Raw genomic sequence first — 461,373 nt, 5'->3', positions numbered from 1 at the left:
GCGCTTGCTGCACTGGCACTCCTGTTTCACGCCCTCAAACAAAAAAAAGTTTCATTCCCTGCCTGTGGTTTAGCACTCGTCGGCATTGCTGCGAGTTTCTATCACATACCACGTCATGCGGAGAGTCTTTGGCGGTGTTCGATCTGGATCGCAGCGGTGAGCACAGGCGTAGCCATGATGCATCTTGCGCAGCATGAGCGGCAACGGCGCATGATTGTGGCGGGACTGATGGCTCTCATCGTGCCTCTGGCGGCCAAAGCGATCTGGTATGTAACGGTGGATTATCCTGACTTGGTAAAAATGTTCACCGATCAAATGGGTGAAATTCTCCATTCGCGTGGCTGGGCCCCCGGATCGCCTCAAGCCCTGATGTACGAACGTCGCCTCCGCTCACCTGATGCGACGGGATATTACGGACTGTCCAATGTCTTCGGTTCCATTCTCGCAGCATTAACCCTGTTGAGTATGACGTTGGCTGCGGGATGGCTTTCCGCGCGAAGATGGTCTCGTGCTGTGCTGCCGCTATTGCTGGGGAGCGCAGCGATCGTCGGAGTGTCGCTGACCCTCTCTAAAGGTGCAGCAGGAGTTACCTTGCTTGGATTATTGCTTCTGGCGGCGTTCTGGAAATTACGGCACAGACTGTTCGGCGTTCGCGTGATGCCGTTTATTGCGATTGTTTGTGTAATGGGTGTGTGTGCTGCGGTATTGATCCGAGGAGCCATTGGGCCACCAAAGACTGCCGATGGCGAGCGGAGCTTGCTCTTTCGATACCAGTATTGGCAAGCCGCAGTACGGATAATGGCCGATCCAGCCGCGCCGCCGCTTCGCCGGGTATTAGGCGTCGGCCCCGGTAACTTTCAGAGTCTCTATTCCTTTTACAAGAATCCGCTCAACCCAGAGGAGGTGACAAGCACCCACAACGTCGAAATTGACTTTGCAGTCATGCTTGGCTTGGGTGGGATAGCCTGGGTAGTGTTATTGGTTTGGTGGCTCTTCCGATCATTTCGCGGTGCAGTGATGGGATTTCGTGAAGAGTCGGTTGAATCCTCTCGACCGCCGCCATTGGAAATCAGGATTAGTGATCTGCTGTGGGCAGGTGGTCTTGGGCTCGCCGTTTTCGGCACACAATACATCTACCTACGTGAAATGCTTTCATTTCTACCCGCGATAGTCTGGATCATGAGTGCTGCGGGATTCGTACTCGTCATGTCGTTGTTTCTTTCACCAGGTGTCATGAAAGAGCAATGGATCGGTCCAGCTCTCGCGATGGCTGCGCTTGTGCTGCTGATTCATAGTCAGATTGAGATGACCTTTTACCATCAGGGAGCTGTGATACTGGCGTTCATGATCGTCGGGGCTGCTGCGGGAAATATCACTTCGAAAACATCGAGGATGAAATGGTATTGGGTAAATCCGCTGATTTTTGTTATTGTTGCTGTCGTATTGATCTTTGCCGCTGCAATTCCCGTTACGCAGCAACAACGCGACTTGCGAGATGCCGCGAGCGCATTACAGAAAAACCGCATCGCTCAAGCTCAGAGCTTATTACGCCAGGCGTTCGACGTGTTACCTACGGACCCTCGTCCGGCGGTTGAGATCATGCGGTTAAGTCTGGAGGAAGCCTCCCGCGAAGCTGACAACGGTGATCTGCAACAGGCTGGGAAATTGCTGGATAGTGTTCTGGTCGAATGGCGGCTGCCTCCTGCGGTGCTTGACGATTTTTCTTTTCAACGTACGCAGGCTCAAATCGTCGAATCCATCGGTCGATTCCTCAATCGGGAACAACGCATGCGTGAAGCGGTCTCGCTGTGGCAGAGACTGACCCAGCGAAATCCATACAACCTTTCCGATCGTCTGCATCTGGCGGATCTTCTGTGGCAACTCGGCGATTTATTCGCTGCACGGGAGGAATATCAACGAGTTCTTGCGATAAATGCGCAGACGTATCTGGACCCACTTCGACAGCTATCGGAGGGAAAACGAATGCTGGTAGAGAGCCGTGTGAAATAGCTTGTGCTTTAAAGAGTGCGTGTCGCAATCGCCGCGAGATTAGTCGTACTGGTGACCTTTTCCGCTATCGCTTGAGCGGATGATTCGTCGGATGTGAGGACGTATATCGTGGATCCAGATCCAGTAATGTGGGCAGGAAGACGAGCGATTGTGCCAATCCGTTCGACGATTTGGCGCAACGCTGGTCGAACCATACATGCAGGCTCCGCCAAGTCATTGAATGGCGCATCAGAGGTCAGCGGTTGTTTGGCCGCTAAGGCTCTTACACGTTCCTCATCAGCGATACGTAAATCCCCTTTTCGATGGAGTTGATCAAAAGCTCGGTACACCTCACCTGTAGGGCAGCCGAAGGTCGGGAAAATCAGCACGAGGTGCAAGGCATCCGTTAATTGCAGCGGTGCGAGCATTTCACCCAGACCGGTAACTAGGGCGGACGACCGTCCTGCCAAGGCTCCAACGAGAAACGCGACATCACTGCCTAGTTTTTGAGCCAGTTCTTGTAAGACCTCAGGAGCGAGATTGAGCTTGAAAAGTCGATTGATGCCAACGAGCATTCCTGCTGCATCGCTCGAACCGCCGCCAAGGCCAGCCCCGGCAGGTATCCGCTTTTGCAGGTCAACCTTGACCCGCAGATTTCGCCCCACATGTTGCTCAAGCAATCCGAGTGCTCGATATGCCAGGTCCTTTTCCAGAGGCCAATCAACCGTGCCGGGAACAGGTGCTTGAGCGTCAAACCGAATACTGAATTGGGAAGCGGCTGCATCTGACCGTGATACCGTCAGCAGATCAGCAAATTGCACCGCGACCATCCAACTGGCGATCGGGTGGTAGCCGTTAGCCAGTGGAGCACCGATGGACAGTGCGAGATTTACCTTGGCTGGACAGGACAGTGTGAGCGATTCATCGGTCATGCGCGAAGTTTAGCGATGGCAGGAAACAGATCGCAAGTGAGTATTGATTGGGATGTGGTTGCCTCTGCTGATGGAGTCAGAACCAAAAAAAAGCGGCGATACACACCCATCATGTCAGACGTGGTTCAGGATTGAACAGCAATTCAAAGCAGACACACATCGTCGGCCTGACCTGCCGGAACTGTGTCGCTGGTAATCGCAACGGGTCGGTGTCCGGCTGTCGCACGGTCTGAACTCGGCATCATCGGTTCTTTCGCCAGAATGACGATGCTTGGTTCTGCTACCGATGATTCTTCTGATGATTCGTCCATCGTCGGTCTATTCGCTTTGGACACGGGAATGGTTTTCGATCGTTCCGCGGACTTCCAGATTGGCTGGACCACCGCGAGCATTGCGTCAGCATCGCGTCCCATCAGGATGAAGCCATGGACTAATGCCCAGACGGTCTGAGCGGAAGCCATCCCGATCTTTTCAGCCCAGCAATCGATAGTTTGTTGCACGATCTCCGGCAGCTTAGTTGCATCGGTGTCTGCGGTGGGCATTTCCGGGCAGACCAGCCAGAACATCAGCCTGTAGGTCTCCGGCATGTGCGAGGCGACCTGATGGTACATCCGCACCGATTGTTCTATTTGCGCTCCCTGTTGGGCCATTACTGCAACCGGCTCAAGCATCTGCTGTGTTACGATTGATAACAGCTCTCGCTTGTCGGTGAAGTAACGGTAAATCGATCCCACCGCACAGCCGAGTTGGCCGGCAATTTTCCGGATCGTTGTCGCGTCGTAGCCGTAATCTCGCAGGCAATTCGCTGTTACCTGAAGAATTTGTTCGCGGCTCAAGTGGACGGGAGAAGAAGAAACAGCAGCAGATGATTCATTCATAGGGTTCACCTCCATGTGAACGCATGCTAGTGTTGATGGAATCGCCCGCGATGTCAAGAGTCATGGGAGCCATAAGAAGAAAAATCAGTGGCTCGGATGGACATAGCCGCCTACCTTCTGCCGATCTCTACACCTGAAAACTTGAAAGAACCGTTCAAAGGGATTGATTTCATCGATCCGCGATTCGACGATGCAATTGAAGTACGGCTGCCAGTATTGTTCCAGATGCGTCTAAGTCTGACTTGTCGTAAAATATTGTTCCATGGCTGAATCCTCGGCTCCATCTCGGATTACGTATGAAGGCGCGATCCCCGCACTGGCGACCGAGGCCGAGCGGCGGGAAGCTATGGATCAGGCGTTTGATTACCGAGGTGACGTAACCATTCACACCAGCGAAGGTAAGGTCATTGAGGGTTACATCTTTGATCGCCGCAGTGATGTTCCGGAACCTTACGTTCGGCTGATTCCTCGAGACAGTAACGAGCGAATACATGTGAAATATCAACAGATTACGCGCCTGATTTTTTCCGGTCGTGATACCGCAGCAGGTAAAAGCTGGGAAACCTGGCTGAAAAAGTATCACGAAAAGAAAGCCAAGGGCGAAGCGGCCAATATCGAATCCGAGCCGCTCGATGAGTGAACCGTAAACACTGGCTGTTGACTTAAACGACCATGCAGCGACGACCGACAGAGTAAGCCTCTACGAATAAGCGAGAAACCATGGACGTCCGGTGGTGGCGAGATCAAGTGATGTGGCGATGACCGCAATGTAAACGCGTCACGTGTATCCGTTGATCTATTCCTCGTAACTTTCAACACCACCATGCCTTACTATCTGCCTGATCTCGTAACCTTTACTCGACTCGCACAATCGCTCGAAGTGCCGGATCGTGCTACTGGAGTATCTCGTCATTCCATTGGCAGTCGTGTCGTGCCCATGTTCCGACGATTGGTCAGTGATCAGATCACCCCTGTGATCGCCTATCGACGGCTTGTTCGGCCAGACGAGCGGATGGCTCCCAGTTTTCTTTTCGAGTCGGTTGTCGGGGGAGATCGTATAGGTCGTTACAGTTTTCTCGGTGCGCAGCCGCAGTTGCAGATCATCGCGCATGATCGCGAGGTTCAGTTCATTGATCGGGATCGTCCTGAACGATCGAAGCAATTCCACAGTGATGATCCTTTGGCTGAATTACACAAACTGACAAGCCATGACCGTTACGCAGCGTTGCCCGGCCTGCCGGATTTCACGGGCGGCTGGGTTGGATTCGCAGGCTATGACACGGTGCGTTATCTCGAAGGCGAAAAACTTGCTTCTCCGCCGCGCGATGATCGTCGGCTGCCTGATTTGCACATGGGGATGTACCGACAACTTGTAGCGTTTGACCATGTTCAAAAAACGACGCTCGTCATCACGAACGTGCTGGTAGATCAATTCGACTCGATCGAAGCTGCGTATCACCACGGGTCCCGGGAACTGGACGATCTAGTAACCCGTATAGAAACACCGCCGCGATTAGCTCCGGGCACCGCGGAGTTGGAAGTTGGAGATGTTGACCTTGCAAGTCCGCCACCCAGGCTACCTGCGAGCAATATGGGGGCTGGAGGCTATCAGAAGGCGGTGCTCAAGGCGAAGGAATACATCGCCGCTGGAGATATTTTTCAGGTTGTTCCCAGCCAGCGATTCGAGTTACGTACCGCAGTGGACCCGTTCGATATCTACCGCGCTCTGCGCATCGTTAATCCGTCTCCATACATGTTCTATCTCCAGATTGCAGGCGGCATGTTGGTTGGATCGAGTCCGGAAATTTTGTGTCGGGTACACAATGGCGTGGTAACGAATCGGCCATTAGCTGGAACTCGTCGACGTGGCACGGATAAGACGGAAGATGATTCGTTGGAAAGAGAACTGCTTGCCGACCCCAAAGAGCGTGCGGAACACATCATGCTGGTTGATCTGGGACGCAACGATGTTGGCCGTGTCGCGGAACCAGGATCAATCAACTTGCCGGATGTGATGGTGGTCGAGCGTTATAGCCACGTCATGCACATCAGTTCGACGGTCACTGGCAAACTGCGCAATGGTGCTACGTGCTGGGATGCTCTGCGTACCGCTCTGCCGGTCGGCACGGTCAGCGGTGCTCCGAAAGTGCGCGCAATGCAGATTATTGACGAGCTGGAACCGGCAAGGCGGGGTCCATATGCCGGTGCGGTGGGATATGCTGATTTCGCGGGCAATATGGATATGGCCATTGCACTTCGGACCATGGTCATCATGCCTGCCGCAGCGAGTGTGGGTCATGACAAGGGAAAAAAGCCGTGGATCGTTCATCTACAGGCTGGTGGGGGTATCGTGGCTGACAGTGACCCTGACGCGGAACATCAGGAGACGGTTAATAAGGCAGCAGCTCTGGCGAAAGCAGTGGATCTGGCTGAGCGGGCATTTGGTTGCCGCTACGATTGACGCGGAGTCATGCGTCCGCACCAACAACAATCCTCGTCAAGACGAATAAACAGCCCAGCCGATAATGACCACATGCCCACAGATTTGCAGACAATTCTCAAGCTTACTGTGCCGGTCATCGTCCAGGTAGGGGAGCGATTCCTGCCGATGGATGACGTGCTAGCGCTTGGCCCCGGCGCAATACTTGAGTTGACCAAGTCTGCCGAAGATGAATTGGAGCTTCTGGCCAATAACAAAGTGATCGGCAGGGGAGTTGCCGTTAAGGTCGGTGAAAACTTTGGTATCCGCATTACGTCGATCGGCACTACCAGCGAGCGTGTTACCGCACTGGGTTCCTGATTCGCTGCAATTCATTGCTCAAGTGTTGACCGCTAAAGTTTTCAGCGGGCGTTCAACATTACCATCACGAAGATTCAGGATTCATCAGGTCGTACTTTTACCTGCATCCCGTCATTGAGTACGACCTTTATCGCAGTTCCGGAACGAATTACGCCAGCGTCAGCCAGGCACTCGACACGTTGACTATTAATGAGGCAGATTCCCACGGGGCGAAGGTCAGTCAACGCGGTTCCCTTGGTGCCAGCCGTCGGCCCGGTTGTGGAAACGGCCATCCGTCCGGTCGAGTCGAGCGACTGCTCCGGCTTGGTTTGATGATTGAGCGTGAGAATTTTTCCAATCGGAGTGTTGGGCCAGAGCGTGATCGCGACAAAGAACAGCAGCGGTAAGCAAAGGATAGCGATCAACGCACCGACAAGCCCCACAGTGGTATCGACCTTGAATAACAAAACGATGCCAATGACCAGACACGATGCGGCAGCGATTCCAATGATTCCCGCTGACGGGATGAATACCTCACAGAAAAAAAGTACCAGTGCGACGCCTAGAAAGATGACCGCCCAGATGATGTAGGGGTTACCCATGACGGAAGGATTGTACAAAAGTGAAGGTATGGCGCATCCCGGAGTGACGGGATGGCCATCACGCTCATCAGTTCATTCGTGACTTTTGCTGTCAGGTGCCAGCTTAACGATCAAACTGCGCGTCAAAGGCGATCTGCGACGGTTTGAAGTCCACACGTTTCACAAACGCAGCAGCCTCGGTCGCGCCATGTTCACGGTCCATACGGCTGTCTTCCCACTCGACGCTGAGCGGCCCCGCATAGCCAACGTCATTTAGTGCGACGATGATGTCCTCGAACTTGATATCGCCATGACCCAATGAACGGAAATCCCAGTATCGTCGCGCATCAGCAAAACTGACGTGTCCGCCGAACACGCCGATGGTGCCATCACCGTGTCCCCACCAGACATCTTTCATATGTACGTGATAGATGCGGTCCCCAAAGGTACGAATGAATTTCACATAGTCCACACCCTGATAACCCAGGTGTGAGGGATCGTAGTTAAATCCGAATCGTTTATGTCGTCCGACAGCCTCTACCGCTCGCTGTGCCGATGCGATATCGAATGCGATTTCCGTCGGATGGACTTCTAACGCGAAGTTCACGTCCTGCTTATCAAACTCCGCGAGAATCGGCTTGAAGCGCTTGGCGAAGTCGTCGAAGCCTTTTTGCCAATAATTCTGATCCGTGGGAGGGAACGCATAAATACTGTGCCAGATCGATGAGCCGGTGAAGCCGTTAACGACAGCAGGGAATGCCTTACGACCTGCTTCTTTAGGTTTGGCGTTGATGAACAACCGGCATGCTTTGGCAGTATCCATCATTTTCTTCGCGGCGCGCTTCCGAACTCCTTCGGGGTCGCCGTCGCCCCAAACATCAGAGGGCAGTATCAGTTTGTGTCGCTCGTCGATGTTGTCGCAGATGGCCTGACCGACCAGGTGCGATGACACGGCATACGCGGTGAGACCGTGGTCGCTGAGAATCTCCCATTTCTTCTTGCAGTAGTTCTTGTCCTTGAGAGCCGTATCGACCTCGAAGTGATCGCCCCAGCAGGCGAGTTCAAGACCGTCGTATCCGAAGGATTTCGCCTTCTGGCAGATGGTTTCAAACGAAAGATCAGCCCATTGACCGGTAAAGAGTGTGACGGGACGAGCCATAAGAGCCTCCATGAGTTAAGAGTGACAGATTACAGATGACATGCGGACAGTTGCAAGCGTCATGTTTTGCCGTTGCCCCCGTGTATGTGAACAGCGCTATCAAGGCATACTGTTTGCCAGATCCAGCATCCGTTGTCTTAAATCATCTACGATGGCGTGATAATCCTGTTGGGGATCGGGTTTATAAGGCTTGCCGAAAATAACTCGTGATCGACTTGGCATCACGAAATGCCACAGCATCCGCCTAGATATAGGTGTTCCATCGATCCAGACCGGCACGATTATCGCTCCGCTACGCACGGCGAGCATGGCGATTCCGGGTTGAAAGGGTTGAAGCTCACGGTCTGACGGCTGTATCCCGCCTTCAGGAAAGAGACCGACAACTCCACCCGCGGTCAGAGCTTCAAGAACGCGACGGAGCTTTGACAGGTCCCCCGTGCTGTGATTGATCGCGATGGGATTGATCGCGTTCCATAACACATTGGCGAAGCGGTAGCGATATGTGTCGAGCATTACCCATCGAATAAGCCGCGGCACAGCAGCCTGCATCAGGAAAGGATCAACTCCCGCAGTATGGTTGGCAGCGAGAATAACAGGGCCTGTTGTTGGTACATTTTCGCGGCCAATCCATTTCAAGCGATGCCAGACCAAGGCATAAGAGCGATCGATCCGAGCAAAAATATTGGTTGAGGGATCTGGTAATGGACCTCGTGATATCTGAGACCACAACCCGCGAGCGCCGACAAAAATCAACAGAGCTGCCAGAACATAAAGTGCCGGTACCATCCAGATGTCGGCATCAGGTAAAAGCCAGATAACCAGATTAACGGCGACCGCCGATGCGGTGGAAACAAAGTCTCTCACGCCGAAGACCCGACCACGGATGTAGTTCGGAGCGATCGATTGTGTCAGTGTCGCCACGATAATCATGGCCGCATTACCGAAAAATCCGACCGCAAAGGCGAGAACCAGGCCTAGTCCATACGAACGACTCAGCGACACTGCGAAAATGGCAATACCCGAGAGGATGATGTTGATCATCGCAAACCAGCTTGATTCACGGCGAGCATTTATCCACGCGACCCAAACGCTGCTGGCGAGCATTCCCGAACCAAGAACCGCCATCATGGTGGCGGTGCCTTCGGGATAGTTGTATCGCGACTTGCATAGTGCAGCGATGGCAGCGAGAAATGCATTGGCTGCCGCCCAGAAAAGCACCGTCAGCAGTGTGAGATCGAAGACCGGTTTATGTTGAATCGTGTAGGTAGCAGCGTCAATCATTCGACGGAATTCGCCACGCTCAGGGCGATCCGCGGTTTCCCGTTTGGGTAATCGAAGAAATGCGAAAAGCATTCCACTGACGACGAACACAGCCCCGCCGAACTTCAGGCCAACCTTAACGGACGATTCCCTGATGATCCGTTCACCGATAACGTAGCCGATGAGCGACGCAATGACGGCAATGCCCAGAACGATGGCATTGGCCGGCTGAAGTTGATTGGCAGGGACCACCTGAGGCACCGTCGCGGCTTTGGCGGGGCTGAAAATTGCGGCGAGCGCTCCGACGGCTGCGACGAGCGCATAGATTTTCCAGTGGTGTTCGACAGGCAGCGCAACCAGTGCGCCTGCTGGGGCCAGAGCCATCGCGGTAAACAGCACGATAGCGCGACCTTGATCGCAACTGAACATGATCCACTTTCTCGGTAGCGTGTCAGCCAGCCAGCCGGCGGGAGTTCCGAGGATCACATAGGGAAGAAAGAAAAAGAACGAAACGCCAGCCGTGATACTCGCCCCCTGCGAACCCGTGACGTAATACCCGAGCATGGACCACGCCGCGATATGGATGAAGCGGTCGCCGAAACCAGCCGCAGCCACGCTGAGCCAGAGAATCTGAAAATTGAAGTTACGCCAGAGCGGTAGTGGTTTTCGCTCGGCTGCGGGGAGGAGGAGTTCGGCCATGCGGAGGAAACTTTATCCGGGAATAATCGCGTGTAAAACTCAGTCGTAGGCGATGCAACAAAATCACAGGTCTACTGAGTAATGCGCCCTCGGTCGTGATACACATTCATTCGACCGGGACGCAGGAATCCCACCAGTGTCATGCCCACACGGGCTGCGAAGTCCACCGCCAGCCCACTTGGGGCGCTGACGGCACACACCATCGCAATGCCTGCCATCGCAGCTTTTTGGATGATTTCAAAGCTTGCCCGACCGGACACAAGCAGAATCGCCGGATCGAGTGGAATCTGATTCGTCAGCACCGCCCAACCGGCAACCTTATCCACAGCATTATGCCGGCCGACATCCTCACGTATCACGCGCAACTCACCTGTCGGGGTAAAAAGGCCTGCCGCATGAAGGCCGCCGGTCTGGTCAAAGGTCGCCTGGGACTTGCGCATAATTTCCGGCAGGGTGTCGAGCACGTTGCTGGAGACGCAAAACTTCCCATGGATAGGTGGAATGTGCTGTTCGATACGGTCGAGAGTCTGCTTTCCGCAGAGACCGCACGAACTGGACATGTAGATGTCTCGTCTCGCGGACTGGATCTTGGCCGCCCGTTGATTCAACACTTCATCGCTGAGCTTGACGATGACGACATTGCCGAATGTCGCCTCTCCGCACATTTCGACACTTTCGAGATCATCAACATGTCGCACGAGACCTTCAGTGAAACAAAAGCCTGCTGCAAGCTCTGTATCGTGACCGGGTGTACGCATGGTGATCGAAAGCGGTTCATTACCGATGCGAATTTCCAGAGGCTCCTCGATGGCGAGCCTATCGCTGGTGCGAGAGGATTGCGTGCCGTCGATACGGAGTACCTCACGAGCTGCGGATGCATGATTGGGACCACCGCTGCTCATTGATCAGAACTCCGCATGGTTGGTATGCCTTCTGGATGACAACCTGAACCCGTGAAAGAATCCATTGCACGGTTATTGACTGCCCAACTCAATCAGATAAAGGGTTAAGTGAAGGATCAGACTGTTAGCGTGGGAGTCATGACTTTCATATCTCAACTCGGACAATCATCAATTCAGTAACAAGATTTGTAAGCGATATTTTTCCAACGATCAGCCGTTGGGTTTCAATCTTGTCCCTGCTAATTCCTCGCTGGCTCCCGTCATTGATCGAAGAGGCGCAGATGGGTCTGCTTTTTCAATCTTCTCTACTCTGACTGCACTGACCTTGTACTCCGGGCAACCCGTAAATTCATCCACCGCGCTGCTGATGAGCAAATTTGTGCGTGATTCAGGAAAGTGAAAAGTCATGAATAACGTACCGGGATTTGTGGCGCGTGTAATTTCTGCTTTAACCTTGACTGAGCCACGACGCGATGTCACGAGCACCATTTCTCCTTGTGTAATTTTGAGCCGTCGGGCATCGCTTGGGTGGATACGTAGTGTTTCCTCTCGCGCCCGTTGCAGTTGTGAAACATCCGTGCGGCGTGTCATTGTCCCCACGTTGTAGTGGAAGAGCATGCGTCCGGTTGTGAGCATGAATGGATATTCCGCATCCGGCAGTTCGCCTGGTTCCTGCCAGTGGGTAACGGTTAGTTTGGCCTTTTGGTTTGGCCGCAGCGTCTTGCCATCCTGATGTACGATTTCTGTCCCCGGATGATCCTTGTTGTAACAGGGCCATTGGAGGAATCCGAGTTTTTCCAAGCGTTCGTAGCTGACTCCGCCCCAGTTGGGAGTCAGGCGTGATAGCTCATCCATGACTTTCGAAGGATTGACAGGTGTGCCAGGCCCGTTGTCCGCCTGAAGGTCCACGCCCATCCTTCTTGCGATTTGATTGGTGATATCGGCATCAATTCTCGTGCCCGGACGTGGTTCGATGGCCTGTCGCACACGTTGAATGCGGCGGTCGCTATTTACGAAGGTTCCGCTTTTCTCCAGAAACGTCGTACCCGGTAGTACAACATCAGCTAACTTGGCTGTTTCATTCATGAAGATGTCTTGAACGACAAGAAACTCAAGGCATTCGAGTGCGCTCAGGACATGCGCGGTGTTTGGATCTGATTGCGCGACATCCTCCGCGAGGATGTACATCACCTTGAGGTTGCCGCGGTGGGCTGCGTCAAACATATCGGGTATGCGCAATCCTTTATTCGATGGCGGCTCGATACCCCAGATTGCACGGTGATCCGCACGCGCCTGTGGGTCTGTAACTGCACGGTAGTCGCTGAAGACATTTGGCAGGGCACCGACATCACTGGCCCCCTGGACGTTGTTCTGGCCGCGGATCGGATTGGTTCCTGTCCCCGGCCGACCGATATTTCCAGTCATGGCCGCCATGTTGATCAACCCGAAAACCGCGTTCGATCCATGTCCGGCCTCAGTGACCCCTAGGCCCCAGAGAATCTGGGCCGCCGCACCGCTGGCATAAAGACGGGCAGCCTGACGAATTAATTCCGGCTCAACTGCAGCAATCTCGGCTGCCCATTCCGGGGTGCTGTCCGCGATTTCCTTTCGGAGTTGTTCGTAGCCCTCCGTATGCTGTGCGATGAAGTCGGGATCGATCAGATTTTCGGTAATCAATACATGCTGCATCGCATTGATGACGGCCACGTTTGATCCGGGACGGAGCGGAATATGTACGTCGCTGAGTCTGGCTAACTCAGTGTTTCGAGGGTCGAGAATGATGAGCTTGCAACCCTTGAGTACCGCCTGTTTGATGCGAGCACCAAACACCGGGTGGGCTTCGGTCGGGTTCGCCCCGACGATCATGATGACATCCGACTCATGAACATCCTGAAAACTATTGGTCCCCGCACCTGTTCCCAAGGCTTGTCCCAGCGCATGGGCGGAAGGGGAGTGACAGACACGTGAGCAGTTGTCGATCGAGTTGGTGCCCATGACTACCCGTGCGAACTTCTGCATCAGGTAGTTTTCTTCATTGGTGCAGCGAGATGAACTGATAGCCGCAAAGCTATCCGGGCCGTACTTTTGTTTTGTCTTCGTAAATTCTCGGGCAATCAAATCCAGAGCTTCGTCCCAGGACGCCTCACGAAAACCGCCGGAGGAGCCATCCGCGTTACGCACCTTGATCAACGGTGTGTGAAGGCGGTCCTTTGAATGGGCAAATTGATGAGCGAATCGGCCTTTTACACAAGTGTGGCCTTTGTTGGCGGAGCCTTTGGGGTTGGGTTCGATATTGACGACGCTGCCATCTTTCACATTGACGATCAACGAGCAACCTACGCCGCAGTACGAGCAGGTCGTTGCCACCTGTTTATCCGGCAAGCCAAAGAGACGCGTTCCCGGTTCTTCGAGTGCAGCAACCGGGCACTCATAGACACATTGCCCGCAACTGACGCAATCAGCTTTTTCAAAACTGGTATCGTTGCCTGCGATGACTTTTACGTCATACCCACGGCCGGACATTCCGAGAATAAATGATCCTTGAATTTCATCGCACGCTCGTGCGCATTTGCCGCAACCGATACACTTGCTCATCTCCAGCTTGATGAAGGGATGCGAATCATCGTTGGGAGGCGTGTGTACACGCGGGTTTTCATAACGCGGCGTGCGCAGTCCAACCTGCTGCGCTAACTTCTGGAGGTCACATCGACCGTTGGCGGTGCAATCCAGACATTCAAGAGGGTGGTCGCTGACAATCAGCTCGGTGATATTTCTGCGAAGGCGCGTGAGTAGCGGCGTATGGGTTTTGTAATGCGCACCAGCTGCAACAGGTGTATGGCATGATGCGACTGGCTTGCGACCTTCAACCTCGACTAGACAAGTGCGACACGCCCCGTATGGAGCAAGGCGGTCGGAATAGCAAAGCGTCGGCACTTCCTTACCTAAAGACCGTAATGCGGTGAGGATGGTGGTCCCCGCTGAAACATTCACCTCAACACCGTCAATCAACGCTTTGATCTTTGGCGTGACGTCAGGATTAGCTTTAATCATGTCCACATTCCTCAGGGTGACGCATATTCCTCGCGTCGATCGCAATCGTTATCTAGCCAGTACCACCTCTCCTGCGAGTTTCATGTGATTATTCAGGCTTAGACTTAACATGTGCGGGATCAAGTGTTGATTCAGACTTTTTCCATCTGTCGATATTGGTTGATTTCCTGGGGGAAATGTTCCAGCAACGACTCGATCGGCGCGGGGATCATCCCTCCTAAAGCGCAAAGCGATCCGTATTTCATCGTCTCGCAAAGTTCGGATAGTAAATTCAAACGGGCATCGGTAACGCCGGTTGCCTTCATTTGGTCAAACAATTCCGTTCCTCGGACGGAGCCGATACGGCAGGGAAAACATTTACCGCAACTTTCCACTGCACAAAATGCCATCAGTCCGCGGCAGATTTCAAAGAGGTCATCCTCCTGCGAATAGACGACGATACCGGCGTGTCCCAGGATTCCACCAGCCTTGGCGAGTTCTTCAAAGTCCAGTTTTGTGTCGAGTTTACTTTCGGGAAGGATGCCTCCCAACGGCCCGCCGACTTGAAAAGCCTTAAATCGCTGTCCTTCCGCCATTCCGCCCGCTAGATCGAAAATCAATTCCCGGATAGTAATGCCAAGTTCAACCTCGTACAGTCCTGGTCGCTTCACGCGGCTGTTTAGGCTTACAGCTTTGGTCCCGCGTGACCGACCGCTCCCGTACTTCGCGTATGCATCGCCGCCGTGTTCAATAATCCAAGGAAGATTCTGAATAGTCTCGACATTGTTGACTGCTGTCGGGCAACCCCACAGCCCTTTTACTGCCGGGAAAGGCGGCCTCGTACTAACGAGAGCAGGCAACCCCTCAATTGATCGCAACAGACTCGTTTCCTCTCCGCAAATATACGCTCCCTGTCCTCTTACGATGCGGATATCACACGCAAACTTTGATCCAAAGAGTGGACACCCGACAAGCCCAGCCGTTTTGGCTTCATCAATTGCATTGGCGAGAATTGCGCGAGCACGCGGGTATTCGTATCGAGCGTAAATGATGGCCTCTTGCGCGCCGCAAGCGAATGCTGCCAGCAGGATTCCTTCCAGTTGCGTGTGTGGGTCGCGCTCGATGAGCTCTTTGTCGATATACGCTCCCGCGTCACCTTCGTCGAAGTTGACTACGACAAATCTTCTGCAGGTCTTATCCACAGGACTTGCCGCGACAGTCTGTAACTTGGTTGCGGTAGGAAATCCTGCGCCGCCACGCCCTCGCAGATGCGATAGCTCGATCTGCTCGAGTACTTGTGACGGTGTCATGGTCGATACTGCTTTTTCAATCGACTTGTAAATACCGGCTGCCCGCGCTTTTTCCAGTGGCACTACATCATGGTCCAGATGTCGCATCAGAATGCGAGGCTTGCCATTGAGTGGAAGATAGATGTCGTTTGTAGGTTCGGCGATGCCGTGTGATTTACCAGTGCGAATGTAGTTAGTGATCTTTTTGCGGTCGGCTTGGTTGGCAAGTGAAACCGGCTGGCCATTGATCATCGCGTTGGGGCCCAACCCACAATATCCCAGGCAAGTGACGTGTTCGATTCGTAAACCATCAGCGGAGGTCTTACCTATTTCGACCCCTAGATCGGCACAGAGGTCAGATTCGAGCGATTTGCATCCGGCTGCATGACAGGCTTCACCGTTACATATTTTGATGACGTTAGTCGCAGGCTTATCGTGTGAGAGTTCCTCATAAAACTTGGCGGTCGTGCGAACGAGCTGTGGTGGGAGGTTGTGCTCCCTGGCGAGATTCAGAATATCGTCGTCACTGATAAAGCCTTGGGTATCGAACAGGGTGGACAGCCGGTCATAGACCGTTTGCCCATGACCAAGAAATTTATTTTGTAAAGCGATAAGGTTCTTAGACATACGTTCAATTTTATGGCGTTGAATGGCTGCGCGCTCCCCGAGCGTCACAAGGTCGTAAAGATTGCAATATCGATGTCGATAAGGTCAACAAAAGTATAACCGTTATCCTGGGTGATTCCCAAAAATATGCAATTTGCCGCCGGTGAATAAAAGTGGGTTGCTTTTAATGCCAGAGTTCAGCGAATGCCTGCCGTACATCATCTTCACTGGGTCTGCCTTCAAGTACGACATGATTACCCAATGTCAGAACGGGGATTCGATCGCGGTATGCCTCAAACCATGCGATATCGTCAGCAATATCCCGTTTAAGTAGCTCCACCTCGCCCGTCTTTCGCTGCTTTGCGAGGTACGGAGTAATCATCTCTTCCAGACGATCACACAGACAGCATCCAGCGTGAGAGTAGAGAATAAAGGAGTACTTCATATTTCTGGACGGCAGTCACCCATTGAAGGAGAGCTCAGGCTCATCGACTTTTGCGTTTGTCCTTCTCAATGAGCGCGTAGGCATTGTGATTGTGGATTGACTCGAAGTTTTCACTGTTAGCCTGATACCAAGCGATTCGATCTTCCGCATCCATCGCAAGGGCCAGATCACGAACGATGTCTTCGACAAACTTCGGGTTGTCGTATGCGGCTTCGGTTACCCATTTTTCGTCCGGCCTCTTGAGTACCGCAAATACCTGTGTGCTGGCGGCATGCTCAACGACATCGAAAAGCTCCTCGATCCACATCTTCTTTCCTTCGGCGAAACGTACGCGGGCTTCAATCAGACATCGTTGATTGTGCGCGCCGTAATCGCTGATTTCCTTTGAGCAGGGACACAGACTCTTTGCGGGTGCCTTGACAGCCATGATGAAGTCATCCGTAGCAGCACTGGTGACCTCGAAAGTGACTTGTATATCAAGTTTGCCCGGCGCACCCGTAACGGGAGCTTTCTTATCGATGAAATAAGGGAAGCGCAGTTCGAGGTGTGCCTCTTCAGCTTCGAGGCGTTCCTTCATGTCGCGACAAACTTTCATGATCTGGTCAGAGCGGATGGACTCATGATGCCGATTGAGTACCTCAAGAAACCGCGACATGTGAGTGCCTTTCTGGTAATGAGGAAGGCCGACATACATGTTGACGCTGGCGACGGTGTGAACCAAGCCGCCGGTGGCGGGGCTGTGAAGCGTGATGGGGTAGGTGATGTTTTTGACGCCTACCTTGTCGATGGCAAGGTTACGGGCATCGCGAGCAGCCTGAACGTCAGGCATCTTGTCAGTTACTTCAGCAGTCCGAGTAGGGGGGGATTGGGCCATTGTGATGGAATCCTGAGTTGGACCTCCGGAGGGCAAGAAATCGATCTTAGGAAACCATTCCCGGCAAAGCAACGAAGGAACATCATTAAATCATGGAAGGTCCGGTGACTACGGCTTGAAATAAGTCTCCATAAAATCTAGACTTTGCCTGCACATGGTGGGCGTAGCTCAGTTGGTAGAGCACCGGGTTGTGGTCCCGGGAGTCGCGGGTTCGAATCCCGTCGCTCACCCTTAACAGGGTTCAGAACTTCAGGCGGGGACCGTTGGCGCCACCCCTGACAGGCGTCAGCCATGAACCCCCAACAACCAATTCTTTCCTCATGACATACCGCGCTCGACCGTACGTACTTCACGAGGCGTCTTATCGCCAGCTTCTTGATTTCAAGCCAAACGTGGCGGTTTTACCTTGGGGTGCAACCGAAGCGCACAACTATCACCTGCCATACGGCACTGATGTGATCGAGGCTACGGCGATCAGCGAGGCTGGCGTCGCAAAAGCGAATGCGCTGGGTGCAAAGTGCATCCTTTTGCCAACGATTCCATTTGGTAATGACAACCTTCAACTCGATCAGGTTTCAACCATCACCATGCGAAGTCGGACGCAGTACGCGGTACTCTTCGACGTTGCAGACAGTCTCGTAAAGCAGGGTATTGATCGACTTGTAGTCATGAACTTTCATGGCGGAAATGATTTCAAACAGATGATCCGTGATGTGGTTCTTGATCTGCCGATTTTTATTGTGCAGGTGAATGGCTATCAGACAGCACCTTACGAACATCTCCTTGATGATACCGGCGGAGATCATGCTAACGAGTTTGAAACCTCGATCATGCTGCATCTGAAACCTGAGTGGGTCTCCATTGAGACCGCGGGTGACGGTTCCGCTACCCCATTCAAACTTAAGAGCTTCAATACAACGCAAGGAGTATGGGCACCACGCGATTGGCGTGCACTGACCAAGGATACGGGGACCGGCGATCCGCGGAAGTCCACCGCAGAGAAGGGGAAGAAGGTATTCGAGCAGTTGGTCAATGGTCTTGTACCCGTGCTCACAGAATTGTCTGCTGCAAAAAACGGCGACTTCCCTTACGTAGTTCGAAAAAAAGGTTGAGGATTACTTTCGTTCGTGACGAACGGGAGAGTTGGGTCTAAGTTGCGATTGCCGCGGTTAATTCATGCTTGCAATTCGTCCCCTCACAATTGCTGAGATCCCAGCCGCGATGCGTCTAAGCAGTCAGGCTGGATGGAATCAACTGGAAGCCGACTGGAAGCGCCTGCTTGATCTCTATCCCACAACTTGCCTCGCGGGTTGGGAGGGTGATCGGTTAGTGGTGACTGGAACACTGGCGACCTATGGCACAGCAGTTGGATGGCTTGGAATGCTTCTGGTGGACGAGTCATGCCGTGGACGCGGCTTGGGTGGGGCAGTTTTTGATGCCATGCTGACTCGTGCTGATGAGCTGGGTATCAATTGTCTTGGCCTGGATGCGACGGATCTGGGATGGCCGGTCTATCTCAAACGTGGCTTTAGAGACATCTGTGCTATCAATCGCTGGTTACGCCAGCCGAGTAATCAGACACAAATTTCTGACTTTTCCTCCCATATCACGCGAGGGGAGAAATCGGTTATTACACATTTGACTTCGCCTGTGATTGAATGGGTTAATGAAAAAGCACAAGTTGATCGGACCTCACTTCTTGAACACATTCAGTCTGAGCATGGCGTCGCAACGCATGTCATGATTGAGCCAAGACAAGAACCAGTCGGGGTGGCGTTTATCAAGCCGGGCCGTATTGCGGACCATATTGGCCCCGTAGTTGCGGAAACCTCCGCTGACGCATGCGATCTCCTTGAGGGGATTATCCAAAGTCACTCGTCAACTGACCGACCGCTGTTTATCGACGCACTAGCAGAAGAGGGGTTTGAGAAAATTCTGGGCCGAATGGGATTTGTTATACAACGCAGACTCATACGAATGATGAAGCCTCAACCGACATTAAAGCTGACCACACAGCATGTCTTTGCCGCCACTAGTTTTGAGCTGGGTTAAGCGAGTAGTCATCGACGTGGCAACAGCGGTACTGCCGCGAGTTGCAACAAGAGAAGTTTAAGACGTTAGATCAAACGGTTTTTTCTGTGCTCTGTTGCAATTGGGTTTTTTCCCGCCACAATGCGGTTTATGTTCAGCAATCACCGCGTTCGTCTTGGCCGATCTGAGCTTCAGGTATCACCGATCTGTTATGGTTCGTGGCAGTTGTCGACTTCTTTCTGGGGTCACGGACCGGAAGAGGAATTTGTCAAAGCGATGCGCCGTGCGCATGAGCTGGGGATTAATTTTTTTGACACTGCCGACGCCTACGGCAATGGCCTATCCGAGCAGGTGATGGGAAAGGCACTGAAGCCTATCCCACGCGACCAGCTTATCGTCGCGACCAAGGTCTATTGGCGATGGTTTGATGATGGCCGGCCACGCATCGGTGATTTATCGAGACAACACATACTCGAAGGTTGCGATGCGAGTTTGCGTCGGCTCAATATGCAGTACATCGATCTTTATCAGTGTCATGCATGGGATCCAATGACGCCGATGGATGAGATCGTTGATGCTCTCGAACTACTTGTAAAACAGGGAAAAATTCGTGCGTACGGGACCAGTAACTGGACTGTCGAGCAGATGTGCTTGGGAAACTCCAAAGGTCGGTTTTCTACTTGCCAGCCACCGTACAGCCTGATCAAGCGAGGAATTGAAAACGATATCCTGCCTTACTGCCTGATGAGTGATACCGGTACGCTTGTGTACAGCCCGCTTCAGATGGGATTACTCAGCGGCAAATACGCAGGCACAGAGATATTTACGGATTTTCGTAAGAACAGTCCGGACTATCAGGGTGAGCGATTCAAGATGATCGCTGCCCGTGTGCAGGAAGTGGGGATGATCGGCAGAAAGTATGAGTTAACAATCCCCCAGACAATATTTGCAGCAACATTGATGAATCCCGGAATTACTTGTGTTATTGCGGGAATCAAAACTGTGGTCCAGATCGAAGATGCAGCAGGAGCAATGGGTAAGTCGATCGATCGCGAAGACTATTTCAAGATTCGGAGCCTCCTGAGTGTGTGAGTGTTAAGAAAAAGCACTTCATACACTCAGTCAACAGCAGATGGTGCATTAACAAGACTCGCATCCATGATTTTTGCCTTTCCGCAAATGCTGGGCCGGCAGATTTCCGAAGCTGTAGATGGCTTTGGTCGATTTACGCTGTTTTCATTGAACGCATTTCGCTGGGTATTTTTCGGTAAAGCGCAGTGGGCAAGGCCAAGCCTTCTTTTCCCGCAGTTGTACTCCATCGGTACTAAGAGCATGGCTGTGGTCATGATGGTTGGTGCGTTTGTCGGGATGGTCCTTGCCGTCGAAGCCTACGACCAGTTTGCGCAGCTCGGCATGGCTGAGCGGCTCGGTGGCATGATCAGCATCTCGGTAGTTAAGCAGATCGGTCCCGTACTCGCGGCCGTCATGTTGGCGGGGCGTATCGGCGGATCGGTTAGCGCTGAGCTAGGCACGATGAAAGTGACCGAACAACTCGATGCGCTGCGTGCGATGGGTTCTGATCCAGTCTCTTATCTTGTCGTCCCGCGTGTAGTAGCTTGTCTGCTTATGATTCCCGCCTTGACAATTTTCTCTGATCTCCTGGGTATTTACGGCGGTTATTTCATCACTGTTGGTGGATTTGGAGTCAATGCTGACAAGTATTGGCAATACTCCGCGCAGTATGTGACAGGATACGACGTTTCGATCGGCCTGATCAAAGCGGTGGTTTTCGGTTTGATGATCGGATTGATCAGTTGTTACAAGGGATTTCACTGCCGCAGCGGGGCAGCCGGCGTCGGGCGGGCGGCAACCGATGCGTTCGTCACCAGTTTTATTGCGATTATTGTTGCCAACTTTTTTCTGGCGAAATTCCTCAAAGATCTGCGCCCGCTGATTCTCGGTTACGGTGTGTAGCGATGGTCACTCAGCAGCTTTGTACCACTCGGTGAGTTGTGAAGTTGGCAGGTTGATATACCGTCCATTCTTTTTCTTGGTCAACGTTTCCAGTTCGAGTAATTCCGTGTCCAAGGTCACCGCATCGAACTTCAGCTTGGCTTCTCCCAGCAGTTCACCGATATTTTCTATCTGAATACGGTTAAGCGTTTTTCCCGTAACCAGAATGATCTGTTCGGGCTGGGACTCCATGGCTTTTTCGACCGCTGTCAAAGGACTAGCATCGCCACGGGCAATGACACCGTCAAGGAACTTCTCAAGCTCAGCAATAGCTGTGGAATCCATAGGCTTGGGTTCCGACGGGAATGCGGTGTAGCCTTGTTCACCCCAGATAATCACCTGAAACAATCCACCGGATGGGATTTTGGTCGCAGCTGACACTACCGCAGCCCGCATAGCACTGATCCACCGAGAACTCGACTCGCTCGAATCTATCGCAACTACTGTCTTTCGTCGCAGTGGGATGGTCAGGAAGTTCGGGCTGTTGAGTTTGTATGGATTAATACTGGCGTCAAACGCGCCGTGTGCCTCGTAGCTCTCTATCTCGTCAGGTGCTTCGGACTTTGTAGCAAAGTACACAGCCAGTGCGGTGCCGACCACAATGACCAGCATCACACCGACAAATACGGTGATGATGGTGCCTCGAATAACTTTGCGTTTTGTTTTTGCCGTGACAACCAATCGTCTGGGTACTCGAACGATTTTGCCGCTGGCGGTTGTGAACACTTCTGTGTCTGCCGAGGCCGCCGGAGCCGGCTCTGTTTCGATCGCTCCCGGTGTTTCAGGACGGTCGGTAGTCCCTGATTCTGCTGACGCATTTGATGACGGCGTAGAAGAGCGAGTACCTCCAGGACTATCAGGACGGTCAGGACGAGTAAGCATTTCAGCCCGCTCGCGCGTCGGATCAGATGGAACCGTCATCAACGTGCCGCAACTGGAGCAGCGGCAGACTCCGCCAGCGAAGCCAGCATCAAGCTCAAGCATCGATTTACACTGCGGACATTCCAGTTCTATCAGTTTCGACATGCGTTGCGGCTCCGTTTTCTTGCCTCAGTTTACCTCAGCAATAACAGTCAGGTTGCAAAGATTATGCGGAGATTCGGATGCAGCCAAATGACTGCTTGGCTTATGGAGTACAAGAACTCGTGAGAGGTAATTAACGAACGGTAGGCAGTCATTCCCCTATACCATTGCAACTTCGACCGGCTTATGTGTAGTGAGATTGGATGTGTCGGTCGTAACTATCAGGGCGGCTCATCGTGTGAATGGGATTGTTGGATCCCACAAATAGTAAAACCCAGCCGAGGAATCATTCAAAGACTCGGCGAAATTAAATTGAGCAAGATTGATCTGTGTCCCCGCGTTGCCGGAAGAAACGGAAGATTGCGCATAGACTGATCCGACGTACTCCAGCGGGCGGTGATAAATAACGAGGTCAGCATTGCGGATACCCGCCCGAGTTTTTGCTGCCTCGAAAGCATCGTGAATATCACCCACACGATCTACAAGACCGACCTTCAAGGCATCCTCACCGCTGAACACTCGGCCATCAGTGATTCTGGCAAACTGATCGGCGGGAATCTCTGGCCGCGCTTGTCGTACGATATCGACAAACCGATTGTAAAAATCGTCCACCAGTGATCGTAGGATTGCACGGTGTTCATCCGTCATTTTGACGAGAGGTGAGCCTACATCCTTATTGGGGCCGCTGGTAATTGCTTCCGCATCAATTCCAATCTTGTTCATTGCGCCCTTGAAGCTGATCGTCTGCACAATTACACCGATACTGCCGACGACGGTGGTTGGATACGCAATCATTTCATCGCTCGCGCAGGCGAGGTAGTAGCCACCGCTGGCGGTAATATCCATCATGAGCGCGATGACGGGCTTGTGTGTTCGTGTCTTAAATCGCATGACTTCGCGATACATCATGTCGCTGGCGGTGACGGTGCCGCCAGGCGTGTTGAGACGCAGGATGACCGCCTTGACCTTTTCATCAGTCCGTGCTTTTTCGAGTTTTTCTTGGAGAAGATTGACTGGATTTTCACCTTGTCGCAGCAGCGCGGGTTTGTTCCCGTTATAGATCAACCCTGATAGATCGATGATGGCCACGCGGTTTCCGCCAGCATGGTTTTCAATTACTGTGGTTTGAAGGCGTTGGTCACCCGGCGCGCCGATAGTCATGGTGAGCGGACCACACGCAGCAAGTGTGAGTGTCAGCGAGAGTAGAGCGATCACTTTCATCATTAAGCCGCGATTGTCGGTCGCGCTCCGCATTAGGGATAAGAAATCAGGCCATCTATCAGGACCGGTGTGATGTGTATTTTACGCATTGATCCGGGCACGTCGCCCTAAACGATCGCGCTGGTGTTTTGAGCATACTCATATGAGTATTAGTTACAGACACTGAGGCTACCACTCTTATGAACTTACACTATGTGACCTACAGCGAGCCATCAGGGCTTGCTAATCGTCTTCGGTTGCATTGTTTGGCTCACGCTTACGCCTTAAAAACAGGGCGAAAGCTTGTGACGAACTGGAAGCGTAATAGCCATTGTTTTGCAACCTACCGCGATCTGTTTGTGGGAGGACCATCTGAATTAGGCGAATTGCAAAAGTGTGAGCAGTTTTATTTTCGACTAGTGAGACGATTTCGCAGATCGACATTTGAAAACGGTAACCTTCCGGATGGGAAAGGCGTCGAGTGGCTACCAGATCTGCCGGAAGCTCTGGTGGATATAAGCAATGTGAAAGCAAATACGGGCACAGGCTCACGGCTTGGGTCTTATCATTCACAAGTTATAGCCAACCTTGAACCGCTTCCTGAAATTAAGGAGGCAGCAGCAGACTTCCTCGGCAAGTTTCAAGCTCCCCTCATCGGCATACATGTTCGTCTAGGGGATTTTGTAAAGAAGTATCAAGAATCTTTGCCTCCGATGGATCGGTATGTAGCCATGTTACGGCATATCTCTGCAGTGCGACCAGCGGCTGTATTCATTCTGGTAAGCGATGGTGATGAACAGTTCCTGGCGCCCTTGCTGGCGACCGGTCGCTGTCACATGCGTCCTAAGAAGAACACACGTTCGACGGTTGATGGCATCAAAGACGCACTGACGGATCTTTGGATGCTTGCATCCACGGATCTAGTAATCGGTACACCCTATTCGTCATTCAGTGGGTTCGCGGCAATGATGCGTAACAAACCCATCCTGAGGGCCTCTGCGGACTGGATGATGAAAGTGGATGCTGCTTTGACGCCGGGAATGACCTTTCAAACTCGCCCAGGTTGAGCGTTGCTGTGTCCACCCAACCTGCTGATATCTAGGCCGTCCTCACCGCTTGGTCCGGCCCAATCTCGCGGTTTCCCCTCGTTCGAATCGGATCATTCATCAGTAGTTTGTCAGACCTGCGGATGGCCTTGCGGATAGCGTCCTTGCCCAATGCGATATCCAGTACCTCGTCCACAATGTCAACAAAAATAAACTTGCATTTACGCTTAACCTCTGCATCCACCTCATCAAGGTCCCGCTTATTTTGTCCGGGCAGAATGATTGTTTTAATTCCGGCTCGCATGGCTGCGAGACTTTTTTCTTTTACGCCGCCAATGGGAAGTACTCGTCCGCGGAGCGTAATTTCACCAGTCATCGCCAGCGCAGGTTTCACGGGAATATCGAGCAGAAGGGACGCAACCGCCGTGTACATGGCGATACCCGCGCTGGGGCCATCCTTGGGTACGGCACCGGCAGGAACGTGAATGTGAATATCCCGTTCCGCCAGCCGTTTGAGATCGAAGTTGAAGGAAGGCGCACGAGTTTTGAACACACTTACTGCAGCCGTCACCGACTCTTTCATCACATCGCCGATCTGTCCGGTGAGGGTGATGACACCCTTGCCGGGGAATGATGTGGCTTCGATGAACAGGATATCTCCGCCGACAGGGGTGTACGCCAGTCCGATCACCACGCCGGGTAACCGTGACTTCTCATCTACTTCGCGCAGATGTCGCTCAGCGCCCAGGAGTTTTCTCACCAGCGCAGAATCGACGGTATAGACTTTTCCGTTTCGCTTGCTTGCCCCAGCCACTTCCGCAGCGACTCCACGGCAGACCGCTCCTATCTGGCGTTCGAGTTCACGTACGCCAGCCTCGCGAGTGTAGTCATTGATGACTTTACGAATGGCTTCAGGGGTCCATTTGCAGTTATCACGGGTCAAGCCATTCTCGATCAGTTGTCTAGGGACGAGATATTTCCGCGCGATTTGGAGCTTGTCATTGTCCGTATAGCCGGGGATGTCGATGATCTCCATTCGATCACGCAGCGGGGCGGGTACATTCCCAATGTAGTTGGCCGTTGCGATGAAGATTACCTGCGAAAGATCGAATGGCACGTCAAGGTAGCGATCGACGAACGCATTATTTTGTCGAGGATCCAACACTTCCAGCAATGCGCTGGCTGGATCACCGCGAAAATCTGCTCCAAGCTTGTCCACCTCGTCGAGCATCATGATGGGATTGTTCGTCCCCGCCCGACGCATCTCCTGAATGATCCGGCCTGGCATAGCTCCGATATAGGTTCGACGGTGACCGCGAATTTCCGCTTCGTCACGGATACCACCAAAGCTCATGCGTACAAACTTTCTACCCAGCGCGTCAGCGATCGATTGCCCCAGACTGGTCTTACCTACTCCGGGCGGGCCAACCAGACATAGGATCGGACCACGGCCGGTTGGGTTGAGTTTTCGTACCGCTAGGTACTCAATGAGGCGTCGTTTAACTTTGTCCAGATCAAAGTGATCGCGATCAAGCGTCTTTCTCGCGCGGCTCAAATCGAGATTGTCCTCACTCCGTTTGTTCCAGGGAAGGTCGGCGAGCAGTTCAAGGTAGGTCAAGATCAATGAGTACTCAGGACTGGCTGGCGGAATGGATTCGAGACGGTTGAGATCTCGTATCGCCTCCGTCATCACTTTTTCCGGCGGCTTGGCGGCCTCGAGCTTTTTCCGCAGTTCTGCGACTGCCTGACCTGTGCCATCCTGGTCTTCGCCGAGTTCCTTCTGAATCGCTTTCAACTGTTCACGGAGGAAAAACTTTCGCTGGCCCTCTCCGATGGATGACTGTACATCCTGTTGAATTTTTTGTTGGAGCTTGACGATTTCAAGCTGATTCGACACATGTTGATGTACAGCACGGACACGCTTGGCGACGTCCGGTTCTTCGAGCAGATCCTGCTTCTGCTGCAGACCAAGATTCAGGTTTGCCGCCAGGAAATCCGCGAGATTGCTTGGGTCTTCGATATTTACCAGTACGGTGACAGCCTGTTCAGGAGCGTTGGGAGTAAGCTCGATGAGCTGGCGAGCCTGTTCGCGGAGCTGTGCCACCGCGGCGTCGAATGTCTTACGCTCAGTTGGCAAAATTTCTTCGATCCGCTCCACCTCAGCTTTGAGGTAGGGTTTGGTCTGAATGAACTTTTTGAACGCAATACGTCCCAGACCATGAACGATGATTGAAACCGTCTCGTCGGGTTGACGAATGAGTTTGAGCACCATTACAGCGGTGCCGACCTGATAAAGTCCTTCAGGAGCAGGTTCTTCCTCAGATTCATCGCGTTGGGTTGCCAATGCAATAATTTTTGACTGTGGCAGCCACTCATCGAGCAGCCTGCGGCTGGCAGGCCGGCCAACGCCCAATGGGGAGACTGTTCCCGGGAACATCACAGTTCCGCGAATTGGTAGAACTGGGATGACATTCGGAATATCTACACGAGCGGGAGACAACGATTCACCTGCCACTCGACTCGTAACGGAACCTTCGAGCTTTGGTGTCGTGGATACCTCTTCGGCGGTGGTAACTCGTGCGCCGATGGGTGATGTCTCGTCTTCAGGTTTCGGTTTCTCTTCCGACAAGGCGATCCTTTTCTTTATTTTGGCGTTGCTTGATTTATCTTCAAAACTGCGGAGTAGTAAATGCTGCTGGTCCTATCTACTAGTTCCGATCATCCTGGATCACGAAACGGAAGTCTGATCCAGAGCATGCCGCTTCGATACAGAGATTCGACTTTAGACAGGTCCACATGTTCGGGTAATTGAATTACACGGCAGAACCGGCCGTGGTCGATCTCCATTGTTTCAATTCGCATCGGCTCTCCTTCCTCCCGTTTAGGTTCAGGGGCTGGTCTCGATCCTCGGATTGAGAGCGCACCAGGCTGGATGTGCACATCAATATCTCTTGGATTGACTCCCGCAAGATCAACACAAACTTCGATACGTCGATCGAACCTGTAAAAATTAATCGAAGGAGACCACGTATCCACTGGACAGAAATCACCTGCATGCCACTGCCACAGCTTGCTGATCATCTCATTAAGATGGCCAGCCATCTGTTCCAGTTCATCTCGCGGTGCGGATGGCATAAAACTCCTCGCGTGGACGTCTAATCTTATCCCGTTCGATGATGTCGAGCACTTTGATTTACTAGAGGTTGTCAGATCAACATCATGTGATTCGCCGTACGCTAAGGTCAGACAAGTGCGGTTTCTCGTCTTGCAGCGTGCGTTAATCCCGGTAACTCATCCACCGTAGGAATGGGCTGGAAGGTGTTGGTTAGACTCGATTCACGAGCTGCCAAGCACATCGCAGCACTGAGCAGGCCGTCGCGCAGCGATGAGCGCGAGGGAGTTTGCTTCGTGATGATCTCGATAAACATCCGCGCCAATTCAAAATCGCCGCCCATGTGGCCGGTACTGGATCGGACGTTGATTTTGTCCACGCGACTGGCTCCATGGTGATCCACCACGCGTATCTCGTCGGTGTACCAGTCAAATTCCAGCGTGGCGTCATAACCGGTGATAATCGCGCCTCGTCTTCCCGCCGCTTTGCGTGAGATGAAGTTTTGTGTGTAGCTCACATGCTCACCGCTCTCATATTGGATCAGTGCTGAACCAGCATCCTCGTTTTTGATATCCCGGCTGAACGCACAGGGATGATCATTCGCATCCATCCCGCCGGGGTCACCACGCATCTTCAGATGTTTTGGACTTTCCTTGCATGTATCAGTCTGATCACATTTGGAACAGACCAGATCATGCGGTTTATCGCCAACATAGATCTTGCGCGTAGTGGTGGCGGCGATGCGGATAGGCTGTTTACCAAGCATGAGATTGATGTAGTCGAAGTCGTGTGTCGCTTTTTGAAGCCATAACCCTCCCACCTCGTCATAGTTGCGGTACCACGAGCCGTAATAGACTCCGCCGTAGGGAACGTTATTGAATGCCTGAACCTGATTGACCGTTCCCAGCCGACCGGAGCGGATGATGTTGAGTGATGCAGTGAAGAGTGGCGTGACGCGCAAGGGGAACGAAATAACTACGGAATCTTCTCGTCCACGATATGCAGTCGCCAGTTGCGAGAGTTGATCCTTTGTGATGGCTACAGGTTTTTCAAGAAAGAGCGGCAATCGAGTCGGTGCAACTTTTACCGCATATGGTGTATGAAGATGACAACGGGTGCCGATAGCCATAGCGTCGAATTGATGAGCGTGTTCAAGCAGGGCGTCAACAGTGGGGTAAAACTTTACATGTTCGGATTTGGGCATACCTTTCCAAAGCAACCTGTTCCGCACTGCAGATTCATCAGGATCAACAATGGCGACTAACTCGATATCGGAGCTGACGGCAACCATTTGCTGGATCATGCCTGTAATGCGACTACCCATACCGATGACTGCTAGACGGATCATGTGAGACTCCGAGGTTTTCTGGTGGACAAACGGAAAGCAGCGAGTGTAACGGAACGCCTATACATGTGCGATACAGAAGCCGTTCGGGCCACAGTTACATCCCGCAAGTAGCGGGAAAAAGTTAATTAGAGAAACAAAGAAACAGTCATGCTTTTCATGCGAGCAAGGCCGAGCATCAGAGCTTTTCGAGTTTTACAATAACGCCGCAGCGGCTGCATTTAGTTTCACTCGTAGTCTCATGGTCATCTGCCTTCACGAGTGGGCCGTTGTCAAGAGCGGCTTTTGCTGCATGGACACATAGCCCCTGCGGAGTGGTTGCAGTGAAAGAATACGGTTTGCCCGCAAGACAATTCGGTGCAGGACAGCCGTCACGATCATCTGATGCGAGAGTAGCTGTCCAGCGAAGAACACCCGGTACATCGCTCGAAGGTCGAGTAATCGATGCCTTGGGTACAACCTGTTGCGAGGTGGTACTGAGTGGCCGACGGATAGCCAGATGCGGATTACGATCTTCACTGAGAAAGTCACTGGCCGATACGACTACCACATCGCGTTTGGCATCAATAGCCATATTCACCAATTCGTCCGCTCGCTTGTTTTCAGTTCGGTAAACGTGTTGGATCTGCCAAAGGTCGATCTGAAGAAGGAGCCGCTGTGCGTGTTCGTACAACGGCTTAAGATCGGGTGATTTAACTTTGTATTCACCCCTGATTTGGCGAACCATTAGTTCGGAATCGCTGAAAATCCGCGCATCAGTCGCACCAAGATCAACCGCTAGTTCGAGGCCGCGAATAAGTCCCTGATATTCCGCAACATTGTTCGTAGCTTTACCGAGAAAGTAACCTCCCTCATGGAGGGTAAAAGCGGGTTCTACGCTCTGAATGACCACGCCGGTGGCGGCAGGGCCAGGATTTCCGCGAGCACCGCCATCAATGTGAATCGTGATTTGCATAAATAACGGGGTCGTGGGTGGCAGCAGGTGAGATAGTCAATGATCAACCACGATCCGCTGATATCAAAAGGGACAAAATGGGTGCGAGGTAAAGATCAGCCGATGACAACAACCAATATGGGGAGAACGATCGTTATGAGCTGACGATTTATTTTGAGGTGGTGAACGAAGCTTTGAGGTCCTCCTCCATGTAGAGAATGCGCCCACAACTGGGACAGAGGACCAGATCGTCTGGTCGCCGCATCAGAGCATTGACTCGCTCTACAGGTAGCCCCATGTAGCAGCCTCCGCAGTTGTATTCCATATTGCGACGGCTCTCTTCGGTGACAGGGGCAAGAGCTTCACCCTCGTGTATTTCAGAAAGCCTATTGAACTGAATCCTGACCTCGACAGGGACTTCCTGTTCAGCAGCGTCACGTTTAGCGGTTAGTTCGTCGAGTTGCGTACCCAGTTCCTCGCGAGACTTATTTACTTCGCTTTCGGCAATGACAACGAGTTTTTGTTGTTCCTCGGCTTTGCCGTCAAGTTCACCGGCCTGTCCCTTGAGTTGATCAACCTTAGTCATTTGCTCAAGAGCTTGATCTTCGAGTTTGCCTTTATCGAGTTTCAAAGTGTTGACCTCGATGAGCAGGGCTGAATATTCCTTATTATTTTTGACGCTGTTCATCTGTGCTCGCAGCGTCTCAACCCGGAGATCAACGTCTTTGACTTGTTTTTCGAGAGCGGAAGCTTTCACGGAGTTTTGTTTAATCTGATCGGCCAGTTCAGCACGTTGTCGTTCAATCAAATCGAGCTTGGTTTTCTGTTTCTCTAATCGTTTCGTAGATCCATCGAGCCGAGTCCGCATTCCGCGGAGTTGCGAGTCGAGAATGAACAAATCACGAAGCTTTTGTTGCAGGCTCATAAGAGGCTCCGAGGCATGGTGAAATCTCCGCACCAAAAAGTTCTCGCGCGTTGGAATATGCGAGCAACCTTAGGGGGAGAGGCAATTGTAGCACATTAGCCCTCCTTGACGGAGACATTTTATGGAAAATTGGGAGAGCGAAATCAGACCGTATTTCCGTGACCGTGCATTGCCGCTTACGAGGCCAGCGCAAATACCAGCAGTATTTGTCGGGGTTTACGGCGACCTCCGGAGTCAAGTTTTAATAAAAGGTCTGCTAGCCGTAACCGTCTGGCTCGCTGTAGCTCGGTTGGTTGAGTTGCAGGATGATTCGTCGGTTGCGACGTAGGAACACCAATCATGGTTTTCGAACTGGTTTCAGTCTCTGTTGGCACAGGAGGATCTATGCCAACGATTAGATATTGATTTGGAGGCAAAGGTACTCGGATCCGTAATGCATCAAAGACCAATCCATCAAGCTCCGACTCCTGTGGTTCGCGAGGTAACAAAGTGGTTCGTGGCCAATAGTGTTGAGGAGTCAGTTCGACGGAAACGTATGCGTCATCGTCTGAAATGATACGGAGCAGAAATCGCGTTACGCCGGGGGGTAATTCGGCTACAGTTACTTTGCCGTCGCCATCGCTGATCGGCAGATGAATGGCCCCTCGCAAACGATTGGGTGAAATTGTCATTAAATCGTGACGTGAGGCAATGACCAGTAGCTGTTCCGAACCTAGGACCGGCTGTAGTGCTTTGGAGAATTGCTCCGTTTGCGCAGTATCGAGTAAGCGCACTCGCAGGCCGTTGTCCCGCCAGAGTTCGAGCGTCTTCACATCGATATCCGGCAATTTGGTTAACGCCCACGCGTTGTCGAGCGATATCTCGGCAGGTAGTTGGATGCGCGTTACACGAATACGGTTGGCTTGAGGCTGCGTATGTGGCGTTGTTTCTCTTTGCCGAGTCGAGCCAAGATCGCGGAATGTGGGTAAAGGCTCCTTACGAGAGTCAGGCTGGCAACTCATGGATACGCCAAGTGTCAGCAAAACCAGAAATAAAATACTTCCTCGATGACTGCAGGAATGGTTTCGCTCGCTTGTCATTTCGATACGTAACTCGATACGGATACGGCGTGCAAATCATCGGTGGTCGATGCGTGTTTGCGCATAGGCAACGCTGAGTGTGCCGCGGGATGAACCCGCGAGAAGCTTGCAGTTTATCCCGCTATTACGGCTTCGATCACATCCAGGCCGTGATCCAGCTCTTTGCGTGTGATGACAATCGGTGGAGCGAGCCGGAGTACGGTGTTCTGTGTGCCGTTGATTAAGACCCCTTGTTCCATACATTTGTTGACGACATCGGCTGCGCTCTTAAACCAAGCATCTTTGGCAGAAGGATTCAGTTCGATACCAAGAAAGAGACCTTTGCCGCGGATTTGCTTTATCGCAGAACACTTCTTGCGGAACTTTGTCAGTCGGTCAACTACGTGCTCACCGAGTGTGGTGGCATTGGCGAGCAGGCCGTCACGCTCGATTACCTCAAAGATCCGTGCACTGACAGCCATCGACAGGCAGTTACCTCCAAGTGTTGTGGCATGCGCGACCATGCCATGCTTGCGATAATCAAAGTGGTCCCAAACACGTGGTCCTGCGCACATCACCCCGACCGCCAACCCGCCTCCAACACCCTTGGCGAGGGTCATGACGTCCGGAATCACACCCCAGTGCTGATGCGCAAAAAACTTGCCGGTACGACCACATCCGGTCCATACCTCATCAAATATCAGCACCATATTTCGCTCGTCACAGAGTTTCCTCAATGCGGCAAAATAATTGTCATCAGGTATGTTGCATCCGCCCTCGCCCTGAATTGGTTCGACAAGGATACCGATGGTCTCATTGTCGAGGACATTCCGAATGGCCTCCAGGTCATTAAACGGGACGTTGATAAATCCATTAAGCCACGGTTCAAATCCATGGCGAACTTTTTCCTGGCCGGTCGCCATCATGGTGGCAAAGCTCCGACCATGGAAACTGTTGAGCATGGAGATGATTTTGTAGCGAGGTCCATTTTTGCCGGGGTGTTTGTGGCCATGAAGACGAGCAATCTTGATTGCAGCTTCGTTGGCGTCGGCCCCGCTGTGGCAGAAAAAGGATTTTCCACCAAACCCATGTTTGGCAATAGTTTCCGCCAGCAGGGTTTGCGGTTCAGTGTGTAACAGGTTACCCACGTGCCAGAGAGTACGGGCCTGTTGATTCACCGCTTTGACGATTTCTGGGTGGCAGTGTCCGAGGACGCTGCCACCAAAACCAGCGAAAAGGTCAAGGTATTCCTTTCCCTCCGCATCCCATAAACGACATCCTTCGCCGCGCACCATTGCCACCGCATATCGGGGGAGATTAACCTCCATGAATTGCTCGTGGCGTTCAATAATTTCCTGTGTCTTCGTGATCGCTGCGGTGGTCGCCAACTCGGATTCTCCTTGAAGTATGCGCGGGAATACACATTGTACCCATGATGCACTGCAGTCTGAAGACGAAAATCAGAGACAAGGTGTGCAGGTGAGTGAAGAACAAAAGCCCCTCAGCAGCAATCTGTACTTGCTTGCAGGGTAATGTGGGCTTTTTATTTCGCCTCGTCATTTGCCACATAACGAAAGATCCACGAGCATCGCATCATGACGCGTACGTATGTAATACTTGATAGCTTGCAGGATGCGGCTTTAGGGAAACGACTATCCGCTGCCTGGTTCAAAGTAGGATTGGTTAACGCTGTAGATGTCACCGGACAATATGCCTGGCTGGAGCCTGACGCCAGATCAGGTTTTACCGAGCTAAAGGAAGTGCATATCGACGGAGCAGCAGCCATCGCGCGTGGGTTCGGTATCGAACTGCGTGATCGCGCCGGTTCAACCTATCGCCCTGATAACGATCTGGCCGCGATGCGACGGCAGATCGCTTATGAATACAAATCCCGATTTGCGACGGCACTGGTCTTTGGCCTGCCTGCACTGGCACTTCACTACGCAGCTCCTGTTCTGGCTGGTGGAGGCGATGATCCCCGATCGATGGTCTATCCATGGATTTTTGAGTTGATCCTTGTTGGTTGGGCGTGTCTTGCTGCAGGATGGCCTATTCTCTGGCAAGGCGCATTAGCCGCGATCCATCTCCGTTCCACGGCAGATTTGTTGACGACACTGATTGTGCTCGCATCTTTTTTCCCATCAGCCGTGGGATTATTTTCGATGGGCTTGCGGGAACGACCTGTCTTAATAGCTACACATGGCCCGTTGTTTTATGCGGCGGTGATTGCCATTATTCTCGCAACGCTGCAACGCTGGCTGGTGCATCGCGTCACGGATCATCTTTCTGGTCGCGTCACGTATCTCCCTATTGGTTGGGATCGACTCGTTGCTTTGTGGATCGCGGTTGCAGTGGCGGTCATGGTATTGGTTGGATGGCGGTGGGGTATCGCATTGGCACTCGTGTTTCCTCCCATGCTTGGACTCGGCGCAGTCAATCGCTGGAGTCCAGGCTGGTCGTTGGTGTTGCCTGTAATAGCATTTGCAGGGTTGATGTTGGCTAGCCAGCGAATTCTGCAAATCAGAATCGACGATATTTCAATCGAGGTTGCTGCGAGTTTTGTGTTGATGATGTCGATGATGTTTGTAATCGGGTGGCGAACCTGGCGTCAGAGGCGTTCCACATAACTTGATTCAGAAGCGCAATAATCCAGTCGGTATAAAAAAAGCCCCTGACTTCGGAGCGATGTCAGGGGCCTTTGGTTTTGTCACGGGACGCAGGTCTGAACTAAACGGCGCAGCGATTTCATCGCGGCGCGGGGGGTTTACTTCGCCATGTCCTTCAGGCCACGCAGAGCGCGAACCTTAACGACACGGCGGGCAGGCTTCGCCTTGACTTCCATCATCTCGCCCGGCTTGAACGGGTTCGGGCGAGTACCAGCCTTGGTGGCGGGTTTGGTGATACAGGTGATCTTCATCAGACCCGGGACAGTGAACACGCCCGGACCTTTCTTGCTCAGTCCGCTCTGAATCTCGCCAGCCAGCGCGTCAAAAACCGACGCGACCTGCTTGCGGGAAAGCTCGGTCTTGTTGCTGATGTTTGACAGAATCTCGCTCTTGGTGGCGCCTTTACCAGTCTTTGCCATCTTGCATCTCTCCTTAGAGAAAAAGGGTGGAACCGTCCGTGACACCCGGCACAAAGTCCGGGAAAAATGGGGCATTCGCCCCTACCTTTCGGGATTCTGTCTGTTTTTCCCGCACAATTCAAGCGGCTAATTAAAAAGAGGTGGAAAAAATAGCGAATTTCTACATTGACCTCACCTTGGATCACGGTGGCCTTGGATGCTCAAGTCAGCCACAGTGCCAGCTTGAAATATCTTTTCATTGCGTTGTCAATTTGGCAGGCTACGGGGACTATGATCCGTTGGTGGCAGGACGTGTATGGGTCGCTTGTCGTGAAATGTAATGGAAATGCCGTGAAATTATGGCCTTTTGATGAGTTTATGCACGTTCCGTTGGCACTACCTTTGCAAAAGATCACGTGGTGTCAGCTTGGTCGGAGGATTGTCCTATTGTCGGCCGGGTAATCCACGGCACCCTTTTATAAGGCAGAAATACCATGGCAAAAACAATCGGCATTGACCTGGGGACCACAAACTCTGTCGTCGCGATTATGGAAGGTGGTTCGCCCAAAGTGCTCATCAATAGCAGCGGCAGCCGCATCACTCCATCAATCGTCGGCTTTACCGACAAAGGCGAACGCCTCGTCGGGCAGACAGCCAAGCACCAGCAGATCACCAATCCCCGTAACACTATCTATTCGATCAAGCGATTCATGGGTCGGCGGCACGGCGAGGTTCACAGCGAAGAAAAAATTGTTCCCTATGAAGTCGTCGGAGGCGAAGACGAACTCGTCAAGGTGAAGGTGCGTGAAAAGCTATACACGCCACAAGAAATCTCCGCGATGGTGCTTCAAGATCTCAAGAAGACTGCGGAAGACTACCTCGGCGAAAAAGTAACCAGCGCTGTGATTACTGTGCCGGCATACTTCAATGATTCTCAGCGTCAGGCGACCAAGGAGGCTGGCGAGATTGCCGGCCTTAAGGTCGAACGCATCATCAACGAACCAACCGCAGCAGCTCTGGCGTATGGTCTGGATAAGAAAAAATCAGGCAAAGTTGCAGTGTTCGATCTAGGCGGTGGAACCTTCGATATCTCTATCCTCGATATTGGCGATGGTGTGTTTGAAGTGCTGTCAACCAATGGCGACACGCACCTGGGCGGCGATGACTGGGATCAGAAACTGATCGACTTTCTGGCAGAAGAGTTTCGTAAGCAGGAAAGCATTGACCTTCGCAAGGATGCGATGGCTCTGCAGCGTCTCAAAGAGGCAGCCGAGAAGGCCAAGATGGAGCTTTCTACGACTCAGGAGACGACGGTAAACCTTCCGTTCATTACCGCCACCGCCGAAGGGCCCAAGCACCTGCAGATCACGATTACACGAGCAAAATTTGAACAGCTTTGTATCGATCTGTTTGAGCGTTGCCGTGGGCCAGTGCTCAAGGCTCTCCAAGACGCCAAGCTGTCAGCGGATCAGATTGCCGAGTGCGTACTCGTTGGTGGCTCGACTCGCATGCCTCGCGTGCAACAGATCGCCAAGGAAATTTTCAAGAAAGACCCCAACAAGAGTCTTAACCCCGATGAAGTCGTTGCCATCGGCGCTGCGGTTCAGGCTGCGGTACTCCAAGGTGAAGTTAAGGATGTGTTGCTTCTTGACGTTACCCCGTTGTCTTTGGGCATCGAGACCCTTGGCGGGGTGATGACCAAGCTCATCGACCGCAACACGACCATACCCACTTCGAAAAAGGAAACTTTCTCAACCGCGAGCGACAACCAAAGTGAAGTGACTATTCACGTATTGCAGGGCGAGCGAGAATTTGCCAATGACAATCGAACTTTGGGTCGCTTCAACCTTGCAGGTATCGCGCCAGCCCCACGGGGAATGCCTCAGATCGAGGTTGAGTTCAACATCGATGCCAACGGCATCCTCAACGTCGCTGCAACCGACAAAGGCACGGGCAAGACTCAGAAGATAGAGATCAAAGGTTCCAGCGGTCTCTCGAAGGAAGAGATCGAGAAAATGAAGAGGGATGCCGAGGCTCACACCGCCGACGATAAGAAAAAGCGTGAGTTGGTCGATGCCCGTAATCAGGCGGAAAATCTCGTCTATCAGACTCGCAAAGATTTACAGGAACACGGCGACAAGGTCTCGCCTGAAGTGCGTGGAAAGGTCGAATCTGCGATCTCGAATGTTGAAGCGAGGATTAAGGAAGACGACGCCGAAGCCATTAAACGAAGTGCTGCTGAGGTCGAAAATGCCCGAATGGAAATGGGTAAGGAAATCTATGACAAGACCGGCGGGGCCTCAGCGGGAACCGGCCCCGGAACCGACACAGGCAGTGATCGAAGCGGACAAACAGCTGGAAGCGGCGTAGGTAAGAAGGGTGGTGACGATGTGATTGACGCTGAGTTCGAAGTCAAGGAATAGTGGTTCCACGGACTTTACATCAACAGAACTTACTAGCCCTGGAAGCTTTATTTCCAGGGCTAGTTTTTATAGGTACCGACCTAACGGGATGTAAGGCGCAACTACCATAGAGGTGCTGGTTGTTGAAGGCGAGACGAACAGTAGCGATGACGCGGGTATAATGCCGTTCTCGGGCGATTAGCTCAGTTGGCTAGAGCGCCTCCTTTACACGGAGGAAGTCGTGGGTTCGAGTCCCTCATCGCCCACTGTAATTAGTTTGGGTGCCATCGCACCCTGTTGCAGTATCTCGAAAAGCCCCGCAAATCGCGGGGTTTTTCGTTTTCCGGCTTTCGACTTGCGAGACCTTTCGGCTCCCTTCGTGCAGCTGCTGCGCCGGATTTTGCGACGCTACCTGATAGGTGTCGTACGCGAAGCATGGCCATCGTTCACCATGAAAGGCGTTAACCATTCATTGATGTTTCAGCTTACGGGAAACGACTCAATTTCAAAGTTTGACTTCCGCAGACAGGGAAGGAATATAGCCGACTCTTCACGGACTTAGATTATGTTTCTTTTCCCATCCATAGACCTTCGCGACGGCAAGGTCGTTCGCCTTCAACAGGGGAATTACGACCAGCAAACGACCTATGGCAACGACCCCATTGCTCAAGCCAGATTATTTGAGCGGGCGGGGGCGAGTTGGCTGCATGTAGTGGATCTTGATGGAGCACGGATTGGTCGGGTCGCCCATGTCGAGGTCATTACTGCCATTTGCCAAGCGACCAAGTTAAAGATTGAGGTCGGCGGAGGAGTTCGCAGTGAGGCTGCTATTGATGCCTTGCTTAGCGTTGGTGTAACACGAGTCAGCCTGGGAACTGCTGCGCTTCAAAATTGGAAATGGTTCGAAAAATTGGTAACTAACTCTTCCTATCAGAACAGGATAGTGCTGGATTTAGGTGCCAATAAGGGGAAGTTGACTGTCAGCGGATGGGAAAAGCAGTTGGATACAACTGCCTTGGAAATTGCTCAGCGTGTTACCGATTGGCCTTTAGCCGCGATTGTGTACACAGATATCGCCACCGATGGAACAATGAAGGGGCCGAATCTTGAAGCAACCGCACAAATTGCTGGAGCTACCAAGGTGCCGATTGTTTCGTCCGGTGGCGTAGGAACTCTGGATCACCTGCGACAGCTACGCCGCCTACCGCTTCAAGGAGTAATCGTTGGACGTGCGCTGTATGAGGGTGCGTTTACCCCAGAGGAAGCCATCCGTGTAGTGGAGCTGTGAATCGCTATTGTCTTATCGTGATCGTCGGCGACTGAGCACAGCTGCCATACCGCCCATCAGTAACGCGAATGAAGCCGGCTCAGGAATCAGCATAGCGTATTGATCCTGGTAGTAATAGAGATTGGCCATATACGTGCGCATGTCAGCATTGGCGGAGGAATATACAGCAGCAAATAGTGCTGAACTCGGTGGGGCAGGTGGTGAGCCTTTGAGCAGCAGGTCCACTGTCAGATTGATACCGGTTAGATCCCACTGTCCACCACGCTTGATGAAAGCGGGTGCACCGGAATCACCTGCAGCTCCCATTGCTTCATCGGGCAGAGCATCGCCGTTACCCGGAGAGTTGAATTGAGTACTGAAAGACAAGGTATCGCCATAGCCACTGTCAGGTATTTTGAACAGCGATGGTGAAACCTTATTTTGGCCCCATTGGATGAACTGATTACTTCCACTCCAGTTGTAGCCGGTTTCACTGACGGAACCGCCACCGTAGTAGTCGTTGTAATCCACTCCATTGAAGTACGTGGAGGTTGAGGCGACACGCGTCCGCCCTAGTCCAGTCATATCGATGGTTTCGCCCGTGGTGACAGGTGCGGTCGCTAAAGTGATACCTGGAATTGACGAGGGAACTCCAGCAAGACGAAAGACCATGAGATCCGCATAGGTTGACCATGTACCGCCGAACGTAAGGGCTACGAGAGTGTTGTTGAGAAATACGGCCGGGTCAGCGGTAGGGTTGTACACCACGTTATTGAGTTCGACAGCAAACTTGGCTCCACCTGACGGGTGACGTGCAGCAAGTACGTATCCATTTCCTAGATAAACGGAACCAGCCGAGCCATGTGTCGGCACATTATCTGTAAACGTAAACCCGCTCGGCGGTGCGCCTGCTCCTGTGGTGCTTTCAACGACCAGTGCGTTAGCAGAGGGCACCCAGCCAAATATGGAGCAAAATAGCACTACTGCACAAGACAACGGTGCAACTAACCGACTCTGCGTCTTGACCATGAAACTCTCTCCCTCAACATTTTTAGAGGCAAGCGAGGAATACACACCATGCTTGCCGTGATACTGTCGCATCAAGTGTAACTCAGAAATGCACGGAAGCCAGCGAAATATTCGTTCATCAGTAGCACAGGAAGTCGAAACAGTTTTTGGAGTAACCCGCCGTTATATTGAGGGAATATCTCGTTGGGTATTAACCTGCAACTCATGTATTTAGCACGAGATATGAATGGTATCTACGGTTTGACTCAACCGGAATAAACTGAAGCAGTCATCTTCAAATTTGCCTAATCATGTCAACAGGTATTGTCCAACACGAATGTTTTCTTCGTCACGATACAGGACCGAATCATCCTGAACGGTCAGCTCGTCTCTTGGCAGTAAGCGATGCGCTTCACAAGGCGGGGCTTACAAAACGATTAACAGCCTTGGATTTTAAAGCTGCATCCCTGTGTGCAATCGAAGCTATCCATTCGCGTGCATATATGGATCGTGTTGTGTCCGCATGCGCTGACGGCGAGCCGTTTATTGACGTGCCGGATTCGGCGATTTGTGCGGAGAGTTTTAAGGTGGCACAGCTTGCAGCCGGAGCGGTTCTTGCTGCCTGCGATGCTGTAATGACTGGGAGTGTCACCAATGCCTTCTGCGCTGTTCGACCACCAGGTCACCACGCAGAACGAGACAGGTCGATGGGATTTTGTCTTTTCAATAATGTTGCCATTGCAGCAGAGTATCTCATTCGACATCACAATCTGGCTCGTGTTGCGATTGTCGATTTTGATGTCCATCATGGCAATGGAACGCAACATGTATTCGAACAGCGTCAGGATGTTTTATTCATCAGTGTTCACGAAGCTCCGCAGTACCTCTACCCGGGCACTGGATACAGCTACGAGTGCGGACTGGGCGAGGGCAAAGGCTTTACGCTTAACGTGCCTCTGCCTCCGGGATGCGGCGATGATCAATACCGCCGGGCCTTTACGGATAGCGTGATTCCAAGGCTAGATCAGTTTAAGCCGCAGGTAATCATTATCAGTGCGGGTTTTGACGCATCTTGTGGCGATCCGCTGGCGCACATGGATGTGACTCCGCAGGGCTTTGCATGGATGACACGGCAGATCAGGGAAATAGCCATACGACATGCGGAAGGACGAATCGTTTCTTCGCTGGAAGGCGGGTACAACCTGCGCTCACTCGCAGCAGGAGTCGTCGCACACATCGAAACACTGCTCGAATAAAATGGCGATCTGTCGATTTACGCTGTTGAGTATTTCGCACTCACGATTGCTCTCGGCATACAATGATGCCCATGCCCATCAACGAGTGGTATGCCGAGGGTCTCAAATTTTCCTGTACCCAGTGCGGGAATTGCTGCACGGGAGCACCGGGTTATGTGTGGTTTGATGACGTCGAAGCCCGTGCAATGGCGGACTTTCTCGGTATCGATGTCCCTACTTTTCTTCGACGACACGCTCATACCGTGAACGGCCGATGGACCCTCAACGAGCACAGCAACCCCGAAGGTAAAGGTCAGGATTGCGTATTCCTGCGTTGGGATGAGAAAGGCAAAGCGTTGTGTGGTGTTTACAGCGTCAGACCGCGACAGTGCCGTACGTGGCCGTTCTGGCCGGAACTGCTCTCCTCGCCTGCAGCATGGAAACGGGCCAAGAACAAGTGTCCCGGTATGGATCACGGCAATTTTTATCCAATCGAACAAATACGGATACTCCGTGACGGCAACCCTATCAAGTAGCTGGTCATGCTGGTTTGCTGCCGTGCGTCTGCCAGCTGTGCATCAAGCAGTACGGCTGGTTTACGATCAACTCGACATTGCAATCCGTACTCGAGGACCAGTTTGCTGGAGCAGCGGTAAATGTTGCAACTTTGAAGCGTACGGACATCGGCTTTATGTCACCGGTTTGGAGATCGCTTGGATGCTTGGTGAAATCCCCAGCAGGCCAAGGGCATCAGTGGTAGCTCCACGAGGAGGATGTCCGTTTCAAATCGAGAAACTCTGTTCGATACATTCTTCACGTCCACTGGGTTGTCGGGTGTTCTTCTGTCAGCAAGGGACTCAGAGCTGGCAGCATGAGATTTATGAGAGGTTTCTCAGTGAAATACGAGTGCTGCACGAGCGACTAGCCTTGCCCTATCAATACATGGAATGGCGATTGGGATTGCGAGAGGCAATTGAATACCTTGAATCATCAATCGCTGGACCTGAACCTCAATAGGATCACAATCCGATTTAAATCTTAATTCAATCCAACAATTTCAATAACTCTTCGGGTTGTGAGATGATCGCCCTCGCTCCATTGGCTCGCAGTTCCGATTCTTCTCGAAACCCCCATAGCACACCAACCGGAAACATCCCAGCTCCGATTGCGGTTTTCATGTCCACCATTGTGTCACCTACGTAGAGCCAGTTACCTGAGGGGATAGCCAGCGTAGTTGTGATTTCGATAGCTGCAGTGGGGTCGGGCTTGAGAGGTGCAAACGGCTTTGCCCCGATGACTGCTGCAAATTTCCATCTGCCAAATATTCGGGAAACCACAGCCTGTGTTGCCTCGTGCGGCTTGTTACTCAATATGGCTATCGTGATTTTACGACGGGTTAATTTGTCCAATAAGTCTGGGATACCGTTGTACGGAGTAGTGTGGTCCTCACTGTGTGCCGAGTAGTACTCGCGGAACAGTTCCATACCACGGGGTACAAGCGGCTGGTCATCCTTCGAAAACGCGTGTCGCATGAGATATTCCAGTCCCTGACCGGCGAGATAACGGAACCGTTCCACATCAATGCGATCTCGCCCTAACTGTTCGATCGCATAATTGGCTGCATCGGCGATATCTTGAAGCGTGTCGGCAAGTGTTCCATCAAGATCAAAGAGAACAGCGCTATAGCTCATGGATGGATTGTCGATGGGAATTGGTCATTTGTCGATGTGAGGACTTTGCGGCTCGCCCGATCCGGGCTTATGCTGTCTGAGCTAAATTGATGCGAGGCAACTCCCTTTCTCATTGGATAGGAGCCGATGATCGACGAGAAGTTGAAGCAGGGGATCGGCGCGGCAATCGGGCGCATTCCATCCGGCCTGTTCATTCTCACCGCGGCTCATGAAGACCGCCGCGCGGGAATGCTTGCCAGTTGGGTCCAGCAGGTTTGCTTTCAACCGCCAATGATCTCAATTGCCATCGCCAAGGGTCGCCCCATCATGCCTCTGATCAGCGAGTCACACCGCTTTGGGCTTTGCCAACTACCCAAAGGTGAAAAAGTCATTATGCGAAAGTTTGCCAGTGGTACGGAAATACAAGAGGATCCATTCCTGGGCTTCGAACTTGTCCCCGATACGGTGACGGGGGTACCCATCCTTGCCCATTGCATGAGTTACGTCGAATGTGAGCTGGCCTGCCATATGGATGTTGAAGGTGATCATGATCTCTTCGTTGGCGCAGTCCGAGGCGGCAACTTCTTTCATGGTGATCCGCACGTTCACGTTCGTGACAACGGATTTAAGTATTGAAAGCCGCCAACATCGTCTCACTGGTGTTATCGCTACCACCAATATCACTTGTCAGATGCATGATGGCAGCCTGAGATCAAAGTCCTCACCCGAAAATTACTTCCTTGTGCCGTTGTAACGTATCACCCCGAGACGATCCAGATGATCAATCGTGACTGACCAGTCGGATTCAATCTCGGTAAGACGCTACAAGCTCACCATTGCTTATGACGGGACCATGTTCCATGGTTGGCAAAAGCAGGAGCCGCCGGGGCAGGCTGCGTTACGAACTGTGCAGGGAACGATTGAGGATGTCCTGACGCGGACACTTCAACAGCGGATCAATCTTGTCGGTGCTAGCCGAACAGATTCGGGTGTTCACGCACGCGGACAGGTTGCACAATTCGATGCGGCAACGCGATTGCCTGTGGAGCGAATGGCAGAGGCAATAAATTCACGGCTACCCGAAGACGTAGAGATTGTCACTGCAGAAATAACGACAAACCAATTCAATGCCATTAGCGGTGCGACATCGAAGCAGTATCGTTACCGGATATTCAATACGGTCCGTCGCCCGCTGGAGCTGCGCAATTATGTCTACCACTGCTGGACTCCGCTTGAAGTAGAGCGAATGAATGATGCGGCTAGCCGGCTCATCGGGGAACACGATTTTGCCGGGTTGTCAGCTATAGACCACGATCGTCTCACCACCGTTCGAACAATCCATAGTTGTTACGTAGAAAAAACGATCAACGCGCCGGAAGTCCATGTTGTCGTGAGTGGAAGTGGATTTCTATACAACATGGTTCGTATTCTCACCGGCACGCTGGTGGAGGTTGGCCGCGGGAGATTCGAGCCGAACGTGATCGAAACGATCCTCGATACGAAAGATCGACGTCAAGCTGGTCCTACTCTGCCGCCAACAGGGTTATGGTTGGAATGGATCAAGTACGAATGAAGATTGAGGAAGCCATGGCGAAACATCAATCGATAATGTCCAGGTGTATCGGGGTTATTGCTCAGCGACATACATGATAATTATTCACATCATCACACGACTAATTGTCGGCGGAGCGCAACAGAACACGATTGCCTCCTGTGCTGCCCAGGTTGCGGCAGGACATCAGGTGTGGCTTGTTTACGGACCGATTTACGGGCCTGAAGGTTCGTTACTTGATGATGCCAGAAAAAGCGGGGCCACCCTCATAGAAATCAAAAGCATGCGACGGGCGATCTTGCCCGTACATGATTTAATTTGCTACCGAGGTCTGCGAAAACTAATACGTCAGATAAAGCCTGACATCGTGCATACTCATTCCAGTAAAGCTGGGATTGTTGGCCGCGCAGCAGCATGGAAAGAGAAACGAAGTGGGAAGCCTGCGGTGATACATACCGTACACGGCCTACCATTTCATGATCGACAGAATCGCATCGTCCGCGGCTTTTATATCTGCATCGAGAGGTGGGCTTCAAAACGCTGTGATCGAGTTATTGGCGTGACTCAGGCAATGATTGATGCCTTTGCCGTTAACCGAATTGGAAAGCACAAACAGTATTCAGTCATCCCCAGTGGTATTGCCCTCTCCGCCTTTGTGCCATCTTCATTAGAACAACGTGAAATGAATCGACGCGAGTTGTGCATTCCCCCCGATGCTCCCGTGGTCGGATTACTTGCCCGTCTCGATCCGCTGAAGGGTCAGGACGATCTGCTCGATATATTGCCGCGTCTGCGAGAGCGATACCCCGATATCCGCATTCTCTTTGTCGGAGGCGGCTGGCACGGGGACGCGCTGCGCACCCGTGTTACACGTGAAGGGCTGAGCGATAATGTGATCTTTACCGGCCTTGTGCCACCTGCAAAAGTTCCTGCCATGCTAGGTGTGATGGATGTAAACACTCTGCCTTCTTATCAGGAAGGACAGCCCAGAACTCTAGTGCAAGCTCTGCTGTGTGGTGTGCCTATCATCGGGTACGATGCGGGAGGTATTGGAGAGGTCTGCATTGATCGAAAAACAGGTCGGCTAGTTCCAGTCGGAGATCGTGTAGCTCTGGCAAATGCCATTCTGTGGATTCTTGACCAGCCTGACCAAGGGCGAGTCTTGGCGGAGCAAGGTCGAGAGTATGCTCAGGAACGATTCGATTTACGCTACATGATTCAACGGCTTGATGAAGTCTATGTCGAAGCTCTGAAGTAAGAACTTATTACCTCGACTGGGAATAACTTTCCCGCATTCATTGGGTGAATATAGCTGACGTAGCGAGAGATTTATGGCCAATATCCTTGTAGTAGGGCCGCATCCTGATGATCAGGAACTGGGGATGGGTGGTACGATCGCTCATCTGGCTCAGCAAGGACATAACGTCCTTCTGTTGGATATGACAAATGGTGAACCCACTCCGCACGGTTCACCGGAGATTCGCGAGCGAGAATGGACTGAGGCTGCACGTATTCTGGGCGTCAAGCGACGATTACTTGGGTTGAGGAATCGTGAAGTATTACAAACGCTGGAAGCTAGGCACGCGGCAGCAGGAGTTATCCGGGAGCATCAGGCCTCCATTATTTTTCTTCCCTATTTTGAGGATGCGCATCCTGACCATATTGCGACCACACGCATCATCGAGGATGCGCGGTTCGACGCGAAACTCACAAAAACAGACATTCCAGGTACTCCGATTTATCCGAAGTGGCTGATCTATTACTTTGCTACTCACCTTCGTATCGTTGCCAATCCGACTTTCTGTTTCGACATAACCAAGCAGATGGAGATTAAAGAGGCTGCTATCAAAGCCTACGAGTCGCAGTTCATCGCATCGGTACAAAATCGCAAGGTTCTTGTCTGGTTGCGGCAGATGAACGGTTACATGGGAAGTCGAATTGGTGTCGAGTATGCGGAACCGTTTTTTACGCGGGAACCGATAGGTCTTAGCTCATTAAATAGTCTGGTATCGTGATTAGTTTTTGCCTCTCGATATCGCGATACAAGTCCTGTTCGCCGGCAAGCTATCTGAAGACAACTTCCTGCACCAGGTCACCCTGTGTATCTCTTTTCCATACCAGAGTGGGTTCGGGTTTGAGCCCTGGAGCTGTGATACGAGGCGGCAGGCCGTTTTTTTCAGGAGCGAGCATTTGAAAGTCGGCTGTTGATCCGTTGGGCCTAGGATAGGTAAAGAGTTCATCTTCACGTGAACTGTACTTTGTCGTTGAACCCACCATTGTGCGGAGCATCTCAAAGTTGATCTGCTGTAGGCGTTGTTTGAGCTCCCCGACTGACTCTGGCGCCTGCTCCTTCTTCTCATCGAGGTAACGCAACCCCTGACCAAGAAACTCCATCCGAGTAAGGGTTAACGCAATCGAGTCGGGTTCCAGCTTGATTGCAAACTCTTCCCAACGTCGGCGAAATCCTTCCGTATCATCGCTGCCAAACGCCTGCCCAAATGCTGCATCGCTCTCGACGCCTCTGCTCACTAGCACGAGATACCTTTCGAAAGCCTCTCGATATTTGCCATCTGCCGCGGTTATCAGAAAAAACACCATCGACCACGATTGATCGTACAGCAGTCCCGCATCCCAACCGCCTGCGACAACCATGTCATGCCATTTCTCATCCGTCATGGTGAGCAGCGTGTCGAAAGGCAGCGTTTTCTTCCTGGCGAGCGAGGATTTAATTGAAGTGATTCGCCGTTCGTTAGCGAAACCGACGTACATTCTGTTCCCGACCATCACACTGTCTTCGAAGTACTGCGCGATTCCCTCGTTGATCCAGACAGGCAGGTTGGGGCCTATGCGATTGAATGCGAACTGGTGAAACCCCTCGTGTTGCAGCACAGAGTAGGTGTGTGCTGCACTTTTCCCTTGGGTCCAGGTGGCTAGCCCCTGGATATCAGGTTGAACAAAAAATAGTCCTTCGGTGTTGGCAGCATTGATGTTGTGCGAGGCGAGAAACTTGAGATATTGATCCTGTGTCCGAAAGAGATACAACGGCATCGGATCACGTTTGTCGCTTCCAAAACCGCTGAATCGTCTGCCGTATTCATTGAACACAGCATCCATGTGGGCGCCAAATGGCCTAGCTTCTGCTCGAGTCAGATTGGTGTGTATTGTGTAGCACTTGCTGGCATATGTCTGAAGCTCAATGGATGTATTTTTACCGGTATTTTTATCGCGACGCGCCGGCCCGGCGAACGCGGAAGCAGCAACGAGTAAAACAAGGCCAAGCACAATCGCAAGGCTTCGCATCAACAAACACTCCTGCGCATCATTCCCGTGGAATCCAAAGCTTGTCAAATAACATCGACAAATGATGAATATTACTTGCCTGCATAGTCGATCACGCGGCTGATTTCACTGCGTAGGTCTTTGCGATGTACTACGCGATCAATGAATCCCTTGGATAGTACGTGCTCGCTGCGTTGGAAGCCCTCGGGTAGTTCCTGACGGACGGTATTGGCGATTACGCGAGGTCCGGCAAAACCTATAAGAGCCTTTGGCTCCGCAAGGATCACATCGCCAAGCATGGCAAAGCTCGCTGTGACACCACCGGTGGTTGGATCAGTCAGTACGCTGATAAAGAGACCGCCAGCTTCATCGAGCCTGGCGAGTGCTGCACTTGTCTTGGACATCTGCATCAAGCTGAGCGTGCTCTCTTGCATACGTGCTCCGCCGGAGCAACTTACTACCACCAGCGGTCGATTGGTTTCCGTAGCTAGTTCGATGGCTCGCGTCAGCTTTTCACCAACAACGCAACCCATTGATCCCATCATGAAACGGCTATCCATACAGGCGAGCACTACTTGCCGGCCCTTGATGAACCCTTTGCCTGCCAGCAACGCATCACGATGACCAGCCTTCTTTTTTTCACCAACGAGCCGATCCTTATATGGCTTGAGATCGACAAATTCGAGTACATCAACCGGAGCCATATCCTCCCACATGGGTTCAAAACTTACAGGGTCGCAAATTTGCTCAGCTCGGTCGTCCGCTCCGATACGAAAGTGGTAATCGCACTTGGGACAGACGTGCAGATTTTGTTCCACGAGCTTGCGAAAGTGCATGTCTGTGCAACTTGGGCATCGCAGCCAGAGGTTGCTGGGGATATCGCTGCGCTTGTCTTCGTCTTCGGTCCAGCTTCGTGCGGGAGAGGAGGTCGTGGCACTGTTAGGTGTCGAGCCTTGTGAGCGGGAGTTACCGGAAGGAGTCGAACCGCCTGTGGCCTGAGTCATATTGACATCTCGCAAGGTGGTGAGTGCCGCAGGAATTTTGGCCACGATATTAACCTCGGAAAAGTGGACATTATCCATCGATCAATGACTATTTCTCCGGATACTGTTGTGGGCAACTTATCACCCACACATTAAACTCCCTCGGTATCCCATTAAGTATATCGGACCATCACGCTTCGGAGAATCAAAGTGCGTCTTACACGTTTTGCTGATTCACAGGGTAATGTTCGTCTTGGCATTGACCAGGGAGACGGAACCGCAGAGATATTGGCGAGGTCCCTTTTTGACTCTAAACATTTACTAGAACAAACCGGCAAGGTTGTTGATATCCACCGACGTCTTGCTCCGCTCCAACCGAGCAATATTTTCTGCATTGGGTTGAACTATCGCGAACACGCAAAAGAAAGCGGGCAACCCATCCCTGAAGCGCCAGTTGTGTTCATGAAGCCAACAACTACGGTTTGTCACCCCGGAGAACCTATTCATATTCCCAAATGCTGTGTGCATGGCCCAGAGGTTGATTATGAATGTGAGCTTGCGGTGGTTATTGGCGTCGAAACACGAAACGCTACTGAAAAAGACGCACTGCGAAGTATTTACGGATACACCTGTGCCAATGATGTCTCAGCTCGCAAATGGCAACGAAACAATGGCTCGCAATGGATTCGTGGTAAGAGTTTTGACACGTTCTGTCCTTTAGGTCCGGTGCTTCTCACTGCTGACGAGATCCCCGACCCGCAAACACTCGCGATCAAAACAGTGCTCAATGGTCAGGTAATGCAGTCGCACACGACAGCAGACATGATATTTTCAGTTGCAAAGATTATTTCGTTTCTGAGTCAGGATACGACACTTCTACCGGGCACGGTAATTTTGACAGGAACGCCACAAGGCGTTGGCGTAGCGAGAAAGCCACCTGTGTTTTTAAAACCGGGTGACGAAGTTGTAGTTGAGATTGAAAAGATCGGGAAGCTGGTAAACCCGGTTGTTTAGCCCGCGGAGTCTCTCTGCAGAAATATGTCGAGAGCATCTTACGGCCGTATCGAAAAAAGCATTGCGGGTTCGCAATCGGTCATTAATTGATGGTGCCAATGATCGCTTGCCCTGAGGGAGCTTTGATGGTGACGACGCAGGTCGATCCGCCGCACGAGAGAGTGACGATCACGTCGGTCAGTTGAGTCAGCTCGCCGTACATTCCGAATCCAAATCGTGTTGTATTGACCAGATTGCTTGAGATTGTGACATCCGAAAGCATGTTGGCGCGGCCGGATCCATAGGTTACGGAGTAGGCCCCTTTGGTCACCGGATCAATGATGGGTGTGGTTGCCGCGCTGGTTGCACTAATAAAATATTTTGTTGGTGATGCGATCGTCACCATGCGCAAGTCATCCCCATGTGCGATTGATTCCGCCTGTGCGTATTCGCAGTCGGCTACAAATAGCTCGGCGGCGGCGCGAAGCTTATTCGTATGCGAGTCAGATAGATGCGGTACAACCAGCACGCCGAGCGTGGCCAGGATCGTAATTACTGCAAGCATTTCTAGAAAAGAAAAGCCCGCATCGCGTGACCGCCGCATTGGACAGAAAGCATTCACTTCTCGTGTATCGACCATTTTTGGCCGCCATTTGCTAATGATCTCAGGCCAGTCCAGCACTTACCCAACCCGCATAGGCATAACAAACCAGATATTGAGTGTGGTTGCATCATTCGATCATATTGAAGCAGTAATTTGATTCAGAGATGTCGCCGATTTTGTATGAGCTTCTCGCTTAGAACGCCAGGCGGTAGCCGCCGGATGAAACATGATGTCTATTGGAAAAACCAACGGGTTTACATTGCTGGAAGCACTGATGGCCTCGGCTGTTCTGGCCTTCGTTGTTGCAGCAATTGCTCAGGCTGTTTCGGTTGGCCATCGGGAAACGGATGTAGTCCTCAAACGGCTCCGAGGGACTGCATTGGCTGAGGCGTTGATGGAAGAGATTGTGTCGAAACCCTATGCCGATCCGCAGGGCGGGACAACGCCGGGGCCGGACTCTGGAGAATCAGGTCGTACCGGTCGGGATAACATCGACGATTACAACGGATTCAGTGAATCGGTAAACACACTTGCTGATGCGCAGGGCGTCAGCTATCCCAGCGACTGGCAATCCTATACCCGTTCTGCAACTGCAACATACACCACGATGTCCGTAGCAAATCTGAGTCAAACACCGATCAGCGGTATCGCTGTAACTGTGACGGTTACCCTGACACCAGGTGGGTCAAGCTGGACATTAACGAGATTTGTACCCGCTCCATGAAAGCAGCACGTAGCAACCATTGGCCACGTCGATACCGCACCAATAGCGGTTTCACTTTTCTTGAGCTATTGCTTTCGATGATGGTCACCGTAATGGTAGGCGGTGCGATCTCCGCCATGTTGTTTGCTATCGCACGTGGTACTGATGATGGCGCAGACTCACGCAGCCTAGTTATTCAGCATAAAGTCGTTGCGGGACGTCTTGATGCGTCGATTCGCAGCGCAAAGAGTATTTTGGCGATCGGTAGCAACTACATTGTGCTCTGGATGCGGGACAGTCGTGCCAACGGTTCGCCCGATCTTTCCGAAATCAGACGCATCGAATATGACTCGGCAACACATTCTCTGGTGTCGTACAAAGCATCATTTCCTACTGGCTATACGCAGGCCCAGATCGATGCTGCGGATACCGCCTATGCGATCAACGCGGACTTTGCTGCAACGACGAATGCGTTGAAAGGGACACCCAATTTCCCTTCGGAAGTCTGGTGTCAATCACTGTACGGCTGGACGATGTCGCTTGACAATCTAGCGACACAGAACGCACGTTTGGTTAGTTACCGCTTGACAATAGGTACTGGAACAAAAACCGCGACAGTCTGTGGAGCGGCAGCTCTACGCTCATCATTGTGACGCTGAAGTTTCGGGAGAAATAGCATGGTCACAAGCCGTTATAGCCGCCGATCCCGCATGGCAGCCCGTAAAGGTATTGCCATGCTCATGGTTTTGATGGCAGTCGGTGTAGCCACGATTCTGGCGATGGGTTTCTTAGCCAGTCAATCAACAGCTATGGGGGTAGGAAGAAACCTTGAATATCAGGATCGTGCGCGCGACATTGCGGAAACCGGATTACAGCTCGCGATTGCTAAGGTTAAAGCGGATTCAAGCTGGCGCAGCAACTTACCCAATGGCATATGGACGCAGAACACCTCATATGCTGGTGGTCAATTCACAGTGCGAGGTGATGACGGAGCGTACAACTACACCACGAATGAGGTAGAGGGCGATGGCAATCTCAACGACGATCCTACGGACTCTTGCACCATCACCAGCGTGGGTAAATATGGCGGCGTCTCACACACAGTCCGCGCCCTGATTACCACCACCCCAGCCAATACACCAACCGTGCTGATGGTCGTGCCCAATGCCGGCTCGCTTTCAGCCGCGGATACAACTCGTAAATCCATGCTCGAGGGGTGGGGTTGGACGGTTACGTTGTTAAGTCAAAACGCATCGCAGAGCGAGCTTGATGACGCCTCGGACGACGTGGACATCATCTATGTGTCTTCAACCATGAACTCCAACGCAATGGCCAACAAACTCGAGCCAAGCGGTTTGGGTATGGTCATTGAAACCGGAGCGTTCCTGCAAAACTTCGGTCTCGCTTCCAGGTCGGCTTCTGCGCTCAATGTTACGCAGATCAAGATTACCAATGATTCGCATTACATCACTCAGACATTGAATGCTGGGACATTCACGATTGTTAATAGCTCGCAGTCGATGCAGATGGTGACGGGGACAATGGCTGCGGGATTGACGCAGTTGGCGCGTCGAGTGTTTGGAGGTTCGCAGCCCATGCTGTCGATCCTCGAAGCTGGTGCCATTTTGCAGGACGGCGGAACCGCACAGGGTCGCCGCGTCTTTATGCCATGGGGTACTAGTAGTTTCGATCCCGATTCATTGACGGCAAATGGACGAACATTGCTCCAACGATCCCTCGACTGGGCGGCAGGATGCGATCAATCCGGTGATGTATCCAACGCAAGAATAGGTCTTTCCTCGTCCATACTGCTTCAGGGTGCCGCAAAAATTGACAGCTTTGACTCCGACTTAGGCGCGTACAGTGCAGCTAATCAAGGTTCTAACGCTCTGGTTTCGACGAACACCACGCTGTTAGCGGGCTTAACTTTAACCAACAACACCATCATCAAGGGAGACGCTCAAGTCGGCCCAGGAGGATTGGTTAGTGTCGTGATCTCACTTCTTGAGAGTGGAACTATCACCGGTTCCAAGACCGTACTGGATTCCTCCGTGCTGATCCCACGCGCTACGACGCCTTCAGGATTAGGTAGCTCCTTGGGAAATCAAACCTACTCCAGCGGGACGACGACGATCAGCACAAGCCGAAGGGTTCGAACGTTTACGATGTCCAACTCTGCCGTCGTTCGGATCAGCGGGAATGTTGTGATTCGAGTTGATCGTGAATTTACCATGTCAAACAATTCTAAAATCCAACTACTTCCCGGCGCATCTCTGGTTATCTATGCCAGGAATAAATTCACTGTTGAAGATGCAGCAGAGATCAATGTTAATACCGCCCAGCCAGCGTCATGTGTTATTTATGCCATTGGATCACAGCCAACTGAATTCAAGGACGACTCAGAGGTGTATGCGACGCTAATCGCCCCTTCACGTAATACGAAGTTGTCAGGGAATGCACACGTAAACGGAAGTATTCTGGGTTATACGCTGACGATGCTGGAGAACTCGATTTTCAGCATGGACGCTACGACGGTCAGCATTCCCTCAGCCACCGGTGCCACGTCATATGCAGTCACAACCTCGTGGGTTGAAGATCCCTGAGCAAGAGCTACCGCGAGGTGTTTAGTAAACTGCTCTCATGACGAGAGACATCGATTGCATTATTTGTGGATCCTGTGTCGTGGATCTGCTGACACGCCCCGTAGTCCTTTCCAAGCCTATCGGTCGCGGCGTACTCCACCAGTGCGAACCGATCGTCCTTGCGGCGGGAGGCATTGTCTCCAATGCAGGCGTGACTATGGCGCGGTTGGGTATGAAGGTCGCGGCGCTAAGCTATCTCGGTGCAGACGCATGGGCGCCCGTGGTTCGCAACCTGTACCGTCAGGAAGGCATCGATGATTCACCACTGCTCGAACACCCAACCCACGCGACCAGCACTACTGTTGTTTTAATAGAAGAATCCGGCGAACGAAGCTTTTACCACTGTGTCGGTGCTCCCAAACTTCTCGATGCACGGGCATTCCTTGAGCGCCTCGATTTATTCGCCAGATCGCGATCGATGTTGTTGGGTTATTACAGTCTGCTTCCAAACCTTGAACATGACCTGCCCGAGGTATTTCGCCGGATTCGAGAGACAGGCTGTCAGACGGCGATGGACGCTGCCGGGGCCGGTGGCTCGATGAAGCCTCTGGATCGGATGCTCCCGTATCTGGATGTCTGGGTTCCTTCGTTTGCGGAAGCGAAAAATCAGACAGGACATGAAGACCCAAACAAGATCATTGATACCTATCGAAATTGTGGTGCTCCGGGAATAGTCGGAGTGAAACTTGGAAAACAAGGAGTGCTTTTGAGCTCTCGTGCAGGGGAATACATCTCTGTAGCCGGCTGTACAGCCCCTGCGCCTGTGGTGGATACTACGGGTGCTGGCGATAGTTTTTACGCTGGCTTGCTCACCGGCCTGCTTAAAGGATTGCCCGCTGAACAGGCAGGTCGATTGGGTTGTGCGGCTGGAGCATGCTGTGTGACCAGTATGGGCGGCGCGAGCGGGGGGCGTAACTATGCGGAGACTTCTCGTATAGCCGGCCTCTAAAGCAATATCAGCACGTTGAGGCAGTCATGACCCAGCCTTTCATGCTTGAAACTCTGGTGGACTTTCCTGACGACGCCCTTTCTACACCGCTGACCATTACACCAGACCACATTGAATCCCTGATGTCCACATTGAAAGATCGTGGTATCGGCCGCGTGATTTGGGCTTACTACGGAGATGGTCATGGCGGATGGTTTGCTCCTGCTGGTATTGAGCGTCTGGTACATACAGGAGTCATCGCTGAGGATCAGAACTTCTGGAGTTCAATGATCCGCAGCTATTGTTTACTGGGAAATCCGCTGCGTGTTGCTGTTGAGACAGCTCACCGTCATGGCATTGAAGTGTACGCATACTTCAAGCCCTACGAAACCGGTCCGGCGGCTAGTTTTGCCGACGGTTCATCCGAAGGTCTTGAGTGGGGGCGTATTCCTCACCTTGGTGGATATTACACGTGGCTTGACCCTTTTGTTACCGCTAATCCTCATCTAAGAATCAAACGCCGAACAGATGATCTCTGGCCTGGTCATGAAACCGCTCCTATTTCCACCATCACACTTACTAAGAAGGATGATGCTCCTACACGAATAAAGCGAACGAATATTCAAATCTGGACTAGCAATCGTAATTGTGATTACAGCTTGCGTGACGAGAAATTTGCTGTAACCGAAACCGTCGTAACCAGTCCTCGTGACGTGCGTGATCTTTACGGAAATATGGTCACTAAGAAGGGCGATCGCATACGCGTGCTCACACTCTCCGGCCTCAATCTTACAGATCAATACCTTGCGATTTCCACTGACTTTCAGGATGGGAAACCTGATTTTGAAAATACGTGGGATAAGCTGGTGACGTGTTATGACGCTCAAGGCAGAGAGATTCCCGGCAGCTATGCGACTGGGACAGCGATATGGTTTCCTGAACTAGAAACCTTTCCTCGTGGTGGAATGCAGTACGACACCGGACGTGGTCCGGAGGTTGTCGCTCTCGATGAACCACGGCATGCGGCGAATGGGTCGAAGCGAGGAGCCAATATTCACCGTACTGCCGGCCAATCCAAAGTGTGCGGAGTGATTGGATTTACTCGCAGTCGAAACCACTATCTCTCCGGCGCTCTTTGTGAATCAGAGCCGGAAGTACAGTCGTACTGGATGAGGAACCTCGCTGAGATACTTGACGCTGGTGTAGATGGTGTTGAATTTCGCGTCGAAAACCATTCGTGCCATACCGACTGGCCGGAAGATTACGGGTTTAATCCAGCCGTGATGGAGCACGTTTACGATCTGACTAACCCGATTCCTGAAATTACCGCAATACGAACAGTGGCTTACACGGAGTTTCTTCGGAAGGCGAAACGAGCGATTGCTCATCGCGGTAAAAAAATGCGGGTCAATCTGAATGTGGATTGGTTTCGCCCTGCTCACGAGCGACCGGGCTCTCGTCGCCTTGCGTACCCCGCCAATATAGATTTTGACTGGCGAACATGGATAAAGGATGGGTTACTTGATGAGGCGATGTTACGTGTTTTTGCCAAACCGTTTGACGGAATATGGGGCGATGACGCAACTGCATCTGAGATGGTACAGCAATGCAACGACCGAGGTATTCCGGTATCAGTCAACCGTTATGTCTGGGTTAACGAAAGACTGAGTGAGGAATATGAGCAAGTAAAAACAGATGGTCGCTTCGCTGGTATGGTTTTCTACGAGACATGGTCCTATACAAAAATTGATCAACAGGGATGGACCATTGCAGACGCAAAACGCGATGCGTCACTCTGTGAACGAAATGATACTTGGAAAGCACGGTGCAAGACTGCACAACTTGTTGAAAAAGTCTTCGCCAGATGGAGCGAAGTACGGAATACCTGAGATTTCTTCACTTTCTCGAATGTGACTCTTTGCCGAAGTAAGCCTCATGAAGCAGTGTGATGGGGTGGACCACCCTGATATCCACGCCGATCCTTTCTGCTTCGGATTGGATTTGCATCGCGCAACCGACGTTCGCTGTGACGCAGATACCAGCACCGGTGTTTTTGATGTGGTTGATTTTTCGTTCCGCCAATCTGCGAGCCATGTCGGGTTGCGTCAGGTTGTAAGTCCCGGCCGCTCCGCAGCACATATCCGACTCGAAAAGCGGCACTACTTTCAGGCCCTTGATCCAACTGAGCAACTCCCGCGGCGGGCCGGTCACTTTCTGACCATGCGCGAGATGGCAGGCGTCGTGGTACGTCACCGTACGCTCAATAGATCGTATAGGTCTGGGAGGGTTTAGTTCGACAAGCAGCTCACTGATATCTCGTACTTTTGCAGCAAGTGTTCGAGCTCGCTCCAGAATTTCTGGCTCATTACGAAATAGAAACTCATAATCCTTCAGCATCGCGCCGCAGCCGGAAATATTGTTGACGATGAAATCGACTGCGAGGCTTTCATCTTTAAAAAAGGCGTCAATTGTTTTTTTCGCCAGAGATTGAGCTTCGGGTATTCGCCCTGCGTGATGGTGAATTGCCCCACAGCATAGTTGTGACTGTGGGACAACAACATCGCACCCGGCATATTGGAGCAAGGCAATAGTCTGTCGATTGACGTGCTGGAAAAGTACGCTGCCGATACAACCGGCGAAGACCCCAACCGTCGCGCGTTTTACGTTGTCGGGTGCCTGGGCAGGATAAAACGTACGGAGATTTGATTCCCACCATGGACCGCGCGCGGGCAACATTTGCTGCATTTTATCCAGTTGTTTTGGCAGATATTTAGCGCTCAGCCGCTTAACCAGCGGCCAGAGTCGAAGCTTTTGCAGCAATCGAGCTGGGAGCAAAGCGAGCTTCAATCGCGTCGGCTGTGTGAAGATGTTTAAGAATAGGTACTCAACAAAACGATCGGTGCCACTGCGTGGTTTTTTTCCAGAAAGTTGCGCACGTGTCTCTTCGATGAGTTCGTGATAGACAACCCCGGAAGGGCATGCTGTTTCGCATGCACGACAATCAAGACACAAGTCCAGATGAGCTATGACTGACGATGTTGCATCAACTTTACCGTCAGCCAAGCCCTTCATAAGGTAGATTCGACCACGAGGAGAATCGCCTTCGAGTCCATTTTCCGTATAGGTCGGGCACGCAGGCAGGCAGAGACCGCAATGTACACAGTCTAGTGCCCGAGAGTACGTATGAGTGTCGAGTTTGATAGCTGGCGTAATACCGCGCGGAGTCGAATCGGCTTCGGATGAAAGACCTGAGATAATTTGACGTTCATCAGGTTTAGAGGATGTTGCGTCTTGAGTCACCGAGAAGGCACCAATGTCGCGGCTGGTATTTCTGAAATTAACCTGCCGGGATTAAAGAGGTTTCGTGGATCCATTGCTTGCTTGATGCGAAGCATCATTGGCCAATCTGTCTGTATTGGGCCAAATGGAGGCAAATGCTCGCAGCCTTGTGGTCTGGCATACCAGACTCTGAACCCGCCATACTGTGAAAGTAGCTTATCGATTGATTGGGATAGGGCGATTGTTCGCTCCAGGCCGATGTCTCCGCCGAAAAATGCGCAGCCATGCACGGGATACGCCCATACTGTTAGCGCGGGATGATCGATCGAGGTTTCAGCAAGTGCAGAACAGATCGTCCCGGTTATTGACGGAGAGGTTACGACTTTTACCAGTGTGTTTGCAGTTCGTCTCCAGGCTCCGTGACTGCTGCATTCCTGTATGGCTTGATCTACAGTACGTGTCCACGAACCGAGGATGTGGGCTCCGGATGCGTGATCAATCAGTGTCTCAAGCGATCGGAGCTGGACTGCAAGCCCCGTTGACCCGCCGAAATATTCAACCCGTGCTGTCCATACACCTGTGTGATTGCCGACGATCAGACTTGCGGGTGACGCATCTGAGACCATCCAGTCGGGCAGAACCTGATCAAACGTTCTCAGGTCATCGAAACGAATATCTACCGCCATGGCTGAATCAGGGATAGCATATGTTCGTAGCGTCGCTTCATAAATAAGACCCAATTCTCCGAGGCTGCCGACCATCAATCTTGTGAGGTCGTAGCCTGCGACATTCTTGACGGTGCGTCCACCGACGTGAATCTGCTGCCCATAACTGTCGATATATCGCAGCCCGAGGAGCAAGTCACGAACACCTGGATAGCCGACACGCAGGCCGCCATACACGTTGTGATTAATGACTTCACCAAGTGTGAGGTCGTCATCAGCATCAATCGGAAGGAACTGTTTTGAGGATTTCAGCGCATCACGGAGCGATCCCAGCGTTGCGCCGGCATTGGCCCGAACAGTAAGGTCGCGTTCATAGTGTTCGATGATGCCGGCTTGTGGCGTCGCCTGTGAAAGCCGAATATGGTCCGCAGGAGGTGGATGACCGACTCCCTGATGTGCTAAGCCATAGTCGATGATTGGGAGATTTTGCTCGCCGCATTCGCACACCAAGTTGGCGATCGCAGCAGGATCGTGAAGGCTGACAACATTTTGCTTCGAAATACGGGTAGTCATCTCGTTGCTAAATCAGAAGCAGTACTTTGTCTGGCAATGCCTATGATTAAGCGGCACCGCCAGCTACATTCAGTGAAATAGGGCGTAATAACTCGATGATTAGTTTGTCGCTGGGAATTAGTTTTCCATCATTGGATCTCTGTTCGGGATCAAACGCTTTTTTGATTTTGAGAAAAGTCTCGATCGTGGCAGCATTGAACATTTTTGGCATCAAATGCAGCTTTTCGACACCTACTCCATGCTCTCCTGTAAGTGCCCCTCCAAGGCTGATGCAATACTCCAGAAGTTCCTGACTCGCCTGGAGTACACGCTGTACCTCATCGGGTTTGTCTTCGTCGAAGAGAAGGATCGGGTGGACATTGCCATCACCTGCGTGAAAAACGTTGGTAATCGTCAGCCCGTATTTTGCCCCTATTTTGTTGATATTCTCCTGGGCTTCAGGCAACTTTGATCGCGGTACACAGGCATCCTGTGTGCAGTAACTATGGCTAATCCTCCCGATGGCACCAAACGCTCGTTTACGTGCGGACCAAAGCTCCGCACGACGTTTGGGATCGCTGCACTGCTTGACATCCTGCCCTTTATTTTGCTTGCAAATATCAATGATGAGATTGAGTTGCTCGTCGAGAATCTGGTCGATGCCATCGACTTCGAGCAGGAGGAGGGCTTGTGCGGTAGTGGGAAAGCCGTAGTGAAATGCATCTTCAACGACACGAATCATGGCCCCGTCCATCACTTCCATCGAGGTCGGTACGATTCCTGACGCTACGACGTCAGCCACGGTTTTGCAACAGTGATACGTCGAGTCAAATACTGCATAAATCGTGCGGAAGTGTCTGGGCTTGGGTACGAGTCGGCACCAAACACGAGTGATGATACCCAGGGTGCCTTCGCTGCCGCAGATCAAGCCTGGTAGATCGGGCCCGATGCCGTCATATAAACCCTGCGTTCGACTCTGTACGATATCGCCATTGGGCAGAACCATCTCGATACCAAGCACGTGATTCGTGGTAACCCCGTGTTTTAGTGTGTTAATACCTCCAGCGTTGGTTGCAGCATTGCCGGCAATCGTGGAGGCTCGCTGGCTTGATGGATCAGGAGAAAAATGAAGCCCGGTGACAGCGGAAATCCTCCGCTTCTTTGCAGCGGTGGTAGATGACGCGGAATACGTAGCATCCTGCGCATGTCCAGTCCGTTCAGCTGCGGCTTCTGCACGGGTGATTGCTTCAGAAAGTGCTACATTGCGTACCCCAGCCTGGATGACTGCTACGCGATTATGCAAGTCGATCGACTCTATTTTCGTCATTCGACTTGTAGAGATGATGACACCTTCCCCAAACACGACGCATCCGCCTGCAAGGCCTGTCCCACTTCCACGAGGCACAATCGGGAGGTTGTGACGATTGATGACCCGAATCGCTGCGGACACTTGATCCGTGTCGAGCGGAAAAATAACGGCTGTGGGAAGTCCCTTTGCAACCGGGAAACCATCACATTCATAAACGCGAAGCTCATTGGGGTCGCTGAGGATGCCGTCAGCGCCGACAATCGCACGAAGATCAGCTACGACCGGATGAACGCCAAGCATAAAAGAATCTTAGCGTGTTACAGGTTCAACATAACCCAGGCAAAAAATGTTTATCGAGAACCAGTGGAGTAGGACCTGCGATGGGTTGTACTGCTGTAATAATCTCGCACATAGCTGCCGTTGTGGTACTGCCGGTCATAGGTGTAGCTGTAGGAATTGTCCAAGGTCATACCCTGATATCCGCCTTCAACCGTGAGCAGAGCGTCATTTCGTGCCGCATACCAGGACAAGGTATCTGAACTTCTATCTCGTGAAGCTTCGAGTCTTTGAAGTCGCGGAGAATCAAAGGTAAGGCTGGTTTTTTTAGGCGTTGTATATGCCCGCCCCTCATCAGCACTCCAATGACGGGAAGCGCTTTGGCAACCAATCAGAGAACATCCTAGAGCAATGGCAATAATTGCTGTGTTTACTGAAACGGAGGATGGTTTTTCCGTATTCCCCATACCAGTTCATTATGCGAAGACGATGCCGTTCCGTAATGGTGATCGATGTCAATGCTCTAAGAGACGAATATAGCGATAGTTGTGTCGTAAGCACTGGCTGAGTGGTTACCATAACTTTCAGATGGTGACACGCCGGATGTTGTAGCCAATCAACGTATATCACTCCGAATCACCACAACTTTTAAGACATAACTGGACACTAGAAATCTTCTAACATAGGATTCTTACCCGACAGGATTCATGCGGCTCGGCACGGTGCCGGGCGAGTTTTTGATCAGACTGATTCATAGATCAAGCAAGGAGTTTTTTCATGGCCGTGCAAGTTGGTTCCCCCGCACCGAAATTCAAAGCCCAAGCCTATCTTGCGGATAAGGACGCGTTCAAGGAGATTTCCCTTGACGACTACAAGGACAAGTGGCTTTGCCTTTATTTCTACCCGATGGATTTCACCTTCGTCTGTCCGACGGAGATTGTCGGTTTCGACAAAGCCCTCGGTGAATTCAAGGATCGCAATTGCGAACTTCTGACCTGCTCGACGGATAGCCACTATGTGCACAAGGGATGGTGTGCCAGCCATAACGACCTCAAGAAACTCCGCCACCCCATGCTGGCTGATATCACCAAGCGGATCAGCATGGACTACGGCGTTCTACTGCCTGAGAAGGGTGTTGCACTACGCGGAACATTTGTGATCGATCCGAAAGGCATCGTTCGTTGGGCCAGTGTCAACGATCTGCCGGTTGGACGGAGTGTTGAAGAAGTGCTCCGTGTGATCGATGCGCTTCAGACGGACAAACTCTGCCCTTGCAACTGGGAAAAGGGCGAGAAGACGTTGAACTAACCTGATTTGTAGATTGAATTAAGTGATAAAGAACCCCCGCGGGGTGCATACTCGCGGGGGTTCTGATTTTAAGGAAACGTCAATTGTTTTCTAAGGTAGCGGTTATAGGAAGTCTTCTAGAATAATGCCGAGAGTTCCATGTGGAATTAACCGTCGATGGTTATTGAGGCATCGTCCCGTTATTTTTCCTTTAGACAAAAATCTGTTACACTTATCCGTCCGAAACCGTCGTCTCGGGTTCCTTCAAATTCCAGTTGATGGGACTCCAGTGCTCCGCCTTTTTGCCTGGGTTGACCTGGGCCGGAGCCACCGAGTACGACGAAGGAGTGTCTAGTCATGGCTGAAGTCCGTATCAATCTTTATGAAGGGCTGTTTCTTCTCAACCAACAGGCTGCGTCTGCTGACTTTGCCGGTTGTGTTGACTTTATCCGTCAGGTATTTCAACGGGCAGAGGCTGAGTTAATCGTTCTTCGCCGATGGGAAGAAAGAAAACTAGCATACGAGATCAAAGGGCAGAAGAGAGGCATTTACCTATTGGCGTATTTCAAGGCACGTGGTACGCAGATCGCCAACATTGAACGCGACTGCAACCTGTCCGATCAGGTACTGCGTTCTTTGATTACCAAAGCTGACCATATCGGTGAAGCCGAAATTGAGGTCGCCAAGAAAGATGCTGAACTGTCCCTTGAAGCCAAGCTGCGCAATCCTGATCCATCCTCGCGTCGGGATGCGGAGATATGGGACCAGAATGAAGATAGTTTCCGTAAGTCGAGCAGCGATCCGAATGATTCTGAAGCATCCGCTACTGCGAACGAGTAGCGTTATCGCAGCTAATAGCCCACACAGGAAGCAGGATTTTGGCTTCAGGCTACCGTTGAAATTCTTCACCAGTGCTGACCTCAACTAACTTACTTCCTCGGAGAATCAGCCATGCCGAATCTCAACCGTGTCATGCTCATGGGTAATCTCACCCGTGATCCCGAGCTGCGATACACCAATAGCAACATGGCGGTCACGCAAATCGGCTTGGCGATTAACCGACGCTGGAAAAATCAGCAGGGGGAACAACAGGAAGAAGTGACGTTTGTTGACTGTGAAGCCTGGGGGCGGACGGCAGAAGTGATCAACCAGTACCTGAAAAAAGGGCGCCCGATCTATGTTGAGGGGCGTCTGAAACTTGATCAATGGGACGATAAGGAAGGCAATAAGCGATCCAAGATGAAGGTCGTTATTGAAAACTTCCAGTTTTTGGATGGTCGCCAGGGCGGACCAGGTGAGGGCGGCGATCATGATGCTGCAACTGAAGGGGGAGGCAGTTATCAGCAGCGACCACCCTCGCGAGGAACTCCGAATCGTGGTTCCGCTAATCGCTCCGTTTCCCAACAACCCCCAGGTGAACCGCACCAAGCGGTGGACGAGGAAGAAATCCCATTTTGACCCACCGAGACTAAACGCCATTGCTTTCCAAACATGCTGGCGTCGCCCGTCACACGTTGTGACGATCCGCGGCGTCTAACTCCAACGCTTCTGACCTTAAACTACAAGAGGGTCGGAATAAAGGACAACATGAAACAGATCGAATTGCTTCTGACCGAAAACGTGGACAACTTGGGTATCGTTGGTGACGTCGTAAAAGTTCGTCCGGGTTATGCCCGCAATTTTCTTCTTCCGCGAGGGATGGCGACCACCCCGACTCCCGGCAATGTGAAGCGACTGGCTGCGCGTCGGGCGGAGGTCGAAAAAGAAATGAAAGCCCGCCGTGCGGCTCTCGAAGCCACTCTTGAAAAACTCAAGGGGCACGAAATTACCATTCAACGATCCGCCAACGAGCAGGGGGTTCTTTTCGGCGGTGTCAGTCAGCATGAAATCGCTGAGGCGCTCCGCAGTGAAGGGCATCAGATTGAAGATCGTATGGTACGGATCGGTGAAACGATCAAGAGACTCGACAGCTATCACATTCCTATTGTCCTGGCCAACGATCTCAAATGTGAGATCAAACTTTGGGTAGTCAGTGATAAACCCAGTGACCAGCTCGGCGATCAAGATCGCAAAGACGAGGATGCCGGTGCATCAGCCGGCACCGCTGAAAGTTCGGCAGAAAAGACCGTACGAAAGTCTCGTAAACACCGTGAGGAAGAAGCCGGTGAAGTGAAAGAGACTAGGGGTAAGGGCAGCAAAGCCGAGGAATCTAAAGACGCTGGTGATTCCGACGCTAAACCCCGGAAAAAGGGTAAGAAGGTCGACGCCGAGTAAGAGTCATTGGCCCGTAAGTAGATTTCATAAAACCGCTGGCTAAACGCCAGCGGTTTTTCTATCGTCACGAACAACAACATTCCATCTCCGCTGGATGAACCATCAATACGACTGTTTCCCTGCGTTGTAGGTGTTATCCTAAGCCATCCTTTGATGAGAGGAGGCACGATGCGTGTGATGTTTTGGATTTTGGTTTGTATAGGGATTGGGCTGAACACAACAAGTATTCATGCACAACCTGTAAGTGCTATCAGTGAACCTGCGGCAGGTACCGCGATTGTCCATCCTCGTGACGGATCGGTCATGGTTTATGTGCCTGCGGGTGAATTCACCATGGGAATGAACACGGATGAATCGCAGAAACTCGCTCAAGCCTTGGGCTACAAGGATTACCACATCATTGCAGCGGAGGAATGGGCCCCACAGCGCAAGGTATGGGTAGAAGGCTTTTTTATCGACAAATATGAGGTCACCTTTGGGCAGTGGAATATGTTTACAAAAGAAACAAAATACGAAAGCAAACTTTCAAAGGCGCCGGAACCGGGTTTTAAGGGTGATGAGAATTTATTTCCGGCTGTCAGCGTGACATGGGCAGAGGCCCAGAAGTACGCGAATTGGGTTGGCCGTACACTGCCATACGAAACACAATGGGAAAAGGCCGCTCGCGGTACGGATGCGCGGTGGTTCCCATGGGGAAATGATCTACCCACGTCTGATCGTGGTGTGTTTGTGGATCTCTCGAAAGAAAAAAGAAATAGGGCGACCACCGCACAGATGGTCGGCCTGCATCCCAGTGGTGCATCACCCTATGGCTGTATGGATATGGCTGGCAACGTGTACGAATGGACAGGTGAATGGTTTGAGCCATACCCGAACGCGCCCGAATATGAGCGGATGCTCAGCTATACAGGTCACGTCAATGGCGTATTGCGTGGTGGGTCGTTCTATCATGCGGACCATGCCTATGTCTGTGCCAAACGATTCGGTTTCAAGCCAGATGAAACCTATTTTCATGTTGGATTTCGAACAGTATGGGTTCCTCCACCGGGCTATTTCTCCAGTGAAGAGTTCAAGCTTGCCAAAGAAAAAGTAAAAGCGAGGGAAGCGGAGTTAGAGAAAAAAAGAACGGGTCAATGATCAGGTTATAGCTTTCCTTTTCATCACCCCGTCCTCAGAGATGAAGTGAAGAAAGCTACGAGTAACCATCAGATAGAGTTGGGTATCAACACCACCACATTTTGTTGCAAGATTGACATCGGGAGATCATGGAGATTGTCGAGTGTTCGCCATTGCCCACGGGATTTGTGCAGTTTTCCTTCGACTACATCAGTAATCCAAACCTTGGCAATAATCGAACGATGAGTGGTTTGATGTCGGAGATTTCCCGCCGGACGAGGAAGATCGACTATCACCCCCAAATGTTGCAAAGCCCAATTTTGGATTTGTTTAGCTGTGACATGGGCATTGAGCATTTCAGCTGTTGGCATTTGCCATAATCCAGCCCATAGGCCTTTCAAAGGTCGTTGTTCGATAATAAATCTACGACCTCTTTTTACCACCAAAACATGGTGCATCACCTCTTGAGGTCCTCGTTTCAGTGATCGTCGAGGAATTACGTTGGTTAAACCATGCGACCGAGCTCTGCAAAGATCTGCAATTGGGCAAGTAGAACATTGGGGATTTCGCGGAGTGCAGACCAGCGCGCCTAGTTCCATCATGGCTTGGTTAAAATCTCCTGGAGATACTTCGGGAACGAGCATTTCCGCCAGTGACCACATATGAGATCGAACCGTTGATTTATCAATCGGTTCTTCAATGGCAAACCAACGTGAGAGCACCCGGGCTACGTTGCCGTCAAGAACTGGAGCCCGAATTTCAAACGCAATAGACGCTATTGCGCCAGCTGTATAACGACCAACGCCTGGTAATGAGGCTATGGCAGCGAGGTTTGCAGGGATTTGTCCATGATTTTCTTGAACGATCTTCTTCGCTGCTGCATGAAGATTTCTGGCCCGCCGGTAGTAACCTAATCCCTGCCAGAGGAGTAAGACCTGCTGCACCGGAGCAAGAGCAAGGGCTTCGATTGTAGGAAAATGTTTAAGAAACCGGTCAAAATAATCGATCACCGTAGCAACCTGCGTTTGTTGGAGCATAAACTCGCTTACCAGTACCTGATAAGGGACTGGTGTCTGTGTGCCTTTGGTACGCCAAGGCAGTTCGCGGCGATTGATGTTGTACCAGGCTAAAAGTTTGTGACGTATTTTCCTGATCGTCTGCGGAGTGGGATTGGATTTGTGCTGCCGGGCCATGAGTTTGAGAGAAGTTGACTGGCTGGATAAGGAAAGCCTATCACTTTTGGAGTTAAGCGCAACTACCCTCCGATACACCTTTTGGTCGTATGATCGGACACTGCGACCGGTTTCAGGTGTGGCCGAGAAGTGTACTTCACGTTACGCTCACGCCATGGCGCGTCGTCCACCGAGGAATAAGTCGTCCGCAACGGGGAGTGATCCCAGCATGGTTGCCAAACGTCAGTCACTGCCTGTAACCCGTGAATCCATTACTCATAAATTTCAGATCATGGGCCACGAGGGCTATCTGACTATAGGACTTTTCGAACATGGTCAGCCCGGCGAGATCTTCATCAAGATGGCTAAAGAAGGATCGACGCTGTCAGGGCTTGTCCAGGGGTTTTGCCGAGCATTCAGTATTGCGCTTCAGTATGGTCTTCCGCTCGATGAGGCAGTGATGCGTTTCAAGGGAATGCGATTTGAGCCGATGGGGCACACTTCAAACCCGGATATTCCTGAAGCTTTGTCAATTATTGATTACGTTGCCCGATACCTTGAACTCCATTTTGGCGAACACAGTGAACGACGAATCTGATTCGCCCTGACACTTCTCATCGGACCGACTTCATTCATTGAGATATCGAAGACGAGTGACTTGCGGGCTTGTGGGATCGCTATAATTCCTGCATGCCAGTTTCACGCAACAGGCTGTCACCGATCCGGGGTCATTTCCGGGTCTGCGCGGTCAGTGTTTTCCTCAAAGAAGTACAAACTCTTGACGAACGGACTCGCGATGAAAGGTGAGGCTAAAGATAAATGTGGAGTTTTTGGTATTTGGGGGGCACCCGATAGTGCCCAACGGATTTATTTCGCACTTTATGCTCAGCAGCATCGCGGACAGGAATCGGCAGGTATCGCCGTAACCAATGGATCGACACTGCTGGGACACACCGGCATGGGGCTCGTGTCCGAAGTCTTTAGTAAGAATGTTCTGAATCAGATGGAAGGTAAGGCGGGAATTGGGCACAACCGCTATTCGACTACTGGTTCCAGCAAAGCGTGCAATGCTCAGCCCATCATGGCTGAGCATGTTGGCGGGCAGTGTGCGGTGGCACATAACGGAAACCTCATTAACGCTGACCTGCTCAGGCAAGATTACGAACGGAGAGGTCATATCTTTCATACCTCTACCGATACCGAAATTATTCTTCATCTTCTCGCATCGCATCACCTAACTAAAGAAGACCCACTCGTCGAAGCACTTCAGCATCTGCAAGGCGCATACTCTCTCGTATTTCTATTCCCTGATCGAATCGAAGCAGTCCGTGATCCTTGGGGTTGGCGGCCGCTTGTTCTGGGTCGGACGGAGGACGGCTATGACTGTGTCGCCAGTGAGACGGTTGCACTCGATGCTATCGGAGCTCGGTTTGTTCGCGAGGTTGAACCGGGCGAAATCGTGACGATCAATGACACGGGGATCTCAAGCAGGCGATTCGCGGATGCACAGCAGCCAGCTCATTGTATTTTTGAGCATGTTTATTTTGCCAATCCCAGTTCACAGGTTTTTGGTGATACGGTGCAGATCGTCCGTGAAAAACTGGGTGAAGCACTCGCGAAGGAATCCCCGGTCGCGGCTGATTACGTCGTACCGATGCCGGACTCAGGACGATCGGCTGCTTTGGGATACGCTCGCAGCAGCGGTATTCCGTTTCGTGAAGGTATCGTGCCCAACCGTTACGTCGGTCGAACATTTATCCAGCCAACACAGGCTCAGCGCGATCTAGCGGTCCAACTGAAGCTTAACGTCGTCTCGGAGGTAGTGGCCGGGAAACGTCTGATCGTCGTGGACGATTCCATTGTCCGCGGTACTACTACTCGCGGAAAAATGGCGCAACTTCGTCGTGCAGGGGCAAAGGAGATCCATCTTCGTATTTCCTGTCCGCCGATTCGCAATGCCTGCTATTTCGGTGTTGATTTCCCCGATAAATCGAAACTCATTGCTACCGGTAGAAGCGTCCCACAAATCGCAGAATTTCTAGGCGTGGACAGCCTACACTTCCTCTCGCTGGATGGAATGCTTAAATGTGTTTCACGTCCAGCAGACAACTATTGCACTGCATGCTTCAGCGGCCTTTATCGACTGAACGTGGATAAGCCGGTCAATAAGCTCGATCTAGAAAGACATCAGTTGAAAATGTTTACGTAATGAACCTCAACTCTTCTCGCCTACGACTTCCGTAAACCTCAATCACGCAAATATTTTGAGTATAAAGTTAATCGCCTACGCGTGGATAATTGAGACCGGTTGTTTCCGTATCGCTATTGGCGGGCTTCGGATTCAAGTCAGCAGTAAGCTTTTGCAATGTATCTGCTGAAATACGAAAGATGCGATTCCCTAAAGCGCCAGACATCATTACGCGATTATCTCCCTTGCTGTCGGAGGTAATCACTAGCTCAACCGGATTCCCGTTTTTAGGCTCAATAGTCAGCCGAGTGGATGTGGATAGATCTTTGGTCGGTTCACTCATTGGTAAGTAGCGTTCGACACGCAGTTTTCCAATCGTATCGTAAAGAGCTCCTGCAGCGGACTGGTCTATTGGCAGGCCTTCTTCGCTTTCATATTTATTAGCCACATTACGGACAATAGTGACTTCTTTGAGTTGAGCATGAGAGTTACTGACTTTGATCCTCTCGATATTTGCAGCAGTGAATGGAATTACAGTGCGGTCGAGATACTCAGCACGGAGTAAATCTCGTAGCGGTTGGGTTATTTCAAATGCAATGGTCTCGCCATCTAGTTTTGCTGCCCCGGTGGTCGGATTAATGTGCAGAACGAAGGATTGGCCGTCCATTGTTTCCAAAGAGGCGGTGGTGGGAGATTTACCTAAGTCAGGTGAGGTATCAAGCCAGCGGGACGCTTCTAATGTTGTCAGTTGATTTAGTAGTTGATGAAATGACTCCAGCTCAAACACGGTGTGGCCCTTTAGCCCCCATTTCATGTCAGCTATCGCAGGCTTTGTCGTCTGTGATTTTGCGGGAGTGAGGGTCTCAAATGATAGAGGTGGCTCGTCGGAACGCTGCAGAACAACCCGCTGAATTGAGCTGGGATCCAGATGCAGAACGGATTTACTACGGAGGCCGAGCGTAGTTGCTTCGAGGACTGCAAAGGAACTTGCATCAAAGCGGTAGCCGATGGTTTCACGTCCTCGAACTGCCAGTATTTGTGGCTTCGTTTTTTCGGCTGGTGCACTGTAAAACACAATTACTTCAGGTTCGCTGTGCCCTTGAACTTCGAGAGTCAGCGAGCCAATTTGAGAGCCAAGTTTGTTTGTAGGCTGATACGCATGGGCCTTGGCATCGATGACTCCTTCGATCAGTTTCGAGACAGCATCGTGATCTGCGTCGAATGTAATGCCGCTTCCGGGCGTGAAGTTCCATCCGTCGGGGGTCCTAGTGAGTGAAATAGCGGGGCCAATCTTGGGGTGTATCACTGCCTTTTTTACGTCGGTGGCTGCTACGGTAGTGATGTGTGGATCCCGGAAGTCCTCCAATGGTTTCACAAAGCGATCGGCCGACGATTTCGTAATCGTGAACACGACAGCGTCACTGGCCTTAATCGGTTCACTTGTTTTTGTAGGTTTAGTCGCACTCCATGTCGCAAAGTAAGAAGTTTTTGCCAAATCGGTCGGTGCTCCAATTAACAAGGTGTACTCTTGAGGGTTAGGGGGCGTAATTTCCGGTTGAGTAGATGTGGGTTGAGTATTTGCAGAAGTGGTTGACGACACTTCAAACGAGAGGAGGGTGGTGGGTTTATCTAGACCATAAATAGATAAATCTGCAGGTGCATCTGCGATGAACTTAGTAATCGGAATATCATTGATGGCATTAACGAAACCTTGTATCGCTGTGCGATCGACTCTACCTTGGTTTTCTCTGCCAAACACCCAATGACCATTGCGTTTATCTATCACGATGTTTCCATTGGGATTCGTCAATTCCACACGATCAAGCTGACCTTCAGCAGGGGAGTTGAGCCTGGTCCGACGCCAATTATTTACATCTTCAGAAATCGCGGATTTTTGAATATCATCCGAAACCACATAAACATTGGGATCTTCCCCAACCATGACGAATACTCTGCCACCCGGTGCGGTGCGTCCGACGCGGATGCTGAAGGATTTATTTTCGCTGGTCGTCACGGTCACACTACCTGCGGGTGGTGCCAGACCAAGCGTATCGAGAGCAGGTCGCGTTTTGTCATTCGGCTTAAGAGTCTGATTAGCGCGGAGGCCTGCAAAATTTTGCACTATTCGTTGAACGGACCAATCGTTAAGGGGAAACCGAACGGGCGAGATTTGTATCCAATCCGTTCCCGATTTGTACAGTACGAGACGCATTCCTTGACGTTCGATGGCTACCGAAGTAACTGATTCTGTCGAAAGTTCCGAAGTCTTAAAAAGTGGTGTTTCTTCTGTAGCTAGGCCGGAAGCACTCGAATTACTTGTCGTTGTGCTATCGTTGGTGCCAAAGAAAGCAAAATAAGTTCCCGCACATAAAACGAGAAAGAGCAGGGCAATTGTAGTTTTGTAATTCATAGCTAAGCTCCTTGGCCAAGAGCGTCTTGCCATAAGCAAATAATTAAACTATCCCTTTCTTCGCACCATCCACACGCTGATACCGAGGACCAGCGAGGCTAGCGGCATACCTGCGATGAGTCCGATCCGTAGAGCTTTATCCGCACCTTCGCTGATTGGCTGGATACGTCGGATATCCTGTGTCCGTGCGCTGGCTGCGATGATGTCATCCAAACCAGCGAGCCAGAGAGTGCTGTTGACAAATAATTCCGCATTGGCTGGAAAAGCAGCTCCCAATTGGTTCGCCAAGTTTGGTAAGCGAAGTTGTGTGTCAGCGTTGGTGGTGACATAATCCGTTGCCCATTCGCGGTCACCAATCACAACTAATCGGTTATCCTTGGATTTCACCGCAACCCCGATAACAAAATGGGTTCCTGCCTCTTTGGGTTTCGTCGCATCTTGCCGTGGGGCGGTCTCTGCCCAGAGGTCGTTGCCTTTAAGTTCCACTAGTGGGAATTGTTCATAGCCTTTGGTCTTATCTTTGTCTGGGACAAGTTCCAGTGGAACCGGATTTGCAAAAAAGCCAGTCATGCCTGTAAGTGCCTTGGTGATCGACAAGTCCTCTGGCCACTGGTTGACCATGTGATACGGCATTGGGCGGCGGCTTCGATCCGGCAACATAATCTCTTTGAGAATTAGTCGATCTTGCTGTGGCTTTACACCCCAGGGTGCAACTAGTTGAGCGAGTGGGTTTAACTCGCCCATCCGTGCGCCTTGTGAATATCGGTACATGATGAGCATTGAGTCGCCCGCGGTAAGTCGATCCTGGAGCATTGGAGCAATTCGCTCAGCACCTCCACCCATGGGATTCATCATGCTTGGAGGTTCGACAGGTTGCACTATCCAAACGGCTATCTGGCCGTTACGCGGTTTGGGGGCCGGTGATGGTGGAGACATTTGCCCCATTGGTCCCGGACGTCCCAACGGATTCCATTCCTGTACCTCAATATTGAGTTTGCGCAGTCTTTCTGCCACGCTTTCAAACTCTCCGCTGGGACCAATAGCCGGTCTTGCGCCCGCAATGAACACGACCAGCGGTGGGGTCTTAAGGCCCATACTGATAAGCGAACCAGTTAAACGCTCTTCCCCGAGAAAGGAAAGCTCTCGTGTCCCGCCATTTTTTACCTCCTCAGCAGTTGGTGGACGGAACATTTCGGTGAGGTAAACCACCCGTACTTCACGTGGACCAATAATTACGACAGCATTAGGTTGTCCCACTAATTGCTGGCTTAAGCGGTCGTAATCGTCGATCGGGGATGCTGCGTCGAGCTGAGGAAGTGCATCCGCAATCGTTTTTCGCGAACCTTTCATGAGTTCCACTAGGGATAGTAATCGCTCTCGTGTCTGCGGCGGGAGTCCCTGCGTCTTTGATGCTCGTTCGAAGATCGTGATTGCCGGCTGATACATGCCGGTATCAAGTACTTCGATTGATGCTCGGAGTTGATCGCGGACAGCGGCGTAATTAGGCAGCTTTCCTCGTTGTGACGTGAGTTGATCGAGTGCCTTAGTCATCTCGGCTGAAACTTGATCGAGACGGCCAATACCTTGCTTGACTTCGGTAATAGTTTTGGCCAGCGATCCCGAGGGTACGCCGGTATCCGTACTTAGTTCATCAAGCAGGGTCAGTTGCCCTTTAGCTTGTTCCTGAAGCATTCTGGGTACAGCGCGGCCTGCATTTACCGCCTTTTGCATCGGTTCGAGACGCTGGGCATAGCGGCTGCGAAGTGTGTCGTAGAACTCCTCGATTCGACTGATGTCGCTGATGGGATCAAGATGATCGACCTTGATATGCTTTGAGCGTCTGCCGTATTCATCCACGAGATCAGACGCTTGGGTGGTTCCTTCGCTGCCACTCTCGAAAAGTGTAACTATGGTGTAGTCATCATCTAGATTTTTAAGCACCTTCAAGGTCTGTGGCGCAAGACTATATTGCCCGGTCGCGGTGCGATCGATGGTGATGATATTTTTCGGTTGAGCAGCAATCCAATTGAGAAGCACAACCAGTGCCAGCGCAAGTACCGCTGCAATCCCGACATTCAGACCAAACTTGAGCCGTCGACGGAATTGGGTCTCCGCTCTCGGGTTATCAGATTTATCAGACATTGTATTTCTCATCAAGGCGAGCTGAACTTGTTATCGCCAACGTTTACTTTCGAGAACTTTCACCGCCAGAAATAGAAAAAATCCGATCCCGCTTAGGAAGTAAACGACTTTCGATGAATCGATTACTCCCTTGTTGAAGTCAGCCACCTGATTATCAATCCAGAGATACGAGACGATTTCGCGCCACCAAGAGCTGAGAAATGTTGAGCGAGCGAGAAAAAACATCCCGACGGAAAGCATGAGGAGGATCAAGCCGGTGATGATGAAGGCGATAATTTGATTCTGTGTGGTTGCGGAAGCGAATGTACCAATCGCCAGATACAGGCCGCCAATAAAAATAAGACCAAGGAATCCGGTAAAAATCGGCCCCCAGTCGGGACGAGCGTTGAACGCCAAAACAATGGTCAGGATCGACAACGGAATAAGTAGCGCGATGAAAAATCCTAAGGCTCCGAGCCACTTGCCCAGTACGATCTGGGTATCGGAGATTGGTGATGTCATCAGTGTCTCGATTGTGCCGCTGCGAAACTCCTCTGCGAACAACCGCATGCTGATGGCGGGTACCAATAAGATCATGAGCCAGATTACAGCACTGAAGGTTGCCCGCATTTGTGCTGGTTCACCTGAATAAAACGACATCAGAAAAATCAATGTGGACCCGAGCCCAAACGCGCCTAGTACGAGATATGCCACGGGAGAAAAAAAGAGGCTCGTCAGTTCCCGACGAGCAATGGTGAAAGTTTGTCGCATAGATTTAATCCTGTGACGGGGCAACCGCTTTGCCGCCTGTCACTTCTGCGAACTTACGTTCAATGTCTGTCGTTTCGAAACCAAGCTGCCGAATCGTCCACTGGTTTGATAAAGCGAATTGCCCCACGTCCTCTCGGAGATCCTGGCAATTTTCGGTTTCTATCAAAGCCTTGGTCCAGCCTTCATGCATGCTGACGATGACTTTTGTAATGCGCTTTATCGATTCACTAATACGTAACACGGCTTCAGGTGCAGCTTTAACTTCAATCATCAGCCGCATCTGACGGCTAATAGGCGCGTCATAACGGATAATTCCCTGATCAATAATCACCGCTCGGTCGGCTACACGGGTGATTTCGCCAAGATTGTGTGTGGAAAGAATGATTGTATGTTTCCCTCGCAATTCGTCGAGGAGCTTTCGAAATTCATAAATCTGTGTTGGGTCCAAGCCGGATGTAGGTTCATCCAGAATAAGTACCGGGGGATCGTGAAGCATCGCCTGCGCCAAGCCTACACGTTGCTTATTCCCTTTGGAGAGTTGTCCAATCACACGCCTACGAACGGCGGATAGGCCACAACGAGCGACAACCTGATCTATCCTTGTACGGCGACGCTTGCGGTCCATCGCCTGTAACTGACCGCGATAGTCAAGGTATTCCTCGACTCGCATTTCGTGATATAGCGGCGTGCTTTCCGGTAAGTAGCCAATAGCCGCACGAGCTTTGGCGGATTGAGTGGTTACGTCATGGCCATTGATTGTTGCGATCCCCGACGTTGGCGGTAGGTAACCGGTAAGGATTCGAATAGTAGTTGTCTTGCCTGCGCCGTTACGACCCAGAAAACCTACTACTTGGCCGGTAGGAATGTGGAATGAAAGGTGATCGACGGCTTTGGTCGGTCCATACCACTTGACCAGATTCTTTACATCGATCATGAAGACACCCCTGAAGACAGTGCGCGGACACATCCAAGCGGATGATCGTCTCTTACGTGGAAGGAGCGGTCAAGGTTCAAATAAAATAGGCCAAAATCTACGCGAACGGTGGTTAAATAATTAAATCGTAAAGCTGAAGTAGCTGCTTACGGTATGAGGTTGGTGTGAACCTTGTAATCCTAAGATGACACCATCGCGATTTTCTAGAATTTTGTTATTGACTCCATTACATCTTTATCAAACTTCAGAACAGCATCCAGCCGCATGAACCGCAGCACGTCCATTGCCATTGGTTGGATCCCACACAACCGCATTTTGCCGCCATGGCTTTCGACGGCGCGGTTAATGTCGAGCAGAACGCCCAATAGGCGCGAAGGAAAGTAGGACATCTTTGTGAAATCGAGAATAAGCTTTTTCGTGTCAGGCAACGCTACGCTCTTGGGTAAATCTACTCCCGCCTTTTCAACGGAGACGGGATCAATCACCTCATGTAAGAACGTGACGATCACGAGGTCGCCACGGTTTTCGATACGGTAGGGTGGTGTAGTATTGGAATTCATCGCAAAATTGTGCAAGACAAATATGGAGAGTGACTTCAGGCTGACCCAGTGCAGGTATTGTAGCAATCACCAATTCTCCTCTTTATGTGCCGATAGGTCATGGATTTCTACTTTGATCAATTACGCGATCTAACGGCATAAAGAACTCTAGTGATAGAAACATTCGTGGCACATCAACGGGATCACATTCCGCATCAGATGTACGGGAAGATGTCGATGCGTCTCACCAGCTAGCAGCAAATGACCGATAATCGTGGCATGTCATTCCGCAGAAATCTGGTTGTGGTATTTGCCCATGGACTGCGTGCTGATTCGGTGGGTGACAGCCAGGTTTGGCCTCTGCGAACCCCAAGTCTGGAAAAACTAGTTAGTCGCGGAGTGTCGCTTATCGCTTCAAGTGCTTGTCCTGCAGATCCAGGCGGCTTGATCACGCTCCTGACGGGTTACCATGCACGGCAGCATGGCTTCGTCGATCAAATGCGAGCCCCCGCAGCCTGTGAAGGGTGGCCTTCCATTCTTGCTGAATCAGGTTATCACCTCGGCGGCGTTGGTTTAGTCTCCTCAGCTGCATCGTGGCTGGATAATGCTGTCATCGTTTCTGATGTTGAGCAGGTTGAATCGGGTTTATGCCGCTATCTATCAGCAATGCGAGCTAAGGGTATTCAGGAGGCCGTAGCGCAACAGCGAAGACAACGCCTGCGTTATGGCCCGTTTGAGCCGGATCGCCTACTTATCGAGCCTGACGACGATATTGACGGTTTCATCGCGTTAAAAGCACGCGAAATGATTGATCAAATGCCTCTGGATAAACCGTGGTGTCTGCTTGTGTGCTTCAGCGGACCTGGTAACGATCTGCCGCCGCCGACACTTTACGATGATGTAGTTAACCCGAAGGAAGTCGGGCACGGATTTGCGCCAGCGGACTTCACACGTGTCGATGCGCTGGCTGAACTTGACTATCCACGTGTCATGCTTCAACGGCTTGAGACTGCGAAAGTGGCGAGGATTCGTGCGGATTACCTTGGTCGTGTCAGCTTGATCGATTATGGAATAGGCCGATTGATGTCAGCCTTGGAATCGCGGGCTGATGCGAATCGAACTTGGGCATTGATTTCCTCCGATCGTGGTCATCTTCTGGGTGAGCATGGTCTGATCGGACACCGGTCATTTCTGGCACCGGCAGTAGAGGTTCCGATCATTATGGTGCCGCCAGCACCGGGTTCAGCAGTCCAGGAGCTCGCTAGTGAAGGGCTTGCCAGCACCACGGATATTGCGCCAACGATCATTGCACTTGCAGGTTGTGATATGCCCAAAGCGGTGGTAGGGCGGTCTTTATTGCCAACTCTATCAGGTGAACCCGTATTGCCAACGCTGGAAGGTTGTTTGAGCGAATTCGGTAAGCGGTTAATGCTCGAGATGGAGCGATATAAGATTATTTTTGATACGGAAAGCCGGCAGGCAATCGGTCTCTACGACCTGCTCAATGACGCAGGAGAACACGACAATTTGATTGACAAACCGATAGGCCGAAATCTTATTGATTCATTACGGTGGCGGTTAGGTGATGTGTTACTTCCTCTGCGTGCTCGCCCGATCTAAACACTCGAAAGTAAGAGGACGGAAAGACGAGCCATCAATTGAAGTTTATTCGTCTTGAAATCGGGTTCGCTTGGCATCTATACAATGCCACGAAATGATTGCAATAGTTTTATTGATGTTCGCGGCGGGTATTGGTATAGCGTTATCTGCTTCGGATCCGAAGCAAGTCACCCTGCGCTGGCTGCGATTGGGGGCGATCATCGCCATATGTTTCGTTGCTATCGCCTCTGCGATTTCCTGGAAAACTCAATTCGGCACCGGTACCACAGCGTGGCGATTGCAGATCACACTGCTGGTGCCTTTTTTTCTCCAGCTCATGGCTATCCAGTTGGGATATCGTCACATCCAGCGCCTTATCGGCATCCTTGCAGTATTGGCGACATTGGTTTTTATAGTTGAACTTTACAACATATCGTCAGCAAGTCTTCCTGTAGTCGTTGAAACATTGCAGCTTGCAGTGGCCTTAACATTTTCTTCCGCGCTTCTTGGTGGATTTCTCATGGCGATGTTACTGGGACACGCTTACCTGACCGCCGGTAGCGAAATGACGCAGAAGCCATTCATGCGATTGGTCGTACTACTAGGAATATTCCTATTGCTTCGTGGAATATTCAGTCTTACCTTCGCGCTCCGCCCATTCGTTTTGACAGAGGATCTGTCAAATGGTGATCGCCTGATGAATACAGTCCTACTCTGGGCTCGATACCTGGTCGGCATCGCCACGCCTTCTGTTTTTGTATATATGACTTACGACTGCGTGAAGCGTCGAGCTAATCAGTCAGCAACAGGCATTCTTTACGTTGCGACCGTGCTCATCATTCTGGGGGAAGGTGCGGCGTTTGTACTGATGCGTGCCACGAGCTTACCGTTTTGAGTAAATAGATATTTTCAATCTTTCTATGCGCGCCCTGCGAAGCGCAACCCTCCTGTGACCGGAAGGTCAGAGATTTCAACGGCAGTACCCGAAAAGACTTGCTCATACACACTTTGCAACGTCTGGCAGTAACGTTGCCGCGAGAAAAAGCTAAACGCCTCGTGTCGTGCTGTATCACGTAGTTTCCAGGCTAGCTGTGGATCGGCAGTAAGTTGCAGGATTCTGCCAGCAAGCATTCGCGGATTGTCGGGTTTTGCCAGAAGGGCGGAATGACGGTCTTCGAGGATTTCGCTGACTGCATATGTTGCCTCTCCGATAATCGGTACATTGGCAACCATCGCCCAAAGTAGTGATAGTCCCCCAGAGCTCGGCCCTTGAGCGATTGCCAGGTCACAGCCGGGTAGTACTTCCCATGGACATGCTACTTTTGGCTCTTGAATAATACGGTCGGCATGCCCAACTTCCTGCGCGACTCGCTCTGCGCGAGCGAGGTGCTTCTGAATGGGATGGGCAAGGAACCAGAAAACGGGGGCCTCCGCAGGCCGGCCGCCGGGATGTAGTGCATAGGCTTCATCCGCTAGACCGACAGTCATGTGAGCAGCTTGTGCATCAACCTCGACACAGGGATCGGAAAGAAACGTGATGACTTTAATACGAGGGTTATCTACGTCTGAGACGCCCCATTTCGATCGCAAAAGGGAGCGTTGGCTGGCTTGTGTCTTTGCCAAATCCAAGCTCGGTCGTAGAACATGAACAATTGCTGGATCAATACCTACGGAGAGAACCGTAGTTCGCAGGGCGTTGCTGATCGGCAGCAAAAGTATTCGGTCGGGCATTTCATGGGTAAGCAGCCTCAACCATCGCACAGATCTAGGTGATGGTTGAGTCGTAATAGTCAAAATACGTGGTACGCGCGGCCGAAGAAGCGAAGCAATGGCTAATGCTCCCATTGACCAGCAATGAATCAAATCGAATGCGCCTAACTCGTTCAAATATCGACGTACAGCAGCCCAGCCGAGAATTGCACGACCGTATGGGACACCTATTCGGTGAGCAGTGTTGACGCCACCAGCTTTGGCTGCACATTCGAGTGCCTTCCCACCCAGCAACAGAACTTTCTGTTCAATATTTCCAAGTCGGCCAAGGGAATCAGACAGCAATGCGAAGGTTGTTGGACAGGCTTGCGGTGAAGAGGCGTCGATCAGATGAAGGATACGCATGGAGTTTAGCCGCAAGATCAATCGTCAAATTTTTCACCAGGTTGACGTGGCGTGTACTTATAAAACAATCGTGACACATCACGCCCTGAACGCTCGACAACAGCCCTCACTGCGGTCGCAACATCGTCGGTACCTTCTCCAACGCCGATTTTGTAAAAAAGCTGACTGGCGACGGGATAGCCATTTGCGGAAGTAGTTAGGTCACCGCTGGCTGTAGCATCAGCTGCGGGAAATAGTCGGGTGCCTGTAGACGTATCGACTACTTTTACGCGTACAAGCATGCCGGGGCGATAGGTCCCTTCCTCAACGCGGAAATCAGTCTGTTCTACATAGACGTTAACAACTTGCTTGGCACCGGCTGCGCGGCCTATTTGGTCCAGCGGAGCGTTGACATAACCCGGTCCTAGCTTTGTCGCCAGTTCTGCTACACGATCAGGAGAAACAATCTCTGTTACAACGCCTTCTTGGACCAGGTGGAAGCCGACACGAGTTGCAAGAACACGCTCAAGCGATGGATCACCTAGCAGGGCTTGTGGGTCATCAACTAGAACAAGTGTCGGCCTATTGGGTAATTTGTATTTCGCATCCACTTCAGTGGCGAAGGTTTGTGTAAAAAACGAGAACGCTTCGCAGCCTGCGATGCCGCAGGCGAGCGTGAGCAGGAGGGAGGCCGTGACGATTCTAAGGATTGAGTTCACTTCTTGGTCACCGTTCGATAATCGTGAAAAAGGCTGCTTACTCGGGTTGCAAATTGGCCTAGCATCCCGGCTTGAATTGTTGCATCCTCACTGCTGAGGACGCCAACTGGTTCATCCGGAGGAAATTTTGCATTGACCTCTTGCGCATATGAAAAATTATTGGGTTCGGTTGCGTCTGCTTCAGCTACGCTCACTCGTCCGCTGATAATTCCACGCCAGACGTGTTGGTTTCCAGGTTCGTGGGTCGTGTAATCCTTGAGTTCGATATAGACGATCCGATCGACATCGAGGGCTTGGATCAACTCGCGGTTAGTCATGGTGATCCAGGCTGGATTCGCTGATTGAAACTGAGCAATTTTCTTCGGATCGCTTAGTTGAATGCCAGGAACATCAGCTGCGAGTTGACGGCTTACCGCTCGAGATACGTCAAGTTGACAGCCAGGATACTCAAAGAGTCGGTACTCATCTGCCGCGGTAACAACTGCGACTCGTTTGGAGTCAAGACCACGGTACTCAGCTTTGACATTGAGCTTCTGGGTCTGCTCGCCACCTGCCACATTAGAAACCCAACCGAGAATATTGCATCCACCGAGGCTGATACTAAGCGCAACAATCGTTAGTGTGAGATAAATGGCCTGGAGGTACGAGGCAATGTAATGTTGGAAGAGCATTTAGAAGCCTCCACGGACGATGATAATTTTGTAGACCCAAGCAATAAGCACGAACACCGCGGTTAGGAGTACGATACGAACGCGACAGATTACTGCACCCAATGGGGCAAGCGAAAATCCCATAATCAGCGAAGTTGATGCGACGATCACCGCCATCATGGCCAGCACGGCCAACAGAGCACCTGCGGGCTGGACGTAGAAGGCCCGTAGGATGTGACCATGCGCCGCTTCAGATACCGCTGTCGTCATACCGCAGGTAGCGCATGGTGTACCGAAGGAATCAAGAAATCCACACGAAGACAGACCAAGTTGCTCATGCGTACCGACACCAGCGACCTCTGGATTTAAATATGCACCGGTAATCAGTAGAGCGAGTGAGATTACCAGCACAAGAACCGCGATAATTCTCGCATCAGTGGATACAGATGCTTTAACCTGGAGTTTGTGAGTTGTGGGTGACATTTCGTCGCTACTGCCTGCAGCGGTCTCCATTTGTACTAGGTTACGCTGTGGGAGAAATGATGGCAAAATAAGGGTTATCATTTGAGTAATGGCACACCGTCTGGAGAAATCAGAGAACGGGTCCGAAAAACGTGGACCGGATAACGTGCGTGCGATGCGTCGCCGTACTGCGAGACGAACGGTATCTGTCCTGCCAACGCTCTTCACACTTGCAAACGTAATCGCAGGGTTTCTTTCTATTTTTTTTGCTAGTCGGATGTCCTCCGGCGGGGAGGGGCGGTGGCTCACCTATGCCGCAGCCATGGTCTTTGTTGGTATGGTGATGGACGGTCTCGACGGAAGCGTTGCTCGCATGACGCGGAGCACCAGTAACCTCGGTGCTCAGCTCGACTCGATGGCTGATATGCTCACATTTGGTGCAGCACCTGCGTTTATGGCAGTACAACTCGTTGCTGTAAACGCTCCATTCGTCGGCGATACATCGAAAGATATGATCTTCGATCGCTTCGCATTGGTTGTTGCGTGCATTTATGTTTCATGTGCTGCACTGCGACTCGCACGATTTAACGCAGACCTCCATAAGCCAACTGAGGCGGACCACGGTAGTTTCAAGGGGCTTCCATCACCCGGCGCTGCGGGTACTGTTGCCAGTCTCGTGTTGCTGCATCAACTCCATCTGGCGAAATATTTCAAAACTCATCCTCCGGTGGAGGGAGTGCCATTCGACACGCCGACTTATCTCAATATCACGTCGATCGCGATGGTATTGATTATGCTTCTTGTTGCATTTGCAATGGTTAGCCGATGGCGCTACGTACACCTTGTTAATCGTTATCTCCGCGGACGCGCGACGATCACTCGAATTGGCAAATACGTAATTGTGCTGCTAATCATGACGATCCGATATAGAGAGTCACTGGCAGCGGTGTTCGTGCTTTACGCATTATCCGCACCGACGATGGCTCTATACCACAGCATCACGGGAAGAAAATCGGCAACTGAAGGGACAGGTGTGTTAATGGACTCTGGTGTCCCTGCTCCAACAGATCATTCGGATAAAAGACAAGCCGGTTGAGCACGAATGTTGTGCCCCCAAGCAACTGGTCCGGTCATTCATGAATCAGTGTGGCAAGAATCAGGCAAATTTATTCTTCGTCAAATTTGCGATTAATTAGTTCGCAGAGCGCGTTGATCGCTGCTGCCGCGTCCGGCCCCGTCGCCTGAATCAGAAGTTGCGTACCTTGAGTCGCAGCGAGCAGCATCATTTGCATGATGCTTTTGCCGTCGACAGCCTGTTCCCCCTTTTTGACCGTGATTTGACTATTAAAGCTGTTAGCGATGTCGACGAAGGACATCGCCGGCCGCGCATGGAGGCCGAGTTTGTTCTGGATGATTACCTGCGCTTGCATCGTTTGTTCCGTCGAGTCCATCAATGCCTCGGCACCCATCTCTCGTTTTTCGTCGCGAGAGTCGGAAGCAGGGTACTCCTGAACGGCATCGCAGTTCCCTCGTAGTACCCCACACTCAGCTTCTTTCATGTCAAATAGAAGGAAAAGAAACCCTGTTATTAATGCAACTGTTGTGCATCGGCTTCTTGAAGGAGTTCCTTTACTTCCTGCACGGTGGAAGCCTGCCTTAGGAACCTCCGAAACGTATCTTTTTGAAGATTTGAAAAGATACTTTCCATGGCGTGAAGATGGTCAGCAGCTTTATCTTTGGGTGACAGCAATAGTACGATGCTGAAGACCGGTGCTTTATCAAGTGCGTTGAAATCGACCCCTTGACTGCTGACTCCGATAGCTGCGGCCATATGTTTGATCTTGTCATGCTTTACGTGCGGGACAGCCACGCCTTTACCGAAACCCGTTGATCCGTGCTTTTCACGGTCGAGGATCAACTTGATTAACTCTTCGCGTACAGCCTTGGGTGCAGCCCCCGATGCGACCAGGACATCAACGAGTTCTTTGATGACGTCATCTCGCTGAGACCCTTTCAGGTCGGCGACGATGGCTTCTTCCACAACAAAATCCATCAGCTTCATGGAACATTCCTACTAGCATTCATGCGTTATCTGAGGACACAACGTAAGAAATAATCAATCCGCTAAATCAACCTGACATCGAAGTTTTTCCCATCCGACGGCGAGTCTTCTCTTTGTGATCGGTCAATTGCCGTTCGAGTTTATCCACGCAAGCGTCGATTCCTGCGTAGAGATCAGGGCCGGTGCTCCTGCCGACAAAGCGATCGTGCCCTTCGGCGTCGACAATGATCTCGACATTAAACGTATGGTTATCCTGCTTGTCAGCGACAATTGAGATCTGCTGAACTCGATCAAAATATCGTGGAAGCTTGCCAACTTTTTCGGTGGCATACTGCCTGATGGCTGGCGTAATTTCAATGTGTCGACCACTGACGGTGATTTCCATATCCGCACTCCAGTCGGGGCTTGGTGGTATCTCTGCAATTCTGCCCTGAAGTCTTACCTCGCTAATCCATAGAGGGTACTCAATCTCTCCGTAGGATAGAACCGCTCCGTGGAAGCGTCAATTAAATGAGGATTATTCGTGATGAAATTACAGACGTTGCGTAATGATGAGATACGTACTGAACTTTGTCGATCCAGAAATACATCTCTGCCGGCTAGCTTACTAGCTACTTGTCTTTGGGTTTTGTGATACCGTCCCATTCATCTGTACGGAACGGCAAGGCGGGTAATCCGGCTTTATTCATTAGATTGCCTTTCGGATTCTGCCCCCAGGAATACCGTACGACAAAGGGCTTGGGAACCTGTGAACTAGATATTTTCACCGTATTGACGCTGTCGATGACAGCGTCCGCCCAGTACCAATTTTTGTCCTTCCCAGCGATTGCGAACCCTGTTACAGGTCCGCCATCGCGCGTTACAAGACCATCTTTAACGTTGGTAAATTTCAGTCGGATAGCACCATCTTCGACCGTATAGGCTCCGAGATCCCATGCAGGCCCTGACGCGACTAAATCTTCCTCTCCGTATATCCGCTTACGTGCTACCAGAGAAAGTCGGCGACCAACTTCGAGCTTGTTGCGAGGATGAATATCTTTCGCATCACCTATGTCGATCGCGGTCGCCATGCCTGTATTAGGCAGTCTCAGCGTCATACTCTGCGCTTCGCGCAGTTCCGCCCATGCGCTCGGTACGCCGGGGTCTTCAGTCGGCTCGCCAAATGCTGCCAGTTGTACCCAGAGAAATGGGGTGTCTCCCTGGCTCCAGGCGTTCCGCCAATCCTTAATCAGTGCTGGAAAAAGGAAGCGGTATCGCCATGCTTGGCCAGTATTGGACTCACCCTGATACCAGATAACACCTTTGATCGGCATTCTTGTAATCGGAGCGATCATGGAATTGAATAACACCATTGGTCGATTGGCTGAAGTGCGAGGATCAGATGGCGGAGCTGGCTGTGTGGGTATTGCCTGGCCTGTTTGCTTTAATTCCTCAGCTTGCTTGATCCATGCATCGTATTTCGCATCTGAAGCATCCCATGCATCAAGGATCGGTTTTAGTTCATCTGAGTACCTGTCAAAAGCCCATTTACTTGTCCATGCTTCAGCCGGTGTTCCTCCGTATGACGCATTCACAAGGCCGATAGGGATATGGATCGTTTTTTGGAGTTCACGTGCAAAGTAGTAACCGACCGCGGAAAAGTTCCTGGCTGTGTCGCCGTTGCAGACAACCCATTTTGTTTTCATAGTCAACGGATTTTGAGGCACAATCGTTGAGGCGATCGTGATAAGCCGTATTTGCGGGTGCTCTGCTTTTTGAAGCTCTGTCGGGCCGTCTTGCGTTTCATGGAGTGGCCACCACATATTCGACTGGCCGGAACAAACCCACACATCTCCAACAAGCACATCGTTGAAAGTTTTCTTACTGTCACCTGTCTCGATCGTGAGCGTGTACGGGCCACCAGCTTTGAGTGGTGACAGTTCAACGATGAACTCCCCATCAGGTTTCGTGGTGCCTTTTATAGTTTGCCCGTTGATTGAAACAATAACCTCCTCGCCCGCGTTAGCTTTACCCCAAATGGTCAGCGTTATCTCACGCTGAAGCACCATGTGGTCGGAGTAATAGGCGGGTAATGTGAGGTCAGCTCGAACGGAATACGAAAGAGTAACAGCAATAACCATTGCCAATAAGCAAGAGAGGTGGCGCATCGGAAGCCTCATATTAAAGATCACAGCTTTTACCCGACACAGTCAGGCGTTTATATTGAGCAAAAGATAAGACGCCTAGCAATCGATGACGGCATTACATTTAAGTCGTCTTAGCCCGCCGTCGCCGCGGTTGCTGCTCGAATCTCACGCTTACGGTCAGCTTCTTTCAGCTTTCGCTTGCGCATCCGGACAGCTTTTGGCGTAATTTCCACGATTTCGTCCTCCTGGATGTACTCCAGGGCGGATTCCAAAGAAATCTCACGAGCCGGGCGGATCTTCGCAGCTTCATCTTTGCTTGTAGTGCGCATATTTGACATCGGCTTCATCTTTACGACGTTCACGGTGATGTCATTGTCTTTGCAATGCTCCCCGACAATTTGTCCCTCATAGACCTGCTCGCCAGGCTTAACGAAAAAGAAACCACGGTCGTATAGTCCATCTAGTGCGTAAGCTGTAACACGCCCGGTTTCGGTGGCGACCATTACTCCCGCTTGGCGCTGAGGAACGGAACCTCGCATATTTTCATAATCCTCAAAGACGTGGTGCATCACGGCACGGCCTTGTGTCGCAGTGAGCATACGGCTACGCAATCCGATCAACCCACGAGCGGGAATGGTGAATTCCATGTGTACAAAACCGGCTGCTCCACTTTTGGCGTCCATTTTGACCAGTTCAGCGCGTCGCTCGCCGACCAATGCCATCACGGAGTTCTGGCAGTCAGCGGGACAATCTATCACTAGAAGTTCGATCGGCTCCTGTTTTGTGCCATGATGATCTCGGAAAATCACCTGAGGTTTGCCTGCCGTCAGCTCATAACCCTCGCGACGCATGTTTTCCAGCAGAATACCCAGGTGCATCAAACCGCGGCCTGAAACTTTGAATTCTTCTACTGCGGAAAAATCCACACGCATAGCGACGTTGCTTTGCAATTCCTTTTCAAGCCGCTCCTTGATCTGTCGCGTTGTGACAAAGTCACCTTCCTGGCCGGCAAACGGCCCATCGTTTACACGAAAACTCATCGTGAGCGTTGGAGCGTCGATTTCGATCGATGGTAGTGCAATCGGATTGTCCGCATCGGCAATTGTGTCGCCGATGTCAATAGGATCCAACCCGACCACTGCGCAGATATCGCCTGCCTCGACAACATCTACTTCGCGTCGTCCGAGTCCTTCAAATTGGTAGAGCTGTTGGGCTCGTTGTCGTGTCTGTCCACCGTTACGGCTGATAACCGTGACGTTATCACCTTTGTGAAGCGTACCAGCCATTACACGACCGATTGCAATTCGCCCAACGTAATCGGAATAATCCAATGTGACCGCCAGCATCTGGAGTGGAGCAGCATTGTCCATTTTCGGGGCGGGAACGTGCGTAATGATGGCTTCGAAAATATCTTTAAGATTTGTCGTTTTGATTGAGAGATCAGTTGTCGCCCAGCCTTCCCGTCCTGAACAATAAATAATCGGGAAGTCGAGTGCTTTATCGTCAGCTTCCAGTTCAACCAGAAGGTCGAATACTTCGTTGACGACATGTTCAGGTCGAGCATCAGGGCGGTCAACCTTGTTGACGACGACAATCGGCCTCAGGCCATTCTCAAGAGCCTTGTGAAGTACGAATCGCGTTTGCGGCATTGGTCCTTCAAAAGCATCGACGAGCAGCAAGACCCCGTCTGCCATCTTGAGCACTCGTTCGACCTCACCGCCGAAGTCCGCGTGGCCAGGGGTGTCGATGATGTTAATTTTGAATTTCGTACCTTTTGCGTCGGTGTAGTAAACCTCACAATTTTTGGCGAGGATGGTGATACCCCGTTCTCGTTCCAGCGGATTGGAATCCATGACCAGGCCATGCTGCCCACCGGCGAGTTTGTCGAGTTCGCCTTCGCGAAACATACCCGATTGATAAAGCAGGCGATCGACAAGCGTCGTTTTCCCATGGTCAACGTGAGCAATGATCGCAACATTTCGAAGCGTGTCAGCAGGCATAAGCTCTCAATGTAATAGCGTGTTAACGGTCAGAAGGAATGAAGCCCCGTATTGTAATGCATTTTATCATCGAATGCATATGTGAGCATTACTCGTGTAAAAACATCTCCCCGTCTGCTACACGATGGGTCGAGTAGTGGATAAGTTACTCAGGCGTTCTGTCTGCTGCCGCCAGCCGCTCACGAAGGTTTTGAACGAGGTCCTTTGCCAATCTCCACGTTTGATACGTGTTCATCGTTAAACTCCCACAGTGGCCGCATCATCGCAAAACTATGTTTTCTCGGTAACCACTGAGCAGGGGGGTATCCGACTCGATCTGTTCATTGGCGAAAAGCTTGGTTTGTCGCGCATTCAGGCAAGGCATCTTCTCCAAAGGCGGGTGGTCATCATTGATGGTCGGTGTGTAAACGAAAAAAATAAGGGAGATAGACTTTCAGTAGGTTCGAGTGTGGAGATCGAATCCTTTACTCCGCCATCGGATATCTCAGTAATCCCAGAACCAAATACACCCTTGGCTATTGTTGCTCAGGGCAAAGACTGGCTCATTGTCAATAAGCCTGTTGAGGTGCCAGTTCATCCACTCAAGGAGGGTGAAGTCGGCACGTTACTCAACGCGGTGGTAGCACGGTATCCGCAAATTCAAGGTGTTGGTGAGGCTGGTCTGCGAAGTGGTGTTGTTCATCGGCTCGACATCGAAACATCCGGCGTGGTGCTGTTTGCTCTTCGCCATGAGCGATGGAGAGAACTACGACGGGCGTTTGAAACCCACACCACACGCAAGATCTATCGCGCGGTCGTTGGAGGCAAAATGGTTGGTGGGGGTACAGAAAAGGTGTGGCTTTACGTTGCTCAACATAAACCTGCAAGGGTGCGCGTATCCACTGATGGAACAATCGATCAGCCGCCGGGTTCCCGTGAGTGCGATCTTCAGTGGAAAGCACTGAATTCATCAGAAGACACCACGCATGTTGAAATCAGTCTTGGAACTGGATTTCTTCATCAAATCCGAGTTATGTTTGCATCAATGGGGCACCCTGTAATCGGAGATTTGGTTTATGGTGGTACTGCTGCACCGCATAGCCGCCTAATGCTGCACGCATTCTCATTGGCTGTTGGAGATATATTCGGAGAGGCACCACTGCCTAAAGAGTTTGAGTTTCGGTGAGCAGCGTGTAGCGAAGTAGAAAATTCAGCCTATCGTTAACGGGACTGATCGGAATGATTCCAACTACGGCGACTTGGTGATCAAGCCTTTCCCGATGCGATCATCCTATGGAAAGTACCACCTCGGCTGCTGTTGAACCTTTACGACTCTCCACACCGGTGAGGCAACTTCGGGGAGTGGGTACACGACGCGCAGAAATACTCAAGAGACTGGGTATTCATTCTGTACTCGATCTCCTTCGTCATCTACCTAGCAGATATGAGTTTGAGTCTAGCGAGGGCACGATCTCTGACTTGCCAATGGATGGTATCGGATCGACACGTGGCACCATTGTCAATACTCGTCTGATTCCAGGTCGAAAAAGCGGGCGATTTCAGGCGACTCTTCAGGATCATCAGTCCCGGTTGGATCTTGTCTGGTTTAATGCCAACTACCTTCGTGAAAAGCTCCACCCTGGAATGCTTATCCGTGTGCAGGGGAAAGTGAAGGTCTTCAACGGCTATCCTCAAATGGCTAACCCTAAGTGGGAGCCTCTCGATGAAACCAATGCTACACCCGCGAAAGTAGAGCGACTTCGTCCGGTGTATCCCGCTACTGAAGACCTTCCTAGCTCGAAAATTGAGGCGCTAATTACTTCGCTGCTCTCAGATATTTTGACTCAGATTGTGGATCCTTTGCCTGCGGACTTCGTAGCGAAGCACGCAATGCCGGAGTTAGCGGAGGCGTTCCGCATGGCCCATCAACCAAAGAATGAAGAGGAATTCGGCGCAGCGCGGCGGAGACTGGCATATAACGAACTACTTATCCTGCAAGTGGGTATTGCCCTGCGACGGCATCATTATCGTACGGCGATGATTGCGCCGCCGCTGAGATGGTCGCTAGCTATCGATGAGCATATTCGTAAACGATTCCCATTTCCGCTTACCTCATCTCAGGAAAAGGCGATCAACGAGATCGCTGCCGACTTAAAACAAAGTAAACCAATGAATCGCCTGCTCCAGGGAGATGTTGGCGCGGGCAAAACGGCGGTTGCGTTATACGCACTGCTACTGGCCGTTGCCAATCGGAAACAGGGGGCATTAATGGCTCCTACAGAATTGCTCGCGGAGCAACACTTTCGCTCAATTTCGCAAATGCTCAAAGGGTCAAATGTGCAAATTTCGCTGCTAACCAGCAGTCGATTAGCAGGGGCAGCACGAAATAAGATCGAGGCAGATATTGAAGCGGGCATGACGGAAATTGTGATCGGAACACAGGCACTGCTTACGGAGACAATCAGGTTTAACGATCTCGCTGTGGTGGTGGTGGATGAACAGCACCGCTTCGGTGTGATGCAACGCGCAACGTTTCGAAGTAGAGCCGCGGATAACGCGAAAGGAGACTATCCGTTTTTATCGGCGGCTTCTCCAAATGCCGTGAAACCGCAGTTGGCAGCAAAAAATCCTTCCCCGCATTATCTGGTGATGACTGCGACACCAATACCGCGCACTCTCAGCCTGACGATATTTGGTGATCTCGATATCTCGACGATTCATGGATTACTCCCCGGCCGCCAATCGATTACCTCACGGGTTGTTGCACAAGATAAGGCGGACACGGTCTATCGCTACATCAGTGAGCGATTGCTCAAAGGAGAACAGGCTTACGTAGTTGTGCCTACGATCGACGCATCGGGTAAGGAATCCGCTGTTCAACTTAAGAGTGTTGCCACACACGCAAAAAATATACAGGACAAGTATTTCAGCCAGTATCGTGTAGCTGCGGTTCATGGGCGGATGAAGCATGATGTTCGCGAGTCGATTATGGATCGATTCCGTGCAGGCAAGATCGATGTATTAGTAGCAACGACGGTAATCGAAGTTGGGGTGGATGTACCGAATGCGAATCTGATGGTTATCGAGCACGCTGAGCGATTCGGATTGGCGCAGCTTCATCAACTGCGTGGCCGTGTGGGGCGAGGTAGCGGTGGTCGTAAGGCACTGTGTGTTTTCATCGCAGACGCAAAGACTGACGATGCCGTCCTGCGGATGAAGGCCATCTCAGAAACCACCGACGGCTTCAAGATAGCAGAGCAGGATTTTATGATCCGTGGCATGGGCAAGTTATTTGGTACCGAACAGCATGGCTCAATGGATCTACGAGTCGCAAAACTTCCCGACGACATGGATCTAATGAACCTGGCTCGACATGACGCGGCGAAAATTGTGGAGGCTGCCCCGACTCTCCATGAGCCGGTGTGGGAAAAACTACGCAAGGTTCTAATGAAGGAACACGGTAACGCTATCGGGCTTGTGGACGTAGGTTGATCCCCGGAGACGTTGTTGCACTTGGCGGTGTGATGCGTTGATTGCGTGTGCCCTCGCTCTTACGATTCCTCCCAATGCATGACAATTTTCGCCATCGAGCATTGGGATGGTGGGCTGAGCTTATCGCTCGTCACCCATGGTGGACGCTTGGACTAGCGGCCTTGATCACGGTGTTCAGCCTCTGGCTGTCCACTTTTCATCTTGGTTTTCAATCCGATCGCAATAAGCTTGTCTCTGAAAAGCTTGAGTGGAATAAACGCTTCATCAATTGGCGGGAGTCTTTCCCAGGCGAGGATGACCTGTATGTAGTGATAGATACCGGCGAATCTGATCCCAAGCCCGATAGTCCTCGTGTTCTCGAAGCTCGGCGACTTGCAGACAGCTTGGGTACCGCGTTGCTAAAGAGCGGACAACTTCAGGACCAACATTCAGCGGTGTGGAGGTTCCAGACTCATCGTGCCAGCCCGCGGATGGTCCGCGCACTGCCGATGGAGGACTTCCGTAAATATATGGCTCAGGTCGCGGGAGCCGCGCCAGTTATTGATAGTAATTCGCCGCAAAGCATGTTAGCTGCCGTCGAAGCACAAATGGGGTCACCCAAGTCAAGGAATGAATCTCCTGCGGAACAGGCGAAATTGATCGCACAACTCCGCATAATCATCAACGCATATGCCGCGGTTCTCAGCGCCCCTCCCGGTGCAGTACCAAGGCTGACAGATCTGACATCAGGAGACGCAGGAACTAATGAATGGACCTACCTTACCAGCACTAATGGGCGCCTTTATTTCATACGTGTTACTCCCCGTCGAGCAGAAGGCGAACTGAATGCACTCGCGCCAGCCATCGGAGGCATCCGCGAGATCCTTGCTCAGATCAAGCCTCAGGTTTCCGGTGTAGAAGTCGGACTCACGGGTATCGAAGTTGTCGAAGCTGACGAAACAGATGCTGCGACACAAGATGCGGCCATCGCATCGACGGTATCGCTTGTACTCATTACGTTGCTTCTAATTCTTGCGTATCACAGCATCAAGACGCCGGTGCTGGCGATGTCGGCCTTGCTTGTCGGTGTCACATGGTCTTTCGGATTTGCCGCACTGGCTATCGGTCACCTTCAGGTGCTCAGCGTGATCTTCGCTGCCATGCTTCTAGGTATCAGTGATGCCTACGGAGTCCATGTCGTCGCACGCTTTGAGATCGTCCGTCACAACTATCCCGACACAATCGATGGATTCGTGGGTGCATTACGCGAAAGTTTTCAGGCTATGGGCCCTGGAATTATCAGTGGGGCACTAGTCACGGCTTCATCTTTCATCACAACAGTATTTACTAATTTCACCGGTGTTGCGGAGATGGGCTTAATCTCCGGGGTAGGAATTGTTCTGTGCCTGACGGCAATGTTTACGGTTTATCCGGCATTGCTTCGCCTGTTTAAGCCGTGGCATCGCAATATCGTTCCGCCTCAAGATCGTCGAATTGCTTTTTACAAAGATAAGTGGGTTATGCCCTTTGTACGACATCCAAAGGCTACTGTGGCAGTCTCCATGATCCTTCTGGTCATTGCGCTGATTGCGGTATCACAGATGCATTTCAATTACGACCTTCTGAAACTCCAGCCTCGTGGCGTAGAGAGCGCGGAGTGGGCCAGAAAAATATCGGAAGAGGGAGGTCAGTCGATTTATTCTGGGACATCCATCGCAAATAACATGGCTGATGCGAGGCGGTGGGCCAAGGAGTTTCGCAAGCTGCCAACCGTTGAATCACTTGGGGGTGTTGGTCTGTTGATGCCGGATCAGGAAGAGGAAAAGCTGCGTGTGATCTACGAAACGCGAGCAGTCTTAGGTCTTCCCGTAAACGCAGATACGCTGTCTGTTACGTCGGCGGCTGCCTCCATGACCAAGCCGAGTATTCCTACACACCCAATTGCGCCTAAGTTGGATTTTGTAACTGCCATAGCAGGAATGCAGCTACGACTCAAGCTTGCAACGCAGTTCGTTGAACTACCACCTCCAGTGCAAACTGCTATTACAGACCTAACCACGGCGATGAATCAAATCCCCTCCATGGCGCAAAAGTGGTCGCCAACAGAGCGTGCACAGCGGAATCTACAACTGCAACGGGCGTACGATGAATGGAAGCAGGATATTCTCGGCACACTCGATACAAAGCCACTGGAGTTAACGGATCTACCCGAAGAACTTCTGCGACCCTATATCGCTGAAAAGCCAGGGGATTCTCGCGTGATCCTTGAAATATTTCTCAAGCTGCCTGATCGTAAAACGACAGGAATCGACAGTGCGCTGCATCCGAAATTCCTTCCCGGATTTATCCGTGACATGCGCACAGTGGATAAGAACGTGACGGGTGTGATCGTCCAGATCTATGAATCCGGATCACTTATCAAACATGCTTACGTCCAGTCAGGTATTTTTGCGATGTTGATTGTTTTCGTTCTTGTTCTGATTGATTTTCGTTCACTGACCTATACGTTGTTGGCGATGGCTCCAGTTGCTCTGGGGTTTGCGGTGACATTCGGCGTGATGTGGCTTTGTGGTGTCAGCATTAATCCTGCAAACATCATTGTTCTGCCTCTTATGTTTGGAATTGGAGTGGATTCAGGCATCCACATACTGCATCGTTACAAACAGGATCCTGTAAATCGTCCGCTCGGATTAGCATCCGGCACAGGTAAGGCTATCACTATCACTGCGCTGACTACGATAATCGGTTTTGCAGCATTGATCTTTGCTCGACATCGTGGAATCTCCAGCCTCGGATTCGTACTCACGGTTGGCTTGACTCTGACCTTGATCGCCTGCATAGCAGTGATGCCTGCGGGCCTGGAATTACTTGAGCGTTGGAAACCAGTGAAGCGAGAGAGCTAGGCGCGTCGTACAAATCAACTCGTCATTTCTGAATGAAGCGAAATAATACGCACCGTAGATTTCGAAGTATCCGTGCGAGTTGCCGCTGTGCGTTCAAAGGTCAATGGATCTGTTTGAACGTGGCGTATGTTTCCGAATGAGATTCCATAACCACGAGTTCAAATGGTATCACGGGTCGGATATGGTTTGGGGGGCGGTGAATCGCTTCTACGATGTTTGAAAAACTCTTTCAATACTCGCCCGCATTCATCCGCGATTACATTGGGAATAACGCTGACGCGATGATTGAATCGCAAGTCGGTGACTAGATGATAAAGCGAATCTACGCAACCCATCTTGGGATCCAATGCACCGTAAACTAGCTTTGATAACCGAGCATTGATAATGGCCCCGGCACACATGGGACATGGTTCGAGCGTAACTGCCATAGAGCAATCATCAAGTCGCCAAGAATTAACCTTTTGAGCGGCAGCTTTTAGGACAAGCATTTCAGCGTGAGCCACCGGATCTTGTGTGGTTTCCCGTAGATTGTGTCCTTCTGCGAGTATTTCATTGCCGCGATAAATTACAGCTCCCACAGGCACCTCACCCATATCCGCTGCGGCATGAGCGTGCTGGAGAGCGATTCGCATCATTTTTATGTCGGTGTCTGAGGGAAGCATTAGACATAGTGTGCCGACAAGTCATTATTGACGCTACAAGAGTACTTGGTCCGTATAGAAGTTGGGTGATATTGGTTCGTGAAGATGCCGGATCAATTCTCGTATAAGACACAGCAAAGGAATGCACGGCATAAGCAGAAAATAATATTGCCATTTCAACGAGAGACTTCTACGATTTCGCCCTGCGCTATTGTGATGCTGGATTTGTTTCAGACGAATAATCGTAAAGGTTGAGGTGTATGGCCAAGCTGGATGAACTGGAGGTAGTTGCAAATGACAATATTTTGTGGGGAGGAAATCCGATCTGGGATAATGGACGTTGCCGGCTTGTATGGACCGACTCATTAAGCAAACTCGTTCACCAGTTCAATCCTAAAACTGGTGCTAAAACGATCATCAGCCGTGAGGGCGCGTACACAGGTGTTGTACTGCACAAGACTCCTGGAGGATTTCTCTTTGCCAGTAGCGGCGGATTGGTGCGGTGGAAGAGCCCATTTGATGTAGAACCCATCCTCAAAGAGCATGCAAGCGAAAAACTCTGTTTCAGCAGCATCATCGCTGACGCAAAAGGTCGCGTGTATGCAGGCACGACGTATTGGGGGACGAAAAGGATCGAGAAACAGGGAAAACTTTATCTGATCGATGTGAAACGCAGGGTCACGATTGTCGATCAGGTTGGCGGCATGTTGAACGGTTTGGGGTTCAGTCCTGATGACCGAATTCTATATTGCACGGATTCGGCAGTACGGCGAATCTGGCAGTTCGATGTTGATACCAAAACAGGAATGCTCACGCGAAAACGAGTTTTTGCAAATGTGCCAAATACCGAAGGAATTCCCTGCGGCTTGACGGTGGATGCGGATGGTCACGTTTGGAGCGCACAAGTCTATGGTTCGCAGGTTGTACGTTACCGTCCAGATGGCTCTGTCGAACGACGGTTAACTATTCCAGCAAAACAGGTGACAGGCGTAGCCTTTGGCGGCGAGGACTTGAAAGATCTATACATTACAACCGCCAGCAAGCCATTCGAAACCCCCCTCAAACAACCCGGTTACGAAAATATGGGAGACCTCGGCGGCAGTTTGTACCGTGTTCGGGTCAATACCCAAGGGCGTACTGTACATCTAGCAGCAGTGATGTGATCACTCATTGTATTTTTGTGAAAGAGGGTTTGGGGGCGATTTGATTGATTGGTATTCAAAGTAAGTGAGTCGTCCGGTGGCATGCGCGTGGTATAGAAACCGGATCATGCTGCGATAAACCATAGCGACAGGTTTGACCTGGTGAGGTAGGTTAAACCAACCATTTGAGTCGACGTGTTCTTCCACGTTGACCATAGCTGAGTCGAGAAAACGCTCATCTCCGGTAAGTTCGTATCCGAAAGCCATACCCTGCGGTTGGCCGCCTGCGAGTCCCAGAGTCTGCCCATCTTGATGTGCTGCGTCAAGAGCAAGCCGCAGGTCATGCAGCAAGTTAACAAGCCATTCGCGTGCTTTAGTGTCATCAGTGCGCAATGCGTAACGATATAAGCCCTCCACCATACACCCGTATGCGAAATAACCGGAGATCATCTGTCGTTCCAGGCTGTATCTGGCATCCCCGCTGGATAAATGGAGAGCTCCGTGAAACTTTCGGCGATCGTAGCTTATAAAATAATTCACAATCTCCTTGAGCTGCCTTTCAAACCGCTCATCACCGATGAGGTCAGCGAGGAACTCCAGCGCAAGGCAGGGCCAGCCTAACTCACGGGTAAAACCCCAGAAGCCCGCACGTAATTCCGGCGTTGCCAGATTTTCAAGGATCTTTTCACCCAGAGCGATTGCCACTTCGCGTACGTCTTCATCGCCCGTAAGGCAGTAATACTCAAGCAGCCCTTGCGTCCAGAAATGGCTGAGGATCGCTCCGCTTCGGTTATGTCCTGCGGAATGTTGGGGCGTCGCCCGATGCTGCTGATGATGGTCACTCAGGTGGATGAAATCTACTTCAATGTTGTGCCTCACCGCCCATCGAAGTTGAGGCCAGAGATCCATTTGTCCTGTTCGCATCAATTCCAGCGAAAGAGTATGAATGATGTCGTACTCGTTATTAGTCCACACGGGTTCGTGGAAGTTAGGGAAGTCCCAGCTCACTACCGTAGAAAACGGACCGGCAGTGAAAGTTCGCGACATTTTGGGCGCATCTGTAAGAAGTCGCTGTGCGTTTCCTATGGGTATGTAATTTCTGAGGTAACCGGTATCAGGAGTATCACCTAGGTCGAACATGCTCGCGGGCATCTCAAGACTTACGGTTCGACGGATATATTTTTCAAACCGTACATTTGACTTGGGTTGCAGGAGTCGATGCTGCTCAAATTCTTCACAAGCAGCGAGCCAGTCTGGCAGCACGTTGGCACGTCCTTCCCACAGAGGGGCATTAAGCTGCGATTCGATTTGATTGATGGGGAGTGTCGGTTGTGCTCCAAATGCGAGTGTCACCACTTGGCGACGGGATCGTCCCTGACACAGGTCAAGACGACCAGCAAAGGGAGGCCATATTTCCAAAGCGATACGCGGTCCGTCTGATACCAGGCGTTTGGGACGCATATGGCAGAAATCCTGCATCTGCACATACACACTTCGTGTTCCATCATTCACGCCTAACCAATTTGCTGTATCCACAAGTGGAGGTCGGACGTGAAAATTGTATTTCTCCGTATCGAGAAGCATCGATTCCTGTTCGACATGCGCGGCTCCGCGTGTTTGATCGACCATCAATGCAACCGTTGCGGGATTCAAGACTTCTCGAGAGACATACAAAAGGGTGTGATACTGCTGCAGAAAGTGGTGATTGATCGTGTCGCCCAGATTGAAGTCCCACTCCATCGCGAGACGATCGATCGGCAGAGTGTCCTGCCCGGACTCCAAGTTGAAAAAGTGATAGTCAAGCCGCAATGTCGGAACACCAGCCCATACTTCGATATCGAGGCGATAATTCAACCGACGCCGATCCGTGCCGTCGAAATGTGCGCCTTCTATGCGAGCTCGCATACGAACGGAGGATTGTTCGATCAATCGAATAGTGCGTTTGGTCTCACGTGTGGAGTCGTAGCCATCGTTCATCAAGCGGAAAGCATTAGCTTTTATGAGGTAGTCGTGCCCTAAAGCAGTTAGTTTGCGGATCGGGCTAGCCCCAGTTTCCGATAGCTCGACATGGAGCAAGCCGTTGTCGAGAGTTACCACGTCCGCTGCCTGGTGAAGCAATACGGCATTGCTGGGGGACTGCCCATGATCCGTTACTATTTCGATCGAGTGAAGTCCCTTGACTTTCGCAATAAAGTTACAAAGTACCCATCGTGCGGAACCATCCTTCCAAGTTACGAGAGTACGCGCTCCGATGGGTAATCGCGTTCCATCCGACGCGATCGCAACAAGATTCCATTTCCCGCGAAGCCTGTTCTTTGGAAAGGGTACTCCGATTGAAACAGGTACCCCGGTGGGATCGGCATCGAAGACATTAACAACGGGATTTTCAAGCGGCATGATTATCCTTGTGGAGTGGCCTCAGAGGGTTTCATGGCTCAACTATTGATATCAAACAAACAAAAGCATCACTGTCAATGCCGTGATATTTCTATGGATTGACGTGGTGAGGTTATGTGATATTTCGTGCTTGATTCTGAAAGTTGACGAAGAGTCTCACCCAGTTGGACAACGCAGTAAGCCAGCAGAAAGAAAAACATAAGCAACAATCCTGGACCATAAAGTTCACGGGAGATGAGCCATACTGCGTCATATACGATCAGCCAGAGCATTGCGAATCGCATAAAGGCACTGCCTGTGGCTCGACGGATTCGGATTGGACGCATTCTGTGGCGCAGCATTAGCCAGGCAATACAGACAAAAATGGCGACAGCAATCATTGGTCCAATCCACATCCACGGACGGCCATGCATCGCGCCAGGTGAACCGTGATAACGCCAGTTCATCCATGTCACGAGGGTGAGCGTCCAGAAAATCCAACCTGCACAGATTGCCCACCAATCTTCGTCACGCAGTCGTGGCCGTTTCCCTTCCAATACGTGAACAATGGCGTAACAAGCCATTACATGGGTCATGGTTAGCCAGATAGGCCAGGCAAAGGCTATCCACGGAAACGGAATGAACATATTGAGAGCTCTCATTAAACCAACTAGTACGATCCCAACAGCAGGCAGGAATTTTCCTGTCAGGTTGAAAAATAAGATCGTGATAGCAGTAAGAGCGCAAAGCACCGCTGAACCCACGCCAAGAAATACCGATGCCAACATGGCTGCAAGCAGGCACAGGATTCCCAGAATGACCGCCGCAATTGGCCCAATGGCACCTGTTGGAATGGGGCGAGATGGACTGAACGTGCGGTCGTGTCGCACATCTAGGACGTCGTTTAGGGCAATGCCATAAATAGCCAGCCCCCCAGCTACGACCAGAGTGAGTACGAGCGCGAACTCCAGTGATTGAAACCCCGGCGTATGCTGGCCAGCGGAGCCTGGTTCATTTTGCCAAGCGAGAAAGACCACCAGCCACGCATTACTGATCGCGGAAAAAACTACCTCAAGGCGAAGTAATTGCACAGCATGAATGATTTGGTGCCAGCGTCTGGTCATCAGGGTTGCCTAGGTAGGCCAGAACGGAATTGTACGAGATCTGTCGCATGTACCCGCGAGCCGGCTGATGATTGAACGATTCATCCATAGCTTTATTCGGAAGTGATCGTTACCAAGTCATTCAAACCCCTTTCCGTCCGAGAATCCTGTGTGCTAGACGCGAGGATTACCGATAAACTTAACTACATGGATCGAACTCATCGCGATATCTGGGGTGTAAAGCTGCTTCTGTTTGCCGGACTCTGGGGCATTCTACCTATGTCAATAGGTGGTTGTGACGCCAATAAAATCATGAAGGACGCGATGGAACCTTTCTTCCCGCCATCGCCGGGCGAGGTCACTCGTGAAGTGTTCAACACATACGATGCAGATAAGCGTCGCCGTGGAATTATCCTGCTGGCCAATGCGAAGTTCGGAGGCGATGAACCCTATCTTCGTACCTATCGTATGCTCATCGATGATGAGGATGCCTCTGTTCGAGCTGCGTGCGTAAAAGCTCTTGCCATGCATGGGAAGGTGGAGGACGTTCCACTTCTTGTGCGTCGTCTGAAGGATGACGCATCGTTTGTTCGCTGGGAAGCAGCTCTGGCTCTTCAACGAATACACAATCCAATTGCCGTCGAACCGTTGATGCTTGCCGTCTCGAAAGACGAAGATTCCGACGTTCGTATGGCTGCCGCCACGGCACTTGGTCAATATGCCGAACCACGAGTGTTTGAAATATTGGTTAGTGCGCTGGACGACCAGGAATATGCTGTTGTACAGAATGCGCACGAGTCACTACAGACACTGACTGGGCAGAACCTTGATCCGGACGGTGCTGTTTGGTTGGCATTCAAAAAAGAACATCCGGGTGAGGCTCTCTTTAAAAACCAGCAACAATACCTCTGGAAGCCCTACACCAAACCCAAGGGGACACTCGACTACGTAAAGTTTTGGAAAAAGAAGCCAACCCCACAACCCGCACCGCCGGTTGGCGCGACCACTCAGACAGCGGAAGCAAACTGAGTATTACTTTGCTCGTCTGGTCCACTCTTCTTCGAGCGGCCTCAACTCGTTTGATAATTGTGATCGTTTCTCTTGGAGCCTTTTGACTTTTCCTCTGTCACGATAAATATCCGGGTCTGCCAGTTCCTTATCTAACTCTGCCAGCTTTGTCTCAATCGCTACTATTTTTTCTTCCAGTCCCTGTTGTGATAACTTTGCATAGGGACCAGAACTGTTGCTGGCATCTAACCTTTTATTTACCTGTGGTGAGGGGGCTTTTGTCGCAGTTGGAGGTGATGTGATTTTTCGGTGGGGCTCCGATGTTGCCTTACTCATTTTTACTTCCGCTTGTTGGGCAGCAACAAGATCACTGTAAGTCCCCAGAAAGTGTCTCGCGTTGCCGTGACCGTCGAGAATGATGAGTTGATCTACCAGGTCTTCAAGCAGCATACGGTCGTGAGTAATGAGAATGAGAGTACCTCCGCCTGTTACGTTATCTCCAAATCCTTCAGGTTTGGCAGTGAACTGTTTGAGGGCGTCTTCGAGTCGTTCGGCACTAGGGATGTCCAAATGGTTTGTTGGTTCATCAAGAACCAGCAGATTGTGGCCAACAGCCATTAGCCCCGCGAGTACAGCACGGCTGCGTTCTCCGCCGCTAAGTACCGAGAGAGGCTTGTCTTGGTCGAATCCGGAAAATAAAAAAGCTCCAGCGAGATTTCTTGCTTCCTGCTCGTGTCCACTTGCAACAAATTTCTGGAGGTACTCGGTGACTGTGCTGCGTAGATCAAGATGTTCGTGGGTTTGTCGGTAGTGGCCTACATCCACCGAATTTCCTACACGTACGGCACCGCTATCAGACTGGACGCCGCCTAGAAGTGTATTCACAAGTGTGGATTTGCCTGCACCATTGGGACCAATGATTCCCACACGATCACCACGCTTGATCACAAGCGATAGGTTCGTAAACAGCGGTTTGTTTTCGTAACCCTTCGTTACTTGGTCGGCAGTCGCAACCAGGTCTCCGCATCGGCTTCGAGGTCGAAGTGTCAAGCTCATGTCGTTCATCTCGACAGGCTTTTCGACCAGTTCGTCGCGTTTGTAGCGTTCCAGACGTTTTTCTCGTCCCTGCGCCTGGGCTGCCCGCTGACCTGCTCGATAGCGGTCAATAAACGCCTGTTCGTGCTTCACACGTTCCTGTTGCTTCTCATAGACACGTTGTGCTGCAAGCCGCCGCTCAGCCCGTTGTGTTCGAAACGCTTGATAATTTCCCGGGTACTCAACCATTCGTCCCTCTTCAAGCTCATAGATCTTGGAGACGACATGATCGAGGAGCCATCGGTCATGGCTTACGAGTACAACCGCACCGTTATAAGAGGATAAATATTCTTCGAGCCATTGACGGCCGGCGATATCGAGATGGTTCGTTGGCTCATCAAGCAACAAAATATCGGGCTGCCAAAGCAGAAGTTTTGCTAGTGCAAGTCGACCTTTCTGCCCGCCGGATAAATCCTTAACCTTGACGTTGAAGAACTCATCCGTGAGTCCCAGGCCATGCAAAGTCTCATCAATCAGATGATCGACAGCATAACCGCCTGCTGATTGGACTTTCTGTTCGACTAGTTCATATCGCTTGAGTAGACGATCGAGGTCGTCTCCCTCAGCCGTCCCCATTTCGTGTGCGAGTTCTTCCAGTTGTCGATGCAGGTTTTCCAGTTCGGCAAATGCAGTGGCAGCCTCATCACGAAGAGTGCGATCCGGATCAAGATTCGGATCTTGCGTCAAATAGCCGGCTGTCGCGCCTCGCGCTAGTTGAATCTGGCCTTCGTCATGTTTGAAAGTGCAGTGACCGGAGATCAGTTTCAATAGGGTTGACTTACCACAACCATTACGCCCAACCATCCCTACGTGCTCACCGGCGTCCACAGTTAAATTGACGCCGTCAAGAATACGTCGGTCACCGATGGAAAGCACCAGATTAGCCACACTCAAGAGTGCCATGAGCCCCGTAGAGTAGCACGTTATTATGATTAATGCGCCGCCAAGAACGAGTTTCCGAATGGATTGTCCCTGCTAGCCCCCAAGTACCACTCTGTCTTCTTGACCATCACGAAACATTCGTGTGTTGGTTCATCCGGATCTCGTATTAATGGGACGTACCTGCCGCCGCCGACCGCGATTTATGGGGCACAATGAGTATCATGCCGTGGTTAATTAGACGGTACTACAAAAGAAGTAAATTTATTGCGAAACACAAGTGGCGAAGCAATTCGATCGCATGATCTGCTCCAATAAGAACCATTTGAGAAGTGCGACTTTTATTACGACTAGAGGAACCTATGCCAACTCTCCTTCAACAACTCCAATCTGCTGCTTCACCGATCTTTTCCGCATGGGGCGATCCGCTGCCAGCATGGAATGACCAGACGCGTCGAACTGCTGATTGTGCTGTCGATGGAGTGTTGCTTTTCCGGTTTAATGGTCTGATTCCAACAACTATCGGTCGCCGGAATATTGACTGGTCCGGCAAGCATCACCAGCATCAGGAATGGCCTGCTCAACTCAATCGTTTTTTTACTCTAGGTTCGCTTGCCAGAGCATGGTTACAAACTGGCCAGTCACATTATGTACAAGCTGCACGAGACTATATTGAGGATTGGATTGCCTCTCATCCCACTCCACAATCGTCGGCGACGTTTTCGATGCAACGATATGACAATGTGCTGAACTTGGGGCTGCGCATGGGTGATTCGCAGCACAATGGCTGGCTGGGAACGCTACCCGCATTCATGAGCAGCCCTATCTTCGACGAAGCATTTGTCCGCTGTGTTATTGATTCAGCAGCAGCACAACTGAACTATCTCTCGGAACATCCGGCACCAACAATCAACTGGCGCATCGCCAATGCTGATGCGCTCCTGCTTTCAGGCATTCGAATTTCACATCACCCGAGTTCGCAGGTATGGCGTCGTGTGGGTGTCCGTTTGCTCAATGATGCGTTTCGTCGGCAAGTACTTCGGGATGGCGCGCATATGGAACGCACCCCCGGCTATCACCACTGGATGACTCGCGTGGCCGATAAGTTTGTCACCTTAGCGAGGCACGTACCTGAAATAGGGTTAGATCTCAATCACGATATAGTGGCGGGGCTTTACGACTATGCCGTTGCAGCATTGAGACCTAACGGCGCGCACAATGGGATACACGACAGTCAGGGTTCTCGAATTACTCCGGATAATGATGGCCCCGCACCGTCACGGAATGCCATTAGTACCGCTTTGCAAGATCGAGCAGCATTCCGAAAGAGTGTTGGACTTCCAGAGATAAATCCACCAACTTCAGCTTTTTTTCTCGATGCCGGTCAAGCATACCTGCGTACGGACTGGTCATCCGATGCCACCTACGTCACCTTTGACGCTACTACGTATGGTGGCGGCCACTGCCATCTTTCACGCAATACAATTCAAATTCATGCCTTCGGCAAGACCCTGTTGCCCGATCCGGGATGGCTCACCTATGAAGAGTCCGATCCGGCATCGTTTCACGGCAAGTCCACGCGTGCTCACAACACACTAAACCTCAATGGTTGGAACCAATCGAGTTCTAATCCATCGATTACACGGTATTTTCATGCTGATGCGCGACAAGTAGCCAAGGGAGCAACGCTGCCTGTGTATGACATCTGTCGATCAGATTATGAAGGGGGATATTGGCAGGGCAATTACAATTGGGGATTCGATCGAATGTCGCACGGTATCTGGGCTAGCCATTGCCGTATTGCACTTTTTGTACACGATCTAGGCGTACTCGTGATCGACAACATGTACCGTGTACCGACATCCCTGCCAGAGTCGGACGCATCTATCCCTTCTGTGGAAGCAAATTGGCAACTGATGGAAGGGGATGTCAACCTCGATCTTAATAATCGCGTGGTACATACAGCTCACGAGCGGGGTAATGTTGCTCTGCACATGGCGGTGATTCCCGAAGGAGCGAAGGTGACGATGGCAGCTGGTATTGGACGTAAAGAAGAAGCAACAATTCGAGGCTGGCTGCCAACCGATGACGGTTTGACTCCCGCATCACAGGTACGGATCGAATTGCCTCACATGCACAAACACTACGCAGACTTTGTAACCATGATCTTGCCATTCGCTGGCGCCACACCAGCGGCCGTCAAAATTAAAGCTCAATCTGCCTCCGGCATAAAACCGGGGTGGTTAGAGTTAGCACACGCGGATGGTCGATGCGATCAGTTCGCTTGGATGTACCGCATGGACATGATGCTTGGTAGCTGTGAATTATTCGGCGGCTTTGAGACAGATGCTTCGTTCATTCACATCCGACGCGACTCACAGGGTAAGGTGATGGGTGTTACTGCCTTTGATGGCACCTACATCACGCCAAGTGATGCTCGCCGTCAACTTGAGTGGAATTCAATTGCGGGCATAGCCCACGACGTGAGTGTGCATTGAGACTATGCAGTAATGGAATCAACCCTCCAAGTGCTGTAGCTGTTTCTCAAAGATCACAAGGTTGGCAGTTCGATCGGGATCCCAGCGAATACCAACGATGTCATATTTCTGTGAGATAGCCAAGTGCAACATCGGGCGATGTTGATTGTGGCATTCAAAGCGCATGCCTTCGTAACCCGCATTAATTGCCCAGGAATGGGCAGCTTCCATAAGCTGCGAGGCGATACCCATGCGGCGGGCATCAGGTGAAACGCCAAACAACCACGAAAAATAAACGGTTGGTTTTAGTTCAAACCCAACGTAAAACCCGACCGGCTTCTCTTCGAGACTGGCGACCAGGAGAAGTTGGTTGTAACGACCAAGGAATCTGCGACGGAAAAACTCCGCATCTCTTGCGGGATGGAAAATCTTGGAGTAAAGCTCTGCGATCAGTGGTATCTCAGCTTTACCGACAATATCAATCTTGGCGTTGGCCATGACTAAATGCGTCCATGCGTTACGATAGTGGATTCATTCTAAACGAAGCATTTCCACTACGAGACCCGGATCTGTCAAAGCGGAAACGCGGAATCCAATTCAAGAAAAAAATCAACAGTACGAAATGCGGACAATCTGGCTTCATATTTTACAATCGATAAAAGTCTTTAGTTGAATAGGTTACGAACGGCTTGGTGGTTGAATGCTGTAAAAATGGGTATGAGGTTACGTATAAGTTAACCTGTCGAGTAAGATATCCGTTAAGCCTCGGCAATTTCCGCCTTTCTTCGATCCGCTAATCAGGGGGCTTCTCATGTGCGCCAGACCAACCGAATCTGAAGGTCGCCACCGGCTTGTTCTGGGTGATGACGAGTTTATCCGTATCCGCTGTGCGCACTGCGCTAAAAAGTTACGTGTCCGTTCCGTGCATGCGGGGGAGAAGGTGAAGTGCCCTAACTGTAATTACATGACTCCGGTGCCATCACGGTTCGATGGTTTGCCATCTTTGGATGAGATCAATCAAGGTGTGCCATACGAGCGACAACTGTGGGGCATACCGGTGCATAGACTGGTTAAGTTGGCACTGGGCGCAGTTATTACTGGGATTGCGTTGTACTTGATCATGACGCAGCCGTGGAAGTCTCGGTAAATCACCATCATCATGACTAGCCCCCAAAGATAAAACTCAGCAGCGAGGCGCATCATCGCCAGTATCAGCCATCCACTTGTTGAGCATATCTCTTAGTTCTATTTCCACTGTCTTCTCTTTCACTTGCCCCGCGAGGTTACGTGTTTCTCGCGGATCTTCGATCACGTCATAAAGTTCAGCACGATCTCCAATGTTGTGGATCAACTTATGCGTAGCGGTACGCACCATACGCTGTGTAAATCCGCGGCCGGCATTACCGTCGTAGGCAGCAAATGTTTGTAATCGCGGTTCGTGATTGGGTTGACCTTCAGCCAGAGTACGCAGGCTGCGACCGGCGCAACCTGTTGGTGCGGAGATGCCTGCAAGATCAGCGAGTGTCGGAACGAGGTCTAGATGATCGGTCATTTCCAGCACTCGTCGGGAAGAGGTTTGGTGAGGCAGTTTGCATAGGAGTGGTACGCGGGTGGCCTCCTCGTAGAGGCACATCTTCCCATAGAGTCGATGACTTCCGAGCATGTCCCCATGATCTGATGTGAAAAGTACCAGTGAGTCGTCCAACATCGCAGCATAATCGAAGGCTGCCAGTACACGACTGACGCAACGGTCCATCAGAGCGACCATGCCAAAATACATAGCCCAGATTTCTCGCCATTGTGGAAGGCTTACATGTGCTCCTAATTGGCCAGGAATATTTGCCAATTGCAGAGCGGGCATGCCGGAAAACCACTTGCCAACGTGCGGCGGCAAAGAAATGGCATCAGCCGCAACCTTGCTCGCCCATACTTTTGGAGCCCAAAGAGGTGGATGCGGTAGCCAGAAGAATCCGAAAAGAGCAAGCGGGCGGGTATCTCCAGTGTTAACGTGTTGGTTAACCACTTCTACCATACGGGTTGCAAGAACTTCATCAAGAAACAATTCCTCCCGCAGAGGAAAAATCGCAGGTCGGGGCGATGATGTCGTGAAAACCGTTGGCTTGCCATTCTCTGTATCTATGATTGGATCGCGAAAAGCTTCGACATCACCTAGCTGAAGATTGCGAGACAGCAGATCACGAAGGTGCTCTCCGTTACTGGCAGGCCCTGAGTACTCGACTCCAGCAGCTTGTAATCGTGAGCCTTTTGACCCGCGGAGAAGTTGAATTCCCACATGCACAACTCGATACCCGGCTTCAGCAAGAATCTGTGGGAATAGTGTGATGTTTGGCTTTACAAAACCGAATGACTGCTCGCTGTGGAACCATCCACTGATGAGGGCACCGTGCTGGCGAGGCGAGAGGCCGGTGAGGATACTTGCGTGGGCAGGACCGCAGAGTGGACAAGGCGTGTAATGCCGATCAAAAATTGTAGATCGTTCGGCCAGCCGATCGAGGCCGGGGGTTGGACATTGATGATCGCCGTAGGCTCCGAGAACGTCATAGCGGAGCTGGTCAGCCATCAGAAAAATAAGATGTGGCCGCGACATGATGATGTGAAGCTAACGTGATATCAGGGTGTCGGCAATGGGGAATCTTCAATTAACGACCGTATTATCAACAAACCCTGAGGGTGTAATAGTTCAAGTTAAAATCGTTCCTCGTGCCAGCAAAAGCCGAATTGCTGGGATATTAGGCGGGAGACTCAAGATACTGGTCGCTGCACCTCCTGAGGATGGGAAGGCGAATCAAGCTGTATGCTTGCTCTTGGCCGAGACACTGGGGATTCCCTCTCGCGACGTGATTGTGGAGGCGGGTCACACCCAGCCTCAGAAGCGTCTATTGCTCCGAGGTATCAGTTTGTGCCGGGTAACAGAGCGTATGAAGAAGTATCTTGAATAGTGATGAAATCACGGACGGCTTTGACACTGGTCAAAGTCAATCAACGTATTGCACTTGCCCGCCTGAGTCGATCATTGATCGCCAGGCCAAGCCCTTGATCGGGAACAGGTTCAGCGTAGATGGCATCGAGTTCCATCGCATCAAGGCGGCGTATCGCTGCGAACAGATTTGTAGCAGCTTCAATAGTGTTTCCGGAAGGTGACAACACCTCTACTGCTGTATAACCACTCGTATTGCTGGGCGGGCCGAGTGACAATAAGCCCACACGTCCAACCGGTCGGCTGCCTCCAAAATAAAGTCGGGTTCTCGGGGCATAGTGGAGTGCGGACATGCCCGGTGACAGAATTCGTTTATCGGTTTTATCAAGTCGACGGACCGAACCGATGACTGCTTCGATGTCCTCAATGGCCACTGCTCCAGGACGCAGGAGTGTGGGTTCTTCAACAAGAGACAACACGGTTGACTCAACCCCTGCGCGGCAGGAGCCGCCTTCGAGTACAAGTGGAACAGCATTCCCGAGTTCCTGCCGAACATGTTCTGCAGTCGTAGGGCTGACAGAGCCAAATCGGTTCGCGCTAGGTGCGGCGAGGGGCACACGAACTGAGCGAAGCAGCTGTTGAGCGATAGGGTGATCAGGCACACGGATCGCTACATTTGGTAATCCAGCAGTGACGATATCAGGAACAATCTTATTTTTAGGTAATACAAGTGTCAGCGGTCCGGGCCAGAATGTGCCAGCAAGTCGTTGTGTTGTCTGAGAGATTTCTATAACCAGTTCCTCGAGTGAAGAAGTATCTGGCACGTGCACGATCAAGGGGTCGAATTTTGGTCTGTTCTTAATCTCAAAAATCATGGCAACCGCAATGGGATCGAGGGCATTCGCAGCCAACCCATAAACGGTCTCGGTCGGCAGGCCGACCACTCCGCCCGCAAGGATAATTTCCTTGGCACGGATAATGAGAGAGCTGAGAGTAGAGGATGGAACGTTCAAGGGAGAAGTAGTAAGAGATCACGAGGCAGCAGTTACGGGGCGAACTTCATTCTCCACCTGTGGGGGATCGGCATCCTGTGGATATGCGATACGACCGTGATACATTGCGGCCAATGTTTTAACGATTGAGTGAACGACTTTGTTTAACTCCTGAAGAGTGATATTGCACTCATCAAATTGTCCATCAGCAAGCCGTTTCTGGGACATATTGTGTACCAACTGTTCTAGCTTGGCGTGCGTGGGTTCAGCCATCGCTCTGGCTGCGCCTTCAATACCATCGCAGATCATGATGATTGCAGCTTCTCGAGTCTGCGGCTTTGGCCCCGCGTAGCGGAACTCAAACTCGCTGGGCGCTGGCTCATCCTGAGCTCCTCGCTGTTGCTTGGCAGCATGATAGAAATATTCAACCAGCGTGGTGCCGTGATGCGTCTCAATGAATTGTCGGATCGATTGCGGCAAGCGGTATTCGCGTGCCATCTCCACACCATCTTTTACATGCCCCATGATGATCAGCACACTCATTGCCGGGGATAGTTTTTCATGTCGGTTGGGGCCGCCAGCCTGATTCTCCACGAAATAGTGCGGCTTATTGATCTTGCCCACGTCGTGATACATCGCACCTACGCGACACAGTAACCCATCCGCTCCGATTGTCTGGGCCGCGGCCTCTGCCATGTCTGCGATACGTAGTGAGTGTTGGTACGTTCCCGGTGCTTCCTGCGCCAGACGCCGTAAGAGCGGAAGCGTCGTCTCGTTGAGTTCCTTGAGTGTCATCGCAGTCGTTACGCGGAACAATCGTTCAATCAGCGGTAACAATCCCTGCACGATCAACCCAACCGCCAGCCCGGTTGTGAGGGCAAAGAGCGCGTCATGGCCGATTTCCTTGCATGAGTCGAGCAGCGAGGCGTTGATATCGAGTCGTCGCGCAGCAAAGCCGGTAACAAATACCGCCAATGCCATCGCCAAGCCAGACCAGAGACCGGTTAAGGGAAGTTTAGAGCGGCTGCGTACTTCATTGAGCTGGCTGATCGCGGTAGCCAAGCCTGCGAGCAGTACGAAGCCAAAAGTCGCTGGCAGATTGAGCGAAATCATGATGAGCAGCGTATGAAGCGCACCAACGGTAAGGGCGAATCTCCGATCGTATGCAATTGCCAGTACGACGCCGGATATCAGTGTTGGGAGTGTTGCCGTCAAAAAGAGCAATCGAGGATAGGCGAGGGTTGCGGATACAGCTGCGGTCTGAGCTAAGAGCACAAGGCCTGTAAAGGCGATGCCTCTCATCGGGTTTGCCGCGATACGCGGATTGTACACGAGGATATATGCCCAGAAGCTGGCACTAACGAGCATAATCAGACCAACAAGCCCTGTACCCGATATCCACGGCATCCAGGGATTCTGTTGATCAATCTTCGTGTCATAGGCAGCTCGCTCCAGTTCCAGAAGTTCGATATCGGCCGCGTTGATTCTTCGGCCGGCTGCGACAATCACATCGTTCTCTCGAAATGTCTTCTCAACAACAGGCTCCCGATCCGAGGCCCTTTGTTTACACAGCTTTGTCTCTTCCTCGTTAAAAACATAAGTCGGATTCGTATTCTGGCTTATCAACGCAGCGATTACACGAGGCAGCAGGGGGGAGAAGAGCTTCGCTGCCTTGCTGTCGATTCGTTCACGAATAGCGATTGCGTCATCAACGCTAAGGATTTCGCTTCGCACTACCTCCAGATCACCCAGCGGATGTTGGATCACAATCTTGTAGGCGGGGTTCTTTTCATTACGTTCGATTAAAGCCCGGTCCGGTGTAAGGATGGCTAGCGTCAGCAGGTCATCGCGGAATTGTTGTGTCAGTCCGAGCCATTGTTCCTGTGGCAGACCATTGCCGGCGAAGAAGGACCGCAGTCGGGTTAGTGCTTCGGGTTTCATTTCCAGTGAAGCTGGAAATTGCCTGGCATCAGCGACATTGGGGTCCGTGGCCTTGCTTGCAAGGTAGTTAAATTGATCCTGCACAAAGGAGATAAATGCAGGGTTAGGCGAGTAAACGGAAGGCTCACGTGCGGCTGCAGCTTTCTTCGCTGTTTCCGTCGCAGCTTCATTGCGGGCTTTAAACTCCGCACGCGCCACGATCGAATCTGACACGATCTGGCCTTCCGCGTAATTCAAGCGATGTTGCGCGCGAAGAGCGGTTAACCCCGCGATCGCTCCGAGTGTGACTGCCAGTAGGATGGCCCACAGGACATCTTTCCGACGGGTCCACGCCAGCCACGACGGCGGCTCCTTCGGTAATGCACGACGAACTTCCTGTCGGCGCAGCGAGTTGTGCTGGCGAAAAAGTTGCATGAAAAGCGATCAACACGGGCCTGTTATTCATCGGCCGACAATGGTGTATTTATTGTAGTCGCTTAATTCCGGCGGCGTGCCATGGCAGACTTTGAGTTCGCTCGAAGAATTATCGGCCTTGCCTAGTTTTGGACTCTCAGAATTGACTTGATCTCCGAGCCTTTAACCGAGTCTATAAACTCCATCCTATGAATTACTTATCTAGCCTATTGGACTCTTTTGGCGGGGCATAGGCCTCGACGATACGTTGAACAAGGCTGTGGCGGACGATATCCGTTTGCTCTAGCGTAACAAACCCGATGCCAGTAACGCGGATAAGCCGTCGAGCGGCGTCAATCAACCCTGATTCCCTTGGTTCCTCAAGATCGATCTGCGACGTATCGCCGGTTACGACCATCTTACTGCCGTGACCAAGTCGCGTAAGGAACATGAGCATCTGCGAGCGAGTTGTGTTTTGTGCCTCATCAAGGATTACAGCGGCATCATTAAGTGTTCGACCTCGCATGAAAGCGAGTGGAATAATCTCAATTACGTCGGTCGCCATGAAACGTTGAATTTGCTCGAAGTCCATCATGTCATGCAGCGCGTCGAGCAGGGGGCGAAGGTAGGGATTGACTTTCTGCTGCATATCGCCGGGAAGAAACCCAAGTTTTTCGCCAGCTTCGACCGCGGGACGTACCAGCATGAGCTTGCGAACCTGACCTCGACGGAGCATTGCAACAGCGGCTGCAACCGCGAGGTATGTTTTGCCAGTTCCTGCTGGACCGATGCAGAACGTCAGATCATGCTGGTACATTGCGGTGAGGTAGCGTCGCTGCCCCGTGGTCATGGCTGTGATTTGTCGGCCACCAAGATAGACCTCTAGTTCCGTGCCATCTTCTCCATCACCGTTATTGGATTCTGACTGATGCCGCTGGTGTTGGCGGTCTATGTGCAAGCTCCCTGGCCCGCGGCTGTGAGAGTGACGTGTCGCCGCTGCGATACTATCAATCACCTGTTGACGGGTCAGAGGGCGGTTACGTTTTGCAGCTTCCGCAAGCTGTTCGATCACATGAGCAGCTCGACCTACCGCATCGCTCTCACCACTGATCTTCAGCGATTCATTACGGGCCGAAATATTGACCCCCAGGCCTTCGCGGATGATTTTAAGATTTCGTTCGCCCGAACCGGTCATGGCCAGTCGTTGGTCGCCGTGTGGCAAGCTGATAGTCAGTTCCAATGCCGAAACACTCCTCCTAGTTTGGCGGGGTTCTTTACCTTTATTATTCTACCCGCCTGATGCAATCAAGGATAAAAAACCACTCCGTGCAAATCCTCGTGGAGAGCGCACTCTGGATGATGGCGGTTTTATCAGTTATCCAAGGCTGTACGCCAAAAGTGAAAATCCGACCCGTCGCTGCGATGACGCAACCCGGCATCATCGATGATCGGTTTACTCAAGGTTCATATGCGGAAGTCAATGGCGAATATGAGCGGTTACCTACGGATATTCCACGCACCATCAAAAAAGTTCACTGGGGTTTGCTTTCAATCTCAGCATCCAATATTACTATTCTGCAGCGGGAACCGATCCATGCCAACGCCCTTGCGCCAGATGGACGGACGATCGAGATTCTCGCTTGGGAATTGCGTAAAGGTGTGATTGCAATCACACTCCAAGGCGGCAGGTTTGGCTCCCGCGAGCTTGAGTCCGTATTTATCACCCGACTACAGAAGGTACTCTCGGGAAAACCGATGCCTCATCGAGGCGGCACCTTCGTCATCCCCGATTAAATCATGATCACGCGTCCGTGGATTACGGTAGTCACGGGGTTACCACGTTCCGGTACGTCTATGGTCATGCAGATGTTGGCCGCAGGTGGTATTGAACCGTTGATAGATGATGTGCGCCCAACCGATGTCAGCAATCCTTTGGGGTACTTTGAACTCGATGCGGTAAAACGAACAGCGACAGATGCCTTGTGGTGTAATAGTGCCGTAGGTAAAGCGGTCAAGGTGATATATCAACTCATCCCCATGCTGCCGGAGGGAGTTGAGTATCGCGTGATTTTTATACGCCGTGAGATGCGGGATGTGCTTGCATCACAGGCCGCGATGCTTGCCCGACTCGGCAGAACCGGAGCGGAACTACCGAACGAAAAGCTTGCGAAGATTTATAGCCGACAAATTCAAGAAACGGATGCGTGGATCAAAACACAGCCACAGTTTCGTGTCCGCAAAATCGATTACGAGAGAGCAATCGCTTCACCAGCCTCTATCGCAGCGATCATGGATCGGTTTCTGGGAGGCGGTCTCAATGTCCATGCGATGTCCCGCGTAGTGGATCCAGCCCTGCAACACTTTTGCTGCCGACCTATTTGAACAGGCGACGAGATTTGAGTTCCGATGGCGATGTAGGGACGATCACTTGGCCATTAGGTAAAACTCGCTTCACAAGTTTTCCTGTCGCATCAAACTCACTGACCTGCTCTGGTTGTTCAGGACTTACTCGTGAGTAAACCAGACACGATCCATTCTTGCGAGGTTCGACACGTTCTGTCCGAAACGACACTTTTCCCGTTGCGGCTGAGTAGGCGTAAAAGCCAATACTCAGAGGCTTCTTGTGAGGAAGCAGCGTATCGAGCATTTGCAATTCGACCTGGGAAAGGTAAACAAATGGCAGTGGTTCCTGTTGTACAGGGGGTTTATCTCCAGGCTGAGTGGCTGGAAGAGGAGCGGTCCCCGGCTGATCCCACTTGAAGTCCTTATTTCCCGATCGGTCTGTTCGTTTAACGTTGATTTGGCCGCGCGATCGCACGCCGGTCTCTGCATTGGTATTCATATCCGCCATCGCAGCTTGAGCGACGGCATCTAATTTTTGATCTTTTTTAAGGACACGATGGGTGGTCTTGACTGACCAGAGTTCTTCCGACAGGTCATTGCTGACGAAAAAGTCTGCCTGCGTGTCATAAGCATGGGAGTCCACCAACATCCGCCCCTGGATCAACACATGAAATCCCTGATTGTCGAGCCGCTTATCCGGCTCTTGAGTGATACGCATATAGCCAATATCACGTTCGGTCGGCTTGGCGTCTTTTGCCGTGACCACCATGTCGTAGATTCTCAGCCATTGTTCGGCAACGAGTGCTTTCTTGATAGTTTCAGCATTAATTGACTGCTTCCATTCCGTGGCGGCGGCCATCATCGCATTGCGATCTTTTTCAATCTGTTCCTGTGATTCGACGGCCATTGAATCGAGAATCGCTTCATAGGTCGGACGAACATCTGCAAGCTTGGTTTCATCCACGTCCAACTGGAGCAACGCAAGTGTGGTAGGACTGATTTGCATGAATGCTTGGCCGAGAACCCAGAATCCACCTTTTTTTGCAGGAAAACGGAAATAAATCAGAAGTCCCGGAGCACCACCAATGCGACGTGTATGCTTGGCTTGCGGTTCGCCAAGGATGACCGCTGATGGATTCAGCATGCCGATCTGGCCGATTGTCAATTCTTCAAGCCGGTCCATGTTGAGCGGATCGTCGCTTTTTTTGATGTAGAGGTTAATGGCGTCTCGATTCGGGCCAAGCATGCGCAAAAGCGCATCATCCATATTCTGTTCGAGAACTCGGTAGCCTAACGGCGGATTCAACTGCAGGCCATAGGAATTCTCACGCCATATTTTGAGTGATAACAGATTAGTGTTGATTGTCGGTGGGTTGCTGTTTTCTTCCGCATGTGTACTGCAAACAATCATTAGCAGTGTGACAAAAAATATCGTGATGTTTTGGCGTTTCGCTTGCATGGATGATTACCGATCTCTGGGCTGTGTTGAACTTGCAGACGGGGGATCAACTTTGATCTGAGGAAATGTCTTGAGCAATTCCTCTCGTTTAACACGATGGAGAGTACGCACCGCCTCTCCCGCGGGTGACCCTGAAATGTTGACATCGGCCTGTAATAAATGTCCGCTGGAGTCGAACACCTGTATGTCAGCATCCATTCGTAACAATGGCCTCCAACTCACCAGTATGGCGGCATCGTTATTACCTGCTGCCACAGCTTTCGATTGGACTATACAGGCTATCGGCGGATCGCCCTCCGGAGTCACCCACAGCAGGGCAGGATCGCGGGTAGTTGTCCCTTCCTGGCTCCAAATATCATCCAGCATTGGGCCCAAATAAGAGTCTGGCAAAGTGGCGACCCAAACGTCCTTTTTCCCTCCCACATCGAGCATGCGCAGTTTGCCATTATCCAGATCAAGTTCCTGCTGCACGAGCAACTCTTCGCCTTTTGACGTCGGACGACGTGTACGCCACTGCTGTTGCCATCGAAACTGATGGCCATCCTCGCTCATTTGCCATCGTGCAGTAATCGTCCGTTCGCCATGAATCACGATCAACCGCTGTCCGGCAAGAGTTTTCTTGTCTGGTACCGGCAGCCTTTCATCGATGCGATAACCCAATGCGTCTTCCGTTCCCCCGCCTTTGGCGTCGATTCGATAGTAGATAGCTCCCGGGGAGTGGTGTTGTCTAGCCGCGATTGAGATTTCACGTGCCAGAACGCTTCCACGCTTGGCAGCTTCCTCGAATGTTGATTTGGGTTCCGAGCTGTCTGTATTTTCGGCAGGTTGCTTCAATTCATCGATAATTCGCGGCAATAGAATACGACAGCTCGCCAAGCCTTCGCGTTCCGTTACGATCTCAATCAGCAGTCCGTACCCCGGCTTGGGACGCGTGTACCACAACTCACGAATCAACTCTGAAGGAGCTGTGGAGTTGAATGCGAATGTTACCCTCCATGCGTCATCCATTCCGATCTTGGTCCGAGCGATCTCCTGTGCTGAAGCTGCTCGATTCATCACCTTGAGAAATTCAAGCCGAAATATGGTGTCCGGACTCAGCGGATGACTCCCTGCATCGATACCCGGATCAACACTGCCACGTACGCGAAAAAGACGTAATGCAGGTGACTCATCAACCGGCACCAGTGTGACCGGACGATCGAATCCCTCACTGATAGATACACGCGGCCCCAAACCTTCAATCTCTTTTAAAGTGGGATCATCCGAAGGAAGACCCGCATCTTTGAAGTCATCGGAGACCGCGTCTCGAAACTCGTGGTCGATGGCAGAAAGCAGAATTTCTTGGAATGCAGCGTGATCGTTCACAAGAGCAGCTTGGGCATTACGCTGTGGCGAGTTCATCCGCAGGTACACAACCCAATAGCGGCGGCCATCTTCAGTCAGTACGCCTAAAAAATGTTCGATTGTGTCGGAATGGCTGCGTTCAATGGCGGTGAACTGTCTTCCCACCATCAGATGTGCGCGAACGCCGCTGCGTTCGACAATTTGAAAGTTGGTTCCAAACAGACGAAGACCACTTTGTGCCAGTGCCAGAGCTTCGTCAGGCGAGCGGGGTATGGCGAACCGTAGCGATCCAATCAATAAGTGGGATCCGCTTTGATTTGCCGGGGCAAAAATTTGGAATGATTCAAACCCTGTTGTCGGAGTTGTTATAGCGCGATTGGCCCATTCTTCCGGGATTTCGATCTCAAGGGTTCCAACCTGCTGAAGTCGAGTACTCCAACCTTCGATGGCGATAGACTTCGTCTGCTTCCGCACAGCGATATACGCCAAGCCAAGCGTCCCCGCCAATAGAGCCAGCATGAGACCCGCAATGACCCATTCACGCAGGCGCTTATTCTCAATCAGAGGTTGCCACGGCATGTACAAAGATTAGCTGTGCTTGACGACTATGGGAAGGCGATAGGTGCCCATGTTCGGTGGATTTACGCAGCCTTGGCATAGGTCTGTATGGGAATAGAGATCGGTCCCGATTCGTGATCTATTGATGTATTTGGCGAAATCAATGTGTGTGGCTGGATCATTCCTTCAAAGGCGGGGCGTGTGCAGATTACCGCATTGAACAGCATCTCACGTTGCCAAATGGAAATAAGAGGGCGCAAGTCCTCGGCGGCAGTACTGACAGCCCTGACTTCCGATATGTAACGCATCAGGCGTGTCTTGAGCGAGGGATACTCAAGCACAATTACCTCCGCAAGCCATGTCAACCGTCGCCATTGCGTCAGACTCACCGGCCCATCATGTAAACACGCGAGGTACACAACACCAAGGGATGCAGCTTCGTTTAACAGATCCCAAGCCGCAACCCGGTCCACGCTACCTTCCGGCTGTGGGACACAGTGACTGATCATAAGTAAGGAGGCAGGTGCCTCGGTGATTCGCGGCTTTATTACATCGAGCCTTGGCATTACATATCCTTCCCGAGCAATTAAAAAAGGTCTCTCTCCTCCGCCCCGTGTCACAGTCTTCCCCACGCCGCCCCATCTATCTCTATGCGGATTTTCTCAGGTAGCTCTTTCGGATATTTGTGAGCGATCTATTTCCGTAGCCATAACCTCCATATCGCAGGTAATGCTGATTACTTGTCCGTTTCTGATCAGTCGCAATCACACCGGTCACCGGAGCGTTGAAACTCGCCAGATTCCGAACAGCCTGCTCAACTAACTCGCGTGGTGTGCGCTGAAGCCGGGCCACCAAGAGTACGTCTTCACTCTGCGCGCCAAGAATGCCCGCATCGGCCAGTTCTACCACCGGTGGAGTGTCGATGATGACGTGGTCATATTTTTCTCGCAGACGTATCAGCAGGTTGGACATCGCGCTGCTGCTGAGAATCTGCACTGCACAATTATCGACACAACATCCCGCCTGGAGCACATGTAGGCCAGTACCTTCTATTTCTTGAATCACTGCGCGAATATCCACGCCATCTTCCACGACGCCCACAATTCCCTTCGATGGCGGTAAAGCTAAAAGCATCTGGAACTGCGGAAGTCGCAGGTCAGCCTCCACCACAATCGTGTTGCGATTACGCAACTCGGCAAAACTCAACCCCAAATTCAGACATGTGATGGTTTTACCTTCCTGCGGAGTCGCACTGGTGATCGTATGAACGAGATGGCTCCGATGCTGCCATCGAGCCAACATGCTGGTACGGATCGAGCGATATTCCTCAGCCATCAAACTCGATGGAGTGGTCAGCGCAACCAATCGATCATCCACAGTGAATTTATCTAATGAACCCTTTGCCTCAGGAGTACGGAGAGGTCTCTTTGTGTCTGTGAGCACCAGACGTGGCGGTAGGGGTGCGGCGGATGGTTCACCTACAACATCCTTACGCGGTGGGGCAGATGACGGGCCAGTATCGCATCGTTTGAGAGCGTCAAAGATGTAACCCATTAGGCGCTCCTTGCAAGTTTGAATTTCGGCTCAGTTGGGATCACGATGTTCGGCTCATCAAATCGCGGCAGAGCATCAGCGGCGACCTGCGCTACCATATCGACTTCCACCTGGTGCACTTCCCGCACCATTGCAAGCAACAGGCAGTTGTCACAGGTAATGTTGAGCAGGCGAGGTAGGCCATTTGTAGTGCGATAGATCTGATGTATCGCTGCGTCAGAAAACCTTACTTGGATATTTTGGGGGACACGGCTGGCAACGCGGATTCGGTGCGAGATATATCTTTGCGTATCTTCCAGCGAGAGCGGTTGAATTTGCTTGGCGATAACAATCCTCTGGCGTAGGGCATCAAATCCAGGTTGCTGAATCCTCTGTCGCAACTCCGGTTGGCCGACTAATACAACCTGGACTAGTTTCTGAGTCACGGTGTCGAAGTTACTTAGCAGTCGCAATTCTTCCAATGCAGTGTCTGAAAGGGTTTGAGCCTCATCGATAAGCAGCACGATCGCCTGTGTGTCACCTGCGTGAGAAAGCAGCCGGTTACGAAGTTTCTCCAACAAAAATGTATGGTCATCCGTTGCACCAAAGGGCACTTGCATTGCGCGGAGAATCTGTCGGATGACCTGTCTCCCGGTACTGTGACCGTGCAGAATTGTGATGATTCGAGCACGGTCTGTACTCCGTTCGCAGACGGTGCGGCCAACGGTTGTCTTACCCGAACCGATCTCACCGGTAATAAGCACAAACCCTTTACGCATGCGTATGGTGTATTCAATCGCAGCTAAGGCCTCACGGTGTTGCTCGCTCTCGTAAAAGAAACGAGGGTCCGGCGTATTCTCGAAGGGCAGGAGATAGAACTGGAAGTAATCCTGATACATCGCAATTTACCTGTTTGCCGGGGAGTTCGTTTGCGCTGTCGCTGAGGTACTCGCCGCCAGTCGGTCCATCAGAAACTTTGTCGGACTCTGTTTGAAACGGTCGTAAAATTCTGGCCGTTCGAGGTCCATGTATAAAAGGCTCGCCAGGGACAGGAGTACTAGCCCCATAACTGCGATATTTGCTGGATAAAGGAATAACTGCTTGATTCGGCGGTTGCGTCGGTACTGGTTGGAGATGATCTCGCTGACCGAACCTAGCAGCGGAGCATTGGCTGTTTTTGCGAGTTCCTCACCGCGAATGAAAGCTTGGTTGTTTCGATGTGCCATAAACACACTTGCACCGCCCGCAAGCAAGCCCAGCACGATTGACGCAAGCAGTATCTGGGTCAAATCAGGAGAAATCGGTTGTGTCGGTAGATCACAAGGTTTGATAAAGTCGAGCTTTACTCCGCGATCGCCATTCTCAGCCGTCAGGGCCAGTTTCACTCGCCGTAAATTGTCTTCCCAGAAGGCTAGTTGCCGTTGGTGTTCTGCCGTCTGCCGCGTCAACTTCCGATAATCCGCACGGGCATCAAACATGCCTGCGGTTTGCGCGTTGAGCTTAGCGATACGATCTTTGATACTGGCATATTCGGCATCGAGAGCTTCTCGTTCAGCGACGACGCCGGCGATTAACAATTCAATCGCCGCTCGCTTGGGATTGAGCGAAATTTGTTTTTGCGTTACGACTTCCTGCTCAGTTCTATTGATCTGTGTCTTCACCGCATCGATCTGCTCACGCAGAGCTAACAGGTCCGGATGCTTGTCGGTCATCTTGTAAACACCGGTGTACAAAGCTAACTCAGCTTCTAACTCGCGCAGCCGGGTTTCTAGCCGGGTCAGCTCCGGATTACGGCTCGTCAGAATGGAAGGTGAAGTGGCTGGGGTCGTCTCAAGCGAATGACGCAGTGATTCCTCCTTGAGTTGCGCCGCCGTACGCTTCTGCTCCACCGCAGCCATTGCCTCCATGTTCTGATTTAATGTGGTCTGCAGATTGACCGGATTATCCGGCAGGAGTTCTGAATGATTTATCTCAAACGCAAGTAAAGCATCCTCCAGTTTCCCGATGCTCGTGCGTTCGGCGTCAGCCTCAGCTTGAAAAAAGTCAGCCGACTGCTTGAGTCGCTGTTCCATTCCCAAACGCGTTCGTTGGAGATAGTTTTCGATGAGCGTGTTGACAACTGTGCGGGACACATTCGCGTTTCCGGTGATCAGACTCACCCGCACGCGGTCCAGCTCTGCACTCGATACGTCGTAGCGTACAAGTATCCAACGCGGAAGCTCGCTGCGATGCGCGATTACCTCATCGAGTACGGGTTGCAGCGAGGGATCTTTTTCCGCGCGATGCCGCAGAATAGCGATGAGACTGTCAATGGCGGGACTGCCGGCTACTTCATCGACTGCGGAATTACGCGGAGCCTGGAAGTTCTGTGAAGCACCCCGGTTGGTGATCTCCGAGAGAACCATGTCATTGCGGCGTTCAAAGATAGCCTCAGCTTGATATTTGCGAGGCAGGAACATGCTCACTATCAACACGGCAGCAGAGACGGCGAAGCAAGGCAAAATGAATCGCCATCGGAAGCGGACACAGACGTCCCACGCTTCACGTATGTTGCCGGATTGAATATAGCCGCGGTTCATGGCTGTTTTCGCAATTGGTTACCAGGTGCTCGTATCAATTCAGGGTGTAGTTCGGGTTTGTGTGCTTGTACCGTAAGGGCGTGACTGCATCGTGCCTGAAATATCAGCCGGTCCGCGCACGGTGGCAGCTGCAGGTTGGATGGGCAGGAGCACCTGCTGCATTGCCAGCCCGATTGCCGCCAGTCCGTTTGCGGGTACGTACATGATGTCACCTTCCTCCAGCACTGCGTCGAGCGTGGTGTCACCTCGCTTAACCATGTCGTTCATGTTGATCGTCATGCGTTTAACGAGCTTGCCATGGCGGTCAGGACGCAGAATATGGATGTGATCCGGGTCAGCCAGTCGCGTAGGCTGGGCGACCGCGAGTGTGTCGAGGATCGTATTAGTCCCGGTATAGGCGTAGGGCCCGGGAGAATTAACCTCACCGAAAACAAATATCCGCTTACTGTTAAATCCAGCGACCCGCAGACTCACATCAGCGTCTTCGTAGTATTCCTTCGCCAGCTTTTCCAGTTCCGCACTGCATTCTTCAGGAGTCTTACCGGTTACGTTAAAGCTGCCCAGCAGTGGAAGTGTAATTTTGCCATCGGGACGGACCTGCTCGGTATGACCATTGATTTCCCGCACTCGCTTGGAGCTGATGGTAATGACATCCGGTGGGGCAATGCGGTACTCCGTCGTAGTCACAACCGGGCGAGGATCCTTCACAAAGGCTCCGTAGTCGCGGTAGGTCGTACAACCCATCAGCGAGAGTCCGCCAATGATCGCAGCCAATCGGAGTCCGCACGCGATAGAGTGCATGCTGAAGATGTGTTGGATTAATCTCATTGTGAGCTTCTCCGTCACAGAGCTGTCTGATCCCAGATTTTGGGCATGGTGGCGATCATCAGACGCAGGTCGGTTAGCAGTCCTCGACTGCGCAGATATCGCAGGTCAAGTGCCAGTTTGCGTCGGGCTCCTGCCAGGTCGTTGGTGTATCCATTACAGACTTGCGCCAGGCCGGTTAGCCCCGGCTTAGTCGCCAGCCGTCGTTCTATGGAGGGCAAGTCCTCGCGTAAACGCTCGAAAATTTCCGGTCGTTCCGGCCGAGGACCTACCAGGCTCATATCGCCAATCAGAATGTTCCAGAGTTGAGGCAATTCATCTATATGAGTTTTGCGTATCCACCCACAGCCAGCCAGAATGCGAGGGTCATTTGTGTCCGTGAATCGTGCATCACCTAGGGCTTCCGCATCTAACCGCATAGTCCGTAGTTTGTAGATACGGAACAGCCAGCCATCACGTCCGACACGCCATTGACGGTAAACGACCGGCCCACCGTGAACGATTTTGATACCGATCGCGCATCCAGCCAGTAGCGGCGTTGTAACCGCGATTCCCACAATCGCGCCCAGCAGATCTAGCAATCTTTTAATGAATGCATGAGCGGCACCACCGCGGTTGCAACCATTGCTTCGTGATCTTGTTGACTTATATCCCTTGGGTTCCATGGTCATCAGCTTTCACCAGACGTCATAGATCGGACAGGGCATACGACTGCTATCGTCGCTATGCGAGTACCACTTAATCCATGACTTCATTAACTGTCGATACTTCGCCCGATAGGCCGGAGAGGTCCGTTACGGTTATACGATCTGTGACGTTCAGGTCCGGCATGGAATTGCCGATAATTCAGCGGTAATTGAACCGTATTCCTCTGTTACGAGTCGATCCCATGCTTGAAGCCACCTGGACGGATCGTCAACGGCGTGAAGCTGCTTTCTATAAGAAATACGCAGTCCGTCAGACTCCTGAATCGGTTGACTTTGCACCTGTAAACGGTGAGGAGCAGAGGCCATGGAATCCATATTGGTATGTCTATGGATTGGCGCGGCATCGCCATGTGAGCCCTCGACAAAAACTGCTTGATTTCGGCTGTGGCGTGGGAATTGCAGCGGTGCGCTTTGCCCATCTGGGGTACGAAGTGGAAGGCTTTGACCTATCTCAGGAAAATATCAATGCCGCCCGAATTCTCGCACAACGTCATAGCCTGGACGAACGCTGTCGCTTTCGCAAGATGCTGGCAGAACAACTCGAATACGACGACGAATCTTTTGATCTGGTAGTGGGGATCGACATTCTGCATCATGTGGATATACCCCGCGCAGTTGCGCAAGTACATCGCGTATTAAAACCGGGAGGCGTCGCAATATTTAAAGAGCACGTGGAGGTGCCGATCGTCGATCCCGTGCGCAATACTGCGTTATTACGCGCGGTAGTCCCCAATGCTACCTCGCTGGAGGATCACATTACCGAGGATGAACGCAAGCTCACACATGATGATCTTGACCTGATTGACACACACTTTCACCGTGTTGAAAAGGTGCGATTTACGTTACTGAGCAGGCTGGACCGCCTGATACCGCATTGTGGCGATGCAATGCGCGGTCGTCTGGAGCGGGTAGATCAACGGATGATGCGTTTATGTCCGCCATTGGCCCGGCTTGGAGGCACCGTTGTGTTGATTTGTGAAAAATAGAAGATGGCTGCCTACTCATTGCTGGGAGTATAGGAGTGGGCAGGGAGGCTCATACCGGGTTCTTATAGAACCTCTCACTTTGCTAGAGACCATCATTAATGCAATACGCCCGGCAGGACTCGAACCTGCAACCTGCTGATCCGAAGTCAGCCGCTCTATCCAATTGAGCTACGGGCGCGACATCCTGTATGCCTTAGCGATCCGGTAGGGATTACTTCTTGGACGCTGGCTGGTTCAACAGTCGCTTGCGGGCGTCGAGTTCGAGGTTGCCATACGACTGCTCGTAGCGCTGTACTGCCTGTCCCAAAGCCAAAGCAAGCCGTTTGGCAGCCCAGGGGTTGAGGATGACGCGCTGATCAATCTTGAGTTTTGCGGTGTTGGGACCTGACGGACGGAGCGGACCGGCAAAATCGAGATTGATTTCCTCCGCTGATCCCCATACGCGCACTGTGGTGCTATAAGTTACGGGAGTTGCAGCATCGTCGATCTGAAGCTGAAGTTGCTGCTGCTGTTGTTCGCCGGCACTTGCGATAGTTTCGATCGATTCAGACCCTGTATCCTTGGACAAGGCGAGACTCCTTTAGGGCGGTCGTTATAAACGGCCCACCACGGCCTGACCGCCGGGTCAGACCTAAATCAGGTCCGGAGAACCCCGACAGCATGGGAAAAGAATAGCACGTACCTGCTACTTGTCCACCATCGACCAGTGGAAGCAGAGCTTATCGAGGCAGTGCTTTATCTAAATCTTCATCGTGTTTGAGCACATTCGCCCGACTGCGGAAGGCATCACGCTGTGCGACATTCTGGGCGCGATCAAATATGTGATGAAGGTAGAGCGGTAGTGGTTCTCTGTGGTTGGCATATCGCCGCCTTGCAATCAACGCCAGCCGCGGGGCATATTTGAGGACCAGATCGTCTTCCAGAGAAATAATTGCGCGACAAGAACCCGGATCACCTTGCCTGCCGGCACGACCAAATAACTGGCGATCAATCCGGCTGGCGGAGTGACGCTCGGTGAGGATGACATGGAGTCCACCCGCCTCGGCAACGCCAGGGCTAAGTTTGATGTCCGTACCTCGCCCAGCCATGTTGGTTGCTACCGTGATGGACTGGCCGTGACCGGCCTCGGCGACGATTTGCGCTTCAGCTTTATGGTGTACCGCGTTAAGAACCTGGTGTTTAAGCCCACGATTGCTGAGCATCTGGCTCAGCAGTTCAGAAGCTTCTATTGACCTTGTGCCAATGAGCACGGGGCGCTGTGCTTTGTGCATGGTGTCGATTTCATCGACCACAGCATTCCACTTCTCCTGGGCGCGTGTGAAAATCAGATCGGGCAGTCGTTTTCGTTGACGTGGACGATTGGTCGGGATGACGCGCACCGGCAGCCCGTAGGTCGTTTCCATTTCAGCTTTGGCATCAGCGGCTGTTCCCGTCATTCCGCAGAGATGTGGGTACTGACGGAAAAACCTTTGGAAACTGAGGCTCGCCAGTGTGTCGCGGTCAGCGGTGACTTCTAGATCGTGCTTGGCCTCGACCGCTTGATGCAGCCCGTGTTGCCATTGACGATCAGCCATGAATCGTCCAGTGTATTCGTCAACGATGACGATCTTTTCCTCGACGATCTGATAGTGTTGTCCGTGGTGATATAAATGGCTGGCAACTAACGCTTGCTCGACGAGTTCCTCACGACGACGAGCGGCACGCCAGATCGCGTGATCATTGGGCTTGAGCAGTTCAATCAGTTGATCGCGGCCACGGTTCGTTAGCTTGGCACGGCGGTCGGCAACATTAACTGTGAAATGATTGTTGAGCGTCAGTTGACCTGCTAACTCTTTGGCGCGATGGTACATGGCGGACTGAGCATCTTCCTGTCGTGGCTGCGCGATAATCAATGGCGTTACCGCTTCGTCGATCAGCACCGCGTCGATTTCATCTACTACTGCAATATGCAGTCCGGGGACAAGCACCATTGGGCCACGTCTGACCGCCCGGGCGGTTTCACGCAGGTCTGAGGTCAGCCATCGTGTTGAAACTGGATCGGCAATACGTCCGAGCCTTAATTGATCTCGCAGCCAATCAGCGACGAGTTCCTTTTGCGTGATATAAACGATGGGCAGGCGATAAATATCTGCTCGTTGTGCCTCTTGAGTTTCATTGACAATGGCGCCGGCGCGGGTGCCGCAGCGTCGGAATATGGGTTGCCGACTATCAGCGTCTCGTTGTGCCAGGTAATCGTTAACGGTGATTACGTGGATCGGACGGCGAAGCCATGAGAGTAGTGTCGAGGCAATCGCAGCCGTCAGCGTCTTGCCTTCACCAGTGGCCATCTCCACAATCTGCCCGTGAAACAGCCCCAGTGCGCCCATGACCTGAACCATGTAGGGCTTCTCGCCGGTTTCTCGGAAGGCTGCCTCACGGATCGCCCCCAAACCTGCACGGATTTCTTGGTCGGTCTGTTTACGTCGTGCGAAGATTTCGCGAAGTTCACGCATGCCGTTGTCAAGGGCGTCATCACTCAAAACAGCCCATTTCTGATCATCTGCGACGATTGCCTCGGCTTCACGCTTGAGGAAGGAACTGTTTACACGTGAATGCTTGAAGCGAGCCTGCCATCGCCGCGCCCTGGCATCCAGTCCGCGCAGCGACTCTACTTGCCGCCGCCGCGTTCGCAGCGTGCTCCAAAGCGTCAGATCAGATTGGATCGGTGGCGAGGACATCAATTGGCCAGTGTAGGATTAGTATTTTATCGGCTGATCTAATCGTGCTTGTTACCGTGGTAAGAAGCAACGGGCTGTTTTTAAAGTACGTAGCGCAAATTGTCGCTGGTAATGACTCCCAGCAGGCATCGGCGCAGAGATGTGGACTAATAATCGAGACCACTGCACCAGCAGGTAAAATGGAGCGTACCGGGATCGAACCGGTAACCTCCGCCTTGCAAAGGCGGCGCTCTCCCAATTGAGCTAACGCCCCAGAACGGAAGAGATTCTATCGACAAATCGATAGTTCGTCATTTGATGGATATCCGCAAAAATGGTCACTTATCATTTGAATCATGGTCGTAAAAGGAGGACAAAGAATATCGTTAGATCTACACGAATTCTTGCAGGAATATGCATGAATTTCGCCGGCTCGTGATTTGTTAAAGGTCAGGTCGCTAAATCTTTGAGAAATTGAAGTCGTGCCAGCACTGTGGGGATAGCCAGAATAGTAACCAGAACAATCAAGCGGATGGATGTGCGAACCCAGGAAGATCGTTGAGCGATGATGGGTAGCTCTCCGATCCATAACACTAGAGGAGCTAAGGCGAGCAGGATGCCATTGAACATCGTCAACTTTGCGAGGTAAATACCTTGAACGAGGATGGCCAGCAGAAGTATGGCTGCAGCACCTGAAACGCCTGCGGCTGCGACGGCTGAGGGTACCCACCAGGTGACGATCCACCCGCCAATCAAAGCAGAGGTGAGCGCGACCGCTTGCATTCCGATTGTGATCGAACCTGAATGAAAGATAACAATCGCAGTAGCTGCTGCACACAACGCTAGACCCCAAGCAAGGGTCCGCCCGATCCGACGATGTGCCAGACCGCCTAGCAAAGCCACCATTAATAGAGAGATCGTGCCGATGATGGCCAAAGTCAGCGCGATACGGCTCGCCGGCCAGCGTTTAATTAGATTTAACAGGATGAGCGTCCCGTAGCCATACAAGAGCAACAAGCTCAAAGCTAAGGCAACAAAACGTGTGCGGTTTCCCCAGAGAGCGGCGATGTCGATCGCAACTACCGCAGGGGCAATGGCCACGACCAGCCATTGGTGTGACTGTGTCACTGGCCAGGTTGGCCATCCAAAGTAATACACGTAACCAGCGGTAAACCCGCAACCGACTGCCAACGCCCATGCGAGTCGTATCACCCCACGCGACTGTTCTCGCCACGGTTGGGCGATCAGACAAAAGACGGCTGCGGCAATGGTCCCTGCCCAAGCCATCAACAGCAGAGTAGCGTTAACGTCAGGCATATTTGACGAAGTAGGATCACGTGTGACGCAAACTCACTTGGTATTTACCGCTTCGAAACTGATATCTAAGTGAATATCATCGGAGACCGGACCGATCATATTGACCATCCCGAATTCACTTCGCTTAACATCGAGTTGTGTAACGTAACCGACGCGGGAGGAACCCTTGGGGAATTCCGACTCACCAAGCTTGTGGACGAGCAGTGTCACAGGTTTGGTCACTCCATGCATGGTCAAATCGCCGGTTACACGGAAGGTCGGTAGGGCAGGCTTACCCTTCTCCAATTCAACAGGCTCGGCCTTCTCTACTTTGGTGCTCTTGAACGTGATGTCAGGGAACTCCGCAACACTGAAGAAATCTGCCGTCTTGAGATGGTCATCACGTTTTTTGACGCCGGTGTTGATGCTGTCAACATTGATCGTAGCCTCAAAGCTGGATTTACTGACGTCGGTTGCGTTGCTGACGACCTTGCCTTTGACATCGGTGAAGAAACCGTAAATGTGACTGATGCCGCCGTGGGTACAGCGGAATACGATGGACGTATGGGCGGGATCGATTTCAAAGGTCTGAGCGGCAGCAAGGGAAGTAAAAGCAAAGGTTGCGATAACGATCAGTGTGAACATGCTGCGATGAAACATGCGTCCTCCTGGTTTAAGGGTTGCTCAACTCGATGAAAGCATATGCTCCAGGATCACGATAGTCACGATAGCTCTTCACGACCCGATAATGTATCGGCTATATATGGGGCTTTTGCAATGCTAATCGCCACGTACACTGTGGGGATTCCAGAGGAGTGAACTGTCATGCGACGAATAACCATTCTCGTTCTTTTACTTTTGAGCCTTTGTTCCTGTAAATCGGCGTACTACGGCACAATGGCTAAATTGGGCTGGGAAAAGCGAGATCTGTTGGTCAGCCGGGTCAAAAAGGCACGCAATGAGCAGCAGGTTGCCAAGGAGCAATTTCGTGATGCTCTGGAGAAGTTTCAATCTGTCGTAAAAGTCGAAGGCGGCGAGCTTCAGAAGAAATACGATGCGCTGCGCGACGAATATGATGACAGCGTTTCACGTGCCCAGGCCGTGCGGGATCGCATCGATTCGGTCGAGGAAGTGGCGAAAGACCTTTTTGCGGAATGGAAGAAGGAACTGGGCGAATATAAGAGTGACCAACTGCGCCGGTCCAGCCAGGAACAATTACGCACCACTGAGCTACGCTACAACGAACTGATAAATGCAATGCGCCGTGCGGAATCGAAAATGGAGCCGGTGCTGATCGCGTTACACGATCAAGTGCTGTTTCTCAAGCACAATCTCAACGCCCGAGCTATCGCGTCGCTTCAGAGTACGGCTACGGAAATCGAGACCGATGTGGCGAAATTGATATATGAGATGGAGGCTGCGATTAAGGAAGCGGATGCATTTATTGCGGAAATGGGCAATGCCGAGCCTCCCAAACAGTAGCCCATTCCGAAATCGACTTTGTGAAGCACTTTTAATTACATTTCATCTGGTGAAAGAGGGTGGATAGCTAACACCTCATGTAATGCCGGAGATTTATTCCCGTGCGGGCACCCCCATCATTCGTTTTCCGTCCGCAATGTTTTTAACTACGACGGATCCCGCACCAATAGTGCAACGTGAGCCAATCTTCACCTGCGGCCTGACGCATGCACCTATTCCTATCAGCGTCAGATCGCCGACATCAACATTTCCAGCCAATGCTACCCGTGGGGCAATGTGCGCAAAGTTTCCGATGTTGCAATGGTGTTCAACTATTGCCCCAGTATTGATGATGACTCCTTGCCCGACATAGCACTCGGCGTGTAGTACGCTCATGGGGCCAATAAAGGTTCCGGTCCCGATCATCGCTGATGGGCTGAGCATCGCGCTCGGGTGGATGACGACCGCCAGAGTCCGGCCCCTCTCGATCAGGTGCTTAGTGAGGAGTTGGCGCTGGGTGTTATCTCCAACCGCCACGATCACCTCTACAGATGGTTGTTGTGAGGCGTCCTCTCCGATGACTTGCCATAATCCGACTTTTGTACCGATCGGTTTGGCGGCATCAATCAACCCTATCACGCGCCAACCCGCAGCAGTAGCTGCCTCCGCAACAACCAAGCCGTGACCACCAGCACCATAAATTGCAAGAAAACCCGTTTGCAATAACCGTTGATTCATATCGTGGACTTCTCATCTGTTTGGGTAATGCCGGAATGATCCGTCAGGTCGCGGTACTTCTCGCCAATGGCCAACTCCCAGGTTGGATGATCTTTGCGGATCGGCAATTTGCGAAATTCACTGCGACACCGATAGCACACGAGGCAACGGCCAGTGAAAAAATAAATAACCGCGTCGATAACCGCAACGGCAATGAGAATCCCTACCGCCCATAAAACCTGTCGAAATCCCACTAGTACCATCGAGATAATGCCCGCCAGCACAATGATGGCAAAACCGGTGACTTGTGGAAAATCCTTACGAACGAAAAGCTCTCGACAGCCGCAAACCGGACAGCGTCGCAGATGACCAAGATCATCAATCGTCGAGTCCCACTCCAGATACACCTCCGTTGGCAGCGGAGGAAGAGCTCCGCGAGGTTCCGCCAACGCCGCCGCCGAGGGTTTTACCGCACTAGGAGGGTCTTTATCATCGACCTCGATGGTAAAAAGTGGTTCTCGTTTGAGATTGCGGAGATTGATGCGCACGCCACTATTGTAATGGCTGCTCCGCTGGCAGGGATATAATCTAAGTTACACATTGACTTGGAAACCGTTCGGTTACCGATAATCCAACCACGGTTCCAACACGTTTGCGGAGAAGCTATGACCCTTCTGACCGTTGTGCTCCTGAGTGCGGCTGTTCTCCTTCTCGCTTACCGGATTTATGGCAAGGCGCTGACACGGTTGCTCCGGCTTGATCGTGACGCCCGCACGCCAGCGGTTGTCTTGCGTGACGATGTGGACTACGTACCCATCGAACCTAAATTTTTGATGAGTCAGCATTTTTCCGCGATTGCCGCTGCGGGACCGATTGTCGGGCCGATTCTTGCAGGGGTAATGTTTGGATGGTTACCCGCGCTGTTGTGGATTTTAATCGGAAGTATTTTCATTGGCGGAGTGCATGATATGACGTCGCTGGTGGCGTCAATTCGGCACAAAGCTCGCTCTATCGCCGATGTCGTACGCGAACACATGAGCAAGCGATCATATCTGCTTTTCCTGCTCTTTATCTGGATCGCTTTGATCTACATCATTGTCGCCTTTACCGATCTGGTCGCCGATTCTTTTGTAGGTACACAAGACTTAGGCGGTGGACGATCGACGACTGGCGGGGCGGTGGCGACTGCCTCATTACTCTATCTGGCTCTACCGGTCATAATGGGGTTATTGCTCAAGTACACGAAACTGCCGTTAGGATTGGCAACCGTTATTTTTCTACCGCTTATTGCGATTTCGGTCTGGCTGGGGCCCATCTTCCCGCTAGATATCAACACATTGTTTCATCTCACCGAGGCGACGAGCCAGCGATGGTGGGGCGTTGCGTTGTTGGCGTATTGTTTCATCGCATCAATCGTGCCCATGTGGCTCCTGCTTCAACCACGCGGACATTTGGGCGGGTACTTTTTAGTGGTTGTGCTTTTAGGCGGCATCGTCGGCGTGCTTATCGGTGCCGCCACTGGACGATTTCAGGCTGATTATCCCGCATTTACCGGTTGGACCGCTCCGAATGGGGCATCACTATTCCCCATGCTTTTTATCACCATTGCTTGCGGCGCGTGTTCCGGCTTCCACTCGATCATCGCATCGGGCACAACATCTAAGCAACTCCATCGGGAGACTGACGCCAAACCAGTTGGTTACGGAGCCATGCTTCTGGAAGCGATGGTTGCAGTTCTTTCTCTTACCTGCGTGATGGTGCTCGCCAAGGGTTCCCCCGTGTTAGAGGGAAATAAGGTGGACGTGATCTATGCTTATAGCCTTTCGCGCTTTCTGAATGTGCTCTACGTCCCAACAGCTTTTGCCTACACATTCGTCGCACTGGCACTGACGACATTCGTGTATGACACGCTCGACGTCTGCACCCGTTTAGGGCGTTATATACTCCAAGAACTTATCGGCGTGCAAGATCGCTCTGGTCGAGTCATCTCCACAGCAATTACCGTTGGTGTACCTCTGATCTTTCTGCTCTGGCAGCCTGTAGGTGCCGGCGGCAAGATAGAGTCGGCATGGAAGACATTCTGGCCGCTATTTGGTGCGAGTAATCAGCTTCTGGCTGCGCTCGCGTTGCTCGGCGTTACTGTCTGGCTTTGGCGTACTTATCGAGCGAAATGGATATGGTTCGCCACCGGGTTACCTACCGTAGTGATGTACGTAATGAGTAGCTGGGCACTCATCGCCTTTATCCGTAAAGGCTTTACCTCAGCATTTAGCATTACGCAAGACACCACCGGAGAAGTGCATCCCTTTGCTTCGCATTTTCTCAGCAGTTTGCCTCGGAGTCCGGTACCGTGGGCGGCTCTGGTGCTTTTAACCTTGGCACTTCTGGTGCTTGCTGAAGCGGTGCGTGTGTTTACCATTCCGCCGGGAGGGCCAACCACAGAGGGCCTGCCTGTAACCGCGGAAGCCGTGTGATTCTCTTCGTTTTGCAAATTGCTTCATCCGTCGTTTTTTCTTGTTATCTCTGGCAAATTAGCAGTTGTTTGAATACGGTTCTTGGCAGAAGACGGCACGTTCATCTATCCTTTTTTATCTCCTAACCGAGACTCCCATGATTAAACACAACGCATGGAAACTTACGGTCTTGATCAGCAGCCTGACTCTGATCGGTTGTTCGAGCAATCTCACTAATCCGACAACACGTGTCACAGGCGCGCGCGTCGTGCAGCATAGTGAGCAGGGGACGAGGGTTGAAGTAGAGATCGAGCTGACCAATCCTAATACCACACCTCTGCCGTTGATTAAGAGTGATTACACCGTAAGCACGGGTAAAGGGCAGGCCTATCATGCGACGGAGCGACTTAACCGCACGTTGCCTAGCCGAGGGAAGCAGACGATTACGTTACCGGCAGTATTTACCGGTGGTGCTGATACGGGTGAAAGTTCCTACAGTGTGACTGGCAGCGTAAGCTACGAACCTCCTGGTGAAATGCGGAAGTTGCTCACGGAGTCCCGCTACCCTCTGCCGAGTGTGAGCGTCTCCGGTAGCGGAGTGTTAAGTGTTCAGTAGAAAATATCGGTGAAACGACCTGCGACCTAAGTAAGCGTGATGCAGGTACGGACTCGAGTAAGCTGCTATGAATGACGTGTTTGACCATCGCCGTTACTTGATCCCGTTTCGTGCGACGCTGCTGCCACAGATTTTTACAGACGTGTTGGTTGTGGGCGCGGGTGTCGCGGGTTTGCGGGCGGCACTGGCTGCGGCGGAACATCCCGGAACAGCAGGCGGTAGTAACAGTTGCGATGTAATCGTCACCGCTAAAGCCGACTTTCAACAGTCGAACACCTACTGGGCACAAGGCGGCATCGCTACAGTGCTGGCCAGTGATGACACCTTTGCCTCGCATATCGAAGACACACTCAAGGCTGGCGCAGGACTCTGCGATGAGTCGGTGGTGAAAACCGTCGTCGAAGGTGGACCCGCAAGGATTCATGAGTTGATCCAATGGGGTATGAGGTTCGACCGCGCCCATGGACATTCGACTGCGGCACAAAGTACTACGCCAGCATTTAGCGAGGGGGAAATTTCCTTTGGCCGTGAAGGGGGTCATTCACTTCACCGGATTCTCCATTCTGATGGTGATGCCACCGGTCGCGAACTGGCGATCACACTCGACCGAACGGTACGAAGCCGTCCTAATATTCGGCAGTTTTATAATTGTTTCGTTCTCGACCTCATCACGCTCGACACCAATGGACACGGAGGTGGACGATGTGTTGGGGCTATCACGCACCACCCCAAGTATGGCCTCCAGGTGATCTGGGCAAACGCGGTTATTCTCGCTTCCGGAGGTGTCGGTCAAGTATTCCGTGAATCGACCAACCCCGCAGTTGCAACGGGTGACGGCATAGCGATGGCTTATCGTGCTGGAGCCAAACTCGCTGACATGGCCTTTATGCAATTCCATCCGACCACTCTCTATGTGGCCGGTGCCAGCCGTTCATTAATCTCCGAAGCGGTGCGGGGTGAAGGGGCTTATCTGATAGATCGAAACGGCTATCGCTTCATGACGGACTACCACGCAGACGCCGAACTGGCCCCGCGCGACGTTGTTTCCAAGGCGATCCTTGCGCAAATGGCCAAGACTAATTTTACGCACGTCTTTCTCGACTGCCGACACATTGGGTCAAAACAATTCGCTGAGCGATTCCCAGGTATCACTGATTTACTTAAAAAGTTCGATATCGACCCTGGAAAGACGCCGATTCCAATCCATCCGTCAGCTCACTATATGGTCGGCGGGGTTCACACCGATAAATCGGGACGAACTAACATCACGGGGCTCTATGCCTGCGGGGAAGTTGCTGCAACAGGACTGCACGGCGCGAATCGGCTCGCCAGCAACAGCCTGCTGGAAGGACTTGTTTATGGAGAGATAACTGGGCGTATCTGCAAAGAAATGCTCGGTGACTTAGGGGCATCACCAGCAAAGATTATCAGTGATATCCGGCCATCTGATCGTTCCGAGCTAGATCTGAGTGATGTCCGATCCAGCTTACGCAGCGTGATGTGGAGACATGTCGGTATCGAAAGAGACGGCCAGCAACTTGAAGATGTGGTTGAGATGTTTGATTTCTGGGCGAGGTACACCCTCGACAAGATTTTTGATGATCGCGCGGGGTGGGAGGTTCAAAACCTTCTCACCGTCGGTGCTCTGATGACCCGCGCAGCACTCTGGCGCTGCGAAAGCCGAGGAACTCACTACCGGTTGGATTGCCCAAATCCGTCGGATGAGTTCCGTGTACATGACATCTGGCAACGCGGCCAAAACGAGCCTGCTCAACTGCCAGTGCGGAGCATGAAAAGCACGTGATGATTCAATGACGAATCATTCACCGCAGCAATCGCATTTAGCGGTCACTTTGACCGTTAACGTCGCTGAGTATTTCGTATTTTCAAAACTATCGCCATTTTCCTTGGGTTCATTGTGGTGAGCCACAATGAGGTAATCGTTGGGTGATTCAGGCTCGAAGCTTGCAGTACCTTCCGCATCCGTCCTTCGCTCGTAGTGCTCGTCGAAGTCCTCTGCCAGTGTCACGCCTCGTGGAATAAAGGAAACAACTGTATCCGCCATAGGCTTGCCCTTATAAAGCAACTTCACCTTGATGGGTGTCCCAGGTTCCGTCGGAGCGACCGGATTACTCAGTGGAACTAATTCGAATGGAACGCCCGCGATACGGTCAAATCCTTTTTCATCTGATGATGGGCGATCCAGAGTGTCAGTGACGAGAAAGTATGTCTTAGCACATTTGATTGATCGAGTCGGGGCATACTTCACGACCTGATCCGATGTGACGACAACCATATGAAGTCCCTGTGAACTTCCTTTGAGTTGCGCGGTCCAACAGCCCTCCTTGGAGTCCAGCCTCGTATCAACGAGATCCGCACCAAAGTCACATTTTGTGCCATTGGGAGCAATCAACTCGCAGCAAATATTCTTTGGATCAACCTTACCCGATTGTTTGAAGTCGCGATGATTATTGCCATGGTTCCCCAAAAATAGATCAGTCTTGACGGTATCTCCTTCACGAACGATCGGCGTGCCGACTTCGATCCAGATGTCATGTGCATGTGCAGTCGAAAGCAGCATCAAGAAGAGAGTTACGGTGGCGAAGCACGTATGGAAAGGAGGCCAATGTTTCAACGAAGATCCCATAATTCATCCTTGTAGTTTGGGTTATTCGGATCAGTGATCCCATTACCGAGCCAGACGCCTGCCTCGTTGGGGTAAAAAGGTGGAATCATCTTCAGGGCTGATGCGTGTCCGTCCACAAACGCGACATTTACTGACTTGGAGTGTCGCGGGTTGGGGCGGCAGAGGATGTTATTGCTCAATGTTGACGGAGGCATTACGTGTGTTGCGGTGCGAGGGAGCAGATCGTCGTTGAGGCCTGCGTCGCACAAAGCGACTGTTTCTGCAGGCCGCATGATCAGTCGAAGTGGTATGAAGTTCAGATAAGTGTTAAACCCGTAGCTTGCTTCAACATCCTCGATGCCGGTGGTGACGTTGAGTTGCGTCTTTGCTTCCGGACAATGCCATAGCTGTCGAATATGGCGATCAGAATTACTGGTGCCGGAATTGGTGTATGGATACAACAACACCTTGCGATCGCTGCCGGGACCAGGATAGCCGACCCAGGCATCGCCGGGTGACTGCTGCGCGTACATGTGTGCTGCGACACCAATGAGACGCACATTAGATAAACAGATACTCGCCTTCGCTGCAGCACGTGCTGATGCGAGTACTGGCAATAAGATGCCGACGAGAAGCCCTATGATCGAGACAACCACGAGTAATTCAATGAGAGTGAAAGCATACCGAACCGCAATGCTGCGGTGACGGGGCAAAAACATATCGAACTCTTTCTTCTTTGAGGTAGTGGATGAGGTAGTGGCGTAACCACCGTACCTGAAACGTTGCGCCAGATCGAGTGGTTAATGAAAATCGATTAGACAGAAAAGAAAGCAGGTGGGCCGCGACTAAAGGGAGTTGTGAGCGTGGGTGGATCGGTAATATCACCACGTGAGACGACGTCAAGCACCTGGAGAAGCGTTAACTTAGGGATTGACCATTCAACAACCGGAGCCGTCTGGAGGAGTGCTGTTAAAAAACAAACCGCGCAGCGGCGAACCGGATCATTGGTTGAGTTCGGAACACCTTTGTGATGGGGTTTCGCTGGAGTCTCACAGCAAAACCGTGACACATCAGCGGACTGCCATGCCGTACCACCAAGTGTTACGGCCCCTCGCTCATGGAACGGCATTACATAGCCGAACCACACAGACATCCAGACCAATACAAATATTCGAGAGACACGATGAATCACGAGCGAATCGTAAGACACCAAGTAATCGAATTCAACTTTCTTGCGAACAAAGAGAGGTTACTGCTAAATTAATTGCGATTACTACAATCACCATATGACCATGCGCTTGATTAATGGTGCTTATCTCGCGGACACCGCTCGCGTTGTTGGTGAGGTTGAGCTTGGCCAAGGCGTCACGCTTTGGTATGGAGTCTCGATCCGCGGTGATGTGGCGAAGATCACCATCGGTGAAGGCACCAATGTTCAGGACAACGCGGTCGTTCACTGTGACGCCGGTTTCCCTAACGTCATCGGTAGTCACACAAGTATTGGTCACGGCGCACTTGTCCATGGAGAACGAGTCGGCAATGGCTGCCTGATTGGAATGGGAGCCATCCTTCTGGGTAGAACGAAAATTGGTAACGGCTGCATGATCGCCGCCGGAGCTGTTGTACCGCCGGGGATGGAAGTACCCGATGGCATGGTTGTCATAGGAGTACCTGGCAAGATAGTCCGACCGGTTACCGAACAGGAAAAGGAATATCTACGGGCGATCCCTCCTCGGTACATTGAGATGGGACGTCTTCATTCGTTAGGTAAGGACGATGTCCGGACCAAGCCGTTCGGGGTGTAAGCTGCAGGCGAATTCAATTCACACAAGCGGCAACGTGTGACGCTTCTTTCGGCATGCTTACTCCGCTTTTCCGCTGGACAAATCATAAACCCAATGATCGACCGCGCGGGTGAAATCATGGATCTCGCCGGCGTTAAAGAAGAGGTCCAACTCACGCTTGGCAGCTTCGGGACTATCAGAACCGTGGATAAGGTTGAACGAATTAGATACGCCGAAATCTCCTCGGATTGTGCCTCCAGCTGCCTTGGAGCCGAAGGTTGCCCCCATCATGTTGCGGGAAACTTCAATCGCGTTATTCCCTCGAATTGCCAGGACGAGGACGGGGCTGCTGGTCATGAACTTCACCAAGCTGGGATAAAACTTTTTCTCCTTATGTGCTTCGTAATGTCGAGCTGCGAGGTCGGTTGAGATCTTTAACATCTTCGCTCCGACAATTTGGAGCCCCTTGTCTTCAAAACGAGTGATGATCCGTCCCATCAGATTTCGCTGAACAGCGTCGGGTTTGAGGATGATAAGTGTCGTCTGCATGGTCGGTTCCTTGGAAGATAAGTGGTTATTACGGAAAGTGGGGCAAATATCATGGCGGATTGGATCAGTAACCGCAAGCAGTACTTATGCTCGTTACTCGATATTGGCATACTTGGTTTGCGATACTTGGTCTTTTGCAGGGTATTTTTAGTCGATTACGACTCCTGCGTACCCCACGACACGAGACGTGTCACCGCTAACTTTTGCGCTCGTGGTGTAATCAATAAGTATTGGTTTGATCTGTGACGTCTCATGTTGCAATGTCTTCATAATCGTCACCGCAGGTATAACTCCGCACATGCTGATGTCGTTCCTGACGCAGGTGTCATAGAGTTTTTTGGTATCGCCACTGGTCATGGCTTCGATGGCCAGTCCATCCAGCCTGCGGTTTTCCTCTTCTGAAGCGAAGTGGTTCATATCACTCGAAATGACCAGAAGCGGTCGCTGGCCTGTAGTTTCCAGCTCCTTCACGACGAAAGCCAGCGCTTTGGCAATCACATTGGTATCGGCATAGTTCACCTGTCCAAGCACCATCGGCACGATTTGGATGTTGTGATTCATTTGATACAGAAAAGGCAATAACACTTCCGTGCCGTGTTCCATACGGTGTGCATCGGCTTCACAGGGCAGGCTCGGCAAAAGAGTTGTTAACCGCTTCACAACGAGCGTTGCTATCGGTATGGCTGCGCCGGGAATATTCCACGCGGTGTGAGAAGCGATAGAAATGTTTGAGCCATATGGAGTGTGTCGTGGACCAATGATGATTGCCGTATTCGGAATCTGACAATGTCCCAGCGTCCTGCCAAGGGTCTCGCCGCAGTAAATCCATCCTGCGTGAGGAAGCATGATCGCGCGATAGGGATGACGGGGCTTCTTGCCAAGGGCAAGGTATTGGTCAGCCATTGCCTGCATTTCAAGTACATTTGATGGGTAAAACTGTCCTGCTCTGGCAGTGGCACGGATACAGCCTTGATGCGTTGACACTTAAGCTTCTCGCAAATGGATTACTTTTGATGGAAGTTTCAGTAAAGATGGAGCTTCCGTTTTTATGGGATGTCGGGAATCCGTACTGGCTGACGTTTGCGTCCCCACGTTCCAGCATGGTTCTCAAAAACCCCCGGTATGGTCGTGCCGCATCGCATGCAACGATTGTTTGACAAACTAAAACGACCGATTTCATACCAATCTCGTTCGATGAGTTGGCAGCCGCACCCGTGACAATAGGTACTGCCACGCATTACGTTCCTCACATTTCCGCAATAGGCGTAGCGTATTCCAGCAGCCAAGGCTATCTCATGTGCTCTGATCAGTGTCTCGTGCGGCGTATTCACTTTGTCACGCATTTTGAAATCAGGATGAAATGCGGTGAAGTGGATCGGCACATTTTGTCCAAGGTTGCTCACAATCCAATCGCACATCTGTTTGGTTTCATCCACGGAATCATTTTCACCGGGGATTATCAGGTTTGTCAGTTCTTGCCAAACCTCTGTTTCGCAAGAGAGATACTTGATTGTGTCGAGAACCGGCGCAAGCTGTGTTTGACAATTCCTGCGATAGAAGGCTTCGGTGAACCCCTTGAGGTCCACGTTTGCGGCATCCATATGCTGAAAAAACTCCCGTCTGGCTACCGGGCTGATGTAGCCGGCTGTAACTGCTACGGTTTTGATACCTCGTTCATGGGCAACTCTGGCTACATCGATGGCATATTCCGTCCAAATCACGGGATCGTTGTAGGTAAATGCGATGGAGCGGCAACCTGTCTGTACTGCGACTTCAACGATGGCATCCGGTGACGCAATCTCGCTGAGCCGGTCGATCTCACGGCTCTTGGAAATATCCCAATTCTGACAGAACTTGCAGCCCAGATTACAACCTGCGGTGCCAAAACTTAGTACCGGTGTACCGGGAAGGAAGTGGTTGAGTGGCTTTTTCTCGATGGGATCGATACAGAATCCCGTGCTTCGGCCATAGGTCGTGAGGACGAGTTTCCCGCCCTCATTAGCGCGAACAAAGCAAAACCCTCGGCTATGTTCAGGAATATGGCACTCGCGTGGACACAACGTGCAGATAACCTTGCCGGGTGTCCGGCTATCGACATGCCACCATCGTGCCTCGACCGCAGAAGCCATGAAATATCCTATTTCACAGGTCCGCGTATTTCTCTGATCTCAGATAAGACCTGCCAGAATATCTTTCGAAGTGACGGCAAGGCTTATCGACTGTGACATAGAGCGATCATCACCAAAGAGCATCGTCGATCAGTAGGCTGCGACCTTCGGCTTGGTCTTACGCGTCTTTTGATATTCCATTATCCATTGCTCCTCATCTCGCTTGAGCCTATGAGGACCGCCTGTAAATGCTAAGCTTCGCTGCCACGGACTCAGTCCTTTTGCAGAGGGATCGATTTCCTTCATCCACTCTTTCCGCAACCCCTGGCAGTGGAGTGTGATTCGTGGTGAGCGATTGGTAGCATGGTTGTTGTTACCTGAGTGTCCAACCAGATGGTGAAAAAGAAGGACATCTCCTGGCTCGGCGACGAACTCAAATGGTTCGACGTCAAAAATGTTGTTAAAGAACGGATTGCTGGGGAAAAAAATCTCCGGATGCTTGGCCAGTTCCATTTGTACCAGCTTATGAGTACCCGGAAGGATAGTGATATTGCCGCTGAACGGCTCAGATTTCACCAAGGAAACCTGGAACATAAACCCGCTGCCAAAAGTTGGGATCGGAGTTTCTACAAAATCAATATGACCGCCTTTGGAGAGTTCTGCCTTCGTATCCGTGTCGTAGGGCGTAACAAAAAGTTGCCACGCACGCTGGCCGTTCCATTGATCCGGCGAGCCGAACATTGTGTCAATGATTCTACGAATACCCGGCTGATCGTAAATAGCGTTACATACCTTGAATTCTGAAATCGGTACTGGTGAGCGTGTCGGGGTGTTTTCCTTGGTCCATTGCTTTAGAGGCAGGTTTTCGTGATCTAGCAACCGACAAACTTCTGCTAAAGCTGGATCGATGAATTCAGGGCCAACCACACCCTTGATTACCGCAAACCCATATTCAACGTAATGGTCAGCCCAATGCATCGATTGATCAACGGCAAATGTCATGAGTGGTCACTCGCTTTGGATGGTGGAAGCAAAACTTGGGTTTAGCCGTGTTAAGACCCGACGGTTGCGCATTATCTCAGACCCACCAGTGTATGCAAAGAGATAAGAGTGAATAGTATTTCACGCTTGGGATAGGTAGGCGAGGGGCTCTGATTTTTCTTGTAAGGCAGATTCAATCGTTTCGCTTCACTTGCAAAATCGCAGTGTCGGGAAGTTCATGTATTTATGAAAACTTTGACCGACGTGCTTCCACGCGAAATAGCGGATCATGGTTCCGTCGTAATCAATACGATAGACATTAGCACGCCATGTCATGCCGACCTCAGCACGAGCGTTACGAAGCGGTGCGAGAAGGTGGTAAGGGATAAAAAACTCTGAGGTCCAGCCCGTAACTTTAGCACCGGGCTTCTGTTCGCCGCCGCGGACGGTGACCGCCTTTTGTACCCGGCGTCGGCCTTGATAATTCCACGGCAACCAGGGAATGTGTTCGCCGTCAATATCTGGACACAAAATGGGAATCTCGTTGCCCATCGGACTGATGCAATATTCAAAATACGTCGAGACAGTTTCATCTGGCCAGATGAATACCTCAGCCACATCTTCGACCCAAAGATTTCCGTTATCAGGAAGACCGGTACAGGTGAGCAGTTGGTCCGCACAGTCAATCAGAAAATAAACACCCATCGGGGACCATAGAGCCTTAAACCATGTCTTGTAGTCAGCGGCATCCTGCAACTCCTGACGGCAGGGCATTGGAATAGCCTCGGCCTTTTCCCACGACGGATGATCGCCGCGGCCATTCACAGTGAATTGGGATGTGTAAGGAATATCTACGATCGTTTTACTGGCGCGACGCACAGCGGTCTCCCGTGAGCAAAGGCGGGAAGTATAGGCAAAAGTAGCTCGGTGTGATGGAAGACGGTCGATGGCAAATCTTCCAATCGCCCATGGAGGGCATCACGTCCTTTCCAAAGAGCCTGCTGTGATCGACAATTTCAGACGTATGAAGGTTCTCATCGCACCGGATAAATTCAAGGGTTCACTTACCGCGTCAAACGCAGCCAAGGCAATGGCGCGAGGAGTAAGACGCGCAGTTGCGACTGCACAAATCGATGAGTGTCCTATTGCGGATGGCGGTGAAGGCACCGTTGATGCTCTGATCTCCGCAACCCAGGGAGAACGAATACAAACCTATGTATCTCAGCCACATCCGCCCTTCAGACGAACCGTTATGGCAACATGGGGTGTGCTCGGCGGTGGGATGAATGTCGTTGTCATTGAGATGGCTGCAGCTTCAGGGCTGGTTCTGGTTCCGGCTGCGGAACGTGATCCTACGAAAACCAGCACCTACGGCACTGGTGAGCTTATCCTTGCTGCAGCCGAACGAGGCGCGAAAAAGATTATCGTCGGGATCGGCGGTAGTGCGACCAATGACGGCGGGTGCGGAGCAGCGCAGGCACTGGGTGTTCGCTTTGTGACTCACGCTGGCAGTGCGATCACATTACCCATCACAGGCGGTATGCTTTGTGATATCGCAGGAATAGACACGTCGCAGGTCGCCCGCTGCATACGTGAAATGGAAATCATCGTGGCATGTGATGTACGCAACCCACTCACTGGGCTAGATGGAGCATCCGCGATATACGGATCGCAAAAGGGAGCAACCCCGGATCAGGTAGTAGCACTGGATCGCGGCCTAACTCATCTGGCGATGCTTTGGCGTAAAGAACTCGGTAAAGAGGTGGAAGCAATGCCAGGTGCAGGAGCAGCGGGAGGGCTGGGTGGAGGTCTCGTCGCATTTCTAGGTGCCAGACTCCAGTCGGGAGCGGAGCTTATTCTCACAGCGGTTCATTTCCGTGAGAGGGTGAGGGGTTGTGACCTCTGTCTTACCGGAGAAGGGACGCTCGATGAACAATCTTTTTCAGGCAAAGCTTGCACGGCAGTGGCGCAGGCTGCGCAAGAAGCGGACGTGCGGACCATCGCCTTGGTCGGCAGTATGAATATCACCGCTGATCAGGCCCGTCATGCTGGGCTTTCGGAAGTTTACGTAATAGGCAAAGGATTAACGGTTGAGCAATCTATGCGTCGCGCCCCCGAATTGGTCGAGCAGGCCGCATATCACGTGACGATGCAATGGTTGTCGACAAGTCGAAGATGAAAGGACTCACTCTCGTTTGGAGCGAGGGAACAGCCGTCATGCGGGTATCCTTTACAAATCCTACGAGGTCAGCGTGAAAGACTGGCTCCCCCGTATCTTCATTGTCTCCCTGCTGGCGGTCATCATCGGAGTACCGTTTCTTCTCCATCCAGAGGCAAGCGATGACAGTTCGGCTGAGACACCCTTATCAAGTGATAGTGACGACCTCCGTTTGATCCTGCTCTCGCCTCACAACGAGCAAATCCGTTATGAAATCGCTCGTAGTTTCAATCGATGGCGTCGTGCTCAAAATAAAGCGGAAATTATTTTTGACTGGCGCAGTTCCGGTGGAACGAGTGATCTACGCAAACAAGTCATTACCGAGTTTGAAAACGCAGCTCGCAACGGACAAAAGGGTATCGGCAAAGATCTGTTTTTTGGTGGCGGTGATGTAGAACACAACATCCTTGCTGCAGGAACTGTCATTAAGCGCGGTGATCAATTTGAAAAAATAGAGATCAGTGACACGATTGATTTGTCTCCTGATCTATTTGAAAAAGCTTTCCCACAACCGAGGATCGCTGACATTCCGCTTTACCATCCAGAAAAAAAATGGGTGGGGATCGTACTTTCGAGTTTCGGGATTGTCTTTAATCGCGATCTGCTTCGGATGTACCACACCTCCGAGCCGCGTACTTGGGCTGATCTTGCGACACCTGAGCTTGAGGGCTGGGTGGCGTTGGCAGACCCTTCGCATTCGGGATCAACGGCGGCGGCGTATAACGCAATTCTTCGCCGACTTGGCTGGACCGAAGGCTGGTTAACACTACGACAGATGTTTGGAAACGCCAGGTACTTCACTTCCAGTGCGACCAAAGTGCCGGTTGATATCTCTGCCGGTGAAGCGGCCATGGGAATGTCCATTGATTTTTACGGACGTTTTCAAGCGGGTGCCATAGGCGGCGACCGAGTGGGATACGTCGATCCGCTGTTTATGAGTGCCATCACTCCGGATCCGATTACTTTGTTGCGAGGCGCGCCGCATCGTGAGTTGGCACTGGAGTTCATTGCATGGCTTATTTCCCCCGAAGCTCAAGCACTCTGGCAGCGTCGCGTCGGAACTCCTGGAGGCCCGGAGAAGTTTGCCTTGCGACGCCAACCGATCCGACGTGATATGTACAACGATGCAGAGATGAAGCTTTGGGCAGACCAGATCAAACCTTACGAGCTCGCGAAGGAACTACCGCCTGGCATGCCAGACTTCTACCGTACAGTCGCTCCGATTACACAGGCAATGGCCATTGATGTACAGGATGACCTTAAAGCTGCGTGGGTAGCCTTGCTCACGCATCCCACACATCCAAATCGGGCGGAGGCGGAGAAGGCTTTCTACGCAATGCCCGAGGAATTGACACTGACATGGCCTGACGAAGACCTCGCGTTAAATTGGTTCGTGGTGATGTCCGACCAATCGCATCCACGTCATGACGAGGCCGTCAATATTTTGACTACCTTCATGAAGTCTTACGAAGACCAATATCGAGGCGAGAGAAACAAGGATCGTCTGCTTGTTGCCAGATTGAGATGGACTCAATATTTTCGCAACCAATATCGACAAGTCGTGCAACTACTCAAGTAAAAGTAATAAGCAGTAGGTGATCTTGCGGGATCGGACAAGTAGGGTAAACCGCTGCGGAACGGTTCTAGACCGCAGCATGATCTATGGTTATAGCAGTGGTCCCTGAAGGCTCTGGGAAAAGACTTGGATTTACTTGTGCTAAAATTGATTCTCCGCCTTTAACCATCTGGCCTTGTCGTACCGAGACTTCCGGGCGGGCAGCATCAGGAATATAAAGCTCGGTTGTTGATCCGAACTTGATCATGCCAAATCGTTGGCCGCGCTGGAGCGTATCACCCACGTTCACGCCACATACGATAGTTCTGGCAATAAGGCCGGAAACCTGACGGACCGCGGCGATGGGAGTGCGCTTAATCGGATGGACGAGTACTAAGAGATTGGACTCGTTAACTTCCGCACTTTTGGGATTGAGGGCGTTGAGGTATAGGCCAGGTTTGGGCGAGATCGAGGCTACCTGTCCGTGGCAGGGGGCACGATTTACATGTACATCAGCCACGCTGAGAAAAATACGAATACATGTGGCCGGTCCTGAGAGTGGCTCAAAGTGGTCAAGGTGGTGGATGGAACTGATCTTTCCATCAGCGGGGCTGACCATGATTCCTTTCTGTGTCGGTATCCGGCGGTTAGGATCGCGAAAGAAGCTGAGCAGTACAAATGCAAAGATAACAGATACGCCACTGAGCCACCACCAACGAAACCAGACACCAAGGCCAGAAATGATTGCGCTAAGTAAAATGATCGTAATCCATTCTCGTCGTCCGTAAAGAGTAAGCTTCATTGTTGACACATCCGTGTAATTTTCGGACTCAATGACAAGTCGAGTCACTACCGCATTTACTTGTGTCGTGGATTGTAATCACCCACGAACTGTGTCACTTGCGACGCGGTACCGTGGGGGCTACTATTTTGCCCCGCTGAGTTATCAGCATTGTGCCCGTAGCTCAATTGGATAGAGCGGCGGACTACGGATCCGCAGGTTGAAGGTTCGACTCCTTCCGGGCACATTGGAATTTCCCGTAAAAGCTCTGTTTCTCAGAGGCTTTTGTTAAGTCAACTGCTTAACACTTTATCTATCCCCCATCCGTATTTGCTCGGAGATGTTGCAACAACAGGAGGAAGCATCGCCGAGTCCGCAACCATTCTGCTAATATCCTCCACCTGCCATCTGCTTTATCCCACATACCCAACGATGCCAAAGATTCACCCCAGCAGCATTGTGGATCCGCAAGCCAAGTTGGCTGAAGATGTCGAAATTGGACCGTGGTGTATGGTGCGCGGTGCTGTACAAATCGGCAAGGGCACGCGATTGCTCGAACGTGTATCTTTAAAAGGGCCGCTCATTCTTGGAGAGAGGAATGTTCTTTATCCCAACGTCTCACTGGGGTATGAACCACAGGACTGGAAGTTTAATCTTGAAACAGCCGGCGCAGGCACGGTGATCGGGGATGCTAATCTATTTCGCGAAGGGGTAACTGTTCATCGTGCTACGGGCACTAAACCGACGACGATTGGTCACCGCAACATGTTTATGGTTAACAGCCATGCAGGCCATGATGTCGTGGTAGGAAATGATTGCACTCTGGCAAATGGAGCCTTGCTGGCAGGGCATGTGACAATAGAAGATCGTGTCATTCTCGGCGGAGGGGCAGGGGTTCACCAATTCTGCCGATTAGGTCGGATGTCAATGCTCGGCGGTGGGGCAGTACTTGTACAGGATCTTCCACCCTTCTGCTTGGTCATTACTTCACGGGCTGTGGCAGGATTGAATCTGGTGGGACTCCGCCGTGCCGGACTGCGTGACAATATTGCTGCCTTACGTGAAGCCTTTACGGTCCTTTACCGCCAGCGATTACCTCTCCCTCGTGCGATTGAAGTGCTGGAAGCCAATCCCACGGTGACTTGTGACTCCATGGGGCAGGAACTGATCGCTTTTGTGAAAACGTCAAAACGGGGAATAACCTCATTCATCCCAAGCGGCCGGATGATGGCGTCAGAGGAAACATGAAAAGTAGCCCATAGTGTCATCTGTCTATATCCAAGATTTGAGTATTCCTGGCCGATACAATAGTTATCGGTGGATTGAACGGTGTATTCCGCCTTCCTAAAATTAAAGCGACATGGGCCTCAAACGTAAATGTGACCTTTGCGCCAAAGATGCAGTGCATCACGAGGTATCGATTATCAAAGGTCAGAAGGTCGAAAAGCACCTTTGCGAAGACCACGCAGCAGAACAAGGCGTGGTTAAATCCTTCACCTCGCACACCCCGATCAATGAACTATTGACCAATTTCGTGAAAAAACACAGCGGGATGACGACGCAGACTGAGATCGTCTGCGACAACTGCGGAATGACATTCGCAAAGTTCCGGGAGCATGGCTTGCTGGGTTGCCCACAATGCTATACCGCTTTTGATGCGGTGCTCTCACCTTTAATCGAGCGTGCACATGAGGGGGCAACGCACCATATTGGTAAAGTGCCACGGCGTGCCGGGCCGGGAGAGCAGCGACAAAACGATCTTTTACTGATGCGTAAGCGGCTGGCGGAAGCAGTCGCGGCTGAAGACTATGAATTAGCAGCTCGACTTCGCGATGACCTGAGAAAATTTGAGGGACAACCCTCATGAATCTGAGGCAGTTAACAGATCACGCTGGCGAATGGCTCCGTGGCGCAGGCCCTCATAGTGAAATTGTCATTTCAAGCCGAATTCGTCTGGCTCGTAATATCGCTGGGTATCCGTTTGTGGGTCATGCTAGTCGCAGACAACAGCTCGATCTGCTCGATCGGTGTAAAAATGAGGTGATGAGCGGACGGCTCGCAGATAATGTGCTCTGGGTTGATCTGGTTGAAAGCACAGATCTCGATCGTCTCTTGCTTGTCGAACGGCATCTGATCAGTCGGCAGCATGCTCAGGCCGGGGCCGAACTTTCACGAGCCGTAGGCGTCGGAGCGGATGAAACCTTCGCCATTATGGTTAACGAGGAGGACCATCTCCGCATCCAGGTTCTCCGCAGCGGCATGCAATTGTCAGAAGCTTTTGACCAGATCAATCGGATTGATGACGTACTCGAAAATACACTCGACTTTGCTTACAGCCGTCGCTTTGGTTATCTCACTGCGTGTCCAACAAATGCAGGTACGGGTATCCGTGTGAGTGTCATGCTTCACCTGCCTGCGCTCAAACTCACAGGGGAGATTGAGAAAGTGCGCCGTGCAGCTCGCGACATGCACCTGGCGGTACGAGGAATGTTCGGAGAGGGATCAGATGCTCTCGGCGATCTCTATCAAGTTTCAAACCAGACAACTCTTGGTCGAACTGAACAGGAAATCCTCGCTGATTTTCAAAACACCGTAGTTCCACAAATCATCGCTTACGAACAACAGGCGCGGCAGGCACTCCTGCGACAGCGTCTCTCGCAGCTCGATGACAGAGTATGGCGTGCATGGGCGCTTCTCACCAATGCTCGTGTCATGGGTAGCGAGGAAGTGCTGGGCCTTTTCAGCCATCTGAGACTGGGTGTGAATCTCGGCAGAATCGACCGAGTCGATATTCGTACGCTTAACGAGCTATTTCTGCTTACACAGCCGGCGCATCTTCAGAAGCTCACCGGTCACGAAATGGCTCCTGCTGCACGACGTGAAGCACGTGCGACTTTGATTCGCCAGCGATTGAACGACCGATAGCACTTCCTGAAAATACTATCGAAACTGCATTGCAAACAAGTCAGCATCTTGCATCACGAAGCGTACACGGGTGGGCCTTCCTGTAAGAGTAGAAACACTCGTACCACCGACCCAACGAACTTCACGTTCAATGTAATCACCAACGAGTGGAACTGATTCCTCAAGGCGATAACCAGGCAGCGGCTCTCCTGTGTCATCTTGTAATTCCACCTTGATTTCGCCTGCCGCAGAAGTAGCAAAATTGAGCAGGAGTTTCTGCCCTATAAATCGGAGAGGGTGAGAAACTAACTCGCCGCCAGCAAAGGGGGCATTGACACTTACAAAACCATCCGTACGAAGTATGTATCGGGCCGCGTGACAAGAGAGTTGCGCATAGTCACGGTGCGCATAAAAGCTCATTTCCTCACTCCCTGTAGGTACCACACCGAGTCCTGCATAGTTTGTGCGTGATACCCAGTTATTCAGCCCAGGCCCTGGCCGTACAAAACTTTCCATAAAACACCGGTCATACCTGTTTTTTCCTCGGCTGGTCATGAGAACCGTATCGGAGCAATCGTTGTAATATCCCTTGGCGACGCCGAGCATCATCGCATCCTGATCGCTGAGTATTTGCTTCTTCTCCATGAATCTCGCAGCAAGGCTTACGTAAATATGCGGAGCGCGAAAATAGGGATGCGTGCCTTGTGTGTAAATGTGTTCAGGCTGCAGCTCAGCACGATCTGAAACCACCATTTCAACCGGGTCTGTCCAATGCAGAAAATCCTCAGACGTTGAACGACTGACCCATCGATAGCCTGCCTCTCCCCACTTTTTAAATCCGTGCCAGGTACGAAAATAAAAAACGTAGCAGCCTTCCTGCTGTGACCAGAAAGCGACGTTTTGAGAATCAAATGCATATCCATTGGTTGACTTCAGCACGGGACTATCACTCAACTTCTGCCAGTTGATGCCGTCTCCCGAGGAATAGACAAAAATCCCGGATTCGTGCAAGCCTGCGACCGCCTTTAGCCTTTCCGATTCAGGTACTCCGGGACGGGTGTCGATGAACGGCGAAAAGTTATGTGAAGCTGGCGGTTGGTTGTAGATGATGATGTTGTTGCGCGTGTGCTCTGCATAAGCATGCCGGGAGAATTGAGGTTTGATCCAATTCACACCATCGTGACTTTCCGCATAGCAGGTGCATTCCGCCGTTGAACCGTCAGCGTTATCGTTGGGTAACCCGCGGTAGTACATGCGATAAAGAGCACCATCTTTCAAGGTGGTGATACAAGCTGAAAAACGACCTTCCCACGGTTCGTTGAAAGTTACCGCGATACCTGCCAGTCGTGGTTGCTGGAGCTGGAGCCGGCAACCAACTAGCCGATCAATGAGGTGGTAATCAATAAACAGCTCACGACGGGAAGCAATATCGCGCACAAGCGAAGACATAGCTGGCTCCACATGGATGGATGAGTCCCCTTGACCTTGCTGTGCCGAGGTTCTCTTATTAAATCAGAAACTAGAGATAAAAATGAAGTATATCCCTGCGATAACTTCACGGGGGCAAATCACGCTTGGTTGCTTTCCGGATTCCCCTGCATCTTTAACCAACGACCGATGCACATCACGGGGAAGTAGAGGCGGTAGAGGTGATAGCGCAGGTAGAACACTTTAGGGAAACCCGTACCGGTAAACCACGGCTCATCCCACGTGCCAGATTCCAGTTGATGATCAAGCAGCCAGGTAATACCTCGTTGCACACCGAGATCATTTGGACCGTACACGGCCAGCATCGCCATCGTGCCCCATGCGGTCTGGCTTGGAGTTGATGGTCCGATACCCATCAGAGCGCGGTTTTCATAAGTGTCTGCTGATTCACCGAATGAGCCGTCAGGTTTCTGTACGCTGCGAAGCCACTGTCCTGCCTTGAGCACCCAATCGGCCTGCATGCTCTGACCAATGGTTCTCAAGCCGCAGAGTACCTGCCAGCTTCCGTAGATATAGTTCACACCCCAGCGGCCAAACCAGCAGCCTTCCGGTTCCTGCTTGGAGCGAATAAATTTAATCGCTTTTTGTACGGAAGGGTGGCTGGGCTCGAAGCCATGATGTCCTAAACACTCGAGTGTACGACCGGTGATGTCGGGGCAACTTGGATCCTGAATCGCGTTGTGGTCTGCGAAGGGTACGTGTTCATAAAGTGAACGATTATGTGTGTTACGATCGAAGGCCGCCCAACCGCCGTCATCGTTCTGTAATGCCAGTAGCCAGTTCACTCCACGACGGGCAGCAAGCAGTGCGTCAGGGCTACCAATACGATGGAGTGCCATCGCTACCATCGCGGTGTCGTCCACATCTGGGTAGAACCCATTATTGAATTCGAAATACCAGCCACTAGGCTCCACTGCATGTCGCGCATGGGTCACCCAATCGCCGGGTTGACGACATTCCTTCTGTACAAGCCAGTCAGCACAACGTCGCAATGGTTCTTCAACACCTGTTAGCCCTGCCTCACTTAGGGCGTAAAGTGCAATCCCCGTATCCCAGATCGGACTGTGGCAGGGCTGAATGCGAATTTGATTATTCGCCTCATCATGGATCATGAGATCATCGAGATGCCTTTCCGCAGCTAATAGAAGCGGGTGATCATCGGGATAGCCAAGGCACCGTAACGCAATAGTGATATAGACCATTGGCGGGAAGATCGCTCCCAGGCCATCGGATCGCTCCGTATGGTCCACAAGCCACTGTTCAATACGCTTCAAGGCGCGACGGCGGAGCGGTGTCATGCCGAAACGGTCCACAACCTTTATCACTCGATCGAGAGATAAAAAAATGGTCGCCCATGTGCGATGAGCATCACCGCTGGCCAAGAGACGATGGCGGGCTTTCTGATTGAGATAAAGCTCATCAATGCTCTGCTCAGGCGTCAATGGCCGTTTTCGACAGTGCTTGTGAGTCGCGACGATCGATAGCGGTGTGATCATCGTGCGCGTCCACGCACTGACTTTGTCAAGGTTGAAATAAAACCATTTTGGAAGAAATACGATCTCAGGCGGGATCGACGGTACTGCGTCGTATCGCACCTGACCCAGCGCAGCCAAGTAAAACTTCGTAAAACTATTGCACAACTCCGCACCACCAAGATTACGAATCAGATCACGGGCACGCTTCATGTGCGGCGCATTGGGATCGTCGCCCATGAGCTTGAGAGCAAAATAGCCTTTGACCGTAGCACTTAGATCGTGCTTGGCTCCGGGGTACTGCACCCATGAACCCTCGGGCGTCTGAAGACTTCGTAAGTAGTTGGCGATCAGAGGAAGCCGTGGATCGTGTTCCTGCTCGATAATCCACTTAAGGAGGATGTACTCGCTTTCGAGAATGGAATCGCCTTGTAATTCTGCACACCAGTAACCTTCAGGCTTCTGTTCGCTCAGCAGAGTATTGACAGATCTGTGCAGTTGCTTGAAGGCGCGACGAAGCAACGCGGTTGATACCGTTGAAGTTGTTTCCTTGACGGACGCGCCAACTGGGATAGGGGAGGCAAGAGTCTCGACGGAGGCTTCCGCGGTAGAAAGAACAACATCTGGCAAGGAAGGACTCTTCATGCCGCTCCATCCGACTACAGGGACACCAAATCATAATGCTTCGTGGTCACGACAAAGCCTACGCCGGCCAAGAATACAAACCAAGACGCCCTCAATAAAAGAGGAGCCCCGACCAAAAAGCAATCATCATCTATCCAACAATCACACACAATCGATGTCGCTATCGACATTATTCTAGTATGAAAAATGGGATCTGTCGATGGTGATTCAGTTTAAGTTGTTTGCGCAAGATCGTAGTTCTTCGAAGAGACTTTAATCAACAACAGCAATAGAATTTGATTAATTCAAGAGCTTGTGCAGATGGTACTGAGGTAACAATCGCCGCTTTGCTTCGCCAGTATGATTCCCTACGATAATGCATCTCAACTATCCGCAATCGAAGCCTGCCAACATGAGTGAATCGCATAGTTCCAATCTTAAAAACAATGAGGCAATGCCTCTGCCACCAGGTGTGCCTCTGGGACAGGTAGATGCTTCCGTTACCTCGTCTCAAGATGAAGTTGCTATTCCACCTCCGCCGAGTTTTGCTCGACAAATGGCACAACTGGTTGTTATCCCAGCGATCATCGTCATCGTAGCGGTCGGGGTTGCACTGCTTTTTGGCAAGATCGCCGGTGCCAGCGATACCTTGGATAGTCAGATTTTGAAACTCAAGCAATCCAGCGGCGCGGGCAAGATGGCGTACAACCTTCAGGACCCTCGCTATAAAGATCGTTCGCTTGCAGCCTACAACATCGCCACGATGATCCCCAGCGTGAAAGACGCTGATAAGGCCAAGGTCAGTGATGCACTAGTCGAGATTCTGCGAGAAAATGTAGGGGACCACGAAGATGCGCTTCAGGCATATCTTCTCATGGCAATTGGCCGATTAGGTCAACCAAAAGGATTTGAAGCGATTGTCGAGCGATTGAGTTCCCCATTACCGCGAATCCGTGAAGGAGCCATATCAGGAATCCTGGCATGGCCAAACAAAGAGCAGGCCCGTACTGCAGTGTCGCGGCTTACCGTACTCCTAAGTGACGATACCCCGATTGTCCGCGCTAAGTCTGCCGCAGCTCTTGGTGAGCTTGCGCCGCATGGTGACGCAACTATCATCGCTGCGCTTCATGAGGCAATGACAGTTCAGGGACTCGAACAACGTGAAGCAGTGTGGAACTCCGCCATTGCCTTGGCTCGTCTCGGAGATGAGCAGGGGGCTCAATATGTAGCCGACCTTCTTCTGAACCGTGAATATCTCGCCAGCCAGCCGGAACTGCTTGAAGGTCCGCAACACCCTATGTCGCCTGGAACACAGGATCGCGTTATACTTTCTGTTCTCGCTGCGGCAAGAACGATGCCTTCTCAAATCGTGCGGGATAAAATCCGTCAGATTGTAGAGAAGGATCCCAGCCGTGTGATCAGAGCGGCTGCGCATAGAATACTCAGTGAAGATGGCGCAAAGGTGAACGAAATGCCTGCGCAGCCGTAATAGGAATAGGTAGTTACTCCAATGGCCGAAACACACAAGGAAGTCGTGAAGGTCTGGATCGCGCCAGGATGCATCGTCTGCGACGCGTGTGAAGCGGACTGCCCCGAGGTGTTCGATGTGCAGGAAGAAACCTGCGTCATCCGCCCCGATGCGCTGAAAGCAGAATTTACCAAACCATTAACTCCGTCGATTCTTGTAGCGGCCGAAGGTTGTCCGGTCGAGGTCATTAAGTTCGAAACAATTGACGTTGAAGGTCCGGAACCAGCGGCTTGGAAGGAGAAAGAGGCGGCCCCTGCAGCAGCGGCCACGGGTGGTGGGGGAGGGGCTGCGAAAAAATCTGCGGCACCAGTTTACGATGGCCCACCTGCTCCGAAGTGGGCTTCGCTTTTACGCACAGCTCATACCAGCGGCAGTCGAAGTGCTGGTGGGCCGCCTATCGAGGTGCGTCGTGCTAAGGCTCCAGCGGAGGCTATCGCCGCCGCACTGCCTGACTCCGCCCCTCCTGATGCCATGGCGGCGGCAATGGTCGGTAGTGGCTTTGCTCGTCCACGACCAAGTGTTGCGGAACGAATCCGCGCTAAGGCGGAAGGGCTCACCAGCGCAATGAACGTAACGCGACGTCAGTTCGCGTGGTCATTGGCCGTAGCTTGGGGATCGCTTGCTGCGGTTGGGGCGATCGCCGCTGGTGGATTTCAGACGTTTTTTGTTCCCAAAGTCACCAAGGAGCCGCCAAGCACTTTTCGCGCCGGCCGGCTGACTGACTTTGCAGAAGTCGGGGTATATGAACATTTCAAAGGCTCTCAGCAGGTGTGGATCGCACATCTTCCCGACCATAAGCTCGTCGCGATCAGCACGATATGTACCCACTTGGGTTGCATCCCCAACTGGTTGCCGGGAGATCAGAAATTTAAGTGTCCTTGTCACGGGTCGGGTTATTACATGAGTGGCGTTAATTTTGAAGGACCCGCGCCACGTCCCCTCGAGCGATTTAAGCTTTCGATGGATGGCGATTTTATCGTTGTGGACAAGTCACAGAAGTTTCGACAGGAGCTTCAGCAGTGGGGATTGCCAGGGGCATTTATCACGGTCTAGCTGAGATACTTTTTAGTTTTTTGTATTTCACAGGACAACTCCTGCCAAACCCGTTATCTTTGTAATCATTACCGATACTGAACCCCTGATTGCAGTAATTGTAAAATGATGAGCCCCCTTAGCTACATCCGTTCCACCCAAGTCTGGAACTCCATCTTTCGCCACGGCATTCCGCGAGATAGACGTACGCGCGTCATGGCGGTGATGTCCAACGTGTTCCTCCATCTTCACCCCGTCGCGGTGCGTAAGAGCGGTATTCGCCTTTCGTTTACGTGGTGTATGGGTGGGCTGACATTCTTTCTGTTTCTTGCAGAAACCATCAGCGGTGTCTTGCTGATGTTTTATTACCGACCGGTACCTGAGTACGCTTATTCCGACATTCAGGCACTGCGAGCACACGTGACGCTGGGGGTTCTCCGGGAAATTCACCGATGGGGGGCGCATGCCATGATCATTGCGATCTGGCTGCACATGATGCGTGTCTTCCTCACCGGCTCATACAAGCCACCTCGCGAGTTCAACTGGGGCGTCGGCGTAATACTGCTTGTCTTGACGATGTTGCTCTCATTTACAGGGTATCTCTTGCCTTGGGACCAGCTCGCGATTTGGGCGATTACCGTCGGATCAAACATGGGTAAAGCCACCCCATTCCTGGGCATGTCTGGACCATTCAGCGATGTCCTCATGATGCCCGGTGGTGTGCCGTTTGTAACCACGCGATCAGATGCCGCGTATCTGCTGCTGGCAGGTACGAGCGTCGGTGAAAACGCTCTCATGCGTTTCTACGTTCTTCACTGTATAGCGCTGCCTTTAGCTACTGCAGTACTCATTGCGGTTCACTTTTGGCGCATCCGCAAGGATGGCGGCATTAGCGGGCCAATGTGAACTGACTGCGGGAGAGTGGGGGAGTGTAGCTTTTCAGTCTTTCGCCAGATGCTAACAAGGACGTTTTGAATCCATGTCCACCACTGCTTCAAGTCCGTCGACCTACGTACCACCGCGCGATCCGGGTAGCCGCAGCCGCAACATCGTTGGCCTGCTGATGCTCATTCTGATGATCAGCCCTATGGCCTTGAAGCTTATTCGAGGAACGGTTCCGGCTCCAACATCCATAGAAGGGTTCAAATCGCTGGTTGACGCTTTGAGTGTGCCTGAATTAAGTCTCAGCTTTTTCTTCATGCCGCTGTTTGTGTTGATGCTCGTCTATTACCGGCAGTGGACCAAACCAGTTATTGCGTTGCCCTTGCTGATCATTTTCTGCTTGTTCTACTTTGGAAGTATGGTGATTGATCCCGATTACCGGTCGATTATCACCAAAGCTGACAACGTGCCTATCACCATCATGCTTCTTGGAACGATGATCACCCTGTGGGTCGCTTTTCGTGAAGCTGCCAGTAACGATGCTCGTCTTGAAGCTGGGATTCCTCTGGTATCGCAAGATCGTGAAGATAAAGTCTTGGTTTGGCCGGACCTGGTTTATATCGAGTTGCTCTGCCTTGTCATCGCGATGACTGCACTCGTCGTCTGGGCGATAGCCTTACCTGCGCCGCTTGAAAGCCCAGCTAACCCGGCAGGGCCCCCCAATCCTTCCAAGGCCCCATGGTACTTTCTTGGTCTCCAGGAAATGCTCGTCTATTTCGATCCGTGGATGGCAGGTGTTCTCTTACCCGGGCTTATTGTCGTTGGCCTGATTGCCATGCCGTATATCGACACGAACCCCAAAGGAAACGGCTACTACACGCTTAAAGAACGCAAGTTTGCCATCAGCGTCTGGTTATTCGGATTTCTGATTCTTTGGGTGGTGCTGATCGTTTTCGGCACATTTCTCCGTGGGCCGAACTGGAACTTTTTTGGTCCTTATCAGTATTGGGATTCTCATCTCCAGGTACCGCTGACCAACATCAACCTCAGTGAATATTTCTGGAACGGCAAAAATCTATTAGGGTTTGGCCTTGACCGTCCGTTGCCGACTCAGCAATCACACGGAGCCATTTACCCATTTGTTCGTGAAGCTCCAGGTATTGTATTTAGTATCTTCTGGATTTTTATACTGCCGGTGATCCTTGCAAAGACGGTGTTTCGGCGTCTCCGAGCCCAGATGGGCGGTCCGAGATTTTATGTGATGGCTGTTCTGTTCGTGTTTCTTGCCATGCTGCCGCTAAAGATGGTGCTCCGCTGGTTGCTTGTGTTGAAGTACTTTGTTTACTTGCCAGAATTTAATCTGAATCTCTGACGCATCTACAGACTGATTGCATGAAAAGCCCTGCAATGATGCGGGGCTTTTTTATGAGCGGGAGAGTTCCCTGAAACATGAACACAACAAGAGAACAGCAACGGGAAGCGACATTGTGCCGCGTGTGATTTGAGACCGGGAAATTGAGTTGCATCGTCCTAGTTATACATAACATACATTATCGGACGTTGTAAAACCTAGACTAGAAGTAGAGAGGCGATCTTCCGTTTGCTACTCATCTGTGGCTATTTTACAAACAATCGAATTGCCTCGGGATAGGCGATGCACTCTTGTTCAAATACGCGTTTGGCGAGTGTTTCTGGCGTATCACTCGATGATACCTGGCAGCATCGCTGAATAAGGATTCGTCCAGTGTCATATGTTTGATCCGCCAGATGTACGGTGCAGCCACTTACTTTGCAGCCAGCATTTAACACAGCCTCGTGCACATGATGACCATGCATGCCTTTGCCACCAAAACTTGGTAGTAAAGCAGGGTGGATATTCAAAACACGTCCTACAAAGTCAGGTGGGATTTCAATCAGGCTCAAAAATCCAGCCAGGCAGACAAGGTCTGACTGGGATTTCCTGATAGTGCCGAATATTGCATCCGAAAACTCTTTTACAGCAGGGATTGCCTTACGTTCCACGACCTGACACGGTAGGCCGAGTTGCGCTGCACGCTGGACACCATAAGCATCGGACCGTGAACTTATCACACAGACGATTTTCGCATCCAAGTCTTTGCGATTGATAGCGTTCGCGATATTTTGGAGTGTGGATCCGCCTCCGCTCAGTAAGACAGCCAGTCGGATTGGTTTGTTGAACTTTGGAATTTCGGGCGACTCAACCATGCTGCTACGATAATCATCCGTACTTCGCTTGACCACACTGGAATGCTGTATCGACTCGCCTCGCAAAACCCGTCTAGCTCCCTCCCCCACCGGTGCTCTTCACTTGGGGAATGCTAGGACTTTTCTCATCAATTGGGCTCTTGCAAAACAAAACAACTGGAAAATTATTTTACGTATTGAGGATCTGGATACCCCTCGAGTTAAGGCGGGAGCAGATATTCAGGCTATTGATGATCTTCAATGGCTCGGCCTTAGTTGGGATGAAGGACCGGTATTTCAATTAGCTGATTTATCTCCATACCAAACAGCACTTGATCAATTGGCACAGGATCACAAGATCTATCCATGTGTATGTACTCGACAGGAGATCGAACGAGCGCAAACTGCGCCACACGCGGACGAGCATGAGTTACGGTATCCAGGAACCTGCCGACCAGCTAACTTGAGCACGCCATTCGATGTAAGTTCGCAAAGTTCCTGGAGGGTTATCGCGCCGTCACGAGAGATTATTTTCACTGACTCTATTGCCGGCCAGCAAAGATTTGATCTTGACCGACTGGTAGGTGATTTCGTTGTGGCGACCAAGGCTGGTCTACCGGCTTATCAATTGGCGGTCGTTGTTGATGATGTCCGACAAGGTGTCACCGATATCGTCCGTGGCGACGACTTGCTTTCCTCCGCAGCCCGCCAGCGTTGGCTCTATGAATTGCTCGGCTACAGCCCCCTGCCTCAATATTGGCATGTGCCTCTTGTTCTTGGGAGCGACGGCCGTCGTTTGGCTAAACGTCATGGTGATTCACGGCTCGCCACCTATCGTAAGTTGAATGTGCCTGTCGAGCGCATTATTGGCCTCCTGGCCTATTGGAGTGGTGTTGAAGCCACACGGCAGCCTCTATCTGCGGTCGAGTTTGCTGAGCGTTTTTCACTGGCTCGACTCCCCCGCCAGCCCGCTATGTTTACATACGAAGATCACTCATGGATACTCGAACGATAATTTTGAGGTCAGGCTGTCTTTTCCTGTTGCTATTCGCATCTGCAATCGGGGGGTGCTCTGATTCTTCATCTCCGCTGACGAGTCCACTGGACGTGGAAATCAACGGGCACCAGTTTCATCTTGAACTCGCTCTTACACGGGAAGCAGCGTATCAGGGGCTATCAGATCGTTCTCAAATCGCAGCGGATGGTGGGATGTTATTTGTCTTTAAAAGTGAGCATAAACTTGCGATGGTGATGCGACGGTGCTCCGTTCCGATTGACGTTATATTTCTCGGCCCTACCGGACGTGTCTTGAATTGGTATGAAATGCAGGTCGAGCAACCTGAAATTCGTAACGACCCCTCCCGTGAGAATGATCTGCATCTTTATTGGAGCGAATCCCCTGGCCAATTTGCCATTGAGCTCAAAGGCGGAACGACCCGCATACTCGGCCTCAAAAGAGGTCAGAAGATCAACCTCCCGCTTGAAGAACTTAAGGCCAGCGTACGCTGAGACGATGAGGTCTTGGATCGATTGCCGACGATAAACGTCACAAGTTCTGTTATCGCCGGCATGATCCTCCGGTTTGGTTGACTTTCGTCTGTCAGCTTTTCTTCATCATGCCAACGAAGATCCTACTCATCGGGTCCAGTGACTCGGTCCTAAGAGTACCGATGGTCGAGGCTGTACTTGCGCATTGGCCGGACAAGGATCAGCCCCCTGTCACCTCGATCACGTTCGACCAGGTTTTAGAGGATGAAACCCATCTGGATCGCGCTGCTATCGCGTGGGTAATCCTTGATGAGCATCAACCGCGAGGTTTATATGCAGTGATGAGTCTGCTTCTGGATCATCACATCTGCGCGATGATCAGTCGCCCGGATGAGAGCCATCAAGTCGGCTCACTATTTCAAGAAGGAGTCGTCATTGCCCCGCTGATGGAATCCGCCGCAACCCTGTGTGCGGTACTGCGGACGTTGTGGGGCCAGGCTACTACTGTCCGACACTTGCGAACCGAGATCAAAGCTCTGCAAATGCACCAGGGCGGATTGTGTGACCAAATCGGCAAAATTGACGAGGAGCTTCGCCTCGCAGCACAGCTTCAGCGTGAGTTTCTTCCTTCAAAGCTACCAAAAGTCGGCCGTGTCGAATGTCGTGTCTTTTTTCGACCTGCAAGCTACGTCAGCGGCGACATCTACGAGGTACTCCAGCTCGATGAAGAGCATATTGGATTTTTTATCGCTGATGCTGTAGGTCACGGCGTGCCAGCCGCGCTTATGACCATGTATATCAAGCGATGCTTGCATACCAAGGAGATCGATGCGACGGCTCCACGCGGGTATCGCATCATTCCACCTAATGAGGCACTTGCTAAGTTAAATCACGACATGGTTGAGCAGCAGACCGGTAAGGTCCGCTTTGCAACGGCTTGTTATGGCGTGCTGAATTGTAAAACACTGGAATTGGCGTTTGCTCGGGCTGGCCACCCATATCCGCTTATTCTCAACGAAAATGGTGGCACACGCATGCTCCAGCCCGAAGGTGCTATGCTCGGTATATTCCCGGATGAAATATTCGAGCTGCACGAAACACAGCTGCAATCAGGTGACCGGTTGCTGCTTTACAGCGACGGTTTTGAAGTTGCATTTCCCAAAGTGTGTCCAGTGAATGGACGAGACTCGGCCAATCAACAATACACTGAAGAGTTTAAGCATCTCGCTCACGGTACTCTCGACGAAGCACTGGAACGACTGATTGCAAAACTCGATCTCCAGGTTGGCTCACTTAATCAGCAGGATGATCTGACGGTCCTCTGCATTGGTGTGCAATCAGTGGAGACAGAGCTTCATCGACAGCATCAGATGACGCTTTCTGACCATGTGGCTGTATGAAGGCTATCTCATTTCAATGCCCTATGCCTCAGAAATTACGAAGATCTAGTTGCTTGTCGTCGTAAATAATTGACCACGGTTTTCGCAATCGTGTCCGCTTCAAGATTGACTCGGGCACCTGGTTTTACTGAGCCTAGCGTAGTGATTTCGAGCGTAGTCGGAATTAGTGCTACTTCGAAAGAATCCTCAGCAATAGCGGCGATAGTCAGACTCACTCCATCGATTGCGACGGACCCTTTTATCACAATGTAATCCATCAGCTCAGCAGGAGGCATGATTATCAATCGCCGCTCAGATGCGCTGGCAACGACTTCACGTATGATCCCTATACCATCAACGTGACCTTGCATGAAATGGCCACCGATTTGACTAGTAGGCGTCAGTGATGACTCCAGGTTGACCTCACTGCCGACAGTCAGTAAGCGTAGTGTTGTTTTAGCAAGCGTTTCAGAAATGACATCGAAATGCAGACCCGCCGAGTTTTTTTGAACCAGTGTTAAACACACTCCGTTGACGCAAATGGAGTCGCCATGGCGAAGAGATTGATTGACGAACGCCCCCTCTCGTGGGGTGATAACCAACTTCAACCCAAACTGATAAAGTTGGGATGAAACAACTTGACCACGTGTTTGTACAAGTCCTGTAAACACGGCCACAGTGTAGCGATACGAAAAAAATCGTCCTTAGTTACCTTACCTGTGTTCACTCCACCGCGGCTCGGACCACCTGTGAACCTCGCGCGATACGGATAAAACGAGTATCATCACCGCCCTTCAAACGAGGATTTTCATGCAAAAGCGAACTCACAACTGCGGTGCCTTGCGGAGTGAACACGTTGGCCAGACTGTCAGCCTCGCCGGCTGGGTAAACAAGTACCGTGATCACGGCGGTGTCATATTCATTGATCTCCGTGACCGTGAGGGCCTGACCCAGATTGTTTTTCATCCGGAAAACAAAGAAGCACACGAGTTGGCGAATTCACTACGTAACGAAGATGTGGTATCAGTCCAGGGTAAGTGTGTCGCCCGCGAGGCTGGAATGGCAAACAACAAAATTGCCACCGGCCAGATTGAGGTGCAGGCCTCTCGACTCGAAGTGCTGAATAAGGGTAATAATCCACCATTTACTCCTGATGAAGCGGAGCGAGTGGGTGAGGAGACACGGTTAAAGTACCGCTTTATCGATCTTCGGCGTCCACGAATGCAGCATATCTTGCGCACACGACATCGTGTCGCCAAAATCATGCGCGATTATTTCGACCAAAATGGTTTTTTTGAGATCGAAACTCCATTCCTCTGCAAGAGTACGCCGGAGGGAGCACGTGACTTTCTCGTCCCCAGTCGACTCCAGGCGGGGGCTTGGTATGCACTGCCGCAGAGTCCGCAGTTGTTCAAACAAATTCTGATGGTTGCAGGTTGCGAGCGTTACGTGCAGATCGTCCGTTGTTTTCGTGATGAAGATCCACGGGCGGACAGACAGGCTGAGTTTACTCAACTTGATCTTGAGATGAGCTTTGTGGATCAAGAGGAAGTGCTCGATATCGTTGAAGGACTGATGCGACGGATTTGGAAGGAAATCCTTAATGTCGAGGTCCCCCCGCTTGCTCGCATGACTTATGCAGAAGCAATGGATCGCTTTGGTATCGATCGGCCTGATCTCCGTTTTGGTATGGAACTCAAGAACATAAGCGACCTTGCAGCCAAAACTACTTTCGGAGTTTTCAAAAGTGCATTGGAATCAGGGGGCATTGTCAAAGCGATCTGCGTTCCTGGTGGCGGCTCTATGACACGAAAGGAAACGGATGCTCTGGCGGAATGGTCCAAGGGGTTTGGTGCCAAGGGTCTTGCAGTTACGAAGGTGATTGGAGATGGCAAGTGTGATACCGGTATCGCCAAGTTCGTTGGAGAGATTGCTAACGAGCTTGTCGCTCGTATGGGAGCTAAGGAGGGAGATCTGATCTGCTTCGCTGCGGACACCTCTAAGGTTGTTCATCGCGTTCTGGGCGAGCTTCGCATTAAGCTGGCGAAGGATCGCGACATGATCAAGGACGGTGACTGGAAATGGCTTTGGGTCGTTGATTTTCCAGCTGTTGAATGGAATGCGGATGAGAAACGTTGGGACAGCCTGCATCATCCGTTCACCGCACCTAAAGATGAGGACATTGCCAAACTTGAAAGCGGTGACAGGACGCAGATCGGTAGCGTCCGATCGAAAGCCTATGACATCATCTGTAATGGCAGCGAACTGGGAGGTGGATCAATCCGTATCCATCGTCCTGAGGTTCAACAGTTGATTTTCCGCTTGCTTGGTATTGACGAGGAATCGCAACAGAGGAAATTTGGCTTCCTGCTCGATGCGTTAAAGTTCGGTGCTCCGCCTCATGGAGGGCTGGCGCTGGGCTTGGATCGCATCATTATGCACTTGGCCGGAACGACCAATATCCGTGACGTGATTGCATTCCCCAAGACACAAAATGGGGCTGACTTGATGCTTGACGCGCCATCACCGGTGGACGAAAAGCAGCTTAAGGAACTCCATGTCCGGCATGTGCTGCCTCAGAAGGAAGCAAAACCGCAGCCTCCTCAGATTTAGCCGCTACGGCCTGACGACACTATCCTACGCGCATGTGTGGTATCGCAGGCATCATGCGCCGTGACGATTATCCGGTTGACCGCGCTGCGTTATTGCGCATGCAAGGGGTTCTTACCAGTCGCGGACCTGACGATCAAGGTATTTTGATCGACGGCCGCCTTGGCTTTGCTCACACACGCTTGGCGATTCTCGATTCTACATTTGGTCAGCAGCCGATGATGCTCCCTGATCGAAAGTTGTCCATTGTTTTTAATGGTGAAATCTATAACCATCGTGAACTACGGACGGAACTTGCCGCAAAGGGTTACCGATTCACGACCGACCACAGCGACACGGAAGTGTTACTACACGGCTTCCGCGAATGGTTCGGTGACCTGCCCTCCCATCTGCGCGGAATGTATGCGTTTGCGATATGGGATGGTCAAAACCTCTTTCTGGCCAGGGATCGCGTAGGCAAGAAACCGCTGTTTGTGTACGAAGATGATCGTGTACTTCTATTCGCCAGTACCCCTGCAGCAATCTGTGCTGCGCTTCCTGAAAAGCCGAAGATCGACCGTGACGCGCTGTATGGTTACCTCGCCTACGGATATACACTTTCACAGACGCCACTAAAGGGTATCGTTGAATTTCCGCCGAGTACGATGATCCAAGCGAACCCGCGTCGCGTCTTGGCTGCGCCACATCACGTATCGGAAAACACCACCACTGTTGATGTAGACATCTTCACTCAGCTCATCATTGATGCGGTGCGGATACGTCTGGATGCCGATGTTCCATTAGGTTGTTTCTTGTCAGGAGGGATTGATTCCTCATTAATTGCAGCTATTGCGCAGAAGGAACTCTCCAAGCGAGGTGAGAGACTCAAGACATTTTGCGTATCGATGCCAGATATTTCATATGACGAGGCAGTGCATGCTCGTCGTGTAGCTGAGCATATCGGCAGCGAACATTACGAGTTGCACGCGGAGCCTCATGTTGAAGCTGATCTGCTTAACCTCACGCAGTTGATGGGGGAACCCTTTGCAGACAGCTCAATCCTGCCAACGTATTGGCTAAGCTGTGCGACACGCAAGCACGTAAAAGTAACATTGTCTGGTGATGGCGGTGACGAAGTATTCGCGGGTTACGAGCGATACATCGCTGCAAGAACTCTGCGCGCCCATGCTTGGTGGTTGAGTAAGTGTCCAGTGATACCATTCCGTACTGGAGAAAAATCTCTACTGGCAAAATATCATCGAATGGTCACAGCTGCGCGTATGCCGGTCGGCATGAAGCAGTACCTCAGCCTAGTTCGATTGTTCAATGATGAACAGATCCGCTTGCTGGGAGTTGATGAGCCTAATTCCATTGCAGATCACGATGCCGTAGGTGCGTATTCCGATCCCGCGGCATCTGCACGACAATGGGATTTGTTGAACTATCTTCCTGGCGATCTATTGCGCAAAGTTGATCGGGCGTCTATGGCGGTTGGTCTGGAGGTACGAAGCCCCTTGCTGGATGACAAAGTCTTAAATGCCAGTTTGGCCAGTGACTTCAAATCCCTTTTGTCTGGTTGGCAAACAAAACCATTGCTCCGTGAAGTAGCCAGGCCTTTTCTTCCTGAGACTATTATTCGGCGAAAGAAAATGGGGTTTGCAATTCCCCTCGGCAAGTGGTTTAACGGTTCGTTGCAAACAATGCTGCGTCGCTGGTTGCTTGATGAACCATACCTTGGAGCTATTGGCTTACATCGCGAAATGATTGAGAATCTAATGTACGAACATAGCCGAGGCCGCGAGCATACACACCGATTATTCTCGCTACTCTCGCTCGCCATGTGGTTGGCCTGGGTGGAAACACCCACACGATAAGCACTGTGCCTGTACTCTATGCGTTCCTATTGGAGCCTGTTCTATGCGTCATTCACTAAACCGAATCGCATGTCTGTTTTTATTAGTTGTAGTTCTCGCACCAATAGAATTACGAGCTCAGCCTAATCCGAACAGGCTGACTATCGCAGCATATAACGTCGAGTTTTTTCTCGATGTCTTTGACGATCCTTACACATTTGATGAAGGGCATGAACCCAAGCCACGTGCTGAAATACAGTCAATAGCCAAAGCGATTCGCGCGCTGAATCCTGATGTTATAACTTTTGAAGAACTGGAAAATGAAGGTGTTCTCCGAGCGATGAATCGTGAATTTCTTGCTGACATGGGGTATGAGTACCTCGCGGTGGCAAACACTAATAGTGATCGTGGGCAAAACTTGGGGGTACTTAGTCGCCGCCCTATAGTCAGTGTCACCAGTCACCGCTGGCGAGAATTGACACTTGCTGGAGAAACCCAGACTTGGCATTTTGCCCGTGACCTCTGGCAAGTCCGAATACAGGCGACAGCAACGCAGATCGTTGATCTTTACTCAGTTCACCTCAAAAGCAAGTACGATAGCCCTGACGATAAAGAGTCGGTGAAGTATCGACTCGCCGAGGCCACTGCTGCACGGCAGATCATTGCTGAAAACATGACAAAGCAACCCGATCAGCTCGCGGTTATGCTCGGTGATTTCAATGATGAGCCACAAAGCCTTACGCTTAAGACGCTACTTGCACCACAGACGGATGGTAAGCCATTTCTCATCGATGCTCACGCAAAGCTCGCCCCCGATACTCGTATTACATATCTCAAAGAACCTTACCGAAGCACCATTGATTACATTCTGGTAAGTCCTGCATTGGTAAAAATGAGTATTCCTAATTCTGCACGAGTTCTCTCCGATCCCTCTGTATTAGGCGGATCCGACCATGCGCCGATCTCTGCCAGCTTTGATTTATCACGAAATTAATTTTGCGTTTACAGAAACGGGTTTGTCCTGCGTTCTTGGCCGATTGTTGATGAAGGTCCATGACCAGGCAGGATCAAAGTTGGATCTGGCATGGAGAGCAGTTGCGATTCAATGCTGTGCTTAAGCGCAGATGGATCAGAAGTGGGAAAATCGGTCCGTCCAACAGACCCAGCAAATAACGTATCCCCAACAAAGGCGAGTTTCTCATCGGGCGCATAGAGCGTGACCCCGCCTGGGCTGTGGCCTGGGGTATGACGAACCTGAAATGCCACTCCATCCAGACGCAGCGTTGTGCCGGGTTCGAGAAAGCCAGTCGGGTCAGGTCCTTCGAAGGGTTCATCAAGTGCAATCGAAAGATTCAATGCAGGATCAGCAAGGAAATTATGTTCACTGCTATTGATCAGGATGGGAATCCCCGGCCAAGCTGCTCGAACAGCATGCAGTCCTGCAATATGATCGATATGCGCATGCGTAAGTAGAACCATTTCCGGTCCGAGTCCCTTCTGGCGGACATAATTGATGAGGGGCTCAGGGGAAAATCCAGCATCGATAATCCAGCACTTACCAGAAGGCGTGGAGCCGGGATGAAGGACGTAACAATTGGTCCTCCAGTCGCCAAGCGTAAAACAGTTGATAGCCAATCGGTTGGACATCCGTAATATTGCACCAATTCTCGTATCAGCGCAGGGGCGATGAAGTTAAGCTGTGAAGCTCTTACGCTTCTTACTCGACAAGTAGCTTTCAATAACTATTGAGCTGAGATTATCACTCGAGCAGTAATATGCGATGCCCTGTGTTAACCGGGTAAGTTGATCCACGAAGCCCACCCAGTCCATCCCCCAGTAGTCTTCGACCAAAGCGAATGTTGCTAGCCTGATGCCCTGCTGCTTGCATCGTAAGGCTTCCTTGAGTGTGATCGTGGTCGTACGTTCACTTGGTGGGTAAAGCAGATACAACATTTCCTGCCCTGTGTCCTGAATAGGCTCAACATGGGCAGTGGGCTGGCCGTCAGTGATAATAAAAATCTGCTTATTCGAAGCTCCACGACGGGTAAGCATCTGTCGTGCAAGCCTCAGGCCGAGGTGCAGATTCGTAAAGTGCTGAGGAATACGATTAGGCTCAGCTTGAGCTTGATCGAGCGGAATCCGGTATCGAACTTGGCTGTCGTGCGTACTGATCGGTCGAGGCATTGCCAACGGCAGTATTTGTTCGGGAATGCGCTCTGCCAACGAATAGAAGCCAGCAAAATCAATTGAGTCCTGCGGAAACTTGGATCGTACAAGTGCCGCCAGTCCCAAGGCTACGCGTTTTGCCTGATAAAAGCGGCCGTATCGCATCATCGACCCCGACATATCCAGAAGCACACAAGTAGCGCAATCACTTTGTCCTTCGCTGAGATGAATCTCTAGATCGGAGGGGCTGATAGGAATCCCTCTGTTCTGATGGACATTATCCGACTCATGCTGTTGTTCTCGATTACTGCGAAGCGCGTTGCTCATGGTCTCGGTGATATCAATTTCACTGAGCGGGTCGCCGTATTCGTAGGGTTTCGTTCCTTCAAGGCGTTCGTCGCTCCGTCCGCGATCTCGGGTCTGGTGTCCCTCACGCGAACCTCGCTGGAGGCCGGCGAAGATTTCCAGCAAAGCTTTATGTTCAAGGCCTCTCAACATTTTTGGTGTGAGTCGAAGAGAACCCGAGGCGCCATCACGATCAAGCAACCCTGCCTCAATCATTGCATCGATAAAGTGCTTTTCATCCTCGCTATCGAGCTTGTCCATCGCGTCAAGCGCATTCTGTCCATACTGGAGAATAAACTGAATTACTTTGTTTGGCGGAAACAAACTGTCCGACGTGGGAAACTCCTGCCCATCAAATTCCCCGTACTTAAATTTCATAACTACCTCGTCTTAGTGATGGGGTGTATCTCTACGGGCGTTACGACTAATCAACACACTTACACATTTCTCTTGTTCAATGATAGCCGCAGGCCAACACTGAACGGAAGAATATTCATCAGTTGGATGAAGAAGTGCATCTTGAAAGATACAACAGGTAACTTCTATCGCCCTGGATCTCTGCTAAAGCGGCATCTGCCGAGGTACTCCGGGGCGACGAGGATATGCTTTGGGCGTCGGTCGTTCCTTCGCAACCATTACGATTACCGTATTTCGATCAAACCCCTCGGGATAGGCGTCAAACACCCGTATTTCACCACCTCCCAGAACATCGATAGCATCACCAGCATCACGAAGTTCCTGTTCGGCTTTAGGTCCTTTCATTGCCAGAACGGCACCTCCAACTTTTACCAAAGGCAGCGTATATTCGAGTATCTCCCGCAACGGACCGATTGCGCGACATACCGCTACGTTGTATTGTTGTCGATGATTTCGATCCTGGCCGAGAATCTCAGCTCTTTCCTGAATGACAGTTACTTTCGGTAGGGGAATCTTCTCTTTGCATTTCTTTAGAAATGCAGCCTTCTTTCCGGTTGACTCTAACAGTGTGATCTGAAGATCCGATCGCGTTATCGAAAGCGGTATTCCCGGCAAACCGCCTCCGCTACCAACATCAATCACTGAATCACCAGCGCTCAGATGATCTAATCCAGGTAATGCTGTGAGGCTGTCAATGATGTGCCGTCGCCATGCGACTTCTGGCTCACGGATCGCAGTGAGATTGAATTGTTTGTTAGCTTCAAGAAGCATCGCGAGATATGTCGTCAGTGCTTCCAACCCTCCGGGGGGCAGATTGATGCCGAGATTTACAAGCTCGTGTGGGACAAATTCGGGGGTATTACTCATTGGTGTTATATCATCGATATGTCGTTACAGGTTCATCGAACTCGAAGCTTGGACGCATGACCAGCGCAGGCCGACGTGAGGCGAAATTGACGACTAGTCCCACGATCGCATAGGTCGCCAGAAGACTTGAACCGCCGTAAGACACAAACGGAAGCGTAATCCCTGTGATGGGCATCAGCCCGATGGTCATGGTGATGTTAATTACCGCTTGCGTGAATATCAGTCCTGCGAATCCCACCGTCGCTATCCGACAGAATGGGTCACTGGCACGCATTGCCACCATCATGAATGAAAGAAACAAAAGCAGATACAAACCGACCGTGGCAGCTCCCCCTATAAACCCCCAACGATTCATGACGACGGAAAATATCATGTCATTGTGATCTTCAGGGAGATGGTTAAATCGCATAATGATTCGGGAACGCTCTGCGCCGTAGCCTTTGATTCCTCCCGCTCCTGCGAGTGTGATGGCTTTGTGCTGCTGAAATCCAATGCCTTTGATGTATCGCGTGTCGCCCTGCGCCTGGCTGATCATTGAAGTGATGCGATCACGCTGATGTTGTTTAAGTATCTGCATCGAGTCAGGCAGGTAGAAGATTGCTGCGACATTAAGGGCTACGGCAAGAATCGCTAGTGAAAGAAGAATGCTCATGTGCTTTAGTTTTGCGCCGGCTGCAACCAGCATGACAAAAAGTGCAGGCGGAAACAGCATCGCGGTTCCCAGGTCGGGTTCCTTCAGAATCAGAATCACCGGAATAAACATGATGATGAACGGAGGGATAAGGCCGCGAAGTGTGCGGTAGTTTTCACGGTATTGGAGGTAATACGCCAGCGCGAGAACAAATGCGATTTTGGCCATTTCCGATGGCTGAAAGTTCATGAAATACAAGTTGATCCATGAGCGAGCACCATTTCGTGGCTTGACAATTGAGGATGGCACTCCTGGGATCAACACAAAAACTAAAAGAATCAGAGCCATCAACAACAATGGATAGCTGGCCAGAGAAATCTGTCGCGGGTGAGGCAAGATACACAATGCCAGCAACCCTAATGCAATAATTGTCCAGAGCGTCTGAGATCGGGCTAGTTGCGTACTTTCGCCATACTCGGCCGTCGAAATAGCAGCAATTCCCAGGCAGGTTAGGCTTACAGCAGCGAGGAGCGCAATCCATCCTCCATGAAATACAAAGACAGCACGAAGCCTTTTAAGCACGAGGTTCACAGATAGCCCTCTTGCCGCATTGCGTGGATAATCTGGCTAACCACCGGACCAGCCACCGCCCCGCCGCTACCACCATATTCCACCACAACCGCCACGATATATCGCGGTAGTGCATCACCAGGTCGCTGGAGCATCACGATGCACCAAGCGTGGTCCCCTTGACGAACGATTTGATCCCTGCTTGTGATCCTGCCATCACGATCACTGTCTATGCGTAATGCAGCAGCAGCAGCAGTACCCGACTTGCCATAGATTTTCAGGTTTGGCAGGTCTTTGAAAATCAACTCTCCATTCAGCAGGCTGAGATGGTTTGCGGTGCCGTCGCGTTCGTTAACAGCACTAAATAATCCTTCTAACGTAAGAGATAACCCCTTGGGACTTAAATGAAGATTTGTAGCTGACGCTGTTGTTAATTCGTTTTTAACGACACGTGGAGTCATTACAACCCCACCGCGTGCGACTGTTGCGTATGCGTTTGCAGCCTGCATCGGGGTCCAGAGCATTGGACCTTGACCGATACTCATATTGATTGCATCAGAGGTTCCAATTGCTGGCTGCCCCACACGGGACGATGGCGTGTATTTGGGTAACGATCCGCTGATTTCTTCATGAAGTCCACAATTCGTTGGTGAGCCGAGGCCAAATTGTCCGTACCACCAGACCAAACGATCGGCGCCGAGCCGATCACCTAAGGTATTAAAGAAGATGTTACAACTCCGCATGATCGCCTGTGGCGCGGTCAATGGTCCATGTGTTCTGCCGCCATATGCTTTGTAGATCCAACAACGAAAGTGCTGTGTGTCCTGCTCGTAATAGTGACCTGTACAGACAATTTCTTCGCCGGGTGAAAGCCGTTTATCGGTAACCGCAGCATTGAGCACGAGTGCTTTGACCGTCGACCCGGGTTGAAAGCCACGAGCGATAGCGCGGTTGGTGAAAGGCGAGTTTCGCTGATCGTTCCAGACTGAATCGGGATTTTCGCGAAGTTGCCGCAGGCTGATGCCGGGCGTGCTCACCATCGCCAGCACATCGCCATTGCTGACATCAAGGACTACCGCAGCACCATTGAGTGCTTCGCCGAGCGACGGCTTCATAGGCTGTTCTTCACTGGCTTCGGGGTCTTTTGATTGCCAAGGTTGAACTTTCATCAACCCGAAAGATGGCTCCATGATTGCCTGCACTCGAGCTTGCAGAGCTATGTCCAACGTCAGAGTGATGTCGCGACCGGGAACAGGTTCCAGTATTTCTTGTTTTTGTGTATCGAGGTAACGCATTTGTCGACCCCGCGCACCACGTAGCACCGCTTCCTGCGACCGCTCGACACCCCATGCCCCAATAAGATCGCCTGCCAGATAGCCGCCAAGATTGGCGGAATCATTCTGTTCCGCGTTGAACGGTCTAGCTTGAACATCTTCCTTCCAAACATCTCGTAAAATCCCCAACACGTGCAAACCAAGGCCTTCGACGGTTACGTTGGACGGACGACTGCTCGCCAATGGTGTTGGGAGAGATGAACGATCTATCTCCAGATTTTTCACCGTTTCCAGGGGATAAGCCCGAACTTTTGACGAGATTACACTGACTTGAGACCAGACATTCGGCAGCTTTGCGCTTTCTGCCGCCGCGACTAGACGCTTAGCACGGATGACCGCAACGTTGTCGACATTCTGCAAGAGTGGATGGCCGGCTTGTTCCTCTCGAATCTCTTCAAACTGGTCCGATTGATCCGCATCAGCCAGTTCCATGGTCCGTTCAGTGAGCCAGTCAGGTAACCATGCCTGTACTCTGCCGGATTCATTTTTTTTGAGTTGTTCGCGTCGTCGCTGCTCTGCAGACCATCGCGCCAACATGAGATGACTTGAAATCTGTTGAACGCGCTCCTTCACCATAGCCTTGCGTCGTTCCAATTCCGCACGATTAATCCGCCCCATTTCACATAGCGTCTTCCACAGGCTCTCAACCTGGGCATCAAATGCTGGCTGATAAGAAGCGATAAGTTTCTCTCGCTCCTCATAGCTCATCTCAATAAAGCGAGCCACGTTGGAAGCACGAGCGGCACGTTTGGCCATCAGATAGGCCCATTCCCCTGTAATGACGCGGTAATTGACTGCGATGTCGTCGCTGGGGCGATCCTCTGCCAATACACGACCTTTTGTATCAAGGATACGACCACGAATTGTTGGGATCAGCTTCCACTGAGATAGGGCATTTTCGGACTCAATCCGCATTGATGCCCCTTGCACAAGGCTAAGGCGAGTAATCTGCGCAAGCATGACCGCACATACCGCCATCGCGGCAATGATGAGTAACCACAGCCGCCGCTGGAACATGCTGGGGATAAACTCTCGAACTACGCTGTGCATTGGATAAGCCGACCGGTTCCATCCGGGAAGTCGGCAATCGCTTTATTTAGAGGTGTCGGTCATGGACAGCCGTGGCTCCGCCGCGCGCTGAACCGACACTTGAATAAGTCTAGCATCGACCGGTTTGGAATATGGTCTGGAGATTTGTTGAGTAGCAAAGAAACCCAAGAGATCGGAATATTCCGATCTTCCAGATTGCTGTCCGCCTGAAGCAGTTCACTTCTTACCTGAAACCTCAATCAGGCCGCGAGCACGTCGAATTTCACTTTCTTTTCGAGCAACCTCATCATCCGACCGTGCGATTCGGGCTTCGGCTTCCTTCAAGGCAGCTTCGGCCTCCGCCCGTACAATCTCCTCAGTATGTCTTGCCTCTCCGGTAACCAGCGATAAGTTGTTATCCTTCATTTGTGCGTATCCCCCGCCCACGAAAAACCACTTAGACCCACCTTGAGCCAGATCGAGGCGCAGAGGTCCCGAGCCAAGCTTAGCGAGCAATGGAGCTCGTTGATGCATCAGGCCAAGCTGACCATCCCAGGCAGGGATCGACGCGTAAACAACTTCTTCGTCAAATAATTGACGTTCGGGGGTTACCAAGCTGCAACGGAAGGCATCGGCCACGGGAGTCTCCTGGAATCGTATGAGCTAAACGGTTAAGAACACTAGATTTTATGGATTGTTCAGAGAACAGGCAACCTTCTGCGTGTTGCACGTCCCCGTCATGGACAACCCGGTGCATAGTCCGCAGCTATCACACGGCTACAGTCTGCTCTTTGAGTACTTTTCGCAGATGTTGTCCCGTATAGGATTCCGATTTTTCAGCGACCTGTTCCGGTGTACCTTCCGCAACGATCGTGCCGCCACGACTGCCTCCCTCGGGTCCAAGATCCACGATCCAATCAGCACACTTGATCACGTCGAGATTGTGTTCGATTACAAAAACGCTGTTCCCTTGATCTGCGAGGCGTGACAATACCGTGAGCAGTTTTGCGATATCCGCGAAATGGAGCCCCGTCGTTGGTTCGTCGAGCAGGTACATCGTATGTCCTGTTGCCCGCTTGCCCAGTTCAGTGGCAAGTTTGACTCGCTGTGCTTCGCCGCCGGAAAGGGTTGTAGATGCCTGACCTAATTGCACATAGCCCAGGCCAACATCATCAAGAGCGGCCAACAGGCGGCTTGCCTCTGGGAAGTTTTCAAAAAAAGTCTTTGCATCTTCAACAGTCATGGCCAATACATCAGAGATGGACTTCCCCCGATATAGCACTTCGAGCGTCTCGCGGTTGTATCGTTTACCTTTGCACTCTTCACATGTAACAAAAACATCAGGCAAAAAGTGCATTTCGATTTTTTTTGTCCCCTGACCTTCGCAGGCCTCGCAACGCCCACCTTTGACATTAAAACTGAACCGTCCGGGCTTGTAGCCGCGAATTTTCGCCTCTTTTGTCTGACTAAAGAGGGTTCGAATCAGATCAAATACTCCCGTATAGGTAGCTGGGTTGGAACGCGGCGTCCGACCGATCGGAGATTGGTCCACTTCAATCACACGATCGACATGATCCAGATTCAATACCTTCGTATGGGCACCCGGTTTCTCTCGCGAACCTAGCAGAGATCGCTTAGCTGCGCGAAGGAGAATCTGATTAACGAGCGTACTCTTGCCGGACCCAGAAACACCGGTGACACAGAGGATACCGCCGAGAGGAAACTTGACATCGATCGACTTCAGGTTGTTCTCTCGAGCACCTAGTACGGTCAAGGGATGGACGTGATCAAGTTTACGTCGCACAGCAGGTGCTGCGATAAACAACTCTCCGGTGAGATATTTACCCGTAATGGATTGTGAACAGGCCTCAATTTCTCGTACGGTCCCTTGCGCAATTAGGCGTCCACCATGTCGGCCAGCTCCTGGGCCGATATCGAGTACATGATCCGCAGCACGAATAGTGTCCTCATCATGCTCAACGACAATCACGGTATTGCCAATATCGGTCAGGTGTCGGAGTGTTGAGATAAGTCGGTCATTATCTCGCTGATGTAAGCCGATCGTTGGCTCATCGAGAACGTAGCAACAACCGACGAGACCTGATCCAACCTGGGTTGCCAACCGAATACGCTGACTCTCTCCTCCTGAAAGCGTTGCGGTTGATCGGTTTAGCGAAAGATAACCCAACCCGACGCTTAGCATGAATCCGATGCGTGCGGTGATTTCTTTGAGAATTGGTGCTGCTATCTGTTTCTGCTCCGCGGTGAGTTTCAGATGAGAAAAGAAGTCTGCAGCTTGTTCGATCGTCATTGCAGTAACGTCAGCAATGTTTTGCTGCACCGGCCCAAACCTCCACGGATATGAGACGGTATTGACGTTTCGATCCGCCAGATCTGTGTGCATTCCAGTATTGCCACGTATTTGGTTCCCGTCGGAACCAGTGATAAATACATGCAGAGCCTGCGGCCGGAGCCGAGCTCCTTTGCAAGTCTCGCATGGAGCTTCTGACATGAAGCCGTGTAACAGAGTTTTGACCCACTCGCTTTCTGTGGATTCAAATCGACGCTGGAGGTTAGGAATCACTCCTTCCCAGCTTGATCCATATTTCGTTTCGTCCTTGCTGGTTGTGCCGTGAAGCAAAATGCGTTGACATGCCTTGCTAATACTTTTGTATGGAGAGTTGGCATCAACGCCAAAGTCACGACAGAATCGCCGGATCAGATGGTTGTAATAGATCGTCATCCGTTTGCCGTGATGACGCCACGCATCCACTGCTCCATCCGCAAGGCTGAGATTATCGTCATCAATGACAAGATCAGGATCGAACTCCATGATCGTGCCCAGACCATGACAGGCGGGACATGCACCATATGGGCTGTTGAATGAAAACAGCCGCGGTTCAAGGTCTTCCAGACTGCATTCGGGATGGATTGGGCACGCATATTTCTCACTATAAAGCGTATCAATCCACGGTCGCTGACCAGGGGGCAATGGTGGACTGGCGGGAATGGAGTCACTCTCGACGCTGATGATGACCAAGCCCTCAGCAAGCTTAAGACTCAATTCAATCGAATCCGCGACTCGAGAGCGTACACCTGCCTCATCTTCACCCCGTTTAACGACAATTCGATCGACGACTGCTTCAATCGAGTGAGCCTGGTAGCGTTCCGTCTTGGTCTTAAACGGCGATGGTACAGAGCCGCCTGTTTGTCTTAAGTCCATGACGCTTCCATCAACACGCGCACGGACAAAGCCTTGTCGAGCCATCGCCTCAAAGACTTCTTTGTGATGTCCCTTTTTACCTCGTACGAGCGGAGCAAGCACCATGAGCTTCGTACCTTCGGGTAGGGTCATCACGGTATCGATGATCTGCGATGCCGACTGACTGGCGATGGGATGGCCGCAATATCCAGGATGAGAAGAGGGTAATTGTGAGTGCCTGGCAGATTCGTCCCCCAGTGGATCCTGATGTTTATTGTGTGAACTGGAGTTTTCATCCTCCACATGCCAGCACCGTGGCTGGCCTACTCGAGCAAACAATAAGCGCAGGTAGTCATATATCTCCGTCGTGGTTGCCACAGTCGAGCGGGGATTATGTGACGCCGATCGTTGTTCGATGGCGATAGTTGGCGGAAGCCCCTCAATGGATTCGATATCGGGCTTCTGGAGTTGCTCAAGAAATTGCCGAGCATACGCAGAGAGTGATTCCACGTATTTTCGCTGACCTTCAGCATAGATCGTGTCAAACGCCAGCGTGCTTTTCCCGCTGCCGGACAAACCGGTAACAACCACAAGCTTGTCGCGCGGGATATCGACGTCAATATTTTTTAGATTATGTTCTCGTGCGCCACGAATAGAGATAGTCTTGGCCGTCATAAACATTCAGATGTCAGGGATGCTTAAAAGCTAAGTGTAGGCGCCTGACGAGTAACTGACAGCTTAACGCGAAATCTCTGAAATCGATTCTGAATACGAGAATAATTCCAACTTGCTTACTGCGTTACATGGCCAGCCTGGAATCTAAACGCATAAAAACGAATAAACTTAGATGTCCAAAGAAAGGCTGACGTCTGCTGAGCCTGTAGCATCGCGCAATATCACCACTCCGACACCATTTGTGTGGTGATCAATATCTCCCTGCACATGGGATCTCAAAGCGATAAAAATTAGAGCGTCGCGGAGGTGAATGGCAGGAGCGACATAAATCGTGCCCGTTTAATCGCTTGGCTGAGCATCCGCTGTTCACGGGCGGTCATCCCCGTACGCTTTCTGCTCTGGATTTTTCCGTTGGGCGTGAGCATTCTGCGGAGCTCTTCGCTGTTTTTGTAATCGATAAATACTGTGCCGTTACTCGAGGTACGAGTTACTTTCGGGCGGGGGGCTGTGCCGAATTGGTTGAATTCTGCCATCTGGTAATTCTCCGTCTTGGGTTACAGCCCGAGCAAAATGCACGGGCGACGGTTTCGAGATCCGAATCCGAACCTCAAATGATAACGAATATGATGACCTTTGCAAATCATTAAGGTCTGATTTCCTCCGCATAAGCCGATGAAATTACAGGTATCTTCAAGTGGTTATCGAGGAATATTGTCAGGGTACATCAAACTAATTTTGACGGTATCACGTCCGCTCGACTGACCATCCAAGCGACATCCTTCCCAAGGATATTCTCAAGTCGGCGACGGTACGCCGGCAGGTAAGGTCGTTCAGTTTGAGTATGTCCCGCCAAGAGTACCATCTGCCCTCGAGATTTTGCAGCGAGTACCTCATGATGTCGCATCTCACCGGTGACGAAAGCGTCTATTTGACCTGCCTCTTTCAATAACGATCCTCCCGCGCCAGGGACAAATCCAATCGTTCGCACAAATCGAAGTTTCTGAGGCCGAGCAACTTCGATCTTACTCACGCCGAGGTGCCGTTTCACACGGCGAATCAATTCACTGGTAGCCATTGGGCGAGCGAGATTTACCAGCCGACCTTGCCCAACGCTCTTGCTGTCAGCGGCTGGGATATTAATAGGTCGGTACAAATCGAATACCGGTGCTTCATAAGGATGTGCCTGACGAAGCACACGCACGATTTGATGCATGCGATGAGATGGACACACCATCTCCAATCGCAGTTCACGTACTCGCTCGAATCGGCCACGCAGGCCGATTGTCGGCGCAGTATCCTCGCCAGGTAGAAATGTTCCTTCGCCCATTACGCTGAAAGAACACTCGGTGTATTTCCCTATTTCTCCCGCGCCGGCATTTGACAATGCATTTCTCAATCGGTCTGCATGTTCGGGGGGAACGAAAGTCACCAAAATAAATCGGGAATCTTTGCTGGTCGGAAGCTCTATGCTTTTAATCGGCCGGCAATCTCCCGATTGGGGGAATGGCCCCGCCGCTTCCGCGAGCCAATCCCCTAATCCCTCGGCCGCGGCGTCGAGCGCAGTATGCGGGCTGTAAATGGCGATCCGCTTTGCTATCGCATGGCGAATTATTCGTTCACGAGGGGAATGCGTTGTCAGAGTTCGCAGGGGATCAAAAATCGGTGGATGATACGCAACAATCATGTCCACTCGCCGATGCATCGCCTCTCTCATCACATCTTCTGTCAGATCGATGCAGAGCATGCCACGCTGTACGCGCTGCTCTGGATCACCAACGTGCAAACCGACTCGATCCCACTCTTCAGCTAGCGATTCGGGAGCGAGTTGGCGAAGACAATCAAGAACGTCGCGTAGTTTCATAGGCTGAAAGGATACCTTGGATATCGCTACATCAGCGATCTGTAATTGCTGCCCACTTTTCGCTGATATTGCAGCTTACTGGCCACAATTGCCGATTCTCTTACATGGTTCATATTGTGAGGGATTTATGAGTCAAACGACAATACCTATTCGTGATCTTCCCAAGCCAGTAGCGGGGCTATTAACACCGGCGAATCGTCCCTTGAGCCCGGAACAACAACTCGAAGCGCTGCGCCGCGTACAAGCTCAGGCAGACCAGCGAGTGAAACTCGGACTGCAACTATTCAAAGCTGCGGAAGCCCATACCAGCGCACACCGCCAACTTCTCGAAGAAGTCAAGGCGGAACAGTCAAAGTTCCGTACGGAACTCCAGGATGACGTGTCCAGAAGTTTCGAGAGTTACGATTTGGCGATGGAAAAAATTGAGGACGACTTGACAGGAAAGCTTCGCGCACTCGAAGACAAGATTGCTCGGCTTCAAGACGATTGGAAAAACGCGCAGAACAAAATCGAGGGCATGCTTGCGCGATCAGCATCGATGATTGATCAAGGCCGCTCGCTTAACGACGGCAAAGAAGCATCGCGAATTTCCGCCGTCACTACTGACCAAACAGAAGGAATTACCCAGACCACGCCCCCCACTTCCAGCGAGGAATCTGTCACGGAAATTAATCTGCAATCCACTAGCTTGCCTATCTACACTCGGGTAATTTCAAAACTCCGCGAACGAGAGGACATGCCGCCAGCTGCTTGATCCGAATGTCTGATTTGCAATTCCACTCTGACTTTAACATCGCTCAAAGCCAAAATAATAATTGCAGAAACTCAACCGAACTCGTACGTTGGTACGCTGATACCGAGTCGTGCGTTTCATCCTATCCAACTTGACAAAAATCTTGCTTTTGTTATCATTATTGATTCGACATAAACCGTACACTGCCTGTGGATCTTCCAAGGCAACCGAACTTTGGTGAACTTATGAATCGTCAGACGTTTCAAGCAAAACCCGGTCAAGTGAAGCAAAATTGGGTTGTGATTGACGCCGCGGATCAAGTCCTCGGCCGTCTGTCCGCCAAAGTCGCCATGCTCCTGATGGGTAAACACAAGCCGGAATATACGCCGCAAACAGATACGGGTGATTTCGTCGTCGTGATCAACGCTGACAAGATTCGTATACTCGGATCCAAGCCAGAACTCAAAACTTTTCAAACCTATAGCGGATATCCGGGTGGGCAGAAACGGATGACCTACAAATGGATGCTCGCCAACAAGCCGGATCTGCTCGTTGAACGTTCGATTCGCCGTATGCTTCCCAAGACGAAGTTGGGTAGCCACATGATCGGCAAACTTAAGATTTATCGTGGTGCAGAGCACCCGCACAGCTCTCAGAAACCGCAAACGGTTCAGGTTTGAGAAAGCCTTGTATGGCGGCTTCGAGTGACTACTAAACCAGCGGTAACTGACTAAGACAGAAACGATTACTGAACCAGATATTGCGATCAAAGAATTGAGAAAACAATGGCTGAAGATACGCTGACGATTCCCGTATCCGTAACACATACACCCGCACCGGTTGTAACTCGAAAGAAACCAAAAGGGCCAGATAAAGCTGGCTTTCATTGGGGAACGGGTCGTCGTAAAACGTCAGTAGCGCGTGTCCGAATCAAACCAGGTTCCGGAAAGATTCTTGTTAATAATCGCGAATTGAGCAGCTATTTTACCGAAATCCGTGATCGCAATGATGTTCTCTCTCCGTTGAAAGCGACGAAAACGGAAGCGAGTGTAGATGTGTGGGTGAACGCCGATGGCGGCGGGATCACCGGTCAAGCCGGAGCTGTGAAACTTGGTATTGCACGGGCGTTAATGAGTTTTGACGCGAGTCTCGAGCAAACTCTCCGCGACAACGATTTGCTTACCCGCGATTCACGTGAAGTCGAGCGGAAGAAATACGGCCAATCAGGCGCACGCCGTCGGTTCCAATTCTCGAAGCGATAATCTCACGCTCTTTGTGTCGTGTGGCGATGAGTCTCACGATCTTATAGCTATTACACGACTAGTAATTGTCGGCATTTCTTTTGTTGTGCGGCAGGTGAATTCAATTCGTACTTACATGATTGATTAATCCGGATCGTATCAGTCAATCCTCATCTGTTGGTTGTCGCTATACTTACGATAGAGAAAAAGTTCAATAATTCACTCATGCTTCTACTTTCCCGTCGAGCCTTTTTCTGAGACGATCACCATGAGCAACTCACATATCGATTCGGCATTAGATACTACTAATACCACTGTCACAGACGCCACTGCCTCACCGACGGAGGCATCCAAAGTCGGAGTACTCACGCAGGATCAAATTGATTTCTTTTTTTGCAATGGCTATCTGCCCTATAAGAAAATATTAACGGATAAGGAAATTGATCTATATCGCAGTCAATACGATTTGGAGTTTAAGCTCGCGGAATCTAATGGATCGTGGCGCAACCTCTCGGCAGCTGAAGGCGCTTCTCACACCGAGCAAAAACAACACAGTTTGCAGATGCTCCAGATTATCCAGATGTGTGAACGCAATATTCATTTTATGAAGCTGATCTATGACACGAGAATCCTCGATGTAGTCCAGGATCTGCTTGGGCCGAATATCATGTTGTTCCACGACCAGGCTCTTTACAAACCAGCATTCCATGGCGGAGAGGTCACTTGGCATCAAGACAATTCTTACTGGAAGTGCCGCCCTGCGAATCTGATTTCCTGCTGGTTGACGCTCGATGATGTGGTCGTTGAAAATGGAGCGATGCAGGTTATTCCTGGATCGCACCTGACTCCGGTCTGGCATACCAAGAAGAACGAAAAAGACATTCTTTTCAACATCGAAGATCAGATTGATAAGTCAAAAGCCGTAGGTGTTCCGCTGCCTGCGGGAGCCTGCATGTTCCACCACTGCCAGACCTTTCATTACACGCAGCCGAATACTACAAACCGTCAGCGGCGGGCGTTTGCAATCCATTTCATGACTCCGGGGACAATCGTCGGCACGGGAACCAAGCTCGAAGTGGGGATCAAGCATCCTATGCTACGGGCAGCATTGTGAGCGGTGACACAGTCGTTTTAAAATAAAAAGTCTACAACCCCGCGACCGGCAGAGCTTAATTGGTTTACCGTGGATTACGCACTGCAGGCAATCCGCTTGTGGTACTTTTCGGGGTTGAGCGAAGAGGGGTCGCAGGTTGAGTGATACCCGCTAGCCTGCATAGTTCCTCACGATCAATCCGTCGTATCAACGGCGGCAAGCGAACACATAATTCATTGAAATGAAAGCCCCCCTCCCGCATTTCATTAAGGGCATCCTGATTCAACCATCGGTGATAAACAATTCGATAGGCAGCAACCATTGCTCCTGTACGGTCTGCTCCATAATGGCAGTGAATGAAATAAGGCCCATGATGCGGATCATTCACCGCTTTTATGAATTGAACAAGCTCCTGTTCATCCATGGTGTATGACGACGAAGGAATCTCGATGTATCGAAGGTTTGTGCCTTTGATGAGATCCTCATCGCTTTTGACGGATCGCACGTTGATGATGGTCTTTACCCCCATTTGTTCGAGCTGTCGAAATCCCTCCTCAGTAGGCTGGCCGCCGCGATAGAGATTGTCATCCACCTTGTAAAAGTTAGGTATCCCTTCACGATGAATCGGTACAGCCCACGCGGCTCCGCCTTCATCGCTGAGCCGAGAATCCACCGCTCGCGATGATCCACATCCAACGAAAGTCGTAAATACAAGCAACAGTACGCCGGCGACGTGGAGCCGCTGAAATGAATGCGCAAGTAGTTCCATGTGAGATTTTGACCGTGATGACGTTACTGATACTCACCCGGCTCAAGGCGGGCCTGCCACTGATTCACCAAAAGCTGCGCACATTCCTAGCACTGGGCTATACGTCGAGATTTTTAACTTCAAGCGCATGGCTCTCAATGTATTTACGCCGCGGCTCGACTTCTTCTCCCATCAGGATTGAAAAGAGCTGTTCGGCCTGACTGGCAGCATCCCAAGTCACTCGCATTAAAACTCGATTTGCGGGATTCATTGTTGTATCCCATAGCTGCTCAGCATCCATCTCGCCCAGTCCCTTGAATCTTTTGATCTCAACACCTTGCTTACCCAAATCAAGGATCGTCGGGGCAATACGAGCGAGATTGGGTACTTGTGTTACTTGCACGTGCCCCTTGGTATCCTTGACTGACAGTTCAAACCGGGTTGGCATCTTCTCTCCCGCGGCGGATTGTTCCTGAACCAGCGCGTAATCATCAATGGAAAGGCCGTATTCTCCGAGGCGTGCAAAGATTCTTTCAAGCTCTTTGACCTCATGAAGTTCCTGACGAATTGCAGTCGCAGGTCTATCGTTCTGGTCCGGTTGGGGTGATGCCGCATCAGAGGCAACGTGATACAGCTTGTGCTGCTGCCTGAACTGGTCCTCCTGGGCATCGGACCAAAAATAGTGTTCACCTGTAGCTCCGTTATTTCCTCCCGCGATCTGGAGGCGAACTCGCGGCAGATGGTTTTTCCCTTCAGGATCACGACTTCGTAATGAAAGTAGATCGGTGAAGACAATGCCGCGCCGCTGCACGATTGCAACCATTTCGCCAAGCTGTTCAAGTAAATCGAGGACAGACTTCAGTTCGAAACCGGTAAGTCGTACGGTTTCTTTGTGTTCATCGTCGAAAACAATGAGCGTCGCGCCTTCGAGACCAAGCCCCCCGGCAACCTCACGCATTCGCTTTTCGTTGAGTACGTACTCTGACTTTTTCTGGCGCACCACCTGATATAGAGGTGGTTGAGCGATATACACACGGTGCTGTCGGATTAATTCCGGCATCTGACGGAAGAAAAAGGTAAGCAACAGGGTGCGAATGTGTGATCCATCGACGTCGGCGTCGGTCATGATGATGATCTTGCCGTAGCGCAGCTTTGTCAGGTCAAAATCTCCCTCACCGATACCGCAGTTGAGTGCCTGGATGATTGTGCGGATTTCCTCAAATCCAAGAATTTTGTCTAGTCGCGCCTTTTCCACGTTCAGGATTTTTCCCTTCAGTGGAAGGATGGCCTGATAGCGATGGTCGCGTCCACCTTTGGCTGATCCGCCTGCAGAATCACCTTCGACGAGATAGATTTCCGAAGCTTCCACGTCTTTACTGGTGCAGTCGTAAAGCTTGCCCGGCAACCCCCCGCCGTCGAGGGCCCCCTTACGTCGAGTCAGCTCTCTGGCTTTACGAGCAGCCTCACGTGCATGAGCTGCCATCACACCCTTCATACAGATTTTTTTTGCCTCAGTCGGATGCTCTTCGAGCCATGCTCCAAGTTTGTCCCCGACAATGGAATTGACGAATGATTCGACTTCGCTGTTACCCAGCTTCGTTTTCGTTTGACCTTCAAACTGAGGATCAGGGACTTTGACCGAGACAATCGCAGCAAGCCCTTCGCGTACGTCTTCGCCTGTGGGCGCAACATCATCCTTAATGATGTTGTTGGCACGCGCATAATTATTGAGGGTGCGAGTCAGTGCGGTTTTGAAACCTGATAAATGTGTTCCGCCTTCAAGAGTATTGATGTTGTTTGCGAAGGCGAGCAGCGTCTCGTTGTATGAGTCGTTGTATTGAATAGCCACATCACAGACGAGGCCGAACGCGGGATCGCCTTTTGAAGCATTGGATTCGACCTTGAAGTAAATCGGCTCGATGATGACACTTTTGCCTTCATTGAGTGCTCCGACGAACGCGAGAATGCCCTCTGGGAACACGTAGGTGTGCGATTTGGCGATACGTTCATCTTCAAGTGTGATTGTGAGGCCGGGGTTTAGATAAGCCAACTCACGTAAACGCCCCGCGAGTGTATCAAAGCGGAACTCCGTGTCGGGAAACACAAGTGGATCCGGCTTGAAAGTAAGCTTTGTACCACTCTTGACTGCTGCTCCGATGACGTGGAGTGGCTCTACAACCTTGCCTCGTTCAAAAGAAATCGCATGGATTTTCCCATCACGAGAAACCTCGACATCGAGCCATTCGGAAAGCGCGTTAACAACGCTGGCTCCTACGCCGTGTAGCCCACCGGAGACTTTGTAAGCATCGTGGTCAAACTTACCGCCGGCATGTAGGACGGTGAGGACGATTTCCACTGTAGGCCGGCCATTGAGCTGCGGATTTTCATGTTTATATGGCCGTACTGGAATACCTGATCCGTCGTCAGTAACGCTGAGCGACCCGTCGGCATTAATCTTGACTCCGATTACACTGCACCGCCCTGCCATATGTTCATCAATCGAGTTGTCAACGATCTCATAAACCAGATGGTGCAGTCCTCGTTGAGTCGTGTCACCAATGTACATCCCCGGCCGTTTGCGCACGGCTTCGAGACCTTCGAGAACCTTAATGCTTTCTTCGTTGTAGCCAGCCTGTTGTGTTCTGGGGGTGCTGCTGGCGGTTGGAGTGACGGCGGCAGAAGTATCTTCCATGGTGGACCCGGCCTTCCTTGGAATCGGCGAAATACGGTAAAGATCGATGAATTTCGGGTCCGTTTCGGCCCCGGATTTCTGCAAGTTATTGTAGGCGAAATGCCGTCTCGTATCTAGTCCCGTAAAACAGCCAAAGCTATTAAAAATCCCTTGTTTTAAGGGGTTTACGAGTATATTATCGCGCTTTTAGTTTACGGTGCCGGAGCCGGGGAGGTAGTGGGATTTGGCTCCGCTGGACGGCTCGCTGATGAGCCTCCCGGTACATCGGATAAGGGCACCGGTTTGCCCGATTGCGCAGCTTCAATTTTCAATCGGATACGTTCACCCAACCCTATTAACTCACGATCATTTTCTGCATCTTCCTGCGCAAGTTTGATCTGAGCTCTAGCCCAAGTTGTGATTGCTTCCTTTGAACGTCCTATCCGGTAATAGGCATCGGCTAGGTGTTCGAGAATAACCGGGTAGTCTCCGCCTGGAGCATTACGAGCACGTTCCAGTTGCTGCACTGCATCGGCAAAACGCCCCAGTTTGTAATAGACCCATCCGAGCGAGTCGAGATAAGCCGCATTGTCACGATCTTTCTCAACTGCTTTTTCGATCATGATACGGGCTTCATCGAGATGTTCTCCTCGATTAGCCCATGAGTATCCAAGCCCATTCATTGCGCGATCGTGATCTGGCTGATCTCGCAGTACTTCTTGAAGCAATACTTCGGATTTTAAATGATCGCCCATGCGATCATAGACTGTCGAGAGCTCTACCTTAAGATCATTTACCTTTTCCGGGTAGGTTCTCATCGCCTCATTTAGAAGGGCAATTGCTTCCTGAGTACGGTTTGTGCGTGCATAGAGGTTGGCCATCGCAGCCGCACGCGAGGGACTGGCTGGATTAAGTGCTATCAGCTTTTCCTCTAGTTCATAGGCTTTTTGCCGATCAGGAACCCGTTGAAGATAGTGGCCGCGAGCCACCATAAGAATGCCCCTGTCCTTTGGATTGGTAAGGACGGCCTCGTCGATCAGCTTGTTGGCTTCATCGCGTCGTTGTCCCCTTACAAGCAGGTCCGCCAGCGATGCCAGAGCTTCTGCATCACGGGGATTATCCTTCAGGAGCGAACGGAACATCTCCTCTGCCTGCGATGTATCGCCACGGGCAGCAAGTATCTCTGCGTTCATCAGACGAGCCAGACGACTGTTGGGCAAGGCTCGTGTGAGCCGCAGCATTAGTCTTTGAAATTGTTTGGTCGCATCAGGCGGAGCCTGCGGGGAGTTATAGAGAGCAAAGAGAGCCTCATAAATTGACTCAGACTGTGAATTACTGTCGAGAGCATCCAGCAGAGTGCGCTCTGCCCCGGAAATATCATTGGTTGCCTGCTGAAGTGCTGCCTTTTGTATAACAAGAGCTACATTGGTCGGAGATTTGGTAATTAAGCTCTCCACCAGAGCCAGAGCCTCTGCGTGTTTACCTGCATCTGCAAGCAGGGCTACGCGAAGAGCAACCGTATCCGAATCTTGACGATCCCCCATCGAGTCGAGAATTTCGTTGGCACGGGTTATATCGCCTCGTAATGCCAACAATCTTGCGAATTCCACTTTCGCAGCAGGAATTGCTCCGTCACCTCGACTCGCAACCTCATAGGCTGTGGCAGCTTCGTCCGCCTGGCCTGCTGCTGCCAGGGATCGTGCTTTCAGATAGCTGCACGCTGACTGGTATTTCGTATCTACATTGGTCGCATCTATTACACCTGGTAGGTGAAGGCTCCGTGGTGCGGCTTGAATCATCGAGTCGGAATATTCTCGCGCCAGGTTAGGCTGGCTGGTGATGGCTCGGGATGTCAGCCTCACTGCACGAGTCGGTCCAAGAGGATCACTCGCGGGAAGCGCCAGTGTTTCTTTGACAAGCTGTTCAAAGACAGCACGATCGCCAGGCTTGGCATCCAGGTGCGATTCGAGGAACGCTAAACCATTAGGCGTTCCAAGAATACTCGCAATAGCTAACGCGAGTTGTTGTGGCTGGCCATCTTTTTTGTAAATAGACTCCAGCTTCGATGCAAGAGGATTAGCATCAACACCGTTGGTGACGATATATCGCACAAGCTCGATCGACGCTGGAGCAGCATTACTCTGGTTGACGTAGGAGATTACCGTGTCCTGAGCGGCATCTCGCCAACCCGCGCGGAGTTGTGTATACGTCAGACGTGCGATGATCTCCGACTCAGGTTTATCTTCAATAGCAGCTAGGCTGTCTGTATAGGCCTCCATTGCCTCACGGATTTTCCCCAAGCGATTTAAGGTATCTCCTAGAGATTGAAAAGTGGACGCCCTTTGTCGTGTCAGGAAGGAAACCTCACGCCCCAAACGCGAACTACGGCCGGCAAGATTTGAATGATCCAAGGAAAAACGGTATTGCTCTGCAGCTGCGAGGTCATAGCCCGCACTATCTAAAGCACCACCTAGCGAAAAAGCGATCATTGGCCAGAGAGCTTGATCAACATCGTCAACCTTGCCAGCGACTTTCATAGCTGCGGAAAAATCCACAATCGCTTCTCCCTCTTTGCCTTGCTCCAGAGCGTAGCGGCCGAGCAAGTAGAGACTCTCTGCATCGTAGGGGTCGAGTTTGACTGCTTGTTCAAGGTAATACCCGCCACGAACTTTGTTACCAGAGTAGCTATAGATCTGCCCAAGCAGGCTCAATATTTCAGGTCGATTTGGTGCGAGTACGTCGGCGGCCTGAAGCTCACGAATAGCATCAAATGCGCGGCGGTCCAGCCATGCCTCACGGGCTTCAACGTATTTAAGTTGAGCTGCGAGGGGTGGTTCGCTCTGAGAGGCAGCAGGCTGCGTAGCTGGCTGTGTCGTCGCGAAAAGGTACTCAGGGCTCGGCAACGAAGCGATAATCGCATCGAGCGACATTCGAGCCTTAGTCAATGCCTCACCTTCGCGAGGTGCGAGTACTTTAATCTCGACACCCGGAGGCGGTGGGACATGAATGTCCAAGATCGAGCGGAGCTGTGGAGAATGAGAACCCGTAACGGGCTGCGTGGCTGTTATGCGAGATTTACAACTCTCGATCGAGGCTGTGACAGCCAGCAGGCCGATTGAAAGTGCCGCAGCGAGGGTAAACGAGAAATCACATCGCCTATCGCACAGATACTTCTGTTGTGAATCTCGCAAGACGATTCTGCCTCTCCGTTAGGGGATAACCTTCTTCAACCCATAGCTGATGATGCCGGTCGCACCGGTACGGCTAAGCCGTGGGACAAGCTCGCGTTCTACGTGTTCCTCAACAATTACCTCCAGAGCAACCCAACCCGGATCGGCCAACTCGTTGACGGTGGGTGATTTTTCCGCAGGCAGTAATTTCAAAATATCAGCCAATCTGTCGCGAGGAACATTCATTTTTAAGCCCACCTTCTCCCTCGCCGCGATTGCTCCCTTTAAAAGCAACGCCAAGTCTTCAATCTTATTCCGCTTGGTGGAGTCCTTCCATGCCTGATGATTCGCAATTAATCGCGTGGTGCTGGTCACCAGTGTGTCGATAATCCGCAGCTTATTGGCTCGGATACTCGATCCTGTTTCGGTAGAGTCAACGATTGCGTTAACCAGTCGGGCTTTTACTTCGGTTGCCCCCCATGAAAATTCGACTCGTTTGATACGGATATTGCGATCTCTGAAGTATTTCTGGGTGGTCTGGACCAGTTCCGTGGCGATGATTCCATCCTGGAGTTGTTCAGGTTTCTGCACAGGTGATTCTTCAGGTACACAGAGAACCCATCGCACCGGTTTGCTCGTGCTTTTGGAATAGGTCAATTCGCAGACCTCGTGCACATCAGAACCTGTTTCGACAACCCAATCGTGGCCTGTTATGCCGACGTCGATCACCCCATCCTCAACGTACCGACTCATTTCCTGTGAACGAAACATAATGGCCTGAAGATCGGGGTCATCGATCGTGGGGAAATAGGATCGTTCTGGAATGTGGATGTGATAGCCTGCTCGCTGGAAAAGATCGATCGTTGAATCCTGAAGACTACCTTTCGGCAACCCTATTCGGAGGAGAGATTTACTAATGCTCTGAGTCATTGGTGGTCCTGAGGATCAAGAATCAAGTAGAACGGAACCCAGCTAATAATTTAATTCCAAGCCGTTGGCTTTTTCTGCTTTTTTACTGGTTTCTGATGGAAGCAAACGGATCCTGCATCTCGAATGTGGTGCTACCGGGGAATCAATTATGATCTTGCTTTTCAACTCAGCGTTTGTTTTTTGATGATTTTTTAGTCGATTTTGGTTTCTTCGTTGATTTTGCAGGTTTAGTCGGTTTGCTTCTGATGGTCCGCCCGTCTGCCCAAGCTCGCATGCACAGGTGAACTTCAACAGCGTCATCAGCCTTCACACATCGCTCAAGAAACGCACCTATTTCCTCTACTGTGGCCGCTGGATCTACTACCCCTTCTTCTCTTAACAGATCTGCCATGTGGTCGTCTACAGGTATCGCATGACTATTACAGGCAAGCAGAGTGACCTGTGCGGCAACGTACTGAGTTATGCCTGGTAGTGAATCAAAATAGGTACGGACTTGTTTTTTGGATTTATCGGATAGGTCAACTTCGATTGCGTGTTCACGAAGATATATCTCTTGAAGTGCTTCATGCAGCCGTGCTGCTCGTTCCTCTGCTCGCGGATAGCGTTCTCCGAGTATTGCCACGATTTCATGAGGATGGCTCACACGAAGATCGTTGTTATCCACCATGACGCGCATCAATCTCGCATGTGCGTCTTTGGCTGATTTGCGAGTAGCATTCCATTCCAGATATGCGATGACCAACTGTGTCACGGCGTCATGTTGTGTATGACTCTCGGCACGGTTAGTTGACCGTATTTTCTTGAGCAAGGCTATCAGTTTTTTTACGTATGAGTTCTCGTTCTTCACGGGGTTTCCTCAATTGAGGGATCCTGGGGTGGAGACGGTTTGAGAGATTTCGACGTTGATTCCATCGGCTTGGAACGTATCTCTTCCTGCTCCATGCCGCGCCGAATGGCACTCAAAACCGCGGCTTCTTTTTTAAACGCGGTATCGAGGCGAAACTCAAGGTTGGGTAATGTTTTGAGAGCCACTTGATCGCGCACCAACTTATAGATGTGGCCAACCGCATGACGGATTCCATGCAGGGTTGTCTGTTGTACGGTGTCAGGCATCACCGTGATATAAACAATCGCGTTGTGAAAGTCCGGGCTCACATCCACATGGGTTACGCTGACCATACCGGTCACTCGCGGGTCGGATAGCCTCTGCGTGAGAACCTGGCTAACAGCACGCTTCAGCGTGGACTCAACTTGTTGTTTGCGGAAACTCATGATGATTCAAAGCAGGCGCATCAACGGTTTGGCTTTTGACCTGTCAAAATCTCCTGTGCATGGTCCGTCAAAATACATTCCTGGTGGCGGCGGAGCTGATTGACAATTCCATCCAGCACACTCTGGCAATGCTTCACATCGTTGGATGCCATTGTGATACCGAGAATTGCCACATTGTGATCGTCGAGAGCGTCCACTTCCGCAACTGAAACCTGGTGATCATGATGCAACTTATCCTTAACACTACGAACAACACGACGTTTATCTTTAAGTGACGTTGCGTCGTCGATCATCAACTCAACCTGAAGAATACCCACAATCATCGGTTCCCTTGTGTGAAGGCAGAGATCCAAGAACCGCTGTCGTGTTTCTATTCGAGTTTCCGTGCGAAAGTCTTAGTGTTGTAGCAGGCGAGTCGATCACCGGGTTTAATGTCATCGAATCCCTGAAGCTTGATGCCACATTCCAAGCCAGCCCTGACTTCGCGTAAGTCATCTTTGATGCGGCGTAAGCTGTCGATATTTCGATCTTCCGTAACAACAATGCCGTCTCGGATGACGCGTATTTTCGAATTACGCTGAATCGTGCCTTCGGTGACCAGGCAGCCAGCCACCGTGCCGACCTTACTGATGCGGAAGACTTCTCGTACCTCAGCAGCACCAACTTCTTCCTCTCGCTTCTCCGGTTCCAGCAATCCTTCGAGGGCCTTCTTCAATTCGTCTGTCAGCTCATAGATAATTCGATAGAGCCGGATATCCACGCCACGGGCTTCCGCAATCTCCCGCACCGCGGGCGGAGCGACGACATGGAATCCAATAATGACTGCATCTGACGCATCTGCCAGAAGAACGTCGCTTTCCGTGATACCTCCGACCGCAGCATGAATAACTTTTACAGCCACTTCCTGATTACCGATTTCATTGACGCTCTTTTTGAGAACGTCAATCGACCCCTGCACGTCAGCTTTGAGCACGACTCGCAGTTCCTTGGTACTGCCTTGCGTCATCTGAGACGCAAAATTATCAAGCGTGACCTTAGTCTGGCTGGCGAGCTGTTTATTCCGCTCTGCCTCACGGCAATGCGTAGCGATTTCTTCTGCTTCACCCAGTGTGTTGGTGACATAGAACTTGTCACCAGCATCTGGAATCATGTCGATGCCTGAAAGCTCCAGAGGTGTCGCAGGACCTGCATCAATAATTGCTTTGCCGTATTCATCAGTCATGTCGCGTACACGGCCAAAGGCGCGACCAATCACGATGAAATTACCAAGGCTCATTCGCCCCTGCTCAACCAGGACGCGGGCTACAGGACCGCGACCTGGCTGCATCTGCGCTTCGATCACTGTGCCACGTGCCGTCCCGCCGTAGTCCGCTTGCAGTTCGAGCAGTGCGGCCTGATAGTCCAGAACTTCTAGCAAATCATTGATGCCGGTTCCCTGTGTCGCACTGACACGCAGCACTTCAGTATTGCCACCCCACTCGGTTGGGTTCAGTCCATGTTCCGCCAACTGCCCGAATATTTTGCGAATGTTGGCTTCTGTGGCTTCGGTCTTGTCGATTTTGTTCAGCACAACGATGATCGGGACCTCTGCTGCCTTGGCGTGGTTGATCGATTCAATCGTTTGTGGCATCACTCCATCATCAGCAGCGACTACCAAAACCACCAGATCCGTCATCTTGGCTCCGCGAGCGCGCATGCTCGTAAATGCCTGGTGGCCTGGAGTATCCAGAAATACTACCGTCTTCTTTTTCCCGTCGGAACCATCAATGGTCACACGGTAGGCACCGACGTGCTGCGTAATTCCACCCGCTTCGTGAGCGGCAACGTCAGCCTTGCGGATGCGATCCAACAAACTTGTTTTTCCATGGTCAACATGACCGAGCACGGTCACCACTGGAGGACGCGGACGAACATCGATAGGTACCCGGTCTTCAAATTGCTTGACGACTACCTGTTCAGCAGTCTGCTGCTCCTGCACCACGAGATCAATGTCGTATTCGAGTGCGACTTCCATGGCAGCCTCAGCACCTATTGCTGAATTAAGCGTCGCCATGATTCCCTTTTTTGTAAAAAGGTACTTGATGATGTCAGTGGCCTTAACACCGATCACGCTGGAGAGCGACTTGATGGTGATAGGTTCAGCAATCTGAACCGGCCCGCCAGTGGTACTGGGAGATGGCGTAGTTGTTCCAGTGGTGGCCTGATGCTTCTTAAGATCACGACGTCGCTGCTTAAGAAAACCTGATGCATGATTGAGGCGGCTATCGAGCTCCGCCAAATCCTGTTCCGTAAACTTGGTTGGTCCAACAGGTAAAGCCTCTGCCGATCGACCGCGTCTCGTGCTTAGCGAACGGCGTTTAGCTGGTGCTTTGCCTTCGTCACCGCCAGCCGATGATGGGCCGGCACCTGCACCACGACCGCGGGCAGGACCGCGAGACCGTGAAATCCCGGTATCTTCGCCTCCGATGTTTGAGCGAGCCGCAGGCGAGATCGGACCGCCTGATCCCGGCGCACGGCGGGGGCGTGGAGGTTCAAGGTTTTCGGGTTTCTCAACACGGATCAGCTTCGGCCCTTTAAGCACTGCTTGTGTTGGTTTATTGGCAATGCCGACAGGACGAACAAATTGAGGGCGTGTAGGAACATTCGGCTGGCCTGCAGGACGAATATCCGGGCGTGGCGCAGCAGGTGCTGCGGGCGGAGGAGGCGGTACTACGACAGCAGGCGAGGGCTTCGCTTCGGGAGCAGGTGGCTTGGGAGGTGCGGCAGGCGGCGGGGCAGCTTCTTTTACCTCAGATTCAACGGGTTCAGGCGAAGGTGTGGGTTCAACTTTCCGTGATGGCGTGGGACGTGCGAGTTTGGGTGTAACAGTAGTCGCTACGACGGAAGGCTTGGCGTCTTCCTCGACTGAAACTTTAGTTGATGCCTTTTTCCTAGCTCGCGGAGACTTCGCTTTTGCAGGGTCAATTTTCTCTGCTTCCTCGACTGCAGTAGCTGTAGCTGTAGCTGTTGCAGTCTCGTCAGTGCCTGCCGTCGCACCGACACTACGAAACCACTGGAGGATCGTCTGCTCCAGGCCAAACTTCACCGTGGAGTTGTGCGTCTTGAGGTCAGAGATTCCCTCTGCCACGCATTTGGCAATGATCGCCTTGCTATCGACGCCAAGCTCCTTGGCGATATCGTGAACCTTTTTCTGCTTAGCCAAAACCTGCTCCTTCGTACATCAAGCCTCGTCCTCGTTACGCCAATCTCCATAGACTCCGACAGATCGACCTGTGAACAAAGAACTACTGCCTCTGCTCTTGAGCACTGTTGGCAGCACTGTCATCCGCAGAGATATCGTTCTTTTGCTGCCGCGCTTCGAGCATCGCGACGATGCTTGAATCATCATCATTGCCACCCGTAGAAGTCGTACCTTGAGTCGGTGTCTGTCCGTCTGACGAAGCACCACCTGACGCCTCACCGCTTGGAGCCTCACCCAGCACCGCAGCGGCCTGTTGTTCACCAGGCATTGCCGCAACCGCAGCAGCAGCTTCCTTCTTCCTCCGTTCGGCTTCTTCCTTCTCCTTCGCCTGCTCCTCGGCTACTACTTTCGCTTTATCGCCAGCGATCTTGACCATCTCTGCCGCTTGCTCGGCAGTAACCTGAAGTTGTTCAACCAGATAATCCGCACCGACTTCTTCGACATCGAATACGCTGATAACACCCAGTGCCGCAAGCCGGTCCGCATGCTCTTCAGTGATCTCAGGAACCAGCTTGAGCGTAGCCTCCATCGTGTCGAGCCCCTTACTGAACTCAGCGGGCGTGAGAATATCAACATCCCATTGTGTCAGACGGGCTGCCAACCGAACGTTCTGCCCTCGTTTACCGATTGCCAAACTGAGTTGATCTTCATTAACTACAACGGTGGCACGACCCAGTTCGAAGCACAGTGATATTTCAACAACCTCAGCCGGCTTGAGTGCATTCTGGATAAGAATTTGCGAGGACTCGTTCCATCTCACGATGTCAATCTTTTCGCCGCCAAGCTCATCAACGATATTTTTGATCCGGCTGCCACGAACACCAACGCAGGCTCCGACGGCATCTACTTTTGAATCGATAGAGGAGACCGCGATCTTTGTTCGGTGTCCCGGCTCGCGTGCCATGGCCTTGATTTCAATAATGCGTTCCGCAACCTCTGGAACCTCAACTTCAAACAATCGCTTGATGAACTCCGGTTGTGCCCGGCTAAGAACGATTTTTACCTGATTTCCCGCATCACGAACGTCCAGGATCAGGCATCGCACTCGCTCGCCCGGCTGATGTTGTTCTCCGGGGATCTGCTCACTGCGTGGCATAAAGCCCTCGGCCCGTCCCAGCGAAACCACCAGTGCCCCCCCCTCATATCGCTGAGCCATGCCGGTGGTCAGTTCGCCTACACGGTCGATAAACTCGTTGTAGATGCTCGACCTTTCATCCTCACGGAACCGCTGGATCATCACCTGTTTAGCAGTCTGCGCTGGGATGCGACCAAGCGACTCCAGCGAAATCTCTTCCTGACCTCGGAAAATTCGAATCTTGCCGCTGATACGATCAAGTTCACAAGTAAACTCCTCCGTATCGACAGCATTGAAGTGTTTGCGGGCGGCAGAAACCATTGCCTGCTCAATGTCTTTGTAGAGCGACTCTTTGTCCACGTTGCGGTCACGGGAAATCGAATCAATGAGGCGGAGTAGTTCAGAGGTATTCATCTTGATATTCCTTCTCTATTAAATTGTCGGGCTTACCACGGATGATGTCCGTGTTTACCCAAGCCAGGTTGTCCAGATTTATCAGACATTTGAAACTGTGAGATCCTGTGTGTTGCTCACCTAAAAACAATGGCCACGATCCGCTCTTTGAAGCGCTCGTGGCCCGAGGTCTTGGCGAAGCAGTGATGCGTAACCACATCACTGCATTGCCGACAAAATGCACTTACGTGCACTAGGCCATGGATGCCCCCTCCTTCTTCGCGAGACGGGCAAACTGCATGCGTGCCTTGCGGCAACGCCTCGCAGCCTTATGCATGCTAACTCGGTGCTGGGTCGTTAAACGCCCCATCACCTTGCTCGCAGGCTCGTTTCGGGCTGTGCAGGCATGAGCATCATCCAAACCTCGGTACCTCACCCACCATCGAAGCCCCATGCCTCGAATCGGATGAAGTGTAGTCCTAAAGTTTACGTAGGTCAGAAAATGTGTCAAGTTTCGATAGATGCAGACCATAACTCCAACATTACGACTGTTCCCAGCTACCTACTTGGAATACGACTTCAAGGATTTTCGTGCTGTTACGTCATCTGACAAGGTTGTTTACGGTCGCCACTGAACGTAGAGCTTTGCTTTAGAGGCATCAAAGGTCAACAGGCAATCACGTAAAATCCCCATACCAATCCTCCCTACCGGTAGGCCATCGTACTCTAATATACGAGGCGTCCACTCCACGTTCGCGGATGTGTTAATCAACTCCATTCCAAAAATTCGTAATGAGCGTGCAATTGTTGTGACGTTGTTCACAGGACCGGTCGCACCCCAAGACTGAGTGTGACGATTATTCTTCATATTCAGAAATCCTGACCAGCGTTCAACCGTCGCCCCTGGCAGCATCAGTGTCGCCGATGCCCCGGTATCGAGAATCAGCCACATTGCATAACCCTCAACTTCAGCACGTACTGCAGGCAGACCTTCAATAAGGTGAAGTTCTTCAACACTGGAATAGCTTGGAGTCGCAACATCTCCCGCGTTACGAATTTGAAGTGTCTGACCTTTAAAGTCGAGTGAGAATACTCGATTGCCGAGCGTATCAAATCCTAGTAGCCCACCAACTGTCATATTTCTTGACCCAAAGTTTCCGACTTCAATTTCAGAGGCAATGCGAGTACCAAAATCCAGATTTCCTGCCACGAGTGAGTCAATTCGACGTCGATTAACTACTTTCCTCGCGCCGATACCCTGTACGAAACTCTGCCCCATGTAGGGCAGATGCAGACGGTTTGCCATCAAAGAAGTCACGCCGGTGTTATTACTGCCGGTATCGATCAGGAAGTAGCCTGCGTCTTGTCCGTTTACGGCAGCTCTCAGGAAATAGACGGAATTGCTGGGGACGATGGATAATGTGAATGCTGTTGTATTCTCGTTCTGAACGTAGATGTGAGGTTGAGGTGGAGTTGAGGGGTTACTTCGACAACACGTCAGGTAGCTCAACCCGGCACTCAAGAAAAAGGATATGGCAACACGTCTGTAGGACTGCGTAATTTGGAATATGCCAATATTTCCAACAAAGTTCATAAAAGCTTACTTCCGCAATCCAGCAATATATTCCTGACGTTTTCGCATGTTTTCGATTTCGACTTCTGGCGTCGTTGCGACGGGGCCATTCAATGCCAGGCTTCGTTCCCACGGACTCAGGCCAGGTTTTGATGACTCAACAGTGCGAAGCCATTCCTGCCGGAATGCTTCTGCATGTAATGCGATGCGGGGCGTGCGGTGATTCGCAGCATTTTCATTGCCGGAATGAAAAATCAGATGATGCATGAAGCACACATCGCCAGCCTTACCCACAAACTCAACAGGAGCGGGGCTTGGCAGATCCATCATGCCGTTATTAAAATGAATCAGAGGTTGATCAATGATCGTTTTCTGCACAATCTTGTGAGTACCGGGATAAAGCGTGAGGTTTCCGCCATATTTTTCGTTATCCGCCATTAGTACCTGAAACGTGAAGCCTCGATATAAAATCGGTACGCATTGTCCTGGAAAATCAATATGTCCCTGCGGAGACAGCGACTGTTTAGCGTTGGGATTGAACGGAGTGAAGAACAGGTAGTAATTTTTCATCCGATCCCAATGGCCATGCCCTCCGAACATTTCTTCAATTGCTTCACAAAGCAATGGTTCTTCGAAGACACGTTCGAAGACTTCATCAGGCTCATTACCGCCTTCAAAATATGGAGTGTAAAGACGCGGGAATGGGCCATACTCCCACTGATTAAGAGGGAGGTCTGTTTTAAGTAACTGGCGCACTCTCGCAACACCAGCTTCGCAGAATGATCGGCTCACCAAACCAGATACATGCGCGAACCCATATTTCACATAGTGTTCAGTCCATGCAAGGGTGGAATCAACAACGGCTGCCATGAATCAACCTCCATGCCACCAGTGTAGTCGGATACTGGATCGTATTGCTTTCTTTAATGCTTGACAGATATCTATGTGGAATGAAAATCTTTTAGTAACAACATATCCTGATACTCGTGGAATACTTCAAATGGTTCGTTTGTTCATCATGCCGCTATTCGCGATGGTTTTGTGCACCACGGGATGTCAAAGTTATCCAACGGTTTATGTGGATGCGGTTTCTGTTACGAACAATGCCAATGACTTGACCTTTGCTTTGACTACACAGTCACACGGCATTGGACGCACTCTTCTGGCTCAGAACCTACCGCTTCATATCAACGAATTTATTCGTGAGCACGGATGGCGGCCAGCACCGGATGCCCCCACTCTGTTGGAGGCTCTTACTTCTGATGTAGAGCAGACATGGGTAATGGAGCAGGTGCGTCAAGGTTTGTTAAAGCGTGGTTATACCGAAGACCACGATCATCCGAGCTTAATTATTGCCGTTGCCTATCGATACGGAGCTGTCTATTTCATCGAACCACGGAAAATCGAATACGAACGAGATAGTCACGATTACACCTTGGATGATCACAAACGTCGTGATGAATATCGCAGAAAATGGGGGCACTATCCGTACAATAACGATCCCGCTATCGAAATGCGTGAAAAAACAACCATTACCGAAGGCGGCCCACAGAGCTTGATGGGGGGCGGCATAAGTATTCAGATTTATCAGAATGGCAACGACAATAACCCACAAGCGATTAGTTGGGAAGGCAGTGTCGTTACGCTCGCCAGCGACTGGTCATGGAGAGCGTATGCGCCATTGATGATCGACGAACTATTTACCGAGTACCCCGTACCAGCGAACGTGCCACACAAGGGAACACTTCGCCCTAAGGCAAATTAGTCGATTGACTGTTCCAAAAGAAAGTATTGAATTCGACGTAGCCGTGCGCTCACGTCTTGCTGTATCAGTGATGTTTTGCCTCGGTCTTAGCGTGTGCATGGCTATGTGCATCATCATGATGATCCGCATGGTGGTCACCATGTGCCGCGTGCGCATCGTGTGAATCTGCGGGATCAGGTGGCAGCGGGCCTCGGATTTTCAGAGCTGGAATACCCAAGACAATCGCTGCGACAAACAATGCTGCTGCGGCCCAAAGAACTCTAGGAAACCATTGGATCTGTTCAGGTTCAGGCACGATCTGCTTTGCCGCCAAGGCACCAGCTTCAGAATGTCCCCCTTCATGATGATCACCAGCCTGTCCGGGAGTACCGTGCTCAGAAGTCCCGGATGCCGCCTCATGTGTCGGGGGGCTGTTAGCGGAATGAGATTTCACTTCCTCGGAGTTTTGCGAGACCGAGTGTTTCTCCGCAACTTCTGTATTCGGTTCTTCTCGGAGCTTAGGATCACTCTGTAATGACGATGCGGCAGGCGTTCCCTCTGTTGAGGTTGCTTGCGCCAACGATCCGGGCAGATGCCCTGCAGCAAACCAGCCGAGTAGGAGTCCTACGAAAACCGCTAACGTTCGTCGTGCAAATCGCTTCATGTTGCGAATCATACCACACCCCACGAGGTACTTAGCGACGTCTCCTGTTTTATTGCTACACGTTATGGATCGCGGTGATTTATTACTCCCGTGGATTTCATTAAGGGCTGGTTATTTTTTCCGTTTCTTAAACTGAGGTCGATCCTCATTGCTGTCGTCTTTTGCTGAAGCCGCCGCACGACGTTGTTTACGTGACAACGCCGCTGCTGCAGCCTCGCCATCACCGGCGGCCTGCGCCGCATCGAGATCAGCCTGCTGCTGGGCTGTTGCCTGGACCGCTGCAGCCTCGGTCGCAGAAATTGCTTGAGCTTTCTGCGCCTTTTGTGTTCCATAAACATTGCGTACTTCCGCATTGGCTGTGATACGTGCGCGGAAAATAAGCTCCGTCACTCGATCGCGGACCACTCGTTGCATCTGACGGAAAAGATTCGCCCCTTCCTTCTTGTACTCAATACGAGGATCCTGCTCTGCCGTGTAGCGCAAGCCAACGGAATCCTTAAGCTGGTCCATCGCGTAGAGATGATCTTTCCACGCTTGGTCGAGAATCTGCAAAAGCAAGAATCTTTCCAAAAAGGTGAGCTCTGCGCGATGCATACGCCGGCCTCGCTCGATCAACTCTTCACGCCATTTCATAGGATCAGGCAGGTCTGCCGCAGAAATCCTCGCGCCGAACCGCTGTTGCGCCCATGTCGCCAACGCTTCGGCAGTTTTATGCTCCGCTAATGCGCGGTCCACGACTTCACTAAGTTTTCGACCATCCGCCCACGCCTCTGCGGATGAGGTGAGGGTCGCACGCAGATCATTACCCGTTAATTTTGCGACGGACTCGGGAGTCCATCCCAGCTCGTATCGCATATTCGCCCAGTGGGCAAGCTGCTGTGCTGCCAACGGCCCGTTGGTCTGAGCCATCGCAAATATTGTGTCAAGAGTTGTCTCTATCGGATATTCGATCTCTCGCCGACGATACATAGCCGAGGCTTTTTCAATGATCGTCTTGGCTACACGTTGTTTCCATGTCGAAGGGTTCTCTCCCTCTTCACGGTCGAGGCTTTCGATGGGCAGGTCGAATTCGAACTTCTGCTTTGTCCAAGCAGCGAGGTCTTTCACCGCGTACTGCTGATCCAGAAACTTAGCGACTTCTGAGAGATCGATCTTATCCGCCTGCTCCAAGGCAGCATCGACGAGCAACTTCTTAACTTCACCGATGTTCATTGTTCGCAACTGTGACTCACGCAGCTCAACCCCGAAGCGCCCTTTCGCCCAGGCACTGAGGCCGTGAAGATCCCACTCTTCAGGCGGGAGATCGTTAGACATGTACTCTCCCAACGTCACGTCCACGTTGAGCCTCACCTCATCTCTGGCAGCGCTTCGCACAGTTTCGATCAGATCGTCAGCATCATTGCCGCGAAGTTTGTAGGTCTCGATAGCAACATCGATCTTGCTCCGAACCCACTCGCTGATCTGTGATGCTACGTAATCCTTGTCGAGATATGTTTCCGTAGCGTCATTTACCGCATCCGAGATGTACTCAAATATGACACGATTCACTCCGCGGCCATCGAGCACATTCTGGCGCAGGCTATAGAAAGCGTTCCGCTGGTGCTCCATCACTTCGTCGTATTCGAGAAGATTTTTGCGAATCTCGTAGTTTCTCTCTTCAACCTTACGCTGAGCGCGTTCGACGCTGCGAGTAATCCAGCGATGTTCAATGGCATCACCTTCTTTCATCCCCAGCCGCGAGAGCGCATTGAGCGTGACTTTGCCGGCAAACATCTGCATCAGGTCGTCTTCGAGGGCGATAAAAAACCGTGAAGACCCACGATCGCCCTGCCGCCCTGATCTACCGCGAAGCTGATTATCGATACGTCTCGCTTCGTGTCGTTCAGTCCCAACGATGTGCAAGCCCCCCATTTCTTCGACGTACTGATAGATCCGAAGTCGATGGAATAAAAAGCCGGGAACGCGATCTAGCATTGCCTCGGCCTGCTCGCGGCTTAATTTCGCAGCTTCCTCAGGCGTTGCGAGCATTTCTTGCGCTACCCAATGACGCAAAAGTGCTAATCGCAATTCCCCGTCGTTTTCAGGATCGATCTGTTTTAAGGCTGATCCCAAATAGACTTTAGCCATGTGTTTGTATGCGAGTGAGAGGATCTGCTCGTCGTTCATTTCAGGTTTGGCTTCACGAGCAAGAATGCCGCGTAGCTGCCAGTGTCGAAGTAGATCCTCTCTCTTGATTGGTTGAAGCTTGATGTCGGTGCCACGGCCGGCCATGTTCGTCGCGATCATCACTGCGCCCAGCTCCCCGGCATGCTCAACTATCTGGGCTTCGCGTTCATGTTGCTTGGCATTAAGCACCTCGTGCTTAATGCCGTGTTTCCGGTTCAGTTTGTCCGACAGTGCCTGACTCTTTTCGACGCTTGTTGTCCCCACGAGTACCGGACGGCCAACGTCATGCATCTTTTTGATCTCGTCCAGAATCGCAGCGTCTTTATCCTTGATCGAAAGGAACACCAGATCGTCACGATCGATTCGAGCAACTGGCATGTTGGTTGGGATGCACACCACATCGAGCTTATAAATCTCGTAAAACTCAGTTGCCTCGGTAATTGCGGTACCGGTCATTCCTGCGAGACGGTGATAAAGTTTGAAGAAGTTCTGGATCGTTACAGTCGCTAGTGTCTGCGTCTCCTGCTTGATCTTTACACCTTCTTTAGCTTCAACCGCCTGGTGAAGACCATCCGACCACTGCCGGCCGATCATCTTTCGACCGGTAAACTCATCGACGATGATGACTTCTCCACCCTCTACGACATATTCCTTGTCACGCTGATAAACCGTGTGGGCTCGAAGGGAGTTTTCGAGTAAGTGCGGAAAGTCCATATTCGCACCGACATAAAACGATCCGATGTTCGCTACCTTTTGCGCTTCCGCGATACCTTCGTGTGTCAGGTGCGCTGCCTTTTTTTCTCTCTCGATCTCGTAGTAGCGGATATGCCGATCTCTGGCGGCTTCGAGGTCAGGGAGTTTGGCCTGAAGAGCTTTCATCTCCTCGCGCATTTGCGCAGAGCGTTCTTTGTCCCGTGAGTTACGGATATCACCCTCAAGTCCTTTGATCCGCATCGTAGCCTGTTGAACCACGCCATCCGCGGCATCCCACTGACGCTGTTTCTGCAGCAGGTGGCGGGATACCGTATCCGCCAAGTCATATCGCGGTGCATCATCGTGCGCGGGGCCGGAGATAATCAGCGGCGTTCTCGCCTCGTCGATCAAAATCGAGTCAATCTCATCGACAATACAGAAGTCTCGACGTTTCTGGACCTGCTCGTCGGAAGAAAGCTTCATATTGTCGCGCAGGTAGTCGAAACCAAACTCACTGTTGGTTCCGTACACCACGTCGCAGAGGTAAGCCTCTGCCTTTTTTTCGTTGCTTTGCATGTGGTACGGATGAATCGCACCGACTCGAAGCCCCATGTGAAAATAAAAGGGGAATACCCAGTCACGGTCACGCTGTACGAGGTAATCGTTGACCGTGACTACGTGGCACTGAAGGTTTTCAACGCATGCAACATAGCACGCCAATGGTGCGACGATGGTTTTCCCTTCCCCCGTCTTCATCTCAGCAATTCTGCCCTCGCCCAGCACCATACCGCCGATCAGTTGCACATCGAAAGGTCGGGCACGAAACGGAGGTCGGCTCTGAGGATAGAGTTCACGAACCGCTTCATAGACTGCTATGGGAATCTCGACTTGCTGCCATCCGGGAACCGGAGTGTTATGGCCGAGCTCTTCAATAGGCGGGATCGTCGCAGCCTCAGCCGCAATGCGGTCAAAGGTTGCCCTGACCTCACCAGTGAGCTTGGTGGGATCAAAGTTTTTTGCGGGATCAAATATATTTCGTATGCCTACGTTGCGGTCCATCGCCTCGCGTGCGGCTGCCATGATCTCGGGCATTACGTCTGCAACTTTCTCACCATCAGCGATCCTCTTACGAAACTCACTGGTTTTTGCCTTGAGTTCTGCGTCTGTCAGTCGGCGCATCTGTGGTTCGAGTGCATTAATCTGCAATACTCGACGGCGATAGTTCTTCAATAACCGCTCGTTGCGTGATCCGAAAACTTTTGTAAAGGCCTTACCGATAGCTGCGACGACCATGAGTTATTCCTCAATAAAAACCACGGAAAAATGCGGAGCAAGCAGCATTAAAGTCAGAAAGAAATCCGACCGTAGCACTCTTGCTCGAAACGCACGCAATTAAACAAAAAGTAGCTGGAATCCTGACGCTTCGGAGAAAAGGTCAGAGAGCAGGAGGCGGCAGATCTATAAGATAAACAGCAACGTCCGGAGAGGATGATAGATAAAGGTCTTCAAACCCTAATTGCTTCTTATTCCATAGCAAAACCTGCGGGCTACGGAAACGTGTCCGTGCAATGGCAGCCTGACCATGCAGACGTTTCACGGTCTTTGCAAAACAGGAGAGCAGGGAATAAACCGAGTCGCCCTGTGTGGTTCCACTAAATGCTGTTGACCGAGTAGGAATTACCGCTATCGACGAAGCCTGTGCAGCTGCGCCGAGGGTAAGAAGAATCGCTAGCCCCAGAAAGGCCGTAGCATGAAAAGTAATATTGCTTCGCGGTTGACTCATTCGCTAAGGTAATTATCGGCAGATAATGAGGCCATGGCAAGCAAGATGGCGGAACGACTAGGGGCTACATGCTAGCTCAGCCTCGACCCGATAACACTGTGACGTTACGCTGCTCTCAACATGACCACCACTGGGAATAATCCAGCTTCGACTATTCGTGTTGCCATCATTGGCGGCGGAATGTTCTTTGACGACATCATTGGTCAGACTTTCAAAGACTTTATGCAAGGCGGGATCGCAGGCGGTCTTTCCTCAATAGGCATGAGCCATCTTGCTCCAGCCGTAGCCAATGTCGGCGTCGAAGTGGTTGCCATCGGTACACATAGCCCAAAGTCCGGCACAGCAGCCAAGCTGGTCGATTGGTTTGCTGCTGACTTCCCGAACCATCGCATCGTTGCAGCATATGGTGAAACCGTTTGGCGGGACATTCTCACGCAGTGCAAACCGGACGTGCTGTTTATTGCAACCCCTGACCACCTCCACGCACAACCGATTCTTGATGCAATTGCTGCTGGCTGTGACGTAATCACTGAGAAACCTCTATGTCTGACTACTTTTGAGTGCGACGCGATTATTTCAGCTGCCAATCAAGCGGAGCGGATCGTGGCGGTTGATATGCACAAACGCTATGACCCATTCATCCGCGAAATGATGAGTGCTGCCCGCAAGAAGTACGGCCAGATCAACCGCATACGGGCAGTACTCGAAGAGCCGCTGGCCGTGAGCACTGAGATATTCGCCTGGGCTGAACAGAGTAATCCGTTTGCGTATGTCGGCTGCCATTGGCTAGATGTCGTGCATCATTACCTTGCGGTTAAACCAGTAGCTGTGTACGCCACTGGCCAGAAGAATCTATTGCTCAATTGGGATCGTCACGTTGTCGAAATTGCGAAGCGGCAAAGTCGAGCGGTCGATTCGTTTAAAAAGCAGGGGAAGATTAAAGCGTGGGACTCCATTGACGTCGCGGTTACCTATGCGGACGGGATGCGTGGTGACTACAACAACAACTGGATCAATCCGCCTGAATTCGAGGGCGCGGTAAATCAGGAGATCGAGGTTTACGGTATTTACGGGCGGGGATTCGTGGACCAGCAGTATCGCGGGTTCCGCGAAACGATCATTGGTGACGGATCTCGCACACGGAATCCAACCTTTGGGGGCAGAATTAAACATCACGGCGGTCATCTAGAGGTATTCGGATATGGTAAGGCGTCGATTGTTGCAGGCATGCTTGCCATCATCCGTCGGCGCATCCTTGGCGAAAGCTGCACCAGTTTGGATGGCACTTACCCTACCGCTGCCAGTCAGCGCGATGTCGTTCGTGTGATCGAAGCGGCCGGTATCGTGGCGGAGAGAAATTACCAGGCTTGGATGGCCAATCGTGGCGCACCTGTCAGCGCACGTATTCATGATGATGGGATTGAAATCGTCGGTGACTGATAGATGTTTGAATTGGGCAATATGTTTCAAGTTGACCAGCATGTCGTCGGTCCACTGACATCTACGGACTATTTTTCACCCCGCATGATTGCGGGATTGCGTCCCTGCTTACGCTTGGGTATGGGAACTGCGGGTGTTGGCGGGATGCATGGCCCGGCAGATTGCGAAGAAGCTATCCGTATACTCCATGACGCTTGGAGTAATGGATACTTACTGGTTGACACGTCACCACATTATGCAAACGCGGATGCCGTACTGGGCCAGGCACTTCAACAGTGGAAGGGTGATCCACCGGTTATCTGTACAAAACTAGAAGGCTATCCTCGCTTCACGCCTCCTGGATATGCAAAAATTTGGCGGGAGTCATTGATCAAGCAATTCGAGGAAAGCTTACAGCATTTGGGAGGAAGACAAATTGATGGCTTGGCAATGCACGATGCTGAAACCGCACCTCCTGAATTTCAAGTTGAATGCCATCAGTTTCTAGCAGATTTAATTACTCGCGGGGAAATCGGAGCTGCAGGACTAGGCGGCGGTGGTCCGGCACTCCAAGTTCGCTATCTCGATACCGGCCAATATCGGTACGCGATCACCTATATGCGTCTAACCGCACTAAGTATTCAAGCACTTTGCGATATCGTGCCCGCATGCCGAAGAATCCAAGCGGGAGTTATTGTTGGAAGCCCAATCCATATGGGCTTTCTCGGCGATCAATTTGACCACTATCTCTCAAATCCTCCGCAACACGTTCCCCCGGCATTTGTAAGTCGTGCCAAACTACTCAAGCGTCTTGCGGATGATGCAGGTATGCGACTCACACACCTTGCATTGAGATTTGCATGGTCGGTTCCGTACGCAGATTTTGTTCTGACCGGGTCATCAAACCTGGCAGCATGGCGCGATACTAAGGCAGCATTTGAGAACGGACCACTGCCCGCAGATCTTTATCGGCGGGTATGGCAAATCGCGCAACATGGAATGGAACCTATAAATGGCGGTTGATTACCGATCGCCCGCTTGATGGACGCGCGACTATGAACGACCGTATCCGTATCATTCAAGCTGAATCATTTGAATTGGACCCTGGGCCATTACCGGTGCCTTTTTCGGATTCGACCATGGGGCCATTTACACATTGGAAAATGCCATGGTTACGACTTACTGCCGACGACAACACTATCGGAGAAGCGCCAACTAGCTTGCACCCCATCGTGCGACCGGCGTTGTTTACCGCGAGCGGTTCCCATGGACTGACGCCTGAGGAATGGCATCACAAATTTTTCTGGATGCTTCGCAATAATGGTCACCGCAGTCCGGACACGTCCGGGTTCCTATGGGGATTTGATGTAGCGTTACGGGATATTCTCGCAAAACGTGCTGGTCAACCCTGGCACCGCTATATGGGAGCTGTCAGGGATGTGGTACCCGTGTATGGCTCCGGCGGCAGTACAGGTTTTACAGAGGATGAACTGCTTGCGGATATACGAGGTATGGTCGCAGCAGGGTTTCGTACCGTAAAGATGAAGGTTGCAAAAAACTTCGGTCAGCACATGCATGAGGACGTGGCACGGGTCAAAGCTGTACGTCGTGAAATCGGTGACGATATTGGCTTGGCCATTGATGGCAATCAAGCCTGGACCGCAGAGCAAGCGACTGAATTCGCGAGACACATTGAGGATCAAAATATCGCATGGTTTGAGGAGCCTGTGCAAGCTGCCGACCGTCAGGCGATCCGCAATATCTGCAAGGCATGCCCTATTCCCATAGCGATGGGTGAGAGTGAAAATAGTGCGTTGTCTTTTCGAGAGCTTTTCGAATGCGGCGTACGTCACATCCAACCAAATCCCGGTGCTCTTCCCGGATTTACCGCATGGAAACAAGCACTCGCTTGGGCTGAAAAGACGGGTGAGCTATGGACCTGCGGAGGTTTTTCTCACCTGACCGCAATGTTTGTTGCCACACGACAGGATGGCATGGTTGAATATCTGCGTTCTATTATCGGGCACCTTGCAACGTGCTGGAAGCAAAAGCCTCTCGAACTAAATGGAACTTTCCTTCTTCCGAATACACCGGGGCTGCCCGTGACAGTGGATTGGGAGGGGCTTTACAAGCGTCATGCTGTACGTGTGATTGCAATCGATCGCGCGTAAATGATTACTCGATTGACAAGCGTGTAGGTGATCAGAAATGAGCGGTCCTATTTTTTTACTTCAGTTGCTAACGCCTGTATCAGTACGACCCGCTCATTTTCCTTTGGCGGTAACCAGAAATTGGTTGTGGCCGTCGTTCCATCGGGGAAGTGTGCGACCGCACGGTATGCTCCGGCGAAACCTCGCAATCTAGCGTTGCCAAGTGCATCCGTTGCAATCGTTGAAACAGTACGCCATTTCGTATGGACGAGTTGATCCAGTAATCGGCCTGCTGAAGTGACGTTACCCGTTGCGTCGATTAAGGCTGCTTCGGGATTGGTGAAGGAATCGCCTGTCAAGCCTGCAAACCAAATCCCATTCACTCCCGGAGAAGCAAATGCGGTCAAGAGAAGTGTTTCCAGGTTAATTGCGGCACTTGTAGGTGATTCGCCAGCGACTTCCACATTAACCAGTTGCGATTCCAGCCCCGCATCGGCGACCCATTTAAGCGAGCGAGCAACCGGAGCTTGAACGAGCGTTCCACTCAATCGGACTTCTAGATCGACCTCATCAAGAGGAATGAACTGATCTCGCAAATCCGTCGCCATGCGGACTACAGCTTGTGTGCGCTGAGGGGACAGGCCATCGGCAAAATACATGCTTAACCGTGCATGTGGGGACTTCGTCCTCGCTGCCTCATACAGCCGTCCGTAAATCGGCGAGCCGATCCGTTCGGTAAAGATATCCTGCCCCACAGCGCAACCGATAACACAGAGCGATTCCATTTCATCACCAAATTCAGTACTAACTCGCTGAACATGTGTCTGGCACGCCAGAACCATGGCCGCAGGATCAAGCTTGTTAACCCAATCTGGCAACCGACCGGCATCGTTGGAAAGAACAGGCCCCCACCGTACGGCTAGTCCTAGCCGTTTTATTTCACCGATTGTCTTTCTTAGTTGGTCGGCATTCCATTCGCCTGGACTTGGTTCGGCTTTGGGCCATGCGGTCATCGCTTCCAGACTCACACCGTTAAAGCAGCGATAAACAGGTGCATCCTGCTTCAGGTTGACGACGCCGTCTTTGATCCACGTCGGATCCAGTTTCACCCCCCACTGAAAGGCATGAGAAACCTGTGTCACATCAAGCTTCGCATCTCGCACCGGCTTACCAGCAGAATCCACGACGATGAGCCGCATGTTGCTCTTGCGTATTTTGTCGATCTGAACATTGGCATCATCCACCCATTGCCCCTGGAGTACCTGGGCATGGGTGGGGATAGCAATCAACGAAACCATTGCGATCCAGAGGATGTATCGCATGAGTAATCCTTGCTTTGCACTTAAATCATGAGAGCAACTGCAATGCCTCTCCGAGAGTCGTCACGCTGATGATTTCACAACCGTGAGGAGGCTTAATTCCCGCCTTTGGGCATATCGCATGAGTAAAGCCGAGTCTCGCAGCTTCACGTAATCGCTGCTCGACTTGCTGAACGTGTCGAACCTCACCGCCAAGACCGATCTCACCGACAGCCAATAACCGAGAACCAACCTGCTTGTTGTAATGAGCTCCCGCAATGGCCAATGCAATCGCCAGATCAGCGGCAGGTTCTACGATCTTCATACCGCCGACGCTACTAACGAAAATATCTTGATCCGCCAACCGAAGTCCGCCTCGCTTTTCAAGGACAGCAATAAGCATTGCCAAACGATTCGCATCCAAGCCGCTGGTTTTGCGTTTAGCTGAACCAAGAAACCCCGTTGCTGTCAGTGCTTGGATTTCGACAAGCAGACAACGTGTGCCCTGAAGCACGGGGCAGACTACGCTTCCACTCATTGGTCGGTACTCGGCTGCGAGCAAGCCCGCACCGTCTTTGACCTGTTTCAATCCGCTGTCAGTCATCTCGAAAATACCAACTTCCAGCGTCGATCCAAAACGATTTTTTATTGCACGAACAATTCGATGGCTGTGGTAACGATCTCCCTCAAAATAAAGCACGGTATCCACCATGTGTTCAAGCAGTCGGGGACCTGCGAGACGGCCTTCTTTCGTAACATGACCGATGAACAGCATTGCACAATTTGTCGCTTTGGCGAGGTAAACCAGCTCCAGGCAACATGCTCGCAGTTGTGTGACACTGCCCGGAGCGGCAGGTAAGTCCCCTTTGTAGATCATCTGTATCGAGTCGATAACCACGATACGAGGTTGGACCTTGCGAACCTGCTCGGTAATACGAGCGAGATTCGTATCTGCCAGTACATAGAGTTCATCATTATCGAGAGCCGCACCAAGCCGACCTGCACGGAGTTTAAGTTGATTAGCGGATTCCTCACTGGTGACATACAGAACGCGCTCCCCGCGTCTGGCCCAGTGAGCTGCGGCCTGAAGTAGTAGTGTGGACTTCCCAATTCCTGGGTCACCGCCTACCAGTACGGTACTTCCGCGTACCAGACCAATGGAGAAATCTTGAGAACGAGAGGCATCATTGACAGCAGTGCCACCCAGCACGCGATCGAATTCGAGTATGCCTGTTGGCAGCCTTGCCCCATTTGCCGATTGCGATCCGTCAACAACCTCACCGATAGGGACCGCTCGCGGGCTATTCTCTACAGTGAGCACGTCCACCGCCGAGCCGCGTTGAGTGTCCCTGTTAGCACCAACCGACTCCCGGAATTCTTCAAGCGTGTCCCACTGGCCGCAATCAGGGCATTTGCCCAACCAGCGGTTCTGCACACCGCCACACGAGTTGCAAACGAACTTTACTTGAGTCTTGGCCATACAAATGATGAGCATATGTCATTTTCAACACTTTGGTCCTCATGAAACCAGGAACGACTCGGCCCGTCACCCCGCTATAGAAATAGAAAACTATCTCGGTAGATGCATGACGATATTTTCGAACCGCGCCGAGGCAAGACGCATATTGTTCATAATTCGTGAGTTACAACATGCCCAGTCTCGTCGGAGACAACGCCGCGCAGACACAAAGGACTGAATATGTGTTGCACCTGAGGCTCCTACAGGAATCCAGTTCCTGACGGGCTAAGCTTTCAGAATACACCGAGTTGTTGATTACAATCCTCACCGACAAAACTGTCCGCACACCAGATATTGGAACCTCATGACTTTTCACAACAAGACCGCTTCAAATCCCTGGGTTCGCGTTGCCACCTACGTCATTCTGGCGGGAGCCTTACTCGTCATCGTTTCAGAAACGGTGGCTCGACGTGGCGGAGTCTTCGATCAGCTCGACCTTCTTGTTGATGTCCGCCACCAAATCGTTGGCGGATATGTTGAAAAACCGGACGAGAAAAAAATGATGGAGAGTGCCGTGCGAGGCATGGTCGAGTCGCTCAACGACCCGTTCACCATCTATATTCCACCAGATGATTTGCCACAGTTCACAAAGGCTATAAGTGGTACGTTTGTTGGCATCGGTGCTGAGGTGGATACCTTTCAAAACCGTGTTCGGATCGTATCCCCGTTGGAGGAATCTCCCGCATGGAAAGCCGGTGTGATGGCGGGCGACATCCTGCTTGAAATCAACGGCCAAAGCACTCTGAATATGAAAATCAACGATGCCATTACCAAGCTTCAGGGCGAGGAAGGCTCAATCGTCAAAGTCAAGGTTCGGCACGACACAGGCGAGGAAGTTGACCTAACGATCACTCGCGCTCGGATCAATGTACAGACAGTCAAGGGCTTTCGACGTAATGGTGATTCGCACTGGGAATTCATGATCGATGAATCCAACAAGATCGGCTACATACGGATTCTGCAATTCACAGACAAGACTGCCAGCGAACTCAAAGCTGCGCTGGATCGATTAACCGCTGCAGGCGTAAAGGGACTGATTCTCGACGTAAGGTTTAACCCCGGCGGACTTCTCCAGTCAGCGGTAGATGTTTCAAACATGTTCCTCGACAAAGGGAAACGCATCGTCTCAGTCAAGGGACGTATCGTGCCTGAAAGCGTCGAGTATGCCAATGGCCAGGGCGAGATTCCGCCGATTCCAATGGTGGTGATCGCCAATGAAGCCAGTGCGTCTGCAGCTGAAGTAGTGACTGGAGCGTTGTCTGACAACAACCGGGCCGTATTCATTGGCACTCGCACTTTTGGTAAGGGAAGTGTGCAGCAGGTGTATCCGCTCGACAACGAACTTGGGGCGCTGAAAATGACGAATGCTTATTACTACCTGCCTAACGGTCGCAATATTCACCGTCGCGAAAATTCGGAGACCTGGGGTGTGGATCCGGCGGATGGTTATTACGTGCTTATGGCTCCAAATGAGATCAAGACAATGATCGAGATTCGTCGAGATAGTGACGTGTTGCGTAAGGGCAACGGCAAGAGCGAAGCATCCGTGACACCAGAGTGGATCAAGACGAAATTGGCAGATCCTCAGCTTGCAGCAGCTCTTCAAGCAGTACAGGGGAAATTACTAACGGGTGTATGGCCAAAAGTCGGGGAATCCGGCGCAGCGCAACTTGCCAAGCGGACAAAACACGACAATCTGCAACGTCAACGCGAACAACTCGCACAGAGACTCGATGAGATTGACGCGGAACTGGATAAGCTCGACGGGAACATCGCCACTACACGGCCGACTGCGGGCAACACGACAATAGACACGCACGATTTTGAAGAGAATAGTTCCCTCCTATCGGCCCCAGAGGGGACCTCAAATGCCGACAAAGAGAAAAACAAGATTCCTCCCGAAATCCTGCCGGCGACGCAGCCACACTCGAAGTAATCTTGAGTCAGGAGTCGCGTAACCGCATTGGTTTTGCGTTAATCGCGGACATTACTGTCACTTTGGATAGATCTCGGCGCTGATATGTCATTGATTCTTGGTTTAGAAACCAGTTGCGATGAAACCGCAGCAGCCGTCGTCCAAGATGGCCGCTGGGTGTTGTCAAACATTGTCTCTTCACAAAATGATTTGCATGAAAAATATCGCGGCGTAGTACCTGAGATCGCCAGCCGAGCGCATTTGGAGCGAATCCTCCCTGTTATTGACGAAGCATTGGCACAAGCGGGAATCGCGTTTTCTTCCGGAACAGCAATCGACGATAGCCCACGGATCACAGCGATCTCCGTCGGCAATAGACCCGGATTGATCGGATCATTACTAGTAGGGGTTAGCGCAGCAAAAGCCCTTGCATGGTCTCTCGGTGTACCGATTGTGGGAGTTGATCATATCCAGGCACACTTGTACGCAGCAGCATTGGAGTTCGCTAAGGATGCGGATCATAGAAGTGGTCGAGGATCTACCGTACCGTTAACGACACCGACTACGAGCGAACTTGGTTTTCCGAATGTCACTCACTCCACCTCAAACAGTACACAAGATCTCTTGAAGTATCCTGCTCTGGGCTTGGTCGTTTCCGGCGGTCACACGAGCCTTTTTGTGGTTAGCTCGCCTACAAGGGCACGCCTCATCGGACGTACCATCGACGATGCTGTAGGTGAAGCTTACGACAAAGCAGCTGTGATCCTTGATGTGGGGTATCCAGGCGGTCCAAAACTTGATGCTCTTGCCCGAAAAGGTAACCCCAAGGCAGAGTCCTTGCCGCGATCCCTGCTTTCATCTGCAAACCTGGACTTCTCGTTTAGCGGATTAAAAACTTCTCTTCTTTATAAAGTTCGTGGCCATCCCATAGGCCGTGGTGAAAAGGCGATTTTCCCTCGTTCTAATAAAGACCTGTCGCCCGAGCGCCGAGCAGACCTCGCTGCGGCATTTCAACAGGCGGCAATCGAAATATTGATTATCAAACTTGAACGCGCTCTCGACGTGCTATCTCAAAATGAAGAATCGGTCCGGAGTATCGTCCTCGGCGGCGGCGTAAGTGCGAACTCCTTGTTACGGGAAATGGTCAAAGACCTTGAGCACAGGCGCGGTATTCCTGTCCTGATCCCAGCTATGCCTTTCTGCCTCGATAACGCAGCGATGATAGCCGGCCTTGCGCACCATCACCTCGCTGAAGGTCACCATGATGACTTGGAACTACCCGCAATAGCTTCGTCGTAACCAGTCTCAGATAACAAGACCGTTCAAACTGACGGGATGTCTGCTTCCGTCGTCGCCAGTTCGCCTTTCAAAACACGTTGCCGTTCCTTGGCAACCCATTCGATCTGCTCCGCGTTGCGATCCATCCAAAGTGGAATCGGCGTGCGAAGGCCTTTCTTATCCAGTTCCTGGAACTCAACCACCATATCTTCGCGGCGGTAAGCGGAAAGGTCATGGTTTTTACCCATATGGATACAATCCGTCGGGCAAGGCTCAGTGCAGAGGGCACAGAACATACATTTCTGGTAATCGATCGCATAGCGAAGAAGATCACCACCCGTTGCCTTACCGGATTTCTTGTCGATTTTGCGCGGAGCAGACTTATCGATGTAAATGCAATCGACCGGGCAAGCCTTGGCACACATGTCGCAGGCGATGCACTTATCAGCCTCGAACTCGTGGATGCCACGGTATCGCGGTGCGAAGGCTAGTTTTTCGTAAGGATATTGAACGGTAACCACGCGGGAGAAGCAATACTTGAGTGTGATCCGCATTCCGATCAGGATGCTTTTGAGCGACTCGTAAATATCGCGGAAATATCCTTCGCCGGCGTTTCTCGGCTGGCTAAGTTGCGGTGTAACGGAACTGCTCGCGGCCATGCGTATCTCCAGTAACTCGTTCAGGCGTGTTGCCCAAACTCCATAGGTAGAGATCAAATTGTAGCGGGCACACAGCCTGCCGCCAACGCTATCATTTTCCTATGTCCCTAGAACTACTTTTTCTCGGCACCGGTACAAGTGCTGGAGTTCCCATGATCGGTTGTCGTTGCGCGGTGTGTACTTCCAACGACACTCGAGACCAGCGCACACGAGCTAGCGTGCTGATTACTTACCCCAACAGTACGCGTGACTCCGATATGTCTGAGCCACGACGCATTCTCATTGACACTGCTCCTGAGATGCGGATGCAGATGATCCGCCATGGCATTGATCATGTCGATGGAGTGATCTATACCCACACGCATGCCGACCACATATTTGGTCTTGATGACTTGCGACGAATCAATGCCCTGACAGAAAGGCCCATCGATGTCTATGCCGAACAGGATTCTATTGACACACTGCGGTCAATGTTTCGCTATATCTTCGACTCACAATCCAATGTTAATCAGAGTTTTGTCCCCACACTTGTAACCCGACCGCTTCAGCCTGGCGTAAAGGTAGAACTGCATGGAGCACAATGGACGCCCTTACGGTTAGTTCATGGCCACTTGCCTGTTCTGGGTTTTCGAGTCGATCACAGGGGGCCGAGAGGAGAATTACAATCGCTCGCCTACTGCACTGACGTGTCCGGCGTACCATCAGAGACACTGCCATCGCTTGCCGATCTTGACGTTTTGGTAATTGATGGCCTGCGTTACCGTCATCACCCGACACATTTCACCGTCGATCAGGCGCTGGAAGTGATTCATCAGGTCAAGCCGCGCCAAGCGTATCTGACTCATATTGCCCATGACATTATGCACGCCGACCTGGAGCCGAAGTTACCTGAAAATGTGGCCATCGCATATGACGGCTTAGTCGTGCGATGCAACAGAACCACCAGTAAAAGAAAATGACTCCCTCAGATCAGTACAATGCTCCCTCATCACCAACGAGTCAATCTATATGTCCACGGTTGCACCGCTACCTTCTCATCAGAAATTCACCTGGCCCAACGGAAAAAGATGTGCAGTCAGCTTGAGTTTTGATGATGCCCGTGTTTCACAAGTCGATACCGGCTTACCTATTCTCCGGTGCCACGGAGTTAGAGCGACTTTCTATGTCATTATGAGCAATGTTGAACAACGCCTTGCAGGTTGGCGAGCTGCTGTGGATGCGGGCCATGAAATCGGCAACCATACAGTGACACATCCGTGCAGCGGCAACTTTATTTTTTCCCGAGCCACAGCTCTCGAAAATCGTACGCTCGCAGACATGGAACGAGACCTTGATGACGCGACTTCCCAAATTCAGGCACGTCTTAGTGTGACACCTACTACCTTTGCCTACCCGTGCGGTCAGACGTGGGTTGGCCGTGGGGAGGAATTACAAAGCTATGTACCTCTGGTAGCGAGGAAGTTTGCTGTCGGACGAGGATTCAAGCAGGAATCCGACAACGATCCCGCATTCTGTGACCTCGCGCAGGTCGCCGGAACCGACTTCGATCGCCAGCCTTTCGAGCAACTTTCAGCACTCGTATTAAAAGCCGCAGAACATGGACGCTGGCTTGTACTCGCAGGACATGATGTCGGTACTGAAGGCAAGCAGTCAGTCGCAAAAAATGTGTTGGATGAGTTCTGCCGCTACTGTCTTGATCCTGCGAACGGGGTTTGGATCGATACGGTTGCCACGGTGGGAGCGTATGTGCGCAAGATTCGTGAGGGATAAGCAGCTTTCATCTATCTGGAAAAACATATGTATCGAGTTGGCCAGCCCGAAATCGATGCGATAGCCAAGGTTATTCGAAGCAGCCGGTTGTTCCGCTACAACGATCAGAGCGAATGTGCCCGCTTTGAATCACGATATGGCAAATACCTGGGTGTCAAACACGTCCATCTCTGTTCCAGCGGCACCAATGCGCTGACCGCTGCGCTTTCCGGTTTTGGAATCGGTCCCGGTGATGAAGTTGCGGTACCTGCCCATACCTACATGGCTTCCGGCGCAGCAGTATTAGCGGTCGGAGCAATTCCCATCATTGTGGATATCGATGACTCGATCACAATTAGCCCTGAGGCACTGGAAAATGCGATTGGTCCACGCACCCGTGCAGTAATTCCTGTGCACATGTGGGGACAGGTATGCAATATGAATCGCATCATGCAGATTGCGAGAAAAAAGAAATTGCTTGTTATCGAGGATGCCTGTCAGGCGGTTGGTGGAGCTTATGAAGGGCGTATGTGCGGCTCAATCGGACACGCTGGAGCCTTCAGCTTCAATTATTTCAAAAACATGACCTGTGGCGAAGGCGGTGCCGTTGTCACCAACGACACCAAAGCCAGCCAACGGGCACGGTGCATGATCGATTGCTGTGGCTTCTATTGGACCGGTAGAAATCGGGATGTGATTCCCTTTATTGCCAGTGGCGCGAGAGCGAGCGAACTCGAAGGCGCAATGCTCAATGTACAACTTGATCGTTTGCCTGGCATGATCCGCGAGATGCGGAAGCAAAAGAAACGCATCCTTCGAGATACGGCAAAAACAAGTCTTACTGCTGTACGCTCAAATAGCCTGGATCATGAGTGTGGTGCGTTCACCATGTTTACCCTACCGACTGTTGGCGAAGCGCAAAAGCTTGCGGGCTTGCTCAAGGCAGGTATCTGCGGCCGTACCGGCAGGCACACCTATACAGAATGGGATCAGTTTTTCAGTCAAGAAGGTGCACCACATCCGTCACTGAACCCCTTCAAAATGCGTGAAAATCGTGCCTGCCGGAGAAAATACACCAAGGATATGTGCGCCAAGTCACTCGATATTCTCAACCGTACAGTCATGATTGGCAATCATCCTGACCGCAGCGCTACCGAGATCGAAGAACTCATCCGAAAAATAAAGTCGGCTGCACAAACCGTCCTCACCTGAATTACTCAAGAATATCTATGAACGGCGAAATAGTCCTCCAACTCGATCCGACAAGAAAAAATGCTAGAAACAGCGAGGGAAGCTTCGTCACGCTAAAGTCTGGACGAATCCTGTTTGCTTACACCAAATACGAATCTGATTTTGAAGACGATGGCTCCGCAGTAATCGCCTCACGTTATTCCGATGATGGTGGCCGTACTTGGTCCGAAAAAGACCGTATCATCCAGCAGCGAAACGGAGCCAAAAATGTAATGAGTGTGTCGTTACTGCGACTGCATGACGGCAGGATTGCGTTTCTCTTTCTGCAAAAGGAAAATGTTGGGTCACAACAAACATGCATGGCTCGCATCTCCTTCAGCCATGATGAGTGCAAAACCTTCAGTAAACCTCTCAATTTTATCGCCCCGCCTGGTTACTACGTGGTTAATAACGATCGACTTGTGCAGTTAAAATGTGGGCGTCTGATACTGCCCGTAGCATTACATCGATTCCGAGGAGCCTCCAGTCCCGCCAATACTGCAACGCCCGAAGTCAGCTTGTCTCAGGCCGCCATCATTCTCTTCTACCTCAGCGATGACGGCGGCGCGCACTGGTTTGAATCAATTACCAATAATTACGCATATTTTCCCAACGGCTACGGCTTGCAGGAACCGGGAATCATTGAACTAAAGAGTGGCAAGCTCTGGAGTTGGTCCCGCGCTCTTCCCGCGAATGATCACAGCAAAAGCTATCAGTGGGAAATATTCAGTAGTGATCGCGGTATGACGTGGACACAGGCAAGACCCTCCAAGTTTGTTTCGCCTTGTAGTCCTATGTCGATCAAACGAATTCCACAAACTGGCCATCTGCTGGCGGTATGGAATGACCGTTCAGGGAGGTTCAAGCTGCCGAAACCTACGCCATCGAGTTGGGGACGCACACCATTAGTCTGTGCAATCAGTACCAATGATGGCAAAACATGGCAACACCATCGGATTCTTGAAAAAGCTTCCGATCACGGGTTCTGCTATGTCGCGATTCATTTCACTGAGGATGCGGTACTGCTGGCTTATTGCGCGGGAGGTGCCAGCACAAAGCTGGTGTTGGATCGCTTGCGGATGCGACGGATCCTACTCCAAAAACTCTACCAATAAGTTGTGGGCTAATAACTGTAACCACCGAAATCTTCATGAAGCATCTGCATCATCAATAGATTGATTCCTCCCCTGCTCAATCAATTCTCTCAATGCTGCCCCAACATCAGGTTGCCTCATCAAATGTTCACCCACCAGTATGCGATGCACACCCGCAAGTCGTAAGCGTCTTACATCACGCGGCGTCTTGATGCCGGATTCGCTAACGAGGATTTCTCGATTCTCAACCAGATCGAGCAATCTAAGTGTGTGATTCAAGTCCGTAGTCATTGACTTTAGATCACGGTTGTTGATGCCTAGCAGCGTATATGCGGGATGAGGAAACCCGATATGCGGCCTTACCTTCAACAGACTCTCCACGTCGTGAACTTCGACCAGAGTTGTCAACTTAAGCTCGGTTGAAAGGATGAGAAGATCCAGAAGTTCCGCCTCTCCGAGGCACTCGGCAATAAGCAACACGGCGTCGGCTCCAGCGGCGCGAGCTTCATATATTTGATAGGGATCGATGATGAAATCCTTGCGCAAAACCGGTAGCGGTATGGCATCCTTGATCCGGGCGATGTATGAGAGCGATCCCTGGAAATACTTTTCGTCGGTAAGACAGGAAATCGCAGCGGCACCTGCTTCGTAATAGGACTTAGCTATGGCGACAGGATCAAAGTTCGGCCGGATGATCCCGGCAGATGGGCTGGCTTTCTTTACCTCCGCAATAACACGTAATCGACCTCTTGGTCGCGTTACAGCGGAAAAGAAGTTGCGTGGCTCGGAGCTTATTGCCGCGCGTTCTTTCATCTGCTCAAGGGGAATGCGAGCCATCGCATCACGCACTTCCGTGCGCTTATGATCAACGATTTGAGCAAGGATATCGGCCATCTGTGCGATCGCTCCTGAGCGGGAAAGCATAGCGATCCGATTGATGATGGGAAACGTGACAGTGATTGCCACTACGGCAAGAGGTAAACTGTCTCCTATGTCAAAATATGGACTTTTATCTGATTCACATGGACAGGCAATTAGAACAAGTCATGCAGCCAAACTCCTGATTGATGCTGGTGCAGAAGTTTTGCTTCACATGGGGGATCTCGGCAGCATCGATGTACTAGATGCGATTGCTTCTGCAGGAAAAGCCAAAGGTGTTGAGCTTCGTGTTGTTTACGGGAATGTTGACTGGAACACCAAAGGCTTGACACAGCATGCACGGCAACTCGGTATCACCGTGGACCATCCAATGGGTTGGCTGCAACCAGCTGGAGGTGATCTGGTGTATCTCCACGGGGACAATGCGGATAATGAACGCACCGCTATAGCAGCAGGTGTCCGGTACCTATGTCATGGACACACGCACATGCAATGTGATCATCGAGTAGAGAGTACGCGGGTTATCAACCCCGGCGCACTCCATCGTACCCAGATGTATACCGTAGCTCTGTTGGATACCGAGCAAGACATGTTGACCTTTTTTCCTGTAACGTGACTACAACTGTGATTGATCTCTACGGAAGTAACCTCATAATCACTGTAGATTTGTAAGCAAATGTCCAATACTAAGCTGGAACATCTTGTTAATAGTGTGATCATCCGGGCCTATCAAGCGGAGGACCGTCCTGCTGTTGCGCGACTTTATACGCAGGGGTTGCTCTCTGGACAGCTCGCGCCTAACGATACCGGTGCTGATATTGAAAATATTCAGGACGCTTATTTCAATGAACCTTCCAACTATTTCTGGGTAGCGGAAATCAATTCAACCGTAATCGCAATGATCGGGCTGGCGCGTGACGAAGGACTAACCGCGGAGATTCGTCGTCTGCGGGTCGAGCATGATTGGCAAAACACATCTATCGCTGAAAAACTTGTACAGACAGCCCTTCAGCATTGTCGGCATCACGGATATCTCAAAGTTGTTCTCGATACCCGTGTTCAACAAGGAAAAGTTCAGGAACTCTTCGAAACCGCGGGATTCCACCATACACGAACCAAGAACCTCCACGGCAAGGATCTTCTCGAGTTTTATCTTGACCTCTACCGTTCACCAAGAAAAGAAGACGAGTAACTACCCTGCAGGTAATACCTGCTTAAGAAACGCGGAAGTAGATTGCCGGATAATTTTCACGACCGGAAGAGTCTGCACTTCAAAATGGATTCCATCGACAAAGACGACGAAGCCAGACTTTTTTATGAAGGCATCCGGTTGTTTAACGCTGGGGAGTGGTTTGATGCTCACGAGGTCTGGGAAGAAAATTGGCGTCTTGCCAGCGGCCAGCGTAAATATTTTTATCAGGGCCTAGTTCAATGTGCGGTTGTACTTGAACACGTAAGGCGAGGGAATCCTCGCGGAGTGCGCAGCGTATGGCAGACCGCTGTGAAAAAATTTGACGGCCTACCCGACGTATTTATGGGAATCAATGTGCGCGAACTTTTGGCACAAATGCGACAGACGATTAAGCCGGTTTTATCATTACCCGTGGAAGAATTTGATCCCTCACGGCCTCGCGGGCAGACACTCCCATTTGATTCAAACACTGCTCCACAGATCGTGCTCGAATCTGATCCTTTTGTGTAATCGTTTTTAGATGGAACCGGGAGCGCTGAACCGTGATCCTTCGAGCGCAACTCTTCGGTTAACGGGTGGTCCGGTAGGAATGAGCGGGCTAATGATTATGCCGCCTACTAGCACCGCTACGTCAGCAATCGTAAACCACCACCAGCTACTGACACCACGATAAACGAGTACGCCAGTGACCAGTAAAATCACTAGCGTTATGGGGATTAACGATCTCCAGGCAAGTCGCATCAGTTGGTCAAAGCGAAATCGCGGCAACGTCCAGCGAATCCACATCATGACAAAAAGCAGTAAGACCACCTTGATCGCATAGATACCGAATTTCGCCAATACCAGTCCTAATCCGCCAACGAGGGGCAATTCATCGACGAAGGGAATCGCATCCCACCCGCCCAGGAACAGCAGCGCAAAGAAAGCACTGCCGGTAATCATGTGAATGTATTCTCCCAGGAAAAACAGTGCCCACTTCATCGAGCTGTATTCGGTGTGATAACCCCCAACGAGTTCTTGTTCAGCCTCGGCCAGGTCAAACGGCGCACGGTTGCATTCCGCAAGCACGCAAGTAAAGAAGATGATGGCAAGGACGGGATGCGCAAAGATATTCCACACTCCTGCCGATCCGCCGCTAGCTTGGAGATCAACGATTGTTTCCGCACGTGATGAATGCGAGGTAAGAATCATGATGAGAACACAGAGTCCCATCGGTATCTCATAGCTGAGCATCTGAGCAGTCGCGCGGAGTCCGCCGAGGAACGAATACTTGTTATTGGATGCATATCCGCCGATGACCACGCCATATACGGCAAGAGATCCAATGGCGAGAATGTATATCACACCAATGTTGATCGATGCTGCGGTCACACTTAGCACCTGTCCATGCCAATCGAGATAACCGCCCCACGGAATGACCGCCCATCCAAGCAACGCAGGCACCACCACGAAAACCGGAGCAAGGAGAAATAAAACGCGGTCCACATGCGGCGGTGTGTAATCCTCCTTGAGAAACAGCTTGAGGCCATCAGCTAACGCCTGCCCAAGACCAAAGTGGCGTCCTTTAAAGGGCAAAAGTCCAAATGAAAAATTAGTACGATTCGGACCGGTCCGGTCCTGTGTCCACGCTGCAACCTTGCGCTCAAGGAAAATCAAATAGGCACAACCCAGCAATACAGCATGGATGACAACAAGGATCGTAATCAGACTGACGACAAATTGTGCGATCATGAGATTGCCAAAAGCCTTGCTCGGAAGCCCAATGGCAGGCAGCCAGCTTGGCGGTGCGGTTTAGAATGCAACTTTTAACGGAGCGGGAGCATCGGAGCAAATCTCGGAACCTCAAAGGCAGGATGACGTTCTTCTCGCTGCGCTACGGCTGGCTGTGAATTTAAGCATCACGGCCCGCACAGCCTGCGATCGGTACATCCAGCATCGTGCGCAGACCAGGCCTGGCTTCGTGGACGACATGAATGTGGTTAACCAGTGCCGCCACAGTGGCGGAATCACCTGGAACGCCGCCGGGGATATCTAAGTGGAGTTGTACCGGGCCTTCGAGCGTAACGTGATCGCCGGGGTTGCTTGTACCCACAGCCATCGTCAGATCGAGTTCGATGGTAATGCCATCGCCGGACCACTTACCCGTATTATGAATGCCTGCCACATAACCAGGCCCCACCAGCCCCAGAGCGGACGGAATCGGACGATCGGCGATGATCGGATCAAGCGTGATTTCGATCGTTCCTGGAGGTACATGACGCCCCAGACCAGCCGCAATCATCGCCATTGACTCCGGCAAACCTTCGTGACCGATCTTGCCTTGTGCGGTCAATTCACGAAATTTATCCGGCTTCATCGTTGCGCCAATTTTTGCCTGAAGCGGCTTGCGGCGCAAGGCGGCTTCAACACGACGTTCGCAACGAACTTTCGTTACCCGGCGGATCTGTGATGCCAGAACAAGCGATAGAAAATCCATGACGAATCCCGGATTGACTCCCGTACTCAATAATGCTCGCCCCGCCGTCTGAGCTTCAGCATCAAGCTGCCGAGCAAGAGCTTCGTGTCGGTACCACGGCCAAACCATATGTTCACAACTGCTGACAACCGCCAAGCCGTTCGCCAAACACTCGCGAAGAGTCGGTGCAATCACAGCAAAGTCAGATGACGTCGTGAGCATGGCCACATCCGCGCCACCAGCATCAACAACGGCCTGTCGGATGGAGTCGACAGTTTTAGGTGATTCCGCTGTAGATACGGGTTGGTTGGCAACTTGCTCGAGGGTCTTACCGACTTTGGCGGGATCAAGATCCACAAGGCCGACAAGCTTGAGGTTTTTTTCGGCACGAACCGCTTGAGCGGCAGCGAGACCGATGGGACCGAGTCCAATGACAATAACGCGCAACATATCCGCCTCGACTTTCACGTACAGGGAATTAGAAGATGAAGTTTAGCGAAAGCGTTGTCTCTTCGAAACAATGAACACGTTTACCCGATACTTTTTACGTGTCATGTGAAGTATGACATGCAACTCATTTTGGAAAACAAAATATTACCTCTTTGGCGGTCCTTCTCCATCTTGGTTAGACGACGGTCCACCATGGCTCTGGTCATCACGGTTTGGGCCGCCACGTCCACGTTTGCGACGTCGGCGGCGGCGACGTTGGCCATCACTCTGTTGCTCATGGCCGCTCTGATTTACAGGGGTCCCATTTTGGCCTCGCGGCTGGTCCACATCCGAGACCATCTCCGGCCCGCCTTCAACATCAGGGGCATCCGACGTGCCTGACTCTATCTCCACGGGAGGTAACGCACTGGCTGGCGGAGGCTGGACGGGTTTCTGACGTTGAGGATCGCGTGATTGTTCCCGTCCTTCGCGATCATTCCCCTGGTTGCGATTATCTATTTGACTGTCATTTCGAGACGCGCGGTCATCTCGTCGTCGTTCATCCCCACGCTGCGGCCCTCCTTGAGTTTGCGATTGTTTGGCACGGATGACTGCATCTTCTTCCTTCGTCAACATCCGAATATTTTCGAGCGGATATGCTGCGGGGGATTGCGTTCCATCAACGATAACCAATACCAGTTGCGTCAGAATCTGTGTGTCCAGAACAGTACCCGGACCATCAGGCGTCATCATGCGAGATTGACGGTTGGGTAGTTTTTTTCGTAGCGATTCATAGGTTTCGTCTTCGTAACGCAGACAACACATCAACCGTCCGCATCGACCACTGATTTTCGTCGGGTCCAGCGTGGCTTTCTGTACTTTGGCACTGCGCATCGAAACCGGCTTGAGCACCTTGAGAAATTGCTTGCAACAACAGTGTTGTCCGCATTTCTCATAATCGGCGGTAATTCTCGCTTCATCTCGCGCATTGACCTGATGCATTTCGATCCGTGTCTGATACTCCGTAGCAAGCCGTCGTACCAACTCTCGAAAATCAACCCAATCCTCAGCCGCGTAATGAAAGAGAATCCGCTCCCCGCCCAGCAACAGTTCAACATCCACTAGTTTCATCGGCAGGCTTAATTCGGTGATCAGCGTCCTCGCAAACTTGATCATGGCAGGCTTCTGCGCGTCGAGACGAGATTGCTCATTGAGATCTTCGAGGGTGGCGACTCGGAGCACTTTTCCTTGATTGCTGAAGGGGTAATCGCGCCCGCCGGAATTATCAATGTAATCGAGCATCTGCTTGCGACTGATACTCTTACCGCATCCGCCGTTACCGCATGTCGTAGTAAGCATTTCGCCGATTTCGATGCCGCGACGTGTGCGAACAACTAGTTTAGACCCGCAGCCGGGTTTGGCTTCACCGTCATAGGGAAGCTCTGCGATCATTCGCATGTAGCCATAGCGGATGACGATTGATGATGGAGCTTTGAGAGTTTCGTATTGCCTGCGGTCCTCCTCTTCGAGATCGAGGACAACTTGAGGCAGAGTGATGGTACCTGGCATTACAAAATTAACTCCGTGATGGCATTCGAAAATCCACGCCGACATCTTCACCTCCTGATAGGGTGAAATAACGTGAATTTCGCATGTCGCCGGGTATTGCGGTTATCAGGTTCTCAGGTCTCACCCAGCAGAGACCCAAGAGGCCAAACACGGAATTAACATATTAGATGATAGTCGAAGGCAACCTCTCTTGCGACGAGCGTCCTAGCGAGAGGATTTAAATCGTTACTCGTTCACGCGAAGCAACCAATCTTGCGATTGACTCGACTAGCTTTTCCACATCCAACAAATTAATGAGCTGCACCCTCCTCCTCTTTCTCACGAAGTGCTTCAAACGTAGTCTTGTTGAATGCTTTCATGAACGCAGCTTCACCGGTAATGAGTCCGGCCTTGTAATGGGTCATCAGTGCTTGATCCATCAGTTGCATTCCGTCACTGCGGCTCATTTCGATGAGCGATGTAATTTTGCTGATAGCCCCTTCGCGGATCATGTTTGAGAGGCCTTCTTTCTTGAGCAAGATTTCCAGAGCTGCGACACGACCTTTGCCTTCTTTTTTTTTCAGCAGTAGTTGCGAAACCACTGCTTGCAGACTTTCCGCCAGCATGGTGCGCACCATTGGCTGCCGACCGGCAGGGAACACGTCGATCACGCGGTCAATCGTCTTGGCAGCACTGTTGGTATGCAGAGTGGCAAATACCAGCAATCCCAACTCGGCGGCGGTGAGAGCAAGGCTGATCGTCTCCAGATCCCGCATTTCACCGACAAGGATTACGTCCGGGTCTTCCCGCACAGCGGCTCGGAGTGCCTCGGCAAAGCCTTCCGTATGAAATCCGACCTCACGCTGGGTGATAACTGAAAGTTTGTTTTCATGAACGAACTCGATCGGATCTTCAATCGTGATGATGTGTTTGCGATACGTCCGATTCATCTGATCGATGATGGCTGCCAGTGTGGTTGATTTACCCGAACCGGTCGGCCCGGTTACCAGCACTAACCCACTGCGCAGATTAGCCAGTTGGCTGATCGCTTTGGGCATTCCCAATTCATCCAGCGACTGGATTTTGTCCGGAATCTGTCGGAACACCGCGCCGCGTCCCCAGACCTGTTTTAGAAAGTTACAGCGAAAGCGTGCAACTCCTTCCAGCCCATACGCGAAGTCAAGGTCCCCGGTCGTTTCGTATTTCTCAATCTGCTCGGGACGACAGATTTCATGAAGACATTCCCGAAGCATTTTTTCCGTAAGAACGGGATAGTGCTCCACAGGTTCCAGGTCGCCGTGAAGGCGGATTTTCGGCGGCTGGCCTTCAAGCATATGGAGATCGCTGGCACCTTTTTCGCGGACCATTCGGAAAAGTTCATCGAGTTTGGCCATGTTCTTTCTCGCAGCGAGGAATACTTTCCCGAAAAAAGGAATTCGATACAAACCAGCAAGTCGATTTTTTTATTTCTTCTTGGGATCCACCGGAATTGGCGCAGGTTCCTGAAAGTGTTTTGGATTCTCCGCTGCTTTTGCAGCTTCTTCTCGCGTAACAAGCCCTGCTTCGACCAGTTCGTGCAATGAATCGTCCATCAATTTCTGGCCGATTTTTCGCCCAGTCTGCATCAGCGATGGAAGCTGGAATGTTTTACTGTCCCGAATGAGGTTGGAAACGGCTGTCGTCGCGTGCAGTACTTCAATAGCAACGATACGTCCCTTTCCCTCTTTCCGCGGAATGAGCTGCTGCGAAATAATGCCACGTAGCGATTCCGAAAGCATCGTACGAATCTGCGCCTGCTGGTCGGCAGGGAATACGTCAACAACCCGGTCGATCGTTCGAGCAGCACTTTTAGTCTGAAGTGTCCCAATAACCAGGTGACCTGTTTCAGCAGCACGGATCGCCAACGATACGGTCTCAAGGTCTCGCATTTCACCGATCATGATGACGTCGGGATCTTCACGAAGTGCCGCTTTGAGAGCCGACGCAAACGAGCCGGTATGTGTAGGTACCTGGCGTTGCGTTACGTTACAGCCTTTGGATATGTGAATAAATTCAATCGGATCCTCGACGGTAATAATGTGGTCGCGGCGTTTCTCATTGACCAGGTTGATCAGTGCTGCTGCCGTTGTACTCTTGCCGCAACCAGCCGATCCGGTGACCAGCACAAGCCCTTGATGCCATTCCGTGAACCGTTCGAGTGCCGGAGGCAGACCTAATTCTTCAAGTCGCGGCACTTTATTCGGAATAATGCGAAAGATGATGTCGGTACCGCGGAACTCCTCCAGTGCATTAACTCGAAATCGTCCCAGCCCCTCCTTTTCATAGGCAAAGTCAAGGTCATGTGTCTTGAGAAACCGCTGCTGCTGCCCGTGATCCATAAAGCCTAACGCCATGCGTTGGCCTTCTTCCGGAGTGAGTTTCTCACGCTCAAAAAACTTCAACGATCCGTGTAATCGCATGAATGGAACGGTACCTGATGACAAATGAAGATCGCTGGCTCCCAATTCCACAGCCTTGGTCAGCATCGCCATCGCCTCTGGATCAACCTGACCTGGCGGTACCGGACTGGGGATCTCCTCCTGGGGGACTTCCACGGCCGCCGGTGACATGGGCGTACCTGATTTCTCTTTGGTTATCGCTTTTGAAGTGGGTTTAATGTATGGACGATCGTCTCGAATAATTTTTGACGGCCGATTCTCTGAGCCCGTCAACTCATCCTCACCGACCAAATCAATGCGTTCGACATCCGAATCTAATGTGGCGGTATCTTTTTTCTCTTTACCCTCAGCACCAGTTTCGTCATACCACTCAGCATCGCTGGGACGCCATGGTTCGGTTCCATCTGCGACCCCATCAGCCAGCGGAATTGAACCGTCGTCGGCTACAGGCTTGGCGACTTTGGCTGGTGCTGCAGCAGTGGTTGTACTAGCGGGAGCATACGCCCCCCCAGGTGAGGTGGGCTTTACGCTGGCCGGAGTTGGGTTAGGTTTGGTTGGTGTACCTCCACTTTGGCGGGCGAGCAACTCCTCCACTTTTTTCCCAACGACATCGACACCTTTGGGAGTGAGGTATTTCTTGTCCAGTAAAATTTGCGCGATCGGCAGCTTCCCGCCGGCAGACCGATGAATGCCGACACACTCATTCCATTTGTCCTGAGTCAGGAGCTTGTTTTTCGTCAGAATCGCGTGCCAGAGTAGCAGCGCGGTAGGTTGCGTTTCAGCCATAGCTTTCTCCGGTTCTGCCTGACTGTATTATCAGAGCGGAAACGATCCAGTTAGTACCAAACGAATAAAGCAGTACTCGTGGAGTGACTCAATTGTAGGGAAACATCGGAGGGATGAGACTCTCTCCAACTCGAATTTTATCAGGTGAATATCCGGGCAAGCCAGTATATCGGAGTCAACGCAAAGGAATGCTGTCACGGACTCCGAGGTTGGCATAAATTTGACGTGTCGCGTCCGAACGATTCAGCGTGTAGAAATGAACCCCACGGACCTGATGGTCGAGCAAATCCGCGCATTGTTCGGTAGCCCAACTGACACCGACTCGTTTCACAGCATCATCATCGTCACCACAACGCTGCACACGACGCAACAGACCCGCGGGGAAATGCACACCGGCAGCCAGGTCGGCCATCCGCTTCAACCCGGTACACGATGTAACCGGCATGATGCCGGCGATGATCGGGACTTTGATCCCTGCTAGTTCACACCGTTCGCGGAAATCGTAGAAGTTATGGTTATCAAAAAATAGCTGAGTACAGATGTAGTCAGCCCCGGCATCGATTTTGGCTTTAAGATGATCAAGTTCAACCAGTCGGTTGGATGTGGCAGGATGCCCTTCTGGAAAACCCGCTACCCCCACACCAAAGCCACGTCGATCGGGATGTGAACCGGAGGCGTTGAACTGCTGGATAAATCGAACAAGGCCAGCCGCATAACGAAACGCATCTACACTGCGATCGTAATTTGGCCTGTCGCGAGGAGGATCCCCCCCTAGTGCCAGAATATTTCCTACTCCTGCCTGCGCATAACGCTCAAGAATCTGTCGAATTTCATCCTCCTGATGACATACACAGGTCAGATGAGGAACCGGCTCTACGCCAGTGGTCTGCTTAACCTTGAGAACCAGATCGTGAGTAAGTTGACGGGTTGATCCGCCCGCACCATAGGTCACAGATACGAATGACGGCTTGAGGTCTCGTAGCTCTCCGACAGTCGTAAGCAGTGCTTGGGATGCTTCGAGTGTCTTCGGAGGGAAAAACTCAAATGAAAACGTCGTCGGATGTTCAGCAAAGATATCGTTTATGTGCATAGCGACTCACAAGCATGCAATACTTTGACCCAATGGTTCATACTGCAGACACCCGACAGTTTATCGGGCGAATTGCTACTGGACCACGCGAACGATGCGATCAAGTACGGCACAAAAAAGCCGTGCATTTTCTCGCACGGCTAAGAAGGGACCAATTCTTTGATAAGTCAATGCTGCTCAAGGGCAGCTACATCCTGACGTCCAGCATAGCCAGCATCGATCTCATGCCACGTATGCACCGCCTTCTCACCACGATGCCAGCAAAGATAGATTTCTCTGCCTTCATGGAGCGAAGGGAAGTCAAGAAGCCCTTTTTCAAAGTCTTTAAGCTCAACTCCTACCTGTTGAAGTTCATCGACCAGCTCGCTGAGCCGATCCATGCCAGCTTCTAGCTCGTTTTCGAGTAGTTCGCGATTATCGGTTGGGCTGAGAGTCGCAAGATGTTGCCGAATTTCTACGACACGATCATAGCTGACAGTGAGATCCTCAACAACCCTCGTCACATAAGGGAGTGATCGATTGGCCTCACCCAAGGTGAAATACTTCTTACCAGGTCTGGGGCCTTGCGGAATGGCAGTTGGTGCATTGGACGCATTACTGGCCATATTCACCTCTCGCGTAATTATTCGATCAATGTTCTGTAAGTCAACGCCGTATCGAACTGGTTCCACACTTACGACCAAGGCATTTTAAGTCAATCTATGCAATCTGGAGATTCATAACTTCGCCGGTTTGCATCAGGGTGTGTATTCCCTATCGGCAAAGCGAGCAATTAACATCGTAAAACTTTGAAATAAGGTCGGCTTGGATGCCGCCTGGCCATGCAAAACAGCAGCGGCACAGATACTTAAGACATGTTCGGGAGTGGATCTACCGCTGCAATAGGATCAGTCCGCGTATTCCCATACGGTGACGGGAAGTGATTGACGCCCCCATTGAAGGGCAATTTCATGTGTTGGGAATAACAGGTCGAGCCGGTGGCCTTTGATCGCCCCACCGCGGTCCAACACAGGCACGGGCTGGCCGTCGTTGTATCCGGGAATTGATACCAACGTGCCAAAAGGCAGCAGCCGAGTATCCGCGGCAACTAGGAACATTCCATTCGTCCAGACACTGTACCCCGACGCTGTTATGCCATCCGCACTGGCGCCGCAGGATCGAGCATCCGGGCTATAACCGGTGACAACCATGTTCATGGTACGTTTACGGCGTATTGGTCGTCCATCAAACATCGGTGTCGTACTCAGATGGCGTCCTACTGCGCTCGTCGTAGAACGCCTGACGACGCGTGTATTGATCTCATTCGCCGCAGTTGCAGGGGAATTCGCAGTCTTGGCCGTGTACGCATCAATCTTGATAGAAGGCATAACGGTGGAGTTCACAGCAAGCATTTCACGGGTGTGAGAAACAGGCAATGGGCTCGAAGGTTTAACCGACATAAGCTCGATCGGAACTCGATCGATTCGTGAGTTGACAATCAAGCCGACTCCCAAAGATGCAAAGCCCGCGATGATCAGAAATCCGACGACCATGATGATGACACGACGCCCCATGCGAGCACTAAGTACAGGGCTTACAGTCGAATGGGATTGGTTAGTCATCCGCTGATCTCCGCGAGACTGATCGCTTTCGAGTAATGAAATACGTTTTGATCCGAGTCTTAACCCGCTAGGTGGGACGACGCATGAGACAAAACCACGCCGGCCCATCAAAACCGGCTCGCGGGAGGAAAGTAAAAGTTTACTGCGTTCAGGCTATGACGCAACATTTTCTAACCAAAATTTCAAGTATTTCATGAAAAATAGACGAATTTATTGAGTTTTTGCTCCGTTATGAGCAGGAAATTGGGGAGAAATGGATGAATCAGACGGCTGCGAGTTGTTGCCCTCAACGAGTTAAATACTTTGTGTTAATTTGGCAGGATTTGCGAACTACCTGTCGCATGCTCACCTAGTATGTGATACCGCCGACTATGTCGTAGTTCCCATCACAATACTTGGGAACTAATCTAGAACTGGCGGAGCAGGATTTTCGGAAGCAAGAACTCATACAACGAGTTTACCGCTTCATCGATTAAATCAGATGTGTCTGTGATCAGGGAGCAGGAGATACTCCGTTGGACGATGTGCGGTCGAGTTCCGATGTGGTCACCTATCACACTGGCAAAGCAGCGAAAAAGCCACTCGTTTCTCATCACATGCGTGCCCGTATTCGCCACGCGGCCTTTACACAAGCACCCGTTTGGCTAACGCAAGGGAGAATTTCTCGCGTTCGTTCAGATCGTGGCTTGGCCATGACGCAGCGATCAGTGGTGCTCCCCGATCTACCTGATGCGCTTGATGGGTTGAAAATTACCCACCTGAGCGATCTGCACATAGGTGAACTGACAACGACTGCTCATCTGCCGCAAATTATTGAAGCCGCGAAACGATGCGAGGGTGATCTTATTGCAGTAACGGGTGATTTTGTTGACCTGTCGCTGAATGTTCTCGATGACGTCATCGAAGCCCTTACTCGGCTGGAAGCACCTCTTGGTGTTTACATGGTTCCAGGAAACCACGATTATCTTTCCGATGGACCGGAGTTTGTTCGCCGCTTTCGCGGCGCCAAACTCAAACTCCTGCTCAACGAAGCTGTAAAGCTGATACGTGATGGTAAGACAATTTCGGTGGCAGGCATTGACTATGCGGATAAGCCTCATCATCTTGCCCGAATGGTTCACCGCACGATCCGAGTTACTCGGTCATCAACAAAAAGCGATTTATCCCTCCTGCTTGCGCATCATCCTGATGCTTTTGATCAAGCGGTTAAACAAGGAGTGGACCTGACACTTTCGGGGCACACGCATGGCGGACAATTTGTCCTTTCCAATAATCGAGGTAAAAAAGGATCGATCGGCTTGGGAAGCCTTGCATTTCGCTATCCACGAGGGCTTTATCAACGAGGTAACAGTTACCTTTACGTCAACTCCGGCGTGGGTAGCTGGTTTCCGCTTCGTGTGAAATGTCCTGCTGAGGTCGCATGTTTAACACTGCGCAGTCGTGCTCAGGACATCAATGAATCAAGCCATCCGTAGATAACTATTTGTGAGTGTAAGTTTGCGTCGGCAATCGGTGCTGTGGTTAATTTTTATCCGAAAGACCAATTTTTGAGTCCTTGCGATTGCCCCTTTCCGCAGACCCGCTATCATCGCTGCCCCACTGGGAATACATCACATGAAGATTCATGAATATCAAGCTAGGGAACTATTGGCGAAGTATGGCGTGTCTGTACCACCGGCAATTGTTGTTTCTTCAGGGGATGAAGCCGCCAAAGCTTTCACCGAACTGGCGAAAACCGGTGCGACGCTGGCTGTTGTAAAGGCACAGGTTTATGCAGGCGGTCGGGGTAAAGGAGGCGGCGTGAAGCTGGTGAGATCCGCCGATGAAGCCAGAAACGTAGCTCAGACCATCCTCAGCAAGCCACTGATCACTCCTCAGACTGGCCCTGGAGGCGTGAAGGTCTCCAAGCTTTTAGTCGCAGCTGGAGTGGACATCGCTAAAGAATATTATCTGGGCATGGCTGTCGATCGTGCTAGCGGAACGCCGGTTTTAATTGCAAGCAGTGAAGGCGGCGTCGAGATCGAAGAAGTGGCAAAAAAGAATCCCGACGCAATTATTCGCGAACGGATCGATCCCACCGCTGGCCTGAGACCCTATCAGGCAACTAAGGTTGCGTATCGTCTAGGGTTCAAGGGGGCGCAGGTTCGAGCGGCGGTAAAAGTCATGCAACAACTGGCTGATTTGTTTGTCAAAACAGATGCTAGCCTGGCGGAAATCAATCCCCTGGTTGTGACGAAACCGACAACCGCTAAGCCCGATGGCGAAGTGCTGGCTATCGATGCCAAAATCAATTTTGATGACAACGCCCTCTTTCGTCAGGCGGAAATCGCCAGAATGGCGGACCCCGCGGAAGAAGATCCGTTTGAAGCTCGTGCCCGCAAACATGAGCTTTCCTATATCAAGCTAGACGGTCAGATCGGCTGCCTGGTCAACGGCGCCGGCCTTGCGATGGCGACCATGGACCTTATCAAACTTCACGGGAAAGAACCTGCGAACTTTCTGGACGTAGGCGGCTCTGCTACCGAGGAAGCTGTGACGGAAGCTTTCCGGATTATTCTCGATGATAAAAACGTCAAAGGCGTTCTGGTGAATATCTTTGGCGGTATCGCCAAGTGCGATACCATCGCCCGTGCAATCATCACCGCTGCCAAACAGGTCGGGTTCAAGGTTCCTTTGGTTGTCCGCCTTGAAGGTACAAACGTCGAAGCTGCACGAAAAATACTAGCTGAAGCAAAGAATGAAATTCCCACCATGCAGATTGGTACGGACCTGACCGATGCTGCAAAGAAGATCACCAGTGCTGTCGCGGCATAACCCGATATGAAAGTCGAACCTTTTCTTGCCGAGCTGAACCGCCTGAGAAAAGATCTCGAAGGCGACAATATCGATATCGAGTGGCTAGCGGTGCACCACGCATTCGTATTTATTTCCTATAAATTAAACGACTTTCAAAAATATCTGGACGAAGCTGAAAAACGCGGTGAGTTCAAGGAATACCTTGAGACGCTGGATGATTAAACGGCAGTGCGAAAAAATATCAGGCCATTGGTATCCCCGACCGCACTTGGCCAGTTACACGCTTAGTTTTTCAGATTTAATTCATCCCGGTCGATTCGACCGTCTCTGAGACGCACCACACGCTGACACCGCTCGGCAACGGATTCGTCATGCGTGACCATGATGATCGTCAACCCTTGCTGGTGAAGACCGTCAAAAAGTTCCAACACCTGTTTGCCCGTCGTGGAATCAAGATTACCTGTTGGCTCATCAGCCAGAAGCAAGCTCGGTTCATTGACCAGTGCCCTTGCGATGGCGACGCGCTGTTGCTGCCCTCCGCTGAGCTCCGATGGCCGATGATCTCCCCTCTCATGCAGACCGACTCTTGCGATGGCAGCCCGTGCTCGATGTACCCGTTCATCATGCGGCACACCTTGATAAAACAAGGGCACTTCCACATTGTCGAGTACCGTCAATTGTGGAATTAAATTGAACGCTTGGAAAACAAAGCCTAACCGCTTACCACGGACGCGACTGATCTGCGTATCGCTCATACCTGCGACGTCTTCGCCGTCGAGCAGATATCGACCGGATGTCGGGCGATCAAGACAACCGATGATGTTCATCAGTGTGCTTTTGCCGCTGCCGGAAGGACCCATGATCGCCAGATACTGTCCACGCGGTATATCTAGATCAATACCGCGCAATGCGAACACTTCCGGGGCTTCGGCTCCTTTGCGATAAATCTTCTGCAATCGCTGAATCTGTGCGACCAACTCCATAGTGGCGTGTCTCGATGCTTACCTAAACAAATTCAAGTCATCAATCATCATGGCCGCACAACGGTGAGAGAATTAATGCTTATGAATCGTCTCGTCCACGGCATGCGTCGCGCGAATCGGATTCAGTGGTACTTTACTGTTGGGAGCCGCAAGGCTGTACGGGCTGCCCACGGTCGGGGTACACCACTTCACGGCATTGGCGATGACTTTCTGGACATTGGCGTCATGGTATGTGGGAAACGTCTCATGGCCGGGTCGAAAGTAAAACACCTTGCCTTTTCCACGCCTCCATGTGCAACCACTGCGGAATACATCCCCTCCTTCAAACCAACTGATCATGACAAGGTCTTCCGGCTCAGGGATGTCAAAGAACTCTCCGTACATTTCCTCATGTGCGATTTCGAAATATTCGCCCAAGCCGTCCGCTATCGGATGGCTGGGATTCACAATCCAGACTCGCTCCTGTTCAGCAGCTTCACGCCACTTCAGGCCGCATCCGGTACCCATGAGTCGTTTGAAAATCTTTGAGTAGTGTGCCGAATGAAGCGCGACCAGGCCCATGCCTTCCAGTACCCGCTTCTGAACCCGATCCACGATGACATCTTCCACTTTGTGATGCGCTGCGTGACCCCACCAGGTCAAGACGTCCGTTTCTGCAAGTATTTTTTCGGTTAAGCCATGGTCAGGTTGATCGAGTGTAGCTGTCCTTACCTGAACGGCATTACCCAGAAGTTTTTTAAGGCCCTCAGCTATCGTTGCGTGCATTCCGTCGGGATAGATTTTCTTGACGGCTGTGCTGATATGCTCGTGAACATTTTCGCCCCAGACAGTGACACGGGTGGGTCCAGCCATGATGATGCTCCGATACTGACGATCAACGTATCAACAGGGTGCAGTAGTTTTGTACGAATATTGCATGCTACCTGTTGGTTTTGGGTTGCACACAAGTCCTGAGCGGGTATCAGTCGGACGCCAGCTCGTGATTATCAACTCGTCTCACAATCCCATTAAGAAATACGATTTCTGCTGAGTTAGGGGCAGGTGTTGCGCGCGATATCACGCAGGGCGGATAAGCCTTCACCGATACCCCAAACGACTGCAGCAGCGATCAGCCATGCTGTATCCTGGGGCACAAACGTCTTGGTTTCACCAAATGTATCCACGATCGCCTTAATGCCCACGATCAGGCCGATCACAGCCATGACGCGGAGTACCCACGAAGCGATTAAGAGAGCGGTGTAGCCAGGTATCGGTCCCTGAGGCTGCGGTGCAGAAGCGGCATACGTCACCGGAACTGCAGCCGTATGAACCGCGGCATAGGCGGGCACAGGTTCAGGCTCTGGACCGGGGACGGGTTCAGGTTCTGGTTCTGGTTCCGGAGCCGGCGAGGATGCTATGGGATCGGCAAGTTCTTGCTCGAACGGTGATTCATCCTGCTCCGGAGGAGACTGGTCGGATGGGCTTACTTCCTCATGCTCTTGCCGTGGAGCCGGCTCTGATATTTCGACAGTCACCGGAGGTTTAGGCGTATCACTCCGTAACGGGATACCGGCGGGAGGCGACTTGGCGCGAGCAATCGGGATGTCTTCGATGCGTGGTGGAACCACAGGCGGCTTTGAATGTTCTTCGACTATTTCCGGTGCTGGCGGCTGAGTTTCTGCTTCGGAAACGGGAGTAACTATCGGTGGCGGGGTGACGGTTTCGACCGGTTCAGGTGTAACTGGCGCGATTGGTTCAACCGGCGGAGGCGGTACGTCTTCAACAGGCTGAGGTACAAATCGTTCAGCCACAACCTCTGGTTGAGGACGCACTTTTGCTATCGGGATCGAAGGCGGTGGCGGAGGTTGTTCCGACTCAACCTCTTCGTTTGACTGGACGGACGCAGCGGCGGGTTCTACCGGGGCTGATTCTTCATGAAATAAATCGTCTGGCAGAGTTTCGGGGCCTGCACTATTGCCGGCCGCAGCCGCAGCAAGAGCAGCAAGGGGATCGTCCTCGTCCTGATCCTGTGGCGATTCGGGTACTTCAACCGGCGGAGGCTTCGGTGGTGGGGAGGACTTGGTTTTAACAGGCGTAGCCGTCTTGATGGACGGACGACTTTCAGCAGGTGGTGGAGCTTTAGTTTTTTCGGGCGCAGATGCAGGAACTGGCTGGGGCTCTGTTGATTCCTCCGGCACACGCTGAGTCTCACCGCAACGAGGGCACTTTACCTTGCGCCCTTCCGTGCCATCGGGAACCTTGATCTTTGCGCTGCACGCTGGGCAGAGGAATCGAATAGGCATGGGTCTAAATCGGGTTTGAGGTCAAAGCTCAGAGGGAGTCGCATCAATAACGCGCGGCTCTGATGAACCCTGGTATCGCAACCAGAAGCCCTTTCTTCATAATCCAACGATACTGAAACCCGCGTCCACGTGAATTGTTTCACCTGTAACGCCACTGGAAAGATCGCTGAGGAGATATACCGCAGTATTGCCGACCTCTTCGCCTTCGATATTGCGACGAAGTGCGCTCTTGCGTTCCTGAAGATCAAACATTTCCTTGATCCCGCCGACCGCTTGAGCAGCTAACGTACGTAGCGGCCCACCTGAAATCGTGTTCACCCGAATCTTTTTTTCGCCCAGTTCCCACGCCAGGTATCGGGTAGTGTGTTCAAGCGCCGCTTTGGCTACGCCCATGATGTTGTAGCCGGGAATCACTTTTTCACCGCCGTAATACGTCATCGAGATGATAGACCCGCCATTAGGCGCAGGCATCACTTTGACCGCCCGCTGTGCCATTGCCAGCAGAGTGTAGGCAGAAATATCAAGTGCCTGGCTCCATGCGGCTCGCGTCGTCGTGTGAAAGTTGCCCAACTGGAGAAACGCACGATCAGCGAATGCGATGGAATGGACGATGAAGTCGATTTTTCCGTAATCCGCCGCAATTTTCGCAAACACCGCATCGAGATCTTCATCCTTCGATGCATCGCATGGCTGGAGCCACGTCTTGTCGGCTGGTACGCCCAGTTCCTCGATGGCGAGCCGGCAGCGGTTGGCCATCTTGTCGCCGGGCAGATGCGTAAATCCGCATTCCGCGCCATTGGCAAGGAGTTGCTTGGTGATAAAAGTTGCGTAACTGCGGTCGTTGGCAATGCCGAAAACAATGCCACGCTTGCCGGTCATGAGTCCCATGCGTCGGGCTCCCGTGGTGCTTGAAGATCACATAGCTGGAATCAGGATTGACACGGAAACCATACAGGTTCTCCGGCCAGCGATGTATTCCAACCTTAGCGATAAAACTCGATGATCAGGTTCATGTTCACATCGAACGGAACCTGATCGCTGGTGGGTACGGCTACGACACTGGCTGTCAGTGTCGATGGATCGAAGCTCAACCATCCTGGCGCCTGATGACCTGCGAGCGACTCCATGTTTTCGCGGACAACCTTCTGGATGCCCTCTTTGAGAGTGATGGTGTCCCCAACCTTGATCTGCGCGCTGGCGATATCAGTCTTGCGACCGTTCACCAGCACGTGCCCGTGATTGACAATCTGTCGCGCCGCCCAGATGGTCCTTGCCCAACCGAGACGACGGATCACGTTGTCTAGTCGCTGTTCGAGGAGGCGCAGGAGCACTTCGCCGGTGTTACCTTTAGCACGGCCGGCTTCTTCGAGATATTTACGAAATTGCCGCTCCAACACGTTATAGTGATAACGGAGCTTCTGTTTTTCGTTCTGACGAATGCCATAGTCCCGCAACCGACGGCCGCGGAATCCATGCATACCCGGCGGATTAAGCTGCCGCTTGGTGGTGTGCTTGGGGATGTCAGCAATTGGAACGCCGACGCGACGTGAGAGCTTGACCTTTGGGCCGGTGTAATTGGCCATAACTATCTTCCCATGCCTCAACCGGAATATCCGGGGCAAGGGCTCCTTAAATTGCTTGGGCGTGGCTACGCCGTCGCAGGTTTCAAGAACTTCAGAGCGGTCCATCCGCTCTGCGATTTCGAGCCAAACATTAGAACAGGTGACGATTGCAGGGTCAAATCCACGCCTTACATACGAAAGCCGCGGTAGCTGATTTATCCGACGTTAATGCACTACATCAGCCTTTTCCGCAGGTGGAGCAGGTAACTCGCTCTCATTCACCAATGCAGGGTCACGCCCCTCTTCGATCGCAGCGACTTTCAGTATTCGCCGGGCATGTCTTCCGCCTTCAAACTTAGTCGTCAGCCAGGTCTTGACGATTCTGTCAATAATCCGCAAGCCAAGCATGTCGGCAGACAGACAGAGAATGTTTGCATCGTTATGTCGTCGCGCCAGATCCGCACCGATCTCATCATGCACTAAAGCTGCGCGAATACCGTGCACCTTGTTGGCTGCGATACTCATACCGATACCTGTCCCACAGATCAGAATGCCGCGTTCAACCTCCCCCGATGCAACGGCCTTGGCTACCAAGTGGGCTGCATCAGGATAGTCACTGGCTTTATCGTTGCACTCCCCACGAAACTCTACTTCGTACCCCTGCTGCTTAAGCCAATCGCTCAAGTGGTTACGCACCTCCATTCCGCGGTGGTCAGCCCCGATCGCGATTTTCATTGCTGTTGTTCCTTAAGTCGCTGTGCGAGTCGGCGACGAAGCCTTTCCGCACATCGCTGATAGGTCGTCAAGTCGGAGCCCATGGGATCTTCGATATCCCCCCCAGGATCGAGAAGAACAGATTTCCCGTCCGCTGCGGGTGACATCGCTAGTACCGCCTGAAGATGCGCCCCGGTCATGCAATAGATTACATCCGCTTCATGAATCAATTCGGGAGTAAGTTGTCGTGAACGGTGCCGAGACAGATCCACACCGAATTTTTTCAAGGCCTCGACGGCTTCCTCCGCAGCGGGAGCGCCCGAGTGAGCCAGAGTACCAGCCGAGATCACACGCAATCCTGCAGGTTCCAGATCCTCTACGTTGATTCCTCGCTGCTGCGCAAGGAGCATTTTTGCCAGTCCCTCCGCCATCGGAGATCGACAGGTATTTCCGCTGCACACGACTAGCATCGTCCAACGCATAAGCTTCTGGATAAAGCGAGTGTCGTACACGCCTTCACGCTCAACCGTGATCTTCAATCCTCCCGGAGTTCCCGGCAACGGATAACGAACACGCACGACAGTTGACGGCTTCGCATAACGGCTGCGACCGCCGTCGATAATCAGGTCCACTTCTCCATCAAGCCTAGCCGCTGCTTCGGCTGCATCATACGGCGGATCTTCCCCTTGGCGATTCGCACTGCCCGCAATGACGGGAATACCCGATACGCCAAGAACTGCTTGCGCCAGCGGATGATCCGGGCAACGCAGGGATACGGTGTTCTGATGATACAGCCGTGTCGCGGCGTCGGGCGGCAATCCCAGATCACGGAGTTTGATGCGGATCACATCATCACTCACATCAACCATCAGTGTTACGGGGCCGGGAAATACCTTCTTGATTAATCGTCGCAGCATCGGGCTCGATGTGTCGATATAGCGTTCCGCAGCAGCGGGATCAGGCAGGTGCACGGTAAACGGCCTGCCTTCCTCCTGCGATTTGAGTTCACATAATGCCCCATATCCTTTGAGGCTCAGTGAAGACGCTCCCACTCCATATACCGTTTCCGTCGGGAATACCACGAGACCGCCCTGTTCGAATATTTCACCAGCTCGGCGAGCTGTAACAGCGACAGTTTCAGAGGCAGCAGGGATGAGAGTAGATACGGGCACAAGACAATTATTAAACGTCACCTCAATGGGGGCAAATCGCGGCGGACAGGGTAAGATGATGTGCCTGTATTTCGATACTGAATTCTCTCGGAGGCAGACAAATGAAGGTTCCTATGGGCAAGGTCGAGCTTGAAGTCGGGAGCAAATATTTCGACCTCAATCTCCGCGAAAGCAACGATATTCTAGGTGATCCCACCGCTCTGCGTCAGCGGATGAAGGAGGATGGTTATCTGTTTATCCGGGGCCTTCAAGACCGCGCCAGCGTCCTTCGCGGGCAGCAAAGAATCCTTGAGTTTGTCGCGGAACAAGATGCAATCGCACCAGGCACAGCACTCAATGACGCCATCGTCAATCCAAACGGCAAGTATCCCCGCACAATGGGACAGCCTGTCATAACGCATGACCCGGCGGTCAGATCGGTTCTTGAAAGTAAAGAGATATTCGAGTTTTTTAACCGCTACTTCGGCAAGCAACCACTTACGTTTGATTACAAATGGCTGCGCTGCGTCCGAAATCCTGACCATACCGGTGCGCATATCGACATCGTTTATATGGGCCGAGGCAGCACGGAAAATCTGTACACCTGTTGGACGCCGTTCCAGGATCTTTCCCTCGACATGGGCACGCTGGCACTGTGTGTCGGCTCACATGATGGAGGAGGGTTCACCAAGCTGCGTGATACATACGGCCGCATGGACGTGGACCGCGACCGAGTCGGCGGATTCTTCAGCGACGATCCAAAAGAATTGGTGGACAAGTTTGGGGGAAAGTGGCGTACAACTGAACAGTTCCGTGCGGGCGACGTGCTTATTTTCGGCATGTGGACGATGCACGGCTCGTTGAACAATCAGACGAACCGATGGCGAATAAGCTGCGATACCAGGTTTCAACCTGCTGATGAACCCGTTGATGATCGCTGGATCGGAGAAAACCCCAAGGCCCATTACGCTTGGCTTGTCGATCCCGATAAGGTAGTGCCAATGGCAAAGGCACGAAGTAAATGGGGTGTGTAACCGACGCGCGTTGCAGGCCTACCGGTTGAATGTCGGAATCAATTGATAACTGCTGCTCCGCTTCTGGGGCACGTAAAAGCATAGACAAGGAACTACGCCATGCTTGTAAAAATGGGAACTCGAGAAATCGATCTGCCCGGCAAGTACATCACAGATGATCTGCGTGCGAGCAACGACATTCTGAATGATCCGGCAGCATTGCGGGCGAGGGTGGAAGAAGATGGATACCTGCTCATTCGTGAATTTCACGATCCCGCCATGGTTCTTAATGCGCGGCGAGCTTTGCTCGAAATGGCTGCCGGTTCCAATGATCTCGACCCCTCCGCACCGTTGATGGACGCGGTTATTCATCCGCACCCCAAAGCCGGTGCCATGCGTCATAATTTCACGGGTAACCCGACGTTCCGCGCTCTGGTCGAGTCCCCTCGAGTTATGCGTTTTTTCGATCGCTTCCTTGACGGCAAGGCTATGACTTACGACTACAAATGGCTCCGTTTTGTCCCCACTGGCGGAACTACCGGAGCTCATTACGACATCGTTTACATGGGTCGTGGGACACAGCGACTTTACACAACCTGGACGCCACTGGGGGATATAGATATCGCAACGGGACCACTCTGTCTCTGTCTGGGATCACATCGGTTTGAGAAAATCAAACAGACTTACGGCAAGATGGATGTGGACCGCGATAATGTCCTTGGTTGGTTCAGCAATGATCCCATTGAAATCGTGGAAAAATACGGCGGCCGCTGGGCGACGACAGAATTCAAGGCGGGGGACGCGCTGATATTCGGGATGTATATGTTGCACGGCTCCCTTGCGAACACAACCAATCGTTACCGCATCTCCTGCGACACGCGATACCAACTTGCAGGCGATCCAGTTGACGATCGCTGGATTGGCCCAAACCCCAAGGCACACCTCAGCGAGTCGGAGCATACGGTCAAGCCCGTACCGATGACGGAAGCGAGGGCGAAATGGGGTGTCTAGCTCGCCACACCGTGAATGGTCATTCGTCCTGTGGTTCGACTTGTGTCACCACAGCGCGCAGATAGACATCCAGATACTTCTGACAGAAGAGTTTCAACATGACAGAGGCGTGACGATGATCCTCCGCCAGGAGACAAACGCGCAGATCGGTAAATTCTGAATCGAGCAGGATACAGAAACTGTCTTTTCGTTCCTCTGCGACAGTAAGTTTGTCGCGGTAATAAATGGAAAGCGCGTTGACGTTTGTCCCTCCGATACTCACCGTTGGACGCATATGTAACGCTTCATTATTCATGTAATGAATGTCGGAACACACGACCGGCCAAGCCCTCGTGTTCAACTTCATGCCGTACTTTTTCAGCTTGGCGTATATCTGACTGCGTAACTGGTACGCCAGTGGTCGGTCAAGATGTTCAGCTTGCAGACAAGTGCCGGTGACGATCAGAAGGAGATGTTCGGATTCCCCTGGTACAGCCATTAGTTAATCATAGCAGGGCATGTCTGACACTTAACTTGCCGATTCAGACGTTTCCGATCAGTACCGCAAGCAACGCCTTCTGAGCGTGAAGCCTGTTGTGCGCTTCCGGGAAAACTCTGCTCTGAGGCCCGTCCAGCACATCGTCTGTAATCTCGACATTTCGATACGCGGGAAGGCAATGCAGCACAATCGCATGCTTAGGAGCTCCGGCAAGCAACTGACGATTGACCTGATACTCGCCGAATACTTTTTTCCGTTGCGCAGCTTCCGCTTCCTGGCCCATCGAAACCCATGTGTCGGTGTAAATAACATCCGCACTGCGGACCGCTTCCATGGGATCCCGAGTCATTACAAAGTTCATATCGGGAGACTGTGACATGATTCGATCGGCTTCCTCTCCCTGGAGTTCATAACCGGGAGGACTGGCGATGATAAAGTTCATACCCAGCTTGCCGCAGATCGTTGCGAGGCTGCGTGCAACATTGTTGCCGTCACCGATGTAAGCGACGGTTCGTCCCGTGACATCTCTGCCAAACTCATCCATGACTGTCATCGCATCCGCCAAAACCTGGCAGGGGTGCGAGAAATCGGACAACGCATTAATGACCGGCACCGTGCTGAATTGTGCGAAGTCGAGCAGCTTTTGATGCTCAAAAACTCTGGCCATGATCCCCTGCACCATGCCGCTGAGAACTCTCGCTACATCGGCGGCAGATTCACGCTTTCCAATGCCGACTTCAGAGTTAGACAGAACAATTGCATGTCCGCCAAGTTCGAGCATTGCCTGCTCAAAGCTGACCCGTGTCCGAAGACTGGGCTTCTCAAAGATCATCGCTAGTGTCTTGCTGCCCAAGATCGCATCGTTAGGTTTACCCTGCTCGCGTTCGGCGCGCAATCGAAAGGCTACATCAAAAATATGCTGTAATTCAGCATCAGTCGCATCAGTAATGGAAATGAAGTGTTTCATGGCAACAGCTTGACTACGTGGATCCATCCATGCCGGTGCTAAAGGACGATTTCTGTCCCAATACCCGTATTCGTATAAATCTCAAGCATCAACGAATGCGGGATACGGCCGTCGATGATGTGTGTCTTGGGAACACCGGCTTCGATTGCCGTTATGCATGCTTCCACTTTGGGAAGCATTCCGGCGGTGATCACCCCTTTATCGGTCAATTCGTCAATCTGTTTTCTGGTCAAGGTACTTGCCAGGCTTTTGGCATCATCAGACGTACGAATGCCGTGAGTATCGGAAACGAGGATCAGCTTCTCCGCCTTAAGCGCCGCTGCGACGTGTCCCGCTACGCTGTCTGCATTGATATTCAGCCGCCCCCCGGCTGAATCTCGACCCACCGGAGCAATCACGGGGATGTAATCAGCTTCGAGGAGTGCCAGGATTAATCGAGCATTGATCGACTCGACCTCACCAACGTATCCGATATCTACTTTGCGCCCCCCGCCTTCTCCGGGGACCTCGAGAAACATCCGTCTGCCAAAAACAACCGCGCTGCCAAGCGTGTGCAGTCCCATACCCTTATGCTCAAGACGGTTGATTTCATCAACAATTGACTTATTCACTTCGTTGACCAATACGTGTTCGACGATCGCCAGCGTGCGTTCATCCGTGTAACGCCGACCTTGAACAAATTGCGCTTCCAGTCCCGCCTTCTTCATTGCGTCCGTGATGCTCTTGCCCCCGCCATGGACGATTACCGGCCGTAATCCCACCGCATCCATGAAGCAAATGTCCATGATGAGGCTGTTAAGCGTTGCTGGCTCGTCCATGATGGAGCCGCCGACTTTTACAACAACAACTTTGCCTTCGAACCGTCGAATGTATTCGTGCGCTTCGACCAGTGCGGCTGCTTTGGTAATCGCATCTTGCATGGTTGTCGGTATTGCTCCGTAAAACGGTATCCCCATCCAGAACACACGCCGCAAGCTCCCATTCTGAGCTATTCGAGTGAACTGAATGGATCCGGGGGAATCGGCGAGTTTAGCTACGCGCAATGCGCCATGCAAAACGACTGGTACGAGTAAGGCAGTACTCCATACTGACAAGAAGATTTACCCAGCGACTCTCGCTCGTGATATAGTCTGTTGTAGTTGCCTGCTGGTGGAACTCATCCACGGAGATATAGCGATGCGGCGCAAAATCGTTTGGATCACACTTGGCATGACCATGGCGTTCTGGTTCGGCTGTGCTGGCCAGGACGGAGAACAAAATTACAAAGAACTTGAGAACGGACCACGTGAACCAGTGATGCAGCCGGAAAGGTCTATCGGTGGCCCCAATCCTGCTGACCCGCGAGGTGATGCGACCTCAACGGAAAGCCAGCCGTATCGGGAAACCTCCGCACCCATTTCGACACTGCCTGTGGCTGCAGATACATCTTCCGAATCATCATCGGAGATGCACGTCGCGGATCAATCAACTGTACAGTCAATCAACTCGTCTGCTAATGGGGTTACGGTCGCGTCCTCCAACGTCCTTGACCGCTCTGATTGGCCGCGGATAACTGTTACTCCGAACGCTTCAGGGTTGCGCACCCATCCCACCTATTTCAGCGACGGCGTATCGGAAGTAAATGCACGCACCCTTGACACAACAGCGGATACTGACACGCAACTCACCGCAGCACTTGATGGGGCACACTCGAAGACGCTTAACAAAGCTGATATCGAAATTCTCTATTTACTCCCACTGGAATTCAGTCGGGATTTAGTTCTCATGCCATTGCGCGCAACTCAAACTCTGCCGTGGGAACTCCAGCCAGCCCATGTATCGACAACAACCGCAACGGAAGTGAATCAAGGTGCGGCTAACGACATTTCGACAACACATCCTGAAGCGCAGCCGTAACACGTGTAATGACAGTTTCGAGCGGAGCATCGATTTTCGCTCCAGCCGCTCTGGCGTGTCCTCCGCCTCCGAACTGGCCTGCGATTTGGGTCACATCTATTGCGTTCGGTCCCGGCTTACTACGAAAGCTCAGTCGCACGGGTCCTGGAGGCATGTCTTTTTCTACCGGTGGTTCAGTAATCAGCACAACAACCTGAACTGATTCAACCATCTGTGGTATATCAACGAAACGCTCAGTCTCTTCGATGAGTGATCCCGTTTCTGCAAAATCATTGCTGTGCAGCACCATCACCGCAGCTCGATCACGTGAAATCAACCGTAGACTGGATACCGCACGGATGAGCAATTGCAGTTTTTCCGGCCGTTCCGTCTGTTCAAGTTTCTGAAAAAGTGCAGCATGATCAACTCCTCGCCGCAGAAGCTGTGCTGCCAGTTCATGTGTCTGAGGGCGAGTATTGGAATATCGAAACCATCCTGTATCTGAAGCGATACCAACAAACAAGGCCTCGCAAACGATGGGATCAAGCAGAGTATCGATTGAGATTTCTGTCTGATTTGCGATCGATTCGATCAGTTCAGCGATGATCTCACATGAAGATGCAGCGTGGCTGTCGATGTAACGATGTGCGGCTTCCACGCCACCTGTCAGATGGTGGTCGAGAATAAGCGTGCGATCAAGTCTTTTCGTGAGGAAGTCTCGTGCTGGAAGGAGTTGCGACCAAGCTCCGGTGTCCACGATGACGTAGAGATCGGCTTGAGGCCACTGGGTTACCTCTTCAATAACGATTGCTTGGTCGAACCCCGCGAGTGAGCGAAAACTCGAGTGTACCGGCGGCATAAAACATGCGTAAGTCTCCGCGCCAGTACGGCGCAAGGCATTGGTAAGCGCAATAACCGCACCATAGGCATCGCCGTCGGGTTTGGCGTGAGTCGTGACCACTACACGCTTGCTGCCTACCAGCAGAGCTCCCGCCGCTTCACGGCTAAGATTGGAAACATAATCGCTCATGTGTAATACCTGGTACGGTTCTTCAAGTCGTTAGATCACAATACTGGACTCGAAACCTTGTTTATCCCCGCATCGCACGGAAGGTTAGTCCCTCTCGTTCGATCACGCCATAGAGAAATACGAGCGATATCCCGCATGATCTGACGCTTAAGTGCGTCGATACTGGGAAACGGCTGCTGGTCTCGAACCCATTGGTCAAATACAACCTCAATCGTTTGACCGTAAAGATCATCCTGAAATCCAAGCAAATGCGCTTCGATTAAGCGATGGTGTTGACCAAAGGTCGGTTTGACCCCAATACTTATGGCTGCTGTAAATTCTGCTCCTGATTTCAGTCTGACACGGCCGGCATAAACACCATCCGCAGGTAACGCACGCCCAAGCATGGGCGCAGGATCGAGATTCGCTGTTGGAATTCCAATGATCCTGCCTTGTTTGTTTCCAACGATAACATTTCCTGATATTGAGAATGGTTGACCGAGGCAGCGTGTCGCATCTGCCACACGGCCTTGTGCAAGTAGCCAACGGATCAGGGTACTGCTGACCGGAGCAACGAGCTGATCAGAAAGTGAAACTTGAATCTTATCCAGCAAATAGGTTGAAAAGCCCAACTTACTGCTGAGCTGTTGGAGAAGGCGGACGTCACCCGCGCGGTTATGTCCAAAGCGAAAATCGGCACCTTCCACCCACGCCACGGGACGATATCGTTCGACAACCTGGGCAACAAACTGTTCCGCAGTTAAGGTCAGTACTTCGGGGGTGGGTGCCAGAACAACAACTTCGTTTACGCCAGCAGCACGAAGTGCTGCCAACCGTTGGTCACGATCCATGAGACGAAGCGGCTCGAATCCCGGCCTGAGTACTGATGCGGGAGACGGGTAAAAAGTCATCGCCACGACCTTGGCCCCGACCTCTTGCGCGATTTCAGCCGCTCGCGACACGATTCGTCGGTGACCGACGTGCATGCCGTCAAAGTTACCGATGGTGATGACCGTTCGTTCAGCCATGATTATGCATTGACGAACTTCATGACCTGTTCGACATTCTTTTTCCCACCAATGATAAGTGGCGTACGCTGGTGCAGACTGTCAGGTTTCACGTCCAGAATTCGTCCTTTGCCATCGGTCGCTGTCCCCCCTGCCTGTTCCGCAATGAAGGCGAGTGGGTTAGCTTCGTACATTAACCGCAATTTCCCCTCCGGGTTCTTTTTCGTCGGGGGATAAAGGAAGACTCCGCCTTTGAGAAGAATGCGATGAAAATCCGCAACAAGTGATCCGATGTAGCGCAAGCTGCATGTGCCGCCGTCAGCGTGCTTCGCCCAGTCTAAATATTTCTGATAACCATCCGGGAAAGTGGCGCGGTATGCCTCATTACAACTGTATTGGTTGGCATAAGCAGGCATTTTGATGTTTTCTCTAGTCAAGACATAAGCACCGATGGATGGATCGAGTGTAAACATATGCACCCCATGACCAGTGGTGTACACCCCTACCGTGCTGGACCCATAAACGACATAACCTGCCGCGAGCTGCCGGGTGCCTGGCTGAAGTACACTCTGGCTAACGTGATTTTCTCCTTTTATTCGTTCAAAGACGGTAAATATGGTGCCGACTGGAACATTCGCATCGATATTCGATGATCCGTCGAGCGGATCAAACATCACGATATATTTGCCGCCGCGTCCGAGTTCCTGCACGACCTTCGGTTCATTGTCTTCTTCGCTGGCGATGACGCCGACATTTCCGCGGTAACCAAGTGTCCGTTTGAGTGAATCGTTTGCGATGACGTCAAGTTTCTGCTGGACCTCACCCTGAACATTTTCCTTGCCTCCGCCGTTGGCTTCGCCGAGAACGTCCACGAGTCCAGCGCGACGGACACTGGCGGAAATAATTTTCGTCGAAAGCGTGATGGCACTGAGCAGCCAACTGAACTCCCCCGTCGCCGTCGGATGGGATATTTGCGCCTCAATGATGTGTTGCTGCATCGTAACGATGCCGCCATTTTTGATAATTGGCATAATTCTTAGCTCTCTGACTCCGTCAAATCCGCGATTTGAGTTGCCGTTTATTGTGAGGCAACATGTTCACGCCACCAGTTAATAGTCTGCCTGAGCCCCTCTTCAAACAAAACTTCTGCCTGCCAACCGAGCAGACTCTTTGCCTTAGTCGTATCGAGGCAGCGTCTCGGTTGACCGTCCGGCTTACTGGTATCCCATTCGATGCGACCTTCAAACCCGCAGAGTTGAGCGATCAGTGTTACCAGATCTTTGATGGTGATCTCACGTCCCGTGCCAAGATTAATGGGATCGGGAACAGTCATTCGTTCAGCAGCGCGGATGATGCCCTCCGCCGCATCCGTGACATAGAGAAACTCACGGGATGCTGATCCCGTACCCCAACAAACGATTTTGTCATCCCGTCTGATGCGGGCTTCCTCGCATTTTCGGATGAGCGCAGGAATTACATGCGAAGTGTGTGGATCAAAATTGTCATACGGCCCGTAGAGGTTTACAGGCACGACAACGGAACTGTTCATTCCGTACTCGCGTTTGTATCCATCAAGCATGACAAACAGCGCTTTCTTGGCAATACCGTAAGGAGCATTGGTTTCTTCCGGATAACCGTTCCACAGATCGGACTCGTTAAAGGGTACCGGAGCAAACTTGGGATATGCACAAACGGTTCCGGTTTGCACAAACTGTTTGAGACCGTGCCGCCGGCCGTGCTCGATGAGGTGAATCCCCATCGCCATGTTTGCAAAAAAGAATCGCCCCGGATGATCCCGATTCGCACCGATTCCGCCGACTTCAGCAGCTAGATGAAGCATGACGGATGGCTTAGCTTGTGCATATAGTCGGACGACATCCGCCTCACGGGTTAGATCAAAATCTTTACGGCGAGGAACAAAGATTTGCTCTGGCCGAACCCCTCTTTGACGCAACTTCTCAACAACCTGACGCCCCAGAAAGCCAGCGCCGCCAGTGACGCACACTCGCTCTTTAGACCAGTCCATCAACTCCATCTCCACTTTTGCTTCGAGTGATTCTAACGGTCAAATGGTCTGACTCAGAACGATTGCATCAAAAGGTATCCGGTGAAGGTTATCACTCACAATCAAGTTTTATGGAACGTGATAAGCCGCGACCAAGAATGCAGTCCCTGACCGTACGTTGCTTATCGGCGTTTCGTCTGACATTCTCCAACACTACAAGAGCAGACGTGCCAGCCGCTCACGCCTCCATGCGACTCATAACTTATACAACGTTATTGATATCGTTGAAGTGACACACGCATCACAGCTATACGAGTCAAGTCAGTTTTCCGCGGGGGTTGATACTGAGTGCCCCGCACGGATCAAGGTTCGCTCGCGTTCTGCCAGATCGAGATCAGCATCCACCATCATGCCGACCAGTTCATCGAAACTCACCTTCGGATTCCAGCCCAGAATCTTCCTGGCCTTGCTGGCATCCCCCAGCAGCAGATCAACTTCTGCTGGGCGGAAATATCGCTTATCGATCTCGACAAAGTCCGCATGATCCAGTCCGACACGAGCAAATGCTTTTTCACAGAATTCTCGAACCGCGTATGTCTCTCCCGTGGCGATGACAAAGTCATCCGGTTTGTCCTGCTGAAGCATCAGCCACATCGCTTCGACATAATCACCTGCGAAGCCCCAGTCACGCTTGGCATCGAGGTTTCCCAGATAAAGCTTCTTCTGGAGTCCGCACTTGATGCGGCCTACGGCACGGGTGATTTTTCGCGTTACAAACGTCTCGCCGCGACGCGGACTTTCGTGGTTGAAAAGGATCCCGCATGAAGCATGTAGATCGTAGCTTTCGCGGTAGTTCACGGTGATCCAGTGAGCATAGAGTTTAGCCACGCCATAGGGAGACCGCGGATAGAAAGGCGTCGTTTCCCGCTGAGGTGTTTCTACAACTTTCCCATAAAGCTCGCTGCTTGACGCCTGGTAATACCTGATCTGATAACCACTGCTCTCCTGATAATCACGTACCGCTTCCAGGAGGCGAATCGCACCCAGCCCGGTGGCCTCTCCGGTGAAAATGGGTTGATCAAAGCTCACCCGTACGTGACTTTGCGCACCGAGGTTGTAAACCTCAGTGGGCTTGGTTTGCCGAACAAGCTTTGATAAACCGTTTGCGTCACTGAGGTCCGCATAGTGCAAGTGCAGCCGCGCCCCGCTCTCGTGCGGGTCTCGGTACAGGTGATCGATACGATCCGTATTGAAAGAGCTGGATCGTCTGATCAGTCCATGTACCTCATAACCTTTACCTAGCAGAAGTTCTGCAAGATAGGAGCCGTCTTGTCCTGTAATACCTGTGATAAGTGCGCGTCGTGGATTCATGGACCGTGCGGCTCCGTTCAACCATGGGAAGCAGCGACCCACCAAGTCGCTTCTTAATATGTCGGCTCAAGGATACCGGACGTTGAGCCGTTGAAGATCGATCTCCTACGCCGACTTCAACGAGTCAGAACGTAGGCCAGAATGTCCGCATTGATATATCGTGCATTTTGAATCTCATTACCTCCACAGCAGCAGCAGTTACCCCCCGCGTTCACTGTGTCGTTTAGGCCGAAAGGCGAATAGATCATCGCCAAGCGACCTTCTATCTCGATGCCGTAAATGACGACTTTTTCATCAGTCGCCTGGCGGGTCTGAAGATTGTCAATATCAAACAGAGTATGAAACACCGCGTGATCCAATGTCAATGCCTTCAACTTCTTGTCGTAATCCTTCGGCATTACCTGTTTCATTGCTGCTTCGAAAGCTGATGCCCATTCGCCGCTGGAGCATCCACTGGAAGCGAGGATGAAGCCCCCCTTTTTGATATATGCACGGAGGTGTTCCACCTCTTTATCAGAAAGCTTGAAGTCACCTTCGCCGGACATGACCACAAAGGGGTAGGAAAACAGTTCCTTGCTGTCGAGGGCAACGTTTTTAAATTCACGTTTGACTTTTAATTCCGTCTTGCGTGCGACATCATCTAGAAAGCCTGCTGCAAAACATTTACTTCCATGACCATTGCCATAGGACAGCATTCCAACTTCGATTTCACGTTTGTCTTTATCTTCCGTCTTGTTGGATCTGGAAGCGACCTCTGCACGAGTGATTGATAACATTCCTGCTGTTGTCAGCATGAAGACCGCGAGGACAGATGCGATGAGTTTGATGGACACGAGATTTTCTCCAACGAGCTTTCAGTGAATGATGATAGCCAAAGACAGTCGCTCCGTATCTCACGCCGCGGATTGAGACGATGATATTTCCTACAATGATGTTTTGGGAGTAATGGCATGGCCAAAAAAACATCGTCGCAAACAAACTATGTTGAGGTTGGATTACCAGCCCCTGCTTTTGAACTCAAAGATCAAGACAACCGAACACATCGGCTGAAAGATTACCGGGGGTGCTGGCTCGTGCTTTATTTCTACCCCAAGGACAACACCTCAGGTTGCACGGTGGAAGCGTGTAAATTTCGTGATGCGATCGCGACAATAAAAAAGCTCGGTGCCGAAGTACTCGGCGTAAGCCCCGATGATCAGAAGTCGCACCACAAGTTTGCCACAAAGTTCAGTCTTCCCTTTTCGCTTCTGGCCGACACAGAAAAATTAACGAGCAACGCCTACGGTGTATGGCAAGAAAAGAGCATGTATGGCCGCAAATACATGGGCGTTTCACGTACCACGTACCTGATTGATCCGCAGGGAAAAATTGCGCACCGCTGGGAAAAAGTGAAAACGGCTCAGCACGACCAGGAAGTACTTGACAAACTCAGAGAATTACAAAAATCTTAACCTCAATTGCTGAGTTTGATTTGAAATCAACTAGTCGTCTCAACGAGGATTGGCACCACTCTCGAGAACTTCGTTAAAGACGTCCTATTCCTCGAAATGAAAATCCGAACTCGTCGTTCTTCTTTAACGTACCTATGATTGGGGAGGTGTTGAAAGAAAGTCTGAGTTAAACTTGTGATTCACCGGGGAGAAATACGATTCGTGTTTCAGAATAGATGTGAGAAAGGATTCTCGGATGGCAAAGCGTAAAACTTCGGCAAAAAGCGGTAAAGGTTCCCCAGGTAACACCAAAGATCTGGGAACAAAAGTGCCCAACTCATCTGTTGAAGCCGCATCAGTGAGACCAACGGGAACTCTGGCAGCCAACCGATCCGATAGCGGTTCTCGAACGCCATCGATCGCTACCCAGACGGCAAAACCTGCCACCAGCCCACGGCCTGATACGCCCTCTCAAGAACAGATCGCAAAGCGTGCTTATGAGATTTGGGTTGCGCGTGGTAAACCGCAAGGTAAGGATCTGGAAAACTGGCGACAAGCGGAACGTGAACTGCTTGGCCGTTGAGCTTGTGCTGTTCAACCTTCAACGACGTCCGAATTCAGTCCTGATGACGCCCCATTGTCGGTGGCGTTGACACGGATCAATACTCGACCGCGATCGTCTTTGATTGCAATACCCAACTCCGTCAGCGCGATAAGTGCCGCCTGTTGCTCGGCTTCCTTTTTGGAGTTGGCCCACGTCGAACTGAACCGTCGGCCATCGATCTCTACACATACCTCAAAACATTTTGAGTGGTCAGGTCCTTTTTCGTCGAGCATCACGTACATCGGATGTGAAGGCATGCGCTTCTGGGCATAATGCTGAAGCACGCTTTTGAAATTGTGCTGGTGGGCGGATCGTGCCGCCTCATCAATATGCGGGATCAAATGTTTGAGAATGAATGTACGAACAGGCTCGATACCACCATCGAGATACATTGCAGCAATGATGGCTTCAAGTACCGCAGCAGTGATACTCGAAGGTAAGCCTGACTTGCCGCTCATACCTTTGCCAAGCGTGAGCATCGATACCAGATCCAGGTCAGAGCTGATCTGCGCACAGATTTTGCGGCTGACAACCGCGCTTTTAATCTTGGTCATCTCTCCTTCCAGCAGTTCCGGATAGTTGCGAAAGAGATATTCACATACAACAAAACCAAGAATCGCGTCGCCCAGAAACTCCATCCGCTCATTACTGGAAAGGCGATGATCAGCACTGCTGGCGTGAGTCAGTGCCTCGCAGAGAAGCTTCTCATTCTTGAACTGATAATTCAGAGCACAGGCGGCTTTTTCAAACATACGATCTTTCGTCGCTATCTACGGCCCTATCCGAACGTCCAGCGACTTCACGCGATTGAATCCGCTCAGGAAAAAGTATCCGAATCACTTGATCCCTTGTCAATGCTGCGCAGCGTGATTACGCTTCACCCATGAACCATTGCCCATCTCGTGCCGCAGGGTTGTTCACACTCATTACCGCGATCTTTCTCACCACTGCAACTGCATTGGCAGCCGATGCTCAACCCACCCCGACGCTCAAACTGAATGAAGTCAAAATCGGCATGAAAGGCTATGGACTGACGGTGTTTCACGGCGACAAAATCGAACCCTTCGAGGTTGAAGTCGTCAGCGTGGTACCTGAATCTGGCGTTTCCTATCCCGGCCCTGCACGACACGGCATGATCTGGATCCGATGTCCCGATCCACGGATGCAGAAAACCGGGCCGGTACAGGGCATGAGTGGCTCGCCAATCTATCTGTGGGACGAAGGTGAGCCTCATGAATTGGGGAAGGGCGGAAAATTGATCGGAGCATTTGCCTTTGGGTTTCAGGCCACAAAGGACTGTCTTGTCGGCGTACAGCCGATCCAGTACATGCGAGGGGTAGGAGACCGCGCATTAGAAGATGCAAAGCACCCGGATCAGGTCACTGCCACTGATTTCTCGTTACCTGAGGCTTCGCTCCAGACTCTGCTCAAGACGGTATCACAGGACAATCTTTCTCCCAGTGTGACTTGGCGTGCTCAGTTACTGGGCAAAATGCAGCGACACCTATTGAAGGACAACCCTGCGACGTTTGATACATCCCCCCGCGTAACTGCTCCCGTCAACGAGTCTGCACACGGAGAATTGAAGCCGCTTATGTTGACAATGGGGGTACATACACCCAAGTTCGCATCTTTGATTGCTCCCATGCTGGCTCCCATGGGTATCGCACCGTTTGAAACGCCGATCGGGGTTGTTGTGGGTTCGGGGCCGCCTGATGTTGATGTTAAAGCAATACCTCTCAAACCGGGTGGGGTTCTGGCGATTCCTCTCGCATACGGAGATCTGGATTTGAGCGGTGTCGGCACGGTGACCGATGTGCTGCCGGACGGCCGCGTGCTTGCGTTTGGTCACGCCATGTTCGGCCAAGGATCCTCAGCCGTTCCGATGGCGAGCGGCTACATCCACCTGATTGTTCCAAGCCTGGGCAGCAGTTTCAAAATAGGTGGCAGCGGTGTGATTCGCGGGACGATCACCCGTGATGAAGCCAGCGCAGTTGCTGGCATACCTGAAGCTAAATTTGATACCTCTCCGGTTCGAGTTAGAGTCCAGATGCCCAGGCAGAAGCCCGCGGAATACAACTATCGAGTTGTACATCACAAGGGACTCATTGCCACGATCACTTCGATGCTCGCGGTCGAGAGTATGACTGCGCTGCAGAATCCTCCGATCGAGAGCACTGCATATGTCACGACAAATATGACCTTCGCTGGTAACCGTAAACTCACATTTCACTCCATCATTCCTGACCCTCGACCGGAGAGTCTGATGATGGAATTCCTTCCACCTATCTCGACGATGGTTGATAACGAACATGAATCCGTCATGCTGGAATCAGCGGACATCAACATTGAGATTAAACCCAATTTCAACATTGGCTCAATCGCAAACGTCCGCCTTGACCGTACGATCTTAAAGCCTGGACAGAAGCTCGGCATGACGGTACGTATCGATCCCTACGGCAAGAAGTCGTTTGAAAAACGTGCAGAGATCACCATTCCTGAGAATTTATCCGATGGTGATTACCAGCTCTATGTTTGTGATGCTTCCTCGTACTCTTCCCTGTGGTCCTCAAACCGACCGCATTTGAATGAAACTACGAATGTCGATGAGATTTACACCAATCTGCAGCGTGTCATGGCTGTACCGAGCAACGCGCTTTTTCTCGTACTTCAGATTCAGCAGCAAGGACTTGCCGTTGGTCGTCAGGAGATGCCTCATCTGCCCTTAAGCCGAAAAGCCATGATCAGTACCCCGACCAGTTCCCAGGCGACAGCCTACGGAGAATCGACGGATCGAATCATCCCTATGAATCTCGTAACCGTAGGCAGCATGGAATTCACGATCAGCGTTCGCAGGAATCCATTACAGGATTAGACGGCGCAGGAATGAACCTCCCGACGCCTTGTGCCGGTGTCTCGTATTTCTTGAGTCCGACCCCAAAATATCGACCCCAAGGACCATGTATGACTTGTCGTAATACCTGTATTCCACTCAGCCTCGTACTCGCACTATGCGCCGCAGCGGTCGCCATTCAGCCCGGCCGCTGGGTGCATAACTCCGAAGCAGATTTTGAACCCGGCAAGAGCGAGCGCGTCGTGGTGACTAATCTCGGCGACATTAAGCTCGCCAATGCGATAACCACTATCGCTCAGATCCCCGAACAGGCGGGCATTATTTATGACCTTGAACCCGGCAATAAAGATGACCTGATTATTGCTGCGGGGCCGGAGGCCAAACTCCTCCGTAAGCGAGGAGACAAAATTGAAACCATCGTCAGCCTTCCCAATGAGCAGGTCTTTGCGCTCGACCATGATTCCAAAGGGCGGATCATTGCTGCTGTAAGCGGAACAACCAGTCGCCTGGCGATACTCGACGGCGACAAACTGACCACACTCATAGATCTCGGAGATGTTCGATATGTCTGGGACATGATCGTTGACGGGCACTTTATCTATCTGGCTACCGGCATAGAGGGGAAACTCCTTCGTGTTGATCTCAACAAGGCGGAAGATCTCGCCAAACATCCAGTTCAAGCTGCTCTTGCGACCCATCCTGCGTCTCAACCCAAAGATGAGGAAGCTCAGACTCAAGCTGCGACAGAACCAATACCGCAACCAGCAAATCCTGCGATTGAGGTGCTCCTTGATGCCACGCAGGCCAATCTTCTCTGTCTGGCCCGTGACAAGAAAGGCCGCATTTATGCCGGCAGCGACACTGACGGCCTGATTTACCGTGTCACATTCAATCGTGATGGCGGAGTCGATGAAGTATTTGTTGTTTACGACGCAGCTGAACCGGAAATCGGAGCACTGCTTGTTACCGCAGACGACACGGTTTATGCAGGCACAGCAGACGCCGAGCAGGCAAAGCCTGGCCGCCTGAACGAAGCATCGGAATCACAAGGCCGCCCGGAAGTACCCGACGAAGCGGATAAACAACCCGCCAAGCAACCTAACCCTGCGGATATTCCACAGGTTCCTCCACCCGCAAATCCCATCGGCGAATCGAATAAAGATTCAGATGAGCAATTGGAAGAGAGTGATGATCTGGGTGCAGCGGACAATATTGAAACTGGCCGTCATATCGCAGCAGCCGCTCCGAACGTGGTCACTCAAAAGTCAACCAATCTCATTAACCTTGTAAACGACGCGCCCGTTGCGTTGGATGACAAACCCATTATCGCCTCTTCTCCTGAGACAGAGCCAACGAAGGCACAGCATGATGAATTGCGCGAAGTAATCCGTAAGCGACTCGAAGCCGCGAGGAAAAGCGGTGTGATTCCGATGGGAGCAAACCAAGGACGACCAACCAACGTCATGGGCGGACCTATCGCAAGAGGAAAACCACAACCAGGAGCGGCTAGCCCCGCCATGTCCAAGGGGGGCAACGCGATCTATCGCATAACTCCTGATGGATTTGTCAATGAGGTATTCCGTGAGTCGGTAATGATCTTACGCATGATTGAAGATCCCGCCGACGCAGGACGACTGCTGGTGGCAACGGGTAATAAAGGCCAGATCTTCCGCGTCAATCCGGCAGCGGGCGAGACCACGATCCTTGCCAGACTTGAACCACAGCAAATACCCGCGATGCTTCCAACACGAGACGGCATCATTCTGGGTACAGCAAATCCGGCCCACATCATTCGGCTTGATTCCGGCTTCGCCAAGGATGGCACCTACACAAGCATCGTGATGGACGCGACACAGATCAGTCTGTGGGGCAAGCTCCAGTTTTTCGGCACCGTTCCCGCAGGATCGTCAGTCCTCGTCGAAACCCGCAGCGGTAACGTGCAGGATCCTGAGCAGGCAGCCTGGACCGCATGGGCTAAATCCGGAACGATAGAACATGATGAACATACGGCACCACTGACTCCGATTGACCTTCCGATTGAGAGCCCCCCCGCACGTTTTCTGCAATACCGGTTGACACTAAGCGGCAAAGACCAGGCGACACCAGTGGTGGATCGAATTGCCATGGCGTATGTGCTGCCGAATCTAAAGCCGGCGATCAATTCAATCACTGCGGCGTATGCGGACGAAACTTCCGGGGCGGCAGAAGGCGGGCCGGGGCCAAACCGTGCGGCTGCGCGACCTGGCGCAGTCGCAGCAGAACCCGAACCGCAAACGGCTATGAACATCGAATGGGAATCCAACGACCCCAACAACGATCGGCTCAAGTACGTTCTTGAGTATCAACCCGCAGGCACTAAAGTCTGGTTACCGTTGGCCAAGGATCTCGACGCTGCGACGTTTGAGTGGCAGACACGGCGTGTACCCGACGGACGCTACATTATTCGCATAACAGCCAGTGACGCCTCTGATAATCCCGGTGGGATGGCGTTGTCCGCAACACGCTATAGCGACCCCGTACTCGTGGACAATACCCCGCCGTCGTTGAAAGATCTCAAAGCCATCGTGGATAAAGGCGTGGTCAAGCTGTCCGGCGAAGCCGATGACAAACTGTCCAATATCCGTTCGATTTTCTATGGAGTGGATTCTACCGAGCAGTGGCAACCCGTTCTTTCGAGTGATTTGATCTTCGATTCGACATCAGAGAGGTTTTCCATTAACATTTCCGGTCTTTCCGCGGGCCAGCACATAATTACCGTGCGGGTTCTGGATGCACGGAACAACGCGAAGTACGAGTCGGTTGTTGTCGAGGTGAAGTAAACGAATCTCGCAACACTGACGGAATCGGAGTTACCAATGCCTACGCATTATGAAAAGAGACGCAGTTTAGTGAAACGTCGCCGGAAGTTTGGCTTCCGCGCCCGCATGAAGACAAGCAAAGGCCGCCGCATGATCAACCGCAAGCGCCGCGTCGGTCGGTCAGTCAACGTCCGTAAGCACTAAGCCTCGGCTGATCAGTAACCAACCTACACAAAGCCCAGGCACCACCATGCCTGGGCTTTCTTCAAATCCACACGAGCAAAACACAAGGATGTATTCCCATGAGCTTTGAGATCGAATCCGTTCACGGCAGGCAGGTTCTTGACAGTCGCGGCAATCCCACGGTCGAAGTCGAAGTCACACTAAACGGCGGTGTCCGCGGACGGGCTATGGTCCCCAGCGGAGCCAGCACGGGAGAACACGAAGCCATTGAGCTGCGTGATAAGGATAAGTCGCGATACCTCGGCAGAGGAGTTTTGCGAGCTGTCGAAAACATCAATACTCATATCGGCCCTGAGTTGATCGGACAGGATTCCCGCGATCAGGAACAGATTGACGGACTCATGCTTGATCTCGACGGCAGCGAAAACAAAGGCAAGCTTGGAGCAAATGCGATTCTCGGCGTGTCCATGGCTGTCGCCAAAGCTGCATCTGAGGCATCAAACTTGCCGCTATTTCGCTACCTCGGCGGTACGAACGCCAAAGTCCTCCCCTGCCCGATGATGAACATCCTCAACGGCGGGAAACATGCGGATAACAACGTAGACTTCCAGGAGTTCATGATCCAACCGTGGGGATTTGACGATTTTCACGAGGCACTGCGGGCCGGCGTCGAGATTTATCACGCGCTCAAAGATGTATTGCACAAAGCGCATCTCTCAACAGCCGTTGGTGATGAGGGCGGTTTTGCTCCTAATCTGAGAACTAACGAAGAGGCGCTAAATATCATCGAACTGGCCGTTATCCAGGCTGGCTACAAGTGGGGAGAACAAATCTTTGTCGCACTCGATCCTGCCACCAGCGAACTCTGGAACGAAGGTGTAAAGATCGGCAAGACAGGATACTGCTTCTTCAAGAGTAATCCCGGTGATGTGATGACCAGTGGCCAGATGGTCAGCCACTGGGTCGAGTGGTGTAACAAATACCCGATTCGTTCCATCGAGGACGGTCTCGCTGAGAATGATTGGACCGGCTGGAAATCGTTGACCGAGAAGTTAGGCAACAAAGTACAACTTGTCGGGGACGATCTGTTCGTAACCAACCCGAAGTTCCTCAAGAAAGGCATTGACACCCAGACTGCCAATGCGATTCTCGTGAAGGTGAATCAGATCGGCACGCTCAGTGAAACATTCGAGGCTGTGACAATGGCTCAGCATGCCGGCTATTCGGCGATCCTCAGCCATCGCAGCGGCGAAACTGAAGATGCGACTATTGCGGATCTTGCCGTAGCGACAAACTGCGGACAGATCAAGACAGGGGCCCCCTGCCGCAGCGACCGTAACGCCAAATACAACCAACTCATCCGCATCGCTGAACATCTGGGCGATACGGCGGTCTATGGCGGCAAATACTGGTCGAAACACGCTTAACTTTGTCTGCCGATTGAACAGGACAAAGCGAGCTTAACCTTGAAGTGCTTGCGGTTTTAGTTGTTTTCGCCAGCCGACGACTGTGTAAAGTTGGAAGGCAAATCCGAGTAGTTGCCCGCTGAGAACGTCAGGTCCTGCGTGACGTTGGGGACAACGGGACCGGACAAGACCAGGCTGTCACCGTTCCATTTGGCGCGGATTGATTCCATGTTGGTGCCTTGGCCGCCGCCTTGATCGAGAGATTTATCTCCGCGGAGCATCAGAAAGTCACCACGGACTTCGTAGCTGCCCTGCTGAATCAATGCCGGGTCAGCACCGTCTCCCTTGCCTGTCGCAAGACTGAATCGATTGTCCGGGCGAAGTTGGAGACGGACTTTGTAGCCTTGTCCTGTCGCTTCCCATTTACCCGCTACCGAGCGGTCTCCAAGCTGATTGTTAGCCGTTGCCGCCGCTACAGGCTGAGTGGTCGGAGCCAGGCCGGAAATTGTCGGGGCTTCGTTGAAGTTGATGTCCCGTTGCTTTCGTCCCACGATCGTGGCACGGTCGAGATTAACAGCCTTGGTCGCACGAATACCTGTATCAGTAACCGGGACTTCGCCGATCCGTTCGACGCGCCATGATGACATGCGCTGCGGCTCTGACACGACATCGATATCAAGAACTACGTGATCGCCGGTGTCTTCCTTGATGATGACTGAGCCGAGCAGTTTGTTGGGCTGAGCGTAGAAACCATCACCCACATCTCCGGCGTCATAGCCAACCAGGAAGTTGGCCTCCAGTTCATCGAGTTTGATCTCGTGCCCAATCGGTGTGTCTTTGGGAATGACGATCCAGACACGCTCAATCCTCCGATCCTTGTATTCGGGCTGCGGCAAGGACGGATCCTTGATATTCGGCAAGTTCGGATCATTCGCGTCCGGCCAGGATGTGATCCTTGTCACCACAAGCAACCGATCCTCGCCCGGCACAAAGGCATAACGCCCCAAGTCCCAGACCGGCTGCGTGCTTTCCTTTGCCAAAGCAGCATTCCGGACGAGTTCAACTTCTTCTCGAGTCTTCGCCAACGATGGCTTACCCTTGGACTGCCAGACTCCAAAACATCCAGCAAGAGCGAGGGTGCTTGTAAGCATGATTGCAGCAGCCAGCCAGCGTGTTTGTGTTCGAACGCGCGTCATCGCTTGCTCCATAGTTAGCCGCGCTAATACAGCGCGGTTGGAATTCGTAATGGGTTTATCGGCCCGATTCGAGAGGAAAGTTATGTTTCAATCGTACTTCCCCTCGGTTATTGCACCTCAATCATATCGCATTTTACGAAAACTCCTCATCAAACCGGCATCGTGAAAATCAAAACCCCCTGACAATCTGCGTCCATTCCGATAACCTCATCCGTTATGACACGCCGTCTTTTCCCGCGTATCAGGCCCTTACTGATCAGCCTATTAACTCTGCTCGTCCTCAGTGGCGTGGTAACTGCGATTTACTGGCCTGCCATTAATCGCTGGTACCGTCTGAGCTACCTCACCTCGCCAGATTTGAAAAAACGGGAGGCAGCACTCAACTATCTCATCCTGCGCGGACCACATAATCCCGCCATCATCGCTGGAGCAGTCCGAAAGTTAAACGTCAAAGACCAGCAGAATTTTTTACAGATTATCAACGCCCTCGATCGCGCCCGGGCATGGCGTCGCAGTAATGTCCCGGATCAGCCTTGGCTTCGCTGGCTCGACATTCTCAGCCGCGAGCCGCAGACACTCGCGCGAGTGATGACTGCGCGTCGGCTTGGTGATCTCAAAGATTTGGCTGATGACCAGCGTGTACGATCGTTGATCGATCGCTTACAGAAAGACGCTGAAGATGATGTTCGATATAACGCGCTGGTCGCCGCCGCCGAGTTGGCTGGCCGTGCAAAAACACTCGACCCATGGAAGCCCATCCTGGCCCGGGGGGCGGAAGACCCCAATACGGAAATTGCTCGACAAGGCTGGGTATTTCTAGGTCTGTTTCATCTCACCGATGAGGTCAAGACGAACTGGAAAACCGCACCCCCCAAGGTAGCTGCCGCTTTGATCTGGGCTCGGACTTTCGATCACCCCGACAACCCCGTCATTGCCATCGAAGCACTGCAAGATAGCACCTCGCCGGACCTTGTACGCGCTGTCGCTGCATACTCACTCCACCTTTCCCCGACACCGACTGCTCAGTCAGCTCTGCTCGAAGTCGTTGACAACGCGAAGCTCGCCAACATGACTCTCCTGCATCAACGCCTGCTTTGGCGTGCGATCCTGTCCTTAAATCAGAACTCTCTTGATCGACCGGGAGTTCGTGAAAAACTGAATGATCTAGCCAGACAGGCTGTCCAGGCTCCTGCGTCAGAACGTGCGATGGCAGCCCCGATAGCCATCGCCGTCTCGTATCGGCTGGGGGTGTATTTCACGTTACCTCCTGACCCTGCCACACAACCAGGTGATGAACCATCGCGGCCACTGGCGGACCAACTTTCCCTGCTCGCCTCTCTCGAAGGTCAGGCCGTCGGCCAAAACTCGCAACCCATTCCACACGACGCGCCGGAGCTAATACGACTGACCTGGCTTGGGAAACAGAAAGCTCCAGCACCTGAAGATTTTGTGCCCTTCTGCTCATCAGAAGATTCCATGTTGCGTGATCTAGCCTGTATTACCGCAGCAGCACGCCTTTCACAGAAACAAATTGAAGAACTGGTCATCAAACTTCTGCACGACTTTGATGATCGCGCCAAGATGTCGGGTGCCATCCTCGCGGGCTTGACGAACGCAAGACCACCAACACGCGGTAACTCGGGTACACCATCCGATCTTGTCCTCGACAAGGTTAATGCGGAGGACGTGCGTCCAGTGATGCAGGTCATGCGGGTCGGGTTGTGGATGCAGGATCGGGCGCCAGATGTGGCAAAAGTGATTGACGGCCTGTTCGGTCGCCCTGACATGCCGCGATCAACTCTCCTTCTGGCGATGCTCCATAAACGTAGCCCTGTACCCTTTGACTACATTCTCAATCCCCGTGGGGACCCTCCTTTCGATTTAGTTGACTACTTCGACACACAGCGATGGTGGCGGATCGCCTCACGATATCTTCCCGAGGAGTCACCTCCGTTCTGGGTTTGGGGAGATCATGAACTGGAACTGTTCCAGATCGACGTTCTGAGGAACTGGTATCTGATCCACCGTGACGATTTATATCCCGACGCCAAACCTTGACCGTGCAGACGTGACAGCAGCAGATCAGTAGTTGTCCCAGACACAACTTGTCGAACCGACAACCATATTGTCCAGCGAGCGTGTCTCGAATGACCGCCCGCTTCCGTCAAACATGACCGTATTGGTGTACCTGCGCAAGTGACGGTGCGCCATCTTTCCATAGCCGGAAATATCCGCATAGTAAGGATCGTATGGCGTGGAAAAATCCATAGTCGTGCCGCTCATCCGTGGATCATTGGCCCAATCGTGGTGTTCGTAGGCTTCGGGAAGCGGGTAGTTCGCCCATCCGCTGGGTTTCAATGCATCGGTGCGTACATCTGCGACATTCATTGTCTGACTTGGTCGGAGAATCAGGGTCGCCTTGAAGGGCAACATGCTTAGATTATGAGTCCACGTCCCGCGATACACCGGCTGCTCACAGATGTACAGATCATTGACCGGCCATCGACCGGGGTAGTTGAGGTTTCCGTTAGCCCCGTAGCCTCCGCCGTAGTTGTAGTAATAAGGCCCTTTGTATATGGGTTGTGAAGGGCAGCGAAACACCCCTGTGATGTTGCGTGTCGCGTCGTATAGCCAGTTGATATTCGAAGACGTGTCATACACATTGAATGTCGCAACGAGACTTTGATCCTCCAGCGTCAGCGGCGCATATCCGCCGACGATGAGTTGGCGGTTAAAGTTGTAAAAGCCGTTCCAGTAGTAGGTGCCCCACGCATTGAGGTCGCCATTGTGTCCCATTGTGGGGCTGATGGCATATTGCTTGAAGTCGGTGCCATAGGCACCGCCCATGATCCCGATCTGGTGGAGATTTGCCTGACATTTCACGGATAGCGCCGTTTCCTTCGCTGCGGCGAGCGTCGGCAAAAGCAGAGCAACCAGCAACGCGATGATCGCAATGACTACAAGCACCTCAACCAGAGTGAAGCCGTGTGTCTTTCGCGGTCGGTTGTCGAGAAAGAATTGTCGCTGTCTCCCGCCAGGCCATCGCCTCGCACTGTCGGGAATATGCACCGGCCAGTGTCGATACGGTCTATGCCATACCGGGTGGCGTCGAATCACGATGTTCGTCCCGCAGAAATGGACTAACCAAAATATCGGCTACGACTCGTCAAAGTCAACATCTGTCGTAACAACGGCCCTGGTCAAAAGTCTTACCGGCAGCGGAGGTAATGCCTCGATGAACATTCGTCCATAAGGTTTGGTCGCCATTCGGCTGTCCACCACCACCACGCAGCCGCGATCCTGTTTCGAGCGGATCAGGCGGCCAAACCCTTGTTTGAACTTCAGTACAGCTTCAGGCAATGAATATTCGGCGAACGCATCGCCACCACTGGCCTTGATCCGATCAATCCTCGCCTCCACGAGTGGTCGATCTGGGACAGCAAATGGAAGTCGTGTGATGATGACGTTTCGCAGGGCATCCCCTTGCACATCCACCCCCTGCCAGAAACTGTCCGTCCCCAGCAGCACGCTGCGCCGGTTGCCTCGAAAGACCTCGAGCAGTTGTGATCGTTGAGTACCCTCGGCTTGCACCAGCATGGGCATTCCACGGGCGTCAAGAAAAGGCTTGAGCCAGTCTGCGGTTTTCTTGAGCAGGCTGTAACTCGTAAAGAGGACAAACGCTCCGCCTTCGGTGCGGTCGATGTGCTGAAGAACTCGTGGTCCAAGTTCGGCAAAGTATTTCGGATCGTTCGGTTCAGGCATGGTGCTTTCGATGAAAAGCTCCGCCTGTTGAGCGTAGTCGAACGGCGATCCCAGCAGCAGTGTCGGCGAATCCTCGCAACCTAATCGAGACTGGATATGCGAAAATCCCGCCTTCCTACCCGCGCCTGTCTTTCGACTCCGAATCGCTTCATTGCGGCCGCGCGAAGATAAGTCGGGTGAAGATGTTCCGTTGACCGCCAAAGTTGCTGAAGTCAACACGACACTCATCGGCTCTCCGTGTCCGTTTGTTGCTCCGAATAGCCTTTCTTTGAGGAGTACCCCGACGTCGATGGGTGAACTTTGAAGCGTTATTCGCCTTGTCCGACCCGCCTGCCCAAGCTCGATCCAGTAAACGCTGTCCGGTGCAGTCTGTTCCAGCAAAATCTTAAGCGTACCGGCAGCCTCCTCGCATCGACCCGCGTAGCCTGACAACTCAAATCGGTCCGGCTCCTGATCCGTATTGTCCTTCACCAGCTTGAGCAGCAGAGCCAACTCCTCAAGCTGCAGGCTCAACACATTTTCAACGATATGCGCCGCATCAACCCGACCGTTACTGCGTCCCTTTTCCTCATGGAATCTCAGCAAGGAATCGAAAAACTCGTGCGATGCCTGTTTGGTCTCGTGTACCGTGTTAACCGCGCGGTCAAGTAATTCCGTTTCGCATCGCCCTTGCAGACTCGACAAAAAACCCTTTCCCGTGCGATCCAGGTACAGACTGTTGAGGAGCATGTTGACCTGGGATTCAGAGATGGACAGTCCAAAGTGATCGCTGGCTACATCTTCGATGGTGTGCGCCTCATCAATGATCACATGGTCGTAGGGCGGCAAAAATCCGATGCCGGAAGCACGGAGCGCCAAGTCAGAAAAAAACAGCGCGTGATTCACAATCAACAGGTCCGCATTCTCCATGCGGCGGCGGGCCTGCTGATAGAAGCAACTGCCATACGTCGGGCATCGTCTGCCCATGCAATTTCCTGAATCACTTTGCACTTTGTCCCAGACACTGGGCCGTTCCAGCCGTGGCAGGGTGGCCAGCGATCCATCATCCGTCTTGCGCACCCACGCCTGGATCGTCTCCAGAGTTCGCATCATTTCGGGTTCGGGAAAGAGATTGATCGCTTTATCCGATGCCTGCTGTAATCGGCGGAGAGATATGTAATTCCCTCGCCCTTTCGCCAACACCGCGGAGAATTCGACATCTGCGACGGCTTGAATCAGAGGAATATCTTTCTGGACGAGTTGCTCCTGCAACGCGATCGTGTGCGTTGAAATCACCACCCGTTCACGCTTCTCGGCTGGCGAATTAACGACCCGCTCAATGGCCGGCAGCAGATAGGCGAACGACTTACCGACACCCGTGCCAGCCTCAATAAGTTTGCTGCCCCGTGCATTCAGCGTCTCACGGATAGACGTAATCATCTGATCCTGCTGCGGGCGATGCTCATATCGTGTGCCGAGTCGCCGTGCGACCGGACCATCCTCCGCGATGATCTGGAGAGGATTGAAAGCCATGGTGAACTGTCGATTGTAGCAGTGTGCAATCAAAGACCGGTGACAGAATCATGCTCGCCGATGGTGCCGTGCCTGTTTTGTCGTGCGGATAGTCGAATCCTCAACCAATGGATTGCCTACGGACGGCTGATGGATGTGTGCGGAATTAAAAATGCCGCGCCCGTTTCCGGACGCGGCATGATGAAGTCATGCGATGCGCAGCCAGCGGCCGCGACATGCTGAAATTCGTTTGACGAATTACTTGAGCTCGACCTCGGCACCCTGCTCCTTGAGCTTGGCAGCGAGAGCTTCGGCCTCGGCTTTGGGCAGAGCTTCCTTGACGGTCTTTGGCGCACCGTCCACGAGATCCTTGGCTTCCTTGAGGCCCAGACCAGTAGCCTCGCGAACAACCTTGATGACCTGAATCTTCTTCTCGCCGCCGTTCTTGAGAACGACGTCGAAGCTGGTCTTTTCCTCAGCCGGGGCAGCCGCGCCACCCGCGCCACCTGCTGCACCGGCGACAACGACCGCGCCGCCCGCTGCAGGCTCAAGGCCGTAGGCCTCCTTGAGGTAGTTCTTGAGGTCAACCGCCTGCTTGATCGTCAGGCTGGCGATCTTGTCGCCGATTTCCTTCACTGCTGCTTCTACTTCTGCCATGGGAAACACTCCATCGAAACTCCGTCCAAGAGGTGATCGACCGTCGATCATTTAACCCCCGAAGGGGCCAGTCGGAAGCGGATAGAAACTGTCTTATCTGCCTTGAACTACCGGAAGATCCCTTGCTCAGGCGATCTTGGCGATCGTTTCGCCCTTCTCAAGCTTGTCCTCAACAGCCTTGATCAGGCTTGCAATCGTGTTGCCTGCGCTGACGATCGCACCGATCGCCTGTGCTGCCGGACCGAGGAAGACCTGGATCACCTGCGCCTGCGCTTCGCTGCGGGTCGGGTATTTGCTCAAGGCTTCGACTTCTTTGCCCTTGAAGATGATCCCGTCCATCAATGCGCCTTTGACCTGGATGTTCTCCATGGTCTTGATCTGGGCGAGTACCTCACGAGCCACCGTCACGACGCTGTCACCGCCGTAAACAAGGGCGCTGGGGCCGTCCAGCATGTCGCTGATGCTCGCCATCTTCGTACCGTCGAAGGCACGACGGGCGAGATTATTCTTGACCACGGTAACGCGAACCTTCTTCTGCTGAAGGCCGGCACGGAGTTTATTGTTGTCGTTGGAAGTGATGCCACGGATGTCGATCAGCACCGCGCCTTCGAGATCACCAAAACGCTTTTTGTATTCGAGCGTCGTTAGGTTTTTTACTGGCTTGCTCATGGGATATTCTCGGATTTAGTCGTAGTTAGGAGTTCGAGACCAATCATCATCTGCATGAATCAACTTGGAACGATGAGGAGCACGTCTCCTCTGGAATCCATCTGTCTGACTCACACCTGTACCAAAACACCGGGCGTCATCGATCCCGAAATAGAGATTTTCTTCACGTACTGACCTTTGGCCGTCGCCGGTTTGAGGCGATGGATGTTTTCAATGAACGCCTGCGCGTTCTCCAGAAGCTGCTTTTCATCAAAGCTCTGCTTGCCGATGACCGCCTGTACGTTCCCGCCCGTGTCGTTGCGGAATTCGATTTTGCCTGCGGAATACTCACGTACCGCCTGCTCGATCTGAGGCGTTACTGTGCCGCTCTTGGGTGAAGGCATGAGACCCTTAGGGCCAAGTACCTTACCCAGGCGGGACACAACACGCATCATATCGGGGCTTGCCACAGCAACGTCAAAATCAAGGAATCCGCCCTCAACCTCTTTCACCAGTGCATCGCCGCCAGCCTTGATGGCTCCCGCCTTCATGGCTGCGTCGATTTGGTCGTCCTTGCAGAAGGCAATCACGCGCTTGCTCTTGCCGATTCCGTGCGGCAGGGCCAGCGAACCACGAACGAGCTGGTCAGCCTGTTTCGAGTCGATACCCAGATGTACGACGATCTCGATCGACTGATCAAACTTAGCTTTCTTGAAAGTCTTGAGTCTCGCGATCGCCTCGGGGAGAGGCACTACTTTTTCGCGGTCCCAACCTTCGATATCAGCGCGGTAGCGCTTGCCGTGAGGCATCGCAGTTCCTTTCGAGTCCCCGCATCGGGCGGATGCGGGCGATTCTCCCAGGGTTTACGGCCCCTGGTATGCCGTTTACGAATCCCGCACACACAATGCGGGATACTTGCTTATTCAATCGTCACACCCAATGAACGGGCGGTGCCAGCCACCGTGCGCATCGCTGCTTCGAGCGTGTGGCCGGTCATCTCTTTCATTTTTTCTTTGGCGATCTTCTCAAGCTGAGCCTTGGTGATCTTGCCTACCTTTTCTTTGTTCGGAACACCGGAGCCTTTTTGTGCGCCGGCAGCTTCGAGGATCTGCACAGCCGCCGGTGGCTGCTTGACCTCGAAGTCAAACGAGCGGTCTTTATAGACCGTGATGACGCATCCGACGACTTTACCATTCAGAGCGCGGGTTGCTTCATTGAATCGCTGGATAAATTGGCCGGGGTTCACGCCGTTTTGTCCCAGTGCGGGGCCGATTGGCGGAGCGGGAGTTGCCTGACCACCCGGAGCCTGAATCTTGAAGACAACCGTGACTTCTTTCTTTGCCATAACCAAACTCCTGCGGAGAACGCCCGCTCAGCCGCGACATCGGCGAGCTATGGCGAGCCGGGAAGTATAGCGAGTTCCACTAAACTTCGCCAATACGCAGTTTGTGTAGTTGCTGAGGTTTCCACAAAAAGTCCATCGTTCGTTTCATTGCCTCGTGCGCTGCGATGGGCTTGGGTCGATGGACTCACAACAATCAAAGGCTAGTTGTTTTTCTGCTAGCCGCCCTCGCCCCCATTAGTCATACGACTTCGGACAGAACATCTTTTTCAATGCAGAACAATTCAACGATCCAGAACTTTTAATAATTTTTACCGTATGCAATTCAAGTGTATTCAATGCCTTACAACGAATGCTAGCAGCTATTTCATCGCTGATTACCTATTTTTGCCTACCTTTCTGATACTCTGATATTCAATTCGTGTTACGTCCATGGCGTCACGCAATCGAAATCGGCCGGTATGTTCCGGCATGCGTCATCGATGTAACACCTAATTTCCTTAGGAGGGGAAAATGAACTTGTTACGATCTGCTTCAGTTCGTAAATGCGTAAGCGTGCAAAGTGCCGCTGCCGCACTTATCACAAGTCTGGCAATGGCTGCCACATCGCAAGCGGTAACGGTACAGTTCAACGATTTCAGCAGCACCGCAGGGCTGACGCTCAACGGTAACGCTATCGGTAACGTCAACAACGGCATCGATGCTGGCCGCGTACTCCGTCTTACCTCAGCATCCGGAAGCCAGAGCGGCAGCGCGTTCTCAACCACAACTGTTAACGCAGCTACCTTCAGCACCGCTTTCAGATTCCGTATCACCGATCCCGGTGGGACTATCTTCGACAACAACCCCACTTCCGGTGCCGACGGCATCGTTTTCGTTGTGCAGAACGTAGCATCAAACATCGGCGGAGCCGGTCAAGGTATCGGGTACTCCGGCATTCCTAACAGCGTCGGGGCTGAGTGGGATACCTGGCACAACTCCTACAACAACGACCCCGACTCCAACCACCTGGGCATTGACGTCAATGGTGTGGTGGATCACGGTGCTGGCTCGCCCTTCACACAGACCATCGCCACACGGTTTGATGATGGGAACCTTTGGTATGCCTGGGTTGATTACGACGGCACCAATCTCGAAGTAAGGACCAATCAGACCGGCATCCGCCCGGCGACGGCCACTCTCTCGCGTTCCGTGAATATCGTGAGCATCCTCGGAGCAACTTCCGCTTACATCGGGTTCACATCAGGAACCGGCGCGGACTGGGGTAATCACGACATCGTCTCATGGGAGTACCGCGATTCCTTCGATCCGATCGACGACGACCATAACGGTAACCCTGTTCCCGAACCACTCACCGGCGGGCTGGTGTTCCTCAGCGGCAGTGCCATCGTCGGCTATCTTTCTTCACGCCGTCAGCGCACGACTGCCTGAGTGAAACGATTTCGTAATTCGACTTCACAAGCCCACCGCAAGGTGGGCTTTTTTCTTGGCGCGGTATCCGACGCAAAAGAGCATGCCATCGACGAATGTCATATCCGCTTGAGATTTTCGGCGGGCCTGCTAATCTTCTGTCGCTTCACGAGTTTCGTCCGCGAGACTCGTGCTGGCGGCTAGGTAGCTCAGCTGGTAGAGCGTGGCACTGAAAATGCCGAGGTCGCTGGTTCGATCCCAGTCCTAGCCATTTCACCTTCAGCGTTTTGCTCCATACCCTATTCATGTGTCCAACGCTCCGCCCATCTCGCTCGATTTGGTAGTGCGTGCCTACACCATGGGGGCATTTCCCATGGCAACGGGGCGTCATGGTCAGATCCGATGGTACAGCCCCGATCCGCGGGCGATTCTGCCCCTCGACGCAGCCCGATTCAGCAGGTCGCTGCTTCGCAGAGTTCGATCGGGAAAGTTTGAAATCACCTTTGATACTGCGTTTGAGGATGTGATCCGCGGATGTGCCCAAGCCCGACGTAAGCACGAGGAAACATGGATCAACGAGGACATCATCCGCGTGTACACGCAACTCCATCAAGCGGGTGTAGGCCATAGCGTGGAAGCATGGCTGCGAGTTCCTGACACTTCAAAAAAATGTAAAGTCGATTGCAAAGAAATCACTGAGGCGGCTGTGGCTAATCATCCGTTCTCCTCTTCAACAGAAGACAAGAACGAGAATCGTGTACTTGTCGGCGGGTTGTATGGTCTTGCGTTGGGGGGTGCGTTTTTCGGCGAGTCGATGTTCAGCCGTGTTTCCGATGCCTCCAAGGTCTGTCTGGTTCATCTTGTGGAGCACCTGCGCAGCCGTGGTTACGCTCTGCTCGATACGCAAATTGCCAATTCACACATGCAACAGTTCGGCATCATCGAGATTCCGCGTTCTGAATATCTCGACCGACTGACGCAAGCCTTGGATATGTTCGTGTCGTGGTAGTCGTGAGGTTCTGCTGCTGCGCCGAGTCAATAAAAAAAGCGATTAGTCCGTTCACCGCGCTCGTTGATGCGCAGCGATACGGACGCAATCGCTTGGAGTCTGCATGAATTGCTCCGCAGAAGCGGAGGACGCAGCAATTACGGCAGGTTGATGACCTGGCCGGGCTTGATGACGTCTTTATTGATGCCGGGATTAGCGCGGATCAGCGGGCCAAGCTGGTTGATGCCGCCGAGTTGCTCACGGGCAATTTTCGACAACGTATCGCCCTTCTTAACCGTGTATGTGCGAGCACCTGAAGAAGGCACTGCGACAGGTTCCGGTGCTGGTGCCGGCGCAGGAGGCGGAGGCTCATAGACAACCGGAGGAGGTACCGGCGTCGGAGTTGTCCCGCCGCCATAGGTATCACTCGATGGCGCGGGTTGCGGGGTCTTGGCGGCCGGCCGCTTGTTTTTATTGCATCCGATTAAACTCACCGCAGACGCGAGAACCAGAACCGTCATCACCTTCCGCATGGCGTTTGGCCTTTCCCTGATTGATCAATCGCATACCCACATCGGGTTGCGAACTTGGCAATAACTTAACAACCGTTCATGCCGCCAGCAATATCGTCGCCGCAGCAGCCGTGTTTTTATCGGACAACCAGCGGCAAAAACTATTAAAAATAGTTGCTGCCGTCCTGATACACATTTCTTCTCTAACTAGCCACCACCAGACGCGTATCGAGACGATCGCGCCACTCGGAACTGATAGCCGAATCGGTGACAATCTGATCCACCTCACCCAAACCACAGACACGAGCCAGACTTTTGCGTCCGAATTTACTTGAGTCCATCAGCAGAATGCTGCGTGCCGCCTGACGCATCATGGCCTGCTCGACCTGGGCCATCGCCAGATTTTGATTGAACGCCTCATCGCCATAGATTCCTGCGAGGCTAAAGAGCAGCAAATCCGCGTGCAGGTCGGCAAGACATCCGGTTGCAATCGGGCCAACCATCACGCCGGTGCGCGGGTAGAGCGTGCCCCCGATCATGATTAACTCCACCTGATCGTCGTCAATGAATGTACTGGCGACACCAAGGCTGTTGGTGACGACTTGAATGGGACGGGCGGTGATCTGCCTGGCGGTATAGATCACGGTCGATCCGCCGTCGAGTAACACTGTCATTTGCGGCTCGACCTGGCTGGCTGCGTATTTGCCGATCAGTTTTTTTTCATTGACTTCAGATTGAAGACGAACGGTCAGCGCGACGCTGTGGTCCGTAGCCGCGGGCGTAACATCGGACCCTCGATAAACCGCACCGCCATGCGTACGTGATACCAGCCCCCGGGTTTCGAGTTGTTCGAGGTCGCGGCGAATCGTCGAGGCACTGACATCAAGCTCGCGGGCGAGGTCTTCGAGCAGAGCTGTTCTGCGCTGCCGAAGAATCTCGACCACACGATTTTGCCGCTCGACGATGAGCATGCGTCATTCCTTTCCTTGCCCTCAACCGCCGCGGTAACGAAATACCGCTGCCATCAAATCTTTCCCACCACTCGATCCCACCGAGCTTTGTTCCAGGCGATTTTTTCAGCAGGTGACATTTTTGAAAAGTCAACGCCGCTGCTGCGACTCCCTTGAGTGCTGTCACTGTTACTCGATGGCGATCGTTGGCCAGCAGATCGCGTATCAACTTTCCCGCCATCGACTTTGACCGCCGTCCCGCCATAGGAGACAGCGCGTGTCGTGGAGATCAGGTCATCCGAAAGTCGGCGATACGGCTGGACGCCGATTTTTTCCAGTGATGCGTGATATGACTTGACCGCAACAGTCGGATCATTGATGTCACCATCAGCGATCCAGCGCAGATGCTGGATGAAGACACTCTGGCTCTCGGCATTGTTAATCATCCTGCCGTACAGAGCGGCACGGGCGCCATACTTACGTGCTTCGCATAGCTGATGGAATGCATCGAATGTAGTACCAGCCGCCCCGCCGAGGATGCCTACGACCAGCGAGCGGTCATACGACGCCAATTGCTCCATCGCCTCCGGGCCGTGATAGGCAATCTTGAGAAAGAGCGGACGTCCTTTGCCGACCACGCCGGCAAGCGTCCGCGCAATCGAGTCATTCACAAACCGCCCGATATCGCTGGGACATGAGCCGCCCGGTGCGTTGCAGGCATTCGGGTCGAACACTTCAAGGAAGTGTCGAAATCCTTTTGCCTCAGCTTCAAGCCGGAAATCACGATAAGCATTCAGGGAAACAAGATCGCTTTCGAGGTTGTTATTGAAGGTGACCGAGTACAACCCCAGATCAGCTCCTTTTTTTCGTTCCTCCGGCGAACAAGTCAGTTTGCCGCACATGATGTGGTCAATTGTCGCGGTACGAAACGGCAGACTCGGCTGGCTGAGGTAGGTGCCTCCCATGGCAGCAAAGATGTCCGTCGCATCGTTAGCTCGTGCGGCGGGAGTTACGTGTGAGTTTTCAAAGATCTTCTCGTTGATCGTCAGCACTTCGCTGGTCGAAGCGCTCATGAGCATGATGTCAATGAGGCCCTGCTTGACGTTCTGACGTATAAGCTCACGGAACTCCTGAAGCGAACGAAACCGTGCCTCGTGAGCATAGTGTTCGGGTGATTTTCCCGGCGCAGCCATGCCATAGGCCATATCCGCATCTTTGGCATCTGCGAGAATGAAATCCTTCACTGACGGATCAGCAAGAATACGAGCGATCTTGGTATCGAGCGATTTTTGCATGGCTGGTACTTGGTTACTTGAGTTTGCTCCACGTTTCGTCCAGAGCTTTGGCTGATGCCTGGATTCCCGCCTTCTCTTTGGGCCAGAGATCCACTTCCATCGCACGGATCACTCCGGCGCGTCCAACGACCGTCGGAATACTCAGACAGGTATTACGGATGCAGTACTGGCCACTGAGCTTTGAACTCACCGGCAGAATTCGCTGACTGTCCAGTGCGATCGCGTGGATCACTTCAGCGATGGACCACCCCACCGCGTAGCCCGCGCCTCCCTTGCGTTTGATGACTTCCGCACCTGATCCCTGAGTGCGCTTAAACAGGTCGTTCTGTTCGTTGACCGACATCATGGAGGAGAGCGGCACACCGCCGACTACCGCACTTGACCAGATCGGGGTCATGGTGTCGCCATGCTCACCGAGAATGAGTGCCTTGACCTGCGTGGCGGGCAGATGCTTGAAATCGGCAATCAGCGAGCAGAATCGTGCGGTATCCAGAACGGTCCCAAGCCCGATCACCTGTTGGGCGGGCCAATTCAGATGCTCGATCGCCAGTCGCGTCAACACGTCCACCGGGTTGGACACGACAAAAATGATCGCATCTTTTCGGAGATTCGCTCGTTTAAGATCGTCAAGGATGCCTTTGAAGAGCACGACGTTTCGGTTAATGAGATCAAGCCGTGACTCATCGGGCTTTCGCCGTGATCCGGCTGTGATACAGACCACATCAGCATCCGCGAGTCTGGCGGTGTCGCAAGCGTAGATCTTCTGATCGGCGACCAGTGATGAGCCGTGCAGCAGGTCGAGCGCTTCCCCCGCAGCCATCTCTGCATTGACATCCGCCAGTGCGATTTCACGCACGATCCGGCCAGCCTGGAGTGACAGTGCCGCGTTAGAACCCACACGCCCGCCACCGCCGATGATGCCTACCTTGATACTCATAATCGAAGCTTTTCAGATCAACAACACGTCCGTCCGATCCGCAACAGCGCAACTTTCATCGTGCCGCAGCCATGATCTGATCTGTGATTGACTGCACCAGAGTTTCAAATGCCGAGTCATTACCGGCGTTCGCAGGGGAAGCATTTCGCGCTGAAACAATCTCTCGCACCATGGGGGCCAGTGCGTCCTCTTCACGTTCCGCACTGGTCGCGTGTTCAACTTCCCCGCTGTGGCAGCAGCATTGCGCTGATGCCGTCTGGTCAAAGGTCGCAAAGAACGGTTGATTGTCTTCGCCGATACATCCTGTGGGTGCGCAGGCGAGCCTTTCATCCGGCAGCCCGAACTTCTGCTTCACCTTCAACAGGTCCACCATCTGCTCTTTGGAGAAGACATTGGCCTTGCCGATGTTCTTGCACAGGAGCAGGATGCGACAGTAGGCATCGAGAATTTCGAGCTTGTAGTAAGCGTCGATCAGATTGTGGCTGAAACTCACCGAGCCGTGATTTCCCATCAACACCGTATTGGTTTCAGCATTGATCAGCGGCGTAATCGAGTCGGGTAACGCCTGCGTCGAGGGCAGCGCGTACGGCGCAGTGCGCACCTTACCGAGAAAGACTTCCGCCTCCGGATGCAATCCTTCCGGCAGCGGAATACCCGCAATCGCAAATGTCGTCGCGTGCGGCGGGTGACTGTGGATCACCGCTTTTACGTCCGGCCGCTTCTTGTAAATCGCCAGATGAACCAATACCTCACTGGTGCGTTTGCGACCACGCGAGTTGGCTTCTACCTGTTTGCCATCCATATCGACGACGCAAATATCCTCCGGAACAAGGAAGCCCTTCGACAGCCCTGTCGGCGTGCAAAGGACGCGATCATTGCTGATACGCACCGAGTGGTTGCCCTCGTTGCCGGCACAAAAACCTTTGAGCCAAATCCGATGTCCGATCTCACACATCTCACGCTTGATTTGAAAAATGGGCATTTCCATGGGTGTTCCTTACTTGCCGTTACTGCTTTGGTTCCCCTCTTATTCTGTTGCATTCACCACTGACGACTCGCACTTTGAACACATCCAATCGATTGCAGATTCACTTAGCCTCACACAACTTCCACCGAGTCAAGAATGGCTGCGTTATAAGCATCGATCGGTACCTGGGTGGGATGAAACGGCATGCACGCTTCCCGCCCTTCACTTACCGCGATGATCTGGCCGACGCCCGCACCAAGCTCGTCGAAGACGATCAGCGATTCGGGCATCGCGCTTTTGCGCCGCACGTTTCCTTTGATCCCGGCCAACGAATCCGCATCGAATGCCTCAGCGATGAGATAACGTCCGGGGCGCAATTCGCTGCGCTTACGGCTCAACGTCAGACACCCGATGACTTTCGCTATTCGCATCAATGACTCGCTGTCTCGCAGACTGCTCTATCCGCAACGATGCAGGTCGGCCAGGTCCCGTTCCACTGCGGCGGGTGCCTGCGGGCCTTGCTGCATCATGCGGTCCACCATCGACGACACCGAACGATGGCCGTGATGGGGATATTCAATAATCAAAACATTCGCACCAAGCTCGCTGATGCCCTGCTCGACGGCCTCACCGCAAGTGCCAACGACAGCTCGGATCGACGCACAGCGATTGGCGAGGCAGGCAGCTCTCGCCGCGTTATGGACGAACAGAATTCCGCCAGCGACCTGCCGGGCACGGATCGCACTGGAAAGCTCACGCACGACCTGTGCCAACGAACCGGGCAGACGATTGGCGGAGGAAGCCCGCAGCCGGGCGCGGCGTTCATTCGTCACGTCCTGAACCACAGGGCACGACCCGTCAATCCACCACATCCACAGCAACGACGAAAAATCAATCCCGCCGGGTGATGCACTCGCTGCGACTCCCGCACGGCGAATGCGTCTGGGATCCTTGCGGGCCAGATCGTTTGCCAAGGGTGAAAGGCGGGCATCGGCGGCAAGCACCGCGACACCATCACTGGCCGCGTCCATCGCTGCCTGCAACTGACTGGCGGTGATGATGCCGTTCAACGCAATGGTCGGCGAGTCGCTGCGCTTCGCCTCTTGTAGAGAAGGTTGATGTGATGCGGTACTCGCCGACGATCCTACGGCTGCGTGCAGCTTTCCTGCCAATTCGGGAAACTTCGAGTAATCGCCGGTGCAAATACCGATCGGCGGCTTGATATCCGCAGGACCGCCGCGACTGGATGCAGCGGTATTCCCGCCCCCGAACGCGCCGCGTTCGCGCAGGACCGCAATCACCTGGGCGGCGACCATCTGCACGAGTTGGCGTTCCAGTTCAGTCATTTAATCCACGATTCCGATCGTCCAATACCGCGCAGGGCAGTTGTTGTCTTTGACAAGTTCCCGCAGCCCCAACCCGTCGGTGCTGATGATGACCCGATCGCCGAGGCTGGCACCGAGTTTGTCCACAGCGATCACCGGATCGCCGGATACCTTGCCGCCGACTCCGACCGGTTGACATACGAGCAGCCGCGCTGCCGCAAGCGATTTATGCTTCACGGTGCTGGTGGCTCGACCTTTGACAACGGCAAGTTGCATGATGGTTACCGTATTTCTCCAGCTACTGACGAAACATCGTTGAAACACGCAAAGCCGCCGTCCGCATTACAGGGACGCTCATACGATTCGCAGCGCGCCGCTGACACTCATCCTTCTGAAGCGGGTAAACGTCAACGGATTGGTCACACCCTCACCTGTCGGTGTGGCGATCGAGTAACTGGCGTATCCTTCGCCGCCGACACCCAGGCAGGCTGTACACGGACCGTTGACCGCGAAAAGTGTCGTGTTCATCACCCGGCCCATGCGCGTGATGTTCGCCAGATTGTTCGAGTGGATGATGGCGGTGTGTCCGAAGCCGTGCTCATGCTTGATCGACAGCTCCAACCCCTGCTCAAAATCGCGCACGCGCACGAACGGCACGAAGGGCATCATCTGCTCTTCAGGCACGAAGGGATTGGTTTCGTCCGTCTCACCGAAAAGCAGATCGCATGGCTTGTTCAGCTCCAATCCCGCCGCACGAGCGAGCACGGAGCAATCCTTGCCGATGTATTCCTTGTTGACTGCGTGATGATCTTTTTCCCACTTGATCGCGGCAGCGGTGAGTTTGTCGATCTGTGATCCATTGAGTTCAACCGCACCCGCGCGGCGCATCGCAGCCATCATCTTGTCAAAGACCGATGCGACGACGAAGACTTCCTTTTCGCCGATGCAGAGCAGGTTGTTGTCGAAGGATCCGCCGGCGATGATCGACCGGGCAGCGTTATCCAGATCGGCGGTTTCATCGACGACCACAGGCGGATTACCCGGCCCGGCGACAATCGCCCGTTTGGACTGCTTCATCGCGGCGCGTGCAACGGCAGGACCGCCCGTCACAACCAGCAGCGGAATGCCGGGGTGCTGAAATATCTCCTCCGCGGTGCGCAGAGTCGGCGGGTCAATCACATTGATCAGCGGGTCAATGCGAAAACGCGATGCGATCGCCTCGTTGTAGGCTGCGGCTGCCATCGAAGCAGACTTCGCACCGCCCGGATGCGGGTTGACGACCAGTGAGTTTCCCGCAGCGATCATGTTGATCGCATTTGCGGTCAACGTCGGGATCGAGTGTGTGACGGGAGTGATTGCGCCGATGACACCCCACGGTGCCGCTTCATCGAGGCCAATGCCTTTATCCCCGCTGTGCGCCCGCGTGGTGAGAAACTCGACTCCTGGGACATTGGTCAGCAGTTCGAGTTTGGCGACTTTGTGATCGAGCCGGCCGATCCGAGTTTCGTCGAATTCAAACTGCCCCCACTCCTGTGCACGGTCGAGTGCCATTTTTTTGAGGAGCTTGCAAATTTGATCACGGATACCGATACCTGCCGTCGCGAGTTGATGTTGTGCTCGTGTAGCTGATTCGACCGCTGCATTCACGTCACCGTGGATACCCGGCCGTCCGGCAAAACCGCTTCCGCGTGAGTTCCCGCCGTCACGGGCAGGTTGAGCGGTGACGACAGCTTTGCCCGGACCGAGCTGCTTGAGCACTTCCTGAACGACGTTGGCGATAAGTGTTTGCTGGTCCATGTTGATTCGTGCTGTTACGACGCATGAGCGGCCAAAGGCCGCGACCGGTTAATCAGTTCACCCGTTGCCCCATGACCACCGCTTCATCGACAATGCCGATGATCACCGCGTCCACGGGTACTTTGTTCAACCCCTCAGCCATGCGGGCGCTGGAGCCTTGCACGATCAGCACGAGTTGACCCTCACCTGCGCCGATGTGGTCCATCGCGACGATCGCGCGACCCGTCACATCCAGCCGCCCGCCGCCCTCGCCGGGTTGATTGGCAGCAGCTCGCGTGTCGTCGTAGTCCACTTTCAACGGCTCGACAATCAGCAGCCGCTGCCCCTTGATGGCGGGATCTTTCGCGGTGGCGACGACGTGACCTTTGACTCGTGCAAGGAACAAGGGAGGCTCCCGTGGAAAAGGCCAGGGATAAAAAGCACACATGCCGGAGGAAGGCCGCGGCCGTTCGCCTTCGCAGTTGCCCGCTGAGGCTTGGACGCCCGGACCTCGGCACGCGTCTCTTACAGCTTCGACACGTCCTCATGCGGGCGTGCGATCACGTGGACGCTGACAACTTCACCAACGCGGCGAGCCGCCTCAGCACCGGCATCCACCGCGGCCTTGACCGCGGCCACATCACCTTCAAGGGTGATGGCGACCAGCCCGCTGCCGACTTTGTCCTGACGGACAAACTTCACGTTGGCAGCTTTGAGCGAGGCATCCAGTGCTTCGATCGCTCCGATGAGACCTTTGGTTTCAATCATTCCGATAGCTTGCTGAGGCATGACAATCTCCAGGGTTCAGGTTTCCGTACTCAGATTTCACGTTCCGCTTTCACACGGTGATGGCTTGCTGTTTGACGGCTCCCGTCAACACTTCGATGGTTTGCCGTGCGACGATTAATTCCTCATTTGTGGGGACGACCCACACTTGTGTTCTGCTTGATTCCGCGTCGATGCGTTCTTCTGTTTTACCTGACGCGCTTTGATTTTTGCGTGGATCAAGATGCACGCCCGCGTAATCGAAACCGCGCAGGACTCCCTCGCGGATCGACTTGCCGAACTGGCCGACGCCGCCTGTAAACACGATCGCATCCGCACCGTTGAGCACCCCCAGATACGCAGCGACGTAGTGGCGACAACTCTCAATGAAGGCATCGAGTGCCAACTGCGCCTGTGAATTACCTGACGCGGCTGCCTGCTCGACCTCTCGCATGTCGGCACTGACCCCGGATAAACCCGCCAGGCCGCCTTCCTTGCCGAGTTTTTTGAAAATCGCATCGAGATCGAGGCTGCCGCCGGCTGACTTGAGCAGTTTGAGTAACGCAAAGGTGTCAAAGTCGCCGACTCGTGATGCGTGGAACACGCCTGATTGCGCGGTCATGCCGAAGCTGTTGGCGACGCTTCGTCCGTCCTCAATCGCGCAGATCGAACACGACCCTCCGAGATGGCAGGAGATGATCTTCCGTGCAGTCGGCACGATCTCCTTCATCCGGGTGGCGATGTAGCGATGGCTCGCGCCGTGGAAGCCATAACGACGGATACCCAGCTTCGTCGTCCACTCATAAGGAATGCCGTACACCTGTCGCGGCAGTGGTATGGTCTGATGAAACGCGGTCTCGAACGCTGCCACCTGGGGCACGTCCGGCAGCTTTTTCCCAAACGCCCGCATCGCGGCCACATACGGCGGATTGTGCTGCGGCGTGACATCGGCAAACTGCTCCTGCACGGCGAGCACTTCCTCCGTCACACGCACCGCGCCGGAAATCGGCCCGCCATGAACCGCCTTGAAGCCGATCGCTTCGACGCCATCAATCCGCGCAATCGCACCGAGCTTTACCAGTTGCGTCAGGTGCAGGTCGATCGCTGCCGCATGATCCGCCAGATCGACCACGCCCTCGCCCCGCCGCTCGCCCACAGCCACGGACCACGCGCTGCGACCCAGGCCGATGCGGTCAGCGGCTCCTGTCGCGAGCACCTGCTCACGAGGCATGTCGAAGAGCTTGTATTTGAAGCTCGTCGATCCGAGGTTGGCGATCAGAACAATCATGCGACGATCATCTAACCTGATGTTCAGGGTTGCGAAGCTGAGTGATTCGATGCCGAGTCACACAGCCGCTTACCCGGGACAATTTTTCAGAAGCTGTCGAGCAACTGATCGTGCGGACGGGCGATGACATGAGCGGCGACAAGCTCGCCGACCTTCCCTGCCGCCTCAGCACCCGCGTCCACCGCTGCCTTCACCGAGCCGACATCGCCGCGCACGATGACGGTGACATACGCACCGCCGATCGGTACCGTCTTGACTAGTTGCACATCCGCAGCCTTGAGCATGGCGTCGGTCGCTTCGACCACGCCGGTCTGCCCTCTTGTCTCAATCATTCCAATTGCGCTCATTGAAAATCCTTTCGTATTCTGTGAGGAATAGGGTTGTGTCGATCCATCGGCGAGGGGTTGATCCGCTTTAACGGTGATGACGAACATCACCCGATCAACACCCTGCCGGCCTGCTTCAGGCCGTCGCGTTTTTGTTGCCTGGCTTCTTCTTGGGCATCACCGCGGCCAGTTCGTCGTGCGGGCGGGCGATGATATGGACGCCGACCACCTGGCCGATCTTGCCCGCCGCCGCCGCACCGGCATCAACCGCCGCTTTGACTGCGGCGACATCGCCAGTGATGAATGTCGTCACCATACCGCTGCCGACTTTGTCCCATCCAATCATGGTGACATTCGCGGCCTTCATCATCGCGTCGCTGGCTTCGATCAGGGCGATCAGCCCCTTGGTTTCAACCATTCCGAGTGCTGCTTGAGGCATGGGGTTCTCCAAAGTGTTCAAGGGTGACTAGTCGGACATCAATCGCGACCACGGGTCGCGCTTTTATTTCACAAGCTCCATTCGTGTCGCGCTGGGAAGATGACATGCGTTGCCCTCATCGGTGTCGATGTGGACTTCGAGTTTCACCTTCGGGTGCTGGCGAACCTTGACGCGATCGAAAACGACACCGCACGGCCCGTCGATTTTGAGCTTCATGTAGTCCCCGTCTTTGACGCCGTAATGCTCGCAATCGCTGGGATGCATATGAACGTGACGCTCCGCGCGAATGACGCCCTGCTTGAGGTTCAGTGCGCCGTGCGTGCCGACGAGGATGCAGCCGGGCGTGTCGTGGTGATCGCCGCTGATGCGCAACGGAATGTCCAGCCCAAGGAAGATGGAGTCCGTGTACGCCAGCTCGACCTGAGTGTGACTCCGTGACGGACCGAGGATGCGCACGCCGGGAATCATTCGATTGCGCGGACCGACGATGTTGACGAGTTGCTCGCTGGCGAACTCTCCGTCCTGATAGAGATCTTTGAGCTTGGTGAGTTTCGCGCCGGGTCCGAAAAGAATTTCGAGATCAGCAGGCGACACGTGAGCATGTCGCGCTGAGACGTTGACGCGCAGAGGATTGGGACCTGTTCCGGGTGTCGGCGACTTGAAAGACTGTCCGCTCTTGCCAACCCATTGATCGCGCAAGACCTGACGCACAAGTTGCTCAACAACGCGGCGATCCAGAGGCGTGGCGTTTGAAACCATAATGCGAAACCTTGCGATCAATCACTCCAGAGCCTTGCCCCATCGCCCGGCCCCAAAGGGATGTTTCGGATTAAGAATACCCAACCTTCCACAATATTTCAATAATTTCCAAAATATTCCATTTTATGCCTATCCTATTCGGTAGGAATATCCCATCTATTCATGGGATAACGACCTACGATTGATGACAGATTATCCACAATCGGTCAAATTGTGCCTATTAACGTCGCAATAACGCGTTGCGTGCTGCAATGACGTGTGATTTTGCTAAGTCCACCGTAGATGCCGTCGCGGTCAAATGGCCCATTTTTCGACCTGGTCGCGGCTCAGCCTTTCCGTAAAGATGGACCTTCACCTCCGGTATCGCACAGGCACCCACCCAATCAGGCTCGCCACTGCACCACAGGTCTCCAAGCAGATTGGCCATCGCAGCGGGGCGAAGCTGTTCCGTTGATCCCAGAGGCAGTCCGCAGATCGCGCGGAGTTGTTGCTCGAATTGACTCGTAACGCTGGCGTCGAAGGTTAGGTGGCCGGAATTGTGCGGACGCGGAGCCAGCTCGTTTACCAGCGGCTCACCCTTTTGATTGATAAAAAACTCAACGCACAGCACGCCGACGACATTGAGTTTTTCCAGAATGCCCCGCGTGATTTCGATGGCCTGTCGAGCGATCTTTTCCGAGACATGAGCCGGCGATACGGAAATATCGAGTATGTGATTGGCGTGTGTATTTTCAATCACACCATGATGCGCGAAGGAACCGTCGATCCCGCGAGCTGCGACCACGGAGACTTCACACTGGAAATCGACGAATGCTTCAAGGACTGCCTCATGAGAGTTGAGTTTTTTCCACGCCTCATTTGTCGCGGCAGGTGAGGTGATCTTCACCTGACCCTTGCCGTCGTAACCCCACCCGGCGGTCTTGAGTATGGCGGGTGCGCCGAGTTTCATCAGTGCGGCCTCAAGCTCCGCAGGCGTCCGCACCACTGCAAAGGGGGTAACAGGGAAGCCGTTGGTCTGGAGAAACGTCTTTTCCCGCAAGCGATGCTGCGTCGTGTGCAGCACATCGCCGCCCGGTCGCACAGGGGCATAATGCGATGCCGCCTCAGCAGCCGCAGCCGAAACATTCTCAAACTCAAAGGTCACGACGCTGACCCCTCGCGCAAATTGCCGCACAGCGTCGAGGTCGTCGTAACTTCCCTGCACTTCGAGGTCGGCGACTTGACCAGTGGGCGTATCGTCGTCGGGGCTGTAAGTGTGGACTCGGTAGCCCATGCGTCTGGCGGCAATGGCGAACATCCGGCCAAGCTGTCCGCTGCCCAGCACGCCGACAGTCGCACCAGGAAGAATGATCCTGCGATCTGCGTTGCTCAAGGAAGCCTCTCCTCGAGCACTTTTTGTGATTGCTCCCCTCGGAAGGCTTTGAGTTTTTCTCGTAATTCCGGTCGCTTGTTGGCGAGGATGGCAATGGCCAGCAGAGCTGCGTTGATCGCGCCGGGCCTGCCGATCGCCAGCGTCCCCACAGGCACGCCGCCGGGCATCTGAACAATCGACAGCAGCGAGTCCATACCTTTGAGTGCCGCGCTTTCCACTGGCACACCCAGCACCGGCAGTACGGTGTGTGACGAGACCATCCCCGGTAGATGAGCTGCTCCGCCTGCGCCGGCAATGATCACTTCGATGCCGCGTTTCTCTGCTTCCTGTGCGTACTGTCGCATCCAGTCAGGCGTGCGGTGGGCACTGACCACCTTGCATTCGTGCGGCACACCGAATTTTTTCAACATCTCATCCGCATGGGACAGCGTGTCCCAATCGGACTTGCTGCCCATGATGACGCCGACGAGGGGATTTGAACTGGTGGTCATTAGTCTCTCAGTGTGTGATCAGAGGCCCGTCCTCAGTTAATCCAACGATCTTCACTGGTTGAAACGAAGTCTTCAAATCACACACCCGTCAGAAACCCGGCGGCTGTGGCGAAAGTTCATAGGATCGGAACGAACCCGTCCATTAGGTTGCTCAGGTTTCGGAGAAAATATCCTTACTCATCCGTCACGCAGCCTTCGGACGCAGGTTTGACCGTCTTGATGTATTTGTAGAGAGTCCCGCGGGTCGCGCGTAACGGCGGAGCCTTCCATGCCGCCTTGCGCTTCTTCAATTCCTCGTCGCTCACGTGCAGGGTGATCGCCCGCTTTTCAGCATCGATCGTGATTTTATCGCCGTCCTGCGCCAGCGCGATCGGCCCGCCTTCCTGCGCCTCAGGCGTAATGTGACCGACGATGAAGCCGTGGCTGCCGCCGCTGAAACGGCCATCGGTCATCAGCGCGACATCCTTACCGAGTCCCGCGCCCATGATCGCGCTGGTCGGCGTGAGCATCTCCGGCATCCCAGGGCCGCCCTTGGGGCCTTCGTAGCGGATCACCACCACATCGCCTTTCTTGATCTTGCCCTGCTCAAGTCCGCGTAGCATCGCTTCTTCCTGATCAAACGCGCGGACTGTGCCGGAAAACACCAGCCCTTCCTTGCCCGTGATCTTCGCCACTGATCCGCCGGGAGCGAAGTTGCCGTAAAGGATCTGAATGTGTCCGGTTTTTTTGATCGGGTTTTCAATCGTATGAAAAACATCCTGCCCCGCTTTGAGTCCCGGCAAGGCGGCGAGGTTTTCCGCGACTGATTTACCCGTGACGGTGATGCAGGTGCCGTCGATGAATCCCTTGCTCAGCAGGTACTTCATCACCGCCGGCGTACCTCCGACCTTATGCAGGTCTTCCTGCACGTATTTGCCGCTGGGTTTGAGATCCGCCAGAAACGGCACACGGTCGCTTACTTTCTGGAAGTCGTCGATCGTCAGCTTGACGCCGACCGCACGCGCCATCGCAATCAGGTGCAGCACCGCGTTAGTCGATCCGCCGACAGCCATCACCACAACCATCGCGTTTTCAAAAGCAGCGCGCGTCATGATGTCACGCGGCTTGAGGTCCATCTCCAGCAGCTTACGGATGGCTGCACCAGCCTGAATACACTCCCGGAGCTTTTCGGGATCTTCCGCGGGAATATCCGAGGAGTAAGGTAAGGCCATGCCCATCGCTTCGATCGCGCTGGCCATCGTGTTGGCGGTGTACATACCGCCGCAGGCACCGGCTCCGGGGCAGCTTTTGCGGACGATCTGCTTGCGTTCTTCCTCGGTGATCCTGCCTGCGATGAACTCGCCGTAACACTGGAAAGCCGACACGATATCGCGCGGCTGATTACCCGTAAGTCCGGGCTTGATCGTCCCGCCATACACCATCAGCGCCGGTCGATTCAATCGAGCCATGGCGATCAGACAGCCGGGCATGTTTTTATCGCAACCGGGCAGCGCCACCAGCGCGTCGTACCATTGCGCGGACATCACCGTTTCGATGGAGTCAGCGATCAGATCACGCGACTGGAGCGAATAGCTCATGCCCTCGGTGCCCATCGACAGGCCGTCTGAGACGCCGATCGTGTTAAACCGCATCGGCACGAGATTGGCTGCGGTGACGCCCTCTTTGACTTTGGCGGCCAGATCGTTGAGGTGCATGTTGCACGGATTACCGTCAAACCAGTTGGCGACGATGCCGACCTGGGCTTTGTTCATGTCTTCTTCGCTGAGGCCGGTGCCGTAGAGCATCGCCTGCGAAGCACCCTGACTTTTGGGCTGCGTCACGTGGGCGGAATACTTATTGAGGGATGCGGGCATTGGTAAATCCTTCTAAAACACACCGCAAAATACGTCATGGTGCGTTGCGGTGGGTTGAGGATTTTAGCACAAGTATTCCGTCGAGAGCGGCATTGAGCTGCAGAAAGTCGCTGCCGCGGAATGGAGCAACCGCGATCAAGCGAGGCGGCGGAAGAAATTGCGGTACAGAATCGTCTCGCTCAGGTTGTCCACCTCGTTGCAATGCTCCCAATCAATCCACACATATTCGATGCCCAGATAACCCTGATAACGGTTCTTCCTCAACTGCTGAAAAACTCGTTTGTAGTCGATGGCATTATTCTTAAACGACGTTTGCAGACGGCCTTTGACTGCACCACGCACATGGAAGTGGCTCGCGTGCGGCAGCAATGGCTCAATCTGAGCATCCTTAAATCCAGCACGAATAAAGTGCGTGTAGTCGAGCGTCAGCGTCAGGCCGGGAACTCTTGCGAGAAGTTTGAGGGCGTCTCTGGGAGTCGGCGCGATCGAACCGACGTGTGCCTCGACCGAAAAGGTGATGCCTGCTGCACCCGCTTTTTCAACACGCCACATCAACTCATCCGCACAACGCCCCCAGGATGCGGCTGAGGGTTCATCCGGGAACAGCACGCCGGGTAATGCGGTCACATGGGTTGAACCGCACGCATCGGCGTACTCCAGCGTTTTTTCAAACCATAACCGGGCTTTCTTACGCCTTCCGGGTTCTGGGTGATTTGACGCATAGGAGACAAAGTCGGGGTTAGTCTGCAAAAACACATCCGCGGCTTTGAGTCCTCGGCCTTTGAGTTTCCGCGCCATCTCCTTGCCGGAACGGCTTGGCTGACGGAATTCTTTTGATGGCCAGAGATGCGAACGTCCCTCAAACAGTCCGAGGTCCACGCCGTCTAACTCCAGCATCGCAATCAGATCGAGCACCCTGTCGTGCGGCAGGAGCGGGAAGGAAAAATCGGCGGTGGCGAGTTTTAGTTTCATGACGACCTCGAAAATCTATTCCGTTACCTGATTCGATCTGCTGACCAACATGACGACTGTACCTGCGGTTTTGCACAAGGTTTTTGCGGTTTCAACGAGTGCTTGGAGATCGTTCCGGGATCACCACTGGATTCAGGAAACTCGCAATCGCTTCCATTTTTCCTGGAACCCCGGTCGATCCAATACCTCCGGGTTTACGATGCCGCGAGGTTTCTTACCCAGCGACAAGTCCACCATCCCCTGACAGACTGACCGGCCGATGTCGCGGAAAAGCTCATCCGTCCATGCGATGCAATGCGGGGCCAGTAGCACGTTGTCGAACTCACGGAAGCGGCTCGGAGCGGTCACGGGTTCGACTTCAAAACAATCAAGTGCAGCGCCGGCGATGCGGCCGGACTTCAGCGCGTCGTAGAGCGCATCCTCATTGACGATCCCGCCACGAGCCGTATTGATGAGGTATGCGGTCGGTTTCATCATCGCGATCTGTTTGGAGCCGATCAGATTCCGCGTCTGATCGGTCAGCGGGCAGTGCAGTGATACAAAGTCCGCCTCGCGCATCAGTTCATCAAGGCTCACCAGACGGACGCCGAGTTTGTCAGCCGCTTCTTTATTGGGGAACGGATCAAAGGCAATGGGCTGCCTCATGCCGAACCCGCGCAGCAATTCGATGACGGATCGGCCGATGCCGCCCAGACCGACGACGCCCAGCATCCGGTCCCGTATTTCGCTGCCCATGAATTTTGATCGCACATCCCATTGACCCGTGCGAACGAGCTGATCTTTGACTCGCATGTGATGCGTCAGGGCGAGCATCCAGCCGATCGTCGCTTCAGCTACGGAGCGATCAACAGCTCCGGCAGTGATAAAAGCGAGAACATCCGCCTGAGTGCAGGCCTTCACGTCCACCGAGTCATAACCGACGCCGAATCTGCCCACAGCCAGCAGATTGCCGGCTTTCGAGACACTCGATGCACTGACTCTGGGCGTGAGCACGATCACACCCGCAGCATCTCCGATCTGGTCCGCGCCGATCTCCGGGCGATGCTCCGCGAACGGCTTGAATGTGATGTGCTGATGTGCGTCAAAAACCGAGGTACCCAGATCGCAGTATTTCGGTTTACCCGCAGCGTCGTAAAAATCAGCGGTAAGAGCGATGGGGAAAGTTCGAGGCATGGGTTTATGTTAACGAAACAGAGACATTTTCCCTTTCTGCGATGAGCAGGGAAAAATCGCGAGCGTGTATTCCGTCACTTCCACGGATTGCCTGCGACGGTCGCATTATTTTCATCCACCACCAGCCGTTCGGGTACAGGGCCTGCGTAAACCCAAAGCATCGCCATCGGCTGGCGTGATTCATTGATGAAATAATGAACGCGGCCGCGCGGCTGCAAGGCCGTCGAATCATCCGACATCAGATATTTCCGTCCTTCGACTACACACGTCGCCACTCCTTGCACGATGCAGATCGACTCGTCGAAGTCGTGAATATGCGCGGGAAGCCGGCCGGTCGGCTGGAAAAGTCCGTAGCCGCCGCTCATCTCGATACCTGGCATCAGGTCGCGATTGAAATAGTCCATGAACATCGCATTCGCCGCCGCCTCAAACTTGCGCGTCGTCGCATAGCGATTGATGCGTTCCGCCCCCGGCAGGCCGGTTGCGCTGTCAGGCATCGCCTTGCGTGAGTAAAAGCGGTCCACGAGAGTGCGGCTTGGTTGATCGGTCGCCATCGCCACGTGAAATTTCGCCGGTTCCGCCAGCGATGTATTGATGACGTGATGCGCCAAGCCGCGCGGTATCACCACGTTGTCCATCTCGCCGAGCGTGTACCGCCGCCCTTCGATCTCCACCATCGCCCTGCCGGTCAGCAGGGTGATCGACTCGCTGAATGTGTGCGAGTGGTAAGGCAGTTCCGCTTCAGGCGCGAAGGTCACGATGCCGGTCGTCAGATTGCGTGCCTGATTATGCGCACCGACCAGACATTCAAAGCTCACGCCGCGTGCGATCTCGAACTTTTTCCCTGAACCAATCGGATTCATCACTTCCGGCCGGTCGGGTCGGAAATTTTCCGGCGGGCGGTCGAGTATTTTTCCGGAGGTGTCGCCCTCGCGGGTGAACTGCGGGTTGATTGTCGAAGCCTTGCCGACTGCCGCCATCGCTCCGGTGATGCTGCGGAGCAGCAATCCGCCGTCGAGTCCCAGAGCCAGAGCGCGAAATCCCTGCTGACGGCGTTGCAACAGATTTTCGTTGCTTGTCGCGACGACCCCGCAGTGTTTGCCGTGTTTCCGCACCACATCCTTGATGTGCAGCAACTCCTCTGCGACGCCGGGTCCTTCCCACTGGCCGGGAAAGCCTGCTGTGGATGAGTAGTCAGCCGGACCAAGGAAAAACAACTCCGTCCCTTCGACCCGGCAGAGCTGCTCTATCGCCTTGCCTGCTTTCACCGTCTCGATGATGGGCACGACCAGCACATGATCGTTCGCTTCGCCAACCGCATCGGTGAAACATCGTCCCCAGCAGGTGGCACGCTCGGCCCCAATGCCGCGTAGTCCCTCCGGCGGATAACGCGCAAAGCTGATCGCCTTTTCGAGTTCATCGACGGACTCGATCCACGGCACAACCACGCCATCGGCACCCAGATCGAGTGCCCGCTTGATGAGTCCGATCGAAAGCTCCGCGATGCGCACGAGAATGACCGTGTCGCTGCGCACCCCGGCACGAATATGCTCGACGATCTCCTTCCAATCGAGGTGGCCGTGCTCCGCATCGATGACGACCCAATCCAGCCCCAGAGCCACCGCCATTTCGGTGATGCTGGCGGATTCCAGAGTGACCCAGAGGCCGAATACCGGCTGGTCGGCGGCGAGCTTGGCGCGGAATTTCCGGGTGGCGTTGGATTTCATGCGAATGGTTAGGGTAACGAAAATCGTGACGGATGGTCAGACCGTGCGGAGCAGGTCAGCCCTTGATAGATCACCCACCCAACAACAACGGCCGGCATTTTGTGCCGGCCGTTTCCGCAAGTGGAGCCAAGGGGGATCGAACCCCTAACCTCGTAGATGCCATCCACGCGCTCTCCCAATTGAGCTATGGCCCCGCGTGTTCGCCCGAAAGCGAAGTCAGAGTATAGGAATCGGTTGGAATTGCTTCAACTGATGAATCCGCGCGATCCGATCATTCACCGGAGCGTTTTGCGACCAGATAACTCACACGGGAAACCACATCCGCCCTTTTGGTCGTCTTCCGATTAGAATCCGTCTCCTGCTCACTCCGAGGCTGCCATTGGAAGAGAACAACTCACCACTCCCCGCCGCCGCCACCGCCAGTCCCGCGGGGACCGTCGCTGCCGCGCCGAGCGAGAAACCCACCGACGAGACGATCAAGGAAACGTTTGAAGCGATCATCATCGCGTTCATTCTCGCATTCGTGTTTCGCGCGTATGTCGTCGAGGCGTTCGTAATCCCCACCGGCTCGATGGCTCCGACACTGCTGGGAGAGCATGTCAACATCGTCTGCCCGCAATGCGGCTACCACTTCAATGTCAACTCACCGATCCCGCCGGGCGCATCACAGGCCCTCTGCCCGATGTGCCACTTTCCCATCAGCATGAAGGGATTGTCCGTCAGCGCGGGTGATCGCATTCTCGTCCACAAGTTTCTCTACACCATTTCCGAGCCGCGACGGTGGGATGTTGTCGTATTCAAAAATCCCTACGATCCGCGCATCAATTACATCAAGCGACTCGTCGGCCTGCCCAACGAAAGCTTGTGGGTCATTGACGGAAATCTCTTTGTCAAAAGTCAGACCAACAACGCGGACTGGCATATCGCCCGCAAAAGTGATCGGCCGCGCGTTCAACGCGATGTCTGGCAGCCGATCTATCACAGCCAATACATCCCCCTCGACCGGGGAAGCAGCGGGATCGACAGAGTTGAGCACGAGTGGCACGTCCCCTGGCGCGCGGTCAAAGGCAACTGGAGCCTCGCCCAGCGACGGAGCTACGAACACCTCGGCGGCGGGCATGGCGAGATCGCCTTCGACTTTCCCTCAGCCCATGTCGGCCCGCATTGGTACGCCTATAACCAGTTCGAGCGCAGGGAAGCGGATAAGGTTGACCACGAGCCGATTGAAGATGTGCGGATCGCTGCGAGCGTCCAGCCCAGCGGCTCCGGCGCATCGGTCAAGTTTCACACGACCGCTCGACTCGATTCCCTGCCGCAAGAGGATGCTGTCTCGCGGCTGACCGGATCAATCGACGCCACGGGTAAGGTGACACTGGAGGCCAGCCGTCTCGATGGCGGTCAGCCCCGACCGCTGGGAACCGCTCAGGTCACACCGCTGGCTGCGGGCGTCAGCCGTCACGTAGAGCTTTGGTATGTCGATCAGCAGGCCAGCCTGTGGGTGGATGATCAGCGAGTTATCGTCGCCAACTTCGACATCGACATCGCAACCGCCACCGGACGCGCACCCGCGCCGCAGTATCCCGAAATATCCATCGAAGTGGATGGACCGTCAGTGACGCTGCATGGCGTCGAGGTGGACCGTGACCTCTACTACTCGTCGGTGCAGTACGGCAACCCGACCAACCACGGGCAAGGCGTCTTCGTGCGCAACCGCGCCAGCGAATCTCCGCCGGTGAATCTGGAGTCGGATCAGTTTTTCTGTATGGGTGACAACAGCCCGCTGAGTCATGACAGCCGATTCTGGCAGTCGGTCAACCCGTGGATCGAGAAACGGATGTTTGACGAGGAAGTTCCACCGCACATTCAGAAGTTCGGCATCGTGCCGCGAAAACTCATGATGGGGCGTGCATTCTTCGTTTACTTCCCTGCACCGTACCCGCTCGCACCGGGCGGCTCCGCTGTGCTGCCGAATTTCGGTGACATGCGATTCATCCACTGAGTCGTGGGTTGTAACTGGTGCAAAGATGACGGGTTAGAGGGCTTCCCACGTTGTTTTTCCACAAACCCACCCACTCCAAGATTAGAATAGCAATAGAGTAGAAACCCGACAAAATGGAACCTTGCAATCGTCAATAACCGCCGATTTGATTACCGGCAAATACTTGATAAATCGAAAATTATATCTGGCTGACAATGTAAATCTCGATATTCGTCAACCGATTGATCTTTTCAAGCTCCTCAGCTGGATACGGATCATAAAGCGTCGCCAAAGGCTATTCAACATGTTTTCCACAGATCACTTGCCATGACGGGTTTACGTCTTTCGCGTCAATCTCTGACCGGCGGTTTGGTACCCTACCAGTTACCTGTCTGGAACGATCTTGGTCTGCCTCACGCCTTTACCACGCGGTTGGGTGGCGTCAGTGCCGGGCCGTTCGCCTCATTGAACCTCGGCGTTGAAGGCTGCTTGCCCGCAGACGCTTCTTTGCCGAGAGACTCGCCGGAGAACATCCTGCGGAATTACACCCGGCTTGCCGAGTCACTGGACTCTTCCCGCCGGACGCTTACGAGGGTAAGCCAGGTCCACGGCAACCGCGTGCTGGTCGCAGGTAAGGGGAAGTCAGGGCCGGTTCAGGAAGCTGACGCGATCATCACCGACGATCCTCGACGCCTGCTGGCAATCCGTGTGGCGGACTGTGTGCCTATTCTCCTCGCCTGCGCAGACGGGCACATCGTCGGGGCCATCCATGCCGGATGGCGCGGCATCGTAGCTCAGGTCGTCAAAGCCACGCTTGACGAGATCCAGCGAAGTTTCAGCGTTCCTGCTGACCAGTTCACCTGCGCTATCGGCCCCTGCATCAGCGTAAATCACTTTGAGGTCGGCCCGGAAGTAGCTGATGAATTTGATCGCTCCGGGCTGGGCGATTGCGTGCGTCGGCTTACCGATCAGAAGCCGCACATCGACCTGCGAGCCGCAGCGAAACAGCAACTCGTCACCTGCGGCATCTCGGCTGAACGAATTGCCGTCTCAGACCGATGCACCTACCGCGACCATGATGAGTTTTTCAGCCATCGTCGTGACAAGGGCATCACGGGCCGCATGGCTGCGGTCATCGGTTGCTGTTGAGTATTTGCCGTCGCTCCTGCTTCGTTCAGCCGAAGCACCGCACGATTTACGCCAGCCCGCTGTAGAGGAAATATTCCATCAATTCGTGACCGTGCCGAATGTGGAGGTCCGCTTCCTGCGAGTTTTTCTCGTTGAATGGCCGCTGCACCACACCATGAATCCGGCTGCCGCATAACGCGAAAGGCACCGGAGTCGGATCGTGCTTGCGTGTCTCGACAGCCGTGTAGTGATCGGGCAGGTAGAGGACTCGATGTTCTCCGCGTTTAGCCAGATCAGCCAGGATCGGCCCGACAATGTGCTCATCGATCGACTCAATCGCCGCAACCTTCGTCCGTGCGTCGGCTGCGTGTGACGCCTCATCAGGGGCTTCGACGTGAACACAGACGATGTCGTATTTATCGAGGGCTGCGATCGCGTACCGACCGGCGGCTGCGTAGTCCGTGTCGTGATAGCTGGTCTGCCCGGGAACATCGAGGCGGTCCCAGCCGATGAACGAAGCAATGCCCGCCAGCAGATCAACCGCAGTAATCATCGCGCCGCGCAATCCGAAGCGTGACTCAAAGCTGGCGATCACTGGTTTGCGACCCTGTCCCCACGGCCAGACGTGCGTGGCGGGCAGTTCGCCCATGTCACGCCGGGTCTGGTTGATTTCGTGATTAGCCAGAAATGCTTCGCTCTCGGCGATCATCCGCTGGAGCATCGGAGCGTGCTCCCCGCCATGCGGCAGATATTTACGGATGGTTTCGCCGGGGATGTCGTGCGGCGGCGTTGTCTTCAGCTCCGACCAGTCACGTCCCGCACCGGGTGAGTCGATTTCTGACGCATCCACCATGATGTTGCGGTAGCTGACGCCGGGATAAAGCGTCATGCCCGGCATGTCCAGATGCTGCGCCAGGTCAGCCAGCAGTTGCCGTCCTTCATCGGAGGTGATGTGGCCTGCAGAATGATCCTGCATTTTCCCGTCGATCACCGTCACGAGATTGACGCGGAAAATCCAGTCGCTTTCCCGCAACGGAATACCCAGAGCGGCGGCCTCCAGCGGGGCGCGGCCTTTGTGATATTTCGCCGGGTCATAACCCAGCAGGCTCATGCTGCAAACGTCCGAGCCGCACGGAAACCCGGCAGGCGTCGTCGCAACCGTGCCCTGTCGCCCGGTCTGACTGATTCGATCCGTATGCGGCTTCTTCGCGGCCTCGAACGGCGTCCGTCCGTCCAACTCGGAAAGAGGATGATCCGCCGCTCCGTCGGGGATGATGATGACGTATTTCATTGCGGGGATTTTAGCGAGATTCCGGCCAGCGATGCGTGCCGTGATAAACCGCGTGCGTTGAACAGGGGAATGATGCGTTTCAGATCAGAACTGCACCGGCAATCCTTCCTTCTTCCACTTCTCGACGAGGAGTTTTACCTCCACCATCGCCTGATTCATCCGCGTCACAGCGTCGTTGAGGTTGTTGTAAAGCGAAGGATCCTTGACGAACTTGCCTAGCGTGCCGTCTCCCTCACGGGCGGCATCGAGCGTCTTTTTCATCGAACCGATGGCTGCGCTCAGATCATCCGCCACCGCGATGTACCGCTTGGCGAGGCGGTCCATATTTTCCTTTGACGAATCGGCAAGCCCTTCAAACTTGCTGATGCCGGCCTTGAGTTTGTCGGTCGCCTCAGCGGCGTTGGCGAGCGTCCGCTTGAAATCGGCACGTAATTGCTCGTCGCCGGTCCATGTTTCGATATTCGCCAGCACCGCTTTGAGTTCATCGAGTCGCTGGCTCGCCAACGCGATCATGGTCGATACGTTGGCGGGTTTGCCCTTGCTTTTGACGTCATCGAGGGTGCGCGGCTCGGTGAGGAGGTTGACGTTCTTGCCCACCTGCGTCCACTCACTGCTGAGGGCCTCGAACTGCGTGCTGAGCTTGTCAAACTTTTTCAACGGTTCAGCCATCGCGCCTTGCAGAGAGCTGGCCAGCTCGCCCGCCAGCGAAGAGGATGAGCCGGTAATCATCGCGCTGCCGTCGGTCGGCAGCAGCTTGGGTTCCGTGCCGGGAGCCAGGTCCGGCGTTTCCATCGCCACGCTGACGATGCCCCCGACGAAGGGCTTGTCCACGACGACCTTGACCCCTTCGAGCAGAGGGACGTCATTGATGCGCATGGTGAACATGACGCCGCGTTCAGGCGGCGCGAGCAGTTCGACCTTTCTGACCCGGCCGATATCGACACCGCTGAGAGTGACGCGAGCGCCTTCGGTGACGCCGCTGGAGTTGTCGAATTTCACGCGCACGTCATACCCGCGTTCCAGCCATCCGGGCACGTAACCAAAGAGCACCATCATGAACGCCAGCCCCGCCACCGCCAGCAGTGCCGTCAGACCGACCGTGATGTTGCGTGTTTTTTCACTCATGGGTTATTTCCCGTTGCCGGTGCCGTCGGCTCTGATTTGCCGCCTTCCGCCACATCAAGCCCCGCGTGGATGGAATCAAGGTCATCCTGATCAGCCTTGCCCTCGATGAAGCGGCGGACAATCTCATTATTGCTGCGGCGAAACGCCTCGGGCGCGTCATCGGCGATCACTTTCCCATCGTAAAGCATCACCATGCGGTCGGCTATTTTGTTGGCACTCTGCATGTCATGGGTGACGACCACGCTGGTGATCCCCAGCCGCTGTGACAGCGTGATGATCAACTCATTGATGAGATCGGAGCGGATCGGATCAAGCCCCGTGGTCGGCTCGTCGTAGAGGACGACTTCAGGCTCCAGCACGACCGCACGCGCCAGGGCCACGCGCTTGCGCTGGCCGCCGGATAAATCGGCGGGCATCTTCTGCTCGATGTCCTTGAGGCCGACCATCGCCAGGACCGCTTTGCACTTGGCGTTGCGCTCGCTTTTGGTCAGCTTCGTGTGTTCGACCAGCGGAAAGCAGATGTTGTCATGCACATTCATGGAATCAAAAAGCGCGCCCATCTGGAACAGAAATCCGATCTTGCTGCGAACCTCGATCAGATCATGCTCCGCCATGGCGTCCACGCGATGCGATCCGAACCATACTTCGCCTTTGTCCGGCTTGATGAGACCGGCAATGTGTTTGAGCAGCACGCTCTTGCCCGTACCGCTGGGGCCCATAATGACGGTGGTGTCACCTTTGCGCAATTCCAGCGACAGCCCCGCCAGCACGCGCAGCGAGCCGAATGATTTGTGGAGATTGACGAGGCGGATCAAGGGTTCGCCCCTGCCGGTCACATAGGATGGCGAGGCAACGCTCACGCGAAAAACTCCCGAACAGCCGCGATGACCTCATCCTGCTGGGCAGCGGTCATCTCCGGGAAAATGGGCAGGCTCAGCACTTCCGCAGCCGCCTGTTCCGCGATGGGGAAATCGCCGGCTCGTCCGCCCAGGTACTCAAAGCATTTCTGCATGTGCAGGCAAAGCGGGTAGTAGATCGCCGCCCCGATCGCTCGTGAATCGAGGTGCTTCTTGAGTGCGTCCCGCCGACCGCCAGGCACACGGATCGTGAACTGGTTGAACACATGATGCGCACCGGCCGCTTCGGTCGGCAGTCCCAGCGGCAGACCGGCCAGCGACTGCTGATAACGCTGAGCATTAGCACGACGAGCGGCGGCCCAGCCGTCGAGATGCGGAAGTTTTACAGCAAGCCACGAAGCCTGAAGCGCATCGAGACGGAAGTTTCCGCCGATGAATGAGTGGTGATATCGCGTCTCCTCGCCGTGGACGCGCAAAGCGCGGAGCCGCTCGTAGAGCCGGGTATCGTTGGTGGTGCAGGCTCCCGCGTCGCCGAGTGCTGCGAGATTTTTCGATGGATAAAAGCTCAGACAGCCAACCTCGCCGATGGAGCCTGCGATCTTGCCGTCGCGCATAGAGCCGATCGCCTGCGCCGCGTCCTCGATCACCGCCAGCTTGCGGTCGCGGGCGATTTTCATGATCGGCTCCATCTCTGCGACCTGTCCGAAAAGGTGAACGGGCATGATCGCGCGGGTGCGTGGCGTGATGGCGGGCGCGATCTTCGTCGGGTCGATGTTGAACGTCGCCGGGTCGATGTCCACGAATACCGGCACAGCTCCGACACGCGCGATGCAGCCGGCCGTGGCAAAAAAGGTGAACGGCGACGTGATGACCTCATCGCCTGCCTTGATGTCCAGTGCCATCAGCGCCAGCAGCAGCGCATCGGTTCCGCTGGAAATCGCCAGTGCATGTCTGGTCCGACAATAAGCTGCCAGTCGCGCCTCGAATGCCTGAACCTCCGGGCCGAGGATGAACTGCCCGGACGTCACCGCCCGCTCAAAAACCGCACGAAACTCCGGCAGGAGAGCGGCGTGTTGCCCACTGAGGTCCAAAAGCGGTACGGCCATGGTATTTCCGGGTGTCCGGCATCCTGTCTGGGTCGGAAAATCAGTCGGTCGGCAACAAACGCCTGCCGATGAAGTGTAAAAGGATAGTCCGACCTCGTGCATGCCGCCAACGGCGACCGCCCCGCTCCGCGCACCGTTGACCGCAATCTTCCGCTGATGCCTAATAATCGTGCTCAGCAGGCTCCGTGTACCACGCCTATGGCCCCACTTCCCGCCATCATCTGCCCGAACTGCCTGACGAATTATCGTTGGGATCCCAATGCCGCGGGCATGAAAGTCAAATGCAAATGCGGCGCGGTCATCCGCATTCCGCACGACTCGTCCGGTCAGGTCACCATCGAACGCATGCCGGGCGATTCCTACTCGGCCACCTCACTCGATCCGGCACAAAAACCGCTGCCAGCCTCCCCTGAAACCGAGGCCATGCCCGACGAGCTTATCGACGAGAGCGGCGAGTTTGATCTCGACGAGCTGGACACGAGCGAGCTGGTGCCCACGGACACTGGCAGCGTGAACAAACTCAAAGCGACGCCGGGACGCTGCCCGTCATGCGGCCACTCGGTAGCGGCACACGCGGTCCTCTGCATGAACTGCGGCTACAACCTCTCCATCGGCAGAAAAATCAAGACCACAGTGCAGGTCGTTGAAAGCAGCGAGGAGGCTGCACGCACTCCCGCCAGCGTGCTCAGCGGGGCTGACAAGGTGCTCCGCGATCTCAAGCACAAGCAGGAAATCGAGCAGGAAATGCTGCGACGCCACCGCATCACCGAGTGGGTGCTGCCGATGATCCTGCTTGCGGTCGGCCCGCCAAGCCTGACCATCGCCGCATTTCTGCTCACGAAGAACTGGCAGGTGGGCCTGCTGGCGACCGGCTTTCTCATGGGGATCGAGCTGATCCTGATGATGCCGCTGCTGCTTCTGTCGTTAGTGGTCGCTGCGCATATCGGCGGGATTTCCTTCGGTTCGCTCTGGTCGGCATTACTGAAAATCGCCGCCATCTCCTGGGGGCCAGGTGCGCTGGCGGATATCGTCGTGCTGATGGTCATGGCCATCATCGCCGCACAGATGTTTCTGGGCGCGATGGCGGTCTTCGTGGTTTACGCGATTTTTATGGGGCCGCCGATCGCGTTTTTGTTCGACCTCGACATGCAGGAAACCCGTCTGACAATCGGCATCATCACCATCATCCGCGCGCTGGGGATCACGCTCGTCATCATCCTCTGGCGTTCGCTGTTTTGATTCGACAGCAGCGACAATTACGCCGATGGCACTGTGAATCGCGCGTCGCAGCAGTCCCGCTCACTTCTTTTTCTTCTTCCCAAGATCCCTCAGCAATCCCTCCACCGCATCGATCGCGCGATCTTCTTCCCGTTGCGGCGGCGGCTCCTTCGCCTCGGACGGCTGCTGCTGGGCTGCGGCCTTCGACTCATCAGCTTGTCCCTGCTCCGGCGGTGCGGCTGTCTGCTCGGCTTCACGTTCCACCGGACGCGGTTTGTTCGGCCAACCGCTGATAACCATCGTCGGGGCGTTTTTATCCTTGTTCTTGTCCAGGCCCTTCAACAATTTTGAGCCAAGATCAATCCCGATCGAAGCCGCTCCGCCGCCTTTGTTTCCCAATGCTCGCTCGCTCTGCGCCTTGGCGACCAAGAACCCGATTTGCGAGGCGAAAGCTCCGTAGTCCGGCACGACTTCTCCGGCCTTGCCTTTGGCGTTAAGCTCGATGACGGAAGCCGGATCGATGTACCCCGCCAGCGATTTGATCGTCGTCACCGTGTCGCCGGAAATCCCCAGCACGGTATCGGAATACCAGACCATCTCGCCGGTGTTCGGATCCTTGACCTGATACGCCACCGCTTTCGTGCCCATCGTCAGGTCACGGCGGTCGGTCGTGAACCAGATGTCGTTGGTCGTGATCCGGCCGTTGCGTATTTCGATCTTCGCCACCGTAAAGTCAGCGGGGAACTCCTCGCGTGACTCGATATTGCTGCCCAATTTCTGCAAGGTCTGAATGATGCCTCCCGCTTTTCCGCCGCTGGAGACGATCAAGCGGTTCAGTTCGAGCGTCGCGTCCGCGTTGAGTGTGTTGATGTCAAACGGGTAGGTCTTTACGCTGAAATTCTGTTTGGCAATGGTCAGTTTTGCCGGCTTCTCATCCGATCTGGCGTCCCTCACGAGCATGCTCACGGTTGAGAGCAATCCGCTCGACAGCTCCCGTGTGACGCGCATCGTCAGCACGCTGTCATTCGTCAGCGTCAATACCCAGTTCGGGGCCAACTGTCCGGGAATCGTTCCCTTGAGGTTTTCACTGTCGATGACCAATTCCGCAGGGCCGGGGCGGTCATTGCGGCGGGTGGTGGTCAGCTTCAGATTGGCTTTGTGACCCAGAATCTGAACGTACTGTCCCTTCGCCTCCATCAGCGCATCGAGAGCATCTACGGGGATGGCTTTGCCTTCCGCCGCGATGTCATAGGATGCGCGTTGTGCATCGATCGCGCCGTCGCTGCCCTTGAGACCCGCTGCACTGATCGTCGCGTGCAGTTCGCCTTGATCGCTTTCCGTTTGGTTCGGCTCCGTGACTGAGAATCGAGAATTAAGCTCGACATTCAACCGCTCAGCCAGACTTGCTGGAGTGTCAATCCGTGCGGAAAAATCACGGAGTCTCACCGTCCGGCCATGAGTTGAATCACGCAGGACTGCGCCGGGACTTGAGAGCGTCGCGTTGAGCTTTGAGCGACTCGGATCAATGACGCTGGAGACCTGGCCGGTCTTCACATCCTTTGCTCCGTTCACCAACACCAGTTCACCGCCTGCGATGTCGAGCTTCAACCGCAGCGGCTCGGCAAGTGTCATCCCCCCGGAATTTTCCCCGGAACCTTCCCCGGAATTCGCCCCGGATTTCCTCCCGGATTTTTCCCCGCCAGCGGGAGCTTTCGCAACGGCGGGGTCGCCTGCCATCCACGCCTGCCGTGCTTCTTCCGTCAGTGCCAGCGAAAATGTCGAAGGGTTGAGCACGAGCCGCAGATCGCGCTTCGCGGCCTCATCATCAGCTGTATATGCCGCATCGAATGAGCCGGTGGTCTGTGATGACTTGAGATTTCCTTTCACCAACATCGTCCCAGCCGCGTCGGACTGAATCGTCACATCCACATTGTCGAGCGACTTCCCAAGCGTCTTGACGATCTTTCCTCCCTGCCCAAGCAGCGCATCAACCAGTCCCATCGGCAAATCCTTTCCGGTGATTCGACCATCCTCGACTCGTCGTGACGGCTCCATCACGTTGAGGATTTTCGCGCTGCCCTGAATCGAGCCGTTATGCCCCGATTCGCTCAGCTTGCTCGACAGGGTCACCTGGAGCGGCTGATCCATCGACTCACCTTTGCAGGTAAAAACCAGATCGCGCAGCTCCGGCTGCGTGCCCGCGAGAGCTTCACCAATGGGCAGGAACTGATCCACGCGCAGCTCCACGTCAGCATGACGCAGCTCGCCTTTTTCATCGAGTGACTTCTCCAGCCCGCGCACAGCCAGGTTCAGCGTCGCTGGTGCCTTGATCCGCAATGTCGGGGCAGCCTTATCCGCCGACAACGCAGCCAACAGGTCATCAAACGATTTCTGACTCATCGTCAACGTCGCAGCCGTTTCAGGCTTGAGCGTCAGCGCATTGTTTTTGATCTCACCCGCCAGCCGCGTGCTCTTGAGGTTTGCCGATGAGGGATTCAGATCAAACGAAACATAGCGGTCGCCCTTCTCAGGCGAGCCGAGCTTGATTGTCGCATTGAGTTCAGAGTCGATCGTCGGCCCCAGCAGGCCGGCGACCAGGCCGTCCTGCTTCGCATATGTGTCGATGATGGCCGTCGAGAGGCCCTTGATGGTCCCCTTCAACGTGGTTGTCGCGGAGGCGAAGTCAACCATGCCCTGCGCGTCGATCAGATCACGAACGGCAATGCTGTTGATATCGACTTTGCCTTGTGTCCCCTTGGCGAAACTGTCAGCCGTAAACCTGCCCGTCAGCCCGCCAGCCAGACCTTCACTCGACAGATCAAGCCGAATATCACTCAGCGTGACTGGACCAATGGTCGGATCGTTGGCAGCCAAAGTCGGCAGCGTGCCGAGAACCGTCAGTTTCGCGGCTGCGAGGTCCAGCCCACCACCCGAAGGCTTGACGGGAATCGTCAGTCGCTGCACGTCCAGCGTCAGCACTGCATCCTGCGCGATCGTCACCTGTTGATCGGCCGGCTTGGAAGAGTTCGCCAGTTGACGATTCAGCACCGCTCGTGGCAGCTTCAGGACGATTGAGCCTGTCCGCCCGCTGATCGGGTCCTTCACCAGAGCTACCTGATCGGTGGTGATCGGAGCGGTGAAGCTCGCTTCGAGGTTTTCCGAGTGCGCCTTGAGCGTCACCGTTCCCTCAAGCCCCTTGTTACCGCTGCCGGCTTCGTCGGCAGGCTTGATCGCAAAATGCGCCTCGGCATTGAGGATCTGGCCGAGCCATTCCGTGATCTTTCCTTCCGTTCGAGCGAGCTGGTCCACGATGGCCAGCGGTGTGTCCTTGATCTGGACATTGATGACCGCTGCCATGTTCGGGGAGATTCGGCCATCAGAGCCGAACAAATTGCGCGAGTTTCCATCAATCTTGATCGAACCCGGTTGCTGCCCCAGCTTTTCCGCGACGGCAGCCAGCCCGCCCTGAAAACTTTCCGAGAGGTTATCCGTGTCCAGGCGTAAATCGCTCTTGCGCAACGCAACGGTACCCAGGTCGCCTCCCGCGTCGATGAGAATGTCCGACGCTGTTCCGCGAACGTGAAAGGCACTGGTTGTCCACTTCAAGGGGGACTCAGCCGCGGTGTCCATGCCTGCCTTGATGCCGTTGATGTGCAGGGAAATGTTCACGTCCTGCTTAAGCGTGCTGGGCGACCGACTGCCTCTGGTCAGCACTGGCCACGCTTCCTTGCGCAGTTTGAGGTCGATACCGATTTCCTTGCCTTGCGGCGTGACGAGTTGCTTATCCGCGATCTCCAGATCGCCGCGTGCCTGCATGTTTTCGCTGCGGGTTTCGATGGATGCTGTGCCTGCGGTGAGATTGCCCTGAATCTTCGCGTCGGCGGTCAGAAGTTTTCCCAGCACTGCGGTGAGTTTGCCGTCGAGCTGCGCCATGCCGTCCACAGCGTCGATGGGCAGGTTGATGAGTTTGACGACGCCTTGCGTGAGTGTGGCCTTATCCGGTTGGAGCAACCCGCCGGCACCGACGAGATCTTTGATGCCGCCTTCAAGCTCGACGCGGCCTGTGGCGTTACCCTGCGCCAAATCGCCGTGCAGCACCAGCGCGATGTCCTGAAGATTGGTCGCATCCGCGGAAACCGCGAGATTTTTCACCTCTGACTTTTCGACGCCCTGAGCCTCGTAGCTGACGTAGCCCTGTGCAATCTCCACCCGTGCCCGCAGAGATTCCGGCAGCTTGGCCGGCTCATCCGTTTTCGGTTCGTCAGGATTGCTGATCGCACGGGTGAGGTTCAGCCCCTTTTCATCGGTTCGCAGCGTGATCTTCGGCGCGATGATGCTGACGACGCCGATGTTCAAGTTGCCGCGCAGCAGCTTCGCCAGTGAAGCGTTGGGCAGATCGACCTGGTTGGCGACGATGACTTCCCGGCCTTCGGGGTCGAGCAGCTTGAACCCGCGTACGTGCTGGCCGCTGAACCAGCCGAGACTCAGCGAGTCGAACGATACCTTGCCGGGAATCGTGGCATTGACCCTCGACGCAATGAACTTCGCACCTGCGCCGGAGCTGAGCAGAGTCGGAGTCAGGAGCAGCAGCACCAGCAGCAGGACGACGATGCCGCCGACGATCAGCAGAAGACGACGCTTGCTTTTTGCCGGTTTGATGGAAGGCGCAGCCCCGGCAGGTGATGAAGTCTTGGACATTGGAAAACCCCCTTACGGTCGAGTGTTTTTATTGTAGTCCGGACGATGACCTCTCGAAGCGAAATCATCTCGTGATCGAGGTGTCGGCAAGAGGCTGCCGAACACTCATCCTCAATCCAACCTACGGACGAATGAGCGCGTCTGTGCGCGCAAGAGGATGTGTTTATTGCCCCAAGCGATGGAACGAACGGGATTAAAAATATTTTGAGAAACGGCGATTTTGTCGGCACGCGACAAATCCGTGCGCGCCCAACACGCCAAAGGCCTGTTTTCCCCGCGACAGACGTCCTTAAAGTTTCTCGGCTGCCAGTGACGCCAGCTCGCTGCGTTCGCTCTTGGCGAGCGTGATGTGGCCGACGATGTTCTGACCTTTGAGCTTCTCGACCATGTAGGAAAGCCCGTTTGATGAGCTGTCGAGATAGGGATTGTCGATCTGTCCGATGTCGCCGGTGAGGATGATCTTGGTCCCTTCACCGACTCGGCTGACGATCGTCTTGACCTCGTGAGGCGTAAGGTTCTGCGCCTCATCCACGATCATGAACTGATGCGGAATGCTCCGCCCGCGGATGTAGGTGAGCGGCTCAAGGACAAGCTGCCCGGAAGACATCAGGCTCTGGATGCGTTGTTCGGGGGAGTGACTTTCGGCGTGCTGTCCTCCGCCGGCACCGATCCCCGCGCTGCCGGAAGCTCGTGTGGAGAGCAGGTAGCTGAGGTTGTCGAAAATCGGCTGCATCCACGCGGAGAGTTTTTCGTCCTTGTCGCCGGGCAGGTAGCCGATGTCCTTACCCATAGGCATGATCGGCCGGGCAACGAGGAGCTTGTCATATCGCTGTTCGTTGAAAACCTTGACCATTCCCGCTGCGATCGCCAGCAGCGTCTTGCCCGTACCAGCGGACCCCAGGAGCGTGACGAGCTTGATGTCGTCATCGAGCAGAAGGTCGAACGCCATGATCTGCTGGACGTTTCGCGCCATCACGCCAAAGACCGGCTTGCGCGGTCCGGTGATGGGAATGAGGTGATCCGTGTCACCCAGCAGCCGCGCCAGTCCGGTGTGTGACTCATCCAGCGCGTCGCGGAGCTGGACGTATTGGTTGGCGTAGAGGGCGATCTGCTCGTCCTTGCCGTCATCGGTTTTGATCATCCGGTGCGGTTCGAGTTTTTCGACGCTCAGTTGCTTTTCCTCGTAGAGCGTGTCGATCAGCGTCGATGGCACGCTCAGCGCGACGTAGCCGGCGTAAAGTCGGTCGGCATCGACTTTCTGTGCCTCAAAGTCTTCGGTGTGCAGACCGAGAGCGTCGGACTTGATGCGGACGTTGATGTCCTTGGAAATGAAAATGGTGCGTTTGCCGCGCTGCGCCAGCTCCCACGCCACGGAGATGATGCGATTGTCAGGCGTGTCCTCGACCAGTGCGTCGGGGCGTTCCTTGGCGGCAAACTCCACGCGGATCCGTCCGCCGTGGCCGTTCCACTTGACGCCTTCATTGAGCTTCCCCCGTGTGCGCAGCCGATCGAGGTGACGGATCGCCTCGCGGGCGTTGCGGCCAACGTCGTCGTTCTGCTTTTTGAAGCGGTCAATCTCTTCAAGGACCGTAAAAGGCAGCACCACCTCGTTATCAGCGAACATGAAGAGCGCGGCAGGGTTATGCAGGAGGATGTTGGTGTCGAGCACAAAACACTTCGTCGATTCCGGTGTGCTCGCCGCGCTGCCGGCGGAACTGCCCGATGCCTTGGAAGGACGGTTTTTGACTTCGGCCAACCTGGGAATCTCCTTATTCCACGGCGACTCATTTCGATCTCGCCGCAACCATGGTAGCAACAGCGTAACGCCTAAGCGTTGCATCGGGTGAATTCATGCGCCGGCTGAATTCCCGGACAAAATCGCCGCGCACGCAGCGTCAACGCCGGTTTTATGCGGACGGACCGCGCCTTATCCCTGTCTCGGATGAACTCAACCGCTGCCTACGGCTGCGATAGTCCGCTCGTCGGGGCAGAGCCGTTCTCCGCTGTTTTGATGCGGTTGATCGCCGCGAGATACGCCCGCGCCGCAGCTTCTACCACATCGGTACTCACGCCGCGTCCTTTAACCTTGCGGTCGCGGTGCTTGACCTCGATGTTCGCCTCGCCCTGCGCTTCCTGTCCGACGGTGACTGCCCGTGACTTGTAATCGAGCAATTCCGTCATCACGCCGGTCAGCCGTTGAATCGCGGAATAGACCGCGTCGATCGGCCCGTCACCGATCGCAGCTTCCTTTTTCTCCACGCCTGACGAGTCGCGCAGAACGACCGTCGCCATCGCATCCTCGCCGGTACCGCTGGTCACGCGAAAGCGCACCAGTTCCCACAGACGGCGGCTCTGATCGAGCTGTTGATCCAGCAGTGCTTCGATGTCCTCGTCGTAAACATCCTTCTTTTTGTCCGCCAGAGCCTTGAATTCGATGAACGCCTTATCCAGTCCCGCGTCATCGAGTACGTAGCCCAGGTACGCCACGCGCTCACGAAAAGCGTGTCTGCCGGAATGCTTGCCCAGAACCAGTTTGTTTTCCGGCAGGCCGATATCCAGCGGGTCCATGATTTCGTAAGTCGATCGCTCCTTGAGGATGCCGTCCTGATGAATGCCCGATTCGTGGGCAAAGGCATTCTCGCCGACGATCGCCTTATTCCGCTGCACATGCAGACCGGTCATGGTCGAAACCATGCGGGACAACGGGTAGAGTTTTTTCGTATTGACCGCAGTGGTGAAGCGGCTGAAGTAGTCATGCCGCGTCCGCATGGCCATGACGATCTCCTCCAGCGCCGCATTACCGGCGCGTTCACCGATGCCGTTGATGGTGCATTCGACCTGCCGTGCGCCGTTCTCCACCGCGGCGAGGGAGTTGGCGACCGCCAACCCCAGATCGTTGTGACAGTGCGACGAGAGGAAGATGCCCTTCTGGTCGATGATGGGCAGCTTTTCGCGGACGTATCGGAAGATATTGCCGTACTCAGCGGGCACGGCATAGCCGACTGTGTCTGGAATGTTCACCGTCGTCGCACCGGCTTCGATCACTGCTGCGGTGATATCCACCAGCACGGACAGCTCCGTCCGGCTGCCGTCTTCCGGGCTGAACTCGACATCCGCCACGAACTGACGCGCTCGCTTCACCGAATCGACGGACATCCGGATGATCTCCTCGATCGCTTTTTTGAACTTGTGCTCCAGATGGATTTTCGACGTGGCGCAAAAAACGTGGATGCGCGGATTGGCACCGCCCTTGACCGCTTCGCCCGCGCGGTCGATGTCACGCGGCACACAGCGCGCCAGGCCGGCGATGATCGGACGGCGGACTTCCTGCGCGATGGCACGCACCGCTTCAAAGTCGCCCTGACTGGTGATCGGAAAGCCCGCTTCGATCACGTCCACGCCCAGCATGTCGAGGTGACGGGCGATCTCCAGTTTTTCGTGCAGGTTCAGACTCGCGCCGGGCGATTGCTCGCCGTCACGCAGCGTGGTGTCAAAAATACGGATGGGAATGGCTGAGGTTGTCATGTTGGTTTCTCTTATAGCTGAGCCGCTAACGGCTGTGAATGAAAGTGAAAAGAATGAAAACTAAAACGCCCTGTCCGTTCAGCGCGGACAGGGCGGGAATCGCAAGGGGTTGATTTGCTTTCCGTCCTATCCGCGCAGGGTAAGTCGAAGGCTAAGCGCCGCGGACAGGTTTCGGATTGACTGCGGGAAACGGGTCATGTGATCCATGTTAATCGGCATAATCCCGCCGGTCAATTGAGCCGATTGTGCGGGACTTCATCCACACCGCGGGACGGGAAGTTGAGCAAGGACGCCAAATCCTCATAATTATCCGACTCGCCGCCGACCGTGCGGCTTCATTACACTCGTTCGACTCTGGAGATTGCACGACATGTCCACCGCCACCGCTTCATCGTCCGCCGGACAGTGCGCCGGCCAACCCATCACACTCAAGAACGGCAAACTCCAGGTCCCCGATCATCCCATCATTCCCTTCATCGAAGGTGATGGCACCGGCCCGGACATCTGGAAGGCCTCGCAGCACGTTTTCGATGAAGCAGTGAAGAAGGCATACCACGGCAAGAAGTCTGTCGCGTGGAAGGAAGTGCTCGCCGGGGAGAAGAGCTTCAACAAACTCAACAACTGGCTGCCTGACGAGACGGTCACGGCGTTCAAGGATTACATCGTCGGCATCAAAGGCCCGCTGACCACTCCCGTCGGGGGCGGCATCCGCTCGCTCAACGTCGCGCTGCGGCAGATGCTCGACCTCTACGTCTGCCTGCGTCCGGTGCGCTATTTCCAAGGCGTGCCTTCACCCGTGAAGCATCCTGAAAAAGTCGATATGACGATTTTCCGTGAGAACACGGAAGACATCTACGCCGGCATCGAATACGCCGCGGGAACTCCCGAAGCGAAGAAGATGCTGGATTTCCTGGCGGGTGAGTTCCCCCGCGATTTCAAGAAGATCCGATTCGGCACGCAGGAGGCGACCGACGCCGCAGCCAAGGCTGCCGGTGTCCCGCATCCCATGCCGCTGGAAGTGGGCATCGGAATCAAGCCCATCAGTCGCACCGGCACCGGTCGGCTCGTCCATGCCGCGATCGAGTACGCCATCAAGCACAAACGCAAGAGCGTCACCCTTGTTCACAAGGGCAACATCATGAAGTTCACTGAAGGCGCGTTCCGTGACTGGGGCTACCAGATCGCGCGAAACGTCTTCGGGGCCGAACCGATTGACGGCGGTCCCTGGTGCCGAATCCCAGCGGGGAAACCCGGTGCCGGCATGGTGATCAAAGATGCGATCGCTGACATCACGCTCCAGCAGGTGCTCACGAGGCCGGAGGACTTCGACGTCATCGCGACGTTGAACCTCAACGGCGACTACCTCAGCGATGCTCTGGCGGCGCAGGTCGGCGGCATCGGCATCGCGCCAGGAGCCAACATCAACTACATGACAGGCCACGCGATCTTCGAGGCGACGCACGGCACCGCGCCCAAGTACGCCAATCAGGACAAGGTTAATCCCGGCAGCGTGATCCTCAGCGGAGAGATGATGTTCCGTCACCTCGGATGGGACGAAGCTGCGGACCTGATTATCAAGGGCATGGAAAAAGCGATCACTGCCAAGACGGTGACTTACGACTTCGCCCGTTTGATGGAAGGCGCAACGGAGATCAAGTGCAGCGACTTTGCGCGGCAGATGGTCAAGCACATGGGCTGACGCACGCGGCGCGGCTCAGCTCAGCCGGCCTTGGAACCCAGCGACGATTCCCAGCAGAAAATCACCGACGCGGGAACCATGCCGTCCACCACGCGGCAGCGGACGATGCGCCGGCCGTCCTGCCAGTCCGCCGAGTCGAGCACTTCGAGCACGACGCTCGACGCCACGTCTCGCGGTGAGCCGCCGGCATTCCAGACGACGATTCGTGATCCCACCTCCACCGGTGTGGCGGTGAGAATCGCCATGCCGCCGACCGAAATATTTTCGATCACCGGATCATCAAGCACGCGCCAAGGCTCGGCGTCGATGATCGCCGCCTGGATGCGTCCGCCGCCTTCGAGCCGGATGTCATTGCGGCGATCAGTATTCAAAGTCCGAGAATGAGCGTTGAGCATAGGCTGAGATCTCCTTAACTCACGAGCCATCGACCAGGTTCGGATGGAGCATCAGCGCAAGCCCGTACAAATCGCGGAACATTCACCGGCGTCTTCCGTCTGGAACGGCTGGGAAACAGACAGGGACTGCACCGCGCAGGCACGGCGTGCAGGCGCGGCGGCCAAGGTCATTGCCGAAATGAAGCGGAATCAGGCGCTGTCTCGCTCGATCACGCGGTAATCCTCACGCTCGCCTCGGCCGCGCAGCGGATAATCCTTGCGCAGCGGGTGGCCGGGGTAGGCTTCCCAGGTGAGGATGCGGCGAAGGTCCGGGTGTTCGTCGAAGCGGATGCCGTACATGTCGAATACTTCCCGCTCCGTCCATTCCGCACCCGGCCAGAGATCGGTGACGGATCGCACGTGCAAGGCCGGGTCGTCCTCGATGCCGCTGGTGTCGATGCTCGGACTGAGCATCACTTTGACGAGTAGTCGGCGGTTATGCGTGTAGCTGACGATGTTGTAAACGACGCCGAATCGACCTTCGGGCGCGCCCTTGACCGCAGGATAGTTGAGATAGTCAGCCGCGGTCACATCGGACAGAAAGTTGTAGGCACAGGCGGGATCGTCACGGAGAAACGTCATCACCTCGTGCAGGTTTAGTGCGGGCACGACGAGCGTGGTCTGACCACGAAACTCGGAAGCGACGAAGCGAATGCCGGGAAACTTCTGCTTCACCAGCGGCAGGGTGGGATGGTCAAGGTTGGGCTTGCTCATGGAGAGATCACCGGTCGGGAAAGAGGAAGATTATAGGGAAACGCGGATCGTGATGTGCGGAGCTTCGCAGCAATCGCCGCCAGGCGTTTGGCGAGGCTCGATCAATCAGCCTCACCCGCAGCATCCAACTCCCATTGTCTGCCTCACTTTTTTTCGATCCACCCCTGAATTTCGACGATCAACCGATCCCAGCGATCGGTCATCTCCGGCCACTCATACGCCAACGTGTCCGCCAGCCCCACGGTGTCACCTGCCGCGATCAGGTCGCGCAGCGTGCGTAGCTGCGCCAGCAGCGTGTCGGTCATCTGAACGACCGGCTGATTCTCGAACGTCTTTTCATCGAGGTTGATCCCAAGCAGCATCGTCGATTGCAGGACCGCCTGCTGCGTCTGCTGCCACACGGAGATCGCCCGTGAGACCTGCTGCATCGCATCACTGGGTTGATCCTGCTGAAAAAGATTCGCTGCCTCCGCCTGCGCTTCGCGTGCGTCGGTCAAGCCGAGCCGAACCTGCTCCAGCGTTGTGCCCGCCAACTCGTGCGGGTCAGCCGACTCCAGACGCAGCTCCGAGCCGAGGACCGGCTGTCTTGAGGACGCCTCAATCTGCTCCTGATTGAGCGTCTGACCATTGATGATGATCTCGACAATGATCCGGCCGGCGTCGGCGACACGTTGCTGCGCCTCCTCCAGCACGTCCGCGAGTGTCTGTCCCGTCAGCTCAGTCCGTTGGCCGTCGAGGTAGATGGGCATGTGAGCATCATACAAAACCAGCGGAAAAGTCCAGCATCATTTCCGATCGAACTTCAATCCGGTGAATCAGGCGCCGACGAGGGACGCATCAAAGGCGAAACTTACAGCCGTCCACCCGCCGTTTCTGCATCTGTTAGCATCAGCGGCCCAGGAGATTCTCATGCAGCGGATCGTGGTTCTCGACGGCTATACACTCAACCCCGGCGATATCAGTTGGTCCCCGCTTGAGCGGCTTGGCCGCCTCGAAGTCCACGACCGTTCGACCGGCTCTCAAATCGTCGAACGAATGCGCGGGGCGTCATTCGTCATGACCAACAAGACTCCGATCAACGCTCAGACGCTCCAGCAGCTCGACGGTCTGCAATATATCGGCGTGCTGGCGACCGGGACCAATGTGGTGGACCTCGCGGTCGCTCGTCAACGCGGCGTGTCCGTCACCAATGTCCCCGGTTACAGCACCGACTCGGTCGCCCAGCACGTTTTCGCCCTGCTGCTGGAACTGGTGTCCCACACCTCCTCGCATGGCATGGCTGTCCATGAAGGGGACTGGGTGCGCAGCGCGGACTTCAGCTTCACCGTCGCGCCTCTGACCGAACTGGCCGGCAAGACGCTCGGCATCGTCGGGCTGGGTTCGATCGGTCAGCGTGTCGCACGCATCGGCGCTGCGATGGGTATGAACATCGCTGCCTCACACCAGCGATCCATGAATCAGGTTGCGATCCCCGGCGTCGATGTCCGCTGGCTTCCTGTGGATGAACTTTTTCGTCAGGCTGATGTGCTGACGCTGCATTGTCCGTTGACCGATCAAACGCGCCACCTCGTCAGCGCAGCAAGGCTGGCTACGATGAAACACACGGCGGTGCTCATCAATACCGGGCGTGGTCCGCTCGTGGATGAGGCGGCGCTGGCGGAAGCGCTGCGCGAAGGCAGGATCGCTGCGGCGGGACTCGATGTGTTGAGTGTTGAGCCGCCCCGTCCCGACAATCCCCTGCTCACCGCGCCGCGCTGCCTGATCACTCCGCACATCGCCTGGGCCAGCGTCGAGGCGCGGACTCGGCTGATGCGGATGGCTGCGGATAATCTTCAGAGCTTTCTCGACGGCAAGCCCCGCCATGTGGTGAACTGAACTCGGCAGATGGGCAGCCTCGGAGCCGATGAACATCAGGAACTCATCGTGACCGTCACTGAGCCACAGCCTGCGGACCGCAAGACGATCACGATCCTTGCTGCCACGAGCATCGAACTGATGCCGACCGTGCAGGCGCTCAATCTCAAGTCCGCGGGAGGCCTGTGGATCGGCGAGTCGCCGACCACGCGAGTGATCGCCAAAGTAACCGGCATGGGGCCGACCAGTGCCGCTGCCGCCCTGCTTCGTCTGCTCGATCATGCGAAGGTTGCCGCGATTCTGAACATCGGTTTTGCCGGCGGTCTCGAACGCGGTTTAACCGTCGGCGAACTTCTGGATATCCGTTGGATCATCAATGCTCACGACGAAGTCCTGGACATCCGAGCCGGCGTGCCCAAGGGAGCGGAAAATCTCATCGAGCGAACTCCGCTGCGCTCGCTTCTGAGCGTGGATTATGTTGTGACTTCACCCGTCGCCAAACGACGCCTTTACGAAAAGCATCTGGCGGCATCGGTGGATATGGAGTCGTATCAGCTGGCCAAGGTCGCCGGATCGCTGAAGATTCCGTTCTTTCCTGTTCGTGTCGTCAGCGATCCCGCTGACATGGCCATGCCCATCGAGGCCGCACGCTGGGTCACACCCGAAGGGGAGCCGGACAAGCGCGCCGCCTGCCGTGACTTGCTCCGCCGACCGACGCTGCTGCCCGTTATGCTGCGGCTTAATAAAAATGCGAAACTCTGTGCGCAGGCGTTGGCCCGTCACACCAAAGAAATCGTCCGACGCGAAGTTTCACGACAGGCACAATGAAGCGTTGCTGCGAGGTTCTTCACCGCGAACAGTCCGCCGCCTTCCTGACGCCCTGACGCTACATTACCCGTATGGACCTCACCGCCTGTCGTCGCGTCATCCTGTTCGGCGGCAGCTTTGACCCGCCTCATGTCGTCCATACCGCGCTGCCCATGCTGGCGATGTCCGCGATCGGCGCTGATGCGGTGGCGTACATCCCGGTCGGTCAGGCTCCGCATAAACCACGCGGCTCACAAAGCGATGCGGTCCATCGTCTGGCGATGCTCCGACTGGCTGTAGCCGACTACCCGCAAGCCTGCGTGCTCACTGATGAGATCGACCGGGCCGCGGACGGCAAGCCGTCGTTCACCGTCGATACGCTTACTGCTTTACGCAGCCGCGCACCGAAGGTCACGTTCCGCCTGCTCATCGGAGCTGACATGCTGCGGATCTTCACCTCGTGGCGTGAGCCTCAGCGGATTGAGGAACTGGCTGAACCACTGGTCATGGTACGTCCGCCCGACACTCACGAAAGCCTGCTGACCGCGCTGCCCGCTGCCGATCGATCACGCTGGTCGCCTCGGCTTATCGACTTGCCGCTGTTGGATGTCAGCTCGACGCAACTCCGCGCCCGTGCGAGTCGCGGTGAGCCATTGGCAGGACTCGTACATCCGGAAGTCGAGCGATACATTCGACGGCACAGCCTTTACCGCTAGATGCCGCTCAGGGGAATATTCCGCGAAGCCGGTAAACGCGGCCGATGTTTTCCAGTGCTGCGAGATATGCCGCCGTGCGCATGTCGCACTCGAACCGATGAGCTGCGAGTTTCACACGCTGGGCGGCGGCGTACATGTGCTTCTTGAGTTGAGCGTCCACGAAATCCGCGTCCCAGGTTTCCGCCTGCCGGTTTTGTTTCCACTCGAAGTAGCTGACGGTCACACCGCCTGCGTTGCAGAGAATGGCCGGCAGCACGGCGACGCCTTTTTGCAGAAGCAGTCGTTCCGCCGGAGGAGTCGTCGGAGCGTTGGCTCCTTCCGCCAGTACCTTGCAACGGAGCATCTGAGCGCGGCCGAGGTCCACCATCTGTTCCAGAGCGGCGGGAATGAACACGTCCACTTCCGTCTGATAAAACTCGTCGGTGGAAATCGCATCGGCACCGGGGAAGCCGGCGATACCGCGGTTTTTCTCCACGTACAGCGTCAGCGCCGCCGCGTCGATTCCCGCGTCGTTGCGAAGCGCACCGGTGTGATCCATGACCGCGCGAAACTTTGCGCCGCGTTGTGCCAGCAATCGGCCGGTCCACGATCCGACATTCCCGTAGCCGATGAGGCTGTAGGTCATCTTCGCCAGCTCGATACCCATTTCCGGCAGGATTTCCTCCAGCACGAAGATGAGGCCCTGAGCGGTGGCCTTGTCCCGACCGTGTGAGCCGCCGAACTCCAGCGGCTTGCCCGTGACCACAGCCTGCGCTTTGAACTTGCGATCAGGTGCAGCGGTGACCATGTAGGTGTCAGCGATCCACGCCATTGTCTGAGCGTTGGTGCCAACGTCCGGCGCGGGGATGTCATGCTCCGGGCCGATGTTTCCGCCCAGCGCGCTGGTGAATCGCCGCGTAAGCCGCATGACTTCGTTCTGAGAGATCGCCCGTGGATCGACCTGCACGCCGCCTTTGGCGCCGCCCAGGGGCAGCCGCATCAGCGAGCACTTCATCGTCATGATGACCGCCAGCGATTTGATGTCGTCGAGATTGACATCAGCGTGGTAGCGGATGCCGCCTTTGTAGGGGCCGAGAATGTTGTTGTGCTGGACGCGATAACCCTTGAAGAGCTTGTACTCGCCGGAGTCCATGAGCACCGGGAAGTGAACCATGATCTCGTTCTTGGGCTGCGCCATGATGAGTTGCAGATGATGCGGCAACTCCAGCAGTTCAGCAGCGTGGAGCACGGCTCCGATGGTCTGCTGATAAAGGGCCTTGGGGTCATAGCGGAACCCCAGCTCGTTAAGGACGCCGTGGAGTGTTTCAGGGGCCATGAAATACCTGTGGGACAAAATCCTGGGTGGGTCTGGTCTTTATCGGCAGGAACCATCATCGAGTCGCGAGCCGATGTTTTTATAGGAACATGCGGTTGCGCAACGAAGCGCGTTGAGTCACGCCGCGTATTCACGATAATAGGCGTCATGGTGATTTATTGCTGCACGGACCTGATTTTCGCTACCAAGATTTCCTCGACCGCGGAGACGCTCAACGTGCCGGCCCGCCCCGCACGCAACGCCGAAGCCATGCGCAAGCGGCTCGAACGGGTGGACGACGGCAAGCTCAACGATCCCGTCACCGGCGTGATGATCGATCTGGAAATGGGTGACGACGGCCTGGCGCTGCTCGATCAGGTCAAACAGCACGATCCGACGATTCCAGTGGTGACGTTCGGCTCGCACGTGGCGACGGAAGCACTCCAGGCTGCACGTCAGCGCGGCGCAGATTTCGTCCTCTCCCGCAGCATGTTCAGCAACAGCCTGCCTTCACTACTGGAAAAGATGGGCAGCCCAGCCGCGTGAGTTTCATCGTGAATAGATGATGCGGTTTCAGCCTTCGGGCAGATCGACGATGCGAATGAAGACCGGCTTGCCCTCGATGACGTCCAGCTTTTGGATCTTCGTCAGCGCGTTCATCACCGCGCCCTGCTTTGCACGGTGCGTGGTGATGACCAGAGGAACGAACTGCCCCGCTGCCACCTCGTGCTGACGGATCGCCGAGATGCTGATGCCCGCATCGCCCAGCGCGGTGCTGAGCTTTCCGACGACGCCGGGAACATCCAGCGCATTGAAGCGCAGGTAGAAACGAGATTCCAAGTCGTCGGGATTGACCCGCGCAGGCGGCTGGTGGCCGTCGCACCAGAGATTCATGGCGGCGAATGCACGCGGATACCACCCGCTGGCGACATTGAGCACATCGCTGACGACGGCACTGGCGGTGGGCAACTGGCCCGCTCCGCGGCCGTAATACATCGTGTGTCCGTTCGCGTGGCCGTAAACCGACAGCGCATTGAACGACCCGTTCACCTGCGCCAGCGGCAGATCGGCATGAACAAAACACGGATGCACCCGCAGACTCACCCGACCTGCTCCGGTGCCGCTCTCGCGCTGACCGATCGCCAGCAGTTTCATGGTGTAATTCAGCTCAAGACCGAACCGGATGTCAGCGATCTGGAGTTGGTCGATGCCTTCCGACCAGACCTCCTCGCCGGACACTTTCACGCCAAAGGCCAGCGACGCCAGGACCGCCAACTTCTGCGCCGCATCGCGCCCGGAGACATCGAGCGTCGGGTCAGCCTCGGCAAAGCCCTTCTCCTGTGCCTCCGCCAGCGCGGTCGCGTAGGCTTTCCCCTTCTGCACCATCTCCGTCAGGATGTAATTGCACGTGCCGTTGAGGATGCCGTAGATCGCGTCGATGCGATTGGCCATCAGGCCAAACTGCAACGCGGTGATGATCGGGATACCTCCGCCGCATGATGCCTCGAATGCTATCGACGCCTGATGCTTTCGCGCCAGCGTAAATAGCTCGCTGCCTTCCGCGGCGAGCAGACTCTTATTGGCGGTGACCACATGCTTACCTGCCGTCAACGCGCGGCGGACGTGTCGGCTGATCGCTCCCGCGCCGCCGGCGACTTCCACGATGATCGGCATGTCGGCGGTTGCAAAAAAGTCTTCCGCATCGGCAGTCACCAGCGATGACGGAAGCGCAGCCGCGCGGCAGGCCTTGGCGGGGTCACGCACCAGCACGCGGCGCAGCTCGATCCTGACGCCCGTGCGGCTACGGTAAAGCTCCGCTTCCTCGCGCAGGAGTTTGGCGACCCCCGTGCCGACGGTGCCGCAGCCGATCATGCCGATACCGATGGTCTGTTGCCCCAAGCCGATCGCTCCCGATGGGTGGTTGAAAAGACGGAGCAGGATACCAGTCCGCAAGCCGCTGCTCAAAGAGTCGCGTACCGAGTCGTGCAGAGCGTCATGCGGCGGGCCTGTGCGGTGCCTGTTGAAGCTGCGAGTGATTTCGCTGCTTTGGAAAACCCAGCGGTAAGAAAATTGATGACTTCGTGCGAAGCGATTCGTTATGTCGCCGCAGGCAGGCTAGAATTGTCCCGATGAGTCAGGCCGCTGCTATGTCCAACAACGAGCCGATGATCCAGCCGCTGTGCTCGATCTTTCGGCGATTTCTCAAGCGCGAGGGGCTTAAGTTCACTCCCGAACGGGCCATCATCCTCGACGCGGTGCTGTCGAAGGAAGGTGTTTTCGAGGCTGAACAGTTGCTCGATGAAATACGCATGTCGCGCCATCGCGTGAGCAAAGCCACGATTTACCGCACGCTCAAACATCTCATCGAAGCAAAGATCATCACTGAGGTGTTGCTCGACTCAAAGCAGTCCCACTACCAGCTCAGCTTTGGCCGCGAAGCCAAGGGACATCTGGTTTGTCTGGAGACCAACCGGATCGTCGAGTTTACGACGCCGGAGTTGAAAGCCTTGAGCGAACGCATCAGCCGCGAGCACGGCTTCGACCCGGTGAGCTACCGCTTCGTCATTTACGGCGTCTCACCCGAAGCCAATCAGAAGGACATGGCTGAACACGCGGAAGCGGATGAGTGAGCCCCGCAAGCAGCCTCCGCTCAATCGACTCTGAATATCCCTTACTGCTGCGCAGGATCGTTCGTGCTTGCACGGCGAGAAAACTCAGCGTCAATCTTCGTCTTCCATATCTTTTTCCTCGATCGGCCGGGTGATGCGGTATTCCTCGCGTGCCCACTTGGCCAGATCAATGGTCTTGCAGCGATCGGAACAGAAGGGATAGGTCTTCACGTCGCCGGTCACCTGTTTGCCGCAGGTGGCGCAGCGGCGCGAGGGAAGCGGTTCGGGCGGTTGTTTATCAGAGTTATTCATAGCGAGCCTCAACGATCCAGTTCCTGCCGCAGCGCAGCCATCCGCGCCACCCATTTACCGCGCGGGGCGATGGTGATGTCGCGTGCCGTCTCTCCCGCATGAGTCAGCGACACGTCCAGCACGTCGTCGCCGAGCGTCTGCTCCAGTTTCTCCGCCCATTCGATCGCCACCACCGCATCTTGGCGCAGCTCCTGTCGCCCCTGCGTGCCCCAGCCGATTGACTCCAGATCATTCTCATCGTGCATTCGATAGGCGTCGATGTGAACGAGTGTGAGGTTTCGATCGGCTGTGGGATATTCATGAACCAGCACGTAAGTCGGACTGGCGACGCTGTCTCGCACACCCATGCCCTGAGCGATGCCGCGGACCATCTGGGTTTTACCCGCGCCCAGCTCGCCGTGGAGTGAAATCACGTCACCAGGTCGTGCGAGCCTGCCGATCAGGTGTCCGATCTCCAGCGTGCGTTCGAGCGACGTGCTGCGACCGCGCCAGATGTGAACGCCGCTGATTTTCATGGGTTGTCCCCTGAGTTGCCCGACCGCTGACATTATGCCCCGCGATGTTCCCAGCCGCCCTCAAGTTGTTCCGTGCCGCCCATGGGTAGCCGCACCGTCACCACTGGATCGGCTGCGGGTTGCGTCATGGAGCCGATGCGGGTGATGGTCACGCCGTCGATCTGTGTTGGCATTCGATCCGCGACATCAGCGGAAACCGTGAAACAGAGTTCGTAGTCCTCGCCGTCACCGACGGCATGACGCCAGAGCGGACGGGAATCGCGGTGAGCCGCTGCATAAGCACCGGCACTGAGGGGAAGCTCGTTGGCGTGAATCTCGGCGGAGAGTCCGGCTGCGCGGCAAAGGTGTCCCAGATCGCGCGCCAATCCATCGCTCAGATCGATCATGCAGTTAGGCCGGGTTGCGGGATTCCGCGCCAGTTGCCGCGCCAGCTCTAAGCGAGGCTCAAAGTCGAGGTGATGGACGTAGCTGTCGATGTTTTCCAGACTGCCGCCCAGTTCGCCGGTGACGAAAATCGCGTCGCCGGGTTTTGCGCCGCTGCGCCGGACAGGTTCGACGCCGGCCGGCTCGGCCAGCACGGTCACGCTCATCAGGAGCGGGTGATCCCACATCGAGATGTCCCCGCCGAACAGCGGACAATTCCACCGCTCCGCCGCGCGGCGCAGATGATCGAACAGTTCCTTCGCCCGTGCCTCGCCAAGATTGCGCGGCAGGGACGCGGCCACCACGGCTCCGACAGGCTGGGCGGCCATCGCTGCGACATCGGAAAGGTTCCGCGCAATCGCCTTGCGTGCGATCTTTGCCAGCGGAGTCGATTCGAGTTTGAAATGAATGCCGTCCGCAACCTGATCGACGGTGACGAGCACTTCCGCCCCGCCAATGCAGACAGCTCCCATGTCATCGCCCGGCGGAATCGTCACGTGCGATGCAAGATCGCGGTTTTTTCCGTAAACATGCCTGAGGAGTTCAAACTCGCGCATGGGCGGATTGTAGCCGACACTCGCGCCGCCCTTCGATCAGGTACCGCACGGGTCAGATCAGGCGAGCCTGTGAGTCACTTGGCCAGCTTCGCAATGATCCGCCACACGGCATGAGGCGAAAGATTCAGCCCCGCCTGTGCGTTGAACGTCGAAACGATCTGGTCAAAGATCGGCGTGTAAGGAAGCTGATCGCGCAGGCTGAGCTTGCCGATCGCCGATTCGACCAGTTCGGTGAGCAATTGCTCATGCTCCGGTGCGATGCGCGGCGGCTTTTCCGCCGCACGGCCCAGACGCGGCAGCCTGCCCGCTTTTCTCAGATTGTGCAGCCGATGAAACAGTGCTGTGCGCGTCAGCGTCTCTTCTCCGACAGCCTGGTAGATCGCCTCGAATTCCGGCGTATGCGGCAGGTCATCGAGCGTCCGACCCTGCTTGCGGTAAATGCTCACGAGCATTTCATCGTCCGGCGCGGGAAATAGCGACGTGTCCGACATGGCGGGAAAGTTTACGAGGTCGTCTTGGCGGCGGCAAAAACTCCAGCTCACGCAATGCACGCTTACGTAACGGATATCCACGGAGCGATTCCTCGCGGCGCATAGCGCAGCCGGGGTTGCCTCGGTGTCCGATGCGATGGGGAGAATCAGTGCGACGCAGCGGCGACGGGAAGTTTGTTTGTTTCAATGTGTGCCGCCAGCGGTTGAGGATCGCGGTCCCACATCATCAAGCCCGGCTCCATCACGCCGTCGAAAAGCTCACCGGCGGGCGTGATGCGCACTGCGAAGCCATAGTGTCCGCTCGTGCCGGCTGTCACAGCGCCGACGTAACGATGGCGACCGCCGCCCAAGTCGGATTCGTGCTTCAGCGGCGTCGCGGTGCCCTGCGTGATCCGGCCGTCGTTATCCACGACGCCGACGTACACTTGGAGTTTCACCTCAGCGGGTGTCAGCCCGTCAAGATTCGCGGTGACGGAGACCTCGAGCTTCTGGTTGACCCCAAGCGGTTGCTGGGTGTTCGCCTGAACATCTTCAACCTTCATCCTGCTCCATCCCTGACGCAGTCGATCTTTCTGGTGCGCCATCTCAACGGATTTTTTCAGGTTGTCGGCCATCAGCACGCGGGAACGGTGCAGCGCGGGCAGGTAAAACTTTTCGGCATATTCCTGCACCATGCGGTTAGTATTGAAGACCGGAGCCAACTCGCTGATGCAAGCCTTCATGCGCGCGACCCAGCCTCGCGGCACGCCCGTTTCATCGCGCTGATAGAACAGCGGAATGATCTGTTTTTCGAGCAATTCGTAGAGCGACTGGCTTTCGATCTGGTCCTGCACGTCGAGGTTTGCATAGCTTTCGCCCCGACCGATCGACCAGCCGATCTCCGGCGCGGCTGCTTCATCCCACCAGCCGTCGAGGATCGAGCAGTTGAGCACGCCGTTGATCGCGGCCTTCATGCCGCTGGTGCCGGAGGCTTCCATACCGCGACGAGGTGTGTTGAGCCACACGTCGCAGCCCTGTACGAGTCGTCGTGCCACGTGGATGTCATAGTTTTCGAGGAAGACGATTTTGTGGCCGCCTTCCGCACCGCGAGCGAAGTGAACGATCTGCCGGATCAGATCCTTGCCTCCGCCGTCGGCGGGATGGGCCTTACCCGCGATGATGAACTGCACGGGCGTCTTCGTATTGCTGAGGATCAACTGGAGGCGTTTGATATCGCGCAGGATCAGGTTGCCTCGTTTGTAGGTGGCGAAACGCCGTGCGAAGCCGATCGTCAATGCTGTGGGGCTGAGTGCTTCGAGCGATTGACGGATGTTTTCCGGGTCCACGCCACGCGCTTCAAGCTGCGTCTTGAGCTTGCTGCGTGCCCAGACGATCAGGCGATGACGGCGGCGTTCGTGGACGCGCCAAAGCTCCTCATCGGGCACGTCGTTGATGGCTTTCCAGATAGTCTGATCGGTGGGGTTGTTCTGCCAGCGTGAGCCGAGGTAGCGGTCGAGCATGCCGACGAAGTCGCCGCTGAGCCAGCTTCGCGCGTGTACGCCGTTGGTCACGTGAGTGATCGGGATTTCATCTTCAGGCACACCCGGCCAGATGGATTTCCACATGGCGCGGCTGACCGCACCGTGCAGCTTGCTCACGCCGTTCATCCAGTCGGCGGTACGGATAGCGAGCACGGCCATCGAAAAGAAATCGGTATTTGAGAAGACATTCTCCCGGCCCAGCGCGAGCAAGCCGTCCATGTCCAGCCGCAGCGACGGATGGTAGTTACGGAAATAACGGATCATCATCTCCGGCGGGAAACGGTCGATGCCCGCGGGTACCGGCGTGTGCGTGGTGAAAATATGGCTGGCCTGCGCCGCCTGCCGCGCCTCATCAAACGAAATATTGTGCTTTTCAATCAGACGACGAATCCGCTCCAGCGAGAGAAACGCGGAATGCCCTTCGTTCATGTGACAGACATCCGGCTCGATCCCCATGGCTGACAACGCGCGCACCCCGCCGATGCCCAGGACGATTTCCTGTTTGATGCGCAGCTCCATGTCGCCGCCGTAAAGCGAACTGGTGATGCCGCGATCGATCGCATCGTTTTCCTGCACGTTGGTGTCGAGGAGAAACAGGTCGATGCGGCCGACGATCACTTTCCAGACAGCGACCCAAACATCACGGCCGGGCATCTGCACGGTGATTTTGATCTGTTTGCCGTCGGTCCCGACAACGGGCTTGATCGGCAGATTCGACAGGTCCAGCTCCGGGTAATACTCCTGCTGCCATCCGTCGGCATTGAGGTACTGCTGGAAATAACCGTTGCGATAAAGCAGACCGACGGCCACCAGCGGCAGGCCCAGCTCGCCGGCGGACTTGAGGTGGTCTCCCGCCAGGCAACCCAGACCGCCGGAGTAAATCTGGAGCGACTCGGTCAGGCCGTACTCCGCGCAGAAGTACGCGATGGTGAACTGACCAGCGCTGCTTTGATATTTGGTGTGCCAGGGTGTACGACTGTGATGCCGACGAAGATTTCCCATCGCGTGTTCGAGCGAGGTCAGAAATCCTTCATCACGGGCGGCGGCGTCGAGCCGTTCCTGCGGGCAGATGCCCAGCATCTTGACCGGGTTGTGATGGGTGGCTGTCCATAACGCACGATCCAGGCGGGTGAATAGCTCGACCGCTTCGGGGTGCCACGTCCACCAGAGATTGTGAGCGATCTCCAGCAGCGGGCGGAGCGGTTCGGGCAGCGACGGGACAACCTCAAAGGTACGAATACGTGCCTGATCTGGGCTGAGCATGGATATTTCCCTGAATCGAAACTCAATCAAAGGGCAAGCCGACGGAATCGGCAGGATGGTCGCCCTTGGGAGTGTAGGCGCAGCAAACCCACGGCGCGCGGCATGCCCCGGCTGTATGGTTTCGGCCAAACGCGGGCGACTTCATCATTGTTAGCGTGGAGAGATGCAGAGTTATCGGCGGTCGGAGTCGGCCTGAACAGCCCCGGAAGGCGTAACAGCCGTCGCGCCACGGCTCGCGGCGGCGAGGAGCGACTCCATCCGGCCCAGCGTCCGGTCGATCTGAACACGGAAGGCGTTGTAAGGAAAAATCGCAACGACGGCGACGAGCAGCCCCCCCGCTGTGTTCATCAACGCTTCAGCCATGCCTTCACCGACTGACGCTGGATTCGCCGAGGCTGTTTCCTTGGAAAAGAGCAGAAACACCGAAATGAGACCGATGACCGAGCCGAGCAGACCAACGAGCGGGCCGGCAGTCACCATGGTCGAGAGCACGCCCATGTATCGCTCAAAACGCGGCCGCTGCGACTCCACCGCGGCGGTCGCCAGCGCGTCGCTGTAGCCTTCCGTCAGAATCATCCGCACGATCTGACCGTACACGCTGTGGTCATCCTGCACGAGCACGCTCGCGCCGGCCAGGTCGCCCTGCCGCAGGAGCTGTTCGAGGCGAACGACGCGCTGCTTTTGCGCCGAGCCGTTGGTCCTGATCCAAAACCACAAACGCTCGACGATGAGAGTCACGGTGACGATGCTCATGAGCAGGAGCAGCCACATGACGGGGCCACCCTTGTTCATAAAGGCGATGAAGTTTTGGAACATGGGAATAGACTCAGTGGTGCTGGCCGCAGCATGAAATTGGCGACGCGACGAACACCGGGCCGGCTCATGTTGCCGACGAAAGCTCCAGCAGGCTCAGTGCCTGAGCGACGATCTGTTCGGCACCGATGCCGCAGTAGGCGAGCACATCATCGGGCGTCCTGCCGCTCTTGGGGATGTTTCGCACGAACATCTGTCGGACGTTGAACCCGCCGCCATCCGCCGAGACTGCGTCCGCCACTGCGCCGCCGATGCCGCCGCCGTAGTTGTCTTCCAGCGTGAGCACCATGCCGTTGTTCTGGTTAGCCAGATCGAGCAGCGCTTCCTCGTCGAAGGGCAGAGAGTAGAGATCGACCAGCGTCGCATCCACGCCATGCTTGTCGAGCAGTTCGAGAGCCTTGTTGGCTTCGTGCACCATGTAGCCGGATGCGACGATGAGCAGATCACGTCCCTCGTTGAGGACTTCGTGACCGCCGAGGTGGAACTTGTCGTTTTCGTTGTAGAGGAACTCGGTCTCCGGACGGAGCGTGCGCATGTAAACCGGGCCGTCGTGTTCGGCGGCGGCGATCGTCAGGGCATACGCCTGATACGCATCGCTGGGCTGGAGCACGTAGCAGGCGGGCTTGCCGCGCTGATTAGTCACCGTGGTGAACGATCGGAACCACGCCACATCCGGCAGCGACATCTGGCTAGGACCGTCCGCCGCCAGCGAGATGCCGGCATGTGACCCGACGACTTTGAAGTTCGCCCCGCTGTTGATCGCCATCTCGATCTGATCGAGTCCGCGTGCGACGAACTTGGCGAAAGTCGAGGCAAACGGAATCTTGCCTCCCGCCGAAAGTCCCGCCGCCACGCTGATCATGTTCTGCTCAGCGATGCGACACTCAAAGAAACGACTCTTGAGTGCGTCGTCCTTGTAAAACATCTCAGCGAAGGTGGAGTTTTTCACGTCGGCATCGAGAGCCGTCACGTCATTACGCGCGTGGCCGAGTGCCCGCAAAGCGATGCCGTAGGCACGCCGCGTCGCGTACTCGCCTTTGGCCAGAGCTTTTTCCTGACCGAACTTCTTCATTGCGTCCGGGAAGCTCATGACCGGGTTGACCTTCGGCGCGTCGGGTTTGCCGGGTGACATCAGGCCGGGCTTGAGGGCCTGATCCGCGGCTGCGCCGATCTGCCGCGAAGTCTGTTCGAGTTCCTGAATCGCCTTGGGCAGGTCGTCACCCTCGGCTGGTTTGCCGTGATGCCCCTGCCCCTGCTGGCTCGGACTGCCCCAGCCTTTGACGGTCTTGGCGACGATTGCCACCGGCGCCGACTGAGGATCGAACTGCGACTGCGCGTGCTGGCTCAGCGCATCCTGAATCGCCGACGGGCTGTGGCCGTCGATCACCAGCGCCTGGAAGCCGTAGGCTTCGAGTTTCTTTGCCAGCGTCGCAGTGTTCTGCTGCGGGCTTACCGCGTCGGACTGGGCGTATTGATTGGAGTTGAAAATGGCGCAGACCGCTTTGAGGTTGTGATCCTTGATGAAGTCCACTGCTTCCCAGATGTTGCCCTCGCGTGCTTCGCCGTCACCGATGATGCAGAAAATCCGCTTGTCGAGGTTGTCGATTCTCGCGGCTGCAGCCAGACCTGCTGCCACACTCAATCCCTGCCCCAGCGATCCGGTAGCCGCATCGAAAAACGGGAAGCCCTCCGCGGGGTTCGGGTGGCCGTCCACCACCGAGTCGATCGCGCGGAGCGTCATCGCATCCTGTCGCGTCATCGGCCGCCAGCTTGCCTTGTCCTTGCCGATCGCCACACCCAGATCAGCGCACGCGGCATAAACGATCGGCACCGCATGACCTTCGCTGAGCACGAGTCGGTCGCTCGACGGATGAGCGGGATTATTCGGCTCCCATCGCATGTGGCTGTACATGAGCACTGTGACGAGGTGGGCCAGACTTGCGCCCGTGGTCGGGTGACCAGAGCCGGCGGCGGCAGTCATCTCGTAATTGAGCTTGGTCAGATCGACGGCCTTGGCGTTGATGGTGGAATCAAATGACATCGCTGGATCCTTCCTTGATTGATCGAGGCAAATTCATCGAAGACCGTGATTATGGGGGAGATGCCGCGAGGTCGCAACCTCATTTTCCTCTACCCTGCCTCTACAACCCTCAAACCGCACACGTCCGGCGCCATCATCACGCTCCATCGACCGCCCCCCGTTGAGCTGCTTTTGCGTTCACCCGCAACACCGACCGCCACTCACACTTTTATTATTAAACGTATCCTTTTATCCTTATTGATCGAATCGGACACCTTCCGGGAAAATCACATGACCGCCAGCACCTCAATCTCTTCTCCGCGTTCGGAAATGACCTCGCGCGAACGCATGCTCGCAGCGATCCGTCGTCAGCCGGTGGATCGTGTTCCGACCGACATCTGGGCGACATGGGAAGTCCGGGCACGTCTGCGCGAACGCTTCGGCGATGACGCGAACGTGCGACGAGAACTGCACATCGACGGCATGGGCGGCGCGTGGCCCAAGTACGTCGGCCCCAAGCTGCCCGAGATGCCTAAAGGCGAGTCCGTTGACTTCTGGGGCAATCGCTTCCGAAGCATCAGCCACGGCACAGGAGCTTATGACGAGCAGTACTTCCACACCCTCGCGCAGGCACGCACCATTGATGATCTTGAAGCCTACGACTGGCCACGCGCCGATTGGTTCGACTTCTCCGCCATGAGGGAGCAGGCGGCTCTGGCTCACCAGCAACAGGCTGTTCAGTGCGGGTACATGGCGACGTTCTACTACCACAACATGATTCGCGGTCTCGAACAGTCGCTCATCGACCCGCTGGAAGATCCCGATTTCACCGAACACCTGCTGCGAAAACTGGGCGACTATTTTTATGACCTGCACCGCTGCATGTTCGAATCGTGTGACGGGCTGATCGATGTCTCGCAGGTCACCGACGACCTGGGCACGCAGACCGGGCCGATGATCAGCCTCGACACTTTCCGCCGCTTCTATCGTCCGCAAATGCAACGGCACATCGACCTCTGCCATGAGTTCGGCATCCTTGTCATGCATCACGATGATGGAGGGATGAGCGGATTCATCCCCGACCTGCTCGATATGGGCATCAACCTGCTCAACCCCATTCAATGGCGCTGTCCGGGCATGGACCCGGCCAAGCTCAAGCGGGACTTCGGCGATCGGCTGGCGTTCCACGGCGCGATCGACAATCAGGAAACCCTCCCGCACGGAACGACCGAAGATGTCCGCGCAGAGGTGCGGCGCATGATCGACACGCTCGCATCCGACAAAACCGGCTACATCCTCGCGCCGTGTCACAACATCCAGCCGGTGACTCCGATGGAAAATATCGACGCGATGTACGACGAAGCGTGGCGGTACGGAAAATTCTGAGTTCGCAGCCAGCCTGCCCCGCTGCGGTACAGAGCGACGCGATCCCCGCCTTGAAGTGAAACCGCACTGCCCTAGAATGGTCCGCCTGCTTTACGGGCCGACATAGCTCAGCTGGTTAGAGCGAGGGACTCATAAGCCCTAGGTCGGTGGTTCGAATCCACCTGTCGGCATTACACGACCCGGTTTCCCTTTACGATTCGCCATTCATACCAGGTCCAATCCCATGCCCAAACTCAGCCCCTACGAATTGGAACACTTTCACCGCGAGGGATACCTCGTCGGGAAAAATATCATTCCCCCCAGCTACATCTACGAGTTGCAGGCTGAACTGACGCAGCTCATCGACGCCACCGCACGGAAACTCCATCGCTACGGCTATATCACGGACCTGTGCGAAGACCTCGACTTCCTGCATCGCCTCACCGAACTGCACAAGCAGGCGAACGCCATCGTCAGCCCGATCCTCAACCACGGCTCGTTTGCCGGGCCGGCGATGTTTCGTCTGCTGACTTGTCCAGAGCTGCTTGATGTGGTCGAGCAACTCGTCGGCCCCGAAATCGAGGCGTCGAGCGTGTACCGTATCCGTCCCAAGCTGCCTTTCCGACCGGAAGGCGTTGTGCCCTGGCATCAGGATCAGGGTTACTTTCACTCGATCGCTGACGACAAGCTTGTGGTCACCTGCTGGCTGCCGCTGATGAATGCGACGGTGGAGACCGGCTGCATGGAGGTTATACCGCGCAGCCACCGACAGGGCGTTGTGCGTCATTACTGGGCGAATAACCCCGCCCCGCCGCTGACGATTCATCCCGATCACCTGCCGTGGACGACGCCCGTCCCCGTGCCAGCGGACATCGGCGATGTCGTGCTGATGACCAACCTCACGATGCACCGCTCTACCGAAAACACATCCGGCCTGATCCGCTGGGCGACTGACCTGCGCTACGAATCGACTGATGTCGGCGACTTCTATCCTTACGAAGCTGCCTTCATCGCCCGCAGCAGGAAACACCCCGAACAAGTTCTGACCGATCCTTTCAAGTTCAATGAGCTGCGCACCAAACACGTCCCCAAAGGTACAGTCGATCGAACCTGGCTCTACGAGGACAACGAGACGTTCATCAACCCGCCGAAGAAGTAGCGGCTAATCGCGTACACCGCTGCGTGCTGCCCTCGGAATCGTCGCGGTAAGTCCTGATGACTTTCACGAGTCGGTTCCACCCCCGGAAAACGTCGAAGCCGCGACGGAAGACGCCATCATGGGTCAGGTGTCGGCCGAGGCATAGGTCGGCGTGTCGTCGGCGTAGCCGTTGGCGTCGAGGGTGAAGACGCCAAACGAAAACAGATCCCGACCCTTTTTCCGCCCTCAACAAATCAAGCATGACAAGGTCTTGAAAAAATCCAGACATTGTTTTTGCAAATATTGCGACAAAAATCATGCTCGGGTGAAACATAATCAACTGATGCCCCCAGCGGCGAAAAACTCTCAGTTAAAACGTATTGCTATCGATGAATTCATGATGTAATATTGTGGCGTGTTGAGGGTTTGCCCGGTATCCGTGTGAAGCCACTCATGTTGATTCGCCGAAACCTTTTCGAAAGCTTTTTTGACGGCATTCGTCGTCACCGATTCCGCCATCGCGCATATGGCTGCGCCGGCAAACCACCTCGGAGCCAGCATTGCGGTGCCTATGTCAAGCAGCCTGCTGATGCCGGCTGATGGAACCGCATTACAGAGTCGGTGGAACTCACCGACGTGGGGATTTCAATCGACGACGAAAAACAGCGCCGTCGCGTATGCAAGTCAGACACCACTAAGCAATTTCTTTGGGGAGAAACTGAAATGAGTTTGCCGTTCACCAACCGCGTTGTTCCGAAGTCGATCACATTTGCGATTGTCGGAGCTGCGTTGAGCGTCGCTTCGTCGGCGCAGGCGACGATGTTCAACATTTACGTCTCGGACTACAACACGGGCCAGGTGTTCCAAGTGCCTGATGACTTCGGCGGCGGGACCGTCGGCGCGGGGCAGCTGTTCGCTTCGGGCTTCACCAACCCCTACGGCATAGCGACAAAAGCCGGCGACGTTTACATGAGTTCGATCGGCGACACGAATGTTTATCGCAAGGCGTCTAACGCCGGCGGCGCCGGGCAGGGAACACTTTTCGCGACCAGCACGGTGACGACGATATACGCTATGACTTTTGCCGACTCAGGCAACCTGCAAGTCTCCGGCCCTTCCACGAACGTTGAAGCGTTCAACCCGTCAGGAACCTCGCTCGGATCGTACACGATCACGAACCAGTCGGCGGGAATCACTTATGTGCCGGGCGACGGCGTCTATCTCTCGGAGCTCACCTTCTTCCAGCGCATGACCGGCAGCGGCAATTCTTATGCCGACGCTACCGCGCCCGCTCTGGCCGGGGTGTCCCTTGGTGGCGTCCTCGAACAATTGGTAATGGGGCCAGACGGCAATCTGTATGTGGCGAGCTATTCCACGGACAAAACCGTATGGCGCGTGAACCCGACGACCGGCGCGACGACGGACCTGTTTCCGACGAGTCAAATCACGACTGACATCACGCGCGACATCAACCCCGTCGGCGTGATGGTCGGGCCAGACGGCAAACTGTACTTCTCCGACTTCGAATCGAGCCTGCTCTATCGCACGGATCTCGACGGCTCGAATCCTGTGATCGTGGCGAAGGGCTTTTTCGCGCCTGCGTACCTTGCGTTTGTGGAAGTGCCGGAGCCGGGGGCGATGGGGGTTCTGGGTTTGGGAGCGTTCGCACTACTCGTCAAACGACGCCGGGCCTGATGGAAAACGCGCGAGGAATAGCTTCAATCCTTCGGAGTACCCAAGGTCAGTCTTGCGTCGTCGGAGGTTGGGCAAATAGGGTCAGGAGCTATTTGACTGAAGCTGAACCAGACGCGGGGGGCACTCTTCGCGCGCTGTCGCATGTCGCTTAGGCCGGAGAGGGGTCGTCGAAGACTGCGTGCGTGGACGAGTGCGCTTCGCTCCAGATCAGAGGCCAGCGGACGTTGTGGGCCGTGTTGTGGCGCTCCACCGCACCGCTGCCGCGTTCGATCACCACGCCGATGCGGCTGTCGCGGATGTCGTTGCCCTCGATCACCACGCCGCCCTCGTTGATAATCCAGTCCCTGCCGCTCTCGGCGGCCATGCGATAGGGGAACGTGCGCCGGAAGATGATCCCGCTGTTCTGCCGGACGGCGTTGTGGCGGATCACCAGCCCCAGAATGTCGTAGCCGATCGTCGTTCCGTCGTCCGCCAGGCAGCAGGGGTTGCAAATCAACCCCGGGTGCTTGAACAGGTCCAGCGCCTCTTGGGCGTCATCAGGTGCCACCCACCCCATTTCCAGCGTGCTGTGGAGCACCTGCGTGAAGGCTGCCCCGCCCCAGACTTTCTGATTGCCCTCCAACCGAACCGACCAGATGCTGATCTGGTGACCCCGGCTGGTGTTGCCGTCCAGCACCACATCATGGGAGTTGCCCCACAACATGAGGTTTGCCCCGGTGCACCAGGTCACGTTGTCCACCAGCGTCATGCGCCGAAACGGCGGCGGCGCGGTGTAACAGACCAGACTCGTCTCGTCCGGGTCGGCGTGCCAGGGCCGATCGATCTCGATCCGGTCGCCCTCCTGCCGCACCACCGTGCGGCTTTGCCCCACGCCCCGACCGTCGAGTATTTCCACCGCTGCGCCTTCGAGACACTCTCGCGCCACTTCACCCTGTGAGTCGGAGATGACGCCCTGAGTCGGCCCGGTCATCCGCAACTTCGTAGAGGGCCACTTGGCGCTCCAGAGGTGGAAGGCGAGGCCTTCGCAATCGTTGTTGACCTGGATGTCGCCGACGTGGTTGCGGGCGGCGTGACAGTCCTCGCAGCCGTAGATGAAATAAACAAGATCACGGGCGCGATCCGAATAGCCGGTGACGCGGTTGTTCTCGAAAAGGATCTGGCTGGAGTAATTGCCCCGGATGACAGCACCGCCGCTGTCGGGGTTCGTGGCGAAATCAGCCGGCCAGGTCAGCTTTCCTATCGCGTAAAACCCGTGTCCCCCCACCCCGACGCGCAGGTCGTTGTGCGACAGCCGCGCATGGGAGCAACCGTTGAGCACGACGCACGACCCGCCGCCCCAGATCGTCGTGTCTTCGATCACCAGTCCGTCGCCGCGCAACTGCACCGCTACGATTCCGCTGTGATCCTGACCGTCCGCGCTGGAGAGCCATTTTCTCAGCCAGGCAAGGTGCTCGGGCGTGTCGATCCGCCTGGGCAGGTTGTGGCAAGGGCGCTGCTCGATATGGCAGCGGCGGATCACGATGTTGCGGGCGCGGGTGTCCGACCAGGAAAAGGGCATGCGGTGCGCCTCGGCGAAATCACGCGGCCGCCAGGTCGGCGCGACGATGGTTTTGATGGCGTAAACCGACATGATCCGCAGATCCTCGATCACAAAATCGCGGTCGCCCGTGATCATCACCGGCGCGCCCGTAGGGCCGTTGCTCCGCGGCAGCGTCAGCAGCGTGCGATTCATGCCCATGCCCCGAAGCACCGTCCGAGGCGGCATGACGATCATCTGCGTGATGGGGTACACGTTGTCCGCCAGTTGCAGCACGCCCCCGCCGCCCGCGGCCAACTCCGCCAACGCCCGCGTGAACGCTTCATCAACCGCTTGTTCGCGGTTGTGACCTTTGGCGACCAACTCAGCGATGTAGCGGTCCAGTTCGATCACCTTGTCGGGCCAGCTCTGAGCCGCCTCCACTGTGATGGAAAGCGCGTTCGACCAGCCGCGTTCTCCGCCTAGCGTGTTATGCGCCGTCAATTCATATTCGCCCGGCGCCAAATCATGGGGAAGATTGATCCGCAGTTCATATGCGCTGGCGACATGAACGGGCAGTTCCACCACGCGGGGAGCGTCGCCCTTGCTGGCGGCTGAGCCAGAACGCACAGGACGCATCACCACGCGCACGCGATCAGCACCGGGAAGCAGACCGCCATAGCTGACGGGCTTCTGCGGATCGATGGTTGGATAATCGCGGACATCCACGAGACACCGGCCCACGACGCACAACACACCGCCCGGCGCAGCGGGGAGCGGCGTCGCCCAGTCGAGCCGCGGACGATTGGCGAACCACGGCCGGCTCATATCCGGCCGCGTCTCGCCGATGTAAATGGCGTAGATGCCGTAATCCCCCGGCGGCACATCGACCGTCAGACACTCGCCGCGCCGCTGCGCCACCGGCCACTCGACAAGTCGCACCGTTTCATCGCCGTGTACGTCGTCTCCGACGCGAGCGGCCCACACGCGGGTCGTCTCACTAGCGCCGGCTGCCGTGAGCACCGCAAAGCAGCCGGGTAACACCGGCTCCATGACATGCGTGATCGCCAGCGAAGATCGTCCTGATGAACACGGGGTGGTCATCGGAGATTCCTTCAAATGATGAACGCAATATATCAACCGCCGGATAGAGGTGCGGACACGATGCCAGACCGAGCGGAGAGTTTATTTTGTGTCAATCCTCAGCAGCCAATCGTCATCGGGAGTGCCGAGGGCAAGAAAAGTTAGGGAAAACAAGGAGAAAACGTGACGACGTGTTTGATTGCGGATGTGGTGATTGGTTTTCTGATGCGTAAATCCAACGAAATGAGAGCCGCTTCCAGGAAGGCGCGTCGGCAATCTCTGACTGCAAAGAAACATGACGAACAGTCGGCGTACGAGGTTTCAGAGTGTTCCAATTCGGGAGTACGAGGCTCCTGCCGAGTTCCAGCTCGGAAGTGCGAGGCTCCAGCCGAGTCTGATTCGTGGGTTCCAAACACGCAGGCGGCTCGACAGAGTCTCGCCCTCCCAAGACGCCCTCCCGGGATGCCATCCCAGGATGCTCTCCCAGGAGAAAACCACTCACCGCCACCCTGCGCGACACCCGGATCGGCAGAATCAAGTTTCCTATCAGCCAACCTACGCCCCCGATAACCGCGACTCGCTCCCCGACGCCTACAACCTCGCCATCGCACACTTCGTTTTCGTCGATACACCTATCGGCGAGATAAATAACGAAGAAGTCTCGGGCACCGGCTTCCTGTAGCTGCGCGTGAAGTCAACAGCAATGCGGCGGGCCTCGTTCAATACGTCCACGTTGCCGCGGGGTACGACGTCTTTTGCGGGCCCCAGTAAAACGTCGCCCAGTATCCCGTAATGCGCGAGCACGGTGGCAGCTCGCGCCCGACCACCGTGCCGTCGTTGAGTAGTGCGTTATTCACAAACGAGTGGATGTTTCCAAAAAAACTGCCCCGCCCGCCGTACCACGGGAATTGCGCCAGGTTCGAGCCTGACGAGCGCCCCTCGGCGATGATAGGCTCGCGCGTCATGCCGAACTCGTGTGCCTTCCAAGCGGTGGCGTTTCTCACCTTCCAGACGGTGCTGAAGTCGCTCCAGTTACCCAAGCTGACGGCGGTGTAGCTCGGCCAATAGTAATTGCCGAGTGTGCCCGACGCCCACCAGTCCCCGTACGGGCGCACACCGTCAGTGGAGGGGCACCGAAAGATCTTCATCTGACGCCACCCGACCGTGCCTGACGCCGCCACCGTAGTCTGAAAGTTGGGCCAGACCCAGCTGGTCGTACTGACGGCCCCCAGATAGGTGGAAATCCGCTGCATCCAGTCAGCGCTGAATTCGTTGCTCATGACGGTCACCAGATCGAGCCGCTTCCCGTCGTTGTTGTACGCGCTGATCGCAATATATTTTTGACGCAGGTTGGATTTACAAACGACCACACGCGCGACGTCTCTGGCGGCCGCAATGGCGGGGAGCAACATCGCGATCAGCAACGCGATGATCGAGATCACCACGAGCAATTCCACCAGCGTAAATGCGCGTGCCTTCGTCCGCTCGTCATGCAGTCTTGTCAACCGATGAGTGGCTTCCATCAAGTCAAAAACTCCAACAGAAGCTTATTCCCGTTTGCGACGGAGCAGCGTCAACAAGCCCCCGATGCCCAGCAGCGCCAGGCTCGCAGGCTCCGGTACTGTGATGGTGAGCGTGGGTGCCAAAGACATATCATTCTCGGCTGCTGCACCTTCCTTGCTATAGAGGGACAAGCGCTGGTTACCCTGATTGGTCACGCTCTCTTGATCGCTCACCAGCAGGATGCCGGCATTATCGCTGCCGCTGTTGGCCTGCCAATTCTGGATCAGACTCGTAAGGCTAGCTGGGGTTCCGGCAAAGGTAAACGTGATCGTCCCGCTGTTTTTATTGACACCCGAGAGGGTAGCCAACGCGGTGGAATCAAAACCGTTACCCGCATCGTTACTGACATCCCCCAAGCCGCCGCCGCCGTTCCACGAAGTCGATGGTGCCGCCAGACGGTTCCATGTCGATTCGCCCGTGGTGGCTGCTGCGGCAGGTTGTTTGCTACCTTCCACCCAGGCAGCATTGTTACTGTCGATCTGGTAGAGAGAAAGCGTGTGATTGACGTTTGTTGCACTGGTTGTCAAGACGTCAAAGGTGAGCTTAATGCTGGTGACCTGCGAGCCAACCGGCAGGCTGACGCCGCTGACATCAAAGCGCAAGAGGGAGCGTACAGGACCTATTACGCCAGCGGTATTAAAATAACCAGCTTGAACTGTAGGACCAGCCCCCCAGTTGCGATCGGCCCAGTGCGAAGGTGGTGCCTGAGAAGCCACCATGACATTGTCATCGCTGGGCGTGATGTTGTAGATCGTGTCGGCGTGAGCCAAAGGAGTTGTAAACGGCAGCAATAAGCCTAGCGCCAAAGCCGGTAAAACGACACCGGGTGAAGTCATCTGCATCATGTTTCTCCCTAAGAAATCGAGCTAACCGTGAACACGTCTTACGAAGGTTTCTTCCTGAAATGAGCAAGTAAATCGTTTCTAATAGACTCCGATAACGCTCCGTAGCGATCTACTGACAAAGCCACTATACCACGTCATTTGGCGATGTCGAGTATTTTACTGACAACGCCACCATACCACACCATTTGGCGATGTCGAGTATTTTTTCGATTTTTGCAAAAGAACGTGAATAATGCCGAAAAACGCAACAAATCGTGGCGCTTAGTAGACCCTGTGATGTGCTGACTTGACTTTTGGAGTTGTACGCCGTGGCGTTGGGATAATTGCGTCATATTGCGGTGGTAGCAGGCGAGGGCTTCAGTTTGTTCCAGCCCGGGAGTACGAGGCTCCAGCGTGTTCCATTCCGGGAGTACGAGGCTCCAGCGTGTTCCAGTCCGGGAGTACGAGGCTCTTGCCGAGACTGATTCGTGGGTTCCAAACACGCGGGCGGCTCGACAGAGTCTCGCCCTCCCAAAACGCCCTCACAGGATGCCCTCCCGGGAGGTAACCACTCTCCGCCATCCCACACAACGCTAGGTCCGGCAGAATCAAGAAGGCTCGACAGAGTCTCGCCCTCCCAAAACGCCCTCACAGCACGCCCTCCCAAGATGTCACCCCAAGATGTTTCCCAGGATGCTCTCCCAGGAGGTAACCAATCACCGCACCATACGCGACACCCGGATCGGCAGAGTCAAATTTCCTACCAGCTACTATTGTCACTCGTAAAACGGAATGGTAGGCTAACCTCTAGTTGACGTAGCGAGCGGCTTCAAATAAGGTTTTTTACCTACGTTTTCGATTTAACGTCTTGCTGATTTTTTCTAATTACGCTGGCCGACTTATCAAAACGAGACCACGGTTAGCCAGCAGCCAATCGTCATCGGGAGTGCCGAGGGCAAGAAAGGTTAGGAAAATAAGGAGCAAACGTGATGGCATATTTGATTGCGGACGCGGTGGGTGGTCTTCTGATGCGTAAACCCAACGGAATGAAAGCTGCTTCCAGGAAGGCACGTCAGCAATCTCTGAGTGCAAAGAAACATGACGAACAGTCGTAGCGCGAGGTTTCAGCGTGTTTCGGTGTGGGAGTACGAGGCTCCAGCGTGTTCTAGTACGGGAGTACGAGGCTCCTGCGTGTTCCAGTACGGGAGTACGAGGCTCCTGCGTGTTCCAGTCCGGGAGTGCGAGGCTCCTGCCGAGTCTGATTCGTGGGTTCCAAACACGCAGACGGCTCGACAGAGTCTCGCCCTCCCAAGACGCCCTCCCAGGATGCCATCCCAGGATGCTTCCCAGGATGCTTCCCAGGACGCCCTCCCGGGAGATAACCACTCACCGCCACGCCACGCGACACCCGGATCGGCAGAATAATTTCTCCTATCGGCTTTCCTATCAGTAATGGAGCCTGTCATGCACAACCCTTCTTCTGCATCACGCAGGCTTTCCCACGCGTTCACACTGGTCGAACTACTCGTGGTCATCGCCATCATTGCGCTCCTCATCGCATTACTGCTTCCCGCGCTGGCGCAGGCTCGCGAGGCCGCGCGAAACGTCATCTGCCTCTCCCGCATGCGTCAGACCTCGACGCTGATGATGCCTTATCAGCAGGACTTTCGTTGCATGCTGCCCTGGGCCATCAGCCGCTACGCCTCCCCCACGACACATACCAACGACATGTCGTTTAAATTTCTCTCCGACGCAGGATACCTCGATTCCTATGGCAGCCTGATCGGACCGCAGAGTTATCACAACCTCAACGCATGGAACGCGACGTGGGCCAACACGCGGATCCGCCCGCGTTCGATTTTTGCGTGTCCCTCCGCGGTCAGCTACGGCAGCGGCCCTCCGTATTACCTGCTCTCCCAATCGCCGTTTTACTCGGGTTGGAATCGATATAAACAAAACATCAAAGACGGTATCGTCGAGTTCGACGCGCCGCACTGGCAGCCGCCGCTCCCAACGGGTGTGCCCAGCTCGGCAAAGTCCGGCCCGTGGGTGATGCCACGCTCCTATTCCATCGGCCACAACATGAGCCGCTACCGGTTCCAAAACGTCGGCGGATTCAACCAATACTGGTACTACCCCAAGCAAGAAGCCGACCGGCCCGATCAGGGCTTCCTCTTCGAATACTCCCAGCGGATCGACCACGTCGGCGTGCAGGGCGGGCCTCAGCTGGCGGACCTGTGGTCGCACGGCGGGCCGACCAGTGATGTCAACAACCCCTTCTGGGGCTGGCCCTGGCTGATCCCCCATTTCAACGCCGAGTCAACCAACTTCATCCGCGTCGATGGAAGCGGCGGCGGGCTCAGGTCAACATTCTTCGGCAAACCCACACCCGAGTCCAAGCTGCCGTTCACGTTCTGATCACACTCCCGATCGGCGAGCCATGGATTCACACATCCCCGACTTTCCCGGCGCACGCGTGATATGACGCACGCTTTTGCTCTGCAATACCCGGCCTCAGTCACCGAAGAACCGCCATAGCGGAATCGCGCGTCATCAACCGCTGGCCCGAAGGCTCCAAACAAAACGGCTTCGCAAACCCCGACGAAAAACCAACGGTCGGCAAATCCGCCAACTCAGCACAACACTCGGCCCGGAAGAATCAAGTTTCCTATCAGCTACTGTTGTCGGCTGGCGGCTCGACAGAGTCTCGCCCTCCCAGGATGCTTCCCAGCAGGCGGCTCGACAGAGTCTCGCCCTCCCAAGACGCCCTCCCAGGATGCCCTTCCAGGATGCCCTTCCAGGAGATAACCACTCACCGCCCCCCCCCGCGCAACACCCGGCTTGGCAGAATCAAGTTTCCTATCAGCCAACCTACCCCCACGATAACCGCTACTTGCTCCCCGACGCCTACAACCTCGCCCTCGCACACTTCGTTTTCGTCGACGCATCTATCGGTGAGAAAACCAGTGAAGTACGAGGCTCCAGCGTGTTCCAGTCCGGGAGTGCGAGGCTCCTGCCGAGTTTCTGTTCGGGAGTGCGAGGCTCCTGCCGAGTCTGATTCGTGGGTTCCAAACACGCAGGCGGCTCGACAGAGTCTCGCCCTCCCAAGACGCCCTCCCAGGATGCCCTCCCAGGATGCCCTCCCGGGATGCCCTCCCGGGAGGTAACCACTTACCGCCACCCCGCGCAACATCCGGCTTGGCAGAACCAAGTTTTCTATCAGCTTATGAATTAGAAACATCTAAATTGTTTGATTTTTTTATTTTTACTGTTGTCATTCGTAAAAAGTAGTGGTAGGCTAACCTCAAGTTGACATAGTAAACTGATTTAAATAAGGTTTTTTAGGTACGATTGTGAGTTAACGTCGCGCTGATTGTTTTATTGAAGCTGGCTGACTGTATCAAAACAAGACCACGGTTAGCTGGCAGCCAATCGTCATTGGGAGTGCCGAGGGCAAGAAGGGCTAGGAAAAACGAGGAGAAAACGTGATGTCATATTTGATTGCGGATGTGGTGATTGGTTTTCTGATGCGTAAATCCAACGGAATGAGAGCCGCTACCAGGAAGGCGCGTCAGCATTCTCTGACTGCAAAGAAACATGTCGAACAGTCTGAGTGCGAGGCCTCAGCGTGTTCCAGCTCGGGAGCGCGAGATTTCAGCTTGTACCAGTGCGGGAGTACGAGGCTCCTGCCGAGTCTGATTCGTGGGTTCCAAACACGCAGACGGCTCGACAGAGTCTCGCCCTCCCGGAAGCAGCTCAATAGAGTCTCGACATCCCGGAAGCAGGCGGCTCGACAGAGTCTCGCCCTCCCAGGCGGTGATTGTCACCATCCCTTGGGTAGTTGCCGCCCGTCTGCGGGGATCATTGCTGGTTTGGAAGCTCGCTATTTCTATCCTATCAGCCGCAAACTCCAGCTGGCGGTGATGATACTGGCGGCAATGCTGCTGCCCGCCCTTTTCGCCGAGCAAACTCAGGCTGCGACGATCGAGGCTTGGGGCCGTAACATCAACGGCATCCTCAGCGTTCCGTCCGGCGACGATTTTGTGGCCCTCGCGGGCGGGGCAACTTCAGGCATTGCTCTGCGATCTGATGGCTCCATCGCTGCCTGGGGCACCAATGGCGCGGGTGGAAAAATCACCAACAAGCCGACCGGAACAGGCTATACCGCCATCGCGAACAGCAGCTACCACGGTTTTGCCCTTGCATCCAACGGCTCGATCACAGTCTGGGGCGACGACTCGTTCAGCCTGAAAACTAATGCTCCCACCGGAACCGGCTACACCGACATCGCGGCGGCTGCGAATAACGCCTATGCCATCGACTCCAGCGGTGCGATCCATGCCTGGGGCGACAATGGCTATGGCCAGGTCTCGAATGCCCCCACGGGAACCGGCTTCGTAGCTGTTGCCGCAGGCATTCAAAACGGCTATGCCCTCAAGTCCGATGGTTCGCTCGCTGCCTGGGGTCGCAACTATGCCGGCGCTCTGACCGTTCCGTCCGGCAATGACTTCGTGGCGGTCACGGCGGGCGGATATCAGATAGCCTTTGCCTTGAGGTCCAACGGCTCGATAGCCGCATGGGGCAGCAATACCGATAATCTGGTTACCGATACGCCGACCGGAACCGGCTTCGTCACTGTTGGCGTCGGCGGGGTAACGGGAATAGCAGCCGCTTACGCTGTAAAAAGCGACGGCACGCTCGCCGCATGGGGCGATGACACGTACGGCCAGGTTTCCAACACGCCCACTGGCAACAATCACATCGCTGTCGCAGGGGATAACTACAATGGCTACGCGCTGGTTGAGGTTCCCGAACCGGCTTCCGTGGTACTGCTCCTGGGCGGCTCGCTGCTGATGCTCCGCAGGCGCACGCCCCGCTCAGCCTGATGATCGCTGCCTATCAGCTCATGTCCGGCTGTATCTCGCCGACGTCAATGGCGCAGATGCCATAGTCCTTTTGCGGCACTTCGACCGTCAGATACGCCTTGCACCGGTGCGCTGCTGGCCACTCGACGATGAGCCGTTGCATCTTGCCGTCTTGCGCGCCGGTTGCGACACGGGTTGCCCGCTGGCATAAAACGTCAGTGAGCGGTCGAGTCGGAGTGTTGTCGATGTGTTCCGAGTGATGCAACCGCTGAAGATGCGGGCAGCTCTTTCCTTCCGCGGAAAGTTTCCCCTACAATCGAATATTCACTTTGAGGAGTACCCGTGACCGCAGGCGCAGTGACATCTCGGAAGCTGGACCTCGACGCCATTGACCGCCAACTCGCGGATCAATCCGCCAACGAAGTGATCCGCTGGGCGGCTGATACCTTCCGCGAAGGGCTGGTGATGACTTCGAGCTTCGGGGCGGAAGCAACCCTGATGCTCCACCTTGTCAATCAGATCCTGCCGGGGATTCCCGTCATCACGATTGATACCGGCTACTTTTTCCCGGAAACCTATCGTTTCATGGAGGAGATGAAGAATCGCTTTCACTTGAATCTCAAGGTTTACCAGTCGCCGATCAGCCCCGCCCGCATGGAGGCACTGGAAGGGAAGCTCTGGGAGGCTGGCAGCGAAGGCATCACCCGGTACAACCAGATCCGCAAGGTCGAACCGATGGAGCGCGCCATCCGTGAGCTGGGTGTCAAGTCGTGGCTGGCCGGCCTGCGTGCCGATCAAACCCAATTCCGCTCCTCGCTGCGCCGTGTCGAAGTTCGCTCCGACGGCGTTTACAAGATTCACCCGATCCTCAAGTGGACCACCAGGGACATCTACGAGTATTTCAAGAAACACGACATGCTTGAGTGGGCCTACAACCCGCTCTATCACCAGGGCTACGCTTCGATCGGCGATGTCCACTCGACCCTGCCGATCACCGCAGGGATGAACGCTCGCGACGGTCGCTTTCTGGGTCTTAAGCAGGAGTGCGGCCTGCACCTGCCCGCCAGCAATGAAGAAGAATCCAGCCGCACCGGCAGCGATTTGTAGCAACGGCCCGCTGGCCAATCATCACGGCTGCGCCTCCACCCGTCCCAAATCGTCAGGGCATGATCTCAACGCTGCTCTTGCCCTCAAAGAGCATGGAATAAACCTGCTCGATGTCCGGGTCATTCAGACGGATGCAGCCCATCGACATCTGCTGACCGATGGATTCAGGCTGGATCGTGCCGTGGATTCCGTAGCCGCGGACAGCCTGAGTTCGTGTGTCCGCACCCTGGAGCGCCAGCCAGTATTTGCCGATCGGATTTTTGGGATCACCCGGAGCGAAGGATTCGCCCGTGCGAGGGTTGGTCCACCCGCCGCCCTGCACTTTGCCGCCGGGCTTGATGACGAACGCGCCTTCAGGCGTTGAGTTCTGCTCTCCCAGGCCGACTGCGAAACTGCGAACGTAAACTTTTTTCCCGTCCGCGCCGGTCAGAAACAGGTCCATGCGGAAATCCCGTTTGTGAATCACTGCGTGGAACGGCCCCTGAATGATCTTGATCCGCTGCCCCGCCCGGAGTTTGGGAGCTTCAATGCCGTTGATCTGTTCGATGAACCGGTAAGGCACCTTGTATTCGTTGGCGATCCGAATCAAGCGATCACCCGCTTCCACGGTGTAGAGCTTTGCGAATGGATCGTTGGTCACGACATCCTTGGAAAAGACCAGCCGTGCGTTGACGGAAGCGAGCGTCTCACGGATGACCTCCGCATCGTCAGCATTGGTGCTGGGGGAAAGCAGCACATCGCTCAGGGCAGCACGACCTTCAATGAGCTTGCCGTCTTCAATGAGCTTCATGCCCGCGCCCGCAGCGGTGGCGGGATTGCGGAGCGAACTCGTGGCAGAGGTTGTCGTCGCGGTGCTCGGTGCGGACGTGGTTGCAGGTGGAGCGATGCCATTGGAGCCTGCGGGAGCTGATACGGCTGCGCCAGCCTGGGTCGGGATTCGAGCAGGCGTTTGAGCGGGCGACGGCGAGGGAGCCGGCGGATGACGAACGACATCCAGACGCTGTGTCGGGACCGCTGCCGCAACCGGTTGAGCCGGCGAGTTTGCCGCCTGCGCTCCAGCCGGGGCGGTGACGCGATCCTCGATCAGCCACCAGATGATGCCCGCCAGCCCGACACATCCGGCAAAAAGAGCGATCCAAATCCAGGGTGAGCGGCGTGAGCCGGTGTCGGCTGCGAAACCGGCACGACGTGGGGCGGAGTTACGGATACTTTGCGAGGCCAGGGCCATGACTTTTCCTCTAGTGTTCGTGGAGGAACCTGCCGGCCTCCGGGCGCGGCAAGTCCCGCATTCTAGATCGGGTAACGCAGGGAAATTGCTTCAGAAGTCGAAACAGCGAACGACCAGAACCACCCTGAGGCTGCGTCACCGCGGTCTGAAGGCCGCGATCATCTCCGCAGGAATCCGACGCGGCCTGCCTGTCTTGAGATCGAGGTAAATCCACGTCGTCACCGCCCGTGCCAGCGTCACACCATCGTTGAGACGAATGATCTGATGCTGCCTCATCGCCGTGAAACGATCCATCTCACCCGGCCAGGTCGCATCGACGATTTTCTGCCCAAGAAAGGCCGGCGCGAGGTACTCCACCTCATGACGACGAACGACAAAGCTGGCTCCGAGCTGCTGATATGCCGCCCAATCGTAACCCACCGCGCACGAGTGGGCGAAAGCCGCCCGATCCATCCACTGAACATAGACGGCATTGTTTACGTGTCCCTGTCCGTCAATCGCCTCCGGCTGGACCGTCGTTTCGTAAACGAAGCAATCAGGCTGGTCGAACGAGATCAGCCTGCCCGCGTCATCACGCAGGGATTGATGCTGCGGGTCCCCTGCTGCCATCACCGGGTTTCTCCCGCTTCACCGCTGGTAATGGCGAACTCAGGGCGGTCCAGATCAAGGAGGTAATCCCACGAATAGATGCCCGTGTCGTGGCCGTCGGAAAAAATAATTCGGATCGCGTAGTTGCCGACCAGTTCCGCGCCGGTGGCGGTCAGTGGTGCGTCCGAGCCGGTCGATGCAGGCAGAACCGTCAACGGATTTCTGGCCATTTCTTCGCGGAGATGCCGGGCGTCGGCAGAGGGAGACATTTTCCGCAGGTAACTGATGGGATAAAAGCTCGCCCGGCCGTCCGGCCAATACACCCCCAGACCGCGTTCCTTTTTAAGATCGAGCCGCACAGGTCGAATGACATTCGCTTCACTCATACGGACATCATAGAGCCAAGTGAGCAACCAATGGTCGCAGTTTAATGGCGGGGTTGCTCACGGATTGTTGGTGCGCGGCCGAGGTTCCGTTGAACTTTTCTTCAATGAGGCGAGGTATTCGGCGATCTTCGCTTCGTAACCGCGCGGCGTGGGGATGTAGTACGTTCGATCGACACCAAGATAATCCTGCTCGACATAACCCGTCGCGCTGTCGTGTGCGTATTTGTACCCCGTCGCATTTCCCAGACGCTTGGCACCGGCATAGTGGCCGTCACGCAGGTGACGGGGAACGGGAATGGTCCGCCCTTCCTTCGCGTCTTTCATCGCTGCCGATATCGCCACCGTCGAGGCATTGCTCTTGGGCGCGGTAGCCATGTAAATCACCGCCTGCGCCAGCGTCAGTTGGCATTCCGGCAGGCCGATGCGCTCGGTGATGTCATAGGCCGCGGAAGCGACCATGATCGCTCGCGGGTCCGCATTGCCGATGTCTTCACTGGCCAGAATCGCAATCCGCCTTGCGATGAAGCGGGGATCCTCCCCTGCTGCAAGCATCCGCGCCAGCCAGTAAACCGCCGCATCAGGATCGCTTCCGCGCATCGACTTGATCAGTGCCGAGGCTGCGTCGTAATGCTCGTCACCCGTCGGGTCATAGACGACCGCCTTCTGCTGGATCGATTGCTCCGCCACGTTCAGGTCGATAAGGATCGGCTCCGACTTTTTCACGTCATGGTCGGACGGCTCGTTCGTCGCAGCGGCCGGACGGGTCGAGCCGGTTGAGCCTTCACTGACGACGGCAATTTCCAGCGCGGTCAACGCCCGCCGTGCGTCACCATCGCAGATACGCGCCAGGAATGCGAGGGCGTCATCCGTGATCCGCACATTCATGCTGCCGAAGCCCCGCTGTTCATCCGCAATCGCGCGACGGATGACCTGCGTGATCTCCTCCTCGGACAGCGCTTGAAACTGAAAAATCTGCGACCGACTGACCAGCGGCGAGTTGATCGCAAAAAACGGATTCTCTGTCGTCGCACCGATGAGCGTGATGATGCCTCGCTCCACGTCGCCCAGCAGCACGTCCTGCTGTGCCCGATTGAATCGGTGTATTTCATCGAGAAAGAAAATCGTCCGCACGCCGTCGGCTTCGAGCCGTTTTCGTGCGTCGTCGAGCACTTCACGCACCTCACGGACGCCGATGGCAGCCGCGTTGGCGCGCTCGAATCGTCGGCGTGTGTACTGGGCGATCAATTCCGCCAGCGTTGTCTTTCCGGTACCCGGCGGGCCGTAGAAAATGACGCTGGAGATGCGATCCGCTTCCAGCATCCGTCGCAGGAGTTTGCCGGGGCCGAGGAAATGCTGCTGGCCGACGAACTCATCGAGCGTGCGCGGCCGCATCCGCACCGCCAGCGGTTCGGCTGACTTGCGGCGTTCCTCTTTCTGTCGATCCCAAAGCCCGGCCATGAAAGGATGATAACGGTGAACCACGTCGCGAGGCAGGGCAACGCCGTTACCTCTTCTGCGAGGTTGTGGAGTGCGAAAGCTGCTGACTGCGTCTTTCCAGCATTTTTCACGGCACGAATGGCCTCTAAAGACCTACAATAAAGGCTCATGAACAGCCTGCCCGTCATGCTCAAGGTAGCGGGAAAGCTCTGTGTCGTCGTCGGCAGCGGTGCCGTCGCTGCCCGTCGTGTCGCCGCGCTCAAGGCCTGCGGTGCGCGCATTCGTGTTGTCGCCCCCGATGCCGACAAGCTCGATGGCGATGGCATTGAAATCGTGCCGCGACATTTCCGGGCCGGCGATTTGCGCGGCGCGTTGCTCGTGGCGGTGGCGACGGATGACCGAATGGTTAACGACACCATCGCGGAGGAAGCGGCTCGTGAAGGCGTACTCATCAATCGAGCCGACGACGCCTCGGCAGGCGATGTCACGATCCCTGCGCACTCACATCACGGGCCGATGACACTTGCTGTCAGTACCGGCGGGATCAGCCCGTCAGCAGGGGCGACGATTCTCCGCCAGCTAAATGCTGCACTCGATCCCGTATGGAGTCGCCTGCTCGAACTGATCGCGCCCTACCGTGCGGCGATCCGCAACCGATGCGCCGACGCAGAACAACGGCAAACGCGCCTGCTGCGACTGACCGACGATGACATGCTCCGCCTGTTCAAAACCGAAGGTGAAGCGGCTGTCCGCGCCCGTGCGGAATCACTGGCTTCGTTTTCACCGGGAGACACTCAGCCTGCCGCACCACGGGGCAACGTCTGCGGCATGCGGCATGACTCATCTGCCGCCGACGTGAAGGAGACGCGCTGATGCGAATTCTCATGCTCGGCGTCAATCATCGCACTGCACCGGTTGAGCTGCGTGAAATGCTCGCGCTGCCCGCCCAAGCCGCCGGCCACGCGCTGGACCGACTCCGCCAGCTTTATCCGGGGACCGAGGCTGTCTTTCTCTCGACCTGCAACCGCACGGAGATTTATCTGGTCCGCCCGTCGCTGGAAAAGCCCTCGGCTGAAGACCTGATTACTTTTCTCGCGGACCTCTGCAACATCGATCGCACGACGCTAGCGGGCGTCACCATTCATCGTGAGCAGGCACAGGCGATCGCGCAATTGTTCCGCGTCTGTGCAGGGCTTGATTCGATGGTGCTGGGCGAGCATCAAATTCTTGGTCAGGTCAGGCAGGCGTATGAGCTGGCGGCGGCTCACGGCGCGGTCGGCCCGGTGCTGCACCGCGTGTTTCAGCAGGCCGTCGCCGTGTCGCGTCAGGCGCGGACAGCCACCGGGATCGATGCCGGTCGGCTATCCATCGGCTCGGTCGCGGTGGACTTCGCCAAACGGATTTTTGAGCGGTTCGAGGATAAGACCATCGTGGCACTGGGTGCCGGCGAGATGGCCAAGCTCACGCTCCGCCATTTCCACGACCTGGCACCGGCGAAACTCTGGCTGGCCAGTCGGACGTATGACCGTGCCGCCCGGCTGGCGGGAAGCCTGCATCTACCGCCCGGACGCGGCGGTGTAAGGCCGTTTGACGATCTGAATGAACTGCTCGTTGAAGCGGACATCGTCATCACCGGCACCAGCGCGCGTGAACCGATCATCACCGCGCCGCTCGTCGCATCGCTGCTGACGCGACGGCGATCACGGCCGCTGTTCATCATCGACATCGCTCTGCCCCGTAACGTCGATGCCCAGGTGGGCACACTTAAAAATGTGTATCTCCACAACCTCGACGACCTTCAGGCTGTGGTGGACGAGACACGCGGGCAGCGATGGAGTCAGGTCGAAGCGTGTGAGAAAATCCTTTTCGATGCGGTTCGTCAGTGCATGGCGGAAATCCTCAACCGCGATATCGGGCAACTCGTCCGTGCGCTGCGGCAGCGTTTTCACGAGATCGGCCAGGCGGAGCTGGATCGCACCAGTCGCAAGCTCGACAGTCTCGGACACCCCGATCTCCAGCCGCTGATTGAAGAACACACGCAGCGAGTAATCAACAAGCTCCTCCACCTGCCGCTGGCCCAGCTCGACCGCCGCCAGCCCGATGCGCCGCTGAGTTTTTACGCAGCCGCGTTGCGCAGGCTGTTTGACCTGAAGACCGACGCCCCCGATACCGCGGCATCGCTCGACACGCCGGCTACGGTCGAGCCGGAAGAAACGGCGCCCCACTCACCCGTCGTCACACCCAACGCATCATCGGATTGAACGCGACACCCCAACCATCGCGTCGCCCGCTGCTCGTGGCCGCGATCGGCACAGCGCTGCTGTTGGTGTCCATGTGGTTCACCCATCAGGGATCGCTCGCGCCGTACAGCACCGGGGCGTTTCTGGGGACGCTGCACCTGCTGCTGACGACGCTGCCGTGGATCATCGGCCTGTGGGTAGCGATGGCGGGCTACGGCTGGCCGATACGACGATTCCTCCTGCGCGACGTGCGTTTCCCCCTGATCGCACAGCTCGGTGCGGGGCTGGGCGTGCTGCTCCTGCTGAGCTGGACCGCGGCGCTATGCGGCTTGCTCAATGCGACGGGCGCGTGGGCGATCTTGGGTGTCGGCGGCTTGTTGCTGATCTGGCAATCTGCGGACCCCAGTCAGCGGCATCTCTGGAAAGAAATCGTTCTGCCGAATATTCCCTGGCCGGCGGCACTGGCGGGCATCCCGCTGGGTGCGCTTCTGATTGCTGCGACCTGTCCGCCCAGCACGCTCTGGTCAATCGAAGCCTTCGGCTACGACGTGCTGAGCTACCACCTGGAATTGCCGCGCGAATGGCTCGCATTGGGAGCCATGCGAGGTCTGCATCACAACGTGTACAGCTACCTCCCCTCGCTGATGGAGTCGGGCTACATGCTCATCGGCGCGCTGCACGGCTCGATGTATGAGGGCATTTACACCGCTCAACTTTTTCACGCTTCGCTGGTGATGCTCGCGGCCTGCGCGATCGGCTGTATCACAGCGAGCTTTGTCGGATCATTTGCCGGCGTCGTCACCGCTGTCACCTTTCTCTCGCTGCCGTGGGTGCTCATCACCGGATCGATGGCCTACAACGAAATGGCGATGCTCGCGCTGGGCAGTGTCGCGTTTCTCCTGGCGGTCAGCGGCGGCAGCCGCGTCACCGGCCGCCCAGTGGTCGCGGGGTTTCTCGTCGGCTGCGCCACGCTCGCCAAGCTCACCGCAGGCCCCATGATCGCCGTACCGGTGGGACTGCTCCTGCTGATAAATGTCTCGCCTCGTGACAAAAGCGAATCGCACGACCGACGAATCGCATGGAAGCCGGCGGCGCTTGCTGCACTGGCGGGGTTGCTCACGCTCGCGCCCTACTTTGCCAGAAATGGCTGCTGGACAGGGAATCCGGTGTTTCCCTTCGCCGCCGGCATCATGGGCAAGGGGCACTGGAATGACGAGGAAGCACGGCGCTGGACCTCCGGCCATTCCTTCGCCGCTTCGGACACAAAGCCTGCGGAAGAATTGCCCTCACGATTGACGGAATGGTCACGACACTGGCTGTTCAACGCGGGATACGGCACGGTCGGTGGAACCGAAACCCGCACATCGCATCAAGGCCCGGACTATCGCAATGTCGCCAGTTTCCATACGCAAGGCGGTGTGCCGCTGCTGTGGATCGTCGCCGCAGCCGGCGCGATCGTCGGTCTTGCCGGATTCAACACGCGGCGACTCGTCATCGGTCTGGGCGCGACGCTATTCATTCAGATCGGCTTCTGGATGACCGGCACACACCTGCAAAGCCGTTTCCTCATTCCCTCTCTCATTCCCGGCTGCGTGTTGGCGGGATTACTGACGGGCTTGATGGCACGATCCAACCGTCGATCAACACGCGCGGCAGCAGGTGTCATCGGCGCAGGTCTGCCGCTGTCACTGGCGGTGCTGAGCGTTACGATCCTCTTTACTCAGACGCTGTCGCTGCCCGACGGGGTTCGCGTGCGGCTGGCGGATATTTCCGACTCGCTCCGTCCAGCCAGCGAGCGCGACAAGATCGACGACGAACGCTTCGCGGCGGGCGACCACCTCATCAACACGCTGCCCAGAGGAAGCAAGGTTTATCTGATCGCTGACGTCTCCCGGCTGCTCTACATCAATCGTGAAGTTGTTTATCACAGCGCGTTCGATCACGACGAGCTGGGCGACCTGATCAGAGCTGCGCCGAATGATCCGGATCGAGTCATCGCCATGCTCGCAGCGCAAGGCATCACGCATATCTGGGTTCACTGGGGCGAGCTTCATCGGCTGCACACGACGTATGGGTTTGATCGTGACGTCACCCCGCGCACGCTGGCTCCGATTCTTGAGCGTTGCCGTCTGATCCAGCCGACCGATCCTGCACAACTGCCGCAATTCGGCTTGTATGCCCTGCCCTGAACGGACGCATCGCTGCACCGCATGACGGAGAGCCTGTTGTGATGACGTGCTGAATCGCGTCGTAATGAGGGCGTGGCGGCGATGGGTTGAGCCGTCTATCATCCGCCCCATGTTTGGATCACACCTATCCGTCGCCGGCGGCCTGCACAATGCCTTGATCGAAGCGCAGCGGCTCGACATGGACTGCGTTCAGGTCTTCACTAAAAACCAGCGTCAATGGCGTGCTGCCCCCTTATCCGAGGAGTCCATCCGGGAGTGGAATCAGCACCGAAAAGAGACTGAGATGGATCAGGTCGTCAGCCACGACAGCTACCTCATCAACCTCGCGCACAGCGGTGAAGAACCGTGGCGGAAATCCGTTGAGGCATTTCGTGATGAGTTACAGCGATGCGAGATGCTTGCCATCCCCTATCTGGTCACACATCCCGGCGCACATCTGGGTGAGGGAATCGACGCAGGGATTGAGCGCGTCGCCGCGGCTCTCAACCTGCTGCACCGCGATCTTGCGGGCTATCGCACTGTCACGCTGCTGGAAGTCACCGCCGGCCAGGGAACATGCCTCGGTGCGAAGTTTGAGGAAATCAAACAGATCATTGATCGTGTCACGGATTCTGAGCGTGTGGCGGTGTGCCTCGACACCGCGCACATGATCGAGGCGGGCTACGACCTGACCAGTGCGGAAGGCACGCTGGCGACGCTCGACGAATTGGATGCGGTCATCAGCCTCGCACGGGTGAAGGCCATCCACATCAACGACTCCAAGACGCCGCGCGGCAGCCGTGTCGATCGCCACGAGCACATCGGCAAGGGTCATGTTTCACTCGAAGCGTTCCGGAGCTTTGTCAACCATCCCGCCTTCCAGAATGTGCCCATGATTCTGGAAACCCCCAAAGAGGAGGCCTCCAACGGGGAACTCTGGGACGTGATCAACCTTCGCGTACTTCGAGACTTACAGAAAACCGAACGAAAGACAGGACGTTCGCGTGCAAAGTGAAACTTGTGCTTGACTACCGATCTAGCCGATTGGAGAATATGACGGACGGACGAGTCGGAAAGGAGGCTTGCGGCAAGCAGAACGAAAAATCTGGTGCATCGGCCGTGCGAGTGGCCCCATACTGAACCGATATCTTTCTTTCCCATACTGGTTTGCTCGCCCGGCCTTTTTTATGCGCACTGCCCGTCTTCGTAAGCCCTGTTAGACCCTTCCCGTCACCCCGTATTGCGATAGTCATGGCCAAGAAATCCTCGCAATTCCATCTGCTCGATCATCCGTTGATTCATCATCTGCTGACGGAAGCGCGCGATGAGCGCACACAGCCGCCGCGATTCCGCGAGGTGATGGCATTGATCGGAGAGTTTCTCGCCGTCGAAGCGACACGCGATCTGCCGACACGGCGTGTGCGCATCCGAACCCCGCTGGAGCGGTACGAGGGGCAAACGCTGCAACTGCCGATCACGATTGTGCCGATCCTCCGTGCGGGGCTGGGACTTGCTGCGGGATTTCATCGGATCATGCCCGAGGCACACATGGGACACCTGGGCATGTTCCGTGACGAAAAGAAATTAAGTCCGGTGAGCTACTTTGAGAAACTGCCGCGTGATGCCGCCAAGGGGCCGGTCTTCATCATCGACCCGATGCTGGCGACCGGAGGCAGTGCGATCTCAGCAGTGAAAGTCATGCACGGCCACGGCTGCCGGGATGTGAGGCTGCTCTGTCTGGTGGCTTCACCGCAGGGTGCAGCCCGATTTGCCAAGGCGCACCCGACGGTGCCGGTCTTCGCCGCTGCGATGGATCGCCAACTCGATGAGCGGGGCTACATTCTCCCCGGACTGGGTGATGCGGGGGATCGGCTTTTCGGCACCAGTGATTAAACGTCACCCTCGATACGACTTCACAGACACTTGGAAATCAGATAACGCACCGCGTCATCCACGCTCACGTGGGAGACGTCCAGCACTTTATCCGCCACCGCTTCGTACACCGGCTCGCGCACCGCAAGGACAGCTTTGATCTCCTCCAGACCCCCGCCGAGGTTGGTGAGATTAGGCCGTGTCGCGGATGAACGGCTATCGGAGCGGATGCGTTCATGCAGAATTTCAGGAGCACACTTGAGGTAGATGCGCACCGTCTGTGGAGCGTCTTCGACAGCCTGTCGGGCACCGCTCTGCATGAGTGTGCCGCCGCCGAGTCCGATGACGTGATCTTTTCTGGCACACAGATCGCGGGTGACCTCAACCTCGACGCGGCGCCACTCCTGCTCGCCGTGCTTTTGCCAGATGTCAGCAATGGAGGGGTTGTTGAATCGTGCGCAGGTCGCATCATCCACATCAACGAACGTCTTCCAGAGCTGGCTGGCGAGTTTCCTGCCGACGGAGGTTTTCCCGCTTCCGCGATATCCGATCAGAATAATGTTGCCGATCATGGGGCGAATGATAGGGACTTTTAGACGAGGAGGTTAAGATTCACGGATGCCGACGCGCAATCCCGTGGACATTCACCTCGAACGACTGCGCCAATGGCGGAATAAGCCGGAAACCGCATCCGGCATGGAGTTTCTCAAAAAGCAATTCAAGGCGGAGGTTGAAAAGCCTTACAAACAGCTCGTTTCGATCACCGAGGTATGGATGCGCCTCGTGCCGCCGGAATTGCTCGAACATACCAGACTCGAAAGCTTCAGTCGTGGGGTGCTCCGGGTCGCGGTGGACTCTAGCCCGCGGCTTTTCGAGCTTGACCGTCTGCTTCGCGGCGGGCTGGAGCAGCGACTCATCACCGAGCACCGCGGCCAGCCATTCCGAAAGGTTCAACTTCACGTGGGGTGAACCTTCCGCGTTGACGGATCACCCGCGCGACGGGCAGCCGTTCGTCACGTATCGTATGGCATGACCATCCTCCGCCAATCCATCACGCTCACTGTCCTCGTGCTCTTCCTGGCGTCCTGCCAAAAGACGACCAGCATTACCGATCCGCCGACGAAGGGGAAGAACCCGAACCGCTCATTCAGTGCGCTGGAACTCCAGCCGATGCGCGAAGGCTCCTGGCGCTTCGAGGTCACGGAGGGACCGCGAACCGGCAAGGTGCTGACCGCAACGGTCAAATCCGACGGCCTGAGACGCTGGCGTTATGAACTCGAAGCGACACGTGTGGTTTTTTTTGAAATCACGGAAAACGGCGACCTGACGGTGACGCACGAACAGGACCTGGAAGAAAACGTGGATGTCCGCTACACCCCCGCGCTGGTGATGTTGCCGCAAACCCTCAGCGTCGGCCAGCCGCTTGAGGATGCGTGCGATGTCGTCGTCACCAATCTCAAGACCGGCGGAATCCGCGACCGGGGTCGCTGTGTTTACACGCGCGAGTTGATCGGACCAGCTGCAGAGCAACCCAACACCTGGCTGGTGCGCTGCAATCGGACGCTCGACCTGCGTCTCGCCAAGGCTGACGTAACCATCGAGACCGTTTATCTGCCGGGTGAGGGCATGGTAACCGAGCGTGTGGCACAGGAGACCAAGCCACTGGGGCTTTTCACGATCAAAAAGGCGGAAGCCCTGAAATTGCTTCGATAATACGTGCCGATAAGTCGCAAGATCCGCTTAAGCCGACTGGGTGATTCGCCGATGATCGCCTTGGAGTGGCTATTGATTCAGGAGGCGACTATGCCGGCGGAAATGATTCGACTCATCTGCCCTAATCTCAAGTGTCGTTCGATTCTCACCGCGCCGCCTTCGGCACGGGGTAAGACCGTGCGTTGCGGCAAGTGCGCGATGAAAGTCCGCATCCCCGGAGCTGCCGCATCGGATACGCCTCGACCCGCAGCTGCTCCCGCGCCTGCGCCATCGACGGAACCCACCACGTAAGCCGCGTTAAGCTGCTGCAACGACGTTCTTCGTTTTATCGCATCTCCGCAATCCGCAGCGTATCCGCTCGCGGGACGATGACTATTGCGATGTGATCGGCGCTGCACAGCGGAAAAGGTCAGTTCTTATCCTCATCATCTTCGAGCAGCGGAATCTCCCCGGAGTCTTCGCTTTCGCGGTCGGCCATGGCCTGTAGAGCCGCGATCGGATCATCCAGCTCAATCGAGGAGGTGTGCGATTCTTCCTCAAACGAATCAGGCAGAACCAGCTCTTCTTCTTCGGCGGGAGTCTCAATTTCCTGAGGTTTAGCTGGCGCTGGTGTTGGTGCCGGCGGAGCGGCAGCTTTGACCGGTTCCGGCTGGACGGGGGCGACGAGTGAAGGTGTTTCCTCCTCATCATCATCCGCAAGAGCCAACGGGGCTGTGCTTTCTTCCTCATCGAGTTCCGGCAACTCGACGGGTTGATCGTCATCTTCTTCAACAGCGGGAGCTTTGGCGTACGGCGTGGGAGCTTCTTCGCGGGCGACCGGTGCCGTCTCGCCGCCACTGGAGCGCACCGGCTGGAGATTTTCCGGCTGGCCGTCGATCGTCACGAAGAAGACCACCGAGCCGACGGATATTTCATCGCCGGGGCGGAGCACCACTTCCTGGATTCGTACGCTATTGTGGTAGGTCCCGTTGCTGGATCCGAGGTCCCGGAGGATCGCTTTGTCCCCCTCGACACGGACCTCACAATGTTGACGGGAAACACTCGAGAGCGGGATGCGGAGGTCGCAGTTGTTAGTGCGACCGATGACGATCCGGGCCTTCTCGATTGCGAAGTCGCGGCGCGCTCCATCAGACTTGAACATCACCAGCGACAGGTTCATGCCAGTCCCTCTGACTCAAATCGTTGTATTACCCGGCACCACTAAGTCTAGCGGTCAGGCTCCCTTGCTTCAACCGCTGGAAAACCGGGGCGGCTCTCCCATCCACGGGCTTTACCTACACGTCCCGTTTTGCTTTCACAAGTGCCACTACTGCGATTTTTACTCCCTGGTGGAGTCGCCGGGTTCGGATCGGCAGGAGGCGTTTACAGAGCGGCTGATAGAGGAGCTTCAGTGGCGGGCGACACAGGCTCAGCTGCGCCCTGCCACGATATTCGTCGGCGGCGGCACCCCCACGCTGCTGCGTATCGAACTATGGCAACGACTACTGGCGGCGCTCCGCTCTTTCGGAATATCTGACGCGGCACGGGAGTTCACCGTCGAAGCCAACCCGGAGACCGTAACTCCCCGCCTCGCCGACATGCTCGCGGCTGGAGGCGTCAACCGGGTGAGCATCGGCGCGCAGTCGTTCGACCCGTCGCTGCTCAAGGCTTTGGAACGCTGGCACGATCCGGCGAGCGTCACCAAGGCGGTCAGAATCTTCCGCACGGCAGGGATCACCAACATCAACCTTGACCTGATCTTTGCGATTCCCGGCCAGACGAGCCGGACACTCGATGCGGATATCAATGCGGCACTCGCTCTGGAGCCGGACCACCTGAGTTACTACGGCCTGACCTACGAACCCAACACCGCTTTGACGCAGCGGCTCAAAACGGGGCAGGTATCACGCATCGACGAGGACATCGAAAGCGACATGTTCGCTCAGGTGATCGAACGTCTTGAACGTGCGGGGTTCGAGCAATATGAAGTGAGTAACTGGGCGAGGAAGTCAGCGGGGATGACCGCCGATCGTCGCTGTGCTCATAACCTCGTCTATTGGCGGAATGAAAACTGGCTCGGCGTCGGCCCCGCAGCGGCGAGTCATGTGGACGGCTGCCGCTGGAAAAATAAGCCGCATCTGGGGCAGTACCTCAACGAACGACCCGCACCGCCTGTGGTGGATGTGGAGACGTTGCCCGCTGAACGTCGGATCGGCGAGGAGTTGATGCTCCGATTGCGCCTGCGCGAAGGCGTACCCGAATCGTGGATCCAAACCCGGCTGCGCGACGACAGATCGCGTCAGCAGAAGATTCAGGAATTCATCGCCATGGGAATGCTCGAAGCGGTGGACGGCTGCATTCGTCTGACCCGTCGCGGGCTGTTTGTCGCTGATGCGGTCATCACGCAGTTGCTCTGAATCCACCCCAACGACACATGGTCACGAGCAGGCGTCGGTTGCGAATGTACCGGCAAGCTGCTGCGTTAAATCGGACCCTCAACCGGCTATTTCATCCTTATTCGGACAGGCTCTAAACCGCCCTTGTCCAGAGGTCGATAACCATTCTGTGGCGCCTATTCCGCGCTGAGTGTGTGAGGCTGACATGACCACTCAATCCGTCGATAATCGCAAAAACATCCGCGTCACGATTGATGAACATGCCCCGGAGGTGAAGCTCACACTCCAGACCGTCGGCGGCGGGACGGATACGCGCACCGTCCGCGCGTATGACCTCTCAAGGACCGGCATGGGGTTCGTGGACGCCAAAGGAATCGCAATCGGCACCAAGTGCGTCCTGATCCTCTATCACCAGAGGCGACCGCTGCGCGTCATCGGTAAAGTCACCAACTGCCGGCCCGACAAAAAGCACGGCCACATCGTTGGGGTCAAGTTCACCAGCATCACTCCCTTCCAGAGCGAAACGAGCGGAGCGGAACTGACCAACGACCCAGCGGTCGATCGGCTGATGATCGAGCTGTGAGGCGACTCCCATTTGATGCCCAGCGGCAAGAGTGTCTCCTGCGATACACAGCCGCAGCTACCGCGCATTAGCTCCAGACATCATCGGACTGCACGACCGACGTGTTATGCAGCGAGCAGCTTGAAAAACGACGATCAATCCAGATTCATCGTCAGCAGGAACTCTGCGTTGGTCTTGACCCGACTCAAACGGCTCTTAAGCAGTTCCATGGCTTCGACCACGTTCATATCCGCCAGAACTTTACGCAGCCGGTAAACCAGCTGGAGTTCCTTGGGATCGAGAAGTAGTTCTTCGCGGCGGGTGCCTGATGCGCTGATGTCGATGGCTGGGTACACACGCTTCTCGACAAGACGGCGGTCGAGGTGAAGCTCGCTGTTACCCGTGCCTTTGAACTCCTCAAAGATGATGTCGTCCATCTTCGAGCCGGTATCCACCAGCGCGGTGGCGATGATGGTGAGACTGCCGCCGTTTTCAATCGCGCGAGCGGAGCCGAAGAACTTTTTCGGCCTCTGGAGAGCGTTGGTATCCAGACCGCCGGTGCCGATCTTGCCGCTGTGGGGCATCTCGGTGTTATAGGCTCGCGCCATGCGAGTCAGCGAGTCCATGAGGATGACCACGTGCTCGCCGAACTCGACCATGCGTCGTGCTTTTTCGCTGACCATATCGCAGACCTGCACATGGCGGGCACTCTGTTCATCGAACGTGCTGGCGACGACCTCGACATCCTTAGGCGTGTTGTTGCGGAAGTCCGTGACTTCCTCAGGCCGCTCGTCGATGAGCAGCACGATCACTTTGATTTCTGGGTAATTCTTGATGATCGCATTGGCCATCTTCTGAAGGATCACGGTCTTGCCGGTACGCGGCGGGGCCACGATCAGGGCACGCTGTCCTCGGCCCAGCGGGGTCACGAGATCGACGATCCGCATCTCGATCTGCTCCGGCGTGGTTTCGAGAACCAAACGTTGATCCGGGTGCAGCGGCGTCAAGTCCTCGAAGGTCTTGATATCGTTCAGCGCATCGGGCGGCTGACCGTTGATCGCATCGACGCGGAGCAGCGCGAAATAACGTTCACTTTCTTTTGGCGGGCGGATCGTGCCCTGCACAATGTGGCCGACCTTGAGCCCGAAGCGGCGAATCTGCGACGGCGAAACGTAAATGTCATCCGGGCAGGCCAGATAGCTGTATTCCGGTGAGCGGAGGAACCCAAAGCCGTCGGGCAGGATTTCCAGCACACCCTCGCCGTACATCAGACCTTGCTTGCTGATACGGCTCTTGAGGATCTGAAAGATCAGGTCCTGTTTCTTGAGGCTCGCGGGATTTTCGATCCGCTCCTGTGCTGCCAACTTGTGCAATTCATCCACACTCATGCGCTGCAGATCGCGGATCGAAATTTCCTGTCGCTTCGCCTGCTCATAGCGCGACTGCGTCTCGGCGTCGAGTTCCTGATCGGTCGATGAATGAGGCTCCTGCACCGGAGGCGGAGTCGGCGTGCTCGGTGCGGACGCCGGCGCGGGTGGCGGGGTTGCGGCAACAGGTTCCGCGGCTGACGGTGTCGGCGCGGCTGCGGGGGTCTCATCGATCACCGCTTCAACGACGGCGTCGTCAGCGGCAGGGGTTTGAGACGCTTCGTTTTCGGTCTTGCGCTTGCGGCTGCGGAAGGTTGGGGTCTTTGCCATAAAAGAAACTCCTGAGGTTGGATGCACCCACTTAAGGAAAGCGGGTGGCGGGGTAATCACTGCGAATAAGGCGTGGGGACCGTCGTATCAAGCTCAGCGTTGTACTCGGCGGATCAGACAGGCCGTCCAGTAACGGCCCAATCAGACGTAAGCTGCATCGGCAGCCTGAAAAAATTTGTCGGCGGCGGATCAGATGCTTTCGCACCCTGCTCGCGTGTTGGCGGCTGCCTGCCGCCCTCCTCCTGATAAGGCACTCCCTTTGCCTCGATGGATATCGTGAAAATTCTTTCGACGACTGGAAACCAGAATCCCTAAAATACCGGATACGCTCCGGTGACAATTCGCCTTCCGCCTGCGCGGTTCTTTCGAATCACTTGCCTCGATCACGATGAAGGATCTGGGAAAGTACCCGGCGGACGTGCGAAAGACTTTCGGTTTCGCCGGCGTTGTTGTCTATGACATAATCCGCCCGATTTCGCTTGATGTCAAGTGAGAGTTGATTTTTCTCTCGACGGGCGATTTCCCCTTCCGACCACCCGCGCCCTGCCACTCGCGCAGCACGTATCGCCGCATCCGCATGGACGTACACGATCACATCCACCTGATCTTCCAGATGTTTTTCCAACAGGAGCGGCGTATCCTCGACGATGGCGACCACTTGCTGATCGTGCTGATATTTCTCCCGCAGTTCCGCACGGCGGCGATGCACGATCGGATGAACGATCCCCTCCAACCGCGCCAGCTCCGCATTGTCGGCAAACACGATTTTCCCGACCGCTTGACGGTTGACCGAGCCGTCAGCTTTGAGAACGTCATCGCCCCACCATCGGACAATCTCCCGTTTCACCGGTTCACTGGCCAGCGCTTCATGGGCCAGCACGTCCGCATCGATCACTGCACAGCCCAGCGACGCGAACAGCCGCGCCACCGTGCTCTTACCTGAGCCGACACCGCCGATGATCCCAATGACGGGCTTGCGATGCGCGTTCTGATTTGAATGAGTTCGGGACATGGCGCGTCAGCATAACGGCTGGATGGACCCGACGGGGCCGATTATCATTCCAACCACATTCCAACCCCCACGGTGAGAACCCTCATGGCCTTTTTCGATTTCCCGCTTGAAAAACTGCAAACCTACATACCATCGAACCGCGAGCCGAAGGACTTCGATGCTTTCTGGAAGCGCACGCTTCAGGAGAGCGCAACGAAACCCATCGCAGCCAAGTTTACCCGTGTGGATCAGTCGGTCTATGAACTGGTTGACGTGTACGACGTGACGTTCAACGGTTATCGAGGCCAGCCGGTCAAGGGGTGGTTCATCGAGCCGCGCTGGACCGCCGGCTGCGCCAAGCGGCCGTGCCTGGTGACCTACATCGGCTACGGCGGCGGGCGGTCGCTGCCAATAGATCATGTGGCGACGGCGACGGCGGGGATTGCGAACTTTGTCATGGATACCCGTGGGCAAGGCTCCACCTGGGCACCGGGCGACACCGCCGATGACGCCGGTTCCGATCCGCAGTATCCCGGCTTTATGACCCGCGGTATCCGCTCACCCGAAACCTACTACTTCCGCCGAGTCTTCACCGACGCCGCCCGCGCGGTACAGGCGGCAGCCTCGCATCCGCACGTGGACAGGGAACGCATCGGCGTCACGGGTGGAAGCCAGGGCGGCGGAATCGCCATCGCAGCCGCTGCACTGGCGGGTAAAGCGGCGAAGATCGCCATGCCCGACGTGCCCTTCCTCTGCGATTACCGACGAGCCACGACGATCGTTGACACCGCCCCTTACAGCGAAATCACCAGCTTCCTCAAAACCCACCGCGGACAATCGCAGCAGATTTACAACACGCTTGATTACTTCGATGGCGTGAACTTCGCGCCGCGAATCACCGCCAGATGCCTTTTCTCAATCGCCCTGATGGATACGGTCTGCCCGCCGAGCACCTGTTTCGGCGCGTTCAACCGGATCAAGGCCAAGAAAGAAGTGCGCGTGTATGACTTCAACAACCACGAGGGCGGCGGACCTGTTCACTTCGTGGAGAGGTTGAAGTTTGCCCGAAAGTATCTCTGAACATCGGCGTGCTTCGAGCGATGCAGTGCGGCACCCAACCCGCTGTTTGAGTGCCGGTCGGCGAATGCTGCGCAGCAGGTAGCCGTTACTCAGAGGCAGGCGGTCTCACTGAGATTGTCAGCCGGCCATTCATCCCGCGCTAACCGCTCAGCCAGTTCCAGCCGCATGTTCTCGATGTTCGCACGCAGCCGTTCCAGCGCAGCTTCCGGCTCGCCTTCCAGTAAATCCTCCGCGCGGATCGGATGGCCGAACATCACTCCGATCCTGCCACCGGCTCGCGGGGCCTTGCGCTCACGCGGCCAGGCCGCGAACGATCCCTCCACCGCCACCGGCACGATCAGCGGACGCGCCCGCTTGATAATCAGCATCGTCCCGGTTGCGAAAGGCTTGGTTGTGCCGTCCGGCGTGCGTGTCCCTTCGGGGAATATCAACAGCGCGTGCCCTTCCTTGAGCACCTCGATCGACCGGCGCATCGCTCCCATGTCAGCGGTGCCCCGCTCAACAGGGATCGCATTGAGCGACGCGATGAGCCAGGCAAAAAGGGGATGATGGAACAACGTCGATCGCGCCATGGCATAAAACTGCCGATGATGCGCACTGAGACCGACCAGGATCGGATCCAGAAACGACTGGTGGTTGCTGACCAGGAGCACCGGCCCTTCGAGCGGGACACGGTCGTAATGCCACGCCCGATAGCGGTAAAACGGCCCGACCCACAGGAAGCAGAGAAAATGCAGGAAGTGCCACCAGACGATGCGCCATGCGGGCAGGCCGGGCTGTCGAGCGCGGAAACGTCCCCACGCGGTATCAATCATCGCGACGGCTCCGTGCCCAGGGGTGATGCCGGCTGGTATTTCGACGATCCGCCGATCGTGATTTGAGCTTCTGCCGCTTTCTCTCGAACCAGCTTTTCCAGGTGTTCCAGCACCTGTTCCAGCGACAAATGCGACGTGTCCACCACGGCGGCGTTGGACGGGCAATACAACGGGCCGTCCGTTCGCTGCTGATCACGTTGATCGCGCATCGTGATCTGTTCAAGAATCTGTGCTTCGTCCACCGGCTTGCCGGCCCGGCGGATTTCCTCCGCCCGACGCTTTGCCCGGACGGCAGGCGTCGCATCGAGATAAAACTTGATCAACGCCTGCGGGAAAACCACCGAACCCTGATCGCGTCCCTCCGTGACCAGACGCGGATGACTCAGCGCGATACGGCGTTGCGCTTCGACCATGACCTGACGCACCGCGCCGATTGATGCGACATCACTGACGCTGAACGTCACATCGGGATCGCGCAGCCGGTCGGTCAGATCGTGCTCGCCGATATGAAGTCGCGGCGGGTCGGCCTGCCAATCGAACCGGATAGGAAATCGTCTGGCGAGTTCGACGACCGCAGCCGGTGCTGCCGCCGGGTCGATGCCGTCGTCAAGGCAAAGCGCTGTTAACCCTCGATACATCGCGCCGGTGTCGAGAAATTCCAGACCCAACCGCTGCGCAAGCCGTCGGGCGATGGTGGATTTGCCGCTTCCTGCGGGACCATCGAGCGTGATAATCAACCCCTGCATGAGGAAAGTTTAACACACGCCTGCCGAAGAAAAGTCGGCACGCGGTCGCGTTTCGTTGATGATGCGGTTTACGCTTTACCCTGCCGCTCGTCACGCCGTGCTTTGATGAGCGACGCGATCACGCCTGTTGCCAGAATGGCTACGACGATCGCCAGGGACACTTCCGTGGGCATCAGATGGTGAGGTTTTTCTCCCTCGGCGACAGGATGACGCCCCTGATACCACTGCTCGGCGATCATTTTCCCGCCGATGAACACCAGCACAAATACCAGACTCGTCTTGAGGTACTGGAACTTGTTGAGCATGGCCGCCAGCGCGAAAAAGAGCGAGCGGAGGCCCAGAATCGCAAAGACGTTGGACGTGAAAACGATAAATGGATCCTGCGTAATGCCGAAGATTGCGGGAATCGAATCGACGGCGAAAACCACGTCCGTCCCTTCGATGACCAGCAGCACGAGAAACATCGGCGTGATAGCGAATCGTGACGCCAGGACGCCGCCGTCAAACTGGCCCGACGGCGCGACGGGTATCCGTGTGAAGAAACGCTGCCCCTCATAACCGGGGCTGATGGGAAACAGTTTCCGTACGATCCGAACGAAGATATTTTTTTCGAGATCGGGTTCTTCGTCACCAGCCATGAGCATTTTGATCGCGGTAATGATCAGGACACCGCCGAAGATGTAGAGCGTCCACGAAAATCGTTCGATCAATTCCGCACCGGCCCAGATCATCAGCCCGCGCATGACCAGCGCGCCGAGCACGCCCCAGAAGAGCACCCGGTGCTGGTACTGTCCCGGCACTTTGAAATAGGCAAAGATCAGGGCAATGACGAAGATGTTGTCCAGGCTCAGCGATTTTTCGATCACATAGCCGGTGAAAAAAAGCATCGCGGCTTCGCGACCTTCGAGGTTATGCCCGATTTTTTCGCCGATGCCGAAGATGTGATGCTGGTAGAGGAAATAGATGCCGACGTTAAACAGCAACGCCAGACCAATCCAGAACGCACTCCAGTAGAGCGCCTCCTTGGTGCGAATGACGTGAGCCTTGCGATTGAAAACCCCCAGGTCCAGCCCCAGAAGAAAACAGACAAAGGCGATGAACCCGACCCAGAGCCAGACAACCATGCGATATCCCATCTCTTGCTGATCATCCCGCACCCGCGGGGTGCAGTAGTGTAGCGGCGAGTCAGCGCAGCGTTCGGAGAAACCGCAAAATCATGCCCTCCGACGCAGGCGGGGCGATCCGGCGTGCTCCCAAACCCGCGGATGAGCGAGGTAAGGGGATAGCTTCGTCGCTCACAACGCAGGTAAGTCGGCTTTGTGAAAACCGCTTTATTTGCCTATCGCGGCCTGCCATGCCGCCACGCGATCGGGTCGCAGGAAGAAGTAATACAACCTGCCCTCGGCAAATTGCCTGCCCGCCAGTGCTTCCGCTTCGGGGCCGATCCCCATGTAGATATCCGCACGGCCGGCGGCTCGAATCGCCCCGCCGGTGTCCTGGTCCATCATGAACTGATCAAACCGTCGAAGCTCACCTGTCGCCGTTGAAGGGATGCTCGTCTGCACCATCGTCACCGCGCCGCGCGGGAACTTTTCCTTGTCCGTCGCCAGCGATCGGAATGATGTGACTTTGACTCCCAGTGAACCAGCCGGCCAGATGTCCGTGCCGTAATCCATGAAAAACACAAAACGATCATTCCGTCGCGTGTAGCCGGCCAGCTCGCCTGGATGTTCGCGGAAGTACGCGCGAAGCGTTGCGAGATTGACGCTGTTCTTATCGATCTTGCCTTCATCGACGAGTGCCCGCATCACACTGGTGTACGGATGGCCGTTGTTCCCCGCGTAGCCGATGTAGCGGATCGACCCGTCGGTCATGACGAGTTTGGCTGAGCCGTTGACTTGGATGATGTACGCATCGAGCGGGTCACGCAGATACACAAACTCATAACCCGCGAGCATGTTGCTCGATTCGATCTGAGCACGAGTCGGATAGGGAATGACCTGGCCGTTGATGTTTCGCCCCAGCGTTTCGCCGGTGACGGGATTGGTCACGAGGTCAGGCGGTCGCTTGTAGAGCGGGTACTGGAACTCATCCGTCCGCACGGCAGAGGCGTTGAAGATCGGCGAGTAGTAGCCGGTAAACAGCACCTCACCCTCACCGTTCCATCCCACACTCTGATAAACATCAAACTCCGCGTAGAGTCGCTGCATAAACTCATCCGCAGTGGTCGCCGATGCGAGGATCTGTTTCATCGCGATCGCACTGGCTTGTGCCTGGGGATGGGTGATCTCCTGAAGCGGGAAAAACTGCGTGGTCGAGGGCTTGGCGTACCAACTGATGCTGCGATCCAGTGCTGTCATCAGGGTCTGGTCGCGTGCCTGAAACGCCAGCGTCAGGTTCGGGTATTCGCTGCGATCAAGCTTTCGCAGGGCCGGCCCGTTGGTGACGCGGCTGTAGTCCTTCCCTTCCTCGATGATTCTGGCTTTGCGACAGCCGGTGATCGAAAGCGCGATGACCGCCGCCGCCAGCACCGGCAGCACAACAGAACGACGAACCATGGCATGTTCCTTAGTTTGATGGAGCGATGCGAACACGGGATTCCCTGCCCGATGATGGACGCATTATCGGGCGAAGGAACTCAAAAGTATGAAAATCGCAGAACCCGGCAGCAGGGACACCTCGACCGTCCCGCATCCGCCGACTGCGTCCTCACTTTTTCAGGGCTGCCTGCCCAGCCGCCAATCGCGCCACCGGCACGCGGAACGGCGAACAGCTCACATACGCCAGTCCGAGGCGGTTGCAGAACTCGATCGACGACGGGTCGCCGCCGTGCTCGCCGCAGATACCCAGCTTGATGTCAGGCCTTGTCTTTTGGCCCTTCTCAACAGCGGTCTGCATAAGCTGGCCGACACCGGTCTGATCGATGCTCGCAAACGGGTTGCCCTTGATGATTTCCAGTGCCTGATACTGCGGCAGGAACCGTCCGCTGTCGTCACGGCTCATGCCCAGCGTAGTCTGGGTCAGGTCATTGGTCCCGAAGCTGAAAAACTCCGCCGTCTGCGCGATCTCGTCGGCGGTCAGCGCCCCGCGTGGAATCTCGATCATCGTGCCTACCGCGTACTTGAGCTTTTGACCCGTCGCCTTCTGCACTTCGGCGGCAACACGGTGGACAATCTCCGCCTGCAGATCAAGCTCTCGCTTGAAGCCCACCAGCGGGATCATGACTTCGGGGCGAACTTTCAGGCCTTCCTTCTGCACCTTGGCGGCAGCCTGGAAAATGGCACGCGCCTGCATTTCCGAAATGGCCGGGTAACCAATCCCCAGACGGCAGCCACGGAAGCCGAGCATGGGATTGAACTCGTGGAGATCGTGAACCCGTGTGGACACCGTCTCCTGTGAGATGCCCATCTTGTTCGCCAAGGCAGACTGCGCCGCGTGATCGTGCGGGAGGAACTCGTGTAGCGGCGGATCGAGGAGGCGGATGCACGCAGGTTTTCCCGCCAGAGCGCGGAAGATGCCCTCGAAGTCCGCCTGCTGATAAGGCAGCAGTTTTGCCAGAGCTGCGGTGCGGCCTTCTTCCGTAGTCGAGAGGATCATTTCACGCATCGCGTCAATGCGATCGCCCTCGAAGAACATATGCTCCGTGCGGCAGAGACCGATGCCCTCGGCACCGAACGCAACGGCATTTTCAACCTGTTCAGGAGTGTCCGCGTTGGTACGGATGCCCAGCTTGCGGAACTTGTCCGCCAGCTTCATCACAAAGTCATAGTATTGGAAGAGCTTGCTTTCGGAAGGCTTCATCGTCTTGCCGATGAGGACCTGCTTAAGCTCGCTGTCCGCCGAGGCGATCGCTCCGTTGAACACCTCGCCTGTCGAGCCGTTGATGCTGATGGGATCACCTTCGCGGATCGTCGTACCGTGGCAGGTCAGCGTGCCATGAACGTAGTCGATGTGAATATCACCCGCGCCGGCCACGCACACCTTGCCCATCTGACGAGCGACCAGAGCCGCATGGCTCGACACGCCGCCGCGACTGGTCAGGATGCCCTCGGCTGCGATCATTCCGCGGAGATCTTCCGGGCTTGTCTCCACACGCGCCAGCACGACACGCTGGCCCTTGCCGGCAAGCTCTTCCGCCTTGGCGGCAGTAAACACGACGGCGCCTGATGCGGCACCCGGCCCTGCGGGCAGGCCGACCGTCATCATCCGGCCGTCTTTCTTCGCCTGCTCATACGCGCTGCGGTCGAAGATCGGCTGGAGAAGCTGATTGATCGCTTCCGGATCAGCCGAGCGGATCGCGTGCTCAGACGACATGAGTTTTTCCTTAACCATGTCGTGCGCGATCTTCACATACGCAACGGCAGTCCGTTTGCCGTTGCGCGTTTGGAGCATGTAGAGCTTTTTCTTTTCGATGGTGAACTCAAAGTCCTGCACATCGCCGAAGTTTTTCTCCAGCGTCCGACGTACTTTTTCGAGTTCCTTATAGGCCGATCCGATGATCGGATCCTGAGCCATCTCCTGAACTTTCTTGGGCGTGCGGACACCGGCGACGACGTCCTCACCCTGGGCGTTGACGAGGTATTCACCGTAAAAGATGTTCTCACCCGTCGCCGGGTCACGAGTGAATGCCACCCCGGTAGCGCAATCCTCACCCATATTGCCGAAAACCATGCTCTGCACGTTGACGGCGGTGCCCCACTCGGCGGGGATCTTGTACTTGGCGCGATAGAGAATCGCTCGTTCATTCATCCACGAGGAAAAGACCGCACCGATCGCGCCCTTGAGCTGATCCAGTGCTGCTGCGGGGAACTCCTTGCCGGTGCGCTCGCGGATCAAAGCCTTGTAACGGGAAACCAGCTCGCGCAGGTCCGCTTCGTTGAGGTCGGTGTCTTCCTTCGCGCCGCGCTCGTGCTTGAGGCGGTGCATCACGTCCTCAAACGGATCGTGTTCATTTTCGTGGCGCTTCTGCACCCCCATCACCACGTCGCCATACATCTGCACAAAACGGCGGTAGCAGTCGTAGGCAAATCGTCCGTTGCCGGTCGCAGCCTTGACCGCTTCGACGGCGATATCGTTAAGGCCCAGGTTCAGGATCGTGTCCATCATGCCCGGCATGGAGTCGCGTGCACCGGAACGCACCGCCACCAGCAACGGATTGCGTGAATCGCCAAACTTCTTACCCGTCTCGCTTTCGAGCGTGGCGATGGCTCGCTTCAACTCATCCATCAGAGCCGGCGGAAGTTTCTTGCCCTGTGCGTAGTAAGCTGTGCAGACGTCGGTGGTGATGGTGAAGCCGGGGGGAACCGGAAGACCGATGCGGGTCATCTCGGCAAGGTTCGCTCCTTTGCCGCCCAGCAATGCTTTCTGCGAGCCGTTGCCGTCACAGCGGGCGTGTCCGAAGTAGTAAATCATCTTCGCGGACTTGCCTGACGATTTCGCAGCGGTCTTGCTCTTCTTTGCGGTTTTGGATGCGGACTTGCCGGCGGAACGCTTGAGAGACTTGGTGGCCATGGAAAAATACTTTCTCGCGGAGGGTGAATGAGGTATTTGCTTTTCAGTTCCTGAAAAGCCCCGCGATTCTAAAGGATTTTTCCGTCGCGTGCGGAGTCCCCGGCTGGCATCCAAGCCGGACGAGCTGACAGACGCAGGAATTTCGTATCCGCGAGGCTCTTTAGACAGGGCCTTGGGCCGTAAAACCGGGGTGATTAAACGGGAAATGACGAATGAGGCTCGCCGGCAGATTGCTCACTTTTCCAGCCGCGCTCAGCGGTGGAACACGATCACGTAGCCGTTGTACCCCTGCGCAAATTCGCGGCGGTCAACCCATTTGGGACCATCAGCCGGATCCGCCACGAGCAGCATTCCGTAACGTGATTTGAGGATCACGACCATGTGCCGAATCGCCGCGTTGCGGCCGGGAACCACCGTCAAGGCTGGTAACGGCACTTCGTCGAGGGAGTCCAGCGTTGCCTCGATCAACTCCACCTTCCAGGGTGTGTCCGCGAGCCGTTGTGAAAGACCATCGACCGCCCGGACGAGGGTTGCACCGCTGCCGGAACGGGTCTGGGTGAGTTCAGCCATCTGCGCCTCGGTGCTTGGGATGCCGATGGCATTGAGCGCGGTCGCACACGAGGCGGGTACGCAGGAAAAATCCTGCGTCTGAAGAATCATGCCGTTGCTCGTGTCGTTGGCCAGTGCGGACAACGGCGTGGACTGGAGCATCCACAAGCCGCCATGCAAAAAGAAAAAGATGCCGACACAGACGGCCAGGATGGTAAGTCCTCGCTGGCGCAGCCGCGTGCCGCGCATCCATGCGATCCCCAGAATCAACATAAACACCGGCGTGGCGTAGATGCCTTCGAGATAGCTGAGCATGCTGGGTCGGATGATTTGCAGAGCGACGTCGGGCCGACGATTCAACCACGAGCAGGCGAGCAGCAGGACCAGAGAGCCGGCGATCCACAGCCGCGCCCGCCAGATGCCCCCGCGACCGGCCCACAGCCCGACGGTAAAGGACGCCGCCGCCAGGACCGCCATCACGATGAACCAAACCATCGCGACCACATACGTCTCCATCGCGAATGAGTTGCCGGAAGGTTCAGGCAACCCGCACCGATAACCGTGTCGTCGGTCGAATGAGGGACCGACTTTCGTCAATACGCACCACAGCCATGGAAAACGTCAGCAAAGCCCGGAGATGAGCCGGATACCTTGACACAGAAAATCATTGGCGGGCAGTCGAAGCAAGTCGAATCGAAATGAGTGCGGCACTCTCCTGAAATCAGTCAGTGCCTAACGTACCCGCCGGGACAGGCTGGAGCTTGCCCTGCCTGTCCACGCAGACGATGGTGGTTTCCGCGGTGGCGATGAGTTCCCTGCCGCGATGGATCTCGTACTCATGGTCCACTTTCACACCCGCGCTGGGCAGCCTGCGAACCCGTACCTGGAGGATGTCGTCGTACTTAGCCGGTCGGCGGTAACGAATGCTCAGCCTCGCCACGACGAAAAAGATGCCTCGTTCCTCAAGCTCTCGATAGGCGGTGCCGCGCTGACGAAGCATCTCGACGCGGGCAATTTCCATCCAGACCGGGTAAGCACTGTGATGCGCGACGTTCATCGGGTCGCACTCGCTGTACCGGACGCGAACCTCGATGTTGAAATCCTCCTGCGTGGACATGTTTCACCGTGTGCGACGAAAAGTGATTACTCATCGAAGCGAATCAGCTTCAATCCAACGGTTCAAGCCACCAGCCGGTCACCATCTGTTTTTGTGAAGTAATCGGCGGGACTTCTTTGCCGGTCGAATGAATGATTCCCCAGCGTGCCGCAGCCCGGAGGTGATAGCTCTCGATGGCCGAGCGGTAAATTGAGTTCAAAGCTCCCAGCCCTTGGCTGGCTTTCATTCTGCCCAGCGTGATGAGCGAGAATCGTCGCACCGCGGCAACTTCCGGATCGAGCGGGTTGTTATCGACCGCGCGAGCTGACAGTGCAGCCGCCAGCGAAGCATCACTTTTGTTTTCGTAGAGATAGCCCAGAGCATAAATCGCCGCACCGCGTCCCTCGCCGTAAGGCTGCGAATGTTTGGGAACGTAGCTGCGCAATAGCGGCTCGGCGGCGGCGTAACGACGCTTGGCAAAGAAACAAAAATACTGCACAAGCTCCCGATCAGTGTCGGCGGCGGATCGCACCAACAGCCGCGGTTCGATACGCGGCGGCATTTCGTCTGTCCGGCCCTGATCAATCAAGCTATTCGCATGTTTGATCTGTGACGCATAGGCCGTCATCTTCTCGCCCTCGATTTGGGTGAGTTCGGAAGTCTTTTCCGTAATCTCCCGCGCGTACGTGAGAATGGGGGCAAGCGTTTCCGGGTCGTCGATCCAGCGCAGGGCGGCGGCGGCGGCGAGACGCACTTCCGGACGCTGATGTTTGATCAGTTCCAGCAGGCGACTCGACGCGGCCTGGTCGTCCAGCTTGCCCACGATTAGTGCCGCCTGCTCAAGTCCGCGCCAGTTGTCCGACTTGAGAATTCTTTTCGCTTCGGCACGTACCTGCGGGCGGAGGGCAGAATCGTGATCCATCAGGATCATCTGATCACGGGCGTACTGTCGCACCGACAAAGCGACATCATCCAGCGCATCCGCTACGAGTTTGATCCGTTCGGGACGGTGTTGCGCAACGATGCCTTGAACCGCCAGCAGCCGGATATTCGGATCGCTGCTTTTGAGCAGAGTATCCGCCAGTTCATCCACTCGCTCCGGTGCGATTTCGAGAAGTCTCTGGAGCGACTTTGCCGCCACCGCTTGATCTGCATCGACCGCCAGCCGCAGGAGTGCTGCGATGGCACCATCACCTTTTTCCGACGCCAGCAGTCGCGCCGCCAGCAACCGTCGGGCTGGTGAACCTTCCAGAAAGCGCTGCGCAACGGCCAGACTGGTCTCCGTCTCCGGGCGGCACGCAGCGGCTGCACTGGAAGCAGCCGTGCGAAGTGTCATTTCCGCCTTTTCATCCTGAACGATCTTGAGCAGGCTCGCGTAAGCCTGAGTTTCCCGAACCGCACCGAGCGATTGGATGGCTGACTGACGAATCGAGCGGTCCAGCGATGGATCAATCGCGCGATTGATCCACGTTTGTCGGATGTTTGCCGCTTGCCACCGTGCCAAGGCGGGATCGGTGAGCAGGATCATGTCCATGCCATCGGCACGATTGTGCGCGATGAGACTGACCTCTGCGTCGCGTACGTCGAGCGTGATCAGTGCCTCGGCGGCAGCGAGCCTGACCAGAGGATGTTGCCCCTGCTTGTCGAGCAGAATCGTAAGACGTCCGGCAAAGCTGCGGAGGCTCTGGTCTCCGCGACGATAGGCGTCAGCGATGGCGGACGCGGCGCGGCGGCGAGTGTCCGCAGAGGGTTGATCCAGCGCCCAACCCCAGACTTCCGCCAACCGGGGGTGAAACTCCAGTTCGGGGGCAGGCTCAACGATGGCAGGATCTGAGTAGTGCGGCTGATCGATCAACGGATTGATTGGCGCAGGAGCGGCGCGGCTGGGGGACGCAAGAGCTGACAACGACACGGCTCCCGCAAGCAGCAGCGCAGCGATTCGCCTTTGTCCGCGACTATTGCGGCTGACACCACGGAAGGCACTGCCATCCCGCCGGCAAATTGTTGTTCCGATTAATCGCATCGTCATCCTGCGTCCATCACTGCGGGCGGCTGAGCCGCCAGGTTTGAACCACCAGCACCGCGAGGCAAATCAGACAGCCGGCCCCCATGATCCACCAGTTCGCCGGCAGGATCTGGTATTCCTTGAATCCCGGTGCGTCGATGAGCTTGAGTGAAGCGGCGAGCGGGTTGAACTTCAGCACCGTTTCGACGGTGCGCATCGTGAACGGCGCATCGCGTCCCAGCCAGAAGAGCATCGTCCCCGCACACAGACCAACGATGATCGTGTAAGCCGTCACCGTCGCCGGCGCGGTGCGACGGAACAGGCTGCTCGTCGCTGCGCTGAGCAGCAGCGCAAAGAGCGCTGTCAGCAGCAGGCTCAGGAGCACCATCGGCACGCGGAGGAACTGCGTCTCTTTGTCGATCAGCACGATCACGGCATAGCCGGGCAGCGTTGCAATGAGGATCAACACGAGCGTTGTGGCGACGCTCATGAGTTTCCCCAGCACGACGGATAAGGTCGAGAGCGGCGTTGACTGGAGCAATATCCATCCGCCGCTCTCGCGTTCACCGCTGATCAATCCCGCCGCGAGTGTGGGTGTCAGAAGAATGATGAGGGCAAAGGACAGGAGCACCATGATGACGCCGAGGGTTGAGACTCCCCAGTCCATCGTGGCGCGGGTCGTCGCAAGCATCAGAGCCAGCGACAGGACGAGGCAGAAACCGCCGAGCCGGAAAAGCCAGTACGGCCTGCCGAAGCGACGGGATCGCAGTTCCTTGGTCGTCACCGGGTTGATCGAAACCAGCAGCACCAGCAGTGCGCCGACAAATGCCGCCGCGACGACTCCGAGCGTCACCGTGAAGACGAGGCTGACGGAGTACCCCTCCCACTTGAAGTCTTGTTTATAGATGTAAGTCGCCGCCGCCGTGAAAAATGCAGCCCCCGCCAGACACACCACCATCGCCAACGGCCGTGCGCCGATCAACTCACTGCGTCGATTCGGATCGATGATGAACATCATCCGGCGGAAACGCTGGACGGAAGCGGATTGCTCATCCGTCACCGTGCCCGCGGCGCGTGGACGGTCGAACATCCGTTGGTTGAATCGTCGGGCTGTGAAAATCGTAAAGAGAATCGTCGAGATCACCGCGAGGATGCAGAACCGGCCGATGGTTCCGGTCTGAACGAAACCCATCGACGTGATGCCACCTTGGTTCAGGCACTCCATCATCGCGGGAATCGGCGAGATGCAGCGGATCCATTCGATCAGCGTCTGTCCGGCCGAAGGAATGCCCTGAAGCCCTTGAAGGAATTGATGCGGGCCAAGCGTGACGACGGACATCGCCAGCACCGCTCCGTAGGTGGAACGCAGAGCCGAGTCGGGCGTGCCCGCGTAGCTGCTGATCAGCAGACCGAGCGTCGCGTACTGCACCGCCAGCAGGAAGAGGATGCCATAAGCACCGACGAGCTGGCCGCGATCCACGCCCCCCATGGTGAAGCACGCCGCCGCCGGCGGGACGCTCAGCAGCAGCAATAGCAGGACGTAACCAAGCACGCCCAGCAGTTTGCCCATGAGGATGGACCAGGGGCTCATCGGGGAATTGAGCAGCAGAGCAAGGGTGCCCTGCTGCCGTTCACGGACGACGCTGGTCGCGGGGAAAACCGGGGCCAGGAGAATCAGCGCAACCATCAGACCGTAGGCAAAGAGTCGGAAAACCTGCTGCGCCTGCTGACCGGTCAGATCGACCATGCCTGCCGCCGGCCAACGAAAGATCACCAGTGCCGAAAGCACCGCGATCATGCCGACCTGAAGCGCCAGTGCTTTTTTCGTGCGCAGCAGGCCGACCAGCTCACGTTGGATAATCGGGTTGGTCATGCCGCGCTCACCTGCCCGCTGCGGGTCGCTTCGAGGAACGCATCTTCGAGATCCATCGGCACCTCACGGAACTGCACCACGCCCAGCCCCTTCGACACGGCGGTGGCGAGAATCTCCGCGAGCTTGATGTCGTCGTAATTGGTCGTGCAGCGGACTTCCGCTTCCTGCGGGCTGGGAGTGATCTCACTGCCCGGTTCGAGATGTTTCTTGAGCAGCGCTGCCATGGGAGCGACCTGCTCCGCAGTGGTCAATTGCACCTCAAGGACGCGCTTGGTCCGCACCTTGCGCATGATCTGTTCAAGCGTACCGAAGGCATTGAGCTTGCCCTGGGTGATGATCGCGACGGTATCACAGATGCGTGAGAGTTCGGGAAGGATGTGGCTGGTGACGATCAGGGTCTTACCGAGCTGCGCCAGTCGCAGAAGAATCTGCCGCATCTCAATGCGGGCGTTGGGGTCCAGACCGTTGGCCGGCTCGTCGAGGATCAGCACTTCGGGATCGTGCAGGAGCGTGCGGGCGATGCCGACGCGCTGTTTCATGCCATGGCTGAGACTCTCGACAAAACGATCGCGCATCCATCCGGCATTGGTGATCTCCATGACTTCATCAATGCGCTTGGCGCGATCACGGCGGGGAATCTTGAATGCCGCCCCGAAAAAGTCGAGGTACTCATGCACCCGCATGTTGTCGTAGGAGCCGAACGTATCGGGCATGTAGCCGACCAACCGCTTGATGCGGCGTGCTTCGGTGACGCAATCGGCACCGGCGATGCTCGCTGAGCCGCTCGTGGGTCGGGAAAGGCCGACGAGGATTTTGATGGTCGTGGTCTTTCCCGCGCCGTTGGGACCGATGAAGCCCAGAATGCGCCCCCGCTCAAGCTGGATGGAAAGATTATCCAGCGCGGTGAAGTCACCGAACTTCTTCGTGAGGTTTTTGGTCTGGACGACGATATCGCTCATGGTCCGTTCCTATCCGGCTCAGTCGCCGCTCATCAGATCAATCGCATCAGGTGGGGCAACCCCACGTCATCGTTCCGCAGTCGTGCCTCCGACCTCGATCGTAAAACTCCGCACCAGCCAGGGCGAAGACGATTCGTCGCCGTCATCCACGCGGAGCGTCAGGGCGACACCGCCCGCTTCATCCGGCTGAGGCACTTGCTCCGCTGGCACGTCAATGACGATCGGACTGTTGGGGGTCGTGAAAGAGCCAAGCAACACCGACTCGCCGTTGAGCTTCGCCAGCAGGTCCACCTTGCGCCCCGGAGCCTGAATATCGAGCGTCGCTTTGAGAGCAGTCGTGTGCAGCGGCATCAGAATCCGAGGCAACTGAAACCGCACGTTTACCGTCGCCCCCGACGAGCTGGGAATCCACTCCCCGCTGGAAGCGTCGTACACCATCCCGGTTTCACCTCTGACACGCCGTGCTGGAGCCAGCGAGATAAAAGGTGAAGGCACGCGCACACGGCTGCCGGGGGCAGGCGGCACAAACTCCAGCGGGATCATCACCAATGCCGACTGTCTGAGTTGGGCATCCTTCTGCACCAGCTCGATGCCGACACTCATCGATTGCGCCCAGGCCAGCAGCATCGGCTGGTCGGGATAAATGATCCTCTTGCCGCCGAACGCCTGATTCTCCGTGGTCGATTCCATCGCCTCAAAGGACTGCGGCATTCGCAGCGTCGTGGTCGCCTGCGCATCGCCCAGCAGCCGTCGGTAAATCTCCTGTCGCAGCACGCGGGTCTGATCCGCGAGACTGCCGCTGATGTATTGTCCGACTGGCAGCACGTCGCTCTGTACGCCGTGGATTTTCCCTGAAACAGTGCGCGGCGCGAGATGGCCGGTCGGCGTCGCGATGACCAGATCCTGAAGATCCTCAAACGGGCCGGCCTTCAATGTCACCACGATGCCGTTTTCATCAAACGTCGCGCCGGCACGGGCGGTCTTGGCCAGAGGCACGGTGTGACGGACCTCCGTGTTGCGCACCGCACCAGAAGGCAGCGTCAGGCCGCGCCACTGCCACTTGTCGATGTCCGTCCAGACCATTCTGAGGATGTCGCCGCTGCCCTGCCCCGCCATATCAGGCCAGACCACGCCGCCTCGCGTCGCCTCGATCGGTCCCTGCCCGTCCTTGGGGCTGTAAACGCTCAGCTCGCCGGTGACTATCGCTTCATCCTGATCGGGGACCACCTGCACCAGTTGCGCGCCGGCGACCGTCAGCGGAACCTCCCAGCGATTCAGCAGGCCGATGAGTACGAAGATGATCGCCACCACGATGGCACCCGCGCCGGCGTAGGCGCCGAGCCATTCAAGCTGATTTCGCTTCATCAACACCAGACCGACGATCAGGATCGACACAATGAACAGAATCAGAATCACCGCCACCGAGGTGCGGCTGACGATGGAGTAACCGATCTGAGAGAAGAGATACTTCTGAAAATCGCGTGAAGTAACGGACGGCTTCTGTGTGGGTTGCAGGAAAGCTGTGCCAAGTTTCACCAGCGGATCACGGGCGATGAACCAGTCGGTCATCCAGCCGCGGGTACCCAGCGTCGTGACGTAGATCATGCCGCGGCCGACGGATTTACGCATCGCGGCAGGCCATTCCCCCACACGATGCGTCACCTCCATGTCCGTCACGGACACGCGCACCAGATCAACCGGCGACTCCAGCCCGTGAACCTCAACCGGAGCGACACCATCTTCAATCTGAAAATCGTAAAGCGCAACGCGATCAATGACCTCAACGGTCCAGTCGTCGCGCAGCAGCCGGCGGGCGAAATCAGGATCGACGGTGTCCAGCGTGATCCACAGCTTACCGCCCGCGAGAATCCAATGACGCAAGGCCGCGATCTGTGCTTCGTCGAGGGGAGGGTGATTCGCAGCGAGGATCAGGTTGTCCAATGTCTCCCAGCCGGCTGCCAGCGGCGGCGCTTCATCAGGGCGGACGGAAAAGACCCGCTTGCCCTTACCCGCACCGCTCTTGAGGGCCGCGGCGAAATCAAGCAACACGTCATTCGGGGAGTCGAAATCATTCATCACCGCCATGGACGGCGCGTCGTATTCGACACGGACCATGCCGGCCTTGCGGTCGAGCTGATCCTCGCGGCTCTTGTCCGTGGTGATGAGGATGGAATTGACTTCAAGGCCAGCCGCGATTTTTACCTTTCCCTGCTGCGGTGCCGTCGGCGCGGGGGTCGCGGCAGCCAGCGGCGATTGAGGTTCGCCGATCGGTGAGGCGACCTGGGGTGAGTCCGGTGCCCGCACGGGTTGCCAAATGTTGAGCCGCGTGTTCCGCGGCATCGCAAACTCGGTGCCGAATTGCAGCGTCGGCTGGCCGGAAAAATTACCTGTCGCCAGTGCGTGGACCGTCTCCTCCGTTGGATTTTCGATGCGGAGCTTCCAGCCGCCCCACGCACCGGGTCGGACAAACATCACGCCGGCGTTTCCGCCGCCGTCCTGAAGGCGCAACGTCTGTTGTACCGGAATCGCGGATCCGCTCGGCGAGGCCGGCTGCGCGCGCGCGGCATGATGAATCATGACCGCGGCGACAAAAGTCAGCAGACCTGGACGTAACTTCAAGCGGTGGTACTCGCCAAGGGTGCAGAGAACGGGCATCATACGGATTCGCCCGCGCCATGAAAAGACGACCGCCGTCATACCAAGAAACATTGATCCCTCACCGGCACGAACAGGCTCACCGCAACGGTCCCGCGCAACACGTCAATTGTTGGCCTCGCGCCGCTTCCTAGCATCGCTATCATGCAACCTTTTCATTCCACGCTCCAAGGAGTACCTCACATGGCACAGACTCGTACCGGATCGTTTCCCCTCGCCTTTCGCCGCGGATGGACTGACTGGCAGAAAGACCTGGGCAATGTCATTCAATTCGCAAAGGACAACCAGTTTGAAGGGATCGATGTCGGCGCGCTTGATACACGGGAGCTAAAGCAGGTCATCGATTCCGGCTTGAAACTTGGCACGGTCGATGCGAAGTCGTGGCCCGCGCTGACTTCCTCCGATGCCGGCAAGCGCAAGGCGGCAGTGCAGGAGAATGCCGAATACATGAAAGCTGTCGCGGCACTGGGTTGTCGAAATTTCTTCATCGTCTTTGTTCCTGAAAAGCACGATGCGCCGCGAAGTGAAAATTTCCGCAATCTCGTCGATGGTCTCAACCAGCTTTCCTCGCTGCTCAAAGGCAGTGACGCGCGGCTGTCCATCGAGGGCTGGCCGGGTGCCGGACCTTATTACTCCTCGCTCGCCTGCACACCTGCGGACTATCGCGCACTGCTGAAGGAAGTGAACAGCCCCATCATGGGGATCAACTTTGACCCTTCCCACTTGATCCGTATGGGCTGCGACCCTGTGCGATTTCTCGCCGAGTTCGCCGGCAAGGTGGTTCACGTTCACGCCAAGGACACCGAGATTCTCGACGACGACCTCTATGAACACGGCAACCTCCAGCCGGCAACCTTCGGCAAGCCGCACGGCTACGGCGGCTACCACTGGCGCTACACGCTGCCGGGACACGGCCAGGCGCGGTGGACTAAAATCTTTCAGCAACTAAAAGACGCACACTTCAACGGCCTGGTCAGCGTTGAGCTTGAAGATGAACACTTCACCGGAACCGAGTCGGGTGAAAAACGCGGATTCACAGCATCACGGGACTTTTTGACAAGCGTCTGACAATCATGCTCCTTATGCCGGGGTTCTCACTGCCGCAGCCGCATCAATAAGGATTACACGTATGTCTCTCGTCAAAGTCTGTCTCCTGGGTACCGGCGGCTTCATGGGTGTCCATGCGAAGCGGTTGCGCAGCAATCCCGACGTGCGAATCGTCGGCCTATGCGATGTCACTGACGAACTGGTGAAGAAATTCGAGGCGACCCACCTCGCTGATTACTCGCCGGCACCCGCACGTTTTACGGACCCGGCGAAGATGTATGCGGCGACGGCTCCTGACGCCGTATTCATCGCCACGCCGCACACGCTTCACTTCCAGCACGGCATGCAGGCGCTGGAAGCAGGTCTGCATGTCTTTATGGAAAAGCCGATGGTCACCGTGGCAGACGACGCACGTCGGCTTGCCGCCAAGGCGACGGAGAAAGGACGGATTGTCGTCGTCGGCTACAACACGCCCTGCTCACCCGAATTTACTTTCGTCCGTGAAACCATCCGCAACAAGAGCCTGGGCAAGCTCGAACTGGTCATGGGTTATCTCTCTCAGGACTGGATGCGCATCACAACCGGCCTCTGGCGGCAGAATCCCCAACTCTCTGGCGGCGGGCAGGCTTATGACTCCGGCGCGCATCTCTTAAATAGCCTCCTCTGGTCCGTGGAAGCTGACATCGCGGAAGTCTTCGCCTTCATGGATAACCACGGCACGCCCGTGGACATCAACTCCTCGATCAACATCCGTTTCGACAACGGCGTCATGGCCGGCATCGTCATCAGCGGCAACTGCCCCGCCAACGACGGCTTCATGACCTTCATCTTCGACAAGGGCAAGATCGACGTGGACGGATGCGGCGGCAGTTGGATCAAGGTATGGAAAGGCGGACAACTGGTGAAGTACCCGCAGATCACCAGTCCGGAGCAGACGCCCGACGACAACTTCATCGCTGCGGTACTGGGGCGGGCACAACCGACGACCAGCGCTCGTAACGGCATCATCAAGTGCGACCTGATGGATGCGATCTACGAGAGCGCCCGCACTGGTAAGCCGGTCAAGCCCAGGCGCGGGTGAGTCAAACTCCGACTCCCGCCATCAGTACGTCAAAGCGGTCATCTCGTGCGCGGGTCGAACGAGCGCACAATTTACTTGACCATATTGAGGGCCACTGCTTCGGCGATTTTGATGCCGTCCACCGCTGCCGACAGAATGCCGCCGGCGTAACCTGCGCCCTCACCAGCGGGATAGAGACCTCGCGTATTAACGCTCATGAAGTCGTCGTTTCGCGTGATGCGAATCGGTGACGATGTGCGCGTCTCCACGCCGGTGAGCAAGGCATCGGCCATGGCGTAACCGCGTATCTGTCGGTCGAATGCACCGATCGCCTCACGGATCGCGGCGATGGCGTAATCCGGCAACGCGGTGCTCAGGTCGCAAAGACGAATGCCCGGCTCATACGACGGCTTAACCGAGCCAAGCGCGACGGATGGGCGTCCGGCCAGAAAGTCGCCGACCAACTGGGCCGGTGCCGAGTAATCGCCGCCGCCCAGTTCAAACGCGCGACGCTCCCAGACACGCTGAAATTCCACGCCCGCCAAAGGATTGTTGCCGCTGTCCGGGTAATCCTCCGGGGTGACCCCGACGACGATGCCGGCGTTGGCGTTGCGCTCGTTGCGCGAGTATTGACTCATGCCGTTGGTGACGACGCGACCTTCCTCCGACGCAGCAGCCACCACGGTGCCGCCCGGACACATGCAGAAACTGTAAACCGATCGCGCATTGCGGCAGTGATGCACCAGGTGATAGTCGGCTGCGCCGAGCAACTCGTTCCCCGCGCTGGACCCCAGGCGGCAGCGATCGATCAACGACTGTGGATGCTCGATCCGAAATCCGATGGAAAACGGCTTAGGTTCAAGATGCACACCACGGTCGAGCAGGATCTGAAAGGTATCGCGTGCGCTGTGACCGATGGCCAGCACAACATGCTCCGTAGCGATATGCGTGCCGTCGTGGAGCGTGATGCCGCGCACCTGCCCCCGATCGATCTGAAAGTCCGTCACACGAGCTTGAAAGCGGAATTCTCCGCCAAGCGATTCGATCGTCGCGCGGAGCGATTCCACGATGCCCACCAGTCGAAAGGTGCCGATGTGCGGCTTGCTCAGGTAGAGGATTTCCGGCAGCGCGCCGGCCTGAACAAACTCCTGAAGCACCTTGCGCCCCAGATTGCGGGGATCCTTGATCTGACTGTGCAGTTTGCCATCGGAAAAGGTGCCTGCGCCGCCTTCGCCGAACTGCACATTGGATTCAGGGTTCAACCGTCCGTTGCGCCAGAAGTCGAAGGTGTCTTTGCTTCGCTCACGCACGACTTTGCCGCGTTCGAGAATGATCGGACGGAATCCCATCTGTGCCAGGAGTAATCCGGCAAACAATCCGCAAGGCCCCGCACCGATGATGACCGGCCGTGCCGTCAGACCCGGCGGAGCGTGGGTGACGAAGCGGTATGACGTGTCCGGCGCAGGCGTGATGTGACGCTTATCCCGGAGGCGAGAGAGGGCGCCCGCTTCGTCGCGCAGCTCGACATCAAGCGTGTAGATGAAAGAGATGGCCTCACGCCGCCTGGCATCAATGCCGCGTCGCCAGATCGAGTAACGGACGATTTGATCTGCCGATACGCGCAGACGACGGGCGATTGCCGCGGCAAGCTCGCCTTCGGCGTGATTGATCGGCAGTTTGATCTCGGTCAACCGGAGCACACGACATTCCAGGAAGGATAAACCCTCGCGACAGCTCCATCGCGTGCAGCGCAGGATGAGCGATCTACCGCTTAGCCACGCTGCGCAGTTGTTCCGCGAGAAGGCGTGCCATCGCTTCGACGATCTCCGCCCGGTGCTTGCCCGCCAGTGCCAGCGCGAGCTGTGATTCCATCAGACCGTACGGGATGCCCGTGTCGAATCGCTGCCCATCGACGGTGCAGGCTGCGTAGCTGCCCTTGAGCATCCGCGACCGCATGTATTCCTGCGCGTTGGTGAGCTGGATTTCATTTTTCTCACGGATGTTGTTTTTGATGTGATATTCGATCGACTCAAATATCGCAGGCGGAAAAACGTGCATCCCGAAGTGGCAGAGATACATCCCCGGCGGCAGATCGGACGAACGCAGATGCTGCGCGGCGTACTCGGCGGTCGGCTTTTCGTAAATCGCTTCCACCCGATAGATACCCTTGGCCGGATCGGTGATCGAACCTTTGATCGCGCCGAACTGCCCCAGTAGATTCGAGGGGGTCGCCTGCACAGCACTCATCGCCTCCATGCCGGCCGATTCATACTTGCGGATGAGTTGCGTCGCGCAGTTCCCCCCCTGCTCGGCAGCACTAATGTAAATGTGATCACCCAGCATGAGCAGGAAGGGATCATTACCCACGAACTTCCGGGCCTGATAGACCGCGTGACCGTAGCCTTCGGGTTTGTCCTGTGCCACGAAGCTGAGCCGCTGACCGAAGTCTTCCAGCTTTTTGCTCGCCTCGATCGCCCAATCTTTGCCTTTGAAGGCCTGGAGCGTTTCCTTGCTCATGCCCTTGAAATACTGGAGGTACTGCGCCTCCTCACCCGGTTGCGTGACGATGCAGATTTCCTCGACGCCCGCGTTGATCGCCTCCTCGCCGATGATCTGAATCACCGGCTTGGCAAGGCCGTCGGTATCGACAAGCGGGAACATCTCTTTCTGCATCGCACTGGAGGCAGGGTATTGACGGGTGCCGCGGCCAGCGGCCGTGATGACAGCCTTTTTGACTTTGCTCATAAGGACATCTCGTGACCGCTATGCGCGGCGCACGCCTTTCCGGGCTAACCAATTCTGAATGACCGGCTCGATCTGTTGGCGCAGGTTTTCGTTGGCGTAACCGCACCAGTGGACGCCGGTCTGCACATCCATTGGCGCATCGAGCGACGCACCGAACCCGTCCGTGAGTATCACCCCCGCCTGCTGCGCGACAAGCATCCCCGCGCAATCGTACGGGTGACATTCCAAGCCGCGAGCTACCGAAACACCCTGCGTTTCCAGGATGCGATAAAACAGCGGACGAAGATCGCAGCAGAACCGATCATGACCGAGCATCAACTCGATCATCTGCCCGCCGGTGGTCATGTATTGATCATCGAACACGCTGGCGTCACCCGGCTCGACTCGGCCCAGGACCGCAGCGGCGATGGTCTCCATCAGCTCGGACGCCAGGACTTTGGTGCCGGGGAAAAAATTGGCGACCTGAGCAAATCCGTGGCGGAGCGTGACGGCGCGGGAAGGCTGGATTTCGATCTCCGCAGGTTTGGTGCTGCGGTCGAGCGCGTAACGTGTCCCCGCCAGCAGCCCTTCGCCGCTGGCGACGTAACAATCCGCCAACGTCTGCTTTGAAACGGGCAACTCAACCATCGCCGAGGCGAACGCATCGCTCAGACGTGTCGCCTCACCGCGATCAGGTGCGACCGCAGCGAGAAACCACGCGCTGCGTTTGTCGTACATGATGTTCCGCGTGCCGTCGATGGGGTCGATGATGAGGCGATACCCCGCCGACGATGAAGCAGAGTTACGCGGCTCAAACCGTCGCCGGCCGTCCTGTCCCATTCCCTCGGCGATCAGCGTCAGCGGCTTGCAGTCGTCCGGCCACGCGTTGATCGCTGCTTCGATCACCGGCTCGACGTGACGATCAATGGAGAAAATCGTGTCGCCGCCCTCTTGCGCGACAGCCGTCGCCAGATCGTCTCCCGCCTGTCGCGCCTCCACGATGCGATCGCGCACCGCGATGCCCACCGCGGCCAGCCGCACGGTCCAGAGATTGGCGTTACTGGTACTCATCGCAGATCCTCGAAGGGGATCGTAACCGTGCCCATCGCAGCCGCGCCGGGGCTGCTGCCGGAAAACAACATCGTCCGCCGTCCGGTCTCTTTTTCATAACGCTCGCGCAGCGACATCACTTCGTCGCGCACTGTCGGCTCATCACGGCTCAGGATCGCCACTGTGCCGCCGCAGCCTCCGCCGGTGATCTTGGCTCCAAAAAACCCGCGCTGCGGACCAAGCTGTCGCACCATCGCCACGATCCGATCCGTCATCGCGTGACCGAGCTTCGCGCAGTCGCCATAGCTGGTGTGACTGGCGTACATGAGTTCGCCCGCTTCGCGCATAGCGGCATCGTCAATTCGCCCCTTCAATAGCTCGACAAACCGCGTCATACGTTCCATCTCGTAAACGTGATGATCCGTCGCAGCCTGTACCGCGTAGGCAGTCTCAGGCTTGACCGTGGTCACAGCGTCATTGGTCCGGCCGTATTGCCCAATGAAATCCCGGCCGAGCATCGTTGCCGGCAGTTGGTCACGGAAATCTCTGGTGTAGATATCGCGAGGGATGTTGGCCAGATGCACGTCACTGATGCGCGAAGCAAATCGGGTAGCGAGAATTTTTTGTCCTATGAATGCAGCAACGCGCGTATCCGTGTAGGGATCACCGCTGACCTCGTGCCGCACGCCGCTGTGGATGCCGACGAACGCATACCCGCGAGGAACCGTAACGGAGCCGATCATTTGTGCGGGCAGGCCGGCGGCGTCCGGCTGGCAGAGCAGCTCGACCAGTTTGCTCTCTTCGCCCAGGGCAGAAGTGACTTGATCCATGACGCCGCAGGGAGCACCGACGACGTGATTTTCCACGTACTGACAAGCCGCAGCGAGCTCCATCGGACTGAGCTTGATGGCCAAGGCGGCACTGAGGGCTGTCATGGTCGCAACCTCGACCGCCGCACTCGACGAGACGCCACCGCCGAGCGGAACATCGCTATCGACCAGGATGGACACGCCGGAAGGTTCCGCCCCGCGGTGCGCCACCAGCCACCACATGCAGCCCGCCACATAGCGGGCCCAACTCTGGTCGTCAGCAATGCGGGAGCGAAAAGTTTTCGCGTCTGAATCCCGCAAGGTTTGCGCGGATAATTCCAGCGTGCTGCCGATCTGGACCGTGCGGACGAGTAATTTGTCGTCCGTCCTGATCTGCACCGCAGCCGCGGCAGCCAGATCGAGCGGCATCTCGCAGACCCGCGAGCCGGAGTAGTCAGCGATGCCGCCCATCACATCGAGCCGGCCCGGCGCACGGGCGATCGTGATCGCCCCTTGCCCAAACAAGCCTGAAGCGCGCAGAGCATCACGCAGGCGTGGGACAGGAGGCGTGGAGAGAACCCGGAAATTACTCATGCGACCATCCAGCCGCATACGAAGTCGATTCGCATGCGGGGCTAAAAGACTAACGACTATCGGCCAGCTTTGCCCGGCAGGTCCGCACCCTTTGGTCTAACAGAACGATGGACATGACATGAGCGTTTTAAGAAATGGGAGCACGTGGATTCGAACCACGGACCGAGGAATTATGAGTTCCCTGCTCTAACCACTGAGCTATGCTCCCAAAATAACTCCCGAAAAAAATATTCCGAGACCGCACGGCGATTCCCGCAGCCACGGGTATCATCGCGCAGATGAAACTTTACACCAAGAAAGGCGACGACGGGCGAACCGAGCTGTTCGGCGGCCAAAGCGTAGGCAAAGATTCACTTCGTGTCGCTGTGTACGGGACGGTCGATGAGCTTAATTCCACACTGGGACTCGCAGCGGCGGTCTGCAAGCACGCGGAGATCAGCCAGGCTCTGGGCACGCTCCAAAATCGGCTGTTCGATCTGGGGGCTGACCTTGCAACACCGCGACAAGACGGCGACAAGAACAAACCTTCCGCGATTTCCCGCATCGACGAAACACACGTCACACAGGCGGAGCGGATGATCGATGCAGCCTGCTCAAGGCTGCCGGAGATGCGACAGTTCATTCTTCCCGGCGGCTCCGAGGTCGCAGCGAGATTGCACGTCTCGCGCGCGGTCTGCCGTCGTGCAGAGCGAGAATGTGTCACCCTGTCTAAACAGGAAGACCTCGGCCCGTGGATTACGATCTATCTCAACCGCGTCGGCGATCTGCTTTTTGCTCTCGCACGGCGAGCGAACCAGCTCGACGGCCTGCCCGATGTGCCGTGGCAAAAAACCTGAACCGGTAAGTTCATCAATCTCACACGGCAATTTCGCCGACGGATCCGTCCGCCGGTTAACGCTCCGGCGCGATCGCATTCAGGTCCAGCCAGAATCCTTCGCTTACAACCGGTCCTGGCGCCGGCCGCTTACGCAGTTGACGGACGATCGTGGCCATAGGTTCATGCAAAGGCGCGGTGAATCGCACCCGCTGTTGCGTGATCGGATGAGTGAACTCCAGCAGTGCCGCGTGCAGGGCTGGATGAGCGATCAACAGGTCCGCCCGACCGGCTGCGTCACTTTCGATGCGTTGCCCCTCTGTCTTTTCCCGCGCAAAGGTGGTGAACCGTCGGCGGGCAGCCATGGGCGTCGGCGGCTCGTCGAGGCTTGCGTGAAAGATCGGCTCGCCGCCGTAGAGCACGTCTCCGATAATCGGATGGCCGACATAGGACAGATGCACGCGGATCTGATGTGTCCGGCCGGTCTTGAGTTCCAATTCGACCAGTGAATAGCCCTGATACTGCTCACGTACACGGAAGAGCGTCAGTGCGTGCTTGCCCGCGCTGTCATGTCGCACCGCGCAGGCTTCCCGGATCGTCGGATGTTTGCCCAGGGGTTGCTCGATCGCGCCGCCGACTTCATCAAAGTTGCCGTGAACGATCGCCAGATACGACTTGAGCGTCGAACGGTCCTCGAATTGCCTGGCGATCTGCCAGTGTGCCTGATCGGACTTGGCAACGACGATGACGCCGGTTGTGTTTTTATCGAGTCGGTGAATGATGCCGGGGCGGAACTCCTGTGCCCCGACGCTGCTGAGTCCCTCGACATCACCGCTAGGCTCGAACTCAGCCCTGGGGGATTTCGCCGGCTGAAATCCGCGTGTCGTGCGTGACTCGTACCTGCCGCCGCGTTCCTCGACCTGCTGCTTGAAGCGGTAGGCCAGCCCGTTGATCAAGGTTCCAGAGAGATTGCTGCGTGCGGGATGAACGATGAGGTTTGCCTGCTTGTTGAGCACGATGAAGTGCTCATCCTCATAAAGAACGTCAAGCTGGATCGGTTCCGGCTCGATGCGGCGTGATGCGACCGGCGGGAGGATCACGTCGATCACATCACCGCTGCGGATGACCGTGCTGGCTTTGGGAGCTTTGCCGTTGACGGTGACGCCCCCCAGGTCGATGAGTGCCTGCACCTTGTTACGGCTGATGCCTTTGAGGCGATTCTGGAGATAGCGATCGAGCCGGCTGCGGATGTCGTTACGAATGGTGAACTGCCGATGATCCGGGCCGTCGGACGACACGTCGCCGCCGGCTTCTTCCGCATCAATGTCTGTTTCTTCGCTCTCGAAATCGTCGGGTTCAGCGGGCATGTTGAACGACGCGGAAATCTGTCAAAGCCCTGAACCGATGACCTCGACCGGCCTGGGCTTGGGCTATTTCGATTGATCGTTTGCCGAGTGAGGCTGCGTCTGCGCAGATGAAGTCGATTGCGTCGTCGGTTCAGTCGCGGCTTGTGTCGTCGGCGGAGAGACATCCGCTGCGAAAGCCGGAGTTGTCTTGAGGCTTTCCAGCCGCGACGCCCGCGCTTCAGCCTGAGACTTGATCGAGGTGTATTCGCCCGCCTGATTTTCAACGGAAGTGTACCACTGCTCGGCGGCGGCCCAGTCACGCTCAGCCTCGGCGACGGCGGCTAGTCCAAGCATCGCGTTGAGCTTATACACCGGCGAAATGCCCTGGAGCTTTGTCACTTCCAGGTACATCTGTTTCGCTTCTTCGATGTTGCCGGCAGGTCGGGTCGCCGGCTGCGTGGTGTCAGGCGACTGAGGCGGCTGGGGAATCGACACCCGGGCAAGCTCGACATCCGCACCGCGCAGATACGCCAGAGCTTTAACCTCAGCAATTTCATACTCACGGGCGATGGCGCGGAAACTGTCGGGGTCGGCTGCGCTGGCGACTTCATTCCATGCGTCGAGGCGCGTCCGAGTCTTGCTGATCGAGTACCACCGCACCGCCAATGCGATCGCAGCAACGGCCAGCAGCACCCACAACAACATCGAGCCGTACTTGGTGAACCACTCCCTGGTGCGGAAGCTGAACTCAAGGAGGTCGTTCTGATCGAGATCTTCGCGATGCTTGTGATCCATGCTGCCTCAGATGCCTTGAATGAAGTAAGCGTTGATGTCGAGTTTAGTGGCTCACTGCGCCAGCGGCAAACGATCACACTGCGCGCAGCAGCGATTCAAACGTCCGCCATCACGTCCGGGGAGTGCGTTATCTTTCCACGAAGCGGTGATGATGTTGCAAGGAACTTTCCATGCTCTTATGCTGTCCCGCCTTAGTCGCGGACGGCGAGGAGAAGGACGCTCTTTCGTCAAAATCACGACTATCAGGATGGCGTCGGGGCCGCTCGCCCAGACGATCGGCTATGCAGTATGGGATCTATATCGCGTCGGTGGTCGGGGCTCTGGCGCTGGTGTTAATGATGCCTCGCCGTGGGTACAACCCGCGGTGGATGGGCGCGATCCTGGGTGCCGCCGCCCTGGGCGGGCTTTGGCTATTCCTGGCGCGATTCCTGCCCGATCAACTGGGTATCTCCCACGCCGGGATGGCGTACTACTACATCTTCTCGGCTCTGGCGATCGCCTCGGCAGTGCGCGTCATCACCCACCCCAAGCCGGTTTTCTCCGCTCTCTGGTTCATCATGCTCGTCTGCGCCACGGCGGGTCTTTTTATCATCCTCAGTGCTGAGTTCATGGCCTTTGCCATGGTGATTATCTACGGCGGGGCGATCCTGGTGACTTACGTTTTTGTCATCATGCTCGCGGCACAGTCGGAGGAAGGCGACACGGAATCGGCTGAACCGATGGAGTACGACTCGGTCGCCCGTGAGCCGGTGGCGGCGATCGCGGCGGGATTTCTCCTGCTGGCCGTGCTGCTTTCGGTGATGTTCAGCACCGCCCCCGCGACACGATCCGGCTCGCCCAGCGATGCGGAGATGATCGCGCACATGCTGCCTCGCCGGGCGAATGCGGAACTGGAACGCCGCACCGCGGGCACGAAAAACGCGGAGAGCGTCCGCCGCCTCATCGAGGAACGGGGAGACGCTGACCAGTTATCCAATGTCGAACGTGTGGGTCTGGACCTGTTCCGCAGCCATCCGCTGAGCCTCGAACTGGCGGGCGTGATCCTGCTGGTGTCGCTGGTCGGCGCAGTGGTGATCGCACGCAAGCGTGTCGAAACCCCAGCGACGGCTGGACGCTCCCCCGCGGTTGCAGGCCCCAATGAAGCTGCCGGCCGCGAGCCGGGGCCGCAGGATCACGAGACTTTGGACTCGATCCAGACCTCCAGCGGCGGACGAGCCGGATAATCGACGAGATCAAGATGCAAGGCGTACTCGACAACCTGACTCTCGCTCACTTTCTCCTCACCGGGGCGGTTCTCTTTGTGCTGGGGCTGGTGGGATTTCTCACCCGGCGGAACCTGATCGTGATGTTTCTCTGTACGGAAATGATGTTTCAGGGCGTCGCGGTGTCACTGGTTGCGTTCAGCAAATATCACGGCAACGACACGGGGCAGACGTTCGTTATTTTTGTGCTGACGATCGCCGCCGCCGAGGCTGCGCTGGCGCTGGGTCTGGTCGTGCTGCTGTTCCGGCGGCGAAGAACGCTGGACGCCGATGCGTGGTCTGAGATGAAGGGATGAGCCGTTGAGAGGATCGCCGACCGGGTAAGGTCGTCCGTCCGCAATCTGGGCAAACTAAATGGATCTTTCCGTCGCGAAATACATTCCTTGGCTGCCTGCGATCTCCGCGGTGCTCTGCGGCGTTTGCTGCACGAGCAAATCACTGCGCAAACTCGCGGCCCCGATCACCATCCTGGCGATCGCAGCGGGTTTTCTATTGGCGTTTCTCACACGCGGCAGCTTGGGTGAAAGCGATCATCAGATCGTGCCGTTTTTTGAATGGATCGAGGTTGGCGGCTTTAAGGCCAACTTTTCCTACTACTTCGACTCGCTCACCTTCGTGATGCTTTTCGTGGTCTGCGGCATCGGTACGCTCGTCGCCATCTACGCTTCGGGGTACATGTCGGGCGACCGCGGCTATGCGCGATTTTTCGCAGGTGTCAGCCTGTTCATCTTTTCGATGACCACGCTGGTCATGGCGGACAACCTCGCGCTGCTGTACCTGGGCTGGGAAGGCGTCGGGTTCTGCTCCTATCTGCTGATCGGCTACTACTACGACAAACCCACGGCCTTTGCTGCCGCCAAGAAAGCGTTCATCGTCAACCGCATCGGTGACGTCGGCTTCGCCATTGGTATTTTCCTCACCTTTCAACGCTTCGGCTCCGTGCAATACACCCAGATCATGGAGCAGGCCCGTCATGTAAGCCCCAACAGTGATTGGATGGTCACGGCCATCCCTTTCCTCCTGATGCTCGGTGCCTTCGGCAAGTCGGCGCAACTGCCGCTGTATGTCTGGCTGCCCGACGCCATGGAAGGCCCGACGCCCGTCTCGGCACTGATCCACGCGGCGACCATGGTCACGGCCGGCGTCTATATGATCGCCCGCCTGCTGCCGCTCTTTGTGCTCTCGGAATACGCACTGCCTGTGGTGGCGTGCATCGGGGCTGCCACCGCCATCTTTGCCGCGACCATCGCGCTTTGTCAGTACGACATCAAACGCATCTACGCTTACTCGACGATCTCGCAGTTGGGTTACATGTTCCTGGGCGTCGGTGTGCTCTCGACGGTCGGCGGCGTGTTTCACCTTTTCACCCACGCATTTTTCAAGGCATTGCTCTTCCTCACGGCCGGCTCGGTGATGCACGCACTGGCCGGTCAGCTCGACCTGCGGAAGATGTCCGGTCTGCGCAAAAAGATGCCGGTGACGTGCTGGCTGATGTTTGTCGGCTGTCTGGCACTGGCGGGCTTCCCCTTCATGGCGGGCTTTTACAGCAAGGACATGATCCTCGCAGCGGCCATGGCCAAAGGACTCGGCGAGCACGGCCAGACGCTCTACCTCATGCTGGGAATCGTCGGACTCGTCACCGCGTTCCTCACCGCGTTTTACACCTTCCGCCTCTGGTTCCGCGTGTTCACAGGGCCTGAGTCGTTTGAGATGGGCCATGAACATCACGGAGCGGACGGCCATGACGCCCACGCACCGACCCACGCCCACGGCGCGACGACCGACGCTCACCCTCAGGAGATCACCGTCGAACATCATCACGAGCCGCACGAGATGCCGTGGCTGATGAACGCCCCGCTGCTCATCCTCGCCCTGGGTGCGATCGCGGCAGGTTACTGGGCGGAACACTCCGGCTGGATCGAGCACATGGTGAATCACTCGACGGCCGCAGTCGCCAGCCATGCGGAGACGGGCGGCGAGCACCACGGCCCCTTACTCTTTGGACGCGATCTGCACACGATGATGATGGTCATCAGCAGCGTCATCGCGGTTGCCGGCATCCTGCTGGCGGCATACTTCCATCGCATCAACCGTGGCGCCGCGGATCGTGTCGCCGCCGCCAACCGCAGCATCGTCCGCCTGCTGGAAAACAAGTACTGGATCGACGAGCTTAACGAATCGCTGATCCGCAAGCCGCTGCATCTGCTGGGTGATCTGCTCTTTATCTTCGACTCATTGATTATTGACGGGATCGTCAGCCTCGTCGGCCTGGTACCTCGGCTGCTCGGTCAGGGCGCACAGCCCGCGCAGCGCGGCGTGCTCCAGGGCTACGGGCTGGGTATGGCATTCGGGATTGCTGCGGCGGTACTGGTGATTTTGATGCTGGTCTGGTGATTTAACACGCCGGATAACCGGCTCTACGCGAAGAGTCTTCATGGATTGGCTGGCTAAATATCTGCTCCCTCTGCTGGTACTTCTGCCGCTGCTCGGCGGCATCGCCATCGCATTCCTGCCCCGCGGCAGGGAATCGACCGCGCGAAGCTCCGCGCTCTTCTGGTCGCTGCTGACTTTTGCGCTGTCAGTCCTGATGGCCTGCCGATTCAATTACAGCACCGACGGCAGCTTTGACCCCAGCGCGGTCATGCAGTTCGACAGCAGCATCACCTGGGTTCCCAGCTTCGGCTTGAGCTTCGGATTTGGCATCGACTCGCTTTCACTCTGGCTGGTGCTGCTGACGACGTTCCTGATGCCGATCGTCATTCTCGGTTCGGCGACGGCACTGAGCGACGCGGTCAAGCCCCGCGTCAAAGAGTATTACCTCTGGCTGCTGATCCTCGAAGCGGCGATGGTCGGCACGTTCGTCGCCACCGACCTGGTTTTCTTCTACATCTGCTTCGAGTTCACACTCATCCCGCTCTACTTCCTCATTGGCATCTTCGGTTCGACGCAGCGGCTCAAGGCAGCAAGGGTATTTTTCCTCTACACCTTCACGGGTTCAATGCTGACCTTCGCGGGAGTGCTTTACGTCGCGTGGTTCAACACGACACTCGACCCCGTGATCTTTCAGGGGGCTGGTGCGTGGACGTTTGATATCCATACGCTTTACGGTGCTGCAAGGCAGATGTCGGACACGCAGCAGATGTGGGTGCTGCTGGCCCTGCTGGCGGGTTTCGCGGTGAAGGTACCGCTGTTCCCGGTCCACACGTGGCTGCCGCTGGCACACACCGAGGCCCCCACCGCAGGCTCGGTCATCCTCGCGGGTGTGCTGCTGAAGCTGGGAACTTACGGACTGCTCCGTTTTGCCATCCCCATGACACCCGTCGCGGCGGTCAAGGCGGCCCCATACATCGCGACGTTCGCCATCATCGGCATCCTCTACACCGCGTTGGTCTGCTGGGTTCAGAAAGACATCAAGAAACTCATCGCCTATTCGTCGGTCTCGCACCTGGGCTTCTGCGTCCTGGGGATGTTCGCGATGAACCGCATCGGAATCGGCGGGTCCGTGCTTTACATGATTAACCACGGCCTCTCGACCGGCGCATTGTTCATCTGCATCGGCATCCTCTATGAGCGATTCCACACCCGCGAAATGGCGCAGATGTCCGGCCTGGCGCGAGTCATGCCCGTCTGGGCGTTCTTCATGGTGTTCTTCTGCTTCGCCAGCGTCGGCCTGCCCGGACTCAATGGCTTTGTCGGTGAGTTCCTCACGCTGCTAGGCGCGTTCACTTCGCAGCAGGTGCTTGGTCGTCCCTATGCCGTCATCGCGACACTGGGAATGATCCTTGCCGCGATCTACATCCTCTACATGGTCGGCCGTGTCGTGTGGGGTCCGCTGAAAATTCCCGCCGCACACGGGCACGAACACGGCGGACACGATCACGGTCACGGTCACGCGCATGTGAAGGATCTGAACGGCCGCGAGATTGCGACCCTGCTCCCGCTGGCGGTCGCCTGTCTCTGGCTGGGTCTGTTCCCCACGCCGATCCTTCGCACCATCGAGCCTGTCTCTGATCGGCTCACCGCGCCGGTGGCGGCTATCGTCGATCCCGACCGCTTGCAGGGCGGCACCAACATCAAAGTGATCGACGCTGACTTGTCCGTCATGCTCAACCCGCAAAGCGAAATTCCGAAAGCCCCGAAAGCACCGGAAACTCCAGGGGCGTCGGATGCGCCGAAGCACTCGGATGACTCGGAACCCCTGAAAGCTCCGGCTCTCCCCGAAGCGGTGGAGGGTATGGAATGAACATGCTCGACAAAATTGCCGGCATCTGGCCTGAAATCGCATTGCTGATCGGCGCGGTGATTTCGATGCTCCTGGGGCTGTCCCGCTCGGTGAGAGTCCGCCGCGCGATGGTATGGATCGCGGGGCTTTCGCTGGTCGCGGCTGCAGCGCTGGTGGCCTGCCGCCAGATGCACCTTCACACCTCGCCGGACGTGTCCGCTCCGGGGATCGCGGCTCTGGCGGGCACTTCCATGACCGCGTTTGTCAAGCTCATCGTCTGCTTTGTGGGACTCATTCTCCTGCTCATTGCTGCGTCCGTGCCCGATGAGTTGACGCTGACGGCCGGCATCGAATCGGGGCGTGACAATTTCGACTCCAGCCTCGTGATGCGCGGCGAGTTCTACGCTTTCTTCCTGTTCAGCCTCGCGGGGGTGATGCTTTCGGCTGGTGCGAGCGACCTGATCTGGCTGTTCCTGGCGTTGGAGCTGACCAGCCTGCCGACCTACGTCATGGTCGCTACGTCGCGCGACCGAATCAGAGCGCAGGAAGCGGGAGTGAAGTATTTCTTTCTCGGCGCACTGGCGGCGGCGGTATTCCTCTATGGCTTCGCATTGATCTACGGCGCGACGGGGCAGACGGAGTTCGGTGCGATCCGTGAAGTGATCGCCCGGGACGGACTCAACGCACTGGGATTGACCGGCTTTGTTCTGGCGCTGGTCGGCATCTCGTTCAAGATCGCTGCCTTCCCGATGCACTTCTATGCGGCTGATGTTTACGAAGGCGCACCGACGCCGGTGACCGCTTTCCTGGCTTTCGTACCCAAGACGGCGGGCTTCGTCTCGATCATCATCCTGCTGTCGCTGCTTCCGGCTGCCGGCGGGCTGCCACACGAAATCTCGTGGCTCATCTGGATCGTGGCGGCGGCAACGATGACCGTCGGTAACGTGCTCGGCCTGCTCCAGAGCAACGTCAAGCGAGTGCTGGCATACAGCTCGATCGCCCATACCGGGTACATGCTCGTCGGCCTGCTCGCGCTGCACGCCAACTCCAACGATCCGGTCGGTAACGGTGCTGCTGCGATCCTGTTCTATCTCGTCGCGTACGGTCTGGCGACCAGCGGAGCCTTCGCGGTACTCGGATCGCTCCAAACACGCGGGGAGGAATCGCAGACCTTTGACGACATCTCCGGCCTCTCGGCGCGGAACCCCGGTCTGGCGTCGATCATGCTCATCTCCGTCCTCTCGCTCATCGGCCTGCCGCCGCTGGTCGGCTTCATCGGCAAGATTTATCTCTTCGGCTCCGCCATCGCTCACTCCAGCGACCATCCTGAATACGTCTGGCTGGTCGTCATCGCTGTAATCAACAGCGCGATCTCCGCGGTGTACTACCTCCGCATCGTCGGGGCGATGTTCTTCGGCCAGGCGACGGCGGAGACGACCGCCCGCCCCGGCTCGGCGCGTCGCATCGGCGCGGCTGTCGCGGCGATCGGCGCGCTGGTTCTGGGTGTCGCCGGCGGACGGTTTGTCGATGCGGCTCGTGATGCCACACGGACGACGCCGACGACTACCGCTGTCAAAGCACCCGCTGCTCCGCTGGCGCAGTCCCGGTAAACATTCCAACGTAATCTCGCATCCAGCGGCACGCTCAGGCTGCGCAGGTGTTGGCTTGCGGCCTGCTGGTCCGCGACCGATGATGCCACGAGATCGTTTCCCCGCACCCGGAGATTCGTACCATGACTCAGCGAACCCTCTCCACCGTTTGCCTGCTCCTCGCATTGTTGACCCTCGCTCTGCCGACAAGAGCGTCGATCGATCCGGCAAAAATCCCGCTCTTTCAATGGCGGGCACGCATCACCTCGACCGGCGGTGCTGCACCGGCTGCTGACAAAAAGTTTTCCTTCTCCCTCACCGGCGTGGAAGGCTCGGTCGCGACAACCGGCGACGCATGGAGTGCGTGGACCGCATTCACCCGTGCAAACGCTGCCACCTCCGTCGGTCAACACATCTATCCCAATGTGTACATGAACGACTTCCCCCTGGTGCTGCACCTGGGCATCCCCGGCGCGGCTGATCCGACCCTCGTCGAAGCGGAGATCAAGTTCGACGGCAGCGACACGGCAATCCCGCTTTCAGGCGATCTTTTTACCGGCGACCTGGGCGTGATGATTTACAAGGAAGGCGACACCCCCAAAGCGGCGACGATGGCGACCTACAACCATCGCTACTGGAAAGCCTTCGAGGGTGCGCCGGGGAAACGGCCTCAGAAGTTTTTTATCGTGGACCGATTCATCGGCGGCGACGGTGATCGTCGCAACTGGAACGAAGGAATTCACGAGCTGTCTCTGGGCGGTTTCAACGGCATCATGCTGCCCTCCAATAAGCTGATACGCGAAATGCTGCTGACCACGGGAAACCGCCGTACCGCCTGGGCGGTTTACAGCCCGCCGGGATACGTTTTCGATTACGACCCCAAGCAGGCGACCGATCTGACCAAGTGGGCGCAGGATCAAGCCAAGCCGTACCTCAGCGCCGGTTACGACGCCAAAGACATGGCAGTTTTTGCGATGGGTGACGAGCCGGGGTGGTACTACCCCGCGACGTTCAAGCAGCTCGAAGCCAACGACAAGGCAATGACGCGGTTCCACAATTACATGCGGGAACATCTCCAGGCGGATGGCATCGCGCCGCATCAGGTGAACGCGACAAACTGGGAAGAACTCAAACCCATCGGCCGCAGTGCCGCCAAGGATCTGCCGACCAAAAGGCTGTTCTACTGGACGATGCGCTTTTTCGCGTGGGACTCGTCACGCTATTACGCCGAAGCGTCCAAAGCTCTGGAAGATGCGTTTTATCCAGGACTGCCGACCTTCACGAACTGGAACTTTTTCGCCGGGCGGCTCTATGTTCCCGGCCCAGTGGCAAACAACGCGGACAAGACCAGCCCCGACGCGGCTATGGGTGGACAGGACTGGTTTGAGTTCGCACGCATGAAGGGCGGCCAGTGCCTGTGGACAGAGGACTGGTTTCATGACAGTCAGGCGTGGCAGTGGTCGTTTTACTGCGCCAAGCTGCGCTCGGCGGCAGTGCTGAGCGGTATCGAGTTCGGCGGTTATGTCATTCCCCGTACCGCGGGCGACCGTACCGACGGCATCCTTCAGAAAATTATCACCATCGCCGGCAGCGGCGGTAAGGGCATCAAATATTTTGTCTTCGGCCCCGAATACAACTTCCCCGGCAACTGCTACTCGGAAAACGTGAAAGTGCTGCCCAAGATGGCCGAGGCGCACGCGATGATCGCCGACGCGGAAGAACTGCTCTATCCCGGACGCCGACCGCGGGCACAGGTGGCGATCCTCATGCCCCGCAGTGCGCAGATGTGGGACGAGATGAACGAACCGATTGCGAAAGTCATCTCCGACGCGACAAACACCAATCTCAATGCCGGCACCGTCGATTACATGGCTGAGATTTTCGACCTCTACACCGCCCTGCAGCACGCCAACATCCCCGTTGACTTTCTTGATGAAGATTCGATGAACGAAAAAGAACTGGCTCCCTACAAGGTGCTCTACGTCACCGAGCCGGATGTCCCCGTCGAAGCGCAGCAGCAGATCGGCGAATGGACTCGCAAAGGCGGAACGCTGGTGACATTCCCCGGTGCGGCAAAGTATGACCGCTACCACGAATCATCCGAGGTGCTCAGCAACATCACGGGGCTGCGTGAGTCAGCTTATTCACGGATGCTGATGCGCAATCTCTCGACGCTCCATGCGGTCGGAGTCGGTAAGGGTGAACTGGGCGACTTCACCGCGATCGGCAAGCGGTCAGATATCGACGAGACCGACATGATGATCGGCGCGAAGTTCAACGATGGCCGCCCGGCGATCGCCCGACGCAATGTCGGCCGGGGCGAAGTGATTCACTACACCTGGTGGCCGGGGATTTCCTACGCCGCGACGCCCAAGGAGAAAAAGGACGGCCTGCCCGTCGGCTGGTCCGAGTCGATTCGACGCTGGATCGTCTTTCCGACACAGAAGGCCGGAGTAATCCGCCCGGTCGAGACCAATCGCGCACTGGTCGAAACGCCGCTGCTGTTATCCGACGGCGGCGCGGTGGTGACCATCCTCAACTGGACCGGCGAGCCGATTGAAAAGCTGGAGCTGACGGTGCGTCTGCCCTTCGATGTCAAGTCGGTCACCAGCGTCAAACAAGGCGCGGTGAAGTTCAAGCGCAGCGGTGAGGAGGTGAAGTTCACCCTGCCGGCGGGATCGGCAGATTTTGTTTTGATCCACAGGAAGTGATGATTTTGCGTATCGGCCAAAGCGCACCGACGAGGCATAGCAGCAGCAGCGGGACGACGCTGACCGCCATTCCGGATGTTGTTCCGCCGGTGAAGTGCCCCAACCATGCTCCGATGAGTCCGAACGCCGGCCCGATCGCAAAGCCGCTGCCGACGAGACTTTCGTGGGCACTGCCTGACTCGACCGAAGCGTTGGCGACGACCATCGCGTAATAGAGGGCAGCGTAATAGGCCATCCCCGCCGCCAGACCGAAGATGACCTGCCCCACGATGATCGCCGGCAGATTTTTACCAAAGAGCATCAGACAAAATCCCACCGGCAGGCCGACGGCGGCGTACACCAGCACATCAGTACGCCCGTGCCAGCGCGGCGTGCGCTGAAGCCCGAAGAATGAAATCGCTCGGACGATGTCCACGAAGCTCGCCAGCGTCGTGGCGACGGCGACCTTAAACCCAAGACTTTCAAAAATACTCGGCCAGAGTGGAACAATCAGGAACAGCAGAATGTAACTCGCCAGCATCGACCACCGGCTCGATAAGGTGAGCAGACGCAGGCGGCGGATTTCATCCTGACCGGGGCGGGCCTGATGGTCGTGCGGCAGATGCTGCGGTCGGCTTTCCAGCGGCATCAGCATCGCAATGCTGACGCAGTTCACCAGCACCGCCAGGAGAAATACTGATCCCCCGCTGGGCAGTCCCGTCCACGTGTGCCAGGTTTTCCAGCCGATGAGCGGGCCGGCGATCCACATCGCCATCGGAACTGATAAAGCCCATGAAACATTGAACTTCCCCACCGCATCGGCGGTTTGACGGGCGTCACGCCCCGCGCTGACGTAGCTCTCAATCAATGGCCACTTCGCCCCGGTCACATAAAAAAGCAAAAAATTACTCGCCAGAAATACCGGCATGTAAATCGTCGCCGTCAGCGACAAGTGGCAGATGATGTGCCCCACGAGGATGCCTGTCAGCAGCGTCTTTTCCGCGTATTTGTGCGTCAGACGATGGACGGACATCGCGCCCAGGACGTAGAAGACGCCGTTACCCAGCGCCAGCCACAGGTTTTGAACGTCGTTGAATCCAAGCTGTGCCTGACTGTAAAAATAAACGCCTCGCTCGACGAGGACCGTGACGAGACTCTCGAAAAACGTAAGGATGATAAGGATGGCAAGGCTGTTCATGAGGCGGAGAGTCTAATCAATACCGCCATCCGACACATCCATAAAAACCAGTTCCGCGACGACAGCCCTAGGCAATAACTCCGTGATCGACCGCACCTCGCACAGGTGTCGCGGTCATGATCGACGCTGAAGCAGCGATGCTTGTTTGATCCGCTTGACGCGCCACACATGCCATACCTGAACAGCACCCCATGCGAAAATGAGCAATGCGATGACGGCAAAGATGGCGTAGATCGGCTGATGAAATCGCTCCGCTGCGCGGTCGGCGAAACGCTCAAACATACCCGGTGCCGGCGTGACGACGGTGCCATCGGGCAACGTCGTCACTTCACCCGCAGGCCCCAGAACCTGATCCTTAACCGCCAGCACGACACCGACGCCCGCAGCCGTGGCGAGCACCTTCGGATGGTGTTCGAGAAACTCAAGGACCGCGCGAGGCGAGCGCGAAATCTTGGCCAGTATCTCGGAACGCTGAGTCGGCACGAGCTTTGCGATATCGTCGCTGTGACGTGCGAGGATCATGGCTTGATCGTCGCTGAGCCTCATGCCCAGCTCAATTCCGTCCTTGCCCAATTGATCGACGAGTTTGGTGCCGATACCGGGATGACGGGCTGCGACCTCCGCAGCTTCTTTGCCGTAGGTCGTAACAAGCCGCGTCATCAACTCCGGCTCGCGTCGCGCTGCGAGGATTGCAGGGCGAAGCGCATCTTTAGGAATTTCCTCCAGCACGCTGACCCACCTTGCCGGCGCACGGTCGATCACACGCAGGGCATCGACTCCCTGCGACCGCGCGATCAGCACCGCCCGCTCCGCGAGAGACTCGCCCCCTTCCCTGACGGCTTTTTCCAATACTTCTCGCACCGCCCCTTCACCGCCGAAACGCACAATGTCTTCCGCTGCTTCCTTGCCTCCCTTTTCGATGATGGCTTCAATCAGCTCGCGTGCTGCGACTTTCACTGCCGACCCCTGCGCCAGGACCGGCCGGCAAATGATCCCCAGCAGAATCACCGCAACGACTGCGACGACGGATGGATTAGATAACCGGAGCATGGGGAGGTGACTTCGACGTGCACTGGAACTCTGCGCGTACATAGAGCGAGTGGTGGCTGCCATTTTTTCTGTGTCGAACGGCTGCGATGGTTTGTTCATTGCACAGCCTCCTTGTTTACTCGCGCGAGTATCGCAGTACGTTGAACGCGCTGATTGAGCTGGATCGATTGAGCCAGCGCCTGCCGCAATCCGCCGCGGGAGTCGTCATCTTCGAGTCCGTCGATAAGCGTTTTTTCCATGCGGTCCAGATACGCGTGACACTCGCCGGCCAGTTTTTCCTCGAATTGCGCGGTCATCCACCAGTCAACCGCCACACCTACCGCAAGCCCCACGCCAATACCGATCGCTGTCCCGACCGGCCCGACGGTACTGCCTCCGGTGCCACCCAGCGCAGCACCGGTAACGGTCGCACCTGCGCCGGCGCTGCTGGTCACGGCTGCATCGGCTGCCATGTAGGTCACAAGTCTGGCGAGGAGTTGATACGCCACACGGCGGGCGATTTCTTCAGCGGCTGCACTGGAGGCAAACACCACGATGCCGGATGTGATCGTGTTGACGCTGGCATCCGACGCCAGTGATTTGATCTGGCGGTCCAACTCACGATCGAAAAGTCCCATGTCGATTTCGCGCAACTCGATCGGCGCATCGCCGGCACGGATGGCGGCACTAACCCCGACAAAAAGCTCGTTGCGATTGGCGGCCAGATCGCTGCGGAAATCGGCGATGACCTGCGTCACCGCATCACGCAGCGACTCCTCTGAGAGCACCTGCGCCTGGAACTTTTCCGAGATGTAGTCGCGTACCGAATCCGCCTGCTGTGAATCTCCCCACAGCCCGTTCCAGACATCCCGCGTCTTTCTGCCGACGACACCAAACCGCGTCGTCCAGCTTGATACGTCCTCGACAAAGGGATCAACGCCCTCGTGAAAAGTCTGGAATCGCTCGTGTAGCGAGTCGATTGCCCGATCCACTGCAGCGCGATCACGTCCGGCGGATATGGTCAGCAGCGGGTCGATCTCCCGCCGGATAAACCGTTGAATCTCCTCATCGTGCTGCGCGGCGTTCAGCTTGCCTGCCAGCGCTGCTGCGCTTGCCGTGGACGGTCCCGGCTTTGTCCGGGCGGTCCACAGCAGTGCCAGAGCCATCACCAGTGCGACGACCATCGCCGCCACGCCGGCAATGAGCCGAGGATGACCGGCTGGAACAGCACGGGATATTTTCTGTGCGTCCATCTTGAAATTATCGACCAAGGACCAGCCGCAAGTGTAGGCAGCTGAATTTCACATTTCCTTGGTAAACAGGCTGTCGATTCGGCGGAAGCAGCGGATGCGGATGCAGTCTGAGAGCACCCGAAAACGGGATTGTGGAGAACGTGAGCCAACACCCGTAGCTGCCGTTGCTTGACGCTCCGCGATGCCAGAGATAGATTTCACATCACGCGGCACCCCCCTTGGAGTCACGCATGCCCCTATCGCGACGCTGGTTACTGAGTCTTTCGACGGCCCTGCCCTTGATCTTCTTTGGACCAGTACGGGCCGATGAAGGTGACGCCGGCCTTAACGCAGCCGAACCGGCTGAAGCCATGCCTGCGGAAGCGGCCGAGGCTGCACCGGAAGCAACACCCGCCGAAACTGCGGCGGACAACAAGGACGCGGCTCCCGCTGCCGAGGAGGCGCCGCCGGCTAAGGCCAGCTCGCGTGACACCGCCACCGAGCCTAAAGCTCTCTGGTCCGACTTCAATCACTACGTCCGCATCGCACGCCCCGATCTGGCGCAGGCCACCGGCGAAGCGCTGCTCAAGGCGGTGGATGAACAGCAACTCCTCGATGTCGTCGAGAGCGGCGATTACCGCGACTATGAAAAGACGCTCATCATCGCCTCGAAGATTGAGTCGCTGCGGGAATTGAGCGATCAGATCGCGGGCAAGATTCAGGCTGCCCGTGTCGGCCGCGCCCGTGACCCGAAACGGATCATCGCGGACATCACGAGCCTCGCCGAAGGCGAGCGTGCAAACGTCAACGCGACAGCCCGTCTCAAGGCTGCCGGTCAGTACGCCGCTCCCGCCCTGCTCCAGACATTGCTCGATGAAAAACAGAGCCGGCTGCACCCGTACGTTTTGACAGCCATGGTGTCACTGGGTCGCTCGGTCGTTCAGCCGTTATCGGTCGCGTTGCCGAGCCTCGGCCCGGTCGCGCAGGGACAGGTCGCACAGGTTCTCGCGGAGATCGGTTATCCCCGCGCGATGCCATACCTGAAAGAAGTCAGCGAAAATCCCAAGACGGATCCAAGCGCGAAGAAAACGATCGACGCAGCATTTCAGCAGATTGCTAAGACCGCTGATGTGCCGGAAAACGTCAGTGCCGCTGAACTTTTCCTCACACTGGGTCAAAACCACTACGCTGCGGGCAGCCGCGGCGACAAAGGCTCCAGTGATGCGGGCGAAGGCAAGGCGCTGATCTGGACCGATGACACGCTGGCGGGGCTGGTGCCGATCCCGATTCCCAACGAGATTTACCACGACGTGCTGGCCATGCGTGCCGCCAAGACCGCCCTTTCGCTCAACCCGCAGATGGATGCGGCCTTGAGCCTCTGGCTGGCGTCCAATCTCCGCCGTGAAAACCACCTGCCGGCCAAGGCAGTTGATCTCAGCTACGACCCGAATATGAGGCCGCCCGCGTATTACCTGGAGATGGCTGGCCCGCTGCGCCAACACGATGTGCTGGCACGCGCACTGGAGGACAACGACTCGGCTTTGGCTCTCGACGCCATTGACGCCCTGCGTAAGACGGCAGGAACCGATGCACTCATCAACCGTGAAGGCACGGTACAACCGCTGCTGCGGGCGTTGTCATTCCCCGATCGCCGCGTGCGATTCGAGGCAGCTTTCACGATGGCCAATGCCCAACCGAAGAATGAATTTCCCGGCGTCGATCGCGTTGTCCCCGTGCTGGCTGAGGCACTGCGTCAGAGCGACAGCCAATCGGTGATGGTCGTCGCCTCCGACCGCGACGCTGCAAACAAACTCGTCTCCGACCTCAAAGAGGCGGGTTTCCAAGCCTTCGGCGGCACCACGCTCAATGAGGTAATCGACACGGTCAACTCCGGACCGGGCGTGGATCTGGTCATCGCTGATCAGGATCTGGCCGGCATCGAAGGCCTGCGTCGCGATCTGTCGCAGAACTACAAGCTCTCGTCCGCTCCGATGATTGCCATCGTTTCGGCGGGTGATCAGATTGAGTTGAATCGCCGCTACGATCAGGACCGCTCGATCACCACCGTCGTGCGTTCATCGGGTAACGACAATCTCAAGAAAGCGATTGACGACACGGCAAAGAAATCGGCCGGTGCGCCCATGACCCCCGACGAGAGCAAGCACTACGCTCTGACCGCACTGAACATCCTGGGTGAAATCGCTCGCGGCGGTTCGCCGTTGTTCAAGGCGTCCGACGCGCAAAGCTCGCTGATCGACGCTCTGACCGACAAGCGGGCGGAAGTGGTGACCGGCGCAGCTCAGGTGCTCGCCCGCCTTCAGACGCCTGACGCTCAGCAGGCGATTGCGGAGACCGCCCTCAACGCCTCTCAACCAGAAGAGATACGCGTGGCTCTGCTCGGCTCCCTGGCGGAGTCGGCGACGCAGATCGGTAACCATCTGGGTGAAGTTGCACTGGGCAAACTTCTCGATCTGGTCAAGACCAGTCAAGGCCCTCTGGCCATCGCCGCAGCCCGGGCGCACGGTGCGTTGACACTGCCGACATCGAACCTGGTACCGTTGATCGTCAAGGATTGACGCTGCCTCGATGGGAAAATGTGCGTCGATTCGACGAGTCACGCACGGGTTGAGACAACGATAAAAAGGCACGGGCCGCCGGGTTTACCCGACGGCCCGTTTCCATTGCGGCGGCGTGGAACGTAAGCCGAATTCTGTTTGCTCCGGTTACCCGAAGCAGGCGACCATTTCTCTGGGCCCGTCGTTACCGCCGGGCTCTAGCAGCCTACCCGCCCCACGCCGGACAGGCGTCGGAATCCCTTGAGGTGATCGCGCGATTCCACGGGGCTGCTTGGCTTTGCACGCGGTGGGGCTTGCCGTGCCCCGCCTGTCACCAGGCGGGCGGTGGTCTCTTACACCACCATTTCACCCTTACCCCGCTGCTCGCAAGCGAGAAGCGGTCGGCGGTGTATTTTCTGTGGCGCTGTCCCGTACCGGCTCGTCACCCAGCCGGCAGATGGGCGTTACCCATCACCGTGTCCTGTCGTGTTCGGACTTTCCTCCCGGATGACGAATCACCCGAGCGATCGCCTCATCCACGCCGTAATGAAATTATAGAACACCCACACCGCGATGGCGACCGGAGACCTGATCGCCGGACTTCCGGATCACTGAACATTCTCTGGACCAGCCGCGGCCGCATCTTCTCTCCTCGATCATCATTTGGAGATTAGACTGTCGCGCATGTCGCATGAGGTTGTCATCTGGACCGACACAGCAAGGGCCCCGCTCGCTCAGCGCATCGTGGACCGCATGGGAATGAGTGTACGAGTGATCGGCCTGGGCGGTTCACGTTCGGCGGAAGTCGCCGCATTGGGGCGCACGTTCGACTCGCCGACGCAGGATGATTTTCGCAAGCTCATCATCGACCGTCCTGCTGCGTTTGTTTTGCTCATGACGATGGAAGGGCTGTCACGCGAAGATCTCTCCGCCGCCACCACACAGGGCGCGACGGTGTTGACCATCGAGCCGCCGCTGGCAGGGTTGGAAATGCTGGGACCGGTTCGCGGATCGGAGATACTGCCGGATACGTCGCGCAGCACGGGCGGTACGGCTGGTTCGGTCGCGCTGCTACCCGCTTTTGTCCGTTCCTCCGGTTGGATCAGTGCAGCAGACCCGCATGAACACGTCGGCACCGCGCAGCTCGTGAGCTTTACCTCTCTTGGTCTGCCCAATGAATGCTCGCTCTTTGCTCGGCTTTATGACGCATGGCGCACCATCCTGCACTTCACCGCATTGCCTGAAACCGTGGACGCCACCCTCGTGAGCGTTCTCAGTGCCTCACCGGACAATCCCCGCGCCGCGACCGGCCACCTCGCGCTGCATGCACGGCTGGCGGGCACCGCTGCTGCATTGATCGAGGTCAGCGACAATGGCGTCATTCCGCGCCGAAATCTCCACGTGCTGGCCGACAAGGGACGGCTGGAGATCGGCGACAGTTCCTATTCCCTTTCCAGCCTCGACGGCCAAACGGTGGACCACGCGACATCCGAAAAGACTCCGGACTTCGCCGAGTTGGTTGCTGACAGTTGGCAGCGATTTATCAGCAGGCCCGATCTGGCCGCCACGGATGGCGCGGGTAGTCTGCCCATTCATACGCTGGCCTGCTGCCTGGCGACCCTGCTCAGCGCACGGACCCGCCAGCCGGAAAGCCCGCAGAAAATTCTGGCGTTGCAGCGATTCCGATGATCTTTACGCTGATCGTCACGTAGATAGTCCGGAGAGATGAGCCGGTTCCTGACGGGTGATGGAATTCTTGACATCATCAGTGCATGGCTTAAACTGTTGCGACTTCCCCAGGGAAGCCGACCGTGACACGAGGCATGGGGCCTCGCGGCGCGGACAGGAACCTGCCCCAAAGCGCCGGCTGATGGGCAGGCTCGAGCTTCCAGGAAAGTGCGGCGCATCCTCTCCTCGTTCGCCCCTGCTTGGCGCGGACGCTGTCGGAAGCCCGCTAAAACTTGGTTCGACGCAGGTCGGAGCGTTGTCCGCCCTGTCATTGACCCGTGGTGTAACGGTAGCACATCAGGTTTTGGTCCTGAGTGTCTAGGTTCGAATCCTAGCGGGTCAGTTGAGTCGCCGACGAAATCGTTGCCGTCGGCTCTTAACTTCGGGTTTCCACGTTTGGTAAACAATGATCAAGCCGAGCTGTAAAACTTCGGACGCGCCGCAGGCGATCATTCTCGCCGCAGGCAAGGGCACACGGATGAACAGCGACCTGCCCAAGGTCGTGCATCGCGTCGCTGACAAGCCGATGGTCTGGTGGGTGGCCGAGGCCTGCCGTCAGGCGGGCGTGACGCGGTGCGTGGTGGTCGTCGGTTACGGCGCGGATAAAGTGCGGGAGTCGCTCGCCGGTCGATCTGATTGCGTGTTTGTCGAGCAGAAAGAACAGCTGGGCACTGGCCACGCGACACGGATGGCTGAACCGGTTTTCACCGGCCAGCCCGTGTCCGATGTTTTCATTCTCGCCGGCGACGGCCCGCTGATCCGTGCCCGGACGCTGGCGCAGCTCCTTCAGGTTCACCGTCAGACGGACTCCGCCGCGACACTGGCTACCGCGATCCTTGACGATCCGTCGGGTTACGGCCGCGTCATTCGCAACCCGTCGGACCGCTCCTTCGATCGGATCGTCGAGCAGAAGGACGCCTCGCCGGACCAGCTCAAAGTGCGTGAGATCAATCCGAGCTATTACTGCTTCCGCAGCGATCTGCTTTTTGCCGGCCTTTCGCAGGTGAAAAACACCAACAGCCAGCGTGAGTATTACCTGACCGATGTACCCGCACTGCTCAAAGCACAAGGTCACCGCGTCGGCGTCGTCGATGCGGTGCCCGCCGCGGATGTTCTCTCGATCAACACGCCCGAGCAGTTGGCTCAGGTGGATCGCATCCTCCGCGCCCGTCTGGCGGAGGATGGCGTCGCGTCTTCTCCATCCACGACCCCTCCATCAAAAAGGGTCTCCGCATGAGCCGCGCCGATCGTGACTACCTCAAAATATTCTGCGGCCGCGCCAGCCGGGATTTGTGCGAAAGCATCTGCAAATACCTCGACCTGCCGGTCGGTCAGGGACACACTGATCTGTTTCCCGACGGCGAGCTGCTCGTCAAACTCGAAGAAGACGTGCGCGGCCGGGATTGCTACGTCGTCCAATCGACGTATCACCCCGTCAATGCCCACCTGATGGAACTGCTGATCTATATCGACTGCCTCAAACGCGCCAGCGCCCGCCGCGTAACTGCGGTGATTCCGTATTTCGGTTACGCACGGCAGGACCGCAAGGATGAAGGCCGCACGCCGATCACCGCCAAGCTCGTCGCCAATCTCATCACGACCGCCGGAGCCGATCGCGTGCTGGCGATGGACATGCACGCGGAGCAGATTCAGGGATTTTTCGATATTCCGGTGGATCACCTGCACGCTGCGCCGGTTATCGTCGATTACTTCGACAGCATACGTGCCGAGCTGGGCGACATCGTCGTCGTCAGCCCCGATGTGGGCAACGCAAAGATGGCCAACAAATACGCCAACTGGCTCGGCGGCGATCTGGCGATCGTCAACAAAAAACGCAAGAGCAGTTCCGAGGTGCTTTCCGACAGCATCATCGGCGAGGTCAAAGGCAAGACCGCGCTGATGTTCGATGACATGATCAGCACCGCGGGCACCATGGTCGAGGCTGCGAAACTCGTCAAAGCCAACGGCGCTAGCGATGTGATGGCCGCCTGCACGCACCCTGTGCTCGTCGGCCTGGCGATGGAACGCCTCGCGGACTCGCCCATCAGCAAGGTCGTCGTCACCGATACGATCCCCTGCGGCCCTCGCTGCAAAACGATCGAGTCAAAGCTCGTCGAGCTAAGCGTCGCTGAGCTTCTGGGCGAAGCGATTCACCGCATCCACCACAACCAGTCGGTTTCCAGCCTCTTCCGCAAGAACGGCGGGAATCCGGGACACAACGGCTGAGTTTTATTGAGAACGGATAACTACAAACCGGTCGAAACCAACGACCCCAAAGATGGAGAACGCATCATGGCCAAGCGAGAGATTCCCAAGGTAAAGGTTCAACACCGCGATCGTCTGGGCAGCCGTTACGCCGCCCGCCTGCGCAAAGCAGGCCAGCTCCCGGTGGTGATCTACGGTCACAAGAAGGAAGCGGTCCACGCTTCCGCCAACGCGGAGGAAATCCATGACCTGCTCCACCGCAACACGCACCTGGTTGAGGTCGTCGTGGACAAGTCCACCGAGCCTTGCCTGGTCAAGGAAGTGCAGTGGGACCACCTGGGATCGGTCATCGTTCACCTGGACCTGGCGCGCGTTGACCTCAATGAACGGGTCAAGGTCGAAGTGCCTCTGGTGCTCGTCGGCGAAGCCCCCGGCCTCAAGGAGACCGGTGCGATTCTCGAACACCCGTTCACCGAAATCGAGGTCGAGTGTCTGGCAACCGAAATCCCCGACAACGTCAAGGCTGACGTGAGCAGCCTCAAGGTTGACGACACACTGACCGTCAAGGACATCAAGCTGCCTGAAGGCGTGACGACCACGCTGGACCCGGACACGATCATCGCGGTTATCACCGTCGTGAAGGAAGAGGTCGTGGAAGTCGCAGCCCCCGCCGAAGGCGGTGCGGAACCCGAAGTCATCGGCAAGAAAGCCGAGGAAGGCGCCGAGGGCGAGGCCCCGGCAGCCGGTGCCAAACCCGCAGGCGGTGCGGCAGCAGCCAAGAAGTAAAAACTCACGTCGATGGTCGCTGGCCGATGGTCGGACGCGGTTGGGACAGTGGTTCCACTTCGTTCTTCCATCGGCCTTCGACTATCGTCAATCGGCCATCACATGAAGCTCATCGTCGGTCTTGGTAATCCCGGCCCGGAATACGCCAAATCCCGTCATAACGCGGGATTCATGGTCGTGGACCGTCTGGCGACAAGGCATAGACTTGCTGACGGTGCGCCGGCAAAGGAGAAATTCCACGCCGGGGTGCTTGAGGGAACGATCGCCGGCCAGAAATGCCTGGTCATGCAGCCGCTGACGTTCATGAATCGCTCTGGTCTGGCGATCGTCGAGGCGACGGCGTTCTACAAACTCGAACCGCGCGATCTCATCGTAGTGGTGGACGACCTGGCGCTCGACTGCGGACGAATCCGCCTCCGTGCCGACGGCAGCGCGGGCGGACATAACGGTCTGGCGGATGTCGAACGTGCCCTGGGCACGACAACCTATCCGCGACTGCGCATCGGCATCGACTCACGCGGACGCATCCCGCAGGTTGATTACGTGCTCGGACGATTCAGTCCCGATCAGGAATCACGCCTGGAACCCGCGCTTGATCTGTCCTGTGATGCGATCGAATGCTGGCTCCGCGAGGGAATCGACAAGGCGATGACCCGTTACAACTCCGCCGCGACGACGAGCGAATAACCACACTCCACTCTGACGCAGCCCCGCGACGTTGTCGCATGATTGCGTATTGCGGACGGCTGCGAGCAGTTACACGTTGTCTTGAATCTCGTGATCTGCGATGAGTTTGTAAATCGCATCGCTGGACGGGGCTGTTTTCATCGCGGTGCGGATGCGATCATCGGTGAGCAGACGACTGATGCGGGCCAGAGCCTGAATATGCGGGCCGGTCTGGTCCGGAGGGCTGGCGAGCAGGATGATGATCTGCACCGGACGGCCGTCGATGGCACCAAACTCCAGCGGGTGTGATGTCAGCCCGATCGCCATGCTCAGCTGCGCACAACCGGCACTCTTACCGTGCGGAATGGCGATGCCGTGACCGATCCCCGTGGTGCGCGTCAGCTCGCGTGACCAGACCGCTTCTTTGAGTTGTTCGGGTGAGACGAGCTTGTGACAGGCGGCGAGCAGATCAATCAACTCGAAAATCGCGCCCTGCTTGACCGTGGCGGCCAGGGGCACTTTGATGCACGCAGGTTGAAGGATTTCGGTCAGCCGCATCGGAACCTCTAAACAAATGAGCCCAAACGGGCTCAGTCTCCCCTCGCGGGGGTCACAAACAATAACGCCCGTTCCAGCGTGCGGCAAGCCTGACAGAAAGACTTTGCATCTTTCAGCCGTCTCACCCCGCATCTGATTTTATTCGTGCGGCTTGGTATGCGAATCATCGCATCCGCTGGACATATCATGTAGCTGTCCCGGAGTCTCGTGCAGTGAACTGGCGTCGCTACAAGCGTTTTCCTTATAACCATCCGCTTTCGCTACGGATTGCCGACCAACTGGGTCGCGGGCGAGGTCGTTTGCGCTGGTTCGACCGCCTCAGCCCCCCGCCGCCACCGCCGCGTCGACTGAATTTGCAGGGCTGGCAGCGTCACGAGTTTGCCGCTGCGTGGATCGGTCACGCGACCGTACTCCTGCGGCTGGGAGGCAAAACGATCATCACCGATCCGGTTCTGATGAATCGCGTGGGTCTGGGGCTTGGGGTCATCACCGCAGGTTCCAAACGGCTCTTTGGGCCTGCGACCTCTTTCAGTGAATTGCCTCCGCTCGATCTGATCCTGATTTCCCACGCCCACTTCGATCACCTCGACCGACCGACGCTGCACCGGCTGCCCAAATCGGTGCCGGTCATCATCTCCTCACATAATCGTGATCTCGTGGCTGACCTGGGTTTTTCCAGCGTGACCGAACTGGCGTGGGGCGAATCCATCCACATCGACAACCTGAAAATCACCGCCTGTGAAGTGAACCACTGGGGCGCACGTGCCGTGCTGGATGTCTTCCGCGGTTATGGAGGCTTTGTCATCGAAGCGGATCATCGCCGAGTGCTCTACGGCGGGGACTCGGCGTACCACGAACGGTTCCGGGAAATTGGCAAAGTGGATATGGCCATCCTTGGCATTGGCGCATACGACCCGTGGATTCAGTCCCACGCCACTCCGGAGCAGGCGTGGACGATGGCGAACCACGCCTTCGCCGAACACGTGCTGCCGATCCATCACAGCACGTTCAAACTCTCCAAGGAACCGCCTGCTGAGCCGATCGAGCGATTGCTCGATGCAGCGGGTACGGGACAGAGTCGCATCATCATCCGACAGATCGGCGAAGTCTGGGCTGGTTGATTAAACCGGCACGCCAGCCTTTTCACGGCATCACCTCTCTTCCAAACCATACAAACCCACCTCCAAGTGGCTTCTTTGGGGAATTACCCTTCCCCGGCGATGTGCCAAATGGTTCTCTTGTTGGACGCAGAAGCCTTTCACGCCTGTTCGGGCGGGGCTTCTGTCACTGATTCAGGGAACTCCCATGAAATCTTCACGCCGTAACAAACTCTGCGCTACCGCTGCCGCCGCAACTTTCCTTTTCGCGTTGACGCCGGTCCACGCGAGTTATTCGACGCTGCTTTCACCGCCTCCGGGTGAAAAGAGTGTCGCGCAGATTCTGGGTGAAACTTACGGCGGTACGTTTTCGCTGCAATCAGGAACGCACAACTATGCCAACGGTGCGGGAATCGTCGCCCTGCGTATTGACGACAAACTCGCCGGAGCCAATTCCACCAACCTCATCAACTTGCCGACCGGAATCCGCGACGACCAGCTCTGGTCGGATGGTATCGCAGTCGGGTCGGCGCAGGCTCGCTTTGCCGGATACCAGCAGTCGTTCGGCTACTTCGACGGTTTCTCAGGCGGAACCTATCACAATCTCTTTGACGTCAGTGGCTACGGGTACTCCGTCACCGGGTCAACTACGATCGACATGGGTGAAGCCCTCGGCTACCCGGCACAGTGGCGCTGGGCGCGATCCGGTGACGGCGGCACGTGGTCATCGCTTAACAGCGACAACGCCTGTAACACCGACCACCTCATCACCTACATGATGACCGGAATCACCGGCAGCAACTATGAAAACAAAACGACGTGGATGCTCTTCTGGGAAGACCTGAACCTCGGGGATAAGGACTACAACGACCTGGCGGTCGAGATCATCGCTTCCGCAAGGCAGGAAGTTCCATTCCGTCCTTCGCAGGATAATGCTGTTCCTGAACCGACGACGGCGGCACTGGGCTTTCTCACGCTTGGCGGCATCGGTGCGGCAGTCCTGCGGCGCGTGCGGCGAACCCCAGCCGGTCTCGCCTGAGCGCTGAGTGCGTTGCCCACTATTCGAGCTTGCTCAATGCGCCCCAGAGCGCGTCGAGCATCTCGGCTGACGGCAGCACGTCCGCATGACCCAGTGATTGCAGGGCTTTGACCATCGGCTGCACCGCGGAGAGCTTACCCATGCGGTAGGCCATCACGAGGATCGGCACGGTGCCCTCAGCCTTGATGTAGCTGAGTTTCACGCTGTCCTTCATCGGGCCGTCAAACAGCACCAGCGAAGCAGGCAGCGCCAGCGCGAGCTTTAAGGTTGCGGTTTCGGATGGTGTGCCGCCGCTGATGCGAGCCGGCAGACTCTGCTGCGGCTGATCGTCCAGGACATCAATCCACGGCGGCGCGATGGGCAGAACATCACCCATTGCCTGGAAAACCGACCGGGCGATGGCGACTCGTCCGTAAATTTCCGGCAGGAGTTTTTCACGCCGGATCGCCAGCAACGCACGCAGTGTCTTTTCACAGATGACGACCGGCCCGCCGGCAACCGTCAGCATTTTTCCGCGTTCCATACGGATAGTGTAGGAACGTATCCGTCAGCGTGGCGTGCGTGGATGATCCGTCCGTTGAATCACGCGGCCTCAGTCAGGAGACGCTCAGCACCGGGGCCTGATTCAACCTCGCGGCCATACTGATTCTGCCGGCGAGCCGTCGCACGACATTTTCCAGTTCGTGGCAAAGTTGCGGGTCTTCGGTGAAGTTCGCGGTAGGTCGCCCCGCATCGGAGTTCGCGCGCAGGGCCATGTTGATCGGCACGGTTCCCAGGAACGGAACACCCATTTCGCTGGCCATCTTTTCCGCGCCGCCGCGACCGAAGATGTCGTACTCCTTGCCGTCATCACCGATGAAATAGCTCATGTTTTCAACGACACCCAGCACCTCGATGGACAGTTGTCGGAACATGCCGATCGCCCGGCGGGCGTCGTCCTGAGCCACTTTCTGCGGTGTGCAGACGACGACCGCTCCGGTCAGCGGAAGGAGCTGCGACATGGTGAGCGGCACGTCGCCCGTGCCCGGAGGCAGGTCGATCACCAGATAATCCAGCGGCCCCCACTGTGTCTGCGTCGCAAGCTGGCGGAACGCACCATGCGCCATCGGGCCGCGCCAGATCAGCGGCTTTTCCGGCTCGACAAGGCAGCCGACCGTCATCGCGCGGATACCGTGAACCTCAAAGGGAAGGATGATGTTGCCGTTGGCTCGCGGTGCAGTTTGGCCGAGACCCAGCAGTGTCGGCAGCGACGGGCCGTAAATGTCGCCGTCCATGAGGCCCACCGCAGCTCCGCTGCGCGCCAGTCCGACCGCAAGATTCACAGCGATCGTACTCTTGCCCACACCGCCCTTGCCTGCACCGACGGAGATGATGTGCTTGACCTCCGGTAACGGATTGTTGGCGGCCGCCCGTGCCTGCGGAGACTGCTGCACCTGCGCGGAAAACTCAATGTTGATCGCTTTGATCTCCGGACCCAGCGCACGGATGGCTTTTTCAACATCGGAGCGGATCTGGTCCTTGAGCGGGCAGGCCGGCGTGGTCAGCTCGATATTCAGATCGACGTGACCGTCGCAGTACGCGACTTTTTTAACCATGTTCAGCGTGACGAGGTCACGGTGCAGTTCGGGGTCGTTTACCTTGCGGAGCTGGTCAATGATCTGGTCTTTGGTGATAGGCATGGCACTCTCAACTTCATAATTCCCACACGATCGTCGGGGTCAAAATCATAGGCGCGTCGCCCTGAGCTTGCGAATTTCATCGAAATGTCGATGCAATAGACATGCGGCTGACCCGTTCAGCCACAAAGCCTCGAACAAGGCTACTTACCCAAGGAGAACTCTCATGCTTCAAGGTTGGAAGACTCGACTGATGGTGCCGGCCATTGTGGCGGTGTGTCTGGCGGGCGGAGCGGTGTTTGGGGAACAGGAAAAGAAAGACAACAAGGAGCTTGGCGGCCCGCGGGCGCATCCCCCGGCTACACAACCCGGTGAGAGCGGCTTTGGTCGTAAACCCGGCGGACGCGGCCACGAGATGATGCGACTGCTTTCCGAACTGAATCTATCCGACGAACAGAAGACGCAGATCCGAGAAATCCAGAGCGATTTCCTCACAAAGATGAAGGCCTTTCACAGCGAACACGGCGACGAAATGAAAGCCCTGCGTGATCAGTTCAAGGAAGCCATGGAGTCCAAGGACCGGGAGCAGGCCAAGGAAATCGGCGAAAAGATGAAAAAGCTCGCGGATGAGAACGGCGTAGGCCTTAAGGCTCACGCGGACAAGATTCGCAGCGTCCTCAATGACGAACAGAAAGCCAAGTTCGACGAGAAGATCAAGGAACAGATAAAGAAACATCGCGGGATGGACGGCATGGGCCCCGGTGGTCCGCGCGGTGAACGTATGCGTCACGAGAAACGCCCACCGACGACTCGACCCGCTGAACAGGAAAAGAAGGAACTCGACATCTGATCGAGCAATCCCCCGACTGCTAAACCAAACCGGAGAATCCCACGGGCGCGGAAGTGTGCGGTCGTGGGATTTTTTATGCGCCGCGGGCTACTGCACCAATCCCTTGGTCAGCCGCATAAAGGCGGTTTCGAGATTCACCCGTTCCTCCTCCAGGCGAGTGAGGCGGAATCCAGCCGTGACGAGTTTTTCGGCGATCAAGGCGGGATCAGCGCGGGCTGGCTCGCAGTTGACGCGGATCTGGCCGGACTGCACCTCGCTGCTGACCACCCCCGGCAATTTACGGATCAGGTCCGAAGCCCCGACCTGATTTTGCGCGACATTGATATTGAGGACCAGGCCGACCTTTGCCCGTTCGAGAATTTCCGTCACCGTGCCGGTGAAAATCATCTGGCCGCGTTCGATGATGCCGATTTTCGTGCAGAAGTCCGCCAGCTCCAAAAGGATGTGCGAGCTGATGAGAATGGTCTTCCCCATCCGGTGCAGCTCTTTAAGCAGTTCGCGTATTTCGATGCGTGCCCGGGGATCAAGACCTGACGCCGGCTCGTCGAGCAGCAGCACCTTGGGATCGTGCAGGAGCACACGCGCCAGCGATAGCCGCTGCTGCATGCCGCGCGAGAGCGTGTTGACCTCGGCGTCGGCCTTGTATCCCAGGTCCGTCAGATTCAGCACGTCATCAATGACCTGTCGGCGTTTGGCGCCGTGGATGTGATAAGCCGCTGCGAAAAACTCCAGATACTCTTTGACCACCATGTCTTCATACGAGCCGAAGTAATCGGGTACGTAGCCGATGATCGCGCGAACCTCGCGGGCGTTGACCGGCCCGACAGAAAGCCCATTGATCCGTGCTTCTCCCCACGTGGGTTTGAGCAGCGTGGCGAGGATTTTGATCGTCGTCGTTTTGCCCGCGCCGTTGGGACCGATGAACCCGAAGCAGTCCCCCTCCTCAATCTCCAGCTTGAGGTTCGCCAGCGCCATCAGGTCGCCATAGCGTTTGGTCAGGTTGATGGTTTCGATCATCGCCATGAGCGTCAGAGTTTACGCGAAGCGTCCCTGTGTTTGTCGAGTGATGGTGCAGCGGATGGTTTCATGCTGCACTATTTCTCCTCATCGAGGATGGGTGTGCTCCAGCGGACCACGGTCCAACCGCGTGAGGGAACGCTGCTTTGGTCAAGTTTCAACGGCATGGGTTGCGGGCTTTGTTCCAGATGCCCGATGATGAACAGGCGGCGGAACGCCAGCATTGCCGACATATCCGCCGGCCGACCGATTGAGCGCAGATACTGCATGGGGGCATTCTCAGGCAGCAGATATTCGTCGCTCTTTTTCTCCGCACGCGGCGAAGGGAGCAGCGAATAAAACGTCAACATCTCTGCGAGCTTGACGTTTTCATCCGAGGAGAGACGGAGGCTGCTCTGCTGCCGCGAGGGCAGGTTGTTGCCGGGTTTGCCTTGCTCTACCAAGTCACCGAGATATCCGCCCCAGAGCGGTTTGTTCGTCGAAGGCGGGACGACCAGATAGACGGCATTCTGCGGCCGCTTGAGTTCGACGCTCGCCCCAGCCGGCCACTCGCGCAGCCACGGCCAGACCCACGGTTCGCGTCCGTTGGCGGGGACGTACACGACAATCACATCCTTGAGTGTGCCGGGCAGCTCATGTTTGAGCGATCCGACCGGCCAACCTTTCTCCATCCGCACCGTTCCCTGCGGAGCAACCCATTCCTGCGGCATCCCCGTGTCATGGTCGAGGCGTCCGAGGTAGTCAGCTTCGATCTGTCTTGCTGTGGCGCGAAATGGATATGCGATGCTCGTGGGTGAACCGCCGTCATAACCGTACCGCTGCGGATCAAGAAATCCGCTTTCCGAACGAGACATGGAAATGCCGGGAGTCGCGAGGTAGTTGTGATTGGAGTCGTCATTGGTGACGCCGAGCGACATCTCAACGCCCCCGTGATGCGGCGAAAATGCTGAGAACCAGCTATGTGCATGAGCAATTCCGCGCGTGTCGAAGTCCACGACGGAGAAATGTTCGATTCGAGCGTGCGTCTGCCGCAGCAAGGCCGCACCGCCCCAGGCAATCACGGTGCAGCCGAGCACAACCAGGCAGAAAACCGTCCAACTGTGACGGAGTTGATCGCGCTGCCGCAGCACGCCGAAACTGACCGGGCCGGCGATGAACCAGTACAAGGCAAACAGCACGATCGCCAGGAGCATCGGCGTCGCGGTTGATGCGCTCATGCTCACAAGATTGGCGATCAGCGGTTCGTCGATCACCGTGGTGCGGCGCTGCTGGGCATCCAGAAGGGTGTTGTTGGCACGCATCGAGTCGATCGTGTTGGTGGAAAACACCGGCCCGCGCCAGCCAAAGACCGTCGGCCAGAGCAACTCGCCGACCGTGTTATGACCAACGGTGTAAGGATTGGGCAGCCCCATTTTTGACAGCCGCTTGTCGGTCAGGTCCACACCAATGAGCGTCACGCGCCCCATGCCGAACGGCTGCGCCACCGCCAGCACTCTGCTGCCGGGATCACTGGCGGGTTTATCGCGCAGCAGCGGTGTTGCGTCGGTACCTGGCTGGAATGTCTTGACTTCGATATTGGAAAAACCGCTTACGGGTGTGCCGAGAAAAATCGGCGGGGCCACTTCCGCAACCGTCTCCATCTTCGTATCACCCAGTAATGATCGGAAGGGTGACTCCGACCACCGATCCCCCACGGCCGGCAGGACGATGACGAGGTGCCCTCCCCGTCGCACCCATTCGAGGATGGCGTTTCGCGTCTCGCTGGAGATGTTGGTCGAGCTTGGATCACTGCCGTTGGGCGCGTCAGGCGTCCAGATGAGGGCCTGCATCATCGACAGCCCATGCCAGCGGTCGGGTAATCGCGCCGGGTCGATGTCGCGCACAAAGTATGCCGCCTCGTGCTGGGTGTTGATTTCGGCATACGGCTGGAGTGCCAGCGATTGCGCGCTGGTGACGCCGATGATGCGGTTGTAGGGCGAGATAATCGCGCTGGCGGGCAGGCTGATGCTCGTCATGGCGACCTGCTGGCCGGATGATTCATCAACCACCGAGACACGCCAGACCGTCCGTTCATCGAGCGTCAGCGGCGGCACCGCGTATAGCCAGACGCCCTGCGACTTACCCGGCGTCAGGGCAACGCTCCGATGGGCACTCACCTCATCGCCGTCGGGATCTGTCAGCGTCCACTGACACCGTACCTGAACCGACACGCTTTCCCGGTTTTCCAGGGTGATGAGCATCGGCGTCCATGAGCCGGGACGCACTGACCCGCCAAGCCCGATGTTCTCCGCATCGACCGACAGCCGAATGTCCGGCTGCGCCGACGCCACGGAGGAAATCAACAGACAAACAAGCGAAACCAGAAACGCCAGCCGGGATGAAAGCACAAATCGGTGCTCCATATCCAAAGTCTAACGACTCAAAGGTATGTCGGAATCGTCCATGCCGTATGAAGTCATACGCAGCCTTGGGCCGATAAATTTCAAGCCATGACCTGGGCTGTTTTCCAAAGCGTGTGGATCGTGCTGGCGGTATTGGTCTATCTGCTGTTCACGAGCGTGCTCTACGTGATCGCCATGTATCACCACCGCCAGATTTCCATTCACGACACGCTCCGCGAATCAAAAACGCTCCGTCAGCAATACCTCAAGGCGATCCGCTCCAAACAGGAAGCTTAAACGCAACAGCATTCCGACCCGTGTGCTGAACCTGCTGCCCTCAGGCCGCCCTCCACTGATCCCGCCTCTCCTGTTAAGCTATCCGTATGTCCACCCTGACCATCACCGGCGGACGGCTGATCGACCCCGCTAACCAGATTGACACCATTTCAGATCTGGTCCTCGAAAACGGAAAAGTCACCCGGATCGGCAAGGTTTCCAAGCCCCAGGGCAAGGTCATCAAGGCCGATGGCTGCCTCGTCACGCCGGGCCTGATCGACATCCATGTTCACTTCCGCGAGCCGGGACAGGAGGAGAAGGAGACGATCGCCACTGGTGCCGCCGCCGCGGTCAACGGCGGATTCACCAGCGTCTGTTGCATGCCCAACACCAAGCCGGCCCTCGACGACGACAGCCGGGTGGAGTTTGTTTACCGCCAGTCGCAGCGTGCCAATCTCGCCAATGTGTTTCCCGTCGGTGCGATCACCAAAGCGCGTGAGGGCAAAGAACTCGCTGAGATCGGCCTCATGGCTGCCAGCGGAGCTGTCGGCTTTACCGATGACGGCGTGGGTGTCGCTTCGGCGGGGATGATGAACAAGGCGCTCCAATACATCGCGATGACCGGCAAGGTTCTCATGCAACATTGCGAAGACCCCGAACTCTCCGGCGGCGGTGTAATGAATGCCGGCTCGCTGGCGACTCGACTGGGGCTGGCCGGATGGCCGCGTGTGGCTGAGGAAGCGATGATCCAGCGCGACATCCTGCTCAACCTCTCGCAGAATTTCGGCTGCCGCTACCACGTGCAGCATCTTTCCAGCGGAGGTAGTGTCGAGATCATTCGCCGGGCGCGGGCGGATCTTTTCGGCCAGGCGCACGTCACCGCAGAGGCGTCACCTCATCACCTGCTGCTGACCGAGGAGAGCTGCGCCAGCTACGACACGGGCTTTAAGATGAACCCGCCGCTGCGCGCCAAACGCGACATCGAAGCGATCATCGAAGGCATCCGCGACGGCACGATCACCATTCTCGCCACCGATCACGCGCCGCATACGCAGGAGGAGAAGGAACTGGAGTTCGCCGCAGCTCCGTTCGGGATCATCGGTCTCGAGTCTGCTCTGCCGCTTTACATCCGCGCCCTGATCGAAAGTGAAACCCTCGACTGGCCGGCCATGATCGCGATGATGACGATCAACCCCGCCCGACTCTGCCCCCTGCCCGGAAAAGGCTCGCTGACACCCGGATCGAGCGATGCGGACGTAACCATCATCGACCCGAAGGAGACCTGGACAATCGACGTCGCTCAATTCGACGGCAAAAGTCGGAACTGCCCCTTCCACGGCTGGCGCGTCACAGGCCGGGCATTGGCGACCATTGTCGGCGGGCAGGTCAAAATGTTGCGCGATGCGGATCGATCCAAAGGAGCCGGCAAAGGCGGCAAGGATTCCCCCGAATCTCGACCCGCCGGAAAAACAGCTTTTTCCAGACGACAAAAACAACGTGCCTGATCGCATTGCGCGAGACGGTTCTTGCTAGAATAACCGATAAAGATGTTGCCGTTCACTGGAGTCGATCCATGACGCACACGTCACATCGCCGGGGTTTCACGTTAGTTGAGCTGCTGGTTTGCATCTCGATTATTGCGCTGTTGATGGCCTTGCTGCTGCCTGCACTGAGTCAGGCCCGCGAAGCCGAACGGCGGATTCACTGCCGAGGTCAGAATCTGCGAACCATCGGTCTGGCGATGCGGATGTATTCCGACGACAGCAAGGGTTGGCTCCCGACAGAACCACGAAATCTGCCGCTGGATTTTGGTGTCACTTCACCGCTCTACGTCAGCAATGCCGGCAACCCCGGCTCCTGGAGTCCGACCGGAGGCGCAACCATGCTCTTTCGTGGTTTGGCTCCTTATCTCAACAGCGAGAGCAAAGTCTTCTATTGCCCCAGCCGTTACTTCAACTGGGCGGGGTACATCTGGGACTGGAAAACGCTCCACCTCGAACTCGAAGACGACTACGGCAACGGCGGGCTGCCCGTACTCGACTACGGCGGGAATCCGTTCTATCCCATCGAACGCACACCCAAAGTCCGCGGCTCTTATGCATGGGGAGCCTTCCTCAGCGGTGGGAATCCTCCCGCAGGCTCGCTGCTTTATGACGACACCTTCACTTTCTACGGCGGCGTGCTGCGAAATCACATTCCCGATCCAGACATCACCCATATCAATGCAGAGGTCGGGAAAAATGTGCTGGCTCACGACCTGTCCGTCCGTTGGGTCAAGCCGGAAGAATGGCACTACCCGTAAATCTCCTCCGTCTGCCGGCTCACATCAATCTGCAGAACCAGAGCATCGCATCGTTCACACGCTGCACCGAGACTTGCCGGGCCGCGTTTTCTACTTCCCCGCCGCCTGTTAACGTATGCGGGTTCCCCCTGACGTGGAGATGATTGCCTCTTTGCGCAGCCAAGGTCCGAGCTCGACTGACCGCGACTTCTCATCCACCGGATTCCGAGAACCACCGCCATGAAAACCACACGAACAAAAAAACTTCCGCTGTTCTACACCCATGTCATCGGCTCGTTGCCTCGGCCGCGAATGGTCCGCGATCTGCTCGATCAGCAGGATCGCATGTCACCCAAGGATTACAAGGCGGCCCTTGATGATGTGGTGCGCTTCGCTATTCGATTGCAGGAGCTGGCGGGGCTTGATGTCGTCAGCGACGGCGAGTGGCGGCGGCGGCATTACGTGGGGGAATTCCTCCAACGGATCGGCGGCTTTGAAAAGATCAGGCCCTTTGAGCATGCAGGCGAAAAGAAAATGCACGACGTGGTGACGCACAAGATCACCGCGTCGAAGCCGGTCTGGGCCAAGGATGCTCAGTTCCTCGTCGCCAACACGACACGTTTCAGAAAGTTCGCCCTGCCCAGTCCGTTCCTCATCGCCATCCGCTATTGGCACCAGGATTTTTCGACACGGGCCTACCCGACGATCCAGCACTTCATGGAACATCTGACGAAGATCCTTCGCAAGGAAGCGGTTGCTCTGGTGGACGCGGGCATCGACATCATTCAGCTTGATGATCCGGCCCTGACTTATTTCTGCGACCGCCGCTTGATGGGCAGCGGCGATACGCACGATGACCGTCTGCGGCGCGGCTGGGATATCGACAAGCAATTTCCCGAAGCGATCAACGCGATCAACGGCATCGTGGATGGTCTGAAGGCGGAGATTCATCTCCACTGCTGCCACAGCGTGTACAAGCGACAGAGCGACGTACACGGCGACTACAAGCCGATCCTTCCCCGCCTCAAGGACGCGCTGATCGACCGGGTGAACATCGAGTTCGCCTACCACGAAACCGGCGTACCCGACGACCTCAAACTCCTGCCTGCTCGGCTGGGTGTGGGTATGGGCGTGGTGGATGTGCGCGGCGAAAAACTGCAAACCGTTGATGAGATCGAGGCAATCGGGGCTGCGGGAGCGAAAATCATCGACCCCTCACGGATCGCTTTGAACCCTGACTGCGGGTTTGCCCCCGACTTCGGCGAGCCGCCGACGATTGATGAGGCTTACGAGAAACTCAGTCGCATGTGCGAAGCGGCTAAACGGCTGCGGGTCAAACACAAGAGCAAGGCGAAACGCTGAGATTCCGTCCAGCCTTCCCATTCGGCCAGCCGTTCGCGCATCATTCGCCCATGCCGTGCGGGTGAAGACTACACTCATGAGTACGAAATCAGGCGTCTCGACCGCAGATATTTCTGAGTCGATCTCGCGCCAGGCTCAGGTTGCGCCTTCACCGCGCCGCATTGGGGAATATTCCATGACGCAAACCATCGTTCCCGCCGCCGCATCTCATACCGAACCCGCATCGCCGCAGGATGTCCAGGCAGCCGAAGCCGTCGCCAGGGCTTACCGGCAGATGCTCGAGCAGATGGGCACGGTCATCGTCGGCCAGCGCGAGGTGATGGACCTGCTCCTGCTGGGGCTGCTCTGCGAAGGCCACTGCATCCTCGAAGGCGTGCCCGGTCTGGCCAAGACGCTGATGATCTCGACGCTCTCGAAACTGCTATCGCTCGATTTCGGTCGCATCCAGTTCACCCCCGACCTGATGCCCAGCGACATCACCGGCACGGAAATTCTGGAAGAAGACCAGTCTACCGGGCGGCGTGTGATGCGGTTCGTCAAGGGGCCGTTATTCGCAAACATGATTCTCGCTGACGAGATCAACCGTACACCGCCCAAGACGCAGGCCGCTCTACTGCAGGCGATGCAGGAATATCAGGTGACAGCCGCGGGCGTGCATTACCCGCTCGACAAACCGTTCTTTGTCCTTGGCACACAAAACCCGATCGAGAGCGAAGGCACCTACCCGCTGCCCGAAGCGCAGCTCGACCGATTCATGTTCAAAATCCAGGTCGATTATCCGAAGCTCGACGAGGAGATCGACATCGCGATGGCGACGACGGGACAGCGAGGCGGCACGCTCCAGCCGGTGGTGACCAAGGAACAGATCATCCAGATGCAGCAGGTGGTGCGCCGAGTGATCGTCGCCCGACCGGTTGCCGCCTACGCGGTGCGGCTCGTCCGCGCCACTCGACCCAAGGACGAGGCAAACCCGGACTTCATCCGCCATTACCTCACTTGGGGCGCAGGCCCGCGCGCCTGCCAGGCATTGCTGCTGGGAGCCAAGGCCAAGGCCCTGCTCGACGGCCGAACCAACGCCTCGATCGACGACGTGCGCTTCATCGCCAAACCCGTACTGCGACATCGGCTGGTGACGAACTTCACCGCTGAAAGCGAAAACATCAGCACGGATGACGTGATTGAAAAGCTGATCGAAGTCACCCCGGAACTGTGACATCAGAACGTAACTCAGGAGTGCGCCAGCGCCCGTTTGTCTGATTTGCCGCGGCACAGCGGATTGCATTGTCCGACTCGCTTTTGATGAAACAGTGCTTCGTCATGGATGATCCATCGCAAAACACATCCGAGTCCACGCGATCCATTGCGGCCCAGAGCTGCAAGTTTCTCGGCTTGATGTTGACCTGTGCCGGTGCGCTGGCGGTGATCCGACTGCTGGGAACCCAGGAGGAAAACCAGCGATGGTTTTACGCGCTGCTCATGCCGCTGGGCATGGTCACCTGGTTTATCGGATTCTGGCTGTCGCTTGATCGTGCCAAATCGCCGCAGTCACACGCGGAGGCTCGTCCTGATGAGCAAGGCGGGAGTTCCAAACCGTGAGCAAGGTCCGCTCCATTCTTGATCCGCCTGCTTTATCCCGTGTCTCGCGGATGGAGCTGGTAGCGCGGCAGGTCGTCGAGGGTTTCGTCTCCGGCCGCCATCCCTCCCCCTATCACGGCTCAAGCGTCGAGTACGCAGATCATCGGCCGTACACGGTCGGCGACGAAATCCGTACCGTCGATTGGAAACTCCTCGCCAAGACCGACAAGTACTACATCAAGCTCTACGAGGAGGAGACCAACCTCCGTGCGACCATCCTGCTGGATGCGTCGAAGTCGATGGACTTCACCGGCGAGCCGGGCGGTGACAAGCCCCGCCCGACCAAGGCCACCTATGCCGCGTATCTGGCGACTGCGCTGGCGTACCTGATGCTGGGACAGAACGACGCGGTCGGCCTGGCATTGTTCGACAGCGCGGTAAGGCAGTTCCTCCCGCCGTGCACCACGCCAAGCCATTTCAAACGCATGGTCGAGGCGATGGAGAGCGACGTGCCTCGCGGTGACACTGGATTGGGACAGGTGCTGCACCAGATGGCCGGCCGCATCCGCCGGCGCGGCATGGTCATCCTCATCAGTGATCTGATCGACGACGTCGCCGCCATCGCCGACGGTCTGGCGCATTTCCGACACGATCGCCACGAAGTGATCGTCTTTCACGTAATGGACCCGGCGGAGCTTTCTTTTCCATACGAGAAGCTCACCCGATTCAAAGATGCCGAGGGGAATGGTTCCATCGTCGCCAACCCGCGATCCATCCGACAAAAGTATCTCGAACGGATGAGCAACTACCTCAACCAGATCAAAGGTGCGTGTCTGGAGCGCGGTATCGGATACCGCTTCTGCACCACGGATATGCCTTACGAACGGATGCTGATGGAGTACCTGGGACAACGAGCAAGGATGAAAGGATGAGAGAGGCTTTCGCCCGCCGCTGGGCCTGCGCGACTCCGTTGCGGATGCGTCGGAAGCCGCTCACCGAAGAACAGATGCGACCATGCTGAACCCGCTCTTTCTCTGGTTTCTGCCGCTGGCACTGGTGCCGATCGCACTGCACCTGATCACGCTGTACCGCCTGCGCACGCTGGAGCTGCCGACCTATCGCTTTCTGATGGACAGCTACATCCAGCAGCGGCGGAAGATCAAGCTGCTGGAGTTTCTCCTGATGCTGTTGAGGACAGCATTTGTCGCGTTGATCGTGTTTCTGCTTGCTCGCCCGGTGCTTCAGAAGTTCAACTTCCTCGGCGGGCAGAGCGGCCGGGATGTGGCGATCGTCATCGACGCCGGCGCACCGATGGGATTGCGCACCGGCGGATCAACGAGCCTCGAACGGGCGCAGACGGTCGCCCGAAAAATCGTGGAACTGCTCGCCAAGGATGACCACGTCGCGCTGATCCGTGCCGGGGAGAAACCGGAAGTCCTGCTCAACCGCTTCGCCAGCCAGCCGGCGGCGATCGACCAGGAAATCGGCAAGATCAAAGTCGGTGCATCACCCAGCAACATCGCCGCAGCCCTCGAAGACATTTTCAACACCACGCCGCGAGGCACCCGGATCATCTATGTATTGACCGACGGCAACAAGCGCGGATGGTCCGGCCTGCGCGGGCACCCTGTCACACGGCTCGCCGGCACGGATAACCAACTCGTGGTGATGAATGTCGGCCCGACCGAGCCAGTGGTGAATCTCGCGGCTGTCGGCGATCCGCCCCGCGCGCTGAACACCATCGTCGGTCTGCCGGTGATGCTCTCGGCCACCGTCGTCAACACTTCCAAAGACCGTCCGAAAGATACGACGCTCTCGGTCATGCTCGACGACCAGCAAGTCACACAGATGAATTTGTCGCTCCAGCCGGGGCAGCGGATCACCCGTGCGGTGACGCTGACGCCGTCGAAACCGGGCCTGCTCCGCGGAAAGTTCCAGCTCCCCGCCGACGCCTTCCCCGATGACGATGCTTATCTCTTCGCGTTGAATGTCGCGCCAAAGCTCAACGTGCTGGTGGTCGCCCCGCCTCCGGCGACGCCCGGCGCACCTGAATCAGCGGACCTGTTTCTCCGTACCGCGCTGTCGGCACCGCTGGCTGCCGAATGGGGCGATCAGACGCCGGTGGACACGAAAAAAATCGCCTCCTCGCTCGAAGTGACAGCCATACCGCCCGCCTCTTTGACCGATGCCTTGATCGCCAATGTCGATGTCATCATGCTCTCGAATGTTCCGCTGGATGCGACGTGGGGGCCGAAGTTGCGGAAGTTCGTCGAGACTGGCGGCGGGCTGTTCATTTTCCCCGGCCCTGCTGTCGTACCCGCCCCCTACAACACCTACATCTTCGGCTCGCCTGCGACTCCGACTCCTAACGGCCTGCCCGGATGGAATCTCCCCGGCTTCACGCTTGAATCTCCCGTGGGAAATGTCGATGACGAAGCTGGATTTCTGCCGGTCACGGGGATCGACCTGTCGCATCCGATTTTCAGCGCCTTCAACGAGCAAGGCTCTGAGTATTTCGGCACGGTGAGAATCTACCGCCACTTCCCGATCAAGCTGCCGCTGGGCGGACATCCCGGCGCGGGCAGGTCGAGCGTACTCATGCGTCTGCCCGACCGCACGCCGATGCTGGTGGAATCGCGGCTGGGTGAGGGGCACCTGCTGGTCGCCGGTTTTTCCGCCACGCCTGACTGGTCGAATCTCCCGTTGAAGCCGGAGTTTGTCCCGATCCTGCTGCGTGGTGTGGCGTACGCGCGACGCGCGCCGAATGTCGAAGCGACTGCTGCCGTCAAACCCAACGAGCCGGCGACGATCCGTATCACGGATCGCTGGAACGATGCACAGGTCGAGGCCACCGATCCGACAGGTAAGCCGACCGCGATCGCCCTGCACCGCGACGGCACGAAACTCGTAGGCGGCATGATCGAAACCGGTCGCAAGGGTTTCTACAACTTCCGCGTAACTCCCCGCGCCGCATCCGGCAGCGGCGTGCCGGATCGCATCGACATGGGGTTTGCTGTAAACCTCGACATCAGCGGTGCGGACTTCGATGCGTTAAGCGAAGCACAGATGCGCCAAACACTCGAACCCATGAAAATCACGTATCTGCGCGGCTCATCAAACGACCCGGTGCTGGCGTCGCAACTGACGCAGAAACGCGAAATCTGGCGGACGCTGATCTGGGTCATGTTCGCGGTGATCGGGGTGGAATTCCTGCTGGCGACGCTCCGCCCCTCAGGTCCGGCTGTCACCAGAGGGCCCGGTCGCCCCGCGGGTTTCCGGGAACGATTGGCCCAGCGGATCAATCGCCTGCTGGCCGGCGCATCGACGGAGGGCGACTGACTATGCAGTTGAATCCGCAAGCGACCACGATCGAACGGCTCGTCAGCCGAACCCGCACCCTGCTGCGGCGCAACACGCTGCTGACCGGCCTGGCACTGACGGTCGGTGCCGGTCTCGCCTGGCTGCTGCTGGCGTCGTGCATCGACATGTTCATACCGCTGCCGATCCCGCTGCGCGTCGCGGCCTTCATCATCCTCGCGGCAGTGGTGCTGGCGGCACTGATCGGCCTGATGCTCCGCCCCGCCCTGCGGCCGCAATCTCTCCAGGACATCGCCTTTCGCATCGAGCGGATGATCCCCGGTATGCACAACCGGCTCGTCACCGTCATCGACCTGAGCCGCCGAGACGCCTCGGCTGCGGTGGACGAAACTTTCGCCAACCGACTCGTGCAACAGACGCAGGAACGGCTCGCCGGCTACAAACCCGAATGGGTCGCCACCCCGACTCCGGTGCGGCGCAGCGCGGCGGTAGCAGTGCTGACCCTCCTGACGCTGGTGCTGCTGCTGGTGGTCGTCGGCGAGAGGATGGATGCCGCGGTTAAACGGATTCTCATGCCCACCGCGCCGATCGCGCCGGGCAGTTGGGTGCGCATCGAGTCCGTCTCCGGTGATACGGGCGTGCTCCAGGGTGAACCGACCACCATTGAGGCCAGAATTACACGCGGCAGTGTGACCAGCCTCGAATTACTCCTGCGGCAGCAAGGCGGTCAGTGGCACACCATGCCCATGGTGCTGACCTCCGACGGCAGAGGCGGGAAGTTCCAAATCTCCTCCGTGGACACGTCGTATGAATACGTGATCCGAGGCGGCGGAACATGGACCTCCGCGCACAAGATCACCATGATCCGCCGACCGCTGATCGAATCGCTCGCGGCTGCGGTCCGGCTGCCCGATTACATGGCGATCACCGAACGCCGCCCCGTCGAAACCGAGACCGCCCAGATCAGCGCGCCTCTCGGCTCGGCCATCGAATTGAAAGCGAAAGTCGGCGGTGATCCGGTCAGCGGTCAAATCCGTCTCTACAAGGCTTCAACCACCACCACGCAGGAAACACGCGAAAACGAACTGGTCTGGTTCGACGATGAACTGCCCGGCGACGCAACCGAGGTCGGCAGTTGGAAGTGGACTGCTGAGAAAGTTTACAGCGGCGCGCGGGCGCACACGTTCGCGTGGAATCGAAAGCCCTACGGCTTCACAACACGGCTCAACAAGTTTTCCCTGCCGACCGACGGCTCGATTTTTGTTTATGCGTATCTCGATCCGGCGGATAAGCCCGACCGGATCACCGTCAGCTTTCTTTACAACGCGACGACGTTGGAACTCGCCTGGGGCACGCCGCCTCCGCCGGGAACTCCCGCGAAGCCCAACACGCGCACGACCGAGATGGGGCCGATCCCCGTTTTTGGTAACTGGGTCCGCCTCGAAGCGGAAGGATCAAAACTGCTGGGCGGCACATTGTCCGTACCGCTCCCGCTTTCCGGCGTGACGTTCAGCATCGACAAAGGCCGGGCGTGGATCGATCGCGTCGGTGCCCTGCAACGGAAAGTCGAGACGATTCAGAAGCAGACTCTCGAACCCACCGCGACGATCCCCATGGCGCATGATCCGAAGTCCGGCGAATGGCGCGGAGAAATCCCCGTACAAACGGATGGCTCCTACGCCGTCGAGTTTTTCAACGCGCGTCACGATGCAAATCCAGCGATGAAGCCGGTCTCCATCCTCTGCACCGTGGATCAACCGCCGGCTGTCGTCGTCGAAAAACCCGGCACGAGCATCACCATCGACAAGGTTGAACCAATTCCGATGATGGTCCGCGCCTTTGACGACTACGGCGTGCTCGAAGTCGGCTTTCAGGTCGGGACAGACACCAAAAACTTTGCCGATCCGAAATGGATTTCCCGCTTTGACACACCGGCACAGAATCAACTCGTTCTCTCGTCGATCGATCCGAGGCTGATGGCTCTGACTCCGGGTGCGTCGGTCTATTACCGCCTCGTCGTCAAGGATCGCAAACAACAGGTCGCTTACAGCGATGCTTTCCGGCTGGGGTTGGCGGCTCAGGGATCGGCTGCGGCCCCTGATCTCCAGCGCGCCGATGATCCGATGAAGCCGCTGCTCGAGAATATTTCCAAGCTGCTCGAATCGCAGAACAAGGTCACCGCGTCAGCCGCGGCGCTCCTCGATCAGCTTCCCGCCACGACGCGACCTGCAGGCCGGCTGGTCAAGCCTCTCAATCCCGACGGCTCGGAGATGACACCGGAGCAGATTCAGAAATATCTCAAAGAGCAATTTGAAAAGTTTTCACCGCAGCAGCAGAAGGAGCTGGCAGAGCTTGACTCCGCGCTGATTGAGCAACGGTTTAAGGCAGTCGATCTGGCCAAACAGGTGACAGCGGCATCCGAGGCTGCAGCCAAATCCGTGTTTTCACTTCCGGCGGAACAAGCGGCATTGGCGGAGATTTCCAAACAACTCCGCGATCTGGCTGCGGAAGGCGGCGACGAAAAGGCGATGGACGCTGCGGTACTCGATCGTCTGCGTGATCTGGCGGAACTGACGGCCGAGCAGAAAGCCGAGCTGGAACAACTCCAGAAACGGATGGCGGAGCTTCAGGCCGCTCGTGCCAAGGTCGGCGAGGACGCCGCCGGTGTGCAGCAGCAGATCGCCGACATCCTCGCCCAGATGCAGGGAAATCGCGCCGCGCGGATGATGACCGACCTGGGCACCGATCTGCAATCCCAGAGGCAGGAACTGGAAGACCTGAGGCAACAAGTGGCCGCGCTTGAGGAGTCCACCGAGACTGCCGACAGCAATCAGCTCAACAAAGTCAGTCAGGATCAGAAGGCTCTCGACGCCAAGGCTCTTGCAGCATTGAAGGAAGCGCGCGACCTGCTGCGTGACGAGTTGGCAGGTCAGGAGGAGCCGGACGACGATCTGCCCGCGCCCTGGACTCCGCCGGGGGAAAAGAGCGAGGTCGGGCCGACCGAAGCTGACACACCAGACAAGACCAAAGCTCCCGATGCGAAAACCGACCCTGCCGCCGCAGCCGCGGAAGCAGCGGCGGAAAAGGCGCGACAGGAGGAGGAAAAAAAGAACTGGTGGGACAAGGAAGTCGATGCGCTGCCGACCGGCCGGACGACCGAGGAGGACGAGCGTTTCGCTGATCGTGATAAGCGGCCGGTGGAAGCGGACAACTCTGAGAATCAGACGCCGCGACAGATGCTTCAGGAACACCAGCGTGAAATGCAGCGGCACCTTGGCGATCAGGAACGCGCGTTGGCCAAACAGGGCGAAAAAGCCGGCAGCCTCACGCAGCAGATGCGTGACATGCTCGCGAAGATGGCTGACGCCTCGCCGGAAGAACGCTCCGCGATGGCAGCACAGATGCGGGAGATGATGGCCTCGCAAGCCATGCGCAACGCCATGTCGGCGGCAAGTCGAGCTCGCGCATCAGCCATGGCTAAAAAAATGGGCGGCCAGGGTCAGAGCGACAAGAACAATCCCTCGAATCAAGCTTACACCGTGCCGCCTTCCGGCGCAGCCGGCGCGACGGGACAGGGCGGGCTTTATCAGGGTGACATCATGAGCGTCGATCTTTCGGGCATCGAGTTGAACGGCCAGGGTGCCGCGCTCTACCGCCTGCCGCCGCGTGTTCGTGATCCGCTCATTCAAGGCATGCAGGAAAAAGGGCCTGAGGCGTATCAACGGTTGATCGACGCCTACTACCGCCAGCTCAGCAAGGACGTTAAATAGCGTGCTCTCGTGGCTTCTCCAAACCCTGGGCATCAGCGACGACATCAGATCGTCCATCGATCAGGCACAGCTCATCTGGGCCCGTCCGGTGATCCTGTGGGTGGGGATCGCTTTGCTGGTGCCCATCGCTTTTTTCATCGTGCGACGGCAACGGAACAATCTCCCGCACGTCTCTGCCGGGTTACGCTGGCTGCTCTCCGCTTGTCGAGTCGGCATCCTGCTGGTGCTCATCGTCATCCTCGCCGGCCCGTCGCTGCGGTTGACCCGTGAGGTGACGCAGAAGCCGATACTCGCCGTCGTGCTCGATGAGTCCGCGAGCATGGACTTGCCCTTGGGCGTATTGACGGATGAGGAGATGTCGCATCTGGCGGTCGCGGCCGGCCTGCTTCCACCGCCTCAAAAGGACAAGCCGCCGACCCCCCTGTCACCCGAAGTCCGCAAAAAACTCAACGGCTACAGCCGCGCTCAACTCCTCGATGCGGTGTTGACGCATAACCGCCAAACCGTCATCAAACCGCTGAAGGAGCGTTTCGACCTTCGCCTCTATCGTGCTGCGCGGCAGATCCGCTCCGGCGATCTGGCGGGCGAACCCGCCAAACCCTTGAGTGCCGACGAAGCCAAGGAGACCGATCTGGGCGGCGCGATGGACAAGGCGATTGACGAAGCCGTCGGCCGACGTCTCGCGGGGCTGGTGGTGATCTCCGACGGACGCTGGACCAGCGGGCCTGATCCGATGTCGGTCATCGAACGGCTGGGCGGCACGGCTGACGACGCGAGCGTGCATCTCGCATCACATGATGAAAACGCTCCGCCCCTGCGTACGCCTGTCTGGTCGATTCCCGTCGGCTCATCCACCGCGCTGGTCGATGTGAGCCTCGCGGATGTGCTCGCGCCACGACAGGTCGCCCGCAAGGATACGATCGCGGTCGTCGCCACCGTCGATTCGAGCGGTCTCAACGGCAAATCGGTGCAGGTCAAGCTCACCGCTGCCGACGGTAAAGTCATCGACACCAAACCGCTGACGCTCAACAGCGCGGAGCGGCAGCAAGTTCAACTCTCCTTCACGGCTGAGGAACCCGGCGCGACGATGCTGAACGTCGCCATTGACTCGCAGCCCGAAGAACAGGTCAAGGACAACAACCAACAGACCATCTCGCTGCGCGTCGAGACGGAAAAGCAACGACTGCTCTATCTCGAAGGTTATCCGCGATGGGACTTTCGCTTCCTCGATCATGCGCTGCGGCGCGATAACGGCCTCGACACGACGATTGTCATGGAAGCCCAGCTCATCGGCTACGGAGTCCTGCCCGGCGACATGCCCAAGGTTGCAAAATTACCGCAGGATGCAGCGGGCTTCGCGCAATACAACACCGTGCTGCTAGGTGATATTTCCAGCAATCTCCTGCCCGTGAAATTACAGGAGCAACTCGTCAAGGCGGTCGAGGAGGACGGTCTGGGATTGATCGTTCAGGCCGGCCCGCATCACATGCCGCGCGGATTTCTGAATGGCCCGCTGGCGCGAATTCTGCCCGTGCGGTTCGGAGGCAAGGGCGATGCGTCCGGCACTGCCTCAGGCTCCTCGCTGACGGATGGTTCAAGCGTCAACATCCTGGTGGGCATCGACGCGCCGGCGTTTGATCCCTTCCACATGAAAGTCACCGCCACCGGCGCGATCCATCCGGTGTTTCAGCTTTACGACAACGTCACGCAGAACCGCGACGTGTGGAGCCGGATGCCCGAGTTTTTCTGGGCGGCGGCCGCCGAAGACGCTGGCCCGACGGCGACCGTGCTGGCGAAGGTTGAGGGGCCGGGCATTTCGCGCCCGTTGATCGCCGAACGCTACGCCGGTCGTGGTCGTGTGCTCTACATCGGTGACGACACAACCTACCGCTGGCGCAGAAACATCGGCAGCCATCTGTTCTATCGCTTCTGGGGACAGGCCATCCGCTACGTCGCACGGAACAAGGATCGCGGCGGAGACTCAAGCTGGATGGAGGTTTCACCCTCCCGCGCCGAGCCGGGTGATCCTGTCGCCATCGAGCTTTACGCTGTGGACGCCAACGGTAAACCACTCGACCGCGCGGATGTGATCGTGCAGATCACCAGCGGACAAGGCCAGGAACAGGCAACGGTCGCACGGACCGCTGAGACTGGTCACTTTCGCGGGGTGTGGCAACCCAAAACAATCGGATCGTATCGGCTGACGTACACGGACCAACGAGGCAAGGAAGTCACCGGCGGCGTGGCGGTCACCGGTTCAGGACGCGAGCTGCGCAAGCCAAGCGTGGACCGCGATCTCCTGGGTTCCATGGCTGACGCGACCGGCGGCGGGCTGCTGGAACTCGACCGGATCGACAAGCTCCCCGATGTCATCCAGGGCAAACCTATCACCATCTCGCAGTCGCATGAACAGGAAATCTGGGACAACTGGTTGACGCTGATCCTGCTCGTGGGACTTTATTGCACGGACGTCGGCGTCCGGAGATTGCTGGGGCTGACATGATGAGACGTTCCATGACATACAAAAATCGCAAGCACCGCGAATGGCGGACGGCAGCGGTGATCGCAGCCGTGACGATGGGCGTGGTTGTCGCGCTGCTGACCTTGCCGTCGAGGGCAGCCCCCGCTGCCGATGCCGATGGCGCCCTGCCCGACCCGCGCGAGATGGAGCGAGTCGAAGCGTCGATCGACAAGGCTCTGGAGTACCTGCGGAAACATCAGCAGCCCGATGGCAGTTGGCCGTCATCGGGGAATCGTGAAGGGATCAACGCCTTTTGTCTGCTGGCCTTTCTCGGTCGAGGCCACGAGCCGGGGCGAGGCCCGTACAAGGATGTGGTGGACCGCGCGGTGACGCATCTGCTTTCCGTGCAGATCGACACCGGATTTTTCCCTGTCCAGATGTACGACCACGGCCTGTGTACGCTGGCGTTGACGGAAGCGTATGGCTTCATTCCTTCTCCATCACTGCGAAAGCAGATTCAGAAAGCGGTGGACCTGATCGTCAAAAGCCAGAATGCCGCTGGCGGCTGGCGTTACAACCCGCAACCGGCAGATGCGGATTTGAGCGTCACGGTCATGCAGATCGTCGCGCTGCGGTCGGCACAAAATGCGCGACTCGAAGTGCCGCAGACAACGATCGACAACGCCATCAAGTACGTCAAGATGCTGGCGGCACCGGCGGGCGGGTTTGGTTACGCCTCGCCTTCAGCAGGTCCGGCCACCAGTGCCGGCGGAACGCTCAGTCTCCAACTCCTGGGACAATGGGACGACCCCAAGACTCTCAAGGGGCTTGACTACATGAAGACCAACCGTGCTGCCTACGCGCCGGGGCAGGCGTGGTTTTTCTACGCCAACTATTACGCGATGCAGGCACACTTTCAGGCGGGCGGCGACTACTGGGCTGACTGGCATCCCAAGGTCCGCGACGCGCTGCTGACGACACAGGCCGAGGACGGCAGCTGGCCGGGACAGGCGGAGCAGGCTTACAACGGCCCGGCGCAGTGCTACTCCACCGCTGTCGGAGCGATGTGTCTGGAGGTGTATCTGCACTATCTGCCGGCGTATCAGCGTTAGCTTGGAAATGTCTGACAGCTTCCGAGGCACACCCGCAGCAGGAGTTCCCGACGTGGCACGCTCAAGACTCGACCGCGAAATACGCCTGCGACACTTTTGGGCAGCATGGATCGTGCTGGGTGTCTGCGCTTTTGCGTTTTGTGCGACCGCGTCCGCCGGTTCCATCACCGCGACCATCGAAACAAAAGAGCCGATCAGGAAGGTTTACGCCGTCCGCTGGGACAACACCCCGACCGGGCAATACGCCAAGGTGTTTGAGGGCAGGATCGACGGCGAGCGCGTCGTCATCAACGATCTGACTCCGGGTCGCTACAACCTGCGCTTCGAGACTCAGGACGGCCTGATTGAGGGCTGGGACGCGGATGTGCCGCGAAGCGACTACGAACAGGAGCAACCGCTGAGCGATGAGTCGCGGGCGACGATTCTTGAGAAAATGTCGGGGAATATCGTCTGCGGCTTCCCGGATGAGGTCGTGGTGCTCGACGTTCAGGGCAACATCCAGCACGCAGTCGTGCTCATCACGACGCTGCGCCGCCGCCCGTTCACCGAGAGCGTGGGACTTAACACGACGACGTGGATCTGGTCGGTGAATCGCTGGAGTTGGGAAGATCCCGACGAAGTAACGTGGGTTCCCGTGCAGGAGCGACCGAGTTACGCGCTGGTGCGAGAACGGTTGAAGCCGCCGCAGTATGAGGCGAAGAAGGTCGTGTATGCGCGTCATCTGGGCGGAATTGCTTTGACCGAGGAAAAGCCGGACATCGCTCTGGATAAAATGATCCTGCCGGTACCGACGGCGGGGGTTCACGCGGTGAATCCAGACGGCAGCCAGACGACTGAAATCGTTCTCAAGCCCAAAGGTAAGTCGCCGCCGACAGCCCCGCCCGATCTTGAAACGAAGGAGTAGCGCATGAGCAGCCGGTCGATAAATCTCGCTCGCGGCATTGCGTTTATTTGGTTGATTCTCTGCGCCGCTCTCACGGCGCTGGCGGATCGGCAACTGGGTACGATCGGCCCGCCGCAGCGACAGAATCCGCAGCGGCAGACCTCCGGCGAGGCGACCGCGCCGCTGCCGCTGCCCGCCACACCGATGCGCCGCAGCGAGCCCAAGGCTGAGCCTGCGCCGCCGCTTTTCATCGGCAAGCTCAAGTACGGCACGACTCAGGATTACATGCCCAATCCCGGCGACGTGGACAACCTCCTCCGTCACGTGCGCTATCAGCTCGATGCCTGGTACGGCTGGCAGCCCATCGGTATCGACGAAATCGTTGCGATGTACAAAAAGGGCAAGCGCTGCGAATTGCCCTTGTTGTATATCACGGGCTACGAGTCTTTCGAGTTCACCGCTGAGCAGCGCGAGGCTCTGGTTGATTACATCCAGGAAGGCGGCACGCTGCTGGGTGACGCGGCTCTGGGAAGTCCGGCCTTCACCAAGTCGTTTGAAGCGGAAGTTCTCAGGATGTTTCCTCAGCGGAAACTCGAAATCCTCCAGTTGGATCACCCGATCCTTCACGGCTACTACAACTATCAAAACGTCCACTACTTCACGATCGCGCAGGGCATCCACACCCGGATCGAAGGCCCGCCTGCACTGCTGGGGATGAACTTCAACGCTCGTACCGCGGTGATCCTCTCACCCTATGACATGACCTGCGGCTGGGATGAGTTCTACGCGCCGCCTGCCCCGCGAGCCGGAAACGCCAAACCCGAACCCACGATGGCGATGATGCCCAATGACGCGCTGCGCATGGGAATCAACATCGTCTCCTACACAGCGGCGCAACGGCGCTTTGCCAAGGCACAGGCCGTCACACGCGAAGTCGTCGGCGACCAGCCGCAAAAACGCGCTGCGGTGCCCATCGCGCTGCTCAAGCATCAGGGGGACTGGAACCCCGACCCCAACAGTCTCCAGCAACTCATCCGTCTGCTGGCGCAGCAGACGAGTGTTCCGATGGAGTTCAAACTCCAGCCCGTGGACGCCAAAGTAGAGGAACTCATCGACACGCCGATTCTCGTCATGACCGGCATGGATGAGCCGAAGTTGACCGATGACGAGGTGGCTGCGCTTCGCCGCCACCTTCAGGCAGGCGGTTTTCTTTTCATCAACAACACGTCGGGCTTCGCCAAGTTTGACAAGGAAGCGAGAGCGACGATCGCGCGGATCTTTCCGAATCAGAAACTCGAACCGGTGCCCGCTGATCACGAGCTTTTCAAGTCGCTCTATGAAGTTAAATCCGCCCGTGACGCAGGCACGCTGGCGCAGCGTGACGCGGAGCTAGAGATGGTGTCGCTGGATGGACGAGCCGCCATCGTTTACTCAAAAAACGACACGCTGGCGATGCTCAAGGGCGTGCATGATCCCTACGCGAATGCGTATGACGCCGAGTCTGCCCGCAAGATCGCATTGAACATCCTCACCTACGCCGCGAGACGTTGAAGTGTCGCGGATCACCCACGCAAAGACGTGTCAGCTCGTCATGCAATTCCTTCCCGTTATGCACGCAAAGTCAGCAGCGATCCGCCTGACCACTGGTACGAAACTACGAAAGAATCCGCAGATTGATTGACCACGCTTCGGAGAAACCCATGACCAAACTCGGCACCTCTCGACCGCTTGGCCTCAAAGACGCGCCCGCTGCTGAAATCGACCCTGCTGCGCTGGCGCGGCTGGGCGAGGCCCGGCAGGCACTCAAAGCGCAGATCAGCCGCGTCATCATCGGACAGGAACGGATCATCGACGATCTGCTCACCGCGATTTTCGCGCGGGGACACTGCCTGATGGTCGGCGTCCCCGGTCTGGCCAAGACGCTGATGGTGCAGACCATCGCCCGTGCGATCGACCTTCAATTCAACCGCATTCAGTTCACCCCCGATCTGATGCCCGCCGACATCACCGGCACCGAGGTCATCCAGCAGGATCCAACCAGCGGCCAGCGTAGTTTCAAGTTTGTCAACGGCCCGGTGTTCGCCAACATCCTGCTGGCGGATGAAATCAACCGCACCCCTCCGAAAACTCAGGCGGCACTGCTCCAGGCGATGCAGGAGCAGCAGGTCACCAGCGGCGGGCAGACGTATGAATTGCCCAAGCCGTTTTTCGTTCTGGCGACACAAAACCCAATCGAGCAGGAAGGCACCTACCCACTGCCCGAAGCGCAGCTCGATCGTTTCATGTTCCTGCTCAAGGTGGGCTATCCGACGCCGGCGGAGGAACTGGCCATCGCCAAGGCGACGACCAGCGATCTGGCGATCCAGATCGAAAAAGTCCTGCGTGGTCCGGAGATTTTGACACTGCAGAAAATGGTGCGACAGGTTCCCGTGAGCGATCACGTCGCGATGTATTGCGTGAAACTCGGCCGCTCGACGCGCCCCGCCGACGAAATCGCCCCGCCGTTTATACGGGAGTTTGTCAGTTGGGGCGTCGGCCCGCGTGCCATCCAGTACCTCGTGCTGGGGGCAAAGGCCCGCGCCGCACTGGCTGGGCAATACAACGTGACGGTCGAGCATGTGCGTCAGGTTGCCCCGCTGGTGCTGCGACACCGCATGATCGTCAATTTCCACGCCGAGGCTGAAGGCGTGGACAGCGACAACCTGATCAAGCGATTGCTCGAAAACGTCACGGAACCGACGCCGGAGGAATACGACAAGCTCAACGCTACGGCCTGATCCCTCGCATACGGCCGTGCATCGGTTCGCATCAACATGACAACACTTAATTCCAATTCGTCATTGGCAGCGCATATTGTCGAACGGTCTCCTCGACTAGTCGTCCGCCCCGGCGGCGAATATGGCCCCGCTGCTCGCACGTGGCAGGGCATTCCCGGCATCGAACGAACCACACGCGGCCGACTGTGGGCGACGTGGTACACCGGTCAGGGCGGCGAGGGCGCGGGGAATCATGTCGTCGTCGGCGTCAGCGATGACGACGGGAAAACGTGGATCGATCCGTTCATGGTCATCGCCCCAGCCTCGACGGCTGAGCGGGAGTTTGATTCGTGCCTGTGGAGCGATCCGAACGGTACGCTCTGGCTTTTCTGGTCTCAGTGCAACGAGAAAAAGCATTTCGATGGCCGGGCGGGTGTTTGGGAAACGCATACCGCAAACCCCGACGCGGAGAAGCCCACGTGGTCTGCGCCGCGACGCATCGCCAACGGCATCATGATGAACAAGCCCACCGTGCTATCCAGCGGCCGGTGGCTGCTGCCGACATCGGTGTGGTCGGGGGTCGGCCGTGAATGGCATCGTGAGCTTGATCCCGAACGATTTTCCAACGTCCTCGCCAGTGACGATCAAGGCCGGACTTTTCAGATCATCGGCTCCGCGGATGTCCCTGATCGAACCTGCGACGAACACATGATCGTCGAAAGGCGCGATGGTCAACTCTGGATGCTGGTGCGCACCCGATATGGCATCGGCGAGAGCTTTTCCGCTGACGGCGGCAGAACGTGGAGCCTCGGTCAACCCAGCAGGATCGAGGGGCCGGGCAGCCGCATTTTTATCCGCCGCCTGCGGTCAGGGCGGCTGCTCCTGATAAATCATGATCGAAAGCGCGCAGTGGATTCCGGCTTGCGCGGACGCAGTTTTCTGACCGCGTGGCTCTCCGATGATGAAGGCATGACGTGGGACGGAGGCTTGCTCCTCGATGAGCGGTTGATGGTCTCCTATCCCGACGGCATCGAGGCTGACGACGGACGGATTTTCGTGATCTACGACTTCAACCGGGGAGACATCCACTCGCCGACGGCTGAACGGCAGGTGTTGATGGCGGTCTTTCGTGAGCAGGATGTAGATGCGGGTCGGCTTGTCAGTGCCGACGCGCGGCTTCGTGTTCCGGCCAGTCAGGCGACCGGCCTCCTGCACGCCTGCTATGTCCCGCTGCCCGGATAACCCTCAAACGAGACTACCGCACTCATGGTGGAAACTTCCGCGCAATCCGCGACCCGCTACCTCGACCCCGCGGCTCTGGCGAAGCTGAAAAACCTCGGCATCGCGGCGCGTCTGGTCGTCGAGGGACTCTACGCCGGCCAGCACCGCTCGCCGCACCGGGGCTACTCCATCGAGTTCGCCGAGCATCGTGAATACACGCCGGGCGTCGATCCGCGTCACCTCGACTGGAAGATTCTGGGCAAGCGCGACAAGCTCTACGTCAAGCAGTACGAGGAACAGACCAATCTCCGCTGCTACCTCCTGCTCGATTCGTCGGCTTCGATGAGTTACCGCCACGACGGAGCGATCACCAAGTTTGAGTACGCCTGCTACTGCGCTGCGAGCCTGGCTTACCTCATGCAGAGCCAGCATGATGCGTTCGGCCTGATTACCTACGATCAGAAAGTCGCCACGCATATCCCGCCCCGACAGGGACGCAACCACCTGCGCGTCGTACTCGAGGAGCTGGGCAAGGCTCAACCCGTCGGTCAGACCGACCTGACAACGACTTTCAATGAACTGGCGGAGACGATGAAACGTCGCGCGCTGGTCGTCGTGCTCAGCGATCTCTTTTCCGTCGGCGAAGTCGGCAAGCTGCTCGAATCAATCAGCCATCTGCGGCATAAGAAGCACGAGGTCGTGGTGTTTCATGTTCTCGACCGTGCGGAGCTGACTTTCCCATTCGACGACGTTACGCAGATCGAGGACATCGAAACCACGCGGCTGGTCTCCGCCAACGCCAGCTCGATGCGGAATGAATACCTCCGCCGACTCAACGAGTTTATCGACTCCATGCGCTCCGGCTGTCAGTCGCGCGGCGTGGGCTATGCGCTAGCGGATACCAGCCAGCCCTTTGATCTATTCCTTGGAAATTACCTGAGCCACCGGCTGCGGTTGGCGGCCAAACGATGACGCAATACTGAAATGTTCCTGTCTCCTCTCCTGCTCCTGGGCCTGCTTGCGACGGCGATTCCGCTGGTGCTGCACCTGCGCCGCTCCACGAAGGCCAAAAAGATCACCTTCAGCACAACACGCTTTTTCGACGAGCAGTTCATCCGTTCATCACGGCGAGCGCGGTTTCAAGATTTCTTCCTGATGCTTCTGCGCATCCTGCTGCTGGTTCTCTTCGTGCTCGCGCTGGCACAACCGCTGCTGAAGTTCCCCAACCTTGCTGCCTTGGCGGGCGGCAAACGCACTGTCGCCATCGTCATCGACGACTCCGCCTCAATGGGTGTCACCGAGGACCAGGGATCCATGCTCGACCGTGCCAAGCGCGGCGCGATCCTGCTGCTCGATGATCTCTCCGTTGCACGCGGGGATCGGGTCACCGTGGTGCTAGCCGGACGGCGAGAGGACGGCGTTAAATCTCTGTTCGCTGAACCGACCAGCGACTTCGCCTCCGTCCGCAGTGCGATCTCCGCCATCCGCCTGACCGATCTGGCGACGGACCTCAACGGCGCGATCGAGGCCGCATCGCACACCATCGGCGGTGATCTGGCCGGCGGCGCGACGACAGGAAATAAGGAGATTTACGTTTTCAGCGATTTGCAGGAGTCCGCCTTCGCTCCCAGCGACCCGATTGATCCCGGCCCGGGCGTGGGGCTGCTCATGGTCAGCACCCGACCTGATGGACGTGCCTCGCGGGACAACGTCTCGGTCGATGCGATCCAGTACGGCGCGCCGCAGCCGATGATCGGCGTACCCTTCGCTTTCCGCACGCTCGTCACCAATCACTCCGATGCAGCGAGGACTGTCTCCGTGTCGCTGATTATTGACGATGCCAGCGGGGCCGCATCGGGACATGCAGCTCTGCCCGCCGTGCAAAAGGTCGTTGATCTCCCCGCAGGCCGCAGCCGCATCGTCCGATTCGTCCATCGCTTCACCAAACCGGGCTGGTTCAGCGGGCGTGTCGAGGTCGGCCCTCCCCCTGCTGACGCGCAGAATACGTCAGCGGCACCGCGCGATTCGCTGGCGGTCGATAATCAGCGGCACTTTGCGCTGAAGGTTGAAGAAAGCGTCAAGCTCCTCGCCATCAACGGCGCACCGTCGGCAGTCGCTGCGCGGGATGAACTGTTCTTTTTCCGTCTGGCGTTGACATCAACACCGCAATCCGGGTCGCGTGCGACACGAGACGCAGGCTCGATCCGCATCATCGAAAAGCAATCTGCGGGGGTGCCGTTCGTTGATGACACCGCGCAAAGCGGCTCGCCGATCAGTGCTGCGGACCTCGCCCGCCTCGACCTGTCGAACATTCCGCTGATCGTGATGGCCAACGTCGTCGATCTGTCCGCTGGGTCGCTTGAAGCACTGGAGAAATACGTGGACGGCGGCGGGAGCCTGCTGATTTCTCTGGGCGACCGCGTTGATCCCAAAGCCTACAACACCTGGCTGGGTGAGAACCGTCTGCACGGCGGACTGCTGCCCGGACGGATCACCGATCTGGTCGGCAGCACGCAACCCGCGACGGATACCGCGACACCCGATGCCGGCTTTATCGCCTCCGTCGCTGACGAGCATCCCGCCCTGGCAGGTTTCGCCGACGGACAATTCGGCAACCTCTCTGCGGTTCGTTTCACCGCGCGATGGGGACTCGATGCACCTGCTGACTCCGTACTCATGCGTGCCCCCAACGGCGACGCAATCCTCGCGGAGAAACGCTTCGGGCGCGGTCGTGTCATGCTTTTCACCAGCTCACTCGACCGCGACTGGAATAATTTTCCGTTACAGGCTTCGTATGTCCCCTGGCTTTATCGGCTCGTCGGCTACCTCGCGCAGAACAGCCTCGCGGGGGCGAACTTTGTCCGCACGGGGCAGGTGGTTGATCTGCCCGCATCCGCAACGCAGGTCGAGGCCTTACAGGTCGAAACGCCTGACGGCACGATCGAGTACCCGCAGCCTGGAAAATCGACGACTGCCGGCGATAACGCAAGTGCGATGGAATTAGCCGGTGTCGAACATGCGGGCATTTACAAAGTGCGATCCGCATTGGCGAAGGCCTCTGACCCGCCGCGTCTGCTGCTGGCTGCCAATGTTCCCAGTGAGGAATCCGAAGCCGGCGTGCTCGATGACACAGGCGTCAAGGATCACATGGCCGCGGGCGCGGCCTGGGCGTTTGTCGATGCGCCGGAATCTACCGTCGAAGCGGGTCAACTGGCGCGACGCGGATTCGGCGTGTGGGATCAGTTGCTTTTCGTCGCCCTGCTCGTGGGCCTTTTCGAGCCGTGGCTCGCCAATCGTCTGTCGCGACGGCGTGCCCAAAGCTCGCCTGACGCCCTCGCGCAGCGCGACTCGTTGACACGCGCTGAGATTTCTCCGGACGCATCGAAATCTCCAGCCGACCTCCGCCAAAGCGCATGAACACGATGATTCATCCCATCCTCGCCCGGCTGACGCTCGACAACGCGGATCCCGCGTGGTTCTGGCTGCTGGTCGTGGTTGCGTCCGTGCTGATCCTGGCGCTGACTTATCACGGCATTTACCAGCGCAGCGGACGAAAGCTCACGTGGTGCCTCTTTATCCTGCGGCTGGCGGGTGTCCTGGCACTGCTCGTCTCGCTGCTCAAGCCCTCGTGGACGGTGATCCTCTCCCGCACCGATCGGCCACGGCTGGCGGTTGTGCTCGATGACTCGCAAAGCATGTCGCTGCCTCAACGCGCCGGTGACGACGGAGCCTTCACCTCGCGCTATCAGGCGGCAAAGGCATGGCTGAGCGATTCCAGCGCAGGAAAACTTCTCCGCGAACGGTTCGACGTGAGCTGCTTCGCGGTCGATGGCCGGGAGTTGAATTTCGACGACCTGCCGACGGAGCCGACATCCGAGCAAACCGACCTGCTGCGCGGCGTGCGTGCGGCGGCAGGCAAATTACGCGGGCAGTCGGCGGCGGGCATCATCGTCATCAGCGATGGCCGTGACACAACCGGACGCGACGACTACCTCGCCGGTCAGGATTTCATCCTGCCGACTTACGCGATCGGCTTCCGCCAGCCCACACCGGGCAAAGGTACGCCTTACGACCTGTCGGTGGTCTCGGTCGATGCTCCGCAGCGCACGCTGGTTCACAACGCGGTGCAGATCAAAGCCCTCGTGGGTAAGGACGGCGGCGATGCGGTGAACGTGCCGATCCAGATCGAGCGAGCGGGCAAGCCGCTCATGACGCAGCACGTCGCGCTGCCGGCCGGCGCGATTCAGCAGATGGTGACGCTGTCGTACACGCCGACAGAGCCGGGCGATTTCGTCCTGTCGGTTCATGCCCTTGAACAGTCACGGGAGCGAACGACCGCCAACAACACGCGGATATTCAAGCTCCGCGTCGATGCGGACCCGATCCGTGTGCTTTACATCGAGGGCTATCTCCGACCGGAATACACCTTCCTCCGCGACCGGCTGGGTAATGACCCCGACATCAATCTGGCGACGCTCATTCGCTCCGCCAACCCGGACCAGATGGGTGCCAGCGGACTTTCCAGCGTCATCGCGGGCGGCGACCTGATCAATCAGGAACGCCTCCAGAAAATTGATGTCGTCGTGCTCGGCGATTTCGAGGCGTCGATGCTCAGCGATTCTGTCTATACCCAAATCAGAAAATGGGTTGAAGGCGGCGGCGCACTGATGGTGCTCGGCGGCTATCACAGCCTCAGCGATGACGGCCTGGCCAGGACGCCGCTGGCGGAAGCGCTGCCAGTCGAGCTGGTAACCGGCCCGCTTGGACAGGTTGAGGATTCTTTTACGTTGAAGCTGACCGACGACGGCAAACGTCATCCGGCCATGATCGTCACCGGCGATGCGAGCGACGTACAGCGATGGGAAAGTCTGCCGTCGCTCAAAGGCCTGGTGCGGGTGAGCAAGGCGAAGCCCGGTGCAACCGTGCTGATCCGGGCTGTGCCGAGCGGTGACTCATCGACACCCGTCATCGCGCGTGGTGATGAGCCGATCGTGCTGGCATGGCAGCGTTTCGGCAAGGGGCCGGTCGCCGTTCTCACTGCGGACACGACCTGGCGCTGGTCGCGCATCGCACGGCTGGCGGGCAAGCCGGACACGATGTACGTCCGTTTCTGGTCGCAGATGATCCGCTGGCTGGCGGGTCGTGACATCAATCAGGAACGCACACCGCTGGCGGTGAGCACGGATGCCGCGGTCTATCAGCGAGGCCAGCGTGTGACGGTGCGGGTGAAGCGCAATCCCGCAGCGATGGTGCCCACGCCGGACGGTCAGGCAGCCGCGACCACGTTGTTACTCAACGTGCGTTCACCCGACGGCCGCAGCACCGCACTGACGCCGATAGCTTCCGCCGACCCCGACACCTGGACAGCAACCTATTTCCCCGATCGCGGTGGGCGGTTTGAGGTGGATGCGCGGCTTGTCACCGCCTCATCGAGTGCCGCACAGGATTTACCCGAACGCGCCAATCAGGTCGCGGAGTTTCTCGTCCACGGCTCAGGACTGGAGCTTGACGATCCTTCCACCAATCCAGCTCTGCTTGAAAAGCTGGTCCGGCCGACGGGTGGTTATTACACCGACATCGACGATCAGGAGGGACTGACCCGGCTCGTCGAAAACCTGCCGTCTGAACCCCGCGTGACCTACGACACCCGCAAGGCTACGGTGTGGAACAGCCCGGTCGTGCTGCTGATTTTCCTGGGATGCGTGTCGGCGGAGTGGATCATCCGTCGGAGAAACCATCTGGTGTGACGCGGGTGTGCATGACTCACCCGCAGGCGCATACAGCCGTGATGTTTTGCAGAGGGATTGAAAATTGAGATGAGCCGAGGACTCCCATGACGCAAGCGTATGCCGTACTGCTGGAACAGGTGAAGCTCGTGCGCAAGAGCTGGCGGATTCGCCGCGTCGCCGAGGGGTTGCTGCTCCTGCTGGCGGTGACGGTCGGCATCCTCGCGCTGGCAACGATGCTCGATCACGCGATGGCGTTGGGCACAGCAATTCGCTGGATTGTTTTCCTGCTAATCGTCGCTGCGGTCGCGGTCGTCGCGGTTGTCTTTATTTTCCGGCCGCTATTGATTCACCACACGGACGATTACTTCGTTGCGCTGGCGGAGAAGCGGCAGCCCTCGATGCGGAATCGGCTGATCAACGCGCTCCAGCTTGGCCGCCAGACGCAGCCGCATTCGCCGCGGCTGGTGGAGGCGATCGTTTCGGACGGAGCCGCAGCCGCCGACGAGCTGGATGCCTCCCGCGCCGTGTCAGAACCCGCCATGAAACGATTCGCGTCGGGGATGGGAGTGGTCCTCACAGTCGCCGCGATTTATGCGTACTTTGCCGGTCCAGCCGCAGCCGTCAGCGCGCAGCGTGTGCTCATGCCGTGGGCAGACATCCTGCCCTTCACCTGGACAACGCTCGAAGTGACGCCCGCGGAACCGCAGACGTTGCTGGAGGGATCACCGCTGACCATCGAGGCGAAGACCGGCGGACGCTATCCCGATGAGGCGATGCTGAACTGGATCGATACGCAGGGGCATCGTCGCAGCATTCGGATGGCCGGGGAGAAGCCCAACTTCACCCACACCTTTGCCGCATTGGAGAGCGGCTTTCAGTTTTACGTCACTGCCGGCGATGCCCGCAGCCGGACCATCCCCATTTCGGTCGAGCCGCGTCCTCGCGTCGCGCGGATGAGTGCGCAATATCAATACCCGTCCTACACCGCCCTGCCGCCGCGTCAGGCTAAAGAGTTCGACGGACATCTGCACGGCCTGCCGCAGACGCGCGTCACGCTCACCATTGAAGCCAACAAACCGCTCGATCGTGCCGTGATGATCCTCGACAGCGAGCCGCCGGTCACGATGGTCGCTTCCAAAGATCCCGCCGTCTGGACAACTGAAATGACGCTGGTGAAAGCGGGCGTCTTCCGCTTCCGGCTCAGTGACCAGAAAGGGAACGAACTGGACGATGCAGCGCGGTACACGATCACACTGGAGCAGGACACCCCGCCGGTCATCGGCTTCTCACGGCCGGCACGTGATATCCAGGTAAAGCCGGAGGAAGCGATCGACTTCAGCCTCGTGGCGCAGGATGACTTCGGCCTCGGGCCGATCAACCTCATCGGACGAATCAATCCCGATAAAAGTGCCAAGTCCGAACCAGTGACGATCCAGACCTGGCCCAATAGCGAAACCACACCCCTGCTGCGGCAGGAGCTTCAGACTCAAAAGACGGTCGCTCAACTGGGCCTCAAAGCCGGCGACCGCATGGAGTATTGGGCCACCGCAATCGACCGAAATGAAATCTCACCCGACGGGCCGGGCAAAGGGGAATCACGGCATTTCAATATCCTCGTGCTCACACCTGAAGCTGCGCAGAAACTGCTGGAAGCTCAACTCGTCGAATACGCCAAGGCGATCGGCGAGTTGATCCGCCGACAAAGACTCAATCGCACCGAGTCGGCGGGATATCAGCCCGCGGCCGGCCTTGTCGAACGGCAGGTCGAGATTCGTCGCGGCACAAACCAACTGGCGGACGTGATGCAGAAGAATGCGTTTCCTGCGCAGACGATGATCGACGAGCTGCGCAATCTCGCGTCGGACCCGATGGCCAGGACCATCACGATGCTGGAGAGCTACCGTGACGCTACGCAGCTCGAAGCGGGCAAAGCGTTCGCTGCGTCGAGTCTGCCTGTGCAGGACGAGATCATCGCCAAGCTTGAGGAACTGTTGCAGCGCCTCAACCGCGATCAGGCTGTGCGTGAGGAGCTGCGCAAAATCGCCCGGACGGATCAAGCTGCACACAAAGAAGTGCAAGTAACGATGGGCAAGCTGGCGAAGGACCTCGATAGCTTTCTCGCGGAGCAGCGCGATCTCAAGGAGAAATACGAGAAGCTGACCAAGCGCGCAGGCGAGGAATCCAGCGGCGAGGACAACGAAGCACTGTCGGATGCGCAGCACCGGCTGGACCGCTGGAAGCAGTGGGCGAAAGATTCCGTGGACGCCATCGCGAAACTGCCCGAAGGCTTCGTTAACGATACCCAGCTTGCAGAAACGCTGCCGGCGATTTTTGAGGATATCGAGAAGAAAAAACGCGGCCCCACCGAGGAAATCGCCACGCCATCGGAGGAGGGCATGAAAGTCATCAGCACCAAGGTGCTCGAAGACCTTGAGGTCTGGATGGCCCAGAGCGGCGACGCGGTACGTTGGGCGATGGAGGAGCCGCCCGAAGGTAAATTCCAGGTCCAGCCGGCCCCGCTGCCCTCGAACATGCAGGACCTTATCGGCGACCTGATCGAAGACCTCGATGAGTTTGACGAGGAAGCCGACGACATGACCAGCTCATGGGGCGGCGACCTGCCGCAAGGCGGGTGGGATATCGTTGACGGCCCGCTGAGCACTTTCAGCGGACAGGGCAAGACGGGGAATCAGCTACCCCACGCGCACGAGGTAACAGGCCGCACAGGCTCCGGTCGGCGCGGACGATCCTCCGGCCAGATGCAGGGCGATGAGTCAGCAGGCATGGAAGGCCGCCCCACTCCCGCACGAGTGACCAACGAAAAATATCAGGAAGGCAATCCCAAGACGAAGAAACAACTCGATCCGCGCGGGGCGACCGGCGGAGGCAAAAAGACCGGCGGAGGAATGGTCGGTCTCCAGGGCGGCACCAAGCCGGACTTCATCAAGGACATGGCCCGGCTTACGGAGAATCAACAGCAGCTCCGCGAACGGGCGCAGCAGGTGGCCAAACAACTGGAAAACGTCGGCCGATCCTCCTCGCGGGTGAATCGCGCCCTGCAACTGATGGAAAGCGCCGAGCAGGACCTGCGCGACTTGAAATATGAAGATGCTGCCCGAAAGCGCAAGACGGCCATCAGCGAGCTGAAGGCGGAGCAGAACCCGATCGACGAAGCGGTGAACCTGTCGCTCCAGAAAGCCGGCAACCTCCCGCCGGAGCTGCGCCAGCAGATCAGCAATGGTTCGCAGCAGGCCTTGCCTGAAGGATACGAAGACCTCGTAGGCGCGTACTACAAGGCCCTGAGCGGGTCAGGCGAGTAGGCGCAATTATCGTTAAATAAATTGTTGACTTTCCTGACGAAGATTGCTAAAATTGTTCTATGAATAAACGACTCGCGGAACGCGGGCGGCCCGTCACCCGTCCGGCTCGATTCCTGGAAAGCCTCATGCTCCGGCTCAGAGTTCATCTCACACCGACCGCTGCCCTGTTCGCCGCCCTGACGATTTGGGGCTTGTCCGTTTCCGGGGCCGTTGCCGAGCCGTGGCTGGCTCCCGGCTGGTCCTGCCGGGCTGTGGTGGGTGTGGAAAGCGTGGGTAGTGCGGGGGTCGATGTTGCAGCGGTTCGCATCATCCATGCTGGTCTGGCGACCCGGAGCGGCGACGACTATCGCGTCTTCGACGCCCAGGGCGCACCCGTGCCCTACCAGATCACCGCCCACGATCCCGCCCGCGACTCGCTCATCAGCTTTCGGTGCGCCTCGCCGGGTTCGGTGTTCACGATTTATTTTGGCAAAGCTGACGCCCCGGTCGATCCGCTCCGCGCTGTCGTCGATCCGGCTCCGGGCAAAGGCCCGCCGACCGCAGGCCCCGATGCTGACGGCTGGATTCCCAAGGCTGGCCTGGTACTCACGACCATGCGGCGCGATCCGGCAGCAGCCAATCCCGAAACGATCGACCAAATGGCCCAGCTCATCGCTACCTCACCCGGCCTCGACGGATCAGGCTACCGGGCCAACATCAGCGACGGGATGAATCCTTTCGGCGACTCGGATAATTACATCAGCGTCTATCGCGGCTGGCTGAAGATTCCCGCGGCGGGTCAATACGGGTTCTGCACCGCATCCAATGAGGCGAGTTTCAGCTTTCTCGACGGCAAGGATCTGGTGAACTGGCCCGGACGCCATACCGAGGAGCGCGGAAAGTACGGCCAAAAAAATGTCGAGCTTCGTCTCGAAGCCGGCCTGCACTACGTCGAATACCTGCAGGAGGAAGCCCTGCTTTTTCAGATGGCTTTCCTGGGTTACGAGCCGCCCGGAGGCGGAGCGTATGTCGGCATTCCCAATGACTGCTTTCCTCAGCCGCACCGAGGTTATGTTCGGCTTTATGAACAGGCGGACGCACAGGGAGCCAACGTACACCCGACCGTCATGCCCCGCATCGAACTCGTCAGCAGTCGTTGGCCGCCCGCCCGCAAGGAGGGGCAGCACACGCTTTACCATTTCATCGCGGACGCAGGCGCAGCGATGACCGATACGGGGAAAGACGCTCCTGCCAACTCACCCTCCGCACTGGCTGCATGGAAATTCTCCTGGTCGTTCGGTGATGGCTTGAGCGCGGAAGGAGCCAGGGTCGAGCACCTCTATCTCAAACTCGGCAGCTACACGGTGACGATGACCGCGACCGATCCGACAGGCAGGCAGGTTTCACGGACTTGGCCGTTGCGGGTGTTTCAGATCGATCACATCGCCCGTAGTTTCAAGAATGGTCAGGCGGCACCCTATGTCGCGATCGCCAAGGGCTATGACATCGGCAAACTCGCTACGCCCTCGCTGGCGGAGTTGGCGCGGCTCGCTGACGAGGCGGGCGAGCGTGAGCTGGTGAAAACGGCGGCCAACCAGGCGACGACGCGGAGCGACATTACTCCCGACGATCTGGCGGACATGCACCTGCTGCTGGCGACCTCAGCAGCTCTGGGTAAGTCCAGCATTTCTGGCAGCGCCATGACTGCCGACGAAGCGCGACAAGTCGTCGCCCATCTCAAGGCAGCCATCGAAAAGGAATCGGACCCGATCGAGCGGGTTAAAGCCTACGCACGCTTGATCCGGGTTGTCGGCATTGATGTCGGCGACGCGGAGACGGCACAAGGGCTTTACAACCAGGCGAAGGACGAAGCGAAAAAAGCAGGCATTCGCCGGAAGATGCAGGCGGCCTTCCGCGAGGCGACCATCGCCATCGGTGATGCGCGGCTGTATGCGAGGCAGATCGAGCAGGCGAGCGAGGATTACAAAACAGCCGAGGCGCTGGCGGAATCGCCGATGCCCCCGCAGGTCAAGGTCTCAAAGGTCGGCGCGTTTCCGGAGGCCATCGAGCAGGCATTGGAGCGTCACCGCGTCGAGGATGCGATGCGAATCGCCCAGAGCTGGCGTTATGAAGTGCCTTCCGATCAGATTCGCGGCACGGTGCTTTTTTATCTGGCGAAAATCGAGCGGCTCCAGGGCAGGCCGGCAGCGACGATCAAACCGATGCGGCTGGCGATTGACCTCGCACAGGGAGCGGAGTTCGAGGCTGAGGCCCGCTGGACGCTCGCGCAGGCTTATCGTGATCTGGGCGATATTGACGCTTACACACGCACACTCAAGGGACTGGTCAAGTCGGGTCTGAGCGGTACCTACCGCGATCAGGCGATCAAGGCCCTGGCGGAAAACGATGTGCCGACCAATGCAGGAGGAAAACCATGAAGTCGAATTTCAGGTTCCACGGACGGCTGCGGGATTTTTCCGTCGTTGCACTGATGCTGCTGCTCTGCGCGGCAGCGCTGGCGGAACCCGCGCCGCAGACCCAGCCCGCACCGCCGCCCGCCATTGAAGCCGGAGAAACACCGACCGGCGACAATCTCATGCCCAATGGTGATTTTGAACAGGCCGGTGAGGGTGAAAAAAAGGATTCCCCCAAACACTGGCAACGCATCGAAGGGCTGGTCTGGCATTGGCAGGCCGATCCAACCGCACCGGAGCACGGCAAGGCGATCATGATCGACACCGACGTCGATCAGCGGCAGGCGTACAACTGGTGGGTGCAGCGTTACCTCAACGGTGCGCCGATCGACCGAGCACCGAAAAAAACAGCTAATCCCGTGCCCGGTTATGGAACGATAGCCGGACTCGACGGCGGGTATTACTGGTCCGATCTGATTCCGATCAAGCCCGGCCGTGCTTACCAGGTTTACGTCGATGCCAAAGGGCCGGCATCCAAGGTCTTTGTGCGCGGTTATGAAAAGGAAGTGCCTCTTTTTTTCGGCGATGAAGCCCCTGCCACGGTGGAGATGTTCCGCAAGGCCAGAGGCCAGCCGGAACTTGACGCCAAAGGCAGACCGGTACGCTATCGGCTGCGCTATCGCTATTCCAAGTGGTTTTCCGTCGGAGGAAGCGATGAGTGGAAAACCTACACTCATGAGAAACCTATCGACCCCACCGGACGTGAGATCACCGAAGACGTGCGCTACATCCGCGTGATGCTCTACCCCTACTGGCCGCAGGGACAGTACTGGTACGACAACATCCGCGTGTATGAAGTGGATCCGCTGCCTGATCGCGGCGTGCCCGAAGCGCAGAAAGAGGATTTCGAGGAGATGAAAGTCGTCAAGTGAGCGGATGATTCACCGCTCGATCCACGGGATCGCTTCAAGTGGGGAGATGAATCGCCTTGAACTGGCCGGAGGAGTCGTTTTTCAGTCGGCTCTCAATGCGTGAACATGCGTATCGAATCAGCGACATGCGTGGATTGATCCCCAGCGCGCGTTTGTAGCAGTCGAGCGCCTGCCGGAGATCACCAAGCTGTGTGTGACAGTGGCCCATGCCGTTCAGCGCACCGTAGTGGGTGGGCAGGTTCTGGAGGGTGCGCTGGCAGTCGTCGATCGACTCCCGCCATTGGCCGAGGAAAGAGTGGGCGATGGCGCACTGGTTGTAGGCTTCGGCAAAGTGCGGATCGATCCGTGTCGCCTCTCCGAATGATTTGATCGCCTCCTGATAATTCTCCTCCGCCAGCCGCGAGGTGCCCTGCGTGAATGGCTGCATCGCCTGGACATTGCCGCCGCGACGAAACCATATCGACCACAGGCCGTGATCCGCCATCTGATTGACCTGCTCATCCGTGTCGTGAAGTGCGCGGGTCAGACAGGGCACGCACGACATATCACCCACGAAGCCGAGCGTGACTGCTGCGACACGGCGCACATCGACATCCGCGTTCTGAAGCAACTGACATAGATCGAGAAAATTCCATCGTGTCGAAACCACGCTCTCGAGCATGCGCGGGTTGCCCTTCTCAAGAGCGGGACGAACGGTCGCGAGAAATGTTGAGCCGTCAATGGTCATGCGGTCGCCGTGATTCTAGGAAGGTCACCATTGCCGGACAAGACTACAAATCACGATCCTTACACGGATTAGGGATATGTTCGGAATCCTCCGGAGTCGTGGCGGATACACTTCGCCTCCGACAGTGACGGAGGATTCTAGCCAATGAAGTGGCATCGTCGAATGGACCGATAGAAATTCTGTGACCTGGCCGTCATGGCGGGTCTGCTATTCAGGGAGCCGCGACATGGCCAGAACCGAACGCCGCAGAGACGCACGCATCCCGTTGTCGCGCCCCGTGAAATTGCGCTGTGTCGAGACGGGGCGTTACCTGGCCGGCCAGACAGACAACCTTTCCGCCAGCGGGGCATTGCTGGAGATTCACCATCCGTCACTGCTGGTACCCGGCCAGCGGATTCAAGTCGGCATCGCATGGGGTCGCGGACAAGCGGTCATTGATTCGGGCTTGCTCGCCGAGGCGACCGTGGTGCGTTCACTGGGGCTGGGAAACGTACAACGCATCGCGGTGCAGTTTTCCCATCGTCAGGAAATGGCGCTGACCGGCTGAAGATTTCCGCCGGTACCGCTGGCTTTTCACAACACCTGCGCGTGGGAGCATGGATCCCGCCCCCTGCCGACATTATTTCAATGCGGATGTCGTCGATTCGTCAGCGCGATTGATGCGCCGTAAGATAATTCGCTTCGAGGAGATCGCATGGCTGGTCACAGCGCGTGGAAAAATATCAAGCACAAAAAAGCCGCCAAGGACGCCAAGCGCGGCAAGGCGTGGACCAAGTGTGCCCGCGCCATCATCGTGGCTGCCCGCGCCGGCGGAGGCGACCCGGACATGAACTACGCTCTCCGCGCTGCTGTCGATGACGCCCGCGCGGAAAATATGCCGCGCGACACCATCGAAAACGCTATCAAAAAAGGCACCGGAGAACTCGAGGGCGTCAGCTACGAAAGCATCATCTACGAAGGCTACGGTCCCGCAGGAGTTGCCATCCTGCTCGAAATCCTCACCGACAACCGCAACCGCACTGCGCCGGATATCAAGACGCTCTTTCAGAAGCACGGCGGAAATCTCGGCTCACCCGGCAGCGTGGCGTATGGATTCCAGAATCGCGGGCAGATCTTCATCCCCAAAAATGCAGCGGACGAGGAAACGGTGATCAGTGCCTCATTGGAGGCCGGAGCCGATGACGTGATTGACGACGGTGAGATGTGGCGGGTGCTCACGCCGCCTGCAGAGTTTGCCAAAGTCCGGCAGGCGATCGAGAAGGCATCACTCAAAATCGAGTCGGCCGGCCTGACCATGATCCCGACCAACACGATTGCCGTATCCGGCGAAGACGCGCGAAAAGTGCTGGCGCTAGTGGAAGCATTGGAAGACTACGACGACGTTCAGAAGGTTCATGCCAACTTTGAAATCCCCGATGCGGAGTTGGCGAGCATCAAGTGATCCAGTTCCTTTGCTCGCGTTTCCACGGAGCCGGCGCAACGTGGAGTCACGACCGGATTGATGATCCGCTACACCGTCCATTTCGCTGGTCGCGTCCAGGGGGTCGGATTCCGTTACCGCACGACGGAGATTGCACGGCGACATGACGTGTCGGGGATCGTCGAAAATCTCAGTGACGGCCGCGTGCGTCTCATCGCCGAAGGAGCGCGTGAAGCTCTCGATGCTTTTCTGTCGGAGCTTGGCCGACAGATGGCGGCAAACATCCATCAGCGGCAGTTGCATGAGGAATCCGCGACGGGAGAGTTCGGCCGGCCGGGGATCGACCCGTTGACCATCCGCCGATGAACGGCTCATTTCGCGCCCTCGCGTAGATGGTTACACTGACGCCCATGAAATTTCGCTCCCTGATGCTTCCGGCGGCTGCGTCACTATGCCTGTTTGCGGGCGCCTGCTCGTGGTTTGACGGCAGCGGATCGACCCGCACACGCACGGTTCGGCCATCGGACTTCGTAGGCACACCGACGAGACGGCCGGTGACGGCAAAGACGGCATCGCAGATACAAGGTGCGGAGACTTCGCACGCTGCGGAGGGACAATCCGCTGAAGACGCCAAGCTGGCACGAGACCTGCGCGATGCAACGGCACGCACCGACGACAATGAAACCGGCGAACGCGCCGTCGAAAAGGCGCTGAGCAAATTGCCCAAGCCCGTTGTCGTCGCAGCCAGCAGACCGGCGGCGACGCGGCCGGGGGATGAGGTTTACACGCTTGACGCGATGGTCGGTCAGGTCAACGGCCAACCGATGTACGCTTCGAGCGTCTTTGAACCGATCAGCGATCAGCTTGCCGCGATCGGACGGCGTGAACCTCGCGTGGTTTTCAAGATGCGCGCCAAGGAACTGATCGCCAAGCGTCTTGATGAAATGCTGCTCGACTCACTCATTCTCGGCGAGGCAGAGCGCGACTTATCCCCCATGGAACAGGCTGGACTCCAGAATATCCTCAAGCTCCAGCGTCAGGACATCGTGCGGTTCTGGGGAGAAGGGTCCGAAAAACTGGCAGACATCCGACTGCGTGAGCACCAGGGCAAGGGTGTCGATCAGTTAATGACCGAACGCCGACAAAAGATCGTCGTGCAGCGTTACCTGCGCCAGAAGCTATTGCCCAAGATTAACGTGACACGAAAAGACATTGAGCGTTATTACTCGGATCACTATAAGGAATACAACCCGCCCGCCGGTCGCACGCTGCGCATCCTGCGAGCTGTCAGCAGTGATGCGGCTGAACGTGTGAAGGAAGCGCTGGCAGAGGGCACGCCGTTCAAAGACCTCGCATCCAATTCGCGGCTCAACCGATACCTGCCCGACAAGGGCGGAGTGATGGATGACACTGGCGGCGAGGAAAAGCTGTTCGGCCTCGAACCTCTCAACGAAGCACTCGCAAAACTCCAGCCCGGCCAATACAGCCCGCAAATCAAAGCGGGTAACAACGACTGGTGGATCTTCTACGAGTCGCGCCAGGAGGGTAAAGGCCGTCCGCTCCGCGAAGTGCAGCTCGAAATCGAGGAATTGCTCCGCTCACAGCGTTTCCGCTATTTGTCAGCCCGCTATCAGGAACGGCTGCGTGAACAGGGCAGCTACAATCCGCTCAACGAGATGGTCGACTCGCTGCTGGAGGTGGCGATCAGCCGTTACGCCCTGCCGGAGTAGATTCACGAACTCACAAGGCGCACTGCATGGGTTGGCTTCTGCGTCTGCTGGATCGCCTGCCCTCACGGGGAACACTCGGCCAGCGCGGGGAGCGGATCGCAGCACGCCATCTGCGAAAGCAGCGGTACACCATCCTGGCAAAAAATCTTCGCCTTCCGATGGGTGAGATTGACCTGCTTGCCGAGGCACCGGATGGTCGAACCATTGTGATCGTCGAAGTGAAATCAGGATCGGGCGATCACAGTGCCCCCCTTCCGGAGATGCATGTCAACGCCGCCAAGGAACGCAAACTCACCGCGCTGGCGGGTCACCTCGTCAGGCACTACGGATGGGTTGACCGCCCTGTCCGGTTTGACGTGATCGGCATCGACATAACCAGCCGCGGTGATCCTCGCGTGCGGCATCATGTCGGGGCGTTTGAGTCGCGGGGATGAGTTTCAGCGGGTATCCTTGACTAACAGATGAGCACTCAATCGATCTTTGAGGCCACCGTCGCTCACTACTTGGCGCCGATCCGCGAGTACCTGGGCGATACGGCGATCACCGAGGTGATGATCAACCGCAGCGATGAGATTTTCATCGAGCGTGACGGACGGCTTGTCAAAACTCCCGCCCGGTTTGCCGATCAGGAGGCTTACGAGGCGGCGGTCAACAACATCCTCCAGTTCACGGGGAAAAGTCTCAACGACGATCAGCCGCTGGTGGATACCCGGCTGCCCGACGGCTCGCGCGTTCACGTCGCCAAGTCGCCTTGCGCCCGCTTTGGCACCGCGGTGACGATCCGCAAGTTCGCCAAGGCCAACCTGGACATCGACTGGCTCGTCGAACTGGGCACGCTCACCGAGCAGGCACGCCAGTTCCTCCGCATCGCGGTGCGGGCTGAGCGTAATCTCCTCGTCGCAGGCGGCACCAGCTCGGGTAAGACCTCGCTGCTCAACGCACTTTCAGGATTCATTCCCTCCGGGCAACGAGTGGTGGTGATCGAGGATTCGGCGGAATTGCAGTTGCAGCAGGACCACGTGATTTCGCTGGAAAGCCGTATGCCGGACCGATACGGTCGCGGCGCGGTGATGATCCGCGACCTTTTCAAGTCCAGCCTGCGATTGCGACCCGATCGCATCATCATCGGTGAGGTTCGCGGCGGTGAGGCGCTGGACATGATTCAGGCGATGACCTCCGGTCACGGCGGCTCGATGGGTACACTCCACGCCAACAACCCCGCCGATGCACTCAACCGTCTGGAAACCATGGCCCTGATGAGTAAGGTGGAACTCCCCCTCCACGCCCTGCGGGCACAGGTTTCGTCCGCGATCGATCTGGTGGTGCAGATGAGCCGTCATATCGGCGGGCGACGGCTGGTGACGCACATCACGGAAATTGACCCTCTGGGTGAAGATGGCCGATATCGAATGAAAGACCTCTTCGTTTTGCAGTCAAAATCCGGTGCAAAAGAGGGTAAAGACCTGCAATTAACCTGGACCGGGGCACGTTCAGCTATGAGTGGGCGGCTTCGTCCGGACGAGGCCTCGCTCCTGACGGACCTGACCCGACCGATTTTTGAGACTTAAAACCACTGCCCGACCGCCTGTTCATGGATAAAATGAAACACATGCCCGACCAGCCGCCTGCCCCCGACCAACGGAAAAGCCCGCTTGCGGTGCTGACCGATGAACAGGGTGCGGCGACGCTCGAATGGGCGTTGCTGCTGGCGGTTGTCGCGCTGCCGGCTTACGCGATCTTCACCATGATGCTCAATACACTGGTGGAGTACTACCGGATGATGACCACGCTCAATGCGTTGCCGTTCCCGTGAACGATCCCACCCTTTAGAGAGGCTACGAAAGGAATCCGCGATGCTCAGGAATCTACGCGACTCGATGCTGAGGCTTCACCGTTCGGAGCAGGGAGCCGAAGGATTGGAAAAGTTTCTGATCATCGGCGCGATCGTGCTGCCGCTGCTCTTTGTTCTGGTCGTCTTCCGCAACAAGATTTCGGAATGGGTCAGCGGAAGCTACGAGAGCGTCAAGAGCGACGCCGACACCCCGCCGACGACTCCGAACTAAAGCGAGGCCGCCTGACGGCTGCCCGCGCCTGACGATGGCGCCTACCGAAACCACCCCGCATGGCGAATCCGGTCGCATTCGGTTTGATGGCCGTGCTGTTGATCGCTGCCGCGGTCTCTGACCTGCGCAGCGGCAAGATTCCAAATAAGTTGACCTATCCGGGTCTCATTGCAGGGATCGCATACTGGACGATTGCCGGGGCATTGACCGCCGGACGCTCCGGTGCTCTTGATGGCTTACGCGATTCCACCCTGGCGATGCTGATGGGGTTCGGCGTGATGTTCGCCATTTTTCTGGCGGGCGGCATGGGCGGCGGAGACGTCAAACTCGTCGCGCTGGTCGGCGCCTGGACCGCGAACCTCGTCTGCGTTCTGGGTACGCTGATTTACGCTTTGATCGTCGGTGTTCTCATCGCGATTTACTTCATGATCCGGTACGGACTTTTCAAGCGGACCTTCCAGCGGTTGCTGGGGGCTGCCCTGACTGCCGCGGCACGGGTAAAACCGGATATTCCTACCGACAGTCCGCGGGTACCATTTGGTGTGGCGATTTGTCTCGGAGGATTGCTCGCTGCAGCCGAGCACCTCTTGAAAATTCCGGTGCCCTGGTCGGCTTGGTAAGGACCGCCTGTGATGAGCTACACGAGCCTGATCCTCGCGGATACCGCCCCCTGGCGTTGGTGGGAGGCTTTGCTGTCACGGCAGGCGGCAGCGTGCGCCATCATCGCGCTGCTCTGCGTCGCACTACTTCCCCTCCTGATGCGTGCCGCGTGGCGTATGGGACGGCAGCGAAAGATTGACCGACCGACGCTCATACGCAATGCCGACGGCACGGCTACGCTTGAGTTTGTCCTCATCCTCCCGATCATTCTTTTTCTTGTCCTGACCCTGGCGCAGACCACGCTGCTGATGGGAGCCAACGTATTCACTCACTATGCAGCCTTCGCCGCGACGCGCAGCGCCATCGTCTATATCCCGTCCGATCAGGGCTATCCCGAAATACCCAACACCATCGTGCTTGATGACGAATCGCCGAAGTATTCCGCAATCCGTCGGGCAGCGATATTCGCTCTCGTGCCGGTCGCCGGTCGGCTGCGCGTGCGGGACACGGTGGACGCTGACAGTTTCACCACGGCGATGACCCAGTACTACTCGCTCTACGGCCGACAACCGCCGGCCTGGATTGACAACCAGCTTGGGGATCGCCTGCGTTACGCCGACGCCAACACCCGCATCGCCATGATCGAGACCATACTCCGTGACGACCGGATCGTGCCTCGTGAAATGGCGGAGGGTTCGCTCATCGTCGTCCGGCCTCGCGACCCCATCACCATTCGCGTCGAACATCAGCAGAACCTCGCGGTGCCTTATATAGGAATGATTTTCGCGGATGGACGACTCGACGAAGCTCGCGGCGGCAATCGTTACAGTACGGTAGCCGCCCAGTACACGCTGACGAATGAAGGAATCGTCGATTGGATCATCCCGCCTACGTACCCACGCCGACCTTAACGGAGTTCGCCCTGCCGTCATGACCGCCAATGCTCAAAATCCCGCCCCCCCGCAACTGCAACGCGGTGATCGCATCGACAAGTTTGAGATCATCGAACAGATCGGCGCCGGGGGCATGTCCATCGTCTGGAAAGCGTACGACAAGCTGCTCGATCGTCATGTCGCGATCAAGCAGATTCTCCCCGACCGATCAGGAAACCAGGACGACGGCGAGCTGCGCGAGCGTTTTCGCCGTGAAGTGCAGACGCAGAAACGGCTGGGGCAGACGCATAAGCATCTGGTCCGCGTGTTTGATGTCATCGAGGATAACCGCGGCCTGTTCATCGTCATGGAATATGTCGATGGTCCATCGCTTGAGCAAATCCTGGCAACCAACCGCAAGCCGATGGACGAGCGGCAGGCGCTGGGAATAGTCGGGGCGGCTGCGCTGGGTCTCGAAGCGATTCATGCCGCGGATGTCATTCACCGCGATCTGAAACCCGCGAACCTGCTCCTGCCTCGCAATGGCGGGCTGAAAGTGACCGATTTCGGGCTGGCGACACTCGTGGCTGAGCAGGATGCGATGTCGCTCGGATCGGTGCGTTACATGGCTCCTGAGCTGTTCCGTGAGGAGCCGGTGGATCGGCGGGCTGATCTGTACGCACTGGGAATGATCGCCTACGAAATGCTCGCCGGTCGGGATGCGTTTGAGGAAGCCTTCAGGATCGTGCTGCGCGATCAGCGAAACCAGTCGCTGCGATGGATGAAGTGGCATACGAATCTCCGCGCCAAAGCTCCGCCGCTTCGTGAGATCAATCCGAAAATTTCGGCGACGCTCAGCGATCTGGTGGGCAGGCTGATGGAAAAAGATCCTGCCTCGCGCATACAGTCCGCGACGGAATTGCTTGAAGCGATACGGCGGCATTTCGCTGTCTCCAGCGAGCCGGAAATCCGGGCGCCACGGGTTTCACCCTCCCCAACCGCGTCCGCCAATCCGACGGCCCCCCTGCCCAAGCGCAGCCTGCTTGTGCCGATTCTCGTGGGCATCATTCTTCTCCAACTGATCGGCGGCGGCGGATACTTCCTCTATCGCGCACAGCAGAAAAAATCCGCGGTCACGCAGGCGCGGAATAACGCGCTGTTGATTTACCGTGATGCACAGGCCGACTACGCTCGAAAGGATTACCGCGCAGCCGAGGAGAAGTTCACCATGCTCGCCCAGGCCTGGCCGAATGACCCGACGCTCGACCGTGACGCGAAAGCGTGGGCGATACGTTGTTCCGGCCACCTGTTTTTTGAGGCTAAGCAGTTTGAAAAAGCCCGTGACGCCTTTGAAGAAGCGGATAAGGCTGCGGTGTTTGCCAAAGACCGCGATACGCTTCGCCAGTTAATGACACAGGCGTCGAACGCTGCCGCCTTTGCCAACATCCGCAATCAGATCGACAAGCTCATCACCGAAGGTAAATACGCTGATGCGAGGCAACAGATTGCCGACCTGCGGGCAACCCGACCTACTGAAGCGGAACTGCGGATTCTCGATGGTCTGGCGGAGCGAAACGAAGATCAGGACGCCCGCGCCCGCGTTACAAACCTGATCGCACGGGCCAACAAGCTCACCGCACAGGACAACCGTGACGGAGCGATCAAACTGCTGGAAGATTCCAAGCGGACGTTTTCAAGCGGTGCGGTCAACCAACTGCTCGATCAGTTGAAAGAGGATCGGACCTTTGATCAGACAGTCGCGGAAGCACGCAAAGCCGAGGACGCCAACAAACCGCAGGAGGCGATTGCCGCCTACCGCCGTGCAATGGGGATCCGTCAGGATGCGAAGCTCAAGGATCGGATCGATCACATCCGCAGCGATCTGGCACTGAGAGAGGGTCGTGAGCTAAAGCGGGCGGGCAAACTCGATGAAGCCCGCGCCAAGTTCATTCAGGCACTCAAGGTGGAGAACCCTGAAGCGGCTGCGGAACTCAAGAGCATCGAAACCGCCAACCAGAAATCGGCCTTCCTCGCGGCGGCGAAGGCGGCAGTGAGTGCCGGTGACTTTGAAACAGCCATCAGTCAATTCGACAACGCTCTGCGCTTCGGACCCGATCCGGCCATCGAGGCTGATAAACGCGCAGCCCGCGTCCGGTTTTACGTCAAGCAATCCAAAGACTACATGACTCAGGGGCAATACGATCAGGCGAGGGCTGCACTGGCCGAGGCGCGGAAGATCGAAAGCAACGATCCGGAGGCTAAAAAAATCGGCGAATCGCTTGGCCGCCGTGCGGAGTATCAGAAGCACATCGACGCCGGCGACGCCTTCGCCAGAGAAAGCAACCTCGATGACGCCAAGTTTGAATATCTCCGTGCGCGTGAAATCGCGGACACCAAAGAGGTCCGTGCCAAGATCGACGACACTGAATACGCCCAGCTCATCGCGAGAACCAAACGATTCATGGCTACTGAAAACTGGAGCGGAGCGCGCAGTCTGCTCCAGACGATCGCACGGACACGAATGAATGACGAAGTGCGGCAACTGATGGCCGAGGTGGACAAAGCGGACCCGCCCAAAGACTCGGAGAAATGACGATGGATCGCCGATCGCCAATCGCCGACAGCATGGTCAAGCCGCACTCTGCCGCGGGATTGGCTCGCTATCGCCGCGAAGGTGCTATGCGGCGTCCGACGACGGCCCACGCCCGACAGCGCGGCGTGGTCATGGTGCTGGTGCTCCTGGCGATGCTGCTGCTCGTGGGGCTGGTGTTTTACGTCATCAATCTCGGCAGACAGGTTAATCGTCGGGTCGTGACGCAGAACGCAGCCGATGCCGCCGCGATGGGCGGGGCCGACTGGGTGGCCCGCTCGCTGAATGTCGTTTCGATGAACAACGTCGAAATGGCGCGACTGATCGCAACAATCAATATTCTCGATTCTGTGCCTCTGGCCATTGACCTTTCCTATAAGGACGCCTCGGAGACGCTGCTGGGCGATGAGTCGGCGATGTATCTGGCGATCGATCATCAGCTCCGCGCAGGCGTGGCTGACGACGTGTACCGTCGTGAACTGGTGCGGGCGCGAAACATGCTGGGCACCCCGATGGGGGCGGCACGCGGAACCGACTTCAGCCAGCTCGATGAGTTGAACAACCTTTTCAAGAATCGACCCGAGATCATTACCGAAGTCACCTATTTCCGAGCACCAAGCGGCGGGCCGGGACAGGCGTGGCGCGCCATGTATGCGCTGGACAACTTGAGCCAGGTGACCCTTGAGAACATCGGCTTGCTGGCGCAGCTCAACGCCATTGATGCAGGCGAGATCAATCTGTCCAGCGACGGTGCGGCACTGGTGGCTCCGCTGGTGCCTCAGGTGCCGACGGTGCGCGGCAGCTTTGACGATTTTCGTCGCCCGGTGCTGCAAGGGCTGCTGCCGACCGCCCGCGATAACAAAATCACCAACCGAGGCCCGTACGACACCGTGTACGGCTGGCGCATCACGGATGGCAGCGATCCGCAGCGACCGCGCGATTACCTGGCTGATCCACCCGGCTGGTCCCCCGGCTCCGAAGGCAGGCCTCCTTCCGGCTATCGCGTTTATGGTCCGCACGACTGGCTTCTGCAGCAGTACCGGAACACGCTTTTCGGCAGCTTGCCCTACCAGCTCCGCCGAGTCGCCAACGTCAAGCTCCGGTATCTCTGGCCGTCCTACGATGGATATGTCAACGATCCCTTCGGCAGCCTGTATGAGACAGACTGGGAAGTGGACGTCGAACGTGACAACGAAGCCTCCGCCAACGATCAGATTCCCGGCTTCTCTGCCGGCGATCCTGACGATACGCGAATGAAACTGGACGCAGCGGGCCAGACCGTGCCGTTGTGCTCGGAGCGTGAATGTCATACAGCCTATGAGTACGCGCAGCATCACCTCGCTGATGTCCATGAGACGATGTTCATGGAACTCGACCTTTATCACAGCGGGGAAAACAATCCGTTTCTGGAATCTGAGCAGTACCGCGGCATGGATCGTCTTCCCAACGGGAATCTTCCGACGTGGTACATCCGCAACGGCCGATTGCAGGCCAGGTACACACCGCCCGGACGCATCCGCGACGATCTGAACGATCGCGGTCCCCACTGGCAGGATCCGGAGTCCGGTCCGCCGGGTGGTTTTGCACGCAGCAATATTCCCGGTGAAGTCGCCGTCTGGCGCAGAGTGTCCGCGTCATCACGCCGATCGTGGAAGGAGACGATCGCTTACGAAACCAACCCCAACGTACCTGCGGGACGATACATCCACGGCGGGTATCCCGAAATCGGGTTGGTGCCGATCCAGACCGGCACGGACGCCAACGGCAGGCCGGTCTATCGGGCGCAACGCTACTACCGCACGCGCTATTTCCTGTTCGTCGGCATCAACGTGGGGCCGGGAAACATCGTCCGAAATCCTTACGAAGGTTTTAATCGCTCCGCCCGCAGTGCTCCTGCGCCAATCGACCTCGATCCTTCGCGGCTCCCATCGACCAACAACACAGCTGCACGGCAGCAATACCTCACCTATCTGGGCGTCGGACGCCGTGGCGATCGCGCTCCTGACTGGCCGAGTAAATTCGACGGCGGCAAGCCCTGGCCCAACATGGTCGCCATTGCACAGGCGGAAGTTTTCAACGATCACTCGTGGGATCTGTGGACCCAGATGTGGCGTGCCCGGCTGGCTCCTGTTTCAGGTTTCAACCGATGGGTCAATGAGTTCGGCAGCGATTACGATTCGTCCGTACTCTCGCCGACCGATGTGGATGAATTGAGGCAATACTTTACGAACATAGCCCCCCTGGCACCCGTCATGCTGAATCACTAGAACCAGAGATGAAAACCATCAATTCCTCAAGACGGTTTCGCGGAACAGCCACGACAGAGCTTGTGCTGGTTTTGCCGTTTCTCGCGTTCATTCTCGCGCTGCTGATTTTTTTCGGACGGGCGATGGTGCGTGTCCAGCGGGCGCAGGTGATGGACCGGTATGAGGCCTGGCGCACTGCTGCCTACGCGACACCGAGCTTCCCTCGCGCAGGCGATGATAACGATCAGCTCAACGATTCCTTTTTCGGAGGTAACGCACAGGCCATCGTCCCCATCGATCCTGATCCGCTGCCTGACAACGCTCCGCGAGGCTGGATCAATGCGTCCTCGGTAACACAGGACACGCAGGACCTGGCGCAGTCTCTGCTGTCCCGCCTGCCGCATGGGATCGGTGCGGGATTCTCCACCACGCCGCTTCTGCGTCAGGACTATTTGAGTTTTCTTGAAGGGCCGATTTTCCACAAGCACACGCGGACCAGCCACGACTGGGCGTATGTGAACGGCTGGAGCGTGGATCGCTGGGATCCTGCTTCACCCCGTGCCGATAATCGCACCGCCATGCGGGAAGTTTTCTTCCAGCGGTTTGAGGGTGAGCTTGGGCCGTACCGCGATCGCAATGTCCTGGCTGCGTCCACGCTGAATCTGCTGTCGGTCCAGCCGGGTTATGCCGGTCCCGCTATCGTTCCCTGACGCTGTGTAATTTTTGAGGTCTCTGAGATTTTTGTGAAGCCACCGATTCCCACCAAACCGTCCGTTGAATCCGAAAAGCCGCCGCGCCGCGCCGCACTGATGACAATGGCGATCGCGCTGACTTTCATTTTGCTCCTGGCGGCATATCTGGGTTATCAGCAGCTCATCGAACCATTACCCCCGATCCCGCCGGAGCCTGCCACTCAGCCGTACACACGGTTGTCCGACACGAACCCCGGCTGGCGAGCGGGACCGATGAACCCGCGCAGCATCCTCGATGCGATCGACACTGCGGAAGCGCAGGGTGACAACAATGCCATCCTCAATCTCCAGCCCGGCGATGAAATCATCCAAACCGAGCCGGCGGGCTTGTCTCCCTTTCCAGAGGATGATCTGATCAAAGCCCATCGCATCTCCGGCCTGCGGCGTAACGCCTCGCCCATCACTGAGGAGATCGTGGTCTGGGATTTATCAGGTGTCGAAACCAGCGACGCCATGACTCATTATGAAAACGCAGCCGTACGCGCCGGCTTTACTCTGCTGAGCAATACCAATCGGCATGGTCCGCTTTTTTCCCATGATGCGCCGGTAGAGCCCACGGGTGAGGATATGTCTAATTCGAACCGGATTTTTGTTCGGACGCAACCGAACAGCGAGCCGTCACCCGCCGGCTCGCCGCGATATCAGTTGCTGGTCGTGCGAACCAGCGCCACCCCCGAAGGCTGTCGCATCGTCCTCTGGTTGCGGTACGCTATGCACAACCCGCCGCAGCGGTAGGCCCCAGGAGACTTAATCTCACATGACTCAAGCCAATACCCCCCACCCGCCATCGCTGGGAGGCGCAAAGCTCGTCATCGTGGCCATCGCACTTGGTCTGGCCGCGGTGGTACTCAATTACTTCTACATCCAGGGCGTCCGCCGTGCGGAAAATGAGACCTCGTTCAAAGCTTACATCCTCACTCGCGCCATGCGGACCGGCGAACGCATCAAAGAACGCGATGTCAACGTCGTGACCCTCCCGCAGCGGTTTGAGCAGAGTTTTCACAACATCGGCGCGGTCAACGAAAGTGATTGGCTTGGCGACGTTAACAAACAAGTGCAGCGCAGCGTCAGCGCGGGATCCATCCTCCGTCGTGAGGACTTTCAGCCGCCTACGGATACCCGTGAACTTGATATCGATATCACACCCAACATGCGCCGCGTTTCGCTGCCCGTGAACAGCCGAACAATCTCCGGCATGCTCCGTGCAGGGATGTGGGTTGACATCGAGGCTCCGTTTCAGACCGGCGGCGCGCTGCCGACGATCCTCCCCGTTCTCGAGCGCGTCAAAGTCATTGCGGTCGGGACGCAGGTGGTCGGCGCGGATGATTCGTCTGGCCCGTCCCGTGCGCCGTCGAGCTATCACACCATCACCATCGAAGTTACCCCGCAGGACGCCACCAATCTGGCGATGATCGAAC

The 461,373-nt window shown here is 55.2% G+C and carries 393 protein-coding genes, 10 tRNA genes and 1 other RNA gene (2 of these 404 cut by a window edge); 184 read left to right on the top strand and 220 right to left on the bottom strand.

Annotated elements, in window-relative coordinates:
• Positions 1–2,010: the 3' portion of a hypothetical protein gene (locus tag IT444_09490; GenBank protein MCC7192998.1), read on the top strand. The gene continues 234 nt to the left of window position 1, outside the view; 2,010 of the gene's 2,244 nt are visible here — the last part of the coding sequence; the start codon falls outside the window, past its left edge; it ends in the stop codon at positions 2,008–2,010.
• Between the two features lie 8 nt (positions 2,011–2,018).
• On the opposite strand, the gene ispE is transcribed toward IT444_09490, so the two are convergent.
• Entirely contained in the window at positions 2,019–2,921 is a 903-nt protein-coding gene (gene ispE / locus IT444_09485; protein MCC7192997.1) for a 4-(cytidine 5'-diphospho)-2-C-methyl-D-erythritol kinase, read from the bottom strand.
• 143 nt (positions 2,922–3,064) lie between these two features.
• Positions 3,065–3,799 carry a TetR/AcrR family transcriptional regulator gene (locus tag IT444_09480; protein MCC7192996.1) on the bottom strand — a complete coding sequence of 245 codons (735 nt, stop codon included), beginning with the start codon at positions 3,797–3,799 and terminating at the stop codon, positions 3,065–3,067.
• 262 nt (positions 3,800–4,061) lie between these two features.
• On the opposite strand from IT444_09480, the gene IT444_09475 reads away from it, so the two are divergent.
• The 3 genes from IT444_09475 (at position 4,062) to IT444_09465 (ending at position 6,599) form a co-directional block, all read left to right on the top strand.
• Positions 4,062–4,439 (top strand): hypothetical protein, encoded by a 378-nt coding sequence (locus IT444_09475; protein MCC7192995.1) that lies wholly within the window; start codon positions 4,062–4,064, stop codon positions 4,437–4,439.
• Positions 4,440–4,622: 183 nt separating this feature from the next.
• Positions 4,623–6,260, top strand: coding sequence for an anthranilate synthase component I (gene trpE / locus IT444_09470; protein ID MCC7192994.1), 1,638 nt, complete (start codon positions 4,623–4,625; stop codon positions 6,258–6,260).
• 72 nt (positions 6,261–6,332) lie between these two features.
• On the top strand, positions 6,333–6,599 hold the full coding sequence (locus tag IT444_09465; protein ID MCC7192993.1) for a FliM/FliN family flagellar motor switch protein: 267 nt from the start codon (positions 6,333–6,335) through the stop codon (positions 6,597–6,599).
• Between the two features lie 74 nt (positions 6,600–6,673).
• On the opposite strand, the gene IT444_09460 is transcribed toward IT444_09465, so the two are convergent.
• From IT444_09460 to IT444_09425, 8 genes are all read right to left on the bottom strand, one after another.
• Positions 6,674–7,180, bottom strand: coding sequence for a hypothetical protein (locus tag IT444_09460; protein ID MCC7192992.1), 507 nt, complete (start codon positions 7,178–7,180; stop codon positions 6,674–6,676).
• A 103-nt stretch (positions 7,181–7,283) separates the two neighbouring features.
• A complete protein-coding gene (locus IT444_09455; GenBank protein ID MCC7192991.1) occupies positions 7,284–8,318 on the bottom strand; it encodes a sugar phosphate isomerase/epimerase in 1,035 nt (344 codons plus the stop codon).
• Positions 8,319–8,417: 99 nt separating this feature from the next.
• A complete protein-coding gene (locus tag IT444_09450; protein ID MCC7192990.1) occupies positions 8,418–10,277 on the bottom strand; it encodes an MFS transporter in 1,860 nt (619 codons plus the stop codon).
• Positions 10,278–10,348: 71 nt separating this feature from the next.
• Positions 10,349–11,179, bottom strand: coding sequence for a formate dehydrogenase accessory sulfurtransferase FdhD (gene fdhD, locus IT444_09445; protein MCC7192989.1), 831 nt, complete (start codon positions 11,177–11,179; stop codon positions 10,349–10,351).
• 210 nt (positions 11,180–11,389) lie between these two features.
• Positions 11,390–14,230: a formate dehydrogenase subunit alpha gene (fdhF, locus tag IT444_09440; GenBank protein MCC7192988.1), complete on the bottom strand. Its 2,841-nt coding sequence runs from the start codon at positions 14,228–14,230 to the stop codon at positions 11,390–11,392.
• Positions 14,231–14,361: 131 nt separating this feature from the next.
• Positions 14,362–16,125, bottom strand: coding sequence for an NAD(P)H-dependent oxidoreductase subunit E (locus IT444_09435; GenBank protein ID MCC7192987.1), 1,764 nt, complete (start codon positions 16,123–16,125; stop codon positions 14,362–14,364).
• A gap of 163 nt (positions 16,126–16,288) precedes the next feature.
• Positions 16,289–16,549, bottom strand: a complete 261-nt coding sequence (locus IT444_09430) for a glutaredoxin family protein (GenBank protein MCC7192986.1) — start codon at positions 16,547–16,549, stop codon at positions 16,289–16,291.
• 40 nt (positions 16,550–16,589) lie between these two features.
• Positions 16,590–17,423 (bottom strand): GTP cyclohydrolase I FolE2, encoded by an 834-nt coding sequence (locus IT444_09425; GenBank protein ID MCC7192985.1) that lies wholly within the window; start codon positions 17,421–17,423, stop codon positions 16,590–16,592.
• A 157-nt stretch (positions 17,424–17,580) separates the two neighbouring features.
• Here IT444_09425 and IT444_09420 point away from each other — a divergent pair.
• The 5 genes from IT444_09420 (at position 17,581) to IT444_09400 (ending at position 21,428) form a co-directional block, all read left to right on the top strand.
• A tRNA-His gene (locus tag IT444_09420) sits at positions 17,581–17,653 on the top strand.
• A 90-nt stretch (positions 17,654–17,743) separates the two neighbouring features.
• Positions 17,744–18,535 carry a creatininase family protein gene (locus IT444_09415; protein MCC7192984.1) on the top strand — a complete coding sequence of 264 codons (792 nt, stop codon included), beginning with the start codon at positions 17,744–17,746 and terminating at the stop codon, positions 18,533–18,535.
• A gap of 64 nt (positions 18,536–18,599) precedes the next feature.
• A complete protein-coding gene (locus tag IT444_09410) occupies positions 18,600–19,475 on the top strand; it encodes a GNAT family N-acetyltransferase (protein MCC7192983.1) in 876 nt (291 codons plus the stop codon).
• A gap of 129 nt (positions 19,476–19,604) precedes the next feature.
• Positions 19,605–20,546, top strand: coding sequence for an aldo/keto reductase (locus tag IT444_09405; GenBank protein ID MCC7192982.1), 942 nt, complete (start codon positions 19,605–19,607; stop codon positions 20,544–20,546).
• 66 nt (positions 20,547–20,612) lie between these two features.
• Positions 20,613–21,428 (top strand): ABC transporter permease, encoded by an 816-nt coding sequence (locus tag IT444_09400; GenBank protein ID MCC7192981.1) that lies wholly within the window; start codon positions 20,613–20,615, stop codon positions 21,426–21,428.
• 6 nt (positions 21,429–21,434) lie between these two features.
• On the opposite strand, the gene IT444_09395 is transcribed toward IT444_09400, so the two are convergent.
• Both IT444_09395 and sppA read right to left on the bottom strand, forming a co-directional pair.
• Positions 21,435–22,493 carry a hypothetical protein gene (locus IT444_09395; GenBank protein ID MCC7192980.1) on the bottom strand — a complete coding sequence of 353 codons (1,059 nt, stop codon included), beginning with the start codon at positions 22,491–22,493 and terminating at the stop codon, positions 21,435–21,437.
• A gap of 228 nt (positions 22,494–22,721) precedes the next feature.
• The gene (gene sppA, locus IT444_09390; protein MCC7192979.1) at positions 22,722–23,714 is read right to left on the bottom strand and encodes a signal peptide peptidase SppA; all 993 of its coding nucleotides are present in this window, start codon (positions 23,712–23,714) and stop codon (positions 22,722–22,724) included.
• A gap of 176 nt (positions 23,715–23,890) precedes the next feature.
• Here sppA and IT444_09385 point away from each other — a divergent pair, with 176 nt between their 5' ends.
• Positions 23,891–24,757, top strand: coding sequence for a hypothetical protein (locus IT444_09385; GenBank protein MCC7192978.1), 867 nt, complete (start codon positions 23,891–23,893; stop codon positions 24,755–24,757).
• A gap of 31 nt (positions 24,758–24,788) precedes the next feature.
• Here IT444_09385 and lon read toward each other — a convergent pair whose 3' ends face one another.
• The 7 genes from lon to IT444_09350 form a co-directional block, all read right to left on the bottom strand.
• Complete coding sequence (gene lon / locus IT444_09380) at positions 24,789–27,365, bottom strand: endopeptidase La (protein MCC7192977.1); 2,577 nt, start codon at positions 27,363–27,365, stop codon at positions 24,789–24,791.
• A gap of 89 nt (positions 27,366–27,454) precedes the next feature.
• Positions 27,455–27,871, bottom strand: a complete 417-nt coding sequence (locus IT444_09375) for an Hsp20/alpha crystallin family protein (protein MCC7192976.1) — start codon at positions 27,869–27,871, stop codon at positions 27,455–27,457.
• 107 nt (positions 27,872–27,978) lie between these two features.
• Positions 27,979–29,196, bottom strand: coding sequence for a Gfo/Idh/MocA family oxidoreductase (locus IT444_09370; protein MCC7192975.1), 1,218 nt, complete (start codon positions 29,194–29,196; stop codon positions 27,979–27,981).
• Between the two features lie 175 nt (positions 29,197–29,371).
• Entirely contained in the window at positions 29,372–30,148 is a 777-nt protein-coding gene (locus IT444_09365; GenBank protein ID MCC7192974.1) for a ribonuclease HI family protein, read from the bottom strand.
• Between the two features lie 148 nt (positions 30,149–30,296).
• Entirely contained in the window at positions 30,297–31,052 is a 756-nt protein-coding gene (locus tag IT444_09360; protein MCC7192973.1) for a hypothetical protein, read from the bottom strand.
• 176 nt (positions 31,053–31,228) lie between these two features.
• Complete coding sequence (locus IT444_09355) at positions 31,229–32,053, bottom strand: hypothetical protein (GenBank protein ID MCC7192972.1); 825 nt, start codon at positions 32,051–32,053, stop codon at positions 31,229–31,231.
• 191 nt (positions 32,054–32,244) lie between these two features.
• A complete protein-coding gene (locus IT444_09350) occupies positions 32,245–33,498 on the bottom strand; it encodes an acetylornithine/succinylornithine family transaminase (protein MCC7192971.1) in 1,254 nt (417 codons plus the stop codon).
• Positions 33,499–33,705: 207 nt separating this feature from the next.
• Here IT444_09350 and IT444_09345 point away from each other — a divergent pair, with 207 nt between their 5' ends.
• A complete protein-coding gene (locus IT444_09345; GenBank protein MCC7192970.1) occupies positions 33,706–34,737 on the top strand; it encodes a hypothetical protein in 1,032 nt (343 codons plus the stop codon).
• Between the two features lie 137 nt (positions 34,738–34,874).
• Here IT444_09345 and IT444_09340 read toward each other — a convergent pair whose 3' ends face one another.
• A complete protein-coding gene (locus IT444_09340; protein ID MCC7192969.1) occupies positions 34,875–35,195 on the bottom strand; it encodes an HU family DNA-binding protein in 321 nt (106 codons plus the stop codon).
• A gap of 473 nt (positions 35,196–35,668) precedes the next feature.
• On the opposite strand from IT444_09340, the gene dnaK reads away from it, so the two are divergent.
• The 3 genes from dnaK (at position 35,669) to hisA (ending at position 38,864) form a co-directional block, all read left to right on the top strand.
• A complete protein-coding gene (gene dnaK, locus IT444_09335; protein ID MCC7192968.1) occupies positions 35,669–37,597 on the top strand; it encodes a molecular chaperone DnaK in 1,929 nt (642 codons plus the stop codon).
• Between the two features lie 171 nt (positions 37,598–37,768).
• Positions 37,769–37,842 (top strand) — tRNA-Val (locus IT444_09330).
• 299 nt (positions 37,843–38,141) lie between these two features.
• Positions 38,142–38,864 carry a 1-(5-phosphoribosyl)-5-[(5-phosphoribosylamino)methylideneamino]imidazole-4-carboxamide isomerase gene (gene hisA, locus IT444_09325; GenBank protein MCC7192967.1) on the top strand — a complete coding sequence of 241 codons (723 nt, stop codon included), beginning with the start codon at positions 38,142–38,144 and terminating at the stop codon, positions 38,862–38,864.
• A 12-nt stretch (positions 38,865–38,876) separates the two neighbouring features.
• Here the strand turns inward: hisA and IT444_09320 are convergent, their stop codons facing one another.
• Positions 38,877–39,947, bottom strand: a complete 1,071-nt coding sequence (locus tag IT444_09320) for a PEP-CTERM sorting domain-containing protein (GenBank protein ID MCC7192966.1) — start codon at positions 39,945–39,947, stop codon at positions 38,877–38,879.
• Positions 39,948–40,243: 296 nt separating this feature from the next.
• On the opposite strand from IT444_09320, the gene IT444_09315 reads away from it, so the two are divergent.
• The 3 genes from IT444_09315 (at position 40,244) to IT444_09305 (ending at position 42,103) form a co-directional block, all read left to right on the top strand.
• The gene (locus IT444_09315) at positions 40,244–41,107 is read left to right on the top strand and encodes a histone deacetylase (GenBank protein MCC7192965.1); all 864 of its coding nucleotides are present in this window, start codon (positions 40,244–40,246) and stop codon (positions 41,105–41,107) included.
• Between the two features lie 71 nt (positions 41,108–41,178).
• Positions 41,179–41,622: a YkgJ family cysteine cluster protein gene (locus IT444_09310; protein MCC7192964.1), complete on the top strand. Its 444-nt coding sequence runs from the start codon at positions 41,179–41,181 to the stop codon at positions 41,620–41,622.
• A complete protein-coding gene (locus IT444_09305; protein MCC7192963.1) occupies positions 41,600–42,103 on the top strand; it encodes a YkgJ family cysteine cluster protein in 504 nt (167 codons plus the stop codon). The genes IT444_09310 and IT444_09305 overlap by 23 nt, the downstream gene beginning before the upstream one ends.
• Positions 42,104–42,129: 26 nt before the next feature.
• On the opposite strand, the gene IT444_09300 is transcribed toward IT444_09305, so the two are convergent.
• Positions 42,130–42,777 carry an HAD family hydrolase gene (locus IT444_09300; protein ID MCC7192962.1) on the bottom strand — a complete coding sequence of 216 codons (648 nt, stop codon included), beginning with the start codon at positions 42,775–42,777 and terminating at the stop codon, positions 42,130–42,132.
• Between the two features lie 126 nt (positions 42,778–42,903).
• On the opposite strand from IT444_09300, the gene IT444_09295 reads away from it, so the two are divergent.
• From IT444_09295 to IT444_09280, 4 genes are all read left to right on the top strand, one after another.
• Complete coding sequence (locus IT444_09295) at positions 42,904–43,392, top strand: flavin reductase family protein (GenBank protein MCC7192961.1); 489 nt, start codon at positions 42,904–42,906, stop codon at positions 43,390–43,392.
• Between the two features lie 151 nt (positions 43,393–43,543).
• Positions 43,544–44,329: a tRNA pseudouridine(38-40) synthase TruA gene (gene truA, locus IT444_09290; GenBank protein ID MCC7192960.1), complete on the top strand. Its 786-nt coding sequence runs from the start codon at positions 43,544–43,546 to the stop codon at positions 44,327–44,329.
• Between the two features lie 73 nt (positions 44,330–44,402).
• On the top strand, positions 44,403–45,566 hold the full coding sequence (locus IT444_09285; GenBank protein ID MCC7192959.1) for a glycosyltransferase family 4 protein: 1,164 nt from the start codon (positions 44,403–44,405) through the stop codon (positions 45,564–45,566).
• Between the two features lie 73 nt (positions 45,567–45,639).
• Positions 45,640–46,323 (top strand): PIG-L family deacetylase, encoded by a 684-nt coding sequence (locus IT444_09280; GenBank protein ID MCC7192958.1) that lies wholly within the window; start codon positions 45,640–45,642, stop codon positions 46,321–46,323.
• A gap of 49 nt (positions 46,324–46,372) precedes the next feature.
• Here the strand turns inward: IT444_09280 and IT444_09275 are convergent, their stop codons facing one another.
• Entirely contained in the window at positions 46,373–47,611 is a 1,239-nt protein-coding gene (locus tag IT444_09275; protein MCC7192957.1) for a DUF1570 domain-containing protein, read from the bottom strand.
• A 68-nt stretch (positions 47,612–47,679) separates the two neighbouring features.
• Positions 47,680–48,591, bottom strand: a complete 912-nt coding sequence (locus IT444_09270; protein ID MCC7192956.1) for an acetyl-CoA carboxylase carboxyltransferase subunit beta — start codon at positions 48,589–48,591, stop codon at positions 47,680–47,682.
• 189 nt (positions 48,592–48,780) lie between these two features.
• On the opposite strand from IT444_09270, the gene IT444_09265 reads away from it, so the two are divergent.
• Positions 48,781–49,584 (top strand): fumarylacetoacetate hydrolase family protein, encoded by an 804-nt coding sequence (locus IT444_09265; protein ID MCC7192955.1) that lies wholly within the window; start codon positions 48,781–48,783, stop codon positions 49,582–49,584.
• An 82-nt stretch (positions 49,585–49,666) separates the two neighbouring features.
• Here the strand turns inward: IT444_09265 and IT444_09260 are convergent, their stop codons facing one another.
• Positions 49,667–50,128, bottom strand: a complete 462-nt coding sequence (locus IT444_09260) for a hypothetical protein (GenBank protein ID MCC7192954.1) — start codon at positions 50,126–50,128, stop codon at positions 49,667–49,669.
• A gap of 265 nt (positions 50,129–50,393) precedes the next feature.
• Here IT444_09260 and IT444_09255 point away from each other — a divergent pair, with 265 nt between their 5' ends.
• From IT444_09255 to IT444_09235, 5 genes are read left to right on the top strand one after another with little or no spacing between them, the layout of a single operon-like run.
• Positions 50,394–50,891, top strand: coding sequence for a prepilin-type N-terminal cleavage/methylation domain-containing protein (locus IT444_09255; protein ID MCC7192953.1), 498 nt, complete (start codon positions 50,394–50,396; stop codon positions 50,889–50,891).
• Positions 50,888–51,523: a hypothetical protein gene (locus IT444_09250; protein MCC7192952.1), complete on the top strand. Its 636-nt coding sequence runs from the start codon at positions 50,888–50,890 to the stop codon at positions 51,521–51,523. The genes IT444_09255 and IT444_09250 overlap by 4 nt, the downstream gene beginning before the upstream one ends.
• Before the next feature lie 24 nt (positions 51,524–51,547).
• Positions 51,548–53,473, top strand: coding sequence for a hypothetical protein (locus tag IT444_09245; GenBank protein ID MCC7192951.1), 1,926 nt, complete (start codon positions 51,548–51,550; stop codon positions 53,471–53,473).
• A gap of 37 nt (positions 53,474–53,510) precedes the next feature.
• On the top strand, positions 53,511–54,461 hold the full coding sequence (locus tag IT444_09240; protein MCC7192950.1) for a carbohydrate kinase family protein: 951 nt from the start codon (positions 53,511–53,513) through the stop codon (positions 54,459–54,461).
• Between the two features lie 41 nt (positions 54,462–54,502).
• Positions 54,503–56,329, top strand: coding sequence for a hypothetical protein (locus tag IT444_09235; protein ID MCC7192949.1), 1,827 nt, complete (start codon positions 54,503–54,505; stop codon positions 56,327–56,329).
• A gap of 7 nt (positions 56,330–56,336) precedes the next feature.
• Here IT444_09235 and IT444_09230 read toward each other — a convergent pair whose 3' ends face one another.
• Genes IT444_09230 through IT444_09215 form a run of 4 tightly spaced genes read right to left on the bottom strand, consistent with a single transcriptional unit; the run spans position 56,337 to position 60,775 of the window.
• Positions 56,337–57,740, bottom strand: coding sequence for a (Fe-S)-binding protein (locus IT444_09230; protein ID MCC7192948.1), 1,404 nt, complete (start codon positions 57,738–57,740; stop codon positions 56,337–56,339).
• Positions 57,737–58,957 (bottom strand): FAD-binding oxidoreductase, encoded by a 1,221-nt coding sequence (locus tag IT444_09225; protein MCC7192947.1) that lies wholly within the window; start codon positions 58,955–58,957, stop codon positions 57,737–57,739. The genes IT444_09230 and IT444_09225 overlap by 4 nt, the downstream gene beginning before the upstream one ends.
• 46 nt (positions 58,958–59,003) lie before the next feature.
• Entirely contained in the window at positions 59,004–60,545 is a 1,542-nt protein-coding gene (locus IT444_09220) for an FAD-binding protein (protein ID MCC7192946.1), read from the bottom strand.
• A gap of 50 nt (positions 60,546–60,595) precedes the next feature.
• On the bottom strand, positions 60,596–60,775 hold the full coding sequence (locus IT444_09215; protein MCC7192945.1) for a hypothetical protein: 180 nt from the start codon (positions 60,773–60,775) through the stop codon (positions 60,596–60,598).
• A 523-nt stretch (positions 60,776–61,298) separates the two neighbouring features.
• On the opposite strand from IT444_09215, the gene IT444_09210 reads away from it, so the two are divergent.
• The 5 genes from IT444_09210 to IT444_09190 all read left to right on the top strand — a co-directional run bounded on the left by IT444_09210 (position 61,299) and on the right by IT444_09190 (position 65,219).
• Complete coding sequence (locus IT444_09210) at positions 61,299–61,829, top strand: peroxiredoxin (protein ID MCC7192944.1); 531 nt, start codon at positions 61,299–61,301, stop codon at positions 61,827–61,829.
• Positions 61,830–62,165: 336 nt separating this feature from the next.
• On the top strand, positions 62,166–62,648 hold the full coding sequence (gene rpsF / locus IT444_09205; protein ID MCC7192943.1) for a 30S ribosomal protein S6: 483 nt from the start codon (positions 62,166–62,168) through the stop codon (positions 62,646–62,648).
• Positions 62,649–62,759: 111 nt separating this feature from the next.
• A complete protein-coding gene (locus tag IT444_09200) occupies positions 62,760–63,266 on the top strand; it encodes a single-stranded DNA-binding protein (GenBank protein ID MCC7192942.1) in 507 nt (168 codons plus the stop codon).
• Positions 63,267–63,395: 129 nt separating this feature from the next.
• The gene (gene rplI, locus IT444_09195) at positions 63,396–64,082 is read left to right on the top strand and encodes a 50S ribosomal protein L9 (GenBank protein MCC7192941.1); all 687 of its coding nucleotides are present in this window, start codon (positions 63,396–63,398) and stop codon (positions 64,080–64,082) included.
• 168 nt (positions 64,083–64,250) lie between these two features.
• Positions 64,251–65,219, top strand: a complete 969-nt coding sequence (locus IT444_09190; GenBank protein MCC7192940.1) for a formylglycine-generating enzyme family protein — start codon at positions 64,251–64,253, stop codon at positions 65,217–65,219.
• A 68-nt stretch (positions 65,220–65,287) separates the two neighbouring features.
• On the opposite strand, the gene mutY is transcribed toward IT444_09190, so the two are convergent.
• Positions 65,288–66,391: an A/G-specific adenine glycosylase gene (mutY, locus tag IT444_09185; protein MCC7192939.1), complete on the bottom strand. Its 1,104-nt coding sequence runs from the start codon at positions 66,389–66,391 to the stop codon at positions 65,288–65,290.
• A gap of 208 nt (positions 66,392–66,599) precedes the next feature.
• Here mutY and IT444_09180 point away from each other — a divergent pair, with 208 nt between their 5' ends.
• Both IT444_09180 and purF read left to right on the top strand, forming a co-directional pair.
• Positions 66,600–66,968 (top strand): hypothetical protein, encoded by a 369-nt coding sequence (locus tag IT444_09180; GenBank protein MCC7192938.1) that lies wholly within the window; start codon positions 66,600–66,602, stop codon positions 66,966–66,968.
• A gap of 180 nt (positions 66,969–67,148) precedes the next feature.
• Positions 67,149–68,579, top strand: a complete 1,431-nt coding sequence (gene purF / locus IT444_09175) for an amidophosphoribosyltransferase (GenBank protein ID MCC7192937.1) — start codon at positions 67,149–67,151, stop codon at positions 68,577–68,579.
• Positions 68,580–68,646: 67 nt separating this feature from the next.
• Here purF and IT444_09170 read toward each other — a convergent pair whose 3' ends face one another.
• The 5 genes from IT444_09170 to IT444_09150 all read right to left on the bottom strand — a co-directional run bounded on the left by IT444_09170 (position 68,647) and on the right by IT444_09150 (position 75,354).
• Positions 68,647–70,968, bottom strand: coding sequence for a DUF4340 domain-containing protein (locus IT444_09170; protein MCC7192936.1), 2,322 nt, complete (start codon positions 70,966–70,968; stop codon positions 68,647–68,649).
• A gap of 48 nt (positions 70,969–71,016) precedes the next feature.
• A complete protein-coding gene (locus IT444_09165; GenBank protein ID MCC7192935.1) occupies positions 71,017–73,110 on the bottom strand; it encodes a hypothetical protein in 2,094 nt (697 codons plus the stop codon).
• A gap of 30 nt (positions 73,111–73,140) precedes the next feature.
• Complete coding sequence (locus IT444_09160; protein ID MCC7192934.1) at positions 73,141–73,860, bottom strand: ABC transporter permease; 720 nt, start codon at positions 73,858–73,860, stop codon at positions 73,141–73,143.
• 4 nt (positions 73,861–73,864) lie between these two features.
• A complete protein-coding gene (locus IT444_09155; protein ID MCC7192933.1) occupies positions 73,865–74,794 on the bottom strand; it encodes an ABC transporter ATP-binding protein in 930 nt (309 codons plus the stop codon).
• A gap of 203 nt (positions 74,795–74,997) precedes the next feature.
• A complete protein-coding gene (locus IT444_09150) occupies positions 74,998–75,354 on the bottom strand; it encodes an STAS domain-containing protein (protein MCC7192932.1) in 357 nt (118 codons plus the stop codon).
• A 258-nt stretch (positions 75,355–75,612) separates the two neighbouring features.
• On the opposite strand from IT444_09150, the gene IT444_09145 reads away from it, so the two are divergent.
• A complete protein-coding gene (locus IT444_09145) occupies positions 75,613–76,953 on the top strand; it encodes a sulfatase-like hydrolase/transferase (protein ID MCC7192931.1) in 1,341 nt (446 codons plus the stop codon).
• A 94-nt stretch (positions 76,954–77,047) separates the two neighbouring features.
• The gene (locus tag IT444_09140) at positions 77,048–77,827 is read left to right on the top strand and encodes a hypothetical protein (GenBank protein ID MCC7192930.1); all 780 of its coding nucleotides are present in this window, start codon (positions 77,048–77,050) and stop codon (positions 77,825–77,827) included.
• A gap of 23 nt (positions 77,828–77,850) precedes the next feature.
• Here the strand turns inward: IT444_09140 and IT444_09135 are convergent, their stop codons facing one another.
• From IT444_09135 to IT444_09120, 4 genes are read right to left on the bottom strand one after another with little or no spacing between them, the layout of a single operon-like run.
• The gene (locus IT444_09135; GenBank protein ID MCC7192929.1) at positions 77,851–79,047 is read right to left on the bottom strand and encodes a hypothetical protein; all 1,197 of its coding nucleotides are present in this window, start codon (positions 79,045–79,047) and stop codon (positions 77,851–77,853) included.
• Between the two features lie 17 nt (positions 79,048–79,064).
• The gene (locus IT444_09130) at positions 79,065–79,745 is read right to left on the bottom strand and encodes a hypothetical protein (protein MCC7192928.1); all 681 of its coding nucleotides are present in this window, start codon (positions 79,743–79,745) and stop codon (positions 79,065–79,067) included.
• On the bottom strand, positions 79,742–80,416 hold the full coding sequence (locus tag IT444_09125; GenBank protein ID MCC7192927.1) for a hypothetical protein: 675 nt from the start codon (positions 80,414–80,416) through the stop codon (positions 79,742–79,744). Before IT444_09125 ends, IT444_09130 begins: the two co-directional genes overlap by 4 nt.
• On the bottom strand, positions 80,417–80,908 hold the full coding sequence (locus IT444_09120; GenBank protein MCC7192926.1) for a DUF2752 domain-containing protein: 492 nt from the start codon (positions 80,906–80,908) through the stop codon (positions 80,417–80,419).
• A gap of 58 nt (positions 80,909–80,966) precedes the next feature.
• Between IT444_09120 and IT444_09115 the strand changes: the two genes are divergently transcribed.
• Positions 80,967–81,953, top strand: coding sequence for a phosphatidylcholine/phosphatidylserine synthase (locus IT444_09115; GenBank protein MCC7192925.1), 987 nt, complete (start codon positions 80,967–80,969; stop codon positions 81,951–81,953).
• Between the two features lie 70 nt (positions 81,954–82,023).
• Here IT444_09115 and IT444_09110 read toward each other — a convergent pair whose 3' ends face one another.
• The 5 genes from IT444_09110 to typA all read right to left on the bottom strand — a co-directional run bounded on the left by IT444_09110 (position 82,024) and on the right by typA (position 87,045).
• Positions 82,024–82,416: an HPr family phosphocarrier protein gene (locus IT444_09110; protein ID MCC7192924.1), complete on the bottom strand. Its 393-nt coding sequence runs from the start codon at positions 82,414–82,416 to the stop codon at positions 82,024–82,026.
• A 29-nt stretch (positions 82,417–82,445) separates the two neighbouring features.
• Complete coding sequence (locus IT444_09105; GenBank protein ID MCC7192923.1) at positions 82,446–82,919, bottom strand: PTS sugar transporter subunit IIA; 474 nt, start codon at positions 82,917–82,919, stop codon at positions 82,446–82,448.
• A 67-nt stretch (positions 82,920–82,986) separates the two neighbouring features.
• A complete protein-coding gene (gene raiA, locus IT444_09100; protein MCC7192922.1) occupies positions 82,987–83,304 on the bottom strand; it encodes a ribosome-associated translation inhibitor RaiA in 318 nt (105 codons plus the stop codon).
• Between the two features lie 226 nt (positions 83,305–83,530).
• Complete coding sequence (locus tag IT444_09095) at positions 83,531–85,066, bottom strand: hypothetical protein (protein MCC7192921.1); 1,536 nt, start codon at positions 85,064–85,066, stop codon at positions 83,531–83,533.
• A gap of 110 nt (positions 85,067–85,176) precedes the next feature.
• Positions 85,177–87,045 carry a translational GTPase TypA gene (gene typA / locus IT444_09090; protein ID MCC7192920.1) on the bottom strand — a complete coding sequence of 623 codons (1,869 nt, stop codon included), beginning with the start codon at positions 87,043–87,045 and terminating at the stop codon, positions 85,177–85,179.
• A gap of 250 nt (positions 87,046–87,295) precedes the next feature.
• Here typA and IT444_09085 point away from each other — a divergent pair, with 250 nt between their 5' ends.
• The 3 genes from IT444_09085 (at position 87,296) to IT444_09075 (ending at position 93,398) form a co-directional block, all read left to right on the top strand.
• Positions 87,296–88,210, top strand: coding sequence for an RluA family pseudouridine synthase (locus IT444_09085; protein ID MCC7192919.1), 915 nt, complete (start codon positions 87,296–87,298; stop codon positions 88,208–88,210).
• 107 nt (positions 88,211–88,317) lie between these two features.
• Positions 88,318–90,516, top strand: coding sequence for an ATP-dependent DNA helicase RecG (locus IT444_09080; GenBank protein ID MCC7192918.1), 2,199 nt, complete (start codon positions 88,318–88,320; stop codon positions 90,514–90,516).
• A 74-nt stretch (positions 90,517–90,590) separates the two neighbouring features.
• Complete coding sequence (locus IT444_09075) at positions 90,591–93,398, top strand: MMPL family transporter (GenBank protein ID MCC7192917.1); 2,808 nt, start codon at positions 90,591–90,593, stop codon at positions 93,396–93,398.
• Positions 93,399–93,556: 158 nt separating this feature from the next.
• On the opposite strand, the gene IT444_09070 is transcribed toward IT444_09075, so the two are convergent.
• Positions 93,557–94,060, bottom strand: coding sequence for a nucleoside deaminase (locus tag IT444_09070; GenBank protein MCC7192916.1), 504 nt, complete (start codon positions 94,058–94,060; stop codon positions 93,557–93,559).
• Between the two features lie 239 nt (positions 94,061–94,299).
• On the opposite strand from IT444_09070, the gene IT444_09065 reads away from it, so the two are divergent.
• On the top strand, positions 94,300–95,202 hold the full coding sequence (locus tag IT444_09065) for an SMP-30/gluconolactonase/LRE family protein (GenBank protein MCC7192915.1): 903 nt from the start codon (positions 94,300–94,302) through the stop codon (positions 95,200–95,202).
• Here the strand turns inward: IT444_09065 and IT444_09060 are convergent, their stop codons facing one another.
• Both IT444_09060 and IT444_09055 read right to left on the bottom strand, forming a co-directional pair.
• Positions 95,203–97,578 (bottom strand): hypothetical protein, encoded by a 2,376-nt coding sequence (locus IT444_09060; GenBank protein MCC7192914.1) that lies wholly within the window; start codon positions 97,576–97,578, stop codon positions 95,203–95,205.
• A gap of 74 nt (positions 97,579–97,652) precedes the next feature.
• The gene (locus IT444_09055) at positions 97,653–98,681 is read right to left on the bottom strand and encodes a hypothetical protein (GenBank protein ID MCC7192913.1); all 1,029 of its coding nucleotides are present in this window, start codon (positions 98,679–98,681) and stop codon (positions 97,653–97,655) included.
• A gap of 186 nt (positions 98,682–98,867) precedes the next feature.
• On the opposite strand from IT444_09055, the gene IT444_09050 reads away from it, so the two are divergent.
• Positions 98,868–99,689: a HEAT repeat domain-containing protein gene (locus IT444_09050; GenBank protein ID MCC7192912.1), complete on the top strand. Its 822-nt coding sequence runs from the start codon at positions 98,868–98,870 to the stop codon at positions 99,687–99,689.
• Positions 99,690–99,692: 3 nt separating this feature from the next.
• Here the strand turns inward: IT444_09050 and IT444_09045 are convergent, their stop codons facing one another.
• Positions 99,693–101,666 carry an ABC-F family ATP-binding cassette domain-containing protein gene (locus IT444_09045; GenBank protein ID MCC7192911.1) on the bottom strand — a complete coding sequence of 658 codons (1,974 nt, stop codon included), beginning with the start codon at positions 101,664–101,666 and terminating at the stop codon, positions 99,693–99,695.
• Positions 101,667–102,004: 338 nt separating this feature from the next.
• Between IT444_09045 and IT444_09040 the strand changes: the two genes are divergently transcribed.
• Positions 102,005–104,140 (top strand): heparinase II/III family protein, encoded by a 2,136-nt coding sequence (locus IT444_09040; GenBank protein MCC7192910.1) that lies wholly within the window; start codon positions 102,005–102,007, stop codon positions 104,138–104,140.
• An 18-nt stretch (positions 104,141–104,158) separates the two neighbouring features.
• On the opposite strand, the gene IT444_09035 is transcribed toward IT444_09040, so the two are convergent.
• Together IT444_09035 and IT444_09030 are read right to left on the bottom strand one after the other, a co-directional pair.
• Positions 104,159–104,617, bottom strand: a complete 459-nt coding sequence (locus IT444_09035) for a GNAT family N-acetyltransferase (GenBank protein ID MCC7192909.1) — start codon at positions 104,615–104,617, stop codon at positions 104,159–104,161.
• Positions 104,618–105,302: 685 nt separating this feature from the next.
• Complete coding sequence (locus IT444_09030) at positions 105,303–106,727, bottom strand: sulfatase-like hydrolase/transferase (GenBank protein MCC7192908.1); 1,425 nt, start codon at positions 106,725–106,727, stop codon at positions 105,303–105,305.
• 37 nt (positions 106,728–106,764) lie between these two features.
• Here IT444_09030 and IT444_09025 point away from each other — a divergent pair, with 37 nt between their 5' ends.
• Positions 106,765–107,079 carry a DUF167 domain-containing protein gene (locus IT444_09025; protein ID MCC7192907.1) on the top strand — a complete coding sequence of 105 codons (315 nt, stop codon included), beginning with the start codon at positions 106,765–106,767 and terminating at the stop codon, positions 107,077–107,079.
• A 40-nt stretch (positions 107,080–107,119) separates the two neighbouring features.
• Here IT444_09025 and IT444_09020 read toward each other — a convergent pair whose 3' ends face one another.
• The 3 genes from IT444_09020 to IT444_09010 all read right to left on the bottom strand — a co-directional run bounded on the left by IT444_09020 (position 107,120) and on the right by IT444_09010 (position 111,623).
• A complete protein-coding gene (locus IT444_09020) occupies positions 107,120–108,070 on the bottom strand; it encodes a threonylcarbamoyl-AMP synthase (GenBank protein ID MCC7192906.1) in 951 nt (316 codons plus the stop codon).
• Positions 108,071–108,088: 18 nt separating this feature from the next.
• Positions 108,089–110,404 (bottom strand): HDIG domain-containing protein, encoded by a 2,316-nt coding sequence (locus tag IT444_09015; protein MCC7192905.1) that lies wholly within the window; start codon positions 110,402–110,404, stop codon positions 108,089–108,091.
• Positions 110,405–110,597: 193 nt separating this feature from the next.
• The gene (locus IT444_09010) at positions 110,598–111,623 is read right to left on the bottom strand and encodes a PhoH family protein (protein ID MCC7192904.1); all 1,026 of its coding nucleotides are present in this window, start codon (positions 111,621–111,623) and stop codon (positions 110,598–110,600) included.
• An 86-nt stretch (positions 111,624–111,709) separates the two neighbouring features.
• On the opposite strand from IT444_09010, the gene IT444_09005 reads away from it, so the two are divergent.
• Together IT444_09005 and IT444_09000 are read left to right on the top strand one after the other, a co-directional pair.
• On the top strand, positions 111,710–112,177 hold the full coding sequence (locus tag IT444_09005) for a hypothetical protein (protein MCC7192903.1): 468 nt from the start codon (positions 111,710–111,712) through the stop codon (positions 112,175–112,177).
• 66 nt (positions 112,178–112,243) lie between these two features.
• Positions 112,244–112,765 (top strand): hypothetical protein, encoded by a 522-nt coding sequence (locus tag IT444_09000; GenBank protein MCC7192902.1) that lies wholly within the window; start codon positions 112,244–112,246, stop codon positions 112,763–112,765.
• Here the strand turns inward: IT444_09000 and IT444_08995 are convergent.
• From IT444_08995 to IT444_08960, 8 genes are all read right to left on the bottom strand, one after another.
• A complete protein-coding gene (locus IT444_08995; protein MCC7192901.1) occupies positions 112,758–114,185 on the bottom strand; it encodes a hypothetical protein in 1,428 nt (475 codons plus the stop codon). The genes IT444_09000 and IT444_08995 overlap by 8 nt on opposite strands.
• Before the next feature lie 6 nt (positions 114,186–114,191).
• Positions 114,192–116,108: a hypothetical protein gene (locus IT444_08990; GenBank protein ID MCC7192900.1), complete on the bottom strand. Its 1,917-nt coding sequence runs from the start codon at positions 116,106–116,108 to the stop codon at positions 114,192–114,194.
• 62 nt (positions 116,109–116,170) lie between these two features.
• Positions 116,171–116,653 (bottom strand): hypothetical protein, encoded by a 483-nt coding sequence (locus IT444_08985; protein MCC7192899.1) that lies wholly within the window; start codon positions 116,651–116,653, stop codon positions 116,171–116,173.
• An 82-nt stretch (positions 116,654–116,735) separates the two neighbouring features.
• The gene (locus IT444_08980) at positions 116,736–117,464 is read right to left on the bottom strand and encodes a CpsD/CapB family tyrosine-protein kinase (protein MCC7192898.1); all 729 of its coding nucleotides are present in this window, start codon (positions 117,462–117,464) and stop codon (positions 116,736–116,738) included.
• Positions 117,465–117,640: 176 nt separating this feature from the next.
• On the bottom strand, positions 117,641–118,519 hold the full coding sequence (locus tag IT444_08975) for an AAA family ATPase (protein MCC7192897.1): 879 nt from the start codon (positions 118,517–118,519) through the stop codon (positions 117,641–117,643).
• Positions 118,520–118,525: 6 nt separating this feature from the next.
• The gene (locus tag IT444_08970; protein MCC7192896.1) at positions 118,526–120,079 is read right to left on the bottom strand and encodes a hypothetical protein; all 1,554 of its coding nucleotides are present in this window, start codon (positions 120,077–120,079) and stop codon (positions 118,526–118,528) included.
• A 159-nt stretch (positions 120,080–120,238) separates the two neighbouring features.
• The gene (locus tag IT444_08965) at positions 120,239–121,027 is read right to left on the bottom strand and encodes a polysaccharide biosynthesis/export family protein (protein MCC7192895.1); all 789 of its coding nucleotides are present in this window, start codon (positions 121,025–121,027) and stop codon (positions 120,239–120,241) included.
• 14 nt (positions 121,028–121,041) lie between these two features.
• A complete protein-coding gene (locus IT444_08960; GenBank protein ID MCC7192894.1) occupies positions 121,042–121,605 on the bottom strand; it encodes a sugar transferase in 564 nt (187 codons plus the stop codon).
• Between the two features lie 308 nt (positions 121,606–121,913).
• Here IT444_08960 and IT444_08955 point away from each other — a divergent pair, with 308 nt between their 5' ends.
• Positions 121,914–122,717 carry a class I SAM-dependent methyltransferase gene (locus IT444_08955; protein ID MCC7192893.1) on the top strand — a complete coding sequence of 268 codons (804 nt, stop codon included), beginning with the start codon at positions 121,914–121,916 and terminating at the stop codon, positions 122,715–122,717.
• Positions 122,718–122,821: 104 nt separating this feature from the next.
• On the opposite strand, the gene IT444_08950 is transcribed toward IT444_08955, so the two are convergent.
• The 6 genes from IT444_08950 to IT444_08925 all read right to left on the bottom strand — a co-directional run bounded on the left by IT444_08950 (position 122,822) and on the right by IT444_08925 (position 127,369).
• Positions 122,822–122,895 (bottom strand) — tRNA-Arg (locus tag IT444_08950).
• A gap of 33 nt (positions 122,896–122,928) precedes the next feature.
• Entirely contained in the window at positions 122,929–123,285 is a 357-nt protein-coding gene (locus IT444_08945) for a DUF3467 domain-containing protein (protein ID MCC7192892.1), read from the bottom strand.
• Positions 123,286–123,436: 151 nt separating this feature from the next.
• Positions 123,437–125,434, bottom strand: a complete 1,998-nt coding sequence (locus tag IT444_08940; protein MCC7192891.1) for a hypothetical protein — start codon at positions 125,432–125,434, stop codon at positions 123,437–123,439.
• A 180-nt stretch (positions 125,435–125,614) separates the two neighbouring features.
• Positions 125,615–125,687, bottom strand: a tRNA-Ala gene (locus IT444_08935).
• Between the two features lie 176 nt (positions 125,688–125,863).
• The gene (locus IT444_08930) at positions 125,864–126,730 is read right to left on the bottom strand and encodes a hypothetical protein (protein MCC7192890.1); all 867 of its coding nucleotides are present in this window, start codon (positions 126,728–126,730) and stop codon (positions 125,864–125,866) included.
• A gap of 33 nt (positions 126,731–126,763) precedes the next feature.
• Positions 126,764–127,369: a YceI family protein gene (locus tag IT444_08925; protein MCC7192889.1), complete on the bottom strand. Its 606-nt coding sequence runs from the start codon at positions 127,367–127,369 to the stop codon at positions 126,764–126,766.
• A gap of 165 nt (positions 127,370–127,534) precedes the next feature.
• Here IT444_08925 and IT444_08920 point away from each other — a divergent pair, with 165 nt between their 5' ends.
• Positions 127,535–128,191 (top strand): DUF2959 domain-containing protein, encoded by a 657-nt coding sequence (locus tag IT444_08920; GenBank protein ID MCC7192888.1) that lies wholly within the window; start codon positions 127,535–127,537, stop codon positions 128,189–128,191.
• Between the two features lie 93 nt (positions 128,192–128,284).
• Here IT444_08920 and IT444_08915 read toward each other — a convergent pair whose 3' ends face one another.
• Both IT444_08915 and IT444_08910 read right to left on the bottom strand, forming a co-directional pair.
• Positions 128,285–128,908, bottom strand: a complete 624-nt coding sequence (locus tag IT444_08915) for an acetyltransferase (protein MCC7192887.1) — start codon at positions 128,906–128,908, stop codon at positions 128,285–128,287.
• Entirely contained in the window at positions 128,905–129,435 is a 531-nt protein-coding gene (locus IT444_08910) for a hypothetical protein (GenBank protein MCC7192886.1), read from the bottom strand. The genes IT444_08915 and IT444_08910 overlap by 4 nt, the downstream gene beginning before the upstream one ends.
• A gap of 117 nt (positions 129,436–129,552) precedes the next feature.
• On the opposite strand from IT444_08910, the gene IT444_08905 reads away from it, so the two are divergent.
• The 3 genes from IT444_08905 to nadB all read left to right on the top strand — a co-directional run bounded on the left by IT444_08905 (position 129,553) and on the right by nadB (position 133,760).
• Positions 129,553–131,361: a carbon starvation protein A gene (locus IT444_08905; GenBank protein MCC7192885.1), complete on the top strand. Its 1,809-nt coding sequence runs from the start codon at positions 129,553–129,555 to the stop codon at positions 131,359–131,361.
• A 136-nt stretch (positions 131,362–131,497) separates the two neighbouring features.
• A complete protein-coding gene (locus IT444_08900; GenBank protein ID MCC7192884.1) occupies positions 131,498–131,956 on the top strand; it encodes a hypothetical protein in 459 nt (152 codons plus the stop codon).
• Between the two features lie 67 nt (positions 131,957–132,023).
• Positions 132,024–133,760, top strand: a complete 1,737-nt coding sequence (gene nadB, locus IT444_08895; GenBank protein ID MCC7192883.1) for an L-aspartate oxidase — start codon at positions 132,024–132,026, stop codon at positions 133,758–133,760.
• A 15-nt stretch (positions 133,761–133,775) separates the two neighbouring features.
• Here the strand turns inward: nadB and IT444_08890 are convergent, their stop codons facing one another.
• A complete protein-coding gene (locus IT444_08890) occupies positions 133,776–134,603 on the bottom strand; it encodes a DUF4198 domain-containing protein (protein MCC7192882.1) in 828 nt (275 codons plus the stop codon).
• Complete coding sequence (locus IT444_08885) at positions 134,588–135,301, bottom strand: prepilin-type N-terminal cleavage/methylation domain-containing protein (protein MCC7192881.1); 714 nt, start codon at positions 135,299–135,301, stop codon at positions 134,588–134,590. Before IT444_08885 ends, IT444_08890 begins: the two co-directional genes overlap by 16 nt.
• A 573-nt stretch (positions 135,302–135,874) precedes the next feature.
• On the opposite strand from IT444_08885, the gene IT444_08880 reads away from it, so the two are divergent.
• Entirely contained in the window at positions 135,875–136,387 is a 513-nt protein-coding gene (locus IT444_08880) for a gamma carbonic anhydrase family protein (GenBank protein MCC7192880.1), read from the top strand.
• Between the two features lie 57 nt (positions 136,388–136,444).
• On the opposite strand, the gene ndk is transcribed toward IT444_08880, so the two are convergent.
• The 5 genes from ndk to IT444_08855 form a co-directional block, all read right to left on the bottom strand.
• Positions 136,445–136,915: a nucleoside-diphosphate kinase gene (gene ndk / locus IT444_08875; protein MCC7192879.1), complete on the bottom strand. Its 471-nt coding sequence runs from the start codon at positions 136,913–136,915 to the stop codon at positions 136,445–136,447.
• Between the two features lie 147 nt (positions 136,916–137,062).
• Positions 137,063–137,899 carry an AmmeMemoRadiSam system protein B gene (gene amrB / locus IT444_08870; protein MCC7192878.1) on the bottom strand — a complete coding sequence of 279 codons (837 nt, stop codon included), beginning with the start codon at positions 137,897–137,899 and terminating at the stop codon, positions 137,063–137,065.
• A 62-nt stretch (positions 137,900–137,961) separates the two neighbouring features.
• A complete protein-coding gene (gene amrS, locus IT444_08865) occupies positions 137,962–139,044 on the bottom strand; it encodes an AmmeMemoRadiSam system radical SAM enzyme (GenBank protein MCC7192877.1) in 1,083 nt (360 codons plus the stop codon).
• 129 nt (positions 139,045–139,173) lie between these two features.
• Positions 139,174–140,025: a hypothetical protein gene (locus IT444_08860; protein ID MCC7192876.1), complete on the bottom strand. Its 852-nt coding sequence runs from the start codon at positions 140,023–140,025 to the stop codon at positions 139,174–139,176.
• Between the two features lie 186 nt (positions 140,026–140,211).
• The gene (locus IT444_08855; protein ID MCC7192875.1) at positions 140,212–140,883 is read right to left on the bottom strand and encodes a carbohydrate-binding family 9-like protein; all 672 of its coding nucleotides are present in this window, start codon (positions 140,881–140,883) and stop codon (positions 140,212–140,214) included.
• A 67-nt stretch (positions 140,884–140,950) separates the two neighbouring features.
• Here IT444_08855 and IT444_08850 point away from each other — a divergent pair, with 67 nt between their 5' ends.
• The gene (locus IT444_08850) at positions 140,951–142,183 is read left to right on the top strand and encodes a glycerate kinase (GenBank protein MCC7192874.1); all 1,233 of its coding nucleotides are present in this window, start codon (positions 140,951–140,953) and stop codon (positions 142,181–142,183) included.
• Between the two features lie 73 nt (positions 142,184–142,256).
• A complete protein-coding gene (locus tag IT444_08845; GenBank protein ID MCC7192873.1) occupies positions 142,257–143,801 on the top strand; it encodes an extracellular solute-binding protein in 1,545 nt (514 codons plus the stop codon).
• Between the two features lie 64 nt (positions 143,802–143,865).
• On the opposite strand, the gene IT444_08840 is transcribed toward IT444_08845, so the two are convergent.
• Complete coding sequence (locus IT444_08840; GenBank protein MCC7192872.1) at positions 143,866–144,579, bottom strand: phosphatidylserine decarboxylase; 714 nt, start codon at positions 144,577–144,579, stop codon at positions 143,866–143,868.
• Between the two features lie 152 nt (positions 144,580–144,731).
• Here IT444_08840 and IT444_08835 point away from each other — a divergent pair.
• The 4 genes from IT444_08835 to IT444_08820 all read left to right on the top strand — a co-directional run bounded on the left by IT444_08835 (position 144,732) and on the right by IT444_08820 (position 147,483).
• Positions 144,732–144,805, top strand: a tRNA-Arg gene (locus IT444_08835).
• 185 nt (positions 144,806–144,990) lie between these two features.
• Positions 144,991–145,806 carry an acyl-ACP--UDP-N-acetylglucosamine O-acyltransferase gene (gene lpxA, locus IT444_08830; protein ID MCC7192871.1) on the top strand — a complete coding sequence of 272 codons (816 nt, stop codon included), beginning with the start codon at positions 144,991–144,993 and terminating at the stop codon, positions 145,804–145,806.
• Between the two features lie 112 nt (positions 145,807–145,918).
• Entirely contained in the window at positions 145,919–146,425 is a 507-nt protein-coding gene (locus IT444_08825) for a UvrB/UvrC motif-containing protein (GenBank protein MCC7192870.1), read from the top strand.
• Positions 146,422–147,483, top strand: a complete 1,062-nt coding sequence (locus IT444_08820; GenBank protein ID MCC7192869.1) for a protein arginine kinase — start codon at positions 146,422–146,424, stop codon at positions 147,481–147,483. Before IT444_08825 ends, IT444_08820 begins: the two co-directional genes overlap by 4 nt.
• Before the next feature lie 15 nt (positions 147,484–147,498).
• On the opposite strand, the gene IT444_08815 is transcribed toward IT444_08820, so the two are convergent.
• Both IT444_08815 and shc read right to left on the bottom strand, forming a co-directional pair.
• Positions 147,499–148,911, bottom strand: a complete 1,413-nt coding sequence (locus tag IT444_08815) for a hypothetical protein (GenBank protein MCC7192868.1) — start codon at positions 148,909–148,911, stop codon at positions 147,499–147,501.
• Positions 148,912–149,030: 119 nt separating this feature from the next.
• A complete protein-coding gene (gene shc / locus IT444_08810) occupies positions 149,031–151,067 on the bottom strand; it encodes a squalene--hopene cyclase (GenBank protein MCC7192867.1) in 2,037 nt (678 codons plus the stop codon).
• A 433-nt stretch (positions 151,068–151,500) separates the two neighbouring features.
• Here shc and IT444_08805 point away from each other — a divergent pair, with 433 nt between their 5' ends.
• The 4 genes from IT444_08805 (at position 151,501) to IT444_08790 (ending at position 155,860) form a co-directional block, all read left to right on the top strand.
• Complete coding sequence (locus IT444_08805) at positions 151,501–152,535, top strand: HEAT repeat domain-containing protein (protein MCC7192866.1); 1,035 nt, start codon at positions 151,501–151,503, stop codon at positions 152,533–152,535.
• 45 nt (positions 152,536–152,580) lie between these two features.
• Positions 152,581–153,627 carry a Rieske 2Fe-2S domain-containing protein gene (locus IT444_08800; GenBank protein ID MCC7192865.1) on the top strand — a complete coding sequence of 349 codons (1,047 nt, stop codon included), beginning with the start codon at positions 152,581–152,583 and terminating at the stop codon, positions 153,625–153,627.
• A 105-nt stretch (positions 153,628–153,732) separates the two neighbouring features.
• Positions 153,733–154,512, top strand: a complete 780-nt coding sequence (locus tag IT444_08795; protein ID MCC7192864.1) for a cytochrome b N-terminal domain-containing protein — start codon at positions 153,733–153,735, stop codon at positions 154,510–154,512.
• Between the two features lie 73 nt (positions 154,513–154,585).
• Positions 154,586–155,860: a hypothetical protein gene (locus tag IT444_08790; protein ID MCC7192863.1), complete on the top strand. Its 1,275-nt coding sequence runs from the start codon at positions 154,586–154,588 to the stop codon at positions 155,858–155,860.
• 245 nt (positions 155,861–156,105) lie between these two features.
• On the opposite strand, the gene purN is transcribed toward IT444_08790, so the two are convergent.
• On the bottom strand, positions 156,106–156,714 hold the full coding sequence (gene purN / locus IT444_08785) for a phosphoribosylglycinamide formyltransferase (protein ID MCC7192862.1): 609 nt from the start codon (positions 156,712–156,714) through the stop codon (positions 156,106–156,108).
• Between the two features lie 28 nt (positions 156,715–156,742).
• Between purN and gluQRS the strand changes: the two genes are divergently transcribed.
• The 3 genes from gluQRS to IT444_08770 all read left to right on the top strand — a co-directional run bounded on the left by gluQRS (position 156,743) and on the right by IT444_08770 (position 159,581).
• Positions 156,743–157,708, top strand: a complete 966-nt coding sequence (gene gluQRS / locus IT444_08780; protein MCC7192861.1) for a tRNA glutamyl-Q(34) synthetase GluQRS — start codon at positions 156,743–156,745, stop codon at positions 157,706–157,708.
• Positions 157,709–157,800: 92 nt separating this feature from the next.
• Entirely contained in the window at positions 157,801–158,202 is a 402-nt protein-coding gene (locus IT444_08775; protein MCC7192860.1) for a DUF192 domain-containing protein, read from the top strand.
• Between the two features lie 107 nt (positions 158,203–158,309).
• Entirely contained in the window at positions 158,310–159,581 is a 1,272-nt protein-coding gene (locus IT444_08770; GenBank protein ID MCC7192859.1) for a serine/threonine-protein phosphatase, read from the top strand.
• A gap of 35 nt (positions 159,582–159,616) precedes the next feature.
• Here the strand turns inward: IT444_08770 and IT444_08765 are convergent, their stop codons facing one another.
• Positions 159,617–160,231, bottom strand: a complete 615-nt coding sequence (locus IT444_08765) for a riboflavin synthase (protein ID MCC7192858.1) — start codon at positions 160,229–160,231, stop codon at positions 159,617–159,619.
• Between the two features lie 139 nt (positions 160,232–160,370).
• On the opposite strand from IT444_08765, the gene aspS reads away from it, so the two are divergent.
• Genes aspS through IT444_08750 form a run of 3 tightly spaced genes read left to right on the top strand, consistent with a single transcriptional unit; the run spans position 160,371 to position 164,996 of the window.
• A complete protein-coding gene (aspS, locus tag IT444_08760; GenBank protein MCC7192857.1) occupies positions 160,371–162,173 on the top strand; it encodes an aspartate--tRNA ligase in 1,803 nt (600 codons plus the stop codon).
• Between the two features lie 32 nt (positions 162,174–162,205).
• Entirely contained in the window at positions 162,206–164,023 is a 1,818-nt protein-coding gene (asnB, locus tag IT444_08755) for an asparagine synthase (glutamine-hydrolyzing) (protein MCC7192856.1), read from the top strand.
• 43 nt (positions 164,024–164,066) lie between these two features.
• Complete coding sequence (locus tag IT444_08750; protein ID MCC7192855.1) at positions 164,067–164,996, top strand: endonuclease/exonuclease/phosphatase family protein; 930 nt, start codon at positions 164,067–164,069, stop codon at positions 164,994–164,996.
• Between the two features lie 8 nt (positions 164,997–165,004).
• Here the strand turns inward: IT444_08750 and IT444_08745 are convergent, their stop codons facing one another.
• From IT444_08745 to IT444_08705, 9 genes are all read right to left on the bottom strand, one after another.
• Positions 165,005–165,649, bottom strand: a complete 645-nt coding sequence (locus IT444_08745; GenBank protein ID MCC7192854.1) for an MBL fold metallo-hydrolase — start codon at positions 165,647–165,649, stop codon at positions 165,005–165,007.
• Between the two features lie 45 nt (positions 165,650–165,694).
• On the bottom strand, positions 165,695–166,891 hold the full coding sequence (locus tag IT444_08740) for a VWA domain-containing protein (protein MCC7192853.1): 1,197 nt from the start codon (positions 166,889–166,891) through the stop codon (positions 165,695–165,697).
• 183 nt (positions 166,892–167,074) lie between these two features.
• On the bottom strand, positions 167,075–167,797 hold the full coding sequence (rsmG, locus tag IT444_08735; protein ID MCC7192852.1) for a 16S rRNA (guanine(527)-N(7))-methyltransferase RsmG: 723 nt from the start codon (positions 167,795–167,797) through the stop codon (positions 167,075–167,077).
• 10 nt (positions 167,798–167,807) lie between these two features.
• Positions 167,808–169,010 (bottom strand): rod shape-determining protein RodA, encoded by a 1,203-nt coding sequence (locus tag IT444_08730; GenBank protein ID MCC7192851.1) that lies wholly within the window; start codon positions 169,008–169,010, stop codon positions 167,808–167,810.
• 5 nt (positions 169,011–169,015) lie between these two features.
• Positions 169,016–171,292 carry a hypothetical protein gene (locus IT444_08725; GenBank protein MCC7192850.1) on the bottom strand — a complete coding sequence of 759 codons (2,277 nt, stop codon included), beginning with the start codon at positions 171,290–171,292 and terminating at the stop codon, positions 169,016–169,018.
• A 306-nt stretch (positions 171,293–171,598) separates the two neighbouring features.
• On the bottom strand, positions 171,599–172,000 hold the full coding sequence (locus tag IT444_08720; protein ID MCC7192849.1) for a F0F1 ATP synthase subunit epsilon: 402 nt from the start codon (positions 171,998–172,000) through the stop codon (positions 171,599–171,601).
• Positions 172,001–172,130: 130 nt separating this feature from the next.
• The gene (gene uvrA, locus IT444_08715) at positions 172,131–175,238 is read right to left on the bottom strand and encodes an excinuclease ABC subunit UvrA (GenBank protein ID MCC7192848.1); all 3,108 of its coding nucleotides are present in this window, start codon (positions 175,236–175,238) and stop codon (positions 172,131–172,133) included.
• A 290-nt stretch (positions 175,239–175,528) separates the two neighbouring features.
• Positions 175,529–175,771 carry a 30S ribosomal protein S18 gene (locus IT444_08710; GenBank protein MCC7192847.1) on the bottom strand — a complete coding sequence of 81 codons (243 nt, stop codon included), beginning with the start codon at positions 175,769–175,771 and terminating at the stop codon, positions 175,529–175,531.
• Positions 175,772–175,962: 191 nt separating this feature from the next.
• Positions 175,963–177,099, bottom strand: coding sequence for a Nif3-like dinuclear metal center hexameric protein (locus tag IT444_08705; GenBank protein ID MCC7192846.1), 1,137 nt, complete (start codon positions 177,097–177,099; stop codon positions 175,963–175,965).
• 16 nt (positions 177,100–177,115) lie between these two features.
• Here IT444_08705 and IT444_08700 point away from each other — a divergent pair, with 16 nt between their 5' ends.
• The 4 genes from IT444_08700 (at position 177,116) to IT444_08685 (ending at position 180,187) form a co-directional block, all read left to right on the top strand.
• A complete protein-coding gene (locus tag IT444_08700; GenBank protein MCC7192845.1) occupies positions 177,116–177,853 on the top strand; it encodes a hypothetical protein in 738 nt (245 codons plus the stop codon).
• Positions 177,854–178,077: 224 nt separating this feature from the next.
• Positions 178,078–178,512 carry a 50S ribosomal protein L13 gene (gene rplM, locus IT444_08695; GenBank protein ID MCC7192844.1) on the top strand — a complete coding sequence of 145 codons (435 nt, stop codon included), beginning with the start codon at positions 178,078–178,080 and terminating at the stop codon, positions 178,510–178,512.
• Positions 178,513–178,617: 105 nt separating this feature from the next.
• On the top strand, positions 178,618–179,094 hold the full coding sequence (gene rpsI, locus IT444_08690; protein ID MCC7192843.1) for a 30S ribosomal protein S9: 477 nt from the start codon (positions 178,618–178,620) through the stop codon (positions 179,092–179,094).
• 247 nt (positions 179,095–179,341) lie between these two features.
• Positions 179,342–180,187 (top strand): phytanoyl-CoA dioxygenase family protein, encoded by an 846-nt coding sequence (locus IT444_08685; protein MCC7192842.1) that lies wholly within the window; start codon positions 179,342–179,344, stop codon positions 180,185–180,187.
• Positions 180,188–180,251: 64 nt separating this feature from the next.
• Here IT444_08685 and IT444_08680 read toward each other — a convergent pair whose 3' ends face one another.
• The 11 genes from IT444_08680 to IT444_08630 form a co-directional block, all read right to left on the bottom strand.
• A complete protein-coding gene (locus IT444_08680; protein MCC7192841.1) occupies positions 180,252–180,935 on the bottom strand; it encodes a dual specificity protein phosphatase family protein in 684 nt (227 codons plus the stop codon).
• Positions 180,936–181,032: 97 nt separating this feature from the next.
• Positions 181,033–183,606: a DNA topoisomerase (ATP-hydrolyzing) subunit B gene (gene gyrB, locus IT444_08675; GenBank protein ID MCC7192840.1), complete on the bottom strand. Its 2,574-nt coding sequence runs from the start codon at positions 183,604–183,606 to the stop codon at positions 181,033–181,035.
• 191 nt (positions 183,607–183,797) lie between these two features.
• Positions 183,798–186,530 (bottom strand): tetratricopeptide repeat protein, encoded by a 2,733-nt coding sequence (locus tag IT444_08670; protein ID MCC7192839.1) that lies wholly within the window; start codon positions 186,528–186,530, stop codon positions 183,798–183,800.
• A gap of 264 nt (positions 186,531–186,794) precedes the next feature.
• Positions 186,795–187,685 (bottom strand): ATP phosphoribosyltransferase, encoded by an 891-nt coding sequence (locus IT444_08665; GenBank protein ID MCC7192838.1) that lies wholly within the window; start codon positions 187,683–187,685, stop codon positions 186,795–186,797.
• A gap of 166 nt (positions 187,686–187,851) precedes the next feature.
• Positions 187,852–188,532, bottom strand: coding sequence for a hypothetical protein (locus IT444_08660; GenBank protein MCC7192837.1), 681 nt, complete (start codon positions 188,530–188,532; stop codon positions 187,852–187,854).
• Complete coding sequence (gene rbfA / locus IT444_08655; GenBank protein MCC7192836.1) at positions 188,529–188,957, bottom strand: 30S ribosome-binding factor RbfA; 429 nt, start codon at positions 188,955–188,957, stop codon at positions 188,529–188,531. The genes IT444_08660 and rbfA overlap by 4 nt, the downstream gene beginning before the upstream one ends.
• A gap of 20 nt (positions 188,958–188,977) precedes the next feature.
• Positions 188,978–189,274 carry a DUF503 domain-containing protein gene (locus IT444_08650; GenBank protein ID MCC7192835.1) on the bottom strand — a complete coding sequence of 99 codons (297 nt, stop codon included), beginning with the start codon at positions 189,272–189,274 and terminating at the stop codon, positions 188,978–188,980.
• 53 nt (positions 189,275–189,327) lie between these two features.
• Entirely contained in the window at positions 189,328–192,159 is a 2,832-nt protein-coding gene (gene infB / locus IT444_08645) for a translation initiation factor IF-2 (GenBank protein MCC7192834.1), read from the bottom strand.
• 82 nt (positions 192,160–192,241) lie between these two features.
• Entirely contained in the window at positions 192,242–193,687 is a 1,446-nt protein-coding gene (gene nusA, locus IT444_08640) for a transcription termination factor NusA (GenBank protein MCC7192833.1), read from the bottom strand.
• Positions 193,688–194,285: 598 nt separating this feature from the next.
• On the bottom strand, positions 194,286–195,260 hold the full coding sequence (locus tag IT444_08635) for an aspartyl protease family protein (protein ID MCC7192832.1): 975 nt from the start codon (positions 195,258–195,260) through the stop codon (positions 194,286–194,288).
• A 6-nt stretch (positions 195,261–195,266) separates the two neighbouring features.
• Positions 195,267–196,109 carry a phytanoyl-CoA dioxygenase family protein gene (locus IT444_08630; GenBank protein MCC7192831.1) on the bottom strand — a complete coding sequence of 281 codons (843 nt, stop codon included), beginning with the start codon at positions 196,107–196,109 and terminating at the stop codon, positions 195,267–195,269.
• Positions 196,110–196,239: 130 nt separating this feature from the next.
• Here IT444_08630 and IT444_08625 point away from each other — a divergent pair, with 130 nt between their 5' ends.
• Entirely contained in the window at positions 196,240–197,004 is a 765-nt protein-coding gene (locus IT444_08625; GenBank protein ID MCC7192830.1) for a hypothetical protein, read from the top strand.
• A 64-nt stretch (positions 197,005–197,068) separates the two neighbouring features.
• Here the strand turns inward: IT444_08625 and IT444_08620 are convergent, their stop codons facing one another.
• Both IT444_08620 and secA read right to left on the bottom strand, forming a co-directional pair.
• A complete protein-coding gene (locus tag IT444_08620) occupies positions 197,069–197,647 on the bottom strand; it encodes a hypothetical protein (protein ID MCC7192829.1) in 579 nt (192 codons plus the stop codon).
• A 111-nt stretch (positions 197,648–197,758) separates the two neighbouring features.
• Entirely contained in the window at positions 197,759–201,799 is a 4,041-nt protein-coding gene (gene secA / locus IT444_08615; GenBank protein MCC7192828.1) for a preprotein translocase subunit SecA, read from the bottom strand.
• A 610-nt stretch (positions 201,800–202,409) separates the two neighbouring features.
• Between secA and IT444_08610 the strand changes: the two genes are divergently transcribed.
• From IT444_08610 to IT444_08600, 3 genes are read left to right on the top strand one after another with little or no spacing between them, the layout of a single operon-like run.
• On the top strand, positions 202,410–203,729 hold the full coding sequence (locus IT444_08610; protein MCC7192827.1) for a Gfo/Idh/MocA family oxidoreductase: 1,320 nt from the start codon (positions 202,410–202,412) through the stop codon (positions 203,727–203,729).
• 3 nt (positions 203,730–203,732) lie between these two features.
• Positions 203,733–204,731, top strand: a complete 999-nt coding sequence (locus IT444_08605; GenBank protein ID MCC7192826.1) for an aldo/keto reductase — start codon at positions 203,733–203,735, stop codon at positions 204,729–204,731.
• Between the two features lie 32 nt (positions 204,732–204,763).
• Positions 204,764–205,879, top strand: coding sequence for a mandelate racemase/muconate lactonizing enzyme family protein (locus tag IT444_08600; protein ID MCC7192825.1), 1,116 nt, complete (start codon positions 204,764–204,766; stop codon positions 205,877–205,879).
• Between the two features lie 47 nt (positions 205,880–205,926).
• Here IT444_08600 and IT444_08595 read toward each other — a convergent pair whose 3' ends face one another.
• Entirely contained in the window at positions 205,927–207,180 is a 1,254-nt protein-coding gene (locus IT444_08595) for an endo-1,4-beta-xylanase (protein MCC7192824.1), read from the bottom strand.
• 25 nt (positions 207,181–207,205) lie between these two features.
• The gene (gene radA / locus IT444_08590) at positions 207,206–208,636 is read right to left on the bottom strand and encodes a DNA repair protein RadA (GenBank protein MCC7192823.1); all 1,431 of its coding nucleotides are present in this window, start codon (positions 208,634–208,636) and stop codon (positions 207,206–207,208) included.
• 343 nt (positions 208,637–208,979) lie between these two features.
• Between radA and IT444_08585 the strand changes: the two genes are divergently transcribed.
• Both IT444_08585 and tsaD read left to right on the top strand, forming a co-directional pair.
• On the top strand, positions 208,980–210,611 hold the full coding sequence (locus IT444_08585) for a S41 family peptidase (protein MCC7192822.1): 1,632 nt from the start codon (positions 208,980–208,982) through the stop codon (positions 210,609–210,611).
• Between the two features lie 84 nt (positions 210,612–210,695).
• A complete protein-coding gene (gene tsaD, locus IT444_08580; GenBank protein ID MCC7192821.1) occupies positions 210,696–211,889 on the top strand; it encodes a tRNA (adenosine(37)-N6)-threonylcarbamoyltransferase complex transferase subunit TsaD in 1,194 nt (397 codons plus the stop codon).
• A gap of 23 nt (positions 211,890–211,912) precedes the next feature.
• Here the strand turns inward: tsaD and IT444_08575 are convergent, their stop codons facing one another.
• Positions 211,913–212,527, bottom strand: coding sequence for an NADH-quinone oxidoreductase subunit I (locus IT444_08575; protein MCC7192820.1), 615 nt, complete (start codon positions 212,525–212,527; stop codon positions 211,913–211,915).
• A gap of 101 nt (positions 212,528–212,628) precedes the next feature.
• Here IT444_08575 and IT444_08570 point away from each other — a divergent pair, with 101 nt between their 5' ends.
• From IT444_08570 to IT444_08555, 4 genes are read left to right on the top strand one after another with little or no spacing between them, the layout of a single operon-like run.
• On the top strand, positions 212,629–213,486 hold the full coding sequence (locus IT444_08570) for an MBL fold metallo-hydrolase (GenBank protein MCC7192819.1): 858 nt from the start codon (positions 212,629–212,631) through the stop codon (positions 213,484–213,486).
• A 49-nt stretch (positions 213,487–213,535) separates the two neighbouring features.
• Positions 213,536–214,297 (top strand): polysaccharide deacetylase family protein, encoded by a 762-nt coding sequence (locus IT444_08565; protein MCC7192818.1) that lies wholly within the window; start codon positions 213,536–213,538, stop codon positions 214,295–214,297.
• A 27-nt stretch (positions 214,298–214,324) separates the two neighbouring features.
• Positions 214,325–215,488 (top strand): DegT/DnrJ/EryC1/StrS family aminotransferase, encoded by a 1,164-nt coding sequence (locus IT444_08560; GenBank protein ID MCC7192817.1) that lies wholly within the window; start codon positions 214,325–214,327, stop codon positions 215,486–215,488.
• Positions 215,489–215,505: 17 nt separating this feature from the next.
• Positions 215,506–216,621, top strand: a complete 1,116-nt coding sequence (locus tag IT444_08555; GenBank protein MCC7192816.1) for an exo-alpha-sialidase — start codon at positions 215,506–215,508, stop codon at positions 216,619–216,621.
• Positions 216,622–216,654: 33 nt separating this feature from the next.
• Here the strand turns inward: IT444_08555 and trpC are convergent, their stop codons facing one another.
• Entirely contained in the window at positions 216,655–217,494 is an 840-nt protein-coding gene (gene trpC, locus IT444_08550; protein MCC7192815.1) for an indole-3-glycerol phosphate synthase TrpC, read from the bottom strand.
• Positions 217,495–217,591: 97 nt separating this feature from the next.
• Here trpC and IT444_08545 point away from each other — a divergent pair, with 97 nt between their 5' ends.
• The 3 genes from IT444_08545 (at position 217,592) to IT444_08535 (ending at position 219,181) form a co-directional block, all read left to right on the top strand.
• The gene (locus IT444_08545) at positions 217,592–218,095 is read left to right on the top strand and encodes a metallophosphoesterase family protein (protein MCC7192814.1); all 504 of its coding nucleotides are present in this window, start codon (positions 217,592–217,594) and stop codon (positions 218,093–218,095) included.
• 60 nt (positions 218,096–218,155) lie between these two features.
• Complete coding sequence (locus tag IT444_08540) at positions 218,156–218,671, top strand: GNAT family N-acetyltransferase (GenBank protein MCC7192813.1); 516 nt, start codon at positions 218,156–218,158, stop codon at positions 218,669–218,671.
• An 84-nt stretch (positions 218,672–218,755) separates the two neighbouring features.
• A complete protein-coding gene (locus IT444_08535) occupies positions 218,756–219,181 on the top strand; it encodes a DUF309 domain-containing protein (protein ID MCC7192812.1) in 426 nt (141 codons plus the stop codon).
• A 6-nt stretch (positions 219,182–219,187) separates the two neighbouring features.
• Here the strand turns inward: IT444_08535 and nuoH are convergent, their stop codons facing one another.
• The 8 genes from nuoH to IT444_08495 all read right to left on the bottom strand — a co-directional run bounded on the left by nuoH (position 219,188) and on the right by IT444_08495 (position 229,018).
• A complete protein-coding gene (nuoH, locus tag IT444_08530; GenBank protein MCC7192811.1) occupies positions 219,188–220,402 on the bottom strand; it encodes an NADH-quinone oxidoreductase subunit NuoH in 1,215 nt (404 codons plus the stop codon).
• A 160-nt stretch (positions 220,403–220,562) separates the two neighbouring features.
• On the bottom strand, positions 220,563–221,594 hold the full coding sequence (locus IT444_08525) for a hypothetical protein (GenBank protein ID MCC7192810.1): 1,032 nt from the start codon (positions 221,592–221,594) through the stop codon (positions 220,563–220,565).
• A 126-nt stretch (positions 221,595–221,720) separates the two neighbouring features.
• Positions 221,721–223,124 (bottom strand): hypothetical protein, encoded by a 1,404-nt coding sequence (locus IT444_08520; GenBank protein MCC7192809.1) that lies wholly within the window; start codon positions 223,122–223,124, stop codon positions 221,721–221,723.
• A 290-nt stretch (positions 223,125–223,414) separates the two neighbouring features.
• Positions 223,415–224,497: a type IV pilus twitching motility protein PilT gene (locus IT444_08515; protein ID MCC7192808.1), complete on the bottom strand. Its 1,083-nt coding sequence runs from the start codon at positions 224,495–224,497 to the stop codon at positions 223,415–223,417.
• Between the two features lie 69 nt (positions 224,498–224,566).
• A complete protein-coding gene (locus IT444_08510; GenBank protein MCC7192807.1) occupies positions 224,567–226,327 on the bottom strand; it encodes a type IV pilus twitching motility protein PilT in 1,761 nt (586 codons plus the stop codon).
• Positions 226,328–226,502: 175 nt separating this feature from the next.
• The gene (gene metF, locus IT444_08505; GenBank protein ID MCC7192806.1) at positions 226,503–227,417 is read right to left on the bottom strand and encodes a methylenetetrahydrofolate reductase [NAD(P)H]; all 915 of its coding nucleotides are present in this window, start codon (positions 227,415–227,417) and stop codon (positions 226,503–226,505) included.
• A 167-nt stretch (positions 227,418–227,584) separates the two neighbouring features.
• Entirely contained in the window at positions 227,585–228,022 is a 438-nt protein-coding gene (locus IT444_08500) for a DUF2203 domain-containing protein (GenBank protein MCC7192805.1), read from the bottom strand.
• A gap of 282 nt (positions 228,023–228,304) precedes the next feature.
• Complete coding sequence (locus IT444_08495; protein MCC7192804.1) at positions 228,305–229,018, bottom strand: 3D domain-containing protein; 714 nt, start codon at positions 229,016–229,018, stop codon at positions 228,305–228,307.
• Between the two features lie 692 nt (positions 229,019–229,710).
• Between IT444_08495 and IT444_08490 the strand changes: the two genes are divergently transcribed.
• From IT444_08490 to IT444_08480, 3 genes are all read left to right on the top strand, one after another.
• The gene (locus IT444_08490) at positions 229,711–230,493 is read left to right on the top strand and encodes a metallophosphoesterase (GenBank protein MCC7192803.1); all 783 of its coding nucleotides are present in this window, start codon (positions 229,711–229,713) and stop codon (positions 230,491–230,493) included.
• A gap of 139 nt (positions 230,494–230,632) precedes the next feature.
• Positions 230,633–231,832, top strand: a complete 1,200-nt coding sequence (sucC, locus tag IT444_08485) for an ADP-forming succinate--CoA ligase subunit beta (GenBank protein ID MCC7192802.1) — start codon at positions 230,633–230,635, stop codon at positions 231,830–231,832.
• A 6-nt stretch (positions 231,833–231,838) separates the two neighbouring features.
• Entirely contained in the window at positions 231,839–232,036 is a 198-nt protein-coding gene (locus tag IT444_08480) for a hypothetical protein (GenBank protein ID MCC7192801.1), read from the top strand.
• A 62-nt stretch (positions 232,037–232,098) separates the two neighbouring features.
• On the opposite strand, the gene IT444_08475 is transcribed toward IT444_08480, so the two are convergent.
• The 7 genes from IT444_08475 to IT444_08445 form a co-directional block, all read right to left on the bottom strand.
• The gene (locus IT444_08475; protein MCC7192800.1) at positions 232,099–232,797 is read right to left on the bottom strand and encodes an ABC transporter ATP-binding protein; all 699 of its coding nucleotides are present in this window, start codon (positions 232,795–232,797) and stop codon (positions 232,099–232,101) included.
• Between the two features lie 72 nt (positions 232,798–232,869).
• A complete protein-coding gene (locus IT444_08470; GenBank protein ID MCC7192799.1) occupies positions 232,870–233,649 on the bottom strand; it encodes a ThuA domain-containing protein in 780 nt (259 codons plus the stop codon).
• A gap of 179 nt (positions 233,650–233,828) precedes the next feature.
• Positions 233,829–235,079: a hypothetical protein gene (locus IT444_08465; GenBank protein MCC7192798.1), complete on the bottom strand. Its 1,251-nt coding sequence runs from the start codon at positions 235,077–235,079 to the stop codon at positions 233,829–233,831.
• A 96-nt stretch (positions 235,080–235,175) separates the two neighbouring features.
• Positions 235,176–235,967, bottom strand: a complete 792-nt coding sequence (locus IT444_08460; GenBank protein MCC7192797.1) for an enoyl-ACP reductase — start codon at positions 235,965–235,967, stop codon at positions 235,176–235,178.
• Positions 235,968–236,062: 95 nt separating this feature from the next.
• A complete protein-coding gene (gene rpsD, locus IT444_08455) occupies positions 236,063–236,662 on the bottom strand; it encodes a 30S ribosomal protein S4 (GenBank protein MCC7192796.1) in 600 nt (199 codons plus the stop codon).
• Between the two features lie 204 nt (positions 236,663–236,866).
• Complete coding sequence (rpiB, locus tag IT444_08450; protein MCC7192795.1) at positions 236,867–237,376, bottom strand: ribose 5-phosphate isomerase B; 510 nt, start codon at positions 237,374–237,376, stop codon at positions 236,867–236,869.
• The gene (locus IT444_08445; protein MCC7192794.1) at positions 237,373–238,527 is read right to left on the bottom strand and encodes a Sua5/YciO/YrdC/YwlC family protein; all 1,155 of its coding nucleotides are present in this window, start codon (positions 238,525–238,527) and stop codon (positions 237,373–237,375) included. Before IT444_08445 ends, rpiB begins: the two co-directional genes overlap by 4 nt.
• Before the next feature lie 101 nt (positions 238,528–238,628).
• Here IT444_08445 and IT444_08440 point away from each other — a divergent pair, with 101 nt between their 5' ends.
• On the top strand, positions 238,629–239,540 hold the full coding sequence (locus IT444_08440) for a phytanoyl-CoA dioxygenase family protein (GenBank protein ID MCC7192793.1): 912 nt from the start codon (positions 238,629–238,631) through the stop codon (positions 239,538–239,540).
• A 99-nt stretch (positions 239,541–239,639) separates the two neighbouring features.
• Positions 239,640–240,530, top strand: coding sequence for a phytanoyl-CoA dioxygenase family protein (locus IT444_08435; protein MCC7192792.1), 891 nt, complete (start codon positions 239,640–239,642; stop codon positions 240,528–240,530).
• A 19-nt stretch (positions 240,531–240,549) separates the two neighbouring features.
• Here IT444_08435 and IT444_08430 read toward each other — a convergent pair whose 3' ends face one another.
• Genes IT444_08430 through argB form a run of 3 tightly spaced genes read right to left on the bottom strand, consistent with a single transcriptional unit; the run spans position 240,550 to position 242,895 of the window.
• Entirely contained in the window at positions 240,550–241,008 is a 459-nt protein-coding gene (locus IT444_08430; protein MCC7192791.1) for a hypothetical protein, read from the bottom strand.
• A 43-nt stretch (positions 241,009–241,051) separates the two neighbouring features.
• Positions 241,052–241,975: an ornithine carbamoyltransferase gene (argF, locus tag IT444_08425; protein ID MCC7192790.1), complete on the bottom strand. Its 924-nt coding sequence runs from the start codon at positions 241,973–241,975 to the stop codon at positions 241,052–241,054.
• A gap of 38 nt (positions 241,976–242,013) precedes the next feature.
• On the bottom strand, positions 242,014–242,895 hold the full coding sequence (gene argB / locus IT444_08420) for an acetylglutamate kinase (GenBank protein MCC7192789.1): 882 nt from the start codon (positions 242,893–242,895) through the stop codon (positions 242,014–242,016).
• Positions 242,896–243,184: 289 nt separating this feature from the next.
• Between argB and IT444_08415 the strand changes: the two genes are divergently transcribed.
• On the top strand, positions 243,185–243,871 hold the full coding sequence (locus IT444_08415) for a hypothetical protein (protein MCC7192788.1): 687 nt from the start codon (positions 243,185–243,187) through the stop codon (positions 243,869–243,871).
• On the opposite strand, the gene IT444_08410 is transcribed toward IT444_08415, so the two are convergent.
• The 6 genes from IT444_08410 to IT444_08385 form a co-directional block, all read right to left on the bottom strand.
• Positions 243,831–244,880 carry a DHH family phosphoesterase gene (locus IT444_08410; protein ID MCC7192787.1) on the bottom strand — a complete coding sequence of 350 codons (1,050 nt, stop codon included), beginning with the start codon at positions 244,878–244,880 and terminating at the stop codon, positions 243,831–243,833. The two genes, IT444_08415 and IT444_08410, sit on opposite strands and share 41 nt — an antisense overlap.
• Positions 244,881–244,915: 35 nt before the next feature.
• Positions 244,916–245,845 (bottom strand): riboflavin biosynthesis protein RibF, encoded by a 930-nt coding sequence (gene ribF / locus IT444_08405; GenBank protein MCC7192786.1) that lies wholly within the window; start codon positions 245,843–245,845, stop codon positions 244,916–244,918.
• A 44-nt stretch (positions 245,846–245,889) separates the two neighbouring features.
• Positions 245,890–246,897, bottom strand: coding sequence for a class 1 fructose-bisphosphatase (gene fbp, locus IT444_08400; protein ID MCC7192785.1), 1,008 nt, complete (start codon positions 246,895–246,897; stop codon positions 245,890–245,892).
• A gap of 47 nt (positions 246,898–246,944) precedes the next feature.
• Entirely contained in the window at positions 246,945–247,895 is a 951-nt protein-coding gene (locus IT444_08395) for a GDP-L-fucose synthase (protein MCC7192784.1), read from the bottom strand.
• Between the two features lie 297 nt (positions 247,896–248,192).
• The gene (gmd, locus tag IT444_08390) at positions 248,193–249,242 is read right to left on the bottom strand and encodes a GDP-mannose 4,6-dehydratase (protein MCC7192783.1); all 1,050 of its coding nucleotides are present in this window, start codon (positions 249,240–249,242) and stop codon (positions 248,193–248,195) included.
• Between the two features lie 116 nt (positions 249,243–249,358).
• The gene (locus IT444_08385; GenBank protein ID MCC7192782.1) at positions 249,359–250,075 is read right to left on the bottom strand and encodes a DUF4159 domain-containing protein; all 717 of its coding nucleotides are present in this window, start codon (positions 250,073–250,075) and stop codon (positions 249,359–249,361) included.
• 117 nt (positions 250,076–250,192) lie between these two features.
• Here IT444_08385 and bcp point away from each other — a divergent pair, with 117 nt between their 5' ends.
• Entirely contained in the window at positions 250,193–250,693 is a 501-nt protein-coding gene (gene bcp / locus IT444_08380) for a thioredoxin-dependent thiol peroxidase (GenBank protein MCC7192781.1), read from the top strand.
• A 235-nt stretch (positions 250,694–250,928) separates the two neighbouring features.
• Positions 250,929–251,255, top strand: coding sequence for a DUF2934 domain-containing protein (locus IT444_08375; GenBank protein ID MCC7192780.1), 327 nt, complete (start codon positions 250,929–250,931; stop codon positions 251,253–251,255).
• 11 nt (positions 251,256–251,266) lie between these two features.
• Here IT444_08375 and rnc read toward each other — a convergent pair whose 3' ends face one another.
• On the bottom strand, positions 251,267–252,028 hold the full coding sequence (rnc, locus tag IT444_08370; protein MCC7192779.1) for a ribonuclease III: 762 nt from the start codon (positions 252,026–252,028) through the stop codon (positions 251,267–251,269).
• 131 nt (positions 252,029–252,159) lie between these two features.
• Between rnc and IT444_08365 the strand changes: the two genes are divergently transcribed.
• The 4 genes from IT444_08365 (at position 252,160) to eno (ending at position 258,538) form a co-directional block, all read left to right on the top strand.
• Positions 252,160–254,151, top strand: a complete 1,992-nt coding sequence (locus IT444_08365; protein ID MCC7192778.1) for a hypothetical protein — start codon at positions 252,160–252,162, stop codon at positions 254,149–254,151.
• 89 nt (positions 254,152–254,240) lie between these two features.
• A complete protein-coding gene (locus IT444_08360; GenBank protein MCC7192777.1) occupies positions 254,241–256,949 on the top strand; it encodes a hypothetical protein in 2,709 nt (902 codons plus the stop codon).
• A gap of 36 nt (positions 256,950–256,985) precedes the next feature.
• Positions 256,986–257,132: a 50S ribosomal protein L34 gene (locus tag IT444_08355; GenBank protein ID MCC7192776.1), complete on the top strand. Its 147-nt coding sequence runs from the start codon at positions 256,986–256,988 to the stop codon at positions 257,130–257,132.
• 98 nt (positions 257,133–257,230) lie between these two features.
• On the top strand, positions 257,231–258,538 hold the full coding sequence (eno, locus tag IT444_08350) for a phosphopyruvate hydratase (protein MCC7192775.1): 1,308 nt from the start codon (positions 257,231–257,233) through the stop codon (positions 258,536–258,538).
• Between the two features lie 56 nt (positions 258,539–258,594).
• Here eno and IT444_08345 read toward each other — a convergent pair whose 3' ends face one another.
• Positions 258,595–259,713 carry a hypothetical protein gene (locus IT444_08345; GenBank protein ID MCC7192774.1) on the bottom strand — a complete coding sequence of 373 codons (1,119 nt, stop codon included), beginning with the start codon at positions 259,711–259,713 and terminating at the stop codon, positions 258,595–258,597.
• A 216-nt stretch (positions 259,714–259,929) separates the two neighbouring features.
• Between IT444_08345 and IT444_08340 the strand changes: the two genes are divergently transcribed.
• Positions 259,930–261,771 (top strand): hypothetical protein, encoded by a 1,842-nt coding sequence (locus IT444_08340; protein MCC7192773.1) that lies wholly within the window; start codon positions 259,930–259,932, stop codon positions 261,769–261,771.
• Between the two features lie 24 nt (positions 261,772–261,795).
• On the opposite strand, the gene IT444_08335 is transcribed toward IT444_08340, so the two are convergent.
• The 6 genes from IT444_08335 to rplK form a co-directional block, all read right to left on the bottom strand.
• Positions 261,796–262,776 (bottom strand): prepilin-type N-terminal cleavage/methylation domain-containing protein, encoded by a 981-nt coding sequence (locus IT444_08335; GenBank protein ID MCC7192772.1) that lies wholly within the window; start codon positions 262,774–262,776, stop codon positions 261,796–261,798.
• 93 nt (positions 262,777–262,869) lie between these two features.
• On the bottom strand, positions 262,870–264,987 hold the full coding sequence (locus IT444_08330; protein ID MCC7192771.1) for a DEAD/DEAH box helicase: 2,118 nt from the start codon (positions 264,985–264,987) through the stop codon (positions 262,870–262,872).
• 237 nt (positions 264,988–265,224) lie between these two features.
• The gene (gene rplL, locus IT444_08325) at positions 265,225–265,623 is read right to left on the bottom strand and encodes a 50S ribosomal protein L7/L12 (GenBank protein ID MCC7192770.1); all 399 of its coding nucleotides are present in this window, start codon (positions 265,621–265,623) and stop codon (positions 265,225–265,227) included.
• Positions 265,624–265,749: 126 nt separating this feature from the next.
• Positions 265,750–266,292 carry a 50S ribosomal protein L10 gene (locus tag IT444_08320; GenBank protein MCC7192769.1) on the bottom strand — a complete coding sequence of 181 codons (543 nt, stop codon included), beginning with the start codon at positions 266,290–266,292 and terminating at the stop codon, positions 265,750–265,752.
• Between the two features lie 110 nt (positions 266,293–266,402).
• Entirely contained in the window at positions 266,403–267,080 is a 678-nt protein-coding gene (locus IT444_08315) for a 50S ribosomal protein L1 (GenBank protein ID MCC7192768.1), read from the bottom strand.
• Positions 267,081–267,190: 110 nt separating this feature from the next.
• Positions 267,191–267,616, bottom strand: a complete 426-nt coding sequence (gene rplK / locus IT444_08310; protein ID MCC7192767.1) for a 50S ribosomal protein L11 — start codon at positions 267,614–267,616, stop codon at positions 267,191–267,193.
• A gap of 510 nt (positions 267,617–268,126) precedes the next feature.
• On the opposite strand from rplK, the gene IT444_08305 reads away from it, so the two are divergent.
• From IT444_08305 to IT444_08295, 3 genes are all read left to right on the top strand, one after another.
• The gene (locus IT444_08305; GenBank protein MCC7192766.1) at positions 268,127–269,044 is read left to right on the top strand and encodes a hypothetical protein; all 918 of its coding nucleotides are present in this window, start codon (positions 268,127–268,129) and stop codon (positions 269,042–269,044) included.
• A gap of 177 nt (positions 269,045–269,221) precedes the next feature.
• Positions 269,222–269,294: transfer RNA gene (locus tag IT444_08300), tRNA-Phe, on the top strand.
• Between the two features lie 252 nt (positions 269,295–269,546).
• Positions 269,547–270,032 (top strand): hypothetical protein, encoded by a 486-nt coding sequence (locus tag IT444_08295; GenBank protein MCC7192765.1) that lies wholly within the window; start codon positions 269,547–269,549, stop codon positions 270,030–270,032.
• Between the two features lie 137 nt (positions 270,033–270,169).
• Here IT444_08295 and IT444_08290 read toward each other — a convergent pair whose 3' ends face one another.
• From IT444_08290 to IT444_08185, 22 genes are all read right to left on the bottom strand, one after another.
• Positions 270,170–270,532 carry a LysM peptidoglycan-binding domain-containing protein gene (locus tag IT444_08290; protein ID MCC7192764.1) on the bottom strand — a complete coding sequence of 121 codons (363 nt, stop codon included), beginning with the start codon at positions 270,530–270,532 and terminating at the stop codon, positions 270,170–270,172.
• Between the two features lie 194 nt (positions 270,533–270,726).
• Positions 270,727–271,494: a DeoR/GlpR transcriptional regulator gene (locus IT444_08285; protein MCC7192763.1), complete on the bottom strand. Its 768-nt coding sequence runs from the start codon at positions 271,492–271,494 to the stop codon at positions 270,727–270,729.
• Positions 271,495–271,547: 53 nt separating this feature from the next.
• Positions 271,548–272,768 carry a hypothetical protein gene (locus IT444_08280; GenBank protein ID MCC7192762.1) on the bottom strand — a complete coding sequence of 407 codons (1,221 nt, stop codon included), beginning with the start codon at positions 272,766–272,768 and terminating at the stop codon, positions 271,548–271,550.
• Positions 272,769–272,781: 13 nt separating this feature from the next.
• The gene (locus IT444_08275; GenBank protein MCC7192761.1) at positions 272,782–273,705 is read right to left on the bottom strand and encodes a lactate/malate dehydrogenase family protein; all 924 of its coding nucleotides are present in this window, start codon (positions 273,703–273,705) and stop codon (positions 272,782–272,784) included.
• Between the two features lie 55 nt (positions 273,706–273,760).
• Positions 273,761–274,693, bottom strand: a complete 933-nt coding sequence (locus tag IT444_08270) for a class II aldolase/adducin family protein (GenBank protein ID MCC7192760.1) — start codon at positions 274,691–274,693, stop codon at positions 273,761–273,763.
• Positions 274,694–274,803: 110 nt separating this feature from the next.
• Positions 274,804–275,103 carry a EutN/CcmL family microcompartment protein gene (locus IT444_08265; protein MCC7192759.1) on the bottom strand — a complete coding sequence of 100 codons (300 nt, stop codon included), beginning with the start codon at positions 275,101–275,103 and terminating at the stop codon, positions 274,804–274,806.
• Positions 275,104–275,130: 27 nt separating this feature from the next.
• Complete coding sequence (locus tag IT444_08260) at positions 275,131–276,018, bottom strand: hypothetical protein (GenBank protein ID MCC7192758.1); 888 nt, start codon at positions 276,016–276,018, stop codon at positions 275,131–275,133.
• On the bottom strand, positions 276,019–276,273 hold the full coding sequence (locus IT444_08255) for a hypothetical protein (GenBank protein MCC7192757.1): 255 nt from the start codon (positions 276,271–276,273) through the stop codon (positions 276,019–276,021).
• Between the two features lie 78 nt (positions 276,274–276,351).
• Complete coding sequence (locus tag IT444_08250; protein ID MCC7192756.1) at positions 276,352–277,794, bottom strand: aldehyde dehydrogenase; 1,443 nt, start codon at positions 277,792–277,794, stop codon at positions 276,352–276,354.
• Positions 277,795–277,846: 52 nt separating this feature from the next.
• On the bottom strand, positions 277,847–278,179 hold the full coding sequence (locus IT444_08245; GenBank protein ID MCC7192755.1) for a EutN/CcmL family microcompartment protein: 333 nt from the start codon (positions 278,177–278,179) through the stop codon (positions 277,847–277,849).
• A gap of 119 nt (positions 278,180–278,298) precedes the next feature.
• Positions 278,299–278,562 carry a BMC domain-containing protein gene (locus IT444_08240; protein ID MCC7192754.1) on the bottom strand — a complete coding sequence of 88 codons (264 nt, stop codon included), beginning with the start codon at positions 278,560–278,562 and terminating at the stop codon, positions 278,299–278,301.
• 49 nt (positions 278,563–278,611) lie between these two features.
• Entirely contained in the window at positions 278,612–279,826 is a 1,215-nt protein-coding gene (locus IT444_08235) for an acetate/propionate family kinase (protein MCC7192753.1), read from the bottom strand.
• A gap of 86 nt (positions 279,827–279,912) precedes the next feature.
• Entirely contained in the window at positions 279,913–280,173 is a 261-nt protein-coding gene (locus tag IT444_08230) for a BMC domain-containing protein (protein MCC7192752.1), read from the bottom strand.
• Between the two features lie 115 nt (positions 280,174–280,288).
• Complete coding sequence (locus IT444_08225) at positions 280,289–280,591, bottom strand: BMC domain-containing protein (GenBank protein ID MCC7192751.1); 303 nt, start codon at positions 280,589–280,591, stop codon at positions 280,289–280,291.
• A 63-nt stretch (positions 280,592–280,654) separates the two neighbouring features.
• Complete coding sequence (gene pduL / locus IT444_08220) at positions 280,655–281,350, bottom strand: phosphate propanoyltransferase (GenBank protein ID MCC7192750.1); 696 nt, start codon at positions 281,348–281,350, stop codon at positions 280,655–280,657.
• 220 nt (positions 281,351–281,570) lie between these two features.
• The gene (locus IT444_08215; GenBank protein MCC7192749.1) at positions 281,571–282,722 is read right to left on the bottom strand and encodes a 5-(carboxyamino)imidazole ribonucleotide synthase; all 1,152 of its coding nucleotides are present in this window, start codon (positions 282,720–282,722) and stop codon (positions 281,571–281,573) included.
• Positions 282,719–283,213, bottom strand: a complete 495-nt coding sequence (gene purE / locus IT444_08210) for a 5-(carboxyamino)imidazole ribonucleotide mutase (protein ID MCC7192748.1) — start codon at positions 283,211–283,213, stop codon at positions 282,719–282,721. Before purE ends, IT444_08215 begins: the two co-directional genes overlap by 4 nt.
• 173 nt (positions 283,214–283,386) lie before the next feature.
• Positions 283,387–285,066: a dihydroxy-acid dehydratase gene (gene ilvD, locus IT444_08205; protein MCC7192747.1), complete on the bottom strand. Its 1,680-nt coding sequence runs from the start codon at positions 285,064–285,066 to the stop codon at positions 283,387–283,389.
• A 135-nt stretch (positions 285,067–285,201) separates the two neighbouring features.
• Positions 285,202–286,038: a sugar phosphate isomerase/epimerase gene (locus IT444_08200; GenBank protein ID MCC7192746.1), complete on the bottom strand. Its 837-nt coding sequence runs from the start codon at positions 286,036–286,038 to the stop codon at positions 285,202–285,204.
• A gap of 132 nt (positions 286,039–286,170) precedes the next feature.
• Positions 286,171–287,211 carry a hypothetical protein gene (locus IT444_08195; GenBank protein MCC7192745.1) on the bottom strand — a complete coding sequence of 347 codons (1,041 nt, stop codon included), beginning with the start codon at positions 287,209–287,211 and terminating at the stop codon, positions 286,171–286,173.
• 74 nt (positions 287,212–287,285) lie between these two features.
• Complete coding sequence (locus IT444_08190; protein MCC7192744.1) at positions 287,286–288,938, bottom strand: cupin domain-containing protein; 1,653 nt, start codon at positions 288,936–288,938, stop codon at positions 287,286–287,288.
• 121 nt (positions 288,939–289,059) lie between these two features.
• Positions 289,060–289,132 (bottom strand) — tRNA-Ala (locus IT444_08185).
• A 185-nt stretch (positions 289,133–289,317) separates the two neighbouring features.
• Here IT444_08185 and lepB point away from each other — a divergent pair.
• Positions 289,318–290,937: a signal peptidase I gene (gene lepB, locus IT444_08180; GenBank protein MCC7192743.1), complete on the top strand. Its 1,620-nt coding sequence runs from the start codon at positions 289,318–289,320 to the stop codon at positions 290,935–290,937.
• 306 nt (positions 290,938–291,243) lie between these two features.
• Positions 291,244–292,065 carry a peptidoglycan editing factor PgeF gene (pgeF, locus tag IT444_08175; GenBank protein ID MCC7192742.1) on the top strand — a complete coding sequence of 274 codons (822 nt, stop codon included), beginning with the start codon at positions 291,244–291,246 and terminating at the stop codon, positions 292,063–292,065.
• Positions 292,066–292,111: 46 nt separating this feature from the next.
• On the opposite strand, the gene IT444_08170 is transcribed toward pgeF, so the two are convergent.
• From IT444_08170 to IT444_08155, 4 genes are all read right to left on the bottom strand, one after another.
• Positions 292,112–293,335 carry a cofactor-independent phosphoglycerate mutase gene (locus IT444_08170; protein ID MCC7192741.1) on the bottom strand — a complete coding sequence of 408 codons (1,224 nt, stop codon included), beginning with the start codon at positions 293,333–293,335 and terminating at the stop codon, positions 292,112–292,114.
• An 84-nt stretch (positions 293,336–293,419) separates the two neighbouring features.
• Complete coding sequence (locus IT444_08165; protein MCC7192740.1) at positions 293,420–294,460, bottom strand: MCE family protein; 1,041 nt, start codon at positions 294,458–294,460, stop codon at positions 293,420–293,422.
• Positions 294,457–295,320, bottom strand: coding sequence for an ABC transporter ATP-binding protein (locus IT444_08160; protein ID MCC7192739.1), 864 nt, complete (start codon positions 295,318–295,320; stop codon positions 294,457–294,459). The genes IT444_08165 and IT444_08160 overlap by 4 nt, the downstream gene beginning before the upstream one ends.
• Positions 295,317–296,423: a DegT/DnrJ/EryC1/StrS family aminotransferase gene (locus IT444_08155; protein MCC7192738.1), complete on the bottom strand. Its 1,107-nt coding sequence runs from the start codon at positions 296,421–296,423 to the stop codon at positions 295,317–295,319. Before IT444_08155 ends, IT444_08160 begins: the two co-directional genes overlap by 4 nt.
• Before the next feature lie 96 nt (positions 296,424–296,519).
• Here IT444_08155 and IT444_08150 point away from each other — a divergent pair, with 96 nt between their 5' ends.
• Entirely contained in the window at positions 296,520–297,662 is a 1,143-nt protein-coding gene (locus tag IT444_08150; GenBank protein ID MCC7192737.1) for a zinc-ribbon domain-containing protein, read from the top strand.
• Positions 297,663–297,722: 60 nt separating this feature from the next.
• On the opposite strand, the gene IT444_08145 is transcribed toward IT444_08150, so the two are convergent.
• From IT444_08145 to IT444_08135, 3 genes are all read right to left on the bottom strand, one after another.
• Positions 297,723–302,339: a hypothetical protein gene (locus IT444_08145; GenBank protein ID MCC7192736.1), complete on the bottom strand. Its 4,617-nt coding sequence runs from the start codon at positions 302,337–302,339 to the stop codon at positions 297,723–297,725.
• Between the two features lie 289 nt (positions 302,340–302,628).
• The gene (locus tag IT444_08140; GenBank protein MCC7192735.1) at positions 302,629–304,179 is read right to left on the bottom strand and encodes a PhoH family protein; all 1,551 of its coding nucleotides are present in this window, start codon (positions 304,177–304,179) and stop codon (positions 302,629–302,631) included.
• A gap of 119 nt (positions 304,180–304,298) precedes the next feature.
• Positions 304,299–305,864: a 2-isopropylmalate synthase gene (locus IT444_08135; GenBank protein ID MCC7192734.1), complete on the bottom strand. Its 1,566-nt coding sequence runs from the start codon at positions 305,862–305,864 to the stop codon at positions 304,299–304,301.
• A gap of 370 nt (positions 305,865–306,234) precedes the next feature.
• Between IT444_08135 and icd the strand changes: the two genes are divergently transcribed.
• On the top strand, positions 306,235–307,563 hold the full coding sequence (gene icd / locus IT444_08130; GenBank protein MCC7192733.1) for an NADP-dependent isocitrate dehydrogenase: 1,329 nt from the start codon (positions 306,235–306,237) through the stop codon (positions 307,561–307,563).
• 20 nt (positions 307,564–307,583) lie between these two features.
• On the opposite strand, the gene IT444_08125 is transcribed toward icd, so the two are convergent.
• The 3 genes from IT444_08125 to IT444_08115 all read right to left on the bottom strand — a co-directional run bounded on the left by IT444_08125 (position 307,584) and on the right by IT444_08115 (position 309,460).
• Positions 307,584–307,958 carry a hypothetical protein gene (locus IT444_08125; protein ID MCC7192732.1) on the bottom strand — a complete coding sequence of 125 codons (375 nt, stop codon included), beginning with the start codon at positions 307,956–307,958 and terminating at the stop codon, positions 307,584–307,586.
• 189 nt (positions 307,959–308,147) lie between these two features.
• On the bottom strand, positions 308,148–308,711 hold the full coding sequence (locus IT444_08120; GenBank protein MCC7192731.1) for an NADH-quinone oxidoreductase subunit C: 564 nt from the start codon (positions 308,709–308,711) through the stop codon (positions 308,148–308,150).
• Positions 308,712–308,854: 143 nt separating this feature from the next.
• The gene (locus IT444_08115; protein ID MCC7192730.1) at positions 308,855–309,460 is read right to left on the bottom strand and encodes a hypothetical protein; all 606 of its coding nucleotides are present in this window, start codon (positions 309,458–309,460) and stop codon (positions 308,855–308,857) included.
• 160 nt (positions 309,461–309,620) lie between these two features.
• Here IT444_08115 and IT444_08110 point away from each other — a divergent pair, with 160 nt between their 5' ends.
• The 3 genes from IT444_08110 (at position 309,621) to nadD (ending at position 312,088) form a co-directional block, all read left to right on the top strand.
• The gene (locus IT444_08110) at positions 309,621–310,586 is read left to right on the top strand and encodes a D-2-hydroxyacid dehydrogenase (GenBank protein MCC7192729.1); all 966 of its coding nucleotides are present in this window, start codon (positions 309,621–309,623) and stop codon (positions 310,584–310,586) included.
• A gap of 9 nt (positions 310,587–310,595) precedes the next feature.
• Positions 310,596–311,393 (top strand): hypothetical protein, encoded by a 798-nt coding sequence (locus tag IT444_08105; protein ID MCC7192728.1) that lies wholly within the window; start codon positions 310,596–310,598, stop codon positions 311,391–311,393.
• A gap of 71 nt (positions 311,394–311,464) precedes the next feature.
• Complete coding sequence (gene nadD, locus IT444_08100) at positions 311,465–312,088, top strand: nicotinate (nicotinamide) nucleotide adenylyltransferase (GenBank protein ID MCC7192727.1); 624 nt, start codon at positions 311,465–311,467, stop codon at positions 312,086–312,088.
• A gap of 7 nt (positions 312,089–312,095) precedes the next feature.
• Here nadD and IT444_08095 read toward each other — a convergent pair whose 3' ends face one another.
• Positions 312,096–313,403: a Glu/Leu/Phe/Val dehydrogenase gene (locus IT444_08095; GenBank protein ID MCC7192726.1), complete on the bottom strand. Its 1,308-nt coding sequence runs from the start codon at positions 313,401–313,403 to the stop codon at positions 312,096–312,098.
• A gap of 147 nt (positions 313,404–313,550) precedes the next feature.
• Between IT444_08095 and IT444_08090 the strand changes: the two genes are divergently transcribed.
• Positions 313,551–313,928 carry a response regulator gene (locus IT444_08090; GenBank protein ID MCC7192725.1) on the top strand — a complete coding sequence of 126 codons (378 nt, stop codon included), beginning with the start codon at positions 313,551–313,553 and terminating at the stop codon, positions 313,926–313,928.
• Positions 313,929–313,955: 27 nt separating this feature from the next.
• Here the strand turns inward: IT444_08090 and IT444_08085 are convergent, their stop codons facing one another.
• A complete protein-coding gene (locus IT444_08085; GenBank protein MCC7192724.1) occupies positions 313,956–315,335 on the bottom strand; it encodes a homoserine dehydrogenase in 1,380 nt (459 codons plus the stop codon).
• Between the two features lie 176 nt (positions 315,336–315,511).
• On the opposite strand from IT444_08085, the gene IT444_08080 reads away from it, so the two are divergent.
• Complete coding sequence (locus IT444_08080; protein ID MCC7192723.1) at positions 315,512–316,012, top strand: transcriptional repressor; 501 nt, start codon at positions 315,512–315,514, stop codon at positions 316,010–316,012.
• A gap of 90 nt (positions 316,013–316,102) precedes the next feature.
• Here the strand turns inward: IT444_08080 and yacG are convergent, their stop codons facing one another.
• The 7 genes from yacG to IT444_08045 form a co-directional block, all read right to left on the bottom strand.
• A complete protein-coding gene (yacG, locus tag IT444_08075; protein ID MCC7192722.1) occupies positions 316,103–316,303 on the bottom strand; it encodes a DNA gyrase inhibitor YacG in 201 nt (66 codons plus the stop codon).
• An 8-nt stretch (positions 316,304–316,311) separates the two neighbouring features.
• Entirely contained in the window at positions 316,312–316,818 is a 507-nt protein-coding gene (gene tsaE / locus IT444_08070; GenBank protein ID MCC7192721.1) for a tRNA (adenosine(37)-N6)-threonylcarbamoyltransferase complex ATPase subunit type 1 TsaE, read from the bottom strand.
• A 32-nt stretch (positions 316,819–316,850) separates the two neighbouring features.
• Positions 316,851–317,798: a thiamine-phosphate kinase gene (gene thiL, locus IT444_08065; protein MCC7192720.1), complete on the bottom strand. Its 948-nt coding sequence runs from the start codon at positions 317,796–317,798 to the stop codon at positions 316,851–316,853.
• A gap of 74 nt (positions 317,799–317,872) precedes the next feature.
• Positions 317,873–318,289 carry a hypothetical protein gene (locus IT444_08060; GenBank protein MCC7192719.1) on the bottom strand — a complete coding sequence of 139 codons (417 nt, stop codon included), beginning with the start codon at positions 318,287–318,289 and terminating at the stop codon, positions 317,873–317,875.
• Positions 318,290–318,435: 146 nt separating this feature from the next.
• Entirely contained in the window at positions 318,436–321,072 is a 2,637-nt protein-coding gene (glgP, locus tag IT444_08055) for an alpha-glucan family phosphorylase (GenBank protein ID MCC7192718.1), read from the bottom strand.
• A 171-nt stretch (positions 321,073–321,243) separates the two neighbouring features.
• Positions 321,244–321,888, bottom strand: a complete 645-nt coding sequence (locus IT444_08050; GenBank protein MCC7192717.1) for a MotA/TolQ/ExbB proton channel family protein — start codon at positions 321,886–321,888, stop codon at positions 321,244–321,246.
• A 64-nt stretch (positions 321,889–321,952) separates the two neighbouring features.
• The gene (locus IT444_08045; protein ID MCC7192716.1) at positions 321,953–323,926 is read right to left on the bottom strand and encodes a transketolase; all 1,974 of its coding nucleotides are present in this window, start codon (positions 323,924–323,926) and stop codon (positions 321,953–321,955) included.
• A 270-nt stretch (positions 323,927–324,196) separates the two neighbouring features.
• On the opposite strand from IT444_08045, the gene IT444_08040 reads away from it, so the two are divergent.
• The 4 genes from IT444_08040 to IT444_08025 all read left to right on the top strand — a co-directional run bounded on the left by IT444_08040 (position 324,197) and on the right by IT444_08025 (position 328,103).
• Complete coding sequence (locus tag IT444_08040; protein MCC7192715.1) at positions 324,197–325,291, top strand: hypothetical protein; 1,095 nt, start codon at positions 324,197–324,199, stop codon at positions 325,289–325,291.
• Between the two features lie 96 nt (positions 325,292–325,387).
• Positions 325,388–325,461: transfer RNA gene (locus IT444_08035), tRNA-Met, on the top strand.
• A 53-nt stretch (positions 325,462–325,514) separates the two neighbouring features.
• Complete coding sequence (locus IT444_08030) at positions 325,515–326,429, top strand: phytanoyl-CoA dioxygenase family protein (protein ID MCC7192714.1); 915 nt, start codon at positions 325,515–325,517, stop codon at positions 326,427–326,429.
• A gap of 600 nt (positions 326,430–327,029) precedes the next feature.
• A complete protein-coding gene (locus IT444_08025; GenBank protein MCC7192713.1) occupies positions 327,030–328,103 on the top strand; it encodes a PEP-CTERM sorting domain-containing protein in 1,074 nt (357 codons plus the stop codon).
• Positions 328,104–328,251: 148 nt separating this feature from the next.
• On the opposite strand, the gene IT444_08020 is transcribed toward IT444_08025, so the two are convergent.
• Entirely contained in the window at positions 328,252–330,723 is a 2,472-nt protein-coding gene (locus IT444_08020) for a hypothetical protein (GenBank protein ID MCC7192712.1), read from the bottom strand.
• 454 nt (positions 330,724–331,177) lie between these two features.
• On the opposite strand from IT444_08020, the gene IT444_08015 reads away from it, so the two are divergent.
• Positions 331,178–331,384, top strand: a complete 207-nt coding sequence (locus tag IT444_08015) for a hypothetical protein (protein MCC7192711.1) — start codon at positions 331,178–331,180, stop codon at positions 331,382–331,384.
• A 37-nt stretch (positions 331,385–331,421) separates the two neighbouring features.
• Here the strand turns inward: IT444_08015 and IT444_08010 are convergent, their stop codons facing one another.
• Positions 331,422–332,225 (bottom strand): type II secretion system protein, encoded by an 804-nt coding sequence (locus tag IT444_08010; protein MCC7192710.1) that lies wholly within the window; start codon positions 332,223–332,225, stop codon positions 331,422–331,424.
• A 24-nt stretch (positions 332,226–332,249) separates the two neighbouring features.
• A complete protein-coding gene (locus IT444_08005; protein MCC7192709.1) occupies positions 332,250–333,110 on the bottom strand; it encodes a PEP-CTERM sorting domain-containing protein in 861 nt (286 codons plus the stop codon).
• A 1,443-nt stretch (positions 333,111–334,553) separates the two neighbouring features.
• Between IT444_08005 and IT444_08000 the strand changes: the two genes are divergently transcribed.
• Entirely contained in the window at positions 334,554–335,507 is a 954-nt protein-coding gene (locus IT444_08000) for a prepilin-type N-terminal cleavage/methylation domain-containing protein (GenBank protein ID MCC7192708.1), read from the top strand.
• A 1,454-nt stretch (positions 335,508–336,961) separates the two neighbouring features.
• Positions 336,962–337,975: a PEP-CTERM sorting domain-containing protein gene (locus IT444_07995; GenBank protein MCC7192707.1), complete on the top strand. Its 1,014-nt coding sequence runs from the start codon at positions 336,962–336,964 to the stop codon at positions 337,973–337,975.
• Positions 337,976–337,988: 13 nt separating this feature from the next.
• Here IT444_07995 and IT444_07990 read toward each other — a convergent pair whose 3' ends face one another.
• Positions 337,989–338,219 carry a hypothetical protein gene (locus tag IT444_07990; protein ID MCC7192706.1) on the bottom strand — a complete coding sequence of 77 codons (231 nt, stop codon included), beginning with the start codon at positions 338,217–338,219 and terminating at the stop codon, positions 337,989–337,991.
• Positions 338,220–338,296: 77 nt separating this feature from the next.
• On the opposite strand from IT444_07990, the gene IT444_07985 reads away from it, so the two are divergent.
• Positions 338,297–339,061 carry a phosphoadenylyl-sulfate reductase gene (locus IT444_07985; GenBank protein ID MCC7192705.1) on the top strand — a complete coding sequence of 255 codons (765 nt, stop codon included), beginning with the start codon at positions 338,297–338,299 and terminating at the stop codon, positions 339,059–339,061.
• A 52-nt stretch (positions 339,062–339,113) separates the two neighbouring features.
• On the opposite strand, the gene IT444_07980 is transcribed toward IT444_07985, so the two are convergent.
• From IT444_07980 to IT444_07965, 4 genes are all read right to left on the bottom strand, one after another.
• Positions 339,114–340,289 carry a L,D-transpeptidase family protein gene (locus IT444_07980; GenBank protein ID MCC7192704.1) on the bottom strand — a complete coding sequence of 392 codons (1,176 nt, stop codon included), beginning with the start codon at positions 340,287–340,289 and terminating at the stop codon, positions 339,114–339,116.
• A gap of 135 nt (positions 340,290–340,424) precedes the next feature.
• Positions 340,425–340,898, bottom strand: coding sequence for an acyl-CoA thioesterase (locus IT444_07975; GenBank protein ID MCC7192703.1), 474 nt, complete (start codon positions 340,896–340,898; stop codon positions 340,425–340,427).
• Complete coding sequence (locus tag IT444_07970; GenBank protein MCC7192702.1) at positions 340,898–341,263, bottom strand: DUF971 domain-containing protein; 366 nt, start codon at positions 341,261–341,263, stop codon at positions 340,898–340,900. The genes IT444_07975 and IT444_07970 overlap by 1 nt, the downstream gene beginning before the upstream one ends.
• A 57-nt stretch (positions 341,264–341,320) precedes the next feature.
• Positions 341,321–342,721, bottom strand: a complete 1,401-nt coding sequence (locus tag IT444_07965; GenBank protein MCC7192701.1) for a replication-associated recombination protein A — start codon at positions 342,719–342,721, stop codon at positions 341,321–341,323.
• 147 nt (positions 342,722–342,868) lie between these two features.
• Here IT444_07965 and IT444_07960 point away from each other — a divergent pair, with 147 nt between their 5' ends.
• The 5 genes from IT444_07960 to upp all read left to right on the top strand — a co-directional run bounded on the left by IT444_07960 (position 342,869) and on the right by upp (position 349,001).
• Complete coding sequence (locus IT444_07960) at positions 342,869–343,573, top strand: bifunctional precorrin-2 dehydrogenase/sirohydrochlorin ferrochelatase (protein ID MCC7192700.1); 705 nt, start codon at positions 342,869–342,871, stop codon at positions 343,571–343,573.
• Positions 343,573–344,961, top strand: a complete 1,389-nt coding sequence (locus IT444_07955) for a glutamyl-tRNA reductase (protein ID MCC7192699.1) — start codon at positions 343,573–343,575, stop codon at positions 344,959–344,961. Before IT444_07960 ends, IT444_07955 begins: the two co-directional genes overlap by 1 nt.
• Positions 344,958–347,129 (top strand): hypothetical protein, encoded by a 2,172-nt coding sequence (locus tag IT444_07950; protein MCC7192698.1) that lies wholly within the window; start codon positions 344,958–344,960, stop codon positions 347,127–347,129. The genes IT444_07955 and IT444_07950 overlap by 4 nt, the downstream gene beginning before the upstream one ends.
• 109 nt (positions 347,130–347,238) lie before the next feature.
• Positions 347,239–348,123: a deoxyribonuclease IV gene (locus IT444_07945; GenBank protein MCC7192697.1), complete on the top strand. Its 885-nt coding sequence runs from the start codon at positions 347,239–347,241 to the stop codon at positions 348,121–348,123.
• Between the two features lie 236 nt (positions 348,124–348,359).
• A complete protein-coding gene (gene upp, locus IT444_07940) occupies positions 348,360–349,001 on the top strand; it encodes a uracil phosphoribosyltransferase (protein MCC7192696.1) in 642 nt (213 codons plus the stop codon).
• Between the two features lie 20 nt (positions 349,002–349,021).
• Here upp and IT444_07935 read toward each other — a convergent pair whose 3' ends face one another.
• On the bottom strand, positions 349,022–349,552 hold the full coding sequence (locus tag IT444_07935; GenBank protein ID MCC7192695.1) for a shikimate kinase: 531 nt from the start codon (positions 349,550–349,552) through the stop codon (positions 349,022–349,024).
• 46 nt (positions 349,553–349,598) lie between these two features.
• Here IT444_07935 and IT444_07930 point away from each other — a divergent pair, with 46 nt between their 5' ends.
• From IT444_07930 to IT444_07920, 3 genes are read left to right on the top strand one after another with little or no spacing between them, the layout of a single operon-like run.
• Complete coding sequence (locus IT444_07930) at positions 349,599–349,949, top strand: DUF721 domain-containing protein (GenBank protein ID MCC7192694.1); 351 nt, start codon at positions 349,599–349,601, stop codon at positions 349,947–349,949.
• Positions 349,950–350,009: 60 nt separating this feature from the next.
• A complete protein-coding gene (locus tag IT444_07925) occupies positions 350,010–350,693 on the top strand; it encodes a hypothetical protein (protein ID MCC7192693.1) in 684 nt (227 codons plus the stop codon).
• A 3-nt stretch (positions 350,694–350,696) separates the two neighbouring features.
• The gene (locus IT444_07920; GenBank protein MCC7192692.1) at positions 350,697–350,984 is read left to right on the top strand and encodes a hypothetical protein; all 288 of its coding nucleotides are present in this window, start codon (positions 350,697–350,699) and stop codon (positions 350,982–350,984) included.
• A gap of 118 nt (positions 350,985–351,102) precedes the next feature.
• Here IT444_07920 and IT444_07915 read toward each other — a convergent pair whose 3' ends face one another.
• Positions 351,103–351,852 (bottom strand): FHA domain-containing protein, encoded by a 750-nt coding sequence (locus IT444_07915; GenBank protein MCC7192691.1) that lies wholly within the window; start codon positions 351,850–351,852, stop codon positions 351,103–351,105.
• On the opposite strand from IT444_07915, the gene hemW reads away from it, so the two are divergent.
• Complete coding sequence (hemW, locus tag IT444_07910) at positions 351,851–353,089, top strand: radical SAM family heme chaperone HemW (protein ID MCC7192690.1); 1,239 nt, start codon at positions 351,851–351,853, stop codon at positions 353,087–353,089. The genes IT444_07915 and hemW overlap by 2 nt on opposite strands.
• Positions 353,090–353,273: 184 nt before the next feature.
• On the top strand, positions 353,274–353,651 hold the full coding sequence (locus IT444_07905; protein ID MCC7192689.1) for a PilZ domain-containing protein: 378 nt from the start codon (positions 353,274–353,276) through the stop codon (positions 353,649–353,651).
• A 134-nt stretch (positions 353,652–353,785) separates the two neighbouring features.
• Here IT444_07905 and rho read toward each other — a convergent pair whose 3' ends face one another.
• Together rho and IT444_07895 are read right to left on the bottom strand one after the other, a co-directional pair.
• Positions 353,786–355,327 carry a transcription termination factor Rho gene (gene rho / locus IT444_07900; protein ID MCC7192688.1) on the bottom strand — a complete coding sequence of 514 codons (1,542 nt, stop codon included), beginning with the start codon at positions 355,325–355,327 and terminating at the stop codon, positions 353,786–353,788.
• A gap of 370 nt (positions 355,328–355,697) precedes the next feature.
• Positions 355,698–356,339 carry a dephospho-CoA kinase gene (locus IT444_07895; protein ID MCC7192687.1) on the bottom strand — a complete coding sequence of 214 codons (642 nt, stop codon included), beginning with the start codon at positions 356,337–356,339 and terminating at the stop codon, positions 355,698–355,700.
• A gap of 84 nt (positions 356,340–356,423) precedes the next feature.
• Between IT444_07895 and IT444_07890 the strand changes: the two genes are divergently transcribed.
• Positions 356,424–357,398, top strand: coding sequence for an acetylxylan esterase (locus IT444_07890; GenBank protein ID MCC7192686.1), 975 nt, complete (start codon positions 356,424–356,426; stop codon positions 357,396–357,398).
• Positions 357,399–357,487: 89 nt separating this feature from the next.
• On the opposite strand, the gene IT444_07885 is transcribed toward IT444_07890, so the two are convergent.
• From IT444_07885 to IT444_07835, 11 genes are all read right to left on the bottom strand, one after another.
• The gene (locus IT444_07885; GenBank protein ID MCC7192685.1) at positions 357,488–358,213 is read right to left on the bottom strand and encodes a 1-acyl-sn-glycerol-3-phosphate acyltransferase; all 726 of its coding nucleotides are present in this window, start codon (positions 358,211–358,213) and stop codon (positions 357,488–357,490) included.
• Complete coding sequence (locus tag IT444_07880) at positions 358,210–358,959, bottom strand: (d)CMP kinase (protein ID MCC7192684.1); 750 nt, start codon at positions 358,957–358,959, stop codon at positions 358,210–358,212. The genes IT444_07885 and IT444_07880 overlap by 4 nt, the downstream gene beginning before the upstream one ends.
• Before the next feature lie 68 nt (positions 358,960–359,027).
• Positions 359,028–360,095: a TerC family protein gene (locus IT444_07875; GenBank protein MCC7192683.1), complete on the bottom strand. Its 1,068-nt coding sequence runs from the start codon at positions 360,093–360,095 to the stop codon at positions 359,028–359,030.
• Between the two features lie 195 nt (positions 360,096–360,290).
• Positions 360,291–361,517 carry an MltA domain-containing protein gene (locus IT444_07870; protein ID MCC7192682.1) on the bottom strand — a complete coding sequence of 409 codons (1,227 nt, stop codon included), beginning with the start codon at positions 361,515–361,517 and terminating at the stop codon, positions 360,291–360,293.
• A 151-nt stretch (positions 361,518–361,668) separates the two neighbouring features.
• Positions 361,669–364,371, bottom strand: coding sequence for a pyruvate, phosphate dikinase (locus tag IT444_07865; protein ID MCC7192681.1), 2,703 nt, complete (start codon positions 364,369–364,371; stop codon positions 361,669–361,671).
• 351 nt (positions 364,372–364,722) lie between these two features.
• Positions 364,723–365,523, bottom strand: a complete 801-nt coding sequence (locus IT444_07860; GenBank protein ID MCC7192680.1) for a hypothetical protein — start codon at positions 365,521–365,523, stop codon at positions 364,723–364,725.
• Between the two features lie 217 nt (positions 365,524–365,740).
• Positions 365,741–366,136 carry an acyl-CoA thioesterase gene (locus IT444_07855; protein ID MCC7192679.1) on the bottom strand — a complete coding sequence of 132 codons (396 nt, stop codon included), beginning with the start codon at positions 366,134–366,136 and terminating at the stop codon, positions 365,741–365,743.
• A 49-nt stretch (positions 366,137–366,185) separates the two neighbouring features.
• Entirely contained in the window at positions 366,186–368,138 is a 1,953-nt protein-coding gene (locus tag IT444_07850; protein MCC7192678.1) for a HEAT repeat domain-containing protein, read from the bottom strand.
• Between the two features lie 16 nt (positions 368,139–368,154).
• Entirely contained in the window at positions 368,155–369,993 is a 1,839-nt protein-coding gene (locus IT444_07845; GenBank protein MCC7192677.1) for an ABC transporter permease, read from the bottom strand.
• Positions 369,990–370,952 carry an ABC transporter ATP-binding protein gene (locus tag IT444_07840; protein ID MCC7192676.1) on the bottom strand — a complete coding sequence of 321 codons (963 nt, stop codon included), beginning with the start codon at positions 370,950–370,952 and terminating at the stop codon, positions 369,990–369,992. The genes IT444_07845 and IT444_07840 overlap by 4 nt, the downstream gene beginning before the upstream one ends.
• 66 nt (positions 370,953–371,018) lie before the next feature.
• Positions 371,019–373,571: a hypothetical protein gene (locus tag IT444_07835; GenBank protein ID MCC7192675.1), complete on the bottom strand. Its 2,553-nt coding sequence runs from the start codon at positions 373,569–373,571 to the stop codon at positions 371,019–371,021.
• A gap of 219 nt (positions 373,572–373,790) precedes the next feature.
• On the opposite strand from IT444_07835, the gene IT444_07830 reads away from it, so the two are divergent.
• Positions 373,791–374,675: a sugar phosphate isomerase/epimerase gene (locus IT444_07830; GenBank protein MCC7192674.1), complete on the top strand. Its 885-nt coding sequence runs from the start codon at positions 373,791–373,793 to the stop codon at positions 374,673–374,675.
• A gap of 61 nt (positions 374,676–374,736) precedes the next feature.
• Positions 374,737–375,735: a Gfo/Idh/MocA family oxidoreductase gene (locus IT444_07825; protein MCC7192673.1), complete on the top strand. Its 999-nt coding sequence runs from the start codon at positions 374,737–374,739 to the stop codon at positions 375,733–375,735.
• Positions 375,736–375,806: 71 nt separating this feature from the next.
• Here IT444_07825 and IT444_07820 read toward each other — a convergent pair whose 3' ends face one another.
• From IT444_07820 to IT444_07800, 5 genes are all read right to left on the bottom strand, one after another.
• Positions 375,807–377,414 (bottom strand): NAD(P)/FAD-dependent oxidoreductase, encoded by a 1,608-nt coding sequence (locus IT444_07820; GenBank protein MCC7192672.1) that lies wholly within the window; start codon positions 377,412–377,414, stop codon positions 375,807–375,809.
• 64 nt (positions 377,415–377,478) lie between these two features.
• Positions 377,479–378,459 (bottom strand): hypothetical protein, encoded by a 981-nt coding sequence (locus tag IT444_07815; protein MCC7192671.1) that lies wholly within the window; start codon positions 378,457–378,459, stop codon positions 377,479–377,481.
• An 18-nt stretch (positions 378,460–378,477) separates the two neighbouring features.
• Complete coding sequence (locus IT444_07810) at positions 378,478–379,509, bottom strand: hypothetical protein (protein MCC7192670.1); 1,032 nt, start codon at positions 379,507–379,509, stop codon at positions 378,478–378,480.
• Positions 379,506–380,891 carry a hypothetical protein gene (locus tag IT444_07805; GenBank protein MCC7192669.1) on the bottom strand — a complete coding sequence of 462 codons (1,386 nt, stop codon included), beginning with the start codon at positions 380,889–380,891 and terminating at the stop codon, positions 379,506–379,508. The genes IT444_07810 and IT444_07805 overlap by 4 nt, the downstream gene beginning before the upstream one ends.
• Before the next feature lie 135 nt (positions 380,892–381,026).
• Positions 381,027–381,099: transfer RNA gene (locus tag IT444_07800), tRNA-Ile, on the bottom strand.
• A 70-nt stretch (positions 381,100–381,169) separates the two neighbouring features.
• On the opposite strand from IT444_07800, the gene IT444_07795 reads away from it, so the two are divergent.
• Positions 381,170–381,727, top strand: a complete 558-nt coding sequence (locus tag IT444_07795; protein ID MCC7192668.1) for a cob(I)yrinic acid a,c-diamide adenosyltransferase — start codon at positions 381,170–381,172, stop codon at positions 381,725–381,727.
• Positions 381,728–381,782: 55 nt separating this feature from the next.
• Here the strand turns inward: IT444_07795 and IT444_07790 are convergent, their stop codons facing one another.
• On the bottom strand, positions 381,783–383,072 hold the full coding sequence (locus tag IT444_07790; protein MCC7192667.1) for an RluA family pseudouridine synthase: 1,290 nt from the start codon (positions 383,070–383,072) through the stop codon (positions 381,783–381,785).
• Positions 383,073–383,135: 63 nt separating this feature from the next.
• Complete coding sequence (locus IT444_07785; GenBank protein MCC7192666.1) at positions 383,136–383,846, bottom strand: hypothetical protein; 711 nt, start codon at positions 383,844–383,846, stop codon at positions 383,136–383,138.
• Between the two features lie 170 nt (positions 383,847–384,016).
• On the opposite strand from IT444_07785, the gene IT444_07780 reads away from it, so the two are divergent.
• From IT444_07780 to IT444_07755, 6 genes are all read left to right on the top strand, one after another.
• Positions 384,017–385,069, top strand: a complete 1,053-nt coding sequence (locus IT444_07780) for an NADH-quinone oxidoreductase subunit J (protein MCC7192665.1) — start codon at positions 384,017–384,019, stop codon at positions 385,067–385,069.
• 14 nt (positions 385,070–385,083) lie between these two features.
• Complete coding sequence (gene nuoK, locus IT444_07775) at positions 385,084–385,404, top strand: NADH-quinone oxidoreductase subunit NuoK (protein ID MCC7192664.1); 321 nt, start codon at positions 385,084–385,086, stop codon at positions 385,402–385,404.
• Positions 385,405–385,462: 58 nt separating this feature from the next.
• A complete protein-coding gene (gene nuoL, locus IT444_07770) occupies positions 385,463–387,502 on the top strand; it encodes an NADH-quinone oxidoreductase subunit L (GenBank protein MCC7192663.1) in 2,040 nt (679 codons plus the stop codon).
• Between the two features lie 40 nt (positions 387,503–387,542).
• A complete protein-coding gene (locus IT444_07765; GenBank protein ID MCC7192662.1) occupies positions 387,543–389,351 on the top strand; it encodes an NADH-quinone oxidoreductase subunit M in 1,809 nt (602 codons plus the stop codon).
• Positions 389,352–389,353: 2 nt separating this feature from the next.
• Positions 389,354–390,940, top strand: coding sequence for an NADH-quinone oxidoreductase subunit N (locus IT444_07760; protein ID MCC7192661.1), 1,587 nt, complete (start codon positions 389,354–389,356; stop codon positions 390,938–390,940).
• 122 nt (positions 390,941–391,062) lie between these two features.
• Positions 391,063–393,630 carry a beta-galactosidase trimerization domain-containing protein gene (locus tag IT444_07755; GenBank protein ID MCC7192660.1) on the top strand — a complete coding sequence of 856 codons (2,568 nt, stop codon included), beginning with the start codon at positions 391,063–391,065 and terminating at the stop codon, positions 393,628–393,630.
• On the opposite strand, the gene IT444_07750 is transcribed toward IT444_07755, so the two are convergent.
• From IT444_07750 to IT444_07740, 3 genes are all read right to left on the bottom strand, one after another.
• Positions 393,581–394,807, bottom strand: a complete 1,227-nt coding sequence (locus IT444_07750) for a hypothetical protein (protein MCC7192659.1) — start codon at positions 394,805–394,807, stop codon at positions 393,581–393,583. The two genes, IT444_07755 and IT444_07750, sit on opposite strands and share 50 nt — an antisense overlap.
• A gap of 114 nt (positions 394,808–394,921) precedes the next feature.
• Positions 394,922–395,956 carry a hypothetical protein gene (locus IT444_07745; protein MCC7192658.1) on the bottom strand — a complete coding sequence of 345 codons (1,035 nt, stop codon included), beginning with the start codon at positions 395,954–395,956 and terminating at the stop codon, positions 394,922–394,924.
• Entirely contained in the window at positions 395,953–397,089 is a 1,137-nt protein-coding gene (locus IT444_07740) for a hypothetical protein (protein ID MCC7192657.1), read from the bottom strand. Before IT444_07740 ends, IT444_07745 begins: the two co-directional genes overlap by 4 nt.
• Positions 397,090–397,319: 230 nt before the next feature.
• On the opposite strand from IT444_07740, the gene IT444_07735 reads away from it, so the two are divergent.
• Positions 397,320–399,644, top strand: coding sequence for a hypothetical protein (locus IT444_07735; GenBank protein MCC7192656.1), 2,325 nt, complete (start codon positions 397,320–397,322; stop codon positions 399,642–399,644).
• Positions 399,645–399,751: 107 nt separating this feature from the next.
• On the opposite strand, the gene rnpB is transcribed toward IT444_07735, so the two are convergent.
• An RNA gene (gene rnpB, locus IT444_07730) (RNase P RNA component class A) lies at positions 399,752–400,167 on the bottom strand.
• Positions 400,168–400,307: 140 nt separating this feature from the next.
• Here rnpB and IT444_07725 point away from each other — a divergent pair.
• The 6 genes from IT444_07725 to IT444_07700 all read left to right on the top strand — a co-directional run bounded on the left by IT444_07725 (position 400,308) and on the right by IT444_07700 (position 405,029).
• Entirely contained in the window at positions 400,308–401,312 is a 1,005-nt protein-coding gene (locus tag IT444_07725) for a hypothetical protein (protein ID MCC7192655.1), read from the top strand.
• Positions 401,313–401,623: 311 nt separating this feature from the next.
• A tRNA-Gln gene (locus IT444_07720) sits at positions 401,624–401,694 on the top strand.
• Between the two features lie 63 nt (positions 401,695–401,757).
• The gene (locus IT444_07715) at positions 401,758–402,588 is read left to right on the top strand and encodes an NTP transferase domain-containing protein (GenBank protein MCC7192654.1); all 831 of its coding nucleotides are present in this window, start codon (positions 401,758–401,760) and stop codon (positions 402,586–402,588) included.
• A complete protein-coding gene (locus IT444_07710; GenBank protein ID MCC7192653.1) occupies positions 402,585–403,577 on the top strand; it encodes a ribose-phosphate pyrophosphokinase in 993 nt (330 codons plus the stop codon). The genes IT444_07715 and IT444_07710 overlap by 4 nt, the downstream gene beginning before the upstream one ends.
• A 66-nt stretch (positions 403,578–403,643) precedes the next feature.
• On the top strand, positions 403,644–404,342 hold the full coding sequence (locus tag IT444_07705) for a 50S ribosomal protein L25 (GenBank protein MCC7192652.1): 699 nt from the start codon (positions 403,644–403,646) through the stop codon (positions 404,340–404,342).
• Between the two features lie 102 nt (positions 404,343–404,444).
• A complete protein-coding gene (locus tag IT444_07700; protein ID MCC7192651.1) occupies positions 404,445–405,029 on the top strand; it encodes an aminoacyl-tRNA hydrolase in 585 nt (194 codons plus the stop codon).
• Between the two features lie 69 nt (positions 405,030–405,098).
• On the opposite strand, the gene IT444_07695 is transcribed toward IT444_07700, so the two are convergent.
• Complete coding sequence (locus tag IT444_07695) at positions 405,099–405,566, bottom strand: PTS sugar transporter subunit IIA (GenBank protein MCC7192650.1); 468 nt, start codon at positions 405,564–405,566, stop codon at positions 405,099–405,101.
• A 212-nt stretch (positions 405,567–405,778) separates the two neighbouring features.
• Between IT444_07695 and IT444_07690 the strand changes: the two genes are divergently transcribed.
• Together IT444_07690 and IT444_07685 are read left to right on the top strand one after the other, a co-directional pair.
• Positions 405,779–406,687, top strand: a complete 909-nt coding sequence (locus IT444_07690; GenBank protein ID MCC7192649.1) for an MBL fold metallo-hydrolase — start codon at positions 405,779–405,781, stop codon at positions 406,685–406,687.
• A 184-nt stretch (positions 406,688–406,871) separates the two neighbouring features.
• Complete coding sequence (locus IT444_07685; protein ID MCC7192648.1) at positions 406,872–407,702, top strand: PEP-CTERM sorting domain-containing protein; 831 nt, start codon at positions 406,872–406,874, stop codon at positions 407,700–407,702.
• A 19-nt stretch (positions 407,703–407,721) separates the two neighbouring features.
• Here IT444_07685 and IT444_07680 read toward each other — a convergent pair whose 3' ends face one another.
• Both IT444_07680 and IT444_07675 read right to left on the bottom strand, forming a co-directional pair.
• A complete protein-coding gene (locus IT444_07680) occupies positions 407,722–408,225 on the bottom strand; it encodes a hypothetical protein (protein MCC7192647.1) in 504 nt (167 codons plus the stop codon).
• A 73-nt stretch (positions 408,226–408,298) separates the two neighbouring features.
• Positions 408,299–409,381: an Mrp/NBP35 family ATP-binding protein gene (locus tag IT444_07675; GenBank protein MCC7192646.1), complete on the bottom strand. Its 1,083-nt coding sequence runs from the start codon at positions 409,379–409,381 to the stop codon at positions 408,299–408,301.
• A gap of 163 nt (positions 409,382–409,544) precedes the next feature.
• Between IT444_07675 and IT444_07670 the strand changes: the two genes are divergently transcribed.
• Entirely contained in the window at positions 409,545–410,168 is a 624-nt protein-coding gene (locus IT444_07670; protein MCC7192645.1) for a Spy/CpxP family protein refolding chaperone, read from the top strand.
• Positions 410,169–410,255: 87 nt separating this feature from the next.
• Here IT444_07670 and IT444_07665 read toward each other — a convergent pair whose 3' ends face one another.
• Both IT444_07665 and IT444_07660 read right to left on the bottom strand, forming a co-directional pair.
• Positions 410,256–411,185, bottom strand: coding sequence for an ABC transporter ATP-binding protein (locus IT444_07665; GenBank protein ID MCC7192644.1), 930 nt, complete (start codon positions 411,183–411,185; stop codon positions 410,256–410,258).
• A gap of 77 nt (positions 411,186–411,262) precedes the next feature.
• Positions 411,263–413,587, bottom strand: coding sequence for a hypothetical protein (locus IT444_07660; GenBank protein ID MCC7192643.1), 2,325 nt, complete (start codon positions 413,585–413,587; stop codon positions 411,263–411,265).
• A gap of 87 nt (positions 413,588–413,674) precedes the next feature.
• Here IT444_07660 and IT444_07655 point away from each other — a divergent pair, with 87 nt between their 5' ends.
• The 21 genes from IT444_07655 (at position 413,675) to IT444_07555 (ending at position 446,955) form a co-directional block, all read left to right on the top strand.
• The gene (locus IT444_07655) at positions 413,675–413,863 is read left to right on the top strand and encodes a hypothetical protein (protein ID MCC7192642.1); all 189 of its coding nucleotides are present in this window, start codon (positions 413,675–413,677) and stop codon (positions 413,861–413,863) included.
• Positions 413,864–413,949: 86 nt separating this feature from the next.
• Positions 413,950–415,347, top strand: coding sequence for a dihydroorotase (locus tag IT444_07650; protein MCC7192641.1), 1,398 nt, complete (start codon positions 413,950–413,952; stop codon positions 415,345–415,347).
• A gap of 68 nt (positions 415,348–415,415) precedes the next feature.
• On the top strand, positions 415,416–416,144 hold the full coding sequence (locus IT444_07645) for a type II secretion system protein (GenBank protein ID MCC7192640.1): 729 nt from the start codon (positions 415,416–415,418) through the stop codon (positions 416,142–416,144).
• Positions 416,145–416,363: 219 nt separating this feature from the next.
• Complete coding sequence (locus tag IT444_07640) at positions 416,364–417,485, top strand: cobalamin-independent methionine synthase II family protein (GenBank protein MCC7192639.1); 1,122 nt, start codon at positions 416,364–416,366, stop codon at positions 417,483–417,485.
• 175 nt (positions 417,486–417,660) lie between these two features.
• Positions 417,661–418,698: a MoxR family ATPase gene (locus IT444_07635; protein ID MCC7192638.1), complete on the top strand. Its 1,038-nt coding sequence runs from the start codon at positions 417,661–417,663 to the stop codon at positions 418,696–418,698.
• A gap of 68 nt (positions 418,699–418,766) precedes the next feature.
• Positions 418,767–419,081 carry a hypothetical protein gene (locus IT444_07630; GenBank protein MCC7192637.1) on the top strand — a complete coding sequence of 105 codons (315 nt, stop codon included), beginning with the start codon at positions 418,767–418,769 and terminating at the stop codon, positions 419,079–419,081.
• A complete protein-coding gene (locus tag IT444_07625; GenBank protein MCC7192636.1) occupies positions 419,078–419,992 on the top strand; it encodes a DUF58 domain-containing protein in 915 nt (304 codons plus the stop codon). Before IT444_07630 ends, IT444_07625 begins: the two co-directional genes overlap by 4 nt.
• An 82-nt stretch (positions 419,993–420,074) precedes the next feature.
• Positions 420,075–422,399, top strand: a complete 2,325-nt coding sequence (locus IT444_07620; GenBank protein ID MCC7192635.1) for a VWA domain-containing protein — start codon at positions 420,075–420,077, stop codon at positions 422,397–422,399.
• Between the two features lie 2 nt (positions 422,400–422,401).
• Positions 422,402–426,148, top strand: a complete 3,747-nt coding sequence (locus IT444_07615; protein ID MCC7192634.1) for a hypothetical protein — start codon at positions 422,402–422,404, stop codon at positions 426,146–426,148.
• Position 426,149: 1 nt separating this feature from the next.
• Positions 426,150–428,651 carry a hypothetical protein gene (locus IT444_07610; protein MCC7192633.1) on the top strand — a complete coding sequence of 834 codons (2,502 nt, stop codon included), beginning with the start codon at positions 426,150–426,152 and terminating at the stop codon, positions 428,649–428,651.
• A gap of 11 nt (positions 428,652–428,662) precedes the next feature.
• Complete coding sequence (locus IT444_07605; protein ID MCC7192632.1) at positions 428,663–429,721, top strand: terpene cyclase/mutase family protein; 1,059 nt, start codon at positions 428,663–428,665, stop codon at positions 429,719–429,721.
• Positions 429,722–429,728: 7 nt separating this feature from the next.
• Positions 429,729–430,625 (top strand): hypothetical protein, encoded by an 897-nt coding sequence (locus IT444_07600; protein MCC7192631.1) that lies wholly within the window; start codon positions 429,729–429,731, stop codon positions 430,623–430,625.
• Positions 430,626–430,628: 3 nt separating this feature from the next.
• Positions 430,629–432,155, top strand: a complete 1,527-nt coding sequence (locus tag IT444_07595) for a DUF4159 domain-containing protein (GenBank protein MCC7192630.1) — start codon at positions 430,629–430,631, stop codon at positions 432,153–432,155.
• A gap of 149 nt (positions 432,156–432,304) precedes the next feature.
• Complete coding sequence (locus tag IT444_07590; GenBank protein ID MCC7192629.1) at positions 432,305–433,381, top strand: MoxR family ATPase; 1,077 nt, start codon at positions 432,305–432,307, stop codon at positions 433,379–433,381.
• Between the two features lie 36 nt (positions 433,382–433,417).
• Positions 433,418–434,602, top strand: coding sequence for an exo-alpha-sialidase (locus IT444_07585; GenBank protein ID MCC7192628.1), 1,185 nt, complete (start codon positions 433,418–433,420; stop codon positions 434,600–434,602).
• A 24-nt stretch (positions 434,603–434,626) separates the two neighbouring features.
• A complete protein-coding gene (locus IT444_07580) occupies positions 434,627–435,553 on the top strand; it encodes a DUF58 domain-containing protein (GenBank protein MCC7192627.1) in 927 nt (308 codons plus the stop codon).
• Positions 435,554–435,565: 12 nt separating this feature from the next.
• Positions 435,566–437,998 (top strand): VWA domain-containing protein, encoded by a 2,433-nt coding sequence (locus IT444_07575; GenBank protein ID MCC7192626.1) that lies wholly within the window; start codon positions 435,566–435,568, stop codon positions 437,996–437,998.
• Positions 437,995–440,328 (top strand): hypothetical protein, encoded by a 2,334-nt coding sequence (locus IT444_07570; protein MCC7192625.1) that lies wholly within the window; start codon positions 437,995–437,997, stop codon positions 440,326–440,328. The genes IT444_07575 and IT444_07570 overlap by 4 nt, the downstream gene beginning before the upstream one ends.
• Before the next feature lie 86 nt (positions 440,329–440,414).
• The gene (locus IT444_07565; protein ID MCC7192624.1) at positions 440,415–443,630 is read left to right on the top strand and encodes a hypothetical protein; all 3,216 of its coding nucleotides are present in this window, start codon (positions 440,415–440,417) and stop codon (positions 443,628–443,630) included.
• Between the two features lie 59 nt (positions 443,631–443,689).
• A complete protein-coding gene (locus tag IT444_07560) occupies positions 443,690–446,047 on the top strand; it encodes a PKD domain-containing protein (GenBank protein MCC7192623.1) in 2,358 nt (785 codons plus the stop codon).
• Positions 446,044–446,955, top strand: a complete 912-nt coding sequence (locus tag IT444_07555; GenBank protein ID MCC7192622.1) for a hypothetical protein — start codon at positions 446,044–446,046, stop codon at positions 446,953–446,955. The genes IT444_07560 and IT444_07555 overlap by 4 nt, the downstream gene beginning before the upstream one ends.
• Before the next feature lie 34 nt (positions 446,956–446,989).
• Here the strand turns inward: IT444_07555 and IT444_07550 are convergent, their stop codons facing one another.
• Positions 446,990–447,682 carry a tetratricopeptide repeat protein gene (locus IT444_07550; GenBank protein MCC7192621.1) on the bottom strand — a complete coding sequence of 231 codons (693 nt, stop codon included), beginning with the start codon at positions 447,680–447,682 and terminating at the stop codon, positions 446,990–446,992.
• A gap of 226 nt (positions 447,683–447,908) precedes the next feature.
• On the opposite strand from IT444_07550, the gene IT444_07545 reads away from it, so the two are divergent.
• The 15 genes from IT444_07545 to cpaB all read left to right on the top strand — a co-directional run.
• A complete protein-coding gene (locus tag IT444_07545; protein MCC7192620.1) occupies positions 447,909–448,229 on the top strand; it encodes a PilZ domain-containing protein in 321 nt (106 codons plus the stop codon).
• A gap of 147 nt (positions 448,230–448,376) precedes the next feature.
• On the top strand, positions 448,377–449,123 hold the full coding sequence (locus IT444_07540) for a YebC/PmpR family DNA-binding transcriptional regulator (protein ID MCC7192619.1): 747 nt from the start codon (positions 448,377–448,379) through the stop codon (positions 449,121–449,123).
• Between the two features lie 60 nt (positions 449,124–449,183).
• Entirely contained in the window at positions 449,184–449,468 is a 285-nt protein-coding gene (locus IT444_07535; GenBank protein MCC7192618.1) for an acylphosphatase, read from the top strand.
• A 44-nt stretch (positions 449,469–449,512) separates the two neighbouring features.
• Positions 449,513–450,832, top strand: coding sequence for a peptidyl-prolyl cis-trans isomerase (locus tag IT444_07530; GenBank protein MCC7192617.1), 1,320 nt, complete (start codon positions 449,513–449,515; stop codon positions 450,830–450,832).
• 26 nt (positions 450,833–450,858) lie between these two features.
• Entirely contained in the window at positions 450,859–451,266 is a 408-nt protein-coding gene (locus IT444_07525) for a YraN family protein (GenBank protein MCC7192616.1), read from the top strand.
• A 27-nt stretch (positions 451,267–451,293) separates the two neighbouring features.
• Positions 451,294–452,400, top strand: coding sequence for a CpaF family protein (locus IT444_07520; GenBank protein ID MCC7192615.1), 1,107 nt, complete (start codon positions 451,294–451,296; stop codon positions 452,398–452,400).
• 41 nt (positions 452,401–452,441) lie between these two features.
• Entirely contained in the window at positions 452,442–452,645 is a 204-nt protein-coding gene (locus IT444_07515) for a hypothetical protein (GenBank protein ID MCC7192614.1), read from the top strand.
• Positions 452,646–452,685: 40 nt separating this feature from the next.
• Positions 452,686–452,895, top strand: coding sequence for a hypothetical protein (locus tag IT444_07510; protein ID MCC7192613.1), 210 nt, complete (start codon positions 452,686–452,688; stop codon positions 452,893–452,895).
• A 59-nt stretch (positions 452,896–452,954) separates the two neighbouring features.
• Positions 452,955–453,515: a prepilin peptidase gene (locus IT444_07505; GenBank protein MCC7192612.1), complete on the top strand. Its 561-nt coding sequence runs from the start codon at positions 452,955–452,957 to the stop codon at positions 453,513–453,515.
• Positions 453,516–453,527: 12 nt separating this feature from the next.
• The gene (locus tag IT444_07500; GenBank protein ID MCC7192611.1) at positions 453,528–454,406 is read left to right on the top strand and encodes a pilus assembly protein; all 879 of its coding nucleotides are present in this window, start codon (positions 453,528–453,530) and stop codon (positions 454,404–454,406) included.
• 19 nt (positions 454,407–454,425) lie between these two features.
• Positions 454,426–456,960, top strand: a complete 2,535-nt coding sequence (locus tag IT444_07495; protein ID MCC7192610.1) for a protein kinase — start codon at positions 454,426–454,428, stop codon at positions 456,958–456,960.
• Between the two features lie 2 nt (positions 456,961–456,962).
• Positions 456,963–459,224, top strand: a complete 2,262-nt coding sequence (locus tag IT444_07490; protein ID MCC7192609.1) for a hypothetical protein — start codon at positions 456,963–456,965, stop codon at positions 459,222–459,224.
• A gap of 8 nt (positions 459,225–459,232) precedes the next feature.
• Positions 459,233–459,913: a pilus assembly protein gene (locus tag IT444_07485; protein MCC7192608.1), complete on the top strand. Its 681-nt coding sequence runs from the start codon at positions 459,233–459,235 to the stop codon at positions 459,911–459,913.
• Positions 459,914–459,946: 33 nt separating this feature from the next.
• On the top strand, positions 459,947–460,690 hold the full coding sequence (locus IT444_07480; protein ID MCC7192607.1) for a hypothetical protein: 744 nt from the start codon (positions 459,947–459,949) through the stop codon (positions 460,688–460,690).
• Between the two features lie 22 nt (positions 460,691–460,712).
• Positions 460,713–461,373, top strand: the 5' portion of a protein-coding gene (gene cpaB / locus IT444_07475) for a Flp pilus assembly protein CpaB (protein MCC7192606.1). Its footprint extends 155 nt past the window's final position; only the first 661 of its 816 coding nucleotides appear in the window; the start codon lies at positions 460,713–460,715; its stop codon lies beyond the right edge, outside the window.

Source organism: Phycisphaeraceae bacterium (assembly GCA_020851465.1).
Classification (GTDB): domain Bacteria; phylum Planctomycetota; class Phycisphaerae; order Phycisphaerales; family Phycisphaeraceae; genus JADZCR01.
This window is presented reverse-complemented; position numbering and strand designations above follow the sequence as displayed.

Coding starts and splice junctions, on each gene's coding strand:
- gyrB (MCC7192840.1), bottom strand. CDS start 183,606: ATGGAAGATACTTCTGCCGCCGTCACTCCAACCGCCAGCAGCACCCCC.
- IT444_07725 (MCC7192655.1), top strand. CDS start 400,308: ATGTCGCATGAGGTTGTCATCTGGACCGACACAGCAAGGGCCCCGCTC.
- IT444_08900 (MCC7192884.1), top strand. CDS start 131,498: ATGATTAAACACAACGCATGGAAACTTACGGTCTTGATCAGCAGCCTG.
- IT444_08885 (MCC7192881.1), bottom strand. CDS start 135,301: ATGTTTTTGCCCCGTCACCGCAGCATTGCGGTTCGGTATGCTTTCACT.
- IT444_07840 (MCC7192676.1), bottom strand. CDS start 370,952: ATGAGCGATATCGTCGTCCAGACCAAAAACCTCACGAAGAAGTTCGGT.
- IT444_08410 (MCC7192787.1), bottom strand. CDS start 244,880: ATGAGCGATTATGTTTCCAATCTTAGCCGTGAAGCGGCGGGAGCTCTG.
- IT444_08110 (MCC7192729.1), top strand. CDS start 309,621: ATGCAGCGGATCGTGGTTCTCGACGGCTATACACTCAACCCCGGCGAT.
- IT444_08060 (MCC7192719.1), bottom strand. CDS start 318,289: ATGTCGGACACGTCGCTATTTCCCGCGCCGGACGATGAAATGCTCGTG.
- nadD (MCC7192727.1), top strand. CDS start 311,465: ATGGACCTCACCGCCTGTCGTCGCGTCATCCTGTTCGGCGGCAGCTTT.
- IT444_08275 (MCC7192761.1), bottom strand. CDS start 273,705: ATGAGTATCAAGGTAGGCATCATCGGCGGTGGCGGGCGTGTGGGTTCT.
- IT444_07555 (MCC7192622.1), top strand. CDS start 446,044: ATGAAGTCGAATTTCAGGTTCCACGGACGGCTGCGGGATTTTTCCGTC.
- IT444_09395 (MCC7192980.1), bottom strand. CDS start 22,493: ATGTCGAAACTGATAGAACTGGAATGTCCGCAGTGTAAATCGATGCTT.
- IT444_09170 (MCC7192936.1), bottom strand. CDS start 70,968: ATGAATTACAAAACTACAATTGCCCTGCTCTTTCTCGTTTTATGTGCG.
- IT444_09410 (MCC7192983.1), top strand. CDS start 18,600: ATGCTTGCAATTCGTCCCCTCACAATTGCTGAGATCCCAGCCGCGATG.
- rnc (MCC7192779.1), bottom strand. CDS start 252,028: ATGTTTGAAAAAGCCGCCTGTGCTCTGAATTATCAGTTCAAGAATGAG.
- IT444_07935 (MCC7192695.1), bottom strand. CDS start 349,552: ATGATCGGCAACATTATTCTGATCGGATATCGCGGAAGCGGGAAAACC.
- IT444_09080 (MCC7192918.1), top strand. CDS start 88,318: ATGGAAAGTACCACCTCGGCTGCTGTTGAACCTTTACGACTCTCCACA.
- IT444_07500 (MCC7192611.1), top strand. CDS start 453,528: ATGAGCTACACGAGCCTGATCCTCGCGGATACCGCCCCCTGGCGTTGG.
- asnB (MCC7192856.1), top strand. CDS start 162,206: ATGTGTGGTATCGCAGGCATCATGCGCCGTGACGATTATCCGGTTGAC.
- IT444_07765 (MCC7192662.1), top strand. CDS start 387,543: ATGGATTGGCTGGCTAAATATCTGCTCCCTCTGCTGGTACTTCTGCCG.
- IT444_08740 (MCC7192853.1), bottom strand. CDS start 166,891: ATGAAATTTAAGTACGGGGAATTTGATGGGCAGGAGTTTCCCACGTCG.
- IT444_08575 (MCC7192820.1), bottom strand. CDS start 212,527: ATGGCCGCGAGCAGTTCCGTTACACCGCAACTTAGCCAGCCGAGAAAC.
- IT444_08805 (MCC7192866.1), top strand. CDS start 151,501: ATGCCTCTGCCACCAGGTGTGCCTCTGGGACAGGTAGATGCTTCCGTT.
- IT444_07915 (MCC7192691.1), bottom strand. CDS start 351,852: ATGAACCTGTCGCTGGTGATGTTCAAGTCTGATGGAGCGCGCCGCGAC.
- IT444_08415 (MCC7192788.1), top strand. CDS start 243,185: ATGACCATGGCGTTCTGGTTCGGCTGTGCTGGCCAGGACGGAGAACAA.
- IT444_09480 (MCC7192996.1), bottom strand. CDS start 3,799: ATGAATGAATCATCTGCTGCTGTTTCTTCTTCTCCCGTCCACTTGAGC.
- IT444_08470 (MCC7192799.1), bottom strand. CDS start 233,649: ATGGCTGGACCCACCCGTGTCACTGTCTGGGGCGAAAATGTTCACGAG.
- ilvD (MCC7192747.1), bottom strand. CDS start 285,066: ATGCCCGCATCCCTCAATAAGTATTCCGCCCACGTGACGCAGCCCAAA.
- IT444_09235 (MCC7192949.1), top strand. CDS start 54,503: ATGCTTGAAACTCTGGTGGACTTTCCTGACGACGCCCTTTCTACACCG.
- IT444_07540 (MCC7192619.1), top strand. CDS start 448,377: ATGGCTGGTCACAGCGCGTGGAAAAATATCAAGCACAAAAAAGCCGCC.
- IT444_08685 (MCC7192842.1), top strand. CDS start 179,342: ATGAGCAACTCACATATCGATTCGGCATTAGATACTACTAATACCACT.
- IT444_08235 (MCC7192753.1), bottom strand. CDS start 279,826: ATGATTGTTCTGATCGCCAACCTCGGATCGACGAGCTTCAAATACAAG.
- IT444_08005 (MCC7192709.1), bottom strand. CDS start 333,110: ATGATGCAGATGACTTCACCCGGTGTCGTTTTACCGGCTTTGGCGCTA.
- IT444_08475 (MCC7192800.1), bottom strand. CDS start 232,797: ATGGAGTTGGTCGCACAGATTCAGCGATTGCAGAAGATTTATCGCAAA.
- thiL (MCC7192720.1), bottom strand. CDS start 317,798: ATGCGCGAGTTTGAACTCCTCAGGCATGTTTACGGAAAAAACCGCGAT.
- IT444_08145 (MCC7192736.1), bottom strand. CDS start 302,339: ATGTCCAAGACTTCATCACCTGCCGGGGCTGCGCCTTCCATCAAACCG.
- IT444_08050 (MCC7192717.1), bottom strand. CDS start 321,888: ATGTTCCAAAACTTCATCGCCTTTATGAACAAGGGTGGCCCCGTCATG.
- IT444_09115 (MCC7192925.1), top strand. CDS start 80,967: ATGGCACACCGTCTGGAGAAATCAGAGAACGGGTCCGAAAAACGTGGA.
- IT444_09405 (MCC7192982.1), top strand. CDS start 19,605: ATGTTCAGCAATCACCGCGTTCGTCTTGGCCGATCTGAGCTTCAGGTA.
- IT444_07675 (MCC7192646.1), bottom strand. CDS start 409,381: ATGCCTATCACCAAAGACCAGATCATTGACCAGCTCCGCAAGGTAAAC.
- IT444_09065 (MCC7192915.1), top strand. CDS start 94,300: ATGGCCAAGCTGGATGAACTGGAGGTAGTTGCAAATGACAATATTTTG.
- IT444_07895 (MCC7192687.1), bottom strand. CDS start 356,339: ATGTCCCGAACTCATTCAAATCAGAACGCGCATCGCAAGCCCGTCATT.
- IT444_07585 (MCC7192628.1), top strand. CDS start 433,418: ATGACAACACTTAATTCCAATTCGTCATTGGCAGCGCATATTGTCGAA.
- IT444_08930 (MCC7192890.1), bottom strand. CDS start 126,730: ATGCCTGACGTTAACGCTACTCTGCTGTTGATGGCTTGGGCAGGGACC.
- ribF (MCC7192786.1), bottom strand. CDS start 245,845: ATGCACGTCGGTCACCGACGAATCGTGTCGCGAGCGGCTGAAATCGCG.
- IT444_09160 (MCC7192934.1), bottom strand. CDS start 73,860: ATGCGACAAACTTTCACCATTGCTCGTCGGGAACTGACGAGCCTCTTT.
- IT444_07565 (MCC7192624.1), top strand. CDS start 440,415: ATGACGCAAGCGTATGCCGTACTGCTGGAACAGGTGAAGCTCGTGCGC.
- IT444_07635 (MCC7192638.1), top strand. CDS start 417,661: ATGACGCAAACCATCGTTCCCGCCGCCGCATCTCATACCGAACCCGCA.
- IT444_07510 (MCC7192613.1), top strand. CDS start 452,686: ATGCTCAGGAATCTACGCGACTCGATGCTGAGGCTTCACCGTTCGGAG.
- IT444_09475 (MCC7192995.1), top strand. CDS start 4,062: ATGGCTGAATCCTCGGCTCCATCTCGGATTACGTATGAAGGCGCGATC.
- IT444_09180 (MCC7192938.1), top strand. CDS start 66,600: ATGGTTGCCAAACGTCAGTCACTGCCTGTAACCCGTGAATCCATTACT.
- IT444_08705 (MCC7192846.1), bottom strand. CDS start 177,099: ATGAAACTACGCGACGTTCTTGATTGTCTTCGCCAACTCGCTCCCGAA.
- IT444_09255 (MCC7192953.1), top strand. CDS start 50,394: ATGATGTCTATTGGAAAAACCAACGGGTTTACATTGCTGGAAGCACTG.
- IT444_08520 (MCC7192809.1), bottom strand. CDS start 223,124: ATGCCAGGTACCATCACTCTGCCTCAAGTTGTCCTCGATCTCGAAGAG.
- IT444_08315 (MCC7192768.1), bottom strand. CDS start 267,080: ATGCCTCACGGCAAGCGCTACCGCGCTGATATCGAAGGTTGGGACCGC.
- IT444_09360 (MCC7192973.1), bottom strand. CDS start 31,052: ATGAGCCTGCAACAAAAGCTTCGTGATTTGTTCATTCTCGACTCGCAA.
- IT444_09045 (MCC7192911.1), bottom strand. CDS start 101,666: ATGGCACTCTTGAGTGTGGCTAATCTGGTGCTTTCCATCGGTGACCGA.
- rplL (MCC7192770.1), bottom strand. CDS start 265,623: ATGGCAGAAGTAGAAGCAGCAGTGAAGGAAATCGGCGACAAGATCGCC.
- IT444_07955 (MCC7192699.1), top strand. CDS start 343,573: ATGCGAATTCTCATGCTCGGCGTCAATCATCGCACTGCACCGGTTGAG.
- amrS (MCC7192877.1), bottom strand. CDS start 139,044: ATGGCTTCTGCGGTCGAGGCACGATGGTGGCATGTCGATAGCCGGACA.
- IT444_08320 (MCC7192769.1), bottom strand. CDS start 266,292: ATGAGCAAGCCAGTAAAAAACCTAACGACGCTCGAATACAAAAAGCGT.
- tsaD (MCC7192821.1), top strand. CDS start 210,696: ATGTCATTGATTCTTGGTTTAGAAACCAGTTGCGATGAAACCGCAGCA.
- mutY (MCC7192939.1), bottom strand. CDS start 66,391: ATGGCCCGGCAGCACAAATCCAATCCCACTCCGCAGACGATCAGGAAA.
- IT444_08345 (MCC7192774.1), bottom strand. CDS start 259,713: ATGACGCGCGTTCGAACACAAACACGCTGGCTGGCTGCTGCAATCATG.
- IT444_09030 (MCC7192908.1), bottom strand. CDS start 106,727: ATGTCGCGGCCACATCTTATTTTTCTGATGGCTGACCAGCTCCGCTAT.
- argF (MCC7192790.1), bottom strand. CDS start 241,975: ATGAAACACTTCATTTCCATTACTGATGCGACTGATGCTGAATTACAG.
- IT444_07670 (MCC7192645.1), top strand. CDS start 409,545: ATGCTTCAAGGTTGGAAGACTCGACTGATGGTGCCGGCCATTGTGGCG.
- IT444_07945 (MCC7192697.1), top strand. CDS start 347,239: ATGTTTGGATCACACCTATCCGTCGCCGGCGGCCTGCACAATGCCTTG.
- IT444_08230 (MCC7192752.1), bottom strand. CDS start 280,173: ATGAGCGCAATTGGAATGATTGAGACAAGAGGGCAGACCGGCGTGGTC.
- IT444_08570 (MCC7192819.1), top strand. CDS start 212,629: ATGTCCCTAGAACTACTTTTTCTCGGCACCGGTACAAGTGCTGGAGTT.
- bcp (MCC7192781.1), top strand. CDS start 250,193: ATGGCCAAAAAAACATCGTCGCAAACAAACTATGTTGAGGTTGGATTA.
- IT444_07685 (MCC7192648.1), top strand. CDS start 406,872: ATGAAATCTTCACGCCGTAACAAACTCTGCGCTACCGCTGCCGCCGCA.
- IT444_09165 (MCC7192935.1), bottom strand. CDS start 73,110: ATGTCTGATAAATCTGATAACCCGAGAGCGGAGACCCAATTCCGTCGA.
- IT444_09245 (MCC7192951.1), top strand. CDS start 51,548: ATGGTCACAAGCCGTTATAGCCGCCGATCCCGCATGGCAGCCCGTAAA.
- IT444_07780 (MCC7192665.1), top strand. CDS start 384,017: ATGCTCTTATGCTGTCCCGCCTTAGTCGCGGACGGCGAGGAGAAGGAC.
- IT444_08285 (MCC7192763.1), bottom strand. CDS start 271,494: ATGCTCATCGTCGAGCGGCAAAATCGTGTGGTCGAGATTCTTCGGCAG.
- IT444_07845 (MCC7192677.1), bottom strand. CDS start 369,993: ATGACCAACCCGATTATCCAACGTGAGCTGGTCGGCCTGCTGCGCACG.
- pgeF (MCC7192742.1), top strand. CDS start 291,244: ATGACGGGTTTACGTCTTTCGCGTCAATCTCTGACCGGCGGTTTGGTA.
- IT444_09310 (MCC7192964.1), top strand. CDS start 41,179: ATGCCCATCAACGAGTGGTATGCCGAGGGTCTCAAATTTTCCTGTACC.
- purE (MCC7192748.1), bottom strand. CDS start 283,213: ATGACCACCAGTTCAAATCCCCTCGTCGGCGTCATCATGGGCAGCAAG.
- IT444_07570 (MCC7192625.1), top strand. CDS start 437,995: ATGAACACGATGATTCATCCCATCCTCGCCCGGCTGACGCTCGACAAC.
- IT444_09340 (MCC7192969.1), bottom strand. CDS start 35,195: ATGGCAAAGACTGGTAAAGGCGCCACCAAGAGCGAGATTCTGTCAAAC.
- IT444_08135 (MCC7192734.1), bottom strand. CDS start 305,864: ATGACAACCTCAGCCATTCCCATCCGTATTTTTGACACCACGCTGCGT.
- IT444_08995 (MCC7192901.1), bottom strand. CDS start 114,185: ATGCAAGCGAAACGCCAAAACATCACGATATTTTTTGTCACACTGCTA.
- fdhD (MCC7192989.1), bottom strand. CDS start 11,179: ATGAGCAGCGGTGGTCCCAATCATGCATCCGCAGCTCGTGAGGTACTC.
- IT444_09240 (MCC7192950.1), top strand. CDS start 53,511: ATGACGAGAGACATCGATTGCATTATTTGTGGATCCTGTGTCGTGGAT.
- IT444_07550 (MCC7192621.1), bottom strand. CDS start 447,682: ATGACCATTGACGGCTCAACATTTCTCGCGACCGTTCGTCCCGCTCTT.
- IT444_07560 (MCC7192623.1), top strand. CDS start 443,690: ATGAATAAACGACTCGCGGAACGCGGGCGGCCCGTCACCCGTCCGGCT.
- IT444_08605 (MCC7192826.1), top strand. CDS start 203,733: ATGTTTGAATTGGGCAATATGTTTCAAGTTGACCAGCATGTCGTCGGT.
- IT444_09135 (MCC7192929.1), bottom strand. CDS start 79,047: ATGCGTATCCTTCATCTGATCGACGCCTCTTCACCGCAAGCCTGTCCA.
- IT444_09270 (MCC7192956.1), bottom strand. CDS start 48,591: ATGACTCAGGCCACAGGCGGTTCGACTCCTTCCGGTAACTCCCGCTCA.
- IT444_07655 (MCC7192642.1), top strand. CDS start 413,675: ATGACCTGGGCTGTTTTCCAAAGCGTGTGGATCGTGCTGGCGGTATTG.
- IT444_07980 (MCC7192704.1), bottom strand. CDS start 340,289: ATGGCCCTGGCCTCGCAAAGTATCCGTAACTCCGCCCCACGTCGTGCC.
- nadB (MCC7192883.1), top strand. CDS start 132,024: ATGAATGACGTGTTTGACCATCGCCGTTACTTGATCCCGTTTCGTGCG.
- IT444_08790 (MCC7192863.1), top strand. CDS start 154,586: ATGTCCACCACTGCTTCAAGTCCGTCGACCTACGTACCACCGCGCGAT.
- IT444_07875 (MCC7192683.1), bottom strand. CDS start 360,095: ATGGGATATCGCATGGTTGTCTGGCTCTGGGTCGGGTTCATCGCCTTT.
- IT444_07715 (MCC7192654.1), top strand. CDS start 401,758: ATGATCAAGCCGAGCTGTAAAACTTCGGACGCGCCGCAGGCGATCATT.
- ispE (MCC7192997.1), bottom strand. CDS start 2,921: ATGACCGATGAATCGCTCACACTGTCCTGTCCAGCCAAGGTAAATCTC.
- IT444_09040 (MCC7192910.1), top strand. CDS start 102,005: ATGCCAACTCTCCTTCAACAACTCCAATCTGCTGCTTCACCGATCTTT.
- IT444_07965 (MCC7192701.1), bottom strand. CDS start 342,721: ATGGCCGGGCTTTGGGATCGACAGAAAGAGGAACGCCGCAAGTCAGCC.
- IT444_08625 (MCC7192830.1), top strand. CDS start 196,240: ATGGTTCGTTTGTTCATCATGCCGCTATTCGCGATGGTTTTGTGCACC.
- uvrA (MCC7192848.1), bottom strand. CDS start 175,238: ATGACGGCCAAGACTATCTCTATTCGTGGCGCACGAGAACATAATCTA.
- IT444_08680 (MCC7192841.1), bottom strand. CDS start 180,935: ATGGAACTACTTGCGCATTCATTTCAGCGGCTCCACGTCGCCGGCGTA.
- IT444_08095 (MCC7192726.1), bottom strand. CDS start 313,403: ATGGCCCCTGAAACACTCCACGGCGTCCTTAACGAGCTGGGGTTCCGC.
- IT444_07530 (MCC7192617.1), top strand. CDS start 449,513: ATGAAATTTCGCTCCCTGATGCTTCCGGCGGCTGCGTCACTATGCCTG.
- IT444_08565 (MCC7192818.1), top strand. CDS start 213,536: ATGTCCACGGTTGCACCGCTACCTTCTCATCAGAAATTCACCTGGCCC.
- IT444_09070 (MCC7192916.1), bottom strand. CDS start 94,060: ATGCTTCCCTCAGACACCGACATAAAAATGATGCGAATCGCTCTCCAG.
- fdhF (MCC7192988.1), bottom strand. CDS start 14,230: ATGATTAAAGCTAATCCTGACGTCACGCCAAAGATCAAAGCGTTGATT.
- IT444_09250 (MCC7192952.1), top strand. CDS start 50,888: ATGAAAGCAGCACGTAGCAACCATTGGCCACGTCGATACCGCACCAAT.
- IT444_09125 (MCC7192927.1), bottom strand. CDS start 80,416: ATGCTCTTCCAACATTACATTGCCTCGTACCTCCAGGCCATTTATCTC.
- IT444_08340 (MCC7192773.1), top strand. CDS start 259,930: ATGACACGCCGTCTTTTCCCGCGTATCAGGCCCTTACTGATCAGCCTA.
- IT444_08600 (MCC7192825.1), top strand. CDS start 204,764: ATGAACGACCGTATCCGTATCATTCAAGCTGAATCATTTGAATTGGAC.
- IT444_07590 (MCC7192629.1), top strand. CDS start 432,305: ATGACCAAACTCGGCACCTCTCGACCGCTTGGCCTCAAAGACGCGCCC.
- IT444_09260 (MCC7192954.1), bottom strand. CDS start 50,128: ATGCTTGCAGTAATTACGATCCTGGCCACGCTCGGCGTGCTGGTTGTA.
- IT444_09150 (MCC7192932.1), bottom strand. CDS start 75,354: ATGAATTCCAATACTACACCACCCTACCGTATCGAAAACCGTGGCGAC.
- secA (MCC7192828.1), bottom strand. CDS start 201,799: ATGGTCGTCGCAGCTATCGGTAAGGCCTTTACAAAAGTTTTCGGATCA.
- IT444_07805 (MCC7192669.1), bottom strand. CDS start 380,891: ATGAGTAATTTCCGGGTTCTCTCCACGCCTCCTGTCCCACGCCTGCGT.
- IT444_08850 (MCC7192874.1), top strand. CDS start 140,951: ATGGCAAATCTTCCAATCGCCCATGGAGGGCATCACGTCCTTTCCAAA.
- IT444_09345 (MCC7192970.1), top strand. CDS start 33,706: ATGACGCGTACGTATGTAATACTTGATAGCTTGCAGGATGCGGCTTTA.
- IT444_08495 (MCC7192804.1), bottom strand. CDS start 229,018: ATGACTAACCAATCCCATTCGACTGTAAGCCCTGTACTTAGTGCTCGC.
- IT444_07970 (MCC7192702.1), bottom strand. CDS start 341,263: ATGAGTGAAGCGAATGTCATTCGACCTGTGCGGCTCGATCTTAAAAAG.
- IT444_07515 (MCC7192614.1), top strand. CDS start 452,442: ATGCCCGACCAGCCGCCTGCCCCCGACCAACGGAAAAGCCCGCTTGCG.
- IT444_08515 (MCC7192808.1), bottom strand. CDS start 224,497: ATGGCCAAACTCGATGAACTTTTCCGAATGGTCCGCGAAAAAGGTGCC.
- IT444_08045 (MCC7192716.1), bottom strand. CDS start 323,926: ATGTCATTTGATTCCACCATCAACGCCAAGGCCGTCGATCTGACCAAG.
- IT444_08430 (MCC7192791.1), bottom strand. CDS start 241,008: ATGGCTGTACCAGGGGAATCCGAACATCTCCTTCTGATCGTCACCGGC.
- IT444_07745 (MCC7192658.1), bottom strand. CDS start 395,956: ATGAACAAACCATCGCAGCCGTTCGACACAGAAAAAATGGCAGCCACC.
- IT444_08610 (MCC7192827.1), top strand. CDS start 202,410: ATGACCACCACTGGGAATAATCCAGCTTCGACTATTCGTGTTGCCATC.
- IT444_08040 (MCC7192715.1), top strand. CDS start 324,197: ATGACCGCCAGCACCTCAATCTCTTCTCCGCGTTCGGAAATGACCTCG.
- IT444_08115 (MCC7192730.1), bottom strand. CDS start 309,460: ATGCCCATCTACCTCGACGGCCAACGGACTGAGCTGACGGGACAGACA.
- IT444_07710 (MCC7192653.1), top strand. CDS start 402,585: ATGAGCCGCGCCGATCGTGACTACCTCAAAATATTCTGCGGCCGCGCC.
- IT444_08330 (MCC7192771.1), bottom strand. CDS start 264,987: ATGGCTTTCAATCCTCTCCAGATCATCGCGGAGGATGGTCCGGTCGCA.
- IT444_08170 (MCC7192741.1), bottom strand. CDS start 293,335: ATGAAATACGTCATCATCATCCCCGACGGAGCGGCGGATCATCCTCTT.
- IT444_08250 (MCC7192756.1), bottom strand. CDS start 277,794: ATGGACCAGCAAACACTTATCGCCAACGTCGTTCAGGAAGTGCTCAAG.
- IT444_07665 (MCC7192644.1), bottom strand. CDS start 411,185: ATGATCGAAACCATCAACCTGACCAAACGCTATGGCGACCTGATGGCG.
- IT444_07620 (MCC7192635.1), top strand. CDS start 420,075: ATGCTGAACCCGCTCTTTCTCTGGTTTCTGCCGCTGGCACTGGTGCCG.
- IT444_07525 (MCC7192616.1), top strand. CDS start 450,859: ATGGGTTGGCTTCTGCGTCTGCTGGATCGCCTGCCCTCACGGGGAACA.
- IT444_09155 (MCC7192933.1), bottom strand. CDS start 74,794: ATGATCGATGTAAAGAATCTGGTCAAGTGGTATGGACCGACCAAAGCC.
- IT444_08365 (MCC7192778.1), top strand. CDS start 252,160: ATGAACCATTGCCCATCTCGTGCCGCAGGGTTGTTCACACTCATTACC.
- IT444_09050 (MCC7192912.1), top strand. CDS start 98,868: ATGGATCGAACTCATCGCGATATCTGGGGTGTAAAGCTGCTTCTGTTT.
- IT444_09200 (MCC7192942.1), top strand. CDS start 62,760: ATGCCGAATCTCAACCGTGTCATGCTCATGGGTAATCTCACCCGTGAT.
- shc (MCC7192867.1), bottom strand. CDS start 151,067: ATGAAGAGTCCTTCCTTGCCAGATGTTGTTCTTTCTACCGCGGAAGCC.
- IT444_08630 (MCC7192831.1), bottom strand. CDS start 196,109: ATGGCAGCCGTTGTTGATTCCACCCTTGCATGGACTGAACACTATGTG.
- IT444_09430 (MCC7192986.1), bottom strand. CDS start 16,549: ATGAAGTACTCCTTTATTCTCTACTCTCACGCTGGATGCTGTCTGTGT.
- IT444_09435 (MCC7192987.1), bottom strand. CDS start 16,125: ATGTCTAAGAACCTTATCGCTTTACAAAATAAATTTCTTGGTCATGGG.
- IT444_09460 (MCC7192992.1), bottom strand. CDS start 7,180: ATGGGTAACCCCTACATCATCTGGGCGGTCATCTTTCTAGGCGTCGCA.
- IT444_08585 (MCC7192822.1), top strand. CDS start 208,980: ATGACTTTTCACAACAAGACCGCTTCAAATCCCTGGGTTCGCGTTGCC.
- IT444_08535 (MCC7192812.1), top strand. CDS start 218,756: ATGGATTCCATCGACAAAGACGACGAAGCCAGACTTTTTTATGAAGGC.
- rpsF (MCC7192943.1), top strand. CDS start 62,166: ATGGCTGAAGTCCGTATCAATCTTTATGAAGGGCTGTTTCTTCTCAAC.
- IT444_08375 (MCC7192780.1), top strand. CDS start 250,929: ATGGCAAAGCGTAAAACTTCGGCAAAAAGCGGTAAAGGTTCCCCAGGT.
- IT444_08200 (MCC7192746.1), bottom strand. CDS start 286,038: ATGAAACTAAAACTCGCCACCGCCGATTTTTCCTTCCCGCTCCTGCCG.
- IT444_08355 (MCC7192776.1), top strand. CDS start 256,986: ATGCCTACGCATTATGAAAAGAGACGCAGTTTAGTGAAACGTCGCCGG.
- ndk (MCC7192879.1), bottom strand. CDS start 136,915: ATGCAGACGACACTTATCATCCTCAAACCCGACGCTGTTCAGCGAAAT.
- IT444_07615 (MCC7192634.1), top strand. CDS start 422,402: ATGCAGTTGAATCCGCAAGCGACCACGATCGAACGGCTCGTCAGCCGA.
- IT444_07870 (MCC7192682.1), bottom strand. CDS start 361,517: ATGGTTCGTCGTTCTGTTGTGCTGCCGGTGCTGGCGGCGGCGGTCATC.
- IT444_09415 (MCC7192984.1), top strand. CDS start 17,744: ATGACATACCGCGCTCGACCGTACGTACTTCACGAGGCGTCTTATCGC.
- IT444_08305 (MCC7192766.1), top strand. CDS start 268,127: ATGAACTTGTTACGATCTGCTTCAGTTCGTAAATGCGTAAGCGTGCAA.
- IT444_08920 (MCC7192888.1), top strand. CDS start 127,535: ATGCGACGAATAACCATTCTCGTTCTTTTACTTTTGAGCCTTTGTTCC.
- IT444_08460 (MCC7192797.1), bottom strand. CDS start 235,967: ATGGGACTCATGACCGGCAAGCGTGGCATTGTTTTCGGCATTGCCAAC.
- IT444_08540 (MCC7192813.1), top strand. CDS start 218,156: ATGTCCAATACTAAGCTGGAACATCTTGTTAATAGTGTGATCATCCGG.
- IT444_08825 (MCC7192870.1), top strand. CDS start 145,919: ATGGGCCTCAAACGTAAATGTGACCTTTGCGCCAAAGATGCAGTGCAT.
- IT444_07880 (MCC7192684.1), bottom strand. CDS start 358,959: ATGCAGGGGTTGATTATCACGCTCGATGGTCCCGCAGGAAGCGGCAAA.
- IT444_08890 (MCC7192882.1), bottom strand. CDS start 134,603: ATGGGATCTTCGTTGAAACATTGGCCTCCTTTCCATACGTGCTTCGCC.
- rsmG (MCC7192852.1), bottom strand. CDS start 167,797: ATGAGTAATACCCCCGAATTTGTCCCACACGAGCTTGTAAATCTCGGC.
- IT444_08905 (MCC7192885.1), top strand. CDS start 129,553: ATGACCCTTCTGACCGTTGTGCTCCTGAGTGCGGCTGTTCTCCTTCTC.
- IT444_09455 (MCC7192991.1), bottom strand. CDS start 8,318: ATGGCTCGTCCCGTCACACTCTTTACCGGTCAATGGGCTGATCTTTCG.
- IT444_08190 (MCC7192744.1), bottom strand. CDS start 288,938: ATGAAATCCAACGCCACCCGGAAATTCCGCGCCAAGCTCGCCGCCGAC.
- IT444_07595 (MCC7192630.1), top strand. CDS start 430,629: ATGAGCAGCCGGTCGATAAATCTCGCTCGCGGCATTGCGTTTATTTGG.
- gmd (MCC7192783.1), bottom strand. CDS start 249,242: ATGAATCCACGACGCGCACTTATCACAGGTATTACAGGACAAGACGGC.
- rplM (MCC7192844.1), top strand. CDS start 178,078: ATGAATCGTCAGACGTTTCAAGCAAAACCCGGTCAAGTGAAGCAAAAT.
- IT444_08990 (MCC7192900.1), bottom strand. CDS start 116,108: ATGCCGTGGCAACCTCTGATTGAGAATAAGCGCCTGCGTGAATGGGTC.
- IT444_07855 (MCC7192679.1), bottom strand. CDS start 366,136: ATGTCCACGCAGGAGGATTTCAACATCGAGGTTCGCGTCCGGTACAGC.
- IT444_07750 (MCC7192659.1), bottom strand. CDS start 394,807: ATGAACAGCCTTGCCATCCTTATCATCCTTACGTTTTTCGAGAGTCTC.
- IT444_07890 (MCC7192686.1), top strand. CDS start 356,424: ATGGCCTTTTTCGATTTCCCGCTTGAAAAACTGCAAACCTACATACCA.
- IT444_07695 (MCC7192650.1), bottom strand. CDS start 405,566: ATGCGGCTGACCGAAATCCTTCAACCTGCGTGCATCAAAGTGCCCCTG.
- hemW (MCC7192690.1), top strand. CDS start 351,851: ATGCCAGTCCCTCTGACTCAAATCGTTGTATTACCCGGCACCACTAAG.
- IT444_08750 (MCC7192855.1), top strand. CDS start 164,067: ATGCGTCATTCACTAAACCGAATCGCATGTCTGTTTTTATTAGTTGTA.
- IT444_07580 (MCC7192627.1), top strand. CDS start 434,627: ATGGTGGAAACTTCCGCGCAATCCGCGACCCGCTACCTCGACCCCGCG.
- trpE (MCC7192994.1), top strand. CDS start 4,623: ATGCCTTACTATCTGCCTGATCTCGTAACCTTTACTCGACTCGCACAA.
- IT444_07545 (MCC7192620.1), top strand. CDS start 447,909: ATGGCCAGAACCGAACGCCGCAGAGACGCACGCATCCCGTTGTCGCGC.
- IT444_08435 (MCC7192792.1), top strand. CDS start 239,640: ATGCTTGTAAAAATGGGAACTCGAGAAATCGATCTGCCCGGCAAGTAC.
- IT444_08465 (MCC7192798.1), bottom strand. CDS start 235,079: ATGCCTATTCGATTCCTCTGCCCAGCGTGCAGCGCAAAGATCAAGGTT.
- IT444_08560 (MCC7192817.1), top strand. CDS start 214,325: ATGTATCGAGTTGGCCAGCCCGAAATCGATGCGATAGCCAAGGTTATT.
- IT444_08030 (MCC7192714.1), top strand. CDS start 325,515: ATGCCCAAACTCAGCCCCTACGAATTGGAACACTTTCACCGCGAGGGA.
- IT444_09075 (MCC7192917.1), top strand. CDS start 90,591: ATGCATGACAATTTTCGCCATCGAGCATTGGGATGGTGGGCTGAGCTT.
- IT444_07760 (MCC7192661.1), top strand. CDS start 389,354: ATGCTCGACAAAATTGCCGGCATCTGGCCTGAAATCGCATTGCTGATC.
- IT444_07490 (MCC7192609.1), top strand. CDS start 456,963: ATGGATCGCCGATCGCCAATCGCCGACAGCATGGTCAAGCCGCACTCT.
- rpsI (MCC7192843.1), top strand. CDS start 178,618: ATGGCTGAAGATACGCTGACGATTCCCGTATCCGTAACACATACACCC.
- IT444_08290 (MCC7192764.1), bottom strand. CDS start 270,532: ATGACGGTTCTGGTTCTCGCGTCTGCGGTGAGTTTAATCGGATGCAAT.
- IT444_07850 (MCC7192678.1), bottom strand. CDS start 368,138: ATGCGATTAATCGGAACAACAATTTGCCGGCGGGATGGCAGTGCCTTC.
- rho (MCC7192688.1), bottom strand. CDS start 355,327: ATGGCAAAGACCCCAACCTTCCGCAGCCGCAAGCGCAAGACCGAAAAC.
- IT444_07650 (MCC7192641.1), top strand. CDS start 413,950: ATGTCCACCCTGACCATCACCGGCGGACGGCTGATCGACCCCGCTAAC.
- IT444_07640 (MCC7192639.1), top strand. CDS start 416,364: ATGAAAACCACACGAACAAAAAAACTTCCGCTGTTCTACACCCATGTC.
- IT444_08080 (MCC7192723.1), top strand. CDS start 315,512: ATGAGTCAGGCCGCTGCTATGTCCAACAACGAGCCGATGATCCAGCCG.
- IT444_09225 (MCC7192947.1), bottom strand. CDS start 58,957: ATGACTACCCGTATTTCGAAGCAAAATGTTGTCAGCCTTCACGATCCT.
- rplK (MCC7192767.1), bottom strand. CDS start 267,616: ATGGCAAAGAAAGAAGTCACGGTTGTCTTCAAGATTCAGGCTCCGGGT.
- IT444_09110 (MCC7192924.1), bottom strand. CDS start 82,416: ATGAAAGAAGCTGAGTGTGGGGTACTACGAGGGAACTGCGATGCCGTT.
- IT444_08265 (MCC7192759.1), bottom strand. CDS start 275,103: ATGCGAATAGCGAAAGTCATCGGGTGTCTGACGTTGAGCCGTAAGCGC.
- IT444_08725 (MCC7192850.1), bottom strand. CDS start 171,292: ATGCTTGCGCAGATTACTCGCCTTAGCCTTGTGCAAGGGGCATCAATG.
- IT444_07600 (MCC7192631.1), top strand. CDS start 429,729: ATGTCTGACAGCTTCCGAGGCACACCCGCAGCAGGAGTTCCCGACGTG.
- IT444_07785 (MCC7192666.1), bottom strand. CDS start 383,846: ATGGATCACAAGCATCGCGAAGATCTCGATCAGAACGACCTCCTTGAG.
- IT444_07505 (MCC7192612.1), top strand. CDS start 452,955: ATGGCGAATCCGGTCGCATTCGGTTTGATGGCCGTGCTGTTGATCGCT.
- IT444_07865 (MCC7192681.1), bottom strand. CDS start 364,371: ATGATTTACTACTTCGGACACGCCCGCTGTGACGGCAACGGCTCGCAG.
- IT444_08820 (MCC7192869.1), top strand. CDS start 146,422: ATGAATCTGAGGCAGTTAACAGATCACGCTGGCGAATGGCTCCGTGGC.
- IT444_08270 (MCC7192760.1), bottom strand. CDS start 274,693: ATGGAAATGCCCATTTTTCAAATCAAGCGTGAGATGTGTGAGATCGGA.
- IT444_08915 (MCC7192887.1), bottom strand. CDS start 128,908: ATGAATCAACGGTTATTGCAAACGGGTTTTCTTGCAATTTATGGTGCT.
- IT444_09355 (MCC7192972.1), bottom strand. CDS start 32,053: ATGAGTTGCCAGCCTGACTCTCGTAAGGAGCCTTTACCCACATTCCGC.
- IT444_07755 (MCC7192660.1), top strand. CDS start 391,063: ATGACTCAGCGAACCCTCTCCACCGTTTGCCTGCTCCTCGCATTGTTG.
- IT444_07645 (MCC7192640.1), top strand. CDS start 415,416: ATGACGCACACGTCACATCGCCGGGGTTTCACGTTAGTTGAGCTGCTG.
- IT444_09025 (MCC7192907.1), top strand. CDS start 106,765: ATGGGGAATCTTCAATTAACGACCGTATTATCAACAAACCCTGAGGGT.
- IT444_09280 (MCC7192958.1), top strand. CDS start 45,640: ATGGCCAATATCCTTGTAGTAGGGCCGCATCCTGATGATCAGGAACTG.
- purN (MCC7192862.1), bottom strand. CDS start 156,714: ATGGTTGAGTCGCCCGAAATTCCAAAGTTCAACAAACCAATCCGACTG.
- IT444_07925 (MCC7192693.1), top strand. CDS start 350,010: ATGACCATCCTCCGCCAATCCATCACGCTCACTGTCCTCGTGCTCTTC.
- typA (MCC7192920.1), bottom strand. CDS start 87,045: ATGCCTGCTGACACGCTTCGAAATGTTGCGATCATTGCTCACGTTGAC.
- argB (MCC7192789.1), bottom strand. CDS start 242,895: ATGCAAGATGCGATTACCAAAGCAGCCGCACTGGTCGAAGCGCACGAA.
- glgP (MCC7192718.1), bottom strand. CDS start 321,072: ATGCTCAGCCCAGATCAGGCACGTATTCGTACCTTTGAGGTTGTCCCG.
- yacG (MCC7192722.1), bottom strand. CDS start 316,303: ATGAATAACTCTGATAAACAACCGCCCGAACCGCTTCCCTCGCGCCGC.
- upp (MCC7192696.1), top strand. CDS start 348,360: ATGGCCAAGAAATCCTCGCAATTCCATCTGCTCGATCATCCGTTGATT.
- IT444_09300 (MCC7192962.1), bottom strand. CDS start 42,777: ATGAGCTATAGCGCTGTTCTCTTTGATCTTGATGGAACACTTGCCGAC.
- IT444_07700 (MCC7192651.1), top strand. CDS start 404,445: ATGAAGCTCATCGTCGGTCTTGGTAATCCCGGCCCGGAATACGCCAAA.
- IT444_07830 (MCC7192674.1), top strand. CDS start 373,791: ATGGCACAGACTCGTACCGGATCGTTTCCCCTCGCCTTTCGCCGCGGA.
- aspS (MCC7192857.1), top strand. CDS start 160,371: ATGCAAAAGCGAACTCACAACTGCGGTGCCTTGCGGAGTGAACACGTT.
- tsaE (MCC7192721.1), bottom strand. CDS start 316,818: ATGAAAATCAGCGGCGTTCACATCTGGCGCGGTCGCAGCACGTCGCTC.
- IT444_07795 (MCC7192668.1), top strand. CDS start 381,170: ATGAAACTTTACACCAAGAAAGGCGACGACGGGCGAACCGAGCTGTTC.
- IT444_07535 (MCC7192618.1), top strand. CDS start 449,184: ATGATCCGCTACACCGTCCATTTCGCTGGTCGCGTCCAGGGGGTCGGA.
- IT444_07975 (MCC7192703.1), bottom strand. CDS start 340,898: ATGGCAGCAGGGGACCCGCAGCATCAATCCCTGCGTGATGACGCGGGC.
- IT444_07905 (MCC7192689.1), top strand. CDS start 353,274: ATGACCACTCAATCCGTCGATAATCGCAAAAACATCCGCGTCACGATT.
- IT444_08925 (MCC7192889.1), bottom strand. CDS start 127,369: ATGTTTCATCGCAGCATGTTCACACTGATCGTTATCGCAACCTTTGCT.
- IT444_08165 (MCC7192740.1), bottom strand. CDS start 294,460: ATGAGTGAAAAAACACGCAACATCACGGTCGGTCTGACGGCACTGCTG.
- nuoH (MCC7192811.1), bottom strand. CDS start 220,402: ATGATCGCACAATTTGTCGTCAGTCTGATTACGATCCTTGTTGTCATC.
- IT444_08440 (MCC7192793.1), top strand. CDS start 238,629: ATGAAGGTTCCTATGGGCAAGGTCGAGCTTGAAGTCGGGAGCAAATAT.
- IT444_08015 (MCC7192711.1), top strand. CDS start 331,178: ATGCTCTCCCAGGAGAAAACCACTCACCGCCACCCTGCGCGACACCCG.
- IT444_08595 (MCC7192824.1), bottom strand. CDS start 207,180: ATGCGATACATCCTCTGGATCGCAATGGTTTCGTTGATTGCTATCCCC.
- IT444_08105 (MCC7192728.1), top strand. CDS start 310,596: ATGGGCAGCCTCGGAGCCGATGAACATCAGGAACTCATCGTGACCGTC.
- eno (MCC7192775.1), top strand. CDS start 257,231: ATGAGCTTTGAGATCGAATCCGTTCACGGCAGGCAGGTTCTTGACAGT.
- IT444_09140 (MCC7192930.1), top strand. CDS start 77,048: ATGATTGCAATAGTTTTATTGATGTTCGCGGCGGGTATTGGTATAGCG.
- IT444_09465 (MCC7192993.1), top strand. CDS start 6,333: ATGCCCACAGATTTGCAGACAATTCTCAAGCTTACTGTGCCGGTCATC.
- IT444_07960 (MCC7192700.1), top strand. CDS start 342,869: ATGAACAGCCTGCCCGTCATGCTCAAGGTAGCGGGAAAGCTCTGTGTC.
- IT444_09060 (MCC7192914.1), bottom strand. CDS start 97,578: ATGCCGCTTGAAAATCCCGTTGTTAATGTCTTCGATGCCGATCCCACC.
- IT444_08490 (MCC7192803.1), top strand. CDS start 229,711: ATGACGCAGCGATCAGTGGTGCTCCCCGATCTACCTGATGCGCTTGAT.
- IT444_07810 (MCC7192670.1), bottom strand. CDS start 379,509: ATGAGTACCAGTAACGCCAATCTCTGGACCGTGCGGCTGGCCGCGGTG.
- IT444_08975 (MCC7192897.1), bottom strand. CDS start 118,519: ATGTATCAGGATTACTTCCAGTTCTATCTCCTGCCCTTCGAGAATACG.
- sppA (MCC7192979.1), bottom strand. CDS start 23,714: ATGATGAAAGTGATCGCTCTACTCTCGCTGACACTCACACTTGCTGCG.
- IT444_08965 (MCC7192895.1), bottom strand. CDS start 121,027: ATGAGATTAATCCAACACATCTTCAGCATGCACTCTATCGCGTGCGGA.
- IT444_08500 (MCC7192805.1), bottom strand. CDS start 228,022: ATGGCCAGTAATGCGTCCAATGCACCAACTGCCATTCCGCAAGGCCCC.
- pduL (MCC7192750.1), bottom strand. CDS start 281,350: ATGGTTTCAAACGCCACGCCTCTGGATCGCCGCGTTGTTGAGCAACTT.
- rbfA (MCC7192836.1), bottom strand. CDS start 188,957: ATGAGTTTCCGCAAACAACAAGTTGAGTCCACGCTGAAGCGTGCTGTT.
- IT444_09105 (MCC7192923.1), bottom strand. CDS start 82,919: ATGAAGCTGATGGATTTTGTTGTGGAAGAAGCCATCGTCGCCGACCTG.
- IT444_09015 (MCC7192905.1), bottom strand. CDS start 110,404: ATGCAACTTTTTCGCCAGCACAACTCGCTGCGCCGACAGGAAGTTCGT.
- nuoL (MCC7192663.1), top strand. CDS start 385,463: ATGGATCTTTCCGTCGCGAAATACATTCCTTGGCTGCCTGCGATCTCC.
- IT444_08225 (MCC7192751.1), bottom strand. CDS start 280,591: ATGCCTCAAGCAGCACTCGGAATGGTTGAAACCAAGGGGCTGATCGCC.
- IT444_08360 (MCC7192777.1), top strand. CDS start 254,241: ATGACTTGTCGTAATACCTGTATTCCACTCAGCCTCGTACTCGCACTA.
- fbp (MCC7192785.1), bottom strand. CDS start 246,897: ATGCCAATTATCAAAAATGGCGGCATCGTTACGATGCAGCAACACATC.
- IT444_07680 (MCC7192647.1), bottom strand. CDS start 408,225: ATGGAACGCGGAAAAATGCTGACGGTTGCCGGCGGGCCGGTCGTCATC.
- IT444_09375 (MCC7192976.1), bottom strand. CDS start 27,871: ATGCCATCCGCACCGCGAGATGAACTGGAACAGATGGCTGGCCATCTT.
- hisA (MCC7192967.1), top strand. CDS start 38,142: ATGTTTCTTTTCCCATCCATAGACCTTCGCGACGGCAAGGTCGTTCGC.
- IT444_08510 (MCC7192807.1), bottom strand. CDS start 226,327: ATGGCTGAAACGCAACCTACCGCGCTGCTACTCTGGCACGCGATTCTG.
- IT444_07790 (MCC7192667.1), bottom strand. CDS start 383,072: ATGCCCGCTGAACCCGACGATTTCGAGAGCGAAGAAACAGACATTGAT.
- IT444_07605 (MCC7192632.1), top strand. CDS start 428,663: ATGACATACAAAAATCGCAAGCACCGCGAATGGCGGACGGCAGCGGTG.
- trpC (MCC7192815.1), bottom strand. CDS start 217,494: ATGGCCGATATCCTTGCTCAAATCGTTGATCATAAGCGCACGGAAGTG.
- lpxA (MCC7192871.1), top strand. CDS start 144,991: ATGCCAAAGATTCACCCCAGCAGCATTGTGGATCCGCAAGCCAAGTTG.
- IT444_09220 (MCC7192946.1), bottom strand. CDS start 60,545: ATGCTTGGCGTTCATCCGGTCGTAGCTGATCTTCGTGCGATTGTCGGC.
- IT444_08770 (MCC7192859.1), top strand. CDS start 158,310: ATGCCAACGAAGATCCTACTCATCGGGTCCAGTGACTCGGTCCTAAGA.
- IT444_08120 (MCC7192731.1), bottom strand. CDS start 308,711: ATGAGCAAGCCCAACCTTGACCATCCCACCCTGCCGCTGGTGAAGCAG.
- IT444_07825 (MCC7192673.1), top strand. CDS start 374,737: ATGTCTCTCGTCAAAGTCTGTCTCCTGGGTACCGGCGGCTTCATGGGT.
- IT444_07735 (MCC7192656.1), top strand. CDS start 397,320: ATGCCCCTATCGCGACGCTGGTTACTGAGTCTTTCGACGGCCCTGCCC.
- IT444_09000 (MCC7192902.1), top strand. CDS start 112,244: ATGCAGATGTTGGCCGCAGGTGGTATTGAACCGTTGATAGATGATGTG.
- rpiB (MCC7192795.1), bottom strand. CDS start 237,376: ATGAAAATCGCGATCGGGGCTGACCACCGCGGAATGGAGGTGCGTAAC.
- IT444_08940 (MCC7192891.1), bottom strand. CDS start 125,434: ATGTCCTCGCCACCGATCCAATCTGATCTGACGCTTTGGAGCACGCTG.
- IT444_08795 (MCC7192864.1), top strand. CDS start 153,733: ATGATGAGCCCCCTTAGCTACATCCGTTCCACCCAAGTCTGGAACTCC.
- IT444_08745 (MCC7192854.1), bottom strand. CDS start 165,649: ATGTCCAACCGATTGGCTATCAACTGTTTTACGCTTGGCGACTGGAGG.
- rplI (MCC7192941.1), top strand. CDS start 63,396: ATGAAACAGATCGAATTGCTTCTGACCGAAAACGTGGACAACTTGGGT.
- metF (MCC7192806.1), bottom strand. CDS start 227,417: ATGCACATAAACGATATCTTTGCTGAACATCCGACGACGTTTTCATTT.
- IT444_08020 (MCC7192712.1), bottom strand. CDS start 330,723: ATGACCACCCCGTGTTCATCAGGACGATCTTCGCTGGCGATCACGCAT.
- IT444_08955 (MCC7192893.1), top strand. CDS start 121,914: ATGCTTGAAGCCACCTGGACGGATCGTCAACGGCGTGAAGCTGCTTTC.
- IT444_08840 (MCC7192872.1), bottom strand. CDS start 144,579: ATGAAGCTTACTCTTTACGGACGACGAGAATGGATTACGATCATTTTA.
- IT444_07930 (MCC7192694.1), top strand. CDS start 349,599: ATGCCGACGCGCAATCCCGTGGACATTCACCTCGAACGACTGCGCCAA.
- nusA (MCC7192833.1), bottom strand. CDS start 193,687: ATGAATACCTCTGAACTACTCCGCCTCATTGATTCGATTTCCCGTGAC.
- IT444_08545 (MCC7192814.1), top strand. CDS start 217,592: ATGTCAAAATATGGACTTTTATCTGATTCACATGGACAGGCAATTAGA.
- IT444_08195 (MCC7192745.1), bottom strand. CDS start 287,211: ATGCCTCGAACTTTCCCCATCGCTCTTACCGCTGATTTTTACGACGCT.
- IT444_08260 (MCC7192758.1), bottom strand. CDS start 276,018: ATGACTGAACTGGAACGCCAACTCGTGCAGATGGTCGCCGCCCAGGTG.
- IT444_09400 (MCC7192981.1), top strand. CDS start 20,613: ATGATTTTTGCCTTTCCGCAAATGCTGGGCCGGCAGATTTCCGAAGCT.
- IT444_08090 (MCC7192725.1), top strand. CDS start 313,551: ATGGTGATTTATTGCTGCACGGACCTGATTTTCGCTACCAAGATTTCC.
- IT444_07815 (MCC7192671.1), bottom strand. CDS start 378,459: ATGAGCAAAGTCAAAAAGGCTGTCATCACGGCCGCTGGCCGCGGCACC.
- IT444_09385 (MCC7192978.1), top strand. CDS start 23,891: ATGAACTTACACTATGTGACCTACAGCGAGCCATCAGGGCTTGCTAAT.
- IT444_07705 (MCC7192652.1), top strand. CDS start 403,644: ATGGCCAAGCGAGAGATTCCCAAGGTAAAGGTTCAACACCGCGATCGT.
- rpsD (MCC7192796.1), bottom strand. CDS start 236,662: ATGGCCAATTACACCGGCCCAAAGGTCAAGCTCTCACGTCGCGTCGGC.
- IT444_08000 (MCC7192708.1), top strand. CDS start 334,554: ATGCACAACCCTTCTTCTGCATCACGCAGGCTTTCCCACGCGTTCACA.
- IT444_07885 (MCC7192685.1), bottom strand. CDS start 358,213: ATGATTGATACCGCGTGGGGACGTTTCCGCGCTCGACAGCCCGGCCTG.
- IT444_09295 (MCC7192961.1), top strand. CDS start 42,904: ATGATCGACGAGAAGTTGAAGCAGGGGATCGGCGCGGCAATCGGGCGC.
- IT444_08125 (MCC7192732.1), bottom strand. CDS start 307,958: ATGCTCAACGCTCATTCTCGGACTTTGAATACTGATCGCCGCAATGAC.
- IT444_09285 (MCC7192959.1), top strand. CDS start 44,403: ATGATAATTATTCACATCATCACACGACTAATTGTCGGCGGAGCGCAA.
- IT444_08665 (MCC7192838.1), bottom strand. CDS start 187,685: ATGACTCAGAGCATTAGTAAATCTCTCCTCCGAATAGGGTTGCCGAAA.
- IT444_08555 (MCC7192816.1), top strand. CDS start 215,506: ATGAACGGCGAAATAGTCCTCCAACTCGATCCGACAAGAAAAAATGCT.
- IT444_08880 (MCC7192880.1), top strand. CDS start 135,875: ATGCGCTTGATTAATGGTGCTTATCTCGCGGACACCGCTCGCGTTGTT.
- IT444_09035 (MCC7192909.1), bottom strand. CDS start 104,617: ATGGCCAACGCCAAGATTGATATTGTCGGTAAAGCTGAGATACCACTG.
- IT444_08280 (MCC7192762.1), bottom strand. CDS start 272,768: ATGCAAAAATCGCTCGATACCAAGATCGCTCGTATTCTTGCTGATCCG.
- IT444_09095 (MCC7192921.1), bottom strand. CDS start 85,066: ATGCGCCACCTCTCTTGCTTATTGGCAATGGTTATTGCTGTTACTCTT.
- IT444_08155 (MCC7192738.1), bottom strand. CDS start 296,423: ATGGCCGTACCGCTTTTGGACCTCAGTGGGCAACACGCCGCTCTCCTG.
- IT444_09145 (MCC7192931.1), top strand. CDS start 75,613: ATGTCATTCCGCAGAAATCTGGTTGTGGTATTTGCCCATGGACTGCGT.
- IT444_09055 (MCC7192913.1), bottom strand. CDS start 98,681: ATGACCAGACGCTGGCACCAAATCATTCATGCTGTGCAATTACTTCGC.
- IT444_08240 (MCC7192754.1), bottom strand. CDS start 278,562: ATGCCTCAGCAAGCTATCGGAATGATTGAAACCAAAGGTCTCATCGGA.
- icd (MCC7192733.1), top strand. CDS start 306,235: ATGTCCACCGCCACCGCTTCATCGTCCGCCGGACAGTGCGCCGGCCAA.
- IT444_08970 (MCC7192896.1), bottom strand. CDS start 120,079: ATGTTCCTGCCTCGCAAATATCAAGCTGAGGCTATCTTTGAACGCCGC.
- raiA (MCC7192922.1), bottom strand. CDS start 83,304: ATGGAAATCACCGTCAGTGGTCGACACATTGAAATTACGCCAGCCATC.
- IT444_07495 (MCC7192610.1), top strand. CDS start 454,426: ATGACCGCCAATGCTCAAAATCCCGCCCCCCCGCAACTGCAACGCGGT.
- IT444_07575 (MCC7192626.1), top strand. CDS start 435,566: ATGTTCCTGTCTCCTCTCCTGCTCCTGGGCCTGCTTGCGACGGCGATT.
- IT444_09425 (MCC7192985.1), bottom strand. CDS start 17,423: ATGGCCCAATCCCCCCCTACTCGGACTGCTGAAGTAACTGACAAGATG.
- IT444_09370 (MCC7192975.1), bottom strand. CDS start 29,196: ATGATCCGTCTAGCAGTCATCGGTATGGGTAGTCGCATTACAGGCATG.
- IT444_09190 (MCC7192940.1), top strand. CDS start 64,251: ATGCGTGTGATGTTTTGGATTTTGGTTTGTATAGGGATTGGGCTGAAC.
- IT444_08480 (MCC7192801.1), top strand. CDS start 231,839: ATGAAAGTCGAACCTTTTCTTGCCGAGCTGAACCGCCTGAGAAAAGAT.
- IT444_07660 (MCC7192643.1), bottom strand. CDS start 413,587: ATGGAGCACCGATTTGTGCTTTCATCCCGGCTGGCGTTTCTGGTTTCG.
- IT444_09210 (MCC7192944.1), top strand. CDS start 61,299: ATGGCCGTGCAAGTTGGTTCCCCCGCACCGAAATTCAAAGCCCAAGCC.
- IT444_08815 (MCC7192868.1), bottom strand. CDS start 148,911: ATGTCTTCGCTTGTGCGCGATATTGCTTCCCGTCGTGAGCTGTTTATT.
- IT444_08710 (MCC7192847.1), bottom strand. CDS start 175,771: ATGGCAGAATTCAACCAATTCGGCACAGCCCCCCGCCCGAAAGTAACT.
- IT444_08635 (MCC7192832.1), bottom strand. CDS start 195,260: ATGAACTTTGTTGGAAATATTGGCATATTCCAAATTACGCAGTCCTAC.
- IT444_08985 (MCC7192899.1), bottom strand. CDS start 116,653: ATGCCAAGGCTCGATGTAATAAAGCCGCGAATCACCGAGGCACCTGCC.
- radA (MCC7192823.1), bottom strand. CDS start 208,636: ATGGCCAAGACTCAAGTAAAGTTCGTTTGCAACTCGTGTGGCGGTGTG.
- IT444_07485 (MCC7192608.1), top strand. CDS start 459,233: ATGAAAACCATCAATTCCTCAAGACGGTTTCGCGGAACAGCCACGACA.
- IT444_08255 (MCC7192757.1), bottom strand. CDS start 276,273: ATGCAACTTGCCGTTGTCAAAGGTCGAGCCACCAGCACCGTGAAGCAT.
- sucC (MCC7192802.1), top strand. CDS start 230,633: ATGAAGATTCATGAATATCAAGCTAGGGAACTATTGGCGAAGTATGGC.
- IT444_09450 (MCC7192990.1), bottom strand. CDS start 10,277: ATGGCCGAACTCCTCCTCCCCGCAGCCGAGCGAAAACCACTACCGCTC.
- IT444_08140 (MCC7192735.1), bottom strand. CDS start 304,179: ATGCAACGCTTAGGCGTTACGCTGTTGCTACCATGGTTGCGGCGAGAT.
- IT444_07520 (MCC7192615.1), top strand. CDS start 451,294: ATGAGCACTCAATCGATCTTTGAGGCCACCGTCGCTCACTACTTGGCG.
- IT444_08860 (MCC7192876.1), bottom strand. CDS start 140,025: ATGACATTTGCCGTTGATCAATCGATGCATTGGGCTGACCATTACGTT.
- nuoK (MCC7192664.1), top strand. CDS start 385,084: ATGCAAGGCGTACTCGACAACCTGACTCTCGCTCACTTTCTCCTCACC.
- IT444_09365 (MCC7192974.1), bottom strand. CDS start 30,148: ATGCAAATCACGATTCACATTGATGGCGGTGCTCGCGGAAATCCTGGC.
- IT444_08620 (MCC7192829.1), bottom strand. CDS start 197,647: ATGAAGCGATTTGCACGACGAACGTTAGCGGTTTTCGTAGGACTCCTA.
- IT444_09120 (MCC7192926.1), bottom strand. CDS start 80,908: ATGGAGACCGCTGCAGGCAGTAGCGACGAAATGTCACCCACAACTCAC.
- dnaK (MCC7192968.1), top strand. CDS start 35,669: ATGGCAAAAACAATCGGCATTGACCTGGGGACCACAAACTCTGTCGTC.
- IT444_07740 (MCC7192657.1), bottom strand. CDS start 397,089: ATGGACGCACAGAAAATATCCCGTGCTGTTCCAGCCGGTCATCCTCGG.
- IT444_08010 (MCC7192710.1), bottom strand. CDS start 332,225: ATGGAAGCCACTCATCGGTTGACAAGACTGCATGACGAGCGGACGAAG.